Genomic DNA, 458,183 nt, shown 5'->3' with positions numbered 1-458,183 from the left:
CTCCGCCAATCGCAGCATCGTAATGTTGAACCAGAGCGCTCACAGCAGTTGCGGTCGCATCGAAGACCGGAGCCGGATACACGCCGAAGAAGATGGTAAGCACCACCAGCGGGTAAAGAATAACCTTCTCACGCGGAGAAAGATCGAGAAGCGCCTTGAGGCTCTCCTTTTCCAATGCACCGAATATGACCCGGCGATAGAGGAAGAGCGCATAGGCCGCCGAGAGGATTACACCCGTAGTCGCAAGCAACGCCACCCATGTATTGACCCGGAACACGCCGAACAGCGTCAGAAACTCGCCGATGAAGCCCGATGTCCCCGGCAGGCCGACATTGGCCATGGTGAGGATCATGAAGGCCACCGCGTATTTCGGCATATTGTTGACCAGTCCGCCGAAGGCCGAAATATCACGCGTATGCATACGGTCATAGATGACGCCGACGCAGAGGAACAGTGCCGCCGACACGATACCATGCGAAAGCATCTGGAAGATTGCGCCCTGAACGCCCTGCTCGTTTGCGGCAAAGATACCCATGGTTACATAGGCCATATGCGCAATCGACGAATAGGCGATCAGCTTCTTGATGTCTTCCTGCACCAGCGCCACAAGCGATGTGTAGATGATGGCGACGACCGACAGCGCGAAGATGAAGGGTGCGAAATCGGCAGAAGCCAGCGGGAACATCGGCAGCGAGAAGCGCAGGAAGCCGTAACCGCCAAGCTTCAAAAGCACACCGGCCAGAATGACCGAGCCTGCGGTCGGTGCTTCCACGTGCGCATCCGGCAGCCAGGTGTGGACCGGCCACATCGGCATCTTGACCGCGAAGGAAGCAAAGAACGCCAGCCATAGCCATGTCTGCATATTGGCCGGGAAGTCATGCTTGAGAAGTTCGACGATGTTCATGGTTCCGGCTTGCCAGTACATCGCCATGATGGCGATCAGCATAAGCACGGAGCCGAGCAGCGTATAAAGGAAGAACTTCAAGCTCGCATAGACGCGGCGCTTTCCGCCCCACACGCCGATGATGATGAACATCGGAATGAGGCTCGCCTCGAAGAACACGTAGAACAAGAACAGATCCAGCGCACAGAACACGCCGATCATCATCACTTCCAGAATAAGGAAGGCGATCATATATTCCTTGACGCGCTTTTCGACCGACACCCAGCTTGCCAGAATGCAGAACGGCATCAGGAAAGCTGAGAGCACCACAAACAGCATGGAAATACCATCCACGCCCATATGGTAGCTAATGCCGCCGCCGATCCAGTCGATCTGTTCGACCATCTGGAAACCGGGGTTGGAATTGTCAAAATCCGCCCAGATGACCAGTGACAGGATGAAGACGAAGATCGTGGTCAGCAGCGCAACATTCTTGATGTTGCGGCGTGCAGCCTCGCTGTCGTCCTTGATGAGAAGGATCAGTAACGCGCCGACGAGCGGCAAGAACGTGACCGTTGAGAGAATTGGCCAGTCGGTCATCAGAAAGAGCTCCCGAGCATCATCCAGGTGACGAGCGCGGCGACGCCGATCAGCATCGCGAATGCGTAATGATAAAGATATCCGGACTGCATCTTGACGACACGGTTGGTGACATCAAGCACACGAGCCGAAACGCCATCCGGGCCGAAGCCGTCAATGAGCCAGCCGTCGCCGCCCTTCCAGAACAGGCGACCGAGCCACTTGGCCGGACGAACGAAGATGAAATCGTAGAGTTCGTCGAAATACCACTTGTTGAGCAGGAACTGGTAGAGGCCGCGATGGCGCGCTGCCAGTGCCTTGGGCGTTTCGGGCGAACGGATATAGAAGATATAGGCGATCACGAAACCAGTCACCATGGCGATGAAGGGCGACAGTTTCACCCATGTCGGCACATGATGGTAATGCTCGAGGATTTCGTTGCTCGGCAATGTGAACAGCGCACCCTTCCAGAATTCGGCATAGTCGTGGCCGAAGAAGAGCTCCTTGAACACCACACCGGCAAGGATCGCACCTACTGCCAGAATGAACAGCGGCACCAGCATGACGGGCGGCGATTCATGCGCGTGATGCATGACTTCCGCCGAAGCGCGTGGCTTGCCGAAGAAGGTCATGAAAATCAGGCGCCAGGAATAGAAGCTCGTAAAGAGGGCTGCCACCACCAGAAGAGTAAAGGCATAGCCGCTTGCCGCGCTGTGCGAGGCAAAAACAGACTCGATGATCGCGTCTTTGGAGAAGAAGCCAGCCATACCGAACATGGTTCCCGGAATACCAAGACCCGTAATGGCCACGGTTCCGATCATCATCATCCAGTAGGTAATCGGTATCACCTTGCGCAGACCGCCCATGCGGCGCATGTCCTGCTCGTCGTGAACGGCGTGAATGACCGAGCCTGCGCACAAGAACAACAGTGCCTTGAAGAAAGCGTGTGTGAAAAGGTGGAAGACGGCAGCGCCATAAGCACCTACACCGAGCGCTGCGAACATATAGCCCAACTGCGAACAGGTCGAATAGGCGATCACGCGCTTGATGTCGTTTTGCACGAGTGCAACGGTTGCGGCAAAGAAAGCCGTGGTCGCACCGATGATGGTCACCACCAGAAGCGCCGTTTGCGAGAGTTCAAACACCGGCGACATGCGCGCGATCATGAACACGCCCGCGGTCACCATTGTGGCGGCGTGAATGAGTGCGGACACGGGTGTCGGGCCTTCCATGGCGTCCGGCAACCAGGTGTGGAGCAGGAACTGCGCCGACTTGCCCATCGCGCCCATGAAGAGCAACAGACAGATGACGGTGAGTGCTGTTTCCTTGTGCAGATCATAACCCAGGAAATTGAGCACCACCGCGTCGCCATCACCCGGCAGGTAATTGGCGGCAGCGGCAAAGATCGTGTTGTAATCAACTGACTGGAACAGCGCGAACAGGCCGAAAATGCCAAGCAGGAAGCCGAAGTCACCAACGCGGTTGACGACAAAAGCCTTCATGGAAGCGGCATTGGCGGATGGCTTCTTGAACCAGAAACCGATCAGAAGATAGGATGCGAGACCCACGCCTTCCCAGCCAAAGAACATCTGCACCAGATTGTCAGACGTCACCAGCATGAGCATAGCGAAGGTAAACAGCGACAGATAGGCGAAGAAACGCGGACGGTGCGGATCGTGATGCATGTATCCGATTGAATAGATATGCACCAATGCCGACACCGAATTGACCACCACCAGCATGACGCCGGTCAACGTGTCGACGCGCAGCGCCCAGTCAAACGACAGCGCACCCGACGTCACCCAGTGTAGCACTGGAATGCGCACGGTTTCAGCGTCAGCCCCAAGCGGGATCTGGAAGAACACGATCCATGACAAAATAGCCACGATCACCATAAGGCCGGAGGTTACGAATTCACTCGCCTTGGCGCCGATCTGGTTGCCGAAAAGACCGGCAATCAGGAAGCCAATAAGCGGAAGGAAGACGATCGCGTAATAGAGCATTTGCCCGTCAACCTTTCATGACATTGACGTCTTCCACCGCGATAGAACCGCGGTTACGGAAGAAAACAACGAGAATTGCAAGACCGATGGCCGCTTCAGCAGCAGCCACCGTCAGGACGAAGAGGGCGAAGACCTGTCCAACCATGTCGTTAAGCTGGCTGGAGAACGCCACGAAGTTCAGATTGACCGACAGCAGGATCAATTCAATCGACATCAGGATGACGATGACGTTCTTGCGGTTCAAGAAAATACCGAAAATGCCAAACGTCAGAAGGATGCCTGAAACGGTCAGATAATGAGCGATACCGATTTCCATAATATGTCCTCAGATGCCTTTACCCGTTTCAACGTGTCTGATCTCGACCGCCGTTTCAGGCGTGCGCGCGACCTGATCGGGGATCGACTGGCGCTTGACGTTTGGCTTGTGGCGCAATGTCAAAACGATTGCACCGATCATCGCCACCAGAAGCACAAGACCTGCGATCTGGAAGTAGAAGACGAAGTCGGTATAGAGAATGTCTCCCAACGCGGCCGTATTGGAGCGGGTTGCGAGATCCGGGATCGGCACGGCACCCTGCCCGACTTGCGGCGAAAAGCTGTGGCTTGCAAAGACGAAAATCAGCTCGCCCAAAAGGATAAGGCCGATCAGCGCGCCCACCGGCGCATATTGCAGCGCACCGCGCTTTAATTCCACAAAATCCACATCCAGCATCATCACCACGAAGAGGAAGAGAACCGCCACAGCACCCACATAAACGACCAGCAGGATCATGGCGAGGAACTCGGCCCCGGTCAGCAGGAAGAGTGCCGCCGCATTGAAGAATGTGAGGATCAGAAACAGCACCGAATGCACGGGGTTGCGTGCCGCGATCACCATGAACGCGGAGGCGATCATGATGAAAGCGAACAGATAGAAAAACGCTGCCGCAATACCTGTCAGCATGGGGTTCCCCCAACACCTTTCCGTGAGCAAGGCCCTATTGCCCTGCCCGCTTTATAAACTTCGTTCAGTCACCGGATAAACGATATCCGGTCAGCGATAAGGCGCATCCATCGCGATATTACGCGCGATTTCGCGTTCCCAGCGGTCGCCATTGGCGAGAAGCTTGTCCTTGTCGTAGTAAAGCTCTTCGCGGGTTTCAGTCGCGAATTCAAAATTCGGACCTTCCACAATGGCATCCACCGGACAGGCTTCCTGACAGAAACCGCAATAAATGCACTTTACCATATCGATATCGTAACGCACCGTGCGGCGCGTGCCGTCATTGCGGCGCGGACCGGCCTCGATCGTGATGGCCTGCGCGGGGCAGATTGCCTCGCAGAGCTTGCAGGCTATGCAGCGTTCTTCGCCATTGGGATAACGACGCAGAGCGTGTTCACCACGAAAGCGCGGCGAAATCGGACCCTTTTCATGCGGATAGTTCAATGTCGCCTTGGGCGCAAAGAACTGACGCATGGAGAGGAAGAAGGCTCCGACGAATTCCTTGAGAAGGAGCGATTTTGCGGCCTGAGCTAAGGAAGCCATTTTATTTCTCCTTACACCAGATCAAAGACTTTGATGACGGTTGCGGTCAGCACCACCATGGCGAGCGAGATCGGCAGGAATACTTTCCAGCCAAGACGCATCAGCTGATCATAGCGGTAGCGCGGAACGAAAGCCTTCACCATTGCAAACAGGAAGAAGCAGAAGCAAAGCTTTAGCATGAACCAGATGATGCCGGGCACCCAATTGAGGAACCATACATCAACCGGAGGCAGCCAGCCGCCGAGGAACAGCGTGGTCATCAGCGCACACATCAGCGTGATGGCCACATATTCGCCAAGGAAGAACAGAAGGAACGGCGTGGACGAATATTCGATCATATGACCGGCTACGAGTTCCGATTCCGCTTCCACAAGATCGAAAGGCGGGCGATTGGTTTCGGCGAGAGCCGAAATGAAGAACACCACGAACATCGGGAACAGCACCAGCCAGTTCCAGTCGAGGAACGATGCAGGCAAGCCCAGCGAAGTGCCAAGACCCGTATTCTGCGACAGCACGATGTCGGTGAGGTTAAGCGAGCCGACGGTGAGCAGCACGGTCACGATCACGAAACCGATGGAGACTTCGTAAGACACCATCTGCGCCGCAGAGCGCAATGCGCCCAAAAACGGATATTTCGAGTTCGACGCCCAGCCCCCCATGATCACGCCGTAAACTTCGAGCGAAGAAATGGCGAAAATATAGAGAATGCCAACATTGATATTAGCGACCGCCCAGCCTTCATTGACCGGAATGACTGCCCATGTCGCCATGGCCAGAACAGCCGAAATGAAGGGAGCCAGCAGGAACACGCCCTTGTTGGCACCCGACGGAATGATCGGCTCCTTGAAGACAAACTTCAGCAGGTCGGCGAAAGCCTGAAACAGACCCCATGGGCCGACCACGTTCGGGCCGCGACGAAGCTGCACTGCCGCCCAGATCTTGCGATCCGCATAAAGCAGGTAAGCCACGACGATCAGCAGAACGACGAGCAGAACGACCGACTTCAGCGCGATGATCAGCGCGGGCAGCACGTAGGTTGCAAAAATACCGTCCATTATTCTCGTTTCCTCGCCTATTCCGCTGCCTGGCTGAAATGACCAGCTGCGAGAGCCGAACATTCGGCCATCACTGCGGAAGCGCGCGCGATTGCGTTCGTCAGATAGAAGTCCTTGACCGGAGACACAAAAGTAGCACCTCCAGAAAGTTTTGATGCCTTGCCAGCAAGCGTTACGATCTCGCTTGCGTCCGCAGGTGCAATTGCGTCAATTGCCATCATATGCGGGTAATCCGCATAGAGCTTTGCACGAAGCTGCGAGAGTGAATCAAACGGCAGGCGCTTGCCCAGCGTGTCGGAAAGCGCACGCAGGATCGCCCAGTCTTCCTTGGCCTCGCCCGGCGCAAAACCAGCGCGGTTGCCCATCTGCACGCGGCCTTCGGTGTTAACCCAGGTGCCCGATTTCTCGGTATAGGCGGCACCGGGCAAAATCACATCTGCGGCATGTGCACCGGCATCGCCATGCGTGCCGATATAGACAACGAAGCTCGAACCCTTTTTGGTCATGTCGAGTTCGTCTGCGCCAAGCAGGAACACGACATCGAGATTGCCCAGCATATCTTGCGCTTTAAGACCACCCTCACCCGGTACGAAACCGAGATCGAGAGCACCGACGCGCGAGGCGGCCGTATGCAGCACCGAAAAACCGTTCCAGCCTTCGGTGATAGCGCCCACGTCCTCAGCAAGCTTTGCGGCAGCGGCCAGAACAGCCGAACCGTTTTCACCGGCAATCGCGCCCTGACCGACAATGATCAGCGGACGTTCGGCCTTGGCCAGCACATCGCGGAACGCATCCTTGCCGGAAGCGAGATTGACAAGCGTGTCGCCGCCAGCACCGAGATACTGATAGTTGTAACGCAGTTCAGCCTGCTCGCCGATGAGAGCAACTGGGAACGGACCCGAACGCTGACGCTTGCGGATACGGGCATTGAGCACGGCTGCTTCAACGCGAGGATTGGAGCCGATGATGAGCAAAGCATCAGCACTTTCAATGCCTTCAATGGTCGTGTTAAAGAGATAGCTTGAACGACCAAGTGCCGGATCGAGGGCTGCCCCGTCCTGACGCGCATCAATGCTGGTGCTTCCCAGCGACGTCATCAGACCTTTGAGCGCATAGATTTCCTCGACTGAGGCCAGATCGCCTGCAACCGCACCAATCTTGTCAGCAGAGCTCGCAGCCACCTTCGCGCCAATGGCAGCGAAAGCTTCCGGCCAGTTGACGGCAACCAGACGGCCATCTTTACGCACATAAGGACGATCCAGACGCTGCGTGCGCAGACCATCCCAGATGAAGCGGGTCTTGTCGGAAATCCATTCCTCGTTGACCGCTTCATTAACGCGCGGCATGACGCGCATGACTTCGCGGCCACGCGTATCGACGCGGATATTGGAGCCGACCGCATCCATCACGTCGATGGTTTCGGTCTTGGTCAATTCCCACGGACGCGCCTGAAATGCATAAGGACGCGAGGTCAGCGCACCTACCGGGCAAAGGTCGATCACATTGCCCTGCAATTCCGACGTCATGGCGCGTTCGAGATAGGTGGTGATTTCGGCATCTTCACCGCGACCAATGAGGCCCAGTTCCGAAATACCTGCCACTTCGGTCGTGAAGCGGACGCAGCGCGTGCAGTGGATGCAGCGCGTCATCACCGTCTTGACGAGCGGACCGATATATTTGTTTTCGACCGCACGCTTGTTCTCTCGATAGCGCGAACCATCGGTGCCGAAAGCCATAGCCTGATCCTGAAGATCACACTCGCCGCCCTGATCGCAGATCGGGCAATCAAGCGGGTGGTTGATGAGCAGGAATTCCATCACGCCTTCGCGGGCCTTCTTGACCATCGGCGTGTTGGTGAAGATTTCAGGGGCTTCGCCGTTGGGTCCCGGACGCAGATCGCGCACGCCCATAGCGCAGGACGCTGCGGGCTTGGGCGGTCCGCCCTTCACTTCAACCAGACACATGCGACAGTTTCCAGCGATGGAAAGCCGTTCGTGGAAACAGAAACGCGGGACTTCAGCCCCCGCGGCTTCGGCAGCCTGAAGGAGCGTATAGTGATCGGGAACCTCGATCTCTGTGCCGTCAACCTTGATATTTGCCATCGCTTATCCAAACCTGCGGCTCCTGCCGCACCTTCCAGATCAAACTCTTGTAGCCCCTTTTCACGGGGGCATACGCATTGCCCTAAACCTATTCCGCTGCTTCCAGACGGATATTGCGGCTTTGAACGGCATTGCGTGTGTAATCGTCGATACGCTTTTCGATTTCCGGACGGAAATTGCGAATGAGGCCCTGAACCGGCCATGCAGCCGCGTCGCCAAGCGCGCAGATCGTGTGACCTTCAATCTGCTTGGTCACGTCGAACAGCATATCAATCTCACGCTTTTGCGCGTTTCCCTTGACCATGCGTTCCATCACGCGCCACATCCAGCCCGTGCCTTCACGGCATGGCGTGCACTGGCCGCAGCTTTCATGCTTGAAGAAAGCCGACAGACGCGCAATCGCCTTGATGATGTCAGTGGACTTGTCCATGACGATCAGACCGCCGGTGCCGAAAGATGACTTCTTCTCACGCATGCCGTCGAAATCCATGATGGCATCCATCATGTCCTCGGCCTTGATGACCGGGCAGGATGCTCCGCCCGGAATGACGGCCAGCAGATTGTCCCATCCGCCACGAATACCGCCTGCATGCTTCTCGATCAACTCCCGGAAGGAGATGCCAAGTCCCTCTTCCACGGTGGTGGGCGTGTTCACATGCCCGGAAATCTGGAACAGTTTTGTGCCAACATTGTTCGGACGACCGATAGAGGAGAACCAAGCCCCGCCGCGACGCAGAATAGTCGGCGCAACCGAAATGGATTCGACATTGTTGACCGTGGTCGGGCAACCGTAAAGACCCACATTGGCCGGGAATGGTGGCTTCAGGCGCGGCTGCCCCTTCTTTCCTTCAAGGCTTTCGAGAAGGGCCGTTTCCTCGCCGCAGATATAAGCGCCAGCGCCATGATGGAGATAAATCTCCATATCCCAGCCGCACTTGTTGTCTTTGCCCAAGAGTCCTGCATCGTAGCATTCGTCGATGGCCGCCTGTAGCGCTTCATACTCACGAATGAATTCACCGCGCAGGTAAATATAAGCGGTGTTTGCGCCCATGGCACAACCAGCAATAACGCAGCCTTCGATCAGCGTATGTGGATCGTGGCGCAGGATGTCACGGTCTTTGCACGTACCGGGCTCAGATTCGTCGGCATTGACGACGAGGTAATGCGGTCGTCCATCGCTCTGCTTGGGCATGAACGACCACTTTAGGCCGGTCGGAAAGCCAGCGCCACCACGACCGCGCAAGCCTGATGCCTTCATTTCCTCGATGATCCAATCACGGCCCTTGTCGATAAAGCCCTTGGTATTATCCCAATGACCACGCGACATCGCGCCCTTCAAGGAGCGATCCTTAAAGCCGTAAATATTGGTGAAGATGCGATCCTTGTCAGCCAGCATTGTTCTGCTCCTCACGGTCCGCGCTCAAAGTTCCGTCACGATTAAGTTCGTCCCTGACCTTGGCAATTATTTCGCGGGTCGGCGAAATACGATCACCAATCCATCCAAAAATGCCTGAACCGAGTGCACCACCGACCATCAAATGCCAGCGGTAGGGATAAAGGCTCTCGAAAGCAAAAAAGGCAATCACGCCGACCACACTCGCTATCGCAAAGACAAGAGCAAGCAGGCGCACCAGCATCGGAAGCCAGATAATGTGCAATGTTGCTTGCGCACTCATTATCTCGGCTCCTTTCCGAATACCTTGATATATTCCGCAACACCACCCTTGGCCAAAGCCTTGGCCTGCTTCACCCAGTCTTCACGTTCGATGCGACCGTGGAAACTCAAGTAGCCGTCAACCCATTCCCGCTCGGCCTTTTTCCATGCGGCAACCTGTTTGAAGGTAAAGATACCCAGTTCATGCAACATGGTTTCGTTTTTGGGCCCCACACCGGAGATCAGCTTGAGATCGTCGGGAGCGTCAGGGCGTTCCATTGCCAGCGGACGGTTCTTGTCGTCGAGCGTCAATTCCTTTGTTGCCTCGACCGAAGCAGCCTTCTCAGTAGCATTCGACACTTTGACCAGCGACGGCGTGTTGAGCGCCTTGGCCGTTTCCGGCGCATTCGTCACGGGCTTTGCCGCATTCGACGGTGCAACGGTTTCAGCCTCTGCTTTCGCCTTGGCCTCGGCTTCCGCCTTGGCTTTGGCGGTAGCTTCGTCGGATGCCTTGCGGGTTTCGATCCCGATTTTTTTGTAATCGAGGTCTTCGGTCAAAGCGGTCAGACCGCTGATTGGTTCAGACGTTACGCGGCTATTCTGCGGACCGGGCTTGACGGTATCGCCTTTTCCAGCCTCGAAAGCGTCAATGATCTCCTCAAGCCGCTCCGGCGTGAGGTCTTCATAGGTGTCCTTGAGGATCATGACCATCGGCGCGTTGACGCAAGCGCCCTGACATTCGACTTCTTCCCACGAAAGCGTACCATCGGCATTGAGCTCGAAGGGGTCGTGGTGGATCTTGTGACGGCAGACATCCATCAGCGCTTCGGAGCCACGCAACATGCAGGGCGTGGTGCCGCAAACCTGAATATGGGCGCGGGTTCCCACGGGCTTCAACTGAAACTGTGTATAGAAAGTTGCAACTTCCAGAACGCGGATCAGCGGCATGTCGAGCATATTTGAGACGTGTTCGATAGCGGCTTTCGTGACCCAGCCATCCTGCTCCTGCGCGCGCATGAGCAATGGAATGACAGCCGACTGCTGGCGGCCATCGGGATATTTTGCAATCGTCTTCTGCGCCCACGCCTGATTGTCCGCATTGAATGCGAAAGCGGCTGGCTGGACATTATCTTCTGCGAGACGGCGAACGGACATCAGCGGTCAACCTCACCAAACACGATATCGAGCGAGCCAAGAATTGCCGACACGTCAGCCAGCATATGGCCGCGGCACAGGAAATCCATGGCTTGAAGATGGGCAAAGCCCGGGGCACGGAGCTTGCAGCGATAAGGCTTGTTGGAGCCGTCCGAAACCAGGAAGACACCAAACTCGCCCTTGGGCGCTTCGACTGCCGCGTAAACTTCACCGGCAGGCACGTGGTAGCCTTCCGTGTAAAGCTTGAAGTGATGAATGAGCGCTTCCATCGAGCGCTTCATCTCGCCGCGCTTGGGCGGCACGATCTTGTTGTCCATGTTGGATACAGGGCCAACGCGCTCCTTGCCGAGCAGCAGATCGACGCACTGGCGCATGATCTTCGCCGACTGGCGCATTTCTTCCATGCGGATCAGGTAGCGATCATAGCAGTCGCCATTCTTGCCGATGGGAATATCGAATTCCATCTCATTATAGCATTCATAGGGCTGCGACTTGCGCAAATCCCATGCAGCACCCGAACCGCGCACCATGACGCCCGAAAAGCCCCATGCCCATGCATCTTCAAGCTTGACCACACCGATATCGACGTTGCGCTGCTTGAAAATACGGTTCGGCGTGATCAGATTGTTGAGGTTTGTCAGGGTAGTGGAAAGAAACGGATCAATCCATTTGCCAATATCTTCAATCAACTGATCTGGCAGATCCTGGTGCACGCCACCCGGACGGAAATAGGCTGCGTGCATACGTGCGCCACAAGCGCGTTCGTAGAACACCATCAGCTTTTCGCGTTCCTCAAATCCCCAGAGCGGCGGTGTCAGCGCACCCACGTCCATGGCCTGCGTGGTCACGTTCAGGATATGGTTCAAAATACGGCCGATTTCTGAAAACAGCACACGGATGACCTGACCGCGCTTTGGCACATCGATGCCCAGCAGGCGTTCAACGGCCAGCGCATAGGCGTGTTCCTGATTCATCGGCGCCACGTAATCGAGGCGATCGAGATAAGGCACAGCCTGCAGATAGGTCTTGGCTTCCATCAGCTTTTCGGTGCCGCGATGCAGAAGACCAATATGTGGATCGACGCGCTCGACCACTTCGCCGTCAAGCTCGAGCACCAGACGCAACACGCCGTGGGCTGCAGGATGCTGCGGACCAAAGTTGATATTGAAATTACGGACCTGAGTTTCGGCCATATTCAGCTTCCTGTCGCTCAGTTCGTTTTGGCTTTTTCATCACCGGGCAGAACGTAATCCGTCCCTTCCCATGGTGAGAGAAAATCGAAATTGCGGAATTCCTGGCGCAATTGCACCGGCTCATAGACAACCCGCTTCAGCTCGTCGCTGTATCGAACCTCCACAAAGCCCGTCATTGGGAAATCCTTGCGTAGCGGATGGCCTTCAAAACCGTAATCGGTCAGAATGCGGCGCAGATCGGGATGACCGGAGAACAGCACGCCATACATGTCGTAGATTTCGCGCTCAAACCATTCAGCGCCGATGAAGACGGTGACGGCAGACGGCACCAGCGTGTCCTCATCAGCCTTGACCTTGAGGCGAATGCGCAGGTTCTGGCGCGGTGACATCAACTGATAAACCACATCGAAACGCTCGGCGCGCTGCGGATAATCCACACCGGAAATATCCGTGAGATTGATGAACTGGCACTGCACATCGTCACGCAGGAAAGTCAGAACATTGAGAATGCTACCCACAGGAACGCAAAGCGTCAGCTCGCCATAGGCAAGCTTCGCTTCCTCAATTGCATCGCCGAGGCGTTCCCGGATATAGCCGGAAAGTTCACCGAGAGCTTCTTCGCTCATTTTCTAACTTCCTTCTTCAGAACTCATGCTGTCCCTGATCGTGCTTGGGAGTCACGACCGGATCATAGCAGAACCCAAGAAAATCGGACATTGCGCATAGAGCGCAAAGCCGGATCAACGCTCGATCGTACCTGTACGCCGGATCTTCTTTTGCAAAAGAAGAATACCATATAACAGGGCTTCCGCAGTCGGCGGGCAGCCCGGCACGTAAATGTCGACGGGCACCACACGGTCACAACCACGCACCACAGAATAGGAGTAGTGGTAATAGCCGCCACCATTGGCACACGATCCCATCGAGATCACATAACGCGGCTCTGGCATCTGGTCGTAGACCTTGCGCAAAGCGGGAGCCATCTTGTTGGTCAACGTGCCTGCGACAATCATCACGTCCGACTGGCGCGGTGAGGCGCGCGGCGCAATGCCGAAACGTTCGGCGTCATAGCGCGGCATGGAAATATGCATCATTTCCACAGCACAGCAGGCCAGACCAAACGTCATCCACATCAGCGAGCCGGTGCGCGCCCATGTGATCAGCGCGTCAGCGGAGGTTACGATGAACCCTTTGTCCGAGAGCTCGCCATTCAAATCATTGAAGAACGCATCATCTTCACCGACAGGCCTGCCGGTACGCGGATCGAGAATACCCTTGGGCTGCTGCGCCACGAGTGTGTTTCCGGTCAATCCCATTCCAGCGCTCCCTTCTTCCATTCATAAATGAAGCCGATGGTCAGCACGCCAAGGAAAAGCATCATCGACAAGAAGCCGAACCAGCCGATCTGGCCGAAGGACACAGCCCACGGAAACAGGAAGGCGACTTCAAGGTCGAAGATAATGAAGAGAATCGACACGAGATAGAATCGAATGTCGAATTTCATGCGAGCGTCATCAAAGGCATTGAACCCGCACTCGTAAGCAGAAAGCTTTTCGGGGTCGGGCTGTCTATAGGCGACAAGAAACGGCGCAACCAGAAGGGCTACACCAATCACCATAGCGATGCCGAGAAAGATGACGATCGGCAGATAGGAACTTAAAAGCTCGTTCATGGTCCTTTATCCGGCTTGAATACGAGGCTGCGCCGCCCGTCTTAAACTTTTTAAAGCCCACGACCATGCGACACATTGCATCTGTTGCAACCCCGTCGCCCCAAGCAGCTTCAAAAGGCATGCCGTGCGAACTAAGCGCTTTTCGAGCGGACGGGTACAGCAGCCCGCGCCCAAGTGCAACCCCTCCCGCATTATCATGCCGGCAAGTCGTGCCATGATGCTTAACGCAAGATGCAGCAGCAGGCCCGATAACCCAACAAAACCCCTTCCAGTACCGAAAGGATCATAATTTTGTGAATTCCCGCTGACAACAGAACAAAGAATCACACACTCTTATAGATAGGATAGAGCTGAGCCGGAAAAAGACACTGCAGGCGCGACAAATAACCCCTGCCCCGTACGATCTCCTCCGGGAAGAATCATCAGCCTTCTGTCTCTCCCACGCAATATTCGTGTCGTCCGGGCGCCAGAACGTGAAAATGGAATCGCTTCACATCGCTGTTCAGCGCCAATTCATGCCTTCAGCCGATCTTTGGACACCTTATCATAGGGGAAAGAACAGGAAGAAAGGAGGTCATCCATGCCAAACACTCTGCTCGCGAGCGGTGACCTCGTCGTCATCGCAGCAATCGTACTCTCGATCGCGTATCTGTCATGGCGACAGTTTTTTCGCTAAAAGGCAAATGACGTGATGCGCCATTTCCATCTCAATCATCTTATAATGTTTCTGAGAGAAAATGGCGCGAGTGACGGGGCTCGAACCCGCGACCTCCGGCGTGACAGGCCGGCACTCTAACCAACTGAGCTACACCCGCGCATTTCTTGCAACCTTTCGGCCACATAGCCTGAACATTTTCGTCCGGCGTGAGCGGTCGTTTAAGGGGTCGACGCAGCGGTGTCAAGCAGAGCTTCAGCAAACAATCGTAATATTACACAATTGCATTGAGCAAAGCCGCGAAACTAGTCAAAAGCCGGGCTTTTCAGGAAAAATATGCGCAGACAAAGGCGGAAAGCGCCACTTTCGTTTCAACAGTCTATTTGATTGTTTGAAGAAAGTGGCGCGAGTGACGGGGCTCGAACCCGCGACCTCCGGCGTGACAGGCCGGCACTCTAACCAACTGAGCTACACCCGCGCATTTCTTGCGACCTTACGATCACTTTGCCCTGATGTTTCCATCTGGCGTGAGCGGTCGTTTAAGGGGTTCGTGAACAAGTGTCAAGCAAGGAACCGCCAGAAAACAAAAAGAATTTCAGGTTTTCCACGGACCACAGAGTCTACAGGCTTATTCAGGCAGCCATAGCGCTTTATAACTTAAAAACCCCGCACACGGCGGGGCTCTTCACTTCAATGCATAAAGCGCTTAATTCGGCAGTTGCGACGCCGCCTGCTTGACCGTATCGGCCAGCGTCTGGCAAAGCTTTTCTTCGGAAACGTTCTGTGCTTTAGCGCTTTCAGCGAAATCCTGATCAACGCCCATGGCCGAAACCTTGCCCTGCTTTCCGCTTTCCTCCGCAGAATCGGCTTTGGATGCATCGGACGGCGCAGGAATCAGACCGATAAGCTTGCTTTGAACGTCAACCGCAGCACCATCTGTATAGCCCTTTTCCTGACAATATTTCAGTACGCCAAGCTGATTACGGGCGGCAGTATAAGCCATTTCCATCTGTTCCGGTGTCGGCTGCTGTTGGGCTGAGACAGGAGCAAGACCGGCCCCCAGCAAGAGAACTGCCAGAGAAACGCGCACCATATTGGACATGATTTTTCCTTCATCAGTTTTAATTCGTAGTGAGCTAAAACGATTTCGGAGGCTGGGAACACTCAAGAAAAATTAAATCCAGAAATAAAAATCTGCATCCAATGCGGCAATGAAAATATACCATTATTGAATTAAAGTTGAAATACGGCGGCGTGCTCAAGCGGATGAAAAAGTCCGGTGTAACGCGCTTTCACACGGTTACGATAACTCGCGCCCGGCCACGAAAAGAATTGAAATTTATCTTATAAGCGAGACGACTTGACTTAGAGGCCAAGGAATTGCTTTTTAACGACGGTTTTGCGGTTATTGGAGCGCGACGATTTTGGCAGAAAAAATACAACCGATCAACCGAAGTGCAGCGGGCAATCTCGTCAGCAAGGTGAGCAATGAGCTCAGGCAATCGATTCAATCTGGCAATTTTGATCCTGGCAGCAAATTGCCAAGTGAGGCGCAACTGACAACGCAGTTCGGCGTAAGCCGCACCGTAGTGCGCGAAGCCATTGCAGCACTTCGCGCCGATGGCCTGGTGGAAGGTCGACAGGGCTCGGGCGTTTTCGTTCTTGAAGCCCCTCGCCCCGAAGCACTGCCTTTCCAGAACATCGATTATGACCGCGTCTCCTCGGTGATCGAGATTCTTGAACTACGTACCGGCGTTGAGGTCGAAGCGGCGGGACTTGCTGCTCTGCGTCGCTCCCCGCAGCAGGAAGAAACAATTATTGGCTGCCATGAGCGCGTATTGGCCTGCATGAAAGAAGGTAAGACCACCGCGGAAGCAGATTTTGCCTTGCACCTCGCCATAGCGGATGCCAGCAACAATCCGCGCTTCGCTGAATTTCTGTCGATGATCGGCGGTGGCATCATTCCGCGTGCTGCCCTTCAGCCCGGACCCGACGCCAGCACGCAGGACTATATCGTGCGTCTTCACAGTGAGCATGGACAGATTGTCGAAGCCATACTCAACGCTGATGAGGAAGGCGCACGCGAAGCCATGCGCTTTCACCTCAAAGGCAGCCAGACCCGTTACCGCAACCTGCTGCGACGCAATCGCGACAACTTATAATATAAGTTATTGACACTCATCTTATGAATATATAATCCATGGTGGAACACTTCACGAGGAGAACCCCATGGATCCGCAACAGATCAAACAAAAGCTCGGCGCTGGCCTGCTTTCTTTTCCGGTAACGCATTTCGATGCGGAAGGTCGCTTCGCAGCTGAAAGCTACAAGGCGCATGTCGAATGGCTTTCCACTTTCGATGCGCCGGTACTTTTCGCCGCTGGCGGTACGGGCGAATTCTTCTCGCTGCGCCCGGATGAGATCCCGACCATCGTGTCAGCGGCCAAGGAAGCCGCCGGCAACAGCGACACCGCTATCGTCTCCGGTTGCGGTTATGGTACTGACGTTGCCATCGAGATCGCAAAATCGGCCGAAAAAGCCGGTGCAGATGGCATCCTGCTTCTGCCGCATTACCTGATCGATGCGCCGCAGGAAGGGCTCTATGAGCATGTCAAGCGCGTCTGCCAGTCGATCGGTATCGGCGTCATGGTCTATAACCGTGACAATTCGGTTCTTCAGGCAGACACCTTGGCCCGCCTTTGTGACACCTGCCCCAATCTGGTCGGTTTCAAGGACGGTGTCGGGGAAATCGGTCTGGTGCGCCAGATCACCGCAAAAATGGGCGACCGCCTGACCTATCTCGGCGGCATGCCGACGGCAGAACTCTTTGCCGAAGCGTATCTGGGCGCCGGTTTTACCACCTATTCCTCAGCCGTGTTCAACTTTGTGCCGGGCCTGGCTGTCGAGTTCTACAAGGCATTGCGAGCTGGCGAACGCGCAACATGCGAACGCATCCTCAATGATTTCTTCTATCCGTTCATGGCCATTCGCGCCCGTCGCAAAGGTTATGCGGTTGCTGCCGTCAAGGCTGGTGTGCGCCTGCAGGGCTTTGCTGCTGGTCCGGTTCGCTCGCCTCTCTCTGACTTGACGAAAGAAGAAGAAGGAATGCTTGAAGCCCTGATCGGCAATCATGCCCGCAAGCAAGCTGCTTAAAGCTTAAAGCAAACGAACAAAGAAAGCCGCAGAATAAAATCTGCGGCTTTCTTTATGTCTGCGGATCAATGGTTTTATATCAGAACTTAAAAAGAAGCCGCCCATCCGGGCGGCTTCTAATTTTATGGACTTATCCATTCACGACATAATCATATTCAAGGTCGCGTTTGACAGCTTCCGCATCGCGCTTATCGACCGGCCCATAGCCGCCGCCGCCCGGCAATTGCAGGATCAGGCTACGACCGGCCGGCACATGCTGGCGACCCTTGGCATTGAGCACCGTTCCGTCATCGAGCAGAACGGCACCGGCCGCACCGTTTTCACCGCCTTCACGGCCGCGCGGTGGGTGCTTGATGCGGTCGAACATGGCGTTGAAATAGATCTCGTGTCCTTCTGTCGGCGCTATTTCGACCACCTGACCGAGACCACCGCGAAACTCACCGGCACCACCCGAACCATCGCGCAATTCCTTGCGCCAGAAAATGACCGGGCCGACATGCTCGGTCGCCTCGATCGACATGGAATGCACACCGCTCGGAAAAGCCGTGGCACTTAAGCCGTCGAGATGTGGTCTTGCGCCGGTGCCGCCGCTGTTGAAAAGAAGCACTTCCGCGCGATGACCGCCATCCTTTGGCGCGTCCTTGCCTGTGAGCGGACGTGCGCTGACATGCAGATTCCACAACGCTCCCGATCCTTCCGCCGGCACTTTTCCCGGCAACATCTTGTGCACAGCCCCGAGCACCGCATCGGGGACCAGATGACCAAGCACGTGACGCACCGAAACAGGTGCCGGACGCTGCGCATTCAGGATACAATCCTTAGGCGCTGCCACCTTGAATGGCAGGAGCGACGCGTGGTTGTTGGGAATTTCCGGTGCGAGCGAGCATTTAAGCCCATAACAGGCATAGGCTGACGAATAGATCAGTGGGCAGTTGATGCCCTTGGGACTCGGTGCTGACGTGCCATCGAAATCGGCCAGAATGTGGTCGGCATGCACATCGATGCGCACAGCAATATCGATCGGATCACCATAGCCATCCACGCGCATGACGTTGGAATAGGTGCCATGCGGAAGGGCCGCGAGCAGTTCAAGGGTTGCATCATAGCTGCGCTTGAAGATGAAGTCGGCCAGCCCTTCGAGATCATCGAGCTGAAACTCGTCCATCATGTCCATCAGGCGGCGATGGCCGATTTCGTTGCAAGCTGCGAGCGAATAGACGTCGCCGACAACCTGATGGCTTTCGCGCACATTGTTACGCAGGATATTCACCAAATCCTTATTGACCACACCGCGCTCGGCGAATTTCATGATAGGCACGAAAATGCCTTCTTCATAAACTTCGTTGGCATCGGGGCCAAAACCGCGTCCGCCAACATCCACAACGTGGGCCGTACAGGCGAAAAAGCCGGTCAGCTCACCCTTGCGAAAGCTTGGCGATACAACGGTGAAGTCGTGAAGATGGCCAGTACCCTTCCATGGGTCATTGGTGATATAAACATCGCCCTCAAAAATATTTTCGCGACCGATATCGTTGATGAAATGTCCGACGGCTTCCGCCATGGCATTGACGTGGCCGGGCGTGCCGGTCACGGCCTGTGCGATCATCAGACCGGCGCGGTTGAAGACACCGGCGGAAAGGTCGCCCGATTCACGCACGCTCGTGCTGAAAGCGGTGCGGATAAGCGTGACGGCCTGTTCTTCGACAACGGAAATCAGGCGGTTCCACATGATCTGCATATGGACATCGGAAATGGGTTTCTTTGTCATGATAGAATTCCTTAAGCAGCCTTGGCGCGCAACAGCAGGCATCCGTCTGCCTGCATGATCGCTTCACGGCTTGAGGTGACAACGGTCGAGGTTTCACGCTCGGTGATGATGGCGGGGCCGGAAATCCAATCGCCGGGCTTCATGGCTTCGCGCTCGATAATCGCGGTATCTAGAAAACGCTCTTCGAGAATGTCGAAGACCTGGCGCTTGCCGGAGATTGCGGCCTCTGCCTGTTTCTGCACGGGCTTTGCAGGTGTGGGCGGCGCGGCATCCGCACTGGCACGCAGCGACCAGCTCACGATCTCGACATCGAGATCGTCGATGACACGGCCAAAGAAACGCTCATAACATTCATCGAACAGCGTACGGAACAATGTAGCGTCCGCATCGGTGTAATCGCGTACATCGATGGTCACAGGCACTTCCCAGCCTTGGCCTGCATAACGCATATAGGCCGTGCATTCGAGCGTCGGGTTGGCGTCCGGGGCACCGGAGCGCACAAACGAGGTTGCTTCTTCAACCAGTTCCTCGATGACCGCATTGATGGCCCTGCCCTCGAAGCGGCTTAAGCGGCTATAAGCACTACGGACCGATTCAAAACCGAATGGCGCACGCAAGAAGCCGATGGCCGACCCCACGCCCGCACCAGGCGGAATAAGCAAGTCGATGACGCCGAGTTTTTCACAAAGGCGCGCGGCATGAACGGGGGCTGCTCCACCAAAAGCGATCATGGTGAATTCGGACAATTCCTTACCGTTTTCAACCGCATGCATGCGTGCGGCATTGCTCATATTTTCGTCGACCACTTCGCTCAACCCATAGGCGGAAGTCGACACATCCGAACCAAGTTTGGAGCCGATATCGGCCTCCATCGCCTTCTCCGATGCTGAGCGCGAGAGTTGCATAGTGCCGCCGGCAAAGCCATCGGGGTCAAGACGGCCTAAAATGACATCGGCGTCGGTAACGGTGGGGTGCGTGCCGCCGCGATCATAGCAGGCTGGTCCCGGTTCCGAACCCGCACTATGCGGGCCGACGCGGATCTGGCGCATGCTGTCGACGGTTGCAATCGAGCCACCGCCCGCACCGATCTCGACCATTTCGATCACCGGAATGGAAATCGGCATGCCGCTACCCTTCTTGAAACGATAGGTGCGTGCCACTTCAAAGGTTTTGGAGGTTTTCGGCATCTGCTGTTCGATCAGGCAGATTTTGGCAGTCGTGCCGCCCATGTCGTAAGAAACGACCTGATCGAGCTTGTGATTGGCCGCGATGTGGGCGGCAAAGATTGCACCACCAGCGGGACCGGATTCAAGCAGGCGCACCGGAAATTCGATGGCGCTTTCGATGCTGATGATGCCGCCGCCCGAATGGATCATGAAGACGGGTGCGACCAGCCCTTCCTCACGCAAGCGCCCGACAAGACGATTAAGATAGGAGGCCATCAGCGGCTTGACATAAGCATTTGCACAGACGGTGTTAAAGCGCTGGAATTCGCGCATCTGCGGGGAAACTTCGCACGAAATCGAGACCGAAAGATCGGGCTTTTTTGCAAGCAGCCGTTCGCGGAAACGGCGCTCGTGCTCGCCATTAAGATAGGAGTGGATGAAACCGACGCCAACACTTTCATAGCCATGCGCAATGATACGGTCGCAAAGCGCATCGACCTCGGTGTCATCCAGCGGCTTCAATACCTCGCCGCTTGCGCCCATGCGCTCATCGAGCACCAGACGGTCATTGCGCGCTACAAGCGGCGCGGGAAGTACTATATCGAGATCATATTGCTCGAAACGGCTTTCGGTGCGCATTTCAATCACATCGCGAAAGCCTTTGGTCGTTACAAGTGCTGTTTTGGCACCGCGCCGTTCGATCAGCGCATTGGTTGCAAGCGTCGTGCCATGGATCACAGTGTCGATCTGGTCGAGCGCAATGCCTGCCTTATCCGCGACCTCGCGAATAGCCTTGATGATGGCGTTTTCCGGAAATGCATAATCCGTCAGCACCTTGGTCGAATGAAGGGTGGAGCCTACTTCCATCGCCACATCGGTAAAAGTTCCTCCGATATCGACACCGACCCTGATCAGTTTGCCATCTATCGTCATGTTCTGCCTAACTCCCGGAATGATATCTATGCCTTGGTTGCGGAGCGGGACTCAAAACACCCGGCGCAGGCACGCGTTTATCGGTTCCCGCAATCGCTTGTTTGCGGGTTCAATGTCTTCGAATGCTGGTAATCTTGCGTCCCCCGATGCGCTCAGGCGCACCGGGAAGGCTTGGGTTTGGTAGCCTTGGGTTAATAGGCTTGGGTTTAAACTTACTGCTTGCCGGTGAAATCCACCCCTTCAAGCGTTGTCGGCAGTTCCGGACGATCGACGCCAATCCATTTTTTGTAAAGCTCGTCGAGTGAACCGTCCGCGTTGTGGCGCGTCACAAAATCATTGAGATAATCGAGCATTTCCTGGTCGCCCTTGCGCACAGCCATCGCTTGAATATTATCGGCTGCCTTGTATTTGCGCTCATATTTGTCGCCATTGCCGGTATTCTCAATCACAAGCCCGTAGGTAAGGCTGCCGAGAATGGCATCGACCTGTCCTGAAAGAAGCGCCTGTACGGTAGTCGCGTCATCGTCAAAACCCTTGATCTTGGTGCCAGCCGGGGCGACCTTCTTGAGGATCGGCTCGAAAGAGCTGCCCCGATTGACGCCGATCGTGTAATTGGCGAGATCGTCATTGCCTTTGATGTCGGCATCTTTCTTGCCCCAGACGGTGATGTCATTGGCCGAGTAAGGAAGCACGAACTGGATGACCTTGGCGCGTTCCGGCGTAATTGTCATCGAGGGTACGAGAAAATCCACCATACCATTGGTAACCAGCGGAATGCGGTTTTGTCCCGTTACGCGCTCAAACTTGACCTTGACGCCCAGCTCCTTGGCAATAAGGTTGGCAACATCGATGTCGTAACCGCCGTTCTGGCCATTCTCATCGATAAAGCCCCATGGAAACTGGTCCATTTGCACACCAATCACCGCCACGCCCTTGGCCTTGATTTCTTCCGGGCTGGCTGCCTCGGACGCACCGACATTCAATGCCGATACGATCATGCTGGTGGCTAAAGTGAGAGCGATTGTCGAACGCTTGTAAACCCGATTGATCATGTTCTTACCTCTGGTTGATTTTACCTGATTGCTTTGGTTTTTACGCATGTCTTTGTTCCGAAAACGGTTCCCAGTTTCAGGAGACATGCTTTATCGCGAAGCATTGAGACGCTTCTCGATCCGGGCGCTGTAATAGGTGAGTGGAACGCAAATGATGAAATAGATGAGCCCCACCGTGCCGTAGACCTTCATCGGCTCGAAAGTGATATTGGCCATCAACTGCCCCGAACGGGTGAGTTCCGTCAGTCCGAGAAGGGCGGCCAGCGCCGTTCCCTTGATCAGATTGACCAGAAATCCGATTGTCGCCGGAAGGCCTATGCGAAATGCCTGCGGCAGCACCACGTCCTTCATGCGATAGAAATACCCGACCCCCAATGCGCGGGCGGCCTCGTCCTGCCCCGCAGGTACAGCCTGAATGCTGCCACGCCAGATTTCGCCCAAAAATGCGCTGGCATGCAGTGACAGACCGGTGATCAGCGCCACCCATATATCGACCCGGATACCCAGGATCGGCAGGCCGAAATAGACAAAGAAAAGCTGTATCAGCAGCGGCGTGCCCTGAAAAATCTGGATATAGGTCGCCATCAGATAGCGCAGCCATTTTCTTGTGGACGTCCGCCCAAGAGCTACCAGAAGCCCGCCAAGACCGCCGAAGGTGAAGGCCAGAATGCACAGGATCACCGTCCACTGTGCTCCCTGAAGAATGAAGAGAAATTCTGAGAAACCAAAACTGCGTATCATCTTTGGGCCTCACTTCGACGGGTAGGAGAAATAGGTTCTGCCGATGACTTGCAGAACGATGGAGAAGAACTGCGAAAGTGCGAGATAGATGACGCCGAGCACGAAATAGATTTCAAAGCTGCGAAACGTTTCGGAATCGATCATCTGTCCGACATAGGTGAGTTCTTCCGCGGAGATCGACGCGACAAGACTGGAGTTGAGCATCATCAGAATAAACTGGCTGCAAAGGGCCGGATAAACCGCGCGAATAGCCGGGCGGAAGATGATGAAACGATATATGTCGAATGTATGCAGCCCCAGCGCCTTACCGGCCTCGACCTGCCCTGCCTTGATCGACTCGACACCGCCGCGCACGATTTCTGCCGCATAGGCCGCGCAATTGAGCGTCATGGCGAGGATAGCTGCCTGTTCTGCCGAGAGCGTGATTCCCAGCGTCGGCATGCCGAAGAAGATAAAGAACAACTGCACCAGAAAAGGTGTGTTACGGATCAATTCGATATAGCCGAAAGCTGTGAGTGAAATCACACGCACCGAACTCATGCGCATCAGCATGAAGACAATGCCGAGCGTTAAGCCCAGAACCATGGAAATGGACGAAATTTTCAGCGTCTGGATCGCACCGTTTAGAAGTGCGGGCCATGCTGCCAGAATCGGTCCCATGTCAAATGTATATTGCATTCGCTATCTCCCACTTATCGCCTTTATTCCCCTTGTTGTTGTCAGTGGTTGAGAATTTGGCCCAAGAACGCCTTGGCGCGTTCGTGTCTGGGATTGCTGAAGAATTCACTGGGTGGCGCGCTTTCGATGATTTCGCCGCGATCCATGAAAATGACGCGGTGAGCGACGGCACGCGCAAAGCCCATTTCATGGGTTACGCAGATCATGGTGATGCCGTCGTCGGCAAGGCTGATCATGGTGTCGAGCACTTCCTTGACCATTTCAGGATCGAGCGCCGAGGTCGGCTCATCGAACAGCATAATCTTGGGACCCATGCATAGCGCGCGCGCAATCGCCACACGCTGCTGCTGGCCGCCGGAGAGCTGCGCGGGATGTTTTTCGGCCTGTTCGGCGATGTGGACACGCTTCAAAAAATGCATCGCCTTTTCTTTAGCGTCTGCTGTCGAGGATTTGTGCACACGGCGCGGTGCCAACATGCAGTTTTCCAGCACCGTCATATGCGGAAACAGGTTAAACTGCTGAAATACCATGCCAACATCGCGACGGATGTGATCGACATTCGCGCCTGTATTTCCAAGACGCGTGCCATTGACGTCTATTGCCCCATCCTGAATTTCTTCAAGATAGTTGATACAGCGGATAAGAGTCGACTTGCCCGAGCCAGATGGTCCGCATAACACGATATGCTCGCCGCGGTTCACATCCAGATTGATGTCTTTTAGAACATGAAGCTGGCCATACCATTTATTGACCGAACTCATCTTGATGGCTTTATCAGTCATCTTACTCTCGCTCATCTGTATCAGCAAAAAGGAAACAGCCCGCAGAACCCGTTTGTTTTATGCATGTCTTTATCCCAAAATCGGTTCCGACTTTTGAGAGACATGCTTCAAGGCTGTACTTCGAATATGGCTTCGACCTCGACGGCAAAACCGCGCGGGAGCGAACCGGCACCCAGTGCCGTGCGCGCATGGCGTCCCTTTTCGCCCAGAACCTCAACCAAAAGATCAGACGCGCCATCGATCACCGCCGGGTGACCCTTGAACTCAGGAACGGCGTTGACGAAGCCGCGGACCTGAAGACAGGCCGAAATGCGGTCGAGATCGCCATCAAGGGCTGCGGATGCCCGCGCAAGCAGGTTGAGCGCACAGACACGGGCCGCCTGATAGGCTTCCGCGACATCCATGGTAGCGCCCACCAATCCAAGATAGCAGTCGACACCATCAACGCGCGGCACCTGACCGGAAATATAGAGCGTTTGACCGCTCAGCCGGTAAGGAACATAGGTTCCGCTGGGTGATGTGATTTCGGGCAGGACAAGGCCCAATTCCTTCAATCTGGATGAAACCAATCCCATTGCATTCCCCCTGTTTTTTTAGCTTCGTGCAGTCGGTCTTTATCGCCGTTCCTGAAATCACAAAGAGATACTATCTCTATGCCCGTTGTTATGATGATAGGTTTGCTAAAATATTATCACTTGTCAAGCACCTATCGGGCCCTCTATCGCGAAGATGCAACATCAACCCTCCCGGAAATTTAATTATTTGAAAACATATCATTACTTATAATCATCAACAGGAAAGCAAATTATATCCTGAAAAAACACAGCTTTTAGAAGTGGGATTTAATTCAATCACGCAGTGAGCTCATCGAGAAAACCCCATGATCAACCTTTCTGTTTTTTAAAAATCAAATGCATTTTTCAAGAGATACTATCTCTAATAAAAAGGTATTATCTTGTTAATCGAAACGTAATTGCGTATTAAGTTCACAAGGATTTGGATGATTGAGATAGGCTCACATTGAAAACACTGACCGCAAGAACAATAGAAAACCTGAGGACATTGATCGCGGACGGGACGTTGGAGACCGGTGACAAGCTACCAACGCTTGCCGAATTGGGTGATCATCTTGACGTGAGCCGAACCGTAATCCGTGAAGCAATCGCAGCATTGCGTTCTGAAGGATTGCTGGAAGCCAGACATGGCGTTGGAATTTTCATCCGCGATTCGAGCAAGGCTACCCTCCCTCCAGACGCGACTTCAATGCTGGAGCCGCTGGCAAACCTGTCACTCCCCTTCATGGATCTTCTCGAGTTACGCATGGCCTTCGAGGTGCACGCCGCAGGCCTTGCCGCTCAACGCCGCTCCTGGGCGCAAGAGGCCAACATGTGGGACGCTCTTAAACAATTCGAGACCTCGATCGACAATGATGATGCGCTGGACGAACTCGATTTCATTTTTCACAGCGCCATTACAGAGGCTACAAACAATTTGGCTTTCATCGAATTTTTTAGCGTGATGAGCCTGAAAATCCTGCCGCGGCCAGCCTTTTCCCGCGATCTCAACCCTTCGCTTATCACAACGGATTACATCCGTAATACAGTGGCCGAACATCGCGCAATCTGCGAAGCGATCAGTGCAGGCGATGCCACTCAGGCACGCGAAGCGATGCAGGCTCATTTGACCAGAAGCCATCAGCGCTACCGCGGCTTCTCGGATAATCACGCCTCACCGCTCAGCAACGTTGTCGGCAAGTCAAGCTGATGGCGCATTGACCCATAGTTTGAAAAACACTGCTGCTTAGTGAATTTTACACTTGCGCTTGACGCACAGATTGCCTAAACGGCTTCCATACGACTGGTGAACAGTCGGGCGATTAGCTCAGTTGGTAGAGCGCTTCGTTTACACCGAAGATGTCGGGAGTTCGAGTCTCTCATCGCCCACCATTTATCTTAATGAAATCAATGGTTTACAGGTCGCTTTGGCGGCCTTTGTTTTTACCGCCACCGAAACCGCCACCAAAAGCATTGCTTGTTTATTTTCGCGCCGGTGGCCATAATTGGGTCAGGCGGTCTCCAGATTGTTTTCAGACCGTAGGCTTTGGCGTGTATTGGGCGCTTGGAAAGCAATGGAAGGCTTGGATCATGGAGAACCTGTTCAGGCCTTTTCTCTTATCCAATGCCAATATATCCGCTTGCAGCTTCCTCACACGACGATTCGAGCTTTCGCCAGAACTCTTCTCGAAAGCATGCCATTCTTCTTACGTAAGTCAGCCTGACTTATCTCACCGCGTTCCAGCATCGCAGCGTCGCGCTTGCGTTCAAACTCTTTCGTGTAAGCCGCCCACACATCAAAATTGTCGACAACCATTTCAAAACCGTCGTTGCTCGACACCACTGGCCGGATAATTTCGTCGCCGAACACGTCTCTCTCTGATTCTGGCATCGGAATTTTCATATTCGCCTCCCCTTTTATGCCGCACATGACATATGTTCTTATATGCTCAGAGCATCATAAAAGAATGCGACGTCGGCCTGAATTTCAAAATAGGCATTCGTATTGCCTGCAAATCACTTCAAGTTAGGAAAAATTGCGATGATTTGAGTTTGTCACCTATAAGTGACATCGAGTGACGCGAAGTCGAAAATGATTAACAAAAAGGCCGCCGGGGCGGCCTCAAACAAATCTGAATGTTGACTTCTTTTACCCAGCGACCAGGACCAAATCATCCTGATATTTTCTCGCTAGATCGAGCAAGTCGCTCAGAGTAACCGTCCAGCCATCCAGATGCCACAGACGTCCATTTATAGGCGCTACACGATGCCCCTCCTCACGCAGCAAGCCCACCATTTCTTCTGTTGCTATAGGACTTTCTTTCAGATCGTAGCGATGTGCTTCTAAAGCGATAGCTGCCGCTGCCCCCGTTTTTCCACGTATGACGTCGCGCCAGTCTTTGTCTGCGAACACGGACTTTCTAGCTGCTTTCTCAAGAGATCGCTGCTGAGCTACAAGCTGACTATGCGTGCGGATAACAGATTCAGGCAGCGTGAAAATTAGTTTGTCGTCTACGCGTGTAAAAGTGATGTCGGTTAAATCAGTATTTTGGGCGGCGATACGGCAGTTTGCACCGTTAAAGTCCAGAAAATGAACGTACTGAAACCTAACACTTTCAGCGCCTGCCAAGACTTTTGAACTGCCGTTTGTCGTTTTTACGATCTCTATATCTCGATCTTGAGTGCCGCACCGTACCGAATATTTATCGCCAGCTTTCAAGTTTATCGATGCAAGAGCATCTGGAGAAACGTGTATCCTTGCCGAAGCCAATGTCTGCTTTCTTCCATGCGGATTCACATTTCTCGTTTTTACAATACCAATTCTTCCGTTGTAAGTATCCATGTCGTTTCCCTTTCTAATAGTGAGTAGAAAGAAATCGTGCATGCATATTTTCGTCGGCGCAAATTGATGAATACTTACAATAAGTTGACAGAAAACCCGTTTATCTTAGTTACGTCCACAAAACATTCTTTTAAAAAAGTTAACTTTGCTCCGGACAACGCTTTCAGATTCTGATAGCTATCTTTTCAGTAAGGGAGATCAGCTATGTCAAATGATGGAGAAAACATTATTTACGGAGCTTCGGCGACTATCGCTTTTCTGACGGCTGGTGCAATGCAATGCCATGAGAACGGGATGGCTGCGGTACGTGCAGCCCGCGAAGAACAAGAGCTGGACCGATTGCGTGCACACTATGAAGAGCAGATCGCGTATCAAGCGGCACTGATCGACACACTGCGTGCAGAGCTAGAGAAGCAGACGTTCAATGCTGCAGCAATGAAAAATGCATTCGATGAAAGCCAGAAAACAATCACTAAAAAGAATATGCAACTTTCAAAGCTAGTCGAAGCTCTCGAAAATAGACTATAATTTAGTATACCACATAATACTTATTTCGTCATCGTTGTATTGATCATCAATACGACGGATAATCTTCTGTGAGCGTATTTTTGCGCTAAAACAGGAGACAAAAATGATGGATTTTACTTTTGAAAAATACTTATCGGAGCCAGCAGATATTGGCTGGGGTATCGTGAAATTTCGCGCGTACGTAGCCGATTTGACAACTTTTGTTGTCGTCAAAGATCTAGGATACGGCTTTCACTTCGCGAAGTTGGAATGCCGCAACGGTCGCACACTGAAGCTCCTGGTCGATGACTGGAAAACGGCTGCTGAGCGCGTGTATCGCTTCGTTGTTTTCGCCGACGACGAAGATCTTATCAAAATTTCAGACGTCGAATTTCATGACATGATCGACTTGGATCATGTTGCAAAAGCTGCGTCTCGGCATCTGCTCGCAGGCTTGCGTGGGGGCGTACTGCATCTTCGCGACGACTTCGATGACTTCAGCTAACAACCATAATTTTAAGGAGAACAAAATGAGAACTTTATATAAGCCACGCTCAGTCAACAAAAACTCGGTGAATCCATTTCCAACTCATCTTGATTACGACTCTTCTGAAAAAATCCGGGACAATTTTCTTCATATTAAGTGGAATTTGTCGAAAAAGGGATGGACTACAGAAGACTTTACTTCGCTTCTCGGTATCTCTCGGTCAACATTTTATCAATACGGACATAAAACGGATAGCAAAGGCTTCAGGCGAATTCCTGCGTCTCAACTGGATTTGCTCCGTCGCGAAGATGCGGTAAAATTCTTTCGCGATCCAGAAGAGTTCTATCTCCCCGATTTCATGAAGCGCGATGAATGGTCCGTGGATGGACAACGAACGTACTCATATCTCGCGGCTGTATATCTTTCTGGCTTAAGCGGACATACAATCGTCGCACATCCGGATAACTCTCGCGATAACTCAAGAGCGGTTGAAGCCTCGAAATTAACTTTGAGATGGTTTTCTGCTGCTCGTGAAGCTACCCGCGAACAGATTATGCGCGCAACGAATTTAAGCGATTATAATATTGGGCGCATCGGATTTGTCACGGCGAGCTGGGGACTGGAGCCAATATCATCCCAATGCGAACGCCTTGAAAAAATCATCGGCGAAAATAAAAAAGCAGCTTAAATGCCGAATACTATAAAAAAACCGATGTCGAAGTTTTTATTTTTGACATCGGTTTAATTATTTTTATCAGTATAAATCTTATATTGTAAACATACTTTGTTTTATACCGCAAAACAGTTATTTTGTCGATATTGTATTAACCGTCAATACACGTCATCTTTATTTCATGAGCACGAAAAATTAATCAACACGCTCATGAAAGGAAAAGACAAATGACTACTACTCACTCTTACATCGCTTCTGTAGACCGCTTCGAAAAAGAAGGTTCCCTCGTCGTTTGGCTTTCAGAAGAAGGCCAAAAGGCTCTCAACAGTGACCGCTACGAAATCAACAGTTCGTGCGGTTGTGCAACCGTTGTCTGGGACGACAACGACAACGGTTATCAAGAAGTGCAGCATTCGCCTGGCGGAACCGAAGATGCCCGCGTTCTCGCTTACATGCTGAAAAATCCCGAGAGTGCTATCGAAGACATTGAGTCAAGGCTGGAGGATTTGAAGGATGAGGCTGCTCATAAAGTGACTGACATCCGTCGTGATTTTGTCGACGGCACTGCGGCCCTTGTTTTCAATCTCGGCGGTGAAAAATCATGCGAGTGGCTCGAAGTTGATGATCACAACTCACTGACATCATCAGACAGCCATCTGGGCTGCAACCATAGCTATCTTAACCTCGATGTCATCAAAGATGCCCTCAACAGCTGGCTCGCGGAAAATCCAGTGAAGATTGAATGGTCTGAAAATAAGGGGTTTCACGGCGGTTTCATGGACGGCGGATCGTACGATACGCTTGCTGAAGCTCAGGCCGCTCTGGAAAGCGTACGAGCTGAGATGCTCTCACAGTGCTCGGACGATGAAGATCGCAAAAACTTCGAGGAAGGCGAGCTGAAAATTCTTTGGTAAATCCAGTCAAAATCTAAAGAGAAAGGAGGCCTCAGGAAGAATTCCGAGGTCTTTTTCTATTGCTGATTTTCTCCCAATAGCCGCTTCACTCCACCCAACTTCTGCCTGCAATCCTCCCCAGCTTCTGACACCCGTACTAAATAAAGCGCGACGTCCTTCTGGCTCTCCCAGACTTCGCGTGCTTCAGGTTCCGGCATGCATATCAATAAAGCTTCAGGCACCGCCATTTCACGCGTTTCTATCTTCGTGATGACCTTCGGATCACTTTTATGAACGCACCCCGAAATCAGTATCGCGAGAGCTATTGTCGATGTTATCCTGATCATTGGGCATCTCCTGCAAACTTGCGCTTTCGGAGTTGCTCAAGAACTGGAGCGACTGGTCCATCCATTTCTGCTGGCGTAGCGGCTAGCTCGCGCTCCAATTCACGATTCAGGAAAGCGGTTTCTGAGAGCGACGTCTGGACCTGGTTCAAAAGATCAAGCGTGCGCTTATGCTCGGCATCCGCATTTTTGACAGCTTCGGCATTCGAATTTGCGGTGTCGACGGCAGTCTGAAAAGCTGCGTTTGCAGCAGCTAACTCGGCGTCTTTTTGCTCGATTTGAGATTTCAGCATGCCGATGTAGAGCCAGCCGCCAAGGATTGTGACGCCAGTTGCTATGGTGAGCGCGAGACGGATATTGGGAAGGATCGGCATTATTCCCCCTCCGTCTTAGCCTCAGGCATCTCAGCTCGACGTCTGGTGAACGCAAGCGCGAGGATGTCCGAAAACCAACTGGGGATGCCCTTCGAAGTACGGAAATCGAGGTGCCCGATGCCCATGTAAATGGCCAGCAACGCTACTACCCAGGGGCCAAGTTCGCCGATGATGGCAGCAGTCTGAGGATTCCCAACCAACAAGCCAACACCAGCAATTCCAAAGAACGATGCCAAACTCGCGATTGTGATCTTTTTGGAAAAACGGCGTGTGATTTCCTTCTCGGTGCTCATGCTGACACCTCCAGCCGAGCATGGACGCCAACAGCTTCAGCGATGCCGAAAAGCATTCGAATGCCGAGATCAGAGCCGCATCCGTTGAGAATTTTTTTGATGTGGGAATCGCGAACTGAAGGGTATCGCGTTGCAATAGCTGCAGCTGAAAGCTTCTGACGTCTGATAGCACTTTCTAGCTCGTTTGCGAGGGTTTCCCGCATATTTTGATATGATTTTGGCTTGTATGGATACGGTGAGATGGGGCGCATTATTTTGACCCCTTCAACAAATCTGCATATTCCGATTTAGCATCGAAACTTGGACAGGCTTTGCCGCGATCATAGTCTCGATGTCCGACCAGTGTCGTGATTTTGTATTTGGAAACCAGTTCGCCGAGGAGTTTGCGCAGCGCAGTTTTCTGGGCTGGCGTGCGTGTATCCTTCGGCTTCATGTTGACGTCGCAACCGCCGACGTACGTCACTCCAATAGAACCCGAATTATGCCCTGCTACATGCGCTCCGACTTGCTCGATTGGGCGTCCTGTGTGGATGCTGCCGTCGCGATAAACGACGAAATGATATCCGATGTCTTTCCACCCATTATCGCGGGTATGCCATTTTCGGATTGTGGTAACGTCTACATCGCGACCCTCTGGGGTCGCTGTGCAATGGACGACTAAAGTATTGATATTTCGCATAAAATAGGAACTCTAGATTAATATTCCTATTTTGTTCTATCAATATGTAAGTTGCAAATTATTAGTGCAATTTATAGCTTTCTGGAGAAAGTTTTCTAAAATTCTTTTCAAATTCCTCAAGTTCATCAAGTAAAGATTTACATAGGCTTTTAATTTCAGCTCTCTTTCTTTCTGTATCATTGGAATACATATCCGTTGCTCTTTCACGATCAGATGCAATAGAGGAAATCAAAACCGTAGTGTTAGGATTTGCAATTGGATGAGAATATATTGAAAGTTTAGAATCTATTTCATCGCACAACCTAACAATTTCAAATGCTATATTATCCAAAATATCATTTTCGAACTCATATTCTGCGCCTTTCCACTCTGCAATATCAGAAATAGGATCAGTCATCTCAATTCTGAAAACTGATAAAAACCCACCATCACGAAGGAATTGTTTATAGTTGACTGTAAAGAGATTACGAATCCTATTTCCAAGCTGAACATCATGTGGATGTAGAGCTAGCTGGTCATTATTTGATGACTTACTTTTAGATAAAAGCGGCCAAAACCATACACCCAGCGATGCCAAAAAAGTGATTAGTGGTTCGAATGGTATTTCAGTGCTTGAGCGGAGTTCATATCCAATCCATCCTGCCGACAAAAGAGAACCAAAAATGCCAATGATATTATTCACAATGCCATTACCACCGCTAGAGCTTTATGTGTCATTGTGAAATACACTAATTGCAGGGATATTTCATCATATTAAATAACAGTATGTAATTGAATTGGCAGCATTTAAGCTGCCATCTCCAATTGCAGACGGTCGCCCATGGCCTGACACCTTCCATCTGCAGACATCAACAGAATAGTGCGCTTACCATTGTGGTACTGGACGATATGAGCATGCGCCCAAGTCGTCGGACCTTTGTTATATCCCTGCTCCAATTTAGCGCTGACGCCTGCTACGTAAGCACCTTCTGAGATCGATGGCGTGTGAGTGTGCCCTGTGCTGGTACGGACGCCAAATCTTTTGAACTGGTTCGGACTACCACGACTTCCGCTAATACCAAGATCGCCATGCAAACCGCACTCGATATCGTCCACCTGGTACCCTTGCCCTGCAGCCACAAATTCAACACTGTCAGGAAGATCAGCCCTTCTCATCGCGTATTCGACAGCATTGAACGAAGAATTTCCCGAACGAATAGCTTTGTGCCACACGGCATTCAGTTCATGCCAGTAGTATGCATTTTGGACGTCTGCAGCACCGTCTGGATTCTTGAGCCAGCGACTAAGAGCATTATCATGATTGCTCTCCACCATCACTGTCACACACCAGTCTCTTGTGCACGCGGAAATGAAATCACTCGCTTCCTGAACCTCATTTTCCACGTTTTCGGAGCCAGCAGCAGTCACGACAGCCATCACATGCGGATCATGCAGATTGTGATGATTTCGACGTCGAAAATCCATTGTGTCGTGAAAGAACTGAACCTCTGGCTGAAGGCCATCCAGAATATTGATGTTGTCCAACGTCACCTTGGTTTTCGTGTCATATCCAAACGACGCCGCTGCAATAGTCGGATCAAGCTGTTCGTGGTGGATATCGCCCCAGGTAATAGCACGAACACGGTTGTCACCACAGCAGATGCCATTTTCAACGCTCGTATTTAGATCTTGGAAAGAACCATCGTCCGCTGCTGAAACAGGCCGCAGGAAAACCTCTCCATCCACGTCGATCTCAACGACAGTGAAGCCGTAGGTGTGATGGAAAATCGACTTTTGACCCGCCGCTCGAGCGGTGTAATTTGGCATTGTAACCGTGCCCGTGCTTATAGCAAACTTAGGGTCCTGCCCTTGCAATCGTGGGATGCTCTGGAGCGCGATACGGCTGTGAGGAACGACAACGTATCCACCATGATTCTGCGTCAACCACCCATTCAAAGGATTGGCGGTTGTTGGCAAGATGTTGGCGCTTCCAAGATAAAGGACATCTGAGGTCAACTGGACACGCTCATGACAGAGATAGGGCTGCAGCTCTGATGCATAAACATTGGCGTCGGCTGCATGATCATCGAATAAACCGAGCTGATACGTGTGGCCGCCGATCAACATTGAAGCACCCAGATATGCGGCATAAGCCTCCATATTTTTAAGGAAATCAGCATGAACAGGGGTGTCATCCTGCGCAGATGAAATGAGAAAACGATGCACTTTTCCAGGCTCCAGCATTGCCTGTATGGTCGGCAGCTCGGAGATGCGTGGCTTCTGCTTTTTTGCTGGCTTTTCGTCGTCAGAGGCTGTGTCTGGGGTATCAGTCGGCCATAGCTTTTCTACGACTTCAGCGACAGTTTGTGTATCTTCTGGCTTATATGTGGAAAGCCTAATTTTTCGAGCTGCGTAGTATGTCAGCCCGATTTTGTCAGCTACTTCGCGTATAGTGAAATTTATTTCAAAAAGAGCTTTCGCTTTTTCTTCATTTGTCTCGTGCTCGGCAATGTATTTTTCTATTTCTATTTGCGTGGAAAGTTCTTTGTCTACGTGAGTTTCAATTGATTTTTTTGATGACTTAGCTGACAGATTTGGCTCCTCATCGGAAGAGCCGTCTTTTTCTGCTTTTTCTTCTTTAGCTTCTGAAAAAACTGATTTTGCGATGTGCAGAGGGACGTCTAGATGAGCTGAGATAGCTTTAGCCGTCATGCCCATTTCATATGCCTGCTTCAACAATCGAACAATTTCAGAAATTCTGAAACTTATTTGATTTAATTTATCAAATTGTTCGTCTTCCGAGATGCGTCCATCTTCAAAATCTTCTTGAACTTTCCAATATTTTATTTCGAGATGGCGAGCTGCTGTGTCGAACAGAGTTTCACGTTTACTTGTCATGTCTTTTTCCTTTCTTCAACAGTGACAAGCAAATTGTCGCCTTGTATTAACGATCAATACAAGCAATTTTTATAATGAAAACAATATGTTAAAAACCAATGTGTTGACGAGCCGCTGAAATGCCTATCGAAAATCTATACTTTAGATGCCAAAAAATTTTCGTGCGGCAGGCACAATAAACGCCATCGCAACGCCGAAAACCGCCGACAGGGCTGCTAAAAATGCTTTGTCTTCACGGCGTTTAGATTTGAGCTCAGCAACGTCAGTCTCGATAGCGGTCAATTTCGCTTGCATGGACGTCGAATTTTTAAGAAATGAATCGAGCTTTTCTTCCATGCGTGCTTGCGAGCGAATAACTTCAAGGAGTTCTTTAGAAGGGAATTCTACGGACATAAATAGCGCTTCTCGTAAACTAGTTTGTTGAGCTTACGAGAACACGCAGGATTGCAAGATTCTAGCTTTGATGCTTAGTTATTGAATGGCATCTGATAAAGCGGCAATGCATGTCGCATAGTCCTGAATTGGTTTGATACTGTGATTGCGATTACCGTTTGTGAAATCGGTTGAGATAACGGTTAAATCAACTGGTAGCTGTATATCGGTTCCACCATCGCCTTGATTAAATGCGATAATAATTTTTTGGTCGCTGATGGCAGCGGTCATTATTTTCATCGATGGTTCAAGATTAAATATTGAAAACAGCCCACCATCAGCATCAGATGGAGCGGCATTTACGAGTGCACCATAGTTATGTGAATAATCGGATCCGACAAGGTAAGCTCTCTTCGGTGCATACGGTGTGAATTCAATATTGTAATTCTGTCCTTGTGACATTTCATTCACAACAACGTTCAGCGTGACTGCTGCTTTTTCACTAGCAGTTAAAATACCGAAAGAACCAGAAACCTTGATGGGCCTGCCTTTTCTATAGATGTCATCTCTAGCAACGGCATCGAATGTTAATGTACACCCAGTGAGATTGCCATTCGTCATCACTGGGCGTGCATCGACTTCCGTTGTACCAACCATTGAATTTATTACTGAATCAAACGGCGATTGCGCGTGCACTGAAGAAGCCGACAAGCATAAAATAGCACTGCATAGAGAGAATAATTTGCCCATATCCCATCCCCAAAAAAGTTGTATCAATATGGGACAAATCCGAAATAAATCCTAGGAAATTCGTTCTACGTTGATGGAAATGATAGCATCTGACAGATCACATGTTTCGAAGGGATTAAGTTTCGGAATCAACCAAAAATCTTCGCTCCAAGCGCCGCTGCAGCCCTCCCGTTTTTTACGCCCAAGTTTTTATAAAGGGCCTTCAGATGAATTTTGACGGTGCCTTCAGCAATGTGTATTTCGCGAGCTATGAGCTTTGAAGTCAGGCCTCGCGATAAGCATTTCCATACTTCCATTTGACGCGCAGAAAGCCCGTATTTTTCAAGCCGATATTCAATAGCTTCATCATTATTTTCACTGGCGTCGGCTTCATTGTCTGAAACTTCTGCAGTTAATGTGAGCGGTAGATGTCGTTTGAACGTTTTTCCTGCAATAGCCTGGCCGATGCCATGAGACATGGTAATTGCGCCAGCTTTACGAGATATATAAGCTTTTGCATGCGCTGCCATGAAGGCCTCTGGAGCAGTTTCTGTTTCACCATCCGTCACAACAACAAAATTTAGATTAGGAAACTCGTCGCAAAAAAGCGCTACATTTTCAGGAGAAACGTACTTTTCATCGACAATAACAACGGCAATTCTCTCGCCATATGTCCTAAAAATTGGCCGGAATTGCGCAGTTCGTGCCTTCTGCACAACTTCTCTTATTCCATGCTTTTGATTTAAAATGAGTCGAAGAGCTATGCGAAAAAACTCATCAGGATGTATGATGAGCGCAATTTTTTCCGGTGCCGTACTCAACTCGATTCCCCCTAAAGCCGAGTAAATTTAAACTGCTTTAGGTTTCCGAACAACAATCGTATCAACTAGCGCTGCACCGAGATCAAAACGTTCGGCTGACCCGATGGTCATTTTAGTGCTGACGCTATCACGACGTCGAGCACTGCTATCGCGTATAGACGGCCTCGCAGGCTGTGACATGCGATCACGCCTCGCCTGATCCTGAGCTTGCAACCTCATGGCTTGTAGAGCAGCAAAAATTTCACCCGAATTTTCAACGACTATATCTGACATCGCAATTCCTAACTTCCGATAACTGCGTTCTGCGGCAGCCAAATCGGTGAACAAGTCACCGCCAGTTGGCGCGTTAACAGGTCTTCTTCAAGTATAGGCCTGACATCTAATTCGATGCGCGTGGGCATCCTTTCAATGACGTCAACTGGATCATCTTCATAGAGTGCAGCCGTTCTCTGATCAGCATACGGATTTATGATGTCGACTGTGTGCACTCTCCCCGGCAACTGGCCAGAAACGGTGGGTGTTGAGGGGGTTGGATAAGACATCCAGTATGTCACATCACCCGTCTCTTCGTCGTACTGATCATCGGAAACAGGCGGTTCAGAACCGTCTCCGAGGCATGCCAAAACAGTGATTTCCGCATATCTTTTCCCTCCATCGGCAACCAATTTGACCGATGAAATCTTGGCGGTCACTTCGCCAATTTTCCTGTTTTCAACACGGCAAGCGTCACGGCATGTCATCGTGCGAGCGAGTTCCCAAGGGGCTTGGAACGAAATTTCGAGACAACGAGCGCGCACTAAAACACGACGATGAAGCATGCGAATTGCGTAACGAACGCTCCGGACGCCGCGATTAGTGTCGAAATATCGCGCAGCCGTAGGTGTTATCGCACCTTTGCGAGCAATGGACGTCCATTTCGAATAATCAAAAAATGTCGTTGCGTAGTGGGATTCTCTGGCTCGCCATTTTCTGCCATTAAAAATGACTTCATCGCCTTCCCAATAGTATTTTTCATGACCGGAGAACTCGTCGTACATCTCCCAAATCGGTGTATTGGGGTCCAAATTCAGCGCTGCAAGGTTGATCACGTCAACAGTTTCGACTTTGTCATCACCCAAAATTTCTTGTTGCGCGACTGGCATATAAACAATGAGATGGTCTTCACGCTGCTGTTGAAAATCGTAGCCGAGGCGGACTTGGACACCCACAGTTGCTGGCTGCAGCAGAACTTTTGCAGTCAGAATATCGGGATCATTCAGCGTATATTTCTCGCTCTCAACTTCAAATTCGTCGACAACACCGTGCGGATTCACATACGTAATCTCGGATTCAGCTACATGCCAGCCAGTATTTTCACCGACAGGCGTGCCGGGTTGAGGAAGGCTCTGTATAAGGTCTTGCCAGCTGTAGGTGTCGATTGGTTCCGAAATGACAGGAAACGTCTGCACGCCCTTAGCTTCCTGAGTCCAACTCGCCACCAGACGCATGCGCGTAGCGCTTCTAGGCGGATTGCGAAGTGACACACTGAGAGTGTCTTCAAACCCAAACTGGTTGACTTGATGAACGACGTCGCCTTCGATCATGCTGACGCGTTCTATAGCCAGCGTTTTCCGATCCCAGCGCCAGAATTCGGGGCGTCCAGCTAGTGCAGACATGGGATCATCGCGGGCATCGCGAGGGTGAAAAAGGCCGTCATAAGTCTCAAATTTTTGACGTGCAGGAATTGGCCCATCTGGATCATATCCGTCTTCTTCGCCAGTGCGCAGCGCGTTAGCGGCGGTCTTTAAAACTAGGTCCTCATCTGGTGGAAGACACAGAAATCGAAGTGTCAAAGTCTGTTGTCCAAGCTCAGAGGGCACAGCAATCACACGGCCACGAGCCAGTTCTATTGCGGTCGGATCAGACGTCAGTTTCTCTGAAAGGACGGCATAGCGTTCATTGCGCCCAAGCCCAATCAAACCCAGTCCGGGATTCGGAATTTCGACTTCGAATCCAGAAACGATAATATCGCCCTCTTCCTGCTCGTAGATGCATCCACGAATGCAAAACTCATCTTCCCGCGCATGCGTAGTTGGGTTGAAAGGCGCATTCCACGATGTAAGCCAGCTTAAATACAACATCAGACGTCACCCCCCCTCTTCTTCTGCAGTCAAAGACCAAGAGACGTCTGCGTTCTGTTCATGAGTGCTCACCGTCCACGGCTCGGTCACGAACAGACGGAGGATAGGTCTGTAAAAAATTCTTACAGGCTCAGATGCTGGTGCCGAAAGCGTCACCACGCGACCAGCCACACTGAACGGAACAGCAACAAAATTCTTGGTCAGACAACGAACTGACCCCGGATGGGGATTCCGAATAAGCGTTCGCGACGTCGCACCGGGCTGGATGACATCGCCCAGCTCTGATGTTGGAACCAGTGTGAACGTTGCACCTGGCCACATGCTCGAAAGCGCTGGCGGCCGCATGTCTTCAGATGATGAGATCGTGCATGAGAATAGCTGGAATTCTTCGGCTGCTAGATTGCGAGCGCGGCCGTTCCACGACCTCACGATGCTGGCACTTTCCTCAATCGGAGATAGCTCAGTCGTCAAGCCAAGAGCCGTTTGCCAACCGATAGCCAAATCGGTGGATACGAGAGCTGTAGTGATAGGAAAATCAGGCATCTCAATACCCTCCACTTTGTTGCATTGAATAGAGGCCCTGCTTGATTTTCCGTGCATTCAACGGATCAGCTGTCACTTGTCCGAGCTGCTTGCCGTTTGCAGAAAGATTTATTTCTATGGTTTCGCGTGCTGCGATTGGCTTGAAGTTAGGGTCAGACATATATTTTTTCGGATCAGGAGCTTGCAGTCCTGCACTCGACCAAACGTCTATGAGGCCGCCGGGCATCATCCCAGCCTGTTCCAGGCCCATCCGTGTGTTCACACCGCGAGAACGAAGATAATCGCCCTTGCGCTTGGTGTTCCAACGAGCAAAATCTTTCTCAAAATTCGCATCATTGATTGTTTTCCAGTTCTCACTGTTACGCTGGAAACGGGCATCGTCAGATGCCTGCATGCCACTCCACTCGTAAGCTTTTGTGCCGAGCCAATGGCCAGCCAAACCTCCTCCGACAGCGGCAACACCGAGCACACCAGCCTTTGCTCCGAGTGACATACCTGCTGCGGCTGCGCCTGCTCCCCCAGCTAATGAAGTTCCTCCAGCAGCCGTTGCTATTGCGCCGATGCCTTTTGCCAGCGCTCCGCCGCCCCCCATTGCAAAGAGGCCACCTAATGCTTTTGCAAGCACACCAACAGCGGTTGTGGCGACCCCAAAAAGTCCAATGAACTTCATCATGCCAACGAAGAGCAACATCGTGGTGACGTCTGTTCCAAACAAATCAGCGATGGGCTGCAGCAGGCTGTGGATGTAAGAAAGGATGGTTTTCACCATTTCCAGAGCAGCCATAAAATCCGTGCCGAAAGCCTTGGCTTGGTCGCGAAGATCATTGAGCCATTTGAACTCACTGGCGTCCTGGCCGCGCAAAACGGCATACAAATCCTTCACGAATTTTATTGCTGTTTGAAGTCCATCACGGATCGAATTTAGCCATTCAAATCGGCTCTTTTCGCCGTCCCACAGCTTCTTCAGCTCCGAATACATGTCAGAAATGAACGCCCGAGCGCTCTTCAGCTTGTCAAAAAGCGTATCGAGCCATGGCGTTTTGAAGCCAGTTCTCTTACCCTGAAACACCGATATAATGTCGCTGACCAAGTTCCTCGCGTAGACGAAACCGTCCTTCAGAATGCTCGCGATCTGTTGACGATAGCGAACCATGAACTCGGTCATCGCGTTCGTGCTCTCGGTCAACAGCGGCAGAACTTCACGAGCCACAGCCATTCGCACACCAGCTATAGAGCGGCGGAAATTTTCGGCTGACGTCGCATATGCCGTCCCAATCTCTGTGTCTTTCTTGGTAACTACGCCACCGAGGCGTTCAAGTTCCTTGCGGTACGCTTCGATAGCTGAGCGGCCACCTTCGAGCAACGGTGCCATTTTCGCGCCCGCGTCATCGCCAAAAAGTTGGATCGCGAACCTCAGACGCTGAGTCGGGTCCTCGACTTTCTGCATAGCATCAGAAAGCGCAAGCAGGCCTTCCATGCCGCCCTTGCTAGCTTTCTCGACGTCAAGACCAAATTTTTCGAGACCAAAGAGGGCTTCACCAACTGGACCAAAACTCTTCTTCAGTGTCTGCTCGGCTTTCTCAAGTTCTGCCAGCTCTTTGCGCAAACGGTGCACAAATTCTGCAGTCTGCAGGTTGCGACGTTCGTATGGTTCGGCTCTTTGGATGTAGTTTCGAAGCGTTGCTTGGCGCTCTTGCACGCCAGCTAGAGATGACATGCGAGCTGCCCCAACGGCTTCGCCAGCCGACTTCAGGCCATCTACGTTACCAGCTCTCAGCGAGAAAACTGCATCTTTACGAGCATTGTCTTTAAATGCCGAAAATTCATTGTTCGCTTCGGTGATTTTCTGTCTGATACCGAGAAATTCAGACCCGATCTTACTCAGGCCTTTAACAATTTCTTCCCCAGGTACACCCTCGTTTGCACCTGCAAAACCGAGAACCGAAAGGTCTTCAGGGCTGACGCCGAGCGTGCGCGACTGACGAGAAAGATCGTCCCACTCTTTTGCCGTGTCCTTGCTCATTTTTACAGCTGCTGCAGACACTGTAGTGAGAGCAGCTACAGCACTGGCAGCACCGATGGTGATTGTTTTGAAAGCAGAGTCAGCACCTTTTTTGATCGCGCCGAAACCTGCGTCACCAACAGCCATGGAAGCTGCTTTCAGGGTCGCCAGAGACTTTTTGGTCTTTGCAATATCTTTCTGAAACGGTTCGAGTGCACGTGCACCCGACTGTCGGATGGATTGCATATTTTCGCGAGCAGATTGCTGAAATTTGCGAAAGCCAGAAACAGCCTCAGACATACCGCCTAAGCTGAACTTTGTTTTGATTTCTGGCGTTACATTGCTCATGTTTTACAAAATTCTTCCCATGCATTTTTATCGCCGTGCTGAGCGACCAGAAACGCCTCTGCCAACTGTATTTGCTCGCGTTTTTGATCACGACGGAGAACTTTCATTCTCATCATCAACTGTCGCGCTGAAAGATTTAAGCCAGAAATTCCCGTTATGTTTTCAAAACTAATCGCGTCCTTCACCAACGCTACAAAAGAGCCTGTTAAATTCAGGCCGCCCTTGCGTTTTGGTCTGGGGAACCTGACTTTTTCGGCAGAATTCCGCTGAGCGCTCCCGCGATCTTCGTAAAAAAATCTTCTAGTGATCCTTCACCTAGGGTGACTTTTACGGCCGAAGAAAAAAGGCCAAGGGTCAGATCATCAGGTTTCGTTATGATAAGCGTTTCGAAAGCGGCGTCGCCTTCCTTACTGCTCGCACAAGCAATGAACGCGGCAGCAGCTTCGACACCAGAATCCATAAAAACATCGATCAATGATGGCTGCATTTCTTCAGGCAGGAGGTTGCCGTCAACATCCAGCTTTGGTTCAAAAAGATCGATAAGCTTCGGAAAACGCTTCACTAATCTCAAGCATTCCAGAATCGTCACGGGGCGCAGCTGAGTGTGTTTGCCGAGGATTTCCACGGTCTGAAAAGAATGGTCGATGGCGGATAGAAGGTCATCAATTGACGTGATGTCTGGTCTTACTAATGCGTTCATTTTTGGCTCCTTAAATATGAACTAGAGAAAATTAGCGGCGAGAACTGGCCCGCCGTTGAGGAATTAAGCTGCTTTAGGAATGGTGCGCATCTGCCCGTATGACTTGCCGTTGCCCTTGCCCGACGTCGCAAAAACACGGCCAGTCAAAGTGGCTTGGTTCAGGCTCTCAGTGTTGATGGAAGGCACAGCACCAGACGGGCGAAGTTCAACATCCCAGTAAGTCTGTTCGACTTCTTCGCCTGGCATGCCGTCAGCGACGACGCCAAGGATAACCAGCTCGCCCCGAACACCTGAAGTCGCCATGACGCCAAGATCTAGCAGCTTTGCGGATTCGGTTATTGCTGGCAGCGAATATTCGACGACAGCGTCAGTACCAAAACCAGCAGGCAGAGCGATGATTTCGACAAAACCCGTGCGGTGTACAGTGTAATGCTGGTCTTCAACTAATTCACCAGTCGCACCATCGGTGATCTCGGTAATAGTTGGATTCAGGCCTTCAAGACGGAAGATGTCGCCAACCGCAACGTCCTCAAGCGTCAGTGTTCCAGACACCAGAGCAGATTGCGTGACATACTTCTTGTCAGACATGAAAAGAGCTTGGTGCAAAAATTCTGTCCAACTCTCGACAGTCAGGTTGATCGTACCGTCCTTGCCTACTGCCCAAGAACCAATAAGGCGGCGGTCACCGAATTCGGCCGAGAAGCTTTCAACCTCGGTCAAATTAGGAGTGAATTCGACGGTCGGGCACGATCCAAGTGACACATATTTGTTCGTGCCTTTGATCTTAAAAGCGACCTGTCCGCCGCTGATGCGCTGCTTGTCTGTGATCTGTGCGAAAGCATATGTTGCCATTTTGTTCTCCAAAAAAACTAAGGGTGAAGGTTGACGTCAGGCGTGATGTCTTTCGTCATCACCGCGCATGAGAAATTGAGAGGTTGGACGATTATTAAACCGTCTTCGGTCGGCTCGCCGTTCATTGCTCCAGAGCCGTTGAAGCGCCAAAACATGAGCTTTCCAGCACCGATTGAGGACGGCATTAAAAGGGCCTTTTCGACCGAGACAGACAGATCGTCGAGGATATCTTCGGCATCTTCGACGCTGTCTCGCACGGCCAAAGTCACATCGATATTGATGTTGCGCTGCAGGAGGCGGGAACCGATCGGATTTTTGTCAGCGAACTCGATTGTCTCCGACACGGCAATAAGAGCCATGGGAAACTCATCACGCTGTGCAGAGCGGAAAGTACGGCTTACTGAGTGGACAGACGCGAGTTCAGGAAGCGTTTTCAAAACGTTCTTTACCCCATCTCTCACCTGTCTCTTCACATGCGCCATCAGCCAGAATTCTTTCTCGAAAGCTTAATCTCCAACTGAGCGTAACCGTCCCCCCTGCAAGATTCTATTCCGTATCTGACACCAGATATTGTAAGTTCGTCGCGGTTGCTGAATATCAAATCTAACGGTCCAGATGCCCTCCCCGGTGCTAGCCTGCATGCATCCTCAATGAGTACGAAAGCAGTTGGCTGAGCTTCTTCAACACGTACGCCAGCTGCATCAACTTCGGCGTAGGCGTCGTTAAAAATCAGCTGTATCGGCTGCGCGATGTCAGCATCGTGCTGGTGCCAGAAGTGCTGGCCGCGCTCACGAAATACCCTATTTGCGGTTCGTGCAAGGGCGTTGAATGCCGGGTGCTTAGACATCAGGCACCCCCGCTTTTCAGTTCTGCAACTTCACGTAAAAGATGATTTATGCCGTTCTGCAAGTTGTGAATTTCACTGCGCATGAGTTCAAGCGTTGCGTCGACTGAAAGCGGATAAGTGCGGTTCAAATCATGTAGTATTTCTGTTGCTTTAAATCCGTACGGAAGCTGCTCAAATTCTCGCGTCGTTGCGCTGGAATTCATGAAGCCAAACAGTTGAGCGATTTTGCCGCTTATAATCTGGATATCAGTATTGCCTTGCACGACGATACGAAGTTGACCGCCAAAATATTCAAGCATCAACGGATGCGGCAAAGAATTAGAAATGGCATTAAATATGCCCCAAAAACTGAGGTCTTCACCTGCAACTACGGTAATAAGATTACCGTTAACGGTCATTTCCATAGTATCTGAAGCGATCAGATAGAATGATAAATCTTCAGCTCCATTATAATAACCTTCTCCAGAGCTGTAGATATAAGCAATCTGCCCAATCTGAGGATCTTGCAGAATATCTACAGGCCCAACCTTTCCGCTGACATAGTCGAGCATATCCAACTCGGTCTGCAAACGTTGAAAGCGATCATCAACATTTTCGCCGCCAGAGTTTTGCAGCAACATTTTTTGCGGAGACAACGTAAAAGGATCTTCAATTGCGTTCGAATAAACGCTTTGTCCGCTCACACCGAGCACTGACCAGAGAGCTGGCCAAGACGTTTGTGGGAAGCGCAAGCTAGAGCCGAGACTAGCTTCGAACCGCAGATTTCCTAAAAACATGCTCGGATATGTATAGTATCCAGCAGCTGACGCCGCGTCGTAAAACTTGCTTACAACATCATTGACTGTGTCGGTTTCTGTGACTTCAAAAGAGCATTCAACATCGTTTGCTGTAAAAACGACCGTTCCCAGCGCGGTATTGAAACGCGATAGTGGTGTCTGCCAACTCAAAAAATTTCCAGCTTGTCCGTACAAATATGAAACAGAAAAACCTTGAAATGGCAGCGTTGCGCTCTCTTTAAAACGTTCGGTGTCAGCCAGGCTATTTTCGTGTGCCTCAACAGTAGTTTTCAGCTCATCAAAACCGTTTTCGAGCGAGTAGACTTTTGTGTCGATCTCACCAACAGAGTCGGACAACGGCGCGATGATGTTTTCATACAGCGACGTCACATCGTGAGCGGTCTGCTCTGTTTTTTGCTCAAGCGCGTCGACACGGCCTTCCAGCTCGGGATCAGTACCGCCGCCAGTGCTGGTTGGGAGAATAGGATTCAGCATGGTTTAGCCCTCCAGCACATAAACGAGAGCAGCTTTATCGGCCGAAAAATGAAGTGTGCAGCCTGCTTCTACAGAGAATGAGAAATAGCCTCCTGCGGCGAGTGGCATGCCGAAATCGGGCGTGAACTCTTCGCCTGGCTTGTCCGCATAGAACAAGACATCCGAGGTTGGCTTGATCTGCACGAGCGAAGTGACAGCGGAGACTGTGTGTGCGGCAGGAGCATCAGCAGCTACTGAAATTTGTGCTACGTTCATGCTCACGGCGCTTGGAGCTGGATGAGCGGGTAATGCACCGTTCGGCGCGATGGCGGTCTTAACGACTGGTATCGTCATAAGAATCTCCTAAAAACAGCGCCTTAAATAAAAACGGCCGAGGATGGGAAGGAGCGCCACCCTGTCCTCGGCCTGGTAACCGCGCTGGGAGGTAAAAGCGCGGGAATCTCTGGTTACTTGGGTTCGATTTTCACGATGGCCTGGAGGCGCTGCACCCAGCTGATGACGTTAGTCTGAGCCTTCAGCTCGACGCCTTCATCGTGCGGCAGGTCGTACGGTGAGACATATTCTGGCAGGCCGATAACGCCGAGATCGCCCATTCCAGTTCCTGGACCAAAACGTGTCTGAAACATGCCGTCGACGACAGGCACGAGGTACATGTCGCTATCGCCAAAGATAGTCTGTCCACCGATTTTGTTGCGAGTATACTTCACCGCAGTGATGTTCGAAGCGATCTTGAAACCATCGCTGAGATCATCGCGAAGCGTCGCGCCGTCGTTGTAGCGCTCGAACATTTTTTCAAAGTTCGGATGATCCGTGATCAATGGAAAAGCGTCTTTGCCAGCTATCAAAATCCAGCGGTCAGCGGTAAATTCGCCCAGGTTGTCTTCGCCCTTATCCTTCGCTTTCACAAGTTCAGTGCGAAGCTTCGTATTTGCAGATGCAAAGTCGATCTGCACCTTTGTCTGAGCAGCCGAAAATTCCTTGTTCCAGTTCTTGATCACTTGACCCTTTGAACCAAGGAGCTTGCCCGTTACAGCACCGATACGGGACACTTCCCACATCAGGCGATTGCGCTTGTTGAAGCGCGAGAGCAGCTTGTTGCGCTCAGTTTCAACAGTCACCAGAAGCTCGCTACCAGCTGCACGGATGCCTTCAAACTGGGTTGCAAGCAGAGTATTCTGCTGAGGGTAGTGAGGGATTTTCACGAGCACGGAGCTGTCGGTATCGCGCTCTGGAGCATCGCCTGGCGCACCACGAACAGCTTCAGGGATCATGTCGAGTGTGCCATCGGTAAAATCAATGGCAACGGTTGGCAGGTGAACGCCTTCGCTATTCCAAGGCAGCCACTTGCTGACCAAGTCAGGCACGTAAGGCTGGGTGACTACATGGTCAGTAAGAGCCACCTTCGAGAACAACTCGTTGCCGCTGTTAAGAATGTTATTCAGTTCCATTAGTTTCTCCAAACAATATTTGTTTACGTTTTGTTCTTTTTACGAACGAAGGATGAGGCCCTGTTTTTCCAAGTACGGTGCAAGCACGTCGATGGTGACCCCAGCTGGCAAAACGAGTTCAAAAGCTTTGATCGTGGCATCGCGAACGACGGCAAGAGCCGGAGCTTGTGTCTGCTCATCATCAGCATGGAAAACGGTACGAGCACCAAGGATTGCGAGCGAAACCTTCACTTCATCGCCTTCTTCAGCTGGCTCCAGATCAGCTGAAGTTAGAACCGCATAATTGTCTTCACCCTTCACCAGAATGGTGCCAACTTCATACGGAGTGGTCGACGCAACAACGGCGATCTCTTCAAAAGAACGGTCGCCGCTGGCTGGAATAAGAAGAAACGCTAAATCAGGGCGCTGCTTGTAAAATCTTGTCATTTATCTTCTCCAAAAATGGGTTTTGTTTAGCCACGCTTGTTGAGTTTGGCGTATATGTCACGAGCTGACGTCAGCTTGGCTTCTTTACGAACAGGCTTCGGCTCGATGTCAGAGCGAGCGCCAGACGTGCCAATTGCCTTTGAAAGGATCGCAGAGCGAATGCTGGCTTTCAGGTCCTTCGAGCGAGTGCCTAGGGCGACCAGATCGTCGACTGCTTTCGTGAGGCCATAGCTCTTTGCAATGGAACGGATAGAGCGAATTTCTTCCTCTTCCTTCTTCTCGTCATCAGCAGCGTCTTCACGTTTGCCGTGCTTACGCTGCTCTTCGTCTTCATTGTCATCTTCATTACGAAGTTTACGAGCACGTTCGAGAACTTCCTCGGGTACGCTGTCGCCCAGCTCTTCGATAGCTGCTTCAACAGCGGCTACCGCTTCTTCAACGATCTCTGCAGCAGCTTCTGCGGCGTCAACGAGTTCAATAAGGTCTTGTTCTTCCATAGTTCTTTTCTCCAATTTTCTAAGTTTTCTGGTGGAATTAGCCTTCGGCTTCGCCGCTTTGGCAGGCTTGTTGCGGAAGGAAATTGTGGGTGTCGGTATCGTGCGACCTGCTGACCTGACACTCGCATTCGGATCAGCGCCAACGGCGACAAGGCTGGCTTCATAGAGCGTCCAAGACGTTGCAAATGCGAGTGGTACATCGTCGTTGCGGAATTCGATTTCATACGCGTTGACGCCGTAACCTGCACTGATCTGGTTGTAGTGACCGCGCTCGATGTCGGTGATCAGACCTGCATTTTCAGTGTTTAGAACGGCAGTTCCGTGGATTTCCGAACCCACTGCGCGGACGTTCTCGACCATGCCGAGAATGCTTTTGATGCCAGAAAAAGTATCGTGGCAATCAATGAGTGGCATATTTTCGGTGCGAGAATAATCCAGACCCGAAGCCAACAAAATCTCATCAACTTCAATGGTTTCGGACGGATTGTTAGGATTCTGAATCCAGGTACGGACAGGCGTCTCAGTGCTGATGATTATATCGAAAGATTTATCTCCGACATTGACAGTACGTGCACCGCGAGCATGTGCTCGTGTGCGCATCTGTCCTTGAATTTTTTCGATTTTCTTCGGCATTCGTCAGTCCAGAAAATGTTATCTGGACTGATCGTGCGGGATAGTTCTGCAAGATTTAAGTGCGGATTTGAAAATAATAGTATAATAAGCGGTGAATATTATAGGGGGTAAAATGACGATACATCGTCCGACATGGTATAAGCTTCGCACCCAAGACAACTTATCATCATTTCCTTGCCCATCATGTGAAATGGGAAAAGTCCGTCTGGCAGAAAAAAAACTAGCTATAGTAGAACCTCAGTACTCAATAAATAGTCATGGTGAATATGGTCCTGAACCTTATTCCATAACACAACGATGGGCCGCAGAGTTGAAATGCGACGAGGCTCATTGCGGAGAGATAGTTTATTTAACTGGTGACAGTGAAACTGTAGAGGAGGAAGAATTTCACGAAGAGTATGGTATAAGTTTTAATTACATAGAAGCTTTGAGAATACGGACTGTCTTTCCGCCTTTGCCAATATTTAAGATATCCAATTCCGTACCCAAACGAGTAAAGGATCAACTCTTATTAGCTTTTCAAATTTACTGGACCGACACATCTGCTTGTGTCGCTCGATTACGAACGGCTATTGAAGCAATGCTTGATGAACAAAGCGTTGTTACCAAAGGAATTGATAAAAATCAAAAACCATACCGTTTAAATCTCTCTCAACGTATTGATGCGTTCACACAAGGTTTAGATTTAAAGACAGAACTACAAGGTCTGCGAAATATCGGTAATCTAGGTACTCACGGTAATGATAATGTCGAAGATGATGATTTGTTTGATGCCTTTGACGTTCTTGAGCATGTATTAAATGGCGTATACAATAAAAAATTAATACTTAACAAGGCAAGCAAACTATCTGCTAAAAAATCCAAATAATTTTTGAAATACCATCACAGTTGAAATATATAAAATTTAACTGCGATGGTATTTAATCGTCTTAATGCACAGTCTCCTCATCCGCCATAATCTTCTCAAATTCCTCATCTGACATCAGCTTTTCGTATATCGGATACAGCAATTTCAAAAGCCTAGCTCTTGTCTGATCTTCGGCATTTTCTGTATCGATATCCTCAACATCTTCACCAAAAGATGCAGCAACGCGCTTGCGCGATGTGAAACCGTTTTTTACCGCTTCTGAGAACGCTTTAATTTCATGAAGAGGATGAATATGACCACGAGCAGGAGCCATCCACTCGATCTCGAACAAATCATCCAGCTCCTGGTTTTCTGGCACCGACCATAGTCCATGAAGCACGGCATAAGATAGGAACCTCCGCCAAACTGGCTTGCAAAATTGATTTACGAACAAGTGATATTGAATGCTCTCAATAAATCTCTGGGCTTCGAGCATGACAGCGCGGTATGTCCTGTCATTGAGCTTTTCGAAGTTCATCGTAATGTGTTCGACGGCTAATCCCATCGCTACTGCAAGACCGCTCAAATGCTCACGCCTGAAGACGCCATAATTGGCATCTGACTGCGTTTGAGGAGCGAATTCAACATCGTAATCGTCAGGTACAATTGCAAAAGTTCCGCGTTCTACCGGAACAAAATCTTCGCCGTCTTCGTCTTTTTGGGTTTCCAGTTCTTCCTTCGGCTCATCACTGGAAAGTCTCGGCTTCTTGAAAACACCAGCGAAACCTGCTTGCGTGAGCTGCTTCTCAACCTGAGCTTCATCACTAGTACGAATGCGTTCCGTGATATTGAGCGCGCTGGCACCCCACGGATAGCCTCTGCTGTCAGACAAGCGCTCTGGCATGTAAATATGCAATACATCTTCAGCAGAAACACGCTTTGGAATGAGCGATTGCTGACCAGTTCCCTGCCAATCCTTAGGATGAAAATCATAGAGCCAGTAGCCTGAAGGGCGCTCGATTACGTCCCTTTCCACACCACTTACGATCCAATTTCCATTTGGTGCTTGCTGCGTATAATCGAGCGGTAGATGATCAGCTTCCAGCATCTGAAGCTGGAAATTGACACCGCTTCGCATATCGCCATCTCGTCTTTCACGAAAACGAACTAGGGCTTCTCCGTCGCGAGGTATGACAAAACCCGCAACATACTGAAGTCCGTAGAAGTCCATTCGACCACGAACGTCAGCTTCTTTCTGCCATCTATTCCAGAGCTTTAGAAGGGCCTTATCTTTGACGACTGGCTTGATGCCGTAGTGAACGACATTATTTGCTACCTGCCTGCATGCCTGACGATAAAAGCTGTCATTGGCATACATCCAACGGCTTCGACGCCTGACTTTCTCAATGTCGGAATTGTAACCGTTAGGGCCGACGTCAACGGATTGTTCAATAGTTTTCGAGTTGCTTGCTGCTTCGAAGAAGTGTTTGGCACTCTTAAAAATGTTGGAAAAAATAGACGACCGAACGCTGCGTGCATGTGTGCCGATGCGTCTTGATTTAGGTGTTGACGAGCGGGCTTCTGCTTGCTGAGCCATGACTTAGTACCCCCTTTTTACCACGAAGGGGATCAGTTTGACTGCTGGCTTTCGACGCTTTCCGTCGAGGTCATCAAGTCGTGCATAAAGAGCAGACAGGAGCTTTTCGGCGTTCTCAAAATTCGTGTAAGAAAGGGAACCGCCAGCTGGGTATGAGATAGATTGAGCGCCGGACGCCAAACCTTCTTCAAGTGCAAGGATCGCATCCGTGCATTGTTCACGCGACCAAAATCTGAAGAGCCTCATTCGGACACCTCATCGATTTTGTAAGTGCCATCTGCATCAAACGAGATGACAAATGAGATGTCACGAGGCATCTCGATGACTAAAGCATCATCATTTTTAGACATATCAAATGGCTCAAAATTCCCATCTGATTTCATAATAAAGTTGCCTACTTCTTTAAATTCACTCATCCAAAATCTCCCAATTACCAACGTCTCGCGGTCGAACCCACAACTCGGCCGCCCTGTTTTTTCTTCCGCTTGGCTACAGACTTTGGAACCTCCTTCGGCACCTCTTCTCTGTTCTCCTCGGCACCATGCCGATGCGGCTTTTCAGTTTTTTGTTCGCTTTTTGTTCTCAATTGAGAACTTGCGGGAACATCAGCTGGCGCTTCATCCAGTAACTCGCCTGTTTCGGGATCGTGCGGAGGTAGCGCATCTTCTATACCGAGCTTACGTGCTGCAAGATTCAAGTCACGGTATGCAAGGGCGGATGCCTGCAAGCCGCAAAGGGCGGCGTAGGCATAGACAAGACAGTCCCATTCTTCGCCAGTGTTTGTCGACTTCTTACGCTCCCAGTGGCGTCCACCTTTCTTTTTGTCTATCTTCATTTTTTCAGCCGTGAGACCGTCAAAATAAGAGTCTGGCGTATCCGCTGGAAAGGTCGCAGCACCGGGACCTCGTATAAGGATCATGCGGCCGACAGCATCTTTGGCAAGCTGTGTGTCGAGCATATACCAACTCGAACCATTGCGCGTAGAACGGCTGACTTTACGGGGCCAAACTGACGAAGATCGCGTGCCCTTGGCGTTATTATTTCCCTTTACCGCCCATACCCGTTTTGTCGAACGTGCCTTGGCAAAGGCCTTTGTTTGGTCCCCGTAGCTACCGCCGAGATCGATGGCAGACGCCGCAATCTTCATCGTGGTGCCGTCTGCCTTTGTGAATTTACGGTTGATGATCTCATCAAGTTCGGCGTCGGCATCCGCATCACCTGGTTCTCCAACAATCACTTTATGCATTATCAAGCGAGGCATACGCTTTTTATTCCAGCCAAATACGGACACTTCACGTGACGCGATACTTTCGTGATTGCCTCCCTTTAATCCCTCTTTATTTGTCTGGGTGTCGCCTCCTAACGTCAGTACGACAACGTCATCAGGTACCTCCGCACGATATGGAATACGCAGGCTTTTTAGGCTGTCGGTATCGATACTTTCGCCACCGAGATCGTCCCACGGTTCTGCGAGTACGTTGTTTATGAAGCGTTTTAGAAGTTCTGTGTCGCCCTGAGCATCCAACCATTGTTGCGCGAGAATTGACCATCTCGCTTTTGGAGCCGAAGAGTGCCATGCAGGCCAATGATAACCGCGATGGCCAGGACGGTTCGGGATCGCAGTCGGAACGAATTCCCCAGCCTCGACTATGTCCTCCTTATGATGCTCGTCTATGCGGCAGCCTTCAGCTTCACACTGGTACCAAGACTCCGTGACGTGTCCGTGCTCATTGGTTTTCCATCTGAAGCCGTAGTCGGTTTTGTCAGTTCCCCACTTCAGATACTGGCTGGCTCCACAATGTGGACAGGCAACATGCAGACGTCGCTGATCAGATAAGAGCCATTCGCGCCAAACAAGCGATGTGTCGCGGGATAGAGGTGTGCTACCCACCCACAGCTTGCTGTCAATGAAAGCCGTGCCACGATCTCGATAGAGAGCCAGTTTATCAGCTTGAGATTTCTCACCTTTTGATTGCCATGCATCTGCATCAACTTCGTCAGCCATTTGCCACTGCGCGCTTATTCGGCGGAAAGCGTCATCAGAAGCAGCACCACGAAAATAGAGCTGCGCACCATTGTTAAAACGATGTTCGTCCCAGGTGTCCTGTACCTCGCCCCTTGATGGAGAGCGGCGAATTCCTGATAAAACGTCAGCAAAATGAGGTTCTATCTGGTCTTTATAGTAGCCCTTGGCGTCGTCATCTGTGGGCTGGGTCAAGATGGCTTTCAGCGCAAGGTAGCTGATGCCATAGAACAGCATTGCCTTCAGGAATGATGACCATCCTACCTGCACGCCTTTCAAAACCGTGATCTGGTCGACGTCTGGGTCGAGTGCGTCGAGCGCAACGGGTCGCTGGAAACCGTTCAACTTCATGTTTCCAGGCCTAAAAGTAGCCTGTTTCGGTAACTCGATGCTATCGTAAATCCATTCCACTGGATCTTTGAACGGCGGTATTTGCAGGACGTCATTGCGCAAGCTGTCGAGCGCATCATCAAAACTGATGGCACCTTCTGATAAATCCAGCTGTTCAAAAAGGGATTCATCGAGCATGAAAATCACCCCTCAGACTGCTGGAAATCCCGATCTACACGAAGAGCTTTCAGTGCTGAACGCACTTGCTCGTCAGCTATTTCGCGCACCTTCTGCGCGACTTTTGTCTCTACGCGACCAGAAATGGCATCAGGTAAAGATATCAGACGGCTACGAATTTCCGAGTAATCTGCAGAAATGCGGTCGACAACGTGAGACACACGTACGACGGTTTTTACCGCTTCAGCTGCTTCCAACTCTGTGATGATCGCTGCAGCAACAGCGCGACGTCGCTTCGCTTCATCTTCAGATGTCTTGCCGTCGAGACCAGTCGTACCAAGCTTTTCAGCAGCCGCATCAGCTGCACGTTTTTCAAGCCAGCGCACGACTTCGGCAGTGTCGAAACTCCAAGCCTTGCCGAGATCACGGTCTGCTTTCTCAACAAAGGGAAGCCCAAACTTCAGCCAGCTTGAAACTGTATTTCGATCTCGTTCGAGAAAATCAGCAAGTTCCTTCAAAGACACCAGCCTGTTTTTTGCAGCAGCGCGTCGTGAAGATGAGATGTTACGTTCTGTCTGGTCTGTGCTGATTAGTACCGACTGTTTGTCACATAAATTCAGCACATCGTCGCCGGATTTCTTTCTCGCCATATACGCTCCAAAGTTCAGTAAAGCCACTGAAAATATTGAACTTCTCGGCGCTGCAAGATTCTAGTTCAGATTTAAAATTGCGGAGGGGTGCTGATGATGAATGCCTAAAAAAAATTTTGGAAAGAGCGACACTATGCGGTCGCCAATTACCCGCATTCCACCTTGAAAGCTCAGGGTCCCATCGACGTTTTTTTGATAGACCATCTATCCGAAGGCTGTCCTGAGTTCATCCAGTGATGCGATTTTGTATTCTATCTCTCTACCAAAACTATTTCTTCTCGGATCTCTGAGAACATAGATCATACGGTCTTCAAAATTATTTCTATATTTGTCTGAAAAACACGGAGGATAGTCTTGCCTCAAGATGTAAACATTTTGGTCTTCAGTTTTGAAAATGTTGTCGCCTGAAGATTTGATTATTGGTGAACTCACAATATGTATTGGGTATTCGTGATCTCCGCCAACTAATCCAACAATGCGATAATTGCCGTCAACATTGATAATTAGCCATTCGATGATATTAATATCTTCATTAAATATATTCATATTTGCTTCCTCGTCGTTTTACACATATCTTGCAGTGTAAAACTGTCGGCCGCAATTAATAACGACGTATATTAGCAGATCGGAAGAATATTTCTTACTCTACACATTCTGGATTTTAGTTGTCGTGGCCAATTATTAGCGTTGTTCTTGGAAAGCCCGGCGTCACATTCCAAAGAATTTTTACTTATTCAAGCGTTTAATAACAGCTTCTAATAAAGCTTTTGAGTGTGAAGCTATTTGCTTGCTATAAGTAGAAGCATGATCATTCACCTGATTGACTTTATCGCCATTAACAAATGATATTAAAGGAACTTGCTTATTCGGATCTCGTATTAGAACCAAACAGTTTTTCGGCGAAATAGGCATCCATACTTCTGCACTCATACTGGACAAGCCGTTTGATCCTCCGTTTCCAATACGATAACAACAAAGGCTGGACAAAATAAACGAGGACTTGCCTTCCGTTCTAACCCACCTAATATTATAATTCTTTAGAACATCGTCAACTAAAGTCATGGGTAGTGTTTTAGCTTTAGCAATGATGTCTTTACCAATAAGATCCGTTAGATTGGAGTCCTTCAACATATTATTTAGATTTCTTATAACTTCATCTGACGCACTTTTAGATAAATCATTTATAGCCTCTAAAACTGTATTCCTCCCTACATCACTGTAACTTTCACAATTTCCGAACTCTGGTGTACGCTTCAACATCTCTATCACCAAAATTTTCAATTTATTCGAAGTGTCTGCAGTAATCACTGGAATACGGTTTTTAGTTAACTCTTCATTTAAGTAAGGAATTATTTTGCTCAAATTTTCATCGATAGGACCGTAATATTCCCTCTCAAGTATATCCGATTTCTTTCCCTCGACATTAATTGTATACAAATCTTTCTTTTTAAAAGTTGTTTTTATATTTCTGATAACGGGATCGCCATACAAGCCGCCCTCACCTCTCTCGGAGAAGAAAACTTGCGTTCCCATCCCGTCAACGGTAAATGACTTTTGAAATGTCTTAGGTAAATAATGGTGTTGCTTACTGCGACTATCGCCTGACATGTAATCTCGCTATTCAACAGATAAACACTGACCACGAATCAATGTTTTAACTTACAACGAACACCGCCGTCACTTACCTTTAAAATATGCGAAATTACACATGAAATGCGCAAGGGGTAGCTGTGCACCCTATTGATTGAAAGCCTACGATCAAGAAATGGGCTGGTATAAGGTAGGAAGACGCCATTGAGAAAATAGCCAAGGATTGATACTTTCTTCACTCAGGAACTCTGTGAGGGGCTATGTGTAAGAAGACCGTGATTTGGGCAATCGCTTTTTCATTCGTTTCAACTTCCGCATTTGCCGATTGGCAATATACAAAATGGGGAATGACTACTGAAGAAGTTATCACAGCTTCTGGGAACAAAGCATCAAAACCAAAAAAGCCAAATACCATCAAAGATGGTCATATAGTTAATTTGCTTTCCGCACCATACAATACAGAACGTTTTAAATTTAAAGCAGATTTTTGGTTCGGTAAAAAAAGTCGCCAACTCGAAATGGTAAAACTTGATCTTATTGATTTAGATCAGTGTCCTTCTCTTATTGGCGAACTGAAAAGCATATACGGTACGGGTGAATTTAAGAAGTTAAGTTTCGGTGATTCATATAAATGGCGGGACCAGGAAAATAAAAACAATATATACTTAATGGATGTCCCTAACGGGTTCTGTAGCTTAGATTATCAATCTGTAGTTAAGCCAGGTTCGAAGGGATTGTAATGTATCAAGTTTTGATTTCCTTCTTCGTGATTTTCGCCTCTTCTTTTGCGTCTGCACAAACTCCTTATGGTTCTTGTTCAGAACCCGCGCAATATTATCAAGAGCGTTACGAAAAAAATGGCCAGGTTAAAGACATGGTTTGTATGCAGAAAGCTTTGGAGCGCGACCTGACTGATACGAGCAGCTACTCCTGTCCGCACTCAGCACAGTATTATCAGACCCAGTACGAGCAACATGGTCGCTCAGGTGATCTTATATGCATGCAAAAGGCGCTCGAAGAAGAGCTTCAGTGAAAAAATCGCCGGATGCAAAGCCTGTAGATGTCACAGGCAGACGCCGCTGGCACAATCACTTCTTCTCGAAGTTCACACCTGCGGCTTCTTGCAATTCCGCATTCGTAAAGAGATTGTAGCCTTCTTCGGCCGCCTGACGATGCAAATTTGCCCAGTAATTGTTGCGATCCGCGTCGTTTTCAAACTGGTCGTGCCATTCGCCCCATTCGTAAATTTCATATTCAGCTTCATGTTGTTTTACGTAAGCATCATCCTTGTAAAGCATTTCAAGACACGTGCTTCTGGCCTCCGGCATGCAATCATACATGCTCTTCATTTTGCCAGTTAGCCGCGCTTGAGGAAGGTCATCAGGTGCGATTTTCGCCTTGTTAATGCCGATTTTAGCTGCATTCAGAAATACAAGCTTCTTGGCATGTTCGCCGCAATTCATCTTAGTATATACGTTGGGTGCAATTACGCGTTCTTGCTCGGTGTCAGGTTTGCTAAATCTCTCGACATCAATTCCACCTGAGTACCATGCGCTCTGAGTTAACGCGGCTAAAACGATGTATCTATCTTCATCTTGATCATCCGAAATGGTTTCATATGAGACCGATAAACGGTCATCCTCTTTCTTTTTCTCGTCACGGTACTGTTCGAGCTTTGGAAAGAGCATGTAACAAGTCGATACACCATCCGAACATGTTCGCTCTGGAGATACGCGCCAAGTCAGCGATCCTTTATCCCATCTCTCCAGATACAGCTTACTTTCCCATTCGAAGCCTTTAGTGCCATACAGATAAAAGTCGGCCTTCTGTTTATCTTGAGCATGCCAAGCAGGTTGTCGCGCTGGACACTGAAAATCGGCATAAGAAGCGGAAATTGATGCAAAGAGAGCGGCAGCGCTCAAAGCGATTATACGCATGTGAAATCCCCCTAATCACTGCATAATAGCAAAGCTAGAAGGGATTTCTATCTACACTTTCAGTCTATTAGCCGGAGAGGCCAACGCCAGCTCGACTTCTAAGGCATCAGCCAGTCCGACATCATCAATATCCAAGCCGTAGTGCGCGCAATATCCCTTCAGAAAGCCATTCCTGAGATGTCCCAGCGGTACTGTTGATCCTTCCATCAAGCGATATTCACGGCCCGACGAAGTCGTGGCTAGCCAATTTCTGGCGTCCATCTCCGCTATCGGCGAAGAAATTCTTGGGCCACCGTCAGCGCGGTTCAGCGGTTCACCGACCAGGTGATAACTGCCCGCGATTTTCAGGATGTGCCATAGCGTGAGTTCTACGTACGGCTGGGTTTCGACGGTTGGGATCATTGCGACACCTTATTCCAAATCCTCCAATAATCATGGAGGGTAGAGCCGCCGGCGGCAAATAAGAAACGGGGCAGTCGAAAACCACCCCGTTTTGAAATCTTATGCAGCTTCTCGGATTTCATTCAGCCTGTCCGTTGCATATGCTTCCGCATAGCGCTGCAGACATCTCAGCGCCGCCGCTTCCGCTTCAAATTTTGCGTCGTCCAGTTGCGGTGCTACACCTTTGATAACCAGTTGATTTTCTTCAAGAATTCGCCAATGCGTTTTGAAGAAGTGCCGTCTCGCTGTCAGTTCAAAGATAACTGCGCCCTTATGCTTGATGCGATAGTGCTGCGCGAGCGCGTCAAGAGGATCAGCTCGCCAATCCTTGATCAAACAGTCGTATAAAAAATCAGCGATCTCCTGTTCTTTCACATGCTCATCTGAAGCATTTTCTTGCCAGAGCTGATGCAAAATATGTTTCGAAAACTCGACGGCATCGCGCTTTGCTGATGTGACATCTGGTGTCATGCCGTCACCGAGTTCATTCCCCGCGATCAGATCAGATACAACATAGTAGCCGCCGCCATCGCCGCTGTTTGAAACGGTCAGGATAAGGGTATCGAAGCGGCCAACTTTCACTACAGACTTGAATCCATGGACACTGTTATCAGTACTCCACTCCCCAAAGTCGACATGCTCGGAAATGAAGGTCGTCAAATTAGTATCAAACATCTCGTAAGCTCCTTTTGCTGAGAGGGAACAACAGGGCTTCGAAATGTCCTTTTCTCTTCGCTCTTGTTGATCTTGACTCGACGTCTAGAGATCCATCCGACCATCGTCAAAGGCGCATACGGATTATCCCTTTCGGACTATGACCGACGTTTCCTCATCTGACGGTTCAGCTCTGCACCAAACGCGGCCGACGTCGCTTTCACGCGCATGGCTTTCGCGATTTGAGCTTGGTACTGATAGCGCGGCTTATATCGAGCCTGATCGGCAACACTCAGTAATGGTTTGATCTGCTCAGTCGCACGAACGCTGATGACGCCAGGAAGACGCTTTCGTGCAGCTTTCGAGCGCTTCGGACGCTGCCAGTAACCTTTTACGCCGCCAACCTCGCCAAAGAATATACCTGGACGATTTCGAGTGGCTCGAAACCAGGCCAGAGAGCTTGTGTCTTGCCCCTGTGCCCGTGCGGCCTCTCGCTGAGCACGGAGCGACGCCCGTTTCCATTTCTCCTCGCGGTTCTGCTTCGACAGCTGCTTCGGGTAGCCCCACCTGATGTTGCCTGCGCGGTTCCTCTTTTCTCCGAAAACCATGAGGTCGAACGGGCCGGAACCGACATCGCCTGTTTTTCGGACACCACCCTCTATCTGGAAACGCAGATATGCCGCTTGTGCTGGCTGAACCCGCACTTCGGCAAACATGCCCTGAAGACCCGCTGCTGGCTTCGCTTTCTCAACCACAAACCCGCGCTCAGTGAACGGAACATGGCCGTCAAAGGCTTTCTTCACGTGAGATTTCAGCTCCTTCTGAGCCGCGAATGCGATACCGTTGAGCCAGCTAGCGGCGGCTTTCGGCAGAACTTCGCGTTGGATGTGCGAGAGAGATTTCTGAAAAGCGCGTTCGTCAATTTGTAAATCAAGCCTCATCGCACCTCACAAACGGAAAACGGCCGCGGATCCTGAAACCGCAGCCGTCTCTTCCCAGAAAACATCAACTTGGCGAAAGGATAACTCCAAATGTCGATGACATTTATGATGATGTGAGCGGCTGATGTAAGTTTCAAGAGCATTTTTATTCATTCAATGAAAAACCAGTATGGATTTCGAGAAAACGAACGCGCTCTTCCAAATAATTCATGTCGCTTCGCATCTTTTTTACAGATGCCAGTAAATCAAATCTGTTGTCTGTCGCAGAAATAAAATTCAGGTCCGATTGTATTGACCCAGTACTATACCCGAAAATCAGATTGAACAGATCTTTGCTCAGGTCACTAGTTAGAAACTCAACGACTTCCGGTCGCCCCCAGAGACAGCGGAACAAATTGTTGTAGCTGTTTTCAGCGTGGACTTCCGCATTTGTTGCCGATCCAAACAATATCCCGAAAAGACCACCGGCAGATTTCAAAACCTCAAGTCGAGATTCTATTTCTGTCCATGTGTTACTTCCGAAAAGAAAATGGATCAGTGCCTCGCCGTTCGCGAAATAATCAACGTAGCTGTCTGTTGTAAGATTACTCTGTCCAAAAACCGCTTCGGAAAGAGAATAGGCGTTTTCAGAAAATTTCCCGGCATGTGAATAGCCAAAAACTTGTCTATAAAACGGCTTCTCGGAAACAGATTGATAGATAGTAGGATTGTATTGATACTCTCCGTAGAGAGACGTCGAAAGACTCGGATTTCCAGCTACTTCAAAAAAATATGTATTTTTCGACCAGTCCGCACCTGTGCCAGACGTAGCAGAGCCAGCAACCGTCATCTTCGCGAGGCGGCCAGTTAACCCGGCATCCGGCTCTTCTGGGTCGGGTACTTCAAAGTCATCGAATTTCTGCTCCAAATTGTTGAGCCTGAGCGCCAAGCTCGCTTGGCTTGCTGACTTCTGCATGCGTGATCTCCTGCTGAGAGATCAGCGTCTGCCTCACCTCCGCAAGATTCTATCCAAAAATGAAAAACCGCCCGCAGTAGTTGGGCGGTGTCTCTACGAGGATTTGCCAGTTTTCGATTCTGAAATGTGGAGTAATGGGGGGAATACGATTCTAATAGTGCGACTTCAAACGCTTATCGAACGCGCCTGCATCGATGAAATCTGCGATCTCTGGGCGTATATCACGCGACATCCGACGTCGAAGAACGCGAGCACTCTGCTCACGTGAAAAGCCGTCTGCTTCGAGAAGAGCCAGGGCACCACGAACGAGCGCGATAACTGACGGCTTAAAGCCTTCGAGCTTCTCATCCGAAACGACCGACGAGAAAGCGACCATAGCGTTAGCTAGCGCTACGTCTACGCGGTCTGCTTCAGGTTCACGCCTTTCCTGCAGACGCTGCCTGTAACGCGCCTGACGCTCAGCTTTGGCTTGCCCCGAGGGCGTTAGATTAGTTGGACGTGGCATCATCATCTCCTTTCCGTCTCTACGAGATGAAATGATGCGGCCGTGCCTTGCATACGACCAACTTAGTGCAAATCCGCCGACCGTCTCTACGAGAGGCTTATACCGCGTAGCTTCAAACGGTCTATCCAAGCCGCAGGTCTGAAGAAAAGAAGTGCAACAAGTCCTCGTGCGAAGCACCCTCGCGAAGCGACCAGACCATCCAAAAAACAAAACCCTTTTGGAAGCCGATTTTTCTCTATTTAGAATCGTGCATTTCCAATGTTGACACTTTTGCTGTTTGACGCAGACAGGGTCTACGTCCGTCAACATTCTTTTTATGACAAGAATCCCAAACCAGCTTTAAATGACACCACTGAAAACCACGTCATATAAACGTCTATATGACATAAATCCCAAGCGTGTCATTTAAACATGGTCTGTCTATATGACGCGTTTCTCAACCGTGTCATATAAAGAGATATCGTTTAAATGACACGAAATGAAATCATGTCATTTAAACATGTTGACTTAGTTTCCGCCGTCGCAAACACTATTAGTACAAATCCTGAGTACTAAGCATGCCGGAACTTATTCAACCTGCCACCCGTGGCACCATTGTTAATGCAATTGCTTCCAGTTCTCTTACAAAAGTCGCACCGGAAAGCCCACGCCCGCTCGAAATGTTGGAGGCCGTGGAAATTACTTCTGCGGATATCCTAACGGCCGCCGACGCCGCACTGCATGAACTTTTGATCTCAGCTGCTTACGAGTCAGACAAAGGCATGCCAAACGAACTCACGGCTCTGCCAGTCGCAACGGCGCTGAAATTTCTTGGTCAGCATGCGCGTAGAGACGCACTGAAGGTCTCTATGAGGCGGTTGATGAACACGACTGTTTCCTACGGCACTGCAAAAACTCGCCGTTTTGAAGACGTACCACTCGTGTTCAGCTATCTGGAAACGACAGAAGAAGCCGATGTCATCCGCTACTCGCTGCCCGAGCCCATCCGCATTCTCATGCGCGAGATGCCAGCATACGCATACCTCGAACTCGCACCTATCAGCCAGATGAAGTCAAAATATTCGGTTCGGCTCTACCGCGTGTTCGCTGCAGCTGCCGCTCGTGAGAAATGGATTCCGGGCGGTGAAAACAAGGTCATCGTCTCGGCTACACTAGAAGACCTGTATCAATGGACTGGCTTTCCGCTCGAAAACGGCACCATGACATTCGGCAAATTCCGGCAACGCGTGTTGAAAGACCTGACGTCGGAACTATCGACCGTGCGCCGCTTCTCAGTTCGTATTGACGAAGTCCGCAAGGAAGCGCGTGGACGCCCACTCGAACGTGTCGATTTTCACCTGAACCTGCGTGCTCCCAGTCACCATCTCACGCGTGCGCCATTTGAACCCGGCGAACACAACAATCGAGGCGTCGGGGGCGTTGACGCTCCGGATTACCGCGTCAACAGCAACATCTGGGTGAAAGCTCAGAACTCGTTTTGGAGCATCCAGAAGCGGTCACACGATCTCTATTTCGCGGCTTGGCAGATCGCTATCCAAGAAGCTCTGGCAGAGGAACCAGTTTCACCAGGCTACACGACGCGGCAGTATCGCGGGCATCGCTTGCTCTTAGCCATCGAAACCCTCGGAGCGGATGAAGCAGCTTTCAAATTTTGCGCCGAAGAAGTCGACAAGCCTGACTTACTCGAAGCCGGAGCACCTGACCTAACGGTCGACTCGACCGAAGCTCAGGAAGCCAGAAAAGCCCGCGTCGGCATTGAAGCACCAAACTTTGGAGCATCAAACCACGCATATACGAAGCAATCTGCTTCAAAAGTCGAAAAGGATGACAACTCCCCGAAAAAGGGAATTGCATTCACCAAGCCAATTTTTTCGACACCAACTCAAAGCGGTTTCAGACGTCCGCCTGAGCCGCAGGTTTCCAATTTCATTGAAGAAGCTGGCGAAGTGGCTATGTCCGACATCGCGGCCGACATGCTAGCCGAGCTGATCTCCGATGAGCCTGTTACATTTGATCCCCAAGAGGTTCCAAAGGGGACAAATGTAACATTGGCTGATGCCTCAGAAGTTATCTGGACAGCTGATCGCGGCATGTCGATGGACGAGATCGAAGCTGAGATTTGGCCAGCATTTCAGGACGAAAATGAAGGGCCTCGGACAGTCAAACTAACTGTCCGAGCATGGGTGGACGGGTGCGCGAGAGAGTTTTCCTTTGGTCAGTCCAGTGTTGACCAGTCCGCTATCGACCAGATCACCCGCGCCATTGGTCACATCCACCTAGATCCTGATTTTGATGCACCGGAGTATGTACGATGAGCGAGCTGCCATTTGCCCCGACTTATAAAGAAAACGCCACAAAAACCATCAAGAAGCCCACTTTGAAGAAGGTTCCGGCACCAAAGTACGTTTCGCCGACGATGCCAACCATCGACATGAGTAAGGTACCAGAAGACCTGCTTTTTATGACTACGCAGGGGTTCAAGGATGCCGCGACCGTCTTTTACAACGACCTCGGACACATCTACCCATCATCGGATCGCGCATGGGTACAGAAGCGATTTGTCGATGGGCTGAGCACGTGGCCACATATCGAGCGAGCGGATGAAACTCTAGGCGGCATGATCTCAACTGCTCTAACTATTGTCGCTAAAAATCCTCATTTTCCGACATGGTGGAGGAGCTTTGGGGTAGCCATGCTGCGCGGAAATCCGCTCGGGTGCACCCGATCTTTGAAGGACATTATTGCTTACAAAGGAGCGATTATAGCGCATTTTGACAACGAGATGACCGATCAGAATTTTAATGACAGTCAGACCAATGACAGGCGCGACATCAAGATTGACGTGGTTGACGACAGTCCGCTTGATTTCGACGTCGAATGCCCACTATCGCTGCCGCAGGAGTTGTGGGATCGCATCCCTGAGGAAAAGCGGAGACAGGCCATTATTGAGATGGCTCTTGGTATGCGAGTTGGTGTCCATCCCATCGAAACGGTCGAAACATTGTTCTTGACGTCAGGAATAAGATCCTAGTATACAACCGCCACGGCATTGGTGCTCGCAAAACGCGAGCATGGGTGTCAGTCCCGAGGCGTAAAAATGAGGTTCCTTCTCTCGATACGAACGAAAGCATGAAGTCTTCAGGCTAGCGGCCTGATTTCATTGCATAAACGTATTCGAAAGGAACCTGTTATGACTTACGTTAAAAAGTTCTATATTGCCGATACTCATTTCGGCCACGAAGCCATCATCGGCCTCTGCAGTAGACCCTTCAACAGCACTCGCGAGATGGACGACTATCTGGTCCACGCGTGGAACTCCACCGTCAAACAGACCGATATCGTGTACCACCTTGGCGACTTTTCCTTCGGCGGTGCTGCGCATGCCAAGGCCATTTTTCGACGCCTGAATGGTCGGAAGGTTCTGATCCTTGGCAACCACGATGTGGACAGGGACGGCAACGCTCTGGGCTATCTTGCTGATCTCGAATGGGATCAGGCACCTACTCACGCGCTTACGACTACCGATGGCGGCGAGAGGCTTTATCTGTCTCACTACGCTCATCGCGTGTGGCCTGCCAGCAATCGCGGCTCCATTCATTTCTATGGTCACAGCCACGGTTGTCTCGACGCCGTTGGTATGTCACGCGACGTCGGTGTTGATCTGCCAGATGTGGTTTTCACTCCGCGCACCTTTCATCACCTGCGCGGCAGCCTCCCTGGTTTGAAGACCTTCGCTGCGGCCTGATCTCGGCCGTCGCCTCCATTCCCCACGACTACGCATGCGCATGCCTCGCTCCCCGAGATGGCTCGGGTTGAGCGCCAGCTATTAGGAGAAACCATGAGTAAGGAAGGCACTGACCAACACCACGACATCGATTTTACGGGCCTCGACTTCGAAGGCATCGAGCGTGAAGAAGAGATGGATAAGACTGGCGACACTTATGTCCAGCCGATCATCGAAGATTTTAAAATTGGTTTGCTCTACGAATCTTTCGTCGACTGCATTCGGAACGGCGCGTCATCATCGAGTGCTCGGCAATATTTTCACGCTGACAAGGCCTGCACGCTCGCGGTTCGTTGCCGTAGTGCGGATGAAAAGACTCTTTTCTTGGCAGCTCTCTCCGACATTTTGGAAGGCGGTTACCGTCAGAAATTTGTTGGCGACAAGCCTGCGAAAGCACAAGCTATCGATTTTGACCACTATATCTCCGACACCAAAAAAACTGGGAAAGACGGTCTTCTGTCTGTTCTCTTTGAGCACCGACGCATCTTCATTTTTATGTCTCATGGGCAATGTCTTCCTGAAGAAATTCGGGGATTTGTCGACGCGGAGATCGAGCTACAGTGCACAGCTGAGGCGTTGGAGACGGCTGTAAAAAATTACATCGATCAAAAGTTCTGGCTTCCGCCCCGGCTGGCTCGCGAGCTGATGCAGGTGCCAGTCGCTCAACTCATGTCAATTTTTGCGGCGCATCGTTCGACTGGCTACAGTGTCAATCTGGCTTACGCTTGGCTCAAGAGAAGTCGGAGTAGTAAGATTGCGCGCACGAAAACGGTTGCATCGCCAGAACCAACTATCGACGACCTTCACGGCCTAGGCGCTGCAGGCGAGTGGGGCCGCGATCTCGCGCTGGATTTAGCCGACTGGAAGGCTGGCAAAATCAGCTGGGCTGAAGTTGACCGTGGTGTCCTGATCAGCGGTGCACCTGGCACCGGAAAGACGACATTTGCGGCCGCTCTGGCTCGTACATGCGGTGTGAAGTTTGTCAGCACTTCGATGGCTCAATGGCAAGCCAAAGGACATCTGGGCGACTATCTGAAAGCTATGCGCAAGTCTTTCGAGGAAGCTCAGAAATCGGTTCCGTGCATTCTTTTTATCGATGAATTCGATAGTTCTGGAGACCGCAACTCTAAGTCGTCTGATAACGATGATTATATCCGCAGGGCTGTAAATGGGTTATTGGAATGTCTCGACGGTATCGGCGGCCGAGAAGGCGTAGTCGTGGTCGGGGCTACCAACCATCCAGACAAAGTTGACGAAGCCCTTCGTCGTCCTGGTCGTCTAGATAAACTCGTTGTAATCCCGTTGCCGGATGCAGCCGCTAGAAACGGTATCCTGCGTTTTCATTTGAAAGGTGATCTCGAAAGCGTTGACCTGACACCTGTCGTGTCCCGCACGGATGGCATGGCTGGCGCGTGGCTTGAAGGCCTCATTCGTGATGCAAGACGGTCGGCGCGACGTCAACGGCGGGAGCTGAAACTTGTTAATCTCGTTCAAGCATGTCCGGCTCGGGAACGGATGCCTGAGGCTTCATTGCGTCAGTCCGCTATCCACGAAGCGGGTCATGCAGTGATGTCTCTGGAGCTGGGAAAATCTATTCTCTCGGCAAAAGTCACCCGAGATTTTTTAGCCTCGGAAACCAATTTTCACGGCGGTTCGGTGCAAATTACTCGGGCAGCTGAACACATTTATCTGCGGTCAAAAAGTTATTCGATAACCATGGTCAAGCAGTTGCTCGGCGGATTAGCTGCTGAAGATCATTTTTTCGGAGAACGCAACGACGGCGGATGGGGGGATCTGCGCGAGGCAACGTTCTGGGCTGCTAGACAATGGCTTAGCACGGGTCAGCAAGACACTCTGACTTTCTTAAGCGAGCCGGACGTTGAACCAGTTCTGGCTGCTCTTAAGTCCCGCCCTGATGTTCAAGCGAAAGTCGAAAAGCTGCTGCAAGAATGCATGACAGAGGTGAAGGCTGTCATCGAAAAGAGGCAGGCCGACGTCCAGACGATTGCGGACGCACTGGTCGAACGCGGGTCCTTGGATGGTGCTGAAATCACCGTCCTGTTGGCTCCGAAAGCCAAGATTTTCAGTCTTCCGAGGCCGAAAGACGGGAGAACACACGATGATGTAGAGGAGTACGCGTATGAGTTCGCTTGAAGAAAAATGGCGTTGGCTCTGCGTGGAATGCAACACAGAGGGACAGGGTGCTGAGCCAAGAGTTTGCCCGACCTGCGGCAGCTCAGACAGTTGGTACATGAACAATTGCTACGCCCGCGATCCTCGCAGCATGCGTGAAATCTTGGCCGACACCGTATTCGGAAACCTTAAGAAAAAGAAGGAAACGGAATGAAAAAACTGACCACTGTGCCTCTCGTTCTCGCTGCCGCCTGCTTCGGTGCGACGTCAGCTTTTGCTGATATCTCGGGCGAACACTCAAGTAGCGGTACCTGTTCAAATTCTAACAGTACGCAGTGTTGGCTGGAGATTAAGAAGTCGGCAACAGGCTACCGTGTGAAGCACGTCGTGGCCGACCGTCAAGACGGTCGCAAGATCCTGTGTGCGACGTCGTTTAGTGTAGAACCGCATGTAAGCACCATACATGGCCAAAAGTCTTATCTCGGAAAGCTGAATGGTGATTCCGTGTTTATTCGTGCATTTGATCACGGTCGCATTGATTTATACCCTGGGGCTAAGACCAAGGTGATCTGCGGAAAATATAGCTTCATGGGGAGCTACAGCGAAATCGGAGATTAATTTGGAACTGGAACCGTACAACGACGAACGAGATATTCTTGACCAGCTTCACGACGGCATCGCCCTGCTTGAAGCTGGTCGCAAGGACGATGCTGAAGTCTTCGAAAAATTGGCTCACCTCAGTGATTATTTCGACGGTGCGGTGCCTGCTGATCTGCATGAAGATGCGCTCTTGAAACTGGAGCAGGCTATCTGTCTTCCCGAGTTAAATGGGATTTACACGATCAATCCTGAACTCCGGACACCGAGCGAAAGTGTGTCTATTAAGACCCTACGTCGAGCGATTTCGGACGGTCATTTGGCCGTTTTGAGACCGAATTCTAAGAACTTGTTCACAACCCAACGAGCCGTAAAGGAGTGGCTGCACATTTGTCGAGACCAAGAAAATCAGCCCATTTGTTCCTCCGTCGCGAGCGATACGACAAGAACGGAAAACTCACGCACAATGCGGTCTACATCATCAAGGATGGCGAGCTCAAAATTGGCACGGGATGCGGCCGAGACGACCTTGCTGGCGCTGAAAAACAGCTCAACGACTACTTCACAAAGAAGCACTCGCACGAAATCCTGAAGGGTGCGCCACAGAAGCTGCAGGCTCATGAAGTGCCTGTCGCGGACGTGTTGAATCACTACATCGCCGACGTCGGGCCGCGCTTCGAGACAAAGCCAAAACAGAAGAGGGACTTCATCAAACGGATGGAGGCCCTATTGGCATTTTGGGGCGAAAAGTTCGTATCTGACATCAACAAGCGTTCATGCGTCGAATTTGCTGAAAAGCATGCCGCATCGACAACCAGACGCTATCTCGAAGACCTGCGCGCAGCCGTAGAGCTTGCTATTGCTGACGAACTGATGGCCGACACACGCATCAATTTCAAGCTTCCTGCACCTCAGAAAGCTCGTTACCGCTTCTATACACGCGAGCAAGCTGCAAAAATTGTTTGGGCTGCTTATCGAGAAAAAGGCACGTACTCATATACTGGGAAGCGTGCCAAAGCCGAAAACCGTGGTCAGACTATTTATACAAAAGCGAGACCCAAGCGTCACATCGCCAGATTTTTTCTCACGGCCTGCTACACTGGCACACGAACAGATCGCATCGAACAAGCGAGCTTCATTAAAGAAGACGGGCGTCCATGGATCGACCTTGAACGAGGCATCTTTTATCGTGCGTGGGAAGGCGAGTTAGTGCCAGATAACAAACGGGCCGACCCCATCCGTATTCCTCAACGCTTGCTCACACATATGCGCCGGTGGCATCGCAATGGTGCTAAATATCTGGTTGAGTTCAACGGAAAACCAGTTGGTACTGCTTCTGCATTCTTCCGCATGCTCAAGGAAGTGCTGCCAGACGATCTGGAGAGAAAAGGCCTGAATCGTCATTCAACACGGCACACTGCAGCCACCTGGTTGATGCAGGGAGGTGGAAACACCTCCGACATTGCAGGCTACCTGTCTATCGATGAGAAAACGCTCAAAAAGCATTACGGGCACCATCACCCGTACCATCAAGTCGCCATCGATGAAAGCTTCACTTCCGGCAGAGCGGGTCGTATCCAGTCGCGAAATCCGAACAAGAATATACAGGTGCCAGCGCCAGTCGCAGAAACGGCTTCAGGAGCCGATCTGGCGGCCGAGAGAAGAAAAGCTATCCTCGACCTCATCGACATCACTGATGGGCCTCTGGAGCTGATCCCTGTTGTCGAGAGTGCAACTGACGAAGAACTCGGCATGCTGCGGGAAAAAGTGAAGAGAGCGGCTCGGAGCGGAAAATGGGAGGCGCTGCTATGAGAAAACCGCATCTGTCTGTTTTCACGGGAAAGCCAACCACGGCTCATCCTCTTGATGTGACCTGCATTAGGTGCGGGCGTGTTAGCCGTGCAAAAACACGAGCAGAAGCCGAGCGACAGGTTGCGGAGTCTAACGCGTGGATCGACAGCCTGCCTGCAGATGAGCAACTTCGTCATACTCGCGCCAGTCTCGATATGTATCGGTGCCTCGGCTGCGGCGGCACTACTTTTCGGCCGTCAGAGGATGGGGACTGTCCAGATGGCGTGTCTATCTCTCCGGTGATATACGAGCCATGAATTTGTCATTCATTATCTTAAAAACAGGAAGGTGAGTGACAAAAGCGAAACGGGCTTTTACCGCCACCACCTGCCACCGAATGAACGGAACACACAGGGAACCAACGAGCATCAAATCAGAAAAATACCAATAAATATCAATGACTTATGATGCGAGCGCCACGTTTACACCGAAGATGTCGGGAGTTCGAGTCTCTCATCGCCCACCATATATTCCCATTATTTTTTGATTTTTATCGTATTAATTCAATACATTAGCCATTGTGTTAGCTTACGAGATTCCCTCACCTACCAGCCCAAAATGCCCGTTGATTCTATTGTAGAATCCCACTTCTGCCCTTCACCTTTTTCTTGCCAATCAGCGCGCATTTTTTCGTTCATTGTCACGCTGTTCTGTTGTGTCAACGAATCGCGCCACACGATCTATATTGATCGCCATGTTTTGAAGCGTGACCTCCATTCTTGTCATACGGTCGCGCACATCGCCATTCTGGGTTTCCAGCCGGTCGATGCGTGTTTCCAGTTTTGTGACATCGATCTTGGTTCGATCAACACCCTCTCGAATGACTGCATAAGAAACTGATATCCCGACAACGACTGTTAGAATGGTAATTATGTTGCCGAGGCTCATTTTCATGTCGATGTTCATCCCCATCATTTGTCTGTCGCCCATGGGTTCCTCCATCATTTCCAGCAACCCGCCCTTTTTCCATACAGCTTCCACCAAACCTGCCTCAAAGCCACGTGCCATCAATCGCGGTTCTCTTCCAAAGCACCTGCCACGTATCGACGAAGTGATAGAACCGGAAAGCCTGACATGTACCTGCGGTGGTTGTCTGCATTGCATTGGCGAAGATGTTTCTGAGCGACTGGATGTGATCCCTGCGCAGTTCCGTGTCATTGTCACGCATCGTCCAAAATATGCATGCCGCGTTTGCACTGATGGTGTTGTGCAAGCACCCGCTCCAGCGCGACTGATCCCGTCAGGCTTACCGACGGAAGCAACAGTCGCACATGTGCTGGTTTCCAAATATGCGGACCATCTTCCGCTTTATCGTCAGGCCCAGATTATGGGCCGTCAGGACATCGACATAGATCGCTCGACACTGGCTGACTGGGTAGGACGGGCAGCCTTTGAGCTGCGCCCTGTCTTTCAAGCGCTGATTTCTGATCTGAAGCGATCAAGCAAACTCTTCATGGATGAGACGCGTACACCGGTTCTTGAACCCGGATCAGGAAAGACGAAAACAGGATATTTTTGGGCTTTGGCGCGGGATGACCGACCATGGGGCGGCAATGCCCCGCCCGGTGTCGCCTTCACTTATGCGCCCGGACGATCTGGCCAATATGCCGAACAGATATTGCAGAACTTCAACGGTATCCTGCAAGTGGATGGCTATGCGGGCTACAATCGGTTGGTCGCGCCAGATCGTGTTGGTCCGAATATACAATTGGCTTATTGCTGGGCTCATGCGCGTCGAAAGCTTATTGAGATTACGCGCACAGGCTCGTCCCCGATTGCTGAAGACGGTGTAAAGCGGATTAGCGAACTCTATAAGACCGAGGCTGAATTGCGCGGGCTCACCTCAGAAGCGCGGCTCGCGGTTCGTCAGGCACAATCAAAGCCGCTGATCATCGATATGCAAACATGGTTTGCGCATCACCGAGCACGCGTCTCGGCAAAAGCGCCATTGGGCGAGGCGTTGAGATACATCGCTAAATACTGGGACGGCTTGTGCCTGTTTCTGTCTGACGGTCGCGTCGAACTGGATAACAACAGCGTCGAAAGAACAATAAGGCCAATAGCATTGAACAGAAAAAATGCATTATTCGCAGGTCATGAAGCAGGCGCTCATAACTGGGCTACGATCGCCTCACTGATCGAAACATGCAAACTCAATTCAATCGATCCCCAGAAATGGCTGACCGCTACGCTCACCGCAATCGTCAATGGCCATAAGCAGAGCCAAATCGACCAACTATTGCCATGGAATTATACCGCCAAGGTGTGAGTGAGACACCGCTTACCTTAGAGCCAAAATTAGTTTCAATATTAGCGGTACGACCGGCACCGGCATACGCACCGAAGGCTTACGAAGCAAGGTAATGTTCAATGACATTGGAGGCTTAAATGGGATTCAGGCGACAAGTGGTGCTGGCAATTCACAAATTGGGGGTAATGATTTGTCACAAGTGACTGGGGAGAAGTTCCAGAATACGGCTACCGGCGTCGTTTCGAACCCGCCGAACATCACAGTTTAACGAGTGGAGGGAGACCGTCGCAATTTCAAACGCGAGAGGATTCGCGGCTGAGTGGGCGATGCCTGCGACGACTCTCGTATAGGGTCCCACGCCTTTTGGATATCACGGTTCAATGCGTTCATATGGGTAATAAACCCTTGTCTCCAAAGTACTCGTTGGAAGACTGATTCCATGCGTGGTTGAGAGTTGCCTCTAAGGACCTCTACGGCGGCTCCGAGAACCGACCGACCATCCCATAAAGGATCATTCGTAGCTTTAAGCAAAACGTCGAAGAATTCCTCGGATCGCTCACCCTGCCAAATACGCAGCCCTTTCTCTAGTTTTTCATCCCTGTCACTTGGTTTAGCTTTGAAGAAGGGGACACCTCTCCAATTTGGTATAAGGTTGCTAATGAAATCCGAGTGAACCTGATTGGCTAACCGAGCGTCTGGCGTTTGGTCCATTGAGTATCTAACAAAAGACGGCGATCCGAACAGCAAAGGGCTTGAAGTGTTGTGTCCTGCCGCAACCCAGCGACGAAACCTTTCAGTAAGATAGAAGGCATCAAGCATCGTTGGGCCAGCTAAACCTAGCCTCGCCATATCTTCGTACAAGCTGTCACAGAAGGATTTCACTTCTCCGGCAGCATCGAGGGAAACCCCCAAACCAGTGAACGCTGAGACCAGTCGATCGGTTCGGCGCGTAAGTTTTTGTACCCGATCCAGCATTGCCCGTGATGCGTAATAGTTGCCGTGCGCGATTTCGCCGCCACCTCCTGTAATAGTAAGCTGTCGCACAGGGGCTGGGCTAATGAATCTTTGGGATAGACGGTTTGGGTTCATGTCGCCGTCCCATATAGCCATTGATATGGTTTGCCGTTGAGAAATCGTCATTTCTTCCATTGAATCGGTCCCGCGCTTAATGATTTCGTGCTGCGCACGTTCACCGGCAAGCTCCGCTAACTGCTTTGCGGTTTCCGATTCTGCGGAGACATCGCCAAAAGTTAGCACCCTAAATGGGGTACTTAGGGAGAGAAAGGCTGCGCTCGTTAAACGCGAATCTCTTCCACCTGAAAGATGCAGTGTTGGAGGATGACTGGCGAGCGCGGTAATATTCTGGGCGGCTGTCCGCATTTCGGCTTGCGCTGTCTTGAACAACGAACTGTCAGCCTCACGAGCGTCGAAATAATCCTCATATCGCGCATAATTAGTCTTATTCTTTCGTCTATCCCGGTTGAAGAATATATGTGTGGCTGGCGGAATACGCCTCACCCTCCTGAACGGGGATGAGTCCCCGTAAACCATCCAAACCCCGAAAACAACTGCCACGCATAAGTATCTTCCTCTGCTAACTCGCTGTCGAAGAAGAGACATGGAGCAATTGCGTTTGACGCTACAAAGAATAAGTCACTTTCGAGCATGTACGCTCGACCGATTCCTAATGCATCTGTGAATACTCCGCTGACGCCATCCAGATGATATGAACCCATAAACGGAGGAAGTAGGTAGCGAAGAGCTTTAGGGCTCTTTATCCTCGCTTTGATGTCAGCATGAAAATCATGGCGAGAGAGAGCCGTATCTACAGACATTGGAAGTGTGGAAAGAGAAACAGCACCTGTATTGTCTTCCCAGAAAGGGGGCAATGACCAGACATCGCCCAATCTATTCGTGTTGATCAGGGTTGTTCTACCACTTGTATGATTAAATGTCGCTTCCGGTGCCTCATCCGCTAGCCCATTCTTAATGAGGTAGTTCAACAGTGATCTTAATATGGGGCCGGAAACAGTCCCTGCTTCCTGAGTTTTAGCGTAAACGAAAACGCATATATTCATTTCATTTTTTCCTTACGGAATTGTTCAATTTCTTAGAAAATTATGGCATCAGCGGCGGAAAACAACGCCTGAAATAGGACATCTAAATCCCGAACCGCCCTATCGTGTTCTACACTAGAACTAACTGCCTCTGTAAGACTGTCCTTTCAGGTACATGAACAAATTAATCGGCCAATGCAGAATGATTGATCAAGCTGTCATGGCGCAACCTTTTTGCACGCGAGATTAGGTCGGCGCTATTGAGGTGGCCTAAATTCTTTTCTGAGAACCGAGAAAAATTAATTACTCAACACGAGCAGCCTTAGTGTCGTGACCCTCGCCTTTCATCTCTGCAAAAAGCCCTTTCAGATCGTCCCCGGTGGCCTTTTGGGCTTCCTCAAGACGTTCCCAACGTTGATAGAAAGATTTGAGACGGGAGTTGCTCACACACTCACCCTCCCTGTACGGTGGGGATGGGGATCATCGCCGGTTCGAAAAACCAACGGTCATCCCATTTGATCTTTCGGGAAGACGCCGCCGCTCGTATCACCTTCATTTCTTCGAGAGATGGCGCAAGCCACAACGCGATACGGCAGAGAGCGCCTTCTAGAAACTACCGATCTGGATCACTCGATCCAACCTGTCAAACGCTGCAAGGCGCGGTGCCGGACTGTCTTCGAAGCCCGCGAAAATATCGTCCTCTATGATGGTCAGAATAAGCCCTTCAGCCAGCTTGAAAACGCGACAAGTCACGACCAGGGATAGTGTTGCGCCAGTCGGATTGTGGATGCCGGAATTGGTAATGTAGAGGCGTGGCCGGTGTCCGCTCAGTATGATGGCGGGCGCTGTGGCGTCTGGCCCAGTGTCGTATACGGCACGCTGACCAGACGCGCCCTATGGGCTCGCAACAACGCCTTGACGTTGAAGTAGCAGGGATCATCTATGAGGACCGTATCACCTGACTCGAGCAGGAAACGGCAAAGCAGATCGATGGCCTGGGTATCGCTTTCGGTCAGCATGATCTGATCGGTCGCCGCTTCGACGCCTCGCTCCTACAATCGGCGGGCTATCAATTGGCGCAGCGCTGGCACACCGAGCGGTGTACTGTATTCCGACAAGAAGAAGCTATCTGACCTTAACAGGCTGCACAGTGTCCTGCGGCTTGCTTCCTCCGTCAACCAGGATTGCGGTGCTACTCGCAACATGGCTTAAGTGCGGTATCGTCGGCTTCGAGGCATTGACGGGAGACCCCGTCCCTATCGAGCTTCGGTCCCACCTCTGTCAGGGGGCTGTGCCATGGCGGAGCGCACCTGTCCGGAGATGCTGCGAATGCTGCAAGGTCACATGATGGGAGATAACCGCGTCCGCTTTACCAACTTACAACCGAACCGGCGCATTCTTACAATTAAGTGCTAAACGAAACAATACCACTGGACTATCCCCAGCCGGTAGACAAGCATAGAAAGGCTAGTGATCCATCGCAGAGAATGGTAGAGATTGGGGTTGATGATCTCTGGAATGGACCTGAAGTTGGCCAACTTAGCCAGCGGGCCAATGACTTAGTGTACGATACGCAGTCCATCCTGGGGATTAAAGAAATGCGGGGCATGGCTACCCAGGCCGACAGTGACTGTCTGGCCCACAGCATTATCCAGTCTGGAGCGGTCGATTGCGACAAGCTGGGTTCCGCCGATATCAATGAACAAGTGCTGTTCAGCGCCCATTGGATCGATCTGGGTTATGGTGCCCGACAGGCCTTCATCAGCAAGCACGAAATTTTCCGGCCGTACCCCCAGTTCCACCCTTGCCCCCGCCAGAGCAGCATTGGTTTTTGCGAGAGGGAGTGACCCAGCGCCAGTCCTGAACACCATCTGATCTGCCTCATCTATAACGTCGCCGACGATCAGGTTCATGGAGGGCGAACCGATAAAAGTGGCGACGAATCGATTAGCAGGACATTCGTAGAGCTCCTGCGGCGTACCCAATTGCTCAACGACACCGCCATGCATAACAGCGATCTTGTCGGCCATAGTCATGGCTTCAACCTGATCATGGGTGACATAGACGATGGTACTGCCCAAACGCTGGTGCAACTGCTTGATTTCCGAGCGCATGGTAACGCGCAACTTGGCGTCGAGATTCGACAATGGCTCGTCGAAGAGAAACACCTTGGGATCGCGCACGATGGCGCGACCCATGGCAACACGTTGTCGTTGCCCACCTGACAATTGTCGGGGATAGCGCTTGAGCAGAGGCGTCAGCCCCAGAATGTCCGCAGCTACGGCAACGGCTTTTTCCCGCTCGGCGCGCGGCGCACCTTTGAGTTCTAGCGAGAAACCCATATTTCGCTCCACGTTCATATGTGGATAAAGGGCGTAGTTCTGAAACACCATGGCCACATCCCTCCCCTTGGGAGGAAGATCAGTCACATCCTGCTCACCAATGCGAATGTGGCCAGATGTGATACCCTCAAGGCCGGCGATCGAGCGCAGCAGCGTCGACTTTCCGCAACCGGACGGACCGACAAGTATTAGAAATTCGCCATCGGCGATGTCGATATTGATGCGCTTGAGGACTTCAATCTCCCCATAGGACTTCCGGAGGTCGTCTATATTGACGTTAGCCATGGTGTTTCTCCCTATTACGATCAGGCCGCTGCTAGCAGCTGGCCAGGCTTTGTCCAGAATGGGGCAAGGCAAAGGGGCGTGGAGGACAGAGGCAGGATGCAGTCCTTTAGCGAAATGCCAAGCACTCCACGCACGAAGTCCCGGCGGGCCTGCATACGCGCATAGACTTCCGGGTGATCCTTAGCCATCCTGGCACGCAATTGAGCATCGGCTATCGCAACACCATCTTCGCAGTTGAGGGCCTGCCCCGCGGCCATTGGCGTGGGGATGATGTCGACCTGGAAAGCCATGCCTGACTGGATAACCTCGGCCGAACCGGGACGAATTGGACTGTTCATCCATTCATCGTGGCTGATGAGATGGCCGGGATTGAGTGCGGGACGCAGGCCAGACGGTGCCAATGATTCCTCGACGGCGCTGACAATATCTGCACCAGCCACACCAATATCGACGGTTTCATACCAAGTGCGAAGGGCGCCAAAATAGGCTTTGGCCTTGGCGAGGAAGGCATCATCATCGTCGGCCATAAGACCGGCGCGGCAGGAAAGACCGCCCCAATATCCGACAGCGATGGTCACGCCGTCGCCATTGTTGATCGGTCGGGCAGATGGGCTGGACAGGCCGATAACACTATCGGGCGCGCTCGCACCACTCATCATCACGTGACAATTGAGTGGTTCGCCTGCATAGCCCATCAAAGATGCACATTCGAGCTCGCTCATACCCGGCTGCGCGCCCTGCATAACCTTCCAGACAGCGACAGACGCGCGAGCGGAGGCCCATTCGAGCTGGGCAATTTCATCGGCATCGACAATTGCGCGCAAGCCATCGACCGGACTCATTAACAGAGCCGTCGCATCGCTGATCCTGCTGGAAGAACCAGTGATTACGCGCAGACTATCGACAACGAAAGATGGCACAAAGAATGTTGGCGCTTCACCGCTCCATTCAGCCTCGGACAGGTATTTCCACCCAACCAGACCTATGGACTGGCCTGTGGCTATCCCGCAATCGCGCAGCACCTTGATCAGATCTGCGGCCTTTGTGCGATCCTGCCCCATGAGGCTGAAGCACTGCGCAAGCACCCCCCGCGAGCCGGGCAGCCTGCTGACGGGTGTGTAGTCGATGCTCTCATTACCGGTGACGATGATGCGCTCGCCGTTACGGCCCAGAAGCAGTAATGCCTCTTCGAAGCGCGGTTCGAAACCCGTGAGAAATGCAATATTGGCCTGATGTTCGCGGTCGGAATAGACAACGACCCAATCACTGTCTGCCTTCTCGACAAGCGCAGCAACCCGCGCTTCATATGTTACTGCGGGAATAGCAGGACGAACGGCAGGGACACCAAAATCAGGAATGGATATTTCTTTGAGGACGACGGTCATATCGAGCCCTTTCGGCAATGGTTGGTCGGGATGTGGCTGTCAGCCGGTGTAGGTGGATCGGGCCGCGGACCAGTCGAAATTCGAGTCTGCGGGAATGGCGGGGCGCTGGACGTGCTGCCAGTCGCGGTTTTCGAGATCGAGCGAGACAGTGCCCTCGCTCAGCAGCAGTATATGACGGCTGGCAATGTCTTCGAGACGCGGATGCAAATATCCCAGCTTGACCACGAAAACGTTGAAGTCGGACCGATTTAGGCCCATGGAATCAAAGTGCTCAGGCGTGGTGATCCCAATCGGGCAAGCGTGGAAGGTGGCTACCACATCCCCAAAACGGATGGCGGCCCAGGCGGCTTCGACGCTGCGATAAGGCTGAAAGCCAGAAAGATGGAGCTCCGGACCGCCATTGATGACTTCCCCTTTGACACGCATCCTGGTGCCAACCGAACTGACATGTTCGGCACCCAGGACCACTTCGATGCTCGAACCAATACCCGCGTCCAGCGCCTGCTGCACGAGACCGGGTGCCGTGATTCCTGCCACCACTGCCTTGGGCCGGCTTTCCAGATTGAGCACAGCCTGCAAAACGCCGGTCAGGTCACCCGGCGCGCCAGCTGTGGTGTTATCGCCCGAGTCGCTGACAAAAATCTGCCCGTTTGACGCTTCGGTGAGGCGTGTCAGCCCATCAGCAACACTGGCAGTCTCCATGCGCAACACGAAATCGTGGCGCTTCTGCCAAATGTCATTGGCCAGTTGGTGGGCAGTAGCGCGCGCCAGCTCTTCATCTCCCTCGCTGGTAACGACAGCTGCCATGCCTCCCCACGGCACATCGTTAAATGCAAACCCAACAAAAATATTGGCTTCGAGGATGCCAGGGCGGGCATCGTAGATATCGAGGCTGTCATAAAGACTTGCACCGGGCTCGGTCGTGGTAACCGCGGCTTCGCCCGCAATAAGGATTGGCACACGAACGGCGGCAATGCGGGGCTTAATGCCGGTGTGAAGCACACGCAGTAACTGATCTGTCGCACGATAGCCCGCCTCGCGATCATCACGATGTGGTGCGGTGCGCAGGGCTCCGATGACGGTGATGTTTTCAACGAAACCAGGGCTTATGTGACCATGGAGATCAAGGGATGCCGCCACCGGTACATCGGGTCCGACAACCTCCCGCACAGCCTTAAGAAAATCGCTGTCAGGGTGAACTTTGATGCCATCCACCTCAAGCGCGCCGTGATTGACCATCACCACGCCGTCGAAAGGACCATTGGCGCGTAGCAGGTCGATGGTTTCCTTGCGCAGGGCGGCATAATTGTCGGCAGTCAGTGAGCCGCCCGGAAGGGCCGTGGCCCACATCAGCGGGACCGCCTCTGCAAACTCTTCCTCAGCCAGCCGCTGCACCACTCCACGCACCATCCACAGATTGGCGTCGATCATATCCTGGCCGCGATAGATCTGCATGTCCGCGAGGTGGGTCTTGAGCGGAGATTCAATCAGACACTCCACCGAGAGACCGACAATAGCAATTCGCAAGCTAGTCATGAAATAGTCCTTGGAAACAAAACTTTACCATGGGAATGGTCCGTCAGAATTGAGTTGAGAAAGCCCCTGTAACGCCACAGCCAGAGGCCCGCGCGAATGAGGCTGCTGGGACAGGTCCGAGATCAGAATAGTGCAGTGAACGAGCGCCTCGGGCAGCGCATGGCGGCGCAGAATACGCTCGGCGGGCGGCATAAGATGCGAAGCAAGCACAGCCAGCCCACCGCCGATCACGATATTGGGCGGGTTCAAAAGATTGATGAAATTGGACAAGGCGAAACCCAGGATTTCTCCGGCTTCATCGAGCACACTTAAAGCGTGCAGATTGCCCTCGTCGGCCAGAGCTTTCATATCGGAGAAGGTCTGCACAACAAGATTGGAGCCACGAAAGCTGTCCCGCAGGGCTGGGCCGGAAAGATAGGCGGACAGACAACCACCGTCGCCGCATTGGCATAGCCGTCCATGCGGCACGATTTTGGTATGGCCGATTTCGCCTGCAATGCCCAAGGAGCCAGCATAGATACCCCCTTCGAGATAGAGCGCACCACCGACACCAGAATGGGAGTCGATGAAAACATAGTCGTCCACATCGATGCAGCAGCCGAACAGACGCTCGGCAAGGCCGGCACCGCGCGCATCATTATCGACCCAGACACGCTGGCCAAATCTGGCACTCAATTCCCCCGCGACATCCACCGAACCCCAGTGAAAATTGGATGATGAAATCAGCCGCCCATTGCGATCGATCAGACCCGGCAGACAGACGCCGATGGAGCGCAGGTCAACTAGGTCCTTGCGACTGACCTTCAGATGATCAGCAACCGCAGACGCAACGCCGTCTGCAAATTCTTCTTCGCTCAGCAGAGCAGGATATTCACTGGTATGAAGCGGCTGCCCATCGAGACCGGCAGACATCAAGACCAAGCGCTCCGGGGTAATATCGATCCCTAAAATAAGCCCGACCTCACCTTTGATACGAAATCCCTCGGTCGGTCGCCCCCTACCCTTGCGCGTCTCACCCGAAACGCGTTCAAGCAGGTCGTAGCTATGAAAGTGATTGATAACTGCGGAGATGGTGGACTTATCGATGCCGGTGCGGTCACCGATCTCGCGCTGGGAAATACCAGGATTCAAGCGAATGGCATGAAAGATCGCAATGGAATTGGCTCGCCGTAAAACCGACGAATGCGACCCGGCAACACCCCTGCTTTCTCTGATCATCCACTCCTACTTTCTCTGATTATTTTTATCCGATACTCAAATTAATTAACACCAAAAACCGACATAGACACCTCCAATTCTCAATTAAAAGAAAACAAAAATACACATATAAAATCTTCAATACTTACAAATTAGTATTAACCTATAATTTATATCTTATTATAATCAAATTAATAAAAAGATTAATCAACAGATAAAAACTATTCAATATAATGTCGCCATTATGTTTATTTTCATCAATAGAATCCTAATTTTTATTTTGTTTCACCACTTAATGTCGCTGGCGCTTGACAGTTTCCAATTATCGTCGCTATCATTTTTCCTAGGATCAGAAAAAAAGATCCTCAAGTCAAGGGAGATTTTAGAATGATGAAATTTGGAGCTGCAACCGCCCTGTGCGGACTGATGTGTGGGACGGCTTACGCCCAGGACGCAAGCCAGGTCTGGCACTACTGGGGCGGCGGGGCCGAGCTCAATGCAGTCGAAGCAATGCTTGCCGTTGCCAACGAGCAGTCCCCGGACACACCAATCGTTGGCCAGGACTTCCCGGGCAGCGCGATTGAGTTGCGTCGCCAGCTTCAGACGGCGCTTTTGGGGGGAACGCCTCCCGCGGCCTATCAAAGCGCTATGGGATATGAACTAAAAACCTTTGCCGATGCTGGTCAGCTGCGCGACATTTCCGCTCTCTGGGATGAGTTCGGCGGCAACCGTATTTTCCCGATCGGCCTGCAACGCGTCATGAAAGTGGATGGCGTTCCTTATGCAGTACCGCTCAACATGCATGCCATCAGCAATATCTTCTACAATAAGGCGCTGGTGGACGAACTCGGCATTGAGCTTCCAAGCACTTTCGAAGAGCTACAGGCCGCCTGCCGAACCATTGAAGCGGCCGGAAAAGGATGTCTTGCAAATGCCGGCGGGCCGTTCTGGAGTCTTTACAACTTCTACGTGCCACTGATCGCCGCTGTTGGCTCTGAAGGTTACTTCCAACTTGGTTCCGGCGATTTGTCTTTTGACAGTCCTGAATTCCGAACTGCGTTGAACACCTATCGCGACACCTATGCCAAGCACTACATCGCTAACTGGTCGGGTAAGAGCTGGCCGCAAGGCGCCGATGACGTCGTTGCAGGCCGCGCTGTATTCTATCAGATGGGCGACTGGGCTTCGGGCTATTTCAAGGATGTGGGGCTCGAGCCCGTCACCGACTACGACTTCTTTGCGGCTCCAGGCACCGGTGGCGCAGTTGTGATCCAGGTGGATGCTATCGCAACCCCGAGCGGAACCGACACGTCCAATGCCGCAGCCGACGCCTTCCTACGCGCGGCCGCCAGCCCTGATGGTCAAGCGGCGTTCAATGTCCACAAGGGGTCGGTCGCGGCCAACCTTGAGACGCCAACGGACATCTACGACGCCATCGGCGTCAAGACCTACGAAACCATGATGGCTGCCGAGGCGAATGGCGCGGTGCTGCCGAACCTGTTCTTCCTGCTTCCCACCGAACTTGGCTCCGAGCTTGGCGTTCAGATTGAACGATTCGCGGCCGACCCAAGCGACGCCACGATGGAATCGGTCATCCAGACGCTGGAAAATCTACGCTTGTCCGCCAGGGACCAGGGCCTTTTCATAACCTGGTAATCCCCGGGCATCCCTAGAGGTGAAAGGTAGCGACCGTCTCAGGATGCCCGTCCTGCACGCAACTTACGGCGGCCCGCCGCCCGGCCCTAATCGGAGCAATCGACATGGCGAAAAACAGTCCGGCACCCTGGCAGCGCGGTTCAACGCGCGTTTATGCGCTTTTCCTGGCCTTGCCCATGGGCATGTTCTGTCTTTTCTATCTGTACCCAGTATTTGAAACTTTTGTGCTAGCCTTACAGCGCTGGGATGGCCTGTCGCCGGTACGAACCGAAGTGGGATTCGCCAATTTCATGGCGCTGCTGCAAGACAGCCGTTTCCACAATTCTCTGTTCAACAATCTGCGCTGGTTGATTTTTTACGTTCTGGTACCGACCGGACTTGGCTTGGGCCTAGCCCTTCTGGCCAATTCACTGGTGTATGGCAAGAGCCTCGCCAAATTCGTCTATTTCCTACCCTACACTCTGCCGCCAGTGGCCGTCGCTGCGATCTGGCGCTGGCTCTACGAACCCAGCGCGGGCCTCATTACCCGCGTTCTGAACGAAGTCGGCCTAGGTTTTCTAGCGCAAAACTGGATCGGAGACACTGCGATCGTCACCTATTCTCTAATGGTGTCGGCGGCCTGGTGGTCTGTGGGTTTCTCGTTCATCGTTTTCTTTGCTGGATTGCAGAATCTGCCGCGCGAATGTCTCGAAGCCGCACGTATCGATGGCGCCAATGCGTGGCAGACGTTCACGAAGGTTACATTTCCGCTACTGTGGCCGTCCACCGCCGTGGCGCTAGGTATGTCCAGCGTCGACGCCATGCGATTGTTTGACATCGTCTGGGCAATGACCGCAGGTGGCCCCGCCTACTCGTCCGACGTTCTGGCGACACAGATGTTCGACGTGGCTTTTGGTCGCCTCAAGATGGGCGAGGCCAGTGCCATTGCGGTCTTAATGCTTTTCGTATCAGCGGCAGTGATCCTGCCATTCATTATCTACATGGCCCGCCGCGTGGAGGAAGCTTCCAATGACAATTGACCAAAGAGCATCCTGGTTGCAACATGGCCTGGCTCTGGTGATCGGTCTTATCATGGCCGTTCCTATTCTGGTCGCAATCAACACTTCGCTCAAAACTCCGGCGGAAGTGCTCGACGTGTTGTCACTGCCCGGGTCTGCTACCTTCGCCAACTATGCCGAAGCGTGGCGACGGTTAGGTGCTACCTTTGCCAACAGTCTTATGATCACAGTGCCAGGCGTTGCGCTTTCGGTGCTAGTTGGAGCCATCGCCGCCTATCCTTTAGCGCAGATCAAGGGGCGACTGGGCTTCATCATTTACATGTTCCTGCTCACCGGCATGCTCGTGCCATACCAGATCGTTCAGATTCCGCTGTTCTCGCTGATGCGAACTCTCGGGCTCTACAATTCGATCCCTGGCATGTGGTTGGTGCATGTGGCCTATGGCGTGCCGATCTGCACCTTCTTCATGCGCAATTTTTTTGCTTCGGTGCCTCGGTCCATGTTCGAAGCAGCGATGCTCGATGGTTGTGGCCACGCGCAGTACTTCTATAAGGTGCTGCTGCCGGCATCCAGCTCGGGACTTGCCGCCCTCAGCGTCATTCAGAGCCGCGCCATCTGGAACGACCTCTTGTTCGCCATGACGCTGACCAATAACGACAATGCCCGCCCGGTCACTGTGGCGCTCAATGCCTTGACCAGCGGTTTTCAGGTGCAACACGGAACACTAATGGCGGCGACAATCATCACCATCGGCCCGATCCTGCTCGCTTACCTCCTGTTCCAAAAGGCATTCGTTGCCGGGGTGCTTGGCGGCAGCTCCAAGTAAAAAGGATGAGTGTCATGACAGCGCCTGGACACAGGATTTATCCATATCTTCTTCGCAAGCTGGCAGTCACTCGCCCTATTCAGGTCTGGCCATGGACCTGACCTATATCCCCATAGCGCGAGGCTTCGTCTATCTTTGCGCTGTCGTGAATTGGATAAGCCGCCGGGGTTCTGTCCTGGCGGTTTTCGATCACGATGGAGGCGAATTTCTGCAATGAGGCGGTTAAAGAGGCACTTGCCCGTTACGGCAAGCCGGACATCTTCAACACTGATCAGGGCTTGCAGTTCACTTCCACTGAGTTCACCGGCGTGTTGAAGAATGCCGAGATTGCAACTCGATGGATGGGAAAGGCTCTCGACGCGACAATGTCTTTTTTTAGCGGCTGTGACGCTTGATCAAATATGAAGAGGTCTACATTCGCGCCTACAAAACGTGGCCGAGGCACGTGCTGGCATCAGCCGATATCTGAGCTTTTATAACAGCCGATGCCCACATTTATCACTTGACCGGCAGACGCCGTGCCAGGCTTACTTCAATGCGCCGACACTGATGATCGTGTCGGCATAATCGAGACGGAAATCCACTTAATGAGACGCCAGAAACTGTTCAGAAAAACCGAGCCGCCTCTATCCGCAATACTTTCCACGTCCCTCTAATGGGTTGTGAAGAAGATAAAAGCTAGCGCGACCAATACTGAAATAGCAGTGCTTCTGCGAAATGTTACCGTAGCGCTCAGCATACAGATCAACCCGCACCTTGTGCGGAACCTTCCGTCGAAACGTTAAGATTTCAATTGCCCTTTCATCGAAATTCAACAACAACGCCCCCTCAAAGGTCCCTACATTTCTACAATCATTCTATCCATTCTGAGCGTGAGGGTGATGACATTTTCAGATTGCCGTTCAAGCTTTTACATTCGCCATGAGCTAACGTTTGGAGCACGTTGCACGTATTCCTTATAAAAGCCTATAATGCTCAATAATCGCCTAATTTAAGGCTTCACAGTGGGTCGTGCATCAGCATCAGTAAAGACTTGACCAAATATGAGTTCTCATAAATTCTGTCGCGACATCTGTCTGGAGCGGGGTGAACCTATGCCCGGAGCTGGTGGGACAGCCCCACGTTACGCGCTCCTCCATTGGCCGCGACGCCATTGGCGTGTGCCGAGGACGAGCGCTTTCGGTATGCCTGAAGAGCTGTCTGAGGCAATCATGACTGCCAATCAGGCTGGTATACATGTAGCGCTCGTGGAAGGGGATGAAATTGCTCTGTCATGCGAAACCGTTATGCTGCGTACGGCCACGACCGAAATTTTGACTGACCAGCTGCTTATGCTGGCGGCAGGAGAGAAACTCTGCGGAGAGCGCGATGAGCGCATAACAATTCTGTGCTGCACAGATGGAAAGCAGGATCCCTGCTGCGCACGTTATGGCTTTGCCACGTGGAAGGCGCTACACGATCATGCGGATCCGGAGGCCTTTCGCGTTCTCCAGTCAACGCATATCGGTGGTTGTCGTTTCGCTGCATCACTTCTTGTTTTACCACAACGTGCGAGATACGGCCGTCTAGAACCGCAAGACGTGCCTGATTTCCTGTCTTGTCTTAACAAGGGTATTCCATTCCTTCCTGCCTACAGGGGGAACCCAGAACTAGATGCTATCGAGCAAGTTGCTGAGTACGCGGCCCTTTCGTTCTGGAACAACATTGGAGTTCAGGAAAAAATCACTCTTGGCCAAAAATCCGATGAGGTTAGCGAACGAGATGTGGAGATTATTGCTTCTACTGAATCTCAACGGCTGCTCATTCGGCTGAGGTTAGATCATTTCGACGTAAACACACGTTGCAACACCCTGAAGCCAGATGGCCAGACCGATCAGGTTGGTCGTTGGAGCGCAGTTTCAGTTACGCCGTTGACTTAAAAGCCCACCTATTGCGAGCTGTGTCGAATGATTTCCCGCTCACCAATATGCGATAGAAGCAAAGTTGCAGAACCGATCAGACCTTCCATCGTCTCACCATAGCGGCTGCGATTGAAGTACAAAAACTGTCGATTGCGCACCGCAAACAGATTACGCCACTGAACAGTTGAGCGAAATGCTCGCGTCTCAGCTTCCTCATCCAGCATCTCTTCATAGGTGTCGATAATGATGTCGCTGTCAAAGTCAGAAAGGCGTTCCAGGCTATAGGGAATATCTTGTGAGCTATTCTCATAAGCGGGAACGTGACCAAGGCCAAAATCTTCTATCACCTGCTCCACGCCACCACGCCCGATAATACGGAAGCCATCGCGATAGATCTCAATCGGTGTGACGGTAATTGAAGCAGGGTTTTTGACGCGTTTCCCGAATTCGCTGACTATATCATGATACTCGCGACGCATCTCATCATAGCGGTGGCGTTTGCCAACGAGATCAGCCAATTCTTCCGCATAGGAGAGTATGCCCTCTTCGCGTAACGGCAACAGCACAACGGGCGCGATGGCTGCAAGCTTGTCGCGCAGTGCTTTGTGATAAGAAAGTCCCACGATCAGATCGGGTTTCAATGCTGCAATCGTTTCGATATCCGGGGCCTGATGCGTTCCGATATACTGAATTGCCGACGTATCGTATCTCTGTGATGCGCCTCTATAAATTGTATCGGAAAACAAACGCTTGCGGCCAGATGAGCCACAGGGAACAACACCTAATTCAAGCAACTGTGTTGTCAGGCTGAAGTCGTGCAAAGACACCACACAGCGTGGGTTAACCGGCACCTCTACTGATCCAAATCTGTTAGAAAATGATCTTTTTTCTGCTGCTTGAGAGGAAACGGAAAATCCGAAAGTGCACATAACAATAAGCAGAGCTGACGCTATACGGGTCATCTGGAAGGTCCTTTGCGCGACAGCAAATAAAGAAGATACGGCGCACCGATCACCGCCACCACAAGGCCGGCAGGTATCTGAAGCGGAGCAAAAACAGTCCTGCCTATCGTATCGCTTACAAGCACGATGCAAGCGCCGATCAGGGCAGCGAGCGGTAATAGCAGGCTGTGTCTTTCACCTGCAAGAAGCCTTGCCGCATGAGGCGCCAAAAGACCAATGAAACTCATCGTACCCACATTGGCTACAGCAGAAGCCGTTAGCATCACACTGAGCAAAAGCGATATGATCTGGAAACGGGCGACATTCAGACCGCGACTTCCTGCGACAGCATTGCCAAGCTGAAACAGATCAAATTGGCGGAAGAGCAGCACCACCGGAACGCCAGATAAAAGCAGCCACAAAAACTGACCGCGCACATTCTCCCATCCCGCCCTGTGCAGGCTACCCGAAAGCCAGAGTAAAGCAGATTCCACATGGTCGATACGGCCATAGGTAATCATCAGGTCTGCAACTGCGCTGAGAATGGCTGTTACACCAACCCCGACCAGAATAAGGCGCAAGGGCGAAACACCTTTGTTCCATGAAAGACCAATAACGAACAGTGCCACCAACAATCCGCCAAGCAAAGCAGCGAGCGGATAAAGCTCCACAGCAAGGACTGAAGGCCAGAGAATGAACGCCGCAAGCACCGTTATACCCGCTCCTGCCTCAACACCGACCAAGCCGGGTGCAGCCAGTGAATTGCGTGTCAGCATTTGCAAAACCACACCGGCAAGAGCCATGGCCATGCCCGAAGAAATCGCGAGTAATATCCGCGGAAGACGGGTGTCGAACACAATGCTGCGCAGAATACTATTCGTGCTCTCAGGAGCTATAAAAGCCCGAACAATCTGGCTGGGTGTAACCGGATAGCTTCCCAGAGTTATCGCCGCTAACACTGCCACAGCAAGAAAGACAGTTGCAGCAAGCAGGATTATCCGACCATGGGAGAAACGGTTGTGGCTTTGGTTGGTGAAATGGGTTTGACCTATGCTCATTTCACTCGCCCTAGAACAAGAGCAATGAAAATTGGGCCCCCCACAATAGCGGTTACAATACCCGTATTGATCTCCAGTGGACGTACAGCTGTGCGGGATACGATATCACTGATGACGATAAGCAGCGCACCAATCAGAGGTGCTGCGGGTACGAGGAACCGGTAGTCGTTACCGAACAAAATCCGCCCAATATGCGGGGCGATAAGACCGACAAAGCCAATTGGACCAGCAATTGCAACTGAAGATCCGGCCAGAAACACAATCGCCAGAAGCGATGAAACACGCATCCGCAACACATTCAATCCCATCAGCTCCGCTGATTGCGCTCCCAATCGGTGAAGGTTAAGCGCAGGGATATTCGCAATGGCGATGCATCCCGCCAGTATAATAAATGGGAATGTCTGCCAACGCGCTTGCGAACTGTCAAAAGCAAGCGAGCCGACGAGCCAGCGCCTGAGGGTCTCAAGTCCCTGCTGATCGAGCAAAAGCACCATTGATGTCAAGGCACTGAACAGGGCTGCAACCATCACGCCTGATAAAACGAGGCGAACCGGGTTGGGATCGGTTCCACTGTTAAGAAGAACGAAGCCTGCGGCAACAATTGCCCCCATAAAGGCGAGAAGTGGTATCATAGCAAGCGTATTGCCCGGAAGCACCAGCAAGCCGATCACTACGAAGAACGAAGCACCGCTGTTGACACCCATCAGCCCCGGATCTGCAAGCGGGTTTTCGCTGACTGCCTGCATCAATGCGCCTGCAAGACCAAGGGCTGCGCCCACAATCACAGCGCCGATCAATCGGGGCATGCGCATTTCAATTACGATATTATGCAAAGGATCGGCTGGAACATAGGCGACAAACGCCTGCCAAACGACGTCCCAGTCAAGTTCACGCGCACCAAGTTTCAGATGTAGGATGACAGCCACAATAAGCAGCAAAAAAATAACGAAAAACTGGAAAACACGCCAATATACGGACAAGGATGCACCCATTACGCCATTGAAGAGGCAATGCACATGGCAACACCCGTCTCGGGATCATCCAGCATTCTCGATCGAACTGAAAACACGTCATCAATATTGGACACATTGAAGACATTCTGCGTGTCTCCCTCTGCAAGCACACGGCCATCTTTCAGCATGACAAGGTGATCTGCATAGCGTGCCGCCTGATTGAGATCATGAAGTATCGCGACCACTGTCCGCCCCGCATCGCGCAAGACCGAAAGCAGATCGAGAAGGCTTAACTGGTTTGCAACGTCGAGAAATGTCGTTGGTTCGTCGAGCAGAATAACCGGGGTGTCCTGAACCAGTGTCATTGCAATCCATGCGCGTTGCAGCTGGCCGCCTGAAAGACTTTGCAACGATCTATCGGTAAGCTGCTCGATCCCGCACAGCGCAACAGCACGCATGACGGCATCCTCATCTTGCGTTGACCAGCCGCCCAACCAGCTTCTCCAGGGAAAACGGCCCTGCACCAGTAATTCGCGGACATTCATACCAGCTGGCGTGTGTACATGTTGCGGCAGAAACGCCATTTGTCTCGCCAATTCACGTCTAGAATAGGCAGAAAGCTTCTTGGAACCGAGTTCTATATGGCCGCTTTCGATTGCAATGGTGCTTGCCATGCTGCCCAGAAGAGTTGATTTACCCGAACCGTTCGGCCCGATCAAAGCCGTAAAACGGCCAGGAAGAATTTTCAGGTCAATGTCATGAAGAATGTGCTGGGCACCACGATGAACATTCACTCCCTTTATTTCGAGCATAGCCAGCATTTCCTCGTCCAATTGTGAGAAGCCGCTCTCATCAGGCTCTTCCAATCGCGTCATAACATCGGCGCGGCATCGAACGCGCTGCAATAAGTGTGTTGTGACACTTTCTTGATTTATTCAAAGTGAATCACATGCTAGCCAGAGCTTATCTTTGTTGATTGTATTTGTCATGTTTATGCGAAGGCTCTACCGGCTTTCTGCTAATCATGCATTGAAATTGGGGAATCGCTATGCCGGTAAACTATCTGAAATCGAATATCGGCAGCCTGCCCTATATTTCATCGTTGCCCTATAGCATTCCGCTTGCCTGCGCGATGATGGCGGTCTCCGTCAGCAATCTCTCGGCACAGGAAGCAAATACAGGAATTCAGCTGCAAACGATTGTTGTTCAGGACAATGCTGGCTCAACAGAACCCGTTAAAGGCTATGTAGCCAAGGTCAGCAGCAGCGGCACGAAAACCGATACGCCTATCGTGCTCACACCGCAGTCAGTGTCGGTGGTTTCAGCGACCGAAATCAAAGATCGTGAAGCGCAAACCCTGGCTGACGTACTTGCTTATACACCAAGTTTCACGGCACAGCCCGGCCCATTCTCGCGCGTCGCCGACCGGTTCAGAATTCGTGGCTTCGACGTCGAATCGGGTACCGGTGGGATGCTGCGCGACGGAATGAGGCTGCAGAACAACTCTTATGATGGTACGCAGGAGCCATTTGGTCTTGAACGCGTAGATGTTGTACGCGGTGCGGCTTCTGTTCTTTATGGCCAGCTTTCGCCGGGCGGCTTTGTGAACGGCGTCAGCAAACGCCCGACAGCCGAGCCTCTGCGTGAAGTCTCGGTTCAAGCCGGGCTTCATAACCGTAAACAAGTTACTGCAGATTTCAGCGATGCCATAACCGACACATTGTCATATCGTTTGACTTTTCTTGGTCGCGAAAGCGACACCAACGTCGATTACATGAACAATGACCGCATCTATATCGCCCCGGCTTTGGAATGGAAGCCAGATGAAGACACATCGCTGACCGTGCTTGGGTTCTACCAGAAGACCAGCACACGCTTCCCCGCTGCCTTACCATACGAGATTGTGGAAGGCATTGGTAATGGCCCCTTCATCCTTGGTCGCGACACCTTTATTGGCGAGCCGGGCTATGATCGGATGAAAACTAATATGGGTGCGCTGGGGTACGAATTTACCCATCGTTTCGACAATGATGTTCAGTTCTCAGCAAAATCACGCTATTACAAATCCGACCTGGACTGGCGTTATATGATGGCACAGACGAGCGCCGCTGCCGTTAGTCAGGTCGCACAGACAGGCATACTGGCTCGCCAATACAGCGACCGTCATGATCGTGCGAAGGGCTTCACACATGATATGAATGTTGCATTCGATGTGGATACAGGTCCGCTCTCACATTCATTGCTCGTCGGTTATGACTTTTACGACACAACATATGATTCAGATAATTTTCGCGCAGCTGCTCCATCAATCGACCTGAACAATCCCGTCTATGGTGGGAGCTTCACAGTTAATCGTGACCCTGCTCGTAACCGTGGTGCGAAAACAAAAACCGTACAGCATGGTATTTATCTGCAAGATAAAATCACCTTTGATGAACGCTGGAACGTACTGCTTGGCGTAAGACACGACTGGGCTAATCAGGATTTCGGCTATCACGCGAACAACCAGTCGATCAGCCGCAGTTCTGAAAAGACAACATGGCGCGCTGGGCTGGTTTACGAAGCTGAGAATGGACTGGCTCCCTATATCAGTTATGCGCAATCCTTCTTCCCGATCTCGGTGTCTGAATATGTCGAAGACATGAATTTCTCACCTATGACGGGAGAACAGATTGAAGCCGGCATTCGTTATCAGCCAACCGGCACCAATATGCTGTTCAGCGCAGCCGTCTATCAGCTTGATCAGAACAATATCGTCACTCGTACGCTTGCAGATGAACTCACACAGATCGGTCAACGGCGTGCGCGCGGATTTGAGCTTGAGGCCAAAGCCGAGCTTACCAATTACCTCACGATGGTGGGATCATATGGCTATACGGACGCACGGATCACCAAAAGTGAAGACCTTTTGCAACTTGGTCAGCGCAGTGAAAACACGCCCTATCATCAAGCGGCACTCTGGATGACTTATGATGCGGCTCAGCTCGGCATCGACGGGCTGACTGTTGGAGGTGGCATCCGATACACCGGCACGACCCGCGCATCGGGCATAGATAAATCAATTCCGGGCTATACGCTTGTTGATGCCATGGTCCGTTATGAAGTGAGCAAGAACATCAGCCTGTCATTGAATGCGAGCAATCTCTTCAACAAAGAATACGCTGTTTGCGAATTTTCAAAGTGTCTTTACGGAGATGGCAGAGAGGTTATGGTGTCGTCCAGCTTCCGCTGGTAACGCAATTTTTGTTCGAGAAGAACAATCATCGACAGGCCATGATAATTTCCTAGAACTCAATCACAATCTTGAGAGTTCAAGAAGGGTCACTTATCTTCAACCGCGAGAGCAATGTAAGCCCCGCGGCAAGGTCTTCCATGCCAGGCCCGCCCAGGCACAGCCGGATGCCCGTCGCTTCATCGTTGCGATCAGCACGCACAGCGTCCGGCTGTGTAACAACAACACCGAGCGCTGCCGCCGCTGTCTCAAACGCTTCAGCTTCCCAATGAGGCATCGGGAGCCACGCATGAAAAGCATTGTCGTTGGTCATGATAATGCTGTTATCAAAGAATGATCGGGCAAGTTTTGCCCTTTTACGCGCTTCGGCCCGCAATGTGTCTCTCACTGTTTCCATCACGCCACTGGTTGACCACTCTTCAAGAAGCGCATAATCCACCGGCGAAGAGGATAGTGGCAATGCGCGCAATGCTTCTTCCGCGCGCTCTACCCAGCCCGATGGCAACACCAGAACGCCCAGCCGCAACCCCGGACTAAGTGATTTGGACAGGCTGGTAACATGAAAGACGCGATCAGCTGCCAGGGCAATGAGCGGTGGATTGTCCGGACTGGCCCCCAACGTATAGACGCCATCCTCGACGATTGGGACGTTTCGTCTGCGGCAGACATCAACTATTTCTTTTCTGCGCGCTTCCCCCATAGAAATTGTCGTGGGGTTGTGCAGTGTAGGCGTAAGATAGACGAGCCGACGGCGCCCGCTGTTTTCCTCCTCGGTGAGAACCCGATCAAGATCATCCGGCACCAAGCCTTCTGCATCAATATCGACGCTTCGCATCGGATGACCACGGTAGCGGGCAAGTGCTATAGCTCCCGAATAGCTAAGCCGTTCTGTGATAATCAGACCTCTGCCGCCGCATAGAATATCGAAAGCGAGCCAAAGTGCCTGCTGCCCACTTCCGGTTAATATAATCCGTTTTGGTGCCGCTTGAATGCCAAGACTTTCGAGCCACCGTGCCAATAAGCGCCGATGCTCATCATGACCGGCAGGGGGTGGGTAAAGATTGACATGCGCGGAATCAATTTTTCTGGAGATCGTCGAAAGTGTGCCAGCCAACAGCCTGTCACTGAGCATAACAGGCAAGCGGTTTACAGAAAAATCAATGGCAGGCCCCTTGCGAGACTCAAAAACCGCCACGAATGTACCGCTGCCCTTTACGCTACGCGCAAGGCCGCGTCGTTCAAGCATCGCATAGGCTTTTGTAACCGTTCCTACTCCAAGGTTCAGTTTCCAGGCCAGATCGCGATGGGCAGGCAGTCTGTCGCCCCCAACCAATTGTCCTGAAAGAATGTCTTCTGACAGAGCCTCGACAAGACGATTTGCAGGATTATTGCCATTTTCCGATAGACGGGGTGCCCATGGGGACTGAAGACGCATATATTTAACCCACAATGCTCGAGACAACATCTAATACAGACATAAGACACCAGTGGAAACTGCTTAGCTTTCGCTCTATAGGGAAATAGGTCTGGATCGTTTTCGGGGCCCGATGACATTGCCCGCTGGTTCGCCTGCGCTGACGCGCCATCTGAAGGAAAGCAGCCTCAAGCAAGCAAGCATTGCGATTTCTCCGCCGCTAGCTGTATCGATCGGCCAATCACATTGTAACCCCAAATAACTCCTTTCATTTTCATCTGACTATGCTCATCCAGATGATGCTCAGCTTTGCAAGCTGCAAACAAGTATCTTTGTCGCGTTGACATGGGGCAACGCCTCAACTATTGCCTTATATAACGCTTCGTCCTGCTGAGGGCGAGAAAGTGAATTAGTTCAAGGTTTTTCAAATGGTTGCACGCATTTATCGTCCAGCTAAGACAGCCATGCAGTCTGGCAAGGCCAAGACCGATCAATGGATTCTCGAATTTGAACCGGAAAGCCCGCGTAAGGTCGAGCCCTTGATGGGGTATACCTCGTCAGGCGATATGAGAAGCCAGATTCGTCTATTTTTCGACGGTAAGGAAGAGGCTGTTGCTTATGCGACGCGCAACACAATTCCTTATCGGCTGTTCGAGCCGCATGAACAGAAGCGCCGTCAGGTTTCCTATTCAGATAATTTCCGCTTCGATCGTTCAGTGCCCTGGACACATTGAGCGCTTGTCTTCGCTTAGCCGACACGTTAAGGCTGCGGTCAATTCTTGCTGATTGGCTGATTTTTCTTCGACTTTCTCAAAGGCGAGGTCCCGTAGCTCAGTTGGATAGAGCACCGGCCTTCTAAGCCGATGGTCGCAGGTTCGAATCCTGCCGGGATCGCCAACAAAATCAACAGATTAGCAACCGATCACTGTTTCCAGCTGACTGGAGGATGCTGCAATGGATAGCGTTTACTGGAAACAAAAAGGGTCGCGTCGGCTAGAGTCTCAATAATAAGAATTTTATATGAGCTCCCTAACCCGAATTATCAGGAGCGGTTTTTGGATGTTAAAGGGTCTAGTTTGCAAGTCATTCTTCTAATAGTTCGACGCCCGCTTGTTTCATTTGCCCCAGCATCATGCCCATGGAATTGTTAAGATCGATGCCGCGGCAGGCATCGAGCCGCACACGCACCTGAAAACCGTGAGCAACCGCATCAAGCGCGGAATAAGCAACACAGAAATCCGTGGCCAGCCCGACCAGCGTCAGTGAGCTGATATTGCATTCACGCAGATATCCTGCCAGTCCGGTCGGGGTTGTCCGGTCATTCTCGAAAAATGCCGAATAGCTATCGATGCCGGAACGAACCCCCTTGCGGACCACCATCTGCGCCCGTGTCCATTGCAGGGAGGCGTGAAAATCCGCGCCGTGACTGCCTTGCACGCAATGATCCGGCCATAATGTTTGCGGCCCATAAGCCATTTCCACGGCATCAAAAGGACTTTTCCCGGGATGGCTTGAGGCAAAGCTTGAATGATGCGGCGGATGCCAGTCTTGTGTGAGGACGACATGCTCGCTTTCCTCGATCAACCGGTTGACTGTGGGCAGGATTTGGTCGCCATTCTCGACGGCCAACGCTCCTCCGGGACAGAAATCATTCTGGATATCGACGACAATAAGGGCATGTCCGGTCATGAAATGCTGGCGCTCCAACGTACGGATCTCTGATCATAACCAGTTACACCATAGGAAACCAGTGCGATTTCGCGTTCTGGTATAACATGGGAATCGGTGGTAGAGGCGATTTCAACTCATCAAACTTTACAGGAGCAATCATGTCAGACGAGATCGTCCGCGACAGCAACGGAACGCAATTAAACGATGGCGATTCCGTCACTCTTATCAAGGACCTCAAGGTCAAAGGAACATCAACCACGTTGAAACGTGGTACATTGGTAAAGGGCATCCGTCTGACGGGCAATCCTGATGAAGTGGATTGCAGCACCAAGCAGGTAAAGGGTCTTGTTTTAAGAACCGAGTTTCTGAAAAAGGCCTGAGCTTGACCTTGCAAAAACAGCTTCTGGCTCAAGGATATTGAAGCCTTATAGGTCAAATTAACTCGCCGCGTCTGCTGGCCCTTGTCATGGGGCGCTTTTTAACCATGTCTCATAGAAATCGTACCAGCAAAGACTGAAGGATAGCAGGAGGCCCCATGACGACACAAAAAGTAGCGATCATAACGGCAGGCGGCAGCGGAATGGGGGCGGCGTCTGCAAAGCGCCTGGCAGAAGACGGGTTTTGTGTTGCGATCCTTTCCTCATCCGGCAAAGGTGAAGCGCTGGGCAAAGAGCTTGGCGGCATCGGCGTCACCGGCTTGAACCAGTCCAATGACGATCTCAAAAAACTTGTCGATCTCACTTTTGAGAAATGGGGACGTATTGATGTGCTGGTCAACAGCGCCGGTCATGGTCCGCGCGCGCCGATCCTCGATATCAGTGACGAAGACTGGCATAACGGCATGGAAACCTATTTTCTCAATGTCGTGCGCCCTGCCCGCCTTGTGGTGCCCACAATGCAGAAGCAGAAGTCTGGCGTCATCATCAATATATCCTCCGCATGGACTTTCGAGCCAAGTTCCATGTTTCCGACTTCGGCTGTGTTTCGCGCCGGGCTTGCCTCCTTCACCAAGCTGTTTGCCGACACTTATGCGCCCGACAATATCCGCATGAACAATGTTCTTCCGGGCTGGATCGACAGTCTGCCCAAGACGGATGAGCGCCGTGATAGCGTGCCGCTTGGGCGTTATGGAAAATCGGAAGAAATCGCTGCGACGATCAGCTTTCTGGCCTCAGACGGTGCCTCCTATATTACGGGACAGAACCTGCGCGTTGATGGCGGCCTGACGCGTTCAGTCTAATTCTCATCCGGTAACGAAATGCGAAGGAAGACTTGTTAGCGTCTTCCCATCGCGATTCGGATGGGGATCAAGGACATGGCGCCACGCAAAAAGACATCTCGCACGCCCAAGCGCTCCACAAGACGCAAAAGCGGATCGGGTTCGTCTGCGCCGGTTTTGACGCTGGCCGCAATTTTAGGCCTTGGCGCTTTCAGCCTGTGGGCAACATCGCAGCACAAAAGCCCGCAAGTGGCCATCACAGCCCTTTTTGATCGCATTCCATCAAAAGCGGCACCATCCACACCAAAACGCACCGAAAGTAGGCCAGCCGTCACGGAACGCGTGACGCCGCCGAAAGTACAGTCCAAACAGGACGTCGCCGTCACAGCCCCTGTGCCGCGGCCTTCGGCACCTGTTAAACCGGTTATACAAAAACCTGTCCAGAAGGCCGCAATAGACCCGGTAGAACCGCCTCTTTCGACGGCTCGTCGGAGCACCGCACAGCAACCGTCCTTACCGCCACGCGGTGTCAACACCGCCGCCCATTCACCCTCAGTGGTTCACGCCAAAGCACGGCTCACCATTCACAAAAATGCATGGGACAAATCACCCGGCATCGGCACGGTCGAAAAGGGGCGAGAGATGCGCTCCTATGGCAAGACCGGGCGCTGGCATCGCGTTATCGTCCCAAAGACCAATATGATCGGCTGGGTGCACGAGGATCAGCTTATCGGCGGCAAAAGCAAACCGGACAGCGCCTCTCTGGTGACCGGATCGGTTGTCAAAAAACCGCAAGTTGTAAAAAGAACATCTACCCAGACGCACATTAAACCACCCAAAGCCGTCGGACATTAATTTCTCATTGCGTCCCTCGCCATGGCGTCGATCTGCTTGTCACCGGGCAGATAATCGAACCCGGCTTTGGTCATGGCCGAGCCGTCGGCGACAAGATCGCCAAAAAGCTGATCGTAAAGCCCTTGCCTGCCTATTGAAACAAGAGCCAATCTCATCAGCCATTTTGGCACGGGTATTATTCGCGCCGGACGTCCCATGGCAGCACGCGCCTTTCTCACGAGTTCTCGCATCGAACGCGGCTGAGGTTCGGCCAGATGGAATACACGGCCCGCGACTTTTTCAGTTGGCGCTTTGGCCAGAAAAACAAGTGCCCGCGCCACATTCTGCAAGGAAACATAACTGCGTGCATTGTCCGCAGCACCGAATGGCAACGGCAGGGCGCTATGACAAAGCCGCATCAGGGCGTTGAGATTGGCGCGCGCTCCGGGCCCATAAATCAGGACCGGACGTGCAATAACGATCTCGATGCCCTGCATTGCAAGAAGTTCGGCTTCGGCTAGCGCCTTGGCGCTCGCATAGGCGTCGCCTTCTTTGGGCATGAGCGGCATGTCAGGTTCAAGCGGCTGTGGGTTGCCAGCGATTGTGTAAATGGTGGAGACAAAGACAAAACGCTTTACACCCGCGTGTCTTGCCCGATGGGCGAGCTCCACCGCCAACCGATGGTTGATCGCATCAAAGGCTTTTGGATCAGGGCGTTCTGCCCCGGTTCGGTGCGCCAGTGCCGCGCAATGAATGACTGCTTCGACGCCGGATAAATTGGCTTGTGATAGATCATGGCGCGACAAGGGCAGAGCCGCATGGTCCGCCTGCCCCAGCGCCTGCAAAACCGCGCTGCCGACAAAGCCGCCTGCCCCGGTAACAGCGACGATCATTCCTCATCCTTGGCGTCATTCGCCGCGAGAACCTGCGCGGCCAACGCGCGCGTGATGCGGGTTTTCTGTTCCAATGCCGCACGATCCAGTCGATCGACAATATCAATCGCCGAGCGCAATGAACGCTCGATCCGGCTGACCAGATAGCTCACAACATGCGGCTCCACGCTGACCTGCCGGTCGGAAAAAAGCTTGTGCATGACACCCGACAACAACATATCGTCAGGTGCTGCAATCTCTACCACTGTTGCTGCCTTGAGCCTTGAAGCGAGATCGGGCAGCTTCACATTCCAGTTGGCAGGCAGCAGATGAGACGTCATTAAAAGCGACGGTCCCGGACCAAGGGCTGCATTCTGACGAACGCTGTTGATAAGATGAAAAAGTCCGGTTTCGTCGAAAGATGAAGCGCCTATCGCCTCGATCAACACGGGCCTCTCGGCAGCAGCATTGATATGCGTCACTGTAATATGCTCAGGATCGACCAGCAGCGCATCTGTACCAGCACGCCAGATTTCCGCAAGATGCGTCTTTCCCGCTCCTGTCGGCCCGGCGAGAACCGTAACCGGCGACAACCAGTTCGGCCAGCGGTCGACCAGATCGACCGCAGCACGATTGCTCGTCGTCACGATCAGGTCTTCACGCTGATAGCCCGGCTGATGCTCAAGGTTCAGCGGAATCTGGCGCGGCGCATCATGCATCGCGGCCTCCTGATTGACTTGTCTTGCGGCGGCTCGCTGTCATATCTCCTTACCTGCATTTTTTCCCGGGCTTGCATTTTCACCCGCCTCGATCAGCGGACCCGAGGGCGCTGTGCTTTCATGGGCGTGATCATACATGGGGGATTGCAGATAGCTGTTCAGAGCAAAACGCACAAGCACCCCCACGGCGGCAGCGGCGGGCACAGCAACAAGCATGCCGGTGAAGCCGAACAACGAAGCAAAAGCGAACAGCGCGAACATCAGCCAGACCGGATGCAGGCCGACAGACGACCCCACCAGTTTGGGTTGGAGAATATTGCCTTCCAGAAACTGGCCGGTGAAAAATACCGCCGCCACCGCACCGATCATGATCCAGTCGGGCCAGAACTGCACCAGTGCCACGCCGATGGCCAGCGCCAGACCGACAAAGGAGCCGATATAGGGAATGAACGAGATGAGGCCTGCGAAAAAGCCGATCAGCAGGCCGAAATTGAGTCCGGTCAAAGTCAGACCGATGGCATAATAAGTACCAAGCACGAGACAGAGCGTACCCTGCCCGCGAATGAAACCCGCAACCGCCGCATCCATTTCGCGCGCGATCTTACGCACGGTATAAAGCTGCGAACGCGGCACCCAGGAATCGATTTTTGCAACCATGCGATCCCAGTCGAGTAACATGTAGAAGGCCACCACCGGCGTCACGACGAAAAGCCCCGCAATATCGATCAGTGATTTCCCTGAATTCCAAAGGGATTGCAGCAAAGTCGTGAGGAATCCGGTGCCTTGCTGCACCAGAGAACTGAGATTGTCGCGAATGGTGGAGCTGTCCATGCCGATATAGCGCTTGAGCCATTGCGAATTTTCATTGGCAAGAAGCGATTGCAACTGCGTGATATAGCCGGGCAGTTTTGAAATGAACTCGGTCAACTGCGTAGCCAGTACCGGCACGATGACCATCAGCGCCATGATGAGCAACAGCAGAAACACCAATAGGATTACAATGGTTGCCGAGAGCCGCGACAAGCCGAGGCGTTCCAGCCAGTCGGCAACGGGATCGAGGAAATAGGCGAGCGCCATGCCTGCAACGAACGGCAGTAGAACCGAGCTGAACATTACCAGAAACAGCGCAAAAACTGCGGCAGTTGCCATCCAGAACAAGGCCTGCTTTCGGACGGTGGATCCGGTCAGCCCGCCTCCCACGGCAACATTAACATGAATATCGCCATCACTTCCCTTGGCTTCCGCTTGCGGCACAACTTTCGTTTTTGTCGTAGACTCAGTTTTTGTCGAAGACACCGGCGTCTTGGCCGAAGGCGTTGATGGCGATTTTCTGACCATAAGGTTCCATTCTTTTGTAAACAGACTTGGCGCTTTAAAGCATGACCGGGCAGGCAATCGAGAATCGCCCTGCCTGGCACATAGTTGTTGTTGCCGAGATTAAACGCGTCTGCAAAAATTGCCAAGGATTGCTATTAAAGCCAAACATAGCCCATAGATTTGAAAATTTGGCAGAAAGGCACATAGAACTGCGATTTTCGTGCGTGTCGACCTTGCGGCGAACCCCGTCTCGTGGCATTGCCCGCACATCCTTCCCTTTATAACGCAAACGCGGATCAGCATCCAGTTGCAGGAGCAGGCCATGAGCATGGACAAGAACCCCGAAGGCAAGAACGGCCTGACCTATGCGCAGGCCGGTGTCGATATCGATGCCGGAAACCTGATGGTCGAAAAGATCAAGCCCTTGGTGCGCTCCACACGCCGTCCGGGTGCGGATGGCGAAATCGGTGGCTTCGGCGGCTTGTTCGATCTGAAAGCCGCAGGTTTCAGCGATCCGGTTCTGGTTGCCGCCAATGACGGCGTCGGCACCAAGCTCAAAATCGCCATCGATGCCGACAGGCACGACACGGTCGGCATCGATCTGGTTGCCATGTGCGTCAATGATCTCGTCGTGCAGGGCGCGGAACCGCTGTTCTTTCTCGACTATTATGCAACCGGAAAACTCTCGCCCGATCAGGGCGTTGATATCGTTTCCGGCATTGCCGAAGGCTGCCGTCAGGCAGGCTGCGCGCTGATCGGCGGCGAGACGGCGGAAATGCCCGGCATGTATCGCGATGGCGACTATGATCTCGCGGGCTTTGCCGTGGGTGCTGCTGAACGCGACCGTTTGCTTCCGCGTGGAGATGTCAGCGAAGGCGATATTATTTTAGGCCTTGCTTCGTCCGGTGTGCATTCCAACGGCTTTTCACTGGTGCGCCGCATTGTGGAAGTTTCGGGCTTAGGCTGGCAATCCGATGCTCCCTTTGCATCCGGTAAAACGCTCGGTGAAGCCCTGCTCACGCCAACGCGCATCTATGTGAAGCCTTTGCTCGCGGCCATTCGAGCATCTGACGGCATCAAGGCGCTTGCGCATATTACCGGCGGTGGCTTTCCCGACAATATTCCGCGGGTCCTGCCGGAGGGACTAGCTGCGGAAATCAATCTTGATGCCATCTCCGTACCTGCAGTCTTCTCATGGCTTGCAAAAACTGGTCGCGTGGCAGAGCAGGAAATGCTTCGAACCTTTAATTGCGGCATCGGCATGATCGCAGTCGTGACACCTGATAAGGCCGATGAAGTAATTGAAGCGCTGGAAGCCGAAGGCGAAAAGGTTGTGACGCTGGGCCGTATGATCGAACGCCAGCAAGACGGCGTAGTCTACAAGGGCAATCTGGCATTATGAGCCGCAAACGCGTCGTCATTTTCATTTCGGGCGGCGGCTCCAATATGGAGACACTGATAAGCGCCGCGACAGCACCAGATTACCCGGCTGAAATCGTCGCGGTTTTTTCTGATAAAGCCGATGCAGGCGGACTTTTGAAGGCAAAAGCCTTGAATATTCCGACCGCAGTTTTTGTGCGCAAAGATTTTGCCTCAAAAGACGCGCATGAAGATGCGATCCTTGAAGCCCTTGCCGATCTGAAACCCGATATTCTCTGTCTTGCAGGCTATATGCGGCTGTTGTCGGGGCGCTTCATCGCCCCTTATGCGGGCCGCATTCTTAATATTCACCCATCGCTTCTGCCGCTCTTTGCGGGCCTTCATACGCATCAGCGCGCTCTCGATGCCGGCATGAAGCTTGCAGGCTGCACCGTGCATCTGGTCACCGAAGGCATGGATGAAGGGCCTATTCTGGCACAGGCAGCCGTTCCTGTCCGCACGGGTGATACGGCAGAAACGCTGGCAGCACGTGTATTGAAGGCTGAGCATAAACTCTATCCACTGGCGCTACGCCGTTTTGCCGACAATGAAAAATGCCCCTGCCGGAAGCCATGATCCTCAGCGCTTAACCATACGACGCGACAATTTCGTCACGTCCCCATTTTTTTATTAACAAAACTTTAATATTCCGCAAAAAGCCCTAATTGAAGCTCGTAACGGAACCCGCCTTGGGCATTCACCGTTACTGAGTCGAAACAACGACTCTTTCAACACGCATTCATAGAAGAGGACAAAGTGATGTCTCTCCGTTTTTCAACGTCCTTCCTTTCGGCGATGACCCTCGTTTCGGGTATTGCTGTCACCGCTCCAGCAATCGCGGCCGACTACACAGCAACTCCCGGCTCGGGTCGCACACAGCCGCGCTCGGAAGTGGGCATGCTGACTTGTGAAATTTCGCCGGCAATCGGCGTCATCATCGGCAGCCAGCAGGAAGTCGATTGCGTCTTCAACCCGTCGCGTGGTCGCGGTCCGGCCGAGCGTTACACCGGCCGCATCACCAAGATCGGCATTGATATTGGCTTCATCAATGGCGGCAAGATTGCATGGGCCGTATGGGCGCCAACCGTTCGCCCTGAAGGCGCACTCAAGGGCCGTTATGTCGGTGCATCTGCCAATGCAGCCATCGGCGTCGGCGTGGGCACTAATGTGCTGACCGGTGGTTCTTGGAAAACGATTTCGCTTCAGCCGATTTCGGTACAGGGCCAGCGTGGCCTCAATGCAGCCGTTGGCGTTTCCAAGCTGAAGCTCAACTACGAAGGCTGATTTTCAGCTTCTTGATTTAAAACCGCGCCGGAGCAATCCGGCGCGTTTTTTTAGAGCACATCCAAAAACGTGTGAAACGGTTTTTGGATAATATTCGCCTTTCAAATCAAAGAGATAGAGCCTGATCTGACTAAATCAGATCATTGCTCTATTGAGCGATTTTTCTAATCCAGATTTTGGTATCATGGACCGCCAGCCCTCCGTAAGGGGCGGCCGGTTCCGCACCGACCAGCGTATTGATACCCTCGCCGCGCTCAAAAGACGAATTGGGAAAAATCCCTTCGGAAATCACCACGCCGCGCTTTTGCCCGGCGCGCAGGACTGCATGTAACACCAGTTCGCCGCGTGTGTTGCCTATCTCTATGCGCTCGCCGTTTTCAATCCCCAGTTCCGCCGCATCGTCAGGATGAATAAGCAGTTCCGGGCGGATTTCCTTGGCAAGTGACCCAGCCGTCTCAGCAAAGGTCGAATTGAGGAAATTATGCGCCGGAGACGTTGCAAGCCGAAACGGATGCGCGTCATCGGCGCTCTCGATTACATCCCAATGATCGGGAAACTCCGGAATGGATTGGAACGGCCCTTGCAGACCCATGACTTTGGGCGGCTGGTTCGGCGAAGGACTGCCGGTCCAGTCGGGACGGAAACGGAATTTCTTGTCCGGCCAGTTGAACCCGTCGAGATAATGCGCTTTATCAAAAGACGGCTGAATATCAACGAAGCGCTTTTCCTGTAAGGCCTCGAAGCCCGGCAGATTACTGTTGGCATTCATATTGTCGATCAATGTGCGTTCATCGACATGGAAACCGGGCAGATGCCCGATACCGAGGCGATCGGCCAGTTCGTTGATGACAAAGATATTTGGCCGCGCTTCGCCATAAGCCTCGATCAATTGTGGCCCCAGAACCACATGTTGCTGCCCGCCGCCGCGATAAATATCGTCGTGTTCCAGAAAAGTTGTGGCGGGCAGGACTACATCGGCCATTTTGGCCGTATCGGTCATGAACTGTTCGTGCACGACACAAAAAAGGTCCTCACGCGCAAAGCCTTGCCGAACAAGGCGTTGTTCCGGTGTCACATTCATTGGATTGGTGTTCTGGATCAGCATCGCCGTCACAGGCGGGCCGCCATAAAGTGCTTCCGCATCGCCGGTGAGAACGCGCCCGATCTTCGACTGGTCAAGAAAGCGGATGTTCTCATCCTGCATCGACCGGCCTTCAATCTCGCGCTTATCCATCTTGAAAATGCCAGAATTGGAGTGAAACGCGCCTCCACCCTCATATTGAAAGGCCCCGGTCACGCAAGCAATGGAGGCCGCGGCATGCATGCTGACCGCACCGTTGCGCTGGCGGGTAAAACCATAGCCAAGCCGGAAAAACGTGCGCTTTGTCTTGCCGATCAAATACGCAAAAGCCTCGATTTCCGCGACCGAAAGCCCGGTAATGCTCGCTGCCCATTCGGGCGTGCGGTTCGCCAAATGAGCCTCCAGCCCCTTTGGATCATCGGTATAGCGATCGAGATAATCCCAATCCGCAAAACCGTCACGAAACAGCACATGCATGACCGCACAGGCAAAAGCGCCATCGGTGCCGGGTTTGAGCACAATGCCCATATCGGCCTGGCGCACTGTGGCATTAGCATAAACGTCGATGACGACAATCTTCGCACCGCGCTGCTTTCGGGCGCGCACGGCATGGGTCATGACATTGACCTGCGTTGCGGCGGCATTCGTCCCCCAGATCACCACGCAATCCGATTTTGCCATCTCGCGCGGGTCTGGCCCGGTCAGGCTGCCGGTTCCGGCAAAATAGCCGGTCCATGCCATATTGGTGCAAAAACTGTCGAACTGGTTGGAATAGCGCTTGGCAAAGCGCAGCCGGTTGATGGAGTCGCGCTGCACCAGCCCCATCGTGCCTGCATAATAATAGGGCCACACGCTTTCGCTGCCATGTGCCTCTTCGGCTTTGATAAACCGTTCAGCGACCAGATCGAGTGCCGTCTCCCACGAGGCCTGTTTCCATCCCCCCTCGCCTTTTGCGCCCACACGCACGAGCGGATGTTTGAGCCGGTCGGGATGATGTACGCGTTCAGCATAACGCGCCACCTTGGCGCAGATGACGCCTGCAGTATAGCTGTTGTCCTTTGCGCCACGCACCCGGCCAATCGTGCGCTCATCCAGCAGTTCGATATCGAGCGCACAGGTGGAGGGGCAATCATGTGGACAGGCGGAATGGCCGGTCCTGATATTGGAAAGCGTTTGCTGCGTCATATGTCTTTCTTATCGCAAGCGGGCCTGCACAGAAACGAATTTCTGCGGCCTGATCTGCGGCGAATTGTTTATGCAAGTCTGAGTGCGACCGCACCGAGTACGATCATAGCGGCCGCCGCAAAGCGCGGCACACCCACTTTTTCTTTCAGCACCAGCGCCGAAATGAGTACGCCAAACAGGATCGCCGTCTCACGCAGAGCTGCGACGACGGCAATTGGTGCCATTGTCATCGCCCATAGCGCCAAACCGTAAGATGCAAGCGTACCACCCCCTCCAATTAGCGCCGAACGCCAGCGATTGCGTATATAATGGATGTAGCGGTCCGGGTCGCGGTAAAGCGCCCAACTGGTGAGCGGCACAGCATTGATTACAAAAAGCCACAGCGTGTAGGACAGGGTATTGCCGGACATACGTACGCCCAAGCCATCGATGATGGTATAGGTGGCAATGAAACCGGCATTGGTGAGCGCAAGCAGAGTGGTGCGGCTGGATGCACCCTGATTGCGCCGACGCGCGTCCAGCGCCATTGCCAGAACGCCAGCACATATCAGCGCAATACCGAGCCAGCTACACCAGCCCATGACCTCGCCTATAAGTGGTGCACTGACCAGCGCCACCAACAAAGGCGGCGTACCGCGCATGATTGGATAGGCCTCGCTCATATCACCGGATTTATAAGCTGCGGCCACCAGAGACATATAAAAAATCTGGGTGATCGTGGACATCAGGATGTAATTCCAGCTTGCAGCACTTGGCCAGGGCAAGAACGGCACCACTATGAGCGCGATCAATCCGGCAGCCGCCGTAACACTTGCAGCACCGAAAAACTTGTCGCCGCTTCCCTTGACGATAGCGTTCCAGCTGGCATGAAAAAATGCGCCACAAAGCACTATCAGCAAGACACTACCGGACATGGCAGACTCGATTCGGATGGGAACGACCGCAAGGGACAAGGTTTCTATGCCATAATTATACCCAAGGGTATATTGCCCAAAGCGACATGACATGAAACAAGCGCGGACATGAATTATCGTCACGCATATCACGCTGGAAATTTTGCGGATGTCGTCAAGCACGTCATCCTTTCCCGTATTGTCGACTATCTGAAGCGCAAGGAGCAGGCATTTCGCGTTATCGATACCCATGCCGGCATCGGGCTTTACAACCTGAAAGGTGTTGAAGCGGGAAAGACGGGCGAATGGACAGGCGGCATTGAACGGATTACTGAGGCAGCCAGCCAAGGCCGTATCGAAGCCGAGGTTCTTGACCTTCTCGCCCCCTATCTCGACGCAGTGCGTGCAGTGAATGATCAGGATACACTACGTCATTATCCCGGCTCGCCCTTTGTCGTGCGGCATCTTTTACGCAAACAGGACCGTCTTTCGGCGCTGGAACTCCACCCCAAAGACGCCGCCACTTTAGCCAAGCGTTTTGAGGGCGATTATCAGGTTCGGGTGATCGAACTCGATGGCTGGCTGGCGCTTGGCGCGCATTTGCCGCCAAAGGAAAAACGCGGCCTGGTTCTTGTCGACCCCCCCTTCGAAAAAGAAGGCGAATTTGATCGTCTGGTCGACGGCCTTATCAAGGCGCATAAGCGCTTTTCCGGTGGCACCTATGCCTTGTGGTACCCGGTGAAGGACCGTCGCCAAACAGAGCGCTTTTCAAACCAGCTTTACGAAACGGGGATCGCAAAAATCATGCAGATCGAGGTTGCGATTCGTGCGCCATCCTCAGAAACACGCCTTGATGGCACCGGAATGATCGTCGTCAATCCCCCCTATACACTGGAAAGTGAGATGCAAACATTGCTTCCCTGCCTTACCAAGCTTCTTGCAGAAGATAAGGGAGCAAATTTCACTGTGCGGTGGATACGCGGCGAGACGGATCGCACTTGACGATTTTTGCAGGCTGAAAGAAACTGCACCCAAGATCGGCTTCGGCTATCACGAGACATGAGCAAGGCGTCAGCGCCGGAAATTCGGGACAGGATAGAATAATGCAGACACATTCGGGCACACGAAACCGCATTGCACAGTTTTCGCGCAACGCCCTTGTGGCAACCGCAGTCCTTTCCTGTGGCTTTTCCACGTTGCCTGCAAATGCTGCCGATTACCTCACCAATGCGCCTGTAGTGACGGATAATACAGTGTGCAGCCAGCAAAGCGTATTGCGCAGCGTTGTCTCGGACTTCGGCTATCAGGTGCGCCATGTACCGGAACTGCCGCGGGTAGGCATCACCGCCATGAGCGATGTGCGTCTCAACCGCTATGAACCCAAAACCAATCCCGCCGAGATCGAGCGTACGTATTGCAAGGCAACCGCTTTCATGAGCGACGGCCAGTATCGCTCGGTCTGGTATCTGGTCGAAGAAGGTCAGGGCTTTGCGGGCGTCGGGCGCAATGTTGAATCCTGCGTCGAAGGTTTTGACCGTTGGTATGTCTACGACGCCCCACACTGCCGGGTTCTGCGCTGAGCTGGAAGGTGAAAGGCTTTTTGTCGGCGATCCCACACGCCCTGTTGTCATGCATGCTGATGCTGTTTGCAGCACCAGCATGGGCTAATGACCGCAACGATCCCGGTGACTTCGATTTTTACGTTCTGTCACTATCGTGGTCGCCGAGCTATTGCGCGATGCAAGGCCCACGCGCCAATCGCCAGCAATGCGCTACAAACCGCCCGTTTGGCTTTATCGTGCATGGGCTCTGGCCACAAAATGAGTGGGGCTACCCGTCCAATTGCCGTCTGGACGGCGGACGCAGCCGTGGTGGATATGTGCCCCGTCCAATCATTTCGAGCCTCTCAGACATCATGCCGTCCACGGGATTAATCGCGCATCAGTGGCGCAAGCACGGAAGCTGTTCCGGGCTTTCACAAAATGATTATTTTTCGACACTGCGCGGTGCTTATAAAGCGATCACAATTCCGCCAAGTCTGCGCAATGTGACGACCAACCGCCGGGTAGACCCGATGCTTGTCGAAAAGGCGTTCATTGCTGCCAATCCGGGCCTCAAGCCCGATGGCATCGCCATCACCTGCCAGCGCAATTACCTTCAGGAAGTGCGCATCTGCATGACCAAGGATTTGCACTACCGCTCCTGCAGCCAAGTCGAGAAAAGTTCTTGCCGCAGCCGTTCAGTCGCGCTGCCCTCAAACCGATAGGACCGAGATGATGCAGATACTCTATTCGCCTGCCTCCCCGTACAGTGCCAAGGTGCGCATGGCAGCACACCATGCGGGTATCCCTTTCGAAAGCGTGGTTGTAAACACGGGTGACGAACCAGAAATTCTGATCCACGCCAATCCGCTCGGCAAGATTCCAACCTTGCTGAGTGATGACGGCAAAGCGGTTTTCGACAGCCGTGCCATTATGCAATATCTCAATCGCGTTTCAGGCAACAAACTCTTCCCGCGCAATGCTGAAAAGCGCACCGATGCTGAACGCTATGAAGCCGTTGCCGATGGTCTTGCGGATGTGTTGCTTGCCCATGTCTATGAGCGTCGCATGCGTCCGGAAGAAAAAATCCATCAGCCGTGGCTTGATCTGCAATGGCGCAAGGCGGAACGCACACTCGATTTGCTCAACGAAGCCCCACCCCGGCTTGCAGGAAAACTGCATGGCGGCCACATCGCCGTTGCAGCCGTGCTTGGCTATCTCACACTTCGCTTCGATGGCAAATGGGAGCGCGGTCGTCCGAAACTCAAGCGCTGGATGAAGCGCTTTCAGGAACTTCATCCTGAGCTTTCTGCTTTGCTGCCGCAGGCCTGAACTGTTTTAAACCACACAAAAACCCCGGTTTATGATCGGGGTTTTCTTTTAAATTCAACGCTTTGAATTCAACGCTTTGAATTCAGGCCTTGCAGAATTCTATAACCTGCTTCCACGCGGACTTGATTGGGATAATTGCGGTTGGCAAGCAGCACGACGCCGATTTTCTGTGCAGGGATAAAAGCCGCATAGGCACCAAAACCACCTGTCGATCCGGTCTTATTGATAAAGACATTGGGCGATTGCAACGGCGGATCGAGCTTTTCGATTTTTTGCGGTTTCAAGGCCATATCGGCACTATTTCCACTGACAAGCGTCTTGAGGTCAACTGGATAATTGTATAGCTCCCAGCCCAGCCCCTGCATCATGTCGCCCACGCGATAATATCCGGTTTGCGTGGCTGCAACGGCGTTCTGCAAGTTGCGATCAAGCGCTGCATTGTTGATGTTCAAATGCACGAAGTGAATAAGATCAAGCGCCGTTGTCTTGATTCCATAGGCTTGTGCGTCGAGCGCACCGGGAGACACACGGACGGCCTTGTCGGCTTTGGAATAGCCATAGGCATAGTTCTGCATGCGGTTTTCCGGCACGTGGATAAACGTGTTTTTCAGAGCGAATTCCGGCAACAGCTTCTTTTCCATGATCGTCTCAAACGGCTCATTCATGCTTTGAGCCGCTAGATAGCCGAACAGTCCGATGCTCGGATTAGAATAAAGCCGCTTCGTCGCGCGCGGATAGTCGGCTTTCCAGCCTTTGTAATAGTCGACCATCGACTTCTCATCGGTGACACTATCGGGAAACTGGAGCGGCAAACCGCCTGCGCTATATGTGGCAAGGTCCAGCATGGTGATGGTGTCAAAGCCGCTGTTTGCAAGTTCCGGCAAATATTTCGTTGCGGGGTCGGAAAGATTGAAGGCACCATTTGCCACACCCAGACCACCCAGCGTTGCTGTAAAGGTTTTGCTCAACGAACCGATCTCGAAAAGCGTATTCTCGCTGACCCGCTCGCCGCTTTCCCGAGAGGCTATGCCATAGGGAAAGAAATAGTGTTTGCCGTTCACAGTGATCGCGACGGCCATGCCAGGAATCTTGTGGCTTTTCATGATCGGCATAATCGTTTCATCGACGATTTGGTGCAGCACGCTTTCCTTGATCGCACCTTCGGCTTTTGCGGAAAACGGGCTGGCGGCGGCAAATATACCGCTCAAACAAAAAGCGATTTTTCTCATCACTGGCAGATAATCCTCTTTGGAAATCTTAATTCAAACAACGAAATAGCAGTCTCTCAGGCAATAAAAAACCGGGCAGTTTCCTGCCCGGTTTTTGTATGAACTAATCTAAGGATTAGAACTTGTAGCCGACGCCAACGCGAATGTCGTGGGTGTCGAGCTTGTTGCGGATCGATTCGCCGCCGAAGTTGTAGGTCTTGTTGCCGAACTGGGTGTAGCGGTATTCAACGCGGCCCAGAATGTTTTCGGTCAGCTTGGTTTCAAGACCGGCACCTGCAGTCCAGCCAACGCGGAACTTGCTTTCATCGTCGATGCCATTGTCAAGCTTAACCTGCGAACCGGCAACACCAGCGGTGATGTAAGGCAGAACCGGGTTCAGATCGTAACCAAGACGGGCACGCAACGAACCTTCAAAGCCCTGCTTTGCTTCAAGACCGTTCTTGGACTTCTTGGCCCAGGAATAGCCGGCGTCACCTTCAACACCATAGACGAACTGGTCCTGCTGGAAGTTCCAGCCAGCATAGGCGCCAGCTTTCCAATCGTCAGGCTTGATGTTGCCATCGGTATTGGTCTTGACCTTGTTCCAGCCATAGCCGAGGTACAGACCGGTGTAACCGCCAGCCCAGGTATACTGCGGAGCCATTTCAACGGGAGCCGGAACCGGGGGCTGCTCTTCGATTGCGTCGGCTGCAAAGGCGGTTGCAGAGAACGGCAGCAGCGCAGCCGAGGCGATTACGAGAGACTTAAGAGTGCGCATAGCATTCTCCTTCTAAATAATTACGGGCGCGGTCCCTTATCGGGCGGACAGATCGGGAGTGGTTGTCCATGCCGCGGCGATGGGGAGAGGTATCGAGGGTAAATGCGGCACGAAATGCCCGCTTCTGTGAAGAAAGCCTGTCAAGAAAATGGCTAAAATGCGATGTTGCATTCTCGCAACGCCCATTTTTGCTGCCTATATGAATAACTCGATTTGATCGCGACAGTCGGTTGTCTCACTCTGACTTTTACAACAATTTGATTTTATTGTTATTTTCCAGGGTTCAACTAATTGCCGCTTTCTTTTTGGCTGCAATTTCTCGCGGAAAATGCCATGTAATCGGCAACCAAACCACGATAAGAAAGTATTAACTGTGTTAAAAAATCGCTCTTCGCATTCGCTTGCAAAATGCCCCGTTCTGGTGACGGGCGGCGCACGGCGCATTGGTAAAGCGATTGTAGCGGATCTTGCAGCTCACGGTTTTGCAATAGCGATTCATTGTCATCGCTCGGTAGCCCGAGGAGAGATTCTGGCTAAAGAAATCGAAGCAAAGGGCGGAACAGCCATGATCGTCGAAGCCGACCTCGAATCGGAAAGCGACGTTCGTGGTCTCATTGCACAAGCCGAAGGCGAGCTCGGGCCAATCCGCCTTCTCGTCAACAACGCGTCATTGTTCGAGGATGACCGCGTCGGTCAACTCGACATGGATTTATGGGACAAGCATTTTGCGGTGCATCTGAAGGCACCGGTTCTTCTGGCTGAAGAGATGGCAAAAGCGCTGCCGGATAGCGAAGACGGATTGATCGTCAATATCATCGACCAGCGTGTCTTGAAGCTTAATCCGCATTTCTTCTCTTATACATTATCCAAGACCGCGCTTTGGAATGCCACACGCACTCTTGCCCAGGCGCTGGCTCCTAGCATTCGGGTGAATGCCATCGCTCCCGGACCGACACTGCCAAGCGAACGCCAACTGCCAGAGGATTTTAAAAAGCAGATTGCGAGCCTTGCCTTGCAACGTGCACCTGAATTGCCGGAATTTGGCCGCACAGTGCGCTATTTTTGGGAGAATCGTTCCATTACCGGGCAGATGATTGCGCTTGACGGCGGTCAGCACTTGGCTTGGGAGACGCCCGATATCGCAGGAATTACCGAATGAGCAGCAACCCAAACAACCCCGACGATCCTATTGTCCCGACATCATTTGATGAAGGACAGGATATTGCGGGTCTTCTCATGAGTGAGGCGGAAGCCGCTGAAGATGATGACGTAGTCGAGGAAACGCCGCTTCCCGTATCCGCGACCGATTCGATCCAGTGGGATTCATCCGACGGCCTGCCAGACACGGCGGGCTTGAGCGGGCAGGACATTATCAATGCTTTCGTCAAGCACCTGCCGAACAATCCCGGCGTTTATCGCATGTTCAATGCCTCCGGCGATGTGCTTTATGTTGGAAAGGCACGTAGTCTCAAAAAACGCGTTTCCAATTATGCGCGTGGCATTGGTCATTCCAACCGCATCACGCGGATGATCAGCGAGACGACCATGATGGAATTCGTGGTTACGCGCACAGAAACCGAAGCGCTTTTGCTTGAAGCTAACCTTATCAAGCGTATGCGCCCACGCTTTAACGTGTTGCTACGCGACGACAAATCCTTTCCCTACATTCTTCTCACCCGCGATCATCGAGCCCCCGGCATTTTCAAACATCGCGGCGCACGCTCGCGTAAGGGTGAGTATTTCGGTCCCTTCGCCTCAGCAGGTGCGGTCACGCGCACCATCAACGCACTCCAACGCGCCTTTCTGCTACGCACCTGCACCGATTCGGTGCTGGAGACGCGCACGCGCCCTTGCCTGCTTTATCAAATCAAGCGCTGTTCTGCGCCCTGCACCTATGAAATCAGCGACGAAGACTATGCCGGGCTTGTGACGGAAGCCAAGGCTTTCCTGTCTGGCAAAAGCCAGTCGGTGAAAGACCATCTCAATGCGGCCATGCAGGCGGCTTCCGCCGATCTCGATTTTGAGCATGCAGCCGTCTATCGTGACCGCCTTGCAGCACTCTCCCACGTGCAGTCACACCAGGGCATCAACCCCCAGACAATCGAAGAAGCTGACGTCTTCGCCATTCATCAGGAAGGCGGTATGACCTGTATTCAGGTCTTTTTCTTCCGCACCGGTCAAAACTGGGGCAACCGCGCCTATTTCCCCAAGGCCGACAGTTCGCTTGGAGCAGCAGAGGTTCTCGGCGCTTTCCTGTCACAATTCTACGACGACAAGCCCTGCCCGCGCCTGCTCTTGCTTTCTGAGGTCGTGGAAGAACAGGCGCTCATTACCGAAGCGCTCTCAACTCGTGCCGGACACAAGGTGCAAGTCACCGTACCGCAGCGCGGAGAAAAGAAGGAACTGGTCGACCACGCGCTGACCAATGCGCGCGAAGCGCTAGGGCGCAGACTGGCGGAAACCTCCTCACAGGCACGACTGCTGCAGGGGCTGGCCGAAACCTTTGGCCTTGCGCGAACGCCACGCCGCATTGAAGTTTATGATAACTCTCATATCATGGGCACCAACGCGGTCGGTGGCATGATCGTGGCCGGTCCTGAAGGCTTTGTGAAGAACCAGTATCGCAAGTTCAATATTCGCTCGACCGACATCACGCCCGGCGACGATTTCGGTATGATGCGAGAGGTGATAGAGCGACGTTTTTCGCGACTGGTGAAAGAACATGGTGCACCGCAAGAGGCCCCAGCCCCGGAGCTGCCTGAACAAGATCAGAATGACAGCTTTCCCGCATGGCCGGACGTTATTTTGATCGACGGCGGTCAGGGTCAAGTCGGTGCCGTGCGCCAGATATTGAATGAGATGGGCATCGCGCATCTCGTGAACGCCATCGGCATCGCCAAGGGTGTGGACCGCGAAGCAGGCCGCGAACGCTTTTTTGTCGAAGGCAAGCAGGCCTTTACGCTTCCGCCACGCGATCCGGTGCTTTACTTTATCCAGCGCCTGCGAGATGAAGCGCACCGTTTTGCTATCGGCACGCACCGGGCGCGACGCAAGAAGGAAATGATCAAGAACCCGCTCGATGAAATCGGGGGAATCGGTCCATCACGCAAGCGGGCACTGTTGCACCATTTCGGAACTGCAAAAGCAGTTTCACGCGCAGCGGTCGAAGACCTGATGCAGATCGACGGCATATCGGAAGCGATAGCGCGGACCATTCATGATCATTTTCATGAGCGCTGACATAATTTTGTCCGGGATAGTTCCACAAACGGCGTCATGCGGTCCTCATCGGTGGCGCAGCTGTTGATTTTATGTGCTATCCCTGATCATGTGCGCGAATAACGGACACGGCGGAGCTATGCAAAACAAACATACCCTCTCATTGCCCAATATCCTGACCTACGGCCGGATCGTCGCCGTACCACTGGTCGCTTTGTGCTTTTTTATCGAGGGCCGACTGCATTCCAGTGACTTTGCGCGCTGGAGCGCGCTGATTATCTTCCTTCTGGCCAGCATCACCGATTTTTTTGATGGTTATCTGGCCCGCATCTGGCAACAGACATCGACCATCGGCCGCATGCTCGATCCGATTGCCGACAAGCTTCTGGTTTCGATCTGCCTGCTGCTTCTGGCAGCAGATCCTGCCAAAACGATCGCCGGCTGGTCGCTATGGGCCGCAATCATCATTTTATGCCGTGAAATCCTTGTATCGGGCCTGCGCGAATATCTGGCAGAACTCAAAGTCAGCGTCCCCGTTTCGCGTCTCGCCAAATGGAAGACAACAGCACAGATGGTAGCGCTGGCCTTTTTGCTGGCAGGCCCCGCTGGCGACAAAATCCTGCCCTATACAACGGAGATCGGCATCACTCTACTATGGATTTCAGCGGTACTGACGCTTTATACTGGCTGGGATTATTTCCGAGCCGGTCTCAAACACGTTATGGATTGATAAAGTGCACGTGAAAATCGTCTATTTCGCATGGGTGCGGGAGAAAATCGGCAAGGATGAGGATAGTATTTCCCTACCCTCATCCAGTATCACGGTTGGCGCTCTAATCACGTATCTCAAAAGCCTAGGCGAAGAATACGCGCTTGCCTTCGAGCACGACACGGTCATTCGCGCCGCCATCAATCAGGAACACGTCGAACTCGACGATCTGGTCAAGGACGGCGACGAAGTCGCCCTCTTCCCGCCCATGACGGGGGGCTAAGGTGAGCCTCTCCTGCCCTCTCCTTGTCAGCGTGCGTAGCGAAAATTTCGATGCGGCGAGCGAGACCGCAAAGCTTTGCGCAGGCCGCAAGGATATTGGCGCCATCATAAGCTTTACCGGCCTTTGCCGCGACGAGGACGGCAGATTGTCAGCGCTCGAGCTCGAACATTATCCGGGCATGGCAGAAGCGGAACTCACCCGCATCGCCGAACAGGCCAAAGCGCGCTGGCCTCTGTTTGGTATCTCCATCATTCATCGTTTCGGCTTGATCAGACCGGGCGAAAACATCGTTCTGGTCATCACGGCTTCTTCGCATCGCCAGGCGGCATTTGAAGCTGCATCCTTTGTGATGGATTTCCTTAAAACGGGTGCGCCATTCTGGAAGCGTGAGCATCGCGCTCAAGGTGAACCGGGCGGCTGGATCGCCGCCAAGGAAGAAGATGATCGCAATCGAGCGCGATGGAAAAAAAACCAGCCGGATTAAGTTTCTTAATGCCGGCTTTTTATCTTTTCATGTGGAATTAACTATTTAACCCTCTAATATTTAGGGGAAATGAATGGCCCTGTCTGATTGCCACAATTTCCACACGAAGGTTCAGCTATTGTTGTGGAGCAGCCTGGAATCAATACGGGCATCTGATCGATGAAAACGCAACTTTGGTGAAATTATTGCTAAGAGTGAGCGTGAGATAGATACAACGGGAACCCTGTGGGGGATAGTTTCGGACGTTGAGAATGCGAAACGAACTGAGGAAAACACTCTCTATCACGGCAGCTGTGATCGTCGGTCTTGGCGTGCTTGGCACGACGACGCTGTTTTTGACGACATCCATGCCGACAAGCAGCATCGCTGCGGAAACGACCGTCAGCGGCACGGTTTTTTATCGCGAGCGCATTGCATTGCCGCCCGAAGCCAAGCTGACTGTGCAGTTAGTCGATATCTCTAAGGCTGATGCGCCTTCAAGCACAATCGCCGAAACAAGGATCGAATCCGCGCAAGGCTCGCCGATCCCTTTCGCCATTAATTTTGACACCAGCGAAATCAAGCCCGGTCACACATACGCCTTGCAGGCGCGCATTACCGCAGGTGACAGCCTCTGGTTCGTCAACGACCACAACTATACGGTGGATACAGCAAACCCCGGCGCACCCGTGGAAATGCGCGTTATCATGGTGCGCAAGAGCGCGCCGACCCCCGTTGCCGCTGGCATCGAAGGCAAGGACTGGCTCGTCGAAGATATTCAGGGCGGTGGCGTCATAGACAATGCCCAGACCACGCTTACGATTGCCTCAGACGGCGCGGTCAGTGGTTCGGGCGGCTGTAACCGCTATTTCAGCAAGGCAACGGTGACACAAGAGAACCTTTCTTTTGCAGTCATCGGATCGACCTATATGCAGTGCCCGCCCGCACTGATGACGCAGGAGCGCAAGTTCCTCGATGTTCTCAACAAGACCCGTTCCTATAAGATCGAGCCGGGCGGAAAGCTTGTCCTTGTCGATCAGGATAGCAACGCGATGGCAACGCTGACGCCTAATCTTTGATGATATGAACAAAAATAAAAAAGCCGGGCTTGCGCCCGGCTTTTTTATTGAATGAAAACGGATCAGCCGACGACTTCGGTGCCCGAGAACCAGTAGGCGATTTCTTCGGCAGCGGTTTCAGGTGCATCGGATCCGTGCACGGAGTTTTCACCGATGGAAAGCGCGAACTCCTTGCGGATGGTGCCCTCAGCAGCGTCAGCCGGATTGGTGGCGCCCATAATTTCACGATTCTTGAGAACGGCGTTTTCGCCTTCGAGAACCTGAACGATGGTTGGACCGGACGACATGAATTCGGTCAGTTCGCCGAAGAAAGGACGGTCCTTGTGAACAGCGTAAAAACCTTCAGCTTCACGCAGGCTCATCCAGACGCGCTTGGAAGCAACCACGCGCAAGCCGGCCTCTTCGAGCTTGGCGGTGATAGCGCCAGTCAGGTTGCGGCGGGTCGCATCGGGCTTGATCATGGAGAAGGTACGTTCGATTGCCATTGTGACACCTTATGTTGAGGATGTGGGATTTTTTAGAAAAGTGAGGCTCTATAACGTTGATAGACCCGATTGCCAAGAGGCGCACGGTCTCTCCTGCCTGCTTACGCGCTTGAGATGGCAGAAAATTGAAGGCATAGATAGCAAAAGCGGATCGAGGCGGATCAGAGCCCGGGGGGCATCGCGATGGAACAGCACTTTCAGATGTTTGCGCATTATAATCAATGGGCCAACAATCTGGTCTATACGGCAGCGGCAAATCTTAGCGACACCGAATACCGGCTCGATATGGGCTTGTTTTTCGGCTCGATCCACGCAACGCTCAATCATCTCCTCGTCACAGACCGTATCTGGATGAAGCGTTTTACCGGCGAAGGCAATCACCCCAAAAACCTCGATGCGACCATCAGCGATAATTTCATAGCACTACGTGATTTGCGCAAGGCCGAGGACGCGCGTATCTGCCATTATATCGAAGGGCTCGACGCACAAAAGCTGGCCGGACGTTTCACCTATGTGACCGCCACCGACATGCGCACGATCAGCCAGCGGCTGTCGCCCGCCCTTGGCCATCTTTTCAACCATCAGACCCATCATCGGGGCCAGATACACGCCGCCCTCACTCGGCTTGGAACAGACGCACCTTCGCTCGACCTCATCCGCTTTCAGCGTACCGAAGATGGACGGCGTTTTGCCTGAACCGTTTCTTGCCGCTTGCGAAAATGCCGAAAGCCGTGCAAAAGCCAATCCATGCTTATTCTCGATGATATTTCCGTCCGCATTGCCGGACGCCTTCTGATCGACCACGCCAGCGTCACGCTGCCCGCAGGGTCAAAGACCGGCTTCGTCGGTCGTAACGGCACCGGAAAATCCACGCTGTTTCGTGTGATCACCGGCGATCTTGCGCCTGAAACAGGCAGCATATCGCTGCCGAAAAAGACGCGTATCGGTCAGGTGGCGCAGGAAGCGCCGGGCACAGAAGAGCCACTGATAGAAATCGTCATGAAGGCGGATAAAGAGCGCACTGCCCTCATGGAGGAAGCAGAAATCGCCACCGACCCGAACCGCATTGCGGAAATCCATACACGGCTTGCCGATATTGATGCACATTCGGCGGAAGCGCGCGCAGGCGCAATCCTGTCGGGCCTCGGATTCAGCACAGAAGCCCAGCGTCAACCCGCATCCGCCTTTTCGGGCGGCTGGCGCATGCGCGTAGCGCTCGCGGCCGTCCTGTTTGCCCAGCCCGATCTGTTGCTGCTCGATGAGCCGACCAACTATCTCGATCTGGAAGGCGTGTTGTGGCTGGTCGATTACGTCAAGCGCTATCCCCACACGGTGCTGATCATCAGCCATGACCGCGATCTGCTCAATTCGGCAACCACCTCGATCATGCATCTCGACCAGAAAAAGATCAGCTTCTGGCGCGGCAATTACGACCAGTTCGAGCGCCAGCGCCATGAAATGCTTGAGTTGCAGCAAAAGGCGCACGTCAAGCAGGAAGCCCATCGCAAGCATATGGAAGCTTTCGTGGACCGGTTCCGCGCCAAGGCCAGCAAGGCCCGGCAGGCGCAATCGCGCATGAAGGCGCTGGAAAAGCTCAAGCCCATCGATCTTTATATTGAAAGCAATGTGCAGCCATTCCGCTTTGTCGATGCGGAGAAGAAAGCCGCCTCTCCGATCATTGCGCTCGATGGTGCCGATGTCGGCTATGTGCCGGGCAAGCCGGTGCTGCGCGACGTGACGCTGCGCATCGACAATGACGACCGCATCGCATTGCTCGGCTCCAACGGCAACGGCAAATCGACGCTTGCCAAGCTGATTGGCGGACGCTTGCAATCAGAAAGCGGGTCGCTCACCTTGTCGCCCAATCTCAAGGTCGCATTCTTCGCCCAGCACCAGATGGACGATCTGGTGCCTGAAGACAACGCCATCGAGCACGTCCGAAAGATGATGCCGGGTGCGACAGAACCAAAGGTTCGTGCGCGCGTGGCACAAATGGGTCTTTCGACCGAAAAGATGCTCACACCTGCAAAGGATTTATCCGGTGGTGAAAAGGCACGGCTTCTGATGGGTCTTGCCACATTCCACGGACCAAACCTACTCATCCTCGACGAGCCAACCAACCATCTTGACATCGACAGTCGTGAAGAGCTTGTGCATGCGCTCAATGAATTCAACGGCGCGGTGATCCTGATCGCCCACGACCGCCATCTGATCGAAGCCACCATGGAGCGTCTGTGGATTGTGCGCGAAGGCCATGTTCAGGCGTTCGACGGCGATCTCGATGAATACCGCCAGATCGTGCTTTCCGATGCCAAGGGCAATTCAGGACCAGAACGCGAAAAAGGCCCGAAAATCAACAAGGCCGAACAGCGAAAACTGGCCGTCAAAAAGCGTGAAGCCTTAGCTCCCTTGCAAAAAAAGGTTAAGGAAACCGAGGGCTTGGTGCAGAAATTGCAGAAACAGATTCAAGGTTTCGCAGACCAGCTCGAAGACCCAGCCCTTTATGACAAAGAGCCGCAGGAAGCCCTCCGCATAAAAAAACATATGAGCGATGCGAAGGCGGCACTCGCGAAAGCCGAAGACAAATGGCTTGAGCTTTCAACCGAATATGAAGAGGCTATGGCCGGGTAATTATGCGATGCGCTGACGGCGCAGCCGCGTGCGCATCAGGCCATAGACGCCCAGAACACCAAGGACGAGGCCAATCGTGGTATAGGTCTCGTCCGCTTCTTCTGAACCACGGCGCAGCACCAGATCGGCTTTGGCGATCTGCAGCCCGTCGGTATTGCCCATAACAAGCCGGAAAGCGTAGTTGCCCGGAATAACGGGGTCGATATCGCCAGCACTCTGGCGCAATGCACTGCCATCCTGTGGACGGTCCGTGTTGATGGAACCGCTGGTGGAGGCAAAATCCAACCCTTGCGATAGGACCGGATGACCATCACGACTGACAGCCAGCGTCAGTGCTGAACGGCGCTCGGCCGGGATATAACCCGGCAGCGGTGTCGCATCGATGAACACACGTACCGGCGCATCGCCCGTCTCAAGCCGGACTTCCTGAACTTTGAAGGCGCTCTGGCGGCTTTCCAGCATGGTCCAGCGGCCGATCTCATCGCCGGTAAAGTGGCGCATGTACCACGGGTATCCGAGGCCGAGTGCTATGCCTGCCACGATCATGGCAACGAAAATGCTGCGTATCATGCCTTGCGCTCCCAGCGGCGATCGGGTGTCTGCTGCCAATAGGTCAGATCGTGGCTTTCGGCCTTAAACGCTTTCCATTGCGCACGGGCAATATCGAGCTGCTCCTGATCGTGGCCGTCAAACATCACCACCAGCCGTTCATAATCGTTAGCCCCCTTCAGTGACGCCCCTTCCACCAGAAAGCGGACGGTCGCACCGTTAGGATTGGCTTCGCTTGTTGTCAGTAGCACCGGCTGGTGTTCAGGATGCAGCTCCTTGTCAGTGCCATGCGCGACAAAGGATGTGTCGGAAAAGGTCCAGAGCAGATTGTCGAGGGCATCGCGACGCTCTTCGCTCACACTTTGCACGACCACACGCCAGCCGCGGGCCTGCGAGCGCTCGACAAGCCCCGGCAGAGCCTCGTCGAGGGTCGATTCGGTCAAGTGATAGAAAAGAATTTCCGCCATGCCGTCCTGAGACTTTCCTGTCCCGATGTTTCAGAGAAAGGGCGAAGAAAATGATTCATTTTCTCGCCCTATCTGATTGTTATGATGGGTTTTAGCCCTCAAAATTATCGCGCACAAGACGGTCAAGCAAGCGCACGCCATAGCCCGAGGCCCAGCTCTGGCTATATTCGTTGGCAGGCGAACCCATTGCAGTTCCTGCCACATCGAGATGTGCCCATGGCGTCTCACCGACAAAACGCTTGAGGAATTGCGCCGCAGTGATCGAACCGGCATAGCGGCCAGAACTGTTCTTCATATCGGCAAATTTCGAATCGATCATCTTGTCGTATTCGTCGCCCAGCGGCAGACGCCACAGCCTTTCACCGCTGGATTGACCGGCCTCGTAAAGCTGGTCCGCCAGCTCATCATCATTAGAAAAAAGTCCGGCATGATGCTGGCCAAGCGCCACCAGCACCGCACCCGTCAGCGTGGCCAGATTGATGATGAAACGCGGCTTGAAACGGTCATTGGTGTAATAGAGTGCATCAGCCAGCACCAGACGGCCTTCGGCGTCGGTATTGATGACTTCGATAGTCTGGCCAGACATGGAAGTGACGATATCACCCGGACGCTGCGCATTGCCATCGGGCATGTTTTCCACCAGCCCGATAACACCGATCACATTGACCTTTGCCTTGCGCCCGGCAAGTGCGCGCATCAGGCCTGTGACGGCTGCAGCCCCCCCCATATCGCCCTTCATATCTTCCATGCCAGCCGCGGGCTTGATCGAAATGCCGCCGGTATCGAAAACCACACCCTTGCCGACAAAAGCCACCGGTTGATCCTTGGCCTTGCCACCCTGCCATTCCATGACGACCAGACGTGGCGGACGCACAGAGCCTTGCGCGACACCTAAAAGTGCACCCATGCCGAGTTTCTTCAGTTCTTTTTCACCGAGGATCTCAATTTTTACACCGAGCTTTTCCAGCTTTTCCGCCTCATGCGCGAACTCCACCGGTCCCAGAACATTGGAGGGTTCATTGACGAGATTACGCGCCTGAAGCACACCATCAGCAACCGCTTCCGCAACCTCGAAAGCCTTTTTGGCCGAGGCCGGGTCAGCCACGCAAATATTGATTTTGGCGGCATGTTTCGGTTCGCTAGTGTCGTCTTTTTTGGTCGTCTTGTAGCGATCGAATTTATAAGAGCGCAGAATCATACCGAGCGCCACATCGGCTGCTTCATCACCGGCAATCGTTGTTTCCGGCAAGGCCAGCGTCACGGTTGCGCGTTCCGATTTGCCGATACGCGAAAATGCCGCACCGCCGATTTTCAGCCAATCGTCATTACCGAGTTTGCCGGGCTCTCCGACACCGACCAGAATGATCTTTTCCACACCTTCTGTAGATGTTTCAATTGCTTCGACAGTCTTGCCCAAGCCACCGGTAAAACCTGAAACTTCAATAATACGCTTGATCTTGTCGGCTCCGCCTACGGCCTCCGCCGCCACGTCCTCAAAGCCCCCGCCCTTGGCAACCAGCACGATGGCGGCACCCTTTTGCGGTGCTTCAAACTTTGAAAAAGAAATGGAAGGGCGTTTAGACATGACGACTCCAGACAGATGGGCGATTGACGTTGACACGATTGTGCCGCGACTTTTCAATACTCATGTGAGACGAATAAGGCAAAACAGCAAGGGGTCGAGCGCCCCAGCCATCAGATTTTCGTTAGTGCGAGTAAACCCTGGGAAACGATGCGAAAATCTTGGTTGGCCGCCGTTCACGCAAAAATTTGTTGCCTGATACTGTCCTATCCTTTTAACAGATGATTCTTAATGTAACCGGACGCTGGTGTTCGCACCGCGCATTTAGTACTCTGTTAACCGTCTTTGTTTGGGTAATCTTAGCCAAACACTATTAGGTTAAATCACGAAGCCGGCATATCTGCTCGACGTTAGAGAGCGTGCCCTGAAACTGAATCGGGATGTAAACTCCACCTATGCGATTGATAGAGTTATACATCCTGCGCCGCGTGGCGATCATGTTTTTCGCAGTGCTTGGCGCTGCGGTGGGCATCACCTGGACGGTACAGGTGCTGCAGCGCATCGATTTTTTGACCACCAGCGGACAGAATTTCCAGACCATCGTGCAATTCAGCTCGCTGCTCATTCCGTCAGCCATTCCGCTAGTGATGCCCTTTGCGCTGATCATTGCCATCACCCAGACACTGTCGACGATGAACCAGGATTCTGAACTTGTCGTCATCAACGCATCCGGGGCACCACGCAGCGCCGTCATGCGTCCAATACTGCTGCTGGCTGGTGTGATTTCCGTCGTGTCCTTTCTGGTCGCCAATTATGTCGACCCTTATGCGCGCATGAACATGCGCGAAATGATTGCGACTGCGAGCGCCGATCTGATGAATGTCATCATTCAGGAAGGCAATTTCCGCAAACTGGCGGACAATCTTTATATTCAGGTTGCCGAACGACGCAGCGATGGCAGCATCGGCGGCCTTTTTATTGCCGATTCGCGCGACCCGTCGCTCGATCTCGTCTATTATGCTGCAGACGGTGCCATCGCCTCGACGCCGACCGGTGATATGCTTTTGATGAACAACGGTGAAGTGCAGCGCCGTGACGTATCAGACGGCACGGTATCGATCATCAAGTTCGATTCCTACGCCTTCGATCTCAGCCAGTTTGCCTCGGCCGGTGACAGTTTCGTGATTTATGCCAAGGACCGCCCGCTGTCTTATCTCCTCAACCCCGACCTCAACGATCCAATCTTGCAAACTCGCCCCCTGCGCTACAAGGCAGAATTACATCGCCGTCTCACGCAGTGGCTCTACCCTGTTGTTTTTGCAATGATTGCCTTGGCTTTTGCCGGTGATTCCCGCTCGCATCGCGAGGCGCGTGTTTCTGCATCCTTTTCGGCCATTAGCCTAGCACTACTCGTTTATTGGGCGGGTTATTTTTCGTCGGACCGCGCGGACAAGGACGAGACCTATATGGTGGTCATGTATCTGGTTCCGCTGGCTGTGATGGCAATTACAGGTTTCGCGCTGGCGACGGGGCGCAGCATAGCACTACCAGCCAGATGGAACGATCGTATATTTGATAATTTGGACCGGACGCGCAATGGTGCAATAGGCCTTTATGAGCGTCTGACCGGACGCCTGCGTGGCAATGCGGGAGGTCAGTCATGATCGGCTGGACCCTTGGGCGCTATTTCTTCATTCGCTACGTGCAGACGACGTTTTATTTCCTGCTCGGCATCTTTGCGCTGGCGCTGCTTCTGGATTTCACTGAAAACGCCAGCAAGCTCTCAAATCTGCCCGACTACAGCGTATGGGCCGCGCTCGCGCTGTCGGGCATGCGCGTACCATTTCTTTTGCAGCAGATGATCCCCTTCGTGGCTCTGTTCTCGGCCATGGCGACGCTGATCTCTCTCAACCGCAAATACGAGCTGGTGATTGCACGCTCAGTCGGTGTCTCAGCCTGGCAATTCCTGTTGCCCGCCTGTTTCGGCGCGCTGATGTTCGGTCTGGCGACGATTTTTATTCTCAATCCCTTTGCGGCATATGGTTTTGCCAAGGCGGAAGAGATTGCAGCGGTATGGAAAAACGGCAAAGTCACCGATGTTTCCGCTTTGCGCGATCCATGGTTACGCCAGAAGACGGATGAAGGCGAGACAATCATCGGTGCCAAGAGCATCTTGAACAGCGGCGCGACATTGGTCGATGCCACCTTCATTCAGTTCGATGCATCCAAAAACATCGTGCAACGCTATGACGCGCGTACCGCGACACTCAAAGAAGGATATTGGGACCTCAACGACGTGACGCGATTCGCGCGCGGCGCAGAACCCGGCAAACTCGATCACCTGCAGGTCCCCACGCAGCTGCGTCCGGAATATGTGGAAGAAAAGCTTGCCTCGCCCGACACGATTCCCTTCACACAGCTGCGACGTAAGATTGAGGTCGCGCGTTCATTCGGCTATTCAGCCAATGAATTTGACATGCAATACCAGTCACTTCTGGCCTTGCCTGCCCTTTTGATGGCAATGACACTCATTGCAGCAACAGTATCGCTGAAATTTGTGCGTTTTGGACAATCGGGCGCAATGATTCTGGGTGGCGTTGCCGCCGGGTTCATGCTTTATGTCGTGTCGGTCTTGGTGAAGGCATTTGGGAATGCGGGATTCGTTCCGCCCTTTGTGGCTGCCTGGGTTCCAGTTATTATTGCGACATTTTTTGGTGTCTCCTTTTTGTTGCATAAGGAGGATGGTTAGTGGGTTTGAGTAACACCCGCATGGTACTGCCGCGGTTCCTCTCGCGCCTTTCGCGCGGGACTGCATTGGCGTGCGTCCTTGCTTTACCTTTCATTTCTGTCGCAACCATGCCTGTCCTGGCTCAGGAGCAGGATGCTCTAGGTGCCAATTATCAGGCCGACCCTAATGCCCGCATGCTCTTGCAGGCAGATGAACTGGTCTATGATCGCGACGTGAATACCGTTACTGCACAAGGTAAAGTGCGCATTGAATATGACGGCAATCGTCTGGTCGCTGACACGGTGACCTATAACCAGCAGACCCGCCGCATGACCGCGAGCGGCAATGTTGAAGTTGTCGAACGTGACGGCAACAAGATTTATTCGGACCACATGGACGTGACCGACAGTTTCCGCGACGGCTTTGTCAATGGCCTGCGCGTCGAGACGACGGATAACACGCGCTTTGCGGCTGAGAGCGCTGAACGCAGCAATGGTGAAATCACCACCTTCAATAATGGCGTCTATACCGCCTGTGAAGCTTGCGAGAACGATCCCGACAAGCCTGTTCTCTGGCAAATCAAGGCTCGCAAGATCATCTGGAACAGCACGACCAAACGGGTACGCTTCGAGCGAGCGCGTTTCGAGTTTCTGGGCATGCCTTTGGCGTGGTTTCCGGCTTTTGAAATGGCAGACCCGACCGTTAAACGTAAAAGCGGGTTTCTGTTTCCCGAATTTGGCTACAAGGATGAGCTCGGCTACCATGCCAAGGCGTCGTATTTCTGGGCGCTTGCACCCAATTATGATCTGACCGTCTCCGGAAGCGGCTACACCAGTCAGGGGTTCCTAGGCGAGGCCGAATGGCGTCATCGGCTTGAAAACGGTCAATATAATTTGCGTATTGCCGGCATTCACCAGAACAAGCCCGACGAATTCAATGCCCGTACAGTGGATCGCGAAGAAACAAATCGCGGCATGATTGCATCAAAGGGTGATTTCGCAATCAACTCGCGCTGGCGTTATGGCTGGGATGTCATGGCGCAGACCGATCATAATTTCAGCCGCACCTATTCCATAGACGGCTATAGCGGCTCGACACAGGTTTCCAAGATTTACCTGACCGGGATCGACAAGCGTAACTATTTCGATCTGAATTTCTATCGCTTTAACGTGCAGGAATCGCTCCTACCCGACAGCCCTAATGAAATGCATTCAAAGCAGCCTTGGGTTCTGCCGAGTCTCGATTATTCCTACACCTTGCCGGAACCAGTCTACGGCGGCGAACTGAACATCAATACAAACTTGCAGGTGCTCTATCGCGACAACTCGAATTATACAAATCCATACTTTGACAGTCAAAATAAAATACCTAACCCATATTCCCGTATTCCGGGATTTGGTGGCACCAATGCCCGCCTGACCTCCGAGGCGGAGTGGAAACGTACCTTCATCACGCCCTCCGGCCTCGTTATTACGCCCTTGCTCGCCTTGCGAGCTGATGCAATTGGTGTGAATACCAGTCTCGATCCTCAGTCTCTAGGGGGAGGTTTCGCGGATGCCATTGTACGCTCTGAAGCCCTGCGCGCCATGGCGACTGCCGGACTTGAAGTACGTTGGCCAATTCTGTTTTCGACCACCAGTTCAACGCATATTCTCGAACCCATTGCGCAAATTTATATGCGCAACAATGAGCGTTATGCTGGCCAATTGCCGAACGAAGACGCACAAAGCTTTGTTTTTGACGCAACGAACCTGTTTTCGCGCGATAAATTCTCCGGCTATGACCGCGTGGAAGGCGGTACGCGTGCCAACCTCGGCCTGCGCTATTCGGGCAATTTCGACAACAGCGACTGGGCTCTCTATGCGACGGTAGGCCAGTCCTTCCAGCTTGGCGGGCTGAACTCTTATGCTGCCAGCGATTTCGTCAATGTCGGCAGGGATTCAGGACTTGATGAAGCGCGTTCAGATTACGTCGCGATGATCGGCACCTCGAATTCACGCGGCCTCGCACTGGCAGCACGCGGACGTTTTGACAAGGGTGACCTTTCCATCAAACGCGGTGAAGTAGAAGCGCAACAAAACTGGAGCAAACTGTCTCTGAACGCTCAATATGCTTATATCGCGCCGCAGCCTGCATATGGTTATTCTCGGGTACGACAGGAAGTTTCCGGCGGTGCGACTGTGCGTGTGAATGAAAACTGGCGTGTGTTTGGCTCAGGAACCTATGATCTGGTTTCCGATACACTCGTTCGCGCTTCATCCGGGCTTGCCTACGATGATGAATGCTTCACCTATACGATGTCATATATACAGACGCGCAATCCAGATAAGGGCAAGGCTTCGCATGGCTTCGGCATCCAGATTTCCCTGCGTACGCTCGGTGATATTGGGACTCCTGCGCGGACATTCTAATGCGCGACTGAAAACAAGAGAACCGGAAGCATTCCTCCGGTTCTCTGCCTCACACTGACGCGCAAGAATTCAATAAACCGCCTATTTCCATGCAATCAATGATGCTTTATCGCCCTTTAAATTGTGCGAGGGTCATTGTTTCGCCCAACTGGCTCCTTTATACAGGCTGGATCACAATAGGTTTACGTGGATTTACCGCTTGAGTATAAATCCATTGAAATCGAAGAACGCATCCGGTGAAGGCAACTTTCATCGACCGGAAGGAAATCGAGAAAACAAGATGATGTTTGCAAGACCTCTTTTCGCCTCTCTGTTCAGCGCCAGTGTCTGTCTGACCGCGCTCGGAGCCGTTGCGTTGCCTAATCCAGCCCATGCCACTGGGGAGGCCGAGGTCAAGGTTATCGTTTCGGGTAATGCTATCACCAATGGTGATATCCGAAAGCGGGCTGCTTTTCTGAAATTGCAGCGCAAGGGCGGCAATATCAACCAGCTTGCTCGTCAGGAACTTACCGACGAGATGCTCAAGCGGATCGAAATGAAGTCCCGCAATATCAACGTCCCCGATCAGGAAGTCGATCAGGCTTATGCGGGCTTTGCGACCCGCAACAAAATGAGTGTTGCCCAGCTTAATCAGGTCATGAACCAGGCAGGCATTACTCCCGACCATTTCAAGAAATACATCATGGTCCAGATGGGCTGGGGTCGTCTGGTCGGCGCGCGGTTCCGCTCGTCCGGCATGGTCAGCGAGCAGGAAGCTGTGCAGCGTATGTTGAAGGATGGCGGCAAGAAGCCCGTCGCAACAGAATATCAGCTGCAACAGGTCATTTTCGTGGTACCAAATTCAAAGCGCTCTCCGGCTCTGCTTGCAAAGCGCAAGCAGGAAGCCAATGCTTTGCGCTCGCGCTTTCAGAACTGCGGCACAACCCGCCAGCAGGCAAAGGGTATTCTTGACGTGACGGTGCGCGATCTTGGTCGCATCATTGAGCAGCAGTTGCCGCCAGAATGGTCCAAGGCCGTCAAGGCCGCCGGTTCGGGCCGGGCTACGCCGCCGCAGGACACCGAGAAGGGTGTAGAATTTCTTGCCGTTTGTTCGACGCGTCAGGTCTCAGATGATCGGGTAGCACAGCTCGTCTTCTCTATGGAAGGAACGGGATCGGGCGACAGTCAGGAAAAGAAGGCGGAAGCCCTTAGCGCGAAATATCTTGCAGAACTGCGCGAAAAGGCAAAAATCGTCAATCGCTAAATACCGGCCTTTACGTCTGGAATTTCGAGCATGCGTGCAATATCTTCATCTCCGCTCGCCGTCAGCATTGGTGATCCCTCTGGTGTCGGCGCGGAAATCGCGCTTGCAGCATGGCTCAATAGAGATCAACTACCCCCCTTTGTGCTTATCGCCGACGCAGAACAGGTACAGGCGCGCGCGGCCACAGTTGGCCTCACTGTCCCCATCGAACTTTTCGCATCCGCCCGTGAAGCAACAAACACATTCGCTAAAGCTCTGCCTGTTCTTGCGCTTAAGAACAGGCATCAGGAAAGTCCCGGCATACCGCTGGCACAAAATGCAGCCGGGACCGTCGAGGCTATTGAGCGTGCCGTGGCAATGACACTGGCAGGTGAAACTTCTGCGGTCGTCACCTGCCCCATTGCCAAAAAGCCACTTTACGATGCCGGTTTCCACCATCCGGGCCATACGGAGTTTCTGGCTGAACTCGCCAGCCATCATGTCGGCAAACCGCTGACACCGGTTATGATGCTGGCCGGACCGCATTTGCGCGCCGTTCCGGTGACGATCCATATTCCGCTCGCGCAAGTGCCGCTTCATCTCACAACCCAAGAGGTATTGCAGGTGTCGCGTATTACGGCGCATGATTTGCGCGAGCGTTTCGGTATCGCAAAGCCGCGGCTTGCTCTTTCCGGCCTCAACCCGCATGCGGGTGAAGGCGGAGCCTTGGGACACGAAGACGACGCCATCATCCGACCGGCAGTTGAACAGCTTTTGCAAGAAGGCATCGATGCACGCGGTCCCCTACCCGCCGATACGATGTTTCACCCTCAAGCGCGTGAAACCTACGATGTCGCAATCTGCATGTATCACGACCAGGCACTGATCCCCGCCAAGGCGCTTGCCTTTGACGAGACGGTCAATGTCACACTCGGTCTGCCGTTTATTCGCACCTCCCCTGATCACGGCACAGCTTTCGATATTGCAGGCAAAGGTATTGCCCGCCCCGACAGTCTGATTGCAGCTATCCGTCTGGCGCATGAACTGGTCAGCAATTCTGCGAAAGAGAATGCATGAGCATCGACAATCTGCCGCCGCTGCGCGAGGTTCTGGAGCGCCATGACCTCATGCCGAAAAAGTCGCTCGGGCAGAATTTTCTGTTCGACCTCAACCTGACATCGAAAATCGCGCGGCAGGCGGGCAAACTTCAAGACCAGCCCGTCATTGAAGTCGGCCCCGGCCCCGGCGGTTTGACGCGGGCGCTTCTGGCGCAAGGCGCACATGTCACGGCCATCGAGCGCGACGAGCGCTGTCTCGATGCACTGGCTGAAATCGAGGCGCATTATCCCGGTCGATTGCGGGTGATTTCAGGCGATGCGCTTGAGCAGGATTTCAAAGCCCTGTTCCCGGAGGGTCCAAAACCAAAAATCGTTGCCAATCTGCCCTATAATGTCGGCACGCAATTGCTGGTCAACTGGCTTTTGAGCGAGCCTTGGCCACCGTTTTACGCCTCCATGACGCTGATGTTCCAGCGCGAGGTGGCCGAGCGCATCGTGGCAGCCCCCGGCAGCGATCACTATGGGCGTCTTGGCGTGCTTGCGGGCTGGCGTACAAAAGCAAAAATTGCCTTTGACGTGCCGCCGCAAGCCTTCACGCCACCGCCGAAAGTCATGTCCTCGGTAGTGCATATTGTACCGAACGAAGCCCCTTTACCCTGCGACGCAAAAAAACTCGGGCAGATCACACAAGCGGCCTTCGGCCAACGGCGCAAGATGCTGCGCCAGAGCTTGAAACCGGTCGGCGGTGCGCAACTGCTGGAAAAAACCGGCATTGACGGTACACGCCGGGCCGAAACGTTGAGTGTCGAGGAATTCGTAGCGCTAGCCAACGCGTGAACCGACTGCCGATCAAAGTTCGGCAGTCGTCGTGACATGCGCACGATTGCGGCGATGCTCTGAAAACATCGACCATGTATAGAGTGCAAGTCCGCTCCAGATCAGCATGAAGGCGATGAGCTGTGTGAACGAAAACGGTTCGTTGAAAATGAAAATCGCGAATAAAAACAACATGGTTGGCGTCATATATTGCATGAGGCCAATGGTCGTATAACGCAAGAGCTTTGCGCCGCCCGCATAAAGAATGAGCGGAACTGCGGTAAACGGCCCGGCAAGCAACAGCAGACCAACATTGGACGCCAGCCCTGCGAAGAAATGATCCTGTCCGGTTGCGACTAGCCAGATAATATATGCGGTTGCCGGAACGCTGAGTATCAGAACTTCCAGCGTAAAGCCCTGCAAGGGTTGCATGGGAAGCGACTTGCGAAAGAAACCGTAAAGACCGAATGTAATCGGCAGCACCAGCGACACCCAGGGCAATCCGCCTGCATTGAATGTCAGCAGCAGCACGGCCGCAACAGCAAAACCAACGGCTATATACTGCACCTTACTCAGCCTTTCGCCGAGGAAAAGGCCACCCAGAATGACGTTGAACAAGGGATTGATGTAGTAGCCGAGTGCAGCACCGACAACCTGATCATGTGCAACGGCCCAGACATAAACAAGCCAGTTGATCGTGATCAGCGCAGCAGTCAGTGCCGCCATGGCAAGAAGGCGCGGACGGCGGAAAGCGTCCACGATCACGTGCCACTGTCCCAGCAGCACGAGCAGTACAAGAGCCACCGGCACTGACCAGACCACACGATGCGCGACCACTTCCATAGCTGAAAGATGCCCGACCAGCTTCAGATAGAATGGCAGCGCTCCGCCCCAGAGCAGAAAGGCACCGAAAGCCAGCAGAAAACCTTTTGCCCCATCGGAAAGGCGGGGCGTAGATAGGGGCTGATCGGTCATTTTTGTCTCCGACAAGAAAAACAGGCCGCGTATGGGAAAAGCGGTCTTTTCTTGTCCTATGCGCTTATGCCCTCATAAAATCCATTGAAATAAAATGATCGAAGCATCAATCGTGATGAAGGATGCCATCTATTCAGCAGCGACAAGTCCGGCAAGAGAACGGTTTTTCATCAATTTGAAATTGACTGAATCCATCAGGGCCTGAAAGGATGCATCGATAATGTTGTCGGAAACACCAAGAGTGCGCCAGCGTGCACCTGTGGCGTCACCGGATTCGATCAGCACGCGCGTGATGGCTGCAGTACCACCATTCAAAATACGTACCTTGAAATCGAGCAGTTCGAGATCCTCGATCTCCGCCTGATAGCGTCCGAGATCCTTGCGCAGTGCGATGTCGAGCGCATTGACGGGGCCATGGCCTTCTGCAACCGACATATGCATTTCGCCGTCAACCTCGACCTTGACGACCGCTTCGGAGACGGTTTTGAGCATGCCATTTGAGTCAAACCGCCGCTCGACCAGACAACGGAACGAATCGACGCGGAAAAATTCGGGCTGCGGATTGAGCATATTGCGCGCCAGCAACTCAAAACTCGCATCCGCCCCCTCATAGGCATAGCCCTCGGCCTCACGCTCCTTAACCAGCGTGATCAACGTATCGAGCCGCACATCGTTTTTCGCCACGCGAATGCCCCGCCGCTCCAGTTCGGCGATGAAATTCGACTTGCCGCCCTGATCCGAGACCATGACGCGGCGCGTGTTGCCAACCGTCTCCGGCGGCACATGCTCATAGGTCTGCGGTTCTTTGAGTAAGGCCGAGGCATGAATGCCTGCCTTAGTCGCAAATGCCGACGTTCCCGAATAAGGTGCCTGCTCGGTGGGCGAACGGTTGAGGATATCGTCAAAGCTACGTGAAATGCGGGTGATGCTTTTCAGTGCTGCCGGTTTGACACCAAGCTCGAAACGTTCAGACCAATAAGGTTTGAGAACCAGCGTCGGGATAAGTGAGATGAGATTGGCATTGCCACAACGCTCGCCGATCCCGTTGAGCGTGCCTTGCACATGCCGCACACCGGCATCAATGGCAGCAAGTGAGACGGCAACCGCCTGTTCCGTATCGTTATGGGCATGGATGCCAAGGCTTTCACCCGGAACCACGGCTTTGACCGCCTGAATGATGCTCGCTATTTCAGAGGGCTGCGTGCCGCCATTTGTGTCGCACAACACCACCCAGCGCGCCCCTGCGGCATAAGCCGCCTTTGCACAGGCAAGCGCATAGGCGGGATTGGCTTTATAGCCGTCGAAGAAATGCTCGCAATCAACCAGCGCCTCACGCCCCGCCATGCGTGCCGCCGTAACAGACTCGGTGATGGATTCCAGATTTTCCTCATTGGTGCAGCCAAGCGCCAGACGCACATGATAATCCCAGCTTTTGGCGACAAAACACACCGCATCGGCGTGCGCCTGCAACAGGCTTGCAAGTCCCGGATCATTGGAAGTGGAAACACCCGCGCGCTTGGTCATGCCGAAGGCTGTGAACTTTGCCCGCGCTGTCTGCCGCTGCTTGAAAAAAGCCGTATCGGTCGGATTGGCACCCGGATAGCCGCCTTCGACATAATCAACGCCCAGCTCTTCGAGCAGCGCAACAATCGACTTTTTGTCCTCGACAGAAAAATCAACGCCGGGTGTTTGTTGTCCATCTCTGAGGGTCGTGTCGTAGATATAGATGCGTTCGCGTGCCATGTTGCCTGCCTGTCGGTGGGTCAGCCGTTAGAGCGCGTTTCGATCTGATAGAATCAGATCGGCGCTCTAACTCATTTTATCTACGCATCGTGCTTTCCAAAAATCTTAACCGATTTTTGGGCCGATGCTGTAGTCTGTCTCGTGATCCGGGTGCTGGTAAGACACCATCGTTTTCACAAATTCGATGCTCTCAGGATCGCGCTCGCTCGTATAGAAGGGAAGATTGGCAAGCCCATTCACATAAGAAAGCCGGTTCTCGATGCCCCATTGAATGGTCGGATGGATTTCTTCCGGTGCATCGAACGGAGCAATCGCAAGCGCTAGACCATCGGGTGCCTCATAAGTCAGCGGTGTGCCACATTGCGGGCAAAAACCGCGCTGCACATGATTGGACGACTGAAAGCGTTTTGGCTCGTTGCGTGTCCATTCAAGCTTTGCATCCTCGATGGACACCAGCGGCGCATAGAAATTGCCAAACGCCTTCTGACACATGCGGCAATGACAGATGGAAGCAGCCCCCAATGCGCCTTCAACACGAAACCGCACCGCGCCACACTGGCATCCGCCGCTATAGATCGGACTGTTATCGAGCGTCATGACATCCTCCCTCGTAAGAGGTCTTATCCTACCACATCCCATGTAGTGATGCGTTCGCCGGTGTCAGGGTGCTTGCCGTCCTTCAACTGAACACCTTCGGCCAGAAGCGCATCGCGAATGCGGTCGGCTTCTTCCCATTTCTTTTCTTGTATGAGTTGCAGCCGCTCAGCTACCCTTTGTTCGATCGCCGCAACATCCACCTCGGCTCTGGCAAACAGCGGCAAGTTTCGGGCCGTCACGAAGTGCTTATCGAAAAGCCCCATCAGCACGAGCCCCTCACCCAGTGCGCCCGCATTCTTTTCCTTGAAGGATTTGCGCAAAACGGTAATTGCAGCCCACGTATTGAGATCATCCGAAAGCGCTTCCGCCATCTCGTCTGCCAGTGACAGGGCTGCAGGTGCTTCAAAGCTCTCATCGCGCAGCAAACCATACCAGCGGCGCAATTCGTCTGCCGATTCAGCCAGACGCTGCCCAGTCCAATTGATCGGCTCGCGATAATGGGTTTGCAGCATGGAGAGCCGTGCGGCAAGTCCTACCCATCGGTCGCGGGCAGCGACATCATCCCATTCCCCCAGTTGTGGCAAGCCATTGTTGAGCACATCGCGGATGGTGATGAAATTGCCGAGCGATTTCGACATTTTTTGACCTTCAACCTGAAGAAAGCCGTTATGCATCCACAGATTGGCCATGCGCTCGGTACCAAAAGCGCAGCAGGATTGCGCGATCTCGTTTTCATGATGCGGAAAAACCAGATCGATGCCGCCACCATGTATGTCGAAACGGTTCTTTTCGGGATCGTCGCATTTCAACCCGCCGCCAAAAGGTTCCAAAAGCTTGGCCATCGACATGGCCGAGCATTCGATATGCCAGCCCGGACGACCGAGCACCTCGATCCCCGCCGGTGACGACCAGCCCGGTTCGCCCTCTTTCGATGGCTTCCAGAGCACGAAATCCATTTCGTCACGCTTGTAGGACGCGACATCCACGCGTGCGCCCGCCAGCATTTCATCGAGCGAGCGTTTTGCCAGCGCACCATAGCGCGGGCCTTTGAGCCGGTTCATTTCCGAGGGCGAAAACAACACATGATCTTCCGCCACATAAGCCACGCCGACCGTGACCAGCCGCTCGATCATAGCTCGCATCTCATCCATATGCTCGGTGGCACGCGGCTGAACTGTTGGCGCCAGATTGCCGAGTGCGCTCACATCGGCTTGGAACTGCGCATTGGTGCTTTCGGTGACGCGGCGGATCGCCTCGTTAAACGGCAAATCGGGATAATCACGCGCCGCACGCGCATTGATCTTGTCATCAACATCGGTGATGTTGCGGGCATAAGTGACGTTTTCAGCGCCATAGACGTGGCGTAAAAGCCGGAACAACACGTCGAAGACAATGACCGGACGCGCGTTGCCGATATGGGCGAAATCATAGACGGTGGGGCCGCAGACATACATGCGCACGTTTTTGGCATCGATGGGGACAAAATCCTCCTTCGTGCGCGTGAGCGTATTGTAAAGACGCAAGTTTGGCGTTTGAGCCATCATCCTATTCCCCAAAAAGACCAGCCTGATCAAAGCATGAAGGATCGCAGCCGGCTGGCCGGGGCGTTATCATCCTGTTTTTGAAAAGGGAGACGAAAACGGCCGGGCCAGCAGGCAGCTAGCCAATAATGATCGCACAAATACAAATGTTCGTGGTCGGCGTTTTCATGATTGTTCTTATCTCTGTCCGCGTGGCTTGCGTCAAGCGGTTTCGCTGTCGGGTAACTGAAAATGTTGCATTTCTGCAACCGCCGCATGTGTTAGCGAGCGTTAACCCGAATTCCTCAAAACCGGCTTCAAACAGCCTTCATTCAGTCTCAATCTAACACAAAATAGTGATCATGGACTGCCTGGTCGTGATCGCGTCTGAAAAACTGCAAGCCGTTTTTCGGGATCATGGCCGACAAGAAAGGAAAGAGAAATGTCCAAGAGTGAAAAGCAACCGCGTCAAGACAGCCTGGTCGAGAAGTATCGTGAAATCGGTCCAGCAGCGCTTGCCGCAGCGCTGTTGAATACTGCGCGGCGCAACCACGAAAAGCGCAAAGCCAATCAGCGACCATCAATTCTTGCCGTCAAGAAACCTGTCTGAAACCATATCACACAGGCGTTTTGCAAAACGGTCAGAACATGAAAAGCTGACCGTCGGAACCATCCTTTTCCGGCTCTTTTTTGCGACTTTGCGGCACAAGCTGTTGCGCTTCTCGCTCCTCCACCCGGTCCTGCAAATCGGGCGTGGTATTGCTGACCTTGTTGACCTTGTCCGAAACAGGGATCACTTCAAAAAAATCGTCGTGCACGGGGCGCATAATATCTGCAACGTCACGCGGCAGGACATTTTTACAATCCAGCCAGCGCGTAAAATCCTCCGGCTTGACCACCACCGGCATGCGATGATGTATTGGCTTTAAAAGGCCATTGGCGCTGGTCGTCAGCATGCCGCCCGTATCGATCTCTGATCCTTCGGCAGTGCTCCATGTTTCCATCAAGGCACCAAAGGCTACCACCCCGCCATGGCGCGGACGCACCCAATAGGGCTGCGCCCTGTCTTTTCCCTCACGCCGCCATTCATAAAATCCCGAGGCGGGGATAAGCGCCCGACGATGATTGAGCGCTGCCTTGAAAGAGTTCTTTTCGCCCGCCGTCTCCGAGCGAATATTGAACACCAGCGGCCAATCATTAAAATCTTTCACCCATGACGGCACGAACCCCCAACGCACCAGCGTTCCGATGCGGTCGGGCCTGTTGCTGCCGACAGGAGGCGTTTCGGCTCTATGGATGGCAAGGATCGGCTGGCTCGGCGCAATATTGTAGCGCGGCGGAAAGTCCTCGGGGATCATCGCCGCAAGAAAGGCTTCCAGTTCGTCCCGGCTCGCTGTTAATGAAAAACGTCCACACATGAGGTACATGTTCAGGCTTTATCACGACGGGTCAAGGGCTGGTTTTGAATTGCCAAAACTTGATAACAGGATCATAGCTAAGCGATGAAAACAGTTGCTGTCATCCCCGTCCCGCTTGCAGTGCATGGTGTCTCGCTGATCTGTCGCCGTGAAGGTCGCTTCCTGCTGGTCGAACGCGGCAAAGAACCGTGGAAAGGCTGGCTGGCTTTTCCAGGCGGCAGTATCGAAGCGGGCGAAACACCCGAACAGGCCGCACTTCGCGAACTCAAGGAAGAGACGGCACTTGATGCTGGCAGGCTTTCGCACGTAATTACAGTTGATCTGGCGCTTGAAGGCAAAGCTTACGCAAAGAGCTATTTTCTGTCCGTGTTTCGGGCCTTCGATCTAACGGGAGATGAATTCCCTGGCGACGATGCGGCATCCATTCACTGGATGAGCATCGAGGAAATGACGCATGCACATGTAACCGACAGTACGCTGGACGTTGCACGCGATGTTGCAAGGCGTGAAGACACCCAACAATAGTAGATAAGCGTGAAGCCTGCCTTGAAGCGGCCTCTATTTCACGCGACAACTCTTGCCGTGTGGGGAATTTTAGAGTTGAAAGACGTGCGGCTTTTACGAAAATATCTATGCATGCTTGCGGCATGTCTTAGTGTGGCAAGCCCTGCTCTGTCGCAGGAAGTGCCGTATGAAGGCAAGATATTGCGGCTCGCGGAAATTCTCGGATCGCTCCATTACCTGCATAATCTGTGCGGCGAAACCGGAAGTGAATGGCGTAATCGCATGGACGCGATTATCGTCGCCGAAAAGCCGGGCGAAGACGAAAAATTACGGCTGATATCCAGTTTCAACCATGGCTACCGCGTTTTCAGCGATAATTACACGCGCTGCACTGCATCCGCGCACGCGGCGATCAATCGTTATATGCAAGAAGGCGAGCACTTGTCGAACGAGATCATTTCGCGCTATGGAAATTAACCAATCCTTCACTCTTGTGCGAATTACGAGGAATTGTCTCGCTTAAAGCTGCTAAATTCTTTAATACAGTTTTAAGAAATCAGACCGAACGCAACATGATCGCGCTCCCGCCCGGTGAGTCATTCATGCAGCGGTAGAAAGGCGCAAGCCCGCATGAAACCAATGGAACATCCGCTGACCGATCTCGATGAGATGATTGCGCGCGAAAAGAAGCTTGTGGCTATCGAATATCATAACGAGGCCTGGGCAGACGGCATTTCCGAAGGTATCGAGCCGGAAATTCTCGCCGAAGCCGCCTTTACGACCGCACTGACCGAGCTTATCCGCGAATCCGGCGAAGATACAGCGCTTGATCTGATCGAAAAAATGCGCGACCAGATCGTCGCGGGTGCATTTTTGCCAAAACGCTCCCTGCAATAAATTTCAACGAAACGATCTGCCCGCTATATAATGCACATATAATCAGCTGCGTGGCAGCGCCTCGATGAATTCGACCGGCTCGCCCTTGTGCGCGTTGGTTATCTCGGCTTCCCACATCACCTTGATGCCGCGCACAAAGGTGCCGACCGGCCAGCCCTGCACACTCTTGCCGTCATAAGGGGTCCAGCCTGCTTTGGAACCAGCCTGTGCGTGGGTGATCGTCTCGACGCGCTTCATATCGACAATGGTCAGATCTGCATCGTAACCCACCGCGATGCGACCCTTGCGCGCCATGCCGAAAATACGGTTGGGGCCGTGGCTCGAAAGATCGACAAAGCGTTCGAGTGACAGTTTCCCCTTGTTGACATGGTCGAGCATGATCGGCACCAGCGTCTGCACACCGGTCATGCCTGAAGGGGACGCAGGATAGGGTTTTTGCTTTTCTTCCAATGTATGCGGCGCATGATCGGAACCCAGCACATCGACAATACCCTGATCGATGCCCTTCCAGACACCATCACGATGGCGCTTGTCGCGCACCGGCGGGTTCATCTGAATGAGATTGCCGAGGGTCGCATAATCATCGGCTGAAAGGGTCAGGTGATGCGGTGTCGCCTCGCAGGTAGCAACATCCTTGTGATTTTGCAGAAACTCAATCTCTTCCGCCGTTGAAATATGAAGCACATGAATGCGTGCGCCTGTTTCATGCGCAATGCGAACCAGACGCTCCGTGCATTGAAGGGCTGCAATCTCGTCCCGCCATACCGGGTGGCTGGACGGATCATCTTCAATCCGTAAGTTTTCGCGCTCTTTCAGGCGGAATTCATCCTCGGAATGAAATGCTGCGCGGCGGCGTGTATTTTTGAGGATCGAGCGCACGCCTTCATCATCATCAACCAGCAGATCGCCGGTTGATGAGCCCATGAAAACCTTGATACCAGCCGCACCGGGAAGGCGCTCAAGCTCTGCCACATCTTTCGCATTGTCACGCGTACCGCCAACCCAGAAGGCAAAATCACAATGCATGCGGTGATGCCCACGCCTGATCTTGTCCTCAAAGGTTTCAACCGATGTGGTCAGCGGCTTGGTGTTGGGCATCTCGAAAACCGCCGTCACACCGCCCAGCACGGCAGCTTTCGATCCCGTTTCCAGATCTTCCTTATGTTCCAGGCCCGGCTCGCGGAAATGAACCTGACTATCGACCACACCGGGCAGGATATGCAACCCCGTGCAATCGACCGCCTCGCCCGCAGAACTTCCAGCCAAAGAACCTATCGCCGCGATCAGTCCGTTGCGTATACCGATATCACGCTGACCAGTGCCATCATGATTGACGATGGTAGCGCCTTTCAGGATCGTGTCGAAAGTCTCGGCCATGATTGTCTCCTGCTATTTGTGATGGGACTTGCGAGCCTCTGCATTGGGGCTTACGTAACGATGATGCGAAAGGCAAGGAAGAAGCGATGACGATGGCTCGTGAAATGATCAATCTTTCCAACAGGGCGCTTGTGCATGTCACCGGCGAGGATGCCGAAAAATTCCTGCAAGCGGTGATCACCACCAATCTCGATCTTCTGGGCGCAGATGAATTGAAACCCGGAGCATTGCTGACACCGCAAGGCAAAATCCTGTTCGATTTTCTCGTCTCGCGCATTGAAGGCGGCCTGCGTTTCGACATGCCGGGGGAAATCGCTGAGGGTTTTTGCAAGCGCATTGCGCTTTATCGGTTGCGTGCCAAAGCCGAAATTAGCCAATTGGCTGAATCCCTTGTCAGTGTTTGCTGGGAAAATGATTCTGTTGCTTCACAAAGTGATTCAATCAAGCGTGACAGCCGCTTTCCCATGGAGAAAAATGTGCTGCGTCTCTATGGTTGCCAAGGCGAAAGCGACCATGAAGCGGCATGGATAAAACTTCGCGCCGAATATGGTATTGCCGAAGGCACAGCCGATTTCGCCTATTCGGACGTCTTCCCGCATGATGTCAATTTTGACCAAACTGGCGGAGTTTCGTTTCCCAAAGGCTGTTTTGTCGGACAGGAAGTCGTTTCACGCATGCAGCATCGCGGCACACCGCGCAGGCGTGTGCTGGTCGCGCATTCTCAAACCACTCTGCCCCTACCTGGCACCCCCATCACGACGGACGGACGCACGATCGGTAATCTTGGCAGTTCCGCTGATGGACTGGGACTGGCACTGGTGCGCATCGATCGCGTGAAAGAAGCCATTGATGCAGGCACACCCATTCTTGCAGGCGACGCGTCCTTGCAGCTTAGCCTGCCACCTGCTGTCCGTTTCACGTTTCCTGAAACTGAAGCGGACAAGGCCTGATGGCGGTTGCAGACAAATCATCGGGCGCGGTGCGTGCCTGGCAACGCATGTTGTCGGGACGCAGGCTTGATCTGCTTGATCCCTCACCGCTCGACGTGGAAATCGAAGATATTGCGCACGGGCTTGCGCGTGTTGCACGCTGGAACGGCCAGACCCTTGGCACGCACGCCTATTCGGTGGCGCAGCATTCTCTGCTTGTTGAAACGATATTCAATCGCTTGCTGTCGGATGCAAGCGTAGAATGGCAGATGCTGGCGCTACTGCATGATGCACCGGAATATGTGATCGGCGACATGATCTCGCCCTTCAAGGCAGTGATGGGCGGCAATTACAAGCTGATAGAGGCGGGATTGGAACGCGCTATCCATTTACGCTTTTCGCTGCCTGCAATCGTTCCCGCAGCGCTTAAAAAGCTTATCAAGCGCGCCGATCAGGTGGCCGCGTTTTTTGAAGCCACGCGACTTGCAGGATTTTCAGAGGCGGAGGCCATCAAATATTTCGGACGTCCACGCGGCTTTGATCCGACCGGGCTCGACCTGACGCCACGCCCGACCCAAGAGGTGCAGGATGATTTTTTGGGCCGCTTCAGGATGCTTGAGCAAGCGCATAAGGCGAAAACGTGAGCCGCATCGTCGTAAGCCCGCTCTCGCAACTGGCGCAGCAGATCGAAAAGCACAGGCCAAGCCATGTGGTCACGCTGACCAGCGGTGCCGTGCCGCTTTTGCCCGAGGGTTTTGAAGCGCACCGACTGAACCTCATCTTCAACGATATTGTCGAGCCGCATGATAACCTCATCATGCCTGATACCAACCATGTCCGGCAATTGTTTGATTTCGCACGCTTATGGGACAAGCAAGCACCGCTGCTCATTCATTGCTATGCGGGTATTTCACGCTCGACAGCCGCCGCCTATATTGTGGCAAATGCGCTTGGTCCCGATCAGGACGAAATGGCGCTTGCGCAGCAATTACGCGCTCTTTCGCCTTCCGCCACGCCCAATATCCGGCTTGTTGCGCTAGCCGACACCATCCTTGAGCGCAACGGCCGCATGGAACGAGCTATTCGCACGATAGGACGCGGCGCGGACGCCTATGAAGGCGAATGTTTCAGCCTGCCTGTTTCAGGCTAAGCGCTTTTGAAATTGCGTTGAGAAAACCGCTCCGCGCATCGGGCGGCGTCTGCGCGCGCGGCTCCCAGACATGACGCAGGAAAAAAAAACCGCTCATTTTAAAGGCGCGGTCAAGATCGTCGTAAGTCGAAGCACGAATAGCAGTATCATTGACGAAGGCGGGCAGCGACAAGAGCTTGTCCGCCCATGGTGCGCCCGCCTCACGACAAACGGCGCGGCCTGATTTGGGCGAGACATAGATCAGATCCTGTCGTGTACCTGTGGCAGCACATTCCTTGAGATCAAGGCCAAAACCCAGTTCTTCGAGCAGCATCACCTCAAAACGTAAGAGCAATTCGCCCGATGAGAGCGGGTCGTCAAAATGCTCGATGATGAGGCGCAGTGTCTCATAAAGACCTCGATGCGCATCGCGTTCCGGCAACAGTCGCAAATGGGCGGCGGCAAGCTGGATGCCGTAGAGTGCCACCGGCGCTTCAATGAGGCGGGCTGCGGCAAAGCCCAGCGGTTCGATGGTGAAGGACCCCATATGCTCGTCCAGCCGCGCCCACCATGTCAGATCGACATGATTGCCTGCTTGCAGCAAAGGCTGCATGCGCCGCGAACGTCCGCCGCGCACCATGCCCATATGGCGGCCATGCGCGCGCGTCATCACCTCGACAATGGCGCTGGTTTCACCATGACGACGCGTGCCCAAAATGATGCCTTCATCGCGCCATTCCATGTCTGTCAGTCTTGCCGATCAGGTTGGAAAATCAAGTCCCATCTCACGATAACGCTCAGGATCATTGCCCCAGTTCTCGCGTACTTTCACGAACAGGAACAGATGCACGTTCTGTTCAAGAATTTCACCAATTTCCTTGCGTGCAGCCTGCCCGATGGCCTTGATCGTCTCGCCCTTATGACCAAGCACGATCTTCTTCTGGCTTTCGCGCTCGACGTAGATGACCTGTTCGATCCTGACCGATCCGTCCTTACGCTCTTCCCAGCGCTCGGTCTCCACCGTCGATGAATAAGGCAGTTCCTCATGCAGGCGCAGATAAAGCTTTTCGCGGGTAACTTCGGCGGCAAGCTGGCGCATCGGCATGTCTGAAATCTGGTCTTCGGGGTAAAACCACGGCCCGACCTCGACGGTTTTAGCAAGATACTTTGCCAGATGCTTGCAGCCTGAACCGGTCAATGCTGAAATCATGAAAGTCTCGTCAAAACCTACAAGCTCGTTAGCCTTCTGTGCCAGTTCGAGTAGCACCGGCGGATCGACCCGATCCACCTTGTTGAGCACCAGAACTTTTTTCTGACGCACATTCTTCATGCTTTCCAGCAGTGCTTCGGCATTCTCGTTCAGACCACCTTGCGCATCGAGCAGCACGAGAATGATATCAGCATCCTTCGCCCCACCCCAGGCAGTTGTAACCATAGCACGGTCGAGCCTGCGCTTGGGGCGGAAAATACCCGGCGTATCAACCAGAACGATTTGCGCATCACCTTCGATAAAGATACCGCGCACCAGCGCGCGTGTGGTCTGCACCTTGTGCGTGACGATGGAGACCTTGCTTCCCACAAGCTGGTTGACCAGCGTGGATTTTCCCGCATTCGGCGCACCGATCAGTGCCACAAATCCCGAGCGGGTCTGACCAGCTTGCATTTCACCATCGGCTTGTGTGGTGAGATTATTCATGCTTTTTCCTTCAGGCATGTTGCCCGCAAGACGTCCCCCTACGCCAGACGGTTTAGCGGATTTCCCGCTTTTATCGAATATAACTCAAAACCCATCAAAAAAACGCGGATTATTACATCATGCGTAATCGTCGCGCTTCCATATGCCTTCGCGATAAAGCATGGCTTCCGCAGCACCTTGTTCGGCAATCCGCTTGGAACGCCCCTCGCCTTTTTCCGGCGCAAAGCCCTGAACCACCACTTCAACGGTAAAGGATGGATCGTGGTCCGGGCCGGTGCGCTCAAGAATGCTGTATACAGGATGCGCATTGCGCTGCTGATGCGCCCATTCCTGTAATTCCGTCTTGGCGTCTCGCCGTCCCGCCCCTGTTTCAAGCGAACGCTTCTGCCAGTAACGCTTGACGAAAGGACGCACGGCCTCAAGACCACCGTCGAGATAGATCGTGGCGATCAGCGCTTCCACCACATCGGCGCGCACATTCAAAAGCCGCTTGTCGTTCAGTGACTTGATATCGGAGCCGGTATGAATAAAGCGCGCAAGTTCCATCTGATCGGCAATTTCTGCGCAGGTTTCGGCATTGACCAATGCGTTAAGACGCACCGACAATTCGCCTTCGGAAGCATCAGGAAAGGCATCGAACAGCATTTCGGCAACGCTCAATCCCAACACACGGTCGCCCAGAAATTCCAGCCGTTCGTAGTTCTCGCCAGCCGGCGTCTGAACGCTGGAATGGGTCAGTGCCCGCTCGAGCCTTTTGAGATCAAGAAAATGATGGCCGGTATACTCTTCGAGAATCCCGGCTGCGTGTTTTACGGAAACCATCTCAGTTCCCGGTGACGTCGGTATGCGGCGCGCCGTTCACAGCATCGAACAGACGGCCGACACGCACTTCGTTCCATTTCCAGATTTCGAGCGGGCTGGCCTTGTCGGCAATGGAGAAGAATATGATATTGGCGCGTCCGACCAGATTTTCGAACGGCACGTAACCAACACCGAAGCGGCTGTCGAGCGAATTGTCGCGATTATCGCCCATCATGAAATAATGGCCCTCAGGCACTTCAAAGACCCGGGTATCGTCACCAATGGAATTGGGGCCGAGATCAAGCGTGTCATAGGTCACGCCATTCGGCAAGGTTTCACGATAGACCTCGACTGGGCGATTTTGCTCCGTCACGTCCGGGTTGTCGATTGTGCCCATGCGCTCGCGCTTGACCGCTTCGTCATTGATATAAAGCACACCACCGCGCATCTGCACACGGTCTCCGGGCATGCCGATCACGCGCTTGATATAATCAATGGACGTATCGCTTGGCAGTTTGAAGACGACGACATCACCGCGCTTGGGTTCTGCGCTCCAGATACGGCCCGAAAATAGATTGGGACCGAAAGGCAGAGAATAACGCGAAAAACCGTAAGCATATTTGGAAACGAAGAGATAATCGCCTTCCAGAAGTGTGGGACGCATCGAACCGGACGGGATGCTGAACGGCTGGAACAACACGGTGCGAATGACCAGCGCCAACAGCAGAGCCTGCACGATAACACTGACGGTTTCGCCCAGACCACCGGACTTTTTGGTTTCACTCTTGCTGGACACGCTCATTGTTTCTCCGCTTGCGATAACGCGATCTAATAACTGCTAAGACTGCGTGGGGCAATCCGCGCGTGCTTTTCCTGCATCTTTATCAGCAGTTGTTTTGCAATCTCAATCCCAACAATGCCTGCAGGAACCTGTTACTTTCACCCTGAACCTTACTCCGGCAAGGCTTCGATGATCACAAAAGCCTGAGCGAGAGGAAAATCATCGGTAATTGTCAGATGTATGGCAGCACGCATGCCGGGCGGCAACAGCTTTTGCAATTGCCTAGCAGCACCATCAGTCAGATGCATCGTCGGTTTGCCCGAGGGCGCATTGACCACGCCCATGTCACGCCAGAAAACACCCTGCGCAAGGCCGGTGCCCAGCGCCTTGGCGCAGGCTTCCTTTGCCGCGAAGCGCTTTGCATAAGAGGCGGCGCGCTGCTTGCGCCCTTCCGACTTACGCTGTTCGATTTCAGTAAAAACGCGGGTGCGAAACCGGTCGCCGTGTCGCTCCAGTGTTTTTTCAATCCTGCGGATATCGATGAGGTCGCTGCCAATGCCGATAATCATGCGCGCAAAAGCTCCTGCTCCCGATGTTTCCGGTACTTTTCGGCAAGCCGTTGCAACCGGCGACGGCGAAAGGCAGAAACGGCAAAGCGCGTGGCAAAATAAACCAGAACCGCAAAAGCAGCACCCAGGACCATCGACCCGAACAGCATAGGCTTGAGCACGGGCGTCCAGATTTCCTCAAAGCGCATGGTTTCAAGGGCGCGGGCCAGATGCACGGGCGGTGCCTTATCCGCGCCGCCATTTATAATGATGCGGCCAAGTTCGAAAGTACTGCCCCAGATAAGCGGAAGCGTCAGCGGATTGGCAATCGTCGTGCCAATGGCTGCAGCAGCAATATTGCCGGCGAGAAAATAGGCGAGCACGATCGCGATGATCAGATGAAAGCCAAAAAACGGTGTGAAAGCCGAGAAAATTCCAATCGCAAGCCCCGCAGCAACCGCATGCGGCGAGGCACTGATGCGCACGATCCGCTTGCCGCCATATTTAAGCGAGCGGGAAAACGACCGGCGTGGCCATAAAAGAAGCCGCAGGCGCTCGCTTCTGGTCGGAGGATTTCGGCGTTGAAACAACATGGGCTCTTAATACTGTGCTCCGCATAGAGAAACAATTGCTAATATTGTGATGCGTCAGGCTGAACCGAGCACCTCCCGTGTCGGCTGATAATGCCTTGGCGATACGCCCAGCATGCGGCGAAACATTGTCGTAAAAGCCGAAACACTGTCATAGCCCAGATCAAGCGCCACGCTGGTTACAGACTCACCCTCGCTCAACCGCGGTACGGCTGCGAAGAGACAAGCCTGCTGGCGCCAGATAGAAAGGCTGACGCCGGTTTCACGCTGGAAATGGCGCGTAAACGAACGTCTGCTCATCGCCAAGCGATCTGCCCATTCATCGATGGTTGCGCGGGAAGACGGGTTTTTCACGAATGCTCGACAGAGTATTTGCAAGCGGGGATCGAGAGGAAAAGGCAGGCCAAGCGGTCTTTGCGGTAGCCGATGCAGATCTTTCAAAATCAGTTCGATGACCAGCGCGTCACGACTGCCCGGTTCGGGCTTGCGGACGGCCTTGGTAGCATCGGCAATCAGGCAGCGCATGAGATCGGTCAACCCCATCACATGCAGATGGTTCGGCACACGGGAAACGACGTCGGGACTGATATAAATCGAGCGCATGAAGACGTCACCCGATATTTCAACCGCGTGCTCTACACCTGCCGGTATCCATATGGCGTGATCACTGGGGATCATCCAGCGCCCTACGTCAGTCGTCACCAGCACCACGCCGTGTGAAGTACACAGAAGCTGGGCACGGGAATGACTATGACGCGGCACGCTAAAGCCGTCCGGGTATTCTGTCGGCAAGGCGATCAGCGGATCATCCATCGCTTCGATTCTGGCAATACGCTCTTCATGAAAGCGTTGCAGCGTTTCATCGTCCGGCATGGAATGACGCGGTGGCGGCGGCAATCTCATTGCTCTCATTCCTTTCTACCAATATCAATGGCCCACTTGCGAAAGAAATGGACCAAATCACGAAAGCGGGCTTCAGGCAATAATCATATGAATGCCAACTGAACTCGAAAATGACGGCCATACCCGACGGGGAGACAGCATAATGAGCATGAGTACGGCGCAACGGCCGTCAAACAGCGGCACTGACAATACGGTTCTCAGCATCATACTGGCCACGAGTCTCGGCCATTTTCTCAATGACATGATGCAGTCGCTGCTTCCTGCCATCTATCCTATCCTGAAAGACAACTACAGCCTGTCCTTTTGGCAGATCGGTTTTCTGACTTTCGCCTTCCAGATGACGGCATCGATCCTGCAACCGCTTGTCGGCATCTATACCGACAAAAAACCCCTGCCCTATTCCCTGACTTTCGGCATGGGCTGCACGCTGATTGGTCTGTTGCTGCTTGCGACCGCACATCATTATCCGATGCTGGTTCTGGGCGCTGCCTGCGTCGGATTTGGTTCATCGGTGTTTCACCCTGAAGCATCGCGCGTAGCGAGACTCGCATCGGGCGGCAAACATGGTTTTGCACAATCACTGTTTCAGGTCGGTGGCAATTTCGGCTCATCTATCGGACCGCTGCTTGCAGCCTACATTGTGCTGCCTTTCGGTCAGATCAGCATATCGTGGTTTTCGGTCGTAGCCCTTATCGGCATGATCCTGCTGTGGTTCGTCGGCAACTGGTATAATCGCTACCGCATTGCCAACGCCAACCGTCCGCGCATGGACAAGACCCTGCCGCTGCCGAAAAACAAGGTGATCATGACGGTGGTTATTCTCGCTTTGCTGATTTTCACCAAATATATCTATCTGTCGAGTATCACGAGCTACTATACCTTTTATACGATGAGCCATTTCGGCGTGTCGGTACAGACATCGCAGGTGCTGCTGTTCGTGTTTCTGGGCGCGGTTGCTGCTGGCACGATTTTCGGTGGCCCCATCGGCGACCGCATCGGCACACGCACAGTGATCTGGGTGTCTATTCTAGGCGTCTTGCCGTTCACGCTCGCACTGCCTTACGCAAGCCTTGAAGTGACGGCGGTGCTGACTGTGATCATCGGCTTCATTCTAGCTTCCGCCTTTCCGGCGATCATCGTCTTTGCACAGGAACTGATGCCAGGACGTGTCGGCATGGTGTCGGGCCTGTTTTTCGGCTTTGCCTTCGGCATGGGTGGCATCGCTGCCGCAGCCCTCGGCATTGTCGCAGACTATAAGAGCATCGAATTCGTCTATACGGTTTGCTCTTATCTGCCGTTCCTTGGCCTTTTGACGATCTTTCTGCCCAGACTGGGAAAGAGCATCAGAAAAGTGGCCTGAATAAATAAAAAGGGAGTGCCGCACGTCCCCCAACGGCAGCACTCCCATATTGCCACTGACCATTGACGGCCCGGTACAGCGGCAAGCACGGAACAAGCGTTACATCCCATTCCGAACTTTTTAGACGATTGTGATCGCTCGTATCAAGCAACCCCGCCTTTCGTCTTTGTTCTTACGCAATATCACACGGCAAAACTGAAACTATGCACCGTATCTCTGCGAAATTCGTCAAAAGCCGCAGCCACAAGCCGGATCAGCGGCTTGCCCACTTCAGTCGAGCGGATGACACTTCCTTTCACCTCAACCAACCCATCGGCCACCAATGGGCGCAGCAATGCCAGTTCATCAGCGAATTCCACACCCGGCGCGACCTTATCGAGATCGACTTCAAACTTGCACATCAGTGCATTGATGATCGCTGAACGCAACCGGTCGCTGTCGCGGATGCTATAGCCGCGTACCGTTGCAATCTGGCCAGCATCTACGCATTTGCGATAGCGCGTCACATCCGCGATGTTCTGTGCGTAACCGCCCGGATATTGCGAGATCGAGGATGGCCCCAGACCGATCAATATCTGGCTGCGATCGGTGGTATAGCCCTGGAAATTGCGGTTCAGCGTTCCGTCATGGGCGGCGATAGCCATCGGATCATCAGGCAAGGCATAATGGTCGATGCCGATGGCCTCATAACCCAATGCCGTAAAACAATCGGCGACGACACGCGATTGTGCAAAACGTTCCTCTGAATCGGGCAGCAGACTTTCGTCTATCAGACGCTGGTTGGCGCGGCGCTCCGGCAGATGCGCGTAGCCGAAACAGGCAACGCGGCTCGGCGTGAGCTGAGACACCATTTCACACGTGCGACGCAGACTGTCGACCGTCTGCAACGGCAAACCATAGATCAAATCGAAATTGAGACGATCAATGCCTTCAGCGCGCAGAAGATTGGCAGATTCTGCCACGGTTTCAATCGGCTGAATACGGCCAATGGCTTTCTGCACATCCTCATTGATGTCTTGCACGCCAAGGCTGGCGCGGTTGACGCCAATGACAGCGAGTGTCTTGACCAGCTCCGGTGTCACCGTGCGCGGGTCAAGTTCAATGGCATGTTCCATCGTATCCGGGAACTGGAAGACCGCGCCCAGCGCGTCACGTATTTCGAGAAACTGTTCCGAATTGAGGATGGATGGTGTGCCGCCGCCCCAGTGCAGATGCGTGAGCTTGGGATGCGTGGTCAGCACCTGCCCGACGGTTGCAATCTCATTGAGAAGCGAGCGGTGAAAACTGTCGACAACGTTATCGCGCACGGCAAGCTTGGAATGGCAGCCGCAATAATGGCAAATCTGCTTGCAGTAAGGCACATGGATATAGAGCGACACCCCTTCGTCTGAGCCGATCTGGCGCAGCCAGCGCGCTGTCGTTTCGGCCTCCATAGGCACAAAGTCAGCAGCCGTGGGAAAAGATGTGTAACGCGGCACGGCGTAAGCAGCGTAACGTCTCATTACATCTTCTTCCATAGCGTCCCCACCTTGCGTGACGCGCACCCTGGAACATCCAGTGCGACCGTATCAATCCATGCGTGAGAGATACAGGGCAACACAAAGACCGGCATTGATTTAGATCAAACAAAATCACTGCCAAGTCAGAAAGAACAAAGATTATGAATTGCTACACCATCGTGCTTTCCAAAAACAGGTTACGATTTTTGGAAAGCACGATGCGTAGATAAAATAAGTTAGAGTGGCCTTGTGTAGCGTCCGAAAGGACGTGACCCGCGCTCTAAAGATGTTCGGGGTCTAGACCCGCCACGGCAATGAGCGAGCGGCGCGAAATAATTTCGACCGTATTGGCATCGACAAGATGGATCAGTCCCTGCGCTTTCAGCTTGGTGAAGCTGCGGCTGACCGTTTCAATGGTCAGGCCCAGATAATCTGCAATATCGGTGCGGTTCATAGCGAGATGAACGGGATTGGGCTGCCCGCCATGTTTGGCAATACGCGATGAAAGCACCAGCAGAAAACTTGCCAGCTTTTCCACGGGGGCAAGACGACCAAGCACAAGCTGGTTATCGCGCGCCGCACGCAAAGCCGCGCGCGTCATCTGATAAAGCCTTTCATTGAGCTTGGGGAAGCGATCCATCAACCCTTCCATTTCCCTGGCCGAAAAAGCACAAAGCACAGAGGGAACGACAGCCTCTGCCGTCTGCGAATAAGTATCGTCATCGGCAAGGCCGATAAAATCGCCCGGCAGCAGAAAACCTGCGATCTGGCGACGTCCATCCGGCAAGGATGTGTAAATGCGCAACATGCCGGAGGTGAGGCTAAAGACACGCTTTTTAGGCTCGCCCTCTTCAACAAGCATCTCATTGGCATGAAGTTTGCGCGAACTCATGATGGCTTCGAGAGCTGCAATATCTTCATCGCCGAGTGCTGCACAAACGGCCATGCTGCGCGTGCCGCAATCTGCACAGACGCTGCACGAAGTGCGGAAAGACGGTTTTGTGTCGAAGATGAGTGGTGCAACTGCCACAATGAAATCCTACGGCAAGAGATTGGATACTGGTTCAGTTCCCTCAGCCCCTAATTAGGGGCCAAATTTGCATTCGGCAAACAGCAATTTCGCCGCAGGTATCGCGGAGAAATTGTTTTAGAGCGCCAATAGGGCTTATGCTCTAAATATTACGGCTACCCGGTTTGATGGCAGGGATTGCCGCAAGTTCAGGTGGCAGATCGTCTGCCGGATAGGCAGGCACTTCATATTCGGCAAGTGAGATCAGCCGTGTTCCCACATCCGCCTTGCCTGCCGAACGATCCACAATACAGGCCGCTGCCACGACCTCGATGCCGAGTTCCTTCATGCAGTCAATGGTTTCGCGGATCGACAGGCCCGTGGAAACGATATCTTCCACGATCACCACGCGCGCACCCTTTGCCACATCGAAGCGGCGCAGACGGAAGGTGCCATTCTCACGCTCGACCCAGACCGATGGTACGCCCAAGTGTCGCGACGTCTCGTAAGACGGAATAAGCCCGCCAATCGCCGGTCCCACCACATAGTCGATTGGTCCGAGATCGGCGGCCTTGATTTTTTCTGCCAATGCCTTGCACAGTTTTTCCGTCTTGTCGGCATGCATGAAAACGCGCGCCTTTTGCAGGAAAGTCGGGCTTCTGAGGCCCGAAGTCAGAATAAAATGGCCTTCCAGTATCGCTCCCGCTTCGCGGAAGACGGCGAGCACGTCTTCAGTCTTCATCGTCGTCCTATCCATTCACGCGCTTTGCATCACTGACGCTGGCGCTTTCTTTGAGTTGCGAAATGATGCGGGTGAGATGTTTCAGGTCCCATACCTCCACATCCACGATCATTTCGGTAAAATCGGGGGCCGTGCGCACCATAGACAAATTATGAATATTGGCGTCGTTGCCAGCGATGATCTGGGCAATTTCGGCAAGCGACCCCGGAGAATTAATCGCCGACACGCTCACGCGCGCTGGAAAGCGCTCATGCATGCCCTCGTCAATATCCCAGCGCACATCGATCCAGCGCTCAGGCTGATCGTCATAAGCGGTCAAGGCCGGCGACTGGATCGGATAGATCGTCATGCCCGCGCCCGGCTGCAATATGCCGACGATACGGTCGCCCGGCACTGCACCTTCAGGCGCAAAGCGCACCGGCAGGTCGGAATTGGTACCGCGGATCGGAAGAGCACGCTTTCCGGGTTTCGTCTCCGCCTTGGTTTTGAGCCCGGCTTCGCTGTCGTCCGTCTTGCCTTCGGGCACCTTGAAGATCATGCCAGCGGCATTCTGGATGTTGAACCAGCCTTTTTCGCCGGTCTTTGCGGGACTGTTCTGTGTGGTGACGCGCGTATCCTGATAATCGGGATAGACGGCTTTGAGCACATCCGTGGACGGCAATTCACCGCGCCCGACCGCCGCCAGAACATCCTCGACATCCTTACGTGCCAAACGCGGCAGATTGGGCTTTAGAATATCCTTGCTAAACGCCTTTCCGGCCCGCTCAAAGGCGCGTTCGAGAATACGGATGCCAAGACCGCCATATTGCTTGCGCACCGCAGAGCGGGTGGCGCGGCGGATAGCTGCGCGTGCCTTACCCGTTGCAACCAGCGATTCCCATGCCGCAGGCGGCACCTGAGCCTTGGAGCGGATAATATCGACCTCATCGCCGTTTTTAAGCTCGGTCATCAGCGGCATGATGCGTCCGTTGACCTTGGCGCCAACGCAGCTATCGCCAATATCGGTGTGCACCGCGTAGGCAAAATCAATCGGCGTCGCGCCGCGTGGCAGCGCAATAAGCCGCCCCTTCGGTGTAAAGCAGAACACCTGATCCTGAAACAATTCGAGCTTTGTATGTTCGAGAAACTCTTCAGGGTTATCGCCTTCCGAAAGCTGCTCGATAGTCTGACGCAGCCAGGCATAGGCATTGGTTTCGGTCGAGATCTTGTGCGGATTGTTGTCGCTGCCGCGATCCTTATAGACGGAATGCGCAGCCACACCGAACTCGGCGATTTCATCCATTGCGCGTGTGCGGATCTGCAATTCGATGCGCTGGCGCGAGGGACCGATAATGGTCGTGTGCAGCGAGCGATAATCATTCTGCTTGGGCGTGGAAATATAGTCCTTGAAACGATCCGGCACCATCGACCATGTCGTGTGGATCAGCCCCAGCGCGCGATAGCAGTCCTGCACCGAATCCACCAGCACGCGGAAGCCAAAGATATCCGACAATTGCTCGAACGAAAGGCCCTTGGTTTCCATCTTGCGAAACACCGACCACGGCTTTTTCTGACGGCTCTTGACGTTAGCTTTGATACCGTTCTTCTCAAAAATTTCCGAAAGATCTTTTTCGATCTTCTGCAAAAGACCGCGGTTTTTTTCGAGAATTTCGGCCAGACGGTCTGTGACGGCACGCCAAGCATCGGGGTTGATATAGCGAAAGGCCAGCTCTTCCAGCTCTTCGCGCATATCCTGCATACCCATGCGACCGGCCAGCGGCGCATAGATGTCCATGGTTTCCTCGGCAATGCGCAGGCGCTTGTCCTCACGCATGACACCGAGCGTGCGCATATTGTGCAGACGGTCCGCGAGTTTTACCAGCAGCACACGGACATCTTCAGAAATGGCGAGCAGCAGCTTGCGCAGATTTTCCGCCTGCACTGCCTTCTTGGAAACAAGGTCGAGTTTCTTGAGCTTGGTTAGTCCTTCAACAAGCTTGCCGATTTCCGGGCCGAATAAATGGTCGATTTCCTGCCGTGTGGCCGTCGTGTCTTCAATCGTATCGTGCAAAAGGGCTATGGCAATCGTCGCCTCATCGAAATGCATATCGGTGAGGATGGCCGCAACCTCCAGAGGATGCGAAAAATATGGATCGCCCGAGGCACGTTTCTGACTGCCATGTTTTTGCATGGCATAGACATATGCCTTGTTGAGAAGCGCCTCGTTCACATCCGGCTTGTATCGCTGCACACGCTCCACAAGCTCATACTGGCGCATCATCGACGAAAACTCCTTCAAACACTTTTACCACCGAGAGCGCACACACAAAAATACGCGCCACAGCTTCTAGAACCGTAGCGCGTATATTAAAGCATGAAAACCGGACGATGATCAGAAATCGTCGTTCTTTTCCGGCGCAACCAAACCTTCGATACCGGCCAGCAGTTCCTCTTCCGACATGCTGTCAAAAGTGACGACATCGTCTTCACCAGCCTCGGCAACGGCACCCGAAAATTCGTCTGAAGCAGAGGTAATCTGTGCAGGCGCAGTCGGTTCCGGCTCGTCAACTTCGACGTGCTTTTGCAGCGAATGAATCAAGTCTTCCTTCAGATCGTCCGGCGAAAGCGTCTCGTCGGCGATCTCGCGCAAGGCAACAACCGGGTTCTTGTCATTGTCGCGGTCTACGGTAATCCCAGCACCCTGGGAAATCTGACGGGCACGATGACCGGCCAGAAGAACCAGCTCAAAGCGGTTCTCTACCTTGTCTACACAGTCCTCAACGGTGACGCGGGCCATACACGGTCCCTTTCATTTTCGAACTTTAATGGATTTTTTCAGCACATAACGCTTGTCGGGCAAAATTACAAGCCAAAGCGGATTTACAGTGCAAGAATAGCGAAACACGCCACGATGCCCCAATTTTTTAGCGATATTCCGCATATAATATCGTTTATTCTCCCCTGACGATAAAAACGACAATAAACGCGATCCGTTTCGGGCCTTAATTTCCACTATTAATAATTTAGCAATACAAAATAACAACCTATAGTTGCTTGTTTTTCTATAATATGTCCTTAGAAACACGACAAGCAGGGGTAGAAAAAATAGCTCGCTGCCCAACAGACATGAATACGCGGCCGGCAACGAAATTCCGTCGACTGTAAGTGGATATATTACCCGATGTTCGATTCCCGCGAAAAGATTGCACTTTTTATTGATGGTGCCAATTTATACGCAGCCTCCAAAACCTTAGGGTTTGATATCGATTACCGCAAGCTTCTGAAAGCTTTTCAGAAGCGTGGCTATCTGTTGCGTGCTTATTATTACACCGCGCTCGTCGAAGATCAGGAATATTCCTCCATCCGCCCTCTGATCGACTGGCTCGATTATAATGGTTACAAGGTCGTCACCAAGGCTGCCAAGGAATTCACTGATTCCACCGGTCGCCGTAAGGTGAAGGGTAATATGGATATCGAACTGACCGTCGATGCCATGCAACTGACCGATACCGTCGATCACTTCGTTATTTTCTCTGGAGACGGTGATTTCCGTTCTTTGGCCGAAGCCTTGCAACGCCGTGGCCGCAAAGTATCCGTCGTTTCGACCCTGACTACTCAGCCCGCAATGATTTCCGATGAACTGCGCCGTCAGGCCGATCATTTCATCGATCTCGTATCGCTGAAGAACGAAATCGGTCGCGATCCGTCCGAACGCCCGGTTCGCAGACAGGACGACGACAACGACGACGACTATTGACGTCACCATTGATGCGGTTCATGGAGAGGCATGATTTTGGAACCCTCTCCCGATTGCGCGATCTGTCCGCGCCTACATGATTTTATACAGGAATGGCGGCGCAAGGAGCCTGAATGGCACAATGCGCCTGTCCGCCCTTTTCTCCCCGCCCATGATAATGATGTTCGCCTGCTGATCGTGGGCCTCGCACCCGGTCTTCGCGGTGCCAACCGCACGGGGCGCCCTTTTACCGGCGATTATGCCGGCGAGCTTCTTTACAGCACTTTATGCGAATTCGGTTTTGCCGCTGGCAAATTCGAGGCGCGGCCCGATGACAGCCTGCATCTTCTCGATGCGGCCATCGTCAATGCAGTTCGCTGTGTGCCACCGGAGAACAAGCCGGTCGGTGCCGAGATCAACAATTGCCGCCAGTTTTTCAGCCCACTGCTGACCCATTTCAAAAACCTGCGTGCCGTGGTCACGTTGGGCACCATCGCGCATCAATCGACTGTGCGCGCTTTGCGCGAACCTGTTGCGCACCATCCTTTCGGCCATGGCCATGAGACCGATATTGGCCGCTTGCGGATTTTTTCGAGCTATCATTGCTCGCGCTACAACACCAATACGGGCCGACTGACCGACCCGATGTTTCGCGATATTTTCAGAAGCGCTCGCGCTTATCTTAATGAAAAGAGCGCCTGAAGGCGCTCTAACTCTTATATTTTAACTTAAAATTTATCCCCGATCGCGCAGCAGGCGGGCTTTCTCGCGACCCCAGTCACGCTGCTTTTCGGTTTCACGCTTGTCGTGGTTCTTCTTGCCGCGCGCAACCGCCAGTTCGAGCTTGGCACGGCCGCGATCGTTGAAATAGAGTTTTAGCGGCACCACCGTCATGCCATCGCGCGTCGTCGATTGAAACAAACGCGCCATTTCGCGGCGGCTGACCAACAGCTTGCGCAGGCGACGCGGTTCATGATTGAAACGATTGCCTTGCGTATATTCGGGAATATAGGAATTGATAAGCCAGAACTCACCGTTCTCGAAGCTGGCATAGCTTTCGGCAATATTCGACTGGTTGGCGCGCAGCGACTTGACCTCGGTTCCACTGAGAACCAGACCGGCCTCGAGTGTATCCAAAATCTCGTAATTGAATCGCGCCTTGCGGTTTTCCGCGATCATCTTGCGCACGGGAGAATTCTTTGGCTTGTTCATAATGGCCTATATAATATGCGCAACACAAAATGAAAACGCTCCCGCAAGCACGGAAGCGTAAATTCCTGCCAGAATGAGCTGGTTAGTTTACCAAACCCGCATGCTTCATGGCCTGATCGATCTGTTCAGCGGTTGACGCCTCAATCGACACCATCGGTGAGCGCAGAACGTTTTCAACACGCCCCAGACGCGACAGGGCATATTTCGGACCCGATGGGTTGGGTTCGATAAACAGTGCCTTGTGCAGTGGCATCAAACGATCCTGCAATTCCAGCGCCTTTGCATAATCACCAGACAGGCAGGCTTTCTGGAACTCAGAACACAGGCGCGGCGCGATATTGGACGTCACCGAAATGCACCCTACCCCGCCATGCGCATTAAAGCCCAATGCTGTTGCGTCTTCACCGGACAATTGGATGAAATCCTTGCCGCAGGTAATACGCTGATCGGAAACACGCTCGATCTTGCCGGTCGCATCCTTGACCGCGATGATATTTTTGTGGTCGCGAACCAGATTACCCATGGTTTCAGGCGTCATATCGATAATCGAACGCCCCGGAATATTATAAATAACCAATGGAATGGAAATCGAGCGCGCGACCCGCGAAAAATGCTCATAGAGCCCGCGCTGGTTTGGCTTGTTATAGTACGGCGTGACAACAAGCACCGCATCGGCACCGGCCTGTTCTGCATGCTGCGCCAGCTCAATTGATTCGACCGTATTGTTGGATCCTGCACCGGCAATCACAGGTACGCGACCGGCGGCCACTTCCACACACACTTCCACGACACGCTTATGCTCGTCGTGCGAAAGTGTCGGCGTTTCGCCAGTAGTACCCACCGGCACCAGACCATTGCTGCCTTCCGCTATCTGCCATTCAACAAATGCACGAAAAGCTTTCTCATCAAACGCCCCTTCATGATCGAATGGCGTGACAAGCGCGGTAATTGAGCCCTTCAGCATCGTTAACTCCCGAAAATACAGACAGCCCACGCAATCGCACCCATTTGGTTTTCTTGGCGGTTGGTGGGTAAGGCGGCTGCACAATAATCCTGCCTCCGAAATGGAGCAAGCACATTGCGAGTCGAAAACAGGGTATTGTGACAAAAATTCCAGCTTTGCCGAATGCTTTCTTAAAAGACCCGATCGCGGCGATCAATATCCCATTTCCAATGCTTTTAGAAAGTAATTGTTAACCACAATTTCATGTCTGGCGGTTATGATAAAAAGCTGAAGGACAGACATGAATTACAGGCTAACAAAAGCCGGATTTCAAAAGCATATTAGCGCCAACACAAGCTTCTTTGGACAGATTATACTTCAGGATGCGCATGAAAAGAGACGCTGCATTGATCATGACCAGTCATAAGGCGCTGCTTGGCATCAGCCTGTTTGCGCTTGCCTTGCAGCCTACCTTTTCATTGGCCCAGTCGTCTCTCCCTGCTGATGCGCCGGTGCCGCTTGCACGGCCTTTTGCGCCTGATCCGGCCGCAAACTCACCGATCAATCTGGTCACGCCGACGCCACGGCCTGCAACACCCGATCCTCTCATCACGTCCTCCTTCAGCCGCGTTGAAAATCCTGCCGCACTTGGCGGCGTGCTCAAACCTGGCCTCGATGCGCTTTATGTGGGCGACATCGCCAATGCACTCGCTTATCGCAATGGTTTGCCGCGCGGTGCAGTAGACCGGCAGATCCTGACATGGGCCATCGTTACATCCGGTCAAAGCGGGGTGACTTCGGCTGAAATTGCACGCGCTTCTACCGAATTGCCCGGCTGGCCCGGCATGGCAGCCCTTCAACGCGCAAATGAAAAAGCCTTACTCAAGGAAAATCCGTCGGCCGCAACCGTTCTTGCCGGTTTCGGTAACAAGCACCCGCTAACTACCGAAGGTATGATCGTGCTCGCCCGCGCCTATGTCGCGCAAGGGGAAACCGCCAAGGCTCACAAGCTCATCGCGCCGTGGTGGGCCAAACAACGCTTGTCATCTGATGATGAACAGAAAATATTGAAGGAATTCAATGCGATCCTCACTCGCGAGGATCATCAACGACGGTTTCTCCATGCCATCTACAATAACCGCCTGCAGTCTGCCAAATTACTGGCAGGTCCAGCACAGGCGCAATCGCTTTACAACGCCTTTGCTGCCGTCAGCCAGAAAACACCGAATGCCGAAAAGGCTATTCTGGCAGTGGATAGAAGTTGGCAGATCAACCCGGCCTATCTATTTCTAAAGATCCGATATCTGCGCCGCGCGGATCGCATCGATGAAGCAACCGATCTACTGTTGAAAGCCCCGCAACAAGCCGCATTCCTTGTCGATCCCGATGCATGGTGGGACGAACGGCGCATCCTGTCGCGCGAATTGCTCGATCTGGGAAAGCCAGAGCTTGCCTATAAGCTTGCCGCAGCCCACGCAGCCGAATCGCCCGCCCATGCTGCCGAAGCGGAATTTCATGCCGGTTGGTATGCGTTGCGCTATTTGAAACAGCCCAAACTTGCAGCACCGCATTTTGAAAAGATTGCGGCTATTTCCTCGCGCCCAATTTCCGCCTCGCGTGCCTATTACTGGCTCGGCCGCGCTGCAGAAGCGGGAAGCAGTAGCAATGCCCACGATTACTATCGTCGTTCCGCCCATTTCGGAACGACATTTTATGGTCAGCTTTCCGCAGCCAGACTGAACGAAAAAGCACCCGAACTGATCTATCCCAAGCCGAGTGCGCATGAACGTACGCGCTTTTCTGCCCGCGTGCCGGTGCAGGCTATCAAGCGGCTGGAGCAGATCGGATATGGCCCCAAAGCGGCACCGCTTTATGCCCAGCTTGCGCAGGAAATCAGCAGCGTTGGCGAGCTGACTTTGCTTGCCGTCATGGCCGAGCGCAACGAAAACCATTATCTGGCACTGCGTGTCGGTAAACTCGCGGCGTTTCGCGGGCTTGATGTTGGCGCACTCTCGCACCCGCTCGGCGCTATTCCGGCCAATGCCAATATCAGCGGATCCGGCAAGGCGCTGGCCTATGCCATCGCGCGGCAGGAAAGCGAATTCAATGTCGGCGCGGTCTCAAAAGCAGGCGCACGCGGGCTGTTGCAGCTCATGCCCGAAACTGCAAAAAGTGTCGCAACCCGAAATGGCATACGCTTTTCTGCACCAAAGCTTACCACCGACGCCGGTTACAATGCGACACTGGGCGCGCATTTCCTTGGCGAACAGCTCGACCGTTTCAACGGCTCTTATGTGCTGACCTTTGCGGGATATAATGCGGGACCACGGCGTGCATCGCAATGGGTTGAGAAATATGGCGATCCGCGCGGCAAATCCATTGATGAGGTCGTGGACTGGATTGAACGCATTCCCTATTCGGAAACGCGCAATTATGTGCAGCGTGTAATGGAAAATTATGAGGTTTATAAAGCGCGGCTGACTGGCCGCGCCGATATTGCAACCGATCTCGTTTACGGTCGGCGATAAAGCCCCACAAAAAACTATCAATCAGGATTGTGCGGTTTTCACAGATTTTGCCCGTGGCTTCGCTGGCGATTTTTTCGCACGCGGCTTGCGCGCAGCACCGGATTTTTTAGAAGCTCCAACCAGCTTCGTCGCCTGTCCTATCCAGTTTTCACGGGCAATCCGACGCGGAAACCCGATATGGCGTTCGACCCAGCCCGAATTGTCACTGGACCAGTCGGCAATCTGCGCATAATGAAAAATGCCGATCTCGTTCAGCATGCCTTCAACCGCCTTACCGATCCCGGTAATCACTGTCAGATCATCAGGCTTTCCCCGCCGCGGCACTTCCAAATGGGGCGGTCGGTGCTCATCTACAGGTTCAGGTGCCAGGAACTCGCCCGCCGCGCGATCCTTGGCAGGCAGCTCGCCACCAACAACCTCGGCATCTGGCACCACCGGTTTCTCCAGCGTGTCCACCTCATCTGAAAGCTTTGCCTTTTCTTTTCCGCTGACAGGTAGCGTGGCTTCGGGCGTCCCGCCTTCTACAGGCAACGCAAGCGCTGCCGCCACAATGGTTTGTTCCGCATCGCTTATATGCTTGCTTCTGCGCCGCAACACCCGGCCCAGAATGCAACCAATCACAAAAGCCACCGCGATGAGTATAGCCAGTTGGATAATCAACGACGGCATGTCGGTTTTCCTCTACTCCAGATCACGCGTGCCCCATTTTATCTGTTGCCCGTCATCCATCCCACCCCTATGCCAAGCATGAGTGCCAACAAAAGGACCGGCCAAAATGTTTGCGCAAGATATAGCATGGAATTCGATCCCTGTTTCCGGCCACGCTGCGATGATGTCTATTCATAATGCCAAAGCAGGTTATGAAATAGCCGTACCGGCAATTCCAAACAGAAAAATATATTCACACCCGGTCGGTCAAGGTTGCGCGATATTCGATTCCTGCAATTTCAGTCCGAAAGGGAGCGGCTTGGTCAATAAATCGGTCATCTGACTAAAGGTATCGGCGCTCGTCGCGATGCCTGTGACAGACAACGCACCGTCTGAAAGACTTATCTCGCCTTCCTTCATTGCCTTGATCACATCAAGAGCAAACAGCGCTGAATCGGCAAATTGCGGCCAGCTTCCCCGCGCGATCGCCATTTGATCGTCGAGCGAAGAGCCCAGAACAATCTCTTCAGCTGCTTCCATAATTTTGTCTCGCAAAGCATTTTCAGGAATAAAACCTGAGAGTACCAGCCCATCCTCATTGCGCGTAATCTGAAAAAGATAAGGAGAAGCCGACGGCAGAACCGATGTCAGATCTGTGATTTGATGGATTTGCGGGACATTTTGCAAGGCCGATTCTGCAGCTTTTTGTGTAGCCGGATCGGGGGCTACTCCCTTCAGCGTAACATCACGGCCTTCAATATCGAACCCTGCCCAGGCAAAGGGAGCCAGCGTAAATGATGTTCTGCGGGCGATATCCGCTTCAAGCTGCTCGACCCCGAACCAGAGAGCCAGCGAAGTCATCGCCGCCGTCAAGGTGAGACCGGGCCAGAACCAGCTTTTCATTTCGCGCTACCTTTCTTCACAGCAAATGCACCTGCCCGCAACGCGGTATCATTCTTGCCGTGTAGAAAGACCGACACCCCACCAAATGCAAGCCTTTCGGCCAAATCAGCATAGAAAAAACCCGGCAGCGATGCTGCCGGGTTTCCTGTAACCAATCCTATATGGATTAGAACGAGCGCTGGAAGCGGATCGCGCCACCGAAGGAATCATCCTCAGATGCGTAGTTTTTCCACTCGCCACCGAACTTGGTGTAGGAGACTTCTGGCGTAATGGTGAAGCCAGGAACCAGTTCGTAAGCAACGTTTGCGGTAACGGCAGTCTTGGACCAATCGTCATGCGCAGCCTGCAGGTTGAAGACAGCCTTGTCGGTTGCCTTGAACTTCAGACCACCCCAGACAGCCCAATCGCCGCCCCACTGACCGTAGTTCTGGTCAGGAGATTCTTCCGAAGCGTACGCACCCTGCAACCAAACCGAGAAACGATCGGTGATGTTGACGTCGCCGCGAACCTTGGCAGACCATTCTTCGATGACCGAGTCGTAAGCAACGACACCGGCGATCGAACCCCAGCCGCCTGCATACTTCAGGCCGCCAACTACGTGAGGCACATAACCGTCGATTGCATAATCGCCCAGACCGTTGAAGCCGCCGTCGTTGTCGCCACCCTGTTCGAGAGCAATCACAGCCGAAAAGCCGTTACCGCCGGTGAAGGTGTAGGAAATCTTGCCGGTGCGGTAGGTACCAGCGGAGACCACGTCATCGTTGATGACATCGCCAAGGTAACCGGTGAAGCTATGGAATTCCGACTCATCGATACCGACCTTGAGGCCGCCCAGTTCGATGTAAGCGAAACGCATGTTAACGCCATCGCTGTTGTTACCATATACGTCATCAATACGCGAGTTATTCGAAGCGTAGTTGAAGCGCAGTTCGGTGAAGGTCTTCAAAGTACCAAGTTCGGTTTCCGAACCGGTGGAGACGCGCAGAGCGAAACGGCCGGACTTATCCCAGCCTTCACGGTCAACACCGGTGTAGACATTGTCGCCACCTTTTACATCGTAACGGACATAGCCGTGGATGCGCAGGCAGGTTTCGGTTCCGGGAATGTAGAAGTAGCCGGCGCCGTATGCATCGCAAACGCGAACGTATTCAACGGCTTCGGGCTCTGGTGCGACGATTGCGTCGGCTGCCTGAGCGCCGGAAGCTGCAACCATGGCTGCAGCGGAGCCAAGGAGAAGGCTCTTGATGTTCATTTCTGACCTCCAGTCAAAGTTAAAAATGGGTCTGGGCATTCTGATTTGGCTGAAGGACAACCTGTCCCCATCCCCTGCTGAAAAAGTCGCCCCTAAGCGCTCCTTCTTCTGGATGTGAAGATACTCGCCCCGGCTCTCGATTCAACAAGGAATGCAGTCATCCTCTCCTGACGACGCTCTATCCGGAGAGATTGTTGCAGAAAAGACACGAATTGGCCTGCTTTGCCCGTTGTTTTCTGGACTTTGTTAACATGGATCAATGAAGGTTAATGGATATTAACGATTGAAACCGCATATATTTTTAGGAAATAGGCCTATTTGAAGATCGAATCTTACCATTGGCTCTTAATCGGACAATATCGATTCTGTGTACCGGCTCGAGGTCGGAAGAGTGTGCTCCGTTCACATGACGATGCAGCGCACTGAAGTCGGGAAACCCGCTTATCGCCCTACATTTATATATACCGGAACCGTAATCCGCAGGAATTTTGCTTATAACTGCGTAAATAGCTTGAAATGCCCGAGCGTACCGGCTATTTCGCGATACCGGAGAGGTGGCCGAGTGGTCGAAGGCGCTCCCCTGCTAAGGGAGTAGACCTCAAAAGGGTCTCGTGGGTTCGAATCCCATCCTCTCCGCCATAGCTTATTTACCCCGACATTTTTGGATCAAGTCCACCAGTTACAGGCAAAAGAGATTTGTCCGTTATCTGCACTTGTTCGTTCCCATAAATGAACTCAACAATTAACCCATTGAAATAGTTGAACCCTCTGACTTGCCAGCGATTCTTGACTGGAGGTCAGAAATGAACATCAAGAGCCTTCTCCTTGGCTCCGCTGCAGCCATGGTTGCAGTTTCCGGTGCTCAGGCAGCCGACGCAATCGTCGCACCAGAGCCCGAAGCCGTTGAATACGTTCGCGTTTGCGATGCATACGGCGCCGGCTACTTCTACATTCCCGGAACCGAAACCTGCCTGCGCATCCACGGCTATGTCCGTTACGACGTAAAGGGCGGCGATGACGTTTATTCCGGCGTTGATCGTGAAGGTTGGGATAAGGGCGCTCGTTTCGCTCTGCGTCTGTCGACCGGTTCGGAAACCGAACTCGGTACTTTGAAAACCTACACCGAACTGCGCTTCAACTATGGTTCAGCGAATTCCCGTCGTGACGGCTGGTATGGTGGCTGGGCTGACATCAACGACGAAGGCGACACCAGCATCATTGGTGGGACGAACTCCGAAGTTGTCATGCAGTTCGCCTACATCACGCTCGGCGGCTTCAAGGTCGGTATTGATGAGTCGGAATTCCACACCTTCTCCGGTTACCTTGGTGACGTCATCAACGATGACGTGATTGGTGCTGGCTCCTACCGTACGGGCAAGATTTCCTACACCTTCACCGGTGGCGACGGCTTCTCGGCGACAATCGCTCTCGAACAGGGTGGTGATGACTACGCAATCGATGGCTATGTGCCACACATTGTTGGCGGCCTGAAGTATGCAGGCGGCTGGGGTTCGATCGCCGGTGTCGCTGCTTACGACTCGGTCATCGAAGAATGGGCTGCAAAGGTTCGCGGCGACGTCAACATCACCGACCGTTTCTCGGTTTGGTTGCAGGGTGCTTACTCTTCCGCAGAAACTCCTGACCAGAACTACGGTCAGTGGGGCGGCGATTGGGCTGTCTGGGGTGGCCTGAAGTTCAAGGCAACCGAACAGGCTACCTTCAATCTGCAGGCTGCGCATGACGATTGGTCCAAGACCGCCGTTACTGCAAACGTTGCTTACGAACTGGTTCCTGGCTTCACCATTACGCCAGAAGTTTCCTACACCAAGTTCGGTGGCGAGTGGAAAAGCCCTGTTCGCGAAAACGATGCTTGGGGTGGTATGATCCGCTTCCAGCGTTCGTTCTAAGAGCGAAACATTGGTCGAAGACGCCAACGGGTTTCCGCTGGCGTCTTCGATTTTTAAACAGCGTTTATAAGAAGCGTAAGAACGATTTTTTCGGAGTGGGGATTTCGGAAAGTCGAAAGGGGAGAACGACGGAAACGAAAAACTGGGGACAAAAGGGGGGTTCTTTAACAAGGATCGCATAATGCCCCAGGATAAAGTTAGCTCACTTATCTTGTATTCAGCTAATAATTTCAGTAGTGATGCAACTTGGAGAATACCGGGGGGCACACGATGATGATTATTGGGGAAATGGAAATCGAAGTAACGGACCAATATAGGCCGACAATCGATTACAATGTGAAATACACATCCGACAAGAGCCCCAACCATCGGCTTGTAGACACATATTCTGTGGCAGATCTTACCGGTAAATACATAAACATCTTGTGGGATGACGGATCACATAAGTATAATGTGAGATCGTTTCTTGGAGAAATAAATGAAATATTGAAAGGCGATCGCTTTTCAGGTTTCACACAGCATATGCTAGACTCTCTCATTGGTACGCTTCGTGAACGCGGAAACAGCAATGCAACCATCAACAGAAAGATGGCTGCGCTGAGCAAGCTGCTGCGAAAGGCGCATAAAATGGGGGATATTTATAGCCTTCCGGAGTTCATCCGGCAAAAAGAACGCGTAGGACGTATTCGCTTTCTTGAACAAGAAGAAGAAAAACGGCTTTTTGCAGCGATCAAGACACGCTGTGAGGACAGCTACCGGCTCGCTGTTTTCCTCGTCGACTCAGGCTGCCGCCTTGGAGAAGCCATCGGACTGACATGGAATGATCTGCAGGATCAACGTGTTACATTCTGGCTCACAAAATCGAACCGCAGCCGAACCGTTCCTTTGACACGTCGTGCGAATAAGGCCACGCAGATTGACCACGCACAGAATAAAGGTCCGTTTTCGATGCTGACGCAAGTCCGCTTCCGACAGGTCTGGAACGAATCGAAAAAGGAAGTCGGCCTTGGTAAGGATGATCAGGTCGTTCCACATATTCTACGGCATACGTGCGCTTCACGACTTGTGCGCGGAGGGATTGATATCCGGCGTGTACAAATGTGGCTCGGCCATCAGACATTGCAGATGACCATGCGTTACGCACATCTGGCGACAAACGATCTCGATTCTTGCGTAAAGGTTTTAGAGGTTCATTAGAGCTCGATCGTCATTTACGCGGCCTGGTGACTTTCATCGACTCATCTTGTCCATACGTTCGATCAAGCATTGAGTTTTTCATTCTGTGCATTTTCGCTACAATTAAAACAGCTGAGCGCGCGAAGCACCTCATATTAGAGCACAATCCTATCAGGGGTGAGAGATGCCGGTCTGATTCAATCAGATCGGGATGCGCTTTAGAAAATATTTTTCGGCTTATTCTCTCCATCAAGTAGGGGTGACCCACTATCAAGGAAGATCGGCTCGTTGTTTCCCTGTTAATAGAACTGTCGATTGTAAGTCGATATTGCGGACGCACCACCCTTATTTTTTCGCCGCCACTTCCCTGCTCCGTCCCAAAATACATCATTGAGGTGGAACCAGACGATGTGAATTGTTATGGCTGTCGTCGACCAGCATGGTGCAATTTTCCATGTTTCGCCATTCGAACGCATGTTCTGATCAAAGTTGACTGGATATAGCCATGACTCCCCCTCGCCTTACCCCTCTTGTGGAGCAGCTTCCCTCAACCGTGCCCTTCATCGGGCCGGAAACGCTGGAATTGCAGCGCGGAGAGTCGTTCAAGGCCCGAATCGGCGCCAATGAGAGCAGTTTTGGTCCGGCCCCTTCCGTCATTGACGCCATGCAGCGCGAAGCCACCGAGGTTTGGAAGTATGGCGACCCCGAGAATTATGCGTTGCGACATGCGATCGCCGACCATCACGGCGTTAAAGCCGAAAACATTATGCCCGGTGCCGGGGTCGATGCGTTGCTGGGCCTGATCGTTCGCCAATATGTGTCTGACGGCGATACAGTCATCAACTCGCTGGGTGGTTATCCAACCTTCAACTATCATGTTTCAGGTTATGGCGGCAGGCTTATAACCGTGCCCTATCGACAGGACAGGCCCGATCTTGATGCCCTGCTTGCAGCGGCACGTAACGAGAGGGCCAAGCTTCTATATGTCGCCAATCCGGATAATCCGATGGGTAGCTGGCATGAAGGTACCGACATTCAGGCATTTATCGAACAGGTCCCGGAAACAACTATGCTGGTTCTTGATGAAGCCTATTGCGAAACTGGCCCGGCCTCAGCCTTCCCGGATTTTGAACCGGATCGCCCCAATATTCTGCGCATGCGAACTTTTTCCAAGGCTTATGGGCTTGCGGGCATACGCTGTGGTTATGCTGTCGGTTGCCCAGACGCGATCCAGTCTTTTAATAAGGTTCGCGATCATTTTGCGGTCAGCCGTATGGCACAGGCCGCAGCCATTGCTGCATTGAAGGACCAGTCTTATCTTAGAGATGTTGTATCAAAGATTAAAGCGGGTCGGGAGCGCATTGCTGCTATTGCGGCTGACAATGGCCTGACTGCACTCACCTCCGCTACCAATTTTGTCGCAATCGATTGCGGTCGCGACGCTGCGTTTGCAACCGCTATTCTCAACGGACTGATGGAACGCGATGTTTTCGTACGCAAGCCAGGCGCTCCCGTTCTTGACCGTTGCATCCGCGTGAGTGTCGGCATCAAAGTGCAGCTCGATGTTTTCGAGGCCGCGCTGCCGATGGCAATCGAAGACGCCCGCAAATCCTTGCAAGCGCTGCAGCCGTATAAATAGAGGGGTTTCGATATGTCTAGCCCACGCCATAACCAGCCACAAAATATTCTTTTCAGTACTCTAGGCGGATTATGCGGCGCACTCGCTATTGCCGCCTATGCGCGGGCAGCCCACAGCGAGGGCAGTCATTTAAGTACGATTGCACCGCTGCTTTTGGCCCATGCCCCTGCCCTGCTGGTTCTCTCACTATTGGCCCCAAGCAACCGTATAGCTCTAATCGGCGGTGCGTTGTTGATCGCCGGGCTGGCGCTATTTTGCGGTGATCTGTTCCTGCGCGATATCACCGGCAACAGGCTTTTTCCGTTCGCCGCTCCTACTGGTGGAACACTCATGATCGCTGGCTGGCTCGGCGTTGCGATCAGCGGCTGGTTTTTCCGAACACGATGAAATGCGTAACGAAATAAAGGGGCCACTTAGCCCCTTTATTTCTGATTGTTATACGATTTACGAATTGCCCTTGAGACGGGCATTGCAGAGGCTGTAGTAACCGCCGCCCTTCTGCACCCACTTCAGGCCACCAAGTGCATTGGCATCCTTCAGAGCATGATACTGTTCGAGGCAGGTGTGCATGCGTGCCTTGCCAGCCGATTCGCTGGAAAATTTCGACGATACAGCCGTCGGGAATTTCATCCCGCGCGGAGCAGCCGTAGTCGGCGCGGAAGGCTCGCGATTACCATCCGTGCTCAATGCAACGGGGTCAGCGCCAGCGCCGCATTCCGTTTTACGGAAGTCGTTCCACTTCAAACCGTCAATACCGCCATCCTTGGCTGCCTGATATTTCGCGCTGCACTGCTTCATGGTCAGCCCCTTCGCAGCATCATCAGCCGCAGCGGGGGCCTTGGCAGTTTTCTTTGCAGGTGCTGCTGGAGCCGCAGCGGGCGCTGCCGCTGCATCGTCACCACATTGCGCCTTGCGGAAATCATTCCACTTCAGATTTCCCAGCGTGCCGGCATCCTTTGCAGCCTGGTACTTGGCGCTGCATTCTTTCATGGTCAGAGCGCTTGCCGGTGTTGAAAAGGCAAAAGCCGCGGCACCCATGATGATGGCAGTGCCTGTCAGAGCTGTAATGGATCGAATGGACATTGCGTCACTCCCTGTCGATTCTGCCTCTTCGGCCACGCCATCGAATTGGTATGTCGTGACCAGTTTTTATTTGGAATTGAAAAGAACTAAGCTGTCGCTCGTCTTTTGTAGTCCATTTCTTTTCCTTGTCAATATTGCGCCCGGCATGATTGACTGTCAATTTATTACGCTATATTCCAAAATTATAAAATACAATTTTTCTAACGGGTGTTGCCTGTCCGTTATTTGAAAGCTCTTTGAAGTAGAGACGCAGTAAAGCCATCAATCACTCTATTGTCTATTTGACCGACCAATCGCTGGACCCAGCATGCCTAAAACCTCGAACATAAAACGGATCATGATTTTCGGCGGTCCCGGTTCGGGAAAGTCAACGCTGGCGCGAAACCTTGGTGACATAACCGGCCTGCCCGTGGTGCACATTGATACACTTTACTGGAAACCTGGCTGGGTCATGCGCGCACGAGAGGAAGTCGGACGCCTGACAAATGCTGTTGCGGATAAAGAGAAATGGATTTTTGAAGGAAACCACAGCGAAACCATGCACTATCGCGCCTCACGCGCCGACATGCTGGTGTTTCTCGATCTATCGACCCCACTACGCCTTTCGCGGATCATCGCAAGAATCCTGAAAACACCAGGGACACACCCGCCCCGATATGGCTGATGGCTGCCCGGAGCGCTTTGATTGGGATTTTCTCAAATGGTCTGCGAACTACCGTAACAACGGGCGTGTCCGTGCGCTTAAACTCTTGGATATTATGCCCGATCAACTCATGAAACATCATCTCAGGCATCCGCGCGAAGTGGTCACCTTTTTGAAGATGATGACCCTTGCTAACCAATCCAACGACTGACAAGAAAAAGAATGGTTGAATCGAATGTGGCCTTCTGTCAGTGCGTCGTCATCCACTCGCGGGCACCACGAAGCGCTGCTGCCAGTTCGCTTTTACTCATGGTCGCGGCAACGCGGTTGCGCAACTGTGCGGCTTTTTCGTTCCCGCGGATGGCAGCAATGTTGAGCCACTTATGCGCTTCGACGACATCGATTTCACAATCGCGACCAATGGCGTATTTCATACCCATTTCCAGAAGAATGCGGTCCTGCGAGGCGATCTTTTCTTTATTCATCAAGCTCTGAAACTGTGCCATTGTCTTTGTCCCTGTTAAATCCCGAGAACCGTCCGGTCTTTGTTTTCGTTTCAGCTTTTCACATCCGCGAAACTGCCGTCTCTGTCGTTCCGTTCATGTTCTTCAAGATAAGGGAAAGGTTTAAAACGCGCGTTAAACCAGATGCTTAACAGCAAGCCAACAAAATCCAAACAAGCAGTAAATTTGGTAATTTGTTAAACATCCAAGCCTCAAATTTCATTCGCTTTTTGATGAAATCCGCCTTGAGCACGCATTGCACGTGGAAACCGGATGCTAACCATAGAATGATCGCGGCGGTTTGATGCCTTTAAACAAGCCCCATCCGAATGACGTAAAACAATGCAAGATTCCGCTTTATCAAAACAGTAATCTAATTTACTTTTACGTATGCGTAAGGATGAGTGAGCGTTTATCCTGAGGCGAGCAGCGTTCAATAAAGCTGGTCATAAGACCATAAGTATTTTGGGAACATATAAGATTTGCCCCTTATTACGGCGGCAGCACTGTGGGAGGAATGAATGATCCGTATTCTCTGTATGGCATTGACACTGGCTGCAAGCTTCAGTGTCCAGGCATTTGCCGACGAGGGCATTGTCGGGAGTTGGAAACGTCCAAACGGCACCATCATCCGCTATGCCGCTTGCGGCGACAATAAATTCTGCGGAACGGTCATGACCGGCGAATACAAGGGCAAGTCCATTGGCACCATGTCGGGCAAGGGTGGCAGCTATAAAGGACAGGTCAACAAGCTCGATGAAGGAAAGACATACAACGGCAAAGCATCGGTCAAGGGCAACAGCCTATCCCTGTCCGGCTGTGTGCTTGGTGGCTTGATCTGCAAGAGTGAAAGCCTCACCCGTCAATAATAAGTATTTAAAAAGGCGGCTAACAGGCCGCCTTTTTCATGTTCATATCACGGAATTAACGTGCCTTCTGGCCGAACAGGATTTTCTGCTCTTCTTCCTTATTGGCGGATGCCATAGCGCGTTCGCGTTCTTCCTTGCCCACCACAAGCCCGCGTTTAACCGCCGGACGTGCATTCACCGTTTCGTGCCAGCGCTTAAGATTGGGAAAATCATCAAGGTTCTGCTCATAATTCTTATAGGCATTAACCCACCCTATGCTTGCCATATCGGCAATCGAATAATCACCTGCAATAAAATCACGACCGGCAAGCTGGCGATCCAATACACCATAAAGGCGGCCCACTTCATTGGTATAGCGGTCGATGCCATATTGAACCTTCTCCGGTGCGTAGTTGCGGAAATGGCCTGCCTGTCCCGACATCGGCCCCAGACCGCCCATCTGCCACATCAGCCACTCATCGACCGCAACGCGCTTGCGTTCATCTGACGGGTAGAATTTTCCAAACTTGCGTCCGAGATATTGCAGGATAGCACCTGATTCAAACACAGAAATCGGCGCGCCGCCCGAACCTTCCGGGTCGATAATGGCAGGCATGCGGTTATTGGGAGCGATTTTCAGAAAGTCCGGCTGAAACTGGTCACCCTTGCCGATATTGATAAATTTCACATCGTAAGGAACGCCAAGTTCCTCAAGCATGATGCTGATCTTAAAACCATTCGGCGTCGGCCAGTAATAAAGCTTGATAGGCTTGGTCTGTTCCACCATTGGGCTTGCTCCTCAATATCGTACAAAACTCCACATTCCAATGATTGGAAACATAAGGCCCATTTTCAAAGGCACAAGGCCGTAACGGTGGATTTAACCCGACATCAGTATTTTTGAACCGCACATGAATGCCGCTCTCAGGGAGGGTTCAGACGCGCTGGCTAAACTCAAAATTGTTAGAAAAATTAAGGGAGCCAGCCATGTTGTTCAAACGCCTGACGATAGCAGCTTTGCTTCTTGCGGGAATAGCCATCGTTGCGGGCGTTTTTGCCGACACCCAGCATGGCGTCTTGGGTAATCCACTCCTTGCATGGCAGTCGCAAACGCCAGCGAAGATCCCGGAGACGTTGCCATGAAGCCGCCCTTGCGCACATTCATGGCAATCGCCTTTCGTGTGCTGGTATTTACAGCCATTTTCACCGGCCCCGCCGCCACCTTTGCCTATATGCAGATAGGAAACCAACCCAAGATGAGTGGCATAGGGCTGGTGCTTTATGTGAGCCTGCAACGCACGACCTGACGATTGAATAAGTTGGTCATTCCAAAGTCATGGAACCTGCTATATTAGGCCATGACAGAGCGAATCGAACATCCATTTACAAGCGAAATCAAAACACCGCCGCCCTATGAGCCGCAGGTGTTCAGCGATGCCTCAGGCGCAGTTGCTGCGCTGCAAAAACTCTATGACCGCAACGTGGATTTCCTGCGCGATGCTTTTGCAAAAGTCGCGCATGGAAACGCTCCGGCCCAGCGTTACCGCGCTTTTTACCCGGAGATCTGCCTTTCCACATCGAGCTTCGCGCATGTCAATACGCGTCTAGCCTATGGCCATGTATCCTCGCCCGGTGATTATTCGGCAACCATTACGCGGCCCGATCTGTTCGGCCATTATCTCGATGAGCAGATCCGCCTTTTGATGCGCAATCATAGCGTAACCGTCACGGTACGCGAATCGGCTACGCCGATCCCGCTGCATTTCGCCTTCAAGGAAGGCACTTATGTCGAGGCTTCGGTGGCCAATGCCTTTCAGCATCCGTTGCGCGATCTTTTCGACGTGCCGGATCTCGCCGCAACCGATGATCGCATCGTCAATGCCGATTTCGACCCCACGCCGGGCGAACCCATGCCGCTTGCGCCCTTTACAGCGCAGCGCATCGATTATTCGCTGCAAAGGCTTGCGCATTACACGGCAACCAGCCCGGCGCATTTCCAGAATTTTGTGCTTTTCACCAATTACCAGTTCTATATCGACGAATTCTGCGCCTATGCGCGTGAATTGATGGCGACGGGCGGTGGCGGCTATGAGCAATTCGTTGAGCCGGGCAATCTGGTAACCCTTGCAGGCGAAAGCGCACCGAGCCAGGGCAGTCCGCTTGGTCGATTGCCGCAAATGCCCGCCTATCACCTCAAAAAAGAAGGCCATGGCGGCATTACGATGGTCAATATCGGCGTCGGCCCTTCCAACGCCAAGACGATCACCGATCATGTCGCGGTGCTACGCCCACATGCATGGCTGATGCTCGGCCATTGCGCGGGGCTGCGCAACTCTCAGGAACTGGGCGATTATGTGCTGGCGCATGCCTATATGCGCGAGGACCATGTGCTCGATGATGATCTGCCGGTCTGGGTGCCGCTGCCAGCCTTGGCTGAAATTCAGGTCGCTCTTGAAGAAGCTGTCGAGGAAATCACTGGCCTTGAAGGCTCGCAACTCAAGCGCATCATGCGCACGGGAACGGTTGCCACCATCGACAATCGAAACTGGGAACTGCGCGACCAGCGCGGGCCGGTGCAAAGACTGTCGCAGGCACGCGCCGTCGCCCTCGATATGGAATCGGCCACCATTGCCGCCAATGGCTTCCGCTTCCGCGTACCTTATGGCACGCTTTTATGCGTTTCGGACAAGCCGCTGCATGGCGAATTGAAACTGCCGGGCATGGCGACCGAATTCTACAAGCGGCAGGTGGCGCAGCATCTGCGCATCGGTATTCGCGCCATAGAGAAGATTGCCGCCATGCCCAATGAACGGCTGCACTCGCGAAAACTCAGAAGCTTTTATGAAACAGCCTTTCAGTAAACACGGAGCGTTAAGAGCGCTCCGTTTCATCTTCATGCCGCAATCGCTCTCATAGTGACCGACATGTCAAAAGCCCACACTAAACTGCCCTTTATCCTGCTTCTGGCCGCTGTTGCGGTCTCGGTACCGCTTGTGCTCGGTTTTCTGGGGTCGGTGCATCCGGCATTCGATGCGTTTTCGCACTTTCGTGCACATCTGGCTGTTTTGATGGCAGTTTTGGCTTTGCCGCTCGTGTTCACGCAGATGCGGCGTGAGGCGGCAATGGTTATACTTCTTGCCGTCTTGGCTTTTGGAAGCACGACGGCAATAGCGCATCGTTTTCTTGGCAGTACCGATGAAGAAACGCCAGCACATACTGCCGGTCCGCGTTACAGCTTGATCCAGATCAATCTGCGCTATGACAACTCTGAACCCAAGCGCGTTCTGCAAATGATTGCGCGCGAAAAGCCGGATGTGATCACCTATCAGGAAGCGGGCCCAGATTGGACGATGTGGATCGATATCCTCAAAAGCACCTATCCCTATCATGTCGAATGCCGGATCGATGGACCCGATTTCGGCACCGGCATTCTTTCCCGCCGCCCAATATCTGAAAGCGATGCTCAAGCCTGTTCAGCAGGTGGACGCCTTGCCAGCGCTGCAATCGATTTTGGCGGCACATTCGTCACTGTCGCGGCCTACCATTCTGCCCTGCCATGGCCTTATGGCCAGAACGACAGTATCGGCGAGATGGTACCGGGACTGCAAAAACTGGACGGACTAAAAATTATCGCCGGTGATTTCAATGCTGTACCGTGGAGCTATGCAGTCAAACGCATCGCCAAGGCATCAGGCACGGAAGCGGTCCCGGATATTGGCGGTACATGGTTGCCCCATGGCCTGCCAACGAGCCTGACTGCGTGGATCGGCCTGCCCATCGATCAGCTTCTGGTCAGTCCCGAAGTTGAAATGCCTGTTGCCGCCTCCCGACCATATGTCGGTTCGGATCACCTGCCGGTTCGGCTCGACTTTTCCGTACCAGCGCCCGTCCGTCCTGATCACGAAGAACCCGAAACGCAATCAGTGATGCTGTAATGGGCGGACACAGTTTTCATCAACATTACATGTTGACGTAAACCGGTCCTTCGCCGCCATTTTCAAGCGGTGGTCGAGACGGACGCAGTCTCGAATGTAAATATTACATATTCACATAGACCGGTCCTTCGCCGCCTTGTGGCGGAACCCAGTCGATGTTCTGGTTCGGATCCTTGATATCGCAGGTCTTGCAATGCACGCAGTTCTGCGAGTTGATCACGAAGCGTACGTCTTTTGCCTTGGGGTCGGCGGCAGCATTGCCATCCGCATCCACCCATTCATAAACGCCCGCCGGGCAATAGCGCGTCGATGGTCCCGCAAAAACATCATGCTCGGATGTTTTTTGCAACTCCATGTCGCGCACGAGCAAATGTACGGGCTCGTTCTCGTCGTGATTGGTGTTGGACAAAAACACCGACGACAGGCGATCAAAAGTCAGAACGCCATCGGCCTTGGGATAGTCGATCTTCTTATGCTTTTGCGCAGGCTCCAGACTTTGCGCATCGGTCTTGCCATGTTTGAGCGTGCCAAAAACAGAAAACCCGAAAAGCTGGTTGGTCCACATATCAAGACCGCCCAGCGCCACACCAATAGCCGTGCCGAATTTCGACCAGAGCGGCTTGACGTTGCGAACCCGCTTAAGATCCGTACCGATAGCGCTTTCACGCCAGCTGTTCTCGATCTCGACCGGCTCGTCATTGGCGCGACCGGCGGCGAGCGCTTCCGCGATCTTGTCTGCGGCGAGAATGCCGGACAGAACCGCATTATGGCTGCCCTTGATGCGCGGCACATTGACCAGCCCTGCCGAACAACCAATCAGCGCACCACCGGGAAATGACAGTTTCGGCACGGACTGAAACCCGCCTTCGGTGATGGCGCGTGCGCCATAAGAAAGACGTTTGCCGCCCTCGAACGTGTCGCGGATCGCCGGATGCGTCTTGAAACGCTGGAATTCCTCGAAGGGCGCCAAATAAGGATTTTTGTAGTTGAGATGCACCACAAAACCAACCGCCACCATATTGTCTTCAAGATGATAGAGGAACGAGCCGCCGCCCGTCTTCATGCCGAGCGGCCAGCCAAACGAGTGCTGTACCAGACCGGGCTTATGCTTTGACGGATCAACCTGCCAAAGCTCTTTCAGTCCGATCCCGTATTTGCCCGGTTCACGGCCTTCATCAAGCTTGAACTTTGCTATCAGTTCCTTGGCGAGCGATCCGCGCGCACCCTCACCGATCAGCACATATTTACCTAGCAACGCCATACCGCGGGTATAATTGGGACCATGCGTGCCATCGCGCTCGACGCCCATGTCGCCAGTGGCAACGCCGATGGCTGCACCATCGTCATTATAAAGCACTTCTGTTGCGGCAAAACCCGGATAGATTTCAACGCCCAGTTCTTCCGCCTTGGCAGCAAGCCAGCGACAGACATTACCCAGTGAAACGATGTAATTGCCGTGATTGCCCATTAACGGCGGCATTGCAAAATTGGGAAGGCGCACCGATCCCGCAGGTCCAAGCAGCAGAAAATGGTCAGCCGTCACCGGCGTCTTGAACGGATGGCCTTCTTCCTCACGCCATCCCGGAAGCAGTGCATCGATGCCGCTTGGGTCAACAACCGCGCCGGACAGGATATGCGCGCCGACTTCGCCGCCCTTTTCAAGAACCACGACAGAAAGCTCGGGATTGATCTGCTTGAAGCGAATGGCGGCAGAAAGCCCAGCAGGCCCCGCACCAACAATCACCACATCAAATTCCATACTTTCGCGCTCAGGAAGTTCCTGCTTGTCAAGTTCTGGCGCTTCAGACATTCATGCCTCCGTCCGGTCTGTCACCGCGCATTTTCTATTCCAGTGCACACGATGCATCCAATTGTTTTTCTTCGTGAACCGATTTCATGTCCGGATATGAACATGAAATTGTCCTTGTTCCCTTCCAAAGCGCATCGGTTAAAAAATGATACACTGTCATCCCTGCTCGCATAAAATGCCGATACAACAAGGCCTCATCCTATAGCTTTAACCTGTCGCAAAGTTGGGAACTGTCGCATATGCGTCCAATTGTCCAAGCAATAGACATTTTTGCGGACATAATATTTACTTTAACGTAAACGTCAATTCGCGTTATACAAATTGACGCGTGAAGTTATGCATCAGTGCGGAATGCTTGCTGAGCTGTAATGGGCGGGCTTTTATGCGGAAAACGCAAAATGCGCGCCCTCCCCCATTGCATTCCGGGTCAAAATTCGCCACCTCTCAAGCGAGGTAAAAAGATGACTGATGGCCGCGAGACGTTGGATATGGAAGGCTTGCTCCGCTTTTATGCGGAAGCGGGTGTCGATCTGCCACTTTCGGAAACGCCCATTGATCGTTTTGCCGAGTCCCAATCTCCGGCGCCTACAAAGGCATCCGCCCGTCAGGAAAATACGCAACGCGAAACGCCTCGTCCACAGCAACAAGCGCAACCGCGGCCCACGCCAATGCCCGTCACACAAGCCGTGCGGGCAGCATCCGATGTGCCGGATACGGCGCAGATTGCTCTGGCCCGCGAGGCCGCGTCGCAAGCCAACACATTGGAAGAACTGCGCGAGCAACTCGCAGCTTTCGACGGCTGTGCACTGAAATTCACTGCAAAGAACATTTGCTTTGCCGATGGCGATCCATCCTCGGATATCATGTTCGTCGGCGAAGCGCCCGGCCGCGACGAGGATATGGAAGGCCTGCCTTTCGTCGGACGTTCGGGGCAGCTTCTCAACCGGATGATTGAAGCCATCGGCCTCACGCGCGAGAATGTCTATATTGCCAATACGATCCCTTGGCGCCCACCGGGCAATCGCACGCCTACCCCGCTTGAAACAGAGCTTTGCCGTCCCTTCATCGAACGGCAGATCGAGCTTGCCGCGCCCAAAATCCTTGTGGCGCTCGGCGGCCCTGCCGGTAAAGCGCTGACCGGCGCGCCGGAAGGAATTCTGCGTCTGCGCGGCAACTGGAAAATCCACCGCACGCCGTCCGGCATCGAAGTGCCTGTCATGCCGACTTTGCATCCAGCTTATCTCCTGCGCACGCCGGCACAAAAGCGCTTCGCATGGCGCGATTTTCTGGCCGTAAAACTCAGAATGGCTGAACTCACCGGCTGATATTTCTTTATTCGCACAGCTTTCACGCAGCTTGTCACCGACATGCCGCAAACTTGTTTTAATGCGCCGCTTGCCAACCGGCAAAAAGACAGTATGAGAGCTAAAATTTCGCGACCGACCGGAGATATCAATGGCTGGCCAGCTTTTGCCAATTGCCGCCCTTTTGACAAGCACATTCATGATGCTGCTTGCAGGCGGACTTGCGGGTATTCTCCTGCCGCTGCGCGGCGGTATGGAAGGGTGGTCGACCACGACCATCGGCTGGATGGGGACAAGCTATTCGCTCGCCTTCACGCTCGGCTGCATCGTGGTGCCGCATCTGGTGCGTCGTGTCGGGCATGTGCGGGTTTTCGCGGCGCTGCTCACCCTGCTTTCGATCGCACTTCTGTTTCATTCGCTGGTGGTCAGTCCCGCTGCATGGATGCTGTTTCGCGGCGTAGCGGGTTTTGGGCTTGCCGGAAGCTATATGATCATCGAAAGCTGGCTCAACGAGCGCGTGACCAATGATTCGCGCGGACGGGTTTTCTCGATCTATATGATCATCACCATGCTGGGGCTAATGTGCGGACAGTATATCCTTCCGTTTGGTGACGCCTCGACGCAGACACTGTTCATCATCTGCGCCATCATCTATGCGAGCGCCCTGTTGCCCACGGTCCTCTCCAGCGCGCAATCGCCCAACCCACTGACACAGGTGACCCTCGACATCAGAGGGCTTTACCGTCGCTCGCCTGCCGCCGTCATCGGCTCTCTTATCGCTGGTATTACCGCCAGCACCTGGAATTTTCTCGCTGCCATCTATGGCGGCATGAACGGCCTGTCGACTTTCGGTATCGCAACCATGCTGGCCTGCGCCATGATCGGCGGCGCATTGTTCCAGTATCCGCTGGGACGATCCTCGGATTTCGTTGACCGTCGCTATGTGATGGTCGTGGCCGGGCTGATCGGCTTTGCCCTCTCCACCATCATGCTTATCCTGCAGCCAGCAACGCCAATGTCGCTTTATGGCATGATGTTTTTGTTCGGCTTTGTGCTCTATCCAATCTACAGTCTGAATGTCGCGCACGCCAATGACTATGCGGATGCCAGCGAGTTCGTTCAGGTCTCAAGTGGCTTGCTGATTGTCTATGGGATCGGCAGTATGCTGGGACCTGCGCTGTCCGGCCCGCTGATGGACCTGATCGGCGCGCCCGGTTTTTTCGTCACGATGGCTGTCTCCTATGGCATTTACGGCCTTCATGCCTTCTGGCGCATCAAGCGCTTCGAGCGACCGGCCATCAGCGAACAGAAAACCGAGTTCAAGTTCGTCACGCCCGATGCTCAGTCAACACCGGAAACACTGCAACTCGACCCGCGTTCGGAGAATCCCCAGTAAGATATAAATTAATGGCTTTGTGGTGCATTGAGCTTATGCGGTGCGATGGCCAGCTTGTGCTCGCGATAGATGATGAAACCGCCCGCACCCATAACGATAGCGCTGCCGATGATCATTTCGAGCGTCGGAACATCCCCGAATAGCAAAAATCCGATAACCAGCCCCATTAGCATCGACGTATATTCAAACGGTGCGATGGTCGACATCGGCGCATGACGATAGCATTCCGTAAGCAGTATCTGAGCAATACCACCGGCAAAGCCCGCCCCAATCAGAAGCGCAAGCTGAGACCAGCTCGGCACGATCCACCCGAAAGGTAGGCTGAAGAGCGCAATGATACTGGCCGAAAGTGAAAAATAGATCACTATGGTGGCTGTGCGCTCTGTCTGCACCAGGCGTCGCACCAGGAGCATGGCTATCGCAGCCATGACGGCAGCGCCGAGCGCTGAAAGGGCACCGATTGCCTCGTCCTGTCCGACATTGCCGGAGGAAAAAATCGTCAGGCGTGGCCATATGATGACAAGAACGCCAAAAAGACCGACGAGCACGGCGCTCCAGCGATAAAGGCGCACCACCTCACCCAAGACGAACGCGCCCAGAATGACGGTGATGAGCGGTGAGGCATAATTGATGGCGATTGCTTCGGGTAACGGCAATTTTATCAGGGCAAAGAAACTCATCGTCATGGCGCAGACGCCGACCATACCGCGCCAGAAATGGCTAAGCCCATGCTGGGTACGAAATGCACCCTCTAGCTGACCCCGACATTTGAGATAAATCAGCACAGCAATAACTGCGAAGAAGGAGCGAAAGAAAATCAGTTCTCCGAGCGGAACGCCTTCCGCTGCCTTGAGCATGGTGGACATACCGACAAAAATCGTCACAGAAGCGATTTTAAGACCAATGCCGAGCATTGGGTTCGATTCAAGCTGTGCCGCCCCAACGGGCGCGCTCGCATGAGCGTTCACGACGCGATCCCCTAAACTTGCAGTGTCATTATGTTTTTTTACCGTCTATTCTTCAATAGGCTGGTTTGCAGCAGCCTGCCAAGAGCAGCGGGAAAATTATTTGGCTGAATCGCTTTTCTTGTCGTTTTATCAAAAGACGAGTACGAACCCGGCGAACAGATTTAAAGAAAGAGTTTTCCGATGCGTCCTGAAACCGGCCAGACTTTCCGTCTCCAAGATTACCGCCCGACACATTACGCAATCCCGGAAACCAGACTGGATTTTTCGCTTGAGCCGGAAAAGACAATCGTACACGCAGCACTCACCATCGAGCGCCGCAGCACCACGCCCGCCGGCACACCGCTCATTCTCGATGGCGACGGGTTGAAGCTTCTAAGTCTCTCCATCAACGGCGAGCCGTTAAGCACCAACAGCTATCTGGCAACACCGGACCGTCTGGAAATCAACGCATTGCCTGATCATGCGCGTTTCACGCTTGAAATCGTCACTGAAGTCAATCCGACGACCAATCGCCAGCTTTCGGGTCTTTATCGCTCAAGCGACGTTTATTGCTCACAATGCGAAGCCGAAGGCTTTCGCCGCATCACCTATTATTATGATCGCCCCGACGTGCTTTCGGTCTATACCGTGCGTATTGATGCGGATAAAGAGGCTGCACCGGTCCTGCTTTCCAATGGCAATCCAGTCGAAAGCGGCGTTAACGTGGAAAACCCGGACCGACATTTTGCCCTCTGGCACGATCCACATCCCAAGCCATCCTATCTTTTCGCGCTCGTAGCCGGTTCGCTCGGGGTGGTAAAAGATCATTTCACCACGCAGTCAGGGCGCAGCGTCGATCTTGCCATTTATGTGGAGCACGGCAAGGAAGACCGGGCACTCTATGCCATGGATGCCTTGAAGCGTTCAATGCGATGGGACGAGGAGAAGTTTGGCCGGGAATATGATCTTGATGTCTTCAACATCGTCGCGGTTTCGGATTTCAACATGGGCGCGATGGAGAACAAGGGCCTCAATGTTTTTAACGACAAATATGTGCTGGCCGACCCGCAAACTGCGAGTGATGGCGATTATGCCGGGATCGAAACCGTCATCGCGCATGAATATTTCCATAACTGGACTGGCAACCGCATCACCTGCCGCGACTGGTTCCAGCTTTGCCTGAAAGAAGGGCTGACAGTCTATCGCGACCATGAGTTTTCTGCCGACCAGCGCTCGCGTCCGGTCAAGCGCATCGCAGAGGTGAAGACGCTTAAAGCCCAGCAATTTCCAGAAGATGGCGGACCGCTTTCGCATCCGGTGCGACCGCGAGAATATCGCGAGATCAACAATTTCTACACTGCGACCGTCTATGAAAAAGGATCGGAAGTGGTGCGCATGATCCGCACGATCATCGGTCCAGAGCTTTTCCGAAAAGGCATGGACCTTTATTTCGAGCGCCATGACGGTGACGCTGCCACAATCGAGGATTTCATAAAAGTCTTCGCCGATGTGTCGGGACAGGATTTTACGCAATTTGCCCTTTGGTACGATCAGTCCGGCACGCCGAAAGTCAAGGCAGATTTTGCTTATGATGCCGATGCCAAAACTTTTACGCTCAAACTCGCGCAGTCGCTTGCTCCCACACCCGGACAGCCTGTCAAAAAACCGATGCATATTCCGGTCGCCTTCGGCCTTGTCGGGCCGGACGGCAGCGATATGGAGCCGACAGATATCGAGGGTGGCGACGTGCGCGAGGGCGTCATTCATCTGCGCAAAGACGCTGAGACGATCACCTTTCATGGTATCACAACCCGGCCGGTGCCATCGCTCTTGCGCGGCTTTTCAGCACCCGTCAATCTCGATGCGCCGCTCAGCGCCAAAGACCGCGCTTTCCTTGCGCTCAACGATTGCGATCATGTCGCCCGCTGGCAAGCCATTACCGGCATTTTCACGCAAAGCCTGCTGGAGGCTGCACGTGATGGCGGCAAGACGCAGGTTGATAGCGAAATCGTAGCACTTGCAGGTCACATTACAACAGATGAGAAGCTCGACCCGGCATTCCGCGCCCTTTGCCTGACGCTTCCGGGTGAAAGCGATATCGCTCGCGAACTGGGCAGCAATGTCGATCCCGACGCCATTTTGGCAAGCCGCGAGCAAATGATCGCAGCCATTGCCAATGCGCACACAGCGGATTTTGCTGCGCTTTACGATGCATTTCAACAGGATGGCCCCTTCTCGCCCGACGCACAATCGGCGGGAAAACGCGCTTTACGCAATGTGTTGCTCGACTATCTGAGCTGTCATGAGAACGTACCGGGTCGTGCGCACGCACAGTTCACGCAGGCCGACAATATGACCGACCGCTTTGCAGCACTCACCGTTCTGGTGCACCGCTTTGGCGAAACCGGACAAGCAAAGGAAGCCTTGTCGGCTTTCGAGCAGCGTTTTGGCAGCGATGGGCTCGTCATGGACAAATGGTTTATCGTGCAGGCGACCCGTCCCGGACTGCACACGCTTAATGCCGTTCGCGAACTGACCAAACACCCGCTTTTCTCGCTCGATAATCCCAATCGCGTGCGTTCACTGATCGGCGCATTTTCCGCAGCCAACCCTACCGGATATAATCGCAAGGATGGCGCGGCCTATGCGTTCTTTGCCGACACCATTCTTGCCATCGATCCCGAAAACCCGCAGCTTGCCGCACGTCTTCTCACCGCCATGCGTTCATGGCGTTCGCTTGAAGAGACACGGCGGGCGCGGGCAAAAACCGCGCTTGAGCGGATTGCGGGTTCTGCAGGACTATCCACTGACCTGCGGGATATCGTGGATCGAACGCTTGCCTGATTCGCGGCCCATAAATGCCATTATGCTGTTTTAGCCTTTTCTTCCGTATGCAGCCTGTGCTGCTACGGTTGGAAAGTGGTTGAACTATGCGTTTGCCTTCGCGCGTAAGGGTCATGTTACAGCCGTTCGCTTTCATGAGTCTTTTCATGCGGTTAGTAGGAAGGGCTCGCGAACAGATTCCGGATAAGAGCTTGAGATTCATGACAGATTCTCCTTTTTGGAACTGTCTTTTTTACGTTTCGTTAAGGAAATCGCTGGACAGCGCGAATCACTTTTGATTCATTGAACCTGTTCGGAGGCGGCATTTTCGAATCACACACTCGCAGGGAATTAACGAGGGACAATCAGATGGCAAGCACCGACGCGTATGGCGCGCCGGCAGGGTCGCATCGTGCGCCCGGACGGAAAAAAAAGAAGGGCAAGGTCTCTGGCCATGTCAGCCTTCTTGCCGGTCCGGCCTATGGTAAATTCATCTCTATTGAACCCATCCTGCGCCGTCTCGTACCCGCCCTTATCGTTATCTTCCTGGTTATTCTGGGCGTGGCGCGCACCTTTTCCATGCTGGCATGGCACGAGGACATCGAGCAGCAGCACAAGGCGGGCTTGTCAGCCGCCACCGCCAATTTGGCACAAATGATCGAGCGGATGGCAAACGGCACGGAGACCGGGGCACGGATCGACCCCAGTGATATCCGCAACACGATTGCTGAATTTCGCACACGTGGCCTGTCATCTGAAGGCATGACGGTTGCCGTTATCGACAACCAGTCAGCAGTCATCGCCGCATCCGGTCCTCTAGCCGACATGACCGGCAAACAGGTCGATACGGTTTTGGCCGAATCCCAGCCACTGTTCCTGTTTGCCGAACGCGCCGGCGTTCTTAATGTGACACTCAAGGGCGAAGCCGCTTATGGTGCGCTTTCCAAAACCCTTTCGCTGCCCTATTCGGTCATTGCGGTTGAGCCAGAGAAAACCATTTTTTCTGAATGGCGCCGCGCCGTCTCGCTCAATGTCACGCTGTTTGCAGGCACGACCGGGGTGATGTTCGCCATTCTCTATGCCTATTTCAGTCAAGCGGCACGCGCACGCGAGGCCGACGATCTGTCGGGACAGATCCAACGGCGCATCGATCTGGCGCTGGCGCGTGGACGCTGCGGCTTGTGGGACTGGGATATGGCGCGCGGGCGGATCTACTGGTCGCGCTCGATGTATGAAATGCTCGGCTATGAGGCGCAGGACGCAGTGCTTCCGTTTGCCGACGTCACGGCTATCATCAATCCGGACGACGGTGATCTTTATGCCATCGCCGAGCAGGCGGCATCCGGCGATATTTCCCATGTCGATCGCGTGTTCCGCATGCGTCACGCTGACGGCTCATGGGTGTGGATGCGCGTGCGTGCCGATATTGCCCGCGAGGGCGATCTACATCTGGTCGGCATTGCCTTCGATGTGAGCGAGCAGCATCGCTTCGCGCAACAGACGGCAGAAGCCGATATGCGCATTCGCGAGGCCATCGAAAATATTTCGGAAGCTTTTATTCTGTGGGATGCCAATAACCGCCTCGTGATGGCCAATTCCAAATTCAGCGAATATGCAGGCCTACCGGTCTGGACGCTGAAGCCAGGTGTGCCGCGCAACGAAGTCGATGCGCATACGCGCCCCTTCACCTTCGAGCGCAGGATGGCCAATGAGCATAACCGCGCTGGTGGGCAAACCTTTGAACGCCAACTGAGCGATGGCCGCTGGCTGCAAGTCAACGAACGCCGTACGCAGGATGGCGGCCTTGTTTCCATCGGCACCGACATTACGCAGTTGAAGCTGCATCAGGAACGGCTGGTGGACAGTGAACGCCGCCTGATGGCAACTATTCACGACCTGTCCATTGCGCGTAAGGGCGAACGCGATCGGGTGCGTGAGCTTTCTGAACTGGCACGAAAATACGCGCAGGAAAAGGAACGTGCAGAGGCCGCCAATCGTGCCAAGTCCGAATTCCTCGCCAACATGTCGCACGAATTGCGCACACCGCTCAATGCCATCATCGGCTTCTCAGAAATGATACAAGCTGGCACTTTTGGGCCTCTCGGCTCGGACCGCTATGAGGAGTATATCAACGACATTCACACCAGCGGCAACTTCCTGCTCAACGTGATCAACGACATTCTCGATATGTCAAAGATCGAGGCGGGTCACTTCTCGCTTGACCGCGAAGAAATCGATCTCTGCCCGCTGATCAGCGAGACGGTGCGCATGATCTCGCTGCAGGCGGATGAAAAGAACATTACCGTTGAAACGCGCATTGAGGATGGAATGCACCTTCAGGCTGACCGCCGTGCGGTCAAGCAGGTGCTGATCAATCTTCTCTCCAATGCCGTCAAATTTACTTCGCACAGCGGTCACATTACCGTCCGTGCACGCAAGGCGGGATCAGCATTGTTCATGACCATTCAGGACACCGGCGTCGGCATACCGAAATCGGCGCTCAGAAAGATCGGCCAGCCTTTTGAGCAGGTGGAAAACCAGTTCACCAAATCGCATAGCGGATCCGGCCTCGGCCTTGCCATCACGCGCTCTCTGGCTGAACTCCATGGTGGCTGGCTGCGCATCCGCTCAACCGAAGGTGTTGGCACTGTGGTTTCCGTCTGCATCCCCGATCGCAAGGCAGTATTGATCGCCCAGCAGAACACGATCATCAACGCCGCCTGATCAGGTTTTGACAAGCGCCTCAAAACTAACGCGGACGTTTTTGGCCAATTCGTGCAGCTGATGATCGACCCGTGAAATATCGGGCAGTTCAGCAGCACGACACAAAAGATCGATCATGCCGGGAATGAATTCGTCGCGGGCCGCATCACGGCCGAGACAGAGGCGGATCGTCTGGCTCAGATTGGTGTAGAAGCGGTGCGCCTCGACAAGTGCGTCCACGCTCGCCGGATCGGCAAAAGAGGGTTCGAGATTGGCCAAAACCTCTTCGGTGGCAAGTAATCGCTGACCGGCTTTTACCTTTCCAGCCAGAACGGCAAATTGCGCAATGAATTCCAGATCGATAATGCCGCCGGGTTTCAGTTTGAAATCCCAGTCATCGCGCGGTGGCTTTTCCTGTTCGATGAGCTGGCGCATCTCACGCACATCATGGGCGATCTTTGCATCATCGCGTGGCATAGTGATTATGGCGTTGATTTCACGCTCGATAAAGGTTTTGAAATCCGCATCCGCATGGATGACACGCGCGCGGGTCAGCGCCATATGCTCCCATGTCCAGGCCTCGCTGCGCTGATACTTGCCAAAGGATGCGATGTGGGTGGCGACTGGCCCCTTATTGCCGGACGGACGCAGCCGCATATCAACTTCATAAAGCACGCCTTCGGCAGTCGGCGCAGATAATGCTGCAATTAGCCGCTGGGTCAGGCGGATAAAATATTGCGAGGGCGCGAGCGGCTTTTCACCGTCCGTCTGCTCTACCGCATCATCGTGATCATAAAGCAGGATCAGATCAACATCGGAACCGGCTGTGAGTTCGCGACTACCAAGCTTGCCCATGGCAAGGAGTGCCACCTTGCCACCCATGACATTGCCATGGCGGCGCTGCAATTCGGCTTCCACCGCCTCGAACGCTCGAGCTATCATCAGTTCGGCAAGATCGGAGAAGGCGCGGCCTGCCCGCACGCCGTCAATGGCACTTGTCAGAAGACGGATACCGATCAGAAAGCGATGCTCGGCGGCAAAGATGCGCAGACGATCGAGCACTTCCTCGTAATCGCTCGCAGCGCCTAAAAACACCCGCAATCGTTCTTCGAGATAGGCGCGGGTGGGAACTTCGGAAAAGATGGCCGGATCGAGCAGCCCGTCAAAGACATGCGGCTTGTGGGTGATGATCTCGGCAAGGCGTGGGGCTGCGCTCATAATCATGACAAGAAGGCTTAAAAGGCGGGGATTGGATTGCAGCAGGCTGAAAAGCTGGATACCCGCAGGCAAACCCTGCAGAAACCCATCAAAACGCATGAGCGCTTCATCAGCTCGTTTGGTCTCTGCAAAGGCTTGCAGCAGCGCGGGCGTCAGTTCCGTCAGGCGTTCACGCGCTTCGGCTGATTGGGTAGCGCGATAGCGACCAAAATGCCATGTGCGGATGACGCGGCAGATATCGCTCGGACGCTCAAAACCCATGGTCGAAAGAGTTTCCAGAGTGCCCGGATCATCGACATCGCCGGTAAAAACCAGATTGCCGCAAGAACTTCCTAGCTCCGGTGCCTGCTCGAAAAGGGCGGCATAGTGTTTTTCAACGACCTTCAACGCATCGAGAAATTTTTGCGAGAATTCAGCAGGGTCTGCATAGCCCATCATATGTGCGACACGGGCAAAACCTTCATCGTCTTCGGGCAGGATATGGGTCTGCTCATCGGCAATCATCTGGATACGATGTTCGACATCGCGGAGAAAATAGTATTGCCGCGCCAAAGCATCGCGTGCCGTCTCAGTGATCCAGCCACGCTCGGCCAGCTTCGAAAGCATCGGCACAGTCTGGTTGCCGCGCAATTCGGGAAAGCGTCCGCCAGCAATCAATTGCTGCGTCTGCACGAAAAATTCGATTTCGCGAATGCCGCCGCGCCCAAGCTTCACATTGTGGCCGCGCACGGCAATATCGCCATGGCCCTTATGGGCGTGAATCTGCCGCTTGATGGAATGCACATCGGCAATCGCCGCATAATCGAGATATTTGCGCCAGACGTAAGGGGAGAGTTCCGCAAGCACGGCATTACCCGACACCCTGTCTCCCGCCACAGGCCGCGCCTTGATCATGGCGGCGCGTTCCCAGTTCTGACCGCGACCTTCATAATAATTAAGGGCAGCACCCACGGGTATCGCCAGCGGCGTTGACCCGGGATCGGGACGAAGTCGCAGATCGACGCGAAACACATAACCATCCGCCGTGCGGTCCTGCAAAATGCGCACCAGCCGCTTGGTGAGACGTGAAAACGTATCGACACATTCGTAAGCGTCGCCAATGGCAGGGCGCATCTCGTCGATGAAAACGATCAAATCGATATCGGACGAATAATTAAGTTCCCTTGCGCCGAATTTGCCCATGCCAAGCACGATCCAGCCGCTTTCCTTTTCAGGATCATCGCGGTCGACAAGCGCGATCTTGCCCGCACGATCCGCATCGCGCAGCAGAAAACGCACCGCCGCCCCGGTGCAGGCTTCCGCCAGATCGGTGAGCCAGTCAGTGGTCGCTTGCGTATCAAAAATATGTGCCAGATCGCATAGCGCAATCAGCACATGCGCTTCACGCTTGAAAAGCCTGAGGCTCGTCATGAGCGCGGCTTCGCTCATACCATCCTGCCCCCCGCATGTAGCAGTTTCAGAGAGAATTTGGCGCAAACACGTTTCGGGCGGCACTATAACCAGACGGCTTAAAATAGCGGGATGGTGCAAAAGCGCTTCACGAATGAACGGCGAAAGATCGAGCACGGCTGAAAGAAAGCTCGCGGCTTCCGGTTTTTCCAGCAAAGCTGCGACATCAGGCAAATCGGCTCCTAGAACCCGCTCGCTCAGATCAGTATAGAAGGACTGTGCTCGCTCGGCATTAAGCGGCTCAAGGGCCCGCAGATTTCTCTCGAAAAACAGTGTCCCTGTATCCTCAGCCGCCATGATCTCTCTCGCCTTTATGAATGCCCTTCGTCTGCAGGCAACGGAAACTCCAGAACCGCACGCAGTCCGGACGCATTATCTTGCCTGCTTTCCAGTCGAAGCGCGCCACCGTGCAATTTCATAACTGCCTTGGCAAGACTTAAACCGAGGCCAGACCCCGGTTGTGTGCGGCTTTCTTCAAGGCGTACAAACCGCTCGGTCGCCTGCTCGCGCTTGTCTTCGGGAATGCCGGGGCCAGTATCGGCGACGACAATGCGCACAAAATCCTTGTCGCGCTCCATAGCAAGCGTCACACATGCTTCATGGCCATCGCAGCCTGCATATTTGATGGCATTATCCACCAGATTGGAGACCGTCTGACCGATCAGCTCGCGGTTGATATGCAGTGTCACCTCGTCAAGTGTGCCGAGCGTCAGCGTAACACCGGCATCCTCGCCGACCGGCTCATACATTTCCGCCACATCGCGAAGGATGGGGGCCACGGGCATATTCTCAAGGTTTTCCGTCGAATAGCCAGATTCAAGCCGGGAAATCATCAGGATCGCGCTGAATGTGCGGATCAGCTGATCGGATTCACCAATAATGTCTTCAAGTGCCGCACGATATTCAACTCCCGCCTTCTTGCCGGAAAGCGCTTCCTCAGCACGGTTGCGCAATCGCGTCAGCGGTGTTTTGAGATCGTGCGCAATATTATCGGAAACCTGTTTCAGTCCCTCATTCAGCTCCAGTATGCGCCCCAGCATGACATTGAGATTGGCGGAAAGACGATCGAATTCATCACCGGACCCAATGACCGGCAGACGGCCCGTGAGATCGCCATCCATTATGCGTTGCGAGGCGCGTGATACGTCATCAATGCGCCTGAGCGCGCGGCGTCCGACAAAGAACCAGATCAGGAAGGCGCCAGCCCCCATGATGCCGAGCGCTAGCATCAGGGAGCGGCGCACGATATCGCGGAAGCGTTCAGGTTCACCCAGATCGCGCCCGACCAGAAGCCGCATGCCGTTGGGGAGTGCAATCACCACGGCAACAGCGCGATGCTCGGTTTCCGTCCCCTGATCGCCATAACGTTTATAGGAAAAGGCGCGTTCTACAATACCATTGGTGTCTAGAACACCCGGCTCGACATCCTCGACATTGCCCGCAAGAATACGTCCCGCCGGATCTGCCACGAGATAGAGATAGGCGCCCGGCTGGCGCGATCGATAATCGATCGTGCGCACCAGTTGCGGGATACCGCCGCGGGCATAAGCCTTGCCGACACTTGCGACTTCCTCGCCCAGCGCTTCCTGCGTTTGCCCCGTGAGCATGGAAACCGACATATTGGTCATATAAAAGACCAGCGCCACGGCACCGACCGCAAACAGCAGCAGATAAAGAGCCGTAAGGCGCACTGCCGTAGTGCGCATGAGCGCTGCAAACCGGCTCATCAATCCGCCTTGCCAGAGATCTTATCAGAGGGTTTGGCAGACGGCTTGGCGCGTCCGGCTTTGAGCATATACCCTGCGCCCCGCACTGTATGCAGCAGCGGGACATCAAAACCTTTTTCGATTTTTGAGCGCAGGCGGGAAATATGCACATCGATTACATTGGTCTGCGGATCGAAATGATAATCCCAAACATTCTCAAGCAGCATGGTGCGCGTGACAACCTGCCCGGCATGGCGCATGAGATATTCGAGAAGCCGGAACTCGCGTGGTTGCAGTGTGATATCGATATCCTGACGCCGTGCAGTATGCGCAAGCCGGTCAAGTTCAAGATCGCCGACGCGATAGATCGTATCAGCCTCGCGCGGACTGGACCGGCGTTGCAGCACTTCCACGCGCGCAAGCAGTTCGGAAAATGCATAGGGTTTTGTCAGATAATCGTCGCCGCCTGCGCGCAGACCCGTCACGCGGTCATCGACTTCGCCCAAAGCTGACAAGATCAACACCGGCGTTTCCATGCCCTTGGCGCGCAACCCGGCCACGACCGAAAGGCCGTCACGCTTGGGCAGCATGCGATCGACGACCATCACGTCATAGCTGCCGTTCTCGGCTAAAGCATAACCCGTCTCTCCATCACCGGCGATGTCGGCAAGATGTCCAGCTTCAGTAAAAGCCTTCTCCAGATAGCGGGCCGCTTCGCGGTCGTCTTCGATAACGAGAATTTTCATACGCGCACTATAAATACCCTGTTTGAATAAGGCGATACCAGGCAGTTTCCCGCCTGGCAGAACAGCTTGTCAATGGCCCTGTGATTTAGCCCTGATCAATGGGAAGCGCCACAAAGCGGCTTTGGTCATTGCTTTGCACCTGTAACAGAACAGCCTTGCGTCCCGCTTTGGAGGCTTCTTCAATCGCCTTGTCTATATCCTTGGCGTTCTTGACCGTCTGATTGTTGGCGCTGACGATCACGTCACCGGAACGGATACCACGATCGGCTGCATCGCTGTCCGGATCGACATTGGTGACGACCACGCCGTCGCCTTCCTCCGAAGGCACAACCGTCAGACCATAATTGTCGAGCGTTTCACCGTTCGATCCGCCCTGCCCTTTATCGGAAGGTGTACTGGCCTGCTTCTGATCATCCGGCATAGTGCCGATCTTCATCGTGACTTCTTCGGCCTTGTTCTTGCGCCAAAGCGTGACGGCCGCATCCTCGCCCGGATTGATGGCTGCAACCTTGCGTGCCAGATCCCGTGGATCTTGTACAGGCTCGCCGTTGACGGCGGTGATCACGTCGCCTGCTTTGATACCAGCCTTGTCGGCCGGTCCATCCTTTTGCGGGGAAGCGACAATCGCGCCCTTTTCCTCGGCAAGACCGAGCGATGCGGCAATATCCTTGGTCACAGGCTGTATCTGTACGCCGATCCAGCCGCGCTCGACCGAGCCCTTCTTGATCAGCTGATCAACGACTTGGCTGGCAGTGGACGCAGGAATGGCGAAGGCAATACCGACGCTGCCGCCCGACGGCGAGAAAATAGCGGTGTTGATACCGATCACCTGACCTGAGAGATTAAAGGCAGGACCACCGGAATTGCCCTTGTTGACGGCGGCATCAATCTGGATGAAATCGTCGTAAGGACCGGCCCCAATGTCGCGACCACGCGCCGAAACGATACCCGATGTCACCGTGCCACCCAAACCGAACGGATTGCCGACCGCGACAACCCAGTCACCAACGCGTACCTTGCTGTCATCGCCGAGCGCCACATAGGTAAACTTGCGCTTGGCATCATCGACTTTCAGCACCGCCAGATCGGTGCGCGGATCGGTGCCGATCAGCTTGGCGTCGAATTCGGTGCCGTCGTCCAGAACGACGCTATACGCATCGCCATCCGAAACCACGTGATTGTTGGTGACGACATATCCGTCTTCGGAAATGAAGAAGCCTGAGCCTTGCGCAAAGGGTCGTTCATGACCTGGACGACCACCGGGACGCTTGCCGGGGCCACGACGTTTGTCAGGACGCGCATCGCCGCGTGGTTCCATGCCGAAATCTCGGAAAAAGCGCTTCAACGGATGATCGTCGGGAAGCTGGTCGAAGCCGGGACCGCCAAAGGCGCGCGAACCGCCGCGATCAGCTGCTTCCTGAACGTCCTTCTTTACACGGACACTGACGACCGTCGGGCGAACCTTTTCAATCAGATCGGCAAAGCCGGGCACGGCTGCGGGCGTTACTTGCACGGCTTCAGCACGTGCTTGATTGAACGCACCCAAAGGCCCGGTTACAACGAACCCGCCGGCCAGCGCCGCGCAAATAGCAATCGTTGCAACACCCTTGCGATAATTAAAAATCTTGGCTCTGGACATTAATCTCTCCTTGCGAGCAGCCATTGGGCTTCCTTGGCCTGTCTGTTTTTCGTCAGGCCAAGCGCCCTTTAAACCTTATAGCGTCACGATAGTGAGAACTACCTTACCGCTCAATTTCCAAAACATGAAAGTTTCGTAAGGTTTGTAATCAGCGAATGAGAGAGAAACGCTTAATTGTCCTTCAAAAGCCGCCTGAGATCGACCTTTTCCTGCTCCGAAAGCGGCTCGACAGCTTGAGAAGCCCCGGTTTTACGGCGTACGGCAAACAGGATCGCAGCGCCGCCCACAAAAAGAACAATGACGGGAAAACACCATAAAAGGGCAGTATGTGCGGAAAGGCGCGGCTTCAAAAGTACAAATTCGCCATAGCGATCGACCACGAAATCTTTGACTTGCGCGTCCGTATCACCCGCTTTCAGACGGTCACGCACGAGAAGACGCAGATCGCGGGCGAGTTCAGCATTCGAATCATCGATGGATTCGTTCTGGCAAACCATACAGCGCAGTTCAGTAGAAATGGAACGTGCACGCTTTTCAAGCGCTGCATCGGGCAGGATTTCGTCCGGGTTGACGGCCCATGCAGGCGCAAGCTGAAACAGGCTTACAGCCAGAACCATCAGCACTGCAAAAAGCCGTCTCTGTCTCATGCCGTGGCCTCCGCGTTTTTCGCGGGCAACGCTTTACGTTTTTTAGCCGGTGCGCCGACACGCAAACGACGATCCGCCAGCGAAAACAAGGCTCCCACCATCATGACGAGCGCGCCATACCAGATCAGCGTGACCTCGGGCTTCCACCACACTCGCACGACGGCCGAACCGTCACCCGGCTCGTCGCCAAGGGCGACATAGACCTGGCTGAACCAAAGCGTGCGAATACCAGATTCGGTAGTCGGCATCTGACGTGCCGGGAAAAAGCGCTTGGATGGTTCGATCTGGCCGAGATTGCGGTTGTTCGAATCAAGCAAGGTGAATGTGCCGCGATTTTCCGTGAAATTGGGGCCGGTCAGCGGACGCAGGCCTTCAAACCGCAAACTGTAGTTCTGAACCTTGATCGTATCGCCGGGACGCATGATCGCGACATTTTCCGTGCCATAGGTTGTGACGCTGACAATGCCTAGAAGCGTGATGCCAAGCCCCATATGGGCGAGCGCTGTCCCGAAAATCGAACGCGGCAATCCCTTGAACCGCGCCCATGCTTTTGCGCTCGAAACCTTACCGATACCAGCTTTAAGCACGAGATCGGTGAGACTGCCAAAGATCAGCCAGACCGCAAGCCCTATACCGCAGGCAGCCATGACCGAACTGGCTGATGTGCTCCAGAGTACGATGCCGGTCATGATCAATGCTAACGCAAACGCCGTCATCAACCGTTGCGAAACGCCGTAAAGATCACCGCGCTTCCAAGCGAGCAGAGGACCAATCGGCACGGCAAGCAGAAGCGGCACCATCAGAGGCCCAAATGTCATGTTGAAGAAGGGGGCTCCGACAGAAATCTTTTCACCCGTCGTCACTTCCAGCAATAGCGGATAAAGTGTGCCGATCAGCACCGTCGCGGCAGCCGTGGTCAAAAACAGGTTGTTGAAGACCAATGCGCCTTCGCGCGAGATCGGATGGAAAATGCCGCCTGCGGAAAGACTTTGCACGCGTAGCGCAAAGAGCGACAGGGAACCACCGATGAAAATGGCAAGGATCGCCAGAATAAACAGCCCCCGCCCCGGATCGGTCGCAAAACTGTGCACGGATGTGAGGACTCCAGAGCGAACGAGGAATGTCCCCAATAACGACAGCGAGAAGGTGAGGATCGCCAGCAAGACCGTCCAGATTTTCAGTGCCGAGCGCTTTTCCATCACAAGTGCAGAATGAAGAAGCGCGGTGCCCACCAGCCATGGCATGAAGGACGCGTTTTCGACCGGGTCCCAGAACCACCAGCCACCCCAGCCCAGTTCATAATAGGCCCAGTAGGATCCCATGGCGATGCCGCCAGTCAGGAACATCCATGCGAGCAATGTCCATGGTCGCACCCACCGCGCCCATGCCGCATCGATCCGCCCTTCGAGAAGGGCTGCGACGGCAAAGGAAAAGCACACGGAAAAACCGACATAGCCGAGATACAGGAGCGGCGGATGAATAGCGAGCCCGATATCCTGAAGGATCGGATTGAGGTCACCACCTTCAAGAGGCACAGGAAAAATACGTGTGAACGGATTGGACGTAAAAATGATGAAAGCCAGAAAGGCCGTGGCTATCCAGCCCTGAACAGCCAGAACATTGGCGCGCAATGTTTCGGGAAGATTACCGGAGAAGGCTGCGACGAGCGCGCTGAAAAGAGTGAGGATGAATACCCACAATAGCATGGAGCCTTCGTGATTGCCCCAGACGCCGGTAATTTTATAAAGCAGCGGTTTTTGCGAATGTGAATTCTCGACGACGTTGAGAACCGAGAAATCGGAGACGACATAGGAATGCACCAGAATGGCCGATGACAGAAATATCAGCGCAAAAACCGCAAGCGCTGTCGGCACGGCCACCGACATAAACTGAGCATCCCGCCTGTGCGCACCGATCACCGGCATAACGGACTGAACGATGGACAGCGCAAGCGCAAGCACCAGCGCAAAATGGCCGATTTCGACACTCATCTTATTTCCCTTCCCATACGCCCTTTTCCTTCAAACTGTCGGCAAGGTCCTTGGGAACGTAATTCTCGTCATGCTTGGCCAGGACACTATCGGCGCGAAAAATTCCGTCCGTTTCGAAACGGCCTTCGGCGACAACGCCCTGCCCCTCGCGGAAAAGATCGGGAGCAATCCCTTCAAAGACGACTTTGACGGTCTTGATCGTATCGGTAACGGTAAAATGCAATTCACTGCCTTGCCGGACCACCGAGCCCTCCTCGACCAGACCGCCCAAGCGGAAACGCGAACCGGATGTAATTTCCTGTGGTGTAAAATCGGATGGTGTGCGGAAAAAACGAATATCCTGGCTGAAAGCCACCAACATCAGGCCGACAGCAATCGCAAGTACCGCCAGAGCACCGCCGATCAGCATCAGGCGCTTGCGCTTTCTCTGTTTGACTACGCGTGAAAGGCTACCTACTGGCTTTGCCCTACCTGGATTTTCATTGGAGATTGCACTCATTTTTGCGCCTCCAAGCCCAATTGCGCTGCAAAGCTCAGAAGCTCTGCCCGCTTCTCATTCTCAAGTGCTGCCATGCCCCGATTGAGCGCGTCGAGTGCTGCATCGCGGCGATTAAGGATCATATAAGAGCGCACGAGGCGCTTCCACCCATCAAGATTCTGTCCATCTTGCGTAAGGCTTTCATCCAGACGCTGAACCATGCCTTCCACCATCGCCTGACGATCCTGTGCAGACAAAGAAGCAGCCGCATCGATATCCTCAGCATTTGGCCCTTTGGGCGCTGCTTGCATATCCGGTTTCGAGCCGCCGATACGCGCAATGGCCTCCTCGACCCGCCCCCGCCATGGCGCATCAGCAGGCGCTTTGTCGAGAAAACCTTGCAGTCGTTTGATCGCGACATCAGGGTGTCCGTCCTGCATTTCGCCCTGCGCAAGATAGAATTGCGGGCGGACATCGTTCGGCTCCAGTTCAGCAGCTTTCCTGAAAAAGCCTTCGGCCTCAGCCGTCACCGTACCGCCGGAAACCGACGTCAGCGCTTCTCCCAATCCCAGAAGGCGGGGGAAGCTTTCACCGGCAATGCGGATGGACGTGCGATAGGCATTGAGAGCGTCGGGATAACGCCCAAGCCGCATGTAAATGGGGGCCAGAACATCCCAGCCGCGCACATCACCGGGGTTTTGCGCCAGATGCGCTTCGGCGCGGGCGACCAGTTCATCGACGGAACCGGAATTGGGCGCGGCTGCAAGCCGCTCGGCAAGCGGCATGGACGGCATGTCGGGCTTACCGAAAAGAGGGTAAACACTCCATGCAATCAACGGCACGGCCAGCACCGCGCTCAATGCGGTGATTCTCGCCTTGCTTTGGGCTGAAGCAACTGAGGTTTCAACGGCGCTAAAGGTCCGGCTGGCTTTTTCAGTATTCAGGATACGGCGTGAAATTTCTACGCGCGCCTGCTCGGCGCTTTGCCGGTCGATCATGCCGCGTGCGGCATCCAGTCCAACCTCGCGCAACTGATCGCGATAGACTTCAAGATCGTTTTTTTGAGCCGACAAAAAGGCCTGCTTGCTCCGCGTAAGCGGCAGCAAGACGGCCAGAGTGGCCATGAGAGTCAATAGTCCTGCAATCAACCAGAATTCCATGGCCATGACTTAATCCCAGCCATGAAAAAAACCAACTGAAGACCTGTAATAAGTGACGCCCTAGGGCAATTCGCCGCAAAAGCATAAAACCCGATAAATCATGCCAAATCAGGTAAGCGGCGTCCAGCTTCCGTCCGCATTACGGCAGGCAGTGCCGCGCGTGGTCTGGCTCGTGCCGCCAATATCATAACTGTGCGAATATTGGCGACAGTTCTGCGAACCAACCTGATAAGGCTGCGCGGCGGTAACTTCACCGGAATTCGAACCGCTGCTCCATGAGACGGCTTTCCCATTAGGCGAATATTCAAGCGCCCGATATTCAGCTTCCAGGGCCTTACGACGATCACTCGCAGCCAACTGTGTCGCGGCATTGCCCAAAAGCCCATTCCCCAATGACGTCAGCAAGCTTGTTTCCGGCTTTGCCGAAGGTGTATTGCCAATCGATGGCAAAATCTTTCCCCTTCCAGCGGTTCCGCAAGCCGACAATACCAGCGACAGAGCCAACATCGCCGACGCAACCGACACCGCTTTGGAAAAGCTGAATACCCTCATCATAACAAACAGGCCTTTATCAATAAATCAGCATGCATATAATCGCCTGATGCGATCTCATTATTTCACCTTTTAGAGCATTTCCAGCAAAAGTGCGAACCGCTTTTGTTCACGGTGAAATATTCAGTCAAACAACCATCAGTTTTCTGCCAGCGGCAGGCAGACACGAACACGCAAGCCCCCGAGCGGGCTTTTATCGAGATCAAGCCTGCCGCCATATTCCCGAACCGCATCCTGAACGATGGCCAGTCCCAATCCTGTACCCGGCTTGGTTTCATCGATACGGCTTCCGCGTTTAAGGGCCGATTCGATCTTATCGTCTGCAAGCCCCGGACCATCATCTTCGATGCGGATTTCAAACTGCTTTGGAAGTTCCGACCGTATCACACTGATGTTTACACGAGCGCGACCCCATTTTCCGGCATTCTCAAGCAAATTACCGATGATTTCCTCAAGGTCTTCCTTTTCGCCCGCAAAAACCGCTTCGGGAAATTCATTGTGCAGACGAACGTCGAAGGCAGGATTGAGTTTTGCGCTCACACGATGCATGCGCTCCATGACTGGCTTTACAGATGTACGAAAAACCACGCTGTCGCGCTGCGCGGCAATACGGGCGCGTTGCAGATAATGCTGTATCTGCACCTGCATGGCCTCGCTTTGCTCCTGAACGACGCGGCCCGGATCTCCACCGATGGCACGCCCTTCATTGACGAGCACCGAAAGCGGCGTTTTCAACGAATGAGCGAGATTGCCGACCTGCGTTCTCGACCGCTCGACGATACGGCGGTTATTTTCAATCAAGGCATTCATTTCCTGTGCGAGCGGCGCAATCTCGACCGGAAGCTGGGCTTCCAATTTGGACGAGCGCCCCTCGCGAATATCGGCGAGCGCTTGACGTACTTTATCGAGTGGTCGCAGCCCGAATAAAATGATGGCAGCATTGATCAAAATACTGCCGATGCCGAATATAGCGAGATAGGTCGCAAGACGGGTTCTGAATTCGGAAACCTCGGCCTGAACTTCGCTGAGGTTTCCCATGACGCGAAAACGGGCAACACGGGATGGGTTATCGAGCACCACTTCCGTTTCCACGATGAAAAGTTCTTCGCCGTTCAGGCCTGGCAGGGAATAGCTGCGCATGAAGGAACTGTCGAACGGTGCTTGCGAAACCGGCATTTCCGGCACGATGCGCCCTAGAAGAGAAGGAGAATGAAGTTCACCGGTCACATTGTGGGTCAAGGGGTCGACAGACCAGTACCAGCCCGAAAGCGGGCTTGAATAGCGCAGTTCGCCCAGTTCCGGGCGCCCCTGCAATGCGCCTTCCGTTGAAACGCTGACCGCACCAACCAGACTGAAAAGATGCGCTGTCAAAAGCCGCTCGAAATTGCTGCGAGCAGCATCGCCATAAAGTGTACCGATCAACGTCGCAACAACCACAAGCGCTGCGATCACCCACAATGTCGACAGAGTGACGACGCGTGCGGCAAGCGAGCGGATGCGGAAAAGACGAAGAAGCTTCAGTTTCCGTTCTCCTTGACCGCGCCCCCATTATCGGAGCGGATACGATAGCCCATGCCACGAACGGTTTCGATCAGATCGATTCCCATTTTCTTGCGCAAACGACCGACAAAGACCTCGATCGTGTTGGAATCGCGGTCAAAATCCTGATCATAGAGATGTTCGACCAGCTCGGTGCGCGATACCACCTCGTCCATATGGTGCATCAGATAGGAGAGCAGACGAAATTCGTGCGATGTGAGTTTGAGCATCACGCCATCGACGCTGGCTTTGGAGGTCTTGGTATCAAGCGTCAGCGGTCCGCAGATAAGTTCTGACGACGCATGCCCTGCCGCCCGTCGGATCAGTGCCCGAAGACGGGCCAGAACTTCCTCGATGTGAAAGGGTTTTGCGACATAATCATCCGCGCCTGCGTCGATACCCGCAACCTTGTCGCTCCAGCGGTCACGCGCGGTGAGCATCAGAACCGGCATGCGGCGCCCATCGCGCCGCCAGCGCTCGACCACGCTGATGCCATCCATATGCGGCAGGCCTATATCGAGGATGACGGCGTCGTAAGGTTCGGTATCGCCGAGAAAATGGCCCTCTTCGCCATCATAAGCGCTATCGACGACATAGCCCGCGGCAATCATGGCGTCGGATATTTGCCGATTGAGGTCCTTGTCATCTTCAACGATCAAAATACGCAAATCAGACTATCTCCCTGAACAAGCCGGCTAAAAAGCAGGATGGTTTTCCGCTATCAATAAAATATCCGCTGTCATTGCCCACCCCGGAAGAGATCATTCCGGAGCAAGACACATGACCTGCAGATATCGGACAGCGAAAACTTTTACTTATTGGGGACCGCCACTTCGACACGGCGTGGACGTTCACCGTTGCGGCCCGGAACCAGCACCACCACGACGCAAACGGGTGCTCCATTCTGCGTGGAAGGCGTGGCTTTTGCCAGTTGTCCGCCCTGTGAGGCAGCAACCCGCTCACCCACGGCCGTACAGTCTCCGGCAGCAGCGACAACCAGCCCGGAAGTTTGCGGAACACTGATCGACAAGGCACCGGCATTCACCGGCAACAGGCCAAGAGTGACCGCAAGAAGCGCGAAAACTTTAAGTGCAGGGTTCTGTTTCATCATGCTGCCTTGTATAGCGCCCGGCAGCTGAACGATGCATGAACAACCATTATCGCCACCGAGTCTAAGGGTATTTTTATCTTAGCTATCACGCTTTATGAAATTAGGAAATCCGGGTAATCACAGAGCAGAAATATTACGCTACGTGAGCGAATTCAAGAATGGCCACGTCGCCGGTGCCAATTTTTGCGCTCACCATCGCCACATGAAGCTCGAAAGAACCAGTGCCGGTTTCAGCCAAACGGTCCACATCGGCATAAGTCCAGACGGATGCCGCAACCTGCTCACTGCGCAGCAATTGCCCTTCCTGCCAAACGTCCACCCTGTAAAGTTCGCGTTCTTCACCAAGCGGAATGTCCTCGCCAAGCCAGCTATCGGCGTCAACGCGCCCGCGTCTGATCCAGCGGAAGACGAGATCACCATTCAACTGAAGATCATACTTGAGATGAACCGGGCTGAGCGGTTTAAGCGCACGCAAGCCGCCAATCGCAGACCGTGTATCGAAAAAAGCTTCCGAAAACGTCTTGCCCGCCGCTCCTGCGCGCCAGTTGAGTTCAAGCCCCAGTTCAGAACTCGTCAGGCCTGTCGCGCGCACCCCAGCATCCAGCAGGATAAACGGCGAGCCTTGCGGTTTTTCTACAAGAGCAGCCGACTCGGTACCAAGCTGGCCGCGCAGCAGGCGCCGTAACCGCCAGTGATTGAGCCCGATTTCCTCGGCATCGAGAAACTGGAAAACCTCCCAGTCCCCGCCCGGCGCCTGCATTAGCGCGGTATTGCCACCATTAAGGACTTGCGCCAGCGATCGCGATTGCAACTCGCCCGCATAAAGCACGACATCGATACTGTGCCCTTCCTGCAAGCGCCCGCTGCGACCGCCCTCAAGTGGCGCAACAAGTTCGCCCATGATGGCGCGTTCGGTGATCAGCGCCCGCTCGCTAAAATCGTCCTCGGCGGGCGATGCATAGACCGCCACCCCGCGCCATGGCCGCGCATGACAGGCAATGCGGAATTGGTTGGCTGGTTCTTCCGCGCCCGGCCACAATGGCAGGTCAATCAGATTAAAGAGTGGCTTCATGTCTATGACGGTTCCGCCGGGCGAAACAGGCGGTGTTACGCCTTCATCCGCAAACACGATATTGGGCGCAAGCGCCACTGCCCGCACGGATCGCACCGCGCCATCCTCCAGACTGGTCACGACATAATCACGGGTGCCGCCCAGCATATCAAGACGCAGGCGATCACCGGCATGAATGGCCGCCTGCGACCACGGCAGCGCGAAAGATGCCGTGCGCCGTTCGGCATGGCGGCGCGCAAGCCACGCCTGCGCCAAGGCGGTCGCCTGTCCCTGTTCCATGGCACCGGCAAGACTTAGGGATTCACTGCCCTGCCCCTGGCCGCGGCTCGCGGACGCGCCTACCACCTGAAAATCGCGCAATGGATCGTTACAGTAGAGCTCGACAGATGCGGGCAATGTGCCTTGATCTTCGAGTTCTGCGGTCAGCGCCGCACCCTCGTCGGGTTCAACCAGCCTATCGCCGACTGCAATGCTCGATGCTGCCCGCGCGATGCTTTTAAACACGAATTTTCCTGCCTGCTCGAAACCATGAATGCCAAAAATGTTGAACAGCGGCTCCAGAACGCCGCGTACGCTCGATGGTTCGGAAACGATGAAGCCAGAGAGATGCCCGTCAGCGCCGGAACAATCAGCGGCAGGCAATCCGAAATCGGTTAGAATGGCGGTAATCAGTTCATCCAGCGCCACCCCGCTCAGACGCCCGTTCAGCCAATGGCCGAGCCGCCAGTTGGCGGTGTCACCCCACGTGCTGCTGTTTAATGGGAATTCCGGGAAGGGTCGCGTATCCCATGCCCAGAGATAGATGCGTTCCATATCCAGCATCGGCCCGCCATAAACCGGCGAGATCGTATTGGCTTGTTCCCAATGCTGGTAATGCGCACGCAAAAACCGATCCATGCCGATATCCGAGCGAGAGCCATTCGAGAAATACGGCACCGCATTTTCCGAAGATTTTGGGTCGGGAAAGACATTGGGCTGGTTGGGTCCCTTGTCGACGGCGGGACAGCCGAGTTCCGTGAACCAGATCGGCTTGGATTGCGGAACCCAGCCCGTTGATTGCGCCTGTTCCGCACCATCAATCCTGTTGAAATGCGGATTGCTCCACCATGAGCGGATATCCTTGAAGCGATAGACCCATAGCTTGCCAGCCATTCCATCGGTAATGGGCGTGCGCACACGCGCATTCCGATCTCCGGAACTGGCATAATACCACTCGAACCCCTCGCCTGCCTCGACCTGTGCGGCAAGGCCATCGAGATCATAAGGCGCATTAAAGCCATCAGGATTACCGCCATCGAGATCGCCATCGCGCCAATCGGCCAGCGGCATATAATTGTCGATACCGATGGCATTGATCGCCGGATGTGACCACAGCGGATCGAGATTAAAGAACAGATCGCCCGTGCCGTCCTGAGCCTGATAGCCAAAATATTCCGACCAGTCCGCGCCATAGGTGATGCGACAGGATCCTCCCAGCCGCTCGCGCATTTCAGCGGCAAGTGCACAAAGGCTCACGACAAAAGGAAAGTTTTCGCGGCTGTCGCGAATGCTGGTCAACCCACGTAGTTCTGAGCCGAGCAGGAAGGAATCAACACCGCCGGCACGCAGCGCCAGATCGGCGCAATGGTGCAAAAACCGGCGATAGCCCCATTGCCCATTCACAAAAGCACTTACCTGTTCGCCTGCCGAAGAGGTTTTGTCGGGAGAGCCCGCCTGCCCCACTGCCGGATGGCAGGTGATGCGTCCGCGCCATGGATAGAGCGCCTGCCCCACGCCGCCATAGGGTGAAGGCAACGCATTTCCGGCTGCAATATCCATCATGATGAAGGGATAGAGCGTGACATGCAGTCCCCGCGCCCGCGCATCGCGGATAGCCGCGATCACGCTGGCATCCGAGGGGGTACCGCCATAGGCAGCTCCCTTACCGCTTTTAGAAATCAGGGGAGCGCTCCCACGTGTGACATTTTCCACCCGCCAGACATGGCTCGGCTTGCGGGCAGAAAGTGCTGTCACGCCGGGACGAATGCGGCAGTGGCTGGCGCGCAAATCATCGCCGAACCACGGTACGACGATGGCGATATGTTTGAGATTGGGACAAAGCGCCTGCAATTCATCGAGAGCCGCCGTCCAGTCGCTACGCGCACGCACGGCATTGCGATTGATGGAACGACCTGTTCCCGGTACCGGCTCGTCGGTCACGGGATCTGGTTGCAGGCCAAATTCGGTCGAGCCCGGAATAAGTGCTATGGCACGCAGATCGCTTGCGACCTTGCCGACAGGACGCACCACCTCGAAATGAAATTGCGGCAGGCGATTGCCAAAGCCGTCGAGTGGAATGCGCTCAAACACCACATAGGCCGTGCCGCGATAGGCGGGCGCATTGCCGCTTCCCTGCTTGGCTTCGATCAAAGGATCGGGTTGTTGTGTCGCGGTGCCACGATAGACGCGCATTTCAATTTCGGTGAGATCAAGTTCCTGTCCATCGGCCCATACCCGACGGATGAACGCGATCTCACCTTCCGCGACCGCATAGGCGGCATTGCCAAAATAGCTGTAGCTTGTAACCTTCGGACCACCCTTGCCGCCCTGCCGCTCGGTGGTCGCCTTTTCCTCAAAACGCGTCGCCCAGATCAACGTGCCGCTCACGCGTGCCGTGCCATAGATGAAAGACAGTGCCGCGCCCTCTTCGGCTGTCACGACACGACCGCCATTGAGCCGTGAGCCTTCGATATGGCGGGTGGAATTGATCAGCGCATTATCGATGGCATAACCGCCCATCGCCCCCAGCCCCGCGCCAATCGCCGCGCCCACGGGGCCGAATATGCCACCTACGGCAGCACCCACCGCTTGCAGAACGATCGTCGCCATGGATCAGCTCTTCCTTTCAGGAAAAATGAAAATGCCCGCAATACGCGTGCGCCATTGCGGCACCAGCGCAGAAGCAAGCACACCATGCCCCTCATAGGCATGGATGAAGCGGCTTTCGCGCGTCATGACGCCGAGATGTTTTGCCGCGACATCGGCCCGCCAGCGAAAGACCAGAAGATCGCCGGGGTGAGCTTGGTCGCTTTCACGCCGGATCATATGCCGCGATGCTGCATCCAAAAGCCTGTCGCGGGCCGTGACTTCGCCCCAGTCTGGCGCGTAAGTGCCGGGATCTTCCGGCTCACACCCATAAAGCGCACGCCAGATACCGCGTATCAGCCCCAGGCAATCGCAACTGACACCACGCATCGAAGCGCCGTGGCGATAGGGTGTGCCGATCCAGCCTTCGGCTTCGCAGAGAACGTGATCGGCTATATTCATGGGACCAATACGCTCCCGTCATATTCATTGTCGCCGCTTACATAGGCATAGGCGGCATCATTTCCGGGAAGATGCGGGAAACCGCGAAAATTCACGCCATTGCCGAACTTTACCTTGCACGTCGCAAAGCTCTTATCGCAACCGGCAACGACGCGAAACTGATCACCCGCCGCAATCGGCAGAACCGGCGGCTCGATGAGTTGCATTCTGTTGCCCGTATGCCCGATGACACGAATTTTCGTGGCCGCATTACCGCCGCTGGCCCAGGTGAGAACACCATTGGCAAACCAGTCCGGCGCAAAGCCTTCCAGACCATTCGCAATTACCGTGCCCAGTTGTGCGCTCACAACACTTGCATCGACAAAATAGCGCGGATCATCGAGGTTAACTCCGCAGCGACCATCACCCAGCATGGCATCACAAAGCCGCATAACGCGACGTCCGCGAACCGCATCGAAAGCTGCCGCAGCCCCTTTCAATTCCATAACGAAACTACTGCCCGATCGGCTGATCTTCGCCGCCGTCCAGCGACGCAAAAGCATATGCTGTTCGGGGACTGACCAGTTGACGAGATAGACCGTAACACTGGCGCCGTCATAGCGCCCGTTTTCAATATCGTCGTCAGCGATACTTGCCGAGGACAACGCGCCTTCAACCTCGCCACCGGCAATCGATAGTCCCAGTGTGGTCGAGGCTTCACTGCCGTTGAAGCCGGTCAACGGATCGCAGACAATACCCTCGATTTCAAACGGCGCATCATGGTCGGTAAAGCCCATAACGACATTATCGCTGCGGCGAACAATCCATGCAAAACAATGGGTTGTGACTTCGCCTTGCAAATGCGATTCAAGGTTGGGGGGAACAGGGATCATGCCTTGACCTCGACAATGGGAATGGAGGGAATCTCACCGGCCTGAAACGAGGCAATACTGGCAGTTAACCGATCGGCATCGAAGCGCACAGCGACATCGAACAGGAAACCGGCAGTGAGCACATCACCTGTTCGTGGCAAATATCCCGGCGTAAAGGTTATACGGCCTGTTACCGGATCAAGCCTATAGGCTTCATGTTGCGGCACACGAATGCCATTGATGCCAATCAGCACAGAATCCGCGACTGGCCGCGTTATGAGGCGTTCATAGGTTTCGTAGCGCTTTATCAACTGGAATTGCGTCCTTGCCCCATCACCAGTGCCAAGCGGCTGATCGAGATGCGATGGCGCTTTGTTGCCGGAGGCGGAAGAATAATCGAACGGATCGCGCATGCGAAAAGCATGCAGAGAACCGCGCCGCGCCTCGAAAAAAGCCAACACGGTTTTAAGATCATCAAGCGAGCGCAATCCGGTTCCGGCATCGAAATGCCGACGCGAATGCGCCCAGCGGGCGTTGCGCTGTTCAAGCCCGGAGGTGAGCGTGACAATCTCGTTGCGCCATTGCGGCCCGCCGGTGGCACCAAACGAAACACCAAGCGGAAAACGCACATCGTGAAAAGCTGCCATGATGCTCAAAGCCTCCGTGCACCACGACGCACCGCGCCCGCCAGCATGGCGGAAAGCTGCGCTTCAGATTTTCTGAACGATGCCGCATCAGGCGATGTCATATTGAAGACCACCTGCACCGGCTTGCTGCCGTTAGCGCCCGACGCCACACCGAGACGTCCATCGGACCCACGCGCCAGCGGCAGAATGGCCTCGGCGCCAGCCTCCCCTGTCAGGCCGAGAGCACCGCCGCCCATACCAAAGTAGGTCGGGCTTGAAACCACCCCGCCCTTGGCAAAAGGCACAATGCCGCCCAGAACCCCACCAAAAGCGGATGAGACGAGATTTTGCAGCGGCTGCAAACCGGCATTGAGCGCCGCTCCAGCCAGGCTTGTAGCCAATCCGCGCAGCACATCCTCCAGGCCACGGCCAGAAACAATTGCGCTTTTGAGCGAAGACGTCAGGCTGCGGCCAAAACTTGAGGACCGTTTTTCAAGGTCGATCAAGGCGCGATCAAAGGCACTCGTATCCGCCTCCACGGATACGGTTACGGTCTCGTCTGTCATTAAAATCACCTATCAGGAAAAGCGTGTATCAGCGCATCAAGGGCATGACGCGACGGCGCATCGTACGTGGGTGACACGGGACCAAGTGCTGCCGCCAGTTCGCGCGGCGTCATCGCCCAGAAATCGCGTGAAGAAAGCCGCAGCCAACCAAAGCCCGCCCGCATGAGCCCGGCCCATGGGAAGGGCTGATGCGAAGGAGTAGGGTCGGCTGCGGTATTCAAGGGTTTGGTGCAGGGTCGCTTTCCGCTGTGCCAAATGTGACGGTGAGAAGCTCGCTCACGATACGCGCAAAACCCGTGACACCGCCATCGGCACGCATATCGGCGACATCATCGCTACTTACAACATGGCCACCGCCGCGTAAGCCTGCGGCGATGATGCGTTGCATGTCGTGGGCCGAAAGCTTGCCGCTCGAAAAGCGGGCGATCAGATCGGACAAATCATCCGCCGCAAAAGCGGCTTCGAGTTCGGCCAATGCGCCAAGCGTCAGGCAAAGGGTCCAGTCGCGACCATCAAGCGTTGCGGCAATTTCGCCGCGGTGGCGATTGACCATCATCATGCTGCTCCGAAAGTGATGTAGCCTGCGGATTCCAGCGCGATCTCAAACGTCATTTCACCATCGTGATTGCCGCCATATTCGAGTGCTACGATCTGCAGCGGACCGCTCACCGTGCCGAAATCCGGCAGCACGACCTGCCATTCACGGATTTCACCATCAAAAAACAGCCTGCGTACCAGCGCATCCGATGCCGCATCCTTGAAAAGGCCAGAACCGCTCAGCGATACGCGTTGCACGCCGCTCCCGGACAGCAATTGCCGCCAGCGACCGGCGGAATCAGCGTCCGTCACATCGACTGTTTCGGTGTTGAAGGCGATGCGCTTGGTGCGCAGACCCGCACAGGTTTCAAAACCGTCATCATCGCGCATGATTTTCAGCAAGATATCCTTGCCTCTTTGAGCCGACATAAAAGTCTCCTGAAATCAAACCAGAGCGCATCCCGAAAAGTGTGAAGCGGTTTTCGGACAAGATGCGCGTAAAAAATAGTCAAATGAGCGGCTCGGTCACAGCGCGGTAGCGCATGGTGCCAAGATAATTGCCCAGCCCATCGGTGTTACGGGCGACCATTTCCGAAAGGGTGAGATTGACCAGCCGATATCCGTTAAGAGTAATGGGCCAGTCATCAAGTCGGGCGGCAATTTTTTCGGCAATTTCCAGCACGCGTTTGCGTCCGTTTTCCCTGGCCCATATCTGGATATTGAGGAAGTGTTCGCCGCCCTTTTCGCTGGCCGTGCTCCAGTCACGGCTCGCAGTCTCGCCAAGCGTCACATAGGGAAAAGGCGTTTTCGGCGGTACGCGGTCATAGATCCTTTCACCGCCCAGTGTTTCAGCCAGCCCGCTATCGTTCTTGAGCGCGTCAAACAGCGCCTTTTGCAGTGCTGCCGCGCCAAGCGTCATCGGTTTCTCCACCTGAGATGTCCATATCGCTCTGTGCCGGTCGCTGTTTTGCGAAAGCGGCTGTTTCTTCCGCCGCAAGCGCCTTGAAACGAAGGGCACGCACCAGACCGTCGAATGTCAGTTTCATTACAATATTCATCGTCCCTCCTCGACAGCCGTACAGATGAGATAGCGGCCGGTTTCATCGGGATCGAGTATGGTTTCCAGCCGAAAAAGGCGGCCCCCCTTACGGAATCGCATGGCGGTTGTGAGGCCATCACGAAACCGCAGCAATATGCGATGTGTGGCTTCGGGTTGCGGGCGCGTAGCGAAATTGCGCTGTGTGACTGAAACAGGTTCGATGCGACCCCACAGCATGGCAATTTCAGCCCATGTCTCAACATAACCACCCAAACCGTCAGCCTCAGGACGCAGTTCTTCCAGAGCCAGCTCGCGGTCAAGCTGGCCTGGATCGATAAAAAGCACATTGTTCATAGCGGTATCCGCCGCCAGCTCTCGACAAGCTGGTTGACCATGGGTGGGATCGTCAGTGGTGTGGCTACCGCATCGATACCGGCACGCGTTTCATAAAGATGCGCGGTGAGGTTAAAGATCGCCTGTTTCAATACTTCAGGCACGCTTGCAGCCGTTGCCCCAAAGCCAGCCACGAAATCCACCTCAAGTCCACACAGCGACATCGCCTCGGGATAAGAAGCCATGTAAAGACGCTGTGGGCGGCGTCCATCTTGCAAATGAAACTCTTCCGGCGGAAAACTGATCGCCGTACCATCGGGCCGATACGCGACCACCATGGCAATCGAAGTGACCGGAAATTTGAACAGCGCCAGACGCCCCGAACGCGGCCAGCGGTCCACACGCAGCCGCCATGTCTGGTCGATCAGCGCAAGACCGGTTTCGACCTCAACCAGTTCACGCGCGGTCCTGATAAGACGTTCGAGAATGGCATCTTCACTAGTCGATGAAAGGCGCAGGAAAGCGCGTGCGTCTTCGATCGTCACCGGCTCGATCTCCGGCGGCGTGACAAGAAACATTGTCATTGGTTTTTTCCCCTAAATGTTAACTTTCAAATCAGTCAGTTAGACATGGATGCCCCAAGCCAGTTTCCCGCCATTTCAGCGAGGAAACCAGCTGCCAAAACCGGCAGGGAAGTTTGAAAAGGCCTGAAAAAAATGACAGGTTAGGCCGAATATGATCAGGCAGAGAATTTCAAAAGCTTGATCGCGTCAAAATCCTGTACACCGCCGCCAACACGCTTGGTGGTGTAGAACAGCACATAAGGCTTGGCGGAATAGGGATCGCGCAACACGCGCACGCCGATGCGGTCGACCACCAGATACCCGCGACCGAAATCGCCAAAGGCGATTGCCACAGTGTCTGCTGCAATATCGGGCATATGCTCGGCCTCGACCAGACCAAAGCCCATGAGCGACGCTTTCTCGCCAATGGCTGCCGGTGGCTGCCAGAGGTAGTTGCCGTCCGCGTCCTTCAATTTGCGCAAGGTGCTCTGCGTCTTGCGGTTCATGACGAAATTGGCGTTCTGACGATAACCGGCTTTGAGCGCATAAATCAACTCGATCAGCTTGTCCGACGGTGCATCTTCGGGCAGAGCCCCTTCAACGCCGGTTGCAATATGACCGATACTGCCCCAGGCCCAGGCGCTTTCATCGACGCTGGTATAATCGAGGAAACCGCGCGGTTTGTTGACGCCGTCGCCATTGACGAAGGCCGCCCCTTCCTGCTCGGCAAAGGCGGTTTCCACTTCCTCGGCAATCCACTGTTCGACATTGATCGCGGCGTCGTCGAGAAGTGTGGCGGTCGCTGCAGGCATGGCGTAGATTTCCATGGTCGGGAACTGCAATTCGGCAAGTTTCGCTGAAGCCGTCTGCGGACGCGCATCGGTTTCACCGACCCAGCCCGTGGCCGGACCCGTGATGGAAAACGGCTTTTTCAGAATGGCGCCTGACACCTGCCGCACGCTGGAAATGCCGCGAATGGGCGAGAGAACTGCAAGCCTGCGGCCAATCTCTGTTTCAAGCTCGGCTGGCACCAGATAACCGCCATCAGGACCGGATGCATAGGAATGCGCCTTTTGCTCGATGCCGCGCAGGGCCTGCTCGTCGCCCCGGCGCACATAGGTATCGAATGCGCTCTTGTGCTCGCCATTGACGACAAGTGCACCACCGCCAAGCTGCGGGCGCGACTGTTTTGACACATAGGCATCAAGCGCCTGTTTCTGCTCATCAAGCGCACGATTGATGCGCTCGACTTTTTCAGTGAGGAGCACGTCGGTGCCTGCATGCTTCTCGACCTTTTTCAGCCGCTCATCATTGGCTTCACGAAAAGCGGAAAAGGCGCTCATGAAATCTTCAAAAGCTTCACCCACATCACCACTCTGGTGAATGCTAGGCACAAATGATTTCGTCTCCGCACTCTTGGTTTCAAGATTTGCGGGCTGGGTAGGTTGGTTATTGTCCATGATGGTCCTGTTAGCTGGAGATGGATCGGGCAGCGTCGCGCATAAGCTGCGCAAGGTCTGCTTCATCATTTCGGACGGCCTCCGGCTGCGTCCGTTTTGCGTTCAGCGCCGCATAGCCCTTGGCTATGACGATGCGCGCACTTGCACGGCTCAGCCCCGCATCCCGCGTGAGCCAGCGTTCAAATTCCCGGATCGTCGGCAAATCTGCCTTGACGTTTGCGATGCGTGCCTGCGGCAGCATGGGAAAGGTGACGATTGAAATTTCCCAAAGATCGGCTTCGAGAATATGACGCAGACCAGATCGCGCGTCCTTGCGCGCCTTCACCGTGCGAAAGCCGATGGAAAGCCCGTCAAGCCCGCCGGAGCGCATGAGTTCCAGCGCTTCGCGGGCGCGGGTCACCCCCTTGGCGAGCCTGCCCTCGACATAAAGCCCGCGTACATCCTCGCCGATCTTTGTCCACACGCCAATCGGCTCCGCCGCATCGTGTTGCCACAACATGCGAATGCCCGAAGGACCCCGTTCCTTCAAGGCACGGGCGAAAGCGCCGCGTTCGATGATATCGTGCCCCAGATCGGCCAGTCCGAACACGCTTGCATAGCCTGAAAAGCTGCCATCGATCTCGACGTCGTCGAGCGCAATTGCTGTACGCTTGGTTTCAAGTGCGAAATCACGTTTCGTCATTGATGTTCCTCTCCACGGGGAGAATTCCGGGCAAAGCGGCGTGTTTCAACCGTTCGGAAAAGCGCTTGAAGATACCAAGCGCCGACCATGCGGCAAGGCTTGCAGAGGCCGACCCGATCAGCACCAGTTCAGCACTTCCGAGCGCCTTGTCGAGTGAGAGCATATCCGCGATCTTGACACCCGCAGCACCACCGAAGATCAAGCCGCAGATGATCCCGACCGCCATGCGGATTGCTGCCTCGCGCCGCCCCTTTGGCAGCATATAGGCCAAAGATACCGCGGAGCCTGCAACGGCACCTGCGATCTTTGCCGACCACATCCATGCAGCTTCGGAACTCAGCACCGTTTCGTTGAGATTGCTCATGAAGACGGCCCTCGCCGGCTGGCCTGATAGCCAACTGCCTCGCGCTTTTCCTCGTCTGAGAGGAAAGAGGCATTGGAGACCCGCCGCCACAGCGCCTCGCGTTCCGCAGACAGGCCTTCGATGCGGTCGGCATCATATTCGAGCCGCAGATTGTCGCCATAAAGCGGTCCCAGCCATGTGCTGAACGCCCTTGCCGTGCGGCCCATCAGTGGAAGAACGGTCAGGCGATAAAAGGCGCGATTGGCCTCGGCATAGTTGGCATAAGTATTGTCACCTGGGATGCCGAGCAGCATGGGCGGCACACCGAAGGCCAGCGCAATGTCACGCGCAGCCCCATTTTTCGCCTCGATGAAATCCATGTCGTGTGGACTGTAGCCCATGGCCTTCCAGTCTAGCCCGCCTTCCAGCAACAGTGGACGCCCAGCACCCGATGCACCTGTATAGCCTTCTTCGAGTTCAGTTTTGAGCCGCTCGAATTGTTCCTCGGTCAGGTTGCCGCCATCTTTCGGCGCATAGACCAGCGCACCGGAGGGCCTTGCCGAATTATCGAGCAAAGCCTTATTCCAGGCGCCCGCTGCATTGTGAGTATCAAGCGCCATAAGCGCTGCTTCAAGCGGCGCGAAACCATAGTGATCATCGAGTGGATGAAACAGTTTCAGATGAAGACCAGCAGCATCCCGCCCACCAATGCGGATGCGCCGCACGGATGCGCCGGATCGATAGACCAACACCTCCGGCCAGCCATGGGTATCGGTTTCCACGCTGACGCGTTCGGGCTTTAAAAGATGCAACTCAACTTTGCCGCTCGGCAGATCGACGCGCTCGACATAGGCATTGCCGGAAATGAGCAAGTGTCCATAAAGCCGTTCGAGAAAACTGTTTCCGTCAAGGCCGAATTGCGGCTGTGTAACCAGTTCCAGCAAGGGATGCGTTTCATGCTCGGTGACACCTTCATAAAGCAGCCATGAAACGCTGCTGGCAGCATCAGCAATCAACCGTACGCAGCGATGTGCCACCGGATTGCGCATGAACCCCTCGCGCGCCAGCGTTGAATAATCACGTGCAATCCATGAAGCATTGCGTTCAACATGCAATGCGACAAAGCCATTGGTCATCTTCATCTCGCGGGTTTTATCCGCACGCGATGACGCACGAGACGCAGATTTACGCCCCGGCCTTTTCCAAGCCCAGTTCCAAGCCATCGATTGGCCTTTCCGTATATTTTGCTATTTTTTCCGGTTTAACCGAAGCGGCGGATGCGCGGTTTCAGATCGGCGCCGAGCATCATTTCCCCCAAGGCCCAGACCAGCGCGTCGAGACGATCCGGCGATCTACCGCTGGAAAGTCCTTCAGGAGCAAAATCGCACATTTCGTCTTCAAGCGCGGGAAACTGTCCCGCATGACGCACCCGACCCTGCTCATATAAAGCCGCAACTGGCTCGGCCCGTAGCCATTTTCCGCGTGAAGCGCGCCGTTTCAGAACCGGCACACTTGCATCTTCCGCCCCCAAAACCGCGGCCACCATTTCGCCGCCCTGATTAACCTCGGCCACAATGGCATCGGCTTCAAGGCGATGATAAAGCGAGATCGCCTTACGCGCCCATTGATGCGGTTTTGCCATATTGAGGCTTTCATCGGCCAGAACATGCCCATACCCGTCCGCATCGATGCCTGCCGCGACTATGCCGCAGGCATCAGACGATTTTCCCGATGAAGCAGGCGGATCAATCGCCACTACAATGCGCACCAATGCCGGAATATCCACTTCGAAACACCGCTCGATCAGATCACGCGACCACAGGGCGCCGGGACGCTCCTCGATCAGTTCGCCATCCAGTTCCTGCCGCCCAAGCCGCGTTCCGGCATAGCGCCGATTGACGACTGCAATAAAGCCATCGGCCAGATTGGCGGCGTTTTCCTCGGTGCGCATATGCGTCATCGAAACACTCGCATCGCTCATTAGCGCTTTCAATAAAGGGACGGCACGCGGCGTCGTGGTCACGACCTGTCGCGGAAAATCACCAAGTCTCAAGCCAAATTGCAGCATGTCCCAGGTTTCCTGGGGATGCTTCCATTTGGCCAGTTCATCGCACCATGCGGCAGCAAATTGCGGCCCACGCAAACTGTCCGGATCTTCGGAGGAAAATAATGTCGCGGTCGCGCCATTTTCCCAAACCAGACGACGGCGCGTCGCTTCATAACGCGGCCGCTCGAGCCTTGAGACGGCCAGAACCCCAGATGGTCCATCAACCATGACCTCGCGAGCATCGTTGAATGTCTCTCCCACCAGTGCAATATGACCGCAGGGATTTTTCGTGAATGGCGGCAGGCCAAGCGCCATACCGGACACCCATTCCGCACCCGCCCGCGTTTTGCCCGAACCGCGCCCTCCCATGATCAGCCAGACGCCCCAGTCGCCATTGGGCGGCAATTGCGCATCACGCGCCTGTATCAGCCATTCCTTCTCTGCCGCTGTCAGTTGCCTTCGCGTCAAGCCGGGTTCCCAAGATTTCCCGCGCACGCTTTTCTGCAAGTTCTTCGATTCTCCTGTTGATGCGGATCAACACATGCCGTGCCTCCTTGACATTCGCCTCAGTCTCGCCTGTCTCACGTGTGGTCATCACTGTTTCCGCTGCAAGCTCGTTAACGGTCTTGACTGCGCGTGCCAGCGCCATCAGCGCTTCCGCCTTGCTCTTGTCGGGTAATTCCTCTGCATCGAGAAGGCGGTTCAACTCGGCCTGCAGGCGCTCCAGCGCCGGATCGACCTTCCGCTGTTTAGCTGATTTTTCTGCTGCATCGAGTTGTAGACGGCGCAACCGGGTCTGATAACTGTTAAGCGAAAGGCCCAGAATTTCCGCCATGTCGCCAACATCTATACCATGGAGTATTTGTAGTTGATGGGCGAGCCGGATACGCATCTCTGCCCTGCCCGGTCGGACTTCTACATTCATGTTCGCAGTCAGGAGCAACTCCCGCTTTCAACACAGAACCCCGCTGACCTGCCCGAAAGAACAGGAATTGCGGGATTTCAAAAAATACGGATTTCAGTCAGAAATAATCAAGGCCATTGCAGAAAACCAATCTCGTCGCCATGCTTTCGGCTCTGCGCCTCATTTGAGGTACAATTCTCTGACCGTACATAACCTCTAGCAATTCACCGTGACGGTGTCAAGGACTATTTTCCTATTTTTGAAATTTTTCCTATTTTTACCATATGCATTTATTTATTCGTTTTGCGTAATATGGAAACTGACTTATCTGCTAAGATGATCTAACGAGCGTTCGGAAACCTAGAGTTCATGCGTCCTGACACTGACAAAAGTTCGGAAAGCGAAGAGCGGAAACCATTCCGGGTTTCGCGCCTGATTGGAGTTGACGCCAGGATCGACTCCGGCCTCTATAATCTGCGCGCCGGGTTTTCAGACTGCTGGGAAACAATCACAATCTTCTCGCGGCGTTTTCGCGTGCGTGGTTTTCGGCGTGTCGTAGTCGAAGTTGCCGACGAATGCTTTACGCTTGGCGTTGCTGCCTCAATAATCCTGACCATGCTGGCTCTTCCCGCCTTCGAGGAGACAAACAAGGATTGGCGCGCGCAGGACGATTATGCCGTTACCTTTCTCGACCGATATGGTAACGAGATCGGGCGGCGCGGCATACTGCACCGTCAGGCCGTTCCCGTCGACGAATTGCCCGACCATGTTATCAAGGCGGTGCTCGGTACTGAAGACCGGCGTTTCTTCGATCATTACGGCATCGATCTCTGGGGCCTGAGCCGCGCATTCAGCCAGAATGTACGCGCCAATGGCGTCGTACAGGGTGGCTCCACCATTACCCAGCAGCTTGCAAAAAACCTGTTTTTGTCCAGCGAGCGCACCATCGACCGCAAAATCAAGGAAGCGTTTCTGGCATTGTGGCTCGAATGCAATCTGAGCAAAAAGGAAATTCTCCAGCTCTATCTCGACCGCGCCTATATGGGTGGCGGCACCTTCGGTATTGCAGCAGCGTCGGAATTCTATTTCGGCAAGAGCGTCAAAGATGTGACACTTGCCGAAGCAGCGATGCTGGCGGGGCTTTTCAAGGCCCCGGCCAAATTCGCCCCTCACATAAACCTGCCTGCCGCGCGTGCACGTGCCAATGTGGTGCTTGCCAATATGGTCGAGAGCGGTCTGATGAGTGAAGGACAAGTTGCCGCTGCCTATCGTCAACCGGCCAGCGTGATTGACCGGGGCAAGAATGAAAACCCTGACCATTTTCTCGACTGGGCCTTCGAGGAGGTCAAAAAGGTCGCAAGCCACCTGCCCCGCCATACATTGACCGTACGCACGACGCTCGACCGCAATATCCAGAAGGCTGCGGAAGAAGCGCTCGAATATCATCTGCGCCAGTTCGGCAAGCAATATGGTGTCAACGAGGCCGCAACCGTTATCATCGCTACGGACGGTTCGGTGCGCGCCATGGTCGGCGGACGCGATTACGGAGAAAGCCAGTTCAACCGAGCCACCCGCGCCTTGCGTCAGGCCGGCTCGTCCTTCAAGCCTTATGTCTATGCAGCCGCGATGGAAAAGGGCATGACGCCCAACACCATTGTCTCCGATGCGCCTGTAAGCTGGGGCAACTGGGCGCCGCGCAATTACGGACGCCGGTTTTCCGGCCGTGTCGATCTTACTACGGCACTTGTGCATTCACTCAACAGCGTTCCCGTGCGCCTCGCCAAGGATCACCTGACCACAGCCCCTATCGTAAAGCTTACCAAGGCCATGGGGGTCGAATCGGCCATCTCCTCGCACAAGACGATGGTGCTTGGCACATCGGAAATGACCGTGATGGACCAGGCCACCGGTTTCAACGTGTTTCCTAATGCCGGAATGGCCGGAAACCGCCACGCCTTCACGCAGATCATCTCGGGTGACGGAACAATATTGTGGGATTTCAGCCGCGACGGCGAGAAACCGCACCGGGCACTGTCAGAAAAAGCAGCCCTTCAGATGAATTCCATGCTGGTTCAGGTTCCCGAACGCGGAACCGGACGGCGCGCAGCACTGCCCATGACGCGTGTTGGCGGTAAAACTGGTACTACCCAGAGTTACCGCGATGCGTGGTTCGTGGGTTTCACTGGCAACTTCACCGCCGCGGTCTGGTTCGGCAATGATAATTTCTCACCCATGAAGGAACTGACCGGCGGGGTTCTTCCCGCGATGGCCTGGCAGCGTATGATGGTCTATGCGCATCAGAATATCGAGCTGAAACCGATACCTGGCATCAATCCGCCTTTCCCCCAACCGGTAAAGGGGACTACCTCGGAAATAGCGGGCGTAAAACCACAAGATGCCATGTCTCCACCGCCACGCGTCCTTTCGCCTGCCACCACACAGGTTCTTAAGCAACTGCATCGTCGTTTTATGGGTTCTGGCAGCCTGCCCGGCACCGCCGCGCAGCGCAATGTCACGACCCTTTAGGCCACGAATGCTCACAAGAATTCTGCAAATAATTCTGGTTCTGGTAATCGCGCTGGGTGGTGGCATATGGAGCGTCGACAAGGTTCTCGACCGCTTCGGCGGCTTCGGCGAATTGCAGGTCGGTGCATGGCAGGCCTTTCCCGATGCTGGGACCGCCAATGCCGACCCCTATGCGCGTGCGCGCGCCGCGCGCAAGGCGGTGCTGGCGCTTGGAACGGCTGAAGGACTTGCCTTTTATGCAAGCAAGGACGAACAAGGGCGGGATTTGCAGCGCGGCTGCACCTATCGCCTCGAAGGCACGACGTCGCCGACGCGCTTCTGGACGCTCTATGCGGCAACGCCCGATCTTACCACTATTGCACCACGCTCCGGACTTCAGGCAGCGCTTCATTCGCGTGACGTGCTTTATAAGGCTGACGGCAGCATTTTGATAACGATCAGTCCTGATGCCGCTTCCGGTAATTGGCTGCCGTTGAACGGTCGTGGACCTTTCGTGCTGGTGATGACGCTTTACGACACACCAATCGCCACCTCAGCCGGCCTCACGGACCAGTCCATGCCGAAACTGACGCTCAGTTCGCGGGCCTGCCATGGTTAGAAGCATTGCGCATTTTCTTCGGCTTATTCTTTTGGGGCTGATCGGGGCGGCGATCGTCCATATCTGCGTACTGCTGCTCGTCCCGGTCTATTCGGAAATGAATGCATGGTTACGCATTGAATATATCACCGAGCCCTATCGGTTTCATCCTCTCGACAAAAATACGGGCGTCATCGGTAATCCTGATCCGCTGGTCGAAGAGGCCCTGTGCCGGTTTGATCTCGCCGATGGCCCAGTGCGCATCATGGCCAATGGCGATATGCCCTACTGGTCGCTGTCCGTCTATGCGCCGAATGGCGATAACCTCTATAATTTCAACGATAATGTATCAAACGAACACCGGCTCGATCTCATTCTTGCCGACCCGCTCGGCATGGCAAGCCTGCGAGTTGCGGGCACACAGGCTGATGGCCAGTCGCTTCTGGTCACGCAAAATATCGGCGAAGGGGCGGTTGTCCTGCGCGTCTTCGTGCAGGATGCAACGTGGAAGGAGCAGGCCCGCGCCTTCTTCGATGAGGCACAGTGCCAGACGTTTGAACCTGAATAAGAAACCTCACGGTTAATGAGTTGCTAAGGCTTCATGCCTATGATCCGGTCACTGGCCATGGTGGGGATCATCGCGCGATGTAGGAACACTGCATCGACGGATTTCCTGTCCGTCAGATCGAGCAAGGTGATGCATACCGGAGTAATTGCGTGACGAAGGATCAGTTCCGTGCCCTGGAGGAAATTTCAGGTCATCGGAACCCGGCAAATTCAATAGCGGGAAGCGACAGGGCGGATAACCTCCTGGGCGCCGCTATTTCTGCGTTCGCTGGTATCACGCGTCCCGGCCGTCAAGATATGCAACAGCTCGAACACCTCATCATGCCGCTTCTTCATTGCGCGAGCTTGCGCGCCAGACGGCAGGCGGCAGGCGCGCTTGCCCAGCTTGAAGATGCGCCGCATCGTGTAATTCTTGCGCTGGCAAGTGAACCGGTAGAAATTTCCGCACCGCTGCTTTTGCGGTCACCGCTCTTGCGACCGGGCGACCTGATTGATCTCATTAGTAAATATGGGCTTTCTCATGCCCGCGTCATCGCACGCCGTCAGTCCGGCGACAAGATTCTGGAAACTGTGCTGCGCAGTTTTTCCGATTCAGCAATCGACCGTACTCTGGCCCTGCAGGAGAGCCTTGCCGATATAGATGGCCCCGTTTCCGGAAAGCTCGCGAAAGATGCGCTTATTGATCCAGAGTATCTGATCGATACCGCGCTCAAGATCAACGAACAATCTTTCCATGACACTCTCGCCAAGGCACTCGATCTTTCCGACGAACAAACCGATGCAATTATCGGCCAATGGCCCACTTCACCTCTGCCGGTGGCGCTCAAGGCGCTGAGGTTGTCGGCTGCGGACTGTTTTCTGGTTATGACGGCAGTATTGGGGCCAGTCCAGTCCGACCACGAGAGCCTGCGCTCCTTCGTAGAGTTTTATCGTTCCATCGGATATGAAAAATCCATGGCGCTCATCCGCCGCTGGAAGGCCGAGGATATGTCGGCCATGTTGCGCAGCAAGCTACGCGAAATGGCGCAGGTGGCCAATGATACGCCATCGGGCAAGGATCTCGAGGTACCCGCCCTAAACAGGCTCGCCAAATAGAATTATATTTCAAGGTCGGCTATTTGGAAAAGAGCCGACACATCGGTGACATCTTCCAGTTCCACCAGCCAGAGATCAGGATCGAAGCGGGTTTCGCGCTGCATGCGTTCATCCGTTGCCACATCATCGGCGTCGCCCATCATGCGTGTAAACATCCGCTCACCGCCATGATCATCATCATAAGATGTCTGGGGTGCTGGCCCATAAAGGTCAGAGCCTCCAAGCCGAGAACTGACCTTGATGAAAATCGCGCCGGCTTCCATCGCACCGCGCCTTGAAAGATAGGCAAAGCCGCCCTCACCCTGCACCTTGCGGATCAATGCCGAAACCCAGAAATCCGAGGTCAGTCGCATGGCCGTACCCGTCTCAACTGATCAGCCCGATTTCGCGCATCTTACCAATGAGCGTAGCATCGATCTTGCCCGTCACCGGCATACCAAACAGTTTCTGGAATTCGCGGATGGCTGTCTGCGTAGCCTTGCCCGTCTCACCGTTAACCGGCACCATGTCGTTGCCGAAAGCTTTGAGACCGGCCTGCACACGCACGATATCCTGCGATGAGATGGGACCATTTTTTTCAGGCACGGCCTGCTCTTTCGGCAGTGCGGCTTTCTGATAGGAGGCAAGCGCCGGCTTGACCTTTGCTTGCGTCTCATCCTTCATTACGGCTGATTGCGGACGCGGGCTCGGTACGGCCACCTCGATGGCTTTTGCCACGTCATCCTTTACCGAGGCGTCATTCTCAATTACTGGGGTGGCACCGGCTTGTTCGATACCTACTTTTTTCTGCAAGGCGCGCCATCGATCGATCGCCTCACGCGTCTGCGGCCCGGTAAAACCATCAACCGGACCTTTATAGATGCCAAGCTTGGAGAGACGCTGCTGCAGGCGCGCAATCTCCAGATCGGCATTTGGCGCAAGCGCGGGAAGCATGTCGTCGGTAACGTCTTCCATCAGACGCGCAGCTGGCAGATCAGCGTCTTCTTTTTGCACAGGTGTTTCGGACGCTTTCGGATCATTGCCACGACTTGCTACAGCAATACCGGGAAGCACGGGGCGCGGCGTTGGCTGGAACATGAAGTCTGCACGAGTACGAAAGAAAACCGCATTATGGGCTTCAGGCTGATACCAGAGCGCATTGGCGGAAATGAAACTCAACACAACGAGGAAAGCCGTTGCGCCCCCTGTCATAACCGGGTTACGCACGATGAATTCGCCTGCGGCAATCGCCAGAGACGATGCCGAGGTGAAAAAGAATTTGAGAATCCGGGTGGCGAGGCTAGGCTGTTTTGCGCGTTTTCGCATTGTTTTGCCCTTGCTTGCGCTCTTCTTCGTTCTGCCAGTCATTGCGTTTTTCTCCCTGGTGACGGTGTATCTCAATCACCGTGCCAAGTTCACTTTCCTCGTCTTCTCCAACAACAAATTGCGGACCGGCAAGCGGCAGGCGGATCGTCACCACCGTACCTTCACCGGGACAACTCTTGAGCACCATCGTGCCCTGATGCAGCTCCACCAATCCCTTGACCACGGAAAGGCCAAGACCGCTGCCTTCCTGCGCGCGGGTATAACTATTATCCGCGCGCGTGAACGGCGCGCCTAGGCGCTGCAAATCTTCCGGCGCAATCCCGATTCCGGTGTCTGATACGTGCAATTCCAGAACGGCGCGTTCTTCTACCACGACACGCGCCGCGTCGATGGTGACGCAGCCACCAGGCTCCGTGAATTTAATCGCATTCGCGGCAAGATTAAGCAAAATCTGCTGCACAGCGCGGCGGTCAGCATTGAGTTCACCGATATCGCGCCCAACACGATGGCAAAACGAAATGCTCTTCTTTTCCGCCTGGGGCAGCATGACAGACGCACAGAGGTCAGCAGCATCGCGGAAATCGAAAATCTGCGGCGCAATCGCATAAGTGCCGCTTTCAAGCTGCGAATTATCAAGAACTGCATTGACGAGTTCCAGCAGATAATGACCGGAGCGATGGATCAGTCCTGCATATTCGCGCTGCCGGTCATTGGCGAGTTCACCGCCCAGCCCATGTGTCAGCATATCAGAAAAGCCGATGATGGAATTGAGTGGCGTACGTAATTCATGGCTGACTGCGGCAAGCACGCGGCCCTTGCCTGCGCGTTCCGACTTAAGTTCGGCCTTAAGTGCTGCGATTTCATCATGGAGCTTTTGTTCACAAGCCAGAGAGCGACCAATCAATGCGATTGCAGTGCCCTGTCTGCTGCCTTCCATGCGCCATGCATGAAAGACTGGCGCGCTCTCTTGCAACGCTCGCAGGCGCAAGTCGGCTCGCTCGCTCCGCTTTCCACTACGCAGATCAGCCAGAAGCGAGAGATAATGCACGCGGTCCCCGACATGAACACGATCGAGCAATGCGGTGCCTTCCAGCATGTTCGTCTTGACGCCAAGACATTTTGCTGTCGCATCATCAACAGAGATCACCATACCTTCATTATCGAGAACGAAGCGGACGTCACCTTCGGCAAGTATAACAGCTGGCATTTCAGGCTGTTCAGCTTTGGAACGGGCAGATAGTCCGGCGCTACGCGCGGGAAGGCTTGCCGCATAAAGTACCATTATGGTGACGGAGATCAGTGAGCCACCGGCAAGCCCACTGCCATTGGCCATGAAAAGTGCAAGCATCAGCAATGCGCCTATTGCGCCCGCATAGGCGGCGACAGGCTTGCGCAGAACAAACCATACTTCCAGCGGCAGGGCCGCTGCCATCAGCCACAATGCGGCATTGCCCTCGGTAAAAACACCCAACGCGGCAAGACCCATGCCATAGATGGCACAAGTGACTGAGCCCAAGACAATTGCAGGTGCACCCAACATCGAAATGGCACAAAAAGTCATGGCGACGCCTGCGATGCTTGCTGCGAGAATTGCAAATTCAACGGGCGTGGAAACAGGGCCAACAGCAAGAGCTGCGGAGAAAAACAGCACGGGCATGCCGACCAGCGAGATGGCGACACGTCGCGCCGTCGCATCGGCCTCAACCGTAACGCGCCGGCAGAAACGCTCAAGCAAGCCATTGAGCATCCGCATTACGGTGCGACCTGCTTTAGCTGGTTTCAATACAATGGCTTTCAACGCGCCTTACTCACTCAATATACTTACACGACGCCGACAAAGGCTCCTTCAAGAACCGTTGCAGACAGAGTCAGATTGCAGGAGAGGCTTTAAAGAAACGATAAAACGAGCTGTTTGAGGCCCAGTAAGCACCCCCAACGCCAGACTTTTCGACCTATGGTAAACAGAATGTAGCAATTGCCCTACGGAAAAGCCGCAACGGGCACCTGTTCGTGAAAGCGGTTACGAAATCTTTTCGATTTCAGCACAGAATATCCTGAGGCTAACCGACCAAGGTTTATAATAGACAAAGCTATGATCCGTTTTCTTCTCAAATCCGTATTCTGGCTGTCGCTGGCATTTATTGCCATACCGCACTTCTTTCCCACGAAAGAAGGCACCAGGGCGGGGCAGAATCCGTTGGCGTTAAAAGACGACCATACGGTCGATCATATTCTGACCAATAGCAGGACCGCGGTTGAAATCGGCAAACTCTGCATCGACAATCCCGCCTTTTGCCAGCAGGGAGCCTCGCTTGCCACAAGCGCTGGCAGCAGTGTTTTAAAGGGCAGCGGCCAATTGCTGGATTATCTAAGCGAACGCTTTGGTAACAAGAACAATATTTCAGAACATCCGGGACCCGCAGCAGAAATACCCGCGCCCGCGCAAGGCAACATTCCGGTTCCAAAGGCCCGCGTAGAAGCCCTGCGGACACGTGACGTTTCACCCGACGCGAAATAGGGTTTCAAGTTTTTCGTGACCTTACCGCCAATCGCTCCTATATAGGCCTGATATCTGCATTGACGGCATTTCGGGCGAACACCATGACCACCACGATCGACAGCATCATGACCGATTTCGAATTTCTCGACGATTGGGAAGACCGTTATCGCTACGTGATAGACTTGGGCAAAGAACTGCCACCCTATCCCGAAGATGCCCGCGACGCCGCACACAAAGTACAGGGTTGCGTCAGCCAGGTCTGGCTGAAGACTCTGCCACAGGGCGGAACCGATCCGATGATCGAATTTTTAGGCGATTCTGACGCGCATATCGTTCGTGGACTGGTGGCCATCGTTCTGGCGCTCTATTCGGGCAAGAAAGCCTCGCAAATCCTTGATATAGACCCGGAAGAGATTTTGAGAAAGCTCGGCCTCGATGAGCACTTGACGCCGCAGCGCTCCAACGGCCTGCGCGCCATGGTAGCGCGCATCCGCCGGGACGCCGAACTGGCTCTAGAAACGGCATAATACTGCTTATCCGGTTTGTGGTCTGACTTTCGGGCGATAATCCTTCGCCCCCCAATGCAACACTACGCTGCGGCGCGAACTGCTGCCCGCTTGCGGATTATAATGCCGGTGTAGTACGGCAAGCGCAGCTTTCAGCAGCATCTTCGCCGAGCGCACCGGCCATTGCCGCTCACGCTCCACCCGCTCCAGACCTTTCAGAAAACAACAGACATCAACCAGAACGCCGCTCAGTTCAGGCCCAACGGTATCGAGCGCACGCTCAACACGCATGCGGCTTGCGAGCGCAATATCGGTCAGTTCCGCCATGCCACCCGCCCCGCCGTTGCGCTTGGCACCCGGACTGCAATCCCATCGCATGGTAACCGATGGCATCAGCGAACCACGTGTGAAATCGGCACGCAGCCGTTCACCGGCATGAAACTCGTCATCGGTTAGAAAAGCGCAGCCGTCCGGTCCTTTGCGGCGGTAGAGCGTCGCCAAAGGCGATTCGGACAGGTTGATTTCAACCCTGTCTCCTGTATCTGTGTGGATGGTTGCCGTAGTGTTGACCTGTTTTTTCGTCTTTACAGCACACTTGCTTCGCTGACGACCATTGCCCGATAAAGCGAGCTTTTCTCCCTCACGCCGTAACAGGCCCTTGTCGCACATGGCATCAATAAGCGTGCGTGCGGCGGCTATCGAACCCTGTTCACCGACCAACAGAAGGTGGCTTTCCTGCACACAGTCCTGCATTTCACAACAAGCCACTTTCAAAAACCGCATCACCCGCATTTCCGAAGCAGAAAATTCCGTGGTCATACCGCCATCCTCCAATTGGGGAAAACCGAGTTCACAATCCGCTCGAAGGATGACACCACTGCGTCAAATTCCGCATCGTCGCGCATATCCTCAACCAGATGACAGGCATGCATCACCGTCGTGCGGTCGCGTGAAAAGCCTTCAGCCACCTCTCGCATCGCCATGCCGAAAGATGTATGCGCGACATACATACCGATTTGTCTCACCCGCGCGACGTTGCGCCGGCATCGGTTCGGAGCACGCAACTCCCTGCTTTCAACCCCGAATGCCGCGCCCAGAATATCGATAAGAGCATCGCACAGTTCTACGTTTTGCTCCTGGCGCTTTCGATCCGTCCCACACTCATCAGAATCGAGGTGGAGCGTGCGTCCATGCCGCGCTGCAATTGCCCTCAAGGCTTCGAAGGCTTCCACCCGCGTATGAATGACATGTGATAATTCCAAAGACATTCATCTTCCCTCGTCTATATAGGAATATCTTCTTATACGGAGGAAAATGCAAGGGTGGATAAGTTTTCACAACGAACCGCCGGGTTTGTGCTGGTGAATAAAATTCACGCCATCGCCCGCACGCATAAAAGCCGCCGAAAACACGTTCAATTATCTGTAAAAGTAAGCTATTTCTAATAATTTTGAGATCTTGACAGCTGCCAGACGTGCGGCGATTGGCTTCCGGCACCACTTTTTCATCGACCCTCAGGACGAAGAAACATCTTTCCCTAGGAATATTATCCACAACCATCAAACTTCCGACATGCTGTGTGCGATAACAGCAAGGATAGCAGTCATGGAAGCAGTGCTCAAAGAAGACCGATTGGCCTTTCTCACTCTTAAATCGCAGCAGCAGACCAGCGCAATGCAGCGTGTTGCGCTGCAAATCATTGCCGGTATCGATATTGACCGCATGGTTGCGGCAACGGTTTTGGAAAAAAAACAGACAACGCAACGGCTTGCGCGACTTATCGAAAGAGAGCGGCAAAAAGGGCTCAACGGTCACTGGAGCTACGATTTAAACCGGCACATCGCGCTGAAACAGGCGCTTGACCGGATAATGGAAGGGTCAAGCACGACAACACAGGCTGGACTACGATGCAGAACGCGCCAAATATAAAAAAACGGCCGGAATGCTTTCGCATTTCCGGCCGTTTTAACGAGAATACGTCCGATCAGGCGTCTTTCGGTTTGCGTCCGAGACCCATTTTCTTAGCCAGACGCGAGCGGGCAGCCGCATAGTTCGGGGCGACCATCGGATAGTTTGGATCGAGATCCCACTTTTCACGATACTGTTCCGGCGTCAGGCCGTAATGTGTCATCAGGTGACGCTTCAGCGACTTGAACTTCTTGCCGTCTTCGAGACAGATGATGTAGTCGTCGGTAATCGACTTCTTCGGGTTGACCGCAGGCTTTGGCTTTTCCACGATGACCGGCACTTCTTCGCGTTCGACATGGCGCTTGAAAGCGGCATGGATTTCTGCGATCAGCTGCGGCACTTCGCCAGCGCGGATCTGGTTATTGCCAACATAAGCGGCGACAACATCCGCAGTCAAAGTCATAAGCAGCTCGGTGCTTTCTTCGGGCATTTCAAGGTTTTCCATTGACTTTCCTTTTATTTCTTATCGCCTTATCTTCCCGCGTTTTCGGCTCAATTCCACTAAACGAGCCGCATCACACGTGTTCTAAAACTTCCCGCCCCCATTTGTGACAGGATGTAACAACTGCCTGCGTCTTTGGCAATGGCTTTATTAGAATAAAACGTTTATTCTTTTTCCATTATTCTTGGCAAAACAAATAGACATTTCAATATTCGTCCAGCGCTAAAGGCTAGACCTTTACTTTCCATCTGCCGACTCTAAAATAATGATCGTTTATAGACGATAAAGGAAGCATAAACTGTTGTTTTCGCTTTCCCAATATTGCTCGCAGAATTCATTCTCCGACAGAATGCATATGCATACCATTCCAAGCAAAGATAATTCATTAGCCAATGCACTGCGCGCCAATCTTGGCACAAAAAAGGTATGCTTCAATTATATTTCATTGAATTAAACTCGCTTTTTCCTCTTTCAGAAAATATAAATATGCTCTGCGCTCCTCCTGACCCAAGCATCTCAAACATTCTTCAATGGAATTCCGCATGTCTCATACGCCATCTCCTCTTCAGCCCCCACGTGCCGTGCAGCGCCCACATAACCATACACGCCATGGTATCACGCGCACGGATAGCTATGCTTGGCTGCGCGCACAAAACTGGCAAGAAGTCTTTAAAGACCCTTCGGTGCTTTCTGCGGAAATACGCGCGCATCTTGATACCGAAAATGCCTATCAGGAAGCGTTCATGCAGGATACGAAAGCGCTTCAGAAAATGCTTTTTGAGGAAATGCGCGGCCGCATCAAGGAGGATGATTCCTCCATTCCCGCAAAGGATGGGCCTTACGCCTATTGCGTTTCCTATCGGGTTGGAGGGGAGCAGCCTTATTTTGTTCGCACTGCCCGCGACGGTGGCGCGCAAACCATCCTGCTCGACGGCGATAAGGAAGGTGAAGGCAAGCCCTATTTCCGTCTTGCCTCCGCTGATCATTCGCCGGATCACACGCTGTTGATCTGGGGATATGACGACAAAGGCTCGGAATTCTACAGCCTGAAGGTCCGCAAACTGGATGCTATGCATGATCTTGCCGATATCGTCACGGATACCAATGGGGGTGGCGCATGGGATGCGAAGAGCGAGGGCTTCTTTTACACGCGGTTGGATGAAAACCATCGACCGTCCAAGCTTTTCTATCACCGCATTGGCACTCCACAATCCGACGACCGGTTGATCTATGAGGAACAGGACCCCGGCTTTTTCCTAGGCGTCGGCGGATCCTCACTGGACGATTATATCTTCATCGACATCCACGACCATGAAACATCGGAATGCTGGGTACTTCCGGCCAATGATCCGGCGGCAGAACCACAGCTTATCATGGCGCGTCAGACCGGCGTTGAATACGATATCGCGCCGGGCGGCGAGACCTTTTATATCCTGACCAATGCCAACGGTGCCAAAGATTTCAAGATCATGCGCGCACCGGCATCCGCACCGCAGCCAGAGAACTGGAAAGAGGTTGTTGCCGAAAGACCGGGCAGGCTCATTCTGTCGCACGCGGCATATAAGAACCATATTGTCTGGATTGAGCGCGATAACGGCCTGCCGCGCATCGTTATTCATGATCGCGAAAATGGCGACGAACATGCTATCGCCTTTGACGAGGAGGCCTACTCGCTGGGGCTTCACGGCAGCGCCGAATATGAAACCGACGTCATCCGCTTTTCCTATTCCTCGATGACCACACCCGAACAGCTTTTCGACTACAATATGCGCACCCGTGAGCGCACGCTTCTCAAAAAGCAAGAAGTGCCTTCCGGTCACAATCCCGACGATTATGTCACCAAGCGCGTCTTTGCTCCGGCTGCGGATGGCGAACTTGTTCCGGTTTCACTGCTCTACCACAAGAACACGCCGCTCGATGGCAGCGCGCCGTGCCTACTTTATGGCTATGGTTCCTACGGCATCACCATTCCGGCCAGTTTCAGCACATCGCGTCTGTCGCTAGTCGATCGCGGCTTCATCTATGCTATCGCGCATATTCGCGGCGGCAAAGACAAGGGCTTTGCCTGGTATGAAAACGGCAAGCGCGACAAAAAAATCAATACATTTACCGATTTTATCGCTGCAGCTCGCCATCTGGTTGATGAAAGCTTCACCAGCCACGACCTCATCGTCGCTCATGGCGGTTCGGCAGGCGGCATGCTGATAGGCGCGATTGCTAATATGGCACCGCAAGCCTTTGGTGCCATCATTGCCGAAGTGCCGTTTGTCGATGTCCTCAACACGATGCTGGACGACACACTACCGCTCACCCCGCCGGAATGGCCGGAATGGGGCAATCCGATCGAATCCGAGACGGATTACTGTACCATCGCCAGCTATTCGCCCTATGACAATGTCAAGGCACAGGACTATCCGCTAACGCTTGCCGTGGCAGGACTGACCGATCCGCGTGTGACCTACTGGGAGCCTGCGAAATGGGTGGCCCGATTGCGTGAACTGAAAACCGACGATCATCCGGTGTTGTTTCGCATCAACATGGATGCAGGACATGCCGGAGCGTCCGGGCGTTTCTCGCGATTGGAAGAAGTCGCCTATACCTATGCTTTTGCGCTGAAAGCCGTCGGCAAGTTTACAGCACTTTAATCCCGCGTCTCCTGACATCAGCAGATAAAGGCTTTATATTATCAGAACCCTGAAATCGGGTGGAGATCAGGACATGACACTTAAGTTTGTCAGCTTTTCTATGGGTCTAGCGCTCATACTGGCCTTTGCCATGCCGGGCTCCGCTTCCGCCCAAGTGCGCAAGGATGTGAGTGAATATGCGGGTCAGCGGTGTTCCACGCCGCCCCGCGGTAGCGGCGTCATATTCGGCCAGTTCAGCGGCGTCGACGATTCGCCTTTCATAGGCAGCGATGGCCTGGTTCCGGTCGACCGGATGCGCTGCTTTGCCACCATGTCCGAATGTAAGGGCTGGCTCTATACAATGCAGAGCAAATATACCAATGCCGGAACGGCGCGGATCGTTCGCTGCATGAAACGGTGACCCATGAAGACAGCAGACGACACGAACCTCTTCTCAGTCGGCCCGATCCAACTGACGGCGGAGGATCTCGCTAATGCCGCACGACTTAACCTGCGGCAGGCTATTTTTGCACGTAAATTTCTGTTCAGATTTGTCGCCATCATACTTGTAGCCGGTCTAATCAGCTGCATATTTTACTATCATGCCATCGCTCGCACCCTACCGCTGGGCGTGGTTTTCATGATTGGAGCGGTTGGCACCGCCACGTTCGTGCTCACTCTGTCCGGCCTGACTTATCTTTCGGCTTCGCGGCAGACGCGCAAGATATTCAAACAGCAGAAGAACTTGCACCAGCCATATACGTTAAACTGGAACGATAGCCGGCTGGAATTAACAAGTGAAGTCGGCAATGCGCGGTTTTCTTGGAACGATTTTCTAAAAATACGCGAGGACAGCCAAAATATACTGCTGTATGAGTCTGAAAATCTTTATCGGCTCATACCCAAACGGTTTCTGACAGAAGACCAGATCATCTCATTGCGACAAAGGCGGCTCGCCGGTCATGACTGAATCCAAGCGCAAGTCTGCACGGCGTAAACAAGGCAGCACCGATGGGGGGAGAGTACTGGCCGTACTGATACTCGTACTTTTCTTTCTCGTCGGAGCAGGATTGGTTACAAATAGTATCTATCACCTTTTAAAGGCTACACGGCCCGATGACGGGATTGCCTTCACGGGCGGTTTTGGAATCGTTTTCATGATCGCAACCGTGTTCAGCGCACTACATTTCCGCCCGGACGCGCCTGCAGATAAACCCTTGGTCATAGGCGCGATCGCTGTCTCAGGGTTTTTGCTCGGTTTAGCTGGGATGGCGCTTTATTATTATGCGCGCATTACCGCTGCTGGTATTTTCGCGAGCTTCATAATGGGCGCATTCCTGTTGGTACTCGCCTGGAACCTTTGGAAAGACTACGTAAAAAAGAAATACGGCTAGTGTGTTGGATTTGAATCTGAAATTCGATCGAAACCTTGCTCCGAAGGGATACGAATTTCAGATTAGCCACACTCGTATCGACAGGCTATCGGTTTGTCGAATAGCCATTAGGATGTGCAGGTATAGCCTTGAGATAGGCTGCGATGGCGTTGCGGTCCTCATCGCTGAGATGTGCCATATTGGCCACCACATCGGCCATGGAACCGCCGAGTGAATCGAAATCCGGCGTAAACCCGCTTTGCAGCGCATAGGCGATTTCACTCTCACTCCAGTCACTAATGCCGCCCTCGCCCGCAGTGATATTGGGGATCGTGCCCCTTTTGCCGTCGTTCCCTATTTCCGGCGACAAGGCACCGGATAGCCAGCGGCTTTTATCCAGGCCGCCTATGGCATTGCGCGGCGTATGACATTCCCCGCAATGTCCGAGCACCTCGGTGAGATATTGCCCGCGTCTGATCTGATCGGATGCATCGACCAGCTCAACGGCAGGAGTTTGGGTGAGATAAAGCTGCTTCCATATGCCAATCCCGCGACGGAGATTGAAGGGAAAACCAAGCTTATGCGCAGGCGCAATATTGCTCGATGGAGGCAAAGTCTTCATATAGGCGAAAAGATTAACCACATCCTGCGGCTCCATACGCGTATAGGACGTATAAGGAAAAGACGGATAAAGGTGCTCGCCCTTCTTGCCGACGCCCTTCAGCATGGCATTGGCAAAATTCTCGAGCGTCCAGTCACCGATCCCTTGCGAAGATGGCGAAATGTTGGGCGCAACGAAGGTTCCGAAATCCGAGGCCAGTTCGTGACCACCGGCCAGTACTTTTCGTTGCTCACCCGATGCGCCAGGCGCGGCATGGCAGGATGCACAGCCGCTGGCCCAGAAAACCTGCTCGCCTTTTGCGACATTGCCCGGCTCCAGACCCGCCAGAACCACACCCCCAACCTCCTGCGGCATTGTTAGAACCCAGAAAGCCGAAGCGCCTGTCACCAACGCAATGCCCAGCGCATAAACGAGCTTACGCATCAGGCTAATTTTTCTTGATACGGAAAGCCTGATGGCACGAACCGCAATTTGGTGCAACCTGTTGAAAGGCCAGTTTCAATGCATCGAGATCTTGTGGTTTGGCCGCTGCCGCTGTCGAAGCATCAGTGCGAAATTTTTCGACGTGCTTTGTAAACTCATCCTTGTCTTCCCAGATTTTCGGCGAAGCTTCGGTGTCTCCCTTATCAGAGCCTTCTGGAAAAAGAGCATCGACGTCAAGCTTCTTCGCATCCGCTTCAATCTTCTCCAGAGCGGCCAGCGCCGCATCGGCATCAAACGGCTTTTCACCCTTTACCATAGGCGCAATCGTACCAACCGAGCGTCCGATATCTTTCATGATTGCCTGACGGTCGGCAATTACATCGGCTTGTGCCATGCCAGTTATCATTACGAGAACAGAAGTCGTAGTCAGGAAAAACAAACGCATGGCTTTCTCCACGTTAAAAACAGATGAAGCCATTTTAGACTATATATTTATGCAACAGGAAGGATAGATTTAATCTGAGCCAGAAACTTCAGTCACAAGAAGTTGAAAAACATGACAATAATACTATTGTTTTGGCGCCTCTTTATCGAGACGCCAAGTTAAACAGCAATCAAATCCGATTATGATATCCGTTTATTTTCCGGACGGCGGGGAAACATGTGAAGACCCGATGATGCACGCAATAGACCAATTGGTAAAACGCTCACAATCCTTCAGACAGTTTCCGCCCTTCAAAATGCAGGCGTTCGCCGGCACCGAAGTTAGAAAAAGCAGGGCAAAAACACTCAACAGGCTTGCATTTCTAAATGGCATTAATTTTCTCCTAAGTTGAAATCACAAGAGTATAATTTCAAAATACTGAGAATTTTAAAATAACAACGATGAGCCCCCAACATGGCTGTATAGCGCTGACGCAAAAAACCCCGCCGAAGCGGGGTTCTTATCGTCAATTTACAGCCGGATCAGGCTTTTTCGTAAAGCTCCAGGACATAATCCCAGTTGATCAGGTTATCGACAAAGGCTTCCAGATATTTCGGACGCAGATTGCGGTAATCGACGTAATAGGAATGCTCCCAAACATCGACGCCGAGAATGGGTGTTGCGCCATGCACGAGCGGGTTTTCACCGTTTGGCGTTTTGGAGATTTCCAATTTGCCATTCTTGACCGAAAGCCATGCCCAGCCCGAACCGAACTGACCTGCACCGGCAGCTATAAAATCTTCGCGGAATTTATCATAACCACCAAGATCGGATTCAATGGCCTTTTCCAGCTTGCCGGGCAGCTTTTTGCCGCCGCCGTCCTTCTTCATCCACTTCCAGAAATGGATGTGGTTGTAATGCTGGCCGGCATTGTTGAAAAGCCCCTGGTTTTTACCAAAGCTCTCTTTGACAATCTCCTCAAGGCTCTTGCCTTCAAGGCCAGAACCTTCCAGCAACTTGTTGCCATTGGTTACATAGGTCTGATGATGCTTGTCATGGTGGAGTTCAAGCGTTTCCCGCGACATATAGGGCGCAAGGGCATCATAATCGTACGGAAGGGCGGGCAGTTCAAAAGCCATTGGAAACTCTCCTCTACTTCTCAAGCGTGTGGTGGGCAGAGCGAATACGTGCCCGAAAACTTGTGTGCGCATTCTACATAGGCCGCAATGACGCATCCGGCAATGGCAAGCCATTTGTTATCTGCCATCTGAATAATCTTTATCGATTACGAGAGAAATTCATCTCATCGCAGCTTGAAGCTCGGAATGATAAAATCGTGATGCAAGAGCATTTATTGCATAAAATCGTGTCGTGTCTGCAACAGGCTTCACCCCGAACAGCCTTCGCCACCTTTAGGCCGCAATCACACCGACTGGAGGCCACAATTTTCGGGCGTTTACGCATCAACGACACGGAAGGCTGGTTCCGAAAGGTTTCACCCGCTCGCCGCGGACAAGTGCAAAGACTTGGTCGCAATTCGTTAACCTTAATTGTTGTATTGGTAACCCTCCCCTCAATAAACTGGTTTTCTTATGCAAACGACACTTTCCCGCCGCTCTTTCCTGACGGCAATGACTGCCTCGGCAGCAGCCGGTCTCGCCGGTTGCGCCCAGTTGGGGGCTAATGTTCCCATCATCAATGACGGCGCAACCGATAACCGCACGCCACGTGCAAATGTGGATGCGTCCTATGGCGGCTGGCAGCAGATGTATGCCGCAGTCGAGGATGAAGGCTATCAGCTTCCGGCAATCCCGATCCAGAAAATGGACAAGCGTTTTCTGCGTCAGGTGGTGCAGGACCCGACCGGCGAAATGCCCGGCACTGTTGTCATCGATACCGCTAACCGCTTCTGCTATCTGGTGCTCGATAACGGACAGGCCGTGCGTTATGGCGTCGGTATCGGCCGTGACGGTTTTTCATGGTCTGGCCGCGCCGTGATCCAGTACAAGCGCAAATGGCCGCGCTGGACACCGCCGGATGAAATGGTTGCTCGTCAGCCTGAACTACAGCCTTATAGCATCAAGAACGGCGGTATGGGTCCGGGCCTCAAGAACCCGCTTGGCGCGCGTGCGCTCTACATTTTCCAGAATGGTGTAGATACGATCTACCGTCTGCATGGCAACCCGGAATGGTGGTCGATAGGCAAGGCTGTTTCGTCAGGCTGCGTGCGTTTCCTCAATCAGGATATTATGGATCTTTATAACCGCGTACCGCCGAAATCGGCGATTCTGGTCATGTAACGACCAGGAATTGCAACCATCAAAAAAGCCGCCTCATGGGCGGCTTTTTCGTTTCGTGTTATTGTTAGCGACGGAAACCGCCGAGAATACCGCGCACCAGCGCGCGTCCGATTGAACTTCCCACTGAGCGGACGACCGACTTCATAGCCGCTTCCGCAACTGTTTGCCGTCCGGAACGGCGTCCGGTCCCCAATGCTGTGCCGACCAGATCGCCAAGCACACCACCGCTGCCCTGTTCGTTGTCCTTGCTCTTCTGCTGCGCGACTGCTGCATTTTGTGCTTTACGCGCAAGCATCTCAAAGGCTGAATCCCGATCAACCGCCTGATCATATTGCCCCGAGACAGGGCTTGCAGCAATGATCTTAGCGCGTTCTTCCCCCGTCAGCGGGCCGATGCGCGAGGATGGCGGACGGATCAGCGTGCGCTGCACGATGGACGGCACACCCTTTTCCTGCAAGGTAGAAACCAGCGCCTCGCCTGTGCTAAGATTGGTGATAGCGTCATAGGTCTTGAAATCAGGATTGGGTCGGAACGTGTCGGCCGCGGTCTTCACTGCATTGGTTTCGCGCGGTGTGTAGGCTCGAAGCGCATGCTGAATCCGATTGCCAAGCTGCGCCAGAACCCTTTCCGGCACGTCGAGCGGGTTCTGCGTCACGAAATAAACGCCCACGCCTTTGGAGCGGATCAGTCGTACAACCTGTTCTACGCGGTCGACCAGCGCCTTGGGTGCCTCGTCAAACAGCAGATGCGCCTCGTCGAAGAAGAAGACCAGTTTTGGCTTATCCGGATCGCCCACCTCGGGTAAAACTTCGAACAGTTCCGACATCAGCCAGAGCAGGAAAGTCGCATAAAGACGAGGGCTCATCATCAACTTGTCGGCAGCGAGAACACTCACCACACCGCGACCATCGGTCGTGGTACGCATCAGATCGGCAATGTTTAAGGCCGGTTCGCCAAAAAATTTCGAGCCGCCCTGCTGATCAAGCACCAGAAGCGAGCGTTGCACAGCACCGACCGACGCCTTGTTGACGTTGCCATACTTGGCGGAAAGCTCCGCCGAACGCTCAGCCATTTCAGAAAGGATCGCCTGCAAATCCTTGAGGTCGATCAGCAACAAGCCTTCTTCATCCGAAAGGCGGAAGGCAATATTGAGCACACCTTCCTGCGCTTCGGTCAGATTCATCAGTCGCGAAAGCAGAAGTGGCCCCATCTCGGAAATGGTAGCGCGAACAGGATGGCCCTGCTCGCCGAAGATATCCCAAAAAATCACCGGGGATGCTCGCATCTCATAAGGATCGAGCTTGATTTCGTTTGCGCGCTTGGAAAGCCCATCATTGGCAACGCCGACCGCACCGATGCCAGAAAGGTCGCCCTTGATATCGGCGCAGAAAACCGGAACACCAGCCGCGGAAAAGCTTTCCGCCAGAACCTGCAACGTCACCGTTTTGCCCGTGCCGGTCGCCCCCGTGACAAGGCCGTGCCTGTTGCCATATTTCAGCTCCAGATATTCCGGCTGCTGATAAGTATCGTCGGGCTTGCGGCTTGCGCCAAGGAAAATAGCGTCATCAGCATTCATCAGGCGGAGTGCTCCTGTCAAAAGTTACATATCGTATGATATAGCCGCACGAAGATCGTCCGACAACGATAAACCTGCTTTCGTGTTGCTGTACCCGTGCCTGTCACAATTCAGACCTCGTTTTCTGTTTTCAAAAGGCAAGCAGCGCTTGCAAAGCTCCTGCAAGGATGCATATTACGTAAACGTAAGTATTTTTGGGAGAAAGCCTATGGATGAACTGATCGCACGCATCACCGCCAATGTCGGCATCGATGCGGCTACCGCACAAAAAGCCGTCGGCATGATTCTGGCGTTTCTTCAGAAGGAAGGCCCGGCCAATGAGGTGCAAAAACTTTTGGCGGCCATTCCAGGCGCTGAGGATGCCGTCTCGCAGGTCGAAAAAGGCGGATTTCTGTCGGGTCTGATGGGCGGCGTCATGGGTCTCGGCTCACAGCTCATGAGCGCAGGTCTTGGCATGAGTGAAATTTCCGGCGTCTCGAAGGAAACCATTCGCTTTGCCAAGGAAAAAGCTGGCGACGCGCCGGTTGATGCAGTTGTAGGCGCTATTCCCGGCCTCGGCCAGTTCGTGTAATGAAGCATCAAACCCCGGTCAGTCCGGGGTTTTCCACTTATGCCCTGCCCGTTACTCTTCAGCTTAATGAAGATACTGGCCAGCAATTTTGCGAGCACCCATGCGCAACTCTGCATCCATCCTGTTCACGTTGATTGTGGTGGTTTTCTGCGCAAGTCAGCAAGCCGCAGCGCAAAAGTGGCAAAACGCGGATACACTGTTGCCCGAAACCAAAAAAGCCATCCACAATTACGTCGAGACTTACGAGCCCACCGCGCTGATGGTGATCAGCGATGGCAAAGTGGTTGAAAGCCATGGTGATGTGGCGCGACTGGTAAACGCGGCGTCGGTACGAAAAAGTTTTCTCGGTGCGCTTTACGGAATTGCGGTTGCGGAAGGAAAAATCAATCTCGATAACACGCTTGCGCAATTGAAAATTGACGACAAGCCACCGCTCACTCCTACGGAAAAGACTGCAACGGTGCGTGATCTTCTCAAGGCGCGCTCCGGTATCTATCATCGCGCAGCACACGAAACCGCGGATATGCGCCGCAGGCGTCCCGAAAGAGGCAGCCATGCACCGGGATCTTTCTGGTTCTATAACAACTGGGATTTCAACGCACTGGGTACGATCTACCGCGAGAAGACCGGCGAAGATATTTTCGAGAGTTTTACCCAGCATATCGCCACGCCTCTCGACATGCAGGATTATGCGACTGCAAATGGCCGCTATGTGCTCGAAAAACACTCGGTCCATCCCGCTTATACATTCAGGATGTCGGCGCGAGACATGGCGCGGTTCGGCTCACTCTATCTCAACGACGGCCAATGGCAGGGCAAACAAATTGTTCCTGCCGCATGGGTACAAGAATCGTTGACGCCCCATTCCGCAACAGGCCGAGGCCGGTTCGGTTATGGTTATCTGTGGTGGACGCTCAATCCCGACAATTTCGGCCCTGGCGCGGCCGTCGCATCCGGTTATGGAGGGCAGCGCATTGCCGTCATACCTGCGCGGAAAATGGTGATCGTTCAAACCGTGGCAAACACCAGAACGGGTAGTATAAGAACCAGCCATTTCGTCGCCTTATTGCGTCAGATCGCAGGCAACGCGCCTTGAGCCGGTTCAATCGTCGGCTATGCCGACATGCCCTGACCGACCCGCAAGCCAGCCATTGATCGCAGCCCCCAGTCCAAGAGCCGCGAAGAACAGACCGCAGGCCGCAAAACTACCCGTCGCGTTATAGATGACGCCGACGACCAGCGGGCCAATGGCTGCCAGAATATAGCCGACACATTGTGCCATGGCCGACAGATGCGATGCGGTATGGGAATCTGGCGCACGCAATACGATCACCATCATCGCAGCGGCGATCAGTCCGCCCTGCCCGATCCCCTGTATTGCCGCCAGCGGCCAGAAGCTCCATTGCGGCAGATAGAGAAACCCGATCAGCGGCAATGCCGCGCAGGCACAGAGCACCACATTGAGCAAGCTCTGGCTTTTCTGCCGCACGGCAATGGAAGGTACACCGAGACAGGTCACCACCTGCACCATGATGGAAAAGGAGACAAGACCGCCAGCGGCAGCAGGGCTCAGCCCCTGTTCGCGCAGGATCGATGCCAGCCAGCCGAAAACGACATAGGCCATCGACGATTGCAGCCCCATGAACAGCGTTACCTGCCATGCGAGCCTGTCTTTCCACAGACCGATAACATTCGCCCGCGCATGGGTTGCATTGTGCTTTGTGCGAAGCGCCTGCGGTAGCCACAGCGCAAACATCAACGCGGCAGGAATGGCCCAGAAAGCCAGCGCCAGACTCCACGATCCGCCCAGCATATGTTCGAGAGGGATGGTAAATCCGGCCGCCATGGCAGCACCGGCGCACAGCGCCATCGTATAAAGCCCGGTCATGATGGCGGCAATTTGCGGGAAATCGCGCTTTACGACACCCGGCAGAAGCACATTGCCCATCGCAATCGCCGCCCCTGCCAGTGTCGCACCGATGTAAAGCGAAGCGGGATTGGCAAAGCCGCGGATCGCCGTGCCTAGCGTTAAGACCGCAAGCACGCATAAGAGCACCCGCTCGGCACCAAACCGCTGCGCAAGGCGCGGCGCAAAAGGTGCAAAGGCTCCAAGGCAAACGACCGGAAGCGTCGTCAGAATTCCGGCAGCAGTGCCAGACATACCGGTGGCTGCGGTAATTTCCGGCAACAACACCGAAACGCTTGAGAAGACCGGGCGAAGATTGGCCGCAATCAGCACAAGGCTTGCGCCCAGAAGGACGCGCGCGGCCCTGCTTTGATGTGTTTTAACCGATGCCGGGGCTAGCGGCTTTTCACGCTCCCGGCCCGTCATGCCAGCAACCTTTCCAGTCTTTCAATCAGCAGTGCCATGATTTGCCGAACCGTGCTCTCAGCCCGATCAGCTTTACCGCTCGCAACGGCCTCATGAGGTATCGCTCATTATTTTAACTGTCAATGTGATGCCAAGACATGTTAACTCCCACATTCTTGTAGGTTGCCGTATAAGTTTAATATTTTTCGCGCATACCGGCATAGCATTTGCATTCAACAGAGGCCCGCATGATAACGCTTTACAGCCTTTCCGGAGACCATCTTGAAAAACTGGAAATCGAGCCGGGACAGCCTTTACCTGACAGCGTGATCTGGATTGATCTCTTCGCTCCCGGCGTCAACGAGGACCGCATCGTCGAAGCTTGGGCTGGCATATCTATTCCCACCCGAGAGGACATGACGGAAATTGAGGAATCGAATCGCTTTTATATGGAAAATGGCGCACAATTTCTGACCGCACCCATTCTCCACGCCGTCGATCTCGACCACCGCGAACTGGCACCAGTGACATTCATCCTGTATGGCCAGCGCCTGATCACGGTGCGCTATGCCGATCCAAAGTCCTTTACGACTTACATCCAACGTTCGACCAAGTCGGGCAATGGCCTGATCTCACCCAAATGCACCGGTATTTCGGTGTTGCTCGGCCTGATCGAAGCCACCACAAACCGCCTCGCCGATATTCTGGAAGGTGTGGCTGGCAAAATCGATGCAGCTTCGCATTCAATCTATCGCCGCCAGCCCAAAGCGCGCCCCATGTCCACGCAGGATTTCCGACACATCCTGACCCAGATCGGCGGACAGGGAACGTTCCTCTCGCGCATGCGTGAGAGCCTCGCCGGCATCAGCCGCATGCTGGTCTATCTTTCTGCGACCAGCAATCCGGCAACCAATAAAAAGGAAACACGTTCCTGGATCAAGTCGCTGGAACGCGACATGCAATCTCTGACCGCTTACGTGGATTTTCTGTCCAACAAGGTAACGTTCCTTCTCGACACCATTGTCGGTCTCATCTCGGTTGAACAGAACGCCATCATCAAGATATTCTCAGTCGCAGCTGTCGGCTTCATGCCGCCCACGCTGGTGGCCTCAATCTACGGCATGAATTTTTCCTTCATGCCGGAATTAAATTCGCCCTGGGGCTATCCTATGGCCTTGGGGTTAATGGTCGCCTCTGCCCTTCTGCCGCTTTACTATTTTCGTCGCAAAGGCTGGCTCTAAGGTGAGGCTAACGCGGCAGCGTTTTTCCGCGACCATTGTGTGTTGGTTGACGATGCAGGTTAACCCAGTTTTGCCGACACGATCTCCCAATCCTTGCCGTTAATCTTGATCACATCGCCGACCGGTTTGCCGAACAGCATAATGGCGACGGGTGAGACATGAGAAATCTTGCCGTTCGACGGATTGGCTTCGTCCTCGCCGACAATGGTCCATGTGCGCATACCGCCATCGTCCAGATTTTCCAGTTCCACGGTCATACCAAAGCGCACGACATCGCTGCCCGCTTCCGGTACAGAGAGTTCCGCCGTTTCACGCCGCGACGTCCAGTAGCGCAAATCACGCGAAAGCCTGGCAATCGTCGAACGTTCGTTCGCGACATTCGCCTCGGCCAGTTCACGATGAAGTCGAATGATCTCGTCCTCGATCATTTTCAGGCCGTTCGGCGTGACAAGATTACGATGTGGGCTGATCGGGCGTACGCCCAAATCGTCCGGCACGTCATCCTGCTCTTTGGTAAAGGCTCTGCTCATCCCGTCAATGTAGGCAGCCGAAATAAATGTATCAAGCCAGAATGCCTCAGCCGATGATGGCGTGGCACAGCAGATCCGTCGGCGCTACCCTTCCAAAAGCGATACCGTTCCAGTTTTTCATGGCCGGATTGGCGAAGGCTGTAAGCCGGGCCGATAGTTCCTCGTCTTTGCAGAAAATGCGTGCAAGCAGTGTAGCAACCATGGCTTCCGCAGCACGCGTTGCACCATCATCGCATTTAAGCGCAAAACCGAGCCCCAATTCCGGCACTGCGCCACAAAAAACGCCCTCGGCACCCGTTTTCACAAAAATTCGCTCAGGCGCCATACGCATCAATTCGGTGCAGGCACGCTTTGTACCCGCCACGTAGAAGGGTTCTGCCATGCACGCCGTGACGAGACGGCGAGCAGCAGCAGCTCGCTTGTCGCCAAGCCCGGTACCGGTTGCCATTCGGGCAAATCCATGCGCCAGCTTCGACAAGGGAATAGCATAGGTCGGAATCGAACAGCCGTCCGTGCCACATTGATCGACCGCGTGGACCGCACCCGTTACTTCTTCCATCACATCGCGCACCATGTCCTGAATTTGCGAACCAAGGGCAACGTATCCCTTGGTTTCAAAGCCACAATGAACACAGGTCGCCAGAAAACCCGAATGCTTGCCCGAGCAATTATTGTGCAACGGTGTGGGCTGCTGTCCGCTTTGAGCGAGTTTGATCAAAACCGATTGCTGGAACGGCCAGTGACTGCCGCATTCAAGAGCATCCATATCTAGTCCGGCGCGACGCAGCATGGATTGGGCGCGTGCGGCATGCTCTTCTTCACCCGAATGGGACGCGCAAGCCATTGCAAGATCAGCATCCTTAAAGCCGAAGGCGTCCGCCGCCCCGCTTTCGACCAGCGGCAAAGCCTGAATGGATTTGATCGCCGAGCGCGGAAAGGTTGGGCGTTCGACATCGCCCAGAGAAAAAACGCAAGTCCCATCGCCATCGAAAACCGCAAGCGCACCGCGATGGCGACTTTCCACCACATCACCACGAAACACGTTCAGAAGAACCGGATTGCTTACCATTTCCAACCTTTACCCGCGTCACCCGTCGCGCGACGCCTTTGCTTCAAACCGCCCGCGACCATAACCACCGCTACGGAAATCACCAGAGCGAGATCATCACTAGCATTGATTTTTTGCCAAATATTTTTTATTGATTGATCAGTCAATCAAAATTAAACAGCGACCTCGAAACAAGATTCAGGAATGGACCAATGCCCAAGATCGGTATGGAACCCCTGCGCAGACGCGAATTGATCGATGCCACAATCCGCACTATTGGCCAGCGCGGCTCGCTTGATGTGACGGTTGCGCAAATCGCTCATGAGGCAGGCGTTTCACCGGCGCTGGCACATCATTATTTTGGCGGTAAGGACAAACTCATTCTCGCGACCATGCGCCATTTGCTGCGTGAACTGGGTCAGGATCTCAACAGGGCAATCAGCCAGACCGAAACGCCGCGTGCACGCATCGCGGCGATCATTGCAGTCAATTTTTCCGCCGCCCAATTTGCCCCGGAAACCATTGCCGCATGGCTGACCTTTTATGTCCATGCGCAGCAATCACACGACACGCGCCGACTCCTGCGGGTTTATGCCCACCGCCTGCATTCCAATCTGGTCGTGCCTCTCTCGCAACTGACGGGCAGCGACCACGCGCACCGCATCGCGGAAGGCGCAGGTGCACTGATCGATGGGCTTTATATTCGCCATGCACTTGGTGCCGATGCACCGGATGCAAAGGCTGCGATTTCGCTGGTGGAAAATTACATCGCCATTCAACTTTCGGCAGGGGAATGATCATGGAAGCGGATTTTGTAATCATCGGCTCCGGCTCAGCCGGCTCAGCCATGGCTTATCGCCTTTCCGAGGACGGTCGCCACTCGGTCATCGTCATCGAATATGGTGTGCCGGATGTGGGGCCGTTGATCCAGATGCCCGCTGCCCTATCCTTCCCGATGAATATGGCAACCTATGACTGGGGATTTTCGACCGAACCGGAACCCCATCTGGGTGGGCGCAGCCTTGTTACCCCGCGCGGCAAAGTTCTTGGCGGCTCGTCTTCCATTAATGGTATGGTCTATGTACGCGGTCATGCCCGTGATTTTGACCATTGGTCGCAAAGCGGGGCACAGGGCTGGAGCTTCGCTGACGTGCTGCCCTATTTCAAGCGCATGGAAAGTTCCCATGGCGGAGAGGAAGACTGGCGCGGAACCGACGGCCCCTTGCATATCCAGCGCGGCCGCCGCGATAACCCCCTATTTCACGCATTTGTGCAAGCAGGGCGCGAAGCAGGTTTTGAGCTCACTCAGGATTATAATGGTGCAAAGCAGGAAGGCTTTGGCCCAATGGAGCAGACGATCCATAAGGGTCGCCGCTGGTCCGCAGCCAACGCCTATCTGAAACCGGCCCTCAAGCGCCCGAATGTGCAATTGGTCAAAGGCCTTGCGCGCAAGATAGTGCTGGAGGGAAACCGTGCCGTGGGCGTGGAGATCGAGGCGGGGCGCAGTTTTGCAACGGTGCGTGCACGCCGTGACGTGATCATTGCGGCTTCTTCCATCAATTCGCCCAAATTGCTGATGCTTTCGGGCATTGGTCCAGCGGCACATCTGCGCGAACACGGCATCGACGTGGTGGTGGACCGCCCCGGTGTTGGGCACAATCTTCAGGACCATCTGGAAGTCTATATCCAGCAGGAATGTACGCAGCCCATCACGCTCTATTCCAAGCTGAACCTGTTCTCGAAAGCCCGCATCGGTGCGCAATGGCTGCTCTTCAAATCGGGCGAAGGCGCGACCAATCATTTTGAATCCGCAGCTTTCCTGCGCTCCAGGCCAGGCGTCGAATATCCCGATATCCAGTACCACTTTTTGCCCGCCGCCATCCGATATGACGGCAAGGCGGCAGCACCAGCTCACGGATTTCAGGCGCATGTCGGCCCGATGCGCTCGAAATCGCGCGGCAGCGTGGCGTTGCGTTCTGCCAATCCGCGTGAAAAACCCATAATCAAGTTCAATTACATGTCGCACGAAGACGATTGGACCGATTTCCGCCATTGCGTACGCCTCACACGGGAAATTTTCGGACAAGCGGCTTTCGATCCCTATAGGGGTAGCGAAATTCAGCCCGGCGAGCACGTGCAATCGGATGAACAGATAGACGATTTTCTGCGCGCACATGTAGAAAGCGCATTCCACCCTTGCGGCACAGCCAAGATGGGGGCGGTTGACGATCCGCTCGCGGTGGTTGATTCTGAATGCCGGGTGATCGGTGTGGAAAACCTAAGGGTCGCAGACTCGTCGATTTTCCCACGCATCACCAACGGCAATCTTAATGGCCCATCGATCATGGTGGGCGAAAAAGCCGCCGATCACATTCTGGGGCGCACGCCGCTGCCATGCTCCAATCAGGAGCCGTGGATCAATCCGCGTTGGCAGACCAGCGACCGCTGATGAAACTTTGAGGATAGAGACATGAAAGCACAACCCAAGGCCTCGCATTTTGTCGGCGGCGCATTTGTAGAAGACAAGACTGGTACACCGCTTCCTGTTATCTATGCGGCAACGGGCGAAGAAATCGCTAAGCTTTATTCCGCCACACCCGCTGTAATAGAAAGCGCTTTTGCCGCCGCACTCAAGGCACAAGAGGCCTGGGCAGCGCTTAAACCCATCGAGCGCGGACGCATTCTGCGCCGCACTGCAGAAATCCTGCGCGAGAAGAACAAAAAACTCTCCAAGCTCGAAACACTCGATACCGGCAAAGCGCTACAGGAAACACTGGTGGCGGACGCAGCATCCGCTGCCGATGCGCTGGAGTTTTTCGGTGGTGTGGTTTCCAGCTTCAACGGCGAATATGTCGATCTGGGCGAGTCATTTGCCTATACACGACGTGAAGCGCTCGGCATTTGCATCGGCATCGGCGCGTGGAATTATCCCATTCAGATCGCAGCATGGAAATCGGCTCCGGCACTTGCTATGGGCAATGCCTTCATCTTTAAACCATCGGAAAACACGCCACTGTCAGCGCTTGCGCTTGCCGAAGCTTATAAGGAAGCAGGTTTACCTGACGGGCTTTTCAATGTCGTGCAGGGTTTTGGCGATGTAGGGGCAGCGCTGGTCAACCATCGTCTGACCGCAAAAGTTTCCCTGACCGGCTCTGTGCCAACCGGCAAACGCATCATGGCCGAAGCCGGCGGTCAGTTGAAACATGCCACGCTGGAATTGGGTGGAAAATCTCCCATCATCGTCTTCGACGATGCTGGCCTTGAAAGTGCCATCGGCGGTGCCATGCTCGGTAATTTCTATTCAACGGGACAGGTCTGTTCCAACGGTACCCGCGTCTTCGTGCATAAAAATATCCGCAAGAAGTTCGTAGACCGTCTTGTGGAACGCACTGCCACGATCCGTATCGGCGATCCGCTCGACGATACAACGCAGATGGGACCGCTGATCAGTGCCGCCCAGCGCGACAAGGTTCTGTCTTACATCAAGAAAGGCAAAGAAGAGGGAGCGACGCTCACATATGGCGGCGGGATACCGAAATTGCAGGGCTTCGATAACGGTTTCTTTATCGAGCCGACCATCTTCACCGACGTCACCGACCAGATGACGATTGCGCGCGAGGAAATTTTCGGACCCGTCATGAGCATTCTTGAATTCTCTGACGAGGACGAAGTAATTGCGCGCGCCAATGAAACCGAATTCGGCCTTGCGGCAGGGGTCTTTACCGGTGACCTCTCACGCGGTCATCGTGTCATCGGCCAGATCAAGGCCGGGACCTGCTGGATCAATGCCTATAATCTGACCCCGGTGGAAGTGCCGTTCGGCGGCTACAAGCAATCGGGTATCGGTCGTGAAAACGGACGAGCGGCACTGGAGCATTACAGCCAGATCAAGACCGTCTATGTCGAGATGGGTAAGGTTGAAAGTCCCTATTGACCCTTTCACAACGGCGGCAGATTACGCAGTGCTCGATCGGCCCGGCATACCGGTGCCGACCATTAAATGTCGGCTGCATTTTATGATCTTGGTATAGAGCGCATTCCGAAAACCGTTTCACACTTTTCGGAATACGTTTTATTGGATTAAACTTGACCTCTGAAACCCGCGCAAAGAACACTCTTTCAAACGTCAAATTCAAACGATCCACTAAATCAGATCGCGCGCGGCAAGATTGCGCATCAGATGCGAAACACCGAAGCACCAGGGATCGCATTCGGTAGAAAGACGGACGCGGTTGGTTAGAGCGCCAAGCTGTGGGTTGGAAATCGTCACCACATCACCGATCTTGTGCGTAAAGCCCTGCCCCGGGATATCACGGTCTTCCACCGGTGCGAACAATGTCCCCATAAAGAGAACAAAACCGTCGGGATATTGGTGGTGGCTGCCAATCGTCTGAGCAACCAGTTCCAGCGGATCGCGGCTGATTTCCTTCATCGAACTGTGGCCATCAAGTATATAGCCGTCCGGTCCCTCGACTTTCAGCGTAAGCTCCGCCGAGCGCACGTCATCCAGCGTATAGGTTTCGTCAAACAGCCGGATGAAAGGTCCGACAGAACAAGACGCATTATTGTCCTTCGCCTTGCCGAGCAGCAGCGCGGAGCGCCCTTCGACATCACGCAAGTTGACGTCATTGCCAAGTGTCGCTCCCTTGACGCGACCCTGGCTATCGACCACCAGCACCACTTCCGGCTCGGGATTGTTCCAGGTGGATATGGGATGCAGACCGACATCGCAACCATGGCCGACCGCCGACATCGGCTGGCTCTTGGTAAACACCTCAGCATCCGGACCGATCCCGACTTCGAGATATTGCGACCACACGCCCTCTTCTATCAAAGCCGCCTTGACACGCGCGGCTTCAGGCGATCCGGCCTTCAAATTGCGCAGACTGTCGCCGATGATTGCACCAACGCGCTCGCGGATTTTTAGCGCCATATCCGGATCACCGGAAGCCATTTCCTCGATCACCCGTTCAATCATCGAGCGGGCAAATGTTACACCACAGGCCTTGATGGCCTGCAGGTCGTTGGGAGCCAGCAGATGCAGGCTTTTCTCATCATTGGGGCTGCCCGCAAAAAGCTCTTCAAGCGAAGCGATATCGCGACCGGATACGCTGCGCACATAGGCGGCCACATCATTGTGCTCCAGAAGATCGCGCATGGTCGGCGCGGCCTTGTCGGTAATATCGATAACGCGGCCCGCACGCAGCGTTACGAGGATAGGTCCTTGGGCCTCAGGGCTCCAAGCCCGACCGACAAATGTTCCAGATGCGAATAATTCCATACCCACGCTCAATGCTCCTCCAACAGACTTCAAAACTCTCCCGCCTGACCACCCTGCTCTAATACAGGTAACAATCCGGCGGTCTTGTTTTACACGCACCCCCAAAAATGGAAAGGCACATTACGGGTGCGTTTTAACAACCAAAACTGAATATGCCACCTCTAGAGAGTGCCACCATAAGGCCGTTTCCTATCGAAGACTTCCGCCCTCGCCATCCGTATGAAAGCGAAGCAGAGCCTTGCTAAGGTCGTTGACGCCTTTTGTTACCGGGCTTTATAGTTTTCCGTTGCGCATGAAAGAGCCGATCTCACGTCGAAGACCCAGCATTAAATGCCACCGGATGACCTTGCATTCGACACCTTCCCTTAGAGCTTGGTTTGGCAGGCCCAACCTTCTGGCGGTCTTGGGACAAGACCTGCGGCTGTCACAAACCTACGCCAACATCGCGATTTGGGATTGTCATCTAACTTTCATCGAACCTTCGTCCATCTGTCACCGATGAACCGCATAGGCATCGCCTTGGATAAGGAGTGCGGAATATGCGCCAGTCAGTTGAACTCTCGAATATCGGAAAGGCCTTTGAAGGCAATGCCGTCCTCAAAGGCATCGATCTTTCCATTCGCGCCGGAGAGTTCATTTCACTCGTAGGCATGTCGGGTTGCGGAAAATCGACTTTGCTGCGGATCATCGCCGGTCTTGAAGCGCCCGATACCGGCACGGTTGCCATCGGCGACAAGGATGTCACCGATATCGATCCGAGCGAGCGCAATCTGGCGATGGTGTTTCAATCCTATGCGCTTTATCCGCATATGAGCGTGCGCCAGAACATTGCAACGCCGCTTCGTATGCGCCGCCTGTCACTCTCCGCTCGTCTGCCGCTGGTCGGACGCATGATGGCCGGTTCCGCAGCACTGGCACAAATCGATGCCGCCGTGGTTGAGGCTGCCGAGACCTTGCAGATCGAACATTTGCTGGAGCGCAAACCGGCGCAGCTTTCTGGCGGACAACGCCAGCGGGTGGCATTGGCGCGTGCGCTGGTTCGCTCACCAGCAGCCTTTTTGATGGATGAACCGCTTTCCAATCTCGATGCCAAGCTGCGTGCGCATATGCGTGACGAACTGGCCCGCCTGCATCGTCGTCTGGGCGCGACCTTCATCTATGTCACCCATGACCAGATCGAAGCCATGACGATGTCCGACCGCATCGCGCTCATGTCGGAAGGTCGCATTGAGCAATTGGGAACGCCAGACGAACTCTATAGCCGCCCCGCAACCTTGACCGTTGCCCGCTTCATCGGCACGCCATCGATCAACCTGCTGCCGGTCGAAGTCGATATTCAAGGCCGCGTCAGCTTCTGCGGAGAAATGCTTGGGATCAATGTTGGCGCCGGTCAAAATGGACCGGCCATGCTGGGTCTACGTGCGGAAGACCTGCGCGCTTCAACGAAGGGTCTCGCAGCGCGTGTCATGCGCAGCGAAACCCACGGCTCGGATCGTTTCGTCACCTGTCGCCTCGCCAATGACGACAATATCGAAGTCACGTTACGCCAGCGTGCGGGCGACACGCTCGGCGCTGACGCAGATGGTCGACTTCATATCGGGTATTCATCTGAAAAGGCGCATCTGTTCGCTGAAAACGGCCAACGTCTGCAAGTCGCACGTGAACGGGTGGCGGCATGACGGCAACTGATTTTCCAACATTGAATGCAGTTACGGCCAAGCCGCGCCAGTCGAACGCGGCGAGACGCCTCGTCCTGCGTGGTCTTCTGTTTGCCGCCCCCGCTGGCCTGCTGCTCCTCGCAACCTACATCATTCCGATGATCGTTCTGGCCGGATTCTCGGTCACTGATTACCAGCTTGGCGCGCTATCGTTCAGCTTTATCGGGCTTGATAATTTCATCAATGCCTTTTCCGATCCAGTCTTCATGCGTGCACTTCGCAACACGGTCATTTACGCGCTGATCGTCATTCCGTTCGGGGTGTTTATGGCGCTTGGCGTTGCCCTTTTGGTCTATAATCGCAAGAAGAGCAGAGCTTTCTGGGAAGTGGCCTATTTCCTGCCCGTCACGGCAACCCTTGTGGCCATGGCGACCGTCTGGCAGTTTTTGCTGCATCCCTCCATCGGGCCGGTCAATGCGTTGATAAAATGGTTCGGCTTCGAGCCGATATCCTTCCTATCCAATCCGTCGCTTTTGATCCCCACCATGGCGCTGATGGGTATCTGGCAGGTGCTGGGCTTCAACATGATCCTGTTTCTGGCAGGTCTCACCGCAATCCCCAAGGATTTACACGAAGCAGCCCGTCTTGACGGTGCGAAAAACCCAATCGACCGCTTCTTGACCGTGACATGGCCGATGCTCGGGCCAACCACGATGTTCGTTGTCGTCACAACGTCAATCTCGGCTTTTAAAGTGTTCGAGACGGTGGCGGTTCTGACCAAAGGTCGCTTTGGCTCGGAAACGCTTCTGTTCGACCTTTATCTCGAAGGCTTTGAATATTCCAACACCGGATACGCAGCAGCGCTCACCCTGATTTTCCTTGCCATTGTACTGGTTCTTTCCATCGGCCAGACGCTACATCTTGACAAGAAAGTGCACTACTGATGGCCCCACTGCGCAAATACCTGCCGCATGTCGTGCTGGCGCTTGGCGCCTTCGTCATGCTCTTGCCATTCTATTGGATGGTGCTGACCTCCATTCGCTCACCGGCGGAAATTTTCAACGTCTCGCTCTGGCCCATCCCGGAAAAATTCGATGCAGTTGAAAACTACGCTCGTGCCACCGGGCAGGTTCCGATGCTCCGTTTTATGTTGAACGGTGTGATCGTCTGTTTCGGTATTCTGTTCGTACAAGTCGTGACCGCTGTTCCCGCCGCCTATGCACTGGCAAAACTGCGCTTTCCGGGCCGCAAGCTAATGCTGGCGCTGGTGATTGCAGCCCTTTGCGTACCCATCCAGGCATTGGCACTGCCGCTTTTCGTCGGTCTTGCCAAGGTGGAACTGCTCAACAGCTATTTTGCAATGATGGCACCGTTCTTCCTGTCGGTTTTTGCAATTTTTCTGTTTCACCAGTCGTTTCGCAGCTATCCCGACGAGATCATTGAAGCCGCACGCATGGACGGTTTTTCCGAAATGGAAATCTGCTGGGGGCTGGTGTTGCGCGGCTCATTGCCGTCGCTTGCCGCTTTCTCTGTCTTCTCACTCGTTGCGCACTGGAACGATCTTTATTGGCCAATGATCGTGATCTCCGACACCAGCCTCGCCCCACCGCCACTCGGCATGCTTTTCTTTGCCGATATTGAATCGGGTGCCAATTACGGTGCGCTGATGGCCGGTGCGACCATCATCACCGCTCCCATGGTCGTCTGTTTCCTTCTCGCGCGGCGACACTTTATCGCAGGCATCACCATGACCGGGGTGAAGTAACCCTCGTTTCCCCCTCTCCATCCTCCCAAAATCAACCGGAGACTATCATGACACTCAACCGCCGCAGCCTTATCAATGGCATGCTCCTTGGCGTTGCTCTTACGAGCTTCGCGCCACGGATCGCATCCGCCACAGATATAACACTCGACGTTCTTTACAATCTGCCGGGTTTTACAAAATTTCATCAGCCCCTCGCTGACGAATTCATGAAGAACAACCCGGATATAAAGATCAATTTTCTCGCACCCGCCGTCGGCTATAATGAAGGCCAGCAGCAGGTGCTGCGTGCAGCCGTTACCGGCAAATTGCCCGATGTCTATTTTTCCGGATATAATCTGACAGGGGAACTGGTACACACACTTAGCCCCCGCAACCAGATTACCGATCTCGCGCCCTTTATTGAAGCCGAAGGCGGCCAGGCTTTCCTCGACAAGAATTACAGCCCCAAAATGGCAGCCCTTGGACAGGTCGATGGCAAGCAATATGGCCTGCCGGTCAATGCTTCCTCGCCGATCATGTTCATCAATGCCGATCTTGTCAAAAAAGCCGGCGGCGACCCGGAAAACATGCCAAAAACCTTTGCTGGCCTTATCGATCTGGCAAAGAATATCCACGCGCTCGATTCCAAGATTTCCGGCATGGGCTATGATATCAATGGCTGGCCGGACGACTGGCTCTGGCAATCGCTGGTTTTCCAGCAGGGCGGCAAACTGGTCGATGAAGAGACTAAAAAGGTTGCTTTCGACAATGAAAACGGCCTCAACGCGCTCAAGCTGACGCGCCAATTCGTGACCGAAGGCGGGCAAAATCTTCTCGACTGGGATCAGTCGCGCCAACAGTTTGGTGCTGGGCTGACCGGCTTCATCTTCTCCACCCCCGCCCACGTGCAGACCATTGAAGGTCTTGTCGGCGATCGCTTCAAGCTTGCGACCGCAACCTTTCCGCTGGATAATCCGGAAACTGGCGGTGTCCCAACCGGCGGCAATTCGGCAGTTATCTTAACCCAAGACAAGGACAAGCAGCAGGCCGCCTGGAAATACCTTAAATGGATTACCGGCCCGCAAGCGCAAAACGTGATCGTGCGCATCACGGGCTACCTTCCCACCAACAAGCTTGCCACCGGTCCAGACTATCTGGCGCCCTATTACGAGGAGCATCCGAATGTGAAAACCGCCTCGCTACAGGCTGACCGTTCACTGCCATGGGCCGGTTATCCGGGCGGTGACTCAGTACGTATCTGGCGGACGCAGCGCGATATCATCGGTAGCGTAATGCGTGGTGAAATCACACCGGAGAACGGCCTCAAAGAGCTCGTCGATCAGACCAATGCGCTGATGAAATAATCCTGACAGCGCCCCAATGCCGGGCAAGCAACCTCCATGACAGGAGGGCTGCTTGCCCGGCATATTTTATTGAAAGATGGAAAGATGAAAATCATTCAAGTCACCGACACCCATTTGATGGCACCGGGCATCGTGGTGAACGGCGTCGATCCGGAAAAGCAGTTGCGTGCTGCAATCGACGACATCGTCGAAAAACACGCCGATGCGGATCTGTTGGTTATTACGGGGGATTTATGCAATCACGGCGACCCTGAAGCCTATGCCCTGTTGCGCGATATCCTTTCGCCAGTGCCCTTCAAGATACGCCTGATTCTTGGCAATCATGATCGTCGTCCGCAATTCATCGATGCTTTTCCGGACCATCCGCGCGACGAGAACGGCTATGTCCAGTTTTTTGAGGACACGCCGTTCGGGCGCTTGCTGTTTCTCGATAGCCATGAAGCCAGTGTGATCGGCGGCATTTATGGCGCGGACAGGATGCAATGGTTGGATAAAACACTCTCAAGCGCTGGCAATCTACCGGTCAGTGTCTTCATTCATCACCCACCGTTTGACCCCGGCATTGCGCATTTCGATAATATTGGCATGCATGACGATGGTGCAATCATGCGCCGCCTCGCCGCACATGCAGCCGGCATCCGCCATATCATTTTCGGCCACATCCATGTGCCACTTTCCGGCACAAGCCCCGAAGGCATCGCTTACAGTTCGGGACAGGCCTGCTCACACCGTTTCATCACCGAAATCGAGAGGCCCGATGCATGGTGGACAACAGGCAACCCCTGCTATCGGGTGATCATACTGGATCATCACGGTCTTCGCGCCTATAGCGCCGAAGCCGGACAGGTTCAGCTCTCCCGTGCCGAAATTTGCGCCGGACCGTAGCAGTTTTTCGACCCCGTCTTGGACAATTTAGCCTGTTGTTTTAAGAGCTGTCAGCCTTTATCGCCATCTTCGTGATTTGACGGCGACGCTGCCAGAACGGCTCGTCGGCCAGCGCGGCTGGTCATCTTCGTCATAGCTGCGGAACCATTCCTTATAAATCCGGACGCCTGCGGCATTGCAAGAAGCTTGACTTCTCCCATAAAAAAAGCTGCCCGGGCGCGAGGCCGGGCAGCTTTATGTTTCAGGCTCAAATGCTCTAGAACTTGACGCTCAGCGATGCATTGAAGCCGTTCTGGGTGGTTCCGTCGCCGAACTGGCCAACATAACTCACGCCGAATGTAGCGCTTTCGGTAATGGCGAGATCGAACCCAGCCTCAACCAGTGCCGCATCCTTGGCAATTGCAACACCTTCAACCGTAAACGCATTGCTGCCTGCAAAGAACTGTGTCGATTCCGGTGTGATATCGCCATAAGCATGACGCCAGCCCAGCGTTCCCTTCACATTGGCAGTTGTCGTGCCCAGAGTAAGCGGTGCGGACGCCCGCAAACCCAGCGTCGTGAACGTTGTGTTGGTGGTTTCACTGTCGACGGAAAGGGCTGCCGCACCGCCGTTTTCGGTAAACCCGTCAGTACGAAGACGCACATGCGACAGATTGGCGAAAGGCTCGAAGGAAGCCGATGCCGTATCGATGCGATAACCCAGTTCACCAAAGGCCTGCAGCGTGCGGGCATCATAATCGGCATCAAGCGTGTCGCTGAAACCGGAGTAAGCGACCGAGCGCGACGAGTCGATGTTGTTCCAGGTGTGGACAAGACCGGCACGCAGACCGATCGGACCCCACTGGTTGCCACCATAGATACCCAGATGCCAGTTGTCGCTCGACGCCGACGCATAACGCCCCTTCGCGTCGAGATCGGTCTGGCTATAGCCGCCGACGACGCCAAGACGCCATCCCGAAGCAACGCCGACGTCGACACCCGACAGGAAGCCGCCCGTCGAGGTCTTCAGACCACCCGTATTGGCATTGCCGTCACGGTCGATCCACGAACCAAAGCCCGAAGCCCAGACGGAATATTCCGAAGAAACCGGCGCGACCGCGTCGAATGGCTGCGGCGCGCTGCCCTTCGGTGACTGCGAGAAGGAAAGAACCGGCGCATCCTTGGCTGCCACACCTGCAAAGGCTGCACGCAGACGGTTGTTGATGGTATCGGCCGTCAAATTGGCCGTATCGATAAGACCTGTCTTGATCGAAGCGTGAGTATCGCCCGAAAGCTGGGTGAATGCACTACGGGCTTCATTTTCATCGGTGAGGAAGAGAACAGAATTGTAAAGCTCAAGCGAAGAACCGCTCTGTTCCAGGCTATCCAGTGCGCGAGCGGTGGCTCTCTGGTTTGCTGTGTCGGCCACCTTTTCAAATACGACCGGGTTTCCCGGATTAACTGGATCAGCTTTCACGCCAATCGTCAGATCAACCTGATTGGCCTGATGATCAAGCGCTGCAGTCAAAAAGACCGATTCAGAAACAGCCGGAGCAAATTCACCATTGATACCCTCGCCTGCCGTCAGGATCGTGTATCTCTGGCCGTCCTGGTAGCTGACCTTGGTATCGAGCGCGTAAACGTGAACCTGCCCGCCCTTCAGATTGGCTGCCCCAGTCACGTTGATACGATCACTGGTGCCGTCGCCTGCAACCTCCACGTCATAAACAGAATCCGCGCCAAAGGTTGCATCACCTCCAACCGTTACAACGCCGATGGAATTGCCCGGCGAAACAATACCGTCTGACTGCAAATCGCCGTGAATAAACCAATTGCCGCCCAAAACCGAGTTTGTGTAGACAGACATGTTGCCCAGAACAATAATACGATTACCGATCGTGCCGCCGGCGGTCGAAGACCCGCTCGTAAGGTTGACGTCACCGCCAATAGTGCCACCCAGATCGCTGAAAACATAGCGGGTGCCCACGCCATTTAGATCGCCAGCGATATCTGCCACACCGTCGAACGCGACACGGCCTCCCTGGGAGCCGGAGAAATTGCGGACCCCGTGCAGCAAGCCAGTCCAGCTTGCCCCATCCTGCAGCGTCACATCGGTGCCGCCGGTTGTTTTGACACCTTCATCAAGAATGTCGCCCTGGCTGGTCGAACCGGCTCCCAGAGTGAACTGAACAACGCCATCACCACCTGCTTCCGAACGGTTGACTCGCAAAAGGGTGCCGTTGTTCTGCGTCGCAACAGTGCCGCTGCCAAGCGTTACGCTCGCGTTAGCACCGCCCCGATTGAAATCAACATCGACCGTTGCGGCGTTGGCGGAGGCAAGGGTCGTGCCGGTCGCAGTAATGGTGCCAGAATTGATGATCTGCAAGGCAGAAGCATCCCGACCGGTAGTGGTAATGCGACCACCAACGAGCGTAATCGCGCCGCCATATTCTGCCGAAGCACCTGCTGCGTTATTACCAGAAGTAATAACAGTGGTGTTCGTTGCGGAGAGTTTACCCCCAACAGCTTCGATAAGTTCATTCTTCAGATGGTCATTATTGGCGATTAACGCGGAGTTACCCTTACCAGACGTCGTGACCGAGGAATCGCTGATCGTGATTTTTGAACCCGACTCAGCAATCGCACCATAAGATTTGCTGATAACGCTGATATTCTGAGCTTCAATGGCGCTTTTATCTACGGCGTGAAGCGCAGAGCCCCACCCCTGCCCATTGAGGGCGTTGATCGTGATGGTGCCGCCTGTCAGCTTGATTGTACCTGCGGTGGCACCGTTGGAGCTTGCATTGCCAAAAGCACCCGCCTGCACACCGTGCGCCGCATCACCATTTGTGGTGATATCTGCGCTGCTGGTAATGGTACCGCCATTGCTGGCAATCAAGCCATATCCGCGCGCACCCGAAGTGGTGATGCTTCCCTTGTTGAGTGTAACCTTCGCACCATTTTGAGACTGAACGCCTTCCGCAAAACGCTCAGCGTGCTTGGTGGTGATCTTTACATCATTTAGAACAACGGTTGCTGCATCCGCGTTAACACCGCGGGCACCCTTACCCGACGTGGTGATTGATCCACCGTTCAAGGTAATGACACCTGCCGACCTGGCCTCGACACCATGCGCGGACTCTCCGCCCGTTTCGATAGTGCTGTTGGTCAGTGATATGGTGCCGCCATTGTCAACATAGGCACCCGAAGCATTATTCCCGCCTGTAGTGATTTTTACATTTTCAGCTGTGATGCTTCCTGCATCAGTGCCGAGGTCGTTGTTTGCAATAACTCCAAAGGCTTTTTGACCGCCTGTTGTAATGGCTGAGTTCGAGATGTTGATCTTCGAGAAGCTCTCGGCAAATGCACCGAAATTGTTTGCGCCGCCAGTCGTAATAGTGACAGAGCCATTGATGGTGCCGCCGTCTACAGCATGCAGGCCATAAGAGCCGTTACCGCTGTCGCCGTCCGGCCCGACTATAACCGTAACATCCGATAAGTTGATCACCGACCCGTCGGTACCCGTCGCTTTGGAGCCACCGGACTGGCCGACCTGAATACCGTGTGCTTTCGCACCGATAGTAATAATCTGAGTACTTGAAATATCGACGGTGGAATTATTGTAGACCAAGGCACCCCAAGCATATTTCCCGCCAGAGGAAATAGCCATGAAGGTTTCTCCGGTCACAGTATCGCTACCACCTTCAGCATAGCGATATGAACTAGCATCCGACAACGCCACCGAACTCGAAAGTACCAAGATTATCGCTGTTGATCCCAACACGCGCGTCAAATCTCTGGATATTACTGACATGAATTGCCCTCTGCTTTTGCCTGAAAATCAGGCCCCCGTGAAACTAGATATGAGTCGGGACAGAGTCGCCTTAAGTTGTATGCAGCCCCCGCCACCACTGCATCGACCGACATGCCCATCGGTTCAATGCAGTTTTGCTGATACAACGAAGAGGAACAATGCGATAGGGATTTATACAATAAAAGTTGTATTGTGCTTTTTCAGACACTGTTTCCTTGAGCCATGCGCGGGCATCATTGTCGTATTTATAACTGCCGAACTGGGTCAGAACAGATGCCGGACCCTTGTCGACACGCACCGCTCGCCCGAACGTATAGACGACATCAGCTGCTGTAATGGGACAGCATGAGGCAGGTTTGCTACCCTTTTTCTCAGAACTCCGAACCTGGGCTAACTTTCACTCTGTTTTTGAGAGCCGGATAATATAGACCTCGGCTTGGTCGTCCGGAAACAGGTAAATCCGCTCGTGCCGACCGATGCCGAGTATGACGTCAAAGGGGCGAGCATTGAAGTGCCCCTGTGCAGTCTTGGCTCTTATACTCGAATTGAAAACAACAACAGTTTCATCGCTCTCACCGTCAATGGCAACCGTGTGTGAAAATGTCAGGCGATCCATCGAGTGGGTAAAAAAACCGCGTCGGGTCATTGCATTCAGATCAGTCGTTTCGCCATTGATGATGATCGCCACGATAGGGGTCTCGCCATCAAAACAAAACGGGGCACCGCCCGACGACATTGTCACGCGCTGACTTGGACTTTCAAGTATCATCCCCTCGCCTCGCAAGACGGCGATGGTCCGGTCGATAGATGAAAAGGTTGAAAACGGCCCGTCTCTGTCCACGGTAGCAATACTGATGCGCCACAGAAAATCGGAGTGCAATGCTTCGTCTTCATGAAGCGCGAGTTCCCTCGTCACCCCGGCACCGTTCTTCCAGGGTACGATTTTGTGATGTTCATGCCGCAAAAAGCGCACATTATTCTCCCATCGACGAAGGGAGGGCTTTCACTGAGAAAGCCCTCAACAACGCATCAGTTGCCTAGGATACCCGGCAGGCGCAGGCCCTTCTCCTTGGCGCATTCCATAGCGATGTCATATCCCGCATCGGCGTGGCGCATCACACCTGTCGCGGGATCGTTCCACAAGACGCGGCCGATGCGCTCAGCTGCATCATCTGTGCCGTCGCAGCAGATGACCACGCCAGAATGCTGCGAGAAGCCCATGCCGACGCCCCCACCATGGTGGAGCGAAACCCAGGTCGCGCCGGAAGCTGTGTTAAGCAGCGCGTTGAGCAGCGGCCAATCGGACACCGCGTCGGAGCCATCCTTCATCGCTTCCGTCTCACGATTGGGCGAGGCGACGGATCCCGAGTCGAGATGGTCGCGACCGATGACGATTGGTGCCTTCAACTCGCCGTTCTTCACCATTTCGTTGAAAGCGAGGCCAAGTCGGTGGCGATCGCCCAAGCCGACCCAACAGATGCGTGCTGGCAGCCCCTGGAAAGAGATGCGGTCCTTGGCCATGTCCAGCCAGTTGTGCAGATGCTTATTATCGGGCAGCAGTTCCTTTACCTTGGCATCGGTCTTGTAGATGTCTTCGGGATCACCCGAGAGAGCCACCCAGCGGAACGGTCCGATGCCCCTGCAGAACAGCGGGCGAATATAGGCCGGTACGAAGCCGGGAAAGGCGAACGCATTATCAAGACCTTCGTCCTTCGCGACCTGCCGGATGTTGTTGCCGTAATCGAAGGTCGGAATGCCCATCTCCTGAAAGGCGATCATCGCTTCGACATGCTCGCGCATGGAGGCACGGGCGGCTTTTTCGACCGCTTTCGGATCGCTTTCACGTTTTGCCTTCCATTCGGCCATGGTCCAGCCCTTCGGCAGATAGCCGTTGATCGGATCGTGCGCAGAGGTCTGGTCCGTCACCATGTCAGGGCGGATATCGCGACGGACCATCTCGGGCAGTATTTCGGCGCAATTGCCCAGCAGACCCACCGATTTTGCCTCACCAGCTTTCGTCCACCGTTCGATCATCTCCATGGCTTCATCGAGGGTTTCAGCCCTGGCATCGACGTAACGGGTGCGCAGGCGGAAATCGATGGAGTCAGGATTGCACTCGACGGCGAGGCAGCATGCACCGGCCATGACGGCCGCAAGCGGTTGAGCCCCCCCCATGCCGCCCAGACCGCCTGTCAGCACCCATTTGCCGGTAAGGTCACCATTATAATGCTGGCGACCGGCTTCTACGAATGTTTCGTAGGTGCCCTGCACAATCCCCTGCGAACCAATATAAATCCACGATCCAGCCGTCATCTGGCCGTACATGGCGAGGCCTTTTTTATCCAATTCATTAAAATGATCCCAGGTGGCCCAATGCGGCACGAGGTTCGAATTGGCGATAAGTACGCGGGGGGCACCCTTGTGCGTGCGGAAAATACCGACCGGCTTGCCGGACTGGACAACCAGAGTCTCGTCTTCCTCAAGATCGCGTAGCGAAGCAGCTATTTTATCGAAATCGGCCCAGGTGCGAGCGGCGCGACCGATGCCGCCATAGACGACCAGTTCGTGCGGGTTCTCCGCGACGTCAGGATCAAGATTATTCATTAGCATGCGCAACGGTGCTTCGGTCAGCCAGCTCTTTGCGGTCAGTTCCGTTCCGGTAGCAGCGCGGATTTCGCGAACATTATGGCGAGGATTATCGGTCATGGCTGGTTCTCCGGATCAGCGTTTAAGCGTGAAGGCAAGCGCCTCAATACGGCGCAGGATATCTTTCAGGTGAATACGCAAACTTGCGGCTTTTTCTGCATCAAGCGCGAAGGGCGGTGCTTCTGTCGCAAGATGGCTCGACTGCGCCAGTTCCATCTGGATGGCATGCACGCCGGTTTCCGGCCTGCCATAGTGGCGCGTTGTCCAGCCGCCCTTGAAGCGACCGTTAAGGATGCTGGTATAGTGAGCCGCCCCGGCACAGACCTCGACCGTCTCCGTTTCGATCTCCTTCGCGCATGTGCGCCCCATATCGGTGCCCACGTTGAAATCCGGCAACCTACCATCGAAGAGAAAGGGAATGCGGGAGCGGATGGAGTGGCAGTCGTAAAGAATAGCAACGCCGTGGATGTCTTTTACCCGCTCGATCTCGGCGGCAAGAGCTTCATGGTAGGGTGCGTGGAAATTGGCAAGACGGCAGTCAATATCGGCTTGGGTCGGGGATTGCTTCCATATCGGCTTGCCATCGAAATCGGTTTCGGGAACCAGCCCCGTTGTATTCTGGCCGGGATAAAGGCTGATACCTTGCGGATCGCGATTAGCGTCGATAACGTAACGGTGGAATGTGGCGCGTACTGTCGTTACGTTCGCCAGCAGACCGTCATAGAGACGCTCTATGTGCCAGTCTGTGTCTGCCAACAAACGTCCGTTATCGTTCAGGCGTTCCCATATATCAGCCGGGACTTGCGTGCCCGTATGCGGGAAAGCAAGAATGACGGGTGAGGTCCCCTGATGCGTTTCGAAGACCGTCATGTCAGGCCTCAAGCTCTGGCAGGATGCCAGTGCAAACGGATGCAATCAGATCTCCATTCGCGATCAGCTGAGATGCCGCCTCAATATCAGGGGCCATATAACGGTCTTCTTCCAGCGCAGGAACGACTGAGCGCAATGCGGAAATCGCCTTTTGAAGCTCCGGGCTTGTCTTGAGCGGGCCGCGCAACTCGACGCCCTGAACGGCACAAAGAGCCTCAATGCCAAGGATTGAGAAAAGGTTCTCGGTCATCGGCAACAAACGGCGCGCACCGTGGCATGCCATAGACACATGATCCTCCTGATTGGCAGAGGTCGGTGTAGAGTCGATGGAAGCTGGATGTGCCATCTGCTTGTTTTCCGACATCAGTGCTGCTGATGTCACCTCGGCGATCATCAGGCCGGAATTAAGCCCCGGCTTCTTAGACAGGAAGGCGGGCAGCCCATAGGACAGGGAGGGATCGACCAGCAGCGCAATGCGACGCTGGGCGATAGCGCCGATTTCGCAGACGGCAAGCGCGATCTGATCGGCGGCGAACGCTACCGGCTCGGCATGAAAATTGCCGCCGGATACCACTTGGCCATCAGACAAAACGAGTGGATTGTCCGTGACTGCATTGGCCTCGATCTCTAGCGTGCGGGCGACCGAACGCAGAATATCGAGGCACGCCCCATCGACCTGAGGTTGGCAACGAATGCAGTAAGGATCCTGGACCCGCTCATCGCCCTCGATATGGCTGTGGCGTATGGCCGACCCTTCAAGAAGATCACGCAATGCCGCGCCCGCATCGATCTGGCCTTTGTGGCCGCGAAGGGTGTGAATGTCCGGGTGAAATGGTGCAGACGAGCCCATCGCAGCATCGGTGGAAAGAGCGCCGGTGAGAAGCGCCGCTTGCGCAGCGCGATGAGCCCGGAATAGGCCAGCCAGTGCCAAAGCCGTCGAGGTCTGTGTGCCGTTGATGAGTGCCAGTCCTTCCTTGGCGGCAAGCACAACCGGCTTCAGGCCCGCCTTTTCAAGGGCAGCAGCGCCGGAAAGACGTTCACCGCCAAAAAAGGCTTCTGCTTCCCCCATCATCACAGCAGCCATATGGGCCAACGGAGCCAGATCGCCAGAGGCGCCCACCGAGCCCTTTTCAGGGATCAGCGGGGTTACACCCTTTTCAAGCATTCCCTCGATGAGACGGACGAGTTCAATACGAACGCCCGACGCACCCCGCCCTAGCGAAATAAGCTTGAGCGCCATGATGAGCCGCACGACACTCTCGGTGAGCGGCGCGCCTACACCACAGCAATGCGACAGGATCAGATTGCGCTGAAGTGTAGCGACATCTCCTGCATCAATCTTGATGGATGCAAGTTTGCCAAAGCCTGTGTTGATTCCATAAACGGGAGCATTGCCGCGCGCGATTTCTGCGATGCGGGCCGCACCGTTGTTGATGGCAGCATCCGCACTTTTGTCGAGGACAGCGGGCTCATCGTTCCAGTAGATAGTCTGGAGCTGCGCGAGCGTTACCTTACCTGGAATGAGCGTAACGGTCATTATGCAATCCTTTGTCCCTTGAAGTAATGTGCGTGCAGTGGATTGAAACCAATGCGGTAAACGAGCTCTGCAAGCGTTTCGACGTCCCAGATCGCAAGATCTGCCGACTTGCCTTCCTCGATAGTCCCCGTTTCGCCAAGCAATCCAAGCGCCCTTGCTGCCTCACGGGTCGTCGCGGCGATACATTCATCGACTGTCAACCTGAATAAAGTGGCGGACATATTCATCGCCAAAAGCAGCGAGGTAAGCGGTGAGGTTCCCGGATTGCAATCTGTGGCAACTGCCATAGGAACGCCGGCTTCACGCAGGAGGTGCACCGGCGGTTTCTGTTTCTCGTTGATCGCGTAAAAGGCACCCGGCAGCAAAACGGCGACAGTACCGGATTTTGCCATGGCGTTTACGCCCTGTGCGTCGAGATATTCCAGGTGATCCGCCGAAAGTGCACCATAGGAAGCAGCGAGTTTCGCGCCCCCGAGATTGGAAAGCTGCTCGGCATGGAGTTTTACGGGCACACCAAGCGTCCTGGCTGCGTTGAAAACGCTGCCGATCTCATCAGTGGAAAAAGCTATGCCTTCGCAAAAACCGTCTACGGCATCCACCAGCCCTTCCGCATATGCCGCCTGAAGACCGGGAAGGACAACATCATTGATGTAATCGCCGTTGCGGCCCCTGTATTCGACGGGTGTCGAATGTGCGGCAAGGTAGGAGGTAACGACACGGACCGGACGCATCTGCTCGAGTTTTCGCGCCGCGCGAAGCATCTTGAGTTCGCCTTCGACGCAAAGACCGTAGCCCGACTTGATTTCGATGGTCGTCACACCTTCTGCCAGCAGCGTATCCAGGCGCGGCAGGGTAGCGTTCACCAGTTCCTCGACGGATAATGCATTGGTCGCGTTCACCGAAGAGACAATACCGCCACCCGCTCTGGCCACTTCTTCGTAAGTCGCCCCCGCAAGGCGCATCTCGAATTCGCGGGCGCGGTTTCCACCATACACAATATGGGTATGGCAATCGATCAAGCCGGGCGTTACCCAGCGCCCCTCCAAATCCAATATTTCTGCAGAAGCGACCTTGGACGTCAGCTTTTCGGCAGGCCCCGCAAAAGCGATGCGCCCCGCCTCGATGAGAATGGCTCCATCGTTGATGCAACCAAGTGCGTCACCCTTGCCGCTAAGAGTTGCGATCTTACAGTTCCTAAAGACGGTTGCATCTGAAGCAGCCATTTAACCCGTTCCCTATTTTCCTCTTCCCTCAAGGCAAAACATGTATATACATAATAAAACAATGGCAAGATAATTTTTTGGTAAAACCGACCCTTGGACAATAGGGATGTATGGAGGTGAAAATGACGAGCATATTTGCGAAAGTTGCGCTGCTCAAAACGGGTTGCGAAAAGGACGTGCGCATCGTCATGGATGAAGGCACGATAAAAAGCCTGCAAATCGGCGCCTCCCCGCAGGTCCAGGATGAGCGTCACGAGTTGATTATTCCCGGAACGGGAAACCTGCACAGTCACGCTTTTCAACGCGCAATGGCCGGATTGGCAGAGGTCCGTGGCCCAGCCAGCGACAGTTTCTGGAGCTGGCGTACCATCATGTACAAATTTGCGCTCACCTTCCAGCCAGAACAACTTGAGGCCGTCGCCGCGCAACTCTACATGGAAATGCTTGAGGCTGGTTATACACGCGTTGGCGAGTTTCACTATCTGCACCACGACAGGGATGGACAGCACTACGCCAACATCGCCGAACATGCCGAGCGCATCGCAGCAGCCGCGAGTTGCACCGGAATTTCGCTGACCCTCCTCCCCGTTTTCTATGCGCAATCCGGTTTTGGTGGCGGTGTTCCCAGCGATGGTCAGCGTCGTTTCATAAACTCTGTTGAAAATTACGCTCGGCTCATCGAAGCGTGTGGTAAGATAACCCAAAAACTTGCGGGAAGCCGTCTGGGTATTGCCCCTCATAGTCTGCGTGCGGCCACGCCTGATCAATTAAAACAAATCCTGCCGCTTGCCAAAGACGGCCCGGTGCATATGCACATTTCGGAGCAGATCAAGGAAGTCGAGGATTGCATTGCGTGGTCCGGGGCAAGGCCCGTCGAGTGGCTGCTGGAGAATATGCCGGTCAACGAAAACTGGACGCTTATTCACGCAACCCACATGACAGAGGCTGAGACAGCTGGAATGGCAGCCCGCCGCGCTATTGCAGGCCTCTGCCCGATCACAGAAGCAAATCTTGGCGATGGCATATTCCCCGCGCCGCAGTTTCTGAAGAATGACGGCCTTTACGGCATCGGATCGGATTCCAATGTTTCCATCTCACTGGCTCATGAGCTCAGACAGCTTGAATATTCGCAACGGCTCGCAACACGTTCCAGAAATGTCATTGCCCTTCCCGGAAAATCGACCGGCGAAAGACTGCTTGATATTGCGGTCAGAGGCAGTGCCCAGGCCCTACATGCAGGCGGCCATTTATGCGCGGGACGGGAAGCTGACTTCGTGGCGCTTGACGTCTCCAAGGTCCCATACCTGCCGCATGCAAACCTGCTTGATGAATGGATTTTCGCGGATAACATTCATGTCGACAGCGTTTGGGTTCAGGGAAAGAAAAAGGTCCAGAATGGACGACATATTGATCGCGATGAGATTTCAAGGAAGTTTGTTGGTGCAATGAAAGAGTTGCTTCAACATTAGAACCAACGTTCTATACTGCCTGCAAACGCACGGAATCAACGGGGTGCTGGCCTTCTAAGGCCGGCAACAGGACGCTTTATGACATCGAAATCTCAGAGCGCAGGGACTTTGCACCAGCAAATCCTCGGCGACATAGAAAAGCGAATAGTTTCGGGAGATTGGCCTCCCGGATATCGCCTTCCCTTTGAGGTTGACCTCGCAAAATCCTACAATGTGTCCCGCATGACCGTAAATAAAGTTTTGACCCGCCTGGCATCAGCGGGGCTGATTGAACGGCGCAAGAAACTGGGAAGCTTTGTTGCGCAACCTCTGATCCAATCGGCAATCCTGGAAATCCATGATATCGAGCAGGAAGTTCGATCGCTCAAGCGGAACTATCAATTCAAGTTACTCCGAAGCAGGATTCGCGAAGCAACCGAAGCTGATGTCGCTTCATTCGGCCTGAATAAAAAAAGCAATCTGATACAGGTTTCCTGCATTCATTTCGCGGGCGAAACGCCCTTTTGCACGGAAGAGCGTTTGATCAATCTGGATGTTGTACCGGCCGCGGAGAATGTCGATTTCTCTAAAATGCCACCTGGACAATGGCTAAGACTGCAGGTTCCTTGGAATACGGCAGAGCACAAGATTTACGCGATTGCAGCGGATAACGAAACTTCCAACTCATTGAGTATCAATAAGGGTAGCCCGTGCCTTGTCGTTCAACGGCGAACATGGAGCGAGCAAGGACCGGTTACTTTCGTTCGTTTCACGTACCCTGCCGAGGGGCATGCGATCATTGCCACCTTTACTCCAGCCTCGGCACCATGAATTTATGACACGGGTCGGCACGGCGATCATGGGCGTTATCGCCGATCGCGCGAGTGCCTCGGACTGACGTCCTGTGGCCACCTTGACATAAATCACGATAAAGCGACTGCTACCGCACCTCCTGGGAAATCGGATATCGGAAAGCCCCAACAAACAAACAGTACAGTTTGTTTGTTGACATTTTTTGTTTATCCGATACCACTTCTTATGGGGGAACAAAAAACACTCGCCCAAGACCCGTGAGAAATGCGTCAGAGCGCTTCGTCGCGTTGTTAAAGCATCTGTCCCGTCGGCGTGAAATGCGGGGCAATGAGATTATGCTTAAAGCAAGGCACGTAGAGTGCCGATCTAATTCAAGAAGATCTGCGCTCTAAAACCTGAGAAGCGGCTGCACCCTTTTTTCCGAATTACAAAAATTCAGAAAGGAAAATATCGTGCTGAGAGACGAATATAAATCTGCTGGCTATGGTGAAATCAGCGTTGGCTTTGGAAAGCGGCCGGCCATTCTCGTGATAGATTTCCAAAAATCGCATACATCACAAGAATACCCGTTTGGCGGTAAACCGCTTGCAATCAGGGCACTGGAAAATACGCGCAAACTGCTCGATGCCGCCCGGCCCCTATCCATACCGGTGGCCGTGTGCTTCACGGCCTATCAAAGCGAACGCGATATGCCGTTCTGGAAGATTAAGCCGGTACGAGATAATTACATAATGGGGAATGATATGATAAAGCTTGAGGAGAATTTAGTAAATTCCTCGTATGATCTCGTGGTTCGTAAGACGGGCCCCTCAATGTTCTATGAGACAAAAATCGAACCATTTCTCACAAAGGCCTCCGTCGACACGGTTATTATTACCGGCGTCAACACAAGCGGTTGTGTAAGAGCAACCGTGATTGATAGCTTTCAGCGCGGCTATCGTACAATCGTTCCGGAAGACTGTGTTGGGGATGTCGAAGAAGGGCCGCATCATGATAATCTTCGTGATGTCGGGCGGCGCTATGCTGACATCGTTGATATGGAATCTGTGCTCGCATACTTTAAAACGCTTAAGTAAAAGACGCCAATGCTCTCTCCTTCAACACTCAGGAGAGAGCATAAAAATATTACTGTCATTCAGATACGACAATAGAATATGAGTTCTCTTCACTATCTGACATGTTATTGTTTTCAATTATAGATTTATAAAGCTCAACCAAATTTTTCCCGGCCTGCATATCCTTATCAAATATTTGATACATGGCAATTCCTCTCAAAGACGCCATCAGTAAATGAACGTGCTGATCCGTTAAACGCGGCTCTTTGGCAGAGAACTGCAAGTTAAGAATAAAATCATCGCGCATTTTTACCCAACGAACCATTTCCTCTCTCAACCGTACCCCTAGATCGGTATCGAGGCGGGCTGCAAGCATCAGTTCGAGCGAAGCAATATATCTTTTGTCTGAAAAAAGATTATCCCATAACTCCTCTATCAATCTCGATAGAGAATACGACTCCTTCCTCGAATCCTCTGTAAATGGCCTTAGTTGCGACCAGTCATTATGAAGCCGCCGTAACGCTGCAACAAGAAGATCATTTCTTGAAGCATATTGATGCGTCAAGGCACCGCGAGATACCTTTGCTTTCTTGGCAATTAACGCAGTCGATATGCAATTGTGCCCCACCTCTGCAAGAACTTCCAAAGTCGCATTACAAATCTTCTCTTGTGTATTGGATGAACGCTGAGCCTGCGTTTGCCGCTCAACCTTTCTTGGTTTTTTTTCAGCTTTCTCCACTGAAATTCTATTTATCATGATTTCCCTACCCCTAGTTCCGGCACTTACCGAACGCCTAAACCTTCATATGTTAAAAAGCGTCAGTTCGTGAAATGTCAGCATGCGATATATTCGATCAGAGCTTATTTAAAGCGCTTCCCAATTTATCCTATTAAAGCAGGATCAGAAATCGGTCTCGTGGGCTGCTTACCGGGCAAAGAGGAATCCCACATTTGGGAGACCTTCTATAGCTCTTCGTTCACTCCTTTTATCGCCAGATTTTAATATGGCCCGTTCGGGCTTGAAGTAAAACATAACGATATCAGTCCGATGTGTCGGGCACATCCACAAAAAAACAAGCTGAGCTGTTTTTATCTGGACAGCGCTCTATTCCCATGCAAGACTGCGATTAATATACTTGTTGTATACAAGCCATAAAGGCAGCACATTACGGGGAATAAACAATGACAAGTTATGTATTTTTCGGAGGTTCGGTTCTTGATGTCGACCATGGTGTCCTGAGATCAGGACTTGAGGTCTTGGTCGACAATGACCGTATTGTCGGCGTCAGCGAACAGCCGATTGATGCGCCGGACGCAAAGAGAATTGATCTGGGCGGGCGCACTTTGATGCCGGGCCTCGTTGATGCGCATGTTCATGTTGCGGCGACCCTTGTTGATCTCGCGGAAAATGCGGCTTTGCCGAGCTCTCTTATTGCCTTGCGCAGCGCCAAGATCATGCGCGATATGCTGATGCGGGGTTTTACAACGCTTCGTGATCTGGCGGGTGCCGATCTTGGCCTTAAACTTGCGATTGATGAAGGTGCCATTGAAGCACCACGTCTGGTTATTTGCGGCAAGGCGCTAAGCCAGACGGTTGGCCATGGTGACTATCGCGCGCGCTATGATAATCGCCCTTTACATGCAGCAAGCCTTGGCAGCCTTGGACGGATTGCTGATGGGGTAGATGCAGTACGCATTGCAGCACGTGAAGAAATCAAGGGCGGTGCGCAGTTCATCAAGATCATGGCCAATGGCGGCGTCGCCTCCCCTAACGATCCCATTCACGTACTCCAATATTCTTGCGAGGAAATACGCGCTATTGTTGAAGAGGCCGAGAATTACGGGCTCTATGTTGCGGCTCATACCTATTCCGACGCTTCCATTCGACGCGCCGTGGAATGCGGTGTTAAATCGCTGGAACATTGCAATCTTATCACGGCTGAAACCGCGCGGCTTGCCGCAGAGGCTGGCGCAATCGCGTGTCCAACACTGGTGGCCTATGAAGGGCTTGCGATGGAAGGCGCAAATTTCGGATTGAACGCTGAATCGCAGACCAAGATCGACACGGTACGCCGTGGTGGACTGGAATCGCTTGCCATCATGCGGGATGCGGGCCTGCCTATGGCATTCGGCTCTGATCTTCTCGGCCAGCTTCATAAATACCAGTCGATGGAGTTTTCCTTACGGGCGAGCGTTCTCACCAACCGCGAAGTGCTTCATTCAGCAACGCGCGTTTCCGCAAAACTTTGTGGCATGGAAGACGAGGTCGGTGTGATTGCGCCGGGAGCTTATGCTGATCTTCTCATTGTCGACGGCAACCCGCTTGAAGATATTACCACGCTGGAGCGTCATGACGAATGTCTTTCAGCCATCATGAAGGGCGGCATATTTCATAAAAACACGATAACGGAGTAGACCCCATGGTCCGAGGCAATTCTCTTTCAGAGCGCCTGGGACGATGGGGAGCGGTGACAATAATTGCATTCAGCCTAGTGCTGATGCTCCTGCCCCTGGTGTTGGTATTCTGGTTATCGATCATCTCCAACGAGATATTGTCGCTTCCAGTCGAAGGTTATTCGCTGCACTGGTTTTCTGAAGCTTTTCGCCAGCCTCAATTCTTAGGCGGCTTCCTGCTTTCCATTGCAGTAGCAAGCTTCGCCATGCTGGCCGGGCTTCTGGTTTCTGTTCCTGCGGCTATTGTGATCGTACGGCGAAGCTTTCGCGGACGAAGCGCTTTGATCCAGCTTCTTATGTCGCCCCTCACAGTGCCAGCAATTGTGATTGGTGCGGCACTTTACATTACCGTGGTCGAGATCGAAATAGCGTCAGGCATGCCCCTTGTTGGATCCACGGGCGTATTTGTAGCCGGACATGTGTTGCTGACAATTCCATGGTGCATCCGGCTGCTTCTTGCATCGCTTGAAGGTGCAAACATGTCGGTCGAAGAAGCCGCGGCCTCGCTTGGAGCAAAGCCTGCAACGGTAATTCGGCTGGTGACACTTCCCCTTATAAAACCCGGAATTTTCGCAGCCGCCGTGTTTTCCTTCGTTGTCAGTTTTGGCAATCTGGAAGTCTCCATTTTCCTGTCAGGACCGGGTCAGGTAACGCTCCCGGTCGCGGTGATGCAGTATCTGGAGTGGAAGATCGACCCGACCATTGCCGCCGTTTCCGTCCTGCAAGTGCTGTTTGTGGCGCTTATGCTGGTGATTTCCAATCGCTTTGTAAACATTTCGAGGATGGTTTAATGGCTGACGTTCAAATTCAGGGATTAACCAAAACTTATGGTACCTTCACGGCCGTGTCCGATATGACGCTCGACGTGCATGAAGGCGAATTCCTGATATTTCTCGGCCCCTCCGGGTGCGGCAAGACCACCACCTTGCGCATGTTGGCAGGCTTCATCGATCCAGATGCCGGAAACGTCCAACTCGGGACAAAGGACATCACGCACGAGCCGCCGCACCGACGCAACATTGGCCTGGTGTTTCAAAACTATGCTCTTTTTCCGCATCTGAGCATCTTCGAGAATGTCGCATTCGGCTTACGGCGCCGTAAGGTAGCGCAACCCGAACTCGATAAGCGGGTGAAAGAGGCACTCGAACTCGTGGATCTCTCCCATCTCATGCACCGTTTGCCAAAACAGTTGTCTGGCGGGCAACAACAGCGCGTTGCTATTGCGCGCGCCATCGTGATCCGACCGGATATACTGCTGCTTGATGAACCGCTGTCAAACCTTGATGCCAGGCTGCGTCTGCAGGTCCGCGACGAGCTTCGCAACCTGCAAAAATCACTCGGCATCACGACGATCATGGTCACACATGATCAGGAAGAGGCAATGTCAGTGGGCGACAGGTTGGTACTGATGCGTTCCGGCCTTATCGAACAGATCGGAACAGCCGAACAATTGTATCAGCAACCGGCCAATCGCTTCGTAGCAGACTTCATCGGCCGCGCCAATTTTCTGACCGGAACCGCAGCCGACAAGGGGGTATTCACAACACAGGGAGGGGTTCAGTTCCTTTCTGACAGCCACTCGGCTACGGCAACGGAAGTGCTGATCAGGCCCGAAGCGCTGCGTCTGAGCAGCACGGCAGCTCCCTCATTACAAAATCATCATAGAGCTGTTGTCAAAAAACACGTCTTCCTTGGAGGAATGGTCGAGATCGGTCTCGAACTCAAGGACGGTCAACAGCTGACGGCCATCGCTTCAACACGCGAAATCAATGAAGCGGAAATCGAGCTTATTCCTGATAGCACCCTGACGATCAGCGTAGCACCCGAAGATGTGGTGCTGCTTTAAGCATACATTCCCTAACAAGGCGACAGACCTTCGGGAATGATCACTCAGCGATTTTAAAAAGGGGAAATAAAATGACTGAAATCAGCAGAAGAGCCTTTGGCATTCTCTCCGGTAGTCTGGTCGCATCTGGCATGCTGCCTTCATTTGCAAAAGCAGCAGGACGCGCCATTGTTGGCACCTGGGGTGGTGATTATCAAAATCTACAACAGATCAATATTGCCGATGCTGCACTCAAAGGTGCCGGAACGCAGGTTATATATGATCCTGCGGCGGATACCGTGCGTAAAGCGAAACTTCTGGCTGAACGACGCCTGCCGCGCGGATCAATGGATATTGCATGCCTGACCCGTCAGGGAAGCTACGAGATGTTTACGAATGGTATCATTGAAGAACTCGATGAAACCAAGGTGCCAAACCTGAAAAAAGTACTGCCTTTCATCCGCTCTAACTATGCAATTCCCCATATATATACTGGTCGCGTTATTCTTTATAATCCAAAACAGGTGAGCCCCGCTCCCACGTCCTATGCCGACTTGTGGGATCCCAAATATGCAGGACGTATCGGTGTCATCGATCTGCAATATCAGACGACGATTGAATCTGCTGCAATGATCGCCGGCGGCGGAGCGTCTGATTATGAGCCCGGCAAAGCAAAGCTCATGGAACTGAAGAAGCAAGGCGTAAAAATCTATCCTACCAACGAAGCGCTCGCGCAGGCACTGAAATCCGGTGAAATTGTCATGTGCATTATGTGGAACGCACGTGGTCACATGTGGAAAAAGGCGGGGATTGATATCGAAATCGCAATCCCAAAGGAAGGCATCTCACTCTATCTCTCGGATATGTGCGTCCCGAAAAACGCGCGAAACAAAGAAGCTGCCTATCAATATATAAATGCCATGCTTGAAGATCTGCCGCAGGCGGCATTTGCCGAACAGATGGGGTATGCGCCGACGAATTCAGAGCTAAAACTGCCCGCCGAACTTGCCGAAAAAGTGGATTATACTCCCACGCAACGCGAACAGTTTCTGTTGCCCGACCTCGAATATGTCGCCAAGGTCGATGCCGATCTTCAGAACTGGTGGAATAAAGAGTTTCGGGCCTGATCCGTCATCACCTGTCCGGCAATGCCGGACAGGTTTCGCTCAAAAATTTCCGGTAAAGTCATGCAAGAAAGCTCATTTTCCGCTACAGCACTTCTTATGCCTGCTACAGGGCTGGTCCTTGTATTTATGGCTTTGCCGCAGCTTTATCTGTTGCGTTATAGCTTCAATGATTTTGTGCCTGGCGAGTTCATGGTGCAAGGCTTGACGATAGCAAACTTTACAACATTCTTCACCGAAGCTTATTACCTAAAAGGTATGGGCATGACCTTGCTCATGGCGGGATTGGTCACGGTTGTTTGCATTGCACTTGGCCTGCCTCTTGCAAACTGGATCTCAAGCCAGCGAGGCAATGTAAAGACCTTACTGTTGATGGCAGTGATCCTTCCGCTGTTTATATCCAACGCTGTGCGTGCCGCAGGCTGGATGGTGGCTTTTGGACAAACAGGTGTGTTGAATTACCTTCTCATGACGCTTGGCATCATTTCCACACCACTCACGATCATGCAGACACCCCTTGCCGTGTTCATCGGCATCAAGGCAGTCAATCTTCCTTATGTCGTCTTAACACTGCAGAGTGTTTTGGAAGGGCTGGACGAAAATATCGATTACGCATCGGCAAGCCTCGGCGCAACACCATTGCAAACATTCATGCTCGTCCGCATGCCGCAGATCATGCCGGGTCTTCTCGCTGCTTCAGTTCTGTCTTTCATCTTGACGATGAACGCTTATGCGACGCCAGTCCTGCTTGGTGGAGCGTCTTTCCGTATGATGGCGCCGATGATCGTTACGGAAATCCTGAATAAAGCAAACTGGCCACTTGGCGCGGCTCTGGCCTTTATTCTGCTATCCATTACGGTTACGATCTCAGTCCTGGCTGGGCTTTTTATTCGTCGTCGGTATTGAAGACTTATTCGTTACTTATGGATTTACCCCAGTGCCGCCATGCCACTGGTTTTATTCCAATATTTGCATCCCCTTATCCACTCTTAAGCGTATAATTCTACAGCATGCCTCCTAAAAGGGCGTGCGCATAGGGATGACACGCTTCTCCGAGCATCCTTGCTGGCAAATCCTCCAATATCGGGCCCACATACATGACAAGCACACAGTCACGAAATTCGGAGACCCGATGCAAATCATGGCTCACGAATATCAGCGATGAATTGCAAGCGTGCGGTATCTATGCCCAATATCGGGCTTTTTGATGCCGCTTGCTATCCGCTCCCAGCGCAAAAGCTTGAACGGACCCAAATCATCGAAGCGCTAACAGGGGTTGGCCTCGAGCACCTTGTTGAGACAGGCTGTGAGGCTGGCAGACTTTCCTCGACGCTTTCCGGCGGAGAGATGCAACGGCTGGCGCTTGCCCGGGCAATCCTGATCCGGCCCGACTGGCTGTTCATCGATGAAGCGACCAGCGCGCTCGACAAAGCGTCAGAGATAGAGTTGCTTGATCTGTTGCGACGCAAATTGCCAGATACAACCGTTGTTATCCTGGCACACCGCCAACCCGGAAATCTTTTCATTGACGATGTGATCGATCTCGAAGCTTTTGGCGTCGCCAAAAAGCAATCTGATAGAATTGCCCTTCAAACTGCATGAGGAAATAATGAACCAACATCCAATTCGCGTTAAGCTTCTGGCAGATGCCGTTGCTGTTCTCAAGACATTGCCTACCATGGGGAAACTCATGATCAATTCGAAAAGTGGCGGTGCAACCCATGAACGCATCGGCATCGTGGAGAAGGTAGAAGTTCACGATGGCTGGATTTTCTTTTGCGGTGCCGAGCATCACGCACGGATTAACGGCGCGGCAATTGCAACACTGATTGCAGATCGCAGCAGCATCATGCAGGAAAAGGTCTATCCGCGTATTGACCTGCTTTCTGGCGATGACAGTGTCATTGGCAGCGTTATCGGATTTGACGGTTCTGAACCATTCGACAAGGCTCTCGAAAACTTTGATTTCATTGAACTTTCCCCCAAAGAAAAGGAGGAGCGGGCATAGGATGTGCTGGAAGTTGGCGACGACGAGCCCGGTTTGCAACCTTTTGCAGCAGCGCAGCACAACAAAGCTGAAGTGCGAATTTCACTCAACCTACCAGCATTCAAGCAGGAATGGACGGGTGAAATGCCGGATGTTCGTCTTTCACGCGGTTTCATCAATGTGATGAAACCCGATTTTCATCTGCATCTGAAAGCAGGCCATGTGGCATCATGGCAAGAGACAAGCGACGGAAATGATATTGCTTTTTACGCACTCGATAAGGCCGGAGAGCGAACAGGGCTTATCATTTCGGGCAAGAAAGAAGATTTTCAATGAGGTGTGACGCAAAAAGCCTGGCAAAAACCCGTGGATTGATCCGCAATCGGGCACCGCTCGCACGCATCGCTCGGTTATGAACGAGATGGCCGAAAAGCGTGTCGTCTTGTTGGGTGAACAGCATGACCGATACGATATTCATCGCTGGCAGATGGGTGTTTCAGCATCGCTACTCGCACTTCGCGATGATCTTGCTGTCGGTTTTGAGATGTTCCCCAGACGGCTTCAACCCGTGCTTGACGAATGGGTGGATGGCAAGCTGGATGCAGACAGCTTTCTGGCGCGTGTAGAATGGGGCAAAGTGTGGGGATTTTCTGCCGATCTTTACTGGCCGCTATTTCACTTCTGCCGTGACTTTCGCGTCAAGATGCTGGCACTCAATTGCCGCCGTGACTTGGTCAGCCGGGTTGGCAAGGAAGGCTGGGAGGCTATCGCACAAGAAGATCGCGATGGCCTGTCCCCGCCACGCCCCGCAAGCCTTGCCCATCGCGAACATCTGTTGCGCCTGACAAATGGCGGCCCAGCCTACATGCAGGGGAAATCAGCCGACGCGCCGGAGTTTGACCGCTTCGTGCGCGCGCAACAGACATGGGACCGCGCCTTCGCCTGCAACATTGCAGAATATCTGGCACAAAACCCCGAAGCACTTGTCGTCGGCATTATAGGGCGGGGTCATATGGAATATGGTTTCGGCACGCCAGATCAGCTTGATGATCTGGGTATTGATAAAGTGGGGGTTCTTCTCACCCAGGATAGAGGCGATGGCCTGACAGAAGCGCAACCTGGAAAAACACCTGCTATTGCGAATGCTGTTTTTCGCTTGGAACGCCGATCTGATTAAATCAGATCGGTGCTCTTATTATTTGATTTGACGCGCATCTTGCCCGAAAATCGATTCCCATTTTTGGGAGGCATGTCCCGGCAAGACAAGCACGCGATCAAACTCGTCCAAAATCATCCTCGAAACGCACAATATCGTCCTCGCCCAGATAGGCTCCTGTCTGGACTTCGATCATTTCCAGCAAGATCTTGCCGGGATTGGATACCCGATGCACCGCACCTTGGGAAATATAGGTCGATTCATTTTCGGACAGGGAAAACCTCTCGTCGTCGATGGTGATTTCGGCGGCACCGCGCACCACGACCCAATGTTCGGAGCGATGATGATGCTTTTGCAAAGAGAGCTGCTTACCCGGTTTGATGAACAGACGCTTTACCTGAAACCGGTCGCCGAAGAGAAGATGTGTATACCCACCCCAAGGGCGATAAGTCGTCCGGTGTTCTTCGGCAAGCTTGGCAGTCGCAGGTTGTTTCATCAGTGCCTCGACAATCATGCCGACGCTCTGTGACTCTGACAGCTTGCCGACATAGAGCGCATCTTCCGAGGCGATCACCGTCAGGTCATCAACACCGTTCACCGCAACATGGACCCCCTCGGATAAGACGAGGGAATTGTTGGTATTGTGCAGACTGACCGGTCCGCGCGAAACATTGCCCGCCTCATCCTGACGGCTTTCCTTCCAAACCGCGTCCCATGAGCCGAGATCAGACCATGAGATCGGTGATGGGACCACAGATGCAAGCTTCGTCTTTTCGAAAATAGCATAATCGACCGAAATGTCGGGGGCTTTCTCAAAAGCGGATTTATCAAGTCTTATGAAATCGAGATCATGCCGCGCCTCGGCAACGGATGCCTCTGCAGCATCGTAAACTTCAGGTGCCTGGCGCTTGCACTCATCGAGAAACACGTCCGAGCGAAACAGGAACATACCGGAATTCCAATAGAAACCGCCCGCAGCCAGCATCTCGCGGGCCACCTCTTCGTTCGGCTTTTCCACGAAGCGCCTGATAGCGCAGGCCCCGCTTTCTTCCGCAGCACCTGCTTCGATGTAACCGAAACCCGTCGCCGGTTCTGTCGGTGTAATGCCGAAAGTGGCAAGTCGCCCCATGCTTGCCACTCTGGTTGCCGTATCGACAGCTTGAAAATAGGCATCGTTCAATTCGATATTATGATCCGACGCAACCACGTGGACAAACGTTGGTTCATCCTTGGAAGCGATCAAAGCGGCAGCCGCGATCGCAGGGGCCGTATTACGCGCAACAGGTTCGAGGATAACGTCCGAGAGCTCGACACCACATTCCAGGGCTTGTTCGGCCACGATGAAGCGATAATCTTCATTGGTAATCACGATGGGCGGCAGGTAGCGGAGCGGATCAGACAAACGCTTCAAAGTCATCTGAAAAAGGCTGAGATCACCAGTCAGCGCCAGAAACTGTTTGGGGCGCTGTGAGCGTGACATCGGCCACAATCTGGTACCCTTACCACCCGCCAGCACGACTGGTCTGATCAGTTGCTCACCCAATTTCATTTCCTTTCGAAAGGCCGTCTTCATATTTTTTCCGCAAGACGTGCGACCAGCTCACGCAAAATTCGTTCCGTTTTCTCGGCCTGCTCGGTTTCCACATAGATGCGCATTTCCGGCGCGTTGCCTGACTGCCGGAAATGGATCGTGTCTCCGTTGGCAAACGCCATACGCACACCATCGACTGTCGAAAGCGATTGAGGCTCTTTAATGAGCGACGAAAATTCGGAACGAAATAATTGTGACGTTTCTATAGCGCGCAAGAATCGAGCCGCGCGTTCACCCGGAACTTCCTTAACCCGGTCCGCCATCATGAAACGCGATGGCAGCGTTGCAACCAACTGGCTGAGCGCGAGGCCTGCTTTTCTGACCTGCGCCAGCACCGCTATCATGGGCAAAACGGAATCGCGCGTTGGAAGGCGTCGCAGGCGACCAGCCGAAAGCGTTACATCGTCTCCCAATAAGAAGCCGCCATTGGCCTCAAAACCAACGATGGGATGCAGATCGGACTTGGCCATTTGCGCAACGACGAAGGGCGAACCAATCTTCGTTCTTTCAATACGCTCAAACCAGCCGCTTTCTTCAAGCGCGCTGGTCGTGCTCAAGGGCGTAACCACAGTACGTGCGCCCAGAATTTTCGCTGTCAGGATACCAAGGACATCGCCATTGACCTGCCTGCCCTGCTCATCGATAACAAGCGGCCTGTCGCCATCACCATCGGTGGAGATAACAGCATCGAGATGCTGAGCGGCAATGAGCTGGCGGGCACGGGCAAGATCAGCGGGATCGAGTGCCTCAGTATCGACGGCGATGAATTTGTCCAGACGACGAAACGGATGAACTTCAGCCCCCAGACCTTTGAATATATCGACAAGCAGATCACGTCCGACAGCGGAATGAAGATCGATACCGATCTTCAAACCCGACAAAGCTTGCGGGCCGAAGGCCTCAACTGCTCTTAAAATATAGTTCTGTTCAACCGCTTCTAAGGGTAAACCGAGTTCACCATCGCCTGTATCCCCATCAGGCAAACCCTCAACAAGCAATTCTTCGGCCAGAAGACGAACCGGCGCTTCATCTTCCTTCAGGAACTCGCCGTCAGGGCGATAGAATTTAATGCCGTTGTAAGCCTCTGGGATGTGGCTTCCCGTTATCATGATTGCGGGTGCATTGCGTTCCATGGCGTAAGATGCGAGGGCGGGCGTGGGAACATTGCCAGCCCAGATCGCAACTTTCCCTTGTCCTTCGATTGCGGCAGTGCATGCCTTAGCAATCCGCGGACTCGAATCGCGCAAATCCGCCGCAACATAAACATTCTGAAAATCGAAATCGCGCGCAAGATGCCTTAAAAAGGCGAATATGTAAGCGACGCAGACCTTATCCGTGAAATCTGCCGCCGGGCCTCTAAGGCCGGACGTTCCAAAACTAACAGCCATTTTAATCCGCTATCTGCACCGGCATTCTCCGCACCATCCATGATGATAGGCGACAACACCTATACCCATGATATTATGTTGCGTATCAAGCAATAATTATATCCCTAAACTGATTAGGCATCCGCTTGATATCAGAATCATGTGATTCTTCATCATAATAATATCCACTCTGTGACATACGATGGTAAGCACTTCCGCAAATTAATCGGGTTCAAAAGCTACGCCAAGGTTGTGGTGAGAAACCACCACCCTCCCCGACCTATCGATCCTGATCAACAAGGCCGCCCCCGAAACTGCTGCTGCAATTTCCGCCTGCTTCGCGCGGAATAATGCCAGCTGGCATAATGAGGCCCATAGCGAGACTTTTCAGATATAGATACGGGTCGATGACATTCGTGATGGCACTGCCACCCTTAAAATAGTGGCCCAAACTCAGCCACGCTATTTAAGTATTTCTCCGTGTTATCATTGTAACCATTCACTTAACTCGGCTTCAGCTTTTTCTAATGCATTATAATTGAGAAGCTTGCGCAAGAACGCGACGGTCACGGCACGGGTACGGAGGTTGAACCGACCCTCATCCGTCTCGCCCTTATCCTCATAAACACCGAGCTTTTCATAGAGTTGCTGCAACCTGTTTTGAACGCTTCGTAGCGACAGATTCCGGCGGCGTGCAATCATACGATCAGTCAGCCCCAAGGCTATATCGATCAGAATTTCATATTCACTTTCGCTAAAGCCACTGGCTTGACCGAGGCTCTTTTGCTGCAAGCCGCGCACTTCGCGGTCGATGACGCATTGTGCTTCGACAAAAATACTACGCAGTGCCAGCCGTAATTTGTCATCGGAAGCCGATTTGAGCACATAGCCGTAAGCAGCGCCCTCCGGCACGATCCGCGAAACACCACGCACATAGGCCTCATCGGCATAGTTCGACCAGAACAGGATGCGGGTTTCGGGATTTTCCTTCCAGATGGTGCGCGCCGCTTCAATGCCGTTGCGTCCACTCATTTGCAAGTCCATCACGATATGCGCCGCACGATGCATACGTGCGAGCTTCTCACCCGCAGAACCATTCTCTGCTTCCAGCACGTCGCTGCATTCCGGCAATGCTGCGCGGATCGCTTCGCCCAGATAAGCGCGATGCAACGGATCATCCTCTACGATCAAAACGTGCATACTATCCTCCATTCGTACCACACATATCCGGGGGCAGATGGATCATCACGCATGTACCGCTGCCTTCGGCATTCTTTCTGATAGCAAAATTCGCTGAAATCAGCCGAGCCCGTGTGCGCATATTGTCTATACCATGCCCGCTGCGCTGTGCCTGACGTTCAATGCCGATGCCGTCGTCAAAGACTTCAACAAGAAGCCGCCCACCCTTGTCCCGCAGACGAACAAGGATTTCTCCCGCAAGGGCGTGGCGGATCGCATTGTTAATGGCTTCCTGCACAATGCGGAAAAGCGAAGTCGCAACTGTTTCCTCAAGCCTGTCTGCCATGCCGTCGCTCTGATCGTCCAGCACCCATTCGATGGCAATACCACTTTCGCGGATTGATCGATCAAGATGGTTCTCAGTTGCCTGTGCAAAGCCGAAAAGTTGAAGCACGGAAGGTTTTGCTTCTTCAATGATTTGACGGAGGTCCTGCATACAATGCTGCAAACCACGGAACAAGGGTTCGAGCTGTTCGCCGGAAAGATCCGGCGCTCGAGTAAGCCGCTCGACATGTCGGGCAAGGCGCGTGAGGTCTGCAAGTGTCTGATCATGCAAATCCATACCAATGCGATGGCGTTCGATTTCCAAGGCCTCGGTGAGTTTGAGCGCGCCAAAGCGCAGCCCCTCTTCACGGGCGCGCGCTTCTGTTTCCACGATTGCCGACCGCTTTGCCTGTTCGGCTGCACGGATAGCAAAGAAATAAGGAGCCAGAAGATCGGCGATCGATTGAGCATTCTCCACATCGCGCAATGCATAATTGCCGACTTTCAAGCTGGAGCAGCTCAGCGCACCAATGATATTCCCCTGCGCTTTTAGCGGCACATGCAGCCGAGCTTTAAGGTCATGCTCGATAATCGGCGTCGAAAACGCGCCTTCAAAATGAAAGCGCGGATCGGTGCGTGCATCATCGGTAAGCAGATATGCAGCCTCGCCGGACAGCAGCGTGCGAATAGGACTCCCCGACAAAAGCGCTGGCGGGTTAAGGCTCCATGCCGTCGCAATACCACTTTCATAGGCGATGTGAAACTTTCCATCGATCATCTTGATACAGACATCGAGATGGTCATAGGGCACAATATGATTGATTTCGTCAGCAACCGACTGAATGATGGAATCGAAATCAAGCTGCCCTGCCAACAATCTGGAGATATTCAGATAGCGATCCAGCAGGCGCGCAGACGCTAGTTCCAGCAAGCGACTATCCTCCCAAACAAAGATTGCTCTGCTCTTATAATACGCCGTTTTCCCTTGGGCGCGTCTTGCGGGTTCCCGCAATTTTGCTGCGTAAACCCGCAGCACGGTTGCTTTGATCAGCCTTCACAGCGCAGCGTATTTATTTCATTCTCGCTTCACCAGAAAATTGCCCGCAAGACAACCTAAAATGTCATAGGCGAACGGCGTGGCGAATGGTGTCGTTGAGGAGCGGCGGTGCGGGAGGTTTCGCGCCACATTCAAATTCAAACGTCCGAAGCGCGCCAGTGCTACGGGGGGATATTTGCAACCGGGAGGAATGAAATGAAGCTTGGGAAAATTCTTTTGGCATCCGCTGCACTCGCCGCTGTCATGGCGTCGGGTAACGCATCTGCCGATACATCATCGAAAAAGATCGCTTTTTCTAACAATTATGCTGGAAACTCATGGCGTCAGGCCATGCTTCAGAGCTGGGACAAGGTAACGAAAGAAGCCGTCAGCGCAGGCACCGTGTCTGCAGCCGACGCTTTCACCACCGCTGAAAATCAAGCGACTGAACAGGCCGCGCAGATTCAGAACATGATCCTGCAGGGCTATGACGCTATCGTCGTCAACGCCGCTTCCCCAACTGCTTTGAATGGTGCAGTCAAGGAAGCCTGCGATGCAGGCATTACCGTGGTTTCGTTCGATGGTATCGTCACCGAGCCTTGCGCATGGCGTATCGCCGTTGACTTCAAGGCAATGGGCGAAGGTCAGGTCGAGTATCTTGCAAAGCGTCTGCCCGACGGCGGAAATCTCCTTGAAATTCGCGGCCTTGCCGGCGTTTCCGTGGATGACGAACTACATGCTGGTATTCAGGAAGGCGTGAAAAAGCATCCCAATTTCAAGATCGTCGGTTCGGTCCATGGCGACTGGGCGGCGGATGTCGCACAGCGCGCGGTAGCCGGTGTTCTGCCAAGCCTGCCGAAGATCGATGCCGTTGTCACACAGGGCGGTGACGGCTACGGCGCAGCACAGGCTTTTGCTGCTGCAAAGCGAGAAACGCCAATCATCATCATGGGCAACCGCGAAGACGAATTGCAGTGGTGGAAGAGCCAAAAGGATGCCGATGGCTATGAAACCATGTCGGTTTCAATTGCACCGGGTGTTTCAACACTTGCGTTCTGGGTCGCACAACAAATTCTCGACGGCAAGGAAGTCAAGAAAGATCTCGTCGTTCCATTCCTGAGCGTCAGCCAGGAATCGCTCGAAGAGGACCTTGGAAACACCCAGAAGGGTGGCGTTGCTAACGTCGAATATTCGCTTGAAGACGCGCAGAAGGTCATTGCAGACGCGAAGTAGGTTCGGCTTTCCAAAGGGGCGGACACAGCGTGTCTGCCCCTCCCTTATCTCCAATACAGTTCGGATGCATGTCTCATTCAATCGACAAAGGCGAGGTGGTTGCCGCACGCAATATTCGTGTGCAGTTCGGTGCGGTAAAGGCACTGGACGGCGCTGACCTCGTGATCCATGAAGGCGAATGCGTCGGCCTTGTCGGCCATAATGGTGCTGGCAAATCCACCATCGTCAATGTCATCAATGGCGGCCTTGCCCCACATGAAGGCAACCTGTCCTATCACGGCGAAACAGGCCATGGGGTTGCAACCGCACGCAAACACGGGGTGCGCTGCGTGTTTCAGGAGCTGTCGCTTTTTCCCAATCTGACCATTGCCGAAAATGTCCGCATCATGCAGCGTGACCTCACCGGCGTAAGCTGGCGCGGCAAAGCTATCGATCTCATTGCAAAAAAACTCGGCGAGATCTTCCCCGGTCACAGAATCGATTGCACTGCAACCGTTGACGAGCTGTCCATTGCCGAGCGGCAGATGGTAGAAATCGCCATCAATTTTACAGCTCCAGGAATAGCGCCGAAGCTGGTCATTCTCGATGAGCCGACCTCATCGCTCGATGCGGGCATCGCCGCTCAGCTGATGGCCTATGTTCGCCGCTTTGTCGGCACGGGCGGTGCGGTTATCCTCATCTCCCATATGCTTGGTGAAATTCTCGCGACCGCAGACCGGATCATCGTTATGAAGGACGGCAAGGTCGTCGCCAATCGTAATGCTCAAGATTTTACCAATCGCAGTCTTGTCGAAGCTATGGGCAGCGTCGAGCGCGAAAAAGCGGCACGCCGCGCGGCTAAGACGGACACGACCGGCCAAGCAGTCCTCTCCTCAGTCAAACGCGCCAACGACATCAAGCCGTTTCAGGCTTTCAAAGGCGAAGTCGTCGGACTGGCTGGGCTTGCAGGTCATGGCCAGACAAAGATGCTGCTTGATCTTTATTATGCGCGTCGGCCAAACTGGTTGCCTGCACGCAATTGTGAAATCGCATTTGTTGCAGGCGACCGTAGTCTTAACGGTACATTCCCGCTGTGGAGCATCCTGCACAATCTCACCATTGGTTCGCTTGATCGCCTTTCATCGCTGAAGCTTGTCGACCCGATACGTGAAGACAAACTGGGTGCGCAATGGAAAGACAAGATTCAAATTCGCACGCCCGATATGGGCAATCGCATCCTGTCGCTTTCGGGTGGCAATCAGCAAAAAGTGCTTTTTGCTCGCGCACTTGCCACCAGCGCCGATGTTATTCTGATGGATGACCCTATGCGCGGTGTCGATGTCGGCACCAAACAGGAAGTCTATGAGATTCTACGCCATGAAGCTGAGAACGGCCGCACCTTTGTCTGGTATTCTACCGAAATGGACGAGATCGAACTGTGTGATCGTGTCTATGTCTTTCGCGACGGTGCCATTGTGACTGAACTGATTGACAACGAAATCACGGAAAAAAACGTGCTTGCTGCTTCCTTTGAGGGAGGACACGAATAATGCGCCTTTCCGCCTCATCTCTGCGCCTGCTAACGCCGGTTTTCTCGCTCGCTTTGCTGCTGGCCGCCGTTTTCTACATGCAACCGCGGGCCATGAGTTACACCGGCCTCAACCTGCTGTTTAATCTCGCAGTGCCGATTGCGCTCGCAACCATCGCACAGATGCTCATCATGGCGGTCAACGATCTTGACCTCTCGATGGGAACTTTTGTGAGCTTCGTCGTCTGCGTGGCCGCAACCTACCTCAACACCGACCCCGTTATCGGTATTCTGATCCTTGCTCTGGCGATAGCAGCCTATGCAGCACTTGGTGCCATCATCCATCTACGCAATCTGCCTTCCATTGTGGTGACACTTGGCATGAGCTTTGTCTGGGGTGGCTTTGCCGTGCTGCTGTTACCGTCACCCGGTGGTCAGGCCCCCGACTGGGCGCGTTGGATCATGACGACCAAACCACCCTTCATACCAATGGCGATTGTCGCAAGCATTCTGGTTGCCATCATCACGCATTTCATCGTCATGCGAACGACGTTTGGTGTGTTGTTGCGTGGTGCAGGTGGCAATGCCCGCTCCATCGAGCGTGCGGGCTGGTCCATCACCGCCATCCGTGCCGGCACCTATGCGCTTGCAGCTTTCTTTGCAGTGCTTGCCGGTATCGCCCTTGTCGGGCTGACAACTTCGGCAGATGCCAATATTGCCCTGCGTTATACGCTGCTTTCCATTGCCGGTGTCATCTTGGGCGGCGGTGAATTCGTAGGCGGTCGCATTTCACCGATTGGTGCCGTTATCGGTGCGCTGACGCTCACCCTTGCTGGTTCCTTTCTGTCCTTCATGCGTATTTCACCCGACTGGCAGATCGGTGCGCAGGGCGCAATTCTGATCATGGTGCTGGCGCTTCGCCTGTTTCTCAATCGCCTTGATCGCCGGGAGAAAAAGCAATGACCGCTGTCTCCGTCCTCACAAGCCGCCCATGGATATGGTCGTTCATCGCAACCATTGCCGTCTGGCTCATAACCATATTGTTTACCGGTGGCGCCGGTGCTGCCGGGCTTTCTCATGCTGCCTTCACCTTCGCCTCCTTCTCGGTGATCGTCGGCCTTGGACAGATGTTCGTCATCACGCTTGGCCCCGGCAATATCGACCTCTCGGTCCCTGCAACCATGACCCTTGCCGCGACACTGGCATTGAAACTGATGGATACACAGGCAAGCATGGTGCTGGCAGGGCTTGCAGTAGCCCTGCTGATCGGGCTTGGCATCGGTATCTGCAATTATGCGCTGATCAAACTCCTGCGCATCCCGCCAATTATCGCAACCTTGTCGATGAGCTTCCTGATCCAGTCGACAGCGATCTGGAGCAATCGCGGTCTGCGGGTAAAACCGCCGGAAGTTTTGGCACAGTTCGCAACGTCATCTCTTTTCGGAATTCCCAATGTGGCCATCATAGCCCTGCTTCTGTCGATTATCGGCTGGGTGCTTCTAAGAAAAACAATATATGGCCGCTGGATTTCAGCCATAGGGCAAAACCCGTTTGCCGCGCGCATGGCCGGTGTTCCGGTTGATGGTACACGCTTTGTCACCTACCTGCTTTGTGCGGTTCTGGCATCGCTGTGCGGCTTTCTGCTTGCCTGCTTTTCGGGCGGTGCGGCACTCAATATGGGCACTGAATATCTTTTGATGTCGATTGCCGTTGTCATCATCGGCGGCACCGCCGTTGCAGGTGGCGATTCCAATATCCCAGGTATTTGGGGTGCCGCTCTCTTCATGTTCCTCATAGTATCGATGCTCAACACCTATGGCTTCGGTGCCGGTGTTCGTCTGGTTCTGACAGGACTTACCATCATTGCGGTTATTTTCCTCGCCAGCAGCCGCAGGCCTGATCGCTAACAATATCCCCGGAGTCTTTCCTTGTCAGACAATAGTTCGATTTATGAAATTCACGACGAACGCTTCCGGCAGATGATCGTGCCAAGCGCCGATCTCGACGAGCTTTACAACGATTGCCGCTGGGCAGAGGGGCCAGTGTGGTTCGGCGATCTGAATTGCCTGCTTTGGAGCGATATACCCAACCAGCGTATTCTGCGCTGGGTACCGGATGGCGGCGTTTCCACCTTTCGGCAACCTTCCAATTTTGCCAATGGCAACACCCGTGACCGCGAAGGGCGGCTGGTTTCCTGTGAACATGGCGGACGTCGTGTCACCCGAACGGAGCTGGATGGCAGTATCACCGTGCTTGCAGACAGCTATCAGGGCAAAAAGCTCAATGCGCCCAATGATGTCATCGTGCGCTCTGATGGCACCGTTTGGTTTACCGACCCGACATATGGAATCATGGCTGATTATGAAGGCTACAAGGCCGACCCCGAGCAGCCAGCCCGAAACGTATACCGTCTTGATCCGAAAAGCGGTGAGCTCATAGCGGTTATCACCGATTTTGAGCAACCAAACGGGCTTGCCTTTTCACCGGATGAAACCAGACTGTTCGTTGCGGACAGTGCCTATAGCCACGACAGGACCGCACCTCGTCATATCCGCGTTTTTGATGTCGTTGACGATGGCAAGCGCCTCACTGGCGGCGAAGTTTTCTGCACGATCGACAACGGATTGCCGGATGGTTTTCGCTTGGATACCGATGGCAACCTGTGGAGCAGCGCTGAAGACGGCGTGCATTGCTTTTCATCGCGGGGCGATCTGCTTGGCAAGATCAAGACGCCACAAACCGTCGCAAATCTCACCTTTGGCGGACCACGCCGTAACAGGCTTTTCATTGCGGCCACCAAGTCACTCTATGCGGTTTATCTCACGGTCACAGGCGCGCAATATCCATGAGGATGGGAGCCATCACGTCAATCCCGTAAAATCTCGCGCATGATTGGGGTCACATAATCAACGAAAGCACACGCCGCCGTGCTAAGCGCCGGGCGAGACACAAAGACCAGATGTACAGGCATCGGCGCTTGCGTATAATCGTCCAGAATGGTCTGCAGACGACCATCCGACAGTTGCTGTTGTACCTGATAGGAAATGGGATGCAGTACGCCCAGGCCGCGGACTGCTGCGTCGACAGCCGAGCCGGCGCTGTTTAAAGAAAGTCGGCAATTCACCCGGACTGCACGCGTTGTACGCCGGGTTTCGCGTTCGCAATATTGCCACAACTCTTGTTGGCCCTGCTCATTCAACCCGATACAGACGTGGTCTGCCAACTCACTGGGATGTTTCGGCTGTCCATGGGCTAAGAGATAAGGCGGTGCCGCACAAAAAATCTTGCGGACATCACCCAGCCTGACGGCGGTCAGAGACGAATCCGGCAGGTGCGCAAGCCGGATCGCGATATCGACCCCCTCGCCGATCATATCCACCACGCGGTTTTGCAACAAAAGCCGAATGCGGACCCCTGAATGCTGCATAAGAAAGTTTTCGATCAACGGCAGCACATGCATCCGGCCGAATAATTCGGGTGCGGTGACGACAAGTGTTCCACCGATGCCTCTGCCAGTAGCTGTACCCTCCACCTGAGCAAGTTCGTCAAGTATGCGCCGATAACTTGCAGCATGGCGGTGCCCAGCCTCGGTCACGCTCAGGTGACGGGTCGAGCGTTCAATCAGCCGCTCTGCTGCGGTATCTTCGAGTTGCGCCACTGCGCGCGTTACCGACGCGGGTGAGCAGCCGATCTTGCGCGCTGCCCCTGCAAAGGAACCTGTATCCAACACGGCCATAAAGATCGAGATTGCATCAAGCCGGTCCATCATTGTTCCTGATTTTGAAACCAATACTTTCAGATTACAGCAATTATTTCGAAAATGGAAATTCGTTATACTCCGATGACATCCCAAAGGAGCTTTGTATGACCCTGCATTACAAATATCAAACGGTCGGCGCGGTTGATGTCTTTTACCGCGAGGCCGGCCCCACTGACGCCCCCGTCCTGCTTTTACTTCACGGCTTTCCCACTGCGAGCCATATGTACCGCGACCTGATCCCTCTTCTTGCAGATCGCTTCCGGGTGATTGCGCCGGACCTGCCCGGTTTCGGCCAGACAAAAGCTCCCTCTCGTGAGGCTTTCACCTATTCTTTTGATGTTCTCGCAGACGTGATTGAAGGTTTTACTGAAGCGCTTAGCATCAAAAGCTACGCGCTTTACGTCTTTGATTATGGCGCGCCGGTTGGCCTGCGCCTTGCCACTCGGCACCCTGAGCGTATTACGGCGATTATCTCGCAAAACGGCAATGCCTATCTGGATGGGTTTAGCGATCAATGGGATGCATGGCAGAATTATTGGCGCGACCCCAGTCTTGAAAATCGCGAAGCCTGCCGCCCATCGCTGTCAGCGGACACGATCCGCAACTGGCAATATGGCACAGGCGTATCGCCAGAGTGCCTGTCACCGGACGGGTACGAACTCGACATTGCCTATATGGCTCGTCCCGGCGCAGAGGAAATTCAGCTTGACCTCATCGGCGACTATAAGAGTAACGTCGCGCTTTACCCAGCGTTTCAGGCATATTTCCGCAAATACCAGCCACCGCTTCTGGCCACATGGGGGCGGCACGATCCAGCCTTCATCCCAGCGGGTGCCGAAGCCTACAGACGGGATCTGCCAGATGCCGAAATACACCTGCTGGATACTGGTCACTTCGCGCTGGAAACCCATGCCGTTGAGATCGCAGATCTGATCCACGATTTTCTGTCTCGCAAGCTCGACTGAACGATAGACATTCAAGGCTGGCTCCAGATACGAGCCAGCCTTCGGGTGGAAATGGAGATCACCGTGCTCACGCGGTTGCACCAGACTGCATATCAGCATCAACAAGACGCCCTAAAATCCTCATCGGTCACTTCCTCTTCCCAGCTCGTCTTGCCCATCGAAACGGCAGCAGGAACACAGGTACGAAGATCAACAGAAAGAGCCTTTGACATATATCTGCCGACCTCCATCGGCAGATAGTTCGAATCAGAAATAAACTGATTTGCAAAACCATTCCGATTCATTGTGATAGAGAAACGCTCTAATGATCCTGGCATTTTAGCTTTCAAGCAAAAACGGAATACGTGCCTGAGATGCCCAGAAAGTTCGTTTAAGCTCAACAGTCAACATATGGTCGACCTTGTCTTTGGGAAAATCGACAAGGTTTTCCTTCTCAGGCAGAAACAGCATCTCCTCGAGAGAGACTGTGTCGAAATCAAGAACACTGACACCGCAATTCTCTCTTGCAAGTGTAATCGCTCGCCCGATGGCATTTGCCCCCCATCACAATGGCTTATCTCTTTGTGTGGCCCGAAATTTTCTCCCTTTCTGCTTTTAGCAGCGGTCGAAATTCATGTTCCTATTATATCCATCAACAACCGTTGACCGCCGACAAACAGACAACTGAGTTTAGGAAACTCTCTGGCATTATTGATGTAAAAATACGTTAGGATAATATCTATTTTCGTGTTTCGGAGGGAGTATCGAACGAAAAACGCGGCACCGCACATTGAGCGATACCGCGTCTAAATTCTTCCCACTTAAATGCTAAACCAATCTGGCTACGACATCTCGTAATGACGATTGCCAGTGCGGCGCAGACCAGTTGAAGACTTTCTGGAATTTCGCAGTCGACAGACGTGAGTTGGCAGGACGTTTCGCCTTGGTTGGATAGTCGGCTGTTGCAATATCAGCAACAGTCGCGGTCGGCCCGCCAAGCGGAGCGCTTTCATCGAAGATGGCGCGTGCAAAACCGCTCCAGTTCACATCGCCCGTACCGACCAAGTGATAAACACCATAGTCAGAAAATGCTGCCTTCGCCGCCAGATGGTCTCCCACCTGGATAATTGCATCAGCGATATCGAGCGCACTGGTAGGGTTGCCCTTTTGGTCGGAAACGGCCGAGAGAGCATCGCGCGTCTCCGCAAGCTTCAACATCGTCTTAACGAAATTCTTTCCAAAGGGACTATAGACCCAAGCCGTCCGCAAGATAATATGCTGTGGATTAGCTTGCGCAACCAGACGTTCACCTTCAAGCTTGGAACGACCATAAACACTGCGAGGTCCGGTGACGTCTGTTTCAACATACGGTTCGTCAGCGTCACCCGCAAAAACATAATCCGTCGACAAGTGGATCACAGGAGCACCACAGATCCGTGCTGCTTGGGCAACAGTGTGCGCGCCAGTTGCATTCACCGCGAAGGCCAGCTCAGGTTCATCCTCAGCCTGATCCACCGCCGTGAAGGCGGCAGCGGAGACGACCAGGTCGGGCTTGAGCGCTTCAATGGCACTGCGCACGGTTTCCGGCTTTGTTAAATCCAGTTCCGGGCGGCCTAGCGCGGTCACTTGCAGGTCAGCACGTTGAGATGCTGTCTCAATAAGGCTCTGGACAACCTGCCCTTCTCGTCCAGTGACGACGATTTTCATACCTTGGCCTCTTCGGAAGTCGCGCTGCCCAGGCGTTCGCCAGCATAGCTACCGCTGCGGATAGGCTCCCACCACCATGCATTATCGAGATACCATTGAATGGTTTTTTCCAAGCCGCTCTCGAAGGTCTCCTGTGGCTTCCAGCCCAATTCGCGCTCGATCTTTGAAGCATCAATCGCATAACGACGGTCGTGACCGGGACGATCTGTCACGAAAGTTATTAGATCAGCATAGCTCTTGCCATTTGCGCGAGACCGTTTCTTATCGAGAATGACGCAGATCGTTTCTACCACATTCAGGTTGGTGCGTTCTGCACGCCCGCCGATATTGTAACTTTCACCCAGCTTACCACTCGTCGCAACCAGCGCCAGAGCACGCGCATGATCTTCGACATAAAGCCAATCGCGCACATTCGCCCCTGCCCCATAAACGGGCAACGGCTTTTCATCGAGCGCGTTGAGAATAACAAGCGGGATCAGTTTTTCAGGGAAATGGAACGGCCCATAATTGTTTGAGCAATTGGACAGCACGACCGGCAGGCCGTAGGTTTCATGCCAGGCGCGCACCAGATGATCAGAGGCCGCTTTCGAGGCCGAATAAGGCGAAGATGGCTGATACGGCGTTTCTTCCGTAAAAATACCGCTATCGAATGGCAGATCGCCAAACACTTCATCGGTTGAAATATGGTGAAAGCGGAAGGCCGATTTGCGTGGCTCCGGCAGCTCGCGCCAATAAGCGAGTGCCGCATTGAGCAGACGGAATGTACCGACAATATTCGTTTCGATGAATGCGCCAGGACCATCGATGGAACGGTCGACGTGACTTTCGGCTGCCAGATGCATCACAATATCGATCTCGTTTGCGCGCAAGGCTTCCAAAACGCCAGTGTCATCGCAGATATCAGCCTGAAGAAAACTGTAATTCGAATGGTTTTCAATCTGACGGAGCGACGCCAGATTTCCCGCATAGGTCAGCTTGTCGAGATTGACGACATTGATCTTGGGATCAGAAGCCAGATGGCGGCAGACGGCGGAACCGATGAAGCCCGCACCGCCAGTGATGAGAATATTCATAACATTTCCTCAGGCAAAAACTTCGGCGTCGGCAAGCAGCGGGGCTTTTTTATCCTTATCGGACAATTGCACACCAGTTGCTGGAATAGGCCAGTCAATGCCGATTGCAGGATCGTCAAATCGGATCGAGCGGTCATGCTCCGGCGAATAATAATCGGTCACCTTGTAGATGACTTCCGTATCTTCGCTCAGCGTTACGAAGCCGTGTGCAAAGCCTTTTGGCACCAGAATCTGGTTCCATTTCTGAGCTGAAACTTCCAGAGACACCCATTTGCGGAATGTGGGAGAGCTTTTGCGGATATCGACGGCGACATCCAGAATGGCTCCGCGAATGACCCGGACCAGCTTGTCCTGCGCCCGGTTGGGCAACTGATAATGCAACCCGCGTATGACGCCCTTTGCGGCCGAATAGGAATGGTTGTCCTGCACAAAAGTCAGTTCGATACCAGCGTCAGCCAGCGCCTTTTGATTGTAGGTTTCGGAGAAAAAGCCGCGATCATCCCCAAATTTGCGCGGTGTTATCTCGAAAACACCGTCGAGTTCCAGAGAATGCAATTTCATTTTGCTCGCTCGATTTCTTCGACGCGGCGTTTCAAATAGGCAGCATAGTCTGTTTGCCCCAGTTTTCTTACACGTTCCAGAACAGAATCAGCGCTAATCCAGCCCTTTTCAAAGCCGATTTCCTCCGGGCAGGCAATTTTGATCCCCTGCCGTTTTTCAATTGTGCGCACAAAGGACGAGGCATCCTGCAAGCTGTCATGCGTCCCCGTATCAAGCCAGGCATAGCCGCGCCCAAGTTGCCGGACGCTCAATTCTCCGCGCTCCAGATAGGCATTGTTTATAGCCGTGATCTCAAGTTCTCCCCGCGCCGACGGCTTGAGTGAAGAGGCAAGATCAACAACCTGATTATCGTAAAAATAGAGACCCGTGACCGCCCATGATGACTTGGGACTTTCCGGCTTTTCCTCAATCGAGATTGCCTTTCCACCGTCATGATCAAACTCTACCACGCCATAGCGCTGCGGATCATCGACACGGTAGGCAAAGACAGCACCGCCCTTTGTAATCTGGGCTGCACTTTGGCAAAGATGCGACAGACCATCGCCAAAATAAATATTATCGCCCAAAATCATCGCGACATTATCATTACCGATAAATTCACGACCGATAATAAAAGCCTCTGCCAGACCGTTGGGCTGCGCCTGTTCTGCAAACGAGAAATTGAGCCCGAACGCATACCCGTCACCGAGCAACTTCTCAAAGAGCGGCAGATCATGCGGCGTGGAAATGATGAGAATGTCACGGATCCCCGCGAGCATCAGCACGCTTAGTGGGTAATAGATCATGGGCTTGTCGTAGATGGGCAAAAGCTGCTTTGAGACAGCCATGGTCAATGGATAAAGGCGCGTCCCGCTACCGCCCGCGAGTATGATGCCTTTCATACGACCTCCGTATCCAGTAAGCTCTACCCGCCCTGATGCCCCATCTTGTCAACGCATGGTCACTTTCACTCTTTGAAAACAGAAACCACTGACTCGACAAAACTTTGCTGACTATACCGCGAAGCAATCAGGTCCCGCCCTACGTCAGACGCTTCGTAAAACTGTTCAACGGTCATGCGAGAGATATAATCTACGATCTCATCTTCTGTATTAAAGATCATTGATGACGGATAAATATATTCACAGCCGTCCCAGCGCAGAATAACCCCCTGCCCACCTCCAGAGAAACCGTCAAGTACAGCAAGATGAAAGCTTTCAAAGCCTGGAAAATCACCAGATAGGCTTGTAGAGAGAACAAATCCAACCCTTTGCTGCGTAAGTGCGTCAGGCATTTTACAATGCCCCATATATTTTACACTGCCTGTTAGATCGTTTTCTACAATGAAAGATTGACATCCATTATAGAATTCCATTTCTTTTTTATCGCGCGTGATCCAGCTAAAATGCTCTGGTCCATGACCGAAAATATCCAAAGAGTATCGGCTATCCAGTTTTCGCAGTGCCGCCAATATTCTAAGCATGCTATCAAGCCCTTTACGGCTCGGCACTATTCCGACTGCCCCAAGCTTAAATAAACGCACACTGTCAATCTCGCTATCTCTTCTTCCCAAACATGAATAGTTTGATAGTAGGCGAACCTTTTTTCTTGGTATATTTTGGAAACGTTGAAGTAACCTTTCAAAAAACAATACGGAAACTGCAGTTATTATATCTACATTCTTGATATCAATTAGATCTCCATAGTTCCTTTCCAACTCCATCCTGTGCATGCGTATCATCAATTTCTGGCCTTCTCGAATATTTTTCGAGTACCATACCGCATTCCCAAGTAGCCATTCGCACCAAATGTAATCAGCCCACTGCAACAACTTCCTACTCTGCTGTTCATCATGAACATCATGGCCTTTCCACCCGTCAAATTTTATATTGAAATAAGCTTCAAGTGCAGGAATACTTGGCAAAATAAACTTCAAATCATATCCGGCTATTAGCAATCTCGGTTTACATGCTTGAATGAACAGATCATAATTCCCAGCAAAAATAGCATTTATTAATTCTATATGATGAGGTTCAAACCTATGAACATCAATATACCCTCGCACAGTCTGCATAAAATCCGAGAATTTTTCGAAATGACCGTGATCGATGTCAGCCTTGCCATGAAAGATCAGCGCCTGAAACACAGCTGTTAATCCTACATGAAGCCGAATTTCATAGTAGCTTATATCGACCTTTCTTAGAAGGCTTTCAGCTTCTGTCCAGACACAAAGGTGGTTCATGAGTTCGCGCTGCCCATATTGTTGTGTACTTGAGGCCTGCCGAGATGCGCGCTTGTTGTATATAAAAGTTGGATGATCGATATATTCAATATGTTTAGAAGAAGATAGGACAGCAATAAGGAACAAGGTATCTTCCCCCATCCTTATATCTTCACGCCACATTATGTTATTTTCAATAATAACAGACCGCTTTACCAGAGAAACGACTGTCGTGCTTTGAGAAGATATCATCAATTTTATCTTTGATGATTTAGATAAATCTTCATTCCAGTTTGCTATAGTATTTAAAGACCGCAGGCTTTCACCACCATCATCGACCATAAGGTAGCCACGAACGATGCATGCATTTCTTGAGACGGCATAACTATAATGCTCGCGTAATGTTTCTGGAAAAATCACATCATCACAATCCAGATATAATAAATACTCGCCTTTAGCTTGCATCGACCCGAAATTCCTGGGTCTTGAAGGTGATCCGCTATTGGCTTCTAGTCGGTAAACCGACCAGTTTCGCCGCTCCATACATACACTTTGAAGATAGTCAAAAGTTCCATCAGATGAAAAATCATCGACAAAAATTACTTCAAACTCTTCTTCGGGAAAATCTATTGAACACAACGAGCTAATGCATGTTTCGATTTTTCCACGGGCATTGTAGCAGGGGACAACGATAGATATTTTCACAAGAAACCTTAAACGTAGAAGACCGAATTCCAGCGATCTGGGATTTTTTGCCCCATCAGCGAGGCAAAGCCAGATGCCGATGATAGGAGTGGCTTATTGTTATCAAGAAGAACCTCCCTATAGGCTTCTTGATCCGGATCGTAGCTGATGTATCTGTTATCAGCATAAACAAGATGCAACAGCGCGTTTTTTACCCATTCCAAAGGTGGGAAGTTGCGCATTGGTACAAAAAGCATGTTTCTGGTGCTTAATATTCTCTCTAGCGGAGCTTGATAAGTTTCCAGATAGTGTTCTGAGACAACCTCATGGCCATATCGGTTAAAGTCACGATAATAATCTGCCACAGATATATTAGCCATTTCTTTCGACAGAAGTAGCAGAAGCTTTGCATCGGCAAATGCAGCCTCAAACTTGGAGAAATAATCTAATGCCTGACGAGCCTCGTCACGGTTATTTATACGGACCACCAATGTCGTGGACTGGTCGTTTTTTCGATAACGGAAGCCGATAGAGTCGAGTATAAACTCCCAGCGTTTTTCATAGGTGTGCCTTTCAAGAACATTTTGAAGGGCTCGAGCGCGGATCGCGTCGACCTCTTGAACAGACAAGGATTTCAAACGGGACGGATCGCGATCCACGAACACGACATCGTCCCGCAGCATGTGGTCGACACCAATTGAGTAGTTAGACAAGACGAGTGTGTTGCTGGACATCAATTCGAAAATTCGACGTGCGAACATCGTCTCAGAGTCTGTGACTGTATTGAAATTTAAACCGAAAATGCTCGATTTGTAGACCTCGTCCAGCTCTTTATGGCTCACAGGTGGAAGAAGATAGGGGCGAAACCTGTCCGGGAAAATGTGATTAGGGTCATCGGTTCCATAGTGTCTATCAAATATTTTCAGCGCATAACCATCATCCAGGAACCGGCCTAACACCTGTTCCATCAGTTTTGAGCGTTCCTTGTGAATCGCGTACCAGCTACCGGCGAAGACTATGTCTTTTGTCCGCCCATCTTCAGGCTCAATAGGATTGAAAAGCCTTGGCTGGGTGGCGAAAGGCAAAGCAAATACACTCTTGCACCCATACTCCTGCTTATATCGCTCTACGCATTCTGCTGCAGATGTAAAAACAAAGTCAAAAAGTTGAGCCGATTTGATGAAATCATGAACCTTATCATCAAAATGTGTCGGGTCTTCCTTATTCCAAAAGACTGTTGGAATACCTTTTGACTTACAATATTCGATTATGCTCAGAAGCGCTTCACGATTTTCCTTCTTAAAGTTTACGCTCGCATAAATTTGACCTTTCCAAGAGCGTTGCTTGGAGTCAGGGCCAGACCAGGCAGATTCGCAAAAAAATATATCTGGCTTCTCCGCTTCGAACCGCTCCCTCCAATTATCGGGGTCCACAGGAACAGCGTTAAATTCACATGCAAAACTGCCAAATGAGAACTCATCAAGTATCGTTGCAACTTTAATTTCAGATGCGAAAGGCAACGACGCTGCCTTGGACGAAGATTGTCGAGTATCGACTTGGCCAATATTAGAACCGTTCCGCGCCCTCCACCAGTTCAAAGCCTTTCTCGCAGGTCTCTCCAAAGCGGGTCGAGCCTTGACCTCGCGAATAAGCCGGTCCTTGGCCTTATTCCCAAGAGACCGTTTAGATTGGCTTTTCTGTACAGATAAACGCCTGGAAACGCCTCTAGCCGCAAGTGCCATAACAGCAAAAGGTAGCCTCAAGAAGCCTGAGAGAGATGTACCCGCCTCAATAATTCTTTTAGATAGAAGATAGGGCGTGGTGTCTTCATATGCTGTGAATACTGCCAACTGTTTTTTCAGGTTATTAATTTCAGCTCGTTGCATCGCCTCGGATTTTATTAGGCCGCCTTTTAATTCCGCGACATTTTCATTAGCAACGAGGAGCTTACTATTGCTGTCCTCTAAATTAGCAGCAAGTGCGTCCACCTGTTCTTCCAGAGCTTTTCCTTTAGCCAGCGCCTCATTTTGAGCCCTGTAAGCAGAGCGTAGTTGCTCTCTTAATCTGTATTCCTGAAAGACCTCTTTCTGTATGAGTCTTTCGACCTGTTCATTAAGCGAGAGCGAAACTCTAGGACGGAAACAATGAGTGGGGGTAGCATTAAATCCTTCCCAGTATCCATATCCAAGCTCTGCAAGGTAGTTGGAAATCTGGCGGTAGTTCGCCTCTGTGGCACTCTCTATGTAGAGGATTGGTTGATCTCGCAAGATCAGATTTCGCCCACCTTGCAGCACATCAAGTTCCATGCCCTCGACGTCGATTTTTATCATTTTGACTGGCGCAGGAATCTCTTGATCGTCAAGGCGCGCAACTTCGAGTTCACCCTCTCCAAGCTGTAATTTTTGTGCACCCAGATTGTCCGGAAGGTCTTTCTCAAAATGTGCACGACCAGAAACCCGACCCAAACCAAAGTTGAATACAGATACTGTATTCTCAAATCCGCTCAATTCAACACTTCGACGTATAGCATCGGCTAAATGACGGTTTGGCTCGAAAGAAAAAACCCTGGCTTGTCCAACACCTGCGAGGTAAAGTGTATGGTTACCTACATTCGCGCCGACATCTAGGACGATGTCTTCTTCCTGCAAATAGGAACACATGCTAACAAGCATATCTTTTTCGTAAGGAGTCTTTTTCTCAAATATATACTTTTGGATATAATCATCTTCTCTATTGGGCAGATAGATACGGTATGACAACCCGCCTTCGGTGAGGCGAACAACATCTTCAGATTTGAAATTCTTTTGCCTATCCATATGTCAGCCCCTTAAAATATAAAGATACATGAAAACTCAGATAGACACGTTAGCTTACATTGTCAGCACCCTGTAAATTGGATAGATCGGCCTTTAGGGTCTGACCATTAGTCTCCAGAGGACCATTCATCGATATCACAGAAGGCTTTGACGCGGCCCGCCTGCAATTCCAGAACCTTGTTGCAAGCACGCTTGATCAACGAATGATTATGGCTTGCCAGCACAATTATACCCGCTTTTTCCGCCATACTATCCATGCGCAGTCTGGCTTTTTCCTGAAAAGCCGGATCACCAGCACCAATCCATTCATCCATCAATAGAATTTCGGGTTCGAAACTCGTGGCTATTGAAAAGGCCAAACGTGCTGCCATACCCTGACTATAAGACTTTAGCGGCATATCTATGAAGTCACCCAGTTCACTGAACTCGATGATTGGTTGCATACGCTCTGCGATCTGCTGGCGTGACCAGCCATTGATCAATCCGCGCAGTTCAATGTTGCGTCGTCCCGTTGCTCCGGCGCGAAAACCAAGATTGATATTGAAAAGGGCGTCAATTTTTCCGTCGATGGACAGGCTTCCACCAGAGGGTTCATAGATACCATATAAAACTTTCAACAAAGTCGTTTTGCCTGCGCCATTGGAGCCGATCAGTCCAAGCCGGTCGCCTGCCTTCAGATCAAAACTGACACCATCGAGTGCCTTTACTTCGCTGCGGCGCCCCGACCTGACGATAGTACCGCCTGGTCCCGACGTCAGAGCTTTTTCCTGACGTTTTGCCAGTGAAAGAGGCTGAACCAGCCGATAAGACAAGCGAAGATTATCTGCGTGAATTGATACCATTATAGAACGAACACAACTTTCTTGCGATAGAGACCCATTAATAGCAAGGCCGCAAGCCACATCACAACACCGACCAAGAAGCAAAAAAAGAGGGCCTTTAAAGGCATAGTACCGTTCACAATCGGGATTCTCACCATTTCCAGAAAATAGGTGAAAGGATTATACCAGTAAAACACGTGTCGGGCCCCATGGCTGCCATTATAAGTCCAGAACACTGGCGTTAGAAACATGCCTACTCGCATGGCGTTGGACACGAGATAATGGCTGTCTGGAAAATAGGCCCCGACAAAAGCAAAAACCGTTATCACAGCCGGTGCAGCGAGAACAGCAACCAAGATGCCGATTACACTCCAGAACCAGACAGCGGAAGGATATACGCCTGTAAGAAGCAGCACCCCGAGACACCCGAGCAAAGCATAACTGTTTCGGATGAGCGACTGCATCGTCAGACGGAAAACATAGGTCGACAGAGGCAGTGGCGTTCCTTTGATGAAGCTTTCCTCGCGGGAGAAAAGAGAAACGCCCTGCGTTATAACTTCAAGAATAAAAAACCACACAAGAAGGCCTACCGAAATGTACGCAAGATAATAGTCATCTCCCGCTCCGGCCCGCATGACAAAACCAAAAGTTCCTATAAATGTCAGGTAATTGAGGAGAAGCCACAAAGGCCCTAACATAGTGTTTTTATGACTATCGTCTATGTCTTCTTTCGCGAACGCCAGCCAAAGACGCCGTGATTTCCATCCCCTATAAAAATCATCTATTCCTATACGAAACACATTGCCCATATCGTAGCCTTAATTAACGCCAGTTTTCAGACTTCAAAACTTTAAATTCACTAACGCCTTCATGAAATCTTTTGCGTGAAAGCTGCTACCAACATCTAAGGCCTATCGTTAAGCTTTCTTCGTATCCCACAAGCCACGAGTATCAATTACGATCTGACGGTCGGTATGAGGCGTGTTACCCGTTCTAAAAACAGCATGGTCGACAAGCAGCACACAGATATCAGCTGTTTTCAAGGCTTCATCAGCCGTCACCAAAAACGCGTTTTCCAGTTTGGGCGGCAGCTTGTCAATATGCGGTTCCACCACCAGCAATCGAATATCGTCCCTGCCCGCAATCTGACGAGAGATACCCAACGCGGGGCTTTCACGAAGGTCATCAATGTTGGGCTTAAAAGCCAGGCCAAAGCATGCCACCTTCGGAGTCTTTCCGGGGTTGGAATTTTTCCAGTCGCAGACAGCAGCATCGACTTTATCGACAACCCAGCGCGGCTTGGAATCATTCACCTCGCGGGCCTGGCGCACAAGCTTTGCCTGCTCAGGCGCGGAAGCGACGATGAACCAGGGATCGACGGCAATACAATGTCCACCAACACCCGGGCCCGGCTGCAAAATATTAACCCGAGGATGCCTGTTGGCCAAGCGTATCAGCTCCCATACATCGATACCCATTTTGTCACAAATCAGCGACAGTTCGTTCGCGAAAGCGATATTAACATCTCTAAAGCTGTTCTCCGTCAGCTTCGCCATTTCAGCTGTGCGGCTATCGGTGACGATGCACTCTCCTTCGACAAACAGACGATAAAGATCAACAGCGCGCTGTGCACAAAGTGGCGTCATGCCACCTACCACTCGGTCATTGGATACCAATTCCTTCAAAACCTGACCGGGCAATACTCGTTCGGGGCAGTGGGCCACCCGAATATCCGAGCTCTCGCCTGCATCTTGCGGGAAGCTTAGATCCGGGCGAGCCTCTGCCAGCCAGGCCGCCAGTTGTTCCGTAGCCCCGACAGGCGAAGTCGATTCCAGGATAACCAGATCGCCAGCTTTCAAAACCGGGGCAATCATAAGTGCTGCTGACTGAATATAACTTAGATCGGGTTCGGGCGTTTCTCCGGCTGCCATGGTCTTGAACGGAGTGGGGACAGCCACCACAAATGCGTCGGATGTTTGTGGCGTCAAGGTTGCGCGCAGGCGACCAATCTTGACTACATCTTGTACTACCTGATCGAGATCAGGCTCTACAATATGCACTTTCCCTGCATTGATTGTCTCAACCACATGGGATGCAACATCAACCCCAATGACAGTCTGCCCTCGGCTTGCCATGACGGCAGCTGTCGGCAGACCAATATACCCTAGTCCCACTACGCAAACGGCCTTGAATGTCATCGTCTCAAACTGCTTTCTCAGAGAATTCTGCAGAAATACGGTCGCAAATACGGGTAGTTGCCTGACCGTCGCCATAAGGATTATGCGCAAGGCTCATTTCGCGATAAGCGTCCTGTTCCGTCAGCAATCGATGCGCCCAAATAGTGATTTTTTCAATATCCGTACCAACGAGTTGAACTGTCTTCGCTGCCACGGCCTCGGGACGTTCCGTGGTATCGCGCATAACCAACACCGGCTTTCCCAGAGAAGGCGCTTCTTCCTGCACACCACCAGAATCCGTGATAATCATAAAAGACTGCATCATCAGATAAATGAAATCGATATAATCGACCGGCTCGATCAGTCGCACGTTATCAATACCGCTCAATATCCGATTGACTGGTCCACGCACCGCAGGATTGAGGTGAACCGGATAAAGGATATCGACGTCGGAATGGGTGGTGGCAATCACACGCAAAGCTTCACATATACGCTCAAAACCACCGCCAAAATTCTCGCGCCTATGGCCGGTCACCAAAATCAGTTTGCGATCAGGACGCAGATAATCATATGTCTTTCGCAAGTTCGACCCGAGATCTGCGTCTGTTTCAATGCGCTGCTTGATTGTCAACAAAGCATCAATGACAGTATTGCCCGTGACCAGGATTTTATCAGAAGCTACCCCTTCCGCCAGAAGGTTGGCGCGTGATTGCTCTGTCGGTGCAAAATGCAGATTTGCCAAGACGCCCGTCAGTTTCCGGTTAGCTTCCTCGGGCCAAGGGGAATAAAGATTACCAGTCCGCAGACCTGCCTCGACATGCCCAACGGCAATTCGTTCGTAATAGGCCGCGAGAGAAGCTGCGAAAGTCGTTGCTGTGTCACCGTGGACAAGAACGATGTCCGGCCTCACGTCCTTGAGGATTCTTCGCATGCCCAGAAGAATCGACGATGTCACATCCGTCAAATCCTGATTGGGTCGCATAATCGCCAGATCGCTATCTGGAACAACTTTGAAAATCTGGAGAACCTGATCCAGCATCTCGCGATGCTGTCCGGTCACGCATATATGCGCATCAAAACGCTCGTCCGCGCGCAAGGCCAATGACAATGGTGCCATCTTGATTGCCTCGGGTCGCGTTCCCATGACACAAAGAGCCTTGATTGGCTTCATTCAATCAGTCCTCTCTCAAACTCAGGAAAGTGGTTCCTATCCGTTTGCCCCCTGGAGTACAACAGTCAACTTGTCACCCCTATATGAAGCTTCTGCCGAGATCACCCGCGCTTCACGAAAACAGAATTTCAATGCTTTTTAAAAGCGTTTCCATTAAAGAAGGGGAATATAGTCGTGAGAGCGTCAAAAAAAAGTCAAAAGATTAGCTCGCGCTAAAACTTTCCAACGGGCTGTCTTATATCGTGTTTCCTGGATTGATTTTGACTTCTGAAACCCACGAGTCAACATCACCTGTATTTGTCGAATGCTTTCTTCAACAAACGTGAATTATGGCCTCCCACAGACTACCCGGGAAAAAAGTCTTTTGGATAGAGTAATGGGCGCATAGATAAAGCCTTGGACTAGAGCACCCAAACCTTTCCATGCTTTACTCGCCCGAAAATATAAGCTCGCCCGTTCATAAGCCAATGCCTGTGAAAAACGGCGTTGGTAACGCTGAGGGATGCGTAGACCATACCGTGTAGAGAGTTCACTCAGCACGTTCAGGCGATCTTCTTTTCCTGCCCTGCGTGACGAGGGAGAAACCAGCGCAACCAACACCCCACAATGGCCTATATTAGATTGAAGCACTGCCCGGAGGAGTAAATCCCAGTCTTCATAAACCCTGAAATCTGGATTATAACCGCCAATGTCCCTAAAGAATTTACGCTTTATCATCAGCGTACTGCCAGCCGCAAAAATATGTCCCGAAAAAAGGGCCCGCTGGATGCTGAACATCTCTCCCGTTTCCTTCGACGCAGCAATGCGCTTCTCGTCGCGTTGATAAGTATAATCACCTACGCATCCCATCCAGTCACCATTTAAATGCATAGCTTTCAATTGAGCCTCGATACGTCCGGGCAAAGCCACATCGTCGGCATCCAGGAAAACGATATAATCGCCCCTTGCCTGCTCTGCACCAAGATTACGTGCAGATGCGGCCCCCCGGTTTTCGGGCAGTAGAATAATGCGAAGCCTTTTTATTTCGTCTTCCATCTCAAGGGCAGGCGACAGCACACTATGGTCATCGACAATGATGATTTCATCATTGTCTGTAAGCTGTGGTGCTATTGAAGCGACGCATTTTTCCAGAAGTCTATTCTGGTTGTAATGTGGAATTATAATACTAACTGTTGGTCGCGTTGTTTCTTTCATCGAATTGCGATCTTTCACAATAGCTTTGCGTTCTTTTCTACCAAGCTTAAATAGGACTTTTATTTAAAGAGGCTGGTTGGAGATCGCGCGTTCATAAACCTCCAGAGTTCGCGCTATCACGATCTCGTTCGAGAATTTATCTTCCACCTTTTTTCGAGCTGACACAGCCAGATCTATGCGTAATTTTTTATCCTGTACAAGCATTCTGATAGCTTCCGCAAGCGCAACGGCATTCCTTGGTGGGACTAGAAGCCCCGTCTCCAGGTGTGTTACGATTTCACGGCAGCCTGGCACAGCCGTTGTGACGATTGCACAACCGGAAGCACCGGCCTCGAGCAAGGATTTAGGCAAGCCCTCGCGATAGGAAGGCAAGCAGAAGATATCGGCATGGCGGATGGTCTCAGCCATATTTTCCGAGCGACCATTCCATTCAATAATGCTCTGATCGCACCATCCATTCAGCTCATCTCGATCAACGCTGCCAGGGTTGTCTGGATCCGGCTCACCGACCAGAACGAAACGACAACTCAGCCTCTCAGCCTTAAAAATTTTTGCAGCTTCTACAAATTCCCTCACGCCCTTTTCTCGCAACAAACGCGCTGCCAGCATGACGATTATATTATGTTCCCGCTCTCGTTTTACATAGGGAAAATCAATAAGGCTGACGCCTGCACCTTCTATCAAAAAGAGTTGTTCTGGCTTGGTAAGATTACGTGTAATCAAATCGGTTCGGTCATCGTTATTTTCAACGATTATCAGTTTGTTGTGCCCCCTCAACGCTACCCTGAGTGCCATCATAACAATCGGTCTCAAAAGACGAGCCTTAGTCGTATCAGAGGAAAAAACAAAACCCATTCCTACCGGCGCATTAATAATCTTCCTCAGTCTCGCAAACCAGGCCGCAAACGCCCCTACAACAATCGGGCGCAGAGCAATGTGATGGACAACATCGGGTCTGATACGCCGATAAATCTGAGCAACCTCTCTTATCTCCTTTAAAAGGAGCAAAGGTTGAAGGCTCGTGCGCCGCATATTCAAATGTATGAGATTGAATCCAGCAGCACGTATTTCATCGCCTCGACTACCGACGCGGGTAACAACATGAATATCCCAGCCCGCTTCTTTCGCCGCTTTGGCTCTTTCCATAAAATGTGATAAAAAAAACCAGTCCTCGGCAATGAGATAAATAAGCGATTTGGACAATGGAAAGGCCTATCCTTGGTTTCTGGTAGAAATGCTTTTGGTCATACCATAGCAATTTAGGACTGTCCCGTTTGTAATCGACATCGCATTGATAGCTTGAATATCGTATGGCCTAACCATCGATTCTTGTTTCAGGATGCATTAAAGACGCAATGACTAGAAAACAGATTATCATCGCATCCGCTCATCCGTTTATGGCAGACATGAGACTTGGTACTTCCTATCTCTCAGAGGCACTCTGTAAGCTGGGATGGGATGTTCTCTATATAGAACAACCGACAAGCCCCCTGCACCTTTGCCACCCCGGCGCTCGTCAAGTATCTTGGAAAAAAACAAAGGGCGCTCTACGCCTATTGTCAGGTGAGATTCAAACATTTCGCTTTGGTGACGGGCACCTAACACTTTTTCAGACCATTGTTCCATGGCCACATATTAATATGCCGCTATTGCGTGGCGAACATATGCTGAACCACTGGTGGCGATATGCCCTTCCGCGACTTTCGACCGTGATGAAAAAGCTCGATCTAACCAGCCCAGTCGCGTTCCTCACCGACAGTCCGTATTTTTATTCCTTGGCAAAACATCTTGGCCTCCCTACCATCTATCGGTATGCTGACCGAATCCAATATTTTTCTGAAATCACGCCCACATTGTTAGCGAAACAGCGCAGTGTATTAGACACGTGTAGTCTCGTTCTTTATACATCTAAAGCCATGCAGGCTGACTTGAGCGAACGGAATGGGATGACGTCTTATTTACCCAATGGCGTCAATACTTCGCTCTATGAAAAGCCCTATGCCGAGCCGCCTGAGTTGAACCATATCGCTAAGCCACGTATAATTTATAGTGGCACCCTCGGTCCATGGCTGGATGTCGCTGCGATACGCGCAGCCGCAGCTGCATTGCCGGATAAGCAATTTGTTCTGCTTGGTAAAGCCACCATGAACCACCCAGAACTTCAAGGCCTCTCCAACATCCACTTTATAGGAACAGTGCCTCATTTTAGGGTGCCTGAATTCCTCCAGCATTCCCAAGTCGGGATCATCCCGTTCGATATGTTAAATCAGGCTGAGTTCGTAAAGGCCATCAATCCGTTGAAGCTTTACGAATATTGTGCCGCAGGTCTTCCAGTCGTCAGCTATATTTCTGAAGAAACAACAAAGCCAGGAGATCTAATCAATTATTATAGAACACCAGAAGATTTTGTAGCTTCGATTTGCGATGCCCTTGAACGACCCGACACGGAGGAAATTCTCCGTAAAAAATGGGCAAGGGAGATGTCGTGGGACAGTCGAGCAAACGAGCTTCAGCGGTTGATAAATCGGTTAGATGAATTCTCTGCAACGTCGGAACATATTTAAAATATCTGGAGCAACTCATTCCATTGCGGATTGTCCGCTCCCCGCCGCACAGAAACTGAAAACGGTTGCGTAAACTCTACTGATGTACCTGTGAAACGGGGGTACGGGCTATCGGCGCGCAGTTCCCCTTTTAGAGGGGAATATAATGTGTGGCTCTCTACACATTACGACAGCTGTTCAATGCGCTTCTTCTCCATCCTCGACATTTGATCAAGATTTTATATTGGAGACCAACCTGCCATAAAGCTCTGGACGGCGGCTATCAAAGATTGAAATGCCATAGCCAATATCAGCAAAAAACAACTCCTTCACACGAGCGTTTTCAACATCGACTTCTGCCACCACCAGCGCGTCGGCCAAGGTCGAGCTGGCAAGCACCTCACCCTTCGGCGAAACGATCCGGCTACCACCATAAAAGCGCTTGCCGAATTCCGCATCAGCACGGTCAGCAACTGCCGTATAAACGAAATTTTCAATTGCGCGCACGCGCAACATATCATTGGCCAGCATGGATGCGGTCTCTGGCCAGTTTGTTGGCATCGCAATCACATCGGCACCATCGAGTGCCAGTTCGCGCGCGCATTCTGGAAAACGCAGATCAAAGCAGATCATGACGCCGATTTTCAACGGCCCGATATCGAACACACGCGGTCTTCCGCCGTCGCCGGGCTTAACATACCGATCAGCGCCCATTTGCGGCAGGTGTTGCTTGCGATAAAGACCTGCCTGCCCTGACGGCGCAAGAACCACTGCGCTGTTAAAGACGGCATCGCCGTCGCGTTCAAGAAGCCCGATCACGGCATGGCAACCGGTCTCGGTAACAGCTTGCTGGATAGGTAAAAGACGCGGATCATCAAGCGCAACAGCAGCATGCTCTGTCTCCTCGCGTGTCTCGAACATATAGCCGGTGAGCGCACATTCAGGAAAAATGACGACACAGGCTCTCGCAGAAGCTGCATCGCGAATAGCCTTACAAACGGCACGGATATTGTGGTCAAGATCACCGGGCAATGATGACATCTGCGAAACGGCAATTTTTGGCAGAACCATTTGTTACTCCTCTCAGATCAGAATGTGGCCGGTTCGTTAAACCAGCCACATCGCAAATATATTGTATCTTGCGAATTAGCGGAGTTCTTCTTGTCCCTGCCGCAGCAGGAAGGTCATCACCGCCGCAAACAAAAGCAAGCAGACGACCAGCCACAGGCCCGACGACGGATGTCCGGTCGCGGTTTCAGCCAAGCCCATGATGTTGGGGCCGACAAAGCCTCCGAGGATACCGCAAGAATTCACAAAACCAATGCCACCAGCCAGAGCCGCTCCAGACAAACGCGAGGCTGGAAAGGTGAAGATAATGGAATTGACAACCCAGAACACGGTGGCCGATGCGCACATGCCGATGAAACCAACGACTGGACCCGATACGAGACCAATGAGAAATCCACAGGCCATCACGGTCAGGGCGAAGGAAATCAAGCCCCGCGCCCTGCCCGGTGTTGTCGCCAGTCGCGGCAGATAGATTGCGCCGATAGCAGAAGCTATCCATGGCAAGGTCGCCAGGAGACCGATTTCAAGCGGTGTGAGATTACCATAACTGCCAATGATGCTCGGCAGGAAATATGCCACTGAATAGATCGCCACCTGATGGCAGAAGTAGACAAGGATTGCGAGCAATATTTGCCAATCGCGAATGACATCGAAAAGGCGGTGATTGCCTGAGCCTTTAACGCCTTCCTGAACCTCTGCGGCCAGTCGGGCTTTCAGGTCGGCGGCTTCTTCAGGCGTGACCCATGAAGCTTGCTCTGGTGTGTCGGGCAGCACTTTCCATACAACATAAGCGAGTGCTACGGCAGGTAGGCCTTCAATAAGAAACATCCATTGCCAGCCGTGAAGGCCGCCCCAGCCGTCCATGGTCAAAAGAATACCAGCCATGGGCGAACCGATAATATTGGCAAAAGAGGCACCGAGCAGGAAAAAGCCGTTGGCCTTGGCCCGTTCAGAGCGCGTGAACCAATAGGTGAAATAGAGCATCACGCCGGGGAAAAGACCCGCTTCTGCCGCGCCCAGAAGAAGGCGCATGACATAGAAAGAGGTTGGCCCCTGCACAAAGGCCATGCCAGCCGAAATTAGCCCCCATGTGACCATGATGCGCATGATCCAGAACCGGGCACCAACTTTGCGCATGATGAGGTTGCTGGGCACCTCGCACAAGGCATAAGTCAGAAAGAAAAGGCCCGCACCAAGCCCATAGGCCGCAGCCGAGATACCCAAATCGATTTCAAGCCTGTCCTTGGCAAAACCGATATTGGTGCGGTCTAGAAAGCTTATGACATAGACCAGACATAAAAGTGGTAGCAGCTTCCACAAAATTCGTTTGGATAGCTCATCCCTGTTAATCGTCGCGCTCATCGCGCTCCTCCCATTTTGATGCATATTAGAGACTTTCCAAAGCGCGGGCTGGCTCCAACCAGCGATGTCGCGCCATTGGGGGACAAGATTAGCCGCGCGGCGCTTTTGCCGTGCGTTCGACCGCACGCAGGAATTCAAAATCGCAACCCGTATCGGCTTGCGTTACTTCCTGCATGAACAGCTTGCGGTATCCGCGTTCCGCCTGTTTTGGGGCAACTGGCGGCAAGGCTTTGCGCCGTGCATCCAGTTCTTCCGCGGCAACCAGCAGATCAATGCTTCGTTGCGTGACGCTCAATCGAATATGGTCGCCATTTTGCACAAGCGCCAACGGCCCACCGATTGCGGCCTCGGGCGTGACATGCAGAACAATTGTTCCAGCCGCCGTGCCGCTCATGCGCCCGTCGGAGATGCGCACCATGTCCTTCACGCCCTGACGCGCGAGTTTCTTCGGGATTGGCAGATAACCCGCCTCCGGCATGCCGGGCGCACCGATTGGGCCTATATTTTTCAGAACCAGAACATCATCGGCGGTAACATCAAGATCAGGATCATCAATCCGGTTGGCCAGATCTTCGGAGTTCTCGAAGACCACCGCCCTACCCTCATGTTCCATCAAATCAGCACTGGCCGCCGACTGCTTGATGATCGCACCTCCCGGTGCCAGACTGCCCTTGAGATAGGCGATGCCGCCGGCAGGATAGATCGGGTTGTCAAGGCTGCGCACGACTTCCTGTGAAAACGGCTTAAAGGCGTCAATTTCCTCGCCAAGCGTGCGACCTGTAACAGTCATGACATCGAGATTAAGTAGCGGCTTCAATGTCGACAGGATTGTCTGCATACCGCCAGCCCGGTGCAGGTCTTCCATATAATGCTGACCGGAAGGCTTGAGATCGACCAACACCGGTGTTTCACGGCTCATACGGTCGAATGCATCCAGATCGATATCGATGCCCATACGCCCCGCAACAGCGGTCAGGTGCACAATACCATTGGTTGATCCACCAATCGCCAGAAGCACGCGCAACGCATTTTCAAATGCTCCAACGGTAAGGATTTTATCTGGTGTCAGTCTGGTTTCGGCCATGCGCACGGCCTGCGTGCCGGTCATTTCTGCAATACGCATCCGTTCGGACGTGACGGCAGGCGGACTTGCAGCGCCTGGCAGCATCATGCCGAGCCCTTCGGCAATACACGCCATCGTGCTCGCCGTACCCATAACCGAACAGGTCCCGACGCTAGCCACGAGACGCGAGTTCACCTCGGTTATCGCTTCATCATCGATCTCATTACCGCGATACTGTCCCCAGTAACGACGGCAATCCGTACAGGCTCCGACGCGCTCGCCGCGAAAACCACCCGTGAGCATCGAACCCGTAACAAGCTGGATTGTTGGAATATTCGCTGATGCTGCCCCCATCAACTGCGCGGGAACGGTCTTGTCACAACCACCAATCAGCACGACCGCATCCATTGGCTGCGCGCGGATCATTTCTTCTGTGTCCATGGACATCAAATTGCGCAGATACATGCTGGTGGGGCTGGAGAAACTTTCGGCTATCGAGATTGTCGGAAATTCTATGGCAAGACCGCCCGCCATCATTACGCCTCGACGCACAGCTTCGATTAGCTGCGGCATGTTACCGTGACAGGGATTGTAGCCACTACCCGTATCGACAATGCCTATAATCGTGCGATCAAGCGCGTCATCGGTGTAGCCAGCGCCTTTGATAAAAGCCTTTCGCAGAAACAACGAAAATCCGGCGTCACCGTAATTCGTCAATCCCTTGCGTAGGCCGCGCCTTGCATCACGGTCATCCGTATCCGTCATAGAATCTCTGCTTCTATATTATTAATGAAATTATTAATAATCTGATTAAAGCCATTTACGCAAGCCCCCTTGCGCATTGTTTGTTGGCAATGCGTTTGTTAAGAGGAGAAAAGAGCCCGAGAAAACGTAAGGCAAAAGCGGCAATGGATCTGGAAGAACTCGTCGCCACACTTGAAGAAGATATTGTTCTTGGCGTCATTCAGCCGCGGCAAAGACTGATTGAAGATGAAGTGATGGCGCGCTTTACGGCCAAGCGGCATGTGGTGCGACAAAGCTTTACCGAACTTGAACGCATTGGCCTGGTGGAACGTCGCCGCAATATCGGCGCTGTCGTACGCTCTTATACCGCAGAAGAAGTGACAAATTTATTTGCAGTGCGCGAACTGCTGGAAGGTTACTGCGCAGATACGCTCCCGCTGCCAGTTAGCGAAGATCACATCACCGAACTCGAAGCCATTCAAACGAAGCACGACAATGCCATCGCCGAAGGAGATTTACGGGGCATTTTTCGCGCCAACATGGCCTTTCACCGCACCTTGTTCGGCCTTTCGGACAACCCTGTGCTTGTTACCGCGATACACGACCATGCCCAACGTGCTCATGCTATCCGCAGTTCCAACCTGCGCTCTCGCGAGCATATGGAACGTGCCCGTCTTGAACACTGGGCTATGATTGAGACGCTCAAGAACGGTGACCGCAAGCGAATGGTCGAACTATGCAAAGCGCATATTCAACCATCACGTGATGCCTATATCGAAGCTACATCCGATCGAATCATTTCTTGTCCCAAACTGTATGATACGGAAGCTTGATCTGGGCCTCGCGGATCGGCTTTTACGACACAGAAACATTACCCCTACCGGCGCGACTAAGTCTTTTCTATGAAAAAACCCGGCGTCCCATTATTTTGCAAGCGTTTTATCGAGATTTAACCGTCACATCGACAGTGGGGAGCCCGTCACTTCCGCGCCGTTATCCGAGATAAGTACGCAACATCGGAACGAGGTACGGTGAACAATGATAAGTTTGTTTACCCTCTTAGACCATTAATTTCGGCACAAACTCCGCGCATCCAGTAAACATTGGCAGTTGCGAGAACGGCTCAAGAGTGTCGAAGTGCCGCCTGCCCATGATCAGATTATTTGAGGCTGAAAGCAAGATAACGCGAACCGATAACACGCCCCAATCGTGCCGAAAGGCTTAGACGCCAATAAAAAATATTTCGGCGCCTCTGAAGATTCTGAACCTGATGTCTGACTGCCATAAGAAGCTCGCTGTTTGGAGCTGACAAGACAAACCGAAACAGTCGAATCGGCATGTGTCATAGCTCTGCGCCACAGTTAAGTGCGCATTCGGCGAATTGGAAAAATGTGAGGATTACCAGCTTGTGGAACATTAAGTAAAACCAAAAAACTTGATTTTACTCAAAATTTATGGCTGGGGCGCCTGGATTCGAACCAGGGAATGCCGGTACCAAAAACCGGTGCCTTACCGCTTGGCTACGCCCCAAAAAAAACAAACCGATGCAGTCGGCTGGGCGGCCTTATAGCCGCTTCAAAAGCCAAGTGCAATCGCATTGTCATCAATTCCCACACCCACTGCAAGATGAAGGACGATCTGAGCACATGGCTTCACGCATTCCTTTTTTCTTGGGCCCTTTTTAAACGTTTGCCTCAGCCGGCAAAGCTGGTAATTCCATCATTGAGTATTGTTGTCTGGCGGTGCGCGCATGATTTTTCTGACAATTCTTTTTCTATTCAGCGCTGTTCTTTGCGGGCTCGGGCTGATCATCCTGTCCCGCATCTTGTCGCCGTCCTTTCTTGCTGCAAGGATGAATGCGCGCTCCAATCATGTCGTTGCAGCACGTCAGATCGGCGGGCTTGCGCTCATACCGAGCATTTTGGCTGCGGTTCTGATTTTCAGTCCAGATATAGAGCTTCCCCTTCGACTGCTGACGTGTCTTACAGGCGCCTCTATCCTGCTTTGGCTCATCGGTGCGCTCGATGATCGATACGAACTTTCCGAGAAAATCCGGCTCGGTTCGCAAGTCGCGGCCGCCTGTGCGGTTCTTTACGGGCTTGGACCAGAATTCAGGATCCTGCCGGCCCTGTTGCCGCATTGGCTGGAAGCGACAATGATCGTGTTCACACTTCTTGTCGCCATCAACGTCACCAATTTCATGGATGGACTTGATCTAATGACTGTGACGGGGCTTGGCATTCCCATGGCCGGAATAGCGCTTCTCGCAAACCTCGGCTTTGCAGGAGCATCAAGCGGCGGGCTTGGCGCGATTATCGCGGGTGGCCTTCTCGGATTCGCCTTTCTCAACGCTCCTCCGGCACGCATATTTCTGGGCGATTCCGGCAGTCTGCCGCTCGGTCTTATGGCAGGTACGGTTCTTGTGATGCTGGCGCGTGAGACGCATATCGTGGTAGCGCTGATTTTGCCGCTCTATTATGTGCTCGATGCTGGCACCACCATCATCATGCGGCTACTCCAGGGTGAAAACATCCTGAAAGCCCATTCAAAACATGCCTATCAGTCCGCAAAACGCGCCGGATGGAGTGTAGCCAAGGTCGTTGCACACATCACAGCACTGAACGTGGTACTCACCGGCTGCGCGGTGGCACTCATGGCGCTCGACCATCCACTCGCGCAACTGGCCTTTTTTCTGATTGCCGTGGTCGCCACGCTGGTTCTGCTGCTCGATTTTCGCGGTCGTTTCAGGAAGCTATGACGCTAAACAATATACGGCGCATCTCCACCTCATCACCCGCCTCAACCGCTCTGCGCAGCCTGTCGAGGCTTTCGGGCACATCGATCGTGGCCTTAGCTCTTTTGGGGGCACGCATGATCTTGGGATGAAGTGTCGCCTGCGCCTGCGATGGATCGTAGAAGAGCTCCTCATACATTTTTTCGCCCTCTCGAATGCCAGTGATCTCTATGGCTATATCGCCGGATGGATTGTCGTCACTGCGCACCGACAGTCCTGCCAAGAGCACCATGTTTTCGGCAAGATCGCGGATTTTCACCGGCTCCCCCATCTCCAAAAGCACCGTATCCCCGGATTGGGCAATCCCGCCAGACTGCACGATAAGCTCTGCCGCTTCCTTGATCGACATGAAATAGCGCGTCATGTCCTCATGCGTCAGCGTAATCGGCCCACCATTGGCGATCTGTTCGCGAAACAACGGCACCACAGAGCCGTTTGAACCCAGAACATTGCCGAAGCGCACCGAATAGAATGCCTTGTCCTTTCCCGCTTGCTCCGCCAAGAGACCGCAATGATAGACCACCAGTTCCGCCCAACGTTTCGTTGCTCCCATGACATTGGTGGGGCGCACAGCCTTATCGGATGAAATCAGCACCATCCGCTCTACATCGGTAGCAAGTGCGGCCTCAGCCACCTCCAGCGTGCCGAAGATATTGTTTTCCACACCGATGAAAGGGTTCTTCTCCACCAGCGGCACATGTTTGTAAGCTGCGCAATGATAGAGCGTGTCGACCGCATGAAGGCGCAATGCCTTCTCCACGACAGCGCGATCAGTGACAGATCCCAGCACCGGCACGATCACGCAGCCAGCGATCTGCCGCAATTGCCGCTCAATCTGATAAAGCGCAAATTCGCTCGATTCGAAAAGCACAATGCATTGCGGGTTCCATTGCGCAATCGCCCGACACAATTGGCTGCCGATCGAGCCGCCCGCCCCCGTTACCATGATGCGACGACCTTCGACCACGCCGCGCATAAGCGCAATATCTGGTGGCACCGGCGAACGCCCAAGAAGGTCATCGATCTCGATATTACGTAGCGCTGACACCAGATATTTGCCGGTGGTGAGATCGGCGATGGGGGGCAAAATGCGCGCATTGACCGGCAACCGTCCAAGCAGTCGCGCCAAATCCTGGCGCTGTTTCTGGGACAGTCCAGGGTCGGATACCAGAACCTGCTTGATGCCGTAATTATCAACGAGAACAGCTATCTCCTCGACGCCGTAAACCCGCAGGCCAACGACGTCCATGCCCCGCTCCTGACCCGACGGATCAACGAAGCCGACCACCATCGTATCGCTATGACTGCGCAAGGCTGTCGCAAGCTGGCGGGCTGGTTCCCCGACCCCAACGATCAGAGCCGAACTGGTAAAATGGCGTCCTATTTCAGCATTGCGCAACAGCCACTTGGCACCAAAGCGGCTTGCGGTGATCAAGACAGTACTCAAAAGCCAGTAAAGCAGCGGCACCGAGCGCGGCAGTCCAGCAGCCCCATAAAGCTCCATCAGGAAGACGACCGCGACCCAAAAAAGCGCCGCAACTGCCATAGCCTGAAAGATTGGCCAGATCGCTCTTTCCACCAGATACCGGATGACAGCTCTATAAAGGCCGAAACGGATAAAAACAGGGATGGCCAGCATAGGAGCTATGGCAATCAGGAAAAACTGCGCCTGGCTCGGCGTGAACACAAAGCCAAGGCGGATAACGAAGGCGAGATAGGCACTGAGCAAAAGCAGGACGCAATCGCTCAGCATCAAAATAATCTGTTTGGTGATGCGCGGCAAAAGCGCCAGCCTCTGCCAAGGGTATTTAAAACTCATACACGTGTTATCCTGATTCCCCGCCAGAGCGTCAATGGAATCATACGGCTGCCAAAAAGCTTCGCCGAATTCCAACCAAAGCGCCCTTTTATTCGAGAACTGTTAACATGAGTCCCCGAATGGAGCCATATCAATTGACCTATCCGTCAATCGACGAACGTGTTTCGCTAGTGTGGCTTAGAATCTCGTGTGGTTGACCGATTTGAAGTTCCTGAACGGGGATGCATGTCAATGACAGGAACTTCAAATCCACCATACTAAAGCTTCATCAAGCTATCGTCTGTTCTTCCGCAAAATGCCTCAGGCAACAGGAGTGCCGGTTCTTATGCTGCGCCATAGCGCACCATCGGAATAAGCCAGTTGCGCACCGCCGCTGGCATCGCTGACATAGATGATTGCGCCTGTCCCCTGCTGCGATGCGCTGGGCAAGGCCAAACGCGTATAGGATGCCGGTCTGATCGCTCCGTCGACGTCGAGCCGTGCCTGCGGCCAGGTCGAGCCGATCGCGACATTGCCTGTCGCCCGGTCCACACGCACGGCTTCGTGCCATCCTCCGGCATCATCACCGACCTTGATGCTGAAATCATTGCTGCCATTGAGCCCCATCTCGGCATGCCCCTGCCAGCCCGACTGAAACAGAAGGCTTGCCGTATCGGCTTCGGCCTGCTTGTTGACTTTGATCTGATGTCCCGCACCGGCATTGTTGAAAAGACTTGCTTCGGAAGAAAGCGTGAGACGGTTGACCGCATCAGCGCTTGCCTGGATACCGAGCGTTGCGACGGAAAGATCATCGGGCACGCCGCCCGTTGAAATCCAATTCGCTCCGTCGAAGACCAGAACGCAGTTTTCGGCCTCGACATAAGCCTGCCATCCGGTCTGCGGCGTGATGAAAAGCCAGCCATCGTCGATGAAGGAGGCGATTGTGCCATCCTTTCCAGCCCATGAACCGGTCGCGGGTGATGCCACGATATAGCGCTCACCGGGTAGAGGTCTCTGCGGTGCGCCGGTGCTGTCGCGCGACTTGACGCCGAGATTGACCACGGCATCAAGAAGCCGCAGGGCTTCATTATGGGTAACGTGCTTCTGTGCCTGACTGGGCAGGATATAGGGAAGCTTGAGATTAGGCGTTTGATCCATGATCGGTTCCTCGCAAATGATAATCGAGGAGTTTATGGTCGCCACGGCTTACGGGGATAAGTCGGGCGCAAACGTCAGATATGAAAAAGGCCGGGGGATGCCCGGCCTTCCGAATTTTATGAGAGCAAGATCAGCGCTTGAAAAGCGCAGTCAATGCCGGCACGCCACAGGCGGCAAGCGCGAGTTTCACCACATCGCCGACGATGAAGGCGCCAAAGCCGAAGGCAATGCCCTTTTCAAGGCCGAAAAGGTAGGCCATCCAGCTGGCACCCATAGCGAGGACCACCACTTCGGCCAGTAGCATGACACCGCCAAGCGCCAGCGGGTTGCGCGCCAGACCCTTGTCGGCAGCGCGGCCTATCATCCATGCTGCGACCAGATAGGACAGCAGATAACCGCCCGTCGGACCAACCATATAGGCAAGGCCAATGCCCTTTTCGGGCGTGCCGGTGAAGACAGGCATGCCAAGCGCACCTTGAAGCAGATAGAGGGCTACGGTCGCAACAGCGAGGCGCGAGCCATAAAGAGCCGAAATCGCAAACAGTGCAAAGGTCTGCATCGTCACATTGACATAAAGCAGATCGACCTTGATGTTGGCCGAGATGGTCAGAATGGCTGTTCCAACCAGTGCAAGCGACACGAACCAGAATGCACGCGACAATTGCCGTGTCGGCAGATAGTCAGCGATGAGCGATGCGGTTGCGACTTGTGACTTGGCTCTATGGGACATGTCCTGCTCCTGAACGAAATATGATTTCATGAACGTCAAAGCCCGATGGTAATATTGCCCGCTCCGGCTGTTCACGTTTGATACCCAACTATATAAGGCCTATTGCGTTTTATCAATCGAACCATAGTTAAATTGGAAGCCGTTTTCATGGCACTTGTTTTTGACAGCAGTTTCTCCCCTGAATATGGGAGGCAGGTGCCGCTCAGTAAAGGGATTGCGCGGCTGACGGTCCATAATCCGAGTGCTTTTACCTTTTACGGCACCAACAGCTACATCATTGGCGAGGACACACTAGCAATCATTGATCCCGGTCCAGTGGACGAATCACACTATCGAGCACTTCTCAATGCAATTGGCGAGCGACCGGTCAGTCATATCTTCATAAGCCACACGCATCGCGATCATTCGCCGCTTGCAGAACGTCTGAAGAAAAAGTTCGGCGCATTGACCGTCGCCGAAGGCCCGCACCGCCCTGCCCGTCCCTATCATGCGCACGAAGTCAATGCGCTCGAAGCCAGCGCAGACATGGATTTTGCGCCCGACATTCTTCTTGCCGACTGCGCAAGGATAGAGGGCGATGGCTGGGCGCTCGAAGGCATTCACACGCCCGGTCATACGGCCAATCACATGGCTTTTGCACTAGAACAGAGAGGGAAAGAAACCGGCGTCCTTTTTTCCGCCGATCACGTCATGGCATGGGCGACATCGATCGTCGCGCCGCCGGACGGGTCGATGAGCGATTATATGGCGTCGCTCGAAAAACTGCTTGCGCGCGACGATACGGTCTATCTGCCGGGCCACGGTGGTGCCGTGATGAAGCCGCAGGCTTTCGTGCGTGGTCTGCGTACCCACCGAAGAATGCGCGAGCGCGCCATTTACGAGCGCATCTTGCAAGGCGACCGCCGTATATCGGACATGGTCAAGGCGATCTATCGTGACACCGATCCGCGCCTGCATGGTGCCGCTGCTCTTTCGGTAATGGCGCATCTGGAAGATCTGGTGGGACGCGGCGAAATCATTACCGATGGCAATCCGGCACTCGACGGCGTTTATTTTCCGGCCTGATCCCTGCAATCACTCCACGTCGGCAGGAGCCTTGTTGACCTCGCCTTCCAGCGCGCCGAGAAACTCTGTGATCAGGGCGGCGTTCTGCCCCATGTCGCGTGTGCCATAGCGCGATAGCGATCGCATATCGACATAGGTCGTCTCACCCTCATCAAGAAGGCGAATGATGATATCGCTTTTGAGGCCGAGAATGAAGCTGTGGGCGGTGGCGACGAAGCTTAGCGTACCTGCCTCCTGCTCTGCCACATCGCTGGTAATGACCTGCCAACCGAAATCCTTGAGAACATTTGCAACACCTTCGGCAACGCGATCGGGGGCTGCCTCGTAACGTCGACCGATGACATCGGGATAGATGATAAACTGCGTCAGCGCATCGCCGCTTACCCGGGGTGTCAGGGGGTTCATAAAGGACAGGCGCTGCGGCATGTTGGCCGGAAACTGTGGCGGCGTCTCCAAATCAGTGGAAACATCGTAAAAGGGCGGCGAACGCAGCCAAAAAGTACCGAATGCCAGAAGAGGCACCAGCACGATTAGTGCCAGTAAAACCGCAGCACTGGAACGCATTCCTCCCTTGTCGCCATGCACCCAGAGATTGCGCAAACCCCGCAAAGCACAGATCAACCCCAGCACTGCCAGCAAGAAGCATATCGCAGCCGCAATAACAAGGTCCGGTGTTTCGAGCGTCGAGAACCGGTGGAAGACAAAAGATGCCGTCAAAAGCAAGGTCGCCAGCAAGCCAAAGCGTGATGCCCATACAGCAGACCGCGACTGGCGTCGCTGATAACGAAGCTTTCTCATCCTCATTCCCGTTCGGATATTCAGGCGCGCCCCACAATTGCACAGAGCGTTTCGAGTTTGACATTCATATAAGAGCTTGAGCTATGCCGGAATTGAATGTCAAATTCAATTCACCCTTATCGCAGAATGGAACCTGGAATTCGATCGATTATTTGCACCAGAATGACATGGATTTGGGATGTTGCTGCGCGGCGCGCAATTACGCGCAAAGCGATCACTGTCAATTATACTCTCTTTAAGAGTGCATTATTTTGGTGCTTATATAGAACGCGCAATAATTAACCGCGAATTTTCTTGGTATTTCAATTTTAAAAGCATTGCAGGTCCTTCTAATGAAAGGCATGTATATATTAGGGGGCTAATTCGGATTCGTCAGAGAGGACGGAATGAATCATACTCCCGATAACGGTGCTGGCCGGGTCGGCGTCGCCTCTCCGTCCGACTCTGGAACCGAAGAAGTGATGACGCTCGAAGCCGTCGAGCTGGAATTTGCTCTCGGCGCTATTGATGTTTTGCTCGAAGGTTTTGACGCAGCCCTTGTAAAGGCCACTGAACGAGTAGGCGGCAAGGTACTGTTCAACATGCCTGCCATCGATACCAGCATGGCGCAACGCATTGGCGCCATTTCCATTCCCGCGCAGCCGCATGATCAGGTTATTTTTGTAACCTTGCACAATGATGGCACCACGTTGACGGTCGGAAAACCGGACGGCGACAATGCTGTTTTCGAGAGCCTTGGGCGAAACTATGCCACGGTCATGAAAAGCCTTGCCCCCACTGAGAATGCTGCCGATAATCTTGTAAAAGGCGAATGATTATTTCTTGTCTCGCGGCCTTGCGGTTCCAGCCCCTGCTTCACCAATACCACTTGGAAGCTTATGCGTCGGAACCGGGTTCAACGTCAGCGTGGTTTCGACATCACGCAGGAGCACGAATTTCATGCCCTTCGCCTTCAGCGCCAGAACACCCTTGACCACACCGTCGCCTGCCGAACGCGATGGCTGGTTGATATGTGAAATGATGACATCGCCGTCCCGCGCCCCCGAAATGCGCCGCGCCACAACGGGTGCCAGAAGCGAAGCGCCCTGATCGCCATTGAGCGAATAGCCACCGATGCCATAACCAAGGCTTGTCGCAAGATCGATCGCATCGGTGGAATAGCGTGCGGTGGCATCGCGATACCATTTTGGCTTTGGTGCGCCCGCATCCATGATAGCCTTTGCCCCGCCCTCGATCTCGGCGCGCACGGCAGCAAGCGATCCAGCGGTGCGGATACCATAAATTCTTGGCACATTGGTTGCCGCAGGCACATGCATCGCGCCATGGTCTTCGATAGCAAACAGATCGGCATTGGCCTTCAGAATTGCAAAAGCCTCGCCGTTCTGGCGCAACCAGCGCGCAGTCACGAAAATAGTCGCCGGAATTTTCTCCCTGACCAGCATGTCAAGAATGCGTCGGTCGGTCTTGCCCATGCAGGCATCAAGCGTCAAAGCTACCTGTGGACTTGATACACCACCGCGCGCAATGGTCAGCCGCGGCTCGACCAGGCGGACTTTTTCCTGTCCTTGCTGCAGCTGCGGCTCGAATGCCCCTGCAACAGTACCAGCCAACAGAAGCACTGCCCCTGCCGCCAAAAATCGTCGCAACATATGCTGCCTCAAGAAGAGTTGGTGTTCAAATGGCCGCACTTGAACACCCAAACCATAGATAAATTATGGCCATAACTCAGCCATTACTTTCCCGAATTGCCGCCTGCGCCGCAGCCAGGCGGGCAATCGGCACTCGGAAAGGCGAGCAGGAGACATAATCCAGGCCAGTCTTTTCGCAAAAAGCGATTGAAGCGGGATCACCGCCATGTTCGCCGCAGATGCCAAGCTTGATATTGCTGCGTGTTTTACGCCCGCGTTCGGCAGCAATCTCCACCAGCTCACCAACACCTTCCACATCGAGCGACACGAACGGGTCCTGCTCGATTACACCACGCGCCTGATAGGTCGAAAGGAAAGGGGCTGCATCGTCACGCGAAATACCGAATGTCGTCTGCGTCAGATCATTTGTGCCAAACGAGAAAAACGCTGCCGTCTCGGCAATCTCCCCTGCACGAAGCGCTGCACGCGGCAATTCGATCATGGTGCCGACCATATAATCGATCTTCAAACCTTCCTCGGCCATCACTTCTTCAGCCACCGCATCAATACGCGCTTTGACAAAATCAAGCTCGGCCTTGAGCCCCACAAGCGGCACCATGATTTCCGGCACCACCGGCTCGCCGGTCTTTTTGCCCGCCTCTACCGCAGCTTCAAAAATCGCGCGTGCCTGCATTTCGGCGATTTCGGGATAGGACACCGCCAAGCGGCAACCGCGATGACCGAGCATCGGGTTGAATTCGTGTAATGATTCCGAGCGTTCGCGCAATTTTTCCGCGTCCACGCCCATGGCATCCGCCACTTCCGCGACTTCCTCATCCGTGTGCGGCAGAAACTCGTGAAGGGGCGGATCGAGCAGACGGATCGTTACCGGCAGGCCCTTCATGATTTCGAACAGTTCGACGAAATCCGAGCGCTGCATCGGAAGAAGTTTTGCGAGCGCCGCACGACGTCCGTCTTCGCTGTCAGACAGGATCATTTCGCGCATGGCGACAATCCGGCTCCCGTCAAAGAACATATGCTCAGTGCGGCAAAGCCCTATGCCTTCGGCACCAAAAGAACGTGCAGTACGCGCATCTGCCGGGGTTTCGGCATTGGCGCGCACTTTCATGCGTCGCGTCCTGTCAGCCCACTGCATGAGCTTGCCGAAATCGCCTGAAAGTTCGGGCTGTAGCATGGCGACAGCACCTTTGAGCACCTGTCCGGTACCGCCATCGACCGTGATGACCTCACCCTTGGCGAATTTCTGTCCTGCTGCCAGCATGACGCCATTGCGGTAATCAACGCGCAGCGAGCCGGCGCCAGAAACGCAGGGCTTACCCATGCCTCGTGCAACAACCGCTGCATGGCTGGTCATACCGCCACGCGTGGTCAATATGCCTTCTGCCGCATGCATGCCGTGAATATCCTCAGGGCTGGTTTCAACGCGCACCAAAATGACCTTGCGCCCTTCTGCCTTGGCTTTTTCGGCCTCTTCCGACGAGAAAACGATTTCCCCGGTCGCGGCTCCCGGTGAGGCTGGCAAGCCCTGGCCGATCACGATACGCTCGGCCTTGGGATCGATTGTCGGGTGTAAAAGCTGATCGAGCGAGGCCGGATCGACGCGTTTTACGGCTTCTTCCTCAGAAATCAGACCTTCGGCTGCCATTTCGACGGCCATTTTCAGTGCTGCCTTGGCAGTGCGCTTGCCCGAACGAGTTTGCAGCATCCACAACTTGCCGCGCTCGATGGTGAATTCCAGATCCTGCATGTCGCGATAATGGCTTTCGAGCCGTTCCGCAACTTTTAGAAATTCACCAAAAGCCTCCGGCATAATCTTTTCCAGCGACGGCTTGTCGGAACCGGCGGCAATACGCGCTTCTTCGGTGATGTTCTGCGGTGTGCGGATGCCTGCCACCACGTCCTCACCCTGTGCATTGACCAAAAACTCGCCGTAAAGCTTGTTTTCACCGGTCGAGGGATTGCGCGTGAAGGCAACGCCTGTTGCTGATGTCTCGCCCATATTGCCGAACACCATAGCCTGCACATTGACTGCCGTACCCCAGGCGGCCGGAATATTATGCAGGCGGCGATAGGTAATGGCACGCGCATTCATCCAGCTCGAGAAAACCGCGCCAATCGCGCCCCAAAGCTGCTCGCGCGCGGCTTGCGGGAAAGCTTCGCCCCGTTCTTCCTCGACTTTTTCCTTGTAAAGCGCGATCACTTCCTTCCAGTCATCGGCGCTTAAAGCCGTATCGACATCGACACCGAGGCTCGCCTTTTTGTCATCAAGGATTTCCTCGAAAAAACCATGATCGACGCCGAGCACCACATCGGCATACATCTGGATAAAGCGGCGATAGCTGTCATAGGCGAAGCGCTCATCGCCGGCTTCGCGTGCAATTGCCGCGACCGTTTCATCATTCAAACCAAGGTTCAAGACCGTATCCATCATACCGGGCATGGACGCGCGTGCGCCTGAACGCACCGAGACCAGCAGTGGCTTTTGTGCGTCACCAAAGGCGCGTCCCGTCAGGCTTGCAATATGCTCCAGTGCGGTTGCGACCTGCGCTTCCAGTTCCGGCGGATAGGAACGCTCATGATCGTAATAATAGGTGCAGACTTCGGTGGGAATGGTAAAGCCGGGTGGCACCGGCAGCCCCAGGCTGCTCATCTCCGCGAGATTGGCCCCCTTACCGCCAAGCAGATTACGGTCGCTTGCAGCGCCCTCTGCCTTGCCGTCACCAAATGTATACACCCACTTCGTCATCCCGGTCTCCCTTGCACCGCATACGGTTCGTCCGGCTTTGCAATAAAGCCTCCTCTTCATACCGCTCTCGTTGCTTATGCGATCCATCCAGCACGTGCCAATCAAAAAACATAAGCCAAAGCAATAGAATCGATTAGATCGGTAAACAGAGGTTCAAAAGCTTGACTCCTGTCGCCCCTTGGGATCACAATAGAACACATCATGAACATTGTGGAGGTCGCAATGCGGATCACAGGCAAGCTCGATTATCTGGAAATGCCGGCGGCAAACGGGTCGCTCGATGCGGCCAAAAGTTTCTATGCCCGCGCCTTCGGCTGGAGTTTTGTCGATTATGGCCCAACCTATTCCGCCTATAGCGAGGGGCTGGACGGTGGTTTTGACGCCGATCCTTCAGCCTCAACCAAACCGCTACCGGTGCTTTACGCCGCTAATCTCGAAAACACGCTCGATGCGGTGACAGAAGCGGGCGGCGCCATCGTCAAGCCGATCTTTTCGTTTCCGGGCGGGCGGCGCTTTCATTTCACCGACCCGGCAGGCAATGAGCTGGCCGTGTGGAGTGAGAAATGATCAAAGCAGTTCCAGAATAAAATGACCGCTCCAACTTTTTTCTTGTCGCATTCTCCGAAAGCATCGAAGCAGGACCAGAACTCAGCCCATTGAACAGATTTCCTTGCCAAAATGCTACCCACTTTTGGTTTAAAATGCTCGATTATGCGTTGAACAAAAAATGATTATGCCAAAGCAGGAGTTTTGAGGTAAGACCCCTCAAGTTAGACAGCAGCCTGGAATATTCAAAAAATGGACTGGTTCATTATCGTCTTCTTCACGTTCAAGCTTGTCGTGTTAGGTACAGGCATGTTCTTCGCCATCAAGTGGCATTACGATCAAGGCAAGAAAAAATAACGAAACCTGCCAACGGCAATCGCCCGCTAATAAACAGCCCCTCTCCCTCAAGTCGGAGTGTGGAGCACGGACTTATCAGCTTGCCTCGCGCAACCGTTCCGCCGTCTGCAGATCGACGGAGACGAGCTGGCTCACGCCTTGTTCACCCATGGTCACACCGAACAGTCGGTCCATACGCGCCATGGTGATCGGGTTATGCGTGATGACCACGAAGCGCGTTTCGGTCGAGGCGGCCATTTCATCCATCAGGTTGCAATAACGCTCGACATTATGGTCATCGAGCGGTGCATCCACTTCGTCGAGCACGCATATGGGTGCGGGATTGGTGAGGAAGACGGCAAAGATCAGCGCCATGGCGGTCAATGCCTGCTCGCCACCTGATAAAAGCGTCATGGTCTGCGGCTTCTTGCCCGGAGGACGCGCCAGAATTTCAAGACCGGCATCAAGCGGATCATCGCTTTCAATGAGTTGGAGTTCCGCCGTACCGCCGCCAAACAGATGCGTGAACAGGCGCTGGAACTGCGCATTGACCACCTCGAAGGCGGCAAGCAAACGCTCGCGGCCTTCGCGGTTGAGGCTCTGGATTGCCTGCCGCAGTTTCTTGATCGCCTCGATAACATCCTCACGCTCTGAAACCAATAAGTCTAGACGCTCGGAAAGCTCCTGACTTTCTTCCTCGGCGCGCAGATTGACAGCACCAAGCCGCTCACGCTCTATTTTCAGCCGCTCTAACTGCCGTTCGAGCTGATCGGGATCGGGCAGAGGTTCATCGGCCGAGAGGCCCGCATGGCGAATTGCCTCATGCGGTGGGCAATTGAGCGCCTCGATGATGCGCGCTTCAGCGTCCTTGCGCCGTTCTTCCGCTGCCGTCAGCCGCTCCTCGGCGCGCGCGCGCTGCTCACGGCTTGAGGCAAGCTGCTGAATGGCAAGTGTTGCTGCCTTGTCGAGTTCAGCTTGTGCAGCTTCAGCTTGCACAAGATTATCCGCCGCCTGTTTGCGGCGCGCATCGGCCTGTGACAATTCATTGAGAAGCGCGCGGCGGCGTTCCTCGATTTCGTCGGGGGCTTCCTCCAAACCTTCCGCCTCGTCGGCAGTCTCAGCGCGCCGTTCATTGAGGGCCGTAATGTGAAGGTCAGCATTTTCAGCACGGGAAATCCAGTTGCGTCGTTCAAGTGCAATCATATCTAGGCGGCGCAGCCGTGCATCTGCCTCGCGGCGCAGCCCTTCATAGGTGGCGCGCGCTTCGGCAAGGGCAGCCCGATCAGTCTGTACTTCTACGGTCAATGCCGAGAGCCGCTGCGCGATACCGCCCAGATCGGGCATTTCGCCAAGTCGGTCCTCAGCCTCTACAACCGCGGCCTGTGCCTCCTCAAGATTCTCTTCAAGCCGCGCCTTGGCTTCATCAAGTGTTGAACGGCGAGTAGCAAGTTCGCCTGCCGCACGTTCTGCGACGGCAAGCGCCTCGCGTGCTTCATCGAGCTTGCGTTGATTGCCGCGCCACTGATCACGCGCAACGCGCTCATGTTCAACGGCTTCGTGCAGCGATGCCTCAGCGTGGTGCACAACACGTTCTGCATCTTCCGCGCGGCTGCGCGCAGAAACCGCATCCGCTTCAAGTTCCACCAGACGGTTTTTCTGCGCCAAGCGTTGCGCAGCAGGCGTCGGTGCATCCGCACTCGCCGTATAGCCATCCCAGCGCCAAAAGGCACCCTTTTTGCTCACCAGCCGCTGACCCGGACGCAACAACGCCTGAAGCCGTTTGCCATCAACCTCGGACACCACACCGACCTGCGCGAGCCTACGGCGCAATTGCTGCGGGCCTTCCACCAGCCTGTCAAGCGGTGTCACCCCTTCGGGCAAGGAAGGATCACCCTCACGGGACGGATTATAGGCCCAAAAGACCGGTGCAGTGTCATCGCTTGCCGCATCGAGGTCTTCACCAAGTGCCGCACCAAGCGCTACCTCATAGCCCTTCTCCACCGTCAGTTCTTCAACCACCGGCGGGTATTGCCCAGTCTCACCGGCATTGAGAATGCGCGCCAAGGTCTGCGCTTCGGTTTCGATGCGGCTAATTTCGGTTCGCGCCTCGCTCAAGGGCTGGCGGCTTGCAGCTTCAGCCTCGCGCGCACCCGCCACCAGTTCTTCTGCAGCAATGACCGCTTCTTCGGCGGCAAAAAGCGCATCAGTGCAGGCATCGACCACGATCCGCTTTTCCGCCGGATCAAAAAGCCCACCGATCTGTTCGGCGACCACGGCAAGATCGCGCTCGATCGTACTCATCTGCGCGGAGAGACGGCTGCGGCGCTCCTGCGTTTCCTTCAGTGCCCGCTCGATCTGCGCGCGTTCGGCGGCAGCTTCCGCGCGTTCGGCGGTCACACGCGCCAAGGCATTTTCGCTGTCGTTGAGGCGGATTTCCGCTTCCTCAAACAGGGCGCGTATTTCCTCATCACGATCGCTCGAGGCCTCATTGGATGCGACGAGCTCCTGCTCCTCCGCATCAAGCCGCGCCAGAATATCAGAATTCTCGCGCAGCATCACCTCTTCACGGACTATGTCGGCAGTCAGTTGTTCAAGCCGCTTCATCAGTTCTGCACGGCGCAAACGGATGCGATCGTCTTCGTCATCAAGCTGCGTACGGGCGATGGAAAGTCGTTGCAGTGCCGCAGCGGCATTGGCCTCCGCATCACGCAATTCCGGCAATTTATGCGCGCCGACTGCCTGATCACGCGCCGCCTTCATCTGCGTTTGCGCCATCTCGCCCACTGCCGAGGTGGCGACGGCAAGCGCGCTTTGAGCCTCACCTTCCTGAGTCTTGGCCTGCGCCCAGCGCAAATGCAGGAGGGCTGCTTCCGCACGACGGATATCCGCCGACAGTCCCTTAAAGCGATTGGCCTGGCGTGCCTGACGTTTCAGGCTTTCGATCTGGCTACCCAGTTCGCCCACCACATCTTCGAGGCGTTCGAGATTGGTCTCAGCGGCACGCAGACGCAGTTCCGCCTCGTGGCGGCGCGTATGCAGGCCCGAAATGCCAGCCGCCTCTTCCAGAAGTGCGCGGCGCGCCTGTGGTTTGGCCTGGATCAGCTCACCGATCCGCCCTTGACCAACCATCGATGGCGAACGCGCGCCGGTTGACTGGTCGGCAAAAAGAAGCTGCACATCCTTGGCGCGCGCTTCCTTGCCGTTGATGCGATAGACGGACCCCGCCTCGCGCTCGATGCGGCGCGAAACCTGCAATTCGTCCTGATCATTATAGGTTGCAGGCGCAGTGCGGTCTAAATTATCGAGAAAAAGCGTCACCTCCGCACTATTGCGCGCCGGCCGCGTAGCAGAACCTGAAAAAATGACGTCATCCATGCCGGAAGCGCGCATGTTTTTGTATGAGTTTTCACCCATTACCCAGCGCAACGCCTCGACCAGATTGGACTTGCCGCAACCGTTCGGACCAACCACGCCGGTCAAACCGCTTTCAATGACGAATTCCATCGGCTCGACGAAGGACTTGAACCCAAGAAGACGCAGTTTTGAGAAACGCATCAGACCGCGCCTCTCTCAAAAGTAGCAGAAACGAAAAAAGCGGACGCAAAAATGCGCCCGCTTTTCATCCTGAAAACCGGATCAGAGAAGCTTGTCGATGATTGCCGACATCTGCTCAACCGAAAGCGCTCCCGCATATTTCTCACCGTTGATAAAGAAGGTTGGCGTCGCCGTCACGCCAAATTCCTTCGATCCGCGGTCCATTATTGCTCTCACATCATCGAGAACTTGCTGGTTCGTCAAGCAAGCCTTGAACGACTCCTGTGTAAAACCGGCAAGTTTTGCAATTTGTAGTAGTGCCGCCTCGCCGTCCTCAGCCGTTGCCCACTGCTGCTGCTGCTTGAAGAATACGTCGACCATGGGGAAATAGCGGTCTTCGGGTGCGCAGCGCGCCAGCATGAAAGCAGCTGTCGCACGCGGATCGAACGGGAATTCGCGGAAAATGAGCCGCGCCTTGCCCGTGTCGATATATTTTTCCTTGATTTTGGGAAACGTATTGATCGTGAATTCTGCGCAATGCGGGCACGTCACCGACGCATATTCGACGATGGTAACAGGCGCGTCTTCCTTGCCGTAAACCATATCCTTGAGCTTGCCGGGTTCAGCAATCTTGGCCGGATCGACATTGCCATCGGATTTCGGGGCCTGCGCGTGCGCACTGCCGCCGATAGCCAGTCCGGCAGCGGCCGCTCCGGCGAGAGAAATGACGTGTCTGCGATTAAGCGTGGCAGGCATGCGAATCATCCAGTCCTGTTTCATTCGTTGAAATTGGCATAAAGTTTAGAGCATTCCTGCACAAGACAGCCATCTTAAAATGTTTAAATTAAGGTTTTTATTATTTAGATTTCAACTAGCCAGACGATGTGCTGCCTGATGATTTCCCCTTACCTAACAGCCCAAAACTCCCTTTGATTCTATTGAATAATTCCACGTCTTCCCTTCACCTTTTCACCCCATAATCACCGTCCAAATCTTCCCACCAAAAGTAGCCACAGGTTCCTCGACGGTACTGAGGCGAGAATCGACACCTTTAAGCTAGCGAATGACTTCATCCAAGGCTCAGTCGGCCTTTTCTTGCTTGTCATATTGCTGTTTCCTGCCATCACGCGCCCGATCCATGTCTGTGATGATCTGGTCGATCTTGCCTTCGACACGGCCAATCGCTCTATCCTGTCCCGCCTCCGTCATCCCCCCGCAATCCACCTTTTTCCCATATGCATAATCGCCCAGATGCATATTCATGTTGGGAGTTCCTTTTAGGCAAAAGAAAAGGCTCCGCGATTGCCGGACCTACTTGATTGATGAGAAAAGCTTTTTTACCAAGGCTTGTGTAAAAGAGATTGCCTGCCTAAAACCACCGCATGATTACATTCACTTGGTGGGAAGCCATCATCATTATCACGGCTATCTATTGGCCAATTACGGCATTGGTTTCGATAGCAATAGTCGCTACGGCATTCATGGGAACAAAGCGTATCGGCTGGAGGCTGGTTTGGTCGATCTTGGCAATAGGGCTACTCATTCCTAGTGTATGGCTTTATTTAATCGCCTAAATCTGCACCTGTGATCTACCTCAGAAACACATGACGATCCCTCCACTTCACCACGTTACCGGCAAGCGCCGTGACGGGGATAGTCCTTCCCTGCCCACGTCTCCGCCCTATCTCACATTAGCGCACGGGTGTTAGGCCCCCACCCGCCATTGTGTAGTTCCGGCGCCCCTCGTTGCCGGGGTTCTCCTTTGTGCCCAGTCCGGCTATGCTGTTTTCCACAACGTGCCGATTGGAAATCTGCAATGCGCCCACTCTTACTCATAGCTACAATCGGTACAGCTTTTGTTGCAGCATACTTCATGATGCCGCCCATTACGATTGGAGAACGCGGTCAGGGCGGCTATGAAGGTCCGAGCACCTTGACCGAAGCAGATATTCAAAAATCCGCGCAAGAGGCAGAAGACGCGGTAAGACGAGCCGAAGAGGTCGTAAACAGATTAAACGAGATCAAGAACAGATGATAAGACCGCCCGCCTCAAGGTCGGTTGTGGCAACAAGATGATTTTACGGCAGGTCAGCGTGACGGATTGCGCCAGTGAAAGAAGCAGATATATACAGTAAAATAGATAGTTTCTGCTGGTTGCAAGACCACTGCCTTTGGTATATCTCACACGGAGTGTGGGCATTGGGGGTGCCGAAAATGACTGCGTACAATGATGATGCCGCGTATTTATATCGCGGAGATCCTTTGAGATTTAGAGATATAATACAATCTCAACCCTTAATTCCTTACGATCAGTTGGACGACTTCTCTCTAACAAAAGAAGATTATAAATCTAAGTATACATCCATCTTAGAAAAGGGATGGAAGTTACAAAATATTGTCTATCCTTTGAGCAAAAATTTTTCATGGGATAGTTATAGTCGATCTCAGCGTTACCATATTCATGCATGGGACCCGCTTTCTATATTATTACCGTCTTATGAGATTTTCTCGGATGAGCGCGCTTTAAGAATCAGTATAGATGTAGCCCGCTATTGGCTAGATTCATTTCAAGTTCAATATTTTCAGAACGATATAGAAGAAGGTCTTGATGCCGCACTGGCTGATGAAAGCACGATGGCTTGGTATGACATGTCCGTGGGACAAAGAATTCCGCGTCATGCATTTCTTTTAGACATAGTGGCACGACAGAAGGGGCATGAGACACTATTCTCTGATCTGTTTCGCTCCTTGATTTTTCAATTGGAAATGCTTTCCAGGGACAGCTTCTGGCAGGGGCATAATAACCACGGGCTGTATCAGGCCCTTGGTCATCTAGCAGCGGCCCGTAGGTTTAGATTTTTACCCGGCTTCGAAAGCTATTATGACCTCGCTCAGCAACGCACAGACGTCATGCTTAGGAAACAGTTCTTTCCATCCGGAATTCACTCCGAACATTCACCTGCTTATCACAAAATGGTCCTGCGTTCGGTTTCTGGAGCACTGAGAAGCGGCCTAATAGAAGATCCGGCGTTAGCTTTAATGCTGGAGCATTCAGAAGATGCCCTTCAATGGATGGCCGCACCAGACAATTCTTTAACCACATTTGGTGACACGGATCACATCCAAGATAAAATGCTTAAGGGTTTTCGCCCAAGTGGATTAAAGGCTTATGATGACGCGGGATATGTTTTTGCAAGAAAACCCGGCCCGGAAGACGCCTCCAACGACAGCTACTTTGCTCAAATGGCAGCGTTTCACTCTCGTACCCATAAGCATGCAGACCACTTGACTTTCATATGGCACGATCAGGGACGCCCGATCCTGATCGATCCAGGCCGTTACGGATATGGTCCCAAAACCGTTCTCGGTGACGAATTATCAATGGCGGGTTTTTTCTATTCCGACCCCGAACGCCGATATGTTGAAAGCACTAGAGCGCATAATTGCGTCGAGATCGATGCAGCAGATTACAAAAGAAAAGGCGCAAAACCTTTTGGTTCGGCGCTCCTTTTTGCTCAGCAAAAAGATAATCTGTGGCTTACGCTTTGTGAGGTCCGCCACCAAAGTGTACGCCATTTTCGTTCGATATTCGTTGCTCCTGGCACGTTTCTTCTTGTCGTTGACTGGCTCAAAGACGGTAAAGACGAGGCGCATGATTATAGACAGTGGTTCCAGTTGGCACCAAAATGGACTGCGTGTTCAACAGGAAATATCCTATCCGCCGAGAACGGTGGGCACAAACTTTCCGCCGTCAACCTGATACCCGACACCGTGATAAGCCCAGTTTATCTGGGACAAAAAGAGCCTATGCAAGGTTGGAATTCTCCACGCGCTGGCGAATTGCAACCAACTTCTTCTTTCAACTTCGCGCACCATGGCGTTGAGGCAAGGTTCGCTTCTCTGTTCTGTTTGTCCGATACGGTGAACGTTGAGAAGGCTTCCTTCAACGGGATATTGAGCAAAGGGGACATAAGCTGGAGCACAGCATCACAGCATCACCGGCTTCGGTTCAGTCGAGACGGGTCCTCGCTCTCGGCTGAATTGGATCAGACCGACAAATCACCGAAGCGTTGGCTATCGTTTCTGCGGCGTAAAACGCAATAACTCAGAGCAGACAACACTGGTATCCAGGGGCATACCTTATGAAAAACTCATCTCGTGGAATCTCCACTTCGGGTACCTTCAAAACGATTGCAAAAAAGGCGTGGAAATTAATTCCTTCATCGTTACGAATAAAAGTCCCCTATGCAGCAAAAGTCAGAATTCGAGAAATGGCTACATCAGGGCATGAAGCCAGACTACAGCAAGAAACCCAAAAGCTAGCACATACCTCGCGTCTACTACAGCAAGAAACCCAAAAGCTAGCACATACCTCGCGTCTACTACAGCAAGAAACCCAAAAGCTAGCACATACCTCGCGTTTACTGGTTGCAGAGCAAAGGGCGCTGAGCGAAATTACGCAACATTCAAACAAAATTGCAGATGAAATTTCTCGCATCCTGGAGCACATGGACGCTTCTTCTGACGAAATGTCAGATTTGGCGTCGCTCGCAGTTAAACTGGCCCCCACCCCCAGTGCAATCAATACAGCACTTCAACTAAGCGAGCGCTCTGATCTTGATACTGGCCAAGAGATGCTAAGGAACATTCTGGCAGAACTTCAACAGCGAAACGTTCCTGAATCCTCCGCCAGCTTCAAAGCGTTGAAGCGATCGGATTCATACTTGATCTCTGTGCTGGACGATATTCCGGCCCGAGACAAACAGCAGCCCAAAGGCAGGGTCTCCAAACTCCTTTATATCCTCAACAACAGCCTGCCCTACTCGTCAAATGGTTATGCAACGAGAAGCCACGGTGTTATCAGGGGATTTGAGGAAACCGATCTTGACGTCGTTGTTTATACACGAGCGGGCTATCCGAAAGATATGGCTACCACAGAGAACCCGGACGCTGTACAGCCGTGTGACGCCGTGGACGGAGTTTCATATCATCGAATAGAAACACCAACCATCCGAACGCACTTTGGTAAAGATTACATTGCAGAGGCGACCAAATCGATCCGAACTGTAATAGAAAAGGAACGTCCTGCATACGTGATGGCCGCCTCCAATCATCGCAATGCGCTACCTGCATTGATTGCGGCCAGAGAATGCGGTCTTCCTTTTGTCTACGAGGTTAGAGGTTTCTGGGAAATCACACGCGCGTCCCGCGAACCAGGATTCAGCGATAGTGTAAATTTTCAAGCGCAGGTTGCCTTAGAAAGTAAAACAGCCCAAGAGGCTGACCTTGTGCTTACCCTCAACTCTGGAATGAAGGCAGAGCTCATTAAAAGAGGTGTATCCTCCAATAAGATTCTTCTTCTCCCAAATTCAGTGGAGCCAAATCTGTTTCCTCCACTTAATCGTAATGTCGAGTTGGCCAAAGATCTGAGAATTCCAGACGGTATTCCCGTTATAGGATACATCGGCACTTTCGTTGATTACGAAGGATTGGATGATCTGAGCCGCGCCTGCGCGATATTGAAGGAACAGGGAATAGAGTTTCGTCTTCTTTTGGTTGGCAACGACAATCCATCGTCTTTGTCTCTGACTGGAAGCGTCACAGACCTTATTCGTAAATGCGCAGATGATGGCGGGTTTTCAGACTGGTTAATCATGCCAGGTCGCGTACCGTTTGACAAAGTGCGAGATTACTATTCTCTGGTTGACATTGCCCCTTTCCCACGAAAGCCTTGGAATGTTTGCGAACTGGTTTCCCCGTTAAAACCACTAGAATCTATGATAATGGGAAAACCTGTAGTTGTATCCAACGTTGCAGCCCTCAAGGATATGGTAAGAGACAGAGAAACTGGGCTCATATTCGAAAAAGGAAATGTTCCTTCTTTGGCGGACGTTTTATGCAAGCTGATAAATTCTCCCGACCTACGGCACAAACTTGGCATGAACGCGCGCGAATGGGTTACTTCATTCAGAACATGGGAATACTCGGTTTCACAAGTCGCGCCCGCTATTAAAAGTCTTTATGATGAGACTTCAACTGTTGAAGAGAATGACGTAAAGTCAGCTTAGGTTCATGACAAGCTAACTCGCACGCTACTCAAACACTTGCAAATGACTTAGGAGCACGTCGACTGTGGGCTGCTCACGTTCGCCCAATTGCACATTGTCGAGTTCAGCAAGGGCATATGCCCAGGCATGATCGCGCCTGACGCTGTCCCCAAATTTTATCCAGTTTTGATTTCGCTTCAGCGGTTTTGGGTTGCTGTGTTTCGGGTGATAGTGGCGGGTTGCGGTGCGGAGCCACTTCATCTGCACACCGCATCACGTTACGAGCTGATAGTCTGTGCTCACTCGGCAGGTGTCAGCCAGCCGAGACCAGAATGCGGTGGATGGTCGTTGTGATCTCTCCGCAGATTGAAAGCGCTAAGCGAGCATATAGCAGTGACGAGAATAGGGATTCATTCAGGAATTCATCTCGCAGCCGTCCATTGAAGCTTTCTATGAAAGCCTTCTCGGTGGGTTTTCCGGGCGCAATGTAGTGCCAAACCACTTTGATCCGATCCGTCTATTGCAGGATCGGGTTGCGGGTGATTTCGCTGCCATCTTCACTGATGGTCATTGTGGGTTTGTCACGTTCCTCAATAATCCGGTTGGAGTGCCCCCATTTCACCAAACAGTTCGGCTATTGAGACAATGCTTTGATGAACTCCCTCGTGCAATCATTGACGACAGTCAGAATCCGAAACCTGCGCCCATCAATAAGAGACCCGAAACGAAGTCCAGGGACCAACGATCATTGGCTACCACCTGGATCAACATAAGTGCATGTCTGCCTAACGCTCTCTTCCTGCCGCCGCGCGTTTGCATAATGCAGCTTCTCCTCCCTGTAGAGTTGGAAGAGCCCTTTATGGTTCACAAGATATTCGGAAGTTACCCGTAAACAGCACAAGCTTATTATGGAAAAGGTTTTGGCGACAAACGCCAATAAGTCTTTATCGGTTTTCACCCAGGATGTTATTCAAGAGGCACGAAACTCCGGGGATGGCGGAGAATTTTCTCAAGGCAATACGAGGATTGTTCTCATGGGGCACGAATATGCGTTTCGTCAAAATAGACCCGACATTAGACGTCGATCTGCCTGAGTACAAAACATCAGGTTTTGCGGGCTGGTCTTTTGATGATGTAATATTATTCCGCAAAGCACACGTCATAGGAACACATGAGCGCTTTGCCACGGAGCTTATGCTCTTGGCTGGACTTCGCCGCTCTAATGTTGTGCGTATCGGCCGACAGCATATATCTGGGCGCATCCTTACGACGGAGTCTGCAGAGACCGGCACGAGCGTTACAGTGGAACTATCTGACGATCTTGGCTCGATGATCCATGCAATGCTAAGGCGTGGTATGCACCTGATAGAAGGGTATCGCGGCGATACTCGCACAAACGGAGGTTTTTGGGAATTGGTTCCGCGATGCCTGTTTGGATGCTGGTGTGAATAAGTCTGCCCATGGGCTTCAGAAACTAAGCGCCATGTTTGCGACAGAAGGCGATGCGGCCACCCATCAGCTTCTCGCGCAGTATGGTTAGACGAATATATCAACAGCCGAAATCCATACCAAGGGAGTGGATCGGCACCGCCTCGAACTTGAAGCAAGCCGGATCGTTGCCGACTAAATCCAGAACATCCCCCTACCTCCAATACAAGTGAGGCGAGATCTTCAAAAAAAGACAATAAAATCAATAATAAAAAATAGGACTTATTCCTGCACAAGACTTGCATCAAATTTATGGCACAGCTTTGCACGCGCAAAACCTGCTACGCCTCGTCTCACCCGCTCTTTTTGCCAGAGCAGCGCTTTTCAGCGAGAATGTTCTTGCCGAGCCTCGCAAGCGCTATACGCAGCGCATCATCCTCGATCTCGCCGGTGACCTGATCAATACGGCGTTCTTCGGACGGTGCCAGCGGCGCGAGGCGCTTTTGTTTCGGCCTCACCGGCAACACCGGAGGCTTCTGCTCGATCTTGATACGCCCTATAGCGGAAAACCCCAGAAAACCGTTAACCCGCGCAATAACCTCCCCCGTCTCGTGTGAAAGCTGCAAGGCGGCAAAGCCTTCACAAGCGATGACCAATGTCGCAGGTTTGAAGGGGTCGTCTTCGTGCATGCGTCGCGGCCACACAATGCGCAGCGGTCGAGATTGCGCGCCAATAGCAGGGCCGACGATATCTTCCCATGATTGCAGCAGAGCAATATTGATACCGGCGCGTTTTTGCAGCATCGGATCCATCAAGGCCGATGTCATATCCGCCAGTGGTCGAAAACCGCGCTTTTTCCTGCCGTCACTCATCGCGTGCCATTATAGCCGCGAAACCACTCCACAAACAAAGGAATACCGTCATCAAGCGAAGTCTTGGGGGAAAAGCCGAGATCGCGCGCGGCGAGCGCAATATCTGCATAGGTGCGCTGAACGTCGGCTGCGGGCATCGGTTCCAGCTTGCGGATCGCTTCACGCCCTGTAGCCCTCTCGATTGTTGCGATGAAGTCGCCCAGCATGACCGGGCGATTATTGCCGAGATTATAGACCGGAGCCGTATCGTCAGGCTTTTCCAGAATACGGTTTAACGCTCCCACAACACCACTGACGATATCGTCGACAAAGGTAAAATCGCGCTGCATTTCACCATCATTGAAGACACGGATTGTCTCGCCTTTCAGGATCGCATCGGTGAAAAGCCACGGCGCCATATCGGGCCGGCCATAGGGACCATAGACAGTGAAAAAACGCAGGCCCGTCGATGCAAGCCCATGCACATGACGGTAGGACAAGGCCAATAATTCGCCAGAACGTTTGGTCGCAGCATAGACCGAAACCGGATGATCGACGGCATCACTTTCCGAAAAAGGGATTTTTTCGTTGGCACCATAGACCGAGGATGAGCTGGCGTAGACGACCGGCGGGCGTTTTGGAAGTTTGAGCGCCGTCTCAAAAACCGTCACCTGTCCCATGACGTTGGAAGAAACGTAAGCCAACGGATTTTCGATGGAATAGCGCACGCCCGCTTGTGCCGCCAAATGTACAATAACGTCTGCATCACTGTCCGCGCCAATGGCCGTAGCAAGTGCCTGAGGATCAGCAATATCCGCCTTTCCAAAGCGAAAACCATCACGGTGGCGCAATTGCTGAAGGCGTGCTTCTTTCAGTTCGACCGGATAATAATCGTTGAGATTATCGATGCCAATCACCTGCCAGCCCGCGTCCAGAAGGCGGCGCGTCGTGTGGAAGCCGATAAAGCCCGCAACACCCGTAACAATAGCTTTCATGCTAAAGCTCTCATGTTTTTGCCTTTTCGGAACAGAAATAGGCACTCAACCCGGCCCGCCGCACTGCCATGACGCGCCGCGCCGCGGCCGCATTAAGCGCTGCCAGAAAGAACATGGCCGATGAAATCGTGACTTCGTGTAAAAGAGGGTTGTGCAACATGCCGTAGCTACCACAGATAGTTGCGAAATAAAGCAAGGCGCGACGCATCGCCCAGCTGGCGGCGGTCCGCCACAGGTAGGCCAAGATGGACAGGAATGCGCCCGCCATGAAAATCAGTCCGACGATTCCATCATTGAGCAATTCATCAAGAATGGTATTATGGACGTGGCGGAAGCCGGAGAGAAGCGATCGCTGATCGCCAGCCTCGCTGCGCACGGCATCCATCTTGGCATAAGAACCAACCCCCGCAACAGGGTTTTGCTTGATGATACGCGCAGCACCATGCCACATCACGCCGCGAATATCTGCGGACATCTTGTCTTCCCATTTCGAGCTGTCGCCGCTGTCGTAATATTCCACCATGCCGTAAAAGCGCTTGGAAAGAATATCGCCGACCGGCCCCACCACTACGAGTGCGGCCAGTGCCACTAAAAGCGCGAGATAGACCGCACCTTGCTGACGGATACTGTAGCGTTTGAGAAACAGGATAATTTCCACGGCTGCAAAAACCGGCAGAACCACAATCACCGCCCGCGTTTCCGAGGTCAGCACCGCCACAAGCCCCAGAACCAACCAATGCGGACCATTGGCGAGATAGCGTGGAGCGCGGTGTAGAGGGATCACGGCGGAAATTGCAGTCACCCCGGCAACAAAGGCAAACACCGCCTGATTGCCGCCGATGCCGATACGCTGACCGGTAGTGACAGCAAGGAAAACGGCAGCGATTGCCGCGCCGATGATGCCGATACGCGATCCAAGCACATAAGCGCGCAGAGGATCGTGAATAAGCACCATTCCAGACCCGGCAAAGGCAAACATCGTCAATAGAAGCGTGTAGCCAATCTGACGATTGCCCTCAAAGGGTTCACCGCGAAAAAGAATAAGTCCCAACGACCAAACGGCGTAGAGCAGAACAAAAACATAGAATTTCTTGCAGAACAGGCGCGCGCTGGCGTGACGCCCGCAGGAAAGATAAATACCGATGCAGGAAAATACGAACAGGACCAACGGCCCCAGGCCAACGCGTAACGGCATGGCGGCAGCACCGACACCAAGCACCCATAGATCGACCCGGCGGCGAAATAGAAAAGATTTTTTAAAATAGCTCAATCCACAACCTCTTTAAGGCTCCCCCGCCGCAATGCATAAATGATTCGTCTAATATATTCCGTAGCTCTGAAAAACAGAGTCGTCAGCCTTTTATAAGCTGGCAAGCGCTTTTTAGCGTAATCAGCGCGGCCTGTCACAATTGTCGAGACCGCAATATCGGAAAATTGAACGACCGGCTGGTCGGTCGTAAAAATTTCGTAATTACCAGCCCAACCTCTTTCGAGCGCAATGTCGTAAGGCACGCGCATGGGACGGATTGCCTCAACCAGCTTGCCTGCCCCTTTACGGGTGAGCGCATAGGCGGCGGAACTGCCGAGCGGCCCATGCAGGCAACGTCCGATGGTGAAGTCATTATTGACTTGCCTGAATGAACGGAAAGCAGATGTGCGATGATTGACGAGCTTGACGGCATCCCATCCGACAAGCTTTGTAAGTTTCTCGATAAAAGGCACGAAGGAAGGCGTAAACACCACATCATCCTCGACCAGAACCGCGAAAGGCTCCGGTGCATCTGCAATGATATCAAGCGCACGAATATGACTGAAATAGCAGCCGATTTCCGCTGGCATTGCGATCTTGCCGTGACAACGGCGAAAGCCAGCGTCATCGAAATCGCCAAGTTCATCGGGCGTCAGCAATTTTCCTTCCACTGCCTCGACACGACGCAGATCGATGGAAAAAGCTTTCGCGCTTTCCTGCAACCGCTCCCACCTGTCCCGTGAACGGTCAAGATTGATGACATAAACAGGGATGGATAGACGCTCGCTCACTCATGCTCTTTCCCAGGATGCGCCGCAGCGCAAAACCCGTTTTGCCAGATGCTTATGATCCGGCTTTACTATAGTCGGGTTTTCATTAACAACTGCAAAACATCGCACCAAGCAGAAAGCCCGTTTCGCCGTTGAAGAAAGCCCGCCCGCTCATCGCCCCGCAAAAGGCCACCGAAGTAGCCGCGATCGGTCAAAAACTACTGGCCTGGTATGACCGTCATCACCGTGTCCTGCCTTGGCGCGTAACACCAGCTCAACAGGCACAAGGGGTAAGGCCCGATCCCTATCGCATATGGCTGTCGGAAATCATGCTGCAACAAACGACAGTGGAAGCGGTGAAGAATTATTTCAATGCTTTTGTGGCGCGCTGGCCAAGCGTTCTGTCGATGTCCAGAGCCAGCGAGGACGATATTTTGCGCGCGTGGGCGGGGCTTGGCTATTACTCACGTGCGCGCAACCTCAAGAAATGCGCCGATATCGTTGCATTACAGCATGCCGGGAATTTTCCGAACAGCGCGGCCAGCCTCAAGGAATTGCCCGGGGTCGGAGATTATACCTCCGCCGCAATCGCAGCCATTGCCTTTAATGAAGCGGTGGCCGTGGTCGACGGCAATGTCGAGCGTGTCATCTCACGGCTTTATGTGATCGATACGCCGCTTCCCGCTGCCAAGCCCCAAATCCGTGCTATAATGGCAGCTCTCACGCCATCCGGTCGCCCTGGCGATTTCGCGCAGGCCATGATGGATTTAGGTGCAACCATCTGCACGCCGCGCAGACCTGCCTGCGTACTCTGCCCCGTCAATGATAATTGCCAGGCCCTTTCAGCCCGCGACCCTGAATATTTTCCGGTCAAGGCGCCCAAGGCGGAAAAGCCACTACGCACCGGTGCGGCATTCGTGGCGATTGCCAATGACGGTGCTATTTTGTTGCGCAAGCGCGAGGGAAAGGGTCTGCTTGCAGGTATGAGCGAAGTACCGGGAAGCGTCTGGACGGCGCGGATCGACGGTGACGCTACTGTCGACGCCGCGCCCTTTAAAGCTCAATGGGTGTCGGCGGGCCAAATCAGCCATATTTTTACACATTTCGAGCTTCACCTGACGATTTTCTATGCACAGAATGTGACCAAATCCGCTGCAAAAGAGGGTTGGTGGTCGTCACCACAAGAGCTTGCCGGCGAAGCGCTGCCGACAGTGATGAAGAAGGCCATTACCGCTGCCGTGCCAGACGCGTTCAAAAAGCCAAAGGCTTGAACGGAAAGACGCCCGAAGCAGATTGCTTGGGGCGTCTTTTAATCAGACTTTGCTGGAGGTCGTCTGAACTTAAGAGAGCGTTTCGACCTGATTTTATCACATCGGCGCTCTATCGCGTTGATTTGACGCGCATCTTATCCAAAAACTCTTTCAGACTTTTTGGATGCGCTCTAATTTATGCGCCCGCTGCTGCCATCTCGCTACGGATCACGGTGCGCAGATCATCAATGGACTTCAAAGTTCCGTTTTCCTCGTAATGCCAGAAGGTCCAGCCGTTGCATGCATCGAAACCCTGCACCTTTGCCCCCATGCGATGGATGGAGCCGGCCTCGCCATTGGCGGCCAGCGTTCCGTCGGCGCGCACGATTGCCGCAAAACGACGGCGCGCATCGCACAAAACCGTGCCCGGACGCAAAAGACCAGCTTCAATGATGCTGGTGAAAGCCACACGCGGTTCCGCGCGTTTTCCCGTCATAACGGTCAGTTCTGCCTTGCCGAGCGGTTCGACTGCAGCGATACGCGCGGTTGCAGCGTCAATATAGGTCTGCTCGCGCTCGATGCCGACAAAATGACGGCCAAGGCGCTTTGCCACAGCACCTGTGGTACCGGAACCAAAAAACGGGTCAAGCACGATATCGCCGGGCTTGCTCGACGCCATCATGATGCGGGCAAGCAATGCTTCGGGCTTCTGTGTCGGATGGACCTTATCGCCGTTTTCGTCCTTGAGACGTTCTGAGCCGGTGCAGATCGGAAACAGCCAGTCCGAGCGCATCTGCACATCGTCGTTGGCCGCTTTCATCGCCTCGTAATTAAAAGTATAGCCCTTGCTCTTCTGATCGCGCGAGGCCCAGATCATCGTCTCATGCGCGTTCTGAAAACGGCGTCCTCGAAAATTCGGCATCGGGTTGGTCTTGCGCCAGACAATGTCATTGAGCAACCAGAATCCCAGATCCTGCAATTGCGTACCGACGCGGAAAATATTGTGGTAGGAACCGATGACCCAGATGGTGCCATTGGGTTTTAACACGCGGCGGCAGGCAAGCAGCCAGGCACGGGTAAACGCATCGTAAGCCTGAAAGCTTTCAAACTGGTCCCAATGGTCATCTACTGCATTGACCATAGACTGGTCGGGGCGATGCAAATCGCCGCCAAGCTGGAGATTATAGGGCGGATCGGCAAAGATCACATCGACGGACTGATCCGGCAGGCGCTCCAGGGCCGAAACACAATCACCCTTGATGATGGAATCGATCCAGGCGGTGCGTGGGGCCTCAATGGGCAACTCATGTGCAAGACGTACTAGGGACATGGGATACTCGGTTACCTGTGGACGCAAAACTTGTCCTTATGGTTACCGGACAGGGTAAATATGCCGTTAACGCCAACTAATTGAAATCGTAAACTTTTTCTTAAATCTTCAATGAAGACCCGCCATTGCTGGCTTTTTCTGGCCAGAACGGTCAAGCAAAAAATGCATTTAGTATTCTAACGCCATCATGCGAATACCAATCCCACACCCACTATTGATTGACCCATGCTAAGCTATGGTTATTCCTTTAGGCTTATAATGAGGGGCAACTATATGGTGAAAGCAGTCTGATATGGATTTTGCGCGCTTGCGCCACAACCGGTTTCTCCGGGTACTTTTCGTGCCTTTCCGGCTTCGCGCCGTGGTACGTGGCAATGAGCTCGGTCTTGCGGTGGCGGGCGCAGTCATCGGTGTAATCTCGGCACTTGCGGTCGCTATCATCGGTGGCATCTCGCAATGGATGCATCAGGCGTTGTTTTCGCTTTCATCGGACGAAAGACTGAGTTCCGCAACATCGTTTCATCCAAGCGCCTATATAGCACCACTTGCCGGCGGCGTGCTGACGGGCATCGTCATCTGGATATTGGCACGCTGGCGCAAACGTCCCATCGTCGACCCCATCGAAGCCAATGCGCTGCATGGCGGACGTCTGTCTCTGACCGACAGTTTCATTCTGGTCGGACAAAACCTTGTTTCCAACGGATTTGGGGCGTCCGTCGGGCTGGAAGCCGCCTATACGCAGCTTGCAAGCGGCTTTGCCTCGCGCATTGGCCGCGCTATGAAATTGCGCCGCGCCGATCTGCGCACGCTGGTCGGCTGCGGAGCGGCAGCAGCCATCGCCAGCGCCTTCAACGCTCCCCTGACCGGGGCGTTTTATGCTTTTGAGCTGATCATCGGCGTTTACTCCATCGCCACGCTGACGCCCGTGGTCGTTGCGGCCATCGTCGGAACCCTTGTGACACAGGCCATTGGCGAGGCGCCCTTCGTCATCGATATAGGCGCAATCGACACCATCACGCCACGCGATTACCTGCCGGCACTTCTGCTTGGACTGCTCGCGGCCAGTATCGGCATTTCCATTATGCGCAGTGTCACCTTCGTTGAAAAGATCACCCGACAGAGTGCGTTGCCCAACATTTTCACACCGGCCATCGGCGGCGCACTGGTCGGCATGATCGCTTTCTTTTCTCCGCAGGTTTTGGCCTCCGGCCATGGCGCGCTGCATATCGATCTCCATGCAAATCTTGCCATTCCGGTTTTGCTGCTGCTCATTTTGACCAAATCGCTGGCTTCAGCCATTTCCATCGGTACGGGCTTTCGTGGCGGCTTGTTCTTTGCCTCGCTGTTTCTGGGCGCGCTGACCGGCAAGCTTTTTGCGGCAGTTGCCGCCCTCATCCTCCCCACGGGCCTAGCCCTTGCGCCGGAAGTCTACGCCGTCATCGGCATGAGCGCACTCGCTGTCGCCGTGGTCGGTGGGCCGATGACCATGACATTTCTGGCGCTGGAACTGACCGGCGACTTTCCCATATCCATGGTGGTACTGGGAGCGGTAGTGTCATCGTCTCTGCTTGTGAGAAAGACGTTTGGTTATTCCTTCGCAACCTGGCGCTTTCATCTGCGGGGCGAATCCATTCGCTCCGCGCATGATGTCGGCTGGATCCGTGATCTCACGGTGAGCCGTATGATGCGCCACGATGTGCGCACGGTGCTGATCGATACAGATATTGAAACGTTTCGTCATGATTTTCCGCTCGGTTCCACGCAGCGCGTCATCGCGGTGGATGCGCAAGGGCGTTATGTCGGCATGATCCCGGTGCCGGAAGTCTATGCCGACAGTTTCGAAAGCCCTGACAATCCGCACAACATCGCAGATCTGCTCAAATATCAGAACGAATTCCTGCTGCCGCAGATGAACGCCAAGGAAGCGGTAGCACGCTTTGACCGTGCGGAAAGCGAAGCTCTCGCCGTCATCAACAATGCGCAGGAGCGCAAGGTCATGGGACTGTTGAGTGAAGCCCACACATTACGCCGGTACAGTGAAGAACTCGACCGCAGAAGGCGCGAAGTGTCGGGCGAAACATTCTAAATGTGAATGTTACTACGTCGGTCGCGGCTTGCACGGAAAGATGCATTTCAGGCAAATTTTAGCGCGGCAGTATCGGGCAAGCGTCGGTGAGCCTATGCTACCGCCTTACCGGCGACACCCAATGATCCGCTTACTATCGGCGGATCACCGCCTCGGTGCGAAATAGATCAGCTGCGCCCCTCAGAACCGATCTTTCCTGACCCTAGTGGATTGAATTTGACATTTGAATCCCGCATTCCAACACCACTCTCTCAAATGTCAAATTCAAAAAATCCACTAGAAACATAAGCGTGCTAGTGGTTTTAATGATTCCAACATTTGCTCTCAGGGGACGGAGTGACGGGATGCAAATGTTGGAATCAAACCACTAGTTTCTTCCGATTAGTTAGCTTCGTAAACTTTTTTACCCGCAAAGTAAGTTTCTAGAACTTTAGTATCCTTAATTGCATCAACCTCAACATTGAGAACATCACGGTCTACGATAATAAAATCAGCTTGCTTCCCAACTGATAGGGTACCTATTTTATCAGCTAAACCAATCGCCTGAGCAGCATGGCGCGTATAGGCTAGCAGCATTGTAACTACGTCTAGTTTTTCTGCGGGATTCAAACCGCCGTCAGGACCTTGGCGGGTCATGCCATGGTGCATGGCTTCCCATGGGTTAGCCGTAGAGATTGGCCAGTCACTAGCCCCGGCTATAATCGTGTTATGGTTCTGCAAAGAACGTGCAGGATACTGACCCTGGAAGTCAACTTCGCTGATGTAAGGCTTAACGAGGTCTATCAAATAATTATCCATCTCCGCCCAATGCAACTGCATCACTGCAATGATGTTAAGCGGTGCAAGACGTGAGTAATCTTCTTTGTTGACCAGCTGCAAATGCGTAATAGAGTGCGAAACACCGCTATCCCGCTTTTTACGCACAGCTTCGAATGCATCAAGGGACTCTCGAACAGCCCTGTCGCCTAAAGCATGAATATGTACAAGCCAATTACGTTCATCAGCAGCGTCCACTAACGTTTGCAAGCCTGGACGGGTGAGCAACATTTCACCTTGTTTTCCAGTATTTTTATACTTCCCTAATATAGCTGCGCTCTGAGCAGGATACTCCAAAACTCCGTCAGCAAATATTTTGATGCCCGGAAGAGAGAGATTGTCTACATCAGCAAATTGCATGCGAATTGTATCGAGGTGATCAAGATCGGACGCATCGCTCAATGGACTTGCTACCAGCAATGCAGCCACATGAGCGCTCAACTCTCCATTTTTGCTTAAAAAGCGGTAAGCTGGCAGAATACCGGTTCCAGAACTCGCGGGAGCGCGCGAAAACAGTGCTTCGCCCGGCCCCGCATTGGCTGCCGGATCCATCCACGCTGTTATACCGTATTCATTGAATTTCTTGATTGCATATCTTGCAGCATTCAGCAGAGTTTCATCATCGGGTGATGGCATATGCGTCGTTACTAAATCAACACCGGCATCAATAAGAACACCCGTGGGCTCATTATGTTTATCCGACTGAACAAGATGCATCTCATCGGGCGTAAGTCGACCAACATAAGCAGTATCTATTCCGACTTTATCAAGCATAGCCCGATTAGCCCAGGCCGTATGGAGATCCGACCCCATTAAGACCAATGGCTTATCTTGCCAAATGCCAGCATCAAATACTTTTCGTAATTCTTCAGGATTACTCCAGGTATCAGGATTGGTGCCAAAAATTACAAAAGGTTCGTTCGCATTGATATCAGATTGCTTATACCACTCCTCAACTTTCTGAGAGAGTACAGTATTATCAAATTTTTCATCTTCTAGATTTGGAGATATTTCCGCGAGAGCGCCAATTATAGCATGCACGTGCGCATCGATAAGACCGGGCAGCATGTGCTGCCCTTGCAGATCGACAACCCGCGTTTCTGGTCCTTTGTATTCGAGAATTTTTCGATCTTCGCCTATTGCTAAGATACGACCGTTCTCAACCGCAATTGCTTGTGCTGTTGGGCTATCTGGATCTGCCGTAAATATCTGCGCATTAATAAAGATAGTTTCGGGGGCTGAATGCGCAGACTGATACCCAAGAGCGAGAAAAAATAATACAGATTTAATGAAAATGAGCACTCTGAAAGGAATCATCCGACACACCTTAAGATAAATGATACCAAGTAATTTAAACCAGTATCGTATAATTTCTTATTATAAAACAATTTATTTCAAATATATTATTTATTTTTACAGAGTATTTCGATTGTTCGGCTGAATCGCCTTTGAGCAGAACAGTGCACCTCAGCAAGGTGGAGATTCACACACCGATCGGTCGTGAGCCTCCATATTTAAAGGGAGAACTGCAAAACTGGCGTTACTTCAACGCGCATCGCAGAACTGGTGACATATCAGGCTCGGCTCCTGCTGCCACACCAGATCACCAAGGGAGTCGTGGCGGGCTTCGACCGTGCGGAAAGTGAAGCTACACGTGGCGATGCTGAAGTGAAGAACCCGACCACAGTCGATGCGAAGTGGATGGTGAAGTGGCTGGCGAAGTTTGACGAGACAGCGTGAAAGGTGTAGCCCATCGGCAGTCAATCCGGTCGGCATCACTGTCGCGACCGGTCAAATTATTCCTTCCGGTAAAGGCTAAAATCATGGCGGCTGTGTCCCTCATCATCTTCGATTGCGATGGCGTTCTGGTGGATTCGGAAATCATTGCGGCGGAAGTGGAATCAGCGCTTCTGAGCGACGCCGGATATCAGATCGCGCCCGATGAAATGGCCGAACGCTTCGCCGGTCTCACATGGCAGGACATTCTGTTGACCGTCGAACGCGAAGCAGGCATTCCACTCTCCGCCTCTCTGCTCGACAAATCTCAACAGATTCTCGATGAGCGCCTCAAGAACGAAGTACAGGCGGTTGAGGATATCGTCGAAGTGGTCTCGGCGCTCAAACTGCCAAAATGCATTGGCTCCAACTCGAGCAGCCAGCGCCTCGAACTCATGCTGAAGCGCGTCGGACTTTACGACCTGTTTAAGCCGAATATTTTCTCGGCAAAGGAAGTCGGCGCCAAGAAGCCAAAGCCCGCCCCCGACGTCTTCCTTTATGCCGCAAAGCAGTTCGATGCGAACCCACGCAACGTCATCGTCATTGAAGATTCGGTGCACGGCATTCAGGGTGCACGTACAGCGGGCATGAGAGTGATCGGCTTTACCGGCGGCGCGCACACCTATCCGGGTCATGCCGACAAATTGACGGATGCGGGCGCGGAGACGGTCATCCACCGCCACCGTGACCTGCAAGGCGTCATTGATGCCCTATCGGTCTGGAGCGACGAATAATATTCAATAAGCCGTAAAAAACGAAGGGCGCTTCACATGAGCGCCCCTCCCAAACTTACTTCTTTTGCGGCCCTTCGTCGAAGCCGACGAATATTTGCACATTCTGCTTATCCGGTGTCGGCATGGAAATGCCCTTGTCGTTGAAGACAAATTGCGCCGCCGCGTTGCTGTTCATGGTTACCGTCTGCTTGTGCAGCTTGGAATAGATGACCTTATCGCCCTGGCGTACCGCAACGCGAACCGGCATTGTGATGGCCCCGCTCTTGTATTGCGGACCCGGCACGACCTTACCTGCGGCAGCAACATCAATGGTCATTGTACCCTGGCCATACTGGCAGGCACGCGTTACATCGGTGATTGCCGCCTGATAGACGACCTGCGATGGATCCTTGTCGCCGCCTTTGGCGTAGGTGCTGAAATAGGCTGTACCATCCAGAAGTGTCACCGACGGGCAATAGGCACGCAGTTCCGATTCCTTGATGCGCGGCTCACCGGCGAGAGAGGAGTTTGCGGCTTTTTCACCGCCGCTCGTCGTACAGCCTGCAAGCGCTGCAAGCAAAATCGTCCCAAGAACTGGAAACAACGATGAACGATTCTGTGATGCTGTCTGCATAAACCGGTTTCCCTGCACTGATCTGTCTGTTCTCTTGCGCTCTATCACAAAGAAACGCAAAACCGCTTCGCACTTTTGCTGGAAATGCAGCCTCTTTGCTTGTCGCATTATCCAACACAAAACCGCTTCGCACTTTTGCTGGAAATGCTCTATACCACTCCCAAATGCGTAGCGCGATGACGTTTTCCCGTTTTTTAACCGCGAGAGCAAGCCATCCATAAGGGATGTTTTAATTTCTTGCGGCTTTTTTATGGACGCACTATGGCATTTGCAAAACTTTGACGATCGCTGACCCGGAAATGAGAGCCTGACGACATGAAATATGTAAGCACACGCGGACAAGCCCCCACCCTTGGTTTCAGCGACACATTGCTCGCCGGTCTTGCCCGCGACGGCGGCCTCTACCTGCCTCAGGAATATCCGCAGTTTTCGCCCGAACAAATCCGCTCCCTTCGCGGTAAATCCTATGTGGATATTGCGCTTGCCGTGCTCTCGCCCTTCGTTGATGGTGAAATTCCGCAAGCCGAATTCGAAAAGATGGTGCGTGAAGCCTATAGCACGTTCCGCCACGATGCCGTCTGTCCGCTTATTCAGACCGGCGCCAACGAATTTGTGCTGGAACTGTTCCACGGCCCCACCCTTGCGTTCAAGGATGTCGCCATGCAGTTGCTGGCGCGTATGATGGATTATGTTCTGGCTGAGCGTGGCCAGCGTGCCACAATCGTGGGTGCAACCTCGGGCGACACCGGTGGCGCTGCTATCGAGGCTTTTGGCGGCCGCGACAATGTCGATATCTTCATCCTGTTCCCCAATGGACGGGTCTCGCCGGTGCAGCAGCGCCAGATGACTTCGTCCGGCTTTGCCAATGTGCATGCGCTTTCCATCGAGGGCAATTTCGACGATTGCCAAAACCTCGTGAAAGCCATGTTCAACGACCTCGCCTTCCGCGATGCGCTGTCGCTTTCGGGCGTCAACTCGATCAACTGGGCACGAATCATGCCGCAGGTGGTTTATTATTTCACCGCAGCCTTAAGCCTTGGCGCACCCGACCGCCCGGTTTCCTTCACCGTGCCGACGGGTAATTTTGGCGATATTTTCGCAGGCTATGTGGCGAGACGCATGGGACTCCCGATCGAACGTCTGACCATTGCCACCAATGACAATGATATTCTGGCACGGACTTTTGAAAGCGGCGCCTATGAAATGCGCGGCGTCGAACAGACCACCTCACCTTCGATGGATATCCAGATTTCCTCCAATTTCGAGCGTCTGCTGTTTGAAGCCCATGATCGGGACGCAAGTTCAGTGCGCGGCTTGATGGAAAGCCTGAAGCAATCGAGTGGTTTCACCCTTGCCGAAAAACCGCTTGCCTCGATCCGCGCCGATTTCTCAGCCGGTCGCTCCACTGTGTCCGAGACGGCTGCAACCATCAAGTCTGTTCTTGAAACCGATGGTTATCTTCTCGATCCACATTCGGCGATTGGTGTTAAGGTCGCTCGCGAAAATGTGTCTGGTCTAACCCCGAACGTGGTGCTGGCCACCGCGCATCCGGCTAAATTCCCCGCTGCCGTCGAGGCTGCATGCGGGGTAAAGCCTCAGCTTCCGGCTTGGCTTTCCGACCTCATGCAACGAAAAGAAAATTTCACCGTTCTTCACAACGAGCTGAAAATCGTGGAAGAATACATACGCCAGCATTCCAGAGCCTGAGTCCGCTTTGGCCAAGAGTGGAATGCAACGACAAGAACAGCGCGGAGAATGCAGGGAGCAGTTCATTTATGGGTGTTGAAGTAACGCGTCTTTCCAACGGCCTGACCATCGCCACAGATACTATGCCGCATGTTGAAAGCGTCGCATTGGGAATCTGGGTCAAGGCGGGCGCACGAAATGAAGCCGCAGACCGGCACGGCATTGCCCACCTTCTCGAACATATGGCTTTCAAGGGTACGGACAATCGCTCATCATGGCAGATCGCTTCAGACATAGAAAATGTCGGCGGTGAAATCAATGCCGCAACCAGCGTGGAGACCACGTCCTATTATGCCCGTGTGCTGCGAAACGACATGCCGCTGGCCATCGATATTCTGACCGATATTCTGACCGCCTCGAAATTCGACGAGGACGAGCTGGAACGCGAAAAGCATGTCATCATGCAGGAAATCGGTGCGGCACACGACACGCCTGACGATGTCGTCTTCGACCGCTTTGCCGAGACCGCCTATCGCCACCAGCCGATCGGTCGCGCCATTCTAGGCGAACCGGATACGGTGCGCTCCTTCACGTCGGCAGACTTGCGCCAGTATATGGACGAACAATACAGTGCCGACCGCATGGTCGTGACAGCCGCAGGCGGTGTCGATCACGATGCGTTCGTGCGCGAAGTGGAAAAACGCCTCGGCAGTTTCCGCGCTCAAAATACCGCCCCGACGCTCGATCTCGCCACCTATGTCGGCGGTGATTTTCGAGAGAACCGCGATCTGATGGATGCGCAGGTTCTGATCGGCTTCGAGGGGCGCGCCTATCATGTACGGGACTTCTACGCCTCACAGCTTCTGGCAATGATATTAGGCGGAGGCATGTCTTCGCGCCTGTTTCAGGAAGTGCGCGAAAAACGCGGGCTTTGCTATTCCGTTTATGCTTTTCACTGGGGCTTTTCCGACACCGGCCTGTTCGGTATCCATGCCGCTACTGGTCGTGATGAACTGGTGGAACTGGTGCCTGTGATCATCGATGAACTGCAGCGCGCCGCCCAGTCGATCGATCTGGAAGAGGTTGATCGTGCCCGTGCGCAATACCGTGCGAGCCTGCTCATGTCGCAAGAGAGCGCGGCGAGCCGCGCCGGGCAGATCGCTCGGCAGTTCCTGCTATACGGACGCCCGGTTGAAAACAGCGAATTGATGGACCGTCTGGCGCAGATCACACCGGAGCGCCTGACCGATCTGGCTGGTCGACTGTTCCTCGACAGCAAGCCGACCATTGCGGGCGTAGGTCCGGTCGGACGGCTTATGAGTTTCGAGAAGTTGTCCAGCGCCCTTTCGACCGACGCGAATACGCGCAAGATTGCGGTTTAAGGCAACAAGGCGGTAGGGGAGTAAAGCATTATGTTTAAGGGAACAGATATATTCCCCCTCTCCTTTTGTCCTACTTCGCTATTGCCCTGCTGCCTTATCCAATGATCGGCCTGTCTTTCCGCCGGAACAGCCCGACCGTCATGCGCGGTCCGCGCGTCTATCTGCGCGAACCGATGGCTGTTGATTTCACCGTATGGGCAAGATTGCGCGAAGAAAGTCGTGCCTTTCTCACGCCTTGGGAGCCAACATGGCCCGATGACGACCTGACGAAAAGTGCCTTTCGTTACAGGATGCGACGTTTTCAGGAAGAAATAGCTGCCGGAACCGGCTATCCTTTTTTTATCTTTCAAAACGGCAGCAACCGGCTGGTGGGCGGAATAACTCTCGGCAATATAAGGCGCGGCGTGGCCCAAAACGGGGTTATCGGCTATTGGAGCGGCGCGCCACATGCCGGAAAAGGCTATATGGGCGAAGCGCTTGGCATGGTTATCCCCTTCGCATTCGATGAGTTGCGGTTGCACCGGATTGAAGCTGCCTGTATTCCCCATAACATACGTTCGATCCGGCTTCTCGAAAAAGCCGGATTTCAGAGAGAAGGACTGTTGCGATCCTATCTCAAGATAAACGGCTTCTGGCAGGACCACCTGTTGTTCGCCCTTATAGAAAGCGACAGACGTATGTTAAACGGCCGAAAGCATGACAGCGGGGTTGAACGCCCGTGAGAGGTTTTTCGCAAAAGCTTTTCCGCAATGCCGGGCGTCTTGTTGCCCTGCTCTTTGTCATTGCCGTTTGGACGCTGCCTTCGCTTGCGGTCGAGCCGATCAAGATTTCCAAGGAAGATACAGCGCTTGATCTGTCGCGCGCCGTGGAAATCCTGCGCAATGAGGGCGAAAGCGTCCAGGTTTCGACCGCGCCGGGCGCCGACGGAATCGTGCGCCGCATTGAGGTGGAGGCCGATCAGAATAGCAAATCATCCGGTGACTGGGCCGCCTTCTCCATCGCCAATCCCACCGATCAGCAGATCGACCGCCTCATCGTCGCCCCGCATTTCCGCCTCGCAGGCTCGGGCATCATCTGGCCCGATCTCGGCTCGCAACGTATTGCGTCCATCACGCCCAGCGAAGGTTTTGCGCTCGACCGGCAGGCGAGTGCAGATGCCGACATCTTCCGCATCACGCTTAATCCGGGCAGCGTCATCACCTTTGTCGCAGAGCTTTCTTCGCACAATCTGCCCCAGCTTTATCTTTGGGAGCCCGACGCCTATAAGGACGCGGTCAATTCCTACACGCTCTATCGCGGCATTCTGCTCGGCATTTCCGGCCTTCTGGCGCTGTTCCTGACCATCTTGTTCGTCGTCAAGGGCACTTCGCTTTTCCCGGCCACCGCGGCACTTGCATGGGCGGTTCTCGCCTATATCTGCGTCGATTTCGGTTTCTGGAACAAGTTGATGGAAATCACGCCCGGCAATGAGCAGCTATGGCGCGCGGGTACGGAAGTGGCTCTTGCCGCCTCGCTGGTGATTTTTCTTTTCACCTATCTCAATCTCAACCGCTGGCATGACCATTTCAGCTATGGTGCGGTCACCTGGGTTCTTGGCCTTCTGGCGCTTGCTGGTGTCGCGGTCTTCGATCCGCCAATCGCATCCGGTATTGCACGCATATCTTTGGCGCTCACCGTGGTATCGGGCATCGCCATCATCGGCTATCTGGCGACGAGAGGCTATGACCGGGCCGTCATGCTGATACCGGCATGGTTGCTGACCCTCATCTGGCTGATCGGCGCCTGGATGGCCATTGCGGGCAAGCTTGACAACGACATCGTCCAGCCTGCACTTGGTGGCGGACTTGTGCTGATCGTTCTTCTCATCGGCTTTACCGTCATGCAGCACGCTTTTGCCGGTGGGGCGATGCAGCAGGGCCTGCTGTCGGACATGGAACGCCAAGCGCTCGCCGTGATGGGCGCGGGGGATATTGTTTGGGACTGGGATGTACCACGCGACCGTGTAGTGACAACGCCCGACATTTCAAACTATCTCGGCAGTACCGCCAGTCCGTTGAACGGGCCGGTGCGCAACTGGCTGCCCGCGCTTCATGCCGATGATCGCGATCGCTTCCGCTCCACGCTTGACGCCATTCTGGAGAACCGACGCGGACGCATAGGACAGATTTTCCGCCTGCGCGCCAATGACGGCCATTATCACTGGTATGCACTGCGCGCGCGCCCGGTCATTGGCTCGGATGGTGAGGTCATGCGCTGCGTCGGTACGCTCATCAACGTCACCGAACAGAAAAAAGCCGAGGAGCGTCTGCTCCACGATGCAGTGCATGACAACCTGACCGGCCTACCGAACCGAGAACTTTTCCTCGACCGACTGACCAATGTAATGAACATGGCGCGTGGCGAAAGCAAACTGCACCCGACCGTCCTGATCATCGACATCGACCGTTTCAGGCAAGTCAATGACAGTCTTGGCATGTCGGCGGGCGATACTATCCTTCTCACCATCTCGCGCCGTATAGCGCGGCTGATGAAGCCAGAGGACACGCTTTCGCGCCTTTCCTCCGATCAGTTCGGCCTTCTGCTTACCTCCGAAAGCGATCCGGGGCAGATCGCCGCGTTTGCCGAGGCGCTCAGGCAGACCGTGCGTGCGCCAATCGCCTATGCCAAACGCGATATCGTTCTGACTGCCTCCATCGGTCTGATCACATGGACCAAGAATGCCAATACGGCGGAGGATTTCGTAAAAGACGCGGAACTCGCCATGCATCAAGCCAAGCGTTTCGGCGGCGACCGCATCGAACCTTTCCGGCCTGCCTTCCGTGCCATCGGCAGCGATAAGCTGCAACTGGAATCAGACTTGCACCGGGCACTGGAGCGCAACGAGATACACCTCGCCTATCAGCCAATCGTGCGGCTGGAAGAAGGCACCATCGCCGGTTTTGAAGCGCTGATGCGCTGGGAACATCCACGCCGCGGCGCGATTGCGCCGGCAGAATTCATCCCCATCGCCGAAAGTTCCGGCCTGATCGTGAAGCTCGGCCGTTTTGCCATCAAGCAGGCGGCACAAGACCTTTTTGCCTGGCAGGAGCAGTTCCCCAAACTCGACCTGTTTGTTTCCGTCAACCTGTCCTCGACACAACTCATCCGGCAGGACCTGATCAATGACGTGCGCTCGGTGCTTTCACGTATTCATCTTGCCCCGGACAGCCTCAAGCTGGAACTGACCGAATCTGTACTGATGGAAAATCCGGAACAATCAGCGCATGTATTGGCGCGCCTCAAGACCATGGGTGTCGGCCTTTCGCTCGATGATTTTGGCACCGGCTATTCATCGCTTGCCTATCTGACCCGCTTTCCGTTCGATCTCATCAAGATTGATCGCTCGTTCCTCAAAGGCCATCAGCCGCAAAAAGCAACGCTTTTGCGCTCGATTATCAGCATGGCACATGATCTGGGTCTTGCAGTGGTAACAGAAGGCGTGGAGAGTGAAAGCGACGTGCTGCAATTACGCCAAATGGACTGCGAATACGTGCAGAGCTTCATGTTCGGCCAGCCCTCCAGCCGCGACGAGGCAACGCGCATGGTTCGCGAGCAGCTGGAGGCAGCCGCGGCCTGAGTTAAGGCAGTAAGAAAATAATCTTGCCGAGTTTCTTAGCAAGAAAACACGCTGCCTTGATTCCCTACTGCCTTACGGCCCTATTCTCAGCTCACGCATGGCCAGCGTCAGAGACCAGCCGCGATATGTCTATGCCCATATGCCCCATCAGACGCGCATATTTACCCTCAATATCGCTGTCGAAAAGCATGTCGAGCGGCGCATCGCAGGTCAGCCAACCGTTTTCCACCAGCTCCGCCTCCAATTGCCCTGGTGCCCAGCTCGAATAGCCAAGCGTCATCAGGGCCTGCGTCGGCCCCTTGCCGCCATAAATGGCACGCAGGATATCCACCGTTGCGGTGAGGCAAACTTCCTCGGAAACCGGCATGGTGGAATCAACCATATAATCGTCGGAATGGAGAACAAATCCGCGTGTACTGTCGACCGGGCCGCCATTGCGTACCATCATCTGTTGCGCATGCTCAGGCAGCAAGATCAGCTCCTCATCCTCCAACAGCCCAATTTGGCGTAAAAGATCGGGAAAGCCGACCGGCTGCAACTGGTTGATGATGAAGCCCATGGCACCTTCATCGGAATGCGCACAGATATAAATAACTGATCGGGCGAACCGCTCGTCGCTCATGCCGGGCATGGCAAGCAGGAATTGCCCGTTCAAGAAACCCTGCTCCTGGTTAGGCTTTCTGACAATGGTCATAGTTATCAAGGTAGCAAGACTGCACGAAATGACAATGAGCTTTTTTCGAGGGCGTGTTTGCAGCGATTTTCGACAACGCTAAAACTCTCCATGGTCAGCACTGCTTCCTGCCCGTAGAGCCTTGATAAGGCCAAGTTTTCATTGCATCTATTATGTATGAATATACGCACGCTTCTGCTTTTTTCTCTGGTCTTTGCGGTAACGGCCCTCCCTGCCGCGGCATCGACTTCGCCATGGACGCAAACGCCCGGTGGACGGGTGCGCGTCATTATTGAAGACCAAGCATCGGACAATGGCGCGATACGCGGTGCGCTGCAAATCGATCTCGCACCAGGCTGGAAAACCTATTGGCGCAATCCCGGAAGCTCGGGCGTTCCACCACAGATCACGCTTGAGGGCCGCGCTGACGCCCAGATCGCCTATCCCGCGCCCGTACTTTTCAGCGCCGCCGAAGATGGCATCGGCTATAAGCGTCCGGTGTCCTTACCAATAACCTTTAAGCCCGATCCCGATGGCCACCGCCTCAAAGGCAATGTCTTCCTTGGCGTCTGCGAAAAAATCTGCATTCCCGTGCAGACCGAATTCGACTTTTCGCTCGAGGAAGCCGATGCTGTGCAATCTTCTGCCCCACAACAGGTTGCAGTGCGCACGATCATCGAAACCGCTTTTGACCGCCTGCCCGCACCTGCTTCCAAAGATTTTGGGATTACAAAGGTGAAACGCGAAGGCGACAAAGCCATTTTCAAACTGGCGCTTCCCGACCCGCACGCGCCTGCACAACTTTTCGTTGCCAGTGACAAGATGAGCCTTTCGCAGCCCGTTGCATCTCCTGCACAAGACGACCCGGAATTTATCGTCACACTGCATGGCAAGGCGAAGGCGGTGATCGTGGATTACACCATCGTGCAGAACGGCGAGGCCGTTTCCGGTCAGGTGGCACTCGACTAAATCTTGGCATTGCCGGGCGTGCCAAGATCGGCTTAACTGCGCTTCCCTTATCCATTGCATCAGGAGACAAAGATGACGATCAAAGTTGGTGACACACTTCCCGCAGCGACATTCAAGGTCAAGACCGCAGATGGTGTCGAGGAAAAGACCACCGACGATATTTTCAAGGGCAAGAAGGTCGTTCTCTTTGCCGTACCGGGTGCGTTTACCCCGACATGCAGCCTCAACCATCTGCCGGGTTTTCTCGACAATCGCGACGCGATCCTTGCGAAGGGCGTGGACCAGATCGCAGTTGTTTCAGTCAATGATCCCTTTGTGATGGGGGCGTGGGCTGAGAGCACCGGGGGCGAAGGAAAAATCCTGTTTCTAGCAGATGGCAGCGCGTCCTTCACCAAGGCGGCTGGCCTTGATCTCGACCTTTCCGGCGGCGGACTTGGCGTACGATCCAAGCGCTATTCGGCAATCATTGAAGATGGCATCGTCAAAGCACTCAACATTGAAGAACAGCCGGGACAGGCTGTCACGTCTGCAGCCAGCGCCCTTCTCGAACAGCTCTGATCAGATTTGCGCCTTATCCAGCGAGGGTAAGGCGCAGATTTCGCACAAGAGCGAGATTATTTTACTTTAAGCGAGGCGTGACCGCGATACTTGAACGGCTCCATGCCCGCACGAGCGAGTTCGTCGGCGCGTTCGTTTTCCGGATGCCCGGCATGGCCCTTGATCCAATGCCAGTTGACCTTGTGCGGTTTACGCGCTTCATCAAGCATCTGCCAGAGTTCCGCATTCTTGACCGGTTTCTTGGCGGATGTCTTCCAGCCGTTCTTTTTCCAGCCCTCGATCCAACTGGCGATACCATCGCGCACATAGACTGAATCTGTATAAAGATCGACCTCACAGGGTTGTTTGAGCGCGCGTAGCGCGGAAATTGCCGCCATCAGTTCCATGCGGTTGTTGGTGGTGTCCGCCTCACCCCCATTCAACTCTTTCTCAACGCCGTTAAAGCGTAGGATCGCACCCCAGCCACCGGGCCCCGGATTGCCGGAACAGGCACCGTCAGTATAGGCTTCGATGCGCTTCACGCGGAAATCTCCTGCCGATCAAGTCCATATTCAGCGGCATTTTCGATCTGGCGATGAAAGCGCATGCGCCGCACATATTCCATCGGGTCCTTCTTGACCACGAATGTACCGTCAGGAACCGTCAACCAGTCATAAAGCCGCGTCAGCATGAAGCGGATGGCGGCACCACGCGCTAGAACTGGCAATGCATCGACTTCAGCGGCAGAGAGTTGGCGCACGGCATTATAGCCGCGCAGCAGTGCCGCGCCCTTGGTGCGATTATAGGAAAAGTCCTTTTCAAAACACCAAGCGTTGAGACAGATCGCTACGTCATAGGCCAGAATGTCGGTGCAGGCGAAATAGAAATCGATAAAGCCCGAAAGCTGATCGCCGAGAAAAAACACGTTATCGGCAAAAAGATCGGCATGGATCACGCCCTGCGGCAGATCGTTTGGCCAGTTGCGTTCGAGATAGACAAGGTCACTTTCAGCCTCTGCAACCAGTCCCGGCTCGACCGTATTGGCGCGGGGTTTGGAAAGCTCCCATAGCGGATGCCAATCAGCCAATGCCAGACCGTTGCGGCGACGCATGCTGAAATCCGCGCCCGCCAGATGCATTTGCGCTAGACCGCGCCCGACCGCCTCGCAATGGACGACACCGGGCCTTCGCAGCCACATGCCTTCAAGGAAAGTGACGATAGCCGCGGGTCGACCGGCCAGTTCGCTGATGGTTTCACCGTCGCGCCGCACCACTGGCTGCGGGCATTCCAGCCCACGGCTCGCCAGATGCTGCATGAGGTTCAAAAAGAACGGCAAGTCTTCACGATTGGTACGCTTTTCGTAAAGCGTGAGGATGAATGTACCCTTGGTCGTGCGCAACAAATAATTGGAATTCTCGACGCCCTCGGCAATGCCCTTATAGGAGGTCAGGGTGCCAATGTCGTATTGCTCAAGAAACGCTGCAAGTTCGATCTCGTTGATATCGGTATAGACGGCCATGCCGCTTATTTCCCTTATGTGCTCTTTGGCATCACCTTCGGGATGCCCACGGTGCGGTTTTCGCCATTGACGAATGCCATGTCCTGAACCGTCAGTTCAACATCGCGTATTTCGCGGTTAACAAGGAAATTCTCGGTCTCGACCGTTGTCTCGGCCAGCTCGATGCGTACTTTGAACCGCCCGCGGAAGGAGGCGATGATTTCATCGACGATGATTTCAGGCGCAGACGCTCCCGCCGAAAGACCAACCACCGAAATATCGCCTATCCTGTCCCATTCGATGTCGGCTGCGCGCTGCACAAGCATCGACATACGTGCTCCAGCCTTTTCCGCCACCTCGACTAGGCGTTTGGAATTGGATGAATTGGGCGCACCAACAATCAAAAACAGATCACAACCGGGCGCCGCAGCGCGCACCGCATCCTGTCGGTTGGTAGTGGCATAGCAGATCGATTCGGCGGCTGCCGCATTCATATTGGGAAAGCGGTTCTGCAATTCCTCAATAATGCCGGCCGTATCATCGACCGAAAGCGTCGTCTGGGTGACGAAGCCAAGATTATCGGGATCTGAAAATTCAATTGTCCGCGCATCCTCGACGGTTTCAATCAGCGTCACAGCTCCTTCCGGCAACTGCCCCATGGTACCGATAACCTCGGGGTGGCCGGAATGGCCGATCAGGATGACATGTCGACCAAGGCGCTGATGGCGCATGGCCTGCTTGTGAACTTTCGATACCAGCGGACAGGTGGCATCAAGATAGAACAGGTTCTTGGCCTCGGCATCAGCTGGCACGGATTTCGGCACACCATGGGCGGAAAACACCACCGGCTGATCGCGATGCTCGGCCGGAATTTCATGGAGTTCTTCAACAAAAACCGCACCGCGCGATTGCAGGCCCTCGACCACATAGCGATTATGCACGATCTCGTGGCGCACATAGACCGGCGCGCCGTATTTTTTAAGCGCCAGCACAACAATCTGGATCGCACGGTCGACACCAGCGCAAAAACCGCGCGGGCCGCAGAGACGGATTTCCAGAGGTTTTTGCTGATCGGTCATCAAATACTCGCTAGGGTCGGCGGTCGTGAACGCGGATAATACAGAACCGGAGTTGGGCTGCAACGGAGCCAATGTCAACCCCTTACGCTCTCCGGTGCCGCCAAAGCCATGTTCCAACAACGCCCGCCAGCGCCAGCGCCAGCCCATACCATGTCACTGCATATTGCAGGTGGTTGTTGGGAAAGTCCACGATCGTCACGCCACCGATAGGCAATCCGCCCGGATTGGACTTTTTGTCGGCATCGATGAAAAACGGAACGGCGCTATTCATATCCGGCACATCGGCACTTTGCGCCATTGCCTGCCAATCCTTCCAATAGAAGATGTTTTTGGCGACATCATTGTCGGGCAGGAAAAACCCGGGCTTTGCGCTCAACGGATCGCGCGCAAGTCCGCTCACGGTTACGGGACCATCAAGCTGACCCTCCATGCGGGTCGCCGGATCCTTTTTGGCATAAGGCACGAAACCGCGATTGACGAGCACAAAACGCCTATCCTCAAGCATCAAGGGCGTATAGACATTGTAGCCTGCAGCACTCTCATAGGTCGCCAGAAAATGCCGCTCTCCCTGATGCATGAATGTGCCTGAGACCGTAACGGGACGATATTCGACGCTGCCTTCGCGCTGATAGATGTCTTCCATTTCGGCCAATGGCAACGGCGGCTCATGAATGCGCTCTTTGGTCGAAGCGATAAGGGCCTCTTTCCAGTTGAGCCGCTCCACCTGCCATGTGCCGAGCGCCAGCAGAATCACAAAGGCGATGCCTGACGCGATCACAAGGCCCCAAGGAAAGCGTGTACCAGTTCGCGTCATTCGTCGCTGTCCAGGCGCCCGGGTGCGGCCTTGTTGCGATATTGCAGATTGATGAGAATACCCTTCATGGCGCGCATGGCGACAAGGCTCAAAATAATTGCCAGCGGCACCCATAAGATAAAATGTACCCAGAGCGGTGGACCGACATTGACCTCAAGCCAAAGGGCTGAACCCACAACGATGAAACCGATGATCAGGATCACGAAGGCAGCGGGGCCATCGCCGGAATCGGCAAAGGAATAATCAAGCTCACAGGCCCTACAACGTGGCGCTACGCTCAAAAACCCGTTGAACAGCTTGCCTTCGCCACAGCGTGGGCAATGTCCGGTCAGACCGCTCTTGATGGGATCCACGGCGGGATAGTGATGATGGTCCGGCATGTTCCCTCTTCCTAAAAAAACCAAGGCGGCCATGTCACCAGGGCCGCCTTGAAAACTGTCCAGCGCGGCGATCAGCCGTGCATCGGCGCACCCCATCCGCCCCAGACATAAATGGCGAAGAACAGGAACAGCCAGACCACGTCTACGAAATGCCAATACCAGGCCGCAGCTTCAAAGCCGAAATGCTGCTTGGGCGTGAAATCACCACGCAAAGCGCGGATCAGGCAAACCGCGAGGAAAATCGTGCCAACCAGAACGTGGAAACCGTGAAAGCCGGTCGCCATGAAGAAGGTCGCGCCATAGATCGAGTCCTTGAACGCGAACGGCGCATAAACATATTCATAGGCTTGGACGAAGGAGAACAGCACGCCAAGCGCCACGGTGATCGACAGTCCAGCGATCATGCCCTTGCGGTCATTATGCAAGAGCGCATGGTGGGCCCATGTCAGTGTCGTGCCCGACAGAAGCAGGATGACGGTGTTGTAAAGCGGCAGATGCAGCGGGTCGAGAACCTCGATACCCTTGGGCGGCCATTGTCCGCCGGTAAACTCCGCACGCGCCACCTGATGCACTTCATTGGGGAACAGGCTCGCGTCGAAGAAAGCCCAAAACCACGCCACAAAGAACATGACTTCGGAGGCGATGAACATGATCATGCCATAGCGCATATGGATCGACACGACGCGCGTATGGTGGCCTTCATGGCCCTCCCTGATCGTATCGGCCCACCACGCATACATGGTGTAAAGAACGATGGCGAGGCCGATAAAGAAAATCCACGGCGTTACAAGATTGATGCCGAAAAACGGCAATTCACCTGCATTGATGTAGCGCATCCAGGCAATGCCGCCGAGCGCCAGCACGAAAACGCCGACCGAGCTTAAAAACGGCCAGGGGCTGGGCGCAATGATATGATAATCGTGGTTCTTCTGATGGATATCCGCCATGTGTCTCCCCGTATTCCCCGTGAGGGTTCTCTCTCATACCCGCTGCATGCTTTGAGCAAACATAAGGCAATTCCTTGATCCTACAATAGAGCCGCTCGGCCCGTTTGTCTTTGCGGCATTGTGCGCCGCTTATATTCTTTTAGCTTCCGTTCTTCACCGTATCGGGCTTTGCACTCGCAACCGGCTTCGGCGGAGACGTGGGCTTGTCGATGGGGAAAAACGTATAGGACAGTGTAATCGTCTGTACGTCTTTAAGGTCGGGATCGTTAACGATTTCCGGGTCGACGAAGAACACCACCGGCATTTCCATATCCTCGCCCGGTTGAAGCGCTGTATCGGTGAAGCAGAAACACTCGACCTTGTTGAAATAAGCCCCGGCGCGACCAGGTGCTACATTGAAGCTGGCACGACCATAGCTTGCCTCGCTGAACAGGTTCTGCGCTTCATATTTGATCAACTTGGTTTCGCCGATACGCACCACGACCTCGCGCTCGACAGGCTTGAAATCCCATGGCAGGCCGTTGGCCGTATTGGCGTCAAAACGCACCTTGATCGTCTTATCGAGGATGGTGTCGGAATATTGCTCCACACGCTGCGTGGTCCCGCCATAACCTGTAACCTGACAAAAAATCCGGTAAAGCGGTACGGAAGCATAGGCCGCACCCACCATGCAGATAAAAAACGAAAGGCAGGCAACCGCAATCGTTCGGTTGGAACGCTGCTGGCGTTTCAGCTTCTCATCTACAATATCACTTTGCCGATCTGCCATGGCTTTCTCCCGTTTCCCTCCCGAAACTTTATGTTACAGCGGTCGCGCCAGTATATTCGCACCAAGCTTGGCCAACGTGCCGACATAGACCAGCACCACGAACAGAACCAGCGCAATAGCGAGCCCGAACGAGCGGTTACGCTGCGCCTTTTTCTGCCGCTCGGTCGGAGCCACCAGCTCCAGCTTGTCGTCGTCCATCGGCTTGTCGATGGTCTTTTCCATTATAGTACTCCAAAGGCGTTGAGCGCCTTAAGCGTCAGGGCTTCAAAAAGCAGAGTCGCAAACAGCCCGCTCAGATAAAGAAGCGAAAAGCGGAACAGTTTTCGAGCGGCAGCGAGCATTGAGGGTTGTGAATCCGCCCGCCACAGACGCCAAGCATAATAAATAAAAGCCGCCCCGAACAGGATCGCGATCGCGCCGTAAACAGGGCCGGCAAAGCCAAGAACCCATGGCAGCACACCCACGGGCGCCATCAGCAGCGTATAGAACATCGCCTGACGGCGGGTGGAAAGCTCGCCCTTGACATTGGGCATCATCGGAATGCGGGCTGCCTCATAATCATTGCTCGAAAACAGCGACAGCGCCCAGAAATGCGGCGGCGTCCACAAAAAGATGACCATGAAAAGCACGACACTGTCGAGCGTGATCTCACCTGTTGCAGCCGCCCAGCCGATCATCGGCGGGAAGGCTCCTGCAGCACCGCCAATGACAATGTTCTGCGGCGTCGAGCGTTTGAGCCACATTGTATAAACGACGGCATAAAAGAAGATTGTGAAGGCAAGCAACGCCGCCGACAGCCAGTTGACCATCAGTCCCAGTGTCATAACCGAAAAAACCGACAGCGTGAGGCCAAAGGCCAGAACCTGATTGGGCGTAATGATGCCTGCAGGAACGGGACGGTTTTTCGTGCGCTTCATCACCGCGTCGATATCGGCATCATACCACATATTGAGCGCGCCCGATGCACCCGCACCCACCGCGATGCACAAAATGCTGATGGTCGCCAGAACCGGATTCATATGGCCCGGCGCCAGCATGAGACCGACCAGCCCCGTGAATACCACCAGAGACATCACCCGGGGTTTGAGCAGAATAAGGTAGTCGCGAGCCGTTGCCTCCGACAGAGAGGCAATTCCATCGCCAACCGTATTTTTTTCCACCAGAGACATTTTATTCCAATAACCTCGAATTCATCGAACTCGACCCACATCTCCCTAAAGATGCGAGCGAACCGATACAGACATTCCTCCCGAAGAAAGCACTGTCTGCCCCGACAGGCGTACCGATTGACGGCCTAATGACACACGCGGCTATGGGCAAAACACAATGCTGCCCACCCATAGCACATTTTTCAGCAAGGGGTGAAGGCTCTAAACCCCTCACCCACGCGCGCATGGTTACTTGATGCGCGGCAACTGTTCCCACTGGTGGAACGGTGGCGGTGACGAAAGCTGCCATTCGAGCGTCGTCGCACCCTCACCCCACGGATTTGCACCGGCCTCACGCTTCTTCGCGAAAGCGTCAAAGACGTTGTAGAGGAAGATCAGTACGGCAAAGCCCGAAATGTAGGAGCCGTAGGACGACACCATGTTCCAGCCCGCATAGGCATCGGGGTAATCGATATAACGGCGTGGCATACCGGCAAGGCCGAGGAAATGCTGCGGGAAGAACACAAGGTTCACGCCGATGAAGGTGACCCAGAAATGCAGCTTCGCCGTGAACTCGTTATACATATAGCCGCTCATCTTCGGGAACCAGTAGTACCAGCCTGCGAAGATCGCGAACACAGCTCCCAGTGACAGCACGTAATGGAAATGCGCCACCACGTAATAGGTATCGTGCAGAGCACGATCGAGACCAGCATTGGCGAGCTGCACACCCGTCACACCACCAACAGTGAACAGGAATATGAACCCGATGGCCCACAGCATGGGCGCGCGGAAGGTAATCGACCCGCCCCACATGGTGGCAATCCACGAGAATATCTTGATGCCGGTGGGCACCGCGATCACCATGGTTGCGAATACGAAATAGCGCTGCGTATCAAGCGACAGACCGACCGTATACATATGGTGCGCCCAGACCACGAAGCCGACCACACCGATGGCGACCATGGCATAGGCCATGCCAAGATAGCCGAAGATCGGCTTGCGCGAGAAGGTCGAGACAATGTGGCTGACAATACCAAAGCCCGGCAGGATCAGAATGTAGACTTCCGGGTGACCAAAGAACCAGAACAGGTGCTGGTAGAGGATCGGATCACCGCCACCATCGGGCGTGAAGAAGGAAGTGCTGAAATTGCGGTCGGTGAGCAACATGGTGATGCCGCCTGCCAGAACCGGCAGAGACAAGAGCAGCAGGAATGCTGTCACCAGCACGGCCCAGGCAAACAGCGGCATCTTGTGCAGCGTCATGCCCGGTGCGCGCATGTTCAAAATCGTGGTGATGAAGTTAATCGCGCCGAGAATCGACGACACACCGGAGACGTGGATGGCAAGAATTGCGAAATCCACTGCCGGTCCCGGCTGCCCGGTCGTCGAGAAAGGTGGATAAAGCGTCCAGCCGCCGCCCGGTCCCCATATGCCAGGGCCTGCGGGCATGAACAGCGAAATCAGCAAAAGCGCCAGCGCAGGCGGCAAAAGCCAGAACGAGATGTTGTTCATGCGCGGGAACGCCATATCAGGCGCGCCGATCATCAGCGGGATCATCCAGTTCGCGAAACCACCGATCAACGCAGGCATGACCATGAAGAAAATCATGACCAGCGCGTGCGCAGAGGTAAACACATTGAACATGTGCTTGCCGGCATCAAGCGCTGCATCGCCTTCCACGCCATAGACCATTGCGGCGAGGCCGTGGAAGATTTGAATGCCGGGTTCCTGCAATTCCGCGCGCATGGCGATCGACAAAGCGCCGCCGATGATGCCGGACATGATTGCAAAAATCAGGTACAGGGTCCCGATGTCTTTATGATTGGTAGAATAGACCCAGCGCACCCAGCCGCGCGGCTTGTGGTCATCATGGGCATGTTCGTTAGCTGCTGTGCCAGCCATGGAATTCGCTCCCGTTTTTCAACAGTTTGGCGTTCGGGATCAGAAACCCGCCGCAGCCACTTTATCTTTTGAATCGCCTTCGACGACTGCTTGCAACGCCTTGTTCGCACCATCGAGGTCCGATCCGGCAGCAGCGATCCAGGTATCATATTGTTCTTTCGAGACAACACGCACGGCAATCGGCATAAACCCATGGTCCTTGCCGCAGAGCTCCGAGCACTGGCCGTAATAAAGGCCTTCCTTGTCGGCCTTGAACCAGGCTTCGTTGATGCGTCCTGGGACAGCGTCCATTTTTACGCCAAAGGCGGGAATCGTCCATGAATGGATGACATCACCGGCCGTCACCAGCAGACGCACCGTTTCGTCGACAGGCACGACAACCTCGTTATCGACCGCAAGCAAGCGCGGATAGCGGGCCTTGTCTTCCTTACCAGCACTCGCGCGGTCATCATCTTTCAAGAGCAGCGAATCAAAGCTCACCGGCGTTTCAAGCTGATATTCATAGCTCCAGTACCACTGGTTGCCGGTCGCCTTGACGGTCAACGTCGGGTCATCCGGTGAATATTGCGCGGTCAGCAACTGGAACGAGGGAACCGCCAGAAACAGCAGGATGATCACAGGACCGATGGTCCAGACCACTTCGACTGCCGTATTGTGGCTGGTCTTGGATGGTTCGGGGTTGACGCTTGCACGAAAGCGCAAGGCGACCACGACCAAAAGCGCGAGAACCAGCAAGGTAATCGGAATAATGAACCAGAGCGAATAACGCTCAAACCAATGGATCTGCGCGGCTATGCCGGTCGCAGCTTCCTGAAATCTCCATTCCCACGGACGCGGCATATCCGCCAACGCGGAGCCGGTCATCCACAGCATGGCAGCAGCGCCAACGACGGCACCCCTCGTTGTGGCAACAATTTTATCCACCAGTAGTCTCTCCCTTTTCGCCCTTTCAGGCTGGACGCCGGACGTCAGACGACCGCATCCCCATCGGCGTTCAAGCACACCTTATCCTACACCGCAAGCAAGGCGAATACGTTCCTGTGCGGCATTTTTGCGCGCAGCCACTCATCAAACCGCAGCGCACACGCCCCTTGCATACGCAAAATACTGTAAACTTGGGAAAAACATGCGATTCCCATAATGAAGCCATGATTTGAAAAGAGATTTCGCCTATTGTGTCATGTGACGAGCAAAGCAAACGTCATCGTTGCTATGATGGTTACGGCGGCAAAAACGCTTCCCCAAGCGCTTTTCATCGCCGATTGTGCCCATTAACGTCACACTGATTCGATTTGGGATTCGATCACGGATTCAATCTGGAGATTTCATGACTGTCCGCATGCTTGCCCGCCGCACGATCACCAAGCGCCTGACGGCCCTTGCCGCTGGTATCACCCTGTCGCTGGGTGCCTTCACGCTGCCCTCCGCAGCCCAAACACCAGCGCCGCAACAAGCGCCAGCGCCTTTGCAGACACCGGAGCAGGCACCCGCAGCCCAGTCGCAGGCAGCCCCTGCCAATCCACAACAGAGTGGTAAGCTCAAGTCGCAGCACGGCGCATGGTCCATCCTATGCGACACGCCCGCCGGTGCAAAAACCGAACAATGCGCACTTATCCAGAATGTGGTTGCCGCCAAGCGCCCTGAACTGGGACTTTCGGTGGTGGTTCTAAAAACTGCTGATAACAAGGCGCGAATTTTACGCGTGCTGGCACCACTTGGTGTGCTGTTGCCCAATGGTCTGGGCCTCAATGTCGACGGCAAGGATATTGGTCGCGCCTATTTCGTACGCTGTTTTGAAGACGGCTGCTATGCGGAAGTCATTCTTGAAGACGAACTTTTGAAGACGCTTCGCACCGGCAAGGCCGCAACATTTATTGTGTTCCAGACACCAGAAGAAGGTGTTGGCATTCCGGTGGATTTGAATGGGCTTGGTGAGGGCTTCGACGCTCTCCCCTGATTAAGTCTCTACAACATCGACCCGAGAATCACTATTTTCGCTATGCTATAGACCCAATTACAAACCACATCGTCTTACGAGCGGTTGTCCTCAAGCAATTTACGGCTTACATCCTGCGGTATAAAAAATACCGCAGGATTATTTTTATGAAAAACCTGATCGACAGTTTCGACGCCAGCCGTGACGACATTGAGCGCCTCGTCGCGCAGAGCCTCAAAGGCAGCGACGACGGCGAACTGTTCATGGAATATCGCGAGGCCGAAGCGCTCGTCTTCGACAATGGGCGACTCAAAACCGGCTCTTTCAATCAGGATCAGGGCTTTGGCCTGCGCTCGGTTGCGGGCGAAACAATCGGCTATGCCCATGCAGGCGATCTGTCGCTTGCAGCCCTCAAACGCGCGTCCGACGCGGTGTCAGCGACGTTGAAAGGCTATGGCGGCTCTTATGCGAGTGCGCCAGCAGGCACCAACCGTCATCTTTATACGGATGAAAATCCAATTGGCGCACCGGGCTTTGACGAAAAAGTGCAGCTTTTGCAAAAGATCGATGCCTATCTGCGCGACAAGGACCCCAAAGTACGACAGGTGTCCGTTTCGCTGGCCGCTTCGTGGCAGCAAGTCGAAATCCTGCGTGCCGACGGCCATTTCGTACGCGATATCCGCCCGATGGTGCGCCTGAGCGTTGCAGTCATTGCCGGCAATGGCGAGCGGCAGGAATCCGGCTCGCACACGGTTGGCGGACGCAAGGGGTTTAGCGGGTTCATCACGCAATCAAGCTGGCAACATGCAGCCGACGAAGCGCTGAGACAGGCACTGGTCAATCTCGATGCCATTCCCGCCCCCGCAGGCACATTCGACATCGTGCTTGGCAATGGCTGGCCCGGCGTCATGCTGCATGAAGCCGTCGGCCATGGACTTGAAGGCGACTTCAACCGCAAGAAGACCTCTGCTTTCGCAGGCCTGATGGGTGAACAGGTAGCAGCCAAGGGCGTGACGGTCATCGATGACGGCACCATTGCCGAGAGGCGCGGTTCGCTCACCATCGATGATGAAGGTACGCCCACCAACCGTACCGTGCTGATCGAGGACGGAAAGCTTGTCAATTACATGCAGGACCGCCAGAATGCACGGCTGATGGGCATGCAGGCCACCGGAAATGGGCGGCGCGAATCCTATGCTCATGCACCCATGCCGCGCATGACCAACACAATCATGCTCTCGGGCGACAAAACGCCGGAAGAAATAATCTCTTCCACGAAAAAGGGCATTTACGCCGTATCGTTTGGTGGTGGGCAGGTCGACATCACCTCAGGCAAATTCGTGTTCGGTTGCACCGAAGCTTATATGATCGAGGATGGCCGGATCGGCGCGCCGATCAAGGGTGCCATGCTGATCGGCAATGGTCCCGACGCCATGAAGCGTATTTCTATGATCGGCAATGACAGCAAACTCGATACCGGCAGCGGCAATTGCGGCAAGGGCGGACAATGGGTGCCGGTCGGCGTCGGCCAGCCACATTTGCGCATGGATCAGGTGACGGTCGGCGGCACCGCTATTTGACGATAATGCCCGACTGTGCTCCATTCAATGTTCATGGAGCTGGAGAGGATGATGCCTGAAACGCCTTACGACTGGAGCGGCAAGCATGGGAGCAAGCGCAGCACACAAAAGCGAATGCTTGTCATGACCGCCATCATCATGGGCGGTTTGATCCTCGTGCTCGGCATGGTCGATGGCCTGCTGATCCTGCTGGGCTGAATGCTGCGGGTTTATGAAATAGACTGCACGGACATCAAAACGCCGTATGAGCTTTGGCAGCGCTATCTTGCAGCCGTGCCTGCCCATGACGCACAGTCTTTTGGCTACACACTCGATTCCTTTTGGGATGGTGTGCAATGGCGTGGCCCCGGCTGGCCGGGGGAATGCGAACTGATGTTCACAAACAGTGCCACTCTTGAGGGGCTGCTCACGTTGGGCGGCAAGCCTTTTCTTCCGGCCTTCCGGCAATTGATCGCGGACACCGACCGTATCAAGATCACGCTTGATTAATCCGATCGCTTTTCAGTCACATAGTCGATGAAAGCACGCAGCGGCTTGGGCATGAAGCGGCTTGAAAAATAAAGCCGTGGACCATCAAAAGACGGCCACCAATCAAAGAGAACTGGCACCAGAGCACCGGTTTCAATATGCGGGTCAAGCCAGTTGCGAAACGTATAGATCAACCCGTGGCCTGCCAATGCCAGATCGAGCATTGCCGATGTTCCGGCCGTCGCCATGATCAGCCGCGCGGTTGGGTCAATGACAAGCGTTTCGTCATCCTTCTCGAATTCCCACTCGGTCAGTGCGCCGCTCGCAAAACGTGCCCGGATGCATTCGTGCGCCACCAGTTCGCTCGGGTGCTGCGGTATACCACGCCGTTTCAGGTAGGCCGGTGCGGCGGCAAGCCCGCTCCATTGCCGACGCGGGCCGATGGGAACCGCAATCATATCCTGCGCCAGATGCTCACCATAACGGATGCCCGCGTCGCACCCGAGCGCATTGACGTCGATCAGCCGATCATCGACCATCACCTCGACCTGCACTCCGGGATGGGCCGCCAGAAAGCCATCAATCAAGGAAGGCAGAATATCGATCATGACAGCGCCCGGCACATTGAGCTTGAGCCGCCCCCGCACCTCGCTTTGCGAACTTGCGGCATCGTCAAGTGCGGCGCGCGCCTCTGCAATCACCGGCCCGATGCGTTCGGCCAGCGCATGGCCCGCCTCGGTAAGCCGCACGCTGCGCGTGGTGCGCGTGAAAAGCGGCACGCCAAGGCGCGCCTCCAGCCGCGACACGGTTTCGCTGACCATAGAGGGCGAGACACCGAGCCAGCGCGCCGCCATGCGAAAGCCGCCTGCCCGACTGACAGCCAGAAAGATTGATAGGTCATCAAGAGAGGGTGGAGAGTGATTGTTCGGCATAGCGAACAACGTATTCGCTTCAACCTATATTTTCAATGCGCGCGCGATCAGTCATTGTGCGATGTAAAGGAGAGTCCACATGACCGATCTATCCTCCCCATCCCTGAACATACCGGCTGCTGCCGCTGGCCGTTTCACATTTGCCGACACCACCATTTCCGTCAACCGCATGGGCTATGGCGCAATGCAGCTTGCCGGTCCGCATGTGTTTGGTGAACCGCGCGACGCCGACGAGGCGCGTGCTGTGTTGCGCGATGCAATCCAACTCGGCGTCGATCATATCGATACCAGCGATTTCTATGGCCCCCATGTCACCAATCGGCTCATCCGTGAAGCGCTGCACCCCTACCCTGAACACCTCACCATTGTCACCAAAGTGGGCGCATGGCGCGACGACAAAGGCGACTGGATTCTGGAACGCAGCGCCGATTTCCTGCGCCAGTCAGTTCTCGACAATCTCGAACGTCTCGGTCTGGAACAAATGACCGTCGTCAATCTGCGCATGGGCGCGCCAGAAGACGATATCGCAACGCCGATGCGCGCGATGAAGGCGATGCAGGACGAGGGCTTGATCGCACATATCGGGATCAGCAATGTCGATGCAGCCCAGCTTGCAATCGCACGCGATATCGCGCCCGTGGTCTGCGTGCAAAACCAGTATAATCTGGTCTATCGCGAAAACGACGCCATCATCGATCAGTTGGCCGAAGACGGCATCGCCTTCGTGCCCTTCTTCCCACTTGGCGGTTTCAGTCCTTTGCAGACGGAACAGCTCAACCGTGTGGCCGAAGATTTGGGCGAAACCGCACAAAGCGTGGCGCTGGCCTGGCTGTTAGCGCGTAGCTCCAACATCCTGCTCATTCCCGGCACGTCGCGGCGTACGCATCTGCGCCAGAACATCGCTGCAGCAAGCCTGACCTTGAGCGATGATCACAAGGCGCGGCTTGATGCGATTGCTAATCTGGGCTGACAAACGGCTAACAAAAAGCCCATGCGGGGAACCCCTCCGCATGGGCTTTTTGTTTAATAAAATAGGTGTTTACGCCCCCGGTTCTTCCTCCAGCAGGCCTCCGACGAAATCGAACAGGCCGGGACGGCGGTCGCGGCGCAGCCGCTCGGCTGTGATGATGCCCTTGATCCCCGCATAGGAGCGCTCAAGGTCTTCATTGATGACGATATAGTCGTAATTCACCCATTTCTGGATTTCAAAACGCGCATTGTGCAGTCGCGTTTCGATCACATCCGCCGCATCTTCGGCGCGGCGGTTGAGACGGTTCTGCAATTCATGCATGCTCGGCGGCAGGATGAAGATCGACACCACGTCGGCGGGCATCTTTTCCTGCAACTGCTCAGCACCCTGCCAGTCGATATCGAACAGCATGTCCTGACCATCGGCCAGCGCCTCTTCCGCCGTGCGGCGCAGCGTGCCGTAGAAATTACCGTGAACCTGTGCCCATTCGATCAGTTCGTCATTGTCGCGCAGACGCTCGAATTCACGCGCCGTAATAAAATGATAATGCACACCGTTGATCTCGCTTGGGCGGCGCTCACGCGTCGTCACCGAGATCGACAGCGACAGCTTCATGTCGGGATCGTTGAGCAATTGCCGGGCGATGGTGGATTTTCCGGCTCCCGAGGGCGAGGAGATCACCACCATCAGGCCCCTGCGCGCAACGCCATTTTCAACCGAAGAGATGGCCATGATGCTGTTTACTCCAGATTCTGTACCTGTTCGCGAAACTGATCCACGGCCGCCTTCAGCTCCAGCCCGAGGGCTGTGATCGACGCCGCGTTCGACTTGGAACACAATGTATTGGCTTCACGATTAAATTCTTGTGAAAGAAAATCGAGTTTGCGACCAATCGGTCCGCTATCGTTAAGCAATTTTCGCGCCGATGCCACATGCGTGTCGAGCCGGTCCAGCTCCTCGCGAATATCCGCCTTGGTGGCGAGGAAGGCTGCTTCCTGATAAAGCCGCGCTTCGTCGAGTTCGCGTGCACTGTCGAGAAGAAGCGCCACTTGGCCCGCAAGTTTGGCCCTGATCGCTTCGGGCTCTCGTGACGGGTCGCTGCGCGCTTTCGCCGTCAATTGCCCGATCGTATCGACATGACCGGAAAGGATCGCAAATAATGCCTCACCTTCGGATTGCCGCGCTTCGGTCATATTGCTCAGTGCGCCCTCGAAGGCCGATATCACAGCTGCTTCAAGGCCCGCGCGCGCACCTTCATCGTCGGCAGCCTGTGCCTGGTCTATGATACCACGCAAAGCGAAAATCCCGTCGACGCTTGCGGGTCGCAAGCCATGGCTTGCCTGCAAATCCGTGCCGAGCGTCAACACTTTCGCCAACATAGCATGGTTGATGACAAACTGCTGTTGGTCCTCGCTTCGCTCAACGGTGAGGCTTGCCTGAAAATTGCCGCGCGAGAAATAACGCGCAAGTTGCGAGCGCACCGGATGTTCGACCGCCTCCAGCCCCTGCGGCAGGCGCAGGCGCATATCCATCCCCTTGCCGTTGACTGAACGCAACTCCCAGGTGATGCGCGTCTCGCCACTGCCGCCATCATAGCTGGCTGCGTGACGTGCAAATCCGGTCATACTCTGGAGCGCCATATATGCTTTTCCCCATAAGGACGCCAGCCTTTCAAACCCGCCGTTACTGACCGGTATTGAGTTGCTGCTCCTGACTCTTCTGTTGTTCTATTGCCCGCCATTTGCGCACATTGGCATTATGCTCCTGCAAGGTTTTTGCAAAAACATGCCCGCCAGTACCGTCGGCCACGAAGAAAAGATCTTCCGTGTCGAGCGGATTGGCAACCGCCTCAAGGGCTGCCTTGCCCGGATTGGCTATGGGACCGGGTGGCAGTCCGTTGATGGTATAGGTGTTATAGGGCGTCGGCTTGTCGATATCGGAGCGGAAAATTGGGCGGTTGGATGGCTTGCCGGCTCCACCAAACAGACCATAAATAATCGTCGGATCCGATTGCAGGCGCATAGCCTTGTTCAGACGATTGACGAAAACGGAGGCCACGTGCGGTCGCTCGGCGGCGATGCCGGTTTCCTTCTCAACGATGGAGGCGAGTGTCACAAACTCGTTTCTATCCTTGATCGGAAGATCCGGACGGCGCTTGGCCCATGCCTCATCAATCAGCTGTTCCTGAGAGGTGATCATGCGCTTGATGATTTCCTCACGCGTTGTTCCACGCGTGAAATGCAGCGTATCAGTAAACAGCGAGCCTTCTGGCGGCATATCCTTGGGCATGTCCCCAACAAGAATAGGGTCAGCCTCGATGCGGTCGAAAATTTGCTTGACCGTCAGCCCCTCTGGGATGGTCAATGGATACATGATCGACTTGCCGCTAATGAGAATATTCATCACGTCACGCATGGTCGCACCGGTGGGAATGGCATATTCGCCAGCCTTAAGGTCCTTTTCATGACCCAAGGCGCGCATACCAAACCGGAAAATGCGCCCATCGCTGACGATTTCGCGTGCAGCCAAACTGTTTGCAACCTCCGAAATGCCGACGCCGCGCTTGACCACGAAGGTTGTATCGGCCGTCAGAGGACCCTTCGCTTCGAACTGCGCCTTGCCTAAATAGAAAAGCGCCCCTGCCCCCACCATAGCCAGCACGACCAGCGACAGCATGAAATTCAAGAAGACGACGACCTGGCTGCGGGCTTGGCGCGAGCGCTTGTGCGGCGGCGGCGTACCCGGCTCGGGGCGCAGTGTGTGGGAGGCGGATTTCGGCACAAAAGGCTTGGCCGGTGTCCTGGCCGCGGCATCGCCAGAAGCGGCGGAATCAGTTGCAGCAACATCAGAGGTTTCGGCGAGCTCCGGCGTAGCTTGCGCAGATGCCTCGGACTGCGGCTGTTCCTCGCCAGGATTGTTACCGGATTGCTCCTGTGAACTCACTCCATCACCTCGGTCCTATTGTGGCGGCTACAACGTCTGCATTTCCCAGCCTTGTCATTGAGGCGCACAAACATCGTTCTTAAAACCACGTAAAAATTATGTCGGACGGCAAACCACCCCGAAAACAGCTTACTTTAACCATTGCCAGCGATTCTAATTATCGTATCCGGCACTTTTTTGACAAAACGCGGAGAAATCCCCGCGTTTTTCAATATAATTCTTAATCACCCCAGATCGCGCTGATCAGGAATAACGGCGCAGGACCAGCGAAGCGTTGGTACCACCGAAGCCGAAGGAATTCGACAGGGCAATATCGATCTTGCGCTCGCGCGGTTTGTGCGGCACCAGATCGATCCTGGTTTCCACGGCCGGCTTATCAAGATTGAGCGTAGCCGGTGCGATATTGTCGCGAATGGCCAACGTGGAGAAGATGGCTTCCGCAGCACCCGCAGCACCCAGAAGGTGGCCGATCGACGATTTTGTCGAGGACATCGACACCTTCGTGGCCGCATCGCCAACCACGCGCTCCACAGCACCAAGTTCAATGGTGTCGGCCATGGTCGATGTGCCATGCGCGTTGATATAATCGATCTCGTCAGGCGTGATGCCTGCGCGCTTGAGTGCTGCAACCATGCAGCGCTCGGCACCTTCACCGCTCTCGGTGGGTGCGGTGATGTGATAGGCGTCACCCGAAAGCCCGTAACCGATCACCTCAGCATAAATTTTTGCACCGCGTGCAAGTGCATGTTCGAGCTCTTCCAGAACCACCACGCCTGCACCTTCACCCATCACGAAACCGTCGCGATCGTCATCATAGGGGCGCGAGGCGGCTGTTGGGTCATCGTTGCGCTTGGTGGAGAGCGCCTTGCAGGCGGCAAAGCCTGCCAGCGAAATGCGGCTGACGGGCGATTCGGTGCCACCGGCCACCATGACCTCAGCATCGCCGAAGGCAATCAGACGGGCCGCGTCGCCAATGGCGTGCGTACCGGTTGCACAGGCTGTGACCACCGAATGGTTGGGGCCGCGCAGGTTATGCTTGATTGAGACGTGACCGGAAGCAAGATTGATGAGACGTCCGGGGATGAAGAAAGGAGAAATACGGCGCGGACCCTTGTCGCGTAGCGTGTAGCCCGCTTCCACAATGCCCTCGATGCCGCCAATGCCCGAACCAATCAGCACACCGGTACGGGTCTGATCGTCGTCACTTTCCGGATGCCAGTTGGCATCGCTGAGCGCCTGATCGGCAGCTCCGACAGCATAGACGATGAACGGATCGACCTTGCGCTGCTCTTTTGGTTCCATATGGAGATCGGCATTGAAGGTGCCGTTGCTGCCGTCACCCACGGGAACACGGCAGGCGATCTGACAGGCCAGATCATCGACTTCGAATTCGGTGACGCGGCGTGCGCCACTTTCTCCGGCCAGAAGCCGCTTCCACGTTTCTTCGACACCGCTTGCCAGCGGTGACACAAGACCAAGTCCGGTGATGACGACACGCCTCATATTCACCCCTTAAGAATTATCATGCGACAGGCATCGACCCGCAGGCAGACCCCACTGGCAGATCCAATCTGGGCTCTCTTGAGGGATGACGCCCCAGCCGCTTAACTGGAGCCTGCCTTTCAAATGCGATTGAGGACCATACAGCCCCTCATTCAATGGCGCATTCGGGCAGTTTTACGAACCGGCCACCATGCAGCCGTAACACTTAATCTTTAAAGCATACCCACGCAAAAACCGTGAACACCATCCTTAAAGACGAAAAGGACCGGGATTGCCCCAAATTCAGGGAAAACCCAGTCCTTAATCAATTATCGATCAGGCAGAAGCCTTGTCGATAAACTTCACAGCGTCGCCGACTGTGAGGATCGTTTCGGCAGCGTCGTCAGGAATTTCAACGCCGAATTCTTCTTCAAACGCCATGACCAGTTCAACTGTGTCAAGGCTGTCTGCGCCGAGGTCATCGATGAAGCTTGCGCCTTCCGTGACCTTGTCGGCATCTACGCCTAGATGTTCAACAACGATTTTCTTGACGCGCTCTGCGGTATCGCTCATGTCGGAACCTCGACCTGTGTGTTTATTTGCTCTGCCTTGGTTAGCGGCATGCAGGATTGTAATCAAGTTCTAAGATGCCTGCCAAGTGTGGAGCGAGATCGCCCCGACAGTCATCCTGTGAATATTCCTTACGGAATGGAAGTACGGTATCGCCATCTGGATCAGTTCCAAGTGGATTACCGCAACTCTCGATGGGCGCATTACCACGCTTCTTGAGCAAGGCAAAGCGTCTTTTCCTTCTCCACCCCTCATATTAAGGCTTTTTATACCATAAACCGAGGACGGGAAAGGCTTAGATCATGGCCATGCCGCCGTTCACATGCAGCGTCTGCCCGGTGACATAGGCCGCTGCATCGCTGGCAAGATAGACAACAGCCGCGGCAATATCGGCCCCCTTGCCCATGCGCTTCATGGGGATATTGCCCATGATCGCTTCCTTCTGCTTGTCATTGAGCTTGTCGGTCATGGCCGATTCGATAAAGCCCGGTGCAATGCAGTTGACGGTCACATTGCGGCTGGCGATTTCCTGCGCCAACGACTTGGAAAAACCGATAAGGCCCGCCTTGGAGGCGCAATAATTGGCCTGACCCGGATTTCCGGTGACGCCGACAATGGACGTGATATTGATGATACGGCCCTGACGGCGGCGCATCATGGGATGGGTCAGTTCACGCGTCAGGTTGAACACGGAGGTCAGATTGACGTTCAACACAGCGTCCCAGTCCTCGTCGCTCATGCGTACGAAAAGACCGTCGCGCGTAATACCGGCATTGTTGACCAGAATGTCGACGCCGCCCATTTCCTCTTCAGCTTTCTGACCCAATGCCTTGACGGCTTCGCGGTCGGAAAGATTGGCTGGAAAGATAAAAATACGCTCGCCAAGCTCAGCGGCCAGCTCTTTAAGCTTTTCCTCGCGCGTGCCATGCAGGCCGACGATTGCGCCCTTGGCATGCAAAGCGCGGGCGATTTCTTCACCCAACCCTCCGGTAGCACCCGTTACCAAAGCCTTGCGGCCAGTCAGATCAAACATTTCGGATCCTTTAGCTATTAAGCGTTGAGCGAGCCAAGCGCCGCATCTATTTCCTCAGCCGAACCAACCGTGACACCGCTCAAATCTTTTGCGATGCGGCGTGCAAGCCCGGTCAGAACCTTACCCGACCCTACTTCATAAAGCGTGGTGATGCCATTGGCGGCAAACCATTCCACCGTTTCGCGCCAGCGAACCTGTCCGGTAACCTGCTCGACCAGAAGGGCTGCAATTTCATTGGCGTCGGTGACGGGGGCTGCACGCACATTGGCAATGAGCGGCACGACGGGATCGTGCTTTTCCACACTTGCCAACGCCTCGCGCATCGCGTCCGCCGCAGGCCCCATCAGGCTTGAATGGAAAGGCGCCGACACTGGCAGCATGATGGCGCGCTTGGCGCCTTTTCCAGAGGCGAGCGATGCCGCCAGTTCAACGGCAGCCCTGGCACCTGAAATCACCAGCTGTCCACCGCCATTGTCATTGGCAATCTGCACCGGGCCGGAAGACTTCGCTTCCGCGCACACCGCTTCGACATCACCATGTTCAAGGCCGATGATCGCAGCCATGGCGCCTTCTCCGACCGGTACCGCCTTCTGCATGGCATTCCCGCGAATACGCAGAAGACGCGCAGTGTCGGTCAGTGAAAAAGTTCCTGCCGCACAAAGTGCTGAATATTCCCCGAGCGAATGACCGGCCACATAGGAAACCTTGTCTTTTAGCGAAAAGCCCCGCGCTTCCAAGACGCGCAGCGTGGCGATGGAAACGGCCATAAGCGCAGGCTGGGCATTGGCGGTCAGCGTCAGTTTCTCTTCCGGTCCCTCGAACATTGTAACCGATAGTTTTTCACCGAGTGCCGCGTCCACTTCCTCGAAGACAGCACGCGCTTCCGCGAATTGTTCGGCGAGCGCCTTGCCCATGCCGACCGTCTGGCTGCCCTGTCCGGGAAAGGTAAATGCTACCGCCATTGATGCCTCGTTTGCTATAAGAATTTTGCGCGATGTGCCCCAAGACGGGTTGAAAAGTCAACCATTTGTGGATTTTTGACCATCACATGGCTTGCAAACAAGGGGAAAAACACGTAATAGCCGCCCGTTCAATGCTCGGCACCAGCTGGGGGCTGAACGGAGGGCCGTGCCTTTTCGCTTGCAAAAGCGGGATGGCACGTTGGAAATCATAAGTGTTTCCGCCTCCCGTGTCTCCGCTCTCGATCGTCTCGACTGACGCGTCCTTTCTTCCCCGGTTTCCGGTAAAAGAGAAGTCGCAGAGGCTTAGCCGTTGGTGTCAGGCAGGATGAAACAGAAGAAAGGCAAAGCCAATGGCTCTTTATGAACATGTGCTTCTTGCCCGCCAGGACATCTCCCAGCAGCAGCTCGACACTCTCGTCGAGCAGTACAAGGGTGTGATCGAAGAAAATGGCGGCAAGTTCGGCAAGGTCGAAAGCTGGGGTCTACGTCCCCTGACCTATCGTATCAACAAGAATCGCAAGGCGTATTATACGCTGATCAACATTGACGCACCGGCAGCCGCCGTTGCCGAAATGGAACGCCAGATGCGCATCAACGAAGACGTTCTTCGTTTCATGACCATCCGCGTTGAAGAACATGAAGAAGGCCAGTCGGCCATTCTGACCCGCCGTGACGACCGTCGCGACGACGACCGTGGCCCGCGCCGTCCGCGCGAAGGCGGTTTTGACCGTGGGGGCGACCGCGGTGATCGTGGCCCGCGCCGTCCGCGTGACAACGAAGCTGGCGAAGGAGCATAATCATGGTTGATATCAATCAGATCCCGACCCGTCGTCCTTTTCATCGCCGTCGCAAGACGTGCCCGTTCTCTGGCCCTAACGCGCCGAAGATCGACTACAAGGACATCAAGCTTCTGCAGCGTTACATTTCCGAACGCGGCAAGATCGTTCCTTCCCGTATTACGGCTGTCAGCCAGAAGAAGCAGCGCGAACTCGCCAAGGCGATCAAGCGCGCCCGTTTCCTCGGCCTGCTGCCTTACGTTGTGAAGTAAGATTTTTCGGAAGGCAGACACTTTGTGCGCTGCCTTCCGTCTCCTCCGTTGCGATGGGCGCAAGGGAGTGTATTGAAAACCCGAGTTGAGACAAAGAGCCTTTTGGCCGTCTCTAACTGCAAGAACCGGCAAGGCCGGAGCAGGACAGCGAAGCTTATGAAATTCAACACAACCATCATCGGTGTCGGCATATTGGCTGGGTTTGCCTCGGCCTTGATGTCGTCCGGCGTCATTGCCCAGGGCAGCATGATGGCGGGGTTGGCGTTTGTGCTCTATTTCCTCACCCCGCTTCCCATCTTCGTTGCAGCCCTTGGCTGGGGTTCGACCGCAGGCATCGTTGCAGCCTTTGCTGCAACCGTTGCGGTGGGTATCGTCGCCTCGCCCATGGCAGCGCTTCTCATTGCGCTTACAAGCTATGTTCCGGCGGCAACCGGCGCATATCTTTCCGGCCTTGCACGCCCGGCCGACGAGTTGGGTGGCCCAAAAGACATCATGGTCTGGTATCCGCTCTCGGATATTGTGTTCCGCCTGTCTTTGATGGTGTCGCTCAGCTTCATCATCATCGGCGCGATTATCGGCTTCGGCCCGGATATGGCGCGCGAACTCTCCAACACGGTCATCGACCGTGTCGCCGAAGCCGATCCGCAATTCAGCGCCAATGCCGAGATGCGCCAGGCCATGGCGTCGCTGCTCCTGGTCCTCATGCCAGCAGTACAGCCCGCGACCTGCCTGCTGATCCTCATCGGCAACTTCTATCTGGCACTGCGCCTGACGGCGACATCCGGTCGCTTGCGACGCCCGCGTGATGACTGGCCCGCAAGCTTGCGCATGCCACGTCCCGCATTGTTCATTTTCGCCGTTGCGATGGCCTTGGCCTTTATGTCCGGCCCTTTAGGTATGATAGCCACCACCATCGTCGGCGCACTCGGCACCGGCTTCATGATGGCTGGGCTTGCCATCCTGCATCTAAGAACCCGTGGAAAGCCGTGGCGTCCGGTCGCGCTGTGGCTTGTCTATGTGGCAGTCCTGCTCTTCGCATTCCTGCTTTTCATTTTCATGGTTTTAGGACTTTTCGACACGACCAAGGCAGCGCCTGTCTCTAAAATTCCCGAAACCGATAACCAGTAATCAAACATTCAAACCCCGAAAGGAAATTCCAATGCAAGTTATTCTTCTCGAGCGCATTGCCCGCCTCGGCCAGATGGGCGACACCGTCACCGTCAAGGACGGTTTTGCCCGCAACTTCCTGCTGCCGCAGGGAAAGGCACTGCGTGCTAACGAAGCCAACAAGAAGAAGTTCGAAGGCCAGCGCGCGCAGCTCGAAGCGCAGAACCTTGAGCGCAAAAACGAAGCACAGGCCGTTGCCGAAAAGCTCGATGGCGCAAGCTTCATCGTCGTGCGTTCGGCTGGTGAAACCGGCCAGCTCTACGGTTCGGTTTCAACCCGCGACATCGCTGAAATCATCACCACCGGCGGCTTCAGCCTGCACCGCAACCAGGTGGAACTGAACCACCCGATCAAGACCATCGGCCTGCACGAAATCGAAATCTCGCTGCATCCTGAAGTTCAGGTCAAGGTGACGATCAACATCGCACGTTCGACAGATGAAGCTGAACGTCAGTCCAAGGGTGAAGACCTTACTTCCATCGAAGCCATCTACGGCATCGAAGAAGCCCCTCTGGCCGAAGAAACCTTCGACGAAGACGAAGACGGCGAAGAGCAGATCTAATTCAAACCGCAGCTTTTTACACAAAAGCCAACCTTATCGACGGCTTTTGTGTGGCGGTAAACTTTATATGATGTGCCCGGCGGCTTCCGCCGGGCATTTTCTCTTTTCAGAACCTGAAAACCACCTATTGTATATTAAGGATTGAGAGAGTGCAGACAAAAATGTCCGCGTTGCTGGGGTATTACTTCTCAAGCTGATGGTCTTTTTGAGTTTGGGGAAAATGCCAAAAATCTGACGCCAAACATGTGCGCCCGTTTCGATCCGCAAAGTGGAGGTGGGACAGATGCATGCAATGCTGCGTACCGTTCTTTCGCATATGATCAAAACCGGGGACCTGACGGTCACCGATTCAGAAGGAACGCAATTTCACTATGGCGACAGGACCGGCGACCCGGTCCAGATACATTTCAAGACAAAACATTCAGAGCGTGCGGTCGCTTTTAACCCGGAGCTGAAGCTCGCCGAATGCTTCATGGACGGCGAGATCGATTTTCCGCAAAGCGATATATACGCGTTTCTCAAACTCGTTTTCGAAAATACCGGCCCGACAGCCGCACAGGAACCGTGGATGCAGGTTCTGGCAAAATTGCGCATCTTCTTTCGCCGCTTCCAGCAGATGAACACGGTTGCCCGCTCATCGAACAATATCAAGAGCCATTACGATCTCTCCGGCGAGCTTTACGATCTGTTTCTCGACCCCGACAAACAATATTCCTGCGCCTATTTCGAGACGCCGGATGTCACATTGGCGGAAGCGCAGCTGGCCAAAAAACGTCACATCGCGGCCAAGATGCTGGTCAGTGAGGGGGACACTGTTCTCGACATCGGCTGCGGCTGGGGTGGCATGGGGCTTTATCTCGCCCGCCACCTCAAAGCAGATGTGACTGGCGTCACACTGTCCGAAGAACAACATGCCATCGCCAACAAGCGTGCTGAGCAGGAAAGTCTGGCACACCATGCCAAATTCTACCTGACCGACTATCGCAAGATCACCGACACATTCGACCGCATCGTTTCGGTTGGCATGTTCGAGCATGTCGGCATTGGCCATTTTGCGGAATATTTCGAGCACGCAGCGCGGCTTTTAAAGCCCGACGGCGTATTCCTGCTGCATGCCATCGGACGCGCCGACGGCCCGGGCGCCACCAACCCTTTTATCCGCAAATATATCTTTCCCGGTGGCTATATTCCCGCCCTTTCGGAAGTGCTTCCCGCTATCGAGAAAGCGGGGCTTTACATTACGGATATCGAAATATTACGGTTGCATTATGCTGAAACTCTCAAAGCATGGCGCGAAAATTTTCTGGCCAATCGCGAGCGGGCGCATGTGCTGTATGACGAGCGATTCTGTCGCATGTGGGAGTTTTATCTCGCCGCTTCCGAAAGCGCGTTCCGATGGCAGAACATGATGGTATTCCATATCCAGATCGCACACAAACAGGAGGCGGTGCCGCTGACACGCCATTATATCGAGACGGAAGAAAAGCGCCTCAAGCGCCTCGACAGTGCACCAAAAGGCGCGAATAGCGAAACACGCCCTGCCAGAAAGCGCGTCAACACCTGATATCGCAGCACCTGATATAGCTGTAGCGTCAAAAGAGAGTGCAAAATATAAACCGCCGCCTGTGGATCACTGTGAATCATGGTATAGGTTTTCCTCTCCAGTGAGATTCGTTTAAAGCCGGTGTTGCGTTTGACTTCACATCAGGGCTTGCTGGAGCGATCAGGGACAGGATCAGGATAACATGGCGGAAGCGGCAATACGCAATCTCGATGATGCGCGGGGTCAGAAAGACACGCTCTATCGCGAAGCACCACACAATATCGAAGCCGAACAGGCGCTGCTTGGTGCGATCCTGATCAATAATGATGCGTTTTATCGCGTATCGGACTTTTTGAAGCCTACGCATTTTTTCGAGCCGCTGCATCGCCGTGTCTATGAGGTTTCAACCGACCTCATCCGCATCGGCAAGATGGCCAATCCGGTGACGATGAAAAACTTTCTGCCGACCGAGGGAAAGGTCGGCGATCTCACCATTTTCCAATATGTGCAGCGCCTTGCGGTCGAAGCCGTAACCATCATCAACGCCGAGGATTACGGTCGCGCGATCTATGATCTCGCCACCCGCCGCGCGCTGATCGGCATTGGCGAGGACATGGTTAATGTCGCCTATGACGCGCCGGTCGACAATGCGCCGCAGGAGCAGATCGAGGACGCCGAGCGGCGCCTATTCGAGCTTGCCGAAACGGGCCGCTATGATGGCGGTTTCCAGTCGTTCAAGGATGCCGTTGTCACCGCCGTCGACATGGCCAATGCCGCCTTCATGCGCGATGGGCATCTGTCGGGCGTTTCCACCGGCATCAACATGCTCGACGGCAAGATGGGCGGATTGCAGCCCTCCGACTTGATCATTCTTGCCGGACGCCCCGGCATGGGCAAGACCTCGCTTGCCACAAATATCGCCTTCAACATCGCCAATTGTTACGAAGGTGAGCAGCAGGCTGATGGCTCGATGAAAGCCAAGAATGGTGGTGTAGTTGGCTTCTTCTCGCTCGAAATGTCAGCGGAACAGCTCGCAACCCGTATCATTTCCGAGCAGACGGAAGTCTCGTCCTCAAAGATCCGGCGTGGTGACATCACCGAAGCTGACTTTGAAAAACTGGTCGCCTGCTCGCAGCATATGCAGAAAATCCCGCTCTATATCGACCAGACGGGTGGTATTTCCATTGCGCAGCTTGCAGCCCGCGCGCGCCGCCTCAAGCGCCAGCGCGGCCTCGATGTGCTGGTGATCGACTATGTGCAGCTCATGACCGGATCGTCGAAGGCCTCGGCACAAAACCGTGTGCAGGAAATCACCGAAATCACGACCGGTTTGAAGGCGCTCGGCAAGGAACTCAATGTGCCGATCATAGCCCTCTCACAGCTCTCGCGTCAGGTCGAAAGCCGTGACGACAAGCGCCCTCAGCTTTCCGATCTTCGTGAATCAGGCTCCATCGAGCAGGATGCCGACGTGGTACTGTTCGTGTTCCGTGAGGAATATTACGTCAAGAATCTCGAGCCGCGTGATGAATTCGATCCGAAATACGAGGAATGGAAGCAGCATTTCGAGAAGGTCAAGGGCACAGCGGATGTGATCATCGCCAAGCAGCGCCACGGTCCGACGGGCACGGTAAAACTGTCGTTCCAGGCGGAATTCACCCGCTTTGCCGATCTGGCTGACGGCTCTTATCTGCCCGAACAATACGAATAACAACGCTTCATAACAGGGCTTTACAGTCCTCCCATTCGTAACACGGCAACACAAGCAACACCGAGAAACGTTGCACCAAGCAATGGCAAGCGAAGGGCTGCAAGAGCCGTGACAATGCAGGCAATGGTTTCCGCCATGCCTGTGGCAAGGGCAGTGGGTGCCACCACTGCCATCAACACTGCTGGCGGGATCGCACTCAAAATTTGCTGCATATGCGCCGAAATGCGCACGTGCCGCACCAACAAAAGCCCGGTAATGCGCATGAGTGCGCTTGCCAGAGCCATGGCGAGAATGGCGGTCAGCGTGGCTATTTCAAAGCTCATTGCCCATTCTCCTGCACTTCTTTGCGCCCGTACAAGCTGGCAACCAGAAGGCCTGCCGCGGCACCGGCTGCGATATACCACACGCCAGGCAGGTAACGATTGGTAACAACGGCAGCAATGGCACTTGCAAGCAGGATCAGACCCGTTTGCGGCCCCTTCCAGAACTTCATGATCAGCACGATGAACACAGCTGGAAAAGCAAAATCAAGACCGATCACCGCCGGGTCGCCAAGTGTATCGCCGACAAGTGCGCCGAGAAAAGAAGCGAGAACCCAAGCCGCATAAAAGGGCATGACAAGCCCTGCAAAATAAAGCGGCGTGAGTTTCCCGTTCCGCACTTTCAGCTCGGCCATCGCCCAGCTTTCATCGGTCAGGAAAAGCACCGCCAGATATTTGCTCCAACCGGTAAAGGTCTGCATGTGGCGACCAATGGAGGCGGAAAGCAGGATGAAGCGCAGATTGACCAGCAGCGCAGCAAAACCCACCCCCGACCAGCTTGCCGGATGGGTCCAGATATCCATAGCGACGAATTGTGCACTTCCGGCAAAAACCACAGCGCTCATCAAGGTAATTTCCGCGAGCGACAATCCCTTGCTCGCGGCGACCGCGCCATAAATTGCGCCGATGGGAATAACGGCGGCCACAAGAGGCATCATCGTGCGCATGCCCGCCCAGAGGTCTGAAATGGGTTTCTTCTTCATGAGCCTGCTTTAGCTTTTTTATAAAGTCTCGTCTTCGGTGAAATTAAAGCAGAATAACGACGTCACTTGATTCCTGTTTTGTTCTCATCTACCACAGATATCCATCAAGTATGACAGGGAAATCATGGCCAAGGCGCGTATTCAGTTTATCTGCCAGAATTGTGGTTCAGTGCATACGCGCTGGGCGGGCAAGTGCGACGGTTGCGGCGAGTGGAACACGCTGGTCGAAGAAGGCACCAACAGCGGCATCGGCGGCGGGCCGGGTGCGATCCTGTCCAAACGCAAGGGACGTGCCGTAGCACTGACCTCACTCTCCGGCGATATCGAGGATGCACCACGCATCATTTCCGGTATTTCCGAACTCGACCGCGTCACGGGTGGTGGCTTCGTACGTGGCTCGGCCTTGCTGATCGGTGGTGATCCGGGCATCGGCAAATCGACACTTCTGACACAAGCCGCAGCGGCTCTCGCCAATCGCGGCCATCGCATCGTCTATGTGTCTGGTGAAGAGGCGGTGGCGCAAATCAGGCTGCGCGCACAAAGGCTTGGTGTTGCAGGATCATCGGTCGAGCTTGCGGCGGAGACCAATGTCGAGGATATTCTGGCAACCCTCGCCGATGGCAAGCGGCCGGATCTGGTCATTCTGGATTCGATCCAGACGCTATGGACCGACATGGCCGATTCGGCACCGGGAACAGTCACACAGGTGCGTTCTTCCGCGCAGGCGCTCATCCGCTATGCCAAGCAGACAGGTGCAGCTGTAGTGCTGGTTGGTCACGTCACCAAGGACGGTCAGATTGCAGGCCCGCGTGTGGTTGAGCATATGGTCGACGGCGTTCTCTATTTCGAGGGCGAAGGCGGGCATCAATATCGAATCCTGCGCACCGTCAAAAACCGTTTCGGCCCCACCGACGAGATCGGCGTCTTCGAAATGTCCGACGGAGGCCTGCGTGAAGTCTTGAACCCCTCCGAACTCTTTTTGGGCGAGCGCAACGCAAAAGCACCTGGCGCCGCCGTCTTCGCCGGCATGGAAGGCACAAGACCGGTGCTGGTGGAAATACAGGCACTCGTGGCTCCCTCCTCGCTCGGCACACCGCGCCGCGCAGTCGTGGGCTGGGACGGGGGACGGCTTGCCATGATTCTTGCAGTGCTTGAATCCCATTGCGGTGTGCGTTTTGGCCAACATGACGTCTATCTCAATGTCGCGGGTGGCTATCGCATCAGCGAGCCAGCAGCCGATATCGCAGTGGCAGCGGCGCTGGTTTCCTCCATGGCCGGTATTGCGCTTCCGCCAGATTGTGTTTATTTCGGCGAAATCAGCCTTTCCGGTGCTGTTCGCGCAGTCACCCATGCGGTACAAAGACTGAAAGAAGCTCAAAAGCTTGGCTTTACCCAGGCGGAAGTGCCTGGCGGCAGTGGCGAACTGTGGAAAGATCGTAACTTCCGCCTGATGGAAACCGTCGCTCTGGCCGATCTTGTCGCGCGCATTGCTGCTTCGGGCACCAGCCCGCAGTAATAACAGGGTGGTCTGAAAGCAGGAAGATTCTGTCAACCTTCCGGTGATAGGGTTTTCGGCATTGATCCGAATCATGTGGTTTTCGCGCCGGGAATGCATGAATTATAGTTGCGTGGCAGTCCTATTTGAGGAATGAAGAGCCACCGTTAGAAGTTTGACTGCCCTGTGCGCTTTTATGCGCACCGTGAATTAAGGACAGGCCAGAATGCCGATAACCATTCTCGATGGAATTTTACTTGGGATAACGCTGGTATCAGCCGTTCTGGCGATGGTACGCGGCTTTTCCCGCGAAGTGCTGTCACTTGTTTCCTGGGCCGCGGCAGCGGTCGCCGCCTATCTTTTCTATAAGCCGCTGCTGCCCTATATCAAACCCTATATCAGCAACGATACGATCGCCATGATCGCAGCCATGGCTTTGGTGTTCCTTTTGGTGCTGATCGTGGTTTCGCTGATCACCATGAAGATTGCCGATTTCATTATCGACAGCCGCATTGGTGCGCTTGATCGTACGCTGGGGTTCTTGTTTGGTGCAGCACGCGGCGTTCTCCTGGTGGTGGTAGCGCTTCTGGTGTTCAATTCACTGGTTCCGCAGAACCAGCCCGGTTGGATCACCAATGCCAAGTCGAAGCCAATGCTCGATTCGTTCGGCCAACAGCTTCGCGGTCTTCTGCCCGAGGATCCGAACGCAGTGGTCGACAGACTGCGCCCACAGCAAAATGTGCCCACGACTGGCGAGCAGCAGGAAACGCCTGTTCCCGACGACACACCGGCCGAACCATAAGCTCAATATCCTCAGGCGCTTTTTGAAACCGGCTTTGCCGGTTTCATCTGTTTTAGAGATCAACGCCGCCTATATAGGTGAATATGCGCTGATCCAATTGAAGGGAACGCTTTCAAAATGGCGTTCTTTCCTGTAAACGTTGCTTTTAACAAACCGCATCGAAAGGCTTTGCGGACAATGTCCCAACATTCGCATGATGAAACCCCGTTTATGCTGGATGATGACACCCTGCATGAAGAGTGCGGCGTATTTGGTATTCTCGGCCATGAAGACGCAGCCGCACTCACCGCGCTCGGCCTGCACGCATTGCAGCATCGTGGGCAGGAAGCCGCTGGCATCGTCTCCTATCACAATCGCCGCTTTCATTCCGAACGCCACATGGGGCTGGTCGGCGATCATTTCACCGACCCTACAACGCTAAGCCGCCTGCCCGGCGACCGCGCCATGGGCCACGTACGTTATTCCACCACCGGCGAGACGATCCTGCGCAATGTGCAGCCCTTGTTTGCCGAACTGGAAGTCGGCGGCATCGCCATTGCGCATAACGGTAATTTCACCAACGGCATCACGCTGCGCAAGCAGCTGATTGCGTCGGGCGCCATCTTTCAGGCTACCTCCGACACTGAAGTCGTGCTGCACCTGATTGCACGCTCGCGCTTTTCGTCGTCTTCCGAGCGTTTCGTCAATGCGATCCGTCAGGTCGAAGGCGGCTATGCCATGCTGGCGCTGACGCGCACCAAGCTGATTGCCGCGCGTGATCCGGTCGGCATCCGCCCATTGGTGATGGGCGAACTCGACGGCAAGCCGATCTTTTGTTCAGAAACCTGTGCTCTCGACATCATCGGCGCGAAATATGTGCGCGACGTGGAAAACGGCGAGATCATCATCTGCGAAATCCAGAAAGACGGCTCGATCACCACCGAGTGCATTAAACCGAACGCACAGCAGCCCGAACGCCTCTGCCTGTTTGAATATGTCTATTTCGCCCGTCCTGATTCGGTTGTCGGCGGTCGCAGCGTCTATGTGGCACGCAAGAACATGGGCCATGAGCTTGCCAAGGAAGCCCCGCTCGAAGCCGATGTCGTCGTCCCCGTACCCGATGGCGGCACACCGGCGGCGCTTGGTTTTGCACAGGCGAGCGGCATTCCGTTTGAATATGGCATCATCCGCAATCATTATGTCGGACGCACCTTTATCGAGCCGACGCAACAGATCCGGGCGCTTGGCGTTAAACTCAAGCACTCCGCCAATCGTGCCATGATCGAAGGCAAGCGCGTAGTTCTGGTCGACGATTCCATCGTACGCGGAACCACATCCGTCAAGATCGTGCAGATGATCCGCGATGCGGGTGCCAAAGAAGTACATATCCGTGTGGCAAGCCCGATGATTTACCATCCGGATTTCTATGGCATCGATACGCCGCATGCCGACAAGCTGCTCGCCAACCAATATGACAGCCTTGAAGATATGTGCCGTTATATCGGCGCGGATTCGCTGGCATTCCTGTCGATTGACGGGCTTTACAAGGCGGTTGGCGGAAGCCCTCGCGATCCGCAGGCTCCCGCTTTCACAGATCATTATTTCACGGGCGAATACCCGACCCGCCTGCTCGATCAACAAGGCGAAAGCAATATCCACACACTGTCGCTGCTTGCTAGCAACGGCTGACCTTGAACACTTCTACCGGGCGGCTTGCGTGGCCGCCTGTTTCACGTCTGTACATTGGGGGAATGATGGCTATCGACCTTGAAGGCCGGCTGGCTTTGGTAACAGGTGCCTCGCGCGGTATCGGCTATTTTCTTTCGCTCGAACTTGCCAAGCGCGGCGCGCATGTGATCGCGGTCGCCCGCACCGTTGGCGGGCTTGAAGAACTCGACGACGAAATCCGCAAAAATGGTGGCAGCGCCACGCTGGTTCCTCTCGACATCACCGATATGGAAGCCATTGACCGGCTGGGCGGTTCGATCCATGAGCGTTGGGGCAAACTTGATATTCTGGTCGCCAATGCCGGAGTTCTTGGCACCATCTCGCCGATCGGCCATGTCGAGGCCAAGACGTTTGACAAGGTGATGAATGTCAATGTCACCAGTGTCTGGCGATTGATCCGCTCAACCGACCCGCTTTTGCGCGCATCTGATGCCGGACGGGCAATCCTGCTATCCTCAAGCGTTGCGCATTCCGCACGCGCCTTCTGGGCGCCCTATGCGGCCTCCAAGGCGGCGGTCGAAGTGATGGCACGAAGCTGGGCCGAGGAGACTAAGCAGATGAAGCTCAAGGTCAACTCGGTCAATCCGGGTGCGACCCGCACCGCGATGCGTGCACAGGCTATGCCCGGCGAAGATCCTGAAACGCTCCCTACCCCGCAATCGGTGGCCGAAAAGATCATAAAGCTTGCCAATCCGGCGCTCGACGTCACCGGCAAACTCTACGATGTCAGGCAGGACCGTTTTCTCGACTATCATCTGCCGTCGTGAAGAGCAGCTAGCCGGCCTTGTTATTCTTCAAGGCCGGTTTATATTTCCTCTATCCCTTTCCCATGATCTGATTTTTGCAACATGCGCAGCTCCGCGTGCGATCTTCTCGTGATTGGTGAAAAGATGGAAAACAACGTTCAAAATTTTATCGTTATCAGCGGCGGACCCGGATCTGGCAAAAGCACGCTGATCGATGCGCTCGAACGACAGGGCTTTGCTAGAAGCATCGAAGCCGGTCGCGCCATCATCCGTCATCAAATGCGGATCGGCGGAACAGCCTTGCCATGGATAGACCGCGCCTTGTTTGCGGAGCTGATGCTTTGTTGGGAAATGCGCTCCTACGATCTTGCGCAACAAAACGATGGCCCCGTGTTCTTCGACCGAAGCGTACCGGACGTGATCGGCTATCTGACACTCTGCGGCCTGCCAGTGCCAGCCGCTATGGAAGAAGCCGCACGCGTGTTCCGCTATAACAAGACGGTATTTCTGGCTCCGCCATGGCTGGAGATTTTTGCGCAGGACAGTGAGCGCAAGCAGGATTTTGCCGAAGCCGTGCGCACTTTTGAGGCGATGGAGAAAACCTACTTGAGCTATGGATATGAAGTCGCGCTTCTGCCGAAAGCATCGGTCGAGAAGCGTGTGGATTTCATCACGCAAAAAATATCGTCAGTTTTCCGCTGACGGCGTTTTCGCTTCGCGGTCAGCACTTTCGCGGCGGTTCCATGAGGCAAGGCTAAACGGCAAGAAGATGAGATAGGCAAATGCCGTCAATGTCAGCGTCTGCCATGTAAAGCTCATCAAGAACGCCACATAGACGACAACCAACAGGATCAGCGGCATCACCATGTCGCGCCGCACCAGAATACCGGCGGATTTGCCATTATAAACCGGCAGGCGGCTCACCAGCAGGCAAGCGATGATCACCGTATAAATAGCAACGCCAAAGGCCAGCCCTCGCGTCGGCGTGAGGCCAAGGAAGCCGAGATAAACCGGCAGCAGCACCAGCATGGCACCGGCAGGTGCGGGAACACCTATAAAATAATTGTTCTGCCATGCAGGACGGTTGCTGTCTTCCAGCATCACATTGAAACGCGCCAGACGCAGGCAGCAGGCAATGGCATAAAGAAGGGCCGCGATCCAGCCGAAGGAACGCGCCTGATCGAGCATGAACGCATAAAGCACCAGAGCCGGTGCCACACCGAAATTGACGATATCGGCGAGCGAATCCATCTGCGCGCCGAATTTCGACGAACTTTTCATCATACGCGCAATGCGTCCGTCGACACCGTCGAGAAAGGCTGCAACCAGCACCATGACCACGGCCAGCTCGAACCGGTTCTCAAAGGCAAGACGGATGCCGGTTAGGCCCGCACAGATGGCAAGCACCGTGATGACATTCGGAATAATGAGACGCAGCGGTATCTGCCTGAGCTTAGGGCCGCGCGATGTATCCGTGCGACCATTGGGATCAAAAGGTGGGAAGGGTGGCTCCATCAGCGTCACGCAACCCGCACGACAGGTTCGTTGCCTTCGCGGCCAAATTCGGCCAGAACCGTTTCACCGGCCACGGCCGTCTGCCCGACCGCGACCCGTACACTGGCCCCATCCGGCAGGTAGACATCAACGCGTGAACCAAAGCGGATCAGGCCAAAACGCTCCCCGACCGAAAGCGTATCGGCTTCACGTGACCAGCAGACAATGCGCCGTGCCACAAGGCCCGCAATCTGCACCACGCCGAATTTCCCACGCTCGTTGAGAATAAGCACCGAGTTGCGTTCATTGTCGGTGCTGGCCTTGTCGAGTTCCGCATTGAGGAATTTTCCGGGGCGGTGCACGATCTTTTCGATGCTTCCCCGTACCGGCGAGCGGTTGATATGCACCGAAAAGACATTCATGAACACAGAAACCCGCATCATGGGGACTATGCCCAGATCAAGCTCGGCAGGCGGAACGGCAAGCCCCACGAAAGAAACCTTGCCGTCAGCCGGGCTGATGACGAGATCGTCATGGACAGGGGTCACGCGTTCGGGGTCGCGGTAGAAATAGATGCACCAGATGGTGAGCACCAGACCGATCCAGAACAAGGGATTCCACAGCCAGCCCAGAATGAGCGAGACCACGAAAAACCCGGCAATAAACGGGTAGCCTTCACGATGGATCGGCACAAATGTATTACGAATAGTGTCTGACAGGCTCATTGCTTGTTCCTTGCGTTTGGCCGTTATGTAGCGCATCGCAGACAAAATCGAAACGTATTTCGCAAAATATACACATCCGTCAAAAGACGTGAACACGACTTGACGTAAGCGACCTCCTTTGAAAACAGATTATTCCGCCGCCGGTGCGCCGCGCTGCACCACGCCGAGATCGTCGCTTTCGCGCACCTGACGCAGGCGTTCTTCGGCCGCACTTGCCTCAAGCTGGCGATCCCACATTGAGGCATAAAGCCCCTTATGCAGCAATAATTCGCGATGCGTGCCGCGTTCGGCGATCTGGCCGTCTTTGAGCACGATGATCTCGTCAGTACCAATCACCGTTGAAAGACGATGCGCGATTACGAGAGTCGTGCGCCCGCGGCTGACGATATCAAGTGCAGACTGGATTTCCTGCTCGGTCGCCGTATCAAGTGCGGACGTCGCCTCATCGAGAATCAGGATCGGCGGTGCCTTGAGGATGGTACGGGCAATCGCTACACGCTGCTTCTCGCCGCCAGACAATTTCAAGCCACGTTCGCCAACCATCGCTCCATAGCCTTCGGGCAGATGTTTGATGAAGCCTGCAATCTGCGCCAGCTCCGCAGCGCGTTCCACTTCCGTGTCATTCGCATCGGTACGGCCATAGCGGATATTGTAAGCAATGGTGTCGTTGAACAACACGGTATCCTGCGGCACCATGCCGATGGTTTTACGCAGACTTTCCTGTGTGACATGGCGTACATCCTGCCCGTCGATGGTGACCGAACCCGACTGAACATCATAAAAGCGGAACAAAAGCCGCGATATGGTGGATTTCCCTGCACCCGACGGGCCGACAATTGCCACCGTCTTGCCCGCAGGCACCTCGAAACTAATGCCCTTCAAAATCGGGCGATTGGCATCATAGGCGAAATGCACATCGTCAAAGCGGATTGCACCTTTGCCAACCTGCAAGGGTTTCGCACCCGCCTCGTCGCTGACTTCCTGCTTCACATCGAGAAGGTCAAACATCTGCTCGATATCCGTCAGCCCCTGACGGATTTCGCGATAGATGAAACCGATGAAATTGAGCGGTACCGAAAGCTGCATCAAAAGCGCATTGATGAACACGAAATCGCCGAGCGTCTGTGTCCCTGCCCTGACTTCAAGTGCCGACATGACCATGACGGCTGCCATACCGACACCAAAAATCACAGCCTGGCCGAAATTGAGCCAGCCGAGCGAGGTCCAGGTCTGCGTCGCCGCCTTTTCATAGCGCGCCATGGAGGCGTCGAAACGTTTGGCTTCCATGGCCTCATTGCCAAAATATTTGACCGTCTCGAAGTTCAAAAGCGAGTCGATCGCCTTGGTGTTGGCGTCGGTATCGGAATCGTTCATCTCGCGGCGGATGTTGATGCGCCAGTCGCTCGCCTTGATGGTAAACCACGTATAGAGCCATACAGTCGCCGCCACCACGACCAGATAGGAAAAGCCGTAGGCGAAAGCAAAGATCACTGCCGTCAGCGCAAATTCCAGCACTGTCGGCAGAGTGTTGAGGATGGTGAAACGGACAATGGTTTCAATGCCCTTGGTGCCGCGTTCGATGACACGCGACAGGCCACCGGTGCGTCGCTCGAGATGAAAGCGCAGCGAAAGCTCATGCATATGCACGAAGGTTTTATAAGCAAGCTGACGTACAGCATATTGGCCGACCTTGGCAAACAGCGCATCGCGCAACTGGTTGAGGCCCGCCTGCACGATACGCGAAACATTATAGGCCAGCACCAGCATGACTGCGCCAGTCAGGATCAAAGGTATGAAATCTGGTGCGTCGAGCTGGCCATTGAGCGCATTGGTGACCCATTTGAAGAAATAGGGCACAAGGATCAGCACGATCTTGGAAATGACCAGATAAAAGGTCGCCCAGACCACGCGCATGCGCAGGTCCGGCCTGTCCGACGGCCACATATAGGGCCAGAGATTGCGTAAGGTTTTCAGTGTTTCGCCGGAATCGGCAGAAACGGTTTTAATATCACTCATCGAGAATTCTTTCAGATCCGGGGGCGACCATCGGCAATCGGGACTAAAGCGTGCTACATTTTTTTCCTTTTCAGGAAACACGCTTTCAGTTTTTGTTTCTCACCATGTCTTTATTCCCAAAACCGGTTTCCACTTTTGGCAGACATGCTTTAGCGCCAAAAGAGCGCCATGAAACGGCTATAAAAGCGTTGGCAACGCGGTTAACCTTCGCATTTTTTGATGGCGAATGCCGCAAGATGCTTGCGGATCGCATCAAGCTGCTCGCCCTTCACGCTATAGCGTGAGGTCTGGCGTTCGGGCCGGTAATCAACCAGCCCCGCCTGCACCAGCACTTTGAGATGCTGCGAAACGGTCGACTGGGCCAAATCGAGCCTGCCAACAATATCCTTGCAGCAACAGGTCTGTTCCAGCAGCAGCTGACGCAGGATGACAAGGCGAACAGGATGACCGAGTGCTGCATAAATACGCGCTGCCGCATCGTCGTCTTCCGACTGCAACATCGAGCCGTGAATGAGAGCGGTTTGCAAAGGGAGGGAGTTCTTCATCGTTAATCGACGATATACGATTATCCTTTTTGGAGCAAGCACTGCAAGTACATTTTTCTACCAAAAGGCGATATAGAGCAAAAATGAACGGCGAAAAGAAGCACACAGAAAATTGAACGCTTCTTTGCGGCAGATTATTGCAAAGGTCCGCGCAGGCGACGCTCCGCTTCTTCCGGCGACAGCGCTTCTTTTGGCATGGTGAACACCTGCCCCGGCAGGATCAGGTCTGGGTTGCCAATCTGGTCGCGGTTGGCGAGATAGATAGTCGTATAGCGCGCACCTTTACCGTAAGTACGCTTGGAGATCGTCCAGAGATTATCTCCCTTGCGAATGATCACCGAGCCTTGGGCTTTTTGCAGCGGCGCGGCTTCGTCATCCGCCGACACTCTGCTTCTCCCTTCACCAGGTGCAACCGCCGCAATATTGGCACCTTCATCACGGCGGAAGGGTACGCGCGCTGTGGCGATCACACGATCCGAATTATCGAGCAAATCAGCACGCACAATATAATCGGCAACCGGCAAATCCTTAGGGCTTTCGATCAGAAACCGGCCTTCGGGAGAAAGGGCTGCAGCCCCCAAAAGAATGGCATTGGCATGGACGATGACACGGCTACCACCCTCGGCCTTGCCTGCCACGAAGACGGTACCACCTTCTATCTCGACTGCCTCGATGGCGATTGGCGCAGTTGGCGCATCCGGTTCGGATTTAGCAGCGTCCGGCGCAGTCGCGGAAGCAGTGCTCTGAGCAGCAGGTTTTGTGTCAGGTCGCGTTATCAGGCGGCTTGCCTGACCCGGCGCTTCGACAAGCGCCAGAACCTGCCCATCCTCAGTTGCAGGCACCGAGACGATGGCAGTCTCCGCTGAAGTAACGGCGCGGCTTTCATTGCGCGCGCGCAGGACCAATTGATGGTCGCCGGGTTTCAGCGGATTATCAAGCACGACCGCGAAATCACCATTGGCGCCAGCTTTGGCCGCACCTACAACGCGCGCGCCAGCCACCACCTCGACATTAGAATTGGGCGTGGCCTTGCCTGCTATGACGACAGAACCATCGCGATCAACGCGTAATATATCGAAGACCGGCGTCTTTACCTGTTGCGCCGACACCTCACTTTCCTGTTTTTTCGGCGTTTGGGAATCCTCGCCATCCTTCACCGTTTCGCCCGATGAAGCCGCTTTGTCACTGGCTGGTTGCTGCGCCTTCCGAGAAGGCTCTGCTTCGGGCTGCTTTGTGTCTAGCTCGGATGCCTGCGGTTTTGTCTGACCACCGGCATCGGCATTGCTTGCCATAACCGCCGTATCGGACGCAGGGGACTGTGGACCGGATTGCGTGGCATTCCAGTAAAGGCCTAACCCGACCAGCACGGCCACGAGGCCTGCACCGATCAATCCATAGCTATTTTTCTGCATTTCACTCGCAACCCACGCCAGATAATATGCCAGCTTTATATCTTTTCGCCGGAGCCCACAACAAATCTGCACACAAACGGCAAAAGCTGCGAGATATTTTCGCTTTCAGCCTATTGTTCTGCACAGCTTGTGGGCTTTTCCTGCTCAGGATCATCCATGAGATTATAGAAATCGGCTGTAGCGCCCTTGCTCCACCAGATGTAAATGCCGCCGGCATATTTTGCACCAGAGCCTGACAAAACGCTGGAGGCAATCACCGTTTCGTCCTCAAGCTCAAGTTTGGCGAGCGAAATATCACCGGCATTATAATAAGTCACCGCAACGTCCTTGTCGCCGCATTTATAGAGCACGTCATTGGTCGTGACGGCTGTATCGCCGGGAAGCTCAATTGTGATCTCATCGGCGTTGGCCACTGCATTGGTCAAAAACAGTGCGAGAAAAGCCGTAGCACCCTTCATCCATGAACGCATTTTATCCGCTCCATTCTGGTTTCTTATAGAGATAAGCCATTGAGCGCAGATGTACAGCACCTCAACGCAAATTGCCCGCTCTCCTGCTTGACGTGAGCAGGCCAAAAGACCAAAAAAGCAGTATGAGCGAGATTCGATCCATTTGTGTTTATTGCGGCTCCTCCCCGGGCCATAATCCCCTTTATCGCGACGCGGGCCTCGCGCTAGGAAAGTCGATTGCCGATCATGGCTTACGCCTCGTCTATGGCGGCGGCACACGCGGCATCATGGGCGCGGTGGCGCAAGGCGTTATGCAGGCGGGAGGCGAAGTGGTTGGCATCATCCCGACTTTCTTGCTCGACAAGGAAGCGAGCCTGGAGAAGGCCAAGGAGCTCTCCGAACTCATCGTCGTCGACGACATGCATCAGCGCAAACGCATGATGTTCCAGAAATCGGATGCGTTTGTCACGCTTCCCGGCGGCATCGGAACGGTCGAAGAAATCGTGGAAATGATGACCTGGGCGCAGATCGGCCAGCACACCAAGCCCATGGTCTTCGCCAATATCAACAACTTCTGGCAGCCCATGCTGGCCATGATCGACCATATGCGCAACGAAGGTTTCATCCATACCGCGCATCAGGTGCAGCCGATGATCATCGACCACGCTGAGGAGATTATTCCAGCAATCCTCGCCGCCAATGGCAAGCCGCGCGAAGGGGATGCGGAAATCATCAAGAAAATGTAACCCTGTCCTCAGGCATTCATCGGTTTCCCCGGTCGCAGCACCGTGCCAATCAGGTACAAGACGGTGATGCTGACGATCAGAATATTGCCGCTCAAGGCGACGGGAAACCCAACAAAAATCTTCGCCAGAGCCAGACCCAACCCAAGCGCGAGCTGAATGCCTGCTATGCACAGCAGGAGCGGCCTGACGTGATCCTGGCATGCGATATCCGGTCGATAGATTCTGATGAACCGGTAATAGGCAAGCAGGATCAGCGGGATGAGAACGGCTTGAATGATTTCAAAGATAAAGAAAATGAACGATGGTGCATATATCGATAACAACTCGGCCAGAAACACGTACGGAACGGCAACCAGATAGCTCGCGATGAAAGCTGCGAGAAAAGGCGGCCATAATAAAGCCGACAGCAAAAACGACTTCTCTGTCACATCATTGCGAGCTGACAACTCGATAGTTCGATTGATTGCCACGAGCACCAAAATGCCCGCCAAAAGTAATGCGCAGTAAAGCAATCCTTGCCAGGAACTGATTGCTCCCATGCGGGAATATTCAATTAAAACCAGCAACTCCCTGCCGAAATCCGGCAAATAAAAGATCGCCAGCAATAACCAGAGCGCGCCCGTAATCTCCACCAGCCTGATACGGCCTGCAAACCATATCATCGCGATTGTAGCGCCGACATAGGAGGCAATTCCGGCAATCGCATAACCGTCCGATATGTTTGTTATGTTCGCTACCTGGAAAGAATAGACAAGGCCATATCCACTCATTGCGGCGACACCCGTTACCAGCAACATGACAAGAACATGCAGCCCAAGAGCGTTTCTTTCGTTGGAAATACGCCATGTCTCCAGACGCGGAAATATCAGTTTTGCCAACTCCAGCAGGAGCAGCACAGACAGAAGAGGAGAAGCTGCCAGAGCAAAGATCGACAGGCGATGCATCCCACTTCTCTCACTCTGAGCCTGCTCCACCACGAATTCACTGTTCAACCCAGCCAGCGGAATATTCAGCCCCAGCGCGATCACCAGCATGAGAAACAAACATTGAGCAAGCAATCTGCGCCCTGCCGGGGTCACCCGTTTGTCAAAAGAAATCGAAGCAGAAGTCACTTTATTACCTTGCGCCGGGTTTAATGAAATTTATTGTAGGCAATTCTCCGCGCGCAGGGCAAGCAACGGAGCTTTAAAAAAGCGCGGATAAGACAGCCTTGGCCATTGGGGAGACAACTTATGAAGATGATCGGCCTGATCGGCGGCATGAGCTGGGAAAGCTCGCAGGAATATTATCGCATCATCAATCAGCAAACCCGTACGCGGCTGGGTGGTGCGCATTCCGCCCGAAGCCTGATGTGGTCGATGGATTTCGCTGAAATCGAGCAACTTCAGCATTTGGGCCAATGGGATGCGCTGACGAAGCTTATGGTGGAGGCTGCGCAAAACCTTGAAAAAGGCGGCGCGGATTTTATCCTTATCTGTACCAACACCATGCATAAAATGGCCGATGCCGTGACGGAAGCGATATCGATCCCGCTCATCCATATCGCCGATCCGACTGCTGAAAAGATAAAAGCTGCAGGTTTTACGAAAGTCGGCCTTCTCGGCACGGCCTTCACCATGGAACAGGATTTTTACAAAGGTCGCCTTGCGGAAAAATACGGCCTCGACGTGCTGACCCCAAATGAGGCCGACCGAAAAACCGTGCATGACATCATCTATCATGAACTGGTGGTTGGTGATGTGCACGAAGCCTCACGTGAACACTATCGCGCAATCATTCGCCGCCTGGTCGAAAACGGAGCGCAAGCTGTAATCCTCGGCTGCACGGAGATTATGCTGCTGATCGGACAGGAAGACAGCCCGGTTCCGATTTTCGATACCACCCAGCTTCATGCCGAGGCGGCAGTGGATCTAGCTCTCGCTTAAATGCAAAAAGGGCGGATTTAACCGCCCTTTCAAATCTCAAGCACCGATGCGCTGTTTGAGTGCTTGCAGCAGGTCTGTACGTTCCTTGTGGTTCAGTTCCAGCCGTTCGAACTGCTCATCAAGCAAAACGGCAAACTTTGCCTTGGGGTGGATGGCCACCACGCCATAGGTTTCATCCTCTTCTTCCATGTAATGCAAGAACGGCTCTTCCTTGCGGAAGGCTGAAATGATGGTGTTCTTGTGCGCCTTATCCATCGGGATATAGGTATACTTGACCGCGCCGAAACTCTTTTTGCTGGCATTAATTTTCGCCCAGCCGAGCTTGAGCGCAGCGGCTGATTTCATAGCCGAAACACTACGCGTGATATGCAAAAAACGCACGATGAACAAGACCGACAGGCCCGCGATCAAGCCCACGAGAACAATCCCCGTCACGAGACGGTTCCAGAACTCGTCAATCGCCAGCGACAGCGTCACATTATCGGGATTGGACTTCTGTGCCACGATGTCGGTTTCATAATCGCCACGCGACAGGCTCATAAACGAAAACTCGACGTTTTGGATACGTCGCTCACCTTTCGGATCAAGAAGAATCCCCGCCTCGCAATTGACGGTCATCTTTTTCGAACGGCACTGGCCTGAAACAATAGAGGCATCTTCAAGCACCATTGGATCGTTCTTAATGAGATAATCCCTGTAAAGGTTCGGAGACCATGCCCAGACCATGGCCACGCTTGCAAAACCCGTCACAATACTCAGAAACAGGTAGAACCAGCGGTTGGCCAACCCATGTTTTTTGATCCTGATATCGCGGGCGGGTAAAATGCCGTTCAAATCCGGCAACGTCGTTTTTTCAATCATTTTGTGAGCATCTATCGCAAGGGAGGGAGGAACTGCCTATTTGAGACGCCTTGCAGCAATTGGGAGGAAGAACGCAAGACGCGAAGAGGATCACGGCAACGAAATCCACTGAAAACCCCAGACTGTTTGTCCATAAAATGAACGGCTATTTCTTTGTCAAACTCACCACTGCTTCGACATGTGGCGACCAGAGGAACTGGTCAATGGGTGTGACGCGGTTGATGCGATAGCCGCCCGCAACAAGGATTGCCAGATCGCGCGCCAGTGTCACCGGATTGCACGAGACGGCAACCAGTTTCTCGACCTTGGACTTTGCAAGTTCTTTTGCCTGTTCCTCCGCACCGGCGCGCGGCGGATCGAACACAACCGCATTATAGGGCAGCAGTTCCTTCGGCATCAGGGGGCGGCGAAAAAGATCGCGACGCTCGATGCTGACCGGCTTCAGTCCCTGCACGTGGCGCACACCACGATCAAGGGCAGCGAGCGCCGGCGCATCGCTTTCAATGGCATGGACAGCACTTTTTTCGGCAATTGTCAGCGCAAAGGTGCCGACACCACAGAAAAGATCGGCAACCCGCTTCGCCTTGCCCAGATGCGCCAGCACAAGCGAAACCATGACTTCCTCGGCGGCTTCGGTCGCTTGCAAAAAGCAGCCGGGCGGCACGGGAACCGACACCCTGCCAAAATGAATGACCGGCTTTTTGGGCTCAACGACGATTTCGCCTTCGTGCGCCAGCCGCGCAAAGCCCTGTTTCATGACAAGCGCGGTCACGGCGCGGCGCTGCTCGTCAGAAAGCTCGCCGCAGCCGGATGCCGCCAGATCAAGCCCGGATTCGGTCACGGTGGCGGCCAGTTTGAAGGGTTTTGAGCCCGGCGCGATCAGTGCGCCAATCGCACGCAGATCGTCAAGCCGGGCGATGATTTCCGGCACTGTGACGGCGCACTCGACAATATCGATGATCTCGTGACTCTGGTGACGGTTAAAGCCGAGCAGCACGCCTTTTTCGGTCCTGCGTACCGCAAAGACGGCACGACGGCGCGAGCGGGGTTCACAGGCAACGAGCGCATCGACGTCGACATCAAGCCCCCTGCCCTTCAAGGCCGAGACGAGCAATTCGCGTTTCCACAGACGATAGGGCTCATCCTGCCAGTGTTGCAAAGAGCAGCCGCCGCAATCCTCGAAATGGCGGCATTCGGCATCTTGCCGCTCATTGGAAGTCTGCAAAAGGGCCATCACATCGGCACGATTGCCTACCCGTGCCACATTGGCCACCTCGCCCGGCAGCGTGAACGGCACATAAATCTGATCGCCGGTGAGATTGGCAACGCCATCGCCGCCCGCTCCGACAGAGCGGATTGTCACTTGTGCCGTCATTGGTTTTCTTTCACTTATCTTTTTGGCCAGTCAGCAGATATTCGCGATTGCCGTCACCGCCCTCGATGGGCGACGGGCAAAGACCGAGCGCACGCCAGCCCGGTTGGGTTTCCAGCCATGATTTCATGTCTTCCGCGATGCGCTCGCCATCAGCGGGGTCGCGCAATATGCCGCCCTTGCCGATTGCCGCACGACCGGCTTCAAATTGCGGCTTGACGAGCAGCGCGCAAATAGCACCTTTTTGCGCAAAATCCAATGCCGGGGGCAAAGCGAGTTTCAGCGAAATAAAACTCACATCCGACACGACGCAATCAATGCCTCGGCCTTCAAGATCTGATTGCGCAAGATTGCGCGCATTGACACCTTCGCGATTGCTCACACGTGGATCACTGCGCAACGATGCATGGAGTTGGTCGTGGCCGACATCGATGGCCAGCACATGGGCAGCGCCACGTTCTAACAGCACCTGTGTGAAGCCGCCGGTCGATGCCCCAATATCAAGCGCGACGCGGCCCCGCACATCGAGACCAAAATGATCAAGCGCGGCACTGAGTTTCAACGCCGCGCGCGACACATAGGCGCTTGCCGGATCGTCCACTACAATCTGCGCAGAGGGCGGAACCATCTGCCCTGCCTTGGGTGTAACGCGGCCATCAACCATGACCGTGCCACGCGTAATCGCATCGCGGGCGCGTGAGCGCGAGGCAAAAAAACCGCGTTCGACCAGCAACTGGTCAAGACGCAGGCTTTTATTGCCGGAAACTTCAGGCACGGGCCGGGGCGACCATTTCGGCGTGACCAAGGGTTGCAAAGACGGTTTTGACGATCCCTGCCCGGTCGAGCCCGGCTGCGGTATACATGGCGTCCGGCTTGCCGTGGTCCTGATAGGCATCGGGCAAAGTGAGCACCCGAACCTTCAAACCGCCATCGAGAAGTCCGTCATTGGAGAGGAATTGCAGCACATGTGCGGCAAAGCCGCCCGCAGCTGCTTCCTCGACAGTGACAAGCACTTCATGTTCACGGGCCAAGCGACGGATGAGATCATGGTCGAGCGGCTTGGCAAACCGCGCATCCGCAACCGTCGTGGAAAGGCCGGACGCACCAAGCTCATCAGCTGCAGCCAGACATTCCTGCAAGCGTGTACCAAACGACAAAAGGGCGACCTTGTTGCCTTCGCGCACGACGCGGCCACGTCCGATTTCAAGTAGGCTCCCACGTTCGGGCAGATCGACACCGACACCATCACCGCGCGGATAACGAAACGAGATCGGGCCTTCGTCATACTCGGCGGCCGTGCGCACCATATGACGGAGTTCGGCCTCGTCGGACGCTGCCATCACCACAAAACCGGGGAGTGCTGCGAGATAACCGACATCAAACGAACCGGCATGCGTCGGTCCATCGGCACCAACAAGCCCTGCACGGTCGATGGGAAAGCGCACCGGAAGATTCTGGATCGACACGTCATGAACGACCTGATCGTAACCGCGCTGCAAAAAAGTCGAATAGAGGGCGCAGAACGGCTTAAAACCTTCACTAGCCAGACCCGCGGCAAAGGTCACCGCGTGCTGTTCGGCAATGCCTACGTCAAAGATGCGCTTGGGGAAAGCCTCACCGAAAAGGTCAAGCCCGGTGCCGTTAGGCATGGCTGCGGTAATTGCTACGATCTTGTCGTCGTGGCGTGCTTCCTCAACCAGGCTGGTGCCGAAAATCTTGGTGTAGCTTGGCGCGTTCGCAGGCGGCTTGGCCTGTTTACCGGTGATGACATCGAATTTGTTGACGCCATGATATTTGTCGGCAGCAGCTTCGGCAGGCGCATAGCCCTTACCCTTTTGCGTCACCACATGGATCAGCACCGGACCGTTGCCGGCATCGCGCACGTTCTTCAACACCGGCAACAGATGGTCGAGATTATGCCCGTCGATAGGGCCTACATAATAAAAGCCCAGTTCCTCGAACAGCGTGCCGCCGGTGAAGAAACTGCGGGTGAATTCTTCAGACTTGCGCGCCTTTTCCTGAATGAATTTCGGCAGTTTCTGCGCAACCTGCTTGGCCGCTTCGCGCACGCTGCGATAGGTCTTGCCCGAAACGAGCCGCGCCAGATATGCACTCATGGCACCCGTGGGTGGCGCAATCGACATGTCATTGTCGTTAAGGATGACGATCAAGCGCGCGTCCAGCGCACCGGCATTGTTCATCGCCTCATAGGCCATGCCCGCCGACATGGAACCGTCGCCAATGACGGCAATCACATTACGCTTGTCGCCCGACAATTCGCTGGCCATAGCCATGCCAAGACCGGCGGAAATCGAAGTGGAGGAATGCGCCGCGCCAAAAGGGTCATATTCGCTCTCGGCACGCTTGGTAAAGCCGGAAAGCCCGCCTTCCTGTCGAAGTGTTCGGATGCGATCACGCCGTCCCGTCAAAATCTTGTGCGGATAGGCCTGATGACCCACATCCCAGATAATGCGATCATGCGGCGTATTGAAGACGTGATGTAGCGCCACCGTCAGTTCCACGACACCGAGCCCTGCGCCCAGATGCCCGCCGGTCGTCGACACCACGTCGATCATCTCGTCGCGCAATTCCTGTGCGATCTGCGGCAGAGCCGTTTCCGGGAGAGCGCGCAAGGCGTCCGGCGTCGGCGTCTGATCGAGCAATGGGGTTTTGGGTCGTGACATCAAATCAACCTGTGTTGGTTTATCTGGACTTATTGTTGGTATAGCAGCAGCGTTGCCTAGATCAAGCAGGGAGAGACATCGTGTCATACCCCTGTAATATTGGCTTCATGATGTTGGTCGTAAGTGCCTATTCAGGCAAAGGTACGAATTCCTCTTCGTCTCCGGGCACGATATCGAAGCGTCCCTTACGCCATTCTTCCTTGGCTTCTTCTATACGCTCTCGCGAGGAAGAAACAAAGTTCCACCAGATATAACGTTTGGAGCCGAGTGCCGCACCGCCGAAAAGCATGATATGCGCGCCCTCCGGTCCAGCCTCGACCACGATATCATCGCTTTCACGAATGGCCAGCAAACGGTCGGGGGGAAACACATCCCCGGCAATGCCGACATTGCCAGAAAGCGTATAGATCGCCCGTTCTTGCGCCACCGGGGGGATATGAAAGCGTCCACCAGGCTTGATTGCAATATCCGCATAAAGCGTGTCGGCGTGTTGCACCACCGGCGATTTCAACCCATGCAGCGCCCCGATGATCAACCGCCCGCGAATATCCTTATCCTCGAGCACCGGCAATTCACTCGCCTGATTATGAAAAAAATCGGGCTTCATGTCTTCAAGCGCATCGGGCAGAGCAAGCCATGTCTGGATGCCGGAAATCGGCATCGGTCCGCTTCGGTCTTCCTCCGGCGAGCGTTCGGAATGCACGATGCCACGCCCCGCCGTCATCAGGTTCACATCGCCGGGCCGCACGACCATTTCCGTGCCCAGACTGTCGCGATGGCGGATATGGCCGTCGAACAGATAGGTCACGGTGGAAAGACCGATATGCGGATGCGGTTTCACATCCAGTGCCTCGCCATCGCGCAAAATTGCCGGTCCCATACGGTCGAAAAAGATAAACGGTCCAACCAACCGCCTTCTGACGGTCGGCAGAGCGCGACGCACTTCCAGCCCGCCAATGTCGCTGGTGCGCGGAATAACCAATGTTTCGATAGAATCAACGGAAGTCTTGTCGCCAAGGATCGGATCGGGACAGGGAAAAAAGCTCATCGCACGGACTCCAACATGGCAGAAAACAAAGCCGCACCGGCGCGGAAACGCCGGTGCGGCCTTCATCAGATATATGGTGCAGATCAGGGTTTGTTCAACAGCTTCGACAGCTCGCTGGTGTCGGGCACCTGACCGCCAGCGGTCAGCTTGTCCACCAGCCCCGGCAGAACCTGCGAAAGCTGACCAAGCAGCTCCTGCGGATCGATACCGGCATGCTGGGCCAGTTCGTTGATGGTTTTCTGGCCGAGCGCTTCCCCGAGATGACCGGGTTCGATAGGCGCATTCTCGCCTTGCCCGACCCATGACTCGACCTTGTCGCCAAGACCGGACTGCCTGAGCTGTTCAAGGAGACCGCCGAGACCACCACTCAAAGGACCCGGCGCTGCCGGAGCATTGGCCGCATTGCCTGCAGCCGCACCGCCCAGAAGACCGCCAAGGCCGCCCAGAACGCTGCCGAGCAGACCACCGCCCAAACCGCCGCCGAGGCTGTTGTCTGCCTGTGGCTGAGCAGGTTGTGCTGCCTGTTCCGGGTCATCCTTGTGACCACTGAGAAGCTTGCCGACGAGCAAAGCGCCGAGCGCGATCATGACCGGCTTTGCAAGATTGCCGCCGGGAATTGGCGAATTCGAGTTATCGGCATCGTTTGACATGGCGCATACTCCCTGTGTTTTCGTACACATTCTGTGTACTCCACTAGTTAAAATTAAATACATCAATCCATTTTACAAGCATTCTACCTTGCCAAAGAGAATTTAATATGAAAATTTTCTATATGCACGATGCAAATGTTTATCAGCACTTCAGGAGATAGTGACATGTCTTTCCTCAGCTGGATCATACTGGGACTGATCGCGGGCTTTATTGGCAGTAAGATAGTCAACAAAAGCGGTCAGGGTATTTTCTTCGATATCGCTCTGGGTATTGCCGGTGCTATCGTAGGTGGCGTGCTTTCGTCGTTTCTTTTTGGCAGAGGAATTACCGGTGCCTTCGACATTTATAGTCTGATCGTTGCAACCATCGGCGCCGTGATCGTCCTCTGGCTCTATCATGCCATTACCGGTAAGCGATCTATAGGCTGAAGCGGATCAATATGAGTTGAGGCTATAGGGGCGGCTCTGGTTCGTCCCAAGCCTTTTTGTCGACCGACCCATGGAAAAGCCACGGCTTCATTTTCAGATATTTGATGAGCTTTCTAGAACCCTACATCATGGCCTATGGCGCGCTGGCGTTGTTCATCATCGTCTATCTGGAATCCTTCGGCATGCCCGTGCCGGGGGAAAGCGCGCTGATCGCCAGTTCGCTGCTGGCATTGCATGGCACGCTTCACATAGAAAACGTACTTGTAGCGACATTTGTCGGCGCAGTGCTTGGCGACTGCACCGGCTACCTGATCGGGCGTTTTGGCGGACGCAAACTGATTCTGCGCTATGGCCCACGTTTCAAGCTGACACCGCAACGGTTCGAACATTTCGAAAAAATGTTCGAACGCAATGGGTTTTACGTCGTTGCAACGGCGCGTTTCGTGTTGCTGCTGCGCCAATTGAACGGCATCGTTGCGGGTTCGATGAAGATGAATCCAGTAAAATTCCTGGCAGCAAATATTATCGGGGCCGCTGGCTGGACGCTTGTCTGGGGCCTGGGCCCCTATCTTTTAAGCGGCGTGCTGGCGCCCTATCTCGTGCATCTCAAAACCCTTCTTGAGGCTTTGTGGCCATTCTGATTATTCAGGATCAAGCGGCTCGGTGCCGACCGGCTGACCGTCGCGTCCGAGACGGATTTTTTCAACCTTGTCCTCGGCAGATTTCAGCAGCACATCGCAATGTTTTTTCAGTGCTTCGCCGCGCTCGTAAATACGGATAGATTCTTCCAAAGGCACGTCACCGCGCTCAAGATTGTCAACGATCTTCTCAAGCTGCTTGAGTGCATCCTCGAAACTCATCACCGAAATATCGGTGTTGGACGGTTCGCTCACCATAGTTTCATCCTTTCAACAGCCGCGTCATATGCAAAGATGCGGACTGCGACAAGCCCTCAAGATCGTATCCACCTTCAAGCAGGCTCACGATGCGATTATCGCAAAAGCGCTCCGCACGTTGCATCAGCTTGCCCGTTGCCCAGTCGAAATCCCCCTCATCGAGATTGATCTCGGCCAATGGATCGCGGTAATGCGCATCGAATCCAGCCGAAATAAGGATCAAATCAGGCCGGAAATTGTCAAGCGCGGGTAATACACGACTATTGAACGCCTCGCGAAATTCGCGACTGCCACTTCCAGGCGAGAGCGGCGCATTGACCACATTACCGACTCCGGTTTCATCGCGGTGGCCGCTGCCGGGGTAAAGAGGATATTGATGCGTCGAGCAGAACAACACATTTGGGTCGCGCTCGAAAATGTCTTGTGTACCGTTGCCGTGATGCACATCCCAATCCACAATCGCGATGCGTTCTGCCCCATGATTGCTCTGCGCATGACGCGCAGCAATCGCAACAGTGTTGAAAAGGCAAAACCCCATGGCCCGCTCACGCTCCGCATGATGACCGGGGGGACGGGCAGCGACAAAGACATTGTCGGCGCAGCCATTAAACACATCATCGACGGCGGCCATCGCAGCGCCGATTGCCGCAAGTGCCGCCTCACCGCTTTTAGGGCTTATCCATGTATCGTCATCGAGCTTGACCAGCGGCGCGGGTGCATCTTCGTCTTCCAGCGCTTCGGGCAACTTGTCCCAGATGGAGCGCATGTAGTGTTCCGGATGGGCGAGCAGGATCGCATCCTCTGACGCCATCGGTGCTTCCACCCGATCGAGACGATAAAACGCCTCGCCTTCCAGCTCGCTCATCAATGCACGGATGCGATCCGGGCGCTCGGGGTGCCCGGATGGGGTCAGATGCTCCAGATAGAGCGGATGCCAGTAAAGCCGTGTCGTCATGGGATCACTATACCAGCATGAATATGTCAGATGATATCGGTACGGGCGATGTGAATGCCAAAACCTTCAAGGCCCACATAATGGCGCTCACGCGATGCCAGAAGCACGATTGAACTGATGCCGAGATCTTTCAGTATCTGCGCACCAAGCCCGATCTGGCGCCATTCTTCTTCACGCGCCACAGCTTCTGCATGTCTTTCATGGTCGGGATGAATATCGGAACCGGAAGCTAAAGCATCACGCAGCCGCGTATCATGCTCTTGCGCCCGCACACCGACCGATCCTTCCCGCAGATAAACTAGTACACCGCGCCCGGCCTTACTCATGCGTTCCATGATGCTTTCCAGATTATCGCCGCCCTCACCAAATACATCGGCCAGAACATCCTCGCGATGCAGGCGCACCGGCACCTCCTCGCCATCGCGAATATCGCCAAACACCACGGCAACGTGCTGCATCGGCTCCCACGGCAATTCGTAAGTATAGGCCTGCGCGGGACCTGCGGGGGTCTTGATGGCGCCTTCATTGATACGCTTGACCAGCGTTTCCTTACGCTGGCGATAGGCAATGAGATCGGCGACCGTCACCCGGTGCAGGCTGTTTTTCGCGGCAAAGGCCTCGACATCGGGGCCGCGCATAACGGTGCCGTCATCATTGACGAGTTCGCAGATGACGCCGATGGGCGGCAGGCCTGCAAGCTTGCACAGATCCACCGCTGCTTCCGTGTGGCCTGAGCGCATCAGCACACCGCCCTCACGCGCCACAAGCGGAAAAATATGGCCCGGACGCACGAAATCCGACGGCCCCGCATTGGGGTTGGCAAGATTGCGCACGGTCAATGTGCGGTCATCGGCGGAGATGCCGGTCGTCGTGCCATGGCGATAATCGACCGTCACGGTGAAGGCCGTGGAATTGGGCGATTCATTTTCTGCCACCATGGGTGCCAGATTGAGACGGCGCGCTTCTTCACGCGGCATGGGCGTGCAGACGATGCCGGTGGTGTGACGCACGATGAAGGCCATTTTTTCCGGCGTGCAATGCACGGCTGCGACGATCAGGTCGCCTTCGTTTTCGCGCCCGTCATCATCCATGACAACAACGATCTCGCCACGCTCGAAAGCCCGCAGCGCATCCACAACCTGTTTTTGATTATAGCCCATGATTTCCTCGAAACGTACAAAAGTCGGTTAGGCCCTAATTCTTCAGACGCGGCCCGTCTGGCCGCGGTGACGCAAATAATGATCGGCAATGGCGCAGGCGACCATGGCCTCGCCAATCGGCACAGCGCGGATACCCACGCAAGGATCATGACGACCCTTGGTCATTACATCAACCTCGTTGCCGTCCTTGTCGATCGACTGGCGCGGGGTCAGGATCGATGAGGTCGGCTTAACCGCAAAGCGTGCCACCACCGGCGCACCCGTTGCAATACCGCCCAGGATTCCACCGGCATGGTTGGACAAGAACCGCGGCTGGCCGTCATTGCCCATGCGCATTTCATCGGCGTTTTCCTCGCCAGTGAGACGTGCGGATTCAAAGCCGTTGCCGATCTCCACACCCTTGACGGCGTTAATCGACATGAGATTGCTGGCGATATCCTGATCGAGCTTGGCATAAATCGGCGCACCGATACCCGCAGGCACACCTTCGGCAACGATCTCTATCAACGCGCCCACCGAGGAGCCGCTCTTGCGAATACCGTCGAGATACTCGGCAAACACAGCGACACTGCCCGCATCGGGCGAAAAGAAGGGATTGTTATCGACTTCGTTCCAGTCCCAGCGCGAACGGCTGATACCATGAATCCCCATGGCGACCAGCGCGCCACGCACCTGCAAACCCGGTACGATTTTTCGCGCGATGGCGCCCGCCGCAACGCGAGCCGCCGTTTCTCGGGCCGAAGAGCGCCCGCCGCCGCGATAATCGCGAATGCCGTATTTGACATCATAAGTGTAATCAGCGTGGCCCGGACGATATTGCCGCGCAATATCGCCATAATCCTTGGAGCGCTGATCAGTGTTTTCGATCATCATCGAGATCGGCGTTCCGGTCGAGGTCATGGTGACGCCATCATCGCTTAAGAGGACGCCAGAAAGCACGCGCACCTGATCGGCTTCGCGGCGCTGTGTAGTGTATTTGGACTGACCCGGCTTACGCTTGTCGAGATAGCTTTGGATCTCCGCTTCGGTAAAGGTAATACCGGGGGGGCATCCATCTACCACACAACCAAGCGCGAGCCCGTGGCTTTCGCCCCATGTTGTTACGCGAAACAAATGACCGAAACTATTATGAGACATGGGCGACGCCTGACCAGTGTGGTGTATAGGAACAGCTGCAAAAAAGCTCTGGCCGGTAGAATACCGGCATCTTACCCGGCGTTTTATTGGGCTTTTCGCTAGCGGTCAAATGAAGCGCAGCTGACGCAGGAAATTTCCTTCCAATCATAGCTTTCCAGCATTGTTTTGACACATTCCCCCCGCTAACTGTGCGGAATTCGAGATTGCATGTAATAATTTTAAAGTTCTAGAATAGGCCAATCAAAAGCTTCGTCGAATCGATCTGGCGAAAGTCTCCACCCGAGGCTAACCAAAGGAGTGGACAATCATGCATTATCTGGTCGGATTTCTGTTTATCGTTATGTCCATGTTTTCAACAGTGGCCATGGCTGAGGACGCAGAAGGCAAGATCACCGCAATCGACCGGGAGGGCGAAACGATTTCGCTCGATGATGGTCAGGACTACAAGCTTCCCGGAGAGTTCGATTATACTGCGCTCAACGAAGGCATGAAGGTTATCGTTCTTTATGAAGTGGCCGAAGATACCCGCTTCGTCACCGATATTCAGGAAGCCCCAGAAGTTCAGTAAAGAGCGCGGCCTGAGACGGCAAAGACCTCGCTTGTGTCATGTTTGCGCACGAAATCGACGCGGTTGCCGTCCCAGTGATAGCTGTAATGCCGCCCCTGAACGGGAATCGTGACCACATCCGGCCAGAAAGCACCAAGACAATAGCCACCAGGCTTGCGCACGCTTGGCCATAAAAGACCGTTACTGCCCACGTCGCGCAAGGCACGCCCTTCTTCATGCGTCGCACGGTAATCATGCGGATCGAGCACACCGGGAACGGCGGAAACGTCATCAAGAGTTGCATCCACACGACCAATCAGGGCGCGGAAATCCGAGGTCCAGCCCGGGGGTTCCTCTGTGGCCCGCATGAAATTTTCATGATGATGGATCGTCTCGGCCAGCGCTACATCCTCGCAATCACCCGCATAATAAATGCCGTAACTGCCATCACTGAAACGACCGGGACGCAGCGTGGAGCAATGCACGAAAGGCGCCATCACATAGGTGGAACCCGGACCATGCACACGTCGGTGCAGCGGCACCTTGCCAAGATCGCCAATCTCGAAGCGAATGCGCGGATTGGTCTTTTCCTCGACGGCCGCCAAGGCTTCCCAGTCACGTGGATCAGCAATATCCTCAAAAAGATCAATGGGCGGATGAATAGAGCGGATAATACGCCACGTCTCAGACCAGGCGACGCGCCTGTGCACCGCAAGCCCACTTACCATGCGCCGCGTTCCGCATTGAGCCATGCGCGCATGGCTTCGAGATCAGACAATTCGCCGCGCAGCATGAGGTCGAGCGCCGACATGCCGCCAAAGGCGACGTTGGGCTTGCGTATCCAGTCGTAGCCACGCGAAGGCTCGCGAAACAGATAGCGCAACCCCTTGTGAATGCCCATCAGATGCGCCATGCGCATACGTAGATCACGGTCGATGCGGCCAACCGAACCATCTTTCCATCTTGCCCATGTGCGCGGTGCCATGTCGCCAAGCAGCGTGCAGGCTTCGGCATCGGAAAGCTTCCACGCCTTGAAAAGATTGACGGTAGTGCGCGCCAGCGCACCGGCTTCCGCCTCACTAATAGTGCCGACCTGCTTACCAGCATGTGTCGCAATAATTGGCTCAAGCTGCATGATGCGCCTCACTCTATGGCATTAATATAATATATTAATGCCATTTGGCAAGATCACGTTGCTTAGAGCCTCCAGATTGCCGTTTTTTCCACCAACAGATGGCACCGCTCTAAAGCTATTCAACAGCACATCGCGCACCAGAAAAGTGCCTCGCTGTTTGTGAGCAAGCAATACAAAATCTTGTGGAACACTGTGCCGACCGCATGGACCAAGACCAAACTTAAAGGCTGACAGTACCCTCAATACAGCGCGTTACATGCCCACCGATCCATACATCTGTGCCGATTTTTTCGACATGGATGCGTCCGGCACGACCAAGCACCGTACCCTGACTGGCGATATAAGAGGAAGGCGCGATATTGGCTCCAATTAGCCATTGTGCGACACCGGCATTGAAACTGCCGGTCACCGGATCCTCATAGCCACCCGAGGTGAAGGCTCGCAATTCAAAATCTGCGTCCCGTCCATCCTCGGACGAATCCCACGGTGCCACCACGCCCACCCGCAACCCGGCAAGCAGCGCATAATCCGGCGTAAGCGTCAGAACATCCTTACGGCTTTTCAGCAAAAGGCCGAGCCAGCCCGGTCCATTATCGACCCACTGCGCATCAATGACCACGTCACTTTCGAGATGCAAAGCGTTGCGCACCTGCTCGACCAGCTCAGGCTCAAGTGGCCCGCTCTTTAAAAGCGGCGGTGCGGCAAAGGCAAGCCGCGCACCATCCCGGCGAATGCGGATGAGACCGGCTGCACACTCCTGCACCACCTCCCCATCACTGCTTTTGCTTCCATCGCTTTTGCCGTGTGAATCAAGCCAGACATGGCAGCTTCCAAGCGTCGGGTGCCCGGCAAAGGGCAACTCGCGCGATGGCGTGAAGATACGCACGCGGTAATCGGCCTCTGCCTTGGTAGGTTTGAGCAGAAACGTCGTTTCGCTGAGGTTTGTCCAGTTGGCGAAGGTCGCCATCTCATCGTCGGAAAGCGCATCCGCGCCGATGACCACGGCCAGTGGATTTCCCTTAAGCGGCTTGGACGTGAACACATCGACCTGCCGGAAATCGAAAACCCTCACACCCATTCAAGCTTGCCGTGTTCAAATTTCAAAATCTTGTCCTGCGGGATGGAGAGATTTGCCGCTTCATGGCCATCCATATCGCCATAAAGATAAAACAATGTGCGGATGCAGCCGCCATGAGTGACACAGACCGTCGGCCACTCCACCGCTTCCACCCAGCGCCCGATGCGCTCAGACAGGCTCATATAGCTTTCGGCAGCCGCACCGGGCGGTGTAAAATTCCACTTGTCATTATGGCGCGCTTGCACAAGTTCTGCACCCTGTTTGGCAATGTCTTCCATCATGAAGCCTTGCCATTCGCCGAAATTGAGTTCCATCAATTGCGGATCGGTGCGGAAATCATAAGGATCAAGCCCCATGTGCAGGCGAATGCGCTCCATGGTTTCGCGGGTGCGGCGCAGCGGGCTTGCGACAAAATCAAAACCCGCGCCATCGCCGATCAGCTCTTTCAACATATCGCCATTGCGGTCGGCCTGGGTACGGCCATGGGCGTTGATGTCGATATCGAGCTGCCCCTGAATGCGCTGTGAAACGTTCCAGTCCGTTTCACCATGCCGCGAAAAATAGATGATTTCCCGAGCCAAGGCTCACCTCTCTGTCGCTGTTAAGTCAAAAGCCGTACCGTTTTGGGCTGGCACAAGAAAAATCCCGGAAGGCGTGGCCGTCCGGGATCGAAAGTCTTCTATCAGTCCTTGACGACTGAAATATCCGGCGCATCCACCGCCTTCATGCCGATCACATGATAGCCACTGTCGGCGTGGTGGACCTCGCCCGTCACCGAGCGCGACAAATCGGAGAGGAAATAAAGCCCGACATCGCCGACTTCGTCGATGGTGACGGTGCGGCGTAGCGGCGCGTTATATTCGTTCCATTTGAGAATATAGCGGAAATCGCCAATGCCGGACGCTGCCAGCGTCTTGATGGGGCCTGCGGAAATTGCATTGACGCGGATATTCTGCGGTCCAAGATCGACGGCCAGATACTTAACACTTGCCTCAAGCGCTGCCTTGGCAACACCCATGACATTGTAATTCGGCATGACCTTTTCCGCACCATAATAGGTGAGCGTCAGGATCGAGCCGCCATCATTCATCAGTTTTTCCGCGCGGCGTGAAATCGCCGTCAGCGAATAGACCGAAATTAGCATCGTGTTCTGGAAATTGGCTTCCGACGTGTCGACATAGCGGCCGGTCAGTTCATCCTTGTCGGAAAAACCAATGGCGTGCACGACAAAATCGAGCTTGCCCCACTTCTTCTCAAGCGCTTCAAAAACGGCATCGATACTGGCACCATCAGCGACATCGCAATGTCCGGCAACGAAAGCTCCAAGCTCTTCGGCCAACGGCTCGACGCGCTTCTTCAAGGCTTCACCCTGATAGGTAAATGCGAGTTCGGCGCCAGCTTGACGGGCGGCCTTGGCAATGCCCCAGGCGATGGAGCGGTTGTTGGCCACGCCTAGAATCAATCCACGCTTGCCCTGCAACAAACCTGACTGTGCAGTCATTAAGGGTCCTCATTGAAAAATAATCAACTCGATGCCCTATCGCACAGGCTTGCTTTCCCTTCAAGCAATTGCGGTGAAAAAGCCGGGCATTGTCGTGCGACTGCCGTAATCTGACAACACCCGGCCCGATTTTAGCTGGCTTATGGCCGTGAAATGCGAATCAATTTCAGTTTTCTGCGCGCTTTTGAAGAAAAGTCTCCAGTTCCGCATCACCGTCTTCGGGCAGCATGATGCGCACATGCACATAAAGATCGCCGCGACCGCCCGCTTTGAGCGGCAGGCCTTTGCCCTTGAGGCGCAAAACCTTGTCCGAACTCGACCAGGCGGGAATTTTAAGCGCGATGCGCCCGTCGGGCGTTTCGACTTCTGTCTTGCCACCCAGCACCGCATCAGCAAGCTCGACCGGCTGATCGACATGCACGTCGCGCGCCTCCACCTTAAGACGCGGATGTGCCTTGAAACGAATTGTCACCAGCGCGTCACCAGGCGTGCCACCGACGAGTGGTTCACCCTGTCCCTTGAGGCGGATAGTCTGACCGTCCTCGACATATTTGGGTAGTTTGATCGCCAGGCGCTTGCCATTGGGAAATATAGCCTCGACCTTTTCCGCACCCACGGCCTGTGCAAGCGTGATGTCGATGGACGCAGCCAGATCAGACCCCTTGGACGGACCGCGTGGTCTGGCCCCGCCTCTGGCTCCTCCAAAGGAACCGCTAAAAAACTCGTTCAGAATGTCTTCGGCACCGCCGAAGCCACCCTGCTGGGCGCCACTTTGTGCGCCTCCGGGACCGGTGCGGAACTCAAAATGATTATTGCCGCCGCCCTGACGAAAACCGCCGAACGGATCGCCGCCAAAACCCTGCCCGCCGCCGCCGAAGCCTTGAAACGCGGGCTTGCCTTCTGCATCGATTTCACCGCGGTCGAACTGGCCGCGTTTGTCCTTGTCACCGACAATTTCATAAGCCTGATTGATTTCCGCAAAGCGCTCCTTTGCCTTGGGGTCGTCCTTGTTCTGGTCGGGATGGTACTTCTTGGCCAGCTTGCGAAAGGCCGATTTAATCTCGTCAGGCTTCGCCGTTTTGGCGACGCCCAACACACTATAGGGATCGCGCATCAAATGCCTCATTCAGGAAAATGGCGTCATGCCAAATATAAGATTCGTTGCGCTTAATATGCGTAACAAAGCCGAAAACTTCCAGAGTTACAGGGCGTTATTTTGCAAAAACCTGTCAGATCGGCGCAAAGGACGTCAATGTCCACTGACCGCCATTCTGCATGCAGGTTTCTCCGCGATAGATCGACACGCCGTCAAAAGCCTCTCTGGAGGTTTCAAATTCGCGACAAAGCTGATCATTGTGCTTGCGCTCGGCGATGGCCGTGATCGCGCCCTGACTTCCGGTATCGGGATTTGCCCATGGCACCGGTTTCTTGCCCCATTCGGTGAAATTAAGGGCTGAAACGACGCTCTTGATGGCCGACTGGTCGGAAAGCGTGCCGGTATCGGTGGCAGCCGTCTGCGTCTTTTGCACCGAGCCGGTGACGGCAGAGGAATCAGGCACGGCATTGTCGATGCTTGCACCACCCATCGCACAACCGAAAAGCGAAAGCATAGCCAAGCCCGCGACTGTATTTCGCGCCAAAACAAGACTTCGGCTGGCTGTTCCAAGCGGGCGGATACGGCGGACGACTTCGACGGCCAACGCTACTTCCTCTTTTATACACGTTATGGATGCAGCAATTATGGCGGCAGTGAGTTAACAAGCGATGAGTTGAAAGGGTAAACAAATTCATACTCCCGCACAACAGTTTATGATCGAGTATCCAATTGTTTATAATTCTTGGCGTCGCATGGCGCATGTGGTGGACAATGACTGTAATTTGGACCAAGCTTCACCCGTCCCTGCCCTTCACGTGCAACACCATAGAAAATAAAGAAAATGTCCAATTCCGCAGACGATTTTACGCAATCCGCCCATCCGTTCCAGCTTTTCGGCCAATGGCTTGATGACGCCACTAAAAGCGAAATCAACGATCCCAATGCCGTCGCTGTGGCAACGGTCGATCCGGACGGGCTACCCAATGTGCGTATGGTGCTTCTGAAAGATTTCGACGAACAGGGTTTTGTCTTCTACACCAACTATGAAAGCAAAAAGGGACAGGAAATCCTGTCTGCGCAAAAAGCTGCCCTATGCTTTCACTGGAAGTCGCTGCGCCGTCAGGTGCGTGTGCGCGGCCCGGTCGAAAAGGTGAGCGATGCCGAAGCCGACGCCTATTACGCGTCGCGCCCGCGTGGAAGCCGCATCGGCGCATGGGCCTCGAAACAGTCGCGCCCGCTGGAAAGCCGCTTCGCGCTGGAAAAGGCCGTTGCCGAACACACCGCCAAATATGCCATCGGTGAAATTCCGCGCCCTGCGCACTGGTCGGGCTTCCGTATTCGCCCGACCTCCATAGAATTCTGGCACGACCGCCCGTTTCGCCTACATGACCGGGTGCTGTTCACCCGCGAAACGCCCGAAGGCGACTGGAACAAGGACCGGCTTTATCCGTGAGGTTTGCAAATTCATGCATTTAAGGAGAGCCGCCGCCTGCGATGCCGCCAGTCTGGCGGCATTATCCATTGAAGTGTGGATCGGCACCTATCTGCGCCGCGGGATCAATGCGTTCTTTGCGGATTATGCTCTGTCCACGTTTACAAAAGCAAAGTTTGAAGCGCATCTGGCCAGTGCCGATGATCATTTCATCGTCTCGGACAATGAAGAAGGCATTGATGGTTTTATTCGGATATCGCAAAACAGTGCTCCTCCCGTAAGCGGCTGTTCCACAACAGAAATCAGCACGCTATACGTTCAGCCGCGACATCACGGAAAAGGGATCGGCAAAAAGTTGCTGGAAGCCGGTATCGCGCATTGTTCAGATCAGGGTATAAAATCGGTCTGGCTTACCACGAATTCACAAAACAGCCCCGCTATCAGGTTTTATCTGGCAAAGGGTTTTAGACATGCAGGAAACACACAGTTCAGGATAAAAGATCAATCCTTCCTCAACGACGTCTTTGCCTATGATATTGCTGTAAAGGAACACGCTGCCTAATCGCTTAGCAATGTTCTAAACGATCTATGGGTGGACGTTTTCCAGACGCCATGCACGTCCATCGAGATTCCTATACATGGCGATCGCATTCTTTCGCTTGCCCAACTTATGCCATGAACGGCTTCACCACGACCCAGAGACTACCAGAAACAAGCCCCAGAAAAATCAGCCAGCCGACGACATTGTTGGATTTGAACAACTTTAGGCATTGCTCTGGATTGTCGATATCGAGGACATTGATCTGCCGATAAAGATGCGCACCCGCAGCCAAAAGTCCGGCAAGCGCTGGCATTGGCACTTCAGCCACCGCAAAGGCGGCTGCGAAAAAGCCGATCATGCCCCCATAGCAGACGATCAGCGCCTTTTTGGTATGCCTGCCGAACAGCCGCGCCGTCGAGCGTACGCCAACCAGCGCATCGTCTTCCTTGTCCTGATGCGCATAGATCGTATCATAGCCGATGGTCCAAAGGATCGCGCCGATATACAGGAGCACAGGGGCCACATCGAGTGAAGCCTCAACTGCCGCCCAGCCCATCAGCGCGCCCCACGAGAAGGCAAGCCCCAGGACCAGTTGCGGCCAGTTGGTAATGCGCTTCATGAACGGATAGATCGCCACCACGATCAATGACGCAATGCCCAGCCAAATCGAAAAAGCGTTGAACTGTAATAGCACACCAAGCCCGATCAGCGCCTGCAGGACGAGGAAGAGTTTTGCCTGTTTGCGCGTGACCTGCCCGGAAGGCAGCGGGCGCGACCGCGTGCGATCCACCTTGTCGTCGATATCCTGATCGGCAAGATCATTATAGGTACAGCCAGCGCCGCGCATGGCGACAGCACCAATGAAGAAGAGAACCATATGCGTAATTGACGGCAACACAGACCACACGTCGTCGCCGGGTTTTGCGCCAGCGCCCGCCACGAGTGCTGCCGACCAAAGACATGGCCAGAGCAGCAATTGCCAACCGATGGGGCGATCCCAGCGCGCAAGCTGCGCAAAAGGCCACAGGAAAGGTGGCAGAACACGATAGACCCAATGACCGGATGGCGCGTCCTTGACCCGCCCGCGCGCATCGCGCGACTGGATAGTGGATGTCGTATTCGGCTGCGGCATGGGTGTGTCCATTCCAAGTCATCGGCAAAAAATCGTCGCTCCGGCATTTTCGCGACCAAATCTGGCGCTTTGGTCTTGCCCCGCAACGCCTAGGGCAATAGACAGCCGAAGTCAGTCAATACTTACTTATCTGTCTCACATAAAGGGAGCAAGGCCATGAAAGTCCTGTTGATCGGTTCCGGCGGACGCGAACACGCATTGGCATGGAAAATTGCAGCCTCTCCCAAATTGACAAAACTTTATTGTGCGCCGGGCAATCCGGGCATCGCAGACCATGCCGAACTGGTCAGTCTCGATGTCAACGATCACGCTGCAGTCATCGCTTTTACGAAAGACAAGGCCATCGACCTCGTGATCATCGGACCCGAAGCGCCACTGGTGGCTGGCCTAGCCGATGATCTTCGTGCGCAGAGCATCCGCGTCTTCGGGCCGTCCAAAGCGGCGGCCCAGCTTGAAGGCTCAAAAGGTTTCACCAAGGATCTTTGCGCACGGTTTAATATTCCGACGGGCGCCTATGGCCGTTTCAACAATGCGCCCAAGGCCAAGGCCTATATCCGCGCGCAAGGCGCACCCATCGTTGTGAAGGCCGACGGACTTGCCGCAGGCAAGGGCGTGATCGTTGCCATGACGCTTGACGAAGCGCTCGACGCCGTTGACGCCTGTTTTGAGGGCGCATTTGGCGCAGCAGGCGCGGAAGTGGTCGTCGAGGAATTTCTGGAAGGCGAGGAAGCGAGCTTCTTCTGCATCTGCGACGGCAAGACCGCCCTGCCGCTCGGCTCGGCACAGGACCACAAGCGCGTGGGCGATGGCGACACCGGTCCCAATACCGGCGGCATGGGTGCCTATGCCCCTGCCCCGGTCATGACACCGGACATTGTCGAGCGCACCATGCGCGAACTGATCGAGCCGACCATGCGTGGAATGGCGGAAATCGGCGCACCTTTTTCCGGTGTGCTGTTTCTGGGCCTCATGATCGGCAAGGATGGCCCGAAACTCATTGAATACAACACCCGTTTCGGCGACCCGGAATGTCAGGTTCTGATGATGCGGCTCAAAAGCGATCTGCTTGACCTTATCGATGCCGCCGTTGATGGCAGGCTCGATGCGGTGTCACTTGAGTGGAAGGATCAGCCCGCGCTGACCGTGGTGATGGCAGCAGAAGGCTATCCCGCCAATGTGAAAAAGGGCAGCGTCATCCGTGGTCTCGAAGCGCTTGATGGCGAAGTGGATGTAAAAGTGTTTCACGCCGGCACGGCTGAAAAGGACGGCGACCTGATCGCCAACGGTGGACGTGTCCTCAATGTGACAGCCATTGCATCGACAGTGGCAGAAGCGCAAACCCAGGCCTATGATGCCGTGAAAAAGATCGACTGGCCGCAAGGCTTTTATCGCTCCGACATCGGCTGGCGTGCGGTGGAGCGCGAAAAATCATAAGGTTGGAGCGCATTTGCAGGGCATTGAAAGAACTTTTGCAGATGATCTTAAAGTGCCTTGTAAAGGTCATAAATATTGGCTACATATTCATCATCGATTTTGGTTCTGAATGTTGCGGCGCGATTTCGTCTCCGGTATTTCTTTCAAACTCGTATAATTCGGCGATAGGTTTTGGCCTGTCTTACTTCCAACCGTGCGATTGAAAGGAATTCAATATGGCAAACGGAACAGTAAAATTCTTCAACTCTACCAAAGGCTTCGGCTTCATTCAGCCTGATGATGGCGGCACCGATGTGTTCGTTCACATTTCCGCTGTCGAGCGTTCGGGCCTCTCCACCCTCAATGAAGGCCAGAAGGTCAGCTTTGAAGTGGTTGCAGACCGTCGTTCGGGCAAGAACGCTGCTGAAAACCTGCAGGCTCTCTAAGCCTCGCACAAAAATTTGCCTCCAGTCGTGACCACGGATGTACCGGCACTGACTGTTTAGGCACTATGAAGGTCGGGTTTTGCCCGGCCTTTTTCTATTTCAGAAGCGTGGCCGACTCATGCATGCGTTCGCGTGGTTTCAAACCGCATGGACGTAATCGTGCACTTTAGGCCATATGGACGCAGTCGCGGCCGGATTTTTTGGCACTATAAAGGGCAGTGTCGGCCCGGCGCATGGTCTCATAAAGGCTTTGCTGATCCAGCTGTTCTGCTACGCCGAAACTCGCAGTCAGTGCCCAGTCTTCCGCCACATCCTTGAAAGCGACCTCAGACAGGGCCTGACGTAGCGTCTGCGCCAGATCATGCGCAGCTTGCAGTGTCATGCCAGGTATGAAGATGACGAACTCTTCGCCGCCCATGCGCGCTAAGATCGCCGCTCTGGGGCACTGGTTTTTCAGCAATGTACCAAATGCTGCAATGACGCGATCTCCGACATCATGGCCATAGGTATCATTGATGCGCTTGAAAAAATCGAGATCGCTCATAATGATCGAATAATGAATACGGTCGCCTTTTCGAGCCAGAACACGCGAAACATGGCGATCAAAGCCGCGCCGATTGTAAATCCGCGATAATTCATCGACTTCAGACTGCTCGCTGACCTCCCCGATCATGTAGGAAAATGTGATGAGCAGCAATAACAGTCCGCGTGTCACCTGCATGAAAATGCCGCTTGCCAACGAAATCACAAGATTGACATTATCGATCTGGTCGCCGGGACGCACACCCGAACCGGGCCAGCCAAGTAAAAAAGCCCGCGCGAAATAATGCAGGAAGCCTAAAGCGGCCAGTAAGATAAGCAGCTTGTCCGTCAGCCGCTTGGCTCCGGAGCGCACGACCACCCGAATAATCAACAGATGAACAAAGCATAAGGGCAACTGATAGAGCAGGCGATGTACCAGAGATGTACGCGGCAACTCGTAAATCAGCATATTACAGATGAGTGCGGCCAAAAAGAACCCGCCATACAGGCCCCAGTCGATCTTCTGACGATAAATCTGCTGCAAACCGATGGCAACCGTCAGAAAGACCGCCAACATCAGGCCAAAAGAAAGCAGGACAAGCAGACGCGGGTTGGAAGCAACCGGGATCCATAAACTGCAAAAGGCGGCAGACGCCGCGCAGGCTGACGCAATGGCAAAGGAGCGCGGCGCGTGATAATCCTTCTCCTGCATGGAAACCAGCGTAAAGATCAGGACGAAGACAATGGCAACCGTGAGATTGGCCGTCAGGAAAAACGGAACAAGCGTCATGGGACTTGGCTTTCAGACATGCCGGCTGATAGGCCGGGCTTCCAGGTTAAAGCGCGCTACTGTCTGATGTCACCAGAACGTCGCTCTGACTGCGTTATTTGAAGCATGCTCTTTCAGTCATCGGCCGCGCCTTCAAAGTGCGCTGGCAAAATTTGAAGCCCCATAGCAGGACACTTTCGCCGGGTCCATTTGAAGTTGCATTCAACTACGGATTATTGACGCTTTTATAGTTCGCCTTTTGGTCGATTCATGCTGTGCTGTGCCTTTTATGCCTCTTTTTAACGTCCGCTTGCTCGTTCAGATCACGCTTTGACCTCGTTCATTCAGAATAAATCTAGCGATATTCGTTACGCGCTGATTACATATGCTCTCAGCCTAACGTCACCCAATATATTGACGTTTACGTAATAAGCCGATAGCTCTTTAATCAGAAAAGCTGAACCGCCTTTCATGGGTGGCCTGAGCTTGAGGAGGAAAAATGTATCGCGCGCCTGTTTCAGAGATTTCCCATACGCTGCGCCATGTCGCAGGGCTTGAAAAAGCACTTGAAGAGAACCGTTTCCACGAATTGTCCAGCGACCTCCTGCAAGCCATTCTTGACGAAGCCGGAAAATTCGCCGCCGAGCGCATCGCGCCTTTGCGCGAGACAGGCGATAAAAGCGGCTCGACGCTGAAGGATGGTGTCGTCACCACAGCTCCCGGTTGGAAAGAGCTTTATCGCGATTGGACCGAAGGCGGCTGGAATGCGCTGACCGGCTCTACCGATCATGGCGGTCAGGGGCTGCCGATGATGCTGTCGGTTGCGGTTAGCGAAATGTGGAATTCCGGCACGCTGGCCTTTGCAATCGCTCCGACGCTCACCATGGGTGCGGTCGAGGCACTTGAAAAACACGCATCAAAAGAATTGAAAGACATCTATCTCGCAAAACTCATTTCCGGCGAGTGGATGGGCACGATGAACCTCACCGAACCGCAGGCCGGGTCTGATCTTGGTGCCTTGCGTGCGCGCGCTGAGCGAAGCGACGATGGTAGCTACCGCATTTTCGGCCAGAAAATTTTCATCACCTATGGCGAGCATGACCTAACCGATAATATCGTGCATCTGGTGCTGGCCCGCCTGCCCGATGCACCCGCTGGCACAAAAGGTATCTCGCTGTTTCTGGTGCCGAAATTCCTCGTCAACGAAGATGGATCGCTTGGGGCACGCAATGATCTGTTCTGCTCTGGCCTTGAGCACAAGATGGGCATTCACGCCTCCCCCACCTGCACGATGATTTATGGTGACGGCTTTGGGAAGGTCGCGCAAGCGGGTGCGGTCGGCTATCTGATCGGTGAGGAAAATCGCGGTCTTGCTTGCATGTTCACCATGATGAACAATGCCCGTCTGCTGGTCGGCATTCAGGGCGTGGGCGTGGCTGAAGCCGCCTATCAGAAAGCGCTTCACTACGCGAAGGAACGCAAGCAGGGCCGGGCGATTGGCGCAAAGGAAACCATGAGCCCGATCATCGAACACCCCGATGTGCAGCGCATGCTTTTGACCATGAAGGCGCTGACGCAGGTCGCACGCTCCATCACCTATGCTTGCGCCCATGCCATCGACATGAGCCATGCGGTCGAGGAAGCGGAGCAGCAATTCTGGTCGGATCGCGCCGAACTGCTCACACCGCTTGCAAAAAGCTTTGCCACCGATATTGGTGTCGAGGTGGCGTCTCTCGGCGTGCAGGTGCATGGCGGCATGGGCTTTATCGAAGAGACTGGCGCGGCACAGCTTTTACGCGATGCCCGCATTACACCGATCTATGAAGGCACCAACGGCATTCAGGCCATCGACCTCGTATTGCGCAAGCTGCCGCTTGATGAGGGGCGTCATATCAAGGCCTATCTCGGCGAATTGCAGGCCGATGCCGATAAAGCCAGCGCCTCCAACCGGCCTGATCTGGGCGAAACCGCAGAGCGGCTTGCCAAAGCCCTTGCGGATGCACGCGAGGCTACCGATTGGCTACAAAAAGCAGCGCTTGAGGGGCGGACAGTGGAAGCGCTTGCCGGTGCAACGCCTTACCAACGGTTGTTGTCGCTGACTGCAGGCGGTGCCTATCTCGCTCGGTCGGCCCTTGCCGATGATGATGCGGGTCGCGCCAGCCTGTGCCGCTTCTTTGCCGAAAACATGCTGGCGGACGTGACTGCGCTGAAGGACACAGTGTTGAGCGGTGCCCAAAGTCTTGCAGCGGCAAAATCCGCGCTGGAGGCGTAACCATGAACGACCATATCCTGATTGAGCGCCAAGGTGCTACCCAGATCATCCGCCTCAACCGCGCCGACAAGAAGAACGCCATTACCCGCGCCATGTACGCCGCGATGGCCAAGGCACTTACAGACGGTGATGCCGATGATCGCGTGCGTGTGCATGTGTTTTTCGGTGTGCCGCGGGCCTTCTCAGCCGGAAACGACATGCAGGATTTCATGGCCGCCGCATCGGGTGGCGATATGGGGCGCGATATCCGAGATTTTCTGGCCGCCATTTCAGGTGCGAAAAAGCCGATTGTTTCAGGCGTAGACGGTCTTGCCATTGGCATCGGCACCACCATTCATCTACATTGTGACCTGACTTTTGCGACCAGCCATGCATTATTCCGCACACCCTTTGTCGATCTGGGACTTGTGCCGGAAGCCGCCTCCAGCCTGCTGGTGCCGCCGCTGATGGGGCATCAGAAAGCCTTTGCGTTACTGGCGCTTGGCCATGGTTTCGACGCGCAGGCAGCCCTTGAAGCAGGACTTGTCTACAAAATCGTTGAAAGCGCCGATCTTGAAACCGAGGTCTTGAAAGCGGCGGAAGAGATCGCCGCCAAGCCACCGCAAGCCATGCAGATCGCGCGCCAACTGATGCGGCTTCCCGCCGAGCCCGTCGCGGATCGGATTGAACGCGAAGCGAAACATTTTGCCGAACGTCTGACGTCCGAAGAGGCACGCGCCGCCGTGATGGCGTTTCTTTCACGTAAAAAATAATGCTCATATAAAGAGACAAGAAAAAACCCGGATGGTTTCCCATCCGGGTGGCTTTGTTGGAGGTCAGCCAATGAGTTTGCCCCGATCTAGAAGATTACTGGAAGATCAGTTGCCGGAAAGGTCCTTCATCTTTCCCGCTCTCCCGTTCGAGGCGTTGTTGCATAAATAGCGCATGAATCGGACAAGATCATGTCATCACAAAAACGTGATTTTTTTGGCAGATTTGAGCGTGCGGGACTTCAGTCCTTTGTAATGATCTCGCGGCCTTCGATCACCATGCGCAGGCCCAGCGTTCCCGTCTTGCGGCGCGCCAGAAATCGTGGGCGACGACGACGTGGTTCCTGTCCCTGACGACGCGGCTGCGGATCGTTGGTCACAACAGGGCCGGTGCTTTCATTGAGCGGACGGGCAACGCCGTCTTCCTCGACCAGCATCATCGGCAGGTTGAAAGTGGAAGCCCATGCACGCCAGTCGGCGGCAATATCGGTGAGGTCATGCGCTACCAGAAGCGGCACGGAGAGATGTGGATCGTCATGCATCAGCTCCAACGTCACAGTGATTTCGCCATATTCGTCTTCCACCGCCCTTGCCGTCACGCCGATGAACGACTTGACCGGCACGGAAAGCGAAAGCGGCAACCCGCTCTGCGGAAGAATCTGGCGCACGACCACGCCGCGCTCTTTGATCGTAAAGGTCACTTCCGCATCACAATCTTCTGCAGAGTAAGTAACCATCTGCGGAAGGTGAAACGGATCAAGCCTGAGTTCTTCACCGGCCCATTCTGGCTTCGTCTGACCATTGCTCATCATATTCAACGCCTCTGTCTCTTTGTCTCGTTGGCGCAATGCCCTGTCGCATCGCTTTGCAGGAGCCGGTTTTCCCGGCTTCCCTTTCGGGCATGTTTGCCCTTGTTGACGTTGAGAATAGGCGCAGTTCCTTACCAAGCCGCTTAACGCGTTAGGTTAACTTTTCACTGCTTTTTCATTTGGTTACCAGATTGCAACCAGGTGTAAGAATTCGGCAAGGCTTCCTAATTTCGCATTCATAAATGTAAAAGGCGGGCCACTGGGACCCGCCTCTAAAAAGACTCAATTGCTGCAATTACAACACTTTACCGGGGTTCATGATGCCATCAGGGTCGACGGCTTTCTTAATCTTTCGCATCAGATCAATGGCTGTCGCATCCTTGAAGGCGGCCAGTTCATCGCGCTTCAGGCGCCCGATGCCATGCTCGGCAGAGATAGAACCTCCATAGGAAGCAACAATTGTATGAATGCGGTGATTAAGCTCGCCCCATTGTGCAAGGAATTCTTCCTTGTCCGCACCAATGGGCTGTGAGACATTATAATGCAGATTGCCATCGCCAATATGGCCAAAGCAGATCACCCGCGAACCGGGGATCATGGCAAGCGTTGCCGCATTGGCCTCGTGGATGAATTCCGGAATTTTGGCCACTGGCACGGAAATATCGTGCTTGATCGAACCACCTTCCGGCTTCTGCGCCCAGGACATTTCCTCGCGCATTTTCCAGAACATCTGCGCCTGCGCCACACTTTCCGCAATGGCTGCATCCTGAATGAGATCGCTTTCAAAGGCCTCGGTCAAAATGGTTTCAAGCGTGGTGCGTGCATCATCTTCCGAGCGCGACGAGGAAATATCAATCAGCACATACCAGTCATGCGGGCTTTCCAGCGGATCGCGCACGCCATCGACATGGGCCACGGTAAATTCCACCCCCATGCGCGGCATCAGTTCAAACCCGGTCAGCGACGGGCCTGCATGTTCGCCTGCAAGCTGGAAAAGTTTGAGCACATCTTCCGTACTGCGCAGACCGGCATAGGCGACGCCCTTGCCCTTGGGCTGCGGAAAAATTTTCAAAACAGCGGCTGTGATCACGCCAAGCGTGCCTTCGGAGCCGACAAACAGGTCTTTCAAATCATAGCCGGTATTGTCTTTCTTGACATAGCGCAGATCATTCAGGATTTCACCATTCGGCAACACCACCTCAAGACCCAGACACAATTCGCGCATATTACCATAGGCGAGAACAGCGGTACCGCCCGCATTGGAGCCGAGATTGCCGCCGATCTGGCACGAGCCTTCGGCACCGAGCGACAGCGGAAATAGCCGTCCGGCCTTTTCCGCCGCGTCCTGCAGATTTTTCAGAATCACACCGGCCTCAACCGTCACCAGATTGCCGACCGGATCGAGCGAGCGGATCTGGTTCATGCGGCCAAGCGACAGCACCACGGCGGTATTGCTTTCGTCCGGCGTCTGCCCACCGACAAGCCCGGTATTGCCGCCTTGCGGAATGACCGGTGTTTTGGTCTCGCAGGCCAATTTCATGATCGCCGAGACTTCCTGCGTATTGGCCGGGCGCAACACCAGCGGTGAGCGGCCCTGATAGAGATCGCGCTGCTCGATCATGAAAGGCGCAATATCTTGCGGCTCCGTCAGGGCATTTTTTTCGCCGACAATGGCAGCAAAACGGTCGATCAGGGTTTTGTCGAGCATGGGATTTCTCTTGAGATTAAGTGCGCGGCGCGGCGGCGCGTTTCAAACGATCATTGATGGCCTCGCCAAGACCAGCCATGGGAATGGGTTCGACGGCGATGGTTTTGGCACCGGAAGCGTCGAGTTGCAGCATAAAGTCGAACAGATTGGCCGCCGCTTCGCGCAGATCGGCAGATGCGCTCAGATTAAGCACCGCCACAGCCTTGTCGGCATGCGCCGCACGGTGCGGCCCGAAAGCCAGTAAGGCCTCGCCGGGGTTCACATCACTCGCGTTGAGCCGCACGCTGGCATCAGGTGCATAATGCGATTGCATCATGCCCGGCGCCTGAATCACTGCATCATGAGCAGCACGAACAAGTTTCTGGCCGAGAAAATTTTCGATCTCTTCCGCCGCCAATCCTCCGGGGCGCAAAAGATACACGCTTTCGCCTTCGACTTTCACAATGGTCGATTCCACGCCGACACCACAGGCGCCGCCATCAAGAATCAGATCGAGCCTGTCGCCGAGATCATCCGCAACCGCCTTGGCCGAGGTCGGGCTGATACGCCCGGAGGTGTTGGCGCTGGGGGCTGCGACCGGATGGTCGAGCGCCTTGATGACATCGCCCACTTTGCCCTGCGGCATGCGGATGGCGAGTGTTTTAAGCCCCGCTGTCACAAGCGGATGAATGGGCGGCTCCGCATCCTGATTTTTCTTTAACGGCAGCACAATCGTCAGTGGCCCCGGCCAGAATTTTTGCGCCAGTTTTAGAGAAACCGCGTCGAAATCCACATAGCGCTCGGCCATGGCAATATTGGACACATGGGCAATCAGCGGATTGAATTGCGGGCGGTTTTTGGCGGCAAAAATGCCCGCCACGCCCTCGCCATTTGTGGCGTCCGCTGCCAATCCATAGACCGTCTCGGTCGGGATCGCGACCAGCCCGCCACGCACAAGCACATCGGCTGCGCGTGATACGGCCCCGTCATCGAATGCAACACGCGCAGCCAAAGACCCCATTTTTGGCTTATCCCGAGATTTTGGAGAAATCGGCAACCTTGCCGGTCGCTTCGCGGATTTCGTTGAGCAGCGCAAAGCGATTGGCACGGACGTTTTCGTCCTCGTCATTGACCAGCACTTTTTCAAAGAAAGCATCCACCGGACCGCGCAATTTGGCCAGCGCCAGCATCGCACCATGGAAATCTTCCGCAGCAATCGCCGCGACAGTTTCCTTTGCTGCCAGATCAACCGCCTGATGCAGCGCCTTTTCTTCCGGCTCTTTCAAAAGTGCGGCATCGACCGTGGCGGCTACCTTCGTGCCCTTCTTTTCTTCGGCTGCCAGAATATTGGCGGCGCGTTTTGTGCCAGCCAGAAGGTTCTTGCCGTCTTCCTCGTTGATGAAGACGATCAAAGCCTCGATACGGCGGGCGGCAAGCAGAAGATTATCGGCATCCGGCGTGAGCACGGCCTCGATGGCATAATAACGCGCGCCCTCGTCCTTCAAATAGACCTTGAAACGGTCATGCAGAAAGGAGAGGAGGTCCACCAAAACCGGCTCCGCCGATTTTTCGATTTCGCCACGTATTTCTGCGCCATAATTACGCAACGCATTGCTGACGTCCTGTTCACCATCCACATCGCCCGATTTCTCGGAAGCGAGCTTTGCTTCAAATTCCAGCAGACGACGTTGCACCAGCCCATCCTTAAGCCCCGCATAGGCCGAATGCAGCAAGGGTAGAAGCGGGAACTTGTAATCCTGTGAAAGAACAAGCCGGATCACGCCAAGGGCAGCACGGCGGAGCGCATAGGGGTCTTTCGAACCGGTCGGTTTTTCGTCAATGGCCCAGAAGCCGACCAGCGTGTCGAGCTTGTCAGCCAGAGCGACCGCCACCGCGACCGGATTTGTCGGCACAATATCGGAAGGTCCCTGCGGCTTGTAATGTTCTTCCAGAGCCGCTGCGACGCTTTCGTCTTCGCCCTGAAGGAGCGCATATTTGCGGCCCATAGCGCCCTGAAGTTCGGGAAATTCGCCAACCGCTTCCGTGGTCAGGTCCGCCTTGACGAGAACCGCAGCGCGCGTCGCCAATGCAGGATCGGCACCGACCAGCGGCGCGATTTCGGCGGCGAGATTACGGATACGCTCGACGCGTGCGCCCTGCGTGCCGAGTTTAGCGTGGAAGGTGACGTTAAGCGCATCCAGCCGCGCCATGCGCTGATCGAGCGGCTTTTTGAGGTCTAGACCGAATTTTGTCGCAGACGCCGTCAGCTTTTCGAGATCGGGCAGGTCGTTCTGGTCGGTGTGCCAGAAATAGAGCGCATCCGACAGACGCGCGCGCACCACCTTACCATTGCCATAGGCGATTTCCGCACCACCATCGCGTGCCGCAATGTTGGACACCAGAATGAAGCGGTTGGAGAGTTTTTCCGTCTCACCTTGCTTGCGCGTGACAAAGCATTTCTGGTTGGCGCGGATGGTCAGGCGAATGACTTCCGGCGGAATTTCAAGGAATTCTTCCTCGAACTCGCCCATCAGCACCACCGGCCATTCGACAAGGCCGGAGACTTCTTCGAGCAGGCCTTCATCCTCGACCAGTTCAAGACCGGAAGCAAAAGCCAGATTATGCGCGTCCTGCGCGATGATTTCCTTTCGCCGCTCGGCGTCGAGAACCACGAAAGCCTTTTCGAGCTTTTCGACATAATCATCGAACCGGCGCACCTTGATCGGCTGACCGTCGCTCAAAAAACGATGACCATAGGTGACGTTGCTGGATTTGATGCCATCGACATCGAAATCAATGACCACGGTTTCTTCGGTTTCGGGACCAAACAGGCACAGGATCGATTGCAGCGGACGCACCCAGCGCAAAGCGCCGGGCTTTGACGATGCAGCGCCCCAGCGCATGGATTTGGGCCACGGGAAACCGCGCACCACCTGTGGCACCAGTTCGGCAATGATTTCTTCCGCAGCGCGGCCCGGCTTGGTCAGATGGGCAACGTAGAATTCGCCCTTCTTGGGGTCGGAATGCACATGCGCTTGGGCAACATCATCCAGTCCCGCCTTACGCAGGAAACCGGCAATCGCCTGTTCGGGGGCTGTGACGGACGGTCCCTTGATGTCCTCATGCACGTCTTTCGAGCGCGTGGTGAGACCGCGAATATCGAGCGTCAAACGGCGCGGCGTCCAGTAAGGCGTTGCCGCTTCATAGGTGAGCCCCGCCTCGACCAGACCGTCGGTGATCATCTTCTTGAAATCACTGGCAGCCTTGCGCTGCATGCGGGCAGGGATTTCCTCGGAGAAAAGTTCGAGAAGTAAGTCAGGCATTACGCAGCCTCATTCTTATAATTGAAGCCACCAGCATCGGTGAGCAAAAACGCCTCGCCGCACTGGCGCGCAAGGTTGCGCACGCGCAAGATGTAGCTCTGCCGCTCGGTAACCGAGATCACGCCACGCGCATCCATCAGGTTGAAGACGTGAGATGCCTTGATGCACTGGTCATAGGCAGGCAGAACGCATCTGTGCAGTGATGCCTCGCCGGTGCTTCCCGCTTTGAGGATGGCCGCACATTCGCGTTCTGCATCCTCAAAATGGCGATGCAGAATATCGGTGTCGGCCATTTCAAAATTATAGCGCGAATATTCCTGCTCGGCCTGCAAGAACACATCGCCATAGGTGACTTTCTCGTCACCTTCCAGACCGTTGAAATTGAGGTCATAGACATTGTCGACGCCCTGCACATACATGGCGAGACGCTCAAGACCGTAGGTCAGCTCACCCGCAACCGGCGAGCATTCAATGCCGCAAACCTGCTGGAAATAGGTGAACTGCGACACTTCCATGCCATCACACCAGCATTCCCAGCCAAGGCCCCATGCGCCAAGCGTCGGGCTTTCCCAGTCGTCTTCCACGAAACGCACATCATGCAACGTCGGATCAAGACCGATGGCCTTGAGCGAACCGAGATAAAGCTCCTGAAGGTTCGGTGGCGACGGCTTGATGATCACCTGATACTGGTAATAATGCTGCAAACGATTGGGGTTTTCGCCATAGCGGCCATCTTTTGGACGGCGTGAAGGCTGCACATAGGCGGCCTTCCAAGGCTTTGGCCCAAGCGAGCGCAGTGTGGTCGCCGGATGGAACGTACCCGCCCCCACTTCCATGTCATAGGGCTGCAAAATGGCGCAACCGCGCTCCGCCCAATAATTATGGAGCGTCAGGATCAAACCCTGAAAAGAACGGGTGGGTTGCATATGGTCGGGCAAGCTGCTGGACACGGAACCGGGCCTTGTTATTGAAATGATGGCCCGGTCTAAATTGTCAGCCCCCAAGGGTCAAGCGCGACATGCAATATCGCGTTTCGATCAGCTATCCGGCCACACCAGCGAGCGATGCAATTGCGCCCCCGCCCATGCGCCGTCGCCGACAGCCAGTGAGACCGAATGCGGCATACGTGCCACGTCACCACAGGCAAAAACACCGGCAATGGAGGTTTCCTTGGTGTCATGAACCTTGATCTGAACGCCCATCGGCGTTTCTTCCAACGCGCAGCCCATATTGGCCGCCACCGGCGTCGCGGGCCTGCATCGGGGAGCCACGAAAAGCCCTGCAAAAGACAGGCTCCGCCCGTCGGCCAGCAGCACATCGGCCTCGCCCTCGATCCTGATGATTGGGGTCTCTTCGACTGTTACACCACGACCGACCAACATCTGTTGGGCTTTCTCATCAAGCGTCAGTACATGATTGGTGAAAAATGTCGTCTCGCCCCATTCGGGCAGCAACTGCGCCTGATGCAAAGAATTTTCATTTGCCGCAATCACGCCGATCCGGCCCTGATCAAGTTCATAACCGTGGCAATAGGGGCAATGAAACACGCTTTTGCCCCAGCGCTCGGCAAGCCCTTCAACTTCCGGCAATTCATCGGCAACGCCGGTTGCAAAAAGCAGCCGCCTACCGTGATGCACCGTGCCATCTTCAAGCGTGACGCTGAAATCGTCCTTTTGACCTGCTGCCTGCGCAACCAGTCCATCGATCCAGTCGAGCGTCGAATAGGCCTGTAATTGCCTGCGTGCGGTGGCTGCTATTTCCCCCGGATTAACACCGTCCTGCCCCAGAAACCCATGCGAATGGGCGGCGAAACGATTGCGGCGCTGGCCCGCATCAATAATCAGGATTTTTCTGCGCGCGCGCAAAAGTTGCAACGCGGCAGCCATACCGGCATAGCTGCCGCCGATCACGATCACATCATACATTCAGTGTTCCTTTTGGGATTGCTTGTTTGCGCGCCATTGCGCGTGTCTCTTTGCAAAATCAGCGGCCAGATCAGCCAGCGAGACTTGCGCAAAACGCTCCAGCAACAGCGCTTCAGCCTGTTCAAAAGCATCGTCGAGCGCCGCATTGACCGCCTGTTCGACGAGGCATTGCGGGTTTTCGCTTCTGTTGCCGATGGCAAAGACATGCGGCTCCCCTAGCGCCTCGTGCAACTGCCTGAGGCTAACCTTGGAAAGATCGGCAATGATACGCCAGCCGCCCGAATGCCCGCGATCCGAAGCCACAAGCCCCGCCTCGCGCAACAGGCCCATGGTGCGGCGCACAACGACCGGATTGGTGGATACGCATTGCGCAAGCGCGTCCGAAGTCATCGGCTCGTCGCGTTCTGCCATATGCAGCAGTGCATGCAGGACAAGGGAAAGGCGGCTGTCTCTTTTCATGTAACTTATTATGTTACGAATTGAGGTAATGTCAACGTTGTTCTGCCGGCGTCATTTAATGAAGAGACGCGACACAATTGAAAAAGCCGGGAAATCAGATTGATTTCCCGGCATTTCGAAAACCTTATTCCGGTTTGCTCTCAGGTTCTTTTGCTGGTTCAGGCTTTTTGTCTGGCTGCTCATCCTGCGCCTTGGCTTGCGAAGGGAGCGGATCGTCGGAAAGGCCCTTTTTTAGTTTTTCTTCGATTTTTGCCAGCTCTTCGGGTTCCGGTTTGCTGGCAATGGCATGATTCCACTGGAAGGTTGCTTCGAGCTGGCGACCGGTACGCCAGTAGGCATCACCCAGATGATCGTTGAGTGTCGGATCTTCCGGACGCAACTTGACCGCTTTTTCGAGCTCGATGGCCGCTTCCTGGTAGCGGCCAAGCTGGTAATAAGCCCAACCAAGCGAATCGACGATATAACCGTCCTGCGGGCGCAGATCGACCGCACGCTTGATCATCAGAAGCGCCTCATCAAGGTTTTCGCCACGATCCACCCAGGAATAGCCAAGATAGTTGAGCACCTGTGGTTGGTCAGGATAAAGCTCCAGCGCCTTGTTGAAATTCGGCTCCGCCTTTTCCCATTGCTTCAAGCGCTCATAGGCGATGCCGCGCTGATAGAAGACCGTCCAGTCCTTACGTTCCGGTGTTTTTATACGCTCAACTGCCTTGTCGTAAATCTTTGCCGCATCGGCGAAATTCTTGTCCTGCGCATAGACGCCGCCCAGCGCCAGATAGCTGCGCATATCGTTCTCGTCATGCGACAGCAGGATTTTTAGCTGCGCGATCGCATCGGCGGAACGATCATTATCGGCAAGATTGAGCGCGCGCTGCATTTCCGCGTCACGGCCATAGGGCGATTTTTCCGGCACGCGTGCGTAAAAGTCGATAGCCGCATCAGGCCGACGCAACTTGGCCGAAATATCTCCAAGCTGGAACAGCGTCGCATCGTGATCAGGACGCAGGATCAAGGCCATCTGCAAATAGAGTTTCGCAAAAGCCTCGCCGCCACCGCGGCTGATCGCAGTGCCCAGCGTGTAGAGTACCTCTGCAGCACCCTGCTGCGGGTTTTCGATCAGGCGGTCATATTTGCGTCCCGTCTCGATGCCCTCGCGCATTTCGGCAAGCGCCATGCGACCGTTCAAGAGTTCCTCGGCTTCCTTCAAGGTCTCGATCGCACCTTCCTTATCGCCCTGCCGGAGCTTGAAGGAGGCATAGCTCATGACGATGCGCTCGTAGGTGTCGGGCGCAGTGCCTCCACCGGCGCGATCATCGAGCGCTTGCTGGTAAAAATCGCGTGCTTCCTGCTTGCGCCCAGCAAGATCGGCCATCAATGCCGAATTATAGGCCCGGAAAAGACCATACCACGGCGGACCGTCAAGCTTGCGCACATCGGCCAGCCCCTGCTTTGGATTACCCTGCGCTACCTTGACCCAGCTACCGATCAAACCTGTCGTAAGGCGATCCATATCCGAGCGCAGCGAGAGCATAAGGAGCGGACCGACCTTGCGGTACTGTTTTTTGGAAATCGCATCGACGGCAAGCGCCACACGCGAAAACCGTTCCAGTTCCGGCACATTCTGCAATTCAGAGGCGAGCGGCAGCGCCTCCTTGAACTTGCCTTCGGTGAGCAGCACCAGCATCAGGTCCTGCTTGACCTGACTGTTCTTCGGATCAAAAGCCATGGCCTGTCGATAGAAATCGGCGGCTGCGGGCAGGTTATTATCGGTTTCGGCGGTGCGAGCGGCAAGATAGGCGCCAGCGAAGGACCCGGCGCGAACGGACGGTGCGGGTTCGGCAGCAGTCTTGGCAAGTGCCGCACCAGAAGGCAGCGCAATGCTTGCCAGAAGCGACAGAACCAATCCATAAAAGAGCCGCTTTTTCGTTCCCTGCCCCATAAAGCCTGCCTTCCAATTCACCTGTTGTCTATTGCATATCCTTGCTCAAAACCGATCCCAATATTGTGCCTTTGCAAAATTGTGACCAGATAAGTGCAAAACCGATATTCCCAGAGATTCTTAAAGCATGGCCTTTTTGGGATCGAGACGCAAGAAAAGCATCTGTGAGGCGGTGTTTCGGTTTGGATTTTTGCGTGCGACTTTATTCAACGGGGCGAGGCCGCATTTTGGGGTGAACTCGATGTGAGCGGTTAAGTACAAGCGCAGCGTCCAGAAGGGCCGCTAAGCTTTTAATCTTTGCACATTCCGCTGCGTCAGTTAACGCGACTGATGCAAAAATCGATCACCTCAATGAGCGCATCCTTTTGCGGCGTCGATTTGAGCGGCGAGAGCGCATTTCGCGCGACTTCACCAAAATGGCGCGCACGCTGTACGGTTTCGGCAATCGCGCCATGTTTGGTCATCAGACCAATGGCTTTTTCAAGCGAGGCATCATCGCTGGCGCCCTCTTCAATCGCGTGTTTCCAGAAAGCGCGTTCCTCATCATTGCCTCGGCGATAGCTTAGAATAACCGGCAGCGTGATCTTGCCCTCCCGGAAATCATCGCCCGTATTCTTGCCAAGATCGGCAGCCGAACCACCATAATCAAGCGCATCATCGACAAGCTGGAAGGCAAGGCCGAGGTTGAGGCCGTAATTGCTAAGTGCTGCACGTGCTGCATCGCCTGCATCGGCGATGATCGGGCCAACTTCTGCGGCAGCAGAGAAAAGGGCTGCGGTCTTCGCCTTGATGACGGCGAGATAGTCATCCTCGGAAGTATCCATGTTCTTGGCAGCGGCAAGCTGCATGACTTCGCCTTCAGCGATAACCGAGGCCGAGGTCGCAAGTACGTCGAGCGCTGCAAGAGAGCCAACATCGACCATCATCTTGAAAGCCTGCCCCAGAAGGAAGTCGCCCACAAGCACGCTTGCCTGATTACCCCAGATCATGCGCGCTGTGCTTCTTCCCCGGCGAAGATCGCTTTCATCGACCACATCGTCATGCAGAAGCGTTGCCGTGTGCATGAACTCGACGGCGGTGGCAAGTCGCACATGGCCGTCGCCTTCATAGCCGAACATGCGGGCTGCTGCCAAAGTCATCATGGGACGCAGGCGCTTGCCGCCCGACGAAATCAGGTGATTGGCGACTTCGGGAATCATTTCGACGTCAGATCCCGCACGCGACAGGATCATCTCGTTCACGCGCCCCATATCGGCTTTTGTCAGATCGACCAGCGGTTGGACCGATCCCTGCCGGTTGTTGTTTGCGTCGAGATTCAAAACCACACCCAATGCCATTACTCCTTGATGGGCCGCCACCCTATTTAAGCCAGTCGGATTGCTCAAGATGTAAAATCCATACCCAGCCACCCATTTGCCCTGTTCAACATTGACGCAAGCCATTGTCAATGCGGTCTATTGGTTACACATTGTTGCAATGCGCGAACTGATTAGAACCAATGATTCCGTTTTGCTGTCTTTTATAGAGAGCTTGATGAAGGAGGCCGGAATAGCCTATTTCATCGCCGATACCAATATGAGCATCATTGAGGGGTCGCTCGGCATCCTGCCGCGCCGCCTTCTGGTCGAAGACGAGCGGCTGAATGAAGCCAAACGTTACCTTGTCGATGCCGGGCTGGAACACGAATTACGCAATCATGACAAATAATTGTTCACAGGCAGAGCAAGCGGAAATCGGGGAAACGCTGGATGTGTTCCACCGTGGAACATTTCATCTCGTCCAGCCCGCGTTAAAAGGCCATCGCTCAGGCGTTGATGCGATGATATTGGCCAGCAGCGTGCCCGGCGGTTTCGCAGGCCGTCTTGTTGATCTCGGTGCTGGAGCCGGTGCTGCAGGGATTGCGGTTGCCGCTCGCTGTAAACAGGCAAAGGTCACGCTGGTCGAGCGCTCAGCCTTCATGGCGCGATTTGCGCATAAGACGGTAGCCCATCCGCTCAATCAAGCGCTGGCAGAACGTGTGGATGTGCTGGAAGCCGATGTGGCATTGACCGGCAAGGCGCGCGTCGCTGTCGGTCTTTTGGACAATGCCTTCGATTTCGCCATCATGAACCCACCCTTCAATGAGGCGCGTGATCGGGCCACACCCGATCCGCTCAAGGCTGAAGCCCATGTCATGCCCGAGGGCATGTTCGAGCAGTGGATGCGCACGGCAGCAGCTATCGTGAAACCCGGCGGCGGCATTTCCATTATTGCTCGCCCTGGCTCGATCGGAGCGATACTGGATGCGCTTGCAGGTCGATTCGGCGCATTGAAAATCGTGCCGGTGCAGCCGCGCCATGAGAGTGCGGCCATTCGCATCGTCGTTATCGGAACACGCGCCAGCCGCGCAGGCCTCTCGCTGATGCCTGCCCTTGTCCTGCACCAAGATCACGGCAATGGTTTTACGCCCCGCGCCACTGCGATCAATAACGGGCTCGCAAACCTGTTGTGACAGGGTGAAAGGACCAGAAATGCTGCTCATTGTCGGGACGGTTCGCCTGCCACCTGAGAATCTCGACCAAGCGCGTCCTGCCATGCGCCGCATGATCGAGGCAAGCCGCGCTGAAAGCGGCTGCGTTGACTATAGTTATGCCGAGGATATTCTTGATGCAGGTTTGATCCACGTCAAAGAAATCTGGCTCGATCGTGCCGCACTCGATAGCCATTTTTCCTCTGCTCATATTGCCGCGTGGCGCTCGACATGGCCTACCCTTGGTATTATAAATCGCGACCTAAAGCTTTATGAAATTGGCCTTTCAGCCGCTATCTGAAAAGACCCGTATGAACAATCCACCGCCATCCGCCCGCCCCGTCTCCATCATGCGCCGTTTTCTCGACAGCGAATCCGCAGGCGGCATCGTGCTGATGGGGGCTGCGGCACTGGCGCTCATCGTCGCCAATTCACCCTTGGCAAAGATTTATTTCGAGGCGCTGCATCTCTACATCGGTCCGCTCAGCGTCTCGCACTGGATCAATGATGCGCTAATGGCGATCTTCTTCCTGCTGGTGGGGCTTGAGATCAAGCGTGAATTTCTCGACGGCCAGCTTGCAAGCTGGCCCAACCGAGTGCTTCCGGGCATTGCGGCTGCGGGCGGCGTGATCGTACCAGCGCTGATCTTTGTCGCCTTCAACCATAACGATGCGGACAAACTGCGCGGCTGGGCGGTACCCTCGGCCACTGACATCGCGTTTGCGCTCGGCGTTATTTCACTTCTCGGCTCGCGTGTGCCATCAAGTCTGAAAGTGTTTCTGGCAACGTTAGCCATCCTCGATGATCTGGCAGCGGTCGTGATTATCGCGATTTTTTATACAGCGGAAATCGCGTTCCCCTATCTTGGAGCAGCCTTTGCCGCGGCGGCTCTTCTTTTTGCGCTCAACCGTTTAGGCGTTGCAAAATTATGGCCCTATCTCATCGGCGGTGCGGCGCTGTGGTTTTTCGTGTTCAATTCCGGTGTGCATGCAACCGTTGCAGGTGTCGTTACTGCCCTCATGGTCCCGCTCAAACCGGCCAAGGCAAGACCGGACGATATGAGCTCGCCCTTGCATAGTCTCGAACACGCGCTGTCGAAGCCTGTTGCGTTCATCATTGTGCCGCTGTTCGGCTTCGCCAATGCGGGCATTTCCTTTTCCGGTCTCAGTCCTTCGGTACTCACCGACACATTAACGCTCGGCATTTTGCTCGGTCTGTTTGTCGGCAAGCAGTTTGGCGTCTTTGGTGCGGCGTGGCTGGCGATCAAAACGGGCATTGCGCAGAAACCGATGGGTGCCAGTTGGGGCCAGCTTTATGGCACAGCGATCCTGTGCGGTATTGGCTTCACGATGAGTATTTTCATCGGCCTACTGTCTTTTCCATCCGAACTCATGCTGGCGGAAACCAAGATCGGCGTTCTGGCAGGGTCTGTTCTTTCCGCGATCTGTGGTTATATATTGCTGCGCATTCTCGCAAAACCGCGCCCTTGATAAGAAAAATCACTGGCCTTTCTTTATGTCGCGCCCATAACTTCCTACATAGCGCTCAATTGATTGACAGGAGTTACATGTGGCTGGCCTTTTGACGCGCTTTATTCCCCGCCGTTTTCGTTCAAAAGAAATCGAAATCCCCGTTGTGCGCCTGCATGGAACGATCATGCCCGGCGGCTCGTCGCTGCGCCCAACACTCTCGCTGGAAAGCGCGGCAGCAGTTCTGGAAAAGGCCTTTGCTGACAACGAAGCGCCCGCTGTGGCAATCTCGATCAACTCGCCCGGCGGCTCGCCGGTGCAATCGCGGCTGATCTATCGCCGCATTCGCGATCTGGCTGACGAAAAGCAGAAGAAAGTCTATGTCTTTGCCGAGGATGTCGCAGCATCGGGTGGCTATATGATTGCGGTTGCAGGCGACGAAATCATTGCCGATCCCTCATCCATTGTCGGCTCCATTGGCGTGGTGTCTTCCTCGTTCGGCTTTACCGGACTGCTCAAAAAGATTGGCGTCGAGCGCCGCGTCTACACGGCTGGCGAAAACAAAGCCACGCTTGATCCGTTTCAGCCGGAAAAGTTGGAAGATGTTGAACGTCTCAAATCGCTGCAACTGGAAATCCACCAGACTTTTATCGACATGGTAAAGGCGCGGCGCGGCGCAAAGCTTGCAGATGATGCCGATCTTTTTACCGGCCTGTTCTGGACCGGCATAAAGGCAAAGGAACTCGGCCTCATCGACGCGCTTGGCGACATGCGCAGTTTTCTACGCAAGTCCTATGGCGACAAGGTCAAGCTCAAGCTGATCGAGCCCAAGCGCGGTCTGCTTGGACGCAAGGCACCGGGAATTGGCATTGGATTGAGCGCTGATCCGGCCGCCATCGCAGCGCATCTTGGCGACGGGCTTTTATCGGTTGCCGAAGAAAAAGCACTCTGGGGTCGCTACGGGCTTTGAGTTCCTTTGTTAATCCATGATATAGTGCCATAATTATAAGAGGCGGTTATTTCGCCATTACGAGAGTCTGAGGATTACAGCCATGCCACAGATCATCTTCCTGCTGCTGATCATTGCTGCTGCGTGGTACGGCTACCGCTCGTTCAAGCGCGAGGCCACACGTGTTACGCAGCGCGTACGCCAGGCGGAAAAGGAAGCGCAGAACCGCGCAAATGGCACCCTGGTGCAGGACCCAAAGACGGGCGAATACCGCGTTAAAAACGACTAGCCCGCCCCTCGCATGTTTGCCGCATCCCTGAAGAATAAACCCGTCAGCCGCCTAGCGCCCGCCAAGATCAATCTGGCGCTGCATGTGACGGGTCGCCGTGACGACGGCTATCATCTGCTTGACATGATGGTGGTGTTTGCAGCCCATGGCGACCATATCACCATTAAAGCGTCCGAAAATGACAGCTTCACTGTCAGCGGCGCTTTTGCCAGAACCATTCCGCTCGACACCACAAATCTGGTGCTCAAAGCCCGTGATGTCTTGCGTGCGAATTTCGGGCGTGAACTGCCGCCTGTTGCGATCCATCTTGAAAAGAACCTTCCGATCGCCTCCGGCATTGGCGGCGGATCGAGCGATGCTGCGGCAACGCTTTTGGCGCTGGCAGAGTTCTGGCAGCTTGAGGTGGGTATCAATACGCTCGCACAGATCGGTCTAACACTCGGTGCCGACCTGCCCATGTGCCTGCATGGAACGGCTTTTGACACATCACTCGCCGTGCGCGGCATCGGCGATGTACTCGCGCCGGTTCATCTGCCATCGCTGCCACTGCTGCTTGTCAATGACGGCACAGCTTTATCGACACCTTCAGTATTCAGTGCGCTCAAAAACCGCGATAATGCCCCGCTCGCATCCGTACCCGCAACCGATACGGCGACATTGTGCCAATGGCTTGCATCGACCCGCAACGATCTTCTGCCCGCAGCACTTTCGCTTGCGCCACAAATTGCGCTTAATATGGAGCTGTTGCGTGAAAACAATGCGCTTTACGCACAGATGTCGGGTTCCGGGGCGACGTGTTTCGGCATTTTCGCCGATGATGAAAAAGCCGCCCGTGCTGCCACAGCCATTCATGCGCGGCATCCCGGGTGGTTCGTGATGCAAACGCGCTCTAACCCAGTAGCGCAACCGGCAAAACCACCGGTTTGAGTTTGGACGGCAGAGCATCGAAAGACACACCTGCCTCAATAAACGGGTGCAGCGCATCAAGCCGCACCAGAAGCCCGGCATCGAGTGTTGCGACCGATCCAAAGAGTTTCTTTAACAGCCCTTGATCCTCAGGCCTTGAAAATCGTGCAGCACCCGTGTGCTCCCGTATATAATCGCGCACTGGCTCTTCCCAGCCCGGTTCAAGGGTCGCGCCAGGGCACAGTAGCAAAACCCATGGTGTCCTTATCTCTCGAAGGGCTACCATAATCTCGGCGCTGCGATAAAGCGTGCAGCCCGCCCCTTCCGCGACAAGGCGCGTATCATCGCCGGACCCGCCATCGACTACCACCACGCGGCGCAGCAGACCTTCCACCACCGCAGGCACGAGGAAGGCTAGCGTGTGCGCCAGCGGCTTTTCGGAATTGAGCGTTGGAATGACCACGGTGAGCATCCGCCACGCATAGCGCATAAAACGCGCCCGGCAAAGCACGATACAAAAATGTTCTTGTTTTGTTCTGATTTTTAGGCTAGGAATAGATTCATCGAAATACCTGGACCAAGCCGACCGGACGGAACCGCATCCGGGCACCATACGTTTAAAACAAGACTATAATCGCAAGTTGCGCAGGGAAGCGACAATGGCAATTATTCAGCAGGCGGATATCATTGCTCGGGCTGACCGGGCTGCCTTTGGCGCGGGTCGTGCCGATCATGCCAATGCGTTGATCGGCGAGACGGGCCTGCGCATTGATCACGGGCGGCGGCATGGGCGTGGCGCGGGCATTAATCCGGCTGGACGCTTCGAGCCGGTGGCACGCGAAGCGTTTGACGACGGCTGGGCAACGCTTGAAGATCTACCTGCCTTCAAGACCGATGTGCAGGTGGAAAAACCGCGCACCATCATCACACGCAACGAGTCGCCTGACATCAGCTTCGACCGTTCCATCAATCCCTATCGCGGCTGCGAGCATGGCTGCATCTATTGCTTTGCGCGACCCAGCCACAGCTATATGGGGCTTTCGGCGGGGCTTGATTTCGAAGCGAGGCTGTTTGCCAAACCCGATGCGGCACGTCTTTTGGAACGCGAATTGGCCAAGCCCGGCTATCAGGCAAAAACCATTGCCATCGGCACAAATACCGATCCCTACCAGCCTATCGAGAAGAAATGGCGCATCATGCGCGAGATTCTCGAAGTACTGGAAGCGGCCAATCATCCGGTCGGCATCGTTACCAAATCGGCGCTTGTGGTGCGTGACATCGATATTCTAAGCCGCATGGCCGAGAAGGGGCTGGCCAAGGTCGCTTTGTCGGTAACGACGCTCGACGCCAATCTGGCGCGAACCATGGAGCCACGCGCCTCCACGCCAACGCTGCGGCTTCAGGCAATCCGCAAACTCAACGATGCTGGCATTCCGGCTAATGTCATGATGGGACCGGTCATTCCTGGCATCAACGATCACGAGATCGAGCGCATTCTGGATGCAGCATACGCGCAAGGCGCGCGTGAAGCAGGCTATGTACTACTTCGCCTGCCGCTGGAAGTGGCACCCTTGTTCAAGGACTGGCTACTGCGCAATTATCCCGATCGTTATCGCCACGTCATGTCGCTGGTACGCTCCATGCGCGATGGCAAGGATTATGATGCCGAATGGGGCAAGCGCATGCGCGGCACCGGGCCTTATGCCTGGCAGATCGGTCGCCGCTTCGAAATCGCCGCGCGTAAGCTGGGCATCAACACGCAGCGCAAACGCCTGCGCACCGATCTTTTCACGCCGGTTGAGAAAGGCGGCAAGCAGCTTTCCCTGTTTTAGAAAGCATCCCGAAAAGGGTGGAACCTTAGGCCACGAAAACAGTTCTTATCCGAACGCGTTGCTGCACAAACGGCTTTGCCCGTCCTACGAAACCACTTTTAACAGTTTACCGCCTGTATCCCCTGAGCAGGCGAAGAGGCCCTGCTTTCGCACCCCATCCTCTTGGCAGGGTCTTGCGGAGAATCAGAAGCAATGCGAGCATCGCCGCTCCATGAAACGCATCGCTTCTGATTCTCTCTCTCTTTTCGACATGCCGCTGCTTCCCGATTTTTCGGAAGAAACACGGCTTTTATCGCGTGGCCTCAAACATGTTGTCGGTATCGATGAAGCCGGTCGCGGCCCTCTGGCAGGACCGGTGGTCGCCGCAGCCGTTGTGCTTAACGCCAATGATCTGCCGCAGAGGTTGGATGATTCCAAACGCCTCAATGCAGCAAAACGTGAGACACTTTACGAAATCGTGCTCGCCAAGGCCATTTGTGTGTCGATTGCCAGCGTCAGTGCACGCAGAATCGATGCAACAGATATCCGCAAGGCGGCACTCGAAGCCATGCGGCTTGCTTGTAAGGGCCTGACGTTTACGCCCTGCCATGCACTGATTGACGGTCGCGATGTGCCACCAGACCTTGCCTGCCCCGGCTCGGCACTTGTGAAGGGCGATCAGCGCTCAGTGTCAATTGCCGCCGCATCCATCCTCGCCAAGGTGACGCGTGACCGCATGATGATCCGGGCTGGCCAAGTGCATGACAGCTACGGGCTTGAACTCCATGCCGGTTACGGCACGGCAAAACACCGCGCGGCCATCGAGGCAGACGGCCCTATTCCCGGCATTCACCGCTACACATTTTCACCCATCAAGGGCCGCTTTCACGCGGGCTGATCGCCCTGAAAAGACTGAACAAAGCGCGGCTGACACTTTTCCTTTTCGCCAAACAAAAACGCCGCCCTTTTGGGGCGGCGTCTGCAAATCGAATGAGAACAAGCTCAGTTCAGGTTGGACTTCACCTGTGTAAGTGCATCCTTGAACAGCTTGCCTGCCACAGCAGGATCGACCTTATCGGCAACGATCTTGCTGGCAGCTGCAATTGCCAGATCAACTGCGGAGCTGCGCACCGCATTGACCGCATCCACTTCAGCGGTTGCGATTTTCTGCTCAGCCAATTTGTTGCGACGCTCGACATACTCGTCAGTCGCACGCTTGGCGTCTTCAAGCAGCGCCTTGGCTTCGCGTTCGGCAGCAGCGACGATGTCGCCAGCTTCCTTCTCGGCTTCCTTGCGCTTGCGATGATATTCCGCCAGCAACTGCTGCGCTTCTTCGCGCAGTGTACGGGCTTCTTCCAGTTCCTTCTTGATATTGTCAGCGCGCTCGTCGAGCGACTTGCCAATCATTGCCGGAACCTTCAGATAGGCGAGAAGTGCGAGAAATATGATGAGGCCAACGAGAGCCCAGAATGTAGAATCCATTGTGCTCTCCTCAGGCGTTAGCGCCCTTGACGGCGGCTGTAACAGCGGCCTTATCGGCTTTGCTGCCCAAAAGCTGCTCGACGATGCCAGCAGTGGTTTCCTCTGCAATAGCACCAACGTCGCTCATGGCCTTGGCCTTGATGGTCGCAATGCGCTCTTCGGCTTCTTTCAGCTTTTTGTCGAGCGCTGCTTCGGCAACGCCACGTTCAGCGTCGGCTTCTGCCTTGCCTTTTTCGCGTGCAGCTTCGGCAATTGAAGCGGCCTTGGAGCGTGCTTCAGCCAGTTCCTGCTCGTATGCGATAATGGCGCTGTCAGCATCCTGCTTGAGACGGGCTGCCTGATCGAGATCCTGAGCGATACGGTCACGACGGCTTTCGATCACGCCGCCAATGCGCGGCAGAACCACCCGCGCCATAAACAGATAAAAAAGACCAAACGTGATGGCAAGCCACAGAAGCTGCGAGGCATAATGATTGGAATCGAACGGCGGGAATACGATATCTTGCTTCGCCTCCCGGGCAATTCCGGTCTCGGTGTGCACAGCATCATGTTCGCCAGCGGGCGCCGGCTGCGATTCAGTGGCGGTTTGGGCAAACGCCGTGGACACGAACATCCAGTTTTCCCCTTGGTTTATGCATGATCCCGCAAGGCTCAAACCCCGCTTAGGAAACGATCATGCAACTCAGACGTCTAATGCAAGAACCGGCCGCGTATGCAGCATTGAGGCTGCTTCGCGGCAGGTCTTATTCTGCAACCGTCGATTAAACGGCGAAGAGGAGCAGAAGCGCGATGAGCAGCGAGAAGATGCCCAGAGCTTCCGTCACGGCGAAGCCGAACACCAGACGGCCAAACTGGCTGTCAGCGGCGGACGGGTTGCGCAGTGCGCCGGAGAGATAGCTACCGAAAATATTGCCGAGGCCGAGAGCCGTACCGGCCATACCGAAACAGGCGAGACCGGCGCCGATGTACTTTGCTGCTTCCGCTTCCATGTTAAGCTCCTTCTGGATTGATAAATAAGCGCGGATTTCAGTTCTGGCGGTCGCCCGCCGGTTAGAACTCAGTGTCCCGGATGCACAGCGTCGTTGATGTACATGCAGGTGAGAACGGTAAACACGTAAGCCTGAAGAAAGGCCACGAGGAATTCGAGTGCGGTGATCGCAACCGTCATGATGAGCGGCAGGACGGCGCCGCCAATGCCGATGGGCCCGAGAGCAGCCAGCGACACGACGAAGCCCGCAAAAACCTTGAGCGTGATGTGGCCAGCCAGCATATTCGCAAAAAGACGAACGGAGAGGCTGATCGGACGCGACAGGAACGAGATGATTTCAATGGCAACAACCAGCGGCACAATGATAGCCGGCACGCCGCTTGGTACGAAGAGCTTTAGAAAGCCAAAACCATGCTTGAAGAAACCATAGACGATAACCGTACCGATAACGAGACAAGAAAGTGCAAAGGTCACGATGATCTGGCTGGTGATCGTATAGAAATAGGGGAACAGGCCTAGGAAATTGGCAACCAGCACGAAAATGAACAGCGAGAAGACGAAGGGGAAAAACTTCATACCCTTCGAGCCGGCTGAATCACGTAAGCTGGACGCCACGAATTCATAGGCCATTTCCGAAACCGACTGAAGGCGCGTCGGGATCATACCGCGACCCGAAGAGGTCAGGTATAGAAAGCCCGAAGCGACCACCACGGTTGCGACCATGAAGGCCGAGACGTTGGTGAACGAAAAGTCGACGCCGCCAACATCGATGGGAATCCACCGGTTGATATGGAACTGATGGATCGGATCGTTGGCCACCTTAACCTCGTCTGTCGTTCCTGCCCGCAGGCGTTTCAGTCTCGGGCAGAATCCCGCCCATTCACATACACTTGAACGAACTTTACCGTAAAGCCCGCCAAGCCTTATTTCCCGTCATTCTTTTCCGCGCTAGTCTTAATGCTGCCTTGATCAGCAACATACCCTGCGGAACGAAGTACATTGAGCACTCCGGCACCAAAGCCCAAAAGGAGAAAAATAATTAATCCCCAGGGTGACGTACCGGCGACGCGGTCGATAAACCAGCCAAGCAGCGCTCCGACCAAGACACCAGCGATGAATTCGCTGGAAATTTTCATGGCCTGCGCAACCGAACTGGCAGTTTCAGACCGCCCGTCCTCGGAAGCCGGAGGCTTGAGCGCGCCTTTTTTGACCAGTTCGGCCTCAAGTCGGTTCAAACGATGATCCAGCTCCCCGGAACCGGAGGTTTCACCAACATTCTTGACCGTACCGGATGGCTTTTCGGGGTCTGTCCCGCGCGCCATTGGCAACTCCTTTTCGCAAGAATGCGAGCGCATGCCCCCATTTCCAAGTTGCGCGCAACATATTGACACGTTGCGCGCTAGTCAAGGCAGTCTGTTATACGCTCCAGAAGGTTTTTTAAAGTGCAAAAACAAAGAGATAGATAATAAAGTGTCACAATGTGCGCTTTCACAGCACAAAGTGACGGCGAATCCTCCGCGATTTTGCGTCGCAAGCACGATCAGGAGCGCTACTTATCTCACAAACGCTTCACGCCTTTTGCAATGCGCACTTGTGGATTCTTCGAATTTGACATTTGAATCGCACATACCACGATCACCCTTTCAAATATCAAATTCGAAGAATCCACTAGCTCCAACCGCCGCCATAGGTGCGATAGAACACATGCAGTCCGATTTTTGTCAGTTTCTTCATGGTCGGCGCCCAGAAAGGTTTTACATACGTCGCATGATAATGCGTGGCAGAGCCGACTTCCGGCAACCATATCTGGCCGGACGAGACGGTCTTTGCCACCTGCTGCGCCATCCGCCATTGCGGTATCTCGCTGGTCCGGTGCCGCTGGCCGTCACAGGCAAAAGAAAACTGGCAGGCATTGAGCCAGTCGCGATTCTGGTAGACAACGCCGCAGATGGTGCCAGGATAGGCCGGATTGCGCACGCGGTTCAACACAACCTGCGCCACAGCCACCTGCCCCTTCACACTTTCGCCCCTAGCTTCATAATAGATAGCTTCGGCAAGGCATTTTTGTTCGCTCTTGCTAAACGCTAAAGGCGGCAACGGAGTTGCCGCCCAGCCGTGGTCCTGCTGGCTGATCGGAGGGATGAACCGCCCCTCATCCGGCCCCGGCTTCAATATGATTTCGAAAGGGGAGGTCTTTCCATAATCGGGACTAGACGGCGCATAACCGAGTGCTAGCGCATCCGGTCGCTCGTTAGTGACGAGTTTTGCCAGCTGCACCGGCATATCGTGCTTGGGCTTGGCCGGCTTGACGGCGTGGAAAACCATAGAGATATCGATCTCTTTGCCTTCCAGCTTTTTGGTGAAGGCCATACGTGCATCCGTCTTTTCGCGCGGATGGGTAATCATGCTGATCTTGTCGAACATGCTACCAGCCGTGAAAGCCTTGGCCGGGGCCTTTTGCTGGACTGAGACGATGCGGCTGGTTTTGTCTGCACGGTTGATGCGGTTTTCATCCGGATCTGGATCATCAGGGCCGAGCTTTGCAGTCTTACGCGCGCCGGAAAGCGCGACACGGCCGATACCCGGCACTTCAATACCGCTTGTAGAAACGCTCCCGGTCACAGTCGTTGCATCGACAAAGGGAATTTCCGCCTGATGCAGCGAGCCAACTGGGGCCTTGGCAACATAGGCCGTCCAGCGGTGCGTGCCGAGATCGGTCGCGGGCACGAGGCTTGCCATGTCCTGAAATGCAATGGCGTTGGAATTGAACAGAAAGGCTAGACCAGCCAGAAACAGCGGGGCGACGCGACGCGGAGTGCGGACCTGCGGACGCGGCTTTGCACGCACACCATAATAGCGCCCCTCTTCCGGGCAATAGCCCGTAACGGGATAATGCCATACCGGCTCGGCAACGGCCTTCCTTTGGCCAAACAGCGCTCGCAATGACACAAGACGCACCACACACTCCACTCGAACTGAGAAACTTAACAGGAGCGATAATGGAGTATTAACCTTGATGGATGGTTAACGCGGATGCGTTTACCCTTTGAAAATATTGATTAATTTTGAATTAACAAAGCAGATTTTCAATTGTTTTCATTGCTTTTTTCAACCAGGGACGCAAAGATCGTCAACGCCTGAAACATATCCTATTAAAGAGCAGGAAGCGGAATGCGCGCAAAATTACTCATGATCACGGCGATGCTCGGAGCTAGTGCAGTAACCTTTTCCGCGGCCCGTGCCCAGGCCCTTAACGAAAATATCGTCATCGCCGACACCCCGAAAATGACCCGCTGGGCGGCGGTTCATGTGGTGCCTGACGAGGCCGCTGGCGAGCCCTATTTCCATGTTGAAATTTTCGAACATGAAAAGGGCGCGCAGCCGTGGGCCTACAAATTCCTGTCGCGCCATATGGCAATTACCGGTGCGGCGCTTGAAAAAAGCCGTATCCGTTCCAAAGCCAAAACTTATAATTACAAGGATGTGGAATTCCGCATTCTTTACGAGTCTATGCGCGATAAACCGGTGGAGCGCGCAAAACTGCCGGTTTGCGAAACAAGCATCGATGATTGCCTCAAAAAGGCCGCCGCAGCGAAAGACTGATTGCAGACATGATCGTAAAACAAAAGCCCGGAACACTGGTTCCGGGCTTTTGCTATTTCATCCGCTCTATTTCTTCTTCTTCGCACGTCCCGCAAAAGGATTGTCCGAGGTGCGCAGAGAAAGCCTGATCGGCACGCCCGGCATGTCGAAAGTTTCGCGTAAGCCGTTGATGAGATAGCGCACATAGGATTGCGGCATCGCGTCAGGGCGCGAGCAGGACACGACAAACCCCGGAGGGCGCGTCTTGACCTGCGTCATGTATTTCACTTTCAATCTGCGGCCCGAAACGGCTGGCGGCGGATGGTGTGCGACAACGCCTTCCAGCCACCGGTTGAGCTTGCCTGTTGAAATGCGGCGGTTCCATATTTCATGCGTCGCCACCAGATTTTCCATCAGCTTGTCGAGACCCTGCCCGCGCTCCCCCGAAATCGGCACGGCGCGAAGCCCGCGCACCTGCGGCAAGAGCCGCGCCGTCTTTTCATGGAGATCGGCCAGCACCATCTGCCGGTCCTCGATCAGGTCCCATTTGTTAAAAGCGATGATCGGCGCACGACCTTCACGAATAATGAGATCGGCAATCTGCAAGTCCTGTTTTTCGAACGGAATCGTTGCATCAAGCACGATGACGACCACTTCGGCAAACCGAATGGCGCGTAGCCCATCAGCAACGGAGAGCTTTTCAAGCTTTTCCTGCACGCGCGATTTGCGCCTGAGACCGGCGGTGTCGAACAGCTTGATTTTGCGTCCGCGCCATTCCCAGTCGACCGATATCGAATCACGTGTGATGCCTGCTTCGGGTCCCGTCAGCAGACGGTCCTCGCCGAGCATGGTGTTGATCATCGTCGATTTTCCCGCATTGGGACGGCCGACAATGGCAATACGCAACGGCTTGGTCGCATCATAGGCGGGAATTTCTTCCGCATCCGGGTCTTCGATGTCGTCACCAACCAGCGCACCCACGGCTGCGGGCGTAAAAACTTCAGCCGCGGCCTCTTCTTCCCTTTCGTCTTCGAAGACGCGTTCTTCGCCCAAAAGCTCGACGATCGCATCACGCAGATCGGGCATGCCCTGCCCGTGTTCAGCCGAAATCGGGCACGGCTCACCAAGTCCAAGCTGGAAAGCGTCATACATGCCGCTTTGCGCGCCACGCGCTTCCGCCTTGTTGGCCACCAGCACCACGGGGCGGCCCGAGCGTCGAACCAGTTCTGCAAATGTGCTGTCGGTGGGGGTGATGCCCGCCTTGGCGTCGATTACGAACAGAATTGCGTCAGCCTCGGTGATAGCGGCTTCGGTCTGGGCGCGCATGCGAGCCTCCAGACTGTCATTGGCCGCCTCTTCCAGACCTGCCGTGTCAATGACCTGAAATTTCAGGTCATAAAGTTTCGCGTCGTGAATGCGCCGATCGCGAGTGACGCCGGGCAGGTCATCGACCAACGCCAGCTTGCGACCGACAAGACGGTTGAACAGGGTGGACTTGCCGACATTGGGACGCCCGACAATGGCGAGAGTAAAGCCCATGAAAGAAAACGTCTCCAGAAATTACGAGGCTTGCGCGTCGTTTACGCCGACCCCGGCGCTGCGCATAAGGTCCAGCATGGTATTGGCACGCTGACGGATATTGCCAGGCGCCTGTCCGTCATCAGCGATCTGCTCGAACAATTTTGCCGCATCGTCAAAGCGCTCGGCCTTCCAGGCGGCAAGGCCCAGTGCCTCGCGCGCACTGAAGCGCATGGCATTGCCATCAGCCGACAATGGTTCGGCGCGCTTGGCGACATCATCATAGGAACCGCTATCGACCAGCAGATATGCTGCCCGCAGGCGCGCTATATCACGCAGTGCAGCAGGCACGCCATTGTCGGAAGCCGCCGCATCGAAAGCCTTGACGGCAGCAGCAGCGTCGCCTTTTTGCGCCTGAACCGATGCGGCGCGCAGACGTGCAAGCACCGGATAAGAGCCGTAGCCGGTCTTCTCCAGATCATCAAGCGCTGCCAGCGCCTCGTCGTTCTTGCCTGCGGAGGCAAGATCAAGTGCTGCCAAAAACTCGTCGCCCGAGGCCGATGCCTTGCTCTCGGTCCAGTTCTGATATCCAACCCAGGCGGCTGTACCGATAACAAGGGCAACGGCGCCGCCGATCAGGATCGGCCCGAAATTCTGCCAGATCTGCTTGGCGCGTGCTGAACGAATTTCCTCGTTGACCTCGCGAATGAAACTGTCGTCTGCCATGAGCCTGCTTTTTCTCTCGTGCACCGAAATTGCTGTTCAATGAATATGTGTTCCGCGCTTTTAATCGTAATTCGCGCCATATGTAAGACCCGTTGAGAGAAATAAGCCAACCCTCACGGCAGAAAACGGTCTTCGCTCCGCGCTTTGCCTTATTCCGGGATGACCCGCACACCTTTGTCTTTGCCAAAAAGCTTACGGACAGCTTCATGACAACAACACTGTCATCAAAGCTTCCGATTGCTGTTACCAAACTGTCAATTGCCCGTCACCGCTGGAATTTATAGGGGCCGCATCAATTCAGGAATGACAGGATAGGTTGCCCATGCCCCTTATGCAAAGACGCAAGTTTCTTATCGCGACATCGACGCTAATCGCAGCTGGCGCAACCGCCACCCCGAAGGCATTTGCTCAAGCCAAAGCGGCGGAAACCAGCTTTCCCGGTTTGGATGCGGCTTCAAACGACGAGGCGTGGCAAAGCATTCAAGATCTTTATGAGGTCGACCGCTCTATCGCCAATCTTGAAAATGGCTATTGGGGCATCATGGCCCGCCCTGTTTTTGAGGATTATCTGGAAAACACCCGTCGGGTGAACCGCGAGAACACCATTTACGCGCGCAGCACCTTTGGCAAGGATTTTGAAGGTGTGCGCCAGGTCGTAGCAGAAGCCGTAGGCGCGGAACCTGAAGAAATTGCATTGACGCGTGGCGCTACCGAAGCGCTGCAAATCCTCATTGCCGGTTATAACAAGCTCGAGCCCGGCGATACGGTGCTTTATTCGGACCTTGATTATGATTCCATGCAATATGCCATGGCTTCACTTGAGAAGCGCCGTGGCGTGAGCGTTAAAACCTTTGCCATACCCGAACCAGCCACGCACGACAACGTGCTTGAAACCTATCGCAAGGTACTTGCTGAAACACCCAAAGCGAAGCTTCTCCTCCTCACCCACCTCTCGCATCGCACGGGGCTGGTGATGCCGATCAGCGAAATTGCCGAAATGGCGCGGGAAAAGGGCGTGGACGTGATTGTCGACGCCGCCCACTCCTGGGGGCAGATCGATTTCAACGTGCGCGATCTCAAATCGGATTTTGTCGGTTTCAACCTGCACAAATGGATCGGCGCACCGGTCGGCATGGGCTTTTTCTATATCGCCAGGGACCGGCTTGCAGATATCGACACCTATCTTGGCGACAAGGACTGGTCGCAGGACGATATCCGTGCCCGCGTGCATACCGGCACAACCAATTTTGCAGCCGCCTTGAGCGTGCCGGCCGCAATCAAGCTCCATCAGACAATCACAGCCGCTTCCAAACAGGCGCGTCTGACTTATCTACGCAATTATTGGGTGGAAAAGCTACGCGACCAAAAGGGTCTGGAAATCCTAACCCCCGATGAGCCTTCCATGCATGCGGGTATTACTTCGTTCCGCTTCACGGACAAGACAAGCAAGGAAGACAATGACGCAATCGTTTCCGAATTGCGCGATAAGCACAAAGTGCTCACCACCCGCCGCGCAGATGTGAGCCAGGGCCAGTGCATCCGTGTCAGCCCCGCGCTTTACACCACGCAGGTCGAAATGGACCAGCTGGTCGCAGCACTCAAAACCATGCTTGCCTGAACGATCAGGCTCTTTCACGCGTTGCTGAACGTCCGGCGGCAAGGCTGATCAGGCCCACCGCCACAAGCGAAAGCGCCGCAACCTGGCTGGCGAGCGTGAAAGAGCCGGTTTTCTGCGCCAGATAACCGGCCACAAGTGGGCCTGCGATCTGGCCCATGCTGAAACAGATCGTCATGCGCGCCAACGCGCGTTTTGGCGAAAGCGGTGCCAGAACACGGGCAATCTGAAGCCCGAAAGCCGTCAGCGCCATGAAAGTCGCGCCGAGAAGAAAGCCACCCAGCAACGGCCCCACGGGCGGTGCCAGCATGACACTGGCTGCAACGCCGATGGCTTCCAGAAACGCTGTTACGGCAAAGGCTGTAAAAAGGCCGAACCTTTTGCCGACCGGCGCCCACAACCAGATCGAGGGCGCAGCACTCAAGCCCGTCACCACCCAGACCGCAGCTTCCATGGAGCTGCTGCCGCCCCCCGCTCGCACAACCGCTATCAGAAAGGTCGCCGTTATCACATAACCGAAGCCGAAAATGCCGTAAGCGAGAGCGATGGCATTAAACGCAAAGCTTTTGGGCAGGGCTGGCTCACGCTTGCCATTACCATTGGAGATTGGCCCCTCGCGTATCAGAGCCAGCACAGCGATCAACATGAGCACGGTGAGTAAAGCCGCCCCGATCCATTCCGCACGCCAGCTAAGCCCTAAAAACTGAATGGCTGCGACAAGAGCCGCCGAAAGTGCGATACCGCTACCGACGCCGCCAAAATGCAACGCGCCCAAATCGGCGCGTTCATGCGCGGAAAGATGGCTCAGCACAATGGCGGTACACAGGATCATAGTGACGGCACTAATGAAACCGCCCGCAAACCGAATAGCAGCAAACAGCCACACATTATCTGTCATCGCCATGGCCGCACATAAAACCGCGCTGATCACCAGTCCGGCAATAACACTTGCGCGTTCGAGGCCCCCCGACCAGCCAAATCCTGCAACAATCGCACCCAGTAGATAGCCGATATAATTGGCCGAGGCGATGAACCCAGCATCCGCCGCATTGAACCCGACATCGCTCATCATACCAGGCAAAATGGGTGTGTAGATGAAGCGGCCAATACCCATGACAGAGGCCATCGCCAGAAAGCCGCCCAGCGCATAACGCATGGCTTTTCGATGATGATGGGAAGAGGAAAGGTCGGCTTGGGGAACAGTGTGCGTCATGCGCCGGAAAATAGACCTGACGTCAAGCATTACAATCGAATTTTTCTTGAAGCTCACATCAATCAAATGCTTCGGAGGCCGGAAACCAATCCGGCCTCCACGGATATCACGTCCGCTTTTTGACGGAATTTTCCCCAAAGATAAGTTGCTGGGCCATTGGCCTGCCGATAAACCGCTCCGGGAAAATCGGCGGCACTTCACTTGCCTCGTTGAGGCGGGTAATCTGCTCATCGCTCAACGCAATATCAAGCGCACCAAAATTGTCCTCGGCCTGTGCCACGGTTCTGGCACCGATAATGGGTGAGACGACCACAGGATTGGTTAGCGTCCAGGCAAGAGCGACCTGCGAGCGCGAAGTACCCAGCTCCTCGGCAACGGTGCCCACCACATCGGCAATAGTGAGTGAGCGCTCGCTGAGGTGGCCGGTCGAGGCAATCACGCCTTTGCGTGTAGGCGCAACATCGGCACTGTTTTCGTCGCTAAGATCGGCGCGGCTATATTTACCGGTCAGAATGCCCCCGCCAAGCGGCGACCATGGCAGGACGCCCAGTCCCATTTCACGCGCCATTGGCATGAGTTCATATTCGACCGTACGCTCCAGCAGAGAATATTCAATCTGCAAGGCAACAAAGGGCGACCAGCCACGCAGATCGGCCAGCGTCTGCATCTGCGCCACGCGCCAGGCAGGCGTGTTGCAAATTCCGACATAAAGGATCTTGCCAGCACGTACCAGATCATCCAGCGCTCGCATGACCTCTTCGGGCGAAGTCGTAAAATCCCAGGCATGCACATAAAGAAGATCGATCCGGTCGGTATCGAGCTGACGCAAACTTGTTTCGAGTGAGCGTACGAGGTTCAGGCGATGATTGCCACCGGAATTGATGTTCTGCGGATCGCGCGCCATCGTGAACTTGGTGGCAAGCACGATATGCTCACGCTTGTCCTTGATGAAACCACCCAAAATGCGCTCGGACGCGCCATTGGTATAGTTAACGGACGTGTCGATAAAATTGCCGCCGCGATCAACATAGGCATCGAAAATGCTGCGGGCCTCCCCTTCCTCGGCCCCCCAGCCCCAATCAGAGCCGAAGGTCATAGTGCCAAGCGACAAGGGTGAGACGCGTAAGCCCGAACGGCCAAGCAGGCGATGGTGGTCAAGGGAGTTGATTTGGGGCATGGAAAAGGGTCTCCAATTCAGGCGAGTTTATCGCCGTTTCTGATCCTTTCATTTGGCCCGGCTTTATGGAGGAGCGTTAGACGATTTGTCCGCAATCCTTGCATGATTGTCCGAACAGACTGGATCGCATCTTTTCGTCAGTCGCTTGACGTGCGATAAGGATGACATGAAACAGCTTGCAACGCTTACCGATATTTTAAGCCGCCATGCCCCTGAAGACGGCATCCATCGCGGTGCGCTTCCCGGCGTAACATTGTTGCGCTCATCGACACCGACAATGCCGATGCCGGTCATTTACGAACCGACGCTCTGCATCATCGCGCAGGGGCGAAAGCGCGCCATGCTTGGCGCAACCGCCTTCGTCTACGATCCGGAAAGCTATCTCATTGCATCGGTCGACCTGCCAATCATGGGGTCGGTCATCGAGGCAAGCGCCGAGCGCCCCTATCTGTGTTTACAGCTTGACCTCAATGCCGCAATGCTGGGCGAAATGACGATCCGCTATCCAGCAACCCAGCCTGATTGCGAAGCTATGGCGTCCGGGCTTGCGCTCAACCGGACAACTCCTATGCTGCTGGATGCAGCGATACGGCTGGCAGGGCTTCTGGATACACCAGAAGATATCGACGCACTTGCGCCACTCACGATCCGTGAAATTCTCTATCGTCTTCTAAGCGGTGAGAGCGGTGCCATGCTTCGACAAATGGCACAGGCAGACAGCCGACTCAACCAGATTGCCAAGGCTATTTTGTGGATAAGGGCGCATTTCCGCGAAGCTTGCACGATCGAGCAGGCGGCAGAGGTCGCATGCATGAGCCGCTCCACCTTTCATGCGCATTTCAAGGCGATCACCGCAATGAGTCCGCTTGAGTTCCGCACGCATCTGCGCATGCAGGAAGCACAACGGCTGATGGTCGGCGATGCTTTGGATGCGGCAAGCGCAGGCTTTCATGTTGGTTATGGCAGCCCATCGCAGTTCAGCCGCGACTATGCGCGTATTTTTGGATATCCACCTGCCCGCCATGCTGGTCAGTTACGGGGCGAGTATCTCCCTCTTGCGGGATAATACCCATTCTCGTCAGATCGAAACACGCGCACGTGCGCGCACCGGCACGCTGTCGGGGGTGGCTGCATGCAAAAAGTGGACAAGCGTGTCATGCACCATTTCCAGACGCCGCGCACAGTCGCGCCAGCCAAAGGGAATATCTTCTGGGCGCGGCGGAATGCGCTCCGGTTGCGTACCCTCCTCCAGAGCGCAGTTGGCAATTACGATGTTGAGCGCTTCGCCGATCCATCGCGGCGGCGGCGCTTCCCTCTTGCGCAGCGCGTTTCCGAGCGCTTCACCAAACAACAATGCGGATGCATAAAGACGTACACCGCGTCGCTCGTAGCGCCCGGCCATCTCCACGACTTCACCCGCGACAAGCCGCCCGCGCAGTGACCAGCGCGCATTGGAACGCGCCAGCGCAATACCGTCACCAAGTGCGATCACGGCGCGGTGAGCGGCAGTGAATTGCGTGATCGCATTTTGCGCTCGCGCCGGGTCCTCGTTTTCGAGCGCGAGTGCAGCCTGACGTAATTCTTTTGCCAGCCGGTCGAGAAGACCGCGTACAGCCCGATCAATCAGGCGCACTGGATCAGGCGTCAGCAAGACCTGACTGAACAAAAGCCCTACCCCCGCCCCGACCGCCACATCGAGCAAGCGTGTAACCCCGGCCACCTGCGGTCCCATCACCATAACCAGAAGAGCTGAAACGCCGGATTGAATAGCAATCGACGGCGCAAGGCCAAATGTCGTCGCCAGCACCATGGCAATGAAGGTCACGGCACTCATGTGAAGAACAGGAATGGTATCCGGCAAGAGCAGCGAAACCTCACCGATCACCACACCCGTGGTCACACCAATCATAACGCTCACCGCTTGCTTGGCGTGATTGGGCAGATTGGGTGCCAGACAAATCACGGCGGTGACCATGGCGAAGATCGGCAGGGGTTGGCCGAGCAGCCATTGCGCAATCAACCATGCAACGCCACCCGCGCAGGAAGCGACCAGCGCGTCGCGCCAGCTTACCGACCATTGCTGCACGATCTTGTTTACGCGACGATGCACGAGCTTCTCCGAAAATAAACCGTATTATAAGTAATAACGAAGCAATATATTAGAAATTCGAGCAATAGGGTTGCATGCCATTATAGTTTGAAAAATACAGCATATTGATCCGGTTTGAAACCGACCATGAATTTCCCATCCTGTTGGAGAACAGGCCTTTTGACCATAGAGGGCTGTTCCAGCATCAATACCCGCGCCTGTGTCGCATCAACATCAGTGCGTATTTCTTCGGGTAATTTGCGAAAGGTCGTACCGGCGCGGTTAAGCAATTGCTCCCATGCGATGGTTTTTAAAAAACGGTCGAGCGTTGCAGCGTCAAGCCCGTCCTTCTTGTAATCATGGAAGAGGTAATCCACACCATGATCCTCAAGCCATATGCGCGCCTTCTTCATGGTGTCGCAATTCTTGATACCGTAAATTGTCACGCTCATATCTGTCTCCTTTGATGTTGAGATCAAAGACCGGCCACGTTTGCGTTTCAATCCCCTGATTGCGCGAAAAAGCGCCTATGCCCAGCAATTCCCAGGCAAAACAGCCCTCAACTAAGGTGAAGTGGTGTCACGTTGTGCTTTTGCGCTCTCGCTCGATAAGATCACGTTTGCGCTCTACACCCCAGCGGTAACCCGATAATCCACCATCATTGCGCACCACACGATGACACGGCACGGCGATGGCAATCCTGTTTGAAGCACAGGCGCCTGCCACAGCACGAAACGATTTCGGGGCGCCGATCTGTTCGGCAAGCTCGCTATAACTCACTGTTTTTCCAATCGGTATTTCCTGCAAGGCCTGCCATACCCTTTGCTGAAAAGCCGTACCACGCAGATCGAGCGGCAGATCAAGGCCCATACCCGGCGTTTCCACAAAGCCGATCACCTGCGCGACCATGGTTTCAAAGTCACGATCCGCGCCGACAAGCTCGGCATGGGGGAAAGTTTTTTCCAGATCATTAAGCAGTTTTTCCGGGTCATCGCCAAGATAAATGGCGCACACGCCTCTTTGGCTGGCGGCGACCAGCACCGCGCCAAGAGTGGACTGGCCGATTGCGAAACGGATCGTTTCACAATCACCACCATTTCGGTAAGTCTTTGGCTTCATTCCAAGAATCTGTTCTGATTCTGTATAAAATCGGCTGCTGGAATTATACCCTGCCGCATAGATCGCATCGGTTATACGGCTTTCTGTCTGAAGGGCTTTGCGTAATTTCCCGGAACGGTGCCCTTGCGCATAGGCTTTTGGTGTCAAGCCAGTGAAAGCCTTGAAGAGGCGGTGAAAATGCGCCGGACTTGCCTTAACCGAGGCTGCGACTTCCTCAAGCGAGGGAATTTCTTCCGACGTTTCGATATAACGACACGCGGCCGCCACCTGCTGGGCATAGCGGGCCGCATCCTGTGCGGCAAGTGTTTGTTTGAGATGTGGTTTACAGCGTATGCAGGGTCGAAAGCCCATGCGCTCGGCTTGTGCGCAATTCTCGAAAAACTGCACATTCTTACGCTTTCCACGCTTAGACGGACAGGACGGACGGCAATAAATGCCGGTGGTTAAAACCGCATAGACGAATTCGCCGTCCGATGTCCGATCTCGGTCGAGCACCTTCTTCCAGCGGACGTCATCACGTTTATCTCTAGGCGTCATCATGAAAGCCATCTTACCCGTTCCTGTGCCGTTTCAACACGGATATATGCGCTTTGCAAAGACGTAACACTCCGCTGCTTGCTTTCAAATCCGGCTCAGTTTTCAACACCACGACGAAATGCCGCACATAACAGAACACGTCTTCCGCAGCCCCATAAACTGATGGATGGCAACGGTATCGGTCCTGTTGCCGCAAAGAGGGTAACACTGTGCACAGAAGACGAAATATAGCCGCAAAACCAGCCACATGGTTTGATGCCCTTAAGTGATCCGGTTTCAACTTGACCGACAATGATACGCGTTTACCCTTACGCCGTCCGTTTTATTTTGTGCAAATAAAACAGAGAGTTATGAAATGATTTCCACCTAATCCACGCGCTGCCTGTGATGATTCCGCAATCAGCAACGTTGACCGCACGCCCATTTTGCCTATTATGCAAATGCAAGCTATTTGCAATTAATTGTAAAGCGCAATTCTATCGGTATGAACGACTTTGTCAAAGGGACTTCAAGTCCGAATATTATTATGAAAACAAAAGGATAGCGTTTTCTGATGCTGCTAGACCCGGATACGTTTTCGCATCATGCGCGCCGAAAAAGCGGTGTCGGTGTCAGGCAGATTTTAAAGCGCGCCGGTCTGCGCCCGACGCGGCAGCGCCTGCTGCTCGCAAGCCTCCTTTTTATCGAACAGCATCGCCATGTCACACCCGACATCTTGCGCGAAGAAGTGGCTTCTCGTGGAGAAAAGCTTTCATTTGCAACGGTTTACAATACCTTGAACCAGTTTTGCGAAGCCGGTCTTATCCGCAGGATCAGCCTGAATAGTGAGCGGACTTACTTCGATACCGACACCTGCGATCATGCCCATTTCTATATCGCAAACGAAGATCGCATCATCGACATCCCCACCCACGCCATCGGTATCGGTCCCATTCCCGCACCGCCATGCGGATACGAGGTCGGAAAAGTTGATATTCTCATCCATGTGATCACCGAAAACGACGTCGGCTGAATTTCCAAAAAAGCCTGTTTTGTCGCAGGTGCGACCCGCCTTGTTTGATTCAGATCAATGACTTGTCGTTGCAGAACGCAGATATGAAATCTATCGTTACAGCTATCCGTAGAGGATGGTTTTCGTTATGCGCTGCGAGGGGATTTCATGAACTACGCCGCTGGTACAGTCCTTTCCGGTTTGGGAGCACTTTTTGCCGTGCTTCTGGCCGGATTTTCTCATGACGAGCTGTTCAGAACCCATATGTGGATTCTGTTCATCGTGCTCGCCATTTTCACAATTCTCCTGATGCGCAACGCCGATTACGGCCTTGCGCCGAAAAAGGTAGACCAATCCAAAAATTCGTCCACCTATATGGATGGCCCGATCCGCTATGGCGTGATTGCCACCGTGTTCTGGGGTGTGGCCGGTTTTCTGGTCGGTGTTCTGATCGCGGCCCAGCTTGCGTTTCCTGATCTCAATCTGCAACCTTATTTCAACTTTGGTCGTCTGCGCCCGTTGCACACGTCCGCAGTGATCTTTGCCTTCGGCGGCAATATCTTGATCGCCTCGTCATTTTATGTCGTGCAGCGCACCTGTCGTGCGCGCCTTATCGGCGGCGATCTCGCCTGGTTCGTGTTCTGGGGCTACCAGCTCTTTATCGTCATGGCTGCGACCGGATATCTGCTCGGCATCACGCAGAGCCGCGAATATGCCGAGCCGGAGTGGTATGTCGACATCTGGCTGACCATCGTCTGGGTCGCCTATCTCGTGGTCTTCCTCGGCACGATCCTCAAACGCAAGGAGCCACATATC

General features: G+C 53.9%; 444 protein-coding genes, 6 tRNA genes and 4 pseudogenes (2 of these 454 cut by a window edge). 181 read left to right on the top strand and 273 right to left on the bottom strand.

All coding sequences use genetic code 11. The features are described from left to right. The 17 genes from AAIB41_RS02805 to AAIB41_RS02725 form a co-directional block, all read right to left on the bottom strand. Nucleotides 1-1,483, bottom strand: the 5' portion of a protein-coding gene (locus tag AAIB41_RS02805) for an NADH-quinone oxidoreductase subunit M (RefSeq protein ID WP_343314092.1). The gene continues 26 nt to the left of window position 1, outside the view; the window shows 1,483 of its 1,509 coding nt (coding positions 1-1,483); it begins with the start codon at nt 1,481-1,483; its stop codon lies beyond the left edge, outside the window. Next, complete coding sequence (nuoL, locus tag AAIB41_RS02800) at nt 1,483-3,465, bottom strand: NADH-quinone oxidoreductase subunit L (protein ID WP_343314091.1); 1,983 nt, start codon at nt 3,463-3,465, stop codon at nt 1,483-1,485. Before nuoL ends, AAIB41_RS02805 begins: the two co-directional genes overlap by 1 nt. 7 nt (nt 3,466-3,472) lie before the next feature. Then, entirely contained in the window at nt 3,473-3,781 is a 309-nt protein-coding gene (gene nuoK, locus AAIB41_RS02795) for an NADH-quinone oxidoreductase subunit NuoK (protein WP_343314090.1), read from the bottom strand. A gap of 9 nt (nt 3,782-3,790) precedes the next feature. Next, the gene (locus AAIB41_RS02790) at nt 3,791-4,408 is read right to left on the bottom strand and encodes an NADH-quinone oxidoreductase subunit J (protein ID WP_343314089.1); all 618 of its coding nucleotides are present in this window, start codon (nt 4,406-4,408) and stop codon (nt 3,791-3,793) included. Between the two features lie 90 nt (nt 4,409-4,498). Then, nucleotides 4,499-4,990 carry an NADH-quinone oxidoreductase subunit NuoI gene (gene nuoI, locus AAIB41_RS02785; RefSeq protein WP_343314088.1) on the bottom strand — a complete coding sequence of 164 codons (492 nt, stop codon included), beginning with the start codon at nt 4,988-4,990 and terminating at the stop codon, nt 4,499-4,501. Between the two features lie 11 nt (nt 4,991-5,001). Continuing rightward, complete coding sequence (gene nuoH / locus AAIB41_RS02780) at nt 5,002-6,045, bottom strand: NADH-quinone oxidoreductase subunit NuoH (protein ID WP_343314087.1); 1,044 nt, start codon at nt 6,043-6,045, stop codon at nt 5,002-5,004. Between the two features lie 17 nt (nt 6,046-6,062). Further along, on the bottom strand, nt 6,063-8,147 hold the full coding sequence (gene nuoG, locus AAIB41_RS02775; protein WP_343314086.1) for an NADH-quinone oxidoreductase subunit NuoG: 2,085 nt from the start codon (nt 8,145-8,147) through the stop codon (nt 6,063-6,065). Nucleotides 8,148-8,235: 88 nt separating this feature from the next. Further along, nucleotides 8,236-9,543, bottom strand: a complete 1,308-nt coding sequence (nuoF, locus tag AAIB41_RS02770) for an NADH-quinone oxidoreductase subunit NuoF (protein WP_343314085.1) — start codon at nt 9,541-9,543, stop codon at nt 8,236-8,238. Beyond that, nucleotides 9,533-9,823, bottom strand: a complete 291-nt coding sequence (locus AAIB41_RS02765) for a hypothetical protein (RefSeq protein ID WP_343314084.1) — start codon at nt 9,821-9,823, stop codon at nt 9,533-9,535. Before AAIB41_RS02765 ends, nuoF begins: the two co-directional genes overlap by 11 nt. Then, complete coding sequence (locus tag AAIB41_RS02760; RefSeq protein ID WP_343314083.1) at nt 9,823-10,956, bottom strand: NADH-quinone oxidoreductase subunit E; 1,134 nt, start codon at nt 10,954-10,956, stop codon at nt 9,823-9,825. The genes AAIB41_RS02765 and AAIB41_RS02760 overlap by 1 nt, the downstream gene beginning before the upstream one ends. Beyond that, nucleotides 10,956-12,149, bottom strand: a complete 1,194-nt coding sequence (locus AAIB41_RS02755; RefSeq protein ID WP_343314082.1) for an NADH-quinone oxidoreductase subunit D — start codon at nt 12,147-12,149, stop codon at nt 10,956-10,958. The genes AAIB41_RS02760 and AAIB41_RS02755 overlap by 1 nt, the downstream gene beginning before the upstream one ends. Nucleotides 12,150-12,166: 17 nt before the next feature. Beyond that, nucleotides 12,167-12,775 (bottom strand): NADH-quinone oxidoreductase subunit C, encoded by a 609-nt coding sequence (locus AAIB41_RS02750; RefSeq protein ID WP_343314081.1) that lies wholly within the window; start codon nt 12,773-12,775, stop codon nt 12,167-12,169. 114 nt (nt 12,776-12,889) lie between these two features. Then, nucleotides 12,890-13,465, bottom strand: a complete 576-nt coding sequence (locus AAIB41_RS02745; protein ID WP_343314080.1) for an NADH-quinone oxidoreductase subunit B — start codon at nt 13,463-13,465, stop codon at nt 12,890-12,892. Beyond that, entirely contained in the window at nt 13,456-13,821 is a 366-nt protein-coding gene (locus tag AAIB41_RS02740) for an NADH-quinone oxidoreductase subunit A (protein WP_343314079.1), read from the bottom strand. Before AAIB41_RS02740 ends, AAIB41_RS02745 begins: the two co-directional genes overlap by 10 nt. Before the next feature lie 738 nt (nt 13,822-14,559). Then, nucleotides 14,560-14,636 (bottom strand) — tRNA-Asp (locus tag AAIB41_RS02735). Nucleotides 14,637-14,877: 241 nt separating this feature from the next. After that, nucleotides 14,878-14,954, bottom strand: a tRNA-Asp gene (locus tag AAIB41_RS02730). Nucleotides 14,955-15,182: 228 nt separating this feature from the next. Continuing rightward, nucleotides 15,183-15,578, bottom strand: a complete 396-nt coding sequence (locus AAIB41_RS02725) for a pore-forming ESAT-6 family protein (protein WP_343314078.1) — start codon at nt 15,576-15,578, stop codon at nt 15,183-15,185. A gap of 322 nt (nt 15,579-15,900) precedes the next feature. On the opposite strand from AAIB41_RS02725, the gene AAIB41_RS02720 reads away from it, so the two are divergent. Next, nucleotides 15,901-16,638 (top strand): FadR/GntR family transcriptional regulator, encoded by a 738-nt coding sequence (locus tag AAIB41_RS02720; protein ID WP_343314077.1) that lies wholly within the window; start codon nt 15,901-15,903, stop codon nt 16,636-16,638. Nucleotides 16,639-16,705: 67 nt separating this feature from the next. Beyond that, nucleotides 16,706-17,629 carry a 5-dehydro-4-deoxyglucarate dehydratase gene (kdgD, locus tag AAIB41_RS02715; RefSeq protein ID WP_343314076.1) on the top strand — a complete coding sequence of 308 codons (924 nt, stop codon included), beginning with the start codon at nt 16,706-16,708 and terminating at the stop codon, nt 17,627-17,629. A gap of 130 nt (nt 17,630-17,759) precedes the next feature. On the opposite strand, the gene AAIB41_RS02710 is transcribed toward kdgD, so the two are convergent. From AAIB41_RS02710 to AAIB41_RS02680, 7 genes are all read right to left on the bottom strand, one after another. Further along, nucleotides 17,760-19,397 (bottom strand): hydantoinase B/oxoprolinase family protein, encoded by a 1,638-nt coding sequence (locus AAIB41_RS02710; protein ID WP_343314075.1) that lies wholly within the window; start codon nt 19,395-19,397, stop codon nt 17,760-17,762. An 11-nt stretch (nt 19,398-19,408) separates the two neighbouring features. Beyond that, a complete protein-coding gene (locus AAIB41_RS02705) occupies nt 19,409-21,496 on the bottom strand; it encodes a hydantoinase/oxoprolinase family protein (RefSeq protein WP_343314074.1) in 2,088 nt (695 codons plus the stop codon). Between the two features lie 212 nt (nt 21,497-21,708). Then, nucleotides 21,709-22,596, bottom strand: coding sequence for a transporter substrate-binding domain-containing protein (locus tag AAIB41_RS02700; protein WP_343314073.1), 888 nt, complete (start codon nt 22,594-22,596; stop codon nt 21,709-21,711). 42 nt (nt 22,597-22,638) lie between these two features. Next, entirely contained in the window at nt 22,639-23,289 is a 651-nt protein-coding gene (locus AAIB41_RS02695; RefSeq protein ID WP_343314072.1) for an amino acid ABC transporter permease, read from the bottom strand. A gap of 9 nt (nt 23,290-23,298) precedes the next feature. Beyond that, nucleotides 23,299-23,967, bottom strand: coding sequence for an amino acid ABC transporter permease (locus AAIB41_RS02690; protein WP_343314071.1), 669 nt, complete (start codon nt 23,965-23,967; stop codon nt 23,299-23,301). Between the two features lie 41 nt (nt 23,968-24,008). Then, nucleotides 24,009-24,749: an amino acid ABC transporter ATP-binding protein gene (locus AAIB41_RS02685; RefSeq protein ID WP_343314070.1), complete on the bottom strand. Its 741-nt coding sequence runs from the start codon at nt 24,747-24,749 to the stop codon at nt 24,009-24,011. Nucleotides 24,750-24,856: 107 nt separating this feature from the next. Then, complete coding sequence (locus tag AAIB41_RS02680; RefSeq protein ID WP_343314069.1) at nt 24,857-25,324, bottom strand: RidA family protein; 468 nt, start codon at nt 25,322-25,324, stop codon at nt 24,857-24,859. A gap of 445 nt (nt 25,325-25,769) precedes the next feature. Here AAIB41_RS02680 and AAIB41_RS02675 point away from each other — a divergent pair, with 445 nt between their 5' ends. After that, a complete protein-coding gene (locus AAIB41_RS02675) occupies nt 25,770-26,513 on the top strand; it encodes a FadR/GntR family transcriptional regulator (RefSeq protein WP_343314068.1) in 744 nt (247 codons plus the stop codon). Between the two features lie 106 nt (nt 26,514-26,619). After that, nucleotides 26,620-26,695, top strand: a tRNA-Val gene (locus tag AAIB41_RS02670). Nucleotides 26,696-26,954: 259 nt separating this feature from the next. Here AAIB41_RS02670 and AAIB41_RS02665 read toward each other — a convergent pair. Together AAIB41_RS02665 and AAIB41_RS02660 are read right to left on the bottom strand one after the other, a co-directional pair. Continuing rightward, nucleotides 26,955-27,206, bottom strand: coding sequence for a hypothetical protein (locus tag AAIB41_RS02665; RefSeq protein ID WP_343314067.1), 252 nt, complete (start codon nt 27,204-27,206; stop codon nt 26,955-26,957). A 246-nt stretch (nt 27,207-27,452) separates the two neighbouring features. After that, the gene (locus AAIB41_RS02660; RefSeq protein WP_343314066.1) at nt 27,453-28,145 is read right to left on the bottom strand and encodes a hypothetical protein; all 693 of its coding nucleotides are present in this window, start codon (nt 28,143-28,145) and stop codon (nt 27,453-27,455) included. Nucleotides 28,146-28,349: 204 nt separating this feature from the next. Here AAIB41_RS02660 and AAIB41_RS02655 point away from each other — a divergent pair, with 204 nt between their 5' ends. The 4 genes from AAIB41_RS02655 (at nt 28,350) to AAIB41_RS02640 (ending at nt 30,726) form a co-directional block, all read left to right on the top strand. Beyond that, on the top strand, nt 28,350-28,673 hold the full coding sequence (locus AAIB41_RS02655; RefSeq protein ID WP_343314065.1) for a hypothetical protein: 324 nt from the start codon (nt 28,350-28,352) through the stop codon (nt 28,671-28,673). Nucleotides 28,674-28,776: 103 nt separating this feature from the next. Further along, nucleotides 28,777-29,157 (top strand): hypothetical protein, encoded by a 381-nt coding sequence (locus tag AAIB41_RS02650; protein ID WP_343314064.1) that lies wholly within the window; start codon nt 28,777-28,779, stop codon nt 29,155-29,157. 25 nt (nt 29,158-29,182) lie between these two features. After that, the gene (locus AAIB41_RS02645; RefSeq protein WP_343314063.1) at nt 29,183-29,827 is read left to right on the top strand and encodes a hypothetical protein; all 645 of its coding nucleotides are present in this window, start codon (nt 29,183-29,185) and stop codon (nt 29,825-29,827) included. 212 nt (nt 29,828-30,039) lie between these two features. After that, on the top strand, nt 30,040-30,726 hold the full coding sequence (locus tag AAIB41_RS02640; RefSeq protein WP_343314062.1) for a hypothetical protein: 687 nt from the start codon (nt 30,040-30,042) through the stop codon (nt 30,724-30,726). A gap of 56 nt (nt 30,727-30,782) precedes the next feature. Here AAIB41_RS02640 and AAIB41_RS02635 read toward each other — a convergent pair whose 3' ends face one another. From AAIB41_RS02635 to AAIB41_RS02535, 21 genes are all read right to left on the bottom strand, one after another. Continuing rightward, on the bottom strand, nt 30,783-31,052 hold the full coding sequence (locus AAIB41_RS02635) for a hypothetical protein (protein WP_343314061.1): 270 nt from the start codon (nt 31,050-31,052) through the stop codon (nt 30,783-30,785). Further along, on the bottom strand, nt 31,049-31,423 hold the full coding sequence (locus AAIB41_RS02630; protein WP_343314060.1) for a hypothetical protein: 375 nt from the start codon (nt 31,421-31,423) through the stop codon (nt 31,049-31,051). The genes AAIB41_RS02635 and AAIB41_RS02630 overlap by 4 nt, the downstream gene beginning before the upstream one ends. Then, nucleotides 31,423-31,716, bottom strand: a complete 294-nt coding sequence (locus AAIB41_RS02625; RefSeq protein ID WP_343314059.1) for a hypothetical protein — start codon at nt 31,714-31,716, stop codon at nt 31,423-31,425. Before AAIB41_RS02625 ends, AAIB41_RS02630 begins: the two co-directional genes overlap by 1 nt. Nucleotides 31,717-31,966: 250 nt before the next feature. Continuing rightward, nucleotides 31,967-32,395 carry an N-acetylmuramoyl-L-alanine amidase gene (locus AAIB41_RS02620; RefSeq protein WP_343314058.1) on the bottom strand — a complete coding sequence of 143 codons (429 nt, stop codon included), beginning with the start codon at nt 32,393-32,395 and terminating at the stop codon, nt 31,967-31,969. Between the two features lie 61 nt (nt 32,396-32,456). Continuing rightward, on the bottom strand, nt 32,457-33,077 hold the full coding sequence (locus tag AAIB41_RS02615; RefSeq protein ID WP_343314057.1) for a hypothetical protein: 621 nt from the start codon (nt 33,075-33,077) through the stop codon (nt 32,457-32,459). 104 nt (nt 33,078-33,181) lie between these two features. Continuing rightward, on the bottom strand, nt 33,182-35,272 hold the full coding sequence (locus AAIB41_RS02610; protein ID WP_343314056.1) for a hypothetical protein: 2,091 nt from the start codon (nt 35,270-35,272) through the stop codon (nt 33,182-33,184). A gap of 141 nt (nt 35,273-35,413) precedes the next feature. Beyond that, nucleotides 35,414-35,665, bottom strand: coding sequence for a hypothetical protein (locus tag AAIB41_RS02605; RefSeq protein ID WP_343314055.1), 252 nt, complete (start codon nt 35,663-35,665; stop codon nt 35,414-35,416). A gap of 78 nt (nt 35,666-35,743) precedes the next feature. Beyond that, entirely contained in the window at nt 35,744-36,394 is a 651-nt protein-coding gene (locus AAIB41_RS02600; RefSeq protein WP_343314054.1) for a hypothetical protein, read from the bottom strand. Nucleotides 36,395-36,522: 128 nt separating this feature from the next. Next, the gene (locus AAIB41_RS02595) at nt 36,523-37,194 is read right to left on the bottom strand and encodes a response regulator transcription factor (protein WP_343314053.1); all 672 of its coding nucleotides are present in this window, start codon (nt 37,192-37,194) and stop codon (nt 36,523-36,525) included. 281 nt (nt 37,195-37,475) lie between these two features. Further along, nucleotides 37,476-39,314 (bottom strand): hypothetical protein, encoded by a 1,839-nt coding sequence (locus AAIB41_RS02590; protein WP_343314052.1) that lies wholly within the window; start codon nt 39,312-39,314, stop codon nt 37,476-37,478. 544 nt (nt 39,315-39,858) lie between these two features. After that, nucleotides 39,859-42,207, bottom strand: coding sequence for a hypothetical protein (locus AAIB41_RS02585; protein ID WP_343314051.1), 2,349 nt, complete (start codon nt 42,205-42,207; stop codon nt 39,859-39,861). After that, nucleotides 42,204-42,392, bottom strand: coding sequence for a hypothetical protein (locus AAIB41_RS02580; protein ID WP_343314050.1), 189 nt, complete (start codon nt 42,390-42,392; stop codon nt 42,204-42,206). Before AAIB41_RS02580 ends, AAIB41_RS02585 begins: the two co-directional genes overlap by 4 nt. A 26-nt stretch (nt 42,393-42,418) precedes the next feature. Further along, nucleotides 42,419-42,907 (bottom strand): hypothetical protein, encoded by a 489-nt coding sequence (locus AAIB41_RS02575; RefSeq protein ID WP_343314049.1) that lies wholly within the window; start codon nt 42,905-42,907, stop codon nt 42,419-42,421. A 63-nt stretch (nt 42,908-42,970) separates the two neighbouring features. Beyond that, nucleotides 42,971-43,759, bottom strand: a complete 789-nt coding sequence (locus AAIB41_RS02570; RefSeq protein WP_343314048.1) for a hypothetical protein — start codon at nt 43,757-43,759, stop codon at nt 42,971-42,973. A 17-nt stretch (nt 43,760-43,776) separates the two neighbouring features. Next, entirely contained in the window at nt 43,777-44,241 is a 465-nt protein-coding gene (locus AAIB41_RS02565; protein ID WP_343314047.1) for a hypothetical protein, read from the bottom strand. Beyond that, a complete protein-coding gene (locus AAIB41_RS02560) occupies nt 44,241-44,606 on the bottom strand; it encodes a hypothetical protein (protein ID WP_343314046.1) in 366 nt (121 codons plus the stop codon). The genes AAIB41_RS02565 and AAIB41_RS02560 overlap by 1 nt, the downstream gene beginning before the upstream one ends. Next, complete coding sequence (locus AAIB41_RS02555; protein ID WP_343314045.1) at nt 44,606-45,877, bottom strand: hypothetical protein; 1,272 nt, start codon at nt 45,875-45,877, stop codon at nt 44,606-44,608. The genes AAIB41_RS02560 and AAIB41_RS02555 overlap by 1 nt, the downstream gene beginning before the upstream one ends. A gap of 3 nt (nt 45,878-45,880) precedes the next feature. Then, entirely contained in the window at nt 45,881-46,210 is a 330-nt protein-coding gene (locus AAIB41_RS02550; protein ID WP_343314044.1) for a hypothetical protein, read from the bottom strand. 113 nt (nt 46,211-46,323) lie between these two features. Then, nucleotides 46,324-47,325, bottom strand: coding sequence for a major capsid protein (locus AAIB41_RS02545; protein WP_343314043.1), 1,002 nt, complete (start codon nt 47,323-47,325; stop codon nt 46,324-46,326). 39 nt (nt 47,326-47,364) lie between these two features. After that, entirely contained in the window at nt 47,365-47,751 is a 387-nt protein-coding gene (locus AAIB41_RS02540; RefSeq protein WP_343314042.1) for a hypothetical protein, read from the bottom strand. Between the two features lie 26 nt (nt 47,752-47,777). Continuing rightward, nucleotides 47,778-48,881, bottom strand: a complete 1,104-nt coding sequence (locus AAIB41_RS02535) for a hypothetical protein (RefSeq protein WP_343314041.1) — start codon at nt 48,879-48,881, stop codon at nt 47,778-47,780. Nucleotides 48,882-48,993: 112 nt separating this feature from the next. On the opposite strand from AAIB41_RS02535, the gene AAIB41_RS02530 reads away from it, so the two are divergent. Then, complete coding sequence (locus AAIB41_RS02530) at nt 48,994-49,749, top strand: DUF4145 domain-containing protein (protein ID WP_343314040.1); 756 nt, start codon at nt 48,994-48,996, stop codon at nt 49,747-49,749. Between the two features lie 61 nt (nt 49,750-49,810). Here the strand turns inward: AAIB41_RS02530 and AAIB41_RS02525 are convergent, their stop codons facing one another. The 6 genes from AAIB41_RS02525 to AAIB41_RS02500 form a co-directional block, all read right to left on the bottom strand. Beyond that, nucleotides 49,811-51,325 (bottom strand): phage portal protein, encoded by a 1,515-nt coding sequence (locus tag AAIB41_RS02525; protein WP_343314039.1) that lies wholly within the window; start codon nt 51,323-51,325, stop codon nt 49,811-49,813. Between the two features lie 242 nt (nt 51,326-51,567). Further along, nucleotides 51,568-51,741: a hypothetical protein gene (locus AAIB41_RS02520; RefSeq protein WP_343314038.1), complete on the bottom strand. Its 174-nt coding sequence runs from the start codon at nt 51,739-51,741 to the stop codon at nt 51,568-51,570. Nucleotides 51,742-51,755: 14 nt separating this feature from the next. Next, nucleotides 51,756-53,876: a terminase gpA endonuclease subunit gene (locus AAIB41_RS02515; RefSeq protein WP_343314037.1), complete on the bottom strand. Its 2,121-nt coding sequence runs from the start codon at nt 53,874-53,876 to the stop codon at nt 51,756-51,758. Between the two features lie 5 nt (nt 53,877-53,881). Further along, entirely contained in the window at nt 53,882-54,505 is a 624-nt protein-coding gene (locus AAIB41_RS02510; protein ID WP_343314036.1) for a terminase small subunit, read from the bottom strand. Between the two features lie 204 nt (nt 54,506-54,709). Beyond that, nucleotides 54,710-55,051: a hypothetical protein gene (locus tag AAIB41_RS02505; protein ID WP_343314035.1), complete on the bottom strand. Its 342-nt coding sequence runs from the start codon at nt 55,049-55,051 to the stop codon at nt 54,710-54,712. Nucleotides 55,052-55,231: 180 nt separating this feature from the next. Next, complete coding sequence (locus AAIB41_RS02500; RefSeq protein ID WP_343314034.1) at nt 55,232-56,113, bottom strand: DUF4238 domain-containing protein; 882 nt, start codon at nt 56,111-56,113, stop codon at nt 55,232-55,234. Between the two features lie 242 nt (nt 56,114-56,355). Between AAIB41_RS02500 and AAIB41_RS02495 the strand changes: the two genes are divergently transcribed. Both AAIB41_RS02495 and AAIB41_RS02490 read left to right on the top strand, forming a co-directional pair. Then, the gene (locus tag AAIB41_RS02495; protein WP_343314033.1) at nt 56,356-56,835 is read left to right on the top strand and encodes a hypothetical protein; all 480 of its coding nucleotides are present in this window, start codon (nt 56,356-56,358) and stop codon (nt 56,833-56,835) included. Then, complete coding sequence (locus tag AAIB41_RS02490) at nt 56,835-57,128, top strand: hypothetical protein (protein ID WP_343314032.1); 294 nt, start codon at nt 56,835-56,837, stop codon at nt 57,126-57,128. The genes AAIB41_RS02495 and AAIB41_RS02490 overlap by 1 nt, the downstream gene beginning before the upstream one ends. A gap of 55 nt (nt 57,129-57,183) precedes the next feature. Here AAIB41_RS02490 and AAIB41_RS02485 read toward each other — a convergent pair whose 3' ends face one another. From AAIB41_RS02485 to AAIB41_RS02460, 6 genes are all read right to left on the bottom strand, one after another. Next, on the bottom strand, nt 57,184-58,032 hold the full coding sequence (locus tag AAIB41_RS02485) for a hypothetical protein (RefSeq protein ID WP_343314031.1): 849 nt from the start codon (nt 58,030-58,032) through the stop codon (nt 57,184-57,186). A gap of 51 nt (nt 58,033-58,083) precedes the next feature. Further along, on the bottom strand, nt 58,084-58,434 hold the full coding sequence (locus AAIB41_RS02480; protein ID WP_343314030.1) for a hypothetical protein: 351 nt from the start codon (nt 58,432-58,434) through the stop codon (nt 58,084-58,086). A 99-nt stretch (nt 58,435-58,533) separates the two neighbouring features. Continuing rightward, nucleotides 58,534-59,148, bottom strand: a complete 615-nt coding sequence (locus AAIB41_RS02475) for a hypothetical protein (protein WP_343314029.1) — start codon at nt 59,146-59,148, stop codon at nt 58,534-58,536. 137 nt (nt 59,149-59,285) lie between these two features. After that, nucleotides 59,286-60,068 carry a hypothetical protein gene (locus tag AAIB41_RS02470; protein ID WP_343314028.1) on the bottom strand — a complete coding sequence of 261 codons (783 nt, stop codon included), beginning with the start codon at nt 60,066-60,068 and terminating at the stop codon, nt 59,286-59,288. 145 nt (nt 60,069-60,213) lie between these two features. Next, on the bottom strand, nt 60,214-61,023 hold the full coding sequence (locus AAIB41_RS02465) for a hypothetical protein (protein WP_343314027.1): 810 nt from the start codon (nt 61,021-61,023) through the stop codon (nt 60,214-60,216). A 151-nt stretch (nt 61,024-61,174) separates the two neighbouring features. Further along, a complete protein-coding gene (locus AAIB41_RS02460; protein WP_343314026.1) occupies nt 61,175-61,528 on the bottom strand; it encodes a hypothetical protein in 354 nt (117 codons plus the stop codon). Between the two features lie 557 nt (nt 61,529-62,085). Between AAIB41_RS02460 and AAIB41_RS02455 the strand changes: the two genes are divergently transcribed. The 7 genes from AAIB41_RS02455 to AAIB41_RS02425 all read left to right on the top strand — a co-directional run bounded on the left by AAIB41_RS02455 (nt 62,086) and on the right by AAIB41_RS02425 (nt 69,854). Next, the gene (locus tag AAIB41_RS02455) at nt 62,086-63,843 is read left to right on the top strand and encodes a replication initiation protein (RefSeq protein ID WP_343314025.1); all 1,758 of its coding nucleotides are present in this window, start codon (nt 62,086-62,088) and stop codon (nt 63,841-63,843) included. Next, on the top strand, nt 63,840-64,559 hold the full coding sequence (locus AAIB41_RS02450; RefSeq protein WP_343314024.1) for a hypothetical protein: 720 nt from the start codon (nt 63,840-63,842) through the stop codon (nt 64,557-64,559). Before AAIB41_RS02455 ends, AAIB41_RS02450 begins: the two co-directional genes overlap by 4 nt. Nucleotides 64,560-64,718: 159 nt before the next feature. Then, a complete protein-coding gene (locus tag AAIB41_RS02445; RefSeq protein WP_343314023.1) occupies nt 64,719-65,273 on the top strand; it encodes a metallophosphoesterase in 555 nt (184 codons plus the stop codon). 93 nt (nt 65,274-65,366) lie between these two features. Then, a complete protein-coding gene (locus AAIB41_RS02440; protein ID WP_343314022.1) occupies nt 65,367-67,466 on the top strand; it encodes an AAA family ATPase in 2,100 nt (699 codons plus the stop codon). Beyond that, nucleotides 67,453-67,659, top strand: coding sequence for a hypothetical protein (locus AAIB41_RS02435; RefSeq protein ID WP_343314021.1), 207 nt, complete (start codon nt 67,453-67,455; stop codon nt 67,657-67,659). The genes AAIB41_RS02440 and AAIB41_RS02435 overlap by 14 nt, the downstream gene beginning before the upstream one ends. Continuing rightward, nucleotides 67,656-68,063, top strand: coding sequence for a hypothetical protein (locus AAIB41_RS02430; protein ID WP_343314020.1), 408 nt, complete (start codon nt 67,656-67,658; stop codon nt 68,061-68,063). The genes AAIB41_RS02435 and AAIB41_RS02430 overlap by 4 nt, the downstream gene beginning before the upstream one ends. A gap of 357 nt (nt 68,064-68,420) precedes the next feature. After that, entirely contained in the window at nt 68,421-69,854 is a 1,434-nt protein-coding gene (locus tag AAIB41_RS02425) for an integrase (protein ID WP_343314019.1), read from the top strand. A 654-nt stretch (nt 69,855-70,508) separates the two neighbouring features. Here the strand turns inward: AAIB41_RS02425 and AAIB41_RS02420 are convergent. Beyond that, the gene (locus AAIB41_RS02420; protein ID WP_343314018.1) at nt 70,509-70,823 is read right to left on the bottom strand and encodes a hypothetical protein; all 315 of its coding nucleotides are present in this window, start codon (nt 70,821-70,823) and stop codon (nt 70,509-70,511) included. A gap of 61 nt (nt 70,824-70,884) precedes the next feature. On the opposite strand from AAIB41_RS02420, the pseudogene AAIB41_RS02415 reads away from it, so the two are divergent. Then, a pseudogene (locus AAIB41_RS02415) lies at nt 70,885-72,162 on the top strand (IS66 family transposase); the annotation flags it as partial. Nucleotides 72,163-72,408: 246 nt separating this feature from the next. Here AAIB41_RS02415 and AAIB41_RS02410 read toward each other — a convergent pair. The 8 genes and pseudogenes from AAIB41_RS02410 to AAIB41_RS02375 all read right to left on the bottom strand — a co-directional run bounded on the left by AAIB41_RS02410 (nt 72,409) and on the right by AAIB41_RS02375 (nt 80,967). Further along, on the bottom strand, nt 72,409-73,524 hold the full coding sequence (locus AAIB41_RS02410) for a hypothetical protein (RefSeq protein WP_343314017.1): 1,116 nt from the start codon (nt 73,522-73,524) through the stop codon (nt 72,409-72,411). Nucleotides 73,525-73,658: 134 nt separating this feature from the next. Beyond that, the gene (locus AAIB41_RS02405) at nt 73,659-74,222 is read right to left on the bottom strand and encodes a hypothetical protein (RefSeq protein ID WP_343314016.1); all 564 of its coding nucleotides are present in this window, start codon (nt 74,220-74,222) and stop codon (nt 73,659-73,661) included. A 282-nt stretch (nt 74,223-74,504) separates the two neighbouring features. Continuing rightward, nucleotides 74,505-74,648 carry a GapR family DNA-binding domain-containing protein gene (locus AAIB41_RS02400; protein ID WP_343314015.1) on the bottom strand — a complete coding sequence of 48 codons (144 nt, stop codon included), beginning with the start codon at nt 74,646-74,648 and terminating at the stop codon, nt 74,505-74,507. A gap of 162 nt (nt 74,649-74,810) precedes the next feature. Then, nucleotides 74,811-75,486 (bottom strand): annotated as a pseudogene (locus AAIB41_RS02395) (PLP-dependent aminotransferase family protein); the annotation flags it as partial. Between the two features lie 274 nt (nt 75,487-75,760). Beyond that, nucleotides 75,761-76,828: a sn-glycerol-3-phosphate ABC transporter ATP-binding protein UgpC gene (gene ugpC, locus AAIB41_RS02390; protein WP_343314014.1), complete on the bottom strand. Its 1,068-nt coding sequence runs from the start codon at nt 76,826-76,828 to the stop codon at nt 75,761-75,763. A 20-nt stretch (nt 76,829-76,848) separates the two neighbouring features. Continuing rightward, entirely contained in the window at nt 76,849-78,213 is a 1,365-nt protein-coding gene (locus AAIB41_RS02385) for a Xaa-Pro aminopeptidase (protein WP_343314013.1), read from the bottom strand. Nucleotides 78,214-78,252: 39 nt separating this feature from the next. Then, nucleotides 78,253-79,749 (bottom strand): M81 family metallopeptidase, encoded by a 1,497-nt coding sequence (locus AAIB41_RS02380; RefSeq protein WP_343314012.1) that lies wholly within the window; start codon nt 79,747-79,749, stop codon nt 78,253-78,255. A 24-nt stretch (nt 79,750-79,773) separates the two neighbouring features. Then, nucleotides 79,774-80,967 (bottom strand): ROK family transcriptional regulator, encoded by a 1,194-nt coding sequence (locus AAIB41_RS02375; protein WP_343314011.1) that lies wholly within the window; start codon nt 80,965-80,967, stop codon nt 79,774-79,776. 366 nt (nt 80,968-81,333) lie between these two features. Between AAIB41_RS02375 and AAIB41_RS02370 the strand changes: the two genes are divergently transcribed. The 5 genes and pseudogenes from AAIB41_RS02370 (at nt 81,334) to AAIB41_RS02350 (ending at nt 86,345) form a co-directional block, all read left to right on the top strand. Then, a complete protein-coding gene (locus AAIB41_RS02370; RefSeq protein WP_343314010.1) occupies nt 81,334-82,602 on the top strand; it encodes an ABC transporter substrate-binding protein in 1,269 nt (422 codons plus the stop codon). 104 nt (nt 82,603-82,706) lie between these two features. After that, on the top strand, nt 82,707-83,621 hold the full coding sequence (locus AAIB41_RS02365; RefSeq protein ID WP_343314009.1) for a sugar ABC transporter permease: 915 nt from the start codon (nt 82,707-82,709) through the stop codon (nt 83,619-83,621). Beyond that, nucleotides 83,611-84,426, top strand: a complete 816-nt coding sequence (locus AAIB41_RS02360) for a carbohydrate ABC transporter permease (RefSeq protein ID WP_343314008.1) — start codon at nt 83,611-83,613, stop codon at nt 84,424-84,426. The genes AAIB41_RS02365 and AAIB41_RS02360 overlap by 11 nt, the downstream gene beginning before the upstream one ends. Nucleotides 84,427-84,446: 20 nt before the next feature. Next, nucleotides 84,447-84,993, top strand: a pseudogene (locus tag AAIB41_RS02355) (DDE-type integrase/transposase/recombinase); the annotation flags it as partial. Between the two features lie 617 nt (nt 84,994-85,610). Continuing rightward, complete coding sequence (locus AAIB41_RS02350; protein WP_343314007.1) at nt 85,611-86,345, top strand: sucrase ferredoxin; 735 nt, start codon at nt 85,611-85,613, stop codon at nt 86,343-86,345. An 8-nt stretch (nt 86,346-86,353) separates the two neighbouring features. On the opposite strand, the gene AAIB41_RS02345 is transcribed toward AAIB41_RS02350, so the two are convergent. Genes AAIB41_RS02345 through AAIB41_RS02330 form a run of 4 tightly spaced genes read right to left on the bottom strand, consistent with a single transcriptional unit; the run spans nt 86,354 to nt 90,154 of the window. Further along, nucleotides 86,354-87,289 (bottom strand): ABC transporter substrate-binding protein, encoded by a 936-nt coding sequence (locus tag AAIB41_RS02345; RefSeq protein ID WP_343314006.1) that lies wholly within the window; start codon nt 87,287-87,289, stop codon nt 86,354-86,356. Further along, nucleotides 87,286-88,326: an iron ABC transporter permease gene (locus AAIB41_RS02340; RefSeq protein WP_343314005.1), complete on the bottom strand. Its 1,041-nt coding sequence runs from the start codon at nt 88,324-88,326 to the stop codon at nt 87,286-87,288. The genes AAIB41_RS02345 and AAIB41_RS02340 overlap by 4 nt, the downstream gene beginning before the upstream one ends. Beyond that, complete coding sequence (locus AAIB41_RS02335; RefSeq protein WP_343314004.1) at nt 88,323-89,306, bottom strand: iron ABC transporter permease; 984 nt, start codon at nt 89,304-89,306, stop codon at nt 88,323-88,325. The genes AAIB41_RS02340 and AAIB41_RS02335 overlap by 4 nt, the downstream gene beginning before the upstream one ends. 11 nt (nt 89,307-89,317) lie before the next feature. Further along, entirely contained in the window at nt 89,318-90,154 is an 837-nt protein-coding gene (locus AAIB41_RS02330) for an ABC transporter ATP-binding protein (protein ID WP_343314003.1), read from the bottom strand. A 257-nt stretch (nt 90,155-90,411) separates the two neighbouring features. Between AAIB41_RS02330 and AAIB41_RS02325 the strand changes: the two genes are divergently transcribed. After that, nucleotides 90,412-92,514 carry a TonB-dependent siderophore receptor gene (locus AAIB41_RS02325; protein ID WP_343314002.1) on the top strand — a complete coding sequence of 701 codons (2,103 nt, stop codon included), beginning with the start codon at nt 90,412-90,414 and terminating at the stop codon, nt 92,512-92,514. 76 nt (nt 92,515-92,590) lie between these two features. On the opposite strand, the gene AAIB41_RS02320 is transcribed toward AAIB41_RS02325, so the two are convergent. Further along, nucleotides 92,591-93,946, bottom strand: a complete 1,356-nt coding sequence (locus AAIB41_RS02320) for a PLP-dependent aminotransferase family protein (RefSeq protein WP_343314001.1) — start codon at nt 93,944-93,946, stop codon at nt 92,591-92,593. Nucleotides 93,947-94,353: 407 nt separating this feature from the next. Here AAIB41_RS02320 and AAIB41_RS02315 point away from each other — a divergent pair, with 407 nt between their 5' ends. Together AAIB41_RS02315 and AAIB41_RS02310 are read left to right on the top strand one after the other, a co-directional pair. Beyond that, a complete protein-coding gene (locus AAIB41_RS02315; RefSeq protein ID WP_343314000.1) occupies nt 94,354-94,659 on the top strand; it encodes an ETC complex I subunit in 306 nt (101 codons plus the stop codon). Between the two features lie 86 nt (nt 94,660-94,745). After that, nucleotides 94,746-94,822 (top strand) — tRNA-Arg (locus AAIB41_RS02310). 186 nt (nt 94,823-95,008) lie between these two features. Here the strand turns inward: AAIB41_RS02310 and pncA are convergent. Beyond that, nucleotides 95,009-95,614 carry a bifunctional nicotinamidase/pyrazinamidase gene (pncA, locus tag AAIB41_RS02305; RefSeq protein WP_343313999.1) on the bottom strand — a complete coding sequence of 202 codons (606 nt, stop codon included), beginning with the start codon at nt 95,612-95,614 and terminating at the stop codon, nt 95,009-95,011. 140 nt (nt 95,615-95,754) lie between these two features. On the opposite strand from pncA, the gene AAIB41_RS02300 reads away from it, so the two are divergent. The 3 genes from AAIB41_RS02300 (at nt 95,755) to AAIB41_RS02290 (ending at nt 97,670) form a co-directional block, all read left to right on the top strand. After that, entirely contained in the window at nt 95,755-95,976 is a 222-nt protein-coding gene (locus tag AAIB41_RS02300; protein ID WP_343313998.1) for an alkylphosphonate utilization protein, read from the top strand. 155 nt (nt 95,977-96,131) lie between these two features. Continuing rightward, nucleotides 96,132-96,836 carry an SDR family oxidoreductase gene (locus AAIB41_RS02295; RefSeq protein WP_343313997.1) on the top strand — a complete coding sequence of 235 codons (705 nt, stop codon included), beginning with the start codon at nt 96,132-96,134 and terminating at the stop codon, nt 96,834-96,836. Between the two features lie 75 nt (nt 96,837-96,911). After that, nucleotides 96,912-97,670 (top strand): hypothetical protein, encoded by a 759-nt coding sequence (locus tag AAIB41_RS02290; protein WP_343313996.1) that lies wholly within the window; start codon nt 96,912-96,914, stop codon nt 97,668-97,670. On the opposite strand, the gene AAIB41_RS02285 is transcribed toward AAIB41_RS02290, so the two are convergent. The 3 genes from AAIB41_RS02285 to AAIB41_RS02275 are packed head-to-tail and all read right to left on the bottom strand — an operon-like array spanning nt 97,667 to nt 100,389. Then, a complete protein-coding gene (locus tag AAIB41_RS02285) occupies nt 97,667-98,542 on the bottom strand; it encodes an NAD-dependent epimerase/dehydratase family protein (protein ID WP_343313995.1) in 876 nt (291 codons plus the stop codon). The genes AAIB41_RS02290 and AAIB41_RS02285 overlap by 4 nt on opposite strands. Further along, on the bottom strand, nt 98,539-99,240 hold the full coding sequence (gene hdaA / locus AAIB41_RS02280; protein ID WP_343313994.1) for a DnaA regulatory inactivator HdaA: 702 nt from the start codon (nt 99,238-99,240) through the stop codon (nt 98,539-98,541). The genes AAIB41_RS02285 and hdaA overlap by 4 nt, the downstream gene beginning before the upstream one ends. A gap of 39 nt (nt 99,241-99,279) precedes the next feature. Beyond that, nucleotides 99,280-100,389: an AI-2E family transporter gene (locus AAIB41_RS02275; protein WP_343314788.1), complete on the bottom strand. Its 1,110-nt coding sequence runs from the start codon at nt 100,387-100,389 to the stop codon at nt 99,280-99,282. A 490-nt stretch (nt 100,390-100,879) separates the two neighbouring features. Between AAIB41_RS02275 and purM the strand changes: the two genes are divergently transcribed. The 3 genes from purM to AAIB41_RS02260 all read left to right on the top strand — a co-directional run bounded on the left by purM (nt 100,880) and on the right by AAIB41_RS02260 (nt 103,260). Further along, nucleotides 100,880-101,959 (top strand): phosphoribosylformylglycinamidine cyclo-ligase, encoded by a 1,080-nt coding sequence (gene purM, locus AAIB41_RS02270; protein ID WP_343313993.1) that lies wholly within the window; start codon nt 100,880-100,882, stop codon nt 101,957-101,959. Next, a complete protein-coding gene (purN, locus tag AAIB41_RS02265) occupies nt 101,956-102,552 on the top strand; it encodes a phosphoribosylglycinamide formyltransferase (protein ID WP_343313992.1) in 597 nt (198 codons plus the stop codon). Before purM ends, purN begins: the two co-directional genes overlap by 4 nt. Before the next feature lie 183 nt (nt 102,553-102,735). Further along, entirely contained in the window at nt 102,736-103,260 is a 525-nt protein-coding gene (locus AAIB41_RS02260) for a DUF992 domain-containing protein (RefSeq protein WP_343313991.1), read from the top strand. Between the two features lie 148 nt (nt 103,261-103,408). On the opposite strand, the gene AAIB41_RS02255 is transcribed toward AAIB41_RS02260, so the two are convergent. After that, a complete protein-coding gene (locus tag AAIB41_RS02255) occupies nt 103,409-105,526 on the bottom strand; it encodes a molybdopterin oxidoreductase family protein (RefSeq protein WP_343313990.1) in 2,118 nt (705 codons plus the stop codon). Nucleotides 105,527-105,594: 68 nt separating this feature from the next. Next, a complete protein-coding gene (locus AAIB41_RS02250; RefSeq protein WP_343313989.1) occupies nt 105,595-106,440 on the bottom strand; it encodes a DMT family transporter in 846 nt (281 codons plus the stop codon). 108 nt (nt 106,441-106,548) lie between these two features. On the opposite strand from AAIB41_RS02250, the gene AAIB41_RS02245 reads away from it, so the two are divergent. The 4 genes from AAIB41_RS02245 (at nt 106,549) to AAIB41_RS02230 (ending at nt 109,292) form a co-directional block, all read left to right on the top strand. Continuing rightward, nucleotides 106,549-107,421: a 23S rRNA (adenine(2030)-N(6))-methyltransferase RlmJ gene (locus tag AAIB41_RS02245; protein ID WP_343313988.1), complete on the top strand. Its 873-nt coding sequence runs from the start codon at nt 106,549-106,551 to the stop codon at nt 107,419-107,421. A gap of 101 nt (nt 107,422-107,522) precedes the next feature. Next, on the top strand, nt 107,523-107,999 hold the full coding sequence (locus AAIB41_RS02240; protein WP_343313987.1) for a phage portal protein: 477 nt from the start codon (nt 107,523-107,525) through the stop codon (nt 107,997-107,999). Nucleotides 108,000-108,052: 53 nt separating this feature from the next. Next, the gene (locus AAIB41_RS02235; protein ID WP_343314787.1) at nt 108,053-108,685 is read left to right on the top strand and encodes a ribonuclease T; all 633 of its coding nucleotides are present in this window, start codon (nt 108,053-108,055) and stop codon (nt 108,683-108,685) included. 7 nt (nt 108,686-108,692) lie between these two features. Next, on the top strand, nt 108,693-109,292 hold the full coding sequence (locus AAIB41_RS02230; RefSeq protein ID WP_343313986.1) for a glutathione S-transferase: 600 nt from the start codon (nt 108,693-108,695) through the stop codon (nt 109,290-109,292). 68 nt (nt 109,293-109,360) lie between these two features. On the opposite strand, the gene ampC is transcribed toward AAIB41_RS02230, so the two are convergent. Next, entirely contained in the window at nt 109,361-110,521 is a 1,161-nt protein-coding gene (gene ampC, locus AAIB41_RS02225) for a class C beta-lactamase (protein ID WP_343314786.1), read from the bottom strand. A gap of 115 nt (nt 110,522-110,636) precedes the next feature. Further along, nucleotides 110,637-111,278 carry an outer membrane protein Omp25 gene (omp25, locus tag AAIB41_RS02220; RefSeq protein ID WP_343313985.1) on the bottom strand — a complete coding sequence of 214 codons (642 nt, stop codon included), beginning with the start codon at nt 111,276-111,278 and terminating at the stop codon, nt 110,637-110,639. A gap of 328 nt (nt 111,279-111,606) precedes the next feature. Between omp25 and AAIB41_RS02215 the strand changes: the two genes are divergently transcribed. From AAIB41_RS02215 to AAIB41_RS02190, 6 genes are all read left to right on the top strand, one after another. Further along, a complete protein-coding gene (locus AAIB41_RS02215; RefSeq protein ID WP_343313984.1) occupies nt 111,607-112,437 on the top strand; it encodes an SDR family oxidoreductase in 831 nt (276 codons plus the stop codon). Next, on the top strand, nt 112,434-114,518 hold the full coding sequence (gene uvrC / locus AAIB41_RS02210; RefSeq protein ID WP_343313983.1) for an excinuclease ABC subunit UvrC: 2,085 nt from the start codon (nt 112,434-112,436) through the stop codon (nt 114,516-114,518). Before AAIB41_RS02215 ends, uvrC begins: the two co-directional genes overlap by 4 nt. A gap of 118 nt (nt 114,519-114,636) precedes the next feature. Next, a complete protein-coding gene (gene pgsA, locus AAIB41_RS02205; protein ID WP_343313982.1) occupies nt 114,637-115,227 on the top strand; it encodes a CDP-diacylglycerol--glycerol-3-phosphate 3-phosphatidyltransferase in 591 nt (196 codons plus the stop codon). Between the two features lie 4 nt (nt 115,228-115,231). Then, nucleotides 115,232-115,489 (top strand): molybdopterin converting factor subunit 1, encoded by a 258-nt coding sequence (gene moaD, locus AAIB41_RS02200; protein ID WP_343313981.1) that lies wholly within the window; start codon nt 115,232-115,234, stop codon nt 115,487-115,489. Nucleotide 115,490: 1 nt separating this feature from the next. Then, on the top strand, nt 115,491-115,973 hold the full coding sequence (locus AAIB41_RS02195) for a molybdenum cofactor biosynthesis protein MoaE (RefSeq protein ID WP_343313980.1): 483 nt from the start codon (nt 115,491-115,493) through the stop codon (nt 115,971-115,973). Nucleotides 115,974-116,224: 251 nt separating this feature from the next. Continuing rightward, complete coding sequence (locus tag AAIB41_RS02190; RefSeq protein ID WP_343313979.1) at nt 116,225-117,031, top strand: YbaY family lipoprotein; 807 nt, start codon at nt 116,225-116,227, stop codon at nt 117,029-117,031. Nucleotides 117,032-117,093: 62 nt separating this feature from the next. Here the strand turns inward: AAIB41_RS02190 and ndk are convergent, their stop codons facing one another. Continuing rightward, a complete protein-coding gene (ndk, locus tag AAIB41_RS02185) occupies nt 117,094-117,516 on the bottom strand; it encodes a nucleoside-diphosphate kinase (protein WP_343313978.1) in 423 nt (140 codons plus the stop codon). Between the two features lie 183 nt (nt 117,517-117,699). Between ndk and AAIB41_RS02180 the strand changes: the two genes are divergently transcribed. Both AAIB41_RS02180 and AAIB41_RS02175 read left to right on the top strand, forming a co-directional pair. Then, nucleotides 117,700-118,212: a DinB family protein gene (locus AAIB41_RS02180; RefSeq protein WP_343313977.1), complete on the top strand. Its 513-nt coding sequence runs from the start codon at nt 117,700-117,702 to the stop codon at nt 118,210-118,212. Between the two features lie 51 nt (nt 118,213-118,263). Beyond that, nucleotides 118,264-120,147 carry an ABC-F family ATP-binding cassette domain-containing protein gene (locus tag AAIB41_RS02175; RefSeq protein WP_343313976.1) on the top strand — a complete coding sequence of 628 codons (1,884 nt, stop codon included), beginning with the start codon at nt 118,264-118,266 and terminating at the stop codon, nt 120,145-120,147. Here AAIB41_RS02175 and AAIB41_RS02170 read toward each other — a convergent pair whose 3' ends face one another. The 3 genes from AAIB41_RS02170 to AAIB41_RS02160 form a co-directional block, all read right to left on the bottom strand. After that, nucleotides 120,148-120,717 carry a hypothetical protein gene (locus AAIB41_RS02170; RefSeq protein WP_343313975.1) on the bottom strand — a complete coding sequence of 190 codons (570 nt, stop codon included), beginning with the start codon at nt 120,715-120,717 and terminating at the stop codon, nt 120,148-120,150. It lies immediately after the preceding gene. After that, on the bottom strand, nt 120,714-121,163 hold the full coding sequence (locus tag AAIB41_RS02165) for a DNA polymerase III subunit chi (protein ID WP_343313974.1): 450 nt from the start codon (nt 121,161-121,163) through the stop codon (nt 120,714-120,716). The genes AAIB41_RS02170 and AAIB41_RS02165 overlap by 4 nt, the downstream gene beginning before the upstream one ends. Nucleotides 121,164-121,254: 91 nt before the next feature. Beyond that, complete coding sequence (locus AAIB41_RS02160) at nt 121,255-122,748, bottom strand: leucyl aminopeptidase (protein WP_343313973.1); 1,494 nt, start codon at nt 122,746-122,748, stop codon at nt 121,255-121,257. 392 nt (nt 122,749-123,140) lie between these two features. Here AAIB41_RS02160 and lptF point away from each other — a divergent pair, with 392 nt between their 5' ends. The 6 genes from lptF to rsmA all read left to right on the top strand — a co-directional run bounded on the left by lptF (nt 123,141) and on the right by rsmA (nt 130,941). Continuing rightward, on the top strand, nt 123,141-124,349 hold the full coding sequence (gene lptF, locus AAIB41_RS02155) for an LPS export ABC transporter permease LptF (RefSeq protein WP_343313972.1): 1,209 nt from the start codon (nt 123,141-123,143) through the stop codon (nt 124,347-124,349). Then, nucleotides 124,346-125,434, top strand: a complete 1,089-nt coding sequence (gene lptG, locus AAIB41_RS02150) for an LPS export ABC transporter permease LptG (RefSeq protein ID WP_343313971.1) — start codon at nt 124,346-124,348, stop codon at nt 125,432-125,434. Before lptF ends, lptG begins: the two co-directional genes overlap by 4 nt. Before the next feature lie 20 nt (nt 125,435-125,454). Further along, a complete protein-coding gene (locus tag AAIB41_RS02145) occupies nt 125,455-127,824 on the top strand; it encodes an LPS-assembly protein LptD (RefSeq protein ID WP_343314785.1) in 2,370 nt (789 codons plus the stop codon). 280 nt (nt 127,825-128,104) lie between these two features. Next, complete coding sequence (locus AAIB41_RS02140; protein ID WP_343313970.1) at nt 128,105-129,067, top strand: peptidylprolyl isomerase; 963 nt, start codon at nt 128,105-128,107, stop codon at nt 129,065-129,067. A 30-nt stretch (nt 129,068-129,097) separates the two neighbouring features. Then, the gene (gene pdxA, locus AAIB41_RS02135) at nt 129,098-130,123 is read left to right on the top strand and encodes a 4-hydroxythreonine-4-phosphate dehydrogenase PdxA (protein ID WP_343313969.1); all 1,026 of its coding nucleotides are present in this window, start codon (nt 129,098-129,100) and stop codon (nt 130,121-130,123) included. Continuing rightward, nucleotides 130,120-130,941, top strand: coding sequence for a 16S rRNA (adenine(1518)-N(6)/adenine(1519)-N(6))-dimethyltransferase RsmA (rsmA, locus tag AAIB41_RS02130; protein ID WP_343313968.1), 822 nt, complete (start codon nt 130,120-130,122; stop codon nt 130,939-130,941). Before pdxA ends, rsmA begins: the two co-directional genes overlap by 4 nt. Nucleotides 130,942-130,953: 12 nt before the next feature. Here rsmA and rarD read toward each other — a convergent pair whose 3' ends face one another. From rarD to cysS, 4 genes are all read right to left on the bottom strand, one after another. Continuing rightward, nucleotides 130,954-131,895: an EamA family transporter RarD gene (gene rarD, locus AAIB41_RS02125; protein ID WP_343313967.1), complete on the bottom strand. Its 942-nt coding sequence runs from the start codon at nt 131,893-131,895 to the stop codon at nt 130,954-130,956. Between the two features lie 129 nt (nt 131,896-132,024). Beyond that, nucleotides 132,025-133,638, bottom strand: a complete 1,614-nt coding sequence (gene cimA / locus AAIB41_RS02120) for a citramalate synthase (RefSeq protein ID WP_343313966.1) — start codon at nt 133,636-133,638, stop codon at nt 132,025-132,027. Nucleotides 133,639-133,743: 105 nt separating this feature from the next. Next, complete coding sequence (locus AAIB41_RS02115; RefSeq protein ID WP_343313965.1) at nt 133,744-134,235, bottom strand: GFA family protein; 492 nt, start codon at nt 134,233-134,235, stop codon at nt 133,744-133,746. Nucleotides 134,236-134,258: 23 nt separating this feature from the next. Beyond that, nucleotides 134,259-135,779 (bottom strand): cysteine--tRNA ligase, encoded by a 1,521-nt coding sequence (gene cysS, locus AAIB41_RS02110; RefSeq protein WP_343313964.1) that lies wholly within the window; start codon nt 135,777-135,779, stop codon nt 134,259-134,261. A 418-nt stretch (nt 135,780-136,197) separates the two neighbouring features. Between cysS and AAIB41_RS02105 the strand changes: the two genes are divergently transcribed. Then, nucleotides 136,198-136,365, top strand: coding sequence for a hydrolase (locus tag AAIB41_RS02105; RefSeq protein WP_343313963.1), 168 nt, complete (start codon nt 136,198-136,200; stop codon nt 136,363-136,365). 31 nt (nt 136,366-136,396) lie between these two features. Here the strand turns inward: AAIB41_RS02105 and AAIB41_RS02100 are convergent, their stop codons facing one another. Further along, entirely contained in the window at nt 136,397-137,173 is a 777-nt protein-coding gene (locus AAIB41_RS02100; protein WP_343313962.1) for an SOS response-associated peptidase, read from the bottom strand. 84 nt (nt 137,174-137,257) lie between these two features. Between AAIB41_RS02100 and AAIB41_RS02095 the strand changes: the two genes are divergently transcribed. From AAIB41_RS02095 to AAIB41_RS02085, 3 genes are all read left to right on the top strand, one after another. Further along, the gene (locus tag AAIB41_RS02095; protein WP_343313961.1) at nt 137,258-137,698 is read left to right on the top strand and encodes an NUDIX domain-containing protein; all 441 of its coding nucleotides are present in this window, start codon (nt 137,258-137,260) and stop codon (nt 137,696-137,698) included. 84 nt (nt 137,699-137,782) lie between these two features. Further along, nucleotides 137,783-138,154: a TIGR02301 family protein gene (locus AAIB41_RS02090; RefSeq protein WP_343314784.1), complete on the top strand. Its 372-nt coding sequence runs from the start codon at nt 137,783-137,785 to the stop codon at nt 138,152-138,154. Between the two features lie 162 nt (nt 138,155-138,316). After that, the gene (locus tag AAIB41_RS02085; RefSeq protein ID WP_343314783.1) at nt 138,317-138,574 is read left to right on the top strand and encodes a hypothetical protein; all 258 of its coding nucleotides are present in this window, start codon (nt 138,317-138,319) and stop codon (nt 138,572-138,574) included. A 42-nt stretch (nt 138,575-138,616) separates the two neighbouring features. Here the strand turns inward: AAIB41_RS02085 and AAIB41_RS02080 are convergent, their stop codons facing one another. Continuing rightward, on the bottom strand, nt 138,617-139,951 hold the full coding sequence (locus AAIB41_RS02080; protein ID WP_343313960.1) for a dihydroorotase: 1,335 nt from the start codon (nt 139,949-139,951) through the stop codon (nt 138,617-138,619). 86 nt (nt 139,952-140,037) lie between these two features. Between AAIB41_RS02080 and AAIB41_RS02075 the strand changes: the two genes are divergently transcribed. The 3 genes from AAIB41_RS02075 to AAIB41_RS02065 are packed head-to-tail and all read left to right on the top strand — an operon-like array spanning nt 140,038 to nt 142,030. Beyond that, nucleotides 140,038-140,901, top strand: a complete 864-nt coding sequence (locus tag AAIB41_RS02075) for a folate-binding protein YgfZ (protein WP_343313959.1) — start codon at nt 140,038-140,040, stop codon at nt 140,899-140,901. Further along, a complete protein-coding gene (locus AAIB41_RS02070) occupies nt 140,901-141,524 on the top strand; it encodes an HD family hydrolase (protein ID WP_343313958.1) in 624 nt (207 codons plus the stop codon). The genes AAIB41_RS02075 and AAIB41_RS02070 overlap by 1 nt, the downstream gene beginning before the upstream one ends. After that, complete coding sequence (locus AAIB41_RS02065; protein ID WP_343313957.1) at nt 141,521-142,030, top strand: tyrosine phosphatase family protein; 510 nt, start codon at nt 141,521-141,523, stop codon at nt 142,028-142,030. The genes AAIB41_RS02070 and AAIB41_RS02065 overlap by 4 nt, the downstream gene beginning before the upstream one ends. Here the strand turns inward: AAIB41_RS02065 and recO are convergent. The 7 genes from recO to AAIB41_RS02030 form a co-directional block, all read right to left on the bottom strand. Beyond that, nucleotides 142,008-142,751, bottom strand: a complete 744-nt coding sequence (recO, locus tag AAIB41_RS02060; protein ID WP_343313956.1) for a DNA repair protein RecO — start codon at nt 142,749-142,751, stop codon at nt 142,008-142,010. The two genes, AAIB41_RS02065 and recO, sit on opposite strands and share 23 nt — an antisense overlap. Nucleotides 142,752-142,769: 18 nt before the next feature. After that, nucleotides 142,770-143,705 (bottom strand): GTPase Era, encoded by a 936-nt coding sequence (era, locus tag AAIB41_RS02055; protein ID WP_343313955.1) that lies wholly within the window; start codon nt 143,703-143,705, stop codon nt 142,770-142,772. Nucleotides 143,706-143,822: 117 nt separating this feature from the next. Continuing rightward, complete coding sequence (gene rnc / locus AAIB41_RS02050) at nt 143,823-144,527, bottom strand: ribonuclease III (protein ID WP_343313954.1); 705 nt, start codon at nt 144,525-144,527, stop codon at nt 143,823-143,825. Between the two features lies 1 nt (nt 144,528). Continuing rightward, nucleotides 144,529-145,308 (bottom strand): signal peptidase I, encoded by a 780-nt coding sequence (lepB, locus tag AAIB41_RS02045; RefSeq protein ID WP_343313953.1) that lies wholly within the window; start codon nt 145,306-145,308, stop codon nt 144,529-144,531. 149 nt (nt 145,309-145,457) lie between these two features. Then, nucleotides 145,458-145,856, bottom strand: coding sequence for a holo-ACP synthase (gene acpS / locus AAIB41_RS02040; protein WP_343313952.1), 399 nt, complete (start codon nt 145,854-145,856; stop codon nt 145,458-145,460). After that, nucleotides 145,853-146,428, bottom strand: coding sequence for a DUF2062 domain-containing protein (locus AAIB41_RS02035; protein WP_343313951.1), 576 nt, complete (start codon nt 146,426-146,428; stop codon nt 145,853-145,855). The genes acpS and AAIB41_RS02035 overlap by 4 nt, the downstream gene beginning before the upstream one ends. Nucleotides 146,429-146,482: 54 nt before the next feature. Beyond that, a complete protein-coding gene (locus tag AAIB41_RS02030; protein ID WP_343314782.1) occupies nt 146,483-147,298 on the bottom strand; it encodes a helix-turn-helix transcriptional regulator in 816 nt (271 codons plus the stop codon). Nucleotides 147,299-147,470: 172 nt separating this feature from the next. On the opposite strand from AAIB41_RS02030, the gene AAIB41_RS02025 reads away from it, so the two are divergent. Continuing rightward, complete coding sequence (locus AAIB41_RS02025) at nt 147,471-148,688, top strand: MFS transporter (protein WP_343313950.1); 1,218 nt, start codon at nt 147,471-147,473, stop codon at nt 148,686-148,688. Nucleotides 148,689-148,870: 182 nt separating this feature from the next. Here AAIB41_RS02025 and hemN read toward each other — a convergent pair whose 3' ends face one another. The 5 genes from hemN to rpoZ form a co-directional block, all read right to left on the bottom strand. Continuing rightward, nucleotides 148,871-150,205, bottom strand: a complete 1,335-nt coding sequence (hemN, locus tag AAIB41_RS02020; protein ID WP_343314781.1) for an oxygen-independent coproporphyrinogen III oxidase — start codon at nt 150,203-150,205, stop codon at nt 148,871-148,873. Nucleotides 150,206-150,467: 262 nt separating this feature from the next. After that, entirely contained in the window at nt 150,468-151,133 is a 666-nt protein-coding gene (locus AAIB41_RS02015; protein WP_343314780.1) for a cyclic nucleotide-binding domain-containing protein, read from the bottom strand. A 226-nt stretch (nt 151,134-151,359) separates the two neighbouring features. Further along, on the bottom strand, nt 151,360-151,938 hold the full coding sequence (pyrE, locus tag AAIB41_RS02010; RefSeq protein ID WP_343313949.1) for an orotate phosphoribosyltransferase: 579 nt from the start codon (nt 151,936-151,938) through the stop codon (nt 151,360-151,362). A 7-nt stretch (nt 151,939-151,945) separates the two neighbouring features. Further along, nucleotides 151,946-154,198 (bottom strand): bifunctional (p)ppGpp synthetase/guanosine-3',5'-bis(diphosphate) 3'-pyrophosphohydrolase, encoded by a 2,253-nt coding sequence (locus AAIB41_RS02005; RefSeq protein ID WP_343313948.1) that lies wholly within the window; start codon nt 154,196-154,198, stop codon nt 151,946-151,948. Nucleotides 154,199-154,309: 111 nt separating this feature from the next. After that, nucleotides 154,310-154,714 (bottom strand): DNA-directed RNA polymerase subunit omega, encoded by a 405-nt coding sequence (gene rpoZ, locus AAIB41_RS02000; RefSeq protein WP_343313947.1) that lies wholly within the window; start codon nt 154,712-154,714, stop codon nt 154,310-154,312. Between the two features lie 384 nt (nt 154,715-155,098). Between rpoZ and AAIB41_RS01995 the strand changes: the two genes are divergently transcribed. Then, nucleotides 155,099-155,674, top strand: a complete 576-nt coding sequence (locus AAIB41_RS01995) for an NYN domain-containing protein (RefSeq protein ID WP_343313946.1) — start codon at nt 155,099-155,101, stop codon at nt 155,672-155,674. Between the two features lie 30 nt (nt 155,675-155,704). Continuing rightward, the gene (locus tag AAIB41_RS01990) at nt 155,705-156,355 is read left to right on the top strand and encodes a uracil-DNA glycosylase (RefSeq protein WP_343313945.1); all 651 of its coding nucleotides are present in this window, start codon (nt 155,705-155,707) and stop codon (nt 156,353-156,355) included. A 33-nt stretch (nt 156,356-156,388) separates the two neighbouring features. Here AAIB41_RS01990 and smpB read toward each other — a convergent pair whose 3' ends face one another. Further along, nucleotides 156,389-156,865 (bottom strand): SsrA-binding protein SmpB, encoded by a 477-nt coding sequence (gene smpB, locus AAIB41_RS01985; protein ID WP_343313944.1) that lies wholly within the window; start codon nt 156,863-156,865, stop codon nt 156,389-156,391. Nucleotides 156,866-156,947: 82 nt separating this feature from the next. After that, nucleotides 156,948-157,829, bottom strand: a complete 882-nt coding sequence (dapA, locus tag AAIB41_RS01980; RefSeq protein WP_343313943.1) for a 4-hydroxy-tetrahydrodipicolinate synthase — start codon at nt 157,827-157,829, stop codon at nt 156,948-156,950. Between the two features lie 392 nt (nt 157,830-158,221). Between dapA and AAIB41_RS01975 the strand changes: the two genes are divergently transcribed. Further along, the gene (locus tag AAIB41_RS01975; RefSeq protein ID WP_343314779.1) at nt 158,222-160,336 is read left to right on the top strand and encodes a lytic transglycosylase domain-containing protein; all 2,115 of its coding nucleotides are present in this window, start codon (nt 158,222-158,224) and stop codon (nt 160,334-160,336) included. A gap of 21 nt (nt 160,337-160,357) precedes the next feature. Here AAIB41_RS01975 and AAIB41_RS01970 read toward each other — a convergent pair whose 3' ends face one another. The 3 genes from AAIB41_RS01970 to AAIB41_RS01960 all read right to left on the bottom strand — a co-directional run bounded on the left by AAIB41_RS01970 (nt 160,358) and on the right by AAIB41_RS01960 (nt 163,139). Continuing rightward, on the bottom strand, nt 160,358-161,005 hold the full coding sequence (locus tag AAIB41_RS01970) for a 50S ribosomal protein L21 (protein WP_343313942.1): 648 nt from the start codon (nt 161,003-161,005) through the stop codon (nt 160,358-160,360). A 246-nt stretch (nt 161,006-161,251) separates the two neighbouring features. After that, nucleotides 161,252-161,887, bottom strand: coding sequence for a BON domain-containing protein (locus tag AAIB41_RS01965; protein ID WP_343313941.1), 636 nt, complete (start codon nt 161,885-161,887; stop codon nt 161,252-161,254). Between the two features lie 166 nt (nt 161,888-162,053). After that, the gene (locus AAIB41_RS01960) at nt 162,054-163,139 is read right to left on the bottom strand and encodes a porin (protein WP_343313940.1); all 1,086 of its coding nucleotides are present in this window, start codon (nt 163,137-163,139) and stop codon (nt 162,054-162,056) included. 548 nt (nt 163,140-163,687) lie between these two features. On the opposite strand from AAIB41_RS01960, the gene AAIB41_RS01955 reads away from it, so the two are divergent. The 5 genes from AAIB41_RS01955 to AAIB41_RS01935 all read left to right on the top strand — a co-directional run bounded on the left by AAIB41_RS01955 (nt 163,688) and on the right by AAIB41_RS01935 (nt 168,248). After that, nucleotides 163,688-163,778 (top strand) — tRNA-Ser (locus AAIB41_RS01955). 164 nt (nt 163,779-163,942) lie between these two features. Further along, nucleotides 163,943-165,046, top strand: coding sequence for a porin (locus AAIB41_RS01950; RefSeq protein WP_343313939.1), 1,104 nt, complete (start codon nt 163,943-163,945; stop codon nt 165,044-165,046). 270 nt (nt 165,047-165,316) lie between these two features. Then, the gene (locus AAIB41_RS01945; protein WP_343313938.1) at nt 165,317-166,243 is read left to right on the top strand and encodes a site-specific integrase; all 927 of its coding nucleotides are present in this window, start codon (nt 165,317-165,319) and stop codon (nt 166,241-166,243) included. 484 nt (nt 166,244-166,727) lie between these two features. Beyond that, nucleotides 166,728-167,861, top strand: a complete 1,134-nt coding sequence (locus AAIB41_RS01940; RefSeq protein WP_343313937.1) for a pyridoxal phosphate-dependent aminotransferase — start codon at nt 166,728-166,730, stop codon at nt 167,859-167,861. Nucleotides 167,862-167,873: 12 nt separating this feature from the next. Beyond that, nucleotides 167,874-168,248, top strand: coding sequence for a DUF423 domain-containing protein (locus AAIB41_RS01935; protein ID WP_343313936.1), 375 nt, complete (start codon nt 167,874-167,876; stop codon nt 168,246-168,248). A gap of 57 nt (nt 168,249-168,305) precedes the next feature. On the opposite strand, the gene AAIB41_RS01930 is transcribed toward AAIB41_RS01935, so the two are convergent. Further along, the gene (locus tag AAIB41_RS01930; RefSeq protein WP_343313935.1) at nt 168,306-168,944 is read right to left on the bottom strand and encodes an antifreeze protein; all 639 of its coding nucleotides are present in this window, start codon (nt 168,942-168,944) and stop codon (nt 168,306-168,308) included. Between the two features lie 307 nt (nt 168,945-169,251). Here AAIB41_RS01930 and AAIB41_RS01925 point away from each other — a divergent pair, with 307 nt between their 5' ends. After that, on the top strand, nt 169,252-169,608 hold the full coding sequence (locus AAIB41_RS01925; protein WP_343313934.1) for a hypothetical protein: 357 nt from the start codon (nt 169,252-169,254) through the stop codon (nt 169,606-169,608). Beyond that, a complete protein-coding gene (locus AAIB41_RS01920) occupies nt 169,601-169,798 on the top strand; it encodes a hypothetical protein (protein WP_343313933.1) in 198 nt (65 codons plus the stop codon). Before AAIB41_RS01925 ends, AAIB41_RS01920 begins: the two co-directional genes overlap by 8 nt. A gap of 37 nt (nt 169,799-169,835) precedes the next feature. Here the strand turns inward: AAIB41_RS01920 and AAIB41_RS01915 are convergent, their stop codons facing one another. Beyond that, the gene (locus tag AAIB41_RS01915) at nt 169,836-170,093 is read right to left on the bottom strand and encodes a sel1 repeat family protein (protein ID WP_343313932.1); all 258 of its coding nucleotides are present in this window, start codon (nt 170,091-170,093) and stop codon (nt 169,836-169,838) included. A 518-nt stretch (nt 170,094-170,611) separates the two neighbouring features. On the opposite strand from AAIB41_RS01915, the gene AAIB41_RS01910 reads away from it, so the two are divergent. After that, on the top strand, nt 170,612-170,959 hold the full coding sequence (locus tag AAIB41_RS01910; protein WP_343313931.1) for a DUF2147 domain-containing protein: 348 nt from the start codon (nt 170,612-170,614) through the stop codon (nt 170,957-170,959). A 55-nt stretch (nt 170,960-171,014) separates the two neighbouring features. Here the strand turns inward: AAIB41_RS01910 and AAIB41_RS01905 are convergent, their stop codons facing one another. Beyond that, entirely contained in the window at nt 171,015-171,725 is a 711-nt protein-coding gene (locus tag AAIB41_RS01905; RefSeq protein ID WP_343313930.1) for a glutathione binding-like protein, read from the bottom strand. Between the two features lie 200 nt (nt 171,726-171,925). Here AAIB41_RS01905 and AAIB41_RS01900 point away from each other — a divergent pair, with 200 nt between their 5' ends. The 4 genes from AAIB41_RS01900 (at nt 171,926) to AAIB41_RS01885 (ending at nt 174,873) form a co-directional block, all read left to right on the top strand. Continuing rightward, on the top strand, nt 171,926-172,081 hold the full coding sequence (locus AAIB41_RS01900) for a hypothetical protein (protein ID WP_343313929.1): 156 nt from the start codon (nt 171,926-171,928) through the stop codon (nt 172,079-172,081). Next, nucleotides 172,078-172,245, top strand: coding sequence for a hypothetical protein (locus AAIB41_RS01895; RefSeq protein ID WP_343313928.1), 168 nt, complete (start codon nt 172,078-172,080; stop codon nt 172,243-172,245). Before AAIB41_RS01900 ends, AAIB41_RS01895 begins: the two co-directional genes overlap by 4 nt. A gap of 51 nt (nt 172,246-172,296) precedes the next feature. Continuing rightward, nucleotides 172,297-173,799, top strand: a complete 1,503-nt coding sequence (locus tag AAIB41_RS01890) for an AMP nucleosidase (protein ID WP_343313927.1) — start codon at nt 172,297-172,299, stop codon at nt 173,797-173,799. Nucleotides 173,800-173,862: 63 nt separating this feature from the next. Then, nucleotides 173,863-174,873: an endonuclease/exonuclease/phosphatase family protein gene (locus AAIB41_RS01885; RefSeq protein WP_343313926.1), complete on the top strand. Its 1,011-nt coding sequence runs from the start codon at nt 173,863-173,865 to the stop codon at nt 174,871-174,873. A 103-nt stretch (nt 174,874-174,976) separates the two neighbouring features. Here the strand turns inward: AAIB41_RS01885 and AAIB41_RS01880 are convergent, their stop codons facing one another. Further along, nucleotides 174,977-176,683 (bottom strand): electron transfer flavoprotein-ubiquinone oxidoreductase, encoded by a 1,707-nt coding sequence (locus tag AAIB41_RS01880; RefSeq protein ID WP_343313925.1) that lies wholly within the window; start codon nt 176,681-176,683, stop codon nt 174,977-174,979. Between the two features lie 461 nt (nt 176,684-177,144). Between AAIB41_RS01880 and AAIB41_RS01875 the strand changes: the two genes are divergently transcribed. Continuing rightward, nucleotides 177,145-178,008 carry a uracil-DNA glycosylase family protein gene (locus tag AAIB41_RS01875; RefSeq protein ID WP_343313924.1) on the top strand — a complete coding sequence of 288 codons (864 nt, stop codon included), beginning with the start codon at nt 177,145-177,147 and terminating at the stop codon, nt 178,006-178,008. 130 nt (nt 178,009-178,138) lie between these two features. Beyond that, entirely contained in the window at nt 178,139-179,383 is a 1,245-nt protein-coding gene (locus AAIB41_RS01870; protein ID WP_343313923.1) for an MFS transporter, read from the top strand. A gap of 8 nt (nt 179,384-179,391) precedes the next feature. Here AAIB41_RS01870 and AAIB41_RS01865 read toward each other — a convergent pair whose 3' ends face one another. Then, entirely contained in the window at nt 179,392-180,351 is a 960-nt protein-coding gene (locus tag AAIB41_RS01865; RefSeq protein WP_343313922.1) for a DMT family transporter, read from the bottom strand. A 180-nt stretch (nt 180,352-180,531) separates the two neighbouring features. On the opposite strand from AAIB41_RS01865, the gene pepN reads away from it, so the two are divergent. Both pepN and AAIB41_RS01855 read left to right on the top strand, forming a co-directional pair. Then, nucleotides 180,532-183,174 carry an aminopeptidase N gene (gene pepN, locus AAIB41_RS01860; RefSeq protein WP_343313921.1) on the top strand — a complete coding sequence of 881 codons (2,643 nt, stop codon included), beginning with the start codon at nt 180,532-180,534 and terminating at the stop codon, nt 183,172-183,174. Nucleotides 183,175-183,522: 348 nt separating this feature from the next. After that, entirely contained in the window at nt 183,523-185,877 is a 2,355-nt protein-coding gene (locus AAIB41_RS01855) for an ATP-binding protein (protein WP_343313920.1), read from the top strand. On the opposite strand, the gene AAIB41_RS01850 is transcribed toward AAIB41_RS01855, so the two are convergent. The 30 genes from AAIB41_RS01850 to AAIB41_RS01705 form a co-directional block, all read right to left on the bottom strand. Then, nucleotides 185,878-188,820 (bottom strand): bifunctional [glutamine synthetase] adenylyltransferase/[glutamine synthetase]-adenylyl-L-tyrosine phosphorylase, encoded by a 2,943-nt coding sequence (locus tag AAIB41_RS01850; protein WP_343313919.1) that lies wholly within the window; start codon nt 188,818-188,820, stop codon nt 185,878-185,880. 14 nt (nt 188,821-188,834) lie between these two features. Beyond that, on the bottom strand, nt 188,835-190,253 hold the full coding sequence (locus AAIB41_RS01845; RefSeq protein WP_343313918.1) for a HAMP domain-containing sensor histidine kinase: 1,419 nt from the start codon (nt 190,251-190,253) through the stop codon (nt 188,835-188,837). Next, nucleotides 190,250-190,975 carry a response regulator transcription factor gene (locus AAIB41_RS01840; protein WP_343313917.1) on the bottom strand — a complete coding sequence of 242 codons (726 nt, stop codon included), beginning with the start codon at nt 190,973-190,975 and terminating at the stop codon, nt 190,250-190,252. The genes AAIB41_RS01845 and AAIB41_RS01840 overlap by 4 nt, the downstream gene beginning before the upstream one ends. 85 nt (nt 190,976-191,060) lie before the next feature. After that, nucleotides 191,061-192,614 carry a Do family serine endopeptidase gene (locus tag AAIB41_RS01835; protein WP_343313916.1) on the bottom strand — a complete coding sequence of 518 codons (1,554 nt, stop codon included), beginning with the start codon at nt 192,612-192,614 and terminating at the stop codon, nt 191,061-191,063. Nucleotides 192,615-192,784: 170 nt separating this feature from the next. After that, nucleotides 192,785-193,261 carry a cytochrome c-type biogenesis protein gene (locus tag AAIB41_RS01830; protein WP_343313915.1) on the bottom strand — a complete coding sequence of 159 codons (477 nt, stop codon included), beginning with the start codon at nt 193,259-193,261 and terminating at the stop codon, nt 192,785-192,787. Beyond that, complete coding sequence (locus tag AAIB41_RS01825; protein WP_343313914.1) at nt 193,258-195,252, bottom strand: heme lyase CcmF/NrfE family subunit; 1,995 nt, start codon at nt 195,250-195,252, stop codon at nt 193,258-193,260. Before AAIB41_RS01825 ends, AAIB41_RS01830 begins: the two co-directional genes overlap by 4 nt. A gap of 1 nt (nt 195,253) precedes the next feature. Continuing rightward, nucleotides 195,254-195,751, bottom strand: a complete 498-nt coding sequence (gene ccmE / locus AAIB41_RS01820; RefSeq protein WP_343313913.1) for a cytochrome c maturation protein CcmE — start codon at nt 195,749-195,751, stop codon at nt 195,254-195,256. Then, nucleotides 195,748-196,890 carry a c-type cytochrome biogenesis protein CcmI gene (ccmI, locus tag AAIB41_RS01815; RefSeq protein ID WP_343314778.1) on the bottom strand — a complete coding sequence of 381 codons (1,143 nt, stop codon included), beginning with the start codon at nt 196,888-196,890 and terminating at the stop codon, nt 195,748-195,750. Before ccmI ends, ccmE begins: the two co-directional genes overlap by 4 nt. A gap of 108 nt (nt 196,891-196,998) precedes the next feature. Further along, the gene (locus tag AAIB41_RS01810; RefSeq protein WP_343313912.1) at nt 196,999-197,445 is read right to left on the bottom strand and encodes a hypothetical protein; all 447 of its coding nucleotides are present in this window, start codon (nt 197,443-197,445) and stop codon (nt 196,999-197,001) included. Nucleotides 197,446-197,580: 135 nt separating this feature from the next. Continuing rightward, nucleotides 197,581-198,909: an ATP-binding protein gene (locus AAIB41_RS01805; RefSeq protein ID WP_343314777.1), complete on the bottom strand. Its 1,329-nt coding sequence runs from the start codon at nt 198,907-198,909 to the stop codon at nt 197,581-197,583. A 50-nt stretch (nt 198,910-198,959) separates the two neighbouring features. Next, nucleotides 198,960-199,649 (bottom strand): response regulator transcription factor, encoded by a 690-nt coding sequence (locus AAIB41_RS01800; RefSeq protein ID WP_343313911.1) that lies wholly within the window; start codon nt 199,647-199,649, stop codon nt 198,960-198,962. Between the two features lie 143 nt (nt 199,650-199,792). After that, complete coding sequence (locus AAIB41_RS01795) at nt 199,793-200,089, bottom strand: hypothetical protein (protein ID WP_343314776.1); 297 nt, start codon at nt 200,087-200,089, stop codon at nt 199,793-199,795. A 136-nt stretch (nt 200,090-200,225) separates the two neighbouring features. Beyond that, entirely contained in the window at nt 200,226-204,032 is a 3,807-nt protein-coding gene (locus tag AAIB41_RS01790; protein WP_343313910.1) for a glycoside hydrolase/phage tail family protein, read from the bottom strand. 3 nt (nt 204,033-204,035) lie between these two features. Further along, nucleotides 204,036-204,470, bottom strand: a complete 435-nt coding sequence (locus tag AAIB41_RS01785) for an NlpC/P60 family protein (RefSeq protein WP_343313909.1) — start codon at nt 204,468-204,470, stop codon at nt 204,036-204,038. Next, nucleotides 204,467-205,342, bottom strand: coding sequence for a DUF2163 domain-containing protein (locus AAIB41_RS01780; protein ID WP_343313908.1), 876 nt, complete (start codon nt 205,340-205,342; stop codon nt 204,467-204,469). Before AAIB41_RS01780 ends, AAIB41_RS01785 begins: the two co-directional genes overlap by 4 nt. After that, nucleotides 205,339-205,971, bottom strand: coding sequence for a TIGR02217 family protein (locus AAIB41_RS01775; protein ID WP_343314775.1), 633 nt, complete (start codon nt 205,969-205,971; stop codon nt 205,339-205,341). The genes AAIB41_RS01780 and AAIB41_RS01775 overlap by 4 nt, the downstream gene beginning before the upstream one ends. 2 nt (nt 205,972-205,973) lie before the next feature. Then, complete coding sequence (locus AAIB41_RS01770; RefSeq protein WP_343313907.1) at nt 205,974-206,513, bottom strand: phage tail tape measure protein; 540 nt, start codon at nt 206,511-206,513, stop codon at nt 205,974-205,976. A 5-nt stretch (nt 206,514-206,518) separates the two neighbouring features. Further along, on the bottom strand, nt 206,519-206,734 hold the full coding sequence (locus tag AAIB41_RS01765; RefSeq protein WP_343313906.1) for a rcc01693 family protein: 216 nt from the start codon (nt 206,732-206,734) through the stop codon (nt 206,519-206,521). Then, complete coding sequence (locus tag AAIB41_RS01760; RefSeq protein WP_343313905.1) at nt 206,731-207,072, bottom strand: gene transfer agent family protein; 342 nt, start codon at nt 207,070-207,072, stop codon at nt 206,731-206,733. The genes AAIB41_RS01765 and AAIB41_RS01760 overlap by 4 nt, the downstream gene beginning before the upstream one ends. Beyond that, complete coding sequence (locus tag AAIB41_RS01755) at nt 207,069-207,479, bottom strand: phage major tail protein, TP901-1 family (protein WP_343313904.1); 411 nt, start codon at nt 207,477-207,479, stop codon at nt 207,069-207,071. Before AAIB41_RS01755 ends, AAIB41_RS01760 begins: the two co-directional genes overlap by 4 nt. 79 nt (nt 207,480-207,558) lie before the next feature. Further along, entirely contained in the window at nt 207,559-207,969 is a 411-nt protein-coding gene (locus AAIB41_RS01750; RefSeq protein WP_343313903.1) for a DUF3168 domain-containing protein, read from the bottom strand. Next, on the bottom strand, nt 207,929-208,108 hold the full coding sequence (locus AAIB41_RS01745; protein WP_343313902.1) for a hypothetical protein: 180 nt from the start codon (nt 208,106-208,108) through the stop codon (nt 207,929-207,931). The genes AAIB41_RS01750 and AAIB41_RS01745 overlap by 41 nt, the downstream gene beginning before the upstream one ends. Further along, a complete protein-coding gene (locus AAIB41_RS01740) occupies nt 208,105-208,443 on the bottom strand; it encodes a phage head closure protein (RefSeq protein ID WP_343313901.1) in 339 nt (112 codons plus the stop codon). Before AAIB41_RS01740 ends, AAIB41_RS01745 begins: the two co-directional genes overlap by 4 nt. Then, nucleotides 208,440-209,006, bottom strand: a complete 567-nt coding sequence (locus AAIB41_RS01735) for a phage head-tail connector protein (protein WP_343313900.1) — start codon at nt 209,004-209,006, stop codon at nt 208,440-208,442. Before AAIB41_RS01735 ends, AAIB41_RS01740 begins: the two co-directional genes overlap by 4 nt. 155 nt (nt 209,007-209,161) lie before the next feature. Continuing rightward, nucleotides 209,162-210,445, bottom strand: coding sequence for a phage major capsid protein (locus tag AAIB41_RS01730; RefSeq protein WP_343313899.1), 1,284 nt, complete (start codon nt 210,443-210,445; stop codon nt 209,162-209,164). Between the two features lie 10 nt (nt 210,446-210,455). Next, nucleotides 210,456-211,127, bottom strand: coding sequence for an HK97 family phage prohead protease (locus AAIB41_RS01725; RefSeq protein ID WP_343313898.1), 672 nt, complete (start codon nt 211,125-211,127; stop codon nt 210,456-210,458). After that, nucleotides 211,114-211,491 (bottom strand): DUF6107 family protein, encoded by a 378-nt coding sequence (locus AAIB41_RS01720; RefSeq protein WP_343313897.1) that lies wholly within the window; start codon nt 211,489-211,491, stop codon nt 211,114-211,116. The genes AAIB41_RS01725 and AAIB41_RS01720 overlap by 14 nt, the downstream gene beginning before the upstream one ends. Then, nucleotides 211,488-212,693, bottom strand: coding sequence for a phage portal protein (locus AAIB41_RS01715; protein ID WP_343313896.1), 1,206 nt, complete (start codon nt 212,691-212,693; stop codon nt 211,488-211,490). Before AAIB41_RS01715 ends, AAIB41_RS01720 begins: the two co-directional genes overlap by 4 nt. 38 nt (nt 212,694-212,731) lie before the next feature. Further along, a complete protein-coding gene (locus tag AAIB41_RS01710) occupies nt 212,732-214,024 on the bottom strand; it encodes a DNA-packaging protein (protein ID WP_343313895.1) in 1,293 nt (430 codons plus the stop codon). Next, a complete protein-coding gene (locus AAIB41_RS01705; protein ID WP_343313894.1) occupies nt 213,930-214,442 on the bottom strand; it encodes a hypothetical protein in 513 nt (170 codons plus the stop codon). Before AAIB41_RS01705 ends, AAIB41_RS01710 begins: the two co-directional genes overlap by 95 nt. Before the next feature lie 348 nt (nt 214,443-214,790). Here AAIB41_RS01705 and AAIB41_RS01700 point away from each other — a divergent pair, with 348 nt between their 5' ends. The 4 genes from AAIB41_RS01700 (at nt 214,791) to AAIB41_RS01685 (ending at nt 219,186) form a co-directional block, all read left to right on the top strand. Then, complete coding sequence (locus AAIB41_RS01700) at nt 214,791-216,947, top strand: penicillin-binding protein 1A (RefSeq protein ID WP_343313893.1); 2,157 nt, start codon at nt 214,791-214,793, stop codon at nt 216,945-216,947. 7 nt (nt 216,948-216,954) lie between these two features. Then, nucleotides 216,955-217,545, top strand: coding sequence for a DUF1214 domain-containing protein (locus AAIB41_RS01695; protein ID WP_343313892.1), 591 nt, complete (start codon nt 216,955-216,957; stop codon nt 217,543-217,545). Nucleotides 217,546-217,549: 4 nt separating this feature from the next. Further along, a complete protein-coding gene (locus AAIB41_RS01690; RefSeq protein ID WP_343314774.1) occupies nt 217,550-218,092 on the top strand; it encodes a hypothetical protein in 543 nt (180 codons plus the stop codon). Between the two features lie 149 nt (nt 218,093-218,241). Then, entirely contained in the window at nt 218,242-219,186 is a 945-nt protein-coding gene (locus tag AAIB41_RS01685) for a DUF2336 domain-containing protein (RefSeq protein WP_343313891.1), read from the top strand. Nucleotides 219,187-219,188: 2 nt separating this feature from the next. Here AAIB41_RS01685 and AAIB41_RS01680 read toward each other — a convergent pair whose 3' ends face one another. Genes AAIB41_RS01680 through AAIB41_RS01670 form a run of 3 tightly spaced genes read right to left on the bottom strand, consistent with a single transcriptional unit; the run spans nt 219,189 to nt 222,244 of the window. Beyond that, nucleotides 219,189-219,539, bottom strand: coding sequence for a DUF1491 family protein (locus tag AAIB41_RS01680; RefSeq protein WP_343313890.1), 351 nt, complete (start codon nt 219,537-219,539; stop codon nt 219,189-219,191). 13 nt (nt 219,540-219,552) lie between these two features. Then, complete coding sequence (locus AAIB41_RS01675; RefSeq protein ID WP_343314773.1) at nt 219,553-220,491, bottom strand: peptidoglycan-binding domain-containing protein; 939 nt, start codon at nt 220,489-220,491, stop codon at nt 219,553-219,555. Then, the gene (locus tag AAIB41_RS01670) at nt 220,466-222,244 is read right to left on the bottom strand and encodes a HAMP domain-containing sensor histidine kinase (RefSeq protein WP_343313889.1); all 1,779 of its coding nucleotides are present in this window, start codon (nt 222,242-222,244) and stop codon (nt 220,466-220,468) included. Before AAIB41_RS01670 ends, AAIB41_RS01675 begins: the two co-directional genes overlap by 26 nt. Before the next feature lie 339 nt (nt 222,245-222,583). Here AAIB41_RS01670 and AAIB41_RS01665 point away from each other — a divergent pair, with 339 nt between their 5' ends. Both AAIB41_RS01665 and AAIB41_RS01660 read left to right on the top strand, forming a co-directional pair. Continuing rightward, on the top strand, nt 222,584-223,009 hold the full coding sequence (locus tag AAIB41_RS01665) for a hypothetical protein (RefSeq protein WP_343313888.1): 426 nt from the start codon (nt 222,584-222,586) through the stop codon (nt 223,007-223,009). An 83-nt stretch (nt 223,010-223,092) separates the two neighbouring features. After that, on the top strand, nt 223,093-223,518 hold the full coding sequence (locus AAIB41_RS01660; RefSeq protein ID WP_343313887.1) for a SufE family protein: 426 nt from the start codon (nt 223,093-223,095) through the stop codon (nt 223,516-223,518). A 6-nt stretch (nt 223,519-223,524) separates the two neighbouring features. Here AAIB41_RS01660 and AAIB41_RS01655 read toward each other — a convergent pair whose 3' ends face one another. Both AAIB41_RS01655 and AAIB41_RS01650 read right to left on the bottom strand, forming a co-directional pair. Then, complete coding sequence (locus AAIB41_RS01655) at nt 223,525-224,316, bottom strand: DUF6456 domain-containing protein (RefSeq protein ID WP_343313886.1); 792 nt, start codon at nt 224,314-224,316, stop codon at nt 223,525-223,527. Continuing rightward, entirely contained in the window at nt 224,313-224,759 is a 447-nt protein-coding gene (locus AAIB41_RS01650) for a helix-turn-helix domain-containing protein (RefSeq protein ID WP_343314772.1), read from the bottom strand. The genes AAIB41_RS01655 and AAIB41_RS01650 overlap by 4 nt, the downstream gene beginning before the upstream one ends. A 343-nt stretch (nt 224,760-225,102) precedes the next feature. Between AAIB41_RS01650 and AAIB41_RS01645 the strand changes: the two genes are divergently transcribed. Further along, a complete protein-coding gene (locus tag AAIB41_RS01645) occupies nt 225,103-225,426 on the top strand; it encodes a cytoplasmic protein (protein ID WP_343314771.1) in 324 nt (107 codons plus the stop codon). Nucleotides 225,427-225,481: 55 nt separating this feature from the next. Here AAIB41_RS01645 and AAIB41_RS01640 read toward each other — a convergent pair whose 3' ends face one another. Further along, complete coding sequence (locus tag AAIB41_RS01640; protein WP_343313885.1) at nt 225,482-225,910, bottom strand: MucR family transcriptional regulator; 429 nt, start codon at nt 225,908-225,910, stop codon at nt 225,482-225,484. 539 nt (nt 225,911-226,449) lie between these two features. Here AAIB41_RS01640 and AAIB41_RS01635 point away from each other — a divergent pair. The 4 genes from AAIB41_RS01635 (at nt 226,450) to AAIB41_RS01620 (ending at nt 229,925) form a co-directional block, all read left to right on the top strand. Further along, nucleotides 226,450-228,552, top strand: a complete 2,103-nt coding sequence (locus AAIB41_RS01635) for a S9 family peptidase (protein WP_343313884.1) — start codon at nt 226,450-226,452, stop codon at nt 228,550-228,552. A 73-nt stretch (nt 228,553-228,625) separates the two neighbouring features. Continuing rightward, nucleotides 228,626-228,952 carry a metallophosphoesterase gene (locus AAIB41_RS01630; protein WP_343313883.1) on the top strand — a complete coding sequence of 109 codons (327 nt, stop codon included), beginning with the start codon at nt 228,626-228,628 and terminating at the stop codon, nt 228,950-228,952. Nucleotides 228,953-228,955: 3 nt separating this feature from the next. After that, entirely contained in the window at nt 228,956-229,501 is a 546-nt protein-coding gene (locus tag AAIB41_RS01625; protein ID WP_343313882.1) for a YcxB family protein, read from the top strand. Further along, nucleotides 229,494-229,925: a hypothetical protein gene (locus AAIB41_RS01620; protein ID WP_343313881.1), complete on the top strand. Its 432-nt coding sequence runs from the start codon at nt 229,494-229,496 to the stop codon at nt 229,923-229,925. Before AAIB41_RS01625 ends, AAIB41_RS01620 begins: the two co-directional genes overlap by 8 nt. Nucleotides 229,926-230,010: 85 nt before the next feature. Here the strand turns inward: AAIB41_RS01620 and AAIB41_RS01615 are convergent, their stop codons facing one another. The 3 genes from AAIB41_RS01615 to AAIB41_RS01605 form a co-directional block, all read right to left on the bottom strand. Continuing rightward, a complete protein-coding gene (locus AAIB41_RS01615) occupies nt 230,011-230,952 on the bottom strand; it encodes a c-type cytochrome (RefSeq protein WP_343314770.1) in 942 nt (313 codons plus the stop codon). 1 nt (nt 230,953) lies between these two features. Next, entirely contained in the window at nt 230,954-231,394 is a 441-nt protein-coding gene (locus AAIB41_RS01610) for a cytochrome c (protein WP_343313880.1), read from the bottom strand. A 521-nt stretch (nt 231,395-231,915) separates the two neighbouring features. Continuing rightward, nucleotides 231,916-232,512 (bottom strand): superoxide dismutase, encoded by a 597-nt coding sequence (locus AAIB41_RS01605; protein WP_343313879.1) that lies wholly within the window; start codon nt 232,510-232,512, stop codon nt 231,916-231,918. A gap of 453 nt (nt 232,513-232,965) precedes the next feature. Here AAIB41_RS01605 and AAIB41_RS01600 point away from each other — a divergent pair, with 453 nt between their 5' ends. Further along, a complete protein-coding gene (locus AAIB41_RS01600) occupies nt 232,966-233,673 on the top strand; it encodes a L,D-transpeptidase (RefSeq protein ID WP_343313878.1) in 708 nt (235 codons plus the stop codon). A gap of 64 nt (nt 233,674-233,737) precedes the next feature. On the opposite strand, the gene AAIB41_RS01595 is transcribed toward AAIB41_RS01600, so the two are convergent. Continuing rightward, nucleotides 233,738-235,249 carry a helicase HerA-like C-terminal domain-containing protein gene (locus AAIB41_RS01595; protein WP_343313877.1) on the bottom strand — a complete coding sequence of 504 codons (1,512 nt, stop codon included), beginning with the start codon at nt 235,247-235,249 and terminating at the stop codon, nt 233,738-233,740. Nucleotides 235,250-235,457: 208 nt separating this feature from the next. Between AAIB41_RS01595 and AAIB41_RS01590 the strand changes: the two genes are divergently transcribed. After that, a complete protein-coding gene (locus AAIB41_RS01590; protein WP_343313876.1) occupies nt 235,458-235,820 on the top strand; it encodes a DUF2267 domain-containing protein in 363 nt (120 codons plus the stop codon). Between the two features lie 100 nt (nt 235,821-235,920). After that, complete coding sequence (locus AAIB41_RS01585; RefSeq protein WP_343313875.1) at nt 235,921-236,916, top strand: serine hydrolase; 996 nt, start codon at nt 235,921-235,923, stop codon at nt 236,914-236,916. Between the two features lie 6 nt (nt 236,917-236,922). Here the strand turns inward: AAIB41_RS01585 and AAIB41_RS01580 are convergent, their stop codons facing one another. Next, a complete protein-coding gene (locus tag AAIB41_RS01580) occupies nt 236,923-238,152 on the bottom strand; it encodes a CynX/NimT family MFS transporter (protein WP_343313874.1) in 1,230 nt (409 codons plus the stop codon). A 227-nt stretch (nt 238,153-238,379) separates the two neighbouring features. Between AAIB41_RS01580 and AAIB41_RS01575 the strand changes: the two genes are divergently transcribed. Then, nucleotides 238,380-239,372: a magnesium transporter CorA family protein gene (locus AAIB41_RS01575; protein ID WP_343313873.1), complete on the top strand. Its 993-nt coding sequence runs from the start codon at nt 238,380-238,382 to the stop codon at nt 239,370-239,372. Nucleotides 239,373-239,431: 59 nt separating this feature from the next. On the opposite strand, the gene AAIB41_RS01570 is transcribed toward AAIB41_RS01575, so the two are convergent. Both AAIB41_RS01570 and AAIB41_RS01565 read right to left on the bottom strand, forming a co-directional pair. Then, on the bottom strand, nt 239,432-239,902 hold the full coding sequence (locus AAIB41_RS01570; protein WP_343313872.1) for a GreA/GreB family elongation factor: 471 nt from the start codon (nt 239,900-239,902) through the stop codon (nt 239,432-239,434). Nucleotides 239,903-239,948: 46 nt separating this feature from the next. Next, nucleotides 239,949-240,971 (bottom strand): asparaginase, encoded by a 1,023-nt coding sequence (locus AAIB41_RS01565; RefSeq protein WP_343313871.1) that lies wholly within the window; start codon nt 240,969-240,971, stop codon nt 239,949-239,951. A gap of 191 nt (nt 240,972-241,162) precedes the next feature. Here AAIB41_RS01565 and betI point away from each other — a divergent pair, with 191 nt between their 5' ends. From betI to betB, 3 genes are read left to right on the top strand one after another with little or no spacing between them, the layout of a single operon-like run. After that, nucleotides 241,163-241,747 (top strand): transcriptional regulator BetI, encoded by a 585-nt coding sequence (gene betI, locus AAIB41_RS01560; protein WP_343313870.1) that lies wholly within the window; start codon nt 241,163-241,165, stop codon nt 241,745-241,747. 2 nt (nt 241,748-241,749) lie between these two features. After that, nucleotides 241,750-243,399, top strand: coding sequence for a choline dehydrogenase (betA, locus tag AAIB41_RS01555; protein WP_343313869.1), 1,650 nt, complete (start codon nt 241,750-241,752; stop codon nt 243,397-243,399). Between the two features lie 21 nt (nt 243,400-243,420). Next, nucleotides 243,421-244,884 (top strand): betaine-aldehyde dehydrogenase, encoded by a 1,464-nt coding sequence (gene betB, locus AAIB41_RS01550; protein ID WP_343313868.1) that lies wholly within the window; start codon nt 243,421-243,423, stop codon nt 244,882-244,884. A gap of 210 nt (nt 244,885-245,094) precedes the next feature. Here the strand turns inward: betB and AAIB41_RS01545 are convergent, their stop codons facing one another. Next, nucleotides 245,095-246,231, bottom strand: a complete 1,137-nt coding sequence (locus AAIB41_RS01545) for a fumarylacetoacetate hydrolase family protein (protein ID WP_343314769.1) — start codon at nt 246,229-246,231, stop codon at nt 245,095-245,097. A gap of 539 nt (nt 246,232-246,770) precedes the next feature. Here AAIB41_RS01545 and AAIB41_RS01540 point away from each other — a divergent pair. The 5 genes from AAIB41_RS01540 (at nt 246,771) to AAIB41_RS01520 (ending at nt 251,882) form a co-directional block, all read left to right on the top strand. Beyond that, nucleotides 246,771-247,910, top strand: coding sequence for an ABC transporter ATP-binding protein (locus tag AAIB41_RS01540; RefSeq protein WP_343313867.1), 1,140 nt, complete (start codon nt 246,771-246,773; stop codon nt 247,908-247,910). Beyond that, nucleotides 247,907-248,833: a sugar ABC transporter permease gene (locus AAIB41_RS01535; RefSeq protein WP_343313866.1), complete on the top strand. Its 927-nt coding sequence runs from the start codon at nt 247,907-247,909 to the stop codon at nt 248,831-248,833. The genes AAIB41_RS01540 and AAIB41_RS01535 overlap by 4 nt, the downstream gene beginning before the upstream one ends. Further along, nucleotides 248,833-249,654: a carbohydrate ABC transporter permease gene (locus tag AAIB41_RS01530; protein WP_343313865.1), complete on the top strand. Its 822-nt coding sequence runs from the start codon at nt 248,833-248,835 to the stop codon at nt 249,652-249,654. Before AAIB41_RS01535 ends, AAIB41_RS01530 begins: the two co-directional genes overlap by 1 nt. Nucleotides 249,655-249,701: 47 nt before the next feature. Then, nucleotides 249,702-250,997, top strand: coding sequence for an ABC transporter substrate-binding protein (locus AAIB41_RS01525; protein WP_343313864.1), 1,296 nt, complete (start codon nt 249,702-249,704; stop codon nt 250,995-250,997). Nucleotides 250,998-251,081: 84 nt separating this feature from the next. Next, the gene (locus tag AAIB41_RS01520; protein WP_343313863.1) at nt 251,082-251,882 is read left to right on the top strand and encodes a phosphodiesterase; all 801 of its coding nucleotides are present in this window, start codon (nt 251,082-251,084) and stop codon (nt 251,880-251,882) included. Nucleotides 251,883-252,138: 256 nt separating this feature from the next. Here the strand turns inward: AAIB41_RS01520 and AAIB41_RS01515 are convergent, their stop codons facing one another. The 6 genes from AAIB41_RS01515 to hutI form a co-directional block, all read right to left on the bottom strand. Continuing rightward, a complete protein-coding gene (locus tag AAIB41_RS01515) occupies nt 252,139-255,531 on the bottom strand; it encodes an autotransporter domain-containing protein (protein ID WP_343313862.1) in 3,393 nt (1,130 codons plus the stop codon). 541 nt (nt 255,532-256,072) lie between these two features. Next, nucleotides 256,073-256,648, bottom strand: a complete 576-nt coding sequence (locus AAIB41_RS01510) for a HutD family protein (RefSeq protein WP_343313861.1) — start codon at nt 256,646-256,648, stop codon at nt 256,073-256,075. Between the two features lie 56 nt (nt 256,649-256,704). Then, on the bottom strand, nt 256,705-258,381 hold the full coding sequence (hutU, locus tag AAIB41_RS01505) for a urocanate hydratase (protein ID WP_343313860.1): 1,677 nt from the start codon (nt 258,379-258,381) through the stop codon (nt 256,705-256,707). Nucleotides 258,382-258,396: 15 nt separating this feature from the next. Further along, nucleotides 258,397-259,191 carry an N-formylglutamate deformylase gene (hutG, locus tag AAIB41_RS01500; RefSeq protein ID WP_343313859.1) on the bottom strand — a complete coding sequence of 265 codons (795 nt, stop codon included), beginning with the start codon at nt 259,189-259,191 and terminating at the stop codon, nt 258,397-258,399. A 1-nt stretch (nt 259,192) separates the two neighbouring features. Continuing rightward, nucleotides 259,193-260,728 (bottom strand): histidine ammonia-lyase, encoded by a 1,536-nt coding sequence (hutH, locus tag AAIB41_RS01495; RefSeq protein ID WP_343313858.1) that lies wholly within the window; start codon nt 260,726-260,728, stop codon nt 259,193-259,195. Continuing rightward, nucleotides 260,728-261,951 (bottom strand): imidazolonepropionase, encoded by a 1,224-nt coding sequence (hutI, locus tag AAIB41_RS01490; RefSeq protein ID WP_343313857.1) that lies wholly within the window; start codon nt 261,949-261,951, stop codon nt 260,728-260,730. The genes hutH and hutI overlap by 1 nt, the downstream gene beginning before the upstream one ends. Nucleotides 261,952-262,073: 122 nt before the next feature. On the opposite strand from hutI, the gene AAIB41_RS01485 reads away from it, so the two are divergent. The 3 genes from AAIB41_RS01485 to AAIB41_RS01475 all read left to right on the top strand — a co-directional run bounded on the left by AAIB41_RS01485 (nt 262,074) and on the right by AAIB41_RS01475 (nt 265,288). Next, on the top strand, nt 262,074-263,420 hold the full coding sequence (locus AAIB41_RS01485) for a formimidoylglutamate deiminase (protein WP_343313856.1): 1,347 nt from the start codon (nt 262,074-262,076) through the stop codon (nt 263,418-263,420). A 78-nt stretch (nt 263,421-263,498) separates the two neighbouring features. Continuing rightward, entirely contained in the window at nt 263,499-264,230 is a 732-nt protein-coding gene (gene hutC / locus AAIB41_RS01480; protein WP_343313855.1) for a histidine utilization repressor, read from the top strand. A 434-nt stretch (nt 264,231-264,664) separates the two neighbouring features. Then, nucleotides 264,665-265,288: an isochorismatase family protein gene (locus tag AAIB41_RS01475; RefSeq protein ID WP_343313854.1), complete on the top strand. Its 624-nt coding sequence runs from the start codon at nt 264,665-264,667 to the stop codon at nt 265,286-265,288. 55 nt (nt 265,289-265,343) lie between these two features. Here the strand turns inward: AAIB41_RS01475 and AAIB41_RS01470 are convergent, their stop codons facing one another. Continuing rightward, complete coding sequence (locus tag AAIB41_RS01470; RefSeq protein ID WP_343313853.1) at nt 265,344-266,024, bottom strand: TetR/AcrR family transcriptional regulator; 681 nt, start codon at nt 266,022-266,024, stop codon at nt 265,344-265,346. Nucleotides 266,025-266,449: 425 nt separating this feature from the next. Here AAIB41_RS01470 and AAIB41_RS01465 point away from each other — a divergent pair, with 425 nt between their 5' ends. The 9 genes from AAIB41_RS01465 (at nt 266,450) to AAIB41_RS01425 (ending at nt 273,834) form a co-directional block, all read left to right on the top strand. Then, nucleotides 266,450-267,682, top strand: coding sequence for an amidohydrolase family protein (locus AAIB41_RS01465; RefSeq protein ID WP_343313852.1), 1,233 nt, complete (start codon nt 266,450-266,452; stop codon nt 267,680-267,682). Between the two features lie 53 nt (nt 267,683-267,735). Next, on the top strand, nt 267,736-268,512 hold the full coding sequence (locus tag AAIB41_RS01460) for an ABC transporter permease subunit (RefSeq protein ID WP_343313851.1): 777 nt from the start codon (nt 267,736-267,738) through the stop codon (nt 268,510-268,512). After that, on the top strand, nt 268,512-269,567 hold the full coding sequence (locus AAIB41_RS01455) for an ABC transporter ATP-binding protein (RefSeq protein WP_343313850.1): 1,056 nt from the start codon (nt 268,512-268,514) through the stop codon (nt 269,565-269,567). Before AAIB41_RS01460 ends, AAIB41_RS01455 begins: the two co-directional genes overlap by 1 nt. Before the next feature lie 71 nt (nt 269,568-269,638). Continuing rightward, nucleotides 269,639-270,673 carry an ABC transporter substrate-binding protein gene (locus AAIB41_RS01450; protein ID WP_343313849.1) on the top strand — a complete coding sequence of 345 codons (1,035 nt, stop codon included), beginning with the start codon at nt 269,639-269,641 and terminating at the stop codon, nt 270,671-270,673. A 60-nt stretch (nt 270,674-270,733) separates the two neighbouring features. Next, a complete protein-coding gene (locus AAIB41_RS01445; protein ID WP_343313848.1) occupies nt 270,734-271,576 on the top strand; it encodes an ABC transporter permease in 843 nt (280 codons plus the stop codon). A gap of 255 nt (nt 271,577-271,831) precedes the next feature. Beyond that, nucleotides 271,832-272,272: an ATP-binding cassette domain-containing protein gene (locus AAIB41_RS01440; RefSeq protein ID WP_343313847.1), complete on the top strand. Its 441-nt coding sequence runs from the start codon at nt 271,832-271,834 to the stop codon at nt 272,270-272,272. A 7-nt stretch (nt 272,273-272,279) separates the two neighbouring features. Continuing rightward, entirely contained in the window at nt 272,280-272,678 is a 399-nt protein-coding gene (locus tag AAIB41_RS01435) for a hypothetical protein (protein ID WP_343313846.1), read from the top strand. Nucleotides 272,679-272,681: 3 nt separating this feature from the next. Further along, the gene (locus AAIB41_RS01430) at nt 272,682-272,993 is read left to right on the top strand and encodes a hypothetical protein (protein ID WP_343313845.1); all 312 of its coding nucleotides are present in this window, start codon (nt 272,682-272,684) and stop codon (nt 272,991-272,993) included. 85 nt (nt 272,994-273,078) lie between these two features. Next, a complete protein-coding gene (locus AAIB41_RS01425) occupies nt 273,079-273,834 on the top strand; it encodes a ChaN family lipoprotein (protein ID WP_343313844.1) in 756 nt (251 codons plus the stop codon). Nucleotides 273,835-273,931: 97 nt separating this feature from the next. Here the strand turns inward: AAIB41_RS01425 and AAIB41_RS01420 are convergent, their stop codons facing one another. The 4 genes from AAIB41_RS01420 to AAIB41_RS01405 form a co-directional block, all read right to left on the bottom strand. Next, on the bottom strand, nt 273,932-275,356 hold the full coding sequence (locus tag AAIB41_RS01420; RefSeq protein ID WP_343313843.1) for a mannose-1-phosphate guanylyltransferase/mannose-6-phosphate isomerase: 1,425 nt from the start codon (nt 275,354-275,356) through the stop codon (nt 273,932-273,934). 26 nt (nt 275,357-275,382) lie between these two features. After that, nucleotides 275,383-276,792 (bottom strand): phosphomannomutase, encoded by a 1,410-nt coding sequence (locus AAIB41_RS01415; protein WP_343313842.1) that lies wholly within the window; start codon nt 276,790-276,792, stop codon nt 275,383-275,385. Between the two features lie 465 nt (nt 276,793-277,257). Next, nucleotides 277,258-277,971, bottom strand: coding sequence for a response regulator transcription factor (locus tag AAIB41_RS01410; RefSeq protein ID WP_343313841.1), 714 nt, complete (start codon nt 277,969-277,971; stop codon nt 277,258-277,260). Between the two features lies 1 nt (nt 277,972). Continuing rightward, the gene (locus tag AAIB41_RS01405) at nt 277,973-279,205 is read right to left on the bottom strand and encodes a sensor histidine kinase (protein WP_343313840.1); all 1,233 of its coding nucleotides are present in this window, start codon (nt 279,203-279,205) and stop codon (nt 277,973-277,975) included. 321 nt (nt 279,206-279,526) lie between these two features. Here AAIB41_RS01405 and AAIB41_RS01400 point away from each other — a divergent pair, with 321 nt between their 5' ends. From AAIB41_RS01400 to AAIB41_RS01380, 5 genes are all read left to right on the top strand, one after another. Continuing rightward, nucleotides 279,527-280,543, top strand: a complete 1,017-nt coding sequence (locus AAIB41_RS01400) for an ABC transporter substrate-binding protein (RefSeq protein WP_343313839.1) — start codon at nt 279,527-279,529, stop codon at nt 280,541-280,543. 68 nt (nt 280,544-280,611) lie between these two features. Then, complete coding sequence (locus AAIB41_RS01395) at nt 280,612-282,072, top strand: sugar ABC transporter ATP-binding protein (RefSeq protein ID WP_343313838.1); 1,461 nt, start codon at nt 280,612-280,614, stop codon at nt 282,070-282,072. Beyond that, nucleotides 282,072-283,013: an ABC transporter permease gene (locus AAIB41_RS01390; RefSeq protein ID WP_343313837.1), complete on the top strand. Its 942-nt coding sequence runs from the start codon at nt 282,072-282,074 to the stop codon at nt 283,011-283,013. Before AAIB41_RS01395 ends, AAIB41_RS01390 begins: the two co-directional genes overlap by 1 nt. Beyond that, nucleotides 283,010-283,957, top strand: a complete 948-nt coding sequence (locus AAIB41_RS01385; RefSeq protein WP_343313836.1) for an ABC transporter permease — start codon at nt 283,010-283,012, stop codon at nt 283,955-283,957. The genes AAIB41_RS01390 and AAIB41_RS01385 overlap by 4 nt, the downstream gene beginning before the upstream one ends. A 72-nt stretch (nt 283,958-284,029) precedes the next feature. Next, complete coding sequence (locus AAIB41_RS01380) at nt 284,030-284,899, top strand: SMP-30/gluconolactonase/LRE family protein (protein ID WP_343314768.1); 870 nt, start codon at nt 284,030-284,032, stop codon at nt 284,897-284,899. A 17-nt stretch (nt 284,900-284,916) separates the two neighbouring features. Here AAIB41_RS01380 and AAIB41_RS01375 read toward each other — a convergent pair whose 3' ends face one another. Then, nucleotides 284,917-285,819 carry a LysR family transcriptional regulator gene (locus AAIB41_RS01375; protein WP_343313835.1) on the bottom strand — a complete coding sequence of 301 codons (903 nt, stop codon included), beginning with the start codon at nt 285,817-285,819 and terminating at the stop codon, nt 284,917-284,919. Nucleotides 285,820-285,914: 95 nt separating this feature from the next. Here AAIB41_RS01375 and AAIB41_RS01370 point away from each other — a divergent pair, with 95 nt between their 5' ends. Beyond that, on the top strand, nt 285,915-286,775 hold the full coding sequence (locus AAIB41_RS01370) for an alpha/beta hydrolase (protein WP_343313834.1): 861 nt from the start codon (nt 285,915-285,917) through the stop codon (nt 286,773-286,775). Between the two features lie 807 nt (nt 286,776-287,582). Here the strand turns inward: AAIB41_RS01370 and rfbD are convergent. From rfbD to AAIB41_RS01310, 12 genes are all read right to left on the bottom strand, one after another. After that, nucleotides 287,583-288,461, bottom strand: a complete 879-nt coding sequence (rfbD, locus tag AAIB41_RS01365; protein ID WP_343313833.1) for a dTDP-4-dehydrorhamnose reductase — start codon at nt 288,459-288,461, stop codon at nt 287,583-287,585. Further along, entirely contained in the window at nt 288,458-289,534 is a 1,077-nt protein-coding gene (gene rfbB, locus AAIB41_RS01360; protein WP_343313832.1) for a dTDP-glucose 4,6-dehydratase, read from the bottom strand. Before rfbB ends, rfbD begins: the two co-directional genes overlap by 4 nt. A gap of 9 nt (nt 289,535-289,543) precedes the next feature. Next, nucleotides 289,544-290,095 carry a dTDP-4-dehydrorhamnose 3,5-epimerase gene (rfbC, locus tag AAIB41_RS01355; protein WP_343313831.1) on the bottom strand — a complete coding sequence of 184 codons (552 nt, stop codon included), beginning with the start codon at nt 290,093-290,095 and terminating at the stop codon, nt 289,544-289,546. After that, entirely contained in the window at nt 290,092-290,976 is an 885-nt protein-coding gene (gene rfbA, locus AAIB41_RS01350; protein ID WP_343313830.1) for a glucose-1-phosphate thymidylyltransferase RfbA, read from the bottom strand. Before rfbA ends, rfbC begins: the two co-directional genes overlap by 4 nt. A gap of 65 nt (nt 290,977-291,041) precedes the next feature. Continuing rightward, nucleotides 291,042-293,000 (bottom strand): glycosyltransferase, encoded by a 1,959-nt coding sequence (locus AAIB41_RS01345; protein ID WP_343313829.1) that lies wholly within the window; start codon nt 292,998-293,000, stop codon nt 291,042-291,044. A gap of 8 nt (nt 293,001-293,008) precedes the next feature. Continuing rightward, nucleotides 293,009-295,795: an FkbM family methyltransferase gene (locus tag AAIB41_RS01340; RefSeq protein ID WP_343313828.1), complete on the bottom strand. Its 2,787-nt coding sequence runs from the start codon at nt 295,793-295,795 to the stop codon at nt 293,009-293,011. Nucleotides 295,796-295,902: 107 nt separating this feature from the next. After that, nucleotides 295,903-296,607 carry an ABC transporter ATP-binding protein gene (locus AAIB41_RS01335; RefSeq protein WP_343313827.1) on the bottom strand — a complete coding sequence of 235 codons (705 nt, stop codon included), beginning with the start codon at nt 296,605-296,607 and terminating at the stop codon, nt 295,903-295,905. Nucleotides 296,608-296,636: 29 nt separating this feature from the next. After that, entirely contained in the window at nt 296,637-297,425 is a 789-nt protein-coding gene (locus AAIB41_RS01330) for an ABC transporter permease (RefSeq protein WP_343313826.1), read from the bottom strand. A gap of 108 nt (nt 297,426-297,533) precedes the next feature. After that, complete coding sequence (gene wecC / locus AAIB41_RS01325; protein WP_343313825.1) at nt 297,534-298,814, bottom strand: UDP-N-acetyl-D-mannosamine dehydrogenase; 1,281 nt, start codon at nt 298,812-298,814, stop codon at nt 297,534-297,536. A 4-nt stretch (nt 298,815-298,818) separates the two neighbouring features. Continuing rightward, entirely contained in the window at nt 298,819-299,964 is a 1,146-nt protein-coding gene (wecB, locus tag AAIB41_RS01320; RefSeq protein ID WP_343313824.1) for a UDP-N-acetylglucosamine 2-epimerase (non-hydrolyzing), read from the bottom strand. A gap of 327 nt (nt 299,965-300,291) precedes the next feature. Continuing rightward, nucleotides 300,292-301,158, bottom strand: a complete 867-nt coding sequence (locus AAIB41_RS01315) for a glycosyltransferase family 2 protein (RefSeq protein ID WP_343313823.1) — start codon at nt 301,156-301,158, stop codon at nt 300,292-300,294. Nucleotides 301,159-301,221: 63 nt separating this feature from the next. Further along, nucleotides 301,222-302,361, bottom strand: a complete 1,140-nt coding sequence (locus AAIB41_RS01310) for a glycosyltransferase family 4 protein (protein WP_343313822.1) — start codon at nt 302,359-302,361, stop codon at nt 301,222-301,224. A gap of 152 nt (nt 302,362-302,513) precedes the next feature. Here AAIB41_RS01310 and AAIB41_RS01305 point away from each other — a divergent pair, with 152 nt between their 5' ends. Next, complete coding sequence (locus tag AAIB41_RS01305; RefSeq protein ID WP_343313821.1) at nt 302,514-303,722, top strand: glycosyltransferase; 1,209 nt, start codon at nt 302,514-302,516, stop codon at nt 303,720-303,722. A gap of 210 nt (nt 303,723-303,932) precedes the next feature. Here the strand turns inward: AAIB41_RS01305 and AAIB41_RS01300 are convergent, their stop codons facing one another. From AAIB41_RS01300 to AAIB41_RS01290, 3 genes are all read right to left on the bottom strand, one after another. Then, on the bottom strand, nt 303,933-304,772 hold the full coding sequence (locus AAIB41_RS01300; RefSeq protein ID WP_343313820.1) for a carbon-nitrogen hydrolase family protein: 840 nt from the start codon (nt 304,770-304,772) through the stop codon (nt 303,933-303,935). A 75-nt stretch (nt 304,773-304,847) separates the two neighbouring features. Further along, a complete protein-coding gene (locus AAIB41_RS01295; protein WP_343313819.1) occupies nt 304,848-306,131 on the bottom strand; it encodes an MFS transporter in 1,284 nt (427 codons plus the stop codon). A gap of 88 nt (nt 306,132-306,219) precedes the next feature. Next, nucleotides 306,220-307,959, bottom strand: a complete 1,740-nt coding sequence (locus AAIB41_RS01290; protein WP_343313818.1) for an IlvD/Edd family dehydratase — start codon at nt 307,957-307,959, stop codon at nt 306,220-306,222. Between the two features lie 143 nt (nt 307,960-308,102). Between AAIB41_RS01290 and AAIB41_RS01285 the strand changes: the two genes are divergently transcribed. Further along, nucleotides 308,103-308,771 (top strand): GntR family transcriptional regulator, encoded by a 669-nt coding sequence (locus AAIB41_RS01285; protein WP_343313817.1) that lies wholly within the window; start codon nt 308,103-308,105, stop codon nt 308,769-308,771. Between the two features lie 622 nt (nt 308,772-309,393). Here the strand turns inward: AAIB41_RS01285 and AAIB41_RS01280 are convergent. After that, nucleotides 309,394-309,468, bottom strand: a tRNA-Gln gene (locus AAIB41_RS01280). A gap of 220 nt (nt 309,469-309,688) precedes the next feature. On the opposite strand from AAIB41_RS01280, the gene AAIB41_RS01275 reads away from it, so the two are divergent. Beyond that, the gene (locus AAIB41_RS01275) at nt 309,689-310,696 is read left to right on the top strand and encodes a glycosyltransferase family 4 protein (protein ID WP_343313816.1); all 1,008 of its coding nucleotides are present in this window, start codon (nt 309,689-309,691) and stop codon (nt 310,694-310,696) included. Here the strand turns inward: AAIB41_RS01275 and AAIB41_RS01270 are convergent. From AAIB41_RS01270 to AAIB41_RS01260, 3 genes are all read right to left on the bottom strand, one after another. After that, entirely contained in the window at nt 310,683-312,551 is a 1,869-nt protein-coding gene (locus AAIB41_RS01270; RefSeq protein WP_343313815.1) for a nucleoside-diphosphate sugar epimerase/dehydratase, read from the bottom strand. The genes AAIB41_RS01275 and AAIB41_RS01270 overlap by 14 nt on opposite strands. Before the next feature lie 300 nt (nt 312,552-312,851). Then, nucleotides 312,852-313,688 (bottom strand): DUF2793 domain-containing protein, encoded by an 837-nt coding sequence (locus tag AAIB41_RS01265; protein ID WP_343313814.1) that lies wholly within the window; start codon nt 313,686-313,688, stop codon nt 312,852-312,854. A 130-nt stretch (nt 313,689-313,818) separates the two neighbouring features. Continuing rightward, complete coding sequence (locus tag AAIB41_RS01260) at nt 313,819-314,418, bottom strand: biotin transporter BioY (RefSeq protein WP_343313813.1); 600 nt, start codon at nt 314,416-314,418, stop codon at nt 313,819-313,821. 147 nt (nt 314,419-314,565) lie between these two features. Between AAIB41_RS01260 and AAIB41_RS01255 the strand changes: the two genes are divergently transcribed. Further along, nucleotides 314,566-315,483 carry an MBL fold metallo-hydrolase gene (locus AAIB41_RS01255; protein ID WP_343313812.1) on the top strand — a complete coding sequence of 306 codons (918 nt, stop codon included), beginning with the start codon at nt 314,566-314,568 and terminating at the stop codon, nt 315,481-315,483. A gap of 9 nt (nt 315,484-315,492) precedes the next feature. Here AAIB41_RS01255 and AAIB41_RS01250 read toward each other — a convergent pair whose 3' ends face one another. After that, nucleotides 315,493-316,281 (bottom strand): DUF1499 domain-containing protein, encoded by a 789-nt coding sequence (locus tag AAIB41_RS01250; RefSeq protein WP_343313811.1) that lies wholly within the window; start codon nt 316,279-316,281, stop codon nt 315,493-315,495. Between the two features lie 386 nt (nt 316,282-316,667). Here AAIB41_RS01250 and AAIB41_RS01245 point away from each other — a divergent pair, with 386 nt between their 5' ends. Beyond that, the gene (locus tag AAIB41_RS01245; protein ID WP_343313810.1) at nt 316,668-317,096 is read left to right on the top strand and encodes a hypothetical protein; all 429 of its coding nucleotides are present in this window, start codon (nt 316,668-316,670) and stop codon (nt 317,094-317,096) included. On the opposite strand, the gene AAIB41_RS01240 is transcribed toward AAIB41_RS01245, so the two are convergent. Both AAIB41_RS01240 and ppdK read right to left on the bottom strand, forming a co-directional pair. Continuing rightward, entirely contained in the window at nt 317,097-317,930 is an 834-nt protein-coding gene (locus AAIB41_RS01240; protein WP_343313809.1) for a polysaccharide deacetylase family protein, read from the bottom strand. It lies immediately after the preceding gene. Nucleotides 317,931-318,006: 76 nt separating this feature from the next. Next, nucleotides 318,007-320,676, bottom strand: a complete 2,670-nt coding sequence (ppdK, locus tag AAIB41_RS01235; RefSeq protein WP_343313808.1) for a pyruvate, phosphate dikinase — start codon at nt 320,674-320,676, stop codon at nt 318,007-318,009. 222 nt (nt 320,677-320,898) lie between these two features. Here ppdK and AAIB41_RS01230 point away from each other — a divergent pair, with 222 nt between their 5' ends. Then, the gene (locus AAIB41_RS01230) at nt 320,899-321,243 is read left to right on the top strand and encodes a VOC family protein (protein ID WP_343314767.1); all 345 of its coding nucleotides are present in this window, start codon (nt 320,899-320,901) and stop codon (nt 321,241-321,243) included. Nucleotides 321,244-321,654: 411 nt separating this feature from the next. On the opposite strand, the gene smc is transcribed toward AAIB41_RS01230, so the two are convergent. From smc to AAIB41_RS01215, 3 genes are all read right to left on the bottom strand, one after another. Beyond that, nucleotides 321,655-325,113 carry a chromosome segregation protein SMC gene (gene smc, locus AAIB41_RS01225; protein WP_343313807.1) on the bottom strand — a complete coding sequence of 1,153 codons (3,459 nt, stop codon included), beginning with the start codon at nt 325,111-325,113 and terminating at the stop codon, nt 321,655-321,657. A gap of 81 nt (nt 325,114-325,194) precedes the next feature. Next, nucleotides 325,195-325,848 carry a DsbA family protein gene (locus tag AAIB41_RS01220; RefSeq protein ID WP_343313806.1) on the bottom strand — a complete coding sequence of 218 codons (654 nt, stop codon included), beginning with the start codon at nt 325,846-325,848 and terminating at the stop codon, nt 325,195-325,197. A 324-nt stretch (nt 325,849-326,172) separates the two neighbouring features. Then, the gene (locus AAIB41_RS01215; RefSeq protein ID WP_343313805.1) at nt 326,173-326,355 is read right to left on the bottom strand and encodes a hypothetical protein; all 183 of its coding nucleotides are present in this window, start codon (nt 326,353-326,355) and stop codon (nt 326,173-326,175) included. Here AAIB41_RS01215 and AAIB41_RS01210 point away from each other — a divergent pair. From AAIB41_RS01210 to AAIB41_RS01195, 4 genes are all read left to right on the top strand, one after another. Further along, nucleotides 326,354-326,641: a hypothetical protein gene (locus AAIB41_RS01210; RefSeq protein WP_343313804.1), complete on the top strand. Its 288-nt coding sequence runs from the start codon at nt 326,354-326,356 to the stop codon at nt 326,639-326,641. The two genes, AAIB41_RS01215 and AAIB41_RS01210, sit on opposite strands and share 2 nt — an antisense overlap. A gap of 267 nt (nt 326,642-326,908) precedes the next feature. Beyond that, nucleotides 326,909-327,127 (top strand): hypothetical protein, encoded by a 219-nt coding sequence (locus AAIB41_RS01205; RefSeq protein ID WP_343313803.1) that lies wholly within the window; start codon nt 326,909-326,911, stop codon nt 327,125-327,127. Nucleotides 327,128-327,201: 74 nt separating this feature from the next. Continuing rightward, nucleotides 327,202-329,196, top strand: coding sequence for a heparinase II/III family protein (locus AAIB41_RS01200; RefSeq protein WP_343313802.1), 1,995 nt, complete (start codon nt 327,202-327,204; stop codon nt 329,194-329,196). A 38-nt stretch (nt 329,197-329,234) separates the two neighbouring features. Continuing rightward, nucleotides 329,235-331,160, top strand: a complete 1,926-nt coding sequence (locus AAIB41_RS01195) for a glycosyltransferase (RefSeq protein WP_343313801.1) — start codon at nt 329,235-329,237, stop codon at nt 331,158-331,160. Nucleotides 331,161-331,336: 176 nt separating this feature from the next. On the opposite strand, the pseudogene AAIB41_RS01190 reads toward AAIB41_RS01195, so the two are convergent. Next, nucleotides 331,337-332,013 (bottom strand): annotated as a pseudogene (locus tag AAIB41_RS01190) (integrase core domain-containing protein); the annotation flags it as partial. 119 nt (nt 332,014-332,132) lie between these two features. Here AAIB41_RS01190 and AAIB41_RS01185 point away from each other — a divergent pair. Beyond that, nucleotides 332,133-332,591, top strand: coding sequence for a hypothetical protein (locus tag AAIB41_RS01185; protein ID WP_343313800.1), 459 nt, complete (start codon nt 332,133-332,135; stop codon nt 332,589-332,591). A gap of 329 nt (nt 332,592-332,920) precedes the next feature. On the opposite strand, the gene AAIB41_RS01180 is transcribed toward AAIB41_RS01185, so the two are convergent. Genes AAIB41_RS01180 through AAIB41_RS01165 form a run of 4 tightly spaced genes read right to left on the bottom strand, consistent with a single transcriptional unit; the run spans nt 332,921 to nt 336,453 of the window. Next, on the bottom strand, nt 332,921-333,439 hold the full coding sequence (locus AAIB41_RS01180) for a DUF721 domain-containing protein (protein ID WP_343313799.1): 519 nt from the start codon (nt 333,437-333,439) through the stop codon (nt 332,921-332,923). Continuing rightward, nucleotides 333,436-334,413, bottom strand: a complete 978-nt coding sequence (locus AAIB41_RS01175) for an NAD-dependent epimerase/dehydratase family protein (protein WP_343313798.1) — start codon at nt 334,411-334,413, stop codon at nt 333,436-333,438. The genes AAIB41_RS01180 and AAIB41_RS01175 overlap by 4 nt, the downstream gene beginning before the upstream one ends. Before the next feature lie 10 nt (nt 334,414-334,423). Then, nucleotides 334,424-335,683 carry an O-antigen ligase family protein gene (locus tag AAIB41_RS01170; protein WP_343313797.1) on the bottom strand — a complete coding sequence of 420 codons (1,260 nt, stop codon included), beginning with the start codon at nt 335,681-335,683 and terminating at the stop codon, nt 334,424-334,426. Further along, nucleotides 335,680-336,453 carry a glycosyltransferase family 25 protein gene (locus AAIB41_RS01165; protein WP_343313796.1) on the bottom strand — a complete coding sequence of 258 codons (774 nt, stop codon included), beginning with the start codon at nt 336,451-336,453 and terminating at the stop codon, nt 335,680-335,682. Before AAIB41_RS01165 ends, AAIB41_RS01170 begins: the two co-directional genes overlap by 4 nt. A 185-nt stretch (nt 336,454-336,638) precedes the next feature. On the opposite strand from AAIB41_RS01165, the gene mutY reads away from it, so the two are divergent. Beyond that, entirely contained in the window at nt 336,639-337,703 is a 1,065-nt protein-coding gene (gene mutY / locus AAIB41_RS01160) for an A/G-specific adenine glycosylase (protein WP_343314766.1), read from the top strand. Nucleotides 337,704-337,878: 175 nt separating this feature from the next. On the opposite strand, the gene AAIB41_RS01155 is transcribed toward mutY, so the two are convergent. Further along, complete coding sequence (locus AAIB41_RS01155; RefSeq protein ID WP_343313795.1) at nt 337,879-339,012, bottom strand: site-specific DNA-methyltransferase; 1,134 nt, start codon at nt 339,010-339,012, stop codon at nt 337,879-337,881. Nucleotides 339,013-339,304: 292 nt separating this feature from the next. On the opposite strand from AAIB41_RS01155, the gene AAIB41_RS01150 reads away from it, so the two are divergent. Continuing rightward, a complete protein-coding gene (locus tag AAIB41_RS01150; protein WP_343313794.1) occupies nt 339,305-341,098 on the top strand; it encodes a chloride channel protein in 1,794 nt (597 codons plus the stop codon). 381 nt (nt 341,099-341,479) lie between these two features. Here AAIB41_RS01150 and AAIB41_RS01145 read toward each other — a convergent pair whose 3' ends face one another. Beyond that, complete coding sequence (locus AAIB41_RS01145; protein ID WP_343314765.1) at nt 341,480-343,228, bottom strand: amidohydrolase; 1,749 nt, start codon at nt 343,226-343,228, stop codon at nt 341,480-341,482. Nucleotides 343,229-343,480: 252 nt separating this feature from the next. On the opposite strand from AAIB41_RS01145, the gene AAIB41_RS01140 reads away from it, so the two are divergent. Together AAIB41_RS01140 and AAIB41_RS01135 are read left to right on the top strand one after the other, a co-directional pair. Beyond that, nucleotides 343,481-343,654 carry a hypothetical protein gene (locus AAIB41_RS01140; protein WP_343313793.1) on the top strand — a complete coding sequence of 58 codons (174 nt, stop codon included), beginning with the start codon at nt 343,481-343,483 and terminating at the stop codon, nt 343,652-343,654. 83 nt (nt 343,655-343,737) lie between these two features. After that, the gene (locus AAIB41_RS01135; RefSeq protein WP_343313792.1) at nt 343,738-344,424 is read left to right on the top strand and encodes an HAD family phosphatase; all 687 of its coding nucleotides are present in this window, start codon (nt 343,738-343,740) and stop codon (nt 344,422-344,424) included. 55 nt (nt 344,425-344,479) lie between these two features. On the opposite strand, the gene AAIB41_RS01130 is transcribed toward AAIB41_RS01135, so the two are convergent. Continuing rightward, a complete protein-coding gene (locus AAIB41_RS01130) occupies nt 344,480-345,037 on the bottom strand; it encodes a hypothetical protein (RefSeq protein ID WP_343313791.1) in 558 nt (185 codons plus the stop codon). A 315-nt stretch (nt 345,038-345,352) separates the two neighbouring features. Between AAIB41_RS01130 and thrC the strand changes: the two genes are divergently transcribed. From thrC to AAIB41_RS01110, 4 genes are all read left to right on the top strand, one after another. Beyond that, on the top strand, nt 345,353-346,744 hold the full coding sequence (gene thrC / locus AAIB41_RS01125) for a threonine synthase (protein WP_343313790.1): 1,392 nt from the start codon (nt 345,353-345,355) through the stop codon (nt 346,742-346,744). Nucleotides 346,745-346,812: 68 nt separating this feature from the next. Beyond that, a complete protein-coding gene (locus tag AAIB41_RS01120; protein WP_343313789.1) occupies nt 346,813-348,105 on the top strand; it encodes a pitrilysin family protein in 1,293 nt (430 codons plus the stop codon). Nucleotides 348,106-348,206: 101 nt separating this feature from the next. Then, a complete protein-coding gene (locus AAIB41_RS01115; protein WP_343313788.1) occupies nt 348,207-348,827 on the top strand; it encodes a GNAT family protein in 621 nt (206 codons plus the stop codon). A 47-nt stretch (nt 348,828-348,874) separates the two neighbouring features. Next, nucleotides 348,875-351,721 (top strand): EAL domain-containing protein, encoded by a 2,847-nt coding sequence (locus tag AAIB41_RS01110; protein WP_343314764.1) that lies wholly within the window; start codon nt 348,875-348,877, stop codon nt 351,719-351,721. A 91-nt stretch (nt 351,722-351,812) separates the two neighbouring features. On the opposite strand, the gene AAIB41_RS01105 is transcribed toward AAIB41_RS01110, so the two are convergent. Continuing rightward, nucleotides 351,813-352,415, bottom strand: coding sequence for a YqgE/AlgH family protein (locus AAIB41_RS01105; RefSeq protein WP_343313787.1), 603 nt, complete (start codon nt 352,413-352,415; stop codon nt 351,813-351,815). Nucleotides 352,416-352,571: 156 nt separating this feature from the next. Here AAIB41_RS01105 and AAIB41_RS01100 point away from each other — a divergent pair, with 156 nt between their 5' ends. Both AAIB41_RS01100 and AAIB41_RS01095 read left to right on the top strand, forming a co-directional pair. Further along, on the top strand, nt 352,572-353,363 hold the full coding sequence (locus AAIB41_RS01100; protein WP_343313786.1) for a protein-disulfide reductase DsbD domain-containing protein: 792 nt from the start codon (nt 352,572-352,574) through the stop codon (nt 353,361-353,363). Between the two features lie 72 nt (nt 353,364-353,435). Continuing rightward, nucleotides 353,436-353,921 carry a peroxiredoxin gene (locus tag AAIB41_RS01095; protein WP_343313785.1) on the top strand — a complete coding sequence of 162 codons (486 nt, stop codon included), beginning with the start codon at nt 353,436-353,438 and terminating at the stop codon, nt 353,919-353,921. Nucleotides 353,922-353,977: 56 nt separating this feature from the next. Here AAIB41_RS01095 and rnhA read toward each other — a convergent pair whose 3' ends face one another. The 11 genes from rnhA to coxB form a co-directional block, all read right to left on the bottom strand. Continuing rightward, on the bottom strand, nt 353,978-354,442 hold the full coding sequence (rnhA, locus tag AAIB41_RS01090; protein ID WP_343313784.1) for a ribonuclease HI: 465 nt from the start codon (nt 354,440-354,442) through the stop codon (nt 353,978-353,980). Further along, nucleotides 354,439-355,419 (bottom strand): homoserine kinase, encoded by a 981-nt coding sequence (locus tag AAIB41_RS01085; protein WP_343313783.1) that lies wholly within the window; start codon nt 355,417-355,419, stop codon nt 354,439-354,441. Before AAIB41_RS01085 ends, rnhA begins: the two co-directional genes overlap by 4 nt. 14 nt (nt 355,420-355,433) lie before the next feature. After that, nucleotides 355,434-356,477: a 4-hydroxy-3-methylbut-2-enyl diphosphate reductase gene (gene ispH / locus AAIB41_RS01080; protein WP_343313782.1), complete on the bottom strand. Its 1,044-nt coding sequence runs from the start codon at nt 356,475-356,477 to the stop codon at nt 355,434-355,436. A gap of 82 nt (nt 356,478-356,559) precedes the next feature. After that, nucleotides 356,560-357,291 carry an SURF1 family protein gene (locus AAIB41_RS01075; RefSeq protein WP_343313781.1) on the bottom strand — a complete coding sequence of 244 codons (732 nt, stop codon included), beginning with the start codon at nt 357,289-357,291 and terminating at the stop codon, nt 356,560-356,562. Beyond that, on the bottom strand, nt 357,288-357,671 hold the full coding sequence (locus AAIB41_RS01070; RefSeq protein ID WP_343313780.1) for a DUF983 domain-containing protein: 384 nt from the start codon (nt 357,669-357,671) through the stop codon (nt 357,288-357,290). The genes AAIB41_RS01075 and AAIB41_RS01070 overlap by 4 nt, the downstream gene beginning before the upstream one ends. A gap of 71 nt (nt 357,672-357,742) precedes the next feature. Continuing rightward, entirely contained in the window at nt 357,743-358,618 is an 876-nt protein-coding gene (locus AAIB41_RS01065; RefSeq protein WP_343313779.1) for a cytochrome c oxidase subunit 3, read from the bottom strand. Nucleotides 358,619-358,757: 139 nt separating this feature from the next. Continuing rightward, a complete protein-coding gene (locus AAIB41_RS01060; protein WP_343313778.1) occupies nt 358,758-359,387 on the bottom strand; it encodes a cytochrome c oxidase assembly protein in 630 nt (209 codons plus the stop codon). 33 nt (nt 359,388-359,420) lie between these two features. Then, on the bottom strand, nt 359,421-359,609 hold the full coding sequence (locus AAIB41_RS01055; RefSeq protein ID WP_343313777.1) for a hypothetical protein: 189 nt from the start codon (nt 359,607-359,609) through the stop codon (nt 359,421-359,423). Next, nucleotides 359,609-360,556, bottom strand: a complete 948-nt coding sequence (locus AAIB41_RS01050; protein ID WP_343313776.1) for a heme o synthase — start codon at nt 360,554-360,556, stop codon at nt 359,609-359,611. Before AAIB41_RS01050 ends, AAIB41_RS01055 begins: the two co-directional genes overlap by 1 nt. A 228-nt stretch (nt 360,557-360,784) precedes the next feature. Further along, nucleotides 360,785-362,440, bottom strand: coding sequence for a cytochrome c oxidase subunit I (gene ctaD, locus AAIB41_RS01045; RefSeq protein WP_343313775.1), 1,656 nt, complete (start codon nt 362,438-362,440; stop codon nt 360,785-360,787). 39 nt (nt 362,441-362,479) lie between these two features. After that, entirely contained in the window at nt 362,480-363,313 is an 834-nt protein-coding gene (coxB, locus tag AAIB41_RS01040; RefSeq protein ID WP_343314763.1) for a cytochrome c oxidase subunit II, read from the bottom strand. A gap of 454 nt (nt 363,314-363,767) precedes the next feature. Between coxB and AAIB41_RS01035 the strand changes: the two genes are divergently transcribed. From AAIB41_RS01035 to AAIB41_RS01020, 4 genes are all read left to right on the top strand, one after another. Continuing rightward, nucleotides 363,768-364,397 carry an invasion associated locus B family protein gene (locus AAIB41_RS01035; protein ID WP_343313774.1) on the top strand — a complete coding sequence of 210 codons (630 nt, stop codon included), beginning with the start codon at nt 363,768-363,770 and terminating at the stop codon, nt 364,395-364,397. Between the two features lie 146 nt (nt 364,398-364,543). Beyond that, complete coding sequence (tldD, locus tag AAIB41_RS01030; protein WP_343313773.1) at nt 364,544-365,956, top strand: metalloprotease TldD; 1,413 nt, start codon at nt 364,544-364,546, stop codon at nt 365,954-365,956. Between the two features lie 48 nt (nt 365,957-366,004). Continuing rightward, on the top strand, nt 366,005-366,154 hold the full coding sequence (locus AAIB41_RS01025; protein WP_343313772.1) for a hypothetical protein: 150 nt from the start codon (nt 366,005-366,007) through the stop codon (nt 366,152-366,154). After that, entirely contained in the window at nt 366,155-366,445 is a 291-nt protein-coding gene (locus tag AAIB41_RS01020) for a hypothetical protein (protein ID WP_343313771.1), read from the top strand. Here AAIB41_RS01020 and AAIB41_RS01015 read toward each other — a convergent pair. Continuing rightward, on the bottom strand, nt 366,442-367,356 hold the full coding sequence (locus tag AAIB41_RS01015; protein ID WP_343313770.1) for a LysR family transcriptional regulator: 915 nt from the start codon (nt 367,354-367,356) through the stop codon (nt 366,442-366,444). The genes AAIB41_RS01020 and AAIB41_RS01015 overlap by 4 nt on opposite strands. A gap of 79 nt (nt 367,357-367,435) precedes the next feature. Here AAIB41_RS01015 and AAIB41_RS01010 point away from each other — a divergent pair, with 79 nt between their 5' ends. After that, nucleotides 367,436-368,326 carry an oxidoreductase gene (locus AAIB41_RS01010; protein WP_343313769.1) on the top strand — a complete coding sequence of 297 codons (891 nt, stop codon included), beginning with the start codon at nt 367,436-367,438 and terminating at the stop codon, nt 368,324-368,326. Between the two features lie 69 nt (nt 368,327-368,395). Here AAIB41_RS01010 and gmk read toward each other — a convergent pair whose 3' ends face one another. From gmk to fabD, 7 genes are all read right to left on the bottom strand, one after another. Further along, entirely contained in the window at nt 368,396-369,058 is a 663-nt protein-coding gene (gene gmk, locus AAIB41_RS01005; protein WP_343313768.1) for a guanylate kinase, read from the bottom strand. A gap of 8 nt (nt 369,059-369,066) precedes the next feature. Further along, nucleotides 369,067-369,966 carry a YicC/YloC family endoribonuclease gene (locus AAIB41_RS01000; RefSeq protein ID WP_343313767.1) on the bottom strand — a complete coding sequence of 300 codons (900 nt, stop codon included), beginning with the start codon at nt 369,964-369,966 and terminating at the stop codon, nt 369,067-369,069. A gap of 43 nt (nt 369,967-370,009) precedes the next feature. Next, a complete protein-coding gene (mltG, locus tag AAIB41_RS00995; protein WP_343313766.1) occupies nt 370,010-371,269 on the bottom strand; it encodes an endolytic transglycosylase MltG in 1,260 nt (419 codons plus the stop codon). 243 nt (nt 371,270-371,512) lie between these two features. Next, on the bottom strand, nt 371,513-372,772 hold the full coding sequence (fabF, locus tag AAIB41_RS00990; RefSeq protein ID WP_343313765.1) for a beta-ketoacyl-ACP synthase II: 1,260 nt from the start codon (nt 372,770-372,772) through the stop codon (nt 371,513-371,515). Nucleotides 372,773-373,087: 315 nt separating this feature from the next. Then, the gene (locus tag AAIB41_RS00985) at nt 373,088-373,324 is read right to left on the bottom strand and encodes an acyl carrier protein (RefSeq protein ID WP_002963616.1); all 237 of its coding nucleotides are present in this window, start codon (nt 373,322-373,324) and stop codon (nt 373,088-373,090) included. Between the two features lie 292 nt (nt 373,325-373,616). Next, complete coding sequence (fabG, locus tag AAIB41_RS00980) at nt 373,617-374,354, bottom strand: 3-oxoacyl-[acyl-carrier-protein] reductase (protein WP_343313764.1); 738 nt, start codon at nt 374,352-374,354, stop codon at nt 373,617-373,619. Between the two features lie 17 nt (nt 374,355-374,371). Further along, nucleotides 374,372-375,316, bottom strand: a complete 945-nt coding sequence (gene fabD / locus AAIB41_RS00975) for an ACP S-malonyltransferase (protein WP_343313763.1) — start codon at nt 375,314-375,316, stop codon at nt 374,372-374,374. Nucleotides 375,317-375,666: 350 nt separating this feature from the next. On the opposite strand from fabD, the gene rpsF reads away from it, so the two are divergent. From rpsF to AAIB41_RS00945, 6 genes are all read left to right on the top strand, one after another. After that, nucleotides 375,667-376,113: a 30S ribosomal protein S6 gene (gene rpsF, locus AAIB41_RS00970; RefSeq protein WP_343313762.1), complete on the top strand. Its 447-nt coding sequence runs from the start codon at nt 375,667-375,669 to the stop codon at nt 376,111-376,113. A 2-nt stretch (nt 376,114-376,115) separates the two neighbouring features. Beyond that, a complete protein-coding gene (rpsR, locus tag AAIB41_RS00965) occupies nt 376,116-376,364 on the top strand; it encodes a 30S ribosomal protein S18 (RefSeq protein WP_094506475.1) in 249 nt (82 codons plus the stop codon). Between the two features lie 156 nt (nt 376,365-376,520). After that, the gene (locus tag AAIB41_RS00960; RefSeq protein ID WP_343313761.1) at nt 376,521-377,492 is read left to right on the top strand and encodes a DUF2232 domain-containing protein; all 972 of its coding nucleotides are present in this window, start codon (nt 376,521-376,523) and stop codon (nt 377,490-377,492) included. A 31-nt stretch (nt 377,493-377,523) separates the two neighbouring features. Further along, the gene (gene rplI / locus AAIB41_RS00955) at nt 377,524-378,093 is read left to right on the top strand and encodes a 50S ribosomal protein L9 (RefSeq protein WP_343313760.1); all 570 of its coding nucleotides are present in this window, start codon (nt 377,524-377,526) and stop codon (nt 378,091-378,093) included. Nucleotides 378,094-378,376: 283 nt separating this feature from the next. After that, nucleotides 378,377-379,657, top strand: a complete 1,281-nt coding sequence (locus tag AAIB41_RS00950) for a cyclopropane-fatty-acyl-phospholipid synthase family protein (protein ID WP_343313759.1) — start codon at nt 378,377-378,379, stop codon at nt 379,655-379,657. Between the two features lie 181 nt (nt 379,658-379,838). Further along, nucleotides 379,839-381,344: a replicative DNA helicase gene (locus AAIB41_RS00945; protein WP_343313758.1), complete on the top strand. Its 1,506-nt coding sequence runs from the start codon at nt 379,839-379,841 to the stop codon at nt 381,342-381,344. A 20-nt stretch (nt 381,345-381,364) separates the two neighbouring features. Here the strand turns inward: AAIB41_RS00945 and AAIB41_RS00940 are convergent, their stop codons facing one another. Next, nucleotides 381,365-381,667 (bottom strand): AzlD domain-containing protein, encoded by a 303-nt coding sequence (locus tag AAIB41_RS00940; protein WP_343313757.1) that lies wholly within the window; start codon nt 381,665-381,667, stop codon nt 381,365-381,367. After that, nucleotides 381,664-382,368 carry an AzlC family ABC transporter permease gene (locus AAIB41_RS00935; RefSeq protein WP_343313756.1) on the bottom strand — a complete coding sequence of 235 codons (705 nt, stop codon included), beginning with the start codon at nt 382,366-382,368 and terminating at the stop codon, nt 381,664-381,666. The genes AAIB41_RS00940 and AAIB41_RS00935 overlap by 4 nt, the downstream gene beginning before the upstream one ends. 124 nt (nt 382,369-382,492) lie before the next feature. On the opposite strand from AAIB41_RS00935, the gene radA reads away from it, so the two are divergent. The 5 genes from radA to AAIB41_RS00910 all read left to right on the top strand — a co-directional run bounded on the left by radA (nt 382,493) and on the right by AAIB41_RS00910 (nt 387,820). Beyond that, nucleotides 382,493-383,884 (top strand): DNA repair protein RadA, encoded by a 1,392-nt coding sequence (radA, locus tag AAIB41_RS00930; protein WP_343313755.1) that lies wholly within the window; start codon nt 382,493-382,495, stop codon nt 383,882-383,884. Between the two features lie 205 nt (nt 383,885-384,089). Then, nucleotides 384,090-384,665, top strand: a complete 576-nt coding sequence (locus AAIB41_RS00925) for a CvpA family protein (RefSeq protein WP_343313754.1) — start codon at nt 384,090-384,092, stop codon at nt 384,663-384,665. 177 nt (nt 384,666-384,842) lie between these two features. Then, nucleotides 384,843-386,333, top strand: coding sequence for an amidophosphoribosyltransferase (purF, locus tag AAIB41_RS00920; RefSeq protein ID WP_343313753.1), 1,491 nt, complete (start codon nt 384,843-384,845; stop codon nt 386,331-386,333). A 65-nt stretch (nt 386,334-386,398) separates the two neighbouring features. Continuing rightward, nucleotides 386,399-387,139 carry an SDR family NAD(P)-dependent oxidoreductase gene (locus AAIB41_RS00915; RefSeq protein ID WP_343314762.1) on the top strand — a complete coding sequence of 247 codons (741 nt, stop codon included), beginning with the start codon at nt 386,399-386,401 and terminating at the stop codon, nt 387,137-387,139. Nucleotides 387,140-387,262: 123 nt separating this feature from the next. Further along, the gene (locus AAIB41_RS00910; protein WP_343313752.1) at nt 387,263-387,820 is read left to right on the top strand and encodes an AAA family ATPase; all 558 of its coding nucleotides are present in this window, start codon (nt 387,263-387,265) and stop codon (nt 387,818-387,820) included. Here the strand turns inward: AAIB41_RS00910 and pssA are convergent. From pssA to AAIB41_RS00880, 6 genes are all read right to left on the bottom strand, one after another. Next, a complete protein-coding gene (gene pssA / locus AAIB41_RS00905; protein WP_343313751.1) occupies nt 387,806-388,633 on the bottom strand; it encodes a CDP-diacylglycerol--serine O-phosphatidyltransferase in 828 nt (275 codons plus the stop codon). The genes AAIB41_RS00910 and pssA overlap by 15 nt on opposite strands. Before the next feature lie 5 nt (nt 388,634-388,638). Beyond that, on the bottom strand, nt 388,639-389,373 hold the full coding sequence (locus AAIB41_RS00900) for a phosphatidylserine decarboxylase (protein WP_343313750.1): 735 nt from the start codon (nt 389,371-389,373) through the stop codon (nt 388,639-388,641). A 93-nt stretch (nt 389,374-389,466) separates the two neighbouring features. Next, complete coding sequence (locus tag AAIB41_RS00895; protein ID WP_343313749.1) at nt 389,467-391,353, bottom strand: ABC transporter ATP-binding protein/permease; 1,887 nt, start codon at nt 391,351-391,353, stop codon at nt 389,467-389,469. Between the two features lie 200 nt (nt 391,354-391,553). Continuing rightward, a complete protein-coding gene (locus tag AAIB41_RS00890) occupies nt 391,554-391,853 on the bottom strand; it encodes a metalloregulator ArsR/SmtB family transcription factor (protein ID WP_343314761.1) in 300 nt (99 codons plus the stop codon). Between the two features lie 179 nt (nt 391,854-392,032). Then, nucleotides 392,033-393,310 (bottom strand): Ig-like domain-containing protein, encoded by a 1,278-nt coding sequence (locus AAIB41_RS00885; protein WP_343313748.1) that lies wholly within the window; start codon nt 393,308-393,310, stop codon nt 392,033-392,035. A gap of 110 nt (nt 393,311-393,420) precedes the next feature. After that, nucleotides 393,421-393,780: an MliC family protein gene (locus AAIB41_RS00880; protein ID WP_343313747.1), complete on the bottom strand. Its 360-nt coding sequence runs from the start codon at nt 393,778-393,780 to the stop codon at nt 393,421-393,423. 122 nt (nt 393,781-393,902) lie between these two features. Between AAIB41_RS00880 and AAIB41_RS00875 the strand changes: the two genes are divergently transcribed. Beyond that, complete coding sequence (locus AAIB41_RS00875; protein ID WP_343313746.1) at nt 393,903-394,505, top strand: TIGR00730 family Rossman fold protein; 603 nt, start codon at nt 393,903-393,905, stop codon at nt 394,503-394,505. 8 nt (nt 394,506-394,513) lie between these two features. Here AAIB41_RS00875 and AAIB41_RS00870 read toward each other — a convergent pair whose 3' ends face one another. Beyond that, nucleotides 394,514-395,617 carry a hypothetical protein gene (locus tag AAIB41_RS00870; protein ID WP_343313745.1) on the bottom strand — a complete coding sequence of 368 codons (1,104 nt, stop codon included), beginning with the start codon at nt 395,615-395,617 and terminating at the stop codon, nt 394,514-394,516. A 120-nt stretch (nt 395,618-395,737) separates the two neighbouring features. On the opposite strand from AAIB41_RS00870, the gene AAIB41_RS00865 reads away from it, so the two are divergent. Beyond that, nucleotides 395,738-396,430 (top strand): aspartate/glutamate racemase family protein, encoded by a 693-nt coding sequence (locus tag AAIB41_RS00865; RefSeq protein WP_343313744.1) that lies wholly within the window; start codon nt 395,738-395,740, stop codon nt 396,428-396,430. A gap of 36 nt (nt 396,431-396,466) precedes the next feature. On the opposite strand, the gene AAIB41_RS00860 is transcribed toward AAIB41_RS00865, so the two are convergent. The 6 genes from AAIB41_RS00860 to AAIB41_RS00835 all read right to left on the bottom strand — a co-directional run bounded on the left by AAIB41_RS00860 (nt 396,467) and on the right by AAIB41_RS00835 (nt 403,045). Next, nucleotides 396,467-397,291 (bottom strand): hypothetical protein, encoded by an 825-nt coding sequence (locus tag AAIB41_RS00860; protein ID WP_343313743.1) that lies wholly within the window; start codon nt 397,289-397,291, stop codon nt 396,467-396,469. A 145-nt stretch (nt 397,292-397,436) separates the two neighbouring features. After that, nucleotides 397,437-398,666 (bottom strand): class I SAM-dependent RNA methyltransferase, encoded by a 1,230-nt coding sequence (locus AAIB41_RS00855; protein ID WP_343313742.1) that lies wholly within the window; start codon nt 398,664-398,666, stop codon nt 397,437-397,439. Between the two features lie 10 nt (nt 398,667-398,676). Beyond that, nucleotides 398,677-399,438, bottom strand: coding sequence for a TlyA family RNA methyltransferase (locus AAIB41_RS00850; RefSeq protein WP_343313741.1), 762 nt, complete (start codon nt 399,436-399,438; stop codon nt 398,677-398,679). Further along, nucleotides 399,431-401,347 (bottom strand): 1-deoxy-D-xylulose-5-phosphate synthase, encoded by a 1,917-nt coding sequence (gene dxs / locus AAIB41_RS00845; RefSeq protein WP_343313740.1) that lies wholly within the window; start codon nt 401,345-401,347, stop codon nt 399,431-399,433. Before dxs ends, AAIB41_RS00850 begins: the two co-directional genes overlap by 8 nt. Nucleotides 401,348-401,474: 127 nt before the next feature. Then, a complete protein-coding gene (locus AAIB41_RS00840; RefSeq protein ID WP_343313739.1) occupies nt 401,475-402,395 on the bottom strand; it encodes a pirin family protein in 921 nt (306 codons plus the stop codon). An 83-nt stretch (nt 402,396-402,478) separates the two neighbouring features. Next, nucleotides 402,479-403,045, bottom strand: a complete 567-nt coding sequence (locus tag AAIB41_RS00835; RefSeq protein ID WP_343313738.1) for a YidB family protein — start codon at nt 403,043-403,045, stop codon at nt 402,479-402,481. A gap of 165 nt (nt 403,046-403,210) precedes the next feature. Here AAIB41_RS00835 and AAIB41_RS00830 point away from each other — a divergent pair, with 165 nt between their 5' ends. Further along, on the top strand, nt 403,211-403,474 hold the full coding sequence (locus tag AAIB41_RS00830) for a GlsB/YeaQ/YmgE family stress response membrane protein (protein ID WP_343313737.1): 264 nt from the start codon (nt 403,211-403,213) through the stop codon (nt 403,472-403,474). A 104-nt stretch (nt 403,475-403,578) separates the two neighbouring features. Continuing rightward, nucleotides 403,579-404,115, top strand: coding sequence for a DedA family protein (locus AAIB41_RS00825; RefSeq protein WP_343313736.1), 537 nt, complete (start codon nt 403,579-403,581; stop codon nt 404,113-404,115). Here the strand turns inward: AAIB41_RS00825 and AAIB41_RS00820 are convergent, their stop codons facing one another. Genes AAIB41_RS00820 through aroC form a run of 4 tightly spaced genes read right to left on the bottom strand, consistent with a single transcriptional unit; the run spans nt 404,116 to nt 407,622 of the window. Then, nucleotides 404,116-404,370, bottom strand: a complete 255-nt coding sequence (locus tag AAIB41_RS00820) for an exodeoxyribonuclease VII small subunit (protein WP_343313735.1) — start codon at nt 404,368-404,370, stop codon at nt 404,116-404,118. It abuts the gene before it with no gap. 4 nt (nt 404,371-404,374) lie between these two features. After that, the gene (locus AAIB41_RS00815; RefSeq protein ID WP_343313734.1) at nt 404,375-405,325 is read right to left on the bottom strand and encodes a histone deacetylase family protein; all 951 of its coding nucleotides are present in this window, start codon (nt 405,323-405,325) and stop codon (nt 404,375-404,377) included. 26 nt (nt 405,326-405,351) lie between these two features. Beyond that, nucleotides 405,352-406,485 carry a 3,4-dihydroxy-2-butanone-4-phosphate synthase gene (gene ribB, locus AAIB41_RS00810; protein WP_343313733.1) on the bottom strand — a complete coding sequence of 378 codons (1,134 nt, stop codon included), beginning with the start codon at nt 406,483-406,485 and terminating at the stop codon, nt 405,352-405,354. Between the two features lie 42 nt (nt 406,486-406,527). Continuing rightward, nucleotides 406,528-407,622 (bottom strand): chorismate synthase, encoded by a 1,095-nt coding sequence (gene aroC, locus AAIB41_RS00805; RefSeq protein WP_343313732.1) that lies wholly within the window; start codon nt 407,620-407,622, stop codon nt 406,528-406,530. 307 nt (nt 407,623-407,929) lie between these two features. Between aroC and AAIB41_RS00800 the strand changes: the two genes are divergently transcribed. Continuing rightward, nucleotides 407,930-408,190, top strand: coding sequence for a DUF1344 domain-containing protein (locus AAIB41_RS00800; RefSeq protein ID WP_343313731.1), 261 nt, complete (start codon nt 407,930-407,932; stop codon nt 408,188-408,190). On the opposite strand, the gene AAIB41_RS00795 is transcribed toward AAIB41_RS00800, so the two are convergent. The 7 genes from AAIB41_RS00795 to AAIB41_RS00765 form a co-directional block, all read right to left on the bottom strand. Beyond that, on the bottom strand, nt 408,184-408,897 hold the full coding sequence (locus AAIB41_RS00795) for an RES family NAD+ phosphorylase (protein WP_343313730.1): 714 nt from the start codon (nt 408,895-408,897) through the stop codon (nt 408,184-408,186). The two genes, AAIB41_RS00800 and AAIB41_RS00795, sit on opposite strands and share 7 nt — an antisense overlap. After that, nucleotides 408,891-409,304, bottom strand: a complete 414-nt coding sequence (locus AAIB41_RS00790) for an MbcA/ParS/Xre antitoxin family protein (RefSeq protein ID WP_343313729.1) — start codon at nt 409,302-409,304, stop codon at nt 408,891-408,893. Before AAIB41_RS00790 ends, AAIB41_RS00795 begins: the two co-directional genes overlap by 7 nt. A 220-nt stretch (nt 409,305-409,524) precedes the next feature. Continuing rightward, entirely contained in the window at nt 409,525-410,382 is an 858-nt protein-coding gene (locus tag AAIB41_RS00785; protein WP_343313728.1) for a PhzF family phenazine biosynthesis protein, read from the bottom strand. Further along, entirely contained in the window at nt 410,373-410,963 is a 591-nt protein-coding gene (locus AAIB41_RS00780; RefSeq protein WP_343313727.1) for a histidine phosphatase family protein, read from the bottom strand. The genes AAIB41_RS00785 and AAIB41_RS00780 overlap by 10 nt, the downstream gene beginning before the upstream one ends. 101 nt (nt 410,964-411,064) lie before the next feature. Beyond that, nucleotides 411,065-411,883, bottom strand: a complete 819-nt coding sequence (gene fabI, locus AAIB41_RS00775) for an enoyl-ACP reductase FabI (protein WP_343313726.1) — start codon at nt 411,881-411,883, stop codon at nt 411,065-411,067. Between the two features lie 166 nt (nt 411,884-412,049). Next, nucleotides 412,050-412,997, bottom strand: a complete 948-nt coding sequence (locus AAIB41_RS00770; RefSeq protein WP_343313725.1) for a J domain-containing protein — start codon at nt 412,995-412,997, stop codon at nt 412,050-412,052. Nucleotides 412,998-413,112: 115 nt separating this feature from the next. Next, nucleotides 413,113-413,559 carry an RT0821/Lpp0805 family surface protein gene (locus AAIB41_RS00765; RefSeq protein WP_343314760.1) on the bottom strand — a complete coding sequence of 149 codons (447 nt, stop codon included), beginning with the start codon at nt 413,557-413,559 and terminating at the stop codon, nt 413,113-413,115. A gap of 261 nt (nt 413,560-413,820) precedes the next feature. Between AAIB41_RS00765 and pdxH the strand changes: the two genes are divergently transcribed. After that, a complete protein-coding gene (pdxH, locus tag AAIB41_RS00760; protein ID WP_343313724.1) occupies nt 413,821-414,432 on the top strand; it encodes a pyridoxamine 5'-phosphate oxidase in 612 nt (203 codons plus the stop codon). Nucleotides 414,433-414,445: 13 nt separating this feature from the next. After that, on the top strand, nt 414,446-414,973 hold the full coding sequence (locus AAIB41_RS00755) for a GNAT family N-acetyltransferase (RefSeq protein WP_343313723.1): 528 nt from the start codon (nt 414,446-414,448) through the stop codon (nt 414,971-414,973). 106 nt (nt 414,974-415,079) lie between these two features. On the opposite strand, the gene ubiA is transcribed toward AAIB41_RS00755, so the two are convergent. Then, complete coding sequence (gene ubiA, locus AAIB41_RS00750) at nt 415,080-416,084, bottom strand: 4-hydroxybenzoate octaprenyltransferase (protein WP_343313722.1); 1,005 nt, start codon at nt 416,082-416,084, stop codon at nt 415,080-415,082. A gap of 156 nt (nt 416,085-416,240) precedes the next feature. Here ubiA and purD point away from each other — a divergent pair, with 156 nt between their 5' ends. After that, nucleotides 416,241-417,518 (top strand): phosphoribosylamine--glycine ligase, encoded by a 1,278-nt coding sequence (purD, locus tag AAIB41_RS00745; RefSeq protein ID WP_343313721.1) that lies wholly within the window; start codon nt 416,241-416,243, stop codon nt 417,516-417,518. Nucleotides 417,519-417,733: 215 nt separating this feature from the next. Next, nucleotides 417,734-417,943 carry a cold-shock protein gene (locus tag AAIB41_RS00740; RefSeq protein WP_343313720.1) on the top strand — a complete coding sequence of 70 codons (210 nt, stop codon included), beginning with the start codon at nt 417,734-417,736 and terminating at the stop codon, nt 417,941-417,943. A gap of 166 nt (nt 417,944-418,109) precedes the next feature. Here AAIB41_RS00740 and AAIB41_RS00735 read toward each other — a convergent pair whose 3' ends face one another. Next, the gene (locus AAIB41_RS00735) at nt 418,110-419,255 is read right to left on the bottom strand and encodes a GGDEF domain-containing protein (RefSeq protein WP_343313719.1); all 1,146 of its coding nucleotides are present in this window, start codon (nt 419,253-419,255) and stop codon (nt 418,110-418,112) included. Between the two features lie 478 nt (nt 419,256-419,733). Between AAIB41_RS00735 and AAIB41_RS00730 the strand changes: the two genes are divergently transcribed. Together AAIB41_RS00730 and AAIB41_RS00725 are read left to right on the top strand one after the other, a co-directional pair. Then, a complete protein-coding gene (locus AAIB41_RS00730; RefSeq protein ID WP_343313718.1) occupies nt 419,734-421,506 on the top strand; it encodes an acyl-CoA dehydrogenase in 1,773 nt (590 codons plus the stop codon). A 2-nt stretch (nt 421,507-421,508) separates the two neighbouring features. Further along, nucleotides 421,509-422,258: a crotonase/enoyl-CoA hydratase family protein gene (locus AAIB41_RS00725; protein ID WP_343313717.1), complete on the top strand. Its 750-nt coding sequence runs from the start codon at nt 421,509-421,511 to the stop codon at nt 422,256-422,258. A 239-nt stretch (nt 422,259-422,497) separates the two neighbouring features. Here the strand turns inward: AAIB41_RS00725 and AAIB41_RS00720 are convergent, their stop codons facing one another. The 9 genes from AAIB41_RS00720 to AAIB41_RS00680 form a co-directional block, all read right to left on the bottom strand. Next, a complete protein-coding gene (locus AAIB41_RS00720; RefSeq protein ID WP_343313715.1) occupies nt 422,498-423,067 on the bottom strand; it encodes a DUF6101 family protein in 570 nt (189 codons plus the stop codon). 292 nt (nt 423,068-423,359) lie between these two features. Next, the gene (locus AAIB41_RS00715) at nt 423,360-424,772 is read right to left on the bottom strand and encodes an FAD-binding oxidoreductase (protein ID WP_343313714.1); all 1,413 of its coding nucleotides are present in this window, start codon (nt 424,770-424,772) and stop codon (nt 423,360-423,362) included. 16 nt (nt 424,773-424,788) lie between these two features. After that, a complete protein-coding gene (locus tag AAIB41_RS00710; RefSeq protein ID WP_343313712.1) occupies nt 424,789-425,772 on the bottom strand; it encodes an L-threonylcarbamoyladenylate synthase in 984 nt (327 codons plus the stop codon). A 7-nt stretch (nt 425,773-425,779) separates the two neighbouring features. After that, entirely contained in the window at nt 425,780-428,074 is a 2,295-nt protein-coding gene (gene glyS / locus AAIB41_RS00705) for a glycine--tRNA ligase subunit beta (protein WP_343313710.1), read from the bottom strand. Beyond that, nucleotides 428,074-429,000, bottom strand: a complete 927-nt coding sequence (locus tag AAIB41_RS00700) for a glycine--tRNA ligase subunit alpha (RefSeq protein ID WP_343314759.1) — start codon at nt 428,998-429,000, stop codon at nt 428,074-428,076. Before AAIB41_RS00700 ends, glyS begins: the two co-directional genes overlap by 1 nt. 111 nt (nt 429,001-429,111) lie before the next feature. After that, nucleotides 429,112-429,999: an NAD(P)/FAD-dependent oxidoreductase gene (locus AAIB41_RS00695; protein WP_343313708.1), complete on the bottom strand. Its 888-nt coding sequence runs from the start codon at nt 429,997-429,999 to the stop codon at nt 429,112-429,114. Further along, nucleotides 430,000-430,458: an Rrf2 family transcriptional regulator gene (locus tag AAIB41_RS00690; RefSeq protein ID WP_343313706.1), complete on the bottom strand. Its 459-nt coding sequence runs from the start codon at nt 430,456-430,458 to the stop codon at nt 430,000-430,002. A gap of 124 nt (nt 430,459-430,582) precedes the next feature. Then, nucleotides 430,583-432,397: a tetratricopeptide repeat protein gene (locus AAIB41_RS00685; RefSeq protein ID WP_343313704.1), complete on the bottom strand. Its 1,815-nt coding sequence runs from the start codon at nt 432,395-432,397 to the stop codon at nt 430,583-430,585. Nucleotides 432,398-432,711: 314 nt separating this feature from the next. Next, nucleotides 432,712-433,728 (bottom strand): polyprenyl synthetase family protein, encoded by a 1,017-nt coding sequence (locus AAIB41_RS00680; protein ID WP_343313702.1) that lies wholly within the window; start codon nt 433,726-433,728, stop codon nt 432,712-432,714. A 145-nt stretch (nt 433,729-433,873) separates the two neighbouring features. Between AAIB41_RS00680 and AAIB41_RS00675 the strand changes: the two genes are divergently transcribed. From AAIB41_RS00675 to AAIB41_RS00645, 7 genes are all read left to right on the top strand, one after another. Then, nucleotides 433,874-434,104: a DUF2007 domain-containing protein gene (locus tag AAIB41_RS00675; protein WP_343313701.1), complete on the top strand. Its 231-nt coding sequence runs from the start codon at nt 433,874-433,876 to the stop codon at nt 434,102-434,104. Continuing rightward, complete coding sequence (locus AAIB41_RS00670; RefSeq protein WP_343313699.1) at nt 434,094-434,888, top strand: methyltransferase; 795 nt, start codon at nt 434,094-434,096, stop codon at nt 434,886-434,888. Before AAIB41_RS00675 ends, AAIB41_RS00670 begins: the two co-directional genes overlap by 11 nt. A gap of 19 nt (nt 434,889-434,907) precedes the next feature. Next, entirely contained in the window at nt 434,908-435,207 is a 300-nt protein-coding gene (locus AAIB41_RS00665) for a putative quinol monooxygenase (protein ID WP_343313697.1), read from the top strand. A 10-nt stretch (nt 435,208-435,217) separates the two neighbouring features. Beyond that, nucleotides 435,218-436,396 carry a Na+/H+ antiporter NhaA gene (nhaA, locus tag AAIB41_RS00660; RefSeq protein WP_343313695.1) on the top strand — a complete coding sequence of 393 codons (1,179 nt, stop codon included), beginning with the start codon at nt 435,218-435,220 and terminating at the stop codon, nt 436,394-436,396. A gap of 79 nt (nt 436,397-436,475) precedes the next feature. Further along, complete coding sequence (locus tag AAIB41_RS00655) at nt 436,476-437,345, top strand: S49 family peptidase (RefSeq protein ID WP_343313693.1); 870 nt, start codon at nt 436,476-436,478, stop codon at nt 437,343-437,345. Between the two features lie 82 nt (nt 437,346-437,427). Beyond that, nucleotides 437,428-437,613 (top strand): hypothetical protein, encoded by a 186-nt coding sequence (locus tag AAIB41_RS00650; protein ID WP_343313691.1) that lies wholly within the window; start codon nt 437,428-437,430, stop codon nt 437,611-437,613. Nucleotides 437,614-437,625: 12 nt separating this feature from the next. Then, nucleotides 437,626-438,540, top strand: coding sequence for a 4-(cytidine 5'-diphospho)-2-C-methyl-D-erythritol kinase (locus AAIB41_RS00645; protein WP_343313689.1), 915 nt, complete (start codon nt 437,626-437,628; stop codon nt 438,538-438,540). Here the strand turns inward: AAIB41_RS00645 and AAIB41_RS00640 are convergent. Continuing rightward, a complete protein-coding gene (locus tag AAIB41_RS00640) occupies nt 438,503-438,991 on the bottom strand; it encodes a glycosyltransferase family 2 protein (protein WP_343314758.1) in 489 nt (162 codons plus the stop codon). The genes AAIB41_RS00645 and AAIB41_RS00640 overlap by 38 nt on opposite strands. 187 nt (nt 438,992-439,178) lie before the next feature. Here AAIB41_RS00640 and AAIB41_RS00635 point away from each other — a divergent pair, with 187 nt between their 5' ends. Both AAIB41_RS00635 and AAIB41_RS00630 read left to right on the top strand, forming a co-directional pair. Further along, nucleotides 439,179-440,351, top strand: a complete 1,173-nt coding sequence (locus tag AAIB41_RS00635; RefSeq protein WP_343313687.1) for a PA0069 family radical SAM protein — start codon at nt 439,179-439,181, stop codon at nt 440,349-440,351. Between the two features lie 211 nt (nt 440,352-440,562). Then, entirely contained in the window at nt 440,563-441,228 is a 666-nt protein-coding gene (locus AAIB41_RS00630; protein WP_343313685.1) for a ribonuclease HII, read from the top strand. A 104-nt stretch (nt 441,229-441,332) separates the two neighbouring features. Here AAIB41_RS00630 and AAIB41_RS00625 read toward each other — a convergent pair whose 3' ends face one another. From AAIB41_RS00625 to AAIB41_RS00600, 6 genes are all read right to left on the bottom strand, one after another. Then, a complete protein-coding gene (locus tag AAIB41_RS00625; RefSeq protein ID WP_343313683.1) occupies nt 441,333-441,812 on the bottom strand; it encodes a F0F1 ATP synthase subunit B in 480 nt (159 codons plus the stop codon). A gap of 10 nt (nt 441,813-441,822) precedes the next feature. Next, nucleotides 441,823-442,425, bottom strand: coding sequence for a F0F1 ATP synthase subunit B (locus AAIB41_RS00620; protein ID WP_343313681.1), 603 nt, complete (start codon nt 442,423-442,425; stop codon nt 441,823-441,825). A gap of 148 nt (nt 442,426-442,573) precedes the next feature. After that, nucleotides 442,574-442,801, bottom strand: a complete 228-nt coding sequence (locus tag AAIB41_RS00615) for a F0F1 ATP synthase subunit C (protein WP_007632966.1) — start codon at nt 442,799-442,801, stop codon at nt 442,574-442,576. A 68-nt stretch (nt 442,802-442,869) separates the two neighbouring features. Then, nucleotides 442,870-443,619, bottom strand: a complete 750-nt coding sequence (locus AAIB41_RS00610; protein ID WP_343313673.1) for a F0F1 ATP synthase subunit A — start codon at nt 443,617-443,619, stop codon at nt 442,870-442,872. Between the two features lie 104 nt (nt 443,620-443,723). Then, nucleotides 443,724-444,122, bottom strand: a complete 399-nt coding sequence (locus AAIB41_RS00605; protein ID WP_343313670.1) for an AtpZ/AtpI family protein — start codon at nt 444,120-444,122, stop codon at nt 443,724-443,726. Between the two features lie 346 nt (nt 444,123-444,468). Beyond that, nucleotides 444,469-445,758: a cell wall hydrolase gene (locus AAIB41_RS00600; RefSeq protein WP_343313669.1), complete on the bottom strand. Its 1,290-nt coding sequence runs from the start codon at nt 445,756-445,758 to the stop codon at nt 444,469-444,471. A gap of 213 nt (nt 445,759-445,971) precedes the next feature. Between AAIB41_RS00600 and AAIB41_RS00595 the strand changes: the two genes are divergently transcribed. Further along, nucleotides 445,972-446,403: a DUF5086 family protein gene (locus tag AAIB41_RS00595; protein WP_343313667.1), complete on the top strand. Its 432-nt coding sequence runs from the start codon at nt 445,972-445,974 to the stop codon at nt 446,401-446,403. A 66-nt stretch (nt 446,404-446,469) separates the two neighbouring features. Here the strand turns inward: AAIB41_RS00595 and der are convergent, their stop codons facing one another. Both der and AAIB41_RS00585 read right to left on the bottom strand, forming a co-directional pair. After that, nucleotides 446,470-447,921, bottom strand: a complete 1,452-nt coding sequence (gene der, locus AAIB41_RS00590) for a ribosome biogenesis GTPase Der (protein ID WP_343313665.1) — start codon at nt 447,919-447,921, stop codon at nt 446,470-446,472. Nucleotides 447,922-447,942: 21 nt separating this feature from the next. Further along, on the bottom strand, nt 447,943-448,626 hold the full coding sequence (locus AAIB41_RS00585) for a tetratricopeptide repeat protein (protein ID WP_343313663.1): 684 nt from the start codon (nt 448,624-448,626) through the stop codon (nt 447,943-447,945). A gap of 322 nt (nt 448,627-448,948) precedes the next feature. On the opposite strand from AAIB41_RS00585, the gene AAIB41_RS00580 reads away from it, so the two are divergent. After that, complete coding sequence (locus AAIB41_RS00580; RefSeq protein ID WP_343313661.1) at nt 448,949-450,244, top strand: aminotransferase class V-fold PLP-dependent enzyme; 1,296 nt, start codon at nt 448,949-448,951, stop codon at nt 450,242-450,244. Between the two features lie 4 nt (nt 450,245-450,248). On the opposite strand, the gene AAIB41_RS00575 is transcribed toward AAIB41_RS00580, so the two are convergent. Further along, nucleotides 450,249-451,454, bottom strand: coding sequence for a YbfB/YjiJ family MFS transporter (locus AAIB41_RS00575; protein ID WP_343313659.1), 1,206 nt, complete (start codon nt 451,452-451,454; stop codon nt 450,249-450,251). A 106-nt stretch (nt 451,455-451,560) separates the two neighbouring features. Then, nucleotides 451,561-452,631 carry an aldo/keto reductase gene (locus tag AAIB41_RS00570; protein WP_343313657.1) on the bottom strand — a complete coding sequence of 357 codons (1,071 nt, stop codon included), beginning with the start codon at nt 452,629-452,631 and terminating at the stop codon, nt 451,561-451,563. A gap of 166 nt (nt 452,632-452,797) precedes the next feature. Here AAIB41_RS00570 and AAIB41_RS00565 point away from each other — a divergent pair, with 166 nt between their 5' ends. Beyond that, nucleotides 452,798-453,697 (top strand): AraC family transcriptional regulator, encoded by a 900-nt coding sequence (locus tag AAIB41_RS00565; RefSeq protein ID WP_343313655.1) that lies wholly within the window; start codon nt 452,798-452,800, stop codon nt 453,695-453,697. Nucleotides 453,698-453,709: 12 nt separating this feature from the next. On the opposite strand, the gene AAIB41_RS00560 is transcribed toward AAIB41_RS00565, so the two are convergent. The 3 genes from AAIB41_RS00560 to ada form a co-directional block, all read right to left on the bottom strand. Beyond that, a complete protein-coding gene (locus AAIB41_RS00560) occupies nt 453,710-454,741 on the bottom strand; it encodes an FUSC family protein (protein WP_343313653.1) in 1,032 nt (343 codons plus the stop codon). An 80-nt stretch (nt 454,742-454,821) separates the two neighbouring features. After that, complete coding sequence (locus AAIB41_RS00555) at nt 454,822-455,172, bottom strand: ArsC family reductase (protein WP_343313651.1); 351 nt, start codon at nt 455,170-455,172, stop codon at nt 454,822-454,824. 127 nt (nt 455,173-455,299) lie between these two features. After that, the gene (gene ada, locus AAIB41_RS00550; RefSeq protein ID WP_343313649.1) at nt 455,300-456,379 is read right to left on the bottom strand and encodes a bifunctional DNA-binding transcriptional regulator/O6-methylguanine-DNA methyltransferase Ada; all 1,080 of its coding nucleotides are present in this window, start codon (nt 456,377-456,379) and stop codon (nt 455,300-455,302) included. Between the two features lie 550 nt (nt 456,380-456,929). Between ada and irrA the strand changes: the two genes are divergently transcribed. Next, a complete protein-coding gene (gene irrA, locus AAIB41_RS00545) occupies nt 456,930-457,388 on the top strand; it encodes an iron response transcriptional regulator IrrA (RefSeq protein ID WP_343313647.1) in 459 nt (152 codons plus the stop codon). 147 nt (nt 457,389-457,535) lie between these two features. After that, nucleotides 457,536-458,183, top strand: the beginning of a protein-coding gene (gene ccoN / locus AAIB41_RS00540) for a cytochrome-c oxidase, cbb3-type subunit I (protein ID WP_343313645.1). The gene runs 987 nt beyond the window's last position; 648 of the gene's 1,635 nt are visible here — the first part of the coding sequence; its start codon is at nt 457,536-457,538; the stop codon falls past the right edge of the window.

It is taken from the genome of Brucella sp. BE17, from assembly GCF_039545455.1.
In the GTDB taxonomy this organism is placed as follows: Bacteria; Pseudomonadota; Alphaproteobacteria; order Rhizobiales; family Rhizobiaceae; genus Brucella.
This window is presented reverse-complemented; position numbering and strand designations above follow the sequence as displayed.

What these genes read in the sequence shown, in the direction of transcription:
- nuoL (WP_343314091.1), bottom strand. Translation starts at nt 3,465, where the DNA reads ATGCTCTATTACGCGATCGTCTTCCTTCCGCTTATTGGCTTCCTGATT.
- nuoK (WP_343314090.1), bottom strand. Translation starts at nt 3,781, where the DNA reads ATGGAAATCGGTATCGCTCATTATCTGACCGTTTCAGGCATCCTTCTG.
- AAIB41_RS02790 (WP_343314089.1), bottom strand. Translation starts at nt 4,408, where the DNA reads ATGCTGACAGGTATTGCGGCAGCGTTTTTCTATCTGTTCGCTTTCATC.
- nuoI (WP_343314088.1), bottom strand. Translation starts at nt 4,990, where the DNA reads ATGGCTTCCTTAGCTCAGGCCGCAAAATCGCTCCTTCTCAAGGAATTC.
- nuoH (WP_343314087.1), bottom strand. Translation starts at nt 6,045, where the DNA reads ATGGACGGTATTTTTGCAACCTACGTGCTGCCCGCGCTGATCATCGCG.
- nuoG (WP_343314086.1), bottom strand. Translation starts at nt 8,147, where the DNA reads ATGGCAAATATCAAGGTTGACGGCACAGAGATCGAGGTTCCCGATCAC.
- nuoF (WP_343314085.1), bottom strand. Translation starts at nt 9,543, where the DNA reads ATGCTGGCTGACAAGGATCGCATCTTCACCAATATTTACGGCTTTAAG.
- AAIB41_RS02765 (WP_343314084.1), bottom strand. Translation starts at nt 9,823, where the DNA reads ATGAGTGCGCAAGCAACATTGCACATTATCTGGCTTCCGATGCTGGTG.
- AAIB41_RS02760 (WP_343314083.1), bottom strand. Translation starts at nt 10,956, where the DNA reads ATGTCCGTTCGCCGTCTCGCAGAAGATAATGTCCAGCCAGCCGCTTTC.
- AAIB41_RS02755 (WP_343314082.1), bottom strand. Translation starts at nt 12,149, where the DNA reads ATGGCCGAAACTCAGGTCCGTAATTTCAATATCAACTTTGGTCCGCAG.
- AAIB41_RS02750 (WP_343314081.1), bottom strand. Translation starts at nt 12,775, where the DNA reads ATGAGCGAAGAAGCTCTCGGTGAACTTTCCGGCTATATCCGGGAACGC.
- AAIB41_RS02745 (WP_343314080.1), bottom strand. Translation starts at nt 13,465, where the DNA reads ATGGGATTGACCGGAAACACACTCGTGGCGCAGCAGCCCAAGGGTATT.
- AAIB41_RS02740 (WP_343314079.1), bottom strand. Translation starts at nt 13,821, where the DNA reads ATGAACGAGCTTTTAAGTTCCTATCTGCCGATCGTCATCTTTCTCGGC.
- AAIB41_RS02725 (WP_343314078.1), bottom strand. Translation starts at nt 15,578, where the DNA reads ATGTCCAATATGGTGCGCGTTTCTCTGGCAGTTCTCTTGCTGGGGGCC.
- kdgD (WP_343314076.1), top strand. Translation starts at nt 16,706, where the DNA reads ATGGATCCGCAACAGATCAAACAAAAGCTCGGCGCTGGCCTGCTTTCT.
- AAIB41_RS02710 (WP_343314075.1), bottom strand. Translation starts at nt 19,397, where the DNA reads ATGACAAAGAAACCCATTTCCGATGTCCATATGCAGATCATGTGGAAC.
- AAIB41_RS02705 (WP_343314074.1), bottom strand. Translation starts at nt 21,496, where the DNA reads ATGACGATAGATGGCAAACTGATCAGGGTCGGTGTCGATATCGGAGGA.
- AAIB41_RS02700 (WP_343314073.1), bottom strand. Translation starts at nt 22,596, where the DNA reads ATGCGTAAAAACCAAAGCAATCAGGTAAAATCAACCAGAGGTAAGAAC.
- AAIB41_RS02695 (WP_343314072.1), bottom strand. Translation starts at nt 23,289, where the DNA reads ATGATACGCAGTTTTGGTTTCTCAGAATTTCTCTTCATTCTTCAGGGA.
- AAIB41_RS02690 (WP_343314071.1), bottom strand. Translation starts at nt 23,967, where the DNA reads ATGCAATATACATTTGACATGGGACCGATTCTGGCAGCATGGCCCGCA.
- AAIB41_RS02685 (WP_343314070.1), bottom strand. Translation starts at nt 24,749, where the DNA reads ATGACTGATAAAGCCATCAAGATGAGTTCGGTCAATAAATGGTATGGC.
- AAIB41_RS02680 (WP_343314069.1), bottom strand. Translation starts at nt 25,324, where the DNA reads ATGGGATTGGTTTCATCCAGATTGAAGGAATTGGGCCTTGTCCTGCCC.
- AAIB41_RS02665 (WP_343314067.1), bottom strand. Translation starts at nt 27,206, where the DNA reads ATGAAAATTCCGATGCCAGAATCAGAGAGAGACGTGTTCGGCGACGAA.
- AAIB41_RS02660 (WP_343314066.1), bottom strand. Translation starts at nt 28,145, where the DNA reads ATGGATACTTACAACGGAAGAATTGGTATTGTAAAAACGAGAAATGTG.
- AAIB41_RS02655 (WP_343314065.1), top strand. Translation starts at nt 28,350, where the DNA reads ATGTCAAATGATGGAGAAAACATTATTTACGGAGCTTCGGCGACTATC.
- AAIB41_RS02650 (WP_343314064.1), top strand. Translation starts at nt 28,777, where the DNA reads ATGATGGATTTTACTTTTGAAAAATACTTATCGGAGCCAGCAGATATT.
- AAIB41_RS02645 (WP_343314063.1), top strand. Translation starts at nt 29,183, where the DNA reads ATGAGAACTTTATATAAGCCACGCTCAGTCAACAAAAACTCGGTGAAT.
- AAIB41_RS02640 (WP_343314062.1), top strand. Translation starts at nt 30,040, where the DNA reads ATGACTACTACTCACTCTTACATCGCTTCTGTAGACCGCTTCGAAAAA.
- AAIB41_RS02635 (WP_343314061.1), bottom strand. Translation starts at nt 31,052, where the DNA reads ATGATCAGGATAACATCGACAATAGCTCTCGCGATACTGATTTCGGGG.
- AAIB41_RS02630 (WP_343314060.1), bottom strand. Translation starts at nt 31,423, where the DNA reads ATGCCGATCCTTCCCAATATCCGTCTCGCGCTCACCATAGCAACTGGC.
- AAIB41_RS02625 (WP_343314059.1), bottom strand. Translation starts at nt 31,716, where the DNA reads ATGAGCACCGAGAAGGAAATCACACGCCGTTTTTCCAAAAAGATCACA.
- AAIB41_RS02620 (WP_343314058.1), bottom strand. Translation starts at nt 32,395, where the DNA reads ATGCGAAATATCAATACTTTAGTCGTCCATTGCACAGCGACCCCAGAG.
- AAIB41_RS02610 (WP_343314056.1), bottom strand. Translation starts at nt 35,272, where the DNA reads ATGACAAGTAAACGTGAAACTCTGTTCGACACAGCAGCTCGCCATCTC.
- AAIB41_RS02605 (WP_343314055.1), bottom strand. Translation starts at nt 35,665, where the DNA reads ATGTCCGTAGAATTCCCTTCTAAAGAACTCCTTGAAGTTATTCGCTCG.
- AAIB41_RS02600 (WP_343314054.1), bottom strand. Translation starts at nt 36,394, where the DNA reads ATGGGCAAATTATTCTCTCTATGCAGTGCTATTTTATGCTTGTCGGCT.
- AAIB41_RS02590 (WP_343314052.1), bottom strand. Translation starts at nt 39,314, where the DNA reads ATGTTGTATTTAAGCTGGCTTACATCGTGGAATGCGCCTTTCAACCCA.
- AAIB41_RS02585 (WP_343314051.1), bottom strand. Translation starts at nt 42,207, where the DNA reads ATGAGCAATGTAACGCCAGAAATCAAAACAAAGTTCAGCTTAGGCGGT.
- AAIB41_RS02575 (WP_343314049.1), bottom strand. Translation starts at nt 42,907, where the DNA reads ATGAACGCATTAGTAAGACCAGACATCACGTCAATTGATGACCTTCTA.
- AAIB41_RS02570 (WP_343314048.1), bottom strand. Translation starts at nt 43,759, where the DNA reads ATGGCAACATATGCTTTCGCACAGATCACAGACAAGCAGCGCATCAGC.
- AAIB41_RS02565 (WP_343314047.1), bottom strand. Translation starts at nt 44,241, where the DNA reads ATGGCGCATGTGAAGAGACAGGTGAGAGATGGGGTAAAGAACGTTTTG.
- AAIB41_RS02560 (WP_343314046.1), bottom strand. Translation starts at nt 44,606, where the DNA reads ATGTCTAAGCACCCGGCATTCAACGCCCTTGCACGAACCGCAAATAGG.
- AAIB41_RS02555 (WP_343314045.1), bottom strand. Translation starts at nt 45,877, where the DNA reads ATGCTGAATCCTATTCTCCCAACCAGCACTGGCGGCGGTACTGATCCC.
- AAIB41_RS02550 (WP_343314044.1), bottom strand. Translation starts at nt 46,210, where the DNA reads ATGACGATACCAGTCGTTAAGACCGCCATCGCGCCGAACGGTGCATTA.
- AAIB41_RS02545 (WP_343314043.1), bottom strand. Translation starts at nt 47,325, where the DNA reads ATGGAACTGAATAACATTCTTAACAGCGGCAACGAGTTGTTCTCGAAG.
- AAIB41_RS02540 (WP_343314042.1), bottom strand. Translation starts at nt 47,751, where the DNA reads ATGACAAGATTTTACAAGCAGCGCCCTGATTTAGCGTTTCTTCTTATT.
- AAIB41_RS02535 (WP_343314041.1), bottom strand. Translation starts at nt 48,881, where the DNA reads ATGCCGAAGAAAATCGAAAAAATTCAAGGACAGATGCGCACACGAGCA.
- AAIB41_RS02530 (WP_343314040.1), top strand. Translation starts at nt 48,994, where the DNA reads ATGACGATACATCGTCCGACATGGTATAAGCTTCGCACCCAAGACAAC.
- AAIB41_RS02525 (WP_343314039.1), bottom strand. Translation starts at nt 51,325, where the DNA reads ATGGCTCAGCAAGCAGAAGCCCGCTCGTCAACACCTAAATCAAGACGC.
- AAIB41_RS02520 (WP_343314038.1), bottom strand. Translation starts at nt 51,741, where the DNA reads ATGAGTGAATTTAAAGAAGTAGGCAACTTTATTATGAAATCAGATGGG.
- AAIB41_RS02515 (WP_343314037.1), bottom strand. Translation starts at nt 53,876, where the DNA reads ATGCTCGATGAATCCCTTTTTGAACAGCTGGATTTATCAGAAGGTGCC.
- AAIB41_RS02510 (WP_343314036.1), bottom strand. Translation starts at nt 54,505, where the DNA reads ATGGCGAGAAAGAAATCCGGCGACGATGTGCTGAATTTATGTGACAAA.
- AAIB41_RS02505 (WP_343314035.1), bottom strand. Translation starts at nt 55,051, where the DNA reads ATGAATATATTTAATGAAGATATTAATATCATCGAATGGCTAATTATC.
- AAIB41_RS02500 (WP_343314034.1), bottom strand. Translation starts at nt 56,113, where the DNA reads ATGTCAGGCGATAGTCGCAGTAAGCAACACCATTATTTACCTAAGACA.
- AAIB41_RS02495 (WP_343314033.1), top strand. Translation starts at nt 56,356, where the DNA reads ATGTGTAAGAAGACCGTGATTTGGGCAATCGCTTTTTCATTCGTTTCA.
- AAIB41_RS02490 (WP_343314032.1), top strand. Translation starts at nt 56,835, where the DNA reads ATGTATCAAGTTTTGATTTCCTTCTTCGTGATTTTCGCCTCTTCTTTT.
- AAIB41_RS02485 (WP_343314031.1), bottom strand. Translation starts at nt 58,032, where the DNA reads ATGCGTATAATCGCTTTGAGCGCTGCCGCTCTCTTTGCATCAATTTCC.
- AAIB41_RS02480 (WP_343314030.1), bottom strand. Translation starts at nt 58,434, where the DNA reads ATGATCCCAACCGTCGAAACCCAGCCGTACGTAGAACTCACGCTATGG.
- AAIB41_RS02475 (WP_343314029.1), bottom strand. Translation starts at nt 59,148, where the DNA reads ATGTTTGATACTAATTTGACGACCTTCATTTCCGAGCATGTCGACTTT.
- AAIB41_RS02470 (WP_343314028.1), bottom strand. Translation starts at nt 60,068, where the DNA reads ATGAGGCTTGATTTACAAATTGACGAACGCGCTTTTCAGAAATCTCTC.
- AAIB41_RS02465 (WP_343314027.1), bottom strand. Translation starts at nt 61,023, where the DNA reads ATGCAGAAGTCAGCAAGCCAAGCGAGCTTGGCGCTCAGGCTCAACAAT.
- AAIB41_RS02460 (WP_343314026.1), bottom strand. Translation starts at nt 61,528, where the DNA reads ATGCCACGTCCAACTAATCTAACGCCCTCGGGGCAAGCCAAAGCTGAG.
- AAIB41_RS02455 (WP_343314025.1), top strand. Translation starts at nt 62,086, where the DNA reads ATGCCGGAACTTATTCAACCTGCCACCCGTGGCACCATTGTTAATGCA.
- AAIB41_RS02450 (WP_343314024.1), top strand. Translation starts at nt 63,840, where the DNA reads ATGAGCGAGCTGCCATTTGCCCCGACTTATAAAGAAAACGCCACAAAA.
- AAIB41_RS02445 (WP_343314023.1), top strand. Translation starts at nt 64,719, where the DNA reads ATGACTTACGTTAAAAAGTTCTATATTGCCGATACTCATTTCGGCCAC.
- AAIB41_RS02440 (WP_343314022.1), top strand. Translation starts at nt 65,367, where the DNA reads ATGAGTAAGGAAGGCACTGACCAACACCACGACATCGATTTTACGGGC.
- AAIB41_RS02435 (WP_343314021.1), top strand. Translation starts at nt 67,453, where the DNA reads ATGAGTTCGCTTGAAGAAAAATGGCGTTGGCTCTGCGTGGAATGCAAC.
- AAIB41_RS02430 (WP_343314020.1), top strand. Translation starts at nt 67,656, where the DNA reads ATGAAAAAACTGACCACTGTGCCTCTCGTTCTCGCTGCCGCCTGCTTC.
- AAIB41_RS02420 (WP_343314018.1), bottom strand. Translation starts at nt 70,823, where the DNA reads ATGGGCGACAGACAAATGATGGGGATGAACATCGACATGAAAATGAGC.
- AAIB41_RS02410 (WP_343314017.1), bottom strand. Translation starts at nt 73,524, where the DNA reads ATGCGGACAGCCGCCCAGAATATTACCGCGCTCGCCAGTCATCCTCCA.
- AAIB41_RS02405 (WP_343314016.1), bottom strand. Translation starts at nt 74,222, where the DNA reads ATGAATATATGCGTTTTCGTTTACGCTAAAACTCAGGAAGCAGGGACT.
- ugpC (WP_343314014.1), bottom strand. Translation starts at nt 76,828, where the DNA reads ATGGCTAACGTCAATATAGACGACCTCCGGAAGTCCTATGGGGAGATT.
- AAIB41_RS02385 (WP_343314013.1), bottom strand. Translation starts at nt 78,213, where the DNA reads ATGACCGTCGTCCTCAAAGAAATATCCATTCCTGATTTTGGTGTCCCT.
- AAIB41_RS02380 (WP_343314012.1), bottom strand. Translation starts at nt 79,749, where the DNA reads ATGACTAGCTTGCGAATTGCTATTGTCGGTCTCTCGGTGGAGTGTCTG.
- AAIB41_RS02375 (WP_343314011.1), bottom strand. Translation starts at nt 80,967, where the DNA reads ATGATCAGAGAAAGCAGGGGTGTTGCCGGGTCGCATTCGTCGGTTTTA.
- AAIB41_RS02370 (WP_343314010.1), top strand. Translation starts at nt 81,334, where the DNA reads ATGATGAAATTTGGAGCTGCAACCGCCCTGTGCGGACTGATGTGTGGG.
- AAIB41_RS02365 (WP_343314009.1), top strand. Translation starts at nt 82,707, where the DNA reads ATGGCGAAAAACAGTCCGGCACCCTGGCAGCGCGGTTCAACGCGCGTT.
- AAIB41_RS02360 (WP_343314008.1), top strand. Translation starts at nt 83,611, where the DNA reads ATGACAATTGACCAAAGAGCATCCTGGTTGCAACATGGCCTGGCTCTG.
- AAIB41_RS02350 (WP_343314007.1), top strand. Translation starts at nt 85,611, where the DNA reads ATGCCTGAAGAGCTGTCTGAGGCAATCATGACTGCCAATCAGGCTGGT.
- AAIB41_RS02345 (WP_343314006.1), bottom strand. Translation starts at nt 87,289, where the DNA reads ATGACCCGTATAGCGTCAGCTCTGCTTATTGTTATGTGCACTTTCGGA.
- AAIB41_RS02340 (WP_343314005.1), bottom strand. Translation starts at nt 88,326, where the DNA reads ATGAGCATAGGTCAAACCCATTTCACCAACCAAAGCCACAACCGTTTC.
- AAIB41_RS02330 (WP_343314003.1), bottom strand. Translation starts at nt 90,154, where the DNA reads ATGACGCGATTGGAAGAGCCTGATGAGAGCGGCTTCTCACAATTGGAC.
- AAIB41_RS02325 (WP_343314002.1), top strand. Translation starts at nt 90,412, where the DNA reads ATGATGGCGGTCTCCGTCAGCAATCTCTCGGCACAGGAAGCAAATACA.
- AAIB41_RS02320 (WP_343314001.1), bottom strand. Translation starts at nt 93,946, where the DNA reads ATGCGTCTTCAGTCCCCATGGGCACCCCGTCTATCGGAAAATGGCAAT.
- AAIB41_RS02315 (WP_343314000.1), top strand. Translation starts at nt 94,354, where the DNA reads ATGGTTGCACGCATTTATCGTCCAGCTAAGACAGCCATGCAGTCTGGC.
- pncA (WP_343313999.1), bottom strand. Translation starts at nt 95,614, where the DNA reads ATGACCGGACATGCCCTTATTGTCGTCGATATCCAGAATGATTTCTGT.
- AAIB41_RS02300 (WP_343313998.1), top strand. Translation starts at nt 95,755, where the DNA reads ATGTCAGACGAGATCGTCCGCGACAGCAACGGAACGCAATTAAACGAT.
- AAIB41_RS02295 (WP_343313997.1), top strand. Translation starts at nt 96,132, where the DNA reads ATGACGACACAAAAAGTAGCGATCATAACGGCAGGCGGCAGCGGAATG.
- AAIB41_RS02290 (WP_343313996.1), top strand. Translation starts at nt 96,912, where the DNA reads ATGGCGCCACGCAAAAAGACATCTCGCACGCCCAAGCGCTCCACAAGA.
- AAIB41_RS02285 (WP_343313995.1), bottom strand. Translation starts at nt 98,542, where the DNA reads ATGATCGTCGCTGTTACCGGGGCAGGCGGCTTTGTCGGCAGCGCGGTT.
- hdaA (WP_343313994.1), bottom strand. Translation starts at nt 99,240, where the DNA reads ATGCATGATGCGCCGCGCCAGATTCCGCTGAACCTTGAGCATCAGCCG.
- AAIB41_RS02275 (WP_343314788.1), bottom strand. Translation starts at nt 100,389, where the DNA reads ATGGCAACTGCCGCAGTTTTTGCGCTGTTTCTGGTAATGTTCAGCTCG.
- purM (WP_343313993.1), top strand. Translation starts at nt 100,880, where the DNA reads ATGAGCATGGACAAGAACCCCGAAGGCAAGAACGGCCTGACCTATGCG.
- purN (WP_343313992.1), top strand. Translation starts at nt 101,956, where the DNA reads ATGAGCCGCAAACGCGTCGTCATTTTCATTTCGGGCGGCGGCTCCAAT.
- AAIB41_RS02260 (WP_343313991.1), top strand. Translation starts at nt 102,736, where the DNA reads ATGTCTCTCCGTTTTTCAACGTCCTTCCTTTCGGCGATGACCCTCGTT.
- AAIB41_RS02255 (WP_343313990.1), bottom strand. Translation starts at nt 105,526, where the DNA reads ATGACGCAGCAAACGCTTTCCAATATCAGGACCGGCCATTCCGCCTGT.
- AAIB41_RS02250 (WP_343313989.1), bottom strand. Translation starts at nt 106,440, where the DNA reads ATGTCCGGTAGTGTCTTGCTGATAGTGCTTTGTGGCGCATTTTTTCAT.
- AAIB41_RS02245 (WP_343313988.1), top strand. Translation starts at nt 106,549, where the DNA reads ATGAATTATCGTCACGCATATCACGCTGGAAATTTTGCGGATGTCGTC.
- AAIB41_RS02240 (WP_343313987.1), top strand. Translation starts at nt 107,523, where the DNA reads ATGCAGACACATTCGGGCACACGAAACCGCATTGCACAGTTTTCGCGC.
- AAIB41_RS02235 (WP_343314787.1), top strand. Translation starts at nt 108,053, where the DNA reads ATGCTGATGCTGTTTGCAGCACCAGCATGGGCTAATGACCGCAACGAT.
- AAIB41_RS02230 (WP_343313986.1), top strand. Translation starts at nt 108,693, where the DNA reads ATGATGCAGATACTCTATTCGCCTGCCTCCCCGTACAGTGCCAAGGTG.
- ampC (WP_343314786.1), bottom strand. Translation starts at nt 110,521, where the DNA reads ATGAGAAAAATCGCTTTTTGTTTGAGCGGTATATTTGCCGCCGCCAGC.
- omp25 (WP_343313985.1), bottom strand. Translation starts at nt 111,278, where the DNA reads ATGCGCACTCTTAAGTCTCTCGTAATCGCCTCGGCTGCGCTGCTGCCG.
- AAIB41_RS02215 (WP_343313984.1), top strand. Translation starts at nt 111,607, where the DNA reads ATGCCATGTAATCGGCAACCAAACCACGATAAGAAAGTATTAACTGTG.
- uvrC (WP_343313983.1), top strand. Translation starts at nt 112,434, where the DNA reads ATGAGCAGCAACCCAAACAACCCCGACGATCCTATTGTCCCGACATCA.
- pgsA (WP_343313982.1), top strand. Translation starts at nt 114,637, where the DNA reads ATGCAAAACAAACATACCCTCTCATTGCCCAATATCCTGACCTACGGC.
- AAIB41_RS02190 (WP_343313979.1), top strand. Translation starts at nt 116,225, where the DNA reads ATGCGAAACGAACTGAGGAAAACACTCTCTATCACGGCAGCTGTGATC.
- ndk (WP_343313978.1), bottom strand. Translation starts at nt 117,516, where the DNA reads ATGGCAATCGAACGTACCTTCTCCATGATCAAGCCCGATGCGACCCGC.
- AAIB41_RS02180 (WP_343313977.1), top strand. Translation starts at nt 117,700, where the DNA reads ATGGAACAGCACTTTCAGATGTTTGCGCATTATAATCAATGGGCCAAC.
- AAIB41_RS02175 (WP_343313976.1), top strand. Translation starts at nt 118,264, where the DNA reads ATGCTTATTCTCGATGATATTTCCGTCCGCATTGCCGGACGCCTTCTG.
- AAIB41_RS02170 (WP_343313975.1), bottom strand. Translation starts at nt 120,717, where the DNA reads ATGATACGCAGCATTTTCGTTGCCATGATCGTGGCAGGCATAGCACTC.
- AAIB41_RS02165 (WP_343313974.1), bottom strand. Translation starts at nt 121,163, where the DNA reads ATGGCGGAAATTCTTTTCTATCACTTGACCGAATCGACCCTCGACGAG.
- AAIB41_RS02160 (WP_343313973.1), bottom strand. Translation starts at nt 122,748, where the DNA reads ATGTCTAAACGCCCTTCCATTTCTTTTTCAAAGTTTGAAGCACCGCAA.
- lptF (WP_343313972.1), top strand. Translation starts at nt 123,141, where the DNA reads ATGCGATTGATAGAGTTATACATCCTGCGCCGCGTGGCGATCATGTTT.
- lptG (WP_343313971.1), top strand. Translation starts at nt 124,346, where the DNA reads ATGATCGGCTGGACCCTTGGGCGCTATTTCTTCATTCGCTACGTGCAG.
- AAIB41_RS02145 (WP_343314785.1), top strand. Translation starts at nt 125,455, where the DNA reads ATGGTACTGCCGCGGTTCCTCTCGCGCCTTTCGCGCGGGACTGCATTG.
- AAIB41_RS02140 (WP_343313970.1), top strand. Translation starts at nt 128,105, where the DNA reads ATGATGTTTGCAAGACCTCTTTTCGCCTCTCTGTTCAGCGCCAGTGTC.
- pdxA (WP_343313969.1), top strand. Translation starts at nt 129,098, where the DNA reads ATGCGTGCAATATCTTCATCTCCGCTCGCCGTCAGCATTGGTGATCCC.
- rsmA (WP_343313968.1), top strand. Translation starts at nt 130,120, where the DNA reads ATGAGCATCGACAATCTGCCGCCGCTGCGCGAGGTTCTGGAGCGCCAT.
- rarD (WP_343313967.1), bottom strand. Translation starts at nt 131,895, where the DNA reads ATGACCGATCAGCCCCTATCTACGCCCCGCCTTTCCGATGGGGCAAAA.
- cimA (WP_343313966.1), bottom strand. Translation starts at nt 133,638, where the DNA reads ATGGCACGCGAACGCATCTATATCTACGACACGACCCTCAGAGATGGA.
- AAIB41_RS02115 (WP_343313965.1), bottom strand. Translation starts at nt 134,235, where the DNA reads ATGACGCTCGATAACAGTCCGATCTATAGCGGCGGATGCCAGTGTGGC.
- cysS (WP_343313964.1), bottom strand. Translation starts at nt 135,779, where the DNA reads ATGATGGCTCAAACGCCAAACTTGCGTCTTTACAATACGCTCACGCGC.
- AAIB41_RS02105 (WP_343313963.1), top strand. Translation starts at nt 136,198, where the DNA reads ATGTCCAAGAGTGAAAAGCAACCGCGTCAAGACAGCCTGGTCGAGAAG.
- AAIB41_RS02100 (WP_343313962.1), bottom strand. Translation starts at nt 137,173, where the DNA reads ATGTGTGGACGTTTTTCATTAACAGCGAGCCGGGACGAACTGGAAGCC.
- AAIB41_RS02095 (WP_343313961.1), top strand. Translation starts at nt 137,258, where the DNA reads ATGAAAACAGTTGCTGTCATCCCCGTCCCGCTTGCAGTGCATGGTGTC.
- AAIB41_RS02085 (WP_343314783.1), top strand. Translation starts at nt 138,317, where the DNA reads ATGGAACATCCGCTGACCGATCTCGATGAGATGATTGCGCGCGAAAAG.
- AAIB41_RS02080 (WP_343313960.1), bottom strand. Translation starts at nt 139,951, where the DNA reads ATGGCCGAGACTTTCGACACGATCCTGAAAGGCGCTACCATCGTCAAT.
- AAIB41_RS02075 (WP_343313959.1), top strand. Translation starts at nt 140,038, where the DNA reads ATGACGATGGCTCGTGAAATGATCAATCTTTCCAACAGGGCGCTTGTG.
- AAIB41_RS02070 (WP_343313958.1), top strand. Translation starts at nt 140,901, where the DNA reads ATGGCGGTTGCAGACAAATCATCGGGCGCGGTGCGTGCCTGGCAACGC.
- recO (WP_343313956.1), bottom strand. Translation starts at nt 142,751, where the DNA reads ATGGAATGGCGCGATGAAGGCATCATTTTGGGCACGCGTCGTCATGGT.
- era (WP_343313955.1), bottom strand. Translation starts at nt 143,705, where the DNA reads ATGAATAATCTCACCACACAAGCCGATGGTGAAATGCAAGCTGGTCAG.
- rnc (WP_343313954.1), bottom strand. Translation starts at nt 144,527, where the DNA reads ATGGTTTCCGTAAAACACGCAGCCGGGATTCTCGAAGAGTATACCGGC.
- lepB (WP_343313953.1), bottom strand. Translation starts at nt 145,308, where the DNA reads ATGAGCGTGTCCAGCAAGAGTGAAACCAAAAAGTCCGGTGGTCTGGGC.
- acpS (WP_343313952.1), bottom strand. Translation starts at nt 145,856, where the DNA reads ATGATTATCGGCATTGGCAGCGACCTCATCGATATCCGCAGGATTGAA.
- AAIB41_RS02035 (WP_343313951.1), bottom strand. Translation starts at nt 146,428, where the DNA reads ATGTTGTTTCAACGCCGAAATCCTCCGACCAGAAGCGAGCGCCTGCGG.
- AAIB41_RS02030 (WP_343314782.1), bottom strand. Translation starts at nt 147,298, where the DNA reads ATGCCGGACGATGAAACGCTGCAACGCTTTCATGAAGAGCGTATTGCC.
- AAIB41_RS02025 (WP_343313950.1), top strand. Translation starts at nt 147,471, where the DNA reads ATGAGCATGAGTACGGCGCAACGGCCGTCAAACAGCGGCACTGACAAT.
- hemN (WP_343314781.1), bottom strand. Translation starts at nt 150,205, where the DNA reads ATGGAAGAAGATGTAATGAGACGTTACGCTGCTTACGCCGTGCCGCGT.
- AAIB41_RS02015 (WP_343314780.1), bottom strand. Translation starts at nt 151,133, where the DNA reads ATGGCCGTTTGTGCAGCACTCGGCGATGAAGATATTGCAGCTCTCGAA.
- pyrE (WP_343313949.1), bottom strand. Translation starts at nt 151,938, where the DNA reads ATGAAGACTGAAGACGTGCTCGCCGTCTTCCGCGAAGCGGGAGCGATA.
- AAIB41_RS02005 (WP_343313948.1), bottom strand. Translation starts at nt 154,198, where the DNA reads ATGATGCGCCAGTATGAGCTTGTGGAGCGTGTGCAGCGATACAAGCCG.
- rpoZ (WP_343313947.1), bottom strand. Translation starts at nt 154,714, where the DNA reads ATGGCCCGCGTCACCGTTGAGGACTGTGTAGACAAGGTAGAGAACCGC.
- AAIB41_RS01995 (WP_343313946.1), top strand. Translation starts at nt 155,099, where the DNA reads ATGTTCGATTCCCGCGAAAAGATTGCACTTTTTATTGATGGTGCCAAT.
- AAIB41_RS01990 (WP_343313945.1), top strand. Translation starts at nt 155,705, where the DNA reads ATGATTTTGGAACCCTCTCCCGATTGCGCGATCTGTCCGCGCCTACAT.
- smpB (WP_343313944.1), bottom strand. Translation starts at nt 156,865, where the DNA reads ATGAACAAGCCAAAGAATTCTCCCGTGCGCAAGATGATCGCGGAAAAC.
- dapA (WP_343313943.1), bottom strand. Translation starts at nt 157,829, where the DNA reads ATGCTGAAGGGCTCAATTACCGCGCTTGTCACGCCATTCGATCATGAA.
- AAIB41_RS01975 (WP_343314779.1), top strand. Translation starts at nt 158,222, where the DNA reads ATGACCAGTCATAAGGCGCTGCTTGGCATCAGCCTGTTTGCGCTTGCC.
- AAIB41_RS01970 (WP_343313942.1), bottom strand. Translation starts at nt 161,005, where the DNA reads ATGCCGTCGTTGATTATCCAACTGGCTATACTCATCGCGGTGGCTTTT.
- AAIB41_RS01965 (WP_343313941.1), bottom strand. Translation starts at nt 161,887, where the DNA reads ATGAAAAGCTGGTTCTGGCCCGGTCTCACCTTGACGGCGGCGATGACT.
- AAIB41_RS01960 (WP_343313940.1), bottom strand. Translation starts at nt 163,139, where the DNA reads ATGAACATCAAGAGCCTTCTCCTTGGCTCCGCTGCAGCCATGGTTGCA.
- AAIB41_RS01950 (WP_343313939.1), top strand. Translation starts at nt 163,943, where the DNA reads ATGAACATCAAGAGCCTTCTCCTTGGCTCCGCTGCAGCCATGGTTGCA.
- AAIB41_RS01945 (WP_343313938.1), top strand. Translation starts at nt 165,317, where the DNA reads ATGATGATTATTGGGGAAATGGAAATCGAAGTAACGGACCAATATAGG.
- AAIB41_RS01940 (WP_343313937.1), top strand. Translation starts at nt 166,728, where the DNA reads ATGACTCCCCCTCGCCTTACCCCTCTTGTGGAGCAGCTTCCCTCAACC.
- AAIB41_RS01935 (WP_343313936.1), top strand. Translation starts at nt 167,874, where the DNA reads ATGTCTAGCCCACGCCATAACCAGCCACAAAATATTCTTTTCAGTACT.
- AAIB41_RS01930 (WP_343313935.1), bottom strand. Translation starts at nt 168,944, where the DNA reads ATGTCCATTCGATCCATTACAGCTCTGACAGGCACTGCCATCATCATG.
- AAIB41_RS01925 (WP_343313934.1), top strand. Translation starts at nt 169,252, where the DNA reads ATGCCTAAAACCTCGAACATAAAACGGATCATGATTTTCGGCGGTCCC.
- AAIB41_RS01920 (WP_343313933.1), top strand. Translation starts at nt 169,601, where the DNA reads ATGGCTGATGGCTGCCCGGAGCGCTTTGATTGGGATTTTCTCAAATGG.
- AAIB41_RS01915 (WP_343313932.1), bottom strand. Translation starts at nt 170,093, where the DNA reads ATGGCACAGTTTCAGAGCTTGATGAATAAAGAAAAGATCGCCTCGCAG.
- AAIB41_RS01910 (WP_343313931.1), top strand. Translation starts at nt 170,612, where the DNA reads ATGATCCGTATTCTCTGTATGGCATTGACACTGGCTGCAAGCTTCAGT.
- AAIB41_RS01905 (WP_343313930.1), bottom strand. Translation starts at nt 171,725, where the DNA reads ATGGTGGAACAGACCAAGCCTATCAAGCTTTATTACTGGCCGACGCCG.
- AAIB41_RS01900 (WP_343313929.1), top strand. Translation starts at nt 171,926, where the DNA reads ATGTTGTTCAAACGCCTGACGATAGCAGCTTTGCTTCTTGCGGGAATA.
- AAIB41_RS01895 (WP_343313928.1), top strand. Translation starts at nt 172,078, where the DNA reads ATGAAGCCGCCCTTGCGCACATTCATGGCAATCGCCTTTCGTGTGCTG.
- AAIB41_RS01890 (WP_343313927.1), top strand. Translation starts at nt 172,297, where the DNA reads ATGACAGAGCGAATCGAACATCCATTTACAAGCGAAATCAAAACACCG.
- AAIB41_RS01885 (WP_343313926.1), top strand. Translation starts at nt 173,863, where the DNA reads ATGTCAAAAGCCCACACTAAACTGCCCTTTATCCTGCTTCTGGCCGCT.
- AAIB41_RS01880 (WP_343313925.1), bottom strand. Translation starts at nt 176,683, where the DNA reads ATGTCTGAAGCGCCAGAACTTGACAAGCAGGAACTTCCTGAGCGCGAA.
- AAIB41_RS01875 (WP_343313924.1), top strand. Translation starts at nt 177,145, where the DNA reads ATGACTGATGGCCGCGAGACGTTGGATATGGAAGGCTTGCTCCGCTTT.
- AAIB41_RS01870 (WP_343313923.1), top strand. Translation starts at nt 178,139, where the DNA reads ATGGCTGGCCAGCTTTTGCCAATTGCCGCCCTTTTGACAAGCACATTC.
- pepN (WP_343313921.1), top strand. Translation starts at nt 180,532, where the DNA reads ATGCGTCCTGAAACCGGCCAGACTTTCCGTCTCCAAGATTACCGCCCG.
- AAIB41_RS01855 (WP_343313920.1), top strand. Translation starts at nt 183,523, where the DNA reads ATGGCAAGCACCGACGCGTATGGCGCGCCGGCAGGGTCGCATCGTGCG.
- AAIB41_RS01850 (WP_343313919.1), bottom strand. Translation starts at nt 188,820, where the DNA reads ATGGCGGCTGAGGATACAGGGACACTGTTTTTCGAGAGAAATCTGCGG.
- AAIB41_RS01840 (WP_343313917.1), bottom strand. Translation starts at nt 190,975, where the DNA reads ATGAAAATTCTCGTTATCGAAGACGACCGCGAAGCGGCCCGCTATCTG.
- AAIB41_RS01835 (WP_343313916.1), bottom strand. Translation starts at nt 192,614, where the DNA reads ATGTCCAGAGCCAAGATTTTTAATTATCGCAAGGGTGTTGCAACGATT.
- AAIB41_RS01830 (WP_343313915.1), bottom strand. Translation starts at nt 193,261, where the DNA reads ATGAGACAGAGACGGCTTTTTGCAGTGCTGATGGTTCTGGCTGTAAGC.
- AAIB41_RS01825 (WP_343313914.1), bottom strand. Translation starts at nt 195,252, where the DNA reads ATGAGTGTCGAAATCGGCCATTTTGCGCTGGTGCTTGCGCTTGCGCTG.
- ccmE (WP_343313913.1), bottom strand. Translation starts at nt 195,751, where the DNA reads ATGAGTGCAATCTCCAATGAAAATCCAGGTAGGGCAAAGCCAGTAGGT.
- ccmI (WP_343314778.1), bottom strand. Translation starts at nt 196,890, where the DNA reads ATGGAATTCTGGTTGATTGCAGGACTATTGACTCTCATGGCCACTCTG.
- AAIB41_RS01810 (WP_343313912.1), bottom strand. Translation starts at nt 197,445, where the DNA reads ATGATGAGGGTATTCAGCTTTTCCAAAGCGGTGTCGGTTGCGTCGGCG.
- AAIB41_RS01795 (WP_343314776.1), bottom strand. Translation starts at nt 200,089, where the DNA reads ATGAAACAGAACCCTGCACTTAAAGTTTTCGCGCTTCTTGCGGTCACT.
- AAIB41_RS01790 (WP_343313910.1), bottom strand. Translation starts at nt 204,032, where the DNA reads ATGGCGACGATCGTTCTGCAAGCGGTGGGTGCTGCCGTAGGTGGCATA.
- AAIB41_RS01785 (WP_343313909.1), bottom strand. Translation starts at nt 204,470, where the DNA reads ATGAATATAGCCGATCACGTTCTCTGCGAAGCCGAAGGCTGGATCGGC.
- AAIB41_RS01780 (WP_343313908.1), bottom strand. Translation starts at nt 205,342, where the DNA reads ATGATCCCTGTTCCCCCCAACCTTGAATCGCATTTGCAAGGCGAAGTC.
- AAIB41_RS01770 (WP_343313907.1), bottom strand. Translation starts at nt 206,513, where the DNA reads ATGACAGACGAGACCGTAACCGTATCCGTGGAGGCGGATACGAGTGCC.
- AAIB41_RS01760 (WP_343313905.1), bottom strand. Translation starts at nt 207,072, where the DNA reads ATGATGATGGTCAATCGCCACCGCGGCGAAATTGCCGCAACGCTTGAT.
- AAIB41_RS01755 (WP_343313904.1), bottom strand. Translation starts at nt 207,479, where the DNA reads ATGTCGGCTCAAAGAGGCAAGGATATCTTGCTGAAAATCATGCGCGAT.
- AAIB41_RS01750 (WP_343313903.1), bottom strand. Translation starts at nt 207,969, where the DNA reads ATGACGCTTGGCGCGGCAGCACTGCAAAAGGCGCTGTTTGACGCGCTC.
- AAIB41_RS01745 (WP_343313902.1), bottom strand. Translation starts at nt 208,108, where the DNA reads ATGAATATTGTAATGAAACTGACATTCGACGGTCTGGTGCGTGCCCTT.
- AAIB41_RS01740 (WP_343313901.1), bottom strand. Translation starts at nt 208,443, where the DNA reads ATGAACAATGTGCTTTTTATCGATCCAGGCCAGCTTGACCGCGAGCTG.
- AAIB41_RS01735 (WP_343313900.1), bottom strand. Translation starts at nt 209,006, where the DNA reads ATGACAATGTTTCTTGTCACGCCGCCGGAGATCGAGCCGGTGACGATC.
- AAIB41_RS01730 (WP_343313899.1), bottom strand. Translation starts at nt 210,445, where the DNA reads ATGGACAATAACCAACCTACCCAGCCCGCAAATCTTGAAACCAAGAGT.
- AAIB41_RS01725 (WP_343313898.1), bottom strand. Translation starts at nt 211,127, where the DNA reads ATGACGAAACGTGATTTCGCACTTGAAACCAAGCGTACAGCAATTGCG.
- AAIB41_RS01720 (WP_343313897.1), bottom strand. Translation starts at nt 211,491, where the DNA reads ATGAGCAATCTCAACGAAACGGTGCTGAGTTCCGAAGCTGCATGGATG.
- AAIB41_RS01715 (WP_343313896.1), bottom strand. Translation starts at nt 212,693, where the DNA reads ATGGCTTGGAACTGGGCTTGGAAAAGGCCGGGGCGTAAATCTGCGTCT.
- AAIB41_RS01705 (WP_343313894.1), bottom strand. Translation starts at nt 214,442, where the DNA reads ATGAATGTAGAAGTCCGACCGGGCAGGGCAGAGATGCGTATCCGGCTC.
- AAIB41_RS01700 (WP_343313893.1), top strand. Translation starts at nt 214,791, where the DNA reads ATGCGTCCTGACACTGACAAAAGTTCGGAAAGCGAAGAGCGGAAACCA.
- AAIB41_RS01695 (WP_343313892.1), top strand. Translation starts at nt 216,955, where the DNA reads ATGCTCACAAGAATTCTGCAAATAATTCTGGTTCTGGTAATCGCGCTG.
- AAIB41_RS01680 (WP_343313890.1), bottom strand. Translation starts at nt 219,539, where the DNA reads ATGCGACTGACCTCGGATTTCTGGGTTTCGGCATTGATCCGCAAGGTG.
- AAIB41_RS01675 (WP_343314773.1), bottom strand. Translation starts at nt 220,491, where the DNA reads ATGCGAAAACGCGCAAAACAGCCTAGCCTCGCCACCCGGATTCTCAAA.
- AAIB41_RS01670 (WP_343313889.1), bottom strand. Translation starts at nt 222,244, where the DNA reads ATGCGGATGCTCAATGGCTTGCTTGAGCGTTTCTGCCGGCGCGTTACG.
- AAIB41_RS01665 (WP_343313888.1), top strand. Translation starts at nt 222,584, where the DNA reads ATGATCCGTTTTCTTCTCAAATCCGTATTCTGGCTGTCGCTGGCATTT.
- AAIB41_RS01660 (WP_343313887.1), top strand. Translation starts at nt 223,093, where the DNA reads ATGACCACCACGATCGACAGCATCATGACCGATTTCGAATTTCTCGAC.
- AAIB41_RS01655 (WP_343313886.1), bottom strand. Translation starts at nt 224,316, where the DNA reads ATGACCACGGAATTTTCTGCTTCGGAAATGCGGGTGATGCGGTTTTTG.
- AAIB41_RS01645 (WP_343314771.1), top strand. Translation starts at nt 225,103, where the DNA reads ATGGAAGCAGTGCTCAAAGAAGACCGATTGGCCTTTCTCACTCTTAAA.
- AAIB41_RS01640 (WP_343313885.1), bottom strand. Translation starts at nt 225,910, where the DNA reads ATGGAAAACCTTGAAATGCCCGAAGAAAGCACCGAGCTGCTTATGACT.
- AAIB41_RS01635 (WP_343313884.1), top strand. Translation starts at nt 226,450, where the DNA reads ATGTCTCATACGCCATCTCCTCTTCAGCCCCCACGTGCCGTGCAGCGC.
- AAIB41_RS01630 (WP_343313883.1), top strand. Translation starts at nt 228,626, where the DNA reads ATGACACTTAAGTTTGTCAGCTTTTCTATGGGTCTAGCGCTCATACTG.
- AAIB41_RS01625 (WP_343313882.1), top strand. Translation starts at nt 228,956, where the DNA reads ATGAAGACAGCAGACGACACGAACCTCTTCTCAGTCGGCCCGATCCAA.
- AAIB41_RS01620 (WP_343313881.1), top strand. Translation starts at nt 229,494, where the DNA reads ATGACTGAATCCAAGCGCAAGTCTGCACGGCGTAAACAAGGCAGCACC.
- AAIB41_RS01610 (WP_343313880.1), bottom strand. Translation starts at nt 231,394, where the DNA reads ATGCGTTTGTTTTTCCTGACTACGACTTCTGTTCTCGTAATGATAACT.
- AAIB41_RS01605 (WP_343313879.1), bottom strand. Translation starts at nt 232,512, where the DNA reads ATGGCTTTTGAACTGCCCGCCCTTCCGTACGATTATGATGCCCTTGCG.
- AAIB41_RS01600 (WP_343313878.1), top strand. Translation starts at nt 232,966, where the DNA reads ATGCAAACGACACTTTCCCGCCGCTCTTTCCTGACGGCAATGACTGCC.
- AAIB41_RS01595 (WP_343313877.1), bottom strand. Translation starts at nt 235,249, where the DNA reads ATGAATGCTGATGACGCTATTTTCCTTGGCGCAAGCCGCAAGCCCGAC.
- AAIB41_RS01590 (WP_343313876.1), top strand. Translation starts at nt 235,458, where the DNA reads ATGGATGAACTGATCGCACGCATCACCGCCAATGTCGGCATCGATGCG.
- AAIB41_RS01585 (WP_343313875.1), top strand. Translation starts at nt 235,921, where the DNA reads ATGCGCAACTCTGCATCCATCCTGTTCACGTTGATTGTGGTGGTTTTC.
- AAIB41_RS01580 (WP_343313874.1), bottom strand. Translation starts at nt 238,152, where the DNA reads ATGACGGGCCGGGAGCGTGAAAAGCCGCTAGCCCCGGCATCGGTTAAA.
- AAIB41_RS01575 (WP_343313873.1), top strand. Translation starts at nt 238,380, where the DNA reads ATGATAACGCTTTACAGCCTTTCCGGAGACCATCTTGAAAAACTGGAA.
- AAIB41_RS01570 (WP_343313872.1), bottom strand. Translation starts at nt 239,902, where the DNA reads ATGAGCAGAGCCTTTACCAAAGAGCAGGATGACGTGCCGGACGATTTG.
- AAIB41_RS01565 (WP_343313871.1), bottom strand. Translation starts at nt 240,971, where the DNA reads ATGGTAAGCAATCCGGTTCTTCTGAACGTGTTTCGTGGTGATGTGGTG.
- betI (WP_343313870.1), top strand. Translation starts at nt 241,163, where the DNA reads ATGCCCAAGATCGGTATGGAACCCCTGCGCAGACGCGAATTGATCGAT.
- betA (WP_343313869.1), top strand. Translation starts at nt 241,750, where the DNA reads ATGGAAGCGGATTTTGTAATCATCGGCTCCGGCTCAGCCGGCTCAGCC.
- betB (WP_343313868.1), top strand. Translation starts at nt 243,421, where the DNA reads ATGAAAGCACAACCCAAGGCCTCGCATTTTGTCGGCGGCGCATTTGTA.
- AAIB41_RS01545 (WP_343314769.1), bottom strand. Translation starts at nt 246,231, where the DNA reads ATGGAATTATTCGCATCTGGAACATTTGTCGGTCGGGCTTGGAGCCCT.
- AAIB41_RS01540 (WP_343313867.1), top strand. Translation starts at nt 246,771, where the DNA reads ATGCGCCAGTCAGTTGAACTCTCGAATATCGGAAAGGCCTTTGAAGGC.
- AAIB41_RS01535 (WP_343313866.1), top strand. Translation starts at nt 247,907, where the DNA reads ATGACGGCAACTGATTTTCCAACATTGAATGCAGTTACGGCCAAGCCG.
- AAIB41_RS01530 (WP_343313865.1), top strand. Translation starts at nt 248,833, where the DNA reads ATGGCCCCACTGCGCAAATACCTGCCGCATGTCGTGCTGGCGCTTGGC.
- AAIB41_RS01525 (WP_343313864.1), top strand. Translation starts at nt 249,702, where the DNA reads ATGACACTCAACCGCCGCAGCCTTATCAATGGCATGCTCCTTGGCGTT.
- AAIB41_RS01520 (WP_343313863.1), top strand. Translation starts at nt 251,082, where the DNA reads ATGAAAATCATTCAAGTCACCGACACCCATTTGATGGCACCGGGCATC.
- AAIB41_RS01515 (WP_343313862.1), bottom strand. Translation starts at nt 255,531, where the DNA reads ATGGCTATTTCCTCTGGCGGGAAATATGCTTGGGGTGCCTTGGTCTAC.
- hutU (WP_343313860.1), bottom strand. Translation starts at nt 258,381, where the DNA reads ATGACCGATAATCCTCGCCATAATGTTCGCGAAATCCGCGCTGCTACC.
- hutG (WP_343313859.1), bottom strand. Translation starts at nt 259,191, where the DNA reads ATGACGGTCTTCGAAACGCATCAGGGGACCTCACCCGTCATTCTTGCT.
- hutH (WP_343313858.1), bottom strand. Translation starts at nt 260,728, where the DNA reads ATGACCGTTACGCTCATTCCAGGTAAGGTAACGCTCGCGCAGCTCCAG.
- hutI (WP_343313857.1), bottom strand. Translation starts at nt 261,951, where the DNA reads ATGGCTGCTTCAGATGCAACCGTCTTTAGGAACTGTAAGATCGCAACT.
- AAIB41_RS01485 (WP_343313856.1), top strand. Translation starts at nt 262,074, where the DNA reads ATGACGAGCATATTTGCGAAAGTTGCGCTGCTCAAAACGGGTTGCGAA.
- hutC (WP_343313855.1), top strand. Translation starts at nt 263,499, where the DNA reads ATGACATCGAAATCTCAGAGCGCAGGGACTTTGCACCAGCAAATCCTC.
- AAIB41_RS01470 (WP_343313853.1), bottom strand. Translation starts at nt 266,024, where the DNA reads ATGATAAATAGAATTTCAGTGGAGAAAGCTGAAAAAAAACCAAGAAAG.
- AAIB41_RS01465 (WP_343313852.1), top strand. Translation starts at nt 266,450, where the DNA reads ATGACAAGTTATGTATTTTTCGGAGGTTCGGTTCTTGATGTCGACCAT.
- AAIB41_RS01455 (WP_343313850.1), top strand. Translation starts at nt 268,512, where the DNA reads ATGGCTGACGTTCAAATTCAGGGATTAACCAAAACTTATGGTACCTTC.
- AAIB41_RS01450 (WP_343313849.1), top strand. Translation starts at nt 269,639, where the DNA reads ATGACTGAAATCAGCAGAAGAGCCTTTGGCATTCTCTCCGGTAGTCTG.
- AAIB41_RS01445 (WP_343313848.1), top strand. Translation starts at nt 270,734, where the DNA reads ATGCAAGAAAGCTCATTTTCCGCTACAGCACTTCTTATGCCTGCTACA.
- AAIB41_RS01440 (WP_343313847.1), top strand. Translation starts at nt 271,832, where the DNA reads ATGAATTGCAAGCGTGCGGTATCTATGCCCAATATCGGGCTTTTTGAT.
- AAIB41_RS01435 (WP_343313846.1), top strand. Translation starts at nt 272,280, where the DNA reads ATGAACCAACATCCAATTCGCGTTAAGCTTCTGGCAGATGCCGTTGCT.
- AAIB41_RS01425 (WP_343313844.1), top strand. Translation starts at nt 273,079, where the DNA reads ATGGCCGAAAAGCGTGTCGTCTTGTTGGGTGAACAGCATGACCGATAC.
- AAIB41_RS01415 (WP_343313842.1), bottom strand. Translation starts at nt 276,792, where the DNA reads ATGGCTGTTAGTTTTGGAACGTCCGGCCTTAGAGGCCCGGCGGCAGAT.
- AAIB41_RS01410 (WP_343313841.1), bottom strand. Translation starts at nt 277,971, where the DNA reads ATGCACGTTTTGATCGTAGAGGATGATCCGTTGCATCGCGCTTATCTG.
- AAIB41_RS01400 (WP_343313839.1), top strand. Translation starts at nt 279,527, where the DNA reads ATGAAGCTTGGGAAAATTCTTTTGGCATCCGCTGCACTCGCCGCTGTC.
- AAIB41_RS01395 (WP_343313838.1), top strand. Translation starts at nt 280,612, where the DNA reads ATGTCTCATTCAATCGACAAAGGCGAGGTGGTTGCCGCACGCAATATT.
- AAIB41_RS01390 (WP_343313837.1), top strand. Translation starts at nt 282,072, where the DNA reads ATGCGCCTTTCCGCCTCATCTCTGCGCCTGCTAACGCCGGTTTTCTCG.
- AAIB41_RS01385 (WP_343313836.1), top strand. Translation starts at nt 283,010, where the DNA reads ATGACCGCTGTCTCCGTCCTCACAAGCCGCCCATGGATATGGTCGTTC.
- AAIB41_RS01380 (WP_343314768.1), top strand. Translation starts at nt 284,030, where the DNA reads ATGATCGTGCCAAGCGCCGATCTCGACGAGCTTTACAACGATTGCCGC.
- AAIB41_RS01375 (WP_343313835.1), bottom strand. Translation starts at nt 285,819, where the DNA reads ATGATGGACCGGCTTGATGCAATCTCGATCTTTATGGCCGTGTTGGAT.
- AAIB41_RS01370 (WP_343313834.1), top strand. Translation starts at nt 285,915, where the DNA reads ATGACCCTGCATTACAAATATCAAACGGTCGGCGCGGTTGATGTCTTT.
- rfbD (WP_343313833.1), bottom strand. Translation starts at nt 288,461, where the DNA reads ATGAAAATCGTCGTCACTGGACGAGAAGGGCAGGTTGTCCAGAGCCTT.
- rfbB (WP_343313832.1), bottom strand. Translation starts at nt 289,534, where the DNA reads ATGAATATTCTCATCACTGGCGGTGCGGGCTTCATCGGTTCCGCCGTC.
- rfbC (WP_343313831.1), bottom strand. Translation starts at nt 290,095, where the DNA reads ATGAAATTGCATTCTCTGGAACTCGACGGTGTTTTCGAGATAACACCG.
- rfbA (WP_343313830.1), bottom strand. Translation starts at nt 290,976, where the DNA reads ATGAAAGGCATCATACTCGCGGGCGGTAGCGGGACGCGCCTTTATCCA.
- AAIB41_RS01340 (WP_343313828.1), bottom strand. Translation starts at nt 295,795, where the DNA reads ATGGATAGGCAAAAGAATTTCAAATCTGAAGATGTTGTTCGCCTCACC.
- AAIB41_RS01330 (WP_343313826.1), bottom strand. Translation starts at nt 297,425, where the DNA reads ATGGGCAATGTGTTTCGTATAGGAATAGATGATTTTTATAGGGGATGG.
- wecC (WP_343313825.1), bottom strand. Translation starts at nt 298,814, where the DNA reads ATGACATTCAAGGCCGTTTGCGTAGTGGGACTAGGGTATATTGGTCTG.
- wecB (WP_343313824.1), bottom strand. Translation starts at nt 299,964, where the DNA reads ATGAAGCCAATCAAGGCTCTTTGTGTCATGGGAACGCGACCCGAGGCA.
- AAIB41_RS01315 (WP_343313823.1), bottom strand. Translation starts at nt 301,158, where the DNA reads ATGAAAGAAACAACGCGACCAACAGTTAGTATTATAATTCCACATTAC.
- AAIB41_RS01305 (WP_343313821.1), top strand. Translation starts at nt 302,514, where the DNA reads ATGACTAGAAAACAGATTATCATCGCATCCGCTCATCCGTTTATGGCA.
- AAIB41_RS01300 (WP_343313820.1), bottom strand. Translation starts at nt 304,772, where the DNA reads ATGGTTCTGCCAAAAATTGCCGTTTCGCAGATGTCATCATTGCCCGGT.
- AAIB41_RS01295 (WP_343313819.1), bottom strand. Translation starts at nt 306,131, where the DNA reads ATGAGCGCGACGATTAACAGGGATGAGCTATCCAAACGAATTTTGTGG.
- AAIB41_RS01290 (WP_343313818.1), bottom strand. Translation starts at nt 307,959, where the DNA reads ATGACGGATACGGATGACCGTGATGCAAGGCGCGGCCTACGCAAGGGA.
- AAIB41_RS01285 (WP_343313817.1), top strand. Translation starts at nt 308,103, where the DNA reads ATGGATCTGGAAGAACTCGTCGCCACACTTGAAGAAGATATTGTTCTT.
- AAIB41_RS01275 (WP_343313816.1), top strand. Translation starts at nt 309,689, where the DNA reads ATGATTTTTCTGACAATTCTTTTTCTATTCAGCGCTGTTCTTTGCGGG.
- AAIB41_RS01270 (WP_343313815.1), bottom strand. Translation starts at nt 312,551, where the DNA reads ATGAGTTTTAAATACCCTTGGCAGAGGCTGGCGCTTTTGCCGCGCATC.
- AAIB41_RS01265 (WP_343313814.1), bottom strand. Translation starts at nt 313,688, where the DNA reads ATGGATCAAACGCCTAATCTCAAGCTTCCCTATATCCTGCCCAGTCAG.
- AAIB41_RS01260 (WP_343313813.1), bottom strand. Translation starts at nt 314,418, where the DNA reads ATGTCCCATAGAGCCAAGTCACAAGTCGCAACCGCATCGCTCATCGCT.
- AAIB41_RS01255 (WP_343313812.1), top strand. Translation starts at nt 314,566, where the DNA reads ATGGCACTTGTTTTTGACAGCAGTTTCTCCCCTGAATATGGGAGGCAG.
- AAIB41_RS01250 (WP_343313811.1), bottom strand. Translation starts at nt 316,281, where the DNA reads ATGAGAAAGCTTCGTTATCAGCGACGCCAGTCGCGGTCTGCTGTATGG.
- AAIB41_RS01245 (WP_343313810.1), top strand. Translation starts at nt 316,668, where the DNA reads ATGAATCATACTCCCGATAACGGTGCTGGCCGGGTCGGCGTCGCCTCT.
- AAIB41_RS01240 (WP_343313809.1), bottom strand. Translation starts at nt 317,930, where the DNA reads ATGTTGCGACGATTTTTGGCGGCAGGGGCAGTGCTTCTGTTGGCTGGT.
- ppdK (WP_343313808.1), bottom strand. Translation starts at nt 320,676, where the DNA reads ATGACGAAGTGGGTGTATACATTTGGTGACGGCAAGGCAGAGGGCGCT.
- AAIB41_RS01230 (WP_343314767.1), top strand. Translation starts at nt 320,899, where the DNA reads ATGCGGATCACAGGCAAGCTCGATTATCTGGAAATGCCGGCGGCAAAC.
- smc (WP_343313807.1), bottom strand. Translation starts at nt 325,113, where the DNA reads ATGCGTTTCTCAAAACTGCGTCTTCTTGGGTTCAAGTCCTTCGTCGAG.
- AAIB41_RS01220 (WP_343313806.1), bottom strand. Translation starts at nt 325,848, where the DNA reads ATGCCTGCCACGCTTAATCGCAGACACGTCATTTCTCTCGCCGGAGCG.
- AAIB41_RS01210 (WP_343313804.1), top strand. Translation starts at nt 326,354, where the DNA reads ATGTTGGGAGTTCCTTTTAGGCAAAAGAAAAGGCTCCGCGATTGCCGG.
- AAIB41_RS01215 (WP_343313805.1), bottom strand. Translation starts at nt 326,355, where the DNA reads ATGAATATGCATCTGGGCGATTATGCATATGGGAAAAAGGTGGATTGC.
- AAIB41_RS01205 (WP_343313803.1), top strand. Translation starts at nt 326,909, where the DNA reads ATGCGCCCACTCTTACTCATAGCTACAATCGGTACAGCTTTTGTTGCA.
- AAIB41_RS01195 (WP_343313801.1), top strand. Translation starts at nt 329,235, where the DNA reads ATGAAAAACTCATCTCGTGGAATCTCCACTTCGGGTACCTTCAAAACG.
- AAIB41_RS01185 (WP_343313800.1), top strand. Translation starts at nt 332,133, where the DNA reads ATGGCGGAGAATTTTCTCAAGGCAATACGAGGATTGTTCTCATGGGGC.
- AAIB41_RS01180 (WP_343313799.1), bottom strand. Translation starts at nt 333,439, where the DNA reads ATGAGTGACGGCAGGAAAAAGCGCGGTTTTCGACCACTGGCGGATATG.
- AAIB41_RS01175 (WP_343313798.1), bottom strand. Translation starts at nt 334,413, where the DNA reads ATGAAAGCTATTGTTACGGGTGTTGCGGGCTTTATCGGCTTCCACACG.
- AAIB41_RS01155 (WP_343313795.1), bottom strand. Translation starts at nt 339,012, where the DNA reads ATGTCCCTAGTACGTCTTGCACATGAGTTGCCCATTGAGGCCCCACGC.
- AAIB41_RS01150 (WP_343313794.1), top strand. Translation starts at nt 339,305, where the DNA reads ATGGATTTTGCGCGCTTGCGCCACAACCGGTTTCTCCGGGTACTTTTC.
- AAIB41_RS01135 (WP_343313792.1), top strand. Translation starts at nt 343,738, where the DNA reads ATGGCGGCTGTGTCCCTCATCATCTTCGATTGCGATGGCGTTCTGGTG.
- AAIB41_RS01130 (WP_343313791.1), bottom strand. Translation starts at nt 345,037, where the DNA reads ATGCAGACAGCATCACAGAATCGTTCATCGTTGTTTCCAGTTCTTGGG.
- thrC (WP_343313790.1), top strand. Translation starts at nt 345,353, where the DNA reads ATGAAATATGTAAGCACACGCGGACAAGCCCCCACCCTTGGTTTCAGC.
- AAIB41_RS01120 (WP_343313789.1), top strand. Translation starts at nt 346,813, where the DNA reads ATGGGTGTTGAAGTAACGCGTCTTTCCAACGGCCTGACCATCGCCACA.
- AAIB41_RS01115 (WP_343313788.1), top strand. Translation starts at nt 348,207, where the DNA reads ATGATCGGCCTGTCTTTCCGCCGGAACAGCCCGACCGTCATGCGCGGT.
- AAIB41_RS01105 (WP_343313787.1), bottom strand. Translation starts at nt 352,415, where the DNA reads ATGACCATTGTCAGAAAGCCTAACCAGGAGCAGGGTTTCTTGAACGGG.
- AAIB41_RS01100 (WP_343313786.1), top strand. Translation starts at nt 352,572, where the DNA reads ATGAATATACGCACGCTTCTGCTTTTTTCTCTGGTCTTTGCGGTAACG.
- AAIB41_RS01095 (WP_343313785.1), top strand. Translation starts at nt 353,436, where the DNA reads ATGACGATCAAAGTTGGTGACACACTTCCCGCAGCGACATTCAAGGTC.
- AAIB41_RS01085 (WP_343313783.1), bottom strand. Translation starts at nt 355,419, where the DNA reads ATGGCCGTCTATACCGATATCAACGAGATCGAACTTGCAGCGTTTCTT.
- ispH (WP_343313782.1), bottom strand. Translation starts at nt 356,477, where the DNA reads ATGACCGATCAGCAAAAACCTCTGGAAATCCGTCTCTGCGGCCCGCGC.
- AAIB41_RS01075 (WP_343313781.1), bottom strand. Translation starts at nt 357,291, where the DNA reads ATGACGCGAACTGGTACACGCTTTCCTTGGGGCCTTGTGATCGCGTCA.
- AAIB41_RS01070 (WP_343313780.1), bottom strand. Translation starts at nt 357,671, where the DNA reads ATGCCGGACCATCATCACTATCCCGCCGTGGATCCCATCAAGAGCGGT.
- AAIB41_RS01065 (WP_343313779.1), bottom strand. Translation starts at nt 358,618, where the DNA reads ATGGCGGATATCCATCAGAAGAACCACGATTATCATATCATTGCGCCC.
- AAIB41_RS01060 (WP_343313778.1), bottom strand. Translation starts at nt 359,387, where the DNA reads ATGGCAGATCGGCAAAGTGATATTGTAGATGAGAAGCTGAAACGCCAG.
- AAIB41_RS01055 (WP_343313777.1), bottom strand. Translation starts at nt 359,609, where the DNA reads ATGGAAAAGACCATCGACAAGCCGATGGACGACGACAAGCTGGAGCTG.
- AAIB41_RS01050 (WP_343313776.1), bottom strand. Translation starts at nt 360,556, where the DNA reads ATGTCTCTGGTGGAAAAAAATACGGTTGGCGATGGAATTGCCTCTCTG.
- ctaD (WP_343313775.1), bottom strand. Translation starts at nt 362,440, where the DNA reads ATGGCTGGCACAGCAGCTAACGAACATGCCCATGATGACCACAAGCCG.
- coxB (WP_343314763.1), bottom strand. Translation starts at nt 363,313, where the DNA reads ATGCTGTGGATGACCGGCTCCGCGTTGGCGGATATGCCGCGTCCGTGG.
- AAIB41_RS01035 (WP_343313774.1), top strand. Translation starts at nt 363,768, where the DNA reads ATGACTGTCCGCATGCTTGCCCGCCGCACGATCACCAAGCGCCTGACG.
- tldD (WP_343313773.1), top strand. Translation starts at nt 364,544, where the DNA reads ATGAAAAACCTGATCGACAGTTTCGACGCCAGCCGTGACGACATTGAG.
- AAIB41_RS01025 (WP_343313772.1), top strand. Translation starts at nt 366,005, where the DNA reads ATGATGCCTGAAACGCCTTACGACTGGAGCGGCAAGCATGGGAGCAAG.
- AAIB41_RS01020 (WP_343313771.1), top strand. Translation starts at nt 366,155, where the DNA reads ATGCTGCGGGTTTATGAAATAGACTGCACGGACATCAAAACGCCGTAT.
- AAIB41_RS01015 (WP_343313770.1), bottom strand. Translation starts at nt 367,356, where the DNA reads ATGCCGAACAATCACTCTCCACCCTCTCTTGATGACCTATCAATCTTT.
- AAIB41_RS01010 (WP_343313769.1), top strand. Translation starts at nt 367,436, where the DNA reads ATGACCGATCTATCCTCCCCATCCCTGAACATACCGGCTGCTGCCGCT.
- gmk (WP_343313768.1), bottom strand. Translation starts at nt 369,058, where the DNA reads ATGGCCATCTCTTCGGTTGAAAATGGCGTTGCGCGCAGGGGCCTGATG.
- AAIB41_RS01000 (WP_343313767.1), bottom strand. Translation starts at nt 369,966, where the DNA reads ATGGCGCTCCAGAGTATGACCGGATTTGCACGTCACGCAGCCAGCTAT.
- fabF (WP_343313765.1), bottom strand. Translation starts at nt 372,772, where the DNA reads ATGAGGCGTGTCGTCATCACCGGACTTGGTCTTGTGTCACCGCTGGCA.
- AAIB41_RS00985 (WP_002963616.1), bottom strand. Translation starts at nt 373,324, where the DNA reads ATGAGCGATACCGCAGAGCGCGTCAAGAAAATCGTTGTTGAACATCTA.
- fabG (WP_343313764.1), bottom strand. Translation starts at nt 374,354, where the DNA reads ATGTTTGATCTGACTGGCCGCAAGGCTTTGGTAACGGGTGCTACCGGA.
- fabD (WP_343313763.1), bottom strand. Translation starts at nt 375,316, where the DNA reads ATGGCGGTAGCATTTACCTTTCCCGGACAGGGCAGCCAGACGGTCGGC.
- rpsF (WP_343313762.1), top strand. Translation starts at nt 375,667, where the DNA reads ATGGCTCTTTATGAACATGTGCTTCTTGCCCGCCAGGACATCTCCCAG.
- rpsR (WP_094506475.1), top strand. Translation starts at nt 376,116, where the DNA reads ATGGTTGATATCAATCAGATCCCGACCCGTCGTCCTTTTCATCGCCGT.
- AAIB41_RS00960 (WP_343313761.1), top strand. Translation starts at nt 376,521, where the DNA reads ATGAAATTCAACACAACCATCATCGGTGTCGGCATATTGGCTGGGTTT.
- rplI (WP_343313760.1), top strand. Translation starts at nt 377,524, where the DNA reads ATGCAAGTTATTCTTCTCGAGCGCATTGCCCGCCTCGGCCAGATGGGC.
- AAIB41_RS00950 (WP_343313759.1), top strand. Translation starts at nt 378,377, where the DNA reads ATGCATGCAATGCTGCGTACCGTTCTTTCGCATATGATCAAAACCGGG.
- AAIB41_RS00945 (WP_343313758.1), top strand. Translation starts at nt 379,839, where the DNA reads ATGGCGGAAGCGGCAATACGCAATCTCGATGATGCGCGGGGTCAGAAA.
- AAIB41_RS00940 (WP_343313757.1), bottom strand. Translation starts at nt 381,667, where the DNA reads ATGAGCTTTGAAATAGCCACGCTGACCGCCATTCTCGCCATGGCTCTG.
- AAIB41_RS00935 (WP_343313756.1), bottom strand. Translation starts at nt 382,368, where the DNA reads ATGAAGAAGAAACCCATTTCAGACCTCTGGGCGGGCATGCGCACGATG.
- radA (WP_343313755.1), top strand. Translation starts at nt 382,493, where the DNA reads ATGGCCAAGGCGCGTATTCAGTTTATCTGCCAGAATTGTGGTTCAGTG.
- AAIB41_RS00925 (WP_343313754.1), top strand. Translation starts at nt 384,090, where the DNA reads ATGCCGATAACCATTCTCGATGGAATTTTACTTGGGATAACGCTGGTA.
- purF (WP_343313753.1), top strand. Translation starts at nt 384,843, where the DNA reads ATGTCCCAACATTCGCATGATGAAACCCCGTTTATGCTGGATGATGAC.
- AAIB41_RS00915 (WP_343314762.1), top strand. Translation starts at nt 386,399, where the DNA reads ATGGCTATCGACCTTGAAGGCCGGCTGGCTTTGGTAACAGGTGCCTCG.
- AAIB41_RS00910 (WP_343313752.1), top strand. Translation starts at nt 387,263, where the DNA reads ATGGAAAACAACGTTCAAAATTTTATCGTTATCAGCGGCGGACCCGGA.
- pssA (WP_343313751.1), bottom strand. Translation starts at nt 388,633, where the DNA reads ATGGAGCCACCCTTCCCACCTTTTGATCCCAATGGTCGCACGGATACA.
- AAIB41_RS00900 (WP_343313750.1), bottom strand. Translation starts at nt 389,373, where the DNA reads ATGCGCTACATAACGGCCAAACGCAAGGAACAAGCAATGAGCCTGTCA.
- AAIB41_RS00895 (WP_343313749.1), bottom strand. Translation starts at nt 391,353, where the DNA reads ATGAGTGATATTAAAACCGTTTCTGCCGATTCCGGCGAAACACTGAAA.
- AAIB41_RS00890 (WP_343314761.1), bottom strand. Translation starts at nt 391,853, where the DNA reads ATGTTGCAGTCGGAAGACGACGATGCGGCAGCGCGTATTTATGCAGCA.
- AAIB41_RS00885 (WP_343313748.1), bottom strand. Translation starts at nt 393,310, where the DNA reads ATGCAGAAAAATAGCTATGGATTGATCGGTGCAGGCCTCGTGGCCGTG.
- AAIB41_RS00880 (WP_343313747.1), bottom strand. Translation starts at nt 393,780, where the DNA reads ATGCGTTCATGGATGAAGGGTGCTACGGCTTTTCTCGCACTGTTTTTG.
- AAIB41_RS00875 (WP_343313746.1), top strand. Translation starts at nt 393,903, where the DNA reads ATGAGCGAGATTCGATCCATTTGTGTTTATTGCGGCTCCTCCCCGGGC.
- AAIB41_RS00865 (WP_343313744.1), top strand. Translation starts at nt 395,738, where the DNA reads ATGAAGATGATCGGCCTGATCGGCGGCATGAGCTGGGAAAGCTCGCAG.
- AAIB41_RS00860 (WP_343313743.1), bottom strand. Translation starts at nt 397,291, where the DNA reads ATGATTGAAAAAACGACGTTGCCGGATTTGAACGGCATTTTACCCGCC.
- AAIB41_RS00855 (WP_343313742.1), bottom strand. Translation starts at nt 398,666, where the DNA reads ATGACGGCACAAGTGACAATCCGCTCTGTCGGAGCGGGCGGCGATGGC.
- dxs (WP_343313740.1), bottom strand. Translation starts at nt 401,347, where the DNA reads ATGTCACGACCCAAAACCCCATTGCTCGATCAGACGCCGACGCCGGAC.
- AAIB41_RS00840 (WP_343313739.1), bottom strand. Translation starts at nt 402,395, where the DNA reads ATGAGCTTTTTTCCCTGTCCCGATCCGATCCTTGGCGACAAGACTTCC.
- AAIB41_RS00835 (WP_343313738.1), bottom strand. Translation starts at nt 403,045, where the DNA reads ATGTCAAACGATGCCGATAACTCGAATTCGCCAATTCCCGGCGGCAAT.
- AAIB41_RS00830 (WP_343313737.1), top strand. Translation starts at nt 403,211, where the DNA reads ATGTCTTTCCTCAGCTGGATCATACTGGGACTGATCGCGGGCTTTATT.
- AAIB41_RS00825 (WP_343313736.1), top strand. Translation starts at nt 403,579, where the DNA reads ATGAGCTTTCTAGAACCCTACATCATGGCCTATGGCGCGCTGGCGTTG.
- AAIB41_RS00820 (WP_343313735.1), bottom strand. Translation starts at nt 404,370, where the DNA reads ATGGTGAGCGAACCGTCCAACACCGATATTTCGGTGATGAGTTTCGAG.
- AAIB41_RS00815 (WP_343313734.1), bottom strand. Translation starts at nt 405,325, where the DNA reads ATGACGACACGGCTTTACTGGCATCCGCTCTATCTGGAGCATCTGACC.
- ribB (WP_343313733.1), bottom strand. Translation starts at nt 406,485, where the DNA reads ATGGGCTATAATCAAAAACAGGTTGTGGATGCGCTGCGGGCTTTCGAG.
- aroC (WP_343313732.1), bottom strand. Translation starts at nt 407,622, where the DNA reads ATGTCTCATAATAGTTTCGGTCATTTGTTTCGCGTAACAACATGGGGC.
- AAIB41_RS00800 (WP_343313731.1), top strand. Translation starts at nt 407,930, where the DNA reads ATGCATTATCTGGTCGGATTTCTGTTTATCGTTATGTCCATGTTTTCA.
- AAIB41_RS00795 (WP_343313730.1), bottom strand. Translation starts at nt 408,897, where the DNA reads ATGGTAAGTGGGCTTGCGGTGCACAGGCGCGTCGCCTGGTCTGAGACG.
- AAIB41_RS00790 (WP_343313729.1), bottom strand. Translation starts at nt 409,304, where the DNA reads ATGCAGCTTGAGCCAATTATTGCGACACATGCTGGTAAGCAGGTCGGC.
- AAIB41_RS00785 (WP_343313728.1), bottom strand. Translation starts at nt 410,382, where the DNA reads ATGGGTGTGAGGGTTTTCGATTTCCGGCAGGTCGATGTGTTCACGTCC.
- fabI (WP_343313726.1), bottom strand. Translation starts at nt 411,883, where the DNA reads ATGACTGCACAGTCAGGTTTGTTGCAGGGCAAGCGTGGATTGATTCTA.
- AAIB41_RS00770 (WP_343313725.1), bottom strand. Translation starts at nt 412,997, where the DNA reads ATGCGCGATCCCTATAGTGTGTTGGGCGTCGCCAAAACGGCGAAGCCT.
- pdxH (WP_343313724.1), top strand. Translation starts at nt 413,821, where the DNA reads ATGTCCAATTCCGCAGACGATTTTACGCAATCCGCCCATCCGTTCCAG.
- AAIB41_RS00755 (WP_343313723.1), top strand. Translation starts at nt 414,446, where the DNA reads ATGCATTTAAGGAGAGCCGCCGCCTGCGATGCCGCCAGTCTGGCGGCA.
- ubiA (WP_343313722.1), bottom strand. Translation starts at nt 416,084, where the DNA reads ATGCCGCAGCCGAATACGACATCCACTATCCAGTCGCGCGATGCGCGC.
- purD (WP_343313721.1), top strand. Translation starts at nt 416,241, where the DNA reads ATGAAAGTCCTGTTGATCGGTTCCGGCGGACGCGAACACGCATTGGCA.
- AAIB41_RS00740 (WP_343313720.1), top strand. Translation starts at nt 417,734, where the DNA reads ATGGCAAACGGAACAGTAAAATTCTTCAACTCTACCAAAGGCTTCGGC.
- AAIB41_RS00735 (WP_343313719.1), bottom strand. Translation starts at nt 419,255, where the DNA reads ATGACGCTTGTTCCGTTTTTCCTGACGGCCAATCTCACGGTTGCCATT.
- AAIB41_RS00730 (WP_343313718.1), top strand. Translation starts at nt 419,734, where the DNA reads ATGTATCGCGCGCCTGTTTCAGAGATTTCCCATACGCTGCGCCATGTC.
- AAIB41_RS00725 (WP_343313717.1), top strand. Translation starts at nt 421,509, where the DNA reads ATGAACGACCATATCCTGATTGAGCGCCAAGGTGCTACCCAGATCATC.
- AAIB41_RS00720 (WP_343313715.1), bottom strand. Translation starts at nt 423,067, where the DNA reads ATGATGAGCAATGGTCAGACGAAGCCAGAATGGGCCGGTGAAGAACTC.
- AAIB41_RS00715 (WP_343313714.1), bottom strand. Translation starts at nt 424,772, where the DNA reads ATGCTCGACAAAACCCTGATCGACCGTTTTGCTGCCATTGTCGGCGAA.
- AAIB41_RS00710 (WP_343313712.1), bottom strand. Translation starts at nt 425,772, where the DNA reads ATGGGGTCTTTGGCTGCGCGTGTTGCATTCGATGACGGGGCCGTATCA.
- glyS (WP_343313710.1), bottom strand. Translation starts at nt 428,074, where the DNA reads ATGCCTGACTTACTTCTCGAACTTTTCTCCGAGGAAATCCCTGCCCGC.
- AAIB41_RS00700 (WP_343314759.1), bottom strand. Translation starts at nt 429,000, where the DNA reads ATGCAACCCACCCGTTCTTTTCAGGGTTTGATCCTGACGCTCCATAAT.
- AAIB41_RS00695 (WP_343313708.1), bottom strand. Translation starts at nt 429,999, where the DNA reads ATGTATGATGTGATCGTGATCGGCGGCAGCTATGCCGGTATGGCTGCC.
- AAIB41_RS00690 (WP_343313706.1), bottom strand. Translation starts at nt 430,458, where the DNA reads ATGAAAAGAGACAGCCGCCTTTCCCTTGTCCTGCATGCACTGCTGCAT.
- AAIB41_RS00685 (WP_343313704.1), bottom strand. Translation starts at nt 432,397, where the DNA reads ATGGGGCAGGGAACGAAAAAGCGGCTCTTTTATGGATTGGTTCTGTCG.
- AAIB41_RS00675 (WP_343313701.1), top strand. Translation starts at nt 433,874, where the DNA reads ATGCGCGAACTGATTAGAACCAATGATTCCGTTTTGCTGTCTTTTATA.
- AAIB41_RS00670 (WP_343313699.1), top strand. Translation starts at nt 434,094, where the DNA reads ATGACAAATAATTGTTCACAGGCAGAGCAAGCGGAAATCGGGGAAACG.
- AAIB41_RS00665 (WP_343313697.1), top strand. Translation starts at nt 434,908, where the DNA reads ATGCTGCTCATTGTCGGGACGGTTCGCCTGCCACCTGAGAATCTCGAC.
- nhaA (WP_343313695.1), top strand. Translation starts at nt 435,218, where the DNA reads ATGAACAATCCACCGCCATCCGCCCGCCCCGTCTCCATCATGCGCCGT.
- AAIB41_RS00650 (WP_343313691.1), top strand. Translation starts at nt 437,428, where the DNA reads ATGCCACAGATCATCTTCCTGCTGCTGATCATTGCTGCTGCGTGGTAC.
- AAIB41_RS00645 (WP_343313689.1), top strand. Translation starts at nt 437,626, where the DNA reads ATGTTTGCCGCATCCCTGAAGAATAAACCCGTCAGCCGCCTAGCGCCC.
- AAIB41_RS00640 (WP_343314758.1), bottom strand. Translation starts at nt 438,991, where the DNA reads ATGCTCACCGTGGTCATTCCAACGCTCAATTCCGAAAAGCCGCTGGCG.
- AAIB41_RS00635 (WP_343313687.1), top strand. Translation starts at nt 439,179, where the DNA reads ATGGCAATTATTCAGCAGGCGGATATCATTGCTCGGGCTGACCGGGCT.
- AAIB41_RS00630 (WP_343313685.1), top strand. Translation starts at nt 440,563, where the DNA reads ATGAAACGCATCGCTTCTGATTCTCTCTCTCTTTTCGACATGCCGCTG.
- AAIB41_RS00625 (WP_343313683.1), bottom strand. Translation starts at nt 441,812, where the DNA reads ATGGATTCTACATTCTGGGCTCTCGTTGGCCTCATCATATTTCTCGCA.
- AAIB41_RS00620 (WP_343313681.1), bottom strand. Translation starts at nt 442,425, where the DNA reads ATGTTCGTGTCCACGGCGTTTGCCCAAACCGCCACTGAATCGCAGCCG.
- AAIB41_RS00615 (WP_007632966.1), bottom strand. Translation starts at nt 442,801, where the DNA reads ATGGAAGCGGAAGCAGCAAAGTACATCGGCGCCGGTCTCGCCTGTTTC.
- AAIB41_RS00605 (WP_343313670.1), bottom strand. Translation starts at nt 444,122, where the DNA reads ATGGCGCGCGGGACAGACCCCGAAAAGCCATCCGGTACGGTCAAGAAT.
- AAIB41_RS00595 (WP_343313667.1), top strand. Translation starts at nt 445,972, where the DNA reads ATGCGCGCAAAATTACTCATGATCACGGCGATGCTCGGAGCTAGTGCA.
- der (WP_343313665.1), bottom strand. Translation starts at nt 447,921, where the DNA reads ATGGGCTTTACTCTCGCCATTGTCGGGCGTCCCAATGTCGGCAAGTCC.
- AAIB41_RS00585 (WP_343313663.1), bottom strand. Translation starts at nt 448,626, where the DNA reads ATGGCAGACGACAGTTTCATTCGCGAGGTCAACGAGGAAATTCGTTCA.
- AAIB41_RS00580 (WP_343313661.1), top strand. Translation starts at nt 448,949, where the DNA reads ATGCCCCTTATGCAAAGACGCAAGTTTCTTATCGCGACATCGACGCTA.
- AAIB41_RS00575 (WP_343313659.1), bottom strand. Translation starts at nt 451,454, where the DNA reads ATGACGCACACTGTTCCCCAAGCCGACCTTTCCTCTTCCCATCATCAT.
- AAIB41_RS00570 (WP_343313657.1), bottom strand. Translation starts at nt 452,631, where the DNA reads ATGCCCCAAATCAACTCCCTTGACCACCATCGCCTGCTTGGCCGTTCG.
- AAIB41_RS00565 (WP_343313655.1), top strand. Translation starts at nt 452,798, where the DNA reads ATGAAACAGCTTGCAACGCTTACCGATATTTTAAGCCGCCATGCCCCT.
- AAIB41_RS00555 (WP_343313651.1), bottom strand. Translation starts at nt 455,172, where the DNA reads ATGAGCGTGACAATTTACGGTATCAAGAATTGCGACACCATGAAGAAG.
- ada (WP_343313649.1), bottom strand. Translation starts at nt 456,379, where the DNA reads ATGATGACGCCTAGAGATAAACGTGATGACGTCCGCTGGAAGAAGGTG.
- irrA (WP_343313647.1), top strand. Translation starts at nt 456,930, where the DNA reads ATGCTGCTAGACCCGGATACGTTTTCGCATCATGCGCGCCGAAAAAGC.